Annotated in this window: 373 protein-coding genes, 7 tRNA genes, 8 pseudogenes and 1 riboswitch (2 of these 389 cut by a window edge); of the genes and pseudogenes, 190 read left to right on the top strand and 198 right to left on the bottom strand. The window is 70.2% G+C overall.

Annotation, left to right across the window (positions count from 1 at the left end):
• The 3 genes from ACFQVD_RS04435 to dusB all read right to left on the bottom strand — a co-directional run.
• Nucleotides 1–602: the 5' portion of a TAXI family TRAP transporter solute-binding subunit gene (locus ACFQVD_RS04435; RefSeq protein ID WP_343965278.1), read on the bottom strand. The gene continues 352 nt to the left of window position 1, outside the view; the window shows 602 of its 954 coding nt (coding positions 1–602); the start codon lies at nucleotides 600–602; its stop codon lies off the left edge, out of view.
• Nucleotides 599–2,521, bottom strand: coding sequence for a TRAP transporter permease (locus ACFQVD_RS04430; protein WP_343965276.1), 1,923 nt, complete (start codon nucleotides 2,519–2,521; stop codon nucleotides 599–601). Before ACFQVD_RS04430 ends, ACFQVD_RS04435 begins: the two co-directional genes overlap by 4 nt.
• Nucleotides 2,522–2,714: 193 nt before the next feature.
• Entirely contained in the window at nucleotides 2,715–3,836 is a 1,122-nt protein-coding gene (dusB, locus tag ACFQVD_RS04425) for a tRNA dihydrouridine synthase DusB (RefSeq protein WP_343965274.1), read from the bottom strand.
• 92 nt (nucleotides 3,837–3,928) lie between these two features.
• Here dusB and ACFQVD_RS04420 point away from each other — a divergent pair, with 92 nt between their 5' ends.
• The 6 genes from ACFQVD_RS04420 (at nucleotide 3,929) to ACFQVD_RS04395 (ending at nucleotide 8,068) form a co-directional block, all read left to right on the top strand.
• Nucleotides 3,929–4,582: an amino acid-binding protein gene (locus ACFQVD_RS04420; protein WP_343965272.1), complete on the top strand. Its 654-nt coding sequence runs from the start codon at nucleotides 3,929–3,931 to the stop codon at nucleotides 4,580–4,582.
• 108 nt (nucleotides 4,583–4,690) lie between these two features.
• A tRNA-Gly gene (locus ACFQVD_RS04415) sits at nucleotides 4,691–4,762 on the top strand.
• Between the two features lie 25 nt (nucleotides 4,763–4,787).
• Nucleotides 4,788–4,858, top strand: a tRNA-Cys gene (locus ACFQVD_RS04410).
• Between the two features lie 17 nt (nucleotides 4,859–4,875).
• Nucleotides 4,876–4,947 (top strand) — tRNA-Val (locus ACFQVD_RS04405).
• Nucleotides 4,948–5,582: 635 nt separating this feature from the next.
• The gene (locus tag ACFQVD_RS04400) at nucleotides 5,583–6,857 is read left to right on the top strand and encodes a M16 family metallopeptidase (protein WP_343965270.1); all 1,275 of its coding nucleotides are present in this window, start codon (nucleotides 5,583–5,585) and stop codon (nucleotides 6,855–6,857) included.
• Nucleotides 6,854–8,068: a M16 family metallopeptidase gene (locus ACFQVD_RS04395; RefSeq protein ID WP_343965267.1), complete on the top strand. Its 1,215-nt coding sequence runs from the start codon at nucleotides 6,854–6,856 to the stop codon at nucleotides 8,066–8,068. The genes ACFQVD_RS04400 and ACFQVD_RS04395 overlap by 4 nt, the downstream gene beginning before the upstream one ends.
• 77 nt (nucleotides 8,069–8,145) lie before the next feature.
• Here the strand turns inward: ACFQVD_RS04395 and ACFQVD_RS04390 are convergent, their stop codons facing one another.
• Nucleotides 8,146–8,661, bottom strand: a complete 516-nt coding sequence (locus tag ACFQVD_RS04390; protein WP_343965265.1) for a hypothetical protein — start codon at nucleotides 8,659–8,661, stop codon at nucleotides 8,146–8,148.
• 281 nt (nucleotides 8,662–8,942) lie between these two features.
• Here ACFQVD_RS04390 and ACFQVD_RS04385 point away from each other — a divergent pair, with 281 nt between their 5' ends.
• From ACFQVD_RS04385 to ACFQVD_RS04375, 3 genes are all read left to right on the top strand, one after another.
• The gene (locus tag ACFQVD_RS04385) at nucleotides 8,943–10,616 is read left to right on the top strand and encodes a metallophosphoesterase (RefSeq protein WP_386368398.1); all 1,674 of its coding nucleotides are present in this window, start codon (nucleotides 8,943–8,945) and stop codon (nucleotides 10,614–10,616) included.
• Between the two features lie 79 nt (nucleotides 10,617–10,695).
• Nucleotides 10,696–11,361: a hypothetical protein gene (locus ACFQVD_RS04380; RefSeq protein ID WP_343965261.1), complete on the top strand. Its 666-nt coding sequence runs from the start codon at nucleotides 10,696–10,698 to the stop codon at nucleotides 11,359–11,361.
• Nucleotides 11,358–12,131 (top strand): nickel/cobalt transporter, encoded by a 774-nt coding sequence (locus tag ACFQVD_RS04375; protein ID WP_343965259.1) that lies wholly within the window; start codon nucleotides 11,358–11,360, stop codon nucleotides 12,129–12,131. Before ACFQVD_RS04380 ends, ACFQVD_RS04375 begins: the two co-directional genes overlap by 4 nt.
• Nucleotides 12,132–12,179: 48 nt before the next feature.
• Here the strand turns inward: ACFQVD_RS04375 and ACFQVD_RS04370 are convergent, their stop codons facing one another.
• Nucleotides 12,180–12,542 carry an arsenate reductase family protein gene (locus ACFQVD_RS04370; protein ID WP_343965257.1) on the bottom strand — a complete coding sequence of 121 codons (363 nt, stop codon included), beginning with the start codon at nucleotides 12,540–12,542 and terminating at the stop codon, nucleotides 12,180–12,182.
• Nucleotides 12,543–12,674: 132 nt separating this feature from the next.
• The gene (locus ACFQVD_RS04365) at nucleotides 12,675–13,088 is read right to left on the bottom strand and encodes a DUF3592 domain-containing protein (protein ID WP_343965398.1); all 414 of its coding nucleotides are present in this window, start codon (nucleotides 13,086–13,088) and stop codon (nucleotides 12,675–12,677) included.
• A gap of 487 nt (nucleotides 13,089–13,575) precedes the next feature.
• On the opposite strand from ACFQVD_RS04365, the gene ACFQVD_RS04360 reads away from it, so the two are divergent.
• The gene (locus tag ACFQVD_RS04360) at nucleotides 13,576–15,216 is read left to right on the top strand and encodes a DUF885 domain-containing protein (protein WP_343965255.1); all 1,641 of its coding nucleotides are present in this window, start codon (nucleotides 13,576–13,578) and stop codon (nucleotides 15,214–15,216) included.
• A 193-nt stretch (nucleotides 15,217–15,409) separates the two neighbouring features.
• On the opposite strand, the gene ACFQVD_RS04355 is transcribed toward ACFQVD_RS04360, so the two are convergent.
• Together ACFQVD_RS04355 and ACFQVD_RS04350 are read right to left on the bottom strand one after the other, a co-directional pair.
• Nucleotides 15,410–18,499: an AfsR/SARP family transcriptional regulator gene (locus tag ACFQVD_RS04355; RefSeq protein WP_343965253.1), complete on the bottom strand. Its 3,090-nt coding sequence runs from the start codon at nucleotides 18,497–18,499 to the stop codon at nucleotides 15,410–15,412.
• Nucleotides 18,500–18,853: 354 nt separating this feature from the next.
• Nucleotides 18,854–19,006: a hypothetical protein gene (locus tag ACFQVD_RS04350; protein WP_343965251.1), complete on the bottom strand. Its 153-nt coding sequence runs from the start codon at nucleotides 19,004–19,006 to the stop codon at nucleotides 18,854–18,856.
• Nucleotides 19,007–19,261: 255 nt separating this feature from the next.
• Between ACFQVD_RS04350 and ACFQVD_RS04345 the strand changes: the two genes are divergently transcribed.
• From ACFQVD_RS04345 to ACFQVD_RS04335, 3 genes are read left to right on the top strand one after another with little or no spacing between them, the layout of a single operon-like run.
• Entirely contained in the window at nucleotides 19,262–19,600 is a 339-nt protein-coding gene (locus ACFQVD_RS04345; RefSeq protein WP_326641313.1) for a hydroxyisourate hydrolase, read from the top strand.
• A 41-nt stretch (nucleotides 19,601–19,641) separates the two neighbouring features.
• Nucleotides 19,642–20,475 carry an AfsR/SARP family transcriptional regulator gene (locus tag ACFQVD_RS04340; RefSeq protein WP_343965246.1) on the top strand — a complete coding sequence of 278 codons (834 nt, stop codon included), beginning with the start codon at nucleotides 19,642–19,644 and terminating at the stop codon, nucleotides 20,473–20,475.
• Nucleotides 20,476–20,498: 23 nt separating this feature from the next.
• Complete coding sequence (locus ACFQVD_RS04335; protein WP_364147824.1) at nucleotides 20,499–21,185, top strand: hypothetical protein; 687 nt, start codon at nucleotides 20,499–20,501, stop codon at nucleotides 21,183–21,185.
• A gap of 53 nt (nucleotides 21,186–21,238) precedes the next feature.
• Here ACFQVD_RS04335 and ACFQVD_RS04330 read toward each other — a convergent pair whose 3' ends face one another.
• The 9 genes from ACFQVD_RS04330 to ACFQVD_RS04290 are packed head-to-tail and all read right to left on the bottom strand — an operon-like array spanning nucleotide 21,239 to nucleotide 31,679.
• Nucleotides 21,239–22,285 (bottom strand): FAD-dependent oxidoreductase, encoded by a 1,047-nt coding sequence (locus ACFQVD_RS04330; protein WP_343965242.1) that lies wholly within the window; start codon nucleotides 22,283–22,285, stop codon nucleotides 21,239–21,241.
• A 13-nt stretch (nucleotides 22,286–22,298) separates the two neighbouring features.
• A complete protein-coding gene (locus ACFQVD_RS04325; protein ID WP_343965240.1) occupies nucleotides 22,299–23,603 on the bottom strand; it encodes an MFS transporter in 1,305 nt (434 codons plus the stop codon).
• Nucleotides 23,600–24,838, bottom strand: coding sequence for an ATP-grasp domain-containing protein (locus tag ACFQVD_RS04320; RefSeq protein ID WP_343965238.1), 1,239 nt, complete (start codon nucleotides 24,836–24,838; stop codon nucleotides 23,600–23,602). Before ACFQVD_RS04320 ends, ACFQVD_RS04325 begins: the two co-directional genes overlap by 4 nt.
• A gap of 1 nt (nucleotide 24,839) precedes the next feature.
• A complete protein-coding gene (locus ACFQVD_RS04315; protein ID WP_343965236.1) occupies nucleotides 24,840–26,189 on the bottom strand; it encodes a cation:proton antiporter in 1,350 nt (449 codons plus the stop codon).
• Between the two features lie 4 nt (nucleotides 26,190–26,193).
• Nucleotides 26,194–27,999, bottom strand: coding sequence for an ABC transporter substrate-binding protein (locus tag ACFQVD_RS04310; RefSeq protein WP_343965234.1), 1,806 nt, complete (start codon nucleotides 27,997–27,999; stop codon nucleotides 26,194–26,196).
• A 2-nt stretch (nucleotides 28,000–28,001) separates the two neighbouring features.
• Nucleotides 28,002–28,373: a hypothetical protein gene (locus tag ACFQVD_RS04305; RefSeq protein WP_343965232.1), complete on the bottom strand. Its 372-nt coding sequence runs from the start codon at nucleotides 28,371–28,373 to the stop codon at nucleotides 28,002–28,004.
• Nucleotides 28,370–29,218, bottom strand: coding sequence for a dimethylargininase (ddaH, locus tag ACFQVD_RS04300; protein ID WP_343965230.1), 849 nt, complete (start codon nucleotides 29,216–29,218; stop codon nucleotides 28,370–28,372). Before ddaH ends, ACFQVD_RS04305 begins: the two co-directional genes overlap by 4 nt.
• A complete protein-coding gene (locus tag ACFQVD_RS04295; protein ID WP_343965228.1) occupies nucleotides 29,215–30,474 on the bottom strand; it encodes an ATP-grasp domain-containing protein in 1,260 nt (419 codons plus the stop codon). Before ACFQVD_RS04295 ends, ddaH begins: the two co-directional genes overlap by 4 nt.
• Nucleotides 30,471–31,679, bottom strand: coding sequence for a class I tRNA ligase family protein (locus ACFQVD_RS04290; RefSeq protein ID WP_386368850.1), 1,209 nt, complete (start codon nucleotides 31,677–31,679; stop codon nucleotides 30,471–30,473). Before ACFQVD_RS04290 ends, ACFQVD_RS04295 begins: the two co-directional genes overlap by 4 nt.
• A gap of 29 nt (nucleotides 31,680–31,708) precedes the next feature.
• On the opposite strand from ACFQVD_RS04290, the gene ACFQVD_RS04285 reads away from it, so the two are divergent.
• Nucleotides 31,709–31,840 carry a hypothetical protein gene (locus tag ACFQVD_RS04285; protein ID WP_386368395.1) on the top strand — a complete coding sequence of 44 codons (132 nt, stop codon included), beginning with the start codon at nucleotides 31,709–31,711 and terminating at the stop codon, nucleotides 31,838–31,840.
• Here ACFQVD_RS04285 and ACFQVD_RS04280 read toward each other — a convergent pair.
• From ACFQVD_RS04280 to ACFQVD_RS04260, 5 genes and pseudogenes are all read right to left on the bottom strand, one after another.
• A pseudogene (locus tag ACFQVD_RS04280) lies at nucleotides 31,798–31,938 on the bottom strand (class I tRNA ligase family protein); the annotation flags it as partial. The gene ACFQVD_RS04285 and the pseudogene ACFQVD_RS04280 overlap by 43 nt on opposite strands.
• Before the next feature lie 59 nt (nucleotides 31,939–31,997).
• Nucleotides 31,998–32,363 (bottom strand): cupin domain-containing protein, encoded by a 366-nt coding sequence (locus ACFQVD_RS04275; protein ID WP_343965223.1) that lies wholly within the window; start codon nucleotides 32,361–32,363, stop codon nucleotides 31,998–32,000.
• Nucleotides 32,364–32,401: 38 nt separating this feature from the next.
• Nucleotides 32,402–33,700, bottom strand: coding sequence for a SidA/IucD/PvdA family monooxygenase (locus tag ACFQVD_RS04270; RefSeq protein ID WP_343965221.1), 1,299 nt, complete (start codon nucleotides 33,698–33,700; stop codon nucleotides 32,402–32,404).
• 66 nt (nucleotides 33,701–33,766) lie between these two features.
• Nucleotides 33,767–33,928, bottom strand: a complete 162-nt coding sequence (locus ACFQVD_RS04265; protein WP_343965219.1) for a hypothetical protein — start codon at nucleotides 33,926–33,928, stop codon at nucleotides 33,767–33,769.
• Between the two features lie 151 nt (nucleotides 33,929–34,079).
• The gene (locus ACFQVD_RS04260; protein WP_343965215.1) at nucleotides 34,080–34,448 is read right to left on the bottom strand and encodes a hypothetical protein; all 369 of its coding nucleotides are present in this window, start codon (nucleotides 34,446–34,448) and stop codon (nucleotides 34,080–34,082) included.
• A gap of 245 nt (nucleotides 34,449–34,693) precedes the next feature.
• On the opposite strand from ACFQVD_RS04260, the gene ACFQVD_RS04255 reads away from it, so the two are divergent.
• Nucleotides 34,694–35,680 carry a helix-turn-helix transcriptional regulator gene (locus ACFQVD_RS04255; protein ID WP_343965396.1) on the top strand — a complete coding sequence of 329 codons (987 nt, stop codon included), beginning with the start codon at nucleotides 34,694–34,696 and terminating at the stop codon, nucleotides 35,678–35,680.
• Between the two features lie 30 nt (nucleotides 35,681–35,710).
• Here the strand turns inward: ACFQVD_RS04255 and ACFQVD_RS04250 are convergent, their stop codons facing one another.
• Complete coding sequence (locus tag ACFQVD_RS04250; RefSeq protein WP_343965213.1) at nucleotides 35,711–36,226, bottom strand: methyltransferase family protein; 516 nt, start codon at nucleotides 36,224–36,226, stop codon at nucleotides 35,711–35,713.
• Between the two features lie 198 nt (nucleotides 36,227–36,424).
• Here ACFQVD_RS04250 and ACFQVD_RS04245 point away from each other — a divergent pair, with 198 nt between their 5' ends.
• Together ACFQVD_RS04245 and ACFQVD_RS04240 are read left to right on the top strand one after the other, a co-directional pair.
• Nucleotides 36,425–36,739: an L-rhamnose mutarotase gene (locus tag ACFQVD_RS04245; RefSeq protein WP_343965211.1), complete on the top strand. Its 315-nt coding sequence runs from the start codon at nucleotides 36,425–36,427 to the stop codon at nucleotides 36,737–36,739.
• Nucleotides 36,740–36,803: 64 nt separating this feature from the next.
• Nucleotides 36,804–37,217: a ribosomal maturation YjgA family protein gene (locus ACFQVD_RS04240; RefSeq protein WP_343965207.1), complete on the top strand. Its 414-nt coding sequence runs from the start codon at nucleotides 36,804–36,806 to the stop codon at nucleotides 37,215–37,217.
• Between the two features lie 15 nt (nucleotides 37,218–37,232).
• Here the strand turns inward: ACFQVD_RS04240 and ACFQVD_RS04235 are convergent, their stop codons facing one another.
• Nucleotides 37,233–38,489 carry a cytochrome P450 gene (locus ACFQVD_RS04235; RefSeq protein ID WP_343965205.1) on the bottom strand — a complete coding sequence of 419 codons (1,257 nt, stop codon included), beginning with the start codon at nucleotides 38,487–38,489 and terminating at the stop codon, nucleotides 37,233–37,235.
• A 353-nt stretch (nucleotides 38,490–38,842) separates the two neighbouring features.
• Here ACFQVD_RS04235 and ACFQVD_RS44840 point away from each other — a divergent pair.
• Together ACFQVD_RS44840 and ACFQVD_RS04220 are read left to right on the top strand one after the other, a co-directional pair.
• A pseudogene (locus ACFQVD_RS44840) lies at nucleotides 38,843–39,895 on the top strand (IS630 family transposase).
• 211 nt (nucleotides 39,896–40,106) lie between these two features.
• Complete coding sequence (locus tag ACFQVD_RS04220; RefSeq protein WP_343979267.1) at nucleotides 40,107–41,468, top strand: ISAs1 family transposase; 1,362 nt, start codon at nucleotides 40,107–40,109, stop codon at nucleotides 41,466–41,468.
• A gap of 902 nt (nucleotides 41,469–42,370) precedes the next feature.
• Here ACFQVD_RS04220 and ACFQVD_RS04215 read toward each other — a convergent pair.
• Nucleotides 42,371–44,917, bottom strand: coding sequence for a LamG-like jellyroll fold domain-containing protein (locus tag ACFQVD_RS04215; protein ID WP_343979269.1), 2,547 nt, complete (start codon nucleotides 44,915–44,917; stop codon nucleotides 42,371–42,373).
• A 100-nt stretch (nucleotides 44,918–45,017) separates the two neighbouring features.
• Here ACFQVD_RS04215 and ACFQVD_RS44835 point away from each other — a divergent pair.
• Together ACFQVD_RS44835 and ACFQVD_RS04200 are read left to right on the top strand one after the other, a co-directional pair.
• A pseudogene (locus ACFQVD_RS44835) lies at nucleotides 45,018–46,070 on the top strand (IS630 family transposase).
• Between the two features lie 76 nt (nucleotides 46,071–46,146).
• On the top strand, nucleotides 46,147–46,956 hold the full coding sequence (locus tag ACFQVD_RS04200; protein ID WP_343967746.1) for an Fpg/Nei family DNA glycosylase: 810 nt from the start codon (nucleotides 46,147–46,149) through the stop codon (nucleotides 46,954–46,956).
• A 62-nt stretch (nucleotides 46,957–47,018) separates the two neighbouring features.
• Here ACFQVD_RS04200 and ACFQVD_RS04195 read toward each other — a convergent pair whose 3' ends face one another.
• A complete protein-coding gene (locus ACFQVD_RS04195; protein ID WP_343967748.1) occupies nucleotides 47,019–47,873 on the bottom strand; it encodes a tryptophan 2,3-dioxygenase in 855 nt (284 codons plus the stop codon).
• 149 nt (nucleotides 47,874–48,022) lie between these two features.
• On the opposite strand from ACFQVD_RS04195, the gene ACFQVD_RS04190 reads away from it, so the two are divergent.
• A complete protein-coding gene (locus ACFQVD_RS04190; RefSeq protein WP_211263939.1) occupies nucleotides 48,023–48,448 on the top strand; it encodes an Lrp/AsnC family transcriptional regulator in 426 nt (141 codons plus the stop codon).
• A 14-nt stretch (nucleotides 48,449–48,462) separates the two neighbouring features.
• Here the strand turns inward: ACFQVD_RS04190 and ACFQVD_RS04185 are convergent, their stop codons facing one another.
• Nucleotides 48,463–49,575 (bottom strand): alpha/beta hydrolase, encoded by a 1,113-nt coding sequence (locus ACFQVD_RS04185; RefSeq protein WP_343967750.1) that lies wholly within the window; start codon nucleotides 49,573–49,575, stop codon nucleotides 48,463–48,465.
• 28 nt (nucleotides 49,576–49,603) lie between these two features.
• Nucleotides 49,604–49,729 (bottom strand): hypothetical protein, encoded by a 126-nt coding sequence (locus ACFQVD_RS04180; RefSeq protein ID WP_343967752.1) that lies wholly within the window; start codon nucleotides 49,727–49,729, stop codon nucleotides 49,604–49,606.
• A 230-nt stretch (nucleotides 49,730–49,959) separates the two neighbouring features.
• On the opposite strand from ACFQVD_RS04180, the gene ACFQVD_RS04175 reads away from it, so the two are divergent.
• From ACFQVD_RS04175 to ACFQVD_RS04160, 4 genes are all read left to right on the top strand, one after another.
• Complete coding sequence (locus ACFQVD_RS04175; protein WP_343967754.1) at nucleotides 49,960–50,976, top strand: SPFH domain-containing protein; 1,017 nt, start codon at nucleotides 49,960–49,962, stop codon at nucleotides 50,974–50,976.
• A gap of 149 nt (nucleotides 50,977–51,125) precedes the next feature.
• On the top strand, nucleotides 51,126–51,683 hold the full coding sequence (locus ACFQVD_RS04170; RefSeq protein ID WP_343967756.1) for a GNAT family N-acetyltransferase: 558 nt from the start codon (nucleotides 51,126–51,128) through the stop codon (nucleotides 51,681–51,683).
• 149 nt (nucleotides 51,684–51,832) lie between these two features.
• Entirely contained in the window at nucleotides 51,833–52,660 is an 828-nt protein-coding gene (locus ACFQVD_RS04165) for a sirohydrochlorin chelatase (RefSeq protein ID WP_343967759.1), read from the top strand.
• Between the two features lie 67 nt (nucleotides 52,661–52,727).
• Entirely contained in the window at nucleotides 52,728–53,135 is a 408-nt protein-coding gene (locus tag ACFQVD_RS04160) for a nitroreductase family deazaflavin-dependent oxidoreductase (protein WP_343967762.1), read from the top strand.
• A gap of 88 nt (nucleotides 53,136–53,223) precedes the next feature.
• Here ACFQVD_RS04160 and pgeF read toward each other — a convergent pair whose 3' ends face one another.
• Nucleotides 53,224–53,910 carry a peptidoglycan editing factor PgeF gene (gene pgeF, locus ACFQVD_RS04155; RefSeq protein ID WP_343967824.1) on the bottom strand — a complete coding sequence of 229 codons (687 nt, stop codon included), beginning with the start codon at nucleotides 53,908–53,910 and terminating at the stop codon, nucleotides 53,224–53,226.
• Between the two features lie 97 nt (nucleotides 53,911–54,007).
• Here pgeF and ACFQVD_RS04150 point away from each other — a divergent pair, with 97 nt between their 5' ends.
• The 3 genes and pseudogenes from ACFQVD_RS04150 (at nucleotide 54,008) to ACFQVD_RS04140 (ending at nucleotide 55,702) form a co-directional block, all read left to right on the top strand.
• On the top strand, nucleotides 54,008–54,373 hold the full coding sequence (locus ACFQVD_RS04150; protein WP_343967764.1) for a PH domain-containing protein: 366 nt from the start codon (nucleotides 54,008–54,010) through the stop codon (nucleotides 54,371–54,373).
• A gap of 18 nt (nucleotides 54,374–54,391) precedes the next feature.
• Nucleotides 54,392–54,865 (top strand): annotated as a pseudogene (locus tag ACFQVD_RS04145) (DUF4158 domain-containing protein); the annotation flags it as partial.
• Nucleotides 54,866–55,141: 276 nt separating this feature from the next.
• Nucleotides 55,142–55,702, top strand: a complete 561-nt coding sequence (locus ACFQVD_RS04140) for an acyl-homoserine-lactone synthase (protein ID WP_343967766.1) — start codon at nucleotides 55,142–55,144, stop codon at nucleotides 55,700–55,702.
• A gap of 85 nt (nucleotides 55,703–55,787) precedes the next feature.
• Here ACFQVD_RS04140 and glgA read toward each other — a convergent pair whose 3' ends face one another.
• Complete coding sequence (gene glgA / locus ACFQVD_RS04135) at nucleotides 55,788–56,987, bottom strand: glycogen synthase (RefSeq protein WP_343967768.1); 1,200 nt, start codon at nucleotides 56,985–56,987, stop codon at nucleotides 55,788–55,790.
• Between the two features lie 48 nt (nucleotides 56,988–57,035).
• On the opposite strand from glgA, the gene glgC reads away from it, so the two are divergent.
• The 4 genes from glgC to ACFQVD_RS04115 all read left to right on the top strand — a co-directional run bounded on the left by glgC (nucleotide 57,036) and on the right by ACFQVD_RS04115 (nucleotide 59,964).
• Nucleotides 57,036–58,262 carry a glucose-1-phosphate adenylyltransferase gene (glgC, locus tag ACFQVD_RS04130; protein ID WP_343967770.1) on the top strand — a complete coding sequence of 409 codons (1,227 nt, stop codon included), beginning with the start codon at nucleotides 57,036–57,038 and terminating at the stop codon, nucleotides 58,260–58,262.
• Nucleotides 58,263–58,517: 255 nt separating this feature from the next.
• Nucleotides 58,518–58,961 carry an ATP-binding cassette domain-containing protein gene (locus ACFQVD_RS04125; protein ID WP_343967772.1) on the top strand — a complete coding sequence of 148 codons (444 nt, stop codon included), beginning with the start codon at nucleotides 58,518–58,520 and terminating at the stop codon, nucleotides 58,959–58,961.
• Nucleotides 58,958–59,413: a hypothetical protein gene (locus tag ACFQVD_RS04120; RefSeq protein WP_343967774.1), complete on the top strand. Its 456-nt coding sequence runs from the start codon at nucleotides 58,958–58,960 to the stop codon at nucleotides 59,411–59,413. Before ACFQVD_RS04125 ends, ACFQVD_RS04120 begins: the two co-directional genes overlap by 4 nt.
• A gap of 179 nt (nucleotides 59,414–59,592) precedes the next feature.
• Nucleotides 59,593–59,964, top strand: a complete 372-nt coding sequence (locus ACFQVD_RS04115) for a VOC family protein (RefSeq protein ID WP_343967776.1) — start codon at nucleotides 59,593–59,595, stop codon at nucleotides 59,962–59,964.
• Here ACFQVD_RS04115 and ACFQVD_RS04110 read toward each other — a convergent pair.
• From ACFQVD_RS04110 to ACFQVD_RS04080, 7 genes are all read right to left on the bottom strand, one after another.
• A complete protein-coding gene (locus ACFQVD_RS04110; protein WP_343967778.1) occupies nucleotides 59,951–60,739 on the bottom strand; it encodes an enoyl-CoA hydratase/isomerase family protein in 789 nt (262 codons plus the stop codon). The two genes, ACFQVD_RS04115 and ACFQVD_RS04110, sit on opposite strands and share 14 nt — an antisense overlap.
• A 219-nt stretch (nucleotides 60,740–60,958) precedes the next feature.
• Nucleotides 60,959–62,074 (bottom strand): mechanosensitive ion channel family protein, encoded by a 1,116-nt coding sequence (locus tag ACFQVD_RS04105; protein ID WP_343967780.1) that lies wholly within the window; start codon nucleotides 62,072–62,074, stop codon nucleotides 60,959–60,961.
• 44 nt (nucleotides 62,075–62,118) lie between these two features.
• On the bottom strand, nucleotides 62,119–63,114 hold the full coding sequence (locus tag ACFQVD_RS04100) for a ribonucleotide-diphosphate reductase subunit beta (protein ID WP_343967783.1): 996 nt from the start codon (nucleotides 63,112–63,114) through the stop codon (nucleotides 62,119–62,121).
• 75 nt (nucleotides 63,115–63,189) lie between these two features.
• Nucleotides 63,190–65,415 (bottom strand): ribonucleoside-diphosphate reductase subunit alpha, encoded by a 2,226-nt coding sequence (locus tag ACFQVD_RS04095; RefSeq protein ID WP_343967786.1) that lies wholly within the window; start codon nucleotides 65,413–65,415, stop codon nucleotides 63,190–63,192.
• A gap of 116 nt (nucleotides 65,416–65,531) precedes the next feature.
• Nucleotides 65,532–65,733, bottom strand: a riboswitch (cobalamin riboswitch).
• Between the two features lie 4 nt (nucleotides 65,734–65,737).
• A complete protein-coding gene (locus ACFQVD_RS04090) occupies nucleotides 65,738–66,760 on the bottom strand; it encodes a tripartite tricarboxylate transporter substrate-binding protein (protein ID WP_343967789.1) in 1,023 nt (340 codons plus the stop codon).
• A gap of 126 nt (nucleotides 66,761–66,886) precedes the next feature.
• Nucleotides 66,887–68,695, bottom strand: coding sequence for a glutamine--fructose-6-phosphate transaminase (isomerizing) (gene glmS / locus ACFQVD_RS04085; protein WP_343967791.1), 1,809 nt, complete (start codon nucleotides 68,693–68,695; stop codon nucleotides 66,887–66,889).
• Between the two features lie 23 nt (nucleotides 68,696–68,718).
• Nucleotides 68,719–68,994 carry a hypothetical protein gene (locus ACFQVD_RS04080; protein WP_343967793.1) on the bottom strand — a complete coding sequence of 92 codons (276 nt, stop codon included), beginning with the start codon at nucleotides 68,992–68,994 and terminating at the stop codon, nucleotides 68,719–68,721.
• 153 nt (nucleotides 68,995–69,147) lie between these two features.
• Between ACFQVD_RS04080 and ACFQVD_RS04075 the strand changes: the two genes are divergently transcribed.
• The 5 genes from ACFQVD_RS04075 to ACFQVD_RS04055 all read left to right on the top strand — a co-directional run bounded on the left by ACFQVD_RS04075 (nucleotide 69,148) and on the right by ACFQVD_RS04055 (nucleotide 71,843).
• Nucleotides 69,148–71,361 carry an N-acetylmuramoyl-L-alanine amidase gene (locus tag ACFQVD_RS04075; RefSeq protein ID WP_386270511.1) on the top strand — a complete coding sequence of 738 codons (2,214 nt, stop codon included), beginning with the start codon at nucleotides 69,148–69,150 and terminating at the stop codon, nucleotides 71,359–71,361.
• A 78-nt stretch (nucleotides 71,362–71,439) separates the two neighbouring features.
• Nucleotides 71,440–71,511 (top strand) — tRNA-Gly (locus tag ACFQVD_RS04070).
• 27 nt (nucleotides 71,512–71,538) lie between these two features.
• Nucleotides 71,539–71,609 (top strand) — tRNA-Cys (locus ACFQVD_RS04065).
• Nucleotides 71,610–71,682: 73 nt separating this feature from the next.
• Nucleotides 71,683–71,754, top strand: a tRNA-Gly gene (locus tag ACFQVD_RS04060).
• A 14-nt stretch (nucleotides 71,755–71,768) separates the two neighbouring features.
• Nucleotides 71,769–71,843, top strand: a tRNA-Val gene (locus ACFQVD_RS04055).
• Between the two features lie 84 nt (nucleotides 71,844–71,927).
• Here the strand turns inward: ACFQVD_RS04055 and ACFQVD_RS04050 are convergent.
• Nucleotides 71,928–72,509 (bottom strand): hypothetical protein, encoded by a 582-nt coding sequence (locus ACFQVD_RS04050; protein ID WP_343967797.1) that lies wholly within the window; start codon nucleotides 72,507–72,509, stop codon nucleotides 71,928–71,930.
• 410 nt (nucleotides 72,510–72,919) lie between these two features.
• Here ACFQVD_RS04050 and ACFQVD_RS04045 point away from each other — a divergent pair, with 410 nt between their 5' ends.
• From ACFQVD_RS04045 to pcp, 5 genes are all read left to right on the top strand, one after another.
• A complete protein-coding gene (locus tag ACFQVD_RS04045) occupies nucleotides 72,920–73,675 on the top strand; it encodes a hypothetical protein (protein WP_386270510.1) in 756 nt (251 codons plus the stop codon).
• 33 nt (nucleotides 73,676–73,708) lie between these two features.
• The gene (locus tag ACFQVD_RS04040; RefSeq protein WP_343967801.1) at nucleotides 73,709–74,698 is read left to right on the top strand and encodes a hypothetical protein; all 990 of its coding nucleotides are present in this window, start codon (nucleotides 73,709–73,711) and stop codon (nucleotides 74,696–74,698) included.
• A gap of 84 nt (nucleotides 74,699–74,782) precedes the next feature.
• Entirely contained in the window at nucleotides 74,783–76,636 is a 1,854-nt protein-coding gene (locus tag ACFQVD_RS04035) for an endonuclease/exonuclease/phosphatase family protein (protein ID WP_386270509.1), read from the top strand.
• A gap of 28 nt (nucleotides 76,637–76,664) precedes the next feature.
• Entirely contained in the window at nucleotides 76,665–77,042 is a 378-nt protein-coding gene (locus tag ACFQVD_RS04030; RefSeq protein ID WP_343967805.1) for a thiol-disulfide oxidoreductase DCC family protein, read from the top strand.
• Complete coding sequence (pcp, locus tag ACFQVD_RS04025) at nucleotides 77,039–77,665, top strand: pyroglutamyl-peptidase I (protein WP_343967807.1); 627 nt, start codon at nucleotides 77,039–77,041, stop codon at nucleotides 77,663–77,665. The genes ACFQVD_RS04030 and pcp overlap by 4 nt, the downstream gene beginning before the upstream one ends.
• Before the next feature lie 65 nt (nucleotides 77,666–77,730).
• Here the strand turns inward: pcp and ACFQVD_RS04020 are convergent, their stop codons facing one another.
• Nucleotides 77,731–78,777, bottom strand: a complete 1,047-nt coding sequence (locus ACFQVD_RS04020; RefSeq protein ID WP_343967809.1) for a hypothetical protein — start codon at nucleotides 78,775–78,777, stop codon at nucleotides 77,731–77,733.
• Nucleotides 78,778–78,865: 88 nt separating this feature from the next.
• Nucleotides 78,866–80,302: a glutamate--cysteine ligase gene (locus ACFQVD_RS04015; protein WP_343967812.1), complete on the bottom strand. Its 1,437-nt coding sequence runs from the start codon at nucleotides 80,300–80,302 to the stop codon at nucleotides 78,866–78,868.
• Nucleotides 80,303–80,535: 233 nt separating this feature from the next.
• Here ACFQVD_RS04015 and ACFQVD_RS04010 point away from each other — a divergent pair, with 233 nt between their 5' ends.
• The 4 genes from ACFQVD_RS04010 (at nucleotide 80,536) to ACFQVD_RS03995 (ending at nucleotide 85,980) form a co-directional block, all read left to right on the top strand.
• Complete coding sequence (locus tag ACFQVD_RS04010) at nucleotides 80,536–81,573, top strand: alcohol dehydrogenase catalytic domain-containing protein (RefSeq protein WP_343967815.1); 1,038 nt, start codon at nucleotides 80,536–80,538, stop codon at nucleotides 81,571–81,573.
• A 101-nt stretch (nucleotides 81,574–81,674) separates the two neighbouring features.
• Nucleotides 81,675–82,961, top strand: coding sequence for a hypothetical protein (locus ACFQVD_RS04005; protein WP_343967817.1), 1,287 nt, complete (start codon nucleotides 81,675–81,677; stop codon nucleotides 82,959–82,961).
• Nucleotides 82,962–83,265: 304 nt separating this feature from the next.
• Nucleotides 83,266–85,182 carry a S9 family peptidase gene (locus tag ACFQVD_RS04000; RefSeq protein WP_343967820.1) on the top strand — a complete coding sequence of 639 codons (1,917 nt, stop codon included), beginning with the start codon at nucleotides 83,266–83,268 and terminating at the stop codon, nucleotides 85,180–85,182.
• A gap of 153 nt (nucleotides 85,183–85,335) precedes the next feature.
• Nucleotides 85,336–85,980 carry a DUF4232 domain-containing protein gene (locus tag ACFQVD_RS03995; protein WP_364147898.1) on the top strand — a complete coding sequence of 215 codons (645 nt, stop codon included), beginning with the start codon at nucleotides 85,336–85,338 and terminating at the stop codon, nucleotides 85,978–85,980.
• 120 nt (nucleotides 85,981–86,100) lie between these two features.
• On the opposite strand, the gene ACFQVD_RS03990 is transcribed toward ACFQVD_RS03995, so the two are convergent.
• Both ACFQVD_RS03990 and ACFQVD_RS03985 read right to left on the bottom strand, forming a co-directional pair.
• Entirely contained in the window at nucleotides 86,101–87,531 is a 1,431-nt protein-coding gene (locus tag ACFQVD_RS03990; protein WP_343976649.1) for a class I SAM-dependent methyltransferase, read from the bottom strand.
• 700 nt (nucleotides 87,532–88,231) lie between these two features.
• A complete protein-coding gene (locus ACFQVD_RS03985) occupies nucleotides 88,232–88,801 on the bottom strand; it encodes a MepB family protein (RefSeq protein WP_343976646.1) in 570 nt (189 codons plus the stop codon).
• A gap of 292 nt (nucleotides 88,802–89,093) precedes the next feature.
• Here ACFQVD_RS03985 and ACFQVD_RS03980 point away from each other — a divergent pair, with 292 nt between their 5' ends.
• Nucleotides 89,094–90,068 carry an aldo/keto reductase gene (locus ACFQVD_RS03980; protein ID WP_343976661.1) on the top strand — a complete coding sequence of 325 codons (975 nt, stop codon included), beginning with the start codon at nucleotides 89,094–89,096 and terminating at the stop codon, nucleotides 90,066–90,068.
• 297 nt (nucleotides 90,069–90,365) lie between these two features.
• Nucleotides 90,366–90,989: a DUF4142 domain-containing protein gene (locus ACFQVD_RS03975; protein ID WP_343976643.1), complete on the top strand. Its 624-nt coding sequence runs from the start codon at nucleotides 90,366–90,368 to the stop codon at nucleotides 90,987–90,989.
• 90 nt (nucleotides 90,990–91,079) lie between these two features.
• Here the strand turns inward: ACFQVD_RS03975 and ACFQVD_RS03970 are convergent, their stop codons facing one another.
• The 6 genes from ACFQVD_RS03970 to ACFQVD_RS03945 all read right to left on the bottom strand — a co-directional run bounded on the left by ACFQVD_RS03970 (nucleotide 91,080) and on the right by ACFQVD_RS03945 (nucleotide 100,484).
• Complete coding sequence (locus ACFQVD_RS03970) at nucleotides 91,080–92,711, bottom strand: glycoside hydrolase family 43 protein (RefSeq protein ID WP_343976640.1); 1,632 nt, start codon at nucleotides 92,709–92,711, stop codon at nucleotides 91,080–91,082.
• A 143-nt stretch (nucleotides 92,712–92,854) separates the two neighbouring features.
• Nucleotides 92,855–95,809 carry an endo-1,4-beta-xylanase gene (locus tag ACFQVD_RS03965; RefSeq protein ID WP_343976637.1) on the bottom strand — a complete coding sequence of 985 codons (2,955 nt, stop codon included), beginning with the start codon at nucleotides 95,807–95,809 and terminating at the stop codon, nucleotides 92,855–92,857.
• A gap of 60 nt (nucleotides 95,810–95,869) precedes the next feature.
• Nucleotides 95,870–97,261, bottom strand: a complete 1,392-nt coding sequence (locus ACFQVD_RS03960; RefSeq protein ID WP_343976634.1) for a glycoside hydrolase family 5 protein — start codon at nucleotides 97,259–97,261, stop codon at nucleotides 95,870–95,872.
• 49 nt (nucleotides 97,262–97,310) lie between these two features.
• The gene (locus ACFQVD_RS03955) at nucleotides 97,311–98,135 is read right to left on the bottom strand and encodes a carbohydrate ABC transporter permease (protein ID WP_343976631.1); all 825 of its coding nucleotides are present in this window, start codon (nucleotides 98,133–98,135) and stop codon (nucleotides 97,311–97,313) included.
• Entirely contained in the window at nucleotides 98,132–99,106 is a 975-nt protein-coding gene (locus ACFQVD_RS03950; RefSeq protein ID WP_343976658.1) for a carbohydrate ABC transporter permease, read from the bottom strand. Before ACFQVD_RS03950 ends, ACFQVD_RS03955 begins: the two co-directional genes overlap by 4 nt.
• Before the next feature lie 82 nt (nucleotides 99,107–99,188).
• Entirely contained in the window at nucleotides 99,189–100,484 is a 1,296-nt protein-coding gene (locus tag ACFQVD_RS03945; RefSeq protein ID WP_343976626.1) for an extracellular solute-binding protein, read from the bottom strand.
• 179 nt (nucleotides 100,485–100,663) lie between these two features.
• Here ACFQVD_RS03945 and ACFQVD_RS03940 point away from each other — a divergent pair, with 179 nt between their 5' ends.
• The 8 genes from ACFQVD_RS03940 to ACFQVD_RS03905 all read left to right on the top strand — a co-directional run bounded on the left by ACFQVD_RS03940 (nucleotide 100,664) and on the right by ACFQVD_RS03905 (nucleotide 110,584).
• Nucleotides 100,664–101,677 carry a LacI family DNA-binding transcriptional regulator gene (locus tag ACFQVD_RS03940; RefSeq protein WP_343976623.1) on the top strand — a complete coding sequence of 338 codons (1,014 nt, stop codon included), beginning with the start codon at nucleotides 100,664–100,666 and terminating at the stop codon, nucleotides 101,675–101,677.
• A 178-nt stretch (nucleotides 101,678–101,855) separates the two neighbouring features.
• A complete protein-coding gene (locus ACFQVD_RS03935) occupies nucleotides 101,856–103,127 on the top strand; it encodes a glycoside hydrolase family 30 protein (protein WP_386368392.1) in 1,272 nt (423 codons plus the stop codon).
• A 43-nt stretch (nucleotides 103,128–103,170) separates the two neighbouring features.
• Complete coding sequence (locus ACFQVD_RS03930) at nucleotides 103,171–104,202, top strand: Gfo/Idh/MocA family protein (RefSeq protein ID WP_343976617.1); 1,032 nt, start codon at nucleotides 103,171–103,173, stop codon at nucleotides 104,200–104,202.
• Nucleotides 104,193–105,032: a DUF6807 domain-containing protein gene (locus ACFQVD_RS03925; protein WP_343976614.1), complete on the top strand. Its 840-nt coding sequence runs from the start codon at nucleotides 104,193–104,195 to the stop codon at nucleotides 105,030–105,032. The genes ACFQVD_RS03930 and ACFQVD_RS03925 overlap by 10 nt, the downstream gene beginning before the upstream one ends.
• An 18-nt stretch (nucleotides 105,033–105,050) precedes the next feature.
• Nucleotides 105,051–105,719 carry a cupin domain-containing protein gene (locus ACFQVD_RS03920; RefSeq protein WP_364147923.1) on the top strand — a complete coding sequence of 223 codons (669 nt, stop codon included), beginning with the start codon at nucleotides 105,051–105,053 and terminating at the stop codon, nucleotides 105,717–105,719.
• A 67-nt stretch (nucleotides 105,720–105,786) separates the two neighbouring features.
• Nucleotides 105,787–107,472 carry a DNA polymerase/3'-5' exonuclease PolX gene (gene polX / locus ACFQVD_RS03915; protein ID WP_343976608.1) on the top strand — a complete coding sequence of 562 codons (1,686 nt, stop codon included), beginning with the start codon at nucleotides 105,787–105,789 and terminating at the stop codon, nucleotides 107,470–107,472.
• Nucleotides 107,473–107,562: 90 nt separating this feature from the next.
• Entirely contained in the window at nucleotides 107,563–108,816 is a 1,254-nt protein-coding gene (locus ACFQVD_RS03910; protein WP_343976605.1) for a sulfite oxidase, read from the top strand.
• Between the two features lie 268 nt (nucleotides 108,817–109,084).
• Nucleotides 109,085–110,584, top strand: coding sequence for a WS/DGAT/MGAT family O-acyltransferase (locus ACFQVD_RS03905; protein ID WP_343976602.1), 1,500 nt, complete (start codon nucleotides 109,085–109,087; stop codon nucleotides 110,582–110,584).
• 28 nt (nucleotides 110,585–110,612) lie between these two features.
• On the opposite strand, the gene ACFQVD_RS03900 is transcribed toward ACFQVD_RS03905, so the two are convergent.
• Nucleotides 110,613–111,986 carry an aldehyde dehydrogenase family protein gene (locus ACFQVD_RS03900; RefSeq protein WP_343976598.1) on the bottom strand — a complete coding sequence of 458 codons (1,374 nt, stop codon included), beginning with the start codon at nucleotides 111,984–111,986 and terminating at the stop codon, nucleotides 110,613–110,615.
• A gap of 148 nt (nucleotides 111,987–112,134) precedes the next feature.
• Nucleotides 112,135–113,232 (bottom strand): alpha/beta hydrolase, encoded by a 1,098-nt coding sequence (locus ACFQVD_RS03895; RefSeq protein WP_343976595.1) that lies wholly within the window; start codon nucleotides 113,230–113,232, stop codon nucleotides 112,135–112,137.
• 102 nt (nucleotides 113,233–113,334) lie between these two features.
• On the opposite strand from ACFQVD_RS03895, the gene ACFQVD_RS03890 reads away from it, so the two are divergent.
• Nucleotides 113,335–114,258: an aldo/keto reductase gene (locus ACFQVD_RS03890; protein WP_343976592.1), complete on the top strand. Its 924-nt coding sequence runs from the start codon at nucleotides 113,335–113,337 to the stop codon at nucleotides 114,256–114,258.
• Nucleotides 114,259–114,328: 70 nt separating this feature from the next.
• Here the strand turns inward: ACFQVD_RS03890 and ACFQVD_RS03885 are convergent, their stop codons facing one another.
• The 13 genes from ACFQVD_RS03885 to ACFQVD_RS03825 all read right to left on the bottom strand — a co-directional run bounded on the left by ACFQVD_RS03885 (nucleotide 114,329) and on the right by ACFQVD_RS03825 (nucleotide 126,192).
• Nucleotides 114,329–116,002 (bottom strand): solute symporter family protein, encoded by a 1,674-nt coding sequence (locus tag ACFQVD_RS03885; RefSeq protein ID WP_343976589.1) that lies wholly within the window; start codon nucleotides 116,000–116,002, stop codon nucleotides 114,329–114,331.
• Nucleotides 115,999–116,328, bottom strand: coding sequence for a DUF485 domain-containing protein (locus ACFQVD_RS03880; protein ID WP_030908181.1), 330 nt, complete (start codon nucleotides 116,326–116,328; stop codon nucleotides 115,999–116,001). The genes ACFQVD_RS03885 and ACFQVD_RS03880 overlap by 4 nt, the downstream gene beginning before the upstream one ends.
• Nucleotides 116,329–116,526: 198 nt before the next feature.
• A complete protein-coding gene (locus ACFQVD_RS03875; RefSeq protein ID WP_343976584.1) occupies nucleotides 116,527–118,026 on the bottom strand; it encodes a sodium/solute symporter in 1,500 nt (499 codons plus the stop codon).
• A 49-nt stretch (nucleotides 118,027–118,075) separates the two neighbouring features.
• Entirely contained in the window at nucleotides 118,076–118,561 is a 486-nt protein-coding gene (locus tag ACFQVD_RS03870) for a hypothetical protein (protein WP_343976581.1), read from the bottom strand.
• Entirely contained in the window at nucleotides 118,558–119,319 is a 762-nt protein-coding gene (locus tag ACFQVD_RS03865; RefSeq protein WP_343976578.1) for a LytR/AlgR family response regulator transcription factor, read from the bottom strand. Before ACFQVD_RS03865 ends, ACFQVD_RS03870 begins: the two co-directional genes overlap by 4 nt.
• Nucleotides 119,320–119,543: 224 nt before the next feature.
• Nucleotides 119,544–120,743, bottom strand: a complete 1,200-nt coding sequence (locus ACFQVD_RS03860) for a sensor histidine kinase (RefSeq protein WP_343976575.1) — start codon at nucleotides 120,741–120,743, stop codon at nucleotides 119,544–119,546.
• 317 nt (nucleotides 120,744–121,060) lie between these two features.
• Nucleotides 121,061–121,498, bottom strand: coding sequence for an HIT family protein (locus ACFQVD_RS03855; RefSeq protein WP_343976572.1), 438 nt, complete (start codon nucleotides 121,496–121,498; stop codon nucleotides 121,061–121,063).
• Nucleotides 121,499–121,502: 4 nt separating this feature from the next.
• A complete protein-coding gene (locus tag ACFQVD_RS03850) occupies nucleotides 121,503–122,330 on the bottom strand; it encodes an HpcH/HpaI aldolase/citrate lyase family protein (RefSeq protein ID WP_343976569.1) in 828 nt (275 codons plus the stop codon).
• Complete coding sequence (locus tag ACFQVD_RS03845) at nucleotides 122,330–123,583, bottom strand: acyl-CoA dehydrogenase family protein (RefSeq protein WP_343976566.1); 1,254 nt, start codon at nucleotides 123,581–123,583, stop codon at nucleotides 122,330–122,332. Before ACFQVD_RS03845 ends, ACFQVD_RS03850 begins: the two co-directional genes overlap by 1 nt.
• 104 nt (nucleotides 123,584–123,687) lie before the next feature.
• Nucleotides 123,688–124,158, bottom strand: a complete 471-nt coding sequence (locus ACFQVD_RS03840) for a VOC family protein (RefSeq protein ID WP_343976563.1) — start codon at nucleotides 124,156–124,158, stop codon at nucleotides 123,688–123,690.
• A gap of 9 nt (nucleotides 124,159–124,167) precedes the next feature.
• The gene (locus ACFQVD_RS03835) at nucleotides 124,168–124,737 is read right to left on the bottom strand and encodes a hypothetical protein (protein WP_343976560.1); all 570 of its coding nucleotides are present in this window, start codon (nucleotides 124,735–124,737) and stop codon (nucleotides 124,168–124,170) included.
• A gap of 403 nt (nucleotides 124,738–125,140) precedes the next feature.
• Complete coding sequence (locus tag ACFQVD_RS03830; RefSeq protein ID WP_343976557.1) at nucleotides 125,141–125,797, bottom strand: DUF3618 domain-containing protein; 657 nt, start codon at nucleotides 125,795–125,797, stop codon at nucleotides 125,141–125,143.
• A complete protein-coding gene (locus tag ACFQVD_RS03825) occupies nucleotides 125,794–126,192 on the bottom strand; it encodes a phage holin family protein (protein ID WP_343976554.1) in 399 nt (132 codons plus the stop codon). The genes ACFQVD_RS03830 and ACFQVD_RS03825 overlap by 4 nt, the downstream gene beginning before the upstream one ends.
• Nucleotides 126,193–126,558: 366 nt before the next feature.
• On the opposite strand from ACFQVD_RS03825, the gene mads6 reads away from it, so the two are divergent.
• Complete coding sequence (mads6, locus tag ACFQVD_RS03820; protein ID WP_343976551.1) at nucleotides 126,559–128,148, top strand: methylation-associated defense system protein kinase MAD6; 1,590 nt, start codon at nucleotides 126,559–126,561, stop codon at nucleotides 128,146–128,148.
• Nucleotides 128,149–128,273: 125 nt separating this feature from the next.
• Here the strand turns inward: mads6 and ACFQVD_RS03815 are convergent, their stop codons facing one another.
• Entirely contained in the window at nucleotides 128,274–129,212 is a 939-nt protein-coding gene (locus tag ACFQVD_RS03815; RefSeq protein WP_343976547.1) for a diacylglycerol/lipid kinase family protein, read from the bottom strand.
• Between the two features lie 85 nt (nucleotides 129,213–129,297).
• Nucleotides 129,298–132,078, bottom strand: a complete 2,781-nt coding sequence (locus tag ACFQVD_RS03810; protein WP_343976544.1) for an immune inhibitor A domain-containing protein — start codon at nucleotides 132,076–132,078, stop codon at nucleotides 129,298–129,300.
• A 291-nt stretch (nucleotides 132,079–132,369) separates the two neighbouring features.
• Between ACFQVD_RS03810 and ACFQVD_RS03805 the strand changes: the two genes are divergently transcribed.
• From ACFQVD_RS03805 to ACFQVD_RS03755, 11 genes are all read left to right on the top strand, one after another.
• The gene (locus tag ACFQVD_RS03805) at nucleotides 132,370–133,731 is read left to right on the top strand and encodes an FAD-binding oxidoreductase (RefSeq protein WP_343976541.1); all 1,362 of its coding nucleotides are present in this window, start codon (nucleotides 132,370–132,372) and stop codon (nucleotides 133,729–133,731) included.
• A gap of 186 nt (nucleotides 133,732–133,917) precedes the next feature.
• Complete coding sequence (locus ACFQVD_RS03800; protein WP_343976538.1) at nucleotides 133,918–135,789, top strand: protein kinase domain-containing protein; 1,872 nt, start codon at nucleotides 133,918–133,920, stop codon at nucleotides 135,787–135,789.
• 424 nt (nucleotides 135,790–136,213) lie between these two features.
• Nucleotides 136,214–136,873 (top strand): TetR/AcrR family transcriptional regulator, encoded by a 660-nt coding sequence (locus ACFQVD_RS03795; protein ID WP_343976535.1) that lies wholly within the window; start codon nucleotides 136,214–136,216, stop codon nucleotides 136,871–136,873.
• A 47-nt stretch (nucleotides 136,874–136,920) separates the two neighbouring features.
• Nucleotides 136,921–138,453 (top strand): acyl-CoA carboxylase subunit beta, encoded by a 1,533-nt coding sequence (locus tag ACFQVD_RS03790; protein WP_343976655.1) that lies wholly within the window; start codon nucleotides 136,921–136,923, stop codon nucleotides 138,451–138,453.
• Between the two features lie 2 nt (nucleotides 138,454–138,455).
• The gene (locus ACFQVD_RS03785) at nucleotides 138,456–140,483 is read left to right on the top strand and encodes an acetyl/propionyl/methylcrotonyl-CoA carboxylase subunit alpha (RefSeq protein ID WP_343976532.1); all 2,028 of its coding nucleotides are present in this window, start codon (nucleotides 138,456–138,458) and stop codon (nucleotides 140,481–140,483) included.
• Nucleotides 140,484–140,602: 119 nt separating this feature from the next.
• Nucleotides 140,603–141,355, top strand: coding sequence for an enoyl-CoA hydratase-related protein (locus tag ACFQVD_RS03780; protein WP_386368388.1), 753 nt, complete (start codon nucleotides 140,603–140,605; stop codon nucleotides 141,353–141,355).
• A gap of 34 nt (nucleotides 141,356–141,389) precedes the next feature.
• On the top strand, nucleotides 141,390–143,126 hold the full coding sequence (locus ACFQVD_RS03775) for an acyclic terpene utilization AtuA family protein (RefSeq protein WP_343976525.1): 1,737 nt from the start codon (nucleotides 141,390–141,392) through the stop codon (nucleotides 143,124–143,126).
• A 114-nt stretch (nucleotides 143,127–143,240) separates the two neighbouring features.
• Nucleotides 143,241–144,266, top strand: a complete 1,026-nt coding sequence (locus tag ACFQVD_RS03770; protein WP_343976522.1) for a phosphotransferase family protein — start codon at nucleotides 143,241–143,243, stop codon at nucleotides 144,264–144,266.
• A gap of 118 nt (nucleotides 144,267–144,384) precedes the next feature.
• On the top strand, nucleotides 144,385–144,609 hold the full coding sequence (locus tag ACFQVD_RS03765) for a hypothetical protein (RefSeq protein ID WP_030908087.1): 225 nt from the start codon (nucleotides 144,385–144,387) through the stop codon (nucleotides 144,607–144,609).
• A gap of 112 nt (nucleotides 144,610–144,721) precedes the next feature.
• Entirely contained in the window at nucleotides 144,722–145,573 is an 852-nt protein-coding gene (locus tag ACFQVD_RS03760) for a helix-turn-helix domain-containing protein (protein WP_343976515.1), read from the top strand.
• A gap of 67 nt (nucleotides 145,574–145,640) precedes the next feature.
• Nucleotides 145,641–145,910 (top strand): hypothetical protein, encoded by a 270-nt coding sequence (locus ACFQVD_RS03755; protein ID WP_343976512.1) that lies wholly within the window; start codon nucleotides 145,641–145,643, stop codon nucleotides 145,908–145,910.
• Nucleotides 145,911–145,945: 35 nt separating this feature from the next.
• Here ACFQVD_RS03755 and ACFQVD_RS03750 read toward each other — a convergent pair whose 3' ends face one another.
• Both ACFQVD_RS03750 and ACFQVD_RS03745 read right to left on the bottom strand, forming a co-directional pair.
• Nucleotides 145,946–146,599 carry a TetR/AcrR family transcriptional regulator gene (locus tag ACFQVD_RS03750; protein ID WP_343976509.1) on the bottom strand — a complete coding sequence of 218 codons (654 nt, stop codon included), beginning with the start codon at nucleotides 146,597–146,599 and terminating at the stop codon, nucleotides 145,946–145,948.
• Between the two features lie 123 nt (nucleotides 146,600–146,722).
• The gene (locus tag ACFQVD_RS03745) at nucleotides 146,723–147,448 is read right to left on the bottom strand and encodes an alpha/beta fold hydrolase (protein WP_343976506.1); all 726 of its coding nucleotides are present in this window, start codon (nucleotides 147,446–147,448) and stop codon (nucleotides 146,723–146,725) included.
• Nucleotides 147,449–147,608: 160 nt separating this feature from the next.
• Here ACFQVD_RS03745 and ACFQVD_RS03740 point away from each other — a divergent pair, with 160 nt between their 5' ends.
• Nucleotides 147,609–148,427 (top strand): helix-turn-helix domain-containing protein, encoded by an 819-nt coding sequence (locus tag ACFQVD_RS03740; protein WP_343976503.1) that lies wholly within the window; start codon nucleotides 147,609–147,611, stop codon nucleotides 148,425–148,427.
• A 308-nt stretch (nucleotides 148,428–148,735) separates the two neighbouring features.
• Here the strand turns inward: ACFQVD_RS03740 and ACFQVD_RS03735 are convergent, their stop codons facing one another.
• The 8 genes from ACFQVD_RS03735 to ACFQVD_RS03700 all read right to left on the bottom strand — a co-directional run bounded on the left by ACFQVD_RS03735 (nucleotide 148,736) and on the right by ACFQVD_RS03700 (nucleotide 161,361).
• Entirely contained in the window at nucleotides 148,736–150,829 is a 2,094-nt protein-coding gene (locus ACFQVD_RS03735; RefSeq protein ID WP_364147959.1) for a glycosyltransferase family 39 protein, read from the bottom strand.
• Nucleotides 150,826–152,022 (bottom strand): bifunctional glycosyltransferase family 2/GtrA family protein, encoded by a 1,197-nt coding sequence (locus ACFQVD_RS03730; protein ID WP_343977522.1) that lies wholly within the window; start codon nucleotides 152,020–152,022, stop codon nucleotides 150,826–150,828. Before ACFQVD_RS03730 ends, ACFQVD_RS03735 begins: the two co-directional genes overlap by 4 nt.
• A 136-nt stretch (nucleotides 152,023–152,158) precedes the next feature.
• Nucleotides 152,159–154,021, bottom strand: a complete 1,863-nt coding sequence (locus ACFQVD_RS03725) for a hydantoinase B/oxoprolinase family protein (protein WP_343977525.1) — start codon at nucleotides 154,019–154,021, stop codon at nucleotides 152,159–152,161.
• Nucleotides 154,018–156,057 carry a hydantoinase/oxoprolinase family protein gene (locus ACFQVD_RS03720; RefSeq protein WP_343977528.1) on the bottom strand — a complete coding sequence of 680 codons (2,040 nt, stop codon included), beginning with the start codon at nucleotides 156,055–156,057 and terminating at the stop codon, nucleotides 154,018–154,020. The genes ACFQVD_RS03725 and ACFQVD_RS03720 overlap by 4 nt, the downstream gene beginning before the upstream one ends.
• A gap of 447 nt (nucleotides 156,058–156,504) precedes the next feature.
• The gene (locus tag ACFQVD_RS03715) at nucleotides 156,505–157,893 is read right to left on the bottom strand and encodes a HAMP domain-containing sensor histidine kinase (RefSeq protein ID WP_343977531.1); all 1,389 of its coding nucleotides are present in this window, start codon (nucleotides 157,891–157,893) and stop codon (nucleotides 156,505–156,507) included.
• Nucleotides 157,890–158,597 (bottom strand): response regulator transcription factor, encoded by a 708-nt coding sequence (locus tag ACFQVD_RS03710; RefSeq protein ID WP_343977534.1) that lies wholly within the window; start codon nucleotides 158,595–158,597, stop codon nucleotides 157,890–157,892. Before ACFQVD_RS03710 ends, ACFQVD_RS03715 begins: the two co-directional genes overlap by 4 nt.
• Before the next feature lie 73 nt (nucleotides 158,598–158,670).
• Nucleotides 158,671–160,185, bottom strand: a complete 1,515-nt coding sequence (locus tag ACFQVD_RS03705; protein WP_343977537.1) for a phytoene desaturase family protein — start codon at nucleotides 160,183–160,185, stop codon at nucleotides 158,671–158,673.
• A gap of 249 nt (nucleotides 160,186–160,434) precedes the next feature.
• The gene (locus ACFQVD_RS03700; RefSeq protein WP_343977540.1) at nucleotides 160,435–161,361 is read right to left on the bottom strand and encodes a LysR family transcriptional regulator; all 927 of its coding nucleotides are present in this window, start codon (nucleotides 161,359–161,361) and stop codon (nucleotides 160,435–160,437) included.
• Nucleotides 161,362–161,431: 70 nt separating this feature from the next.
• Here ACFQVD_RS03700 and ACFQVD_RS03695 point away from each other — a divergent pair, with 70 nt between their 5' ends.
• The 5 genes and pseudogenes from ACFQVD_RS03695 to ACFQVD_RS03675 form a co-directional block, all read left to right on the top strand.
• Nucleotides 161,432–162,487, top strand: a complete 1,056-nt coding sequence (locus ACFQVD_RS03695) for a YeiH family protein (RefSeq protein ID WP_343977543.1) — start codon at nucleotides 161,432–161,434, stop codon at nucleotides 162,485–162,487.
• Nucleotides 162,488–162,610: 123 nt separating this feature from the next.
• On the top strand, nucleotides 162,611–163,552 hold the full coding sequence (locus ACFQVD_RS03690) for a pseudouridine-5'-phosphate glycosidase (RefSeq protein ID WP_343977546.1): 942 nt from the start codon (nucleotides 162,611–162,613) through the stop codon (nucleotides 163,550–163,552).
• A 7-nt stretch (nucleotides 163,553–163,559) separates the two neighbouring features.
• The gene (locus ACFQVD_RS03685) at nucleotides 163,560–164,510 is read left to right on the top strand and encodes a carbohydrate kinase family protein (protein WP_343977549.1); all 951 of its coding nucleotides are present in this window, start codon (nucleotides 163,560–163,562) and stop codon (nucleotides 164,508–164,510) included.
• A gap of 64 nt (nucleotides 164,511–164,574) precedes the next feature.
• Nucleotides 164,575–166,239 (top strand): hypothetical protein, encoded by a 1,665-nt coding sequence (locus tag ACFQVD_RS03680; protein ID WP_364147966.1) that lies wholly within the window; start codon nucleotides 164,575–164,577, stop codon nucleotides 166,237–166,239.
• Nucleotides 166,240–166,691: 452 nt separating this feature from the next.
• Nucleotides 166,692–167,882, top strand: a pseudogene (locus tag ACFQVD_RS03675) (MFS transporter); the annotation flags it as partial.
• Nucleotides 167,883–167,976: 94 nt separating this feature from the next.
• Here the strand turns inward: ACFQVD_RS03675 and ACFQVD_RS03670 are convergent.
• From ACFQVD_RS03670 to ACFQVD_RS03660, 3 genes are all read right to left on the bottom strand, one after another.
• Entirely contained in the window at nucleotides 167,977–169,998 is a 2,022-nt protein-coding gene (locus ACFQVD_RS03670) for a tetratricopeptide repeat protein (protein ID WP_386270507.1), read from the bottom strand.
• A complete protein-coding gene (locus ACFQVD_RS03665) occupies nucleotides 169,995–170,885 on the bottom strand; it encodes an SIR2 family NAD-dependent protein deacylase (RefSeq protein ID WP_245651495.1) in 891 nt (296 codons plus the stop codon). The genes ACFQVD_RS03670 and ACFQVD_RS03665 overlap by 4 nt, the downstream gene beginning before the upstream one ends.
• A gap of 210 nt (nucleotides 170,886–171,095) precedes the next feature.
• Nucleotides 171,096–171,254, bottom strand: a complete 159-nt coding sequence (locus tag ACFQVD_RS03660; RefSeq protein ID WP_343977558.1) for a hypothetical protein — start codon at nucleotides 171,252–171,254, stop codon at nucleotides 171,096–171,098.
• A gap of 203 nt (nucleotides 171,255–171,457) precedes the next feature.
• On the opposite strand from ACFQVD_RS03660, the gene fxsT (ACFQVD_RS03655) reads away from it, so the two are divergent.
• A complete protein-coding gene (gene fxsT, locus ACFQVD_RS03655) occupies nucleotides 171,458–173,989 on the top strand; it encodes an FxSxx-COOH system tetratricopeptide repeat protein (protein ID WP_343977561.1) in 2,532 nt (843 codons plus the stop codon).
• Between the two features lie 11 nt (nucleotides 173,990–174,000).
• On the opposite strand, the gene ACFQVD_RS03650 is transcribed toward fxsT (ACFQVD_RS03655), so the two are convergent.
• Nucleotides 174,001–175,305 carry an HEXXH motif domain-containing protein gene (locus ACFQVD_RS03650; protein ID WP_364147970.1) on the bottom strand — a complete coding sequence of 435 codons (1,305 nt, stop codon included), beginning with the start codon at nucleotides 175,303–175,305 and terminating at the stop codon, nucleotides 174,001–174,003.
• Nucleotides 175,302–176,579 carry an FxsB family cyclophane-forming radical SAM/SPASM peptide maturase gene (locus ACFQVD_RS03645; RefSeq protein WP_386270506.1) on the bottom strand — a complete coding sequence of 426 codons (1,278 nt, stop codon included), beginning with the start codon at nucleotides 176,577–176,579 and terminating at the stop codon, nucleotides 175,302–175,304. The genes ACFQVD_RS03650 and ACFQVD_RS03645 overlap by 4 nt, the downstream gene beginning before the upstream one ends.
• A 199-nt stretch (nucleotides 176,580–176,778) precedes the next feature.
• Here ACFQVD_RS03645 and ACFQVD_RS03640 point away from each other — a divergent pair, with 199 nt between their 5' ends.
• The gene (locus tag ACFQVD_RS03640) at nucleotides 176,779–179,253 is read left to right on the top strand and encodes an FxsB family cyclophane-forming radical SAM/SPASM peptide maturase (RefSeq protein ID WP_343977601.1); all 2,475 of its coding nucleotides are present in this window, start codon (nucleotides 176,779–176,781) and stop codon (nucleotides 179,251–179,253) included.
• A 76-nt stretch (nucleotides 179,254–179,329) separates the two neighbouring features.
• On the opposite strand, the gene fxsT (ACFQVD_RS03635) is transcribed toward ACFQVD_RS03640, so the two are convergent.
• The gene (gene fxsT / locus ACFQVD_RS03635; protein ID WP_343977568.1) at nucleotides 179,330–181,867 is read right to left on the bottom strand and encodes an FxSxx-COOH system tetratricopeptide repeat protein; all 2,538 of its coding nucleotides are present in this window, start codon (nucleotides 181,865–181,867) and stop codon (nucleotides 179,330–179,332) included.
• A 279-nt stretch (nucleotides 181,868–182,146) separates the two neighbouring features.
• Here fxsT (ACFQVD_RS03635) and fxsA point away from each other — a divergent pair, with 279 nt between their 5' ends.
• The 3 genes from fxsA (at nucleotide 182,147) to ACFQVD_RS03620 (ending at nucleotide 185,262) form a co-directional block, all read left to right on the top strand.
• On the top strand, nucleotides 182,147–182,323 hold the full coding sequence (fxsA, locus tag ACFQVD_RS03630) for an FxSxx-COOH cyclophane-containing RiPP peptide (protein WP_343977571.1): 177 nt from the start codon (nucleotides 182,147–182,149) through the stop codon (nucleotides 182,321–182,323).
• A gap of 78 nt (nucleotides 182,324–182,401) precedes the next feature.
• On the top strand, nucleotides 182,402–183,280 hold the full coding sequence (locus ACFQVD_RS03625) for an SIR2 family NAD-dependent protein deacylase (protein ID WP_343977574.1): 879 nt from the start codon (nucleotides 182,402–182,404) through the stop codon (nucleotides 183,278–183,280).
• Nucleotides 183,277–185,262 (top strand): tetratricopeptide repeat protein, encoded by a 1,986-nt coding sequence (locus ACFQVD_RS03620; protein ID WP_343977576.1) that lies wholly within the window; start codon nucleotides 183,277–183,279, stop codon nucleotides 185,260–185,262. Before ACFQVD_RS03625 ends, ACFQVD_RS03620 begins: the two co-directional genes overlap by 4 nt.
• Here the strand turns inward: ACFQVD_RS03620 and ACFQVD_RS03615 are convergent.
• Nucleotides 185,198–186,013 carry a hypothetical protein gene (locus tag ACFQVD_RS03615; RefSeq protein WP_343977578.1) on the bottom strand — a complete coding sequence of 272 codons (816 nt, stop codon included), beginning with the start codon at nucleotides 186,011–186,013 and terminating at the stop codon, nucleotides 185,198–185,200. The genes ACFQVD_RS03620 and ACFQVD_RS03615 overlap by 65 nt on opposite strands.
• 96 nt (nucleotides 186,014–186,109) lie before the next feature.
• Nucleotides 186,110–186,532 carry a DoxX family protein gene (locus tag ACFQVD_RS03610; RefSeq protein WP_343977580.1) on the bottom strand — a complete coding sequence of 141 codons (423 nt, stop codon included), beginning with the start codon at nucleotides 186,530–186,532 and terminating at the stop codon, nucleotides 186,110–186,112.
• Between the two features lie 79 nt (nucleotides 186,533–186,611).
• On the opposite strand from ACFQVD_RS03610, the gene ACFQVD_RS03605 reads away from it, so the two are divergent.
• Nucleotides 186,612–187,115, top strand: coding sequence for a MarR family winged helix-turn-helix transcriptional regulator (locus ACFQVD_RS03605; protein WP_343977583.1), 504 nt, complete (start codon nucleotides 186,612–186,614; stop codon nucleotides 187,113–187,115).
• A 133-nt stretch (nucleotides 187,116–187,248) separates the two neighbouring features.
• Here ACFQVD_RS03605 and ACFQVD_RS03600 read toward each other — a convergent pair whose 3' ends face one another.
• The 7 genes and pseudogenes from ACFQVD_RS03600 to gntD form a co-directional block, all read right to left on the bottom strand.
• Nucleotides 187,249–188,577 (bottom strand): glycoside hydrolase family 6 protein, encoded by a 1,329-nt coding sequence (locus ACFQVD_RS03600; protein ID WP_343977586.1) that lies wholly within the window; start codon nucleotides 188,575–188,577, stop codon nucleotides 187,249–187,251.
• A gap of 152 nt (nucleotides 188,578–188,729) precedes the next feature.
• Entirely contained in the window at nucleotides 188,730–190,016 is a 1,287-nt protein-coding gene (locus tag ACFQVD_RS03595) for an MFS transporter (protein WP_343977589.1), read from the bottom strand.
• A gap of 7 nt (nucleotides 190,017–190,023) precedes the next feature.
• The gene (locus tag ACFQVD_RS03590; protein ID WP_343977592.1) at nucleotides 190,024–191,394 is read right to left on the bottom strand and encodes a serine hydrolase domain-containing protein; all 1,371 of its coding nucleotides are present in this window, start codon (nucleotides 191,392–191,394) and stop codon (nucleotides 190,024–190,026) included.
• Nucleotides 191,395–191,396: 2 nt separating this feature from the next.
• Nucleotides 191,397–203,813, bottom strand: a complete 12,417-nt coding sequence (locus ACFQVD_RS03585; RefSeq protein WP_386368383.1) for an amino acid adenylation domain-containing protein — start codon at nucleotides 203,811–203,813, stop codon at nucleotides 191,397–191,399.
• Nucleotides 203,814–203,845: 32 nt separating this feature from the next.
• Nucleotides 203,846–207,742 (bottom strand): amino acid adenylation domain-containing protein, encoded by a 3,897-nt coding sequence (locus ACFQVD_RS03580; RefSeq protein ID WP_386270504.1) that lies wholly within the window; start codon nucleotides 207,740–207,742, stop codon nucleotides 203,846–203,848.
• Nucleotides 207,743–207,791: 49 nt separating this feature from the next.
• Nucleotides 207,792–213,323: pseudogene (locus ACFQVD_RS03575) on the bottom strand (amino acid adenylation domain-containing protein); the annotation flags it as partial.
• A gap of 155 nt (nucleotides 213,324–213,478) precedes the next feature.
• A complete protein-coding gene (gene gntD, locus ACFQVD_RS03570) occupies nucleotides 213,479–214,507 on the bottom strand; it encodes a guanitoxin biosynthesis L-enduracididine beta-hydroxylase GntD (RefSeq protein WP_343963151.1) in 1,029 nt (342 codons plus the stop codon).
• Between the two features lie 324 nt (nucleotides 214,508–214,831).
• Here gntD and ACFQVD_RS03565 point away from each other — a divergent pair, with 324 nt between their 5' ends.
• On the top strand, nucleotides 214,832–215,824 hold the full coding sequence (locus ACFQVD_RS03565; protein ID WP_343963153.1) for a hypothetical protein: 993 nt from the start codon (nucleotides 214,832–214,834) through the stop codon (nucleotides 215,822–215,824).
• 46 nt (nucleotides 215,825–215,870) lie between these two features.
• Here ACFQVD_RS03565 and ACFQVD_RS03560 read toward each other — a convergent pair whose 3' ends face one another.
• From ACFQVD_RS03560 to ACFQVD_RS03550, 3 genes are read right to left on the bottom strand one after another with little or no spacing between them, the layout of a single operon-like run.
• Nucleotides 215,871–216,803 carry a TauD/TfdA family dioxygenase gene (locus ACFQVD_RS03560; RefSeq protein WP_343963154.1) on the bottom strand — a complete coding sequence of 311 codons (933 nt, stop codon included), beginning with the start codon at nucleotides 216,801–216,803 and terminating at the stop codon, nucleotides 215,871–215,873.
• On the bottom strand, nucleotides 216,800–217,018 hold the full coding sequence (locus ACFQVD_RS03555; protein WP_343963155.1) for an MbtH family protein: 219 nt from the start codon (nucleotides 217,016–217,018) through the stop codon (nucleotides 216,800–216,802). The genes ACFQVD_RS03560 and ACFQVD_RS03555 overlap by 4 nt, the downstream gene beginning before the upstream one ends.
• 53 nt (nucleotides 217,019–217,071) lie before the next feature.
• Nucleotides 217,072–217,983 (bottom strand): ArsR/SmtB family transcription factor, encoded by a 912-nt coding sequence (locus ACFQVD_RS03550; protein WP_343963156.1) that lies wholly within the window; start codon nucleotides 217,981–217,983, stop codon nucleotides 217,072–217,074.
• A gap of 609 nt (nucleotides 217,984–218,592) precedes the next feature.
• Here ACFQVD_RS03550 and ACFQVD_RS03545 point away from each other — a divergent pair.
• Together ACFQVD_RS03545 and ACFQVD_RS03540 are read left to right on the top strand one after the other, a co-directional pair.
• On the top strand, nucleotides 218,593–220,182 hold the full coding sequence (locus tag ACFQVD_RS03545; protein WP_343963157.1) for a tryptophan halogenase family protein: 1,590 nt from the start codon (nucleotides 218,593–218,595) through the stop codon (nucleotides 220,180–220,182).
• Entirely contained in the window at nucleotides 220,179–220,784 is a 606-nt protein-coding gene (locus ACFQVD_RS03540) for a flavin reductase family protein (protein WP_343963159.1), read from the top strand. Before ACFQVD_RS03545 ends, ACFQVD_RS03540 begins: the two co-directional genes overlap by 4 nt.
• On the opposite strand, the gene ACFQVD_RS03535 is transcribed toward ACFQVD_RS03540, so the two are convergent.
• Both ACFQVD_RS03535 and ACFQVD_RS03530 read right to left on the bottom strand, forming a co-directional pair.
• Nucleotides 220,777–221,955, bottom strand: a complete 1,179-nt coding sequence (locus ACFQVD_RS03535; RefSeq protein WP_364147997.1) for an MAB_1171c family putative transporter — start codon at nucleotides 221,953–221,955, stop codon at nucleotides 220,777–220,779. The two genes, ACFQVD_RS03540 and ACFQVD_RS03535, sit on opposite strands and share 8 nt — an antisense overlap.
• Before the next feature lie 211 nt (nucleotides 221,956–222,166).
• Entirely contained in the window at nucleotides 222,167–223,690 is a 1,524-nt protein-coding gene (locus ACFQVD_RS03530; protein ID WP_364147999.1) for a glycosyltransferase family 39 protein, read from the bottom strand.
• A 396-nt stretch (nucleotides 223,691–224,086) separates the two neighbouring features.
• Here ACFQVD_RS03530 and mppP point away from each other — a divergent pair, with 396 nt between their 5' ends.
• The 5 genes from mppP to ACFQVD_RS03505 all read left to right on the top strand — a co-directional run bounded on the left by mppP (nucleotide 224,087) and on the right by ACFQVD_RS03505 (nucleotide 229,868).
• On the top strand, nucleotides 224,087–225,235 hold the full coding sequence (gene mppP, locus ACFQVD_RS03525; protein ID WP_343963165.1) for an enduracididine biosynthesis enzyme MppP: 1,149 nt from the start codon (nucleotides 224,087–224,089) through the stop codon (nucleotides 225,233–225,235).
• Nucleotides 225,232–226,458, top strand: a complete 1,227-nt coding sequence (locus ACFQVD_RS03520; protein WP_343963166.1) for an aminotransferase class I/II-fold pyridoxal phosphate-dependent enzyme — start codon at nucleotides 225,232–225,234, stop codon at nucleotides 226,456–226,458. The genes mppP and ACFQVD_RS03520 overlap by 4 nt, the downstream gene beginning before the upstream one ends.
• A 3-nt stretch (nucleotides 226,459–226,461) precedes the next feature.
• Complete coding sequence (gene mppR, locus ACFQVD_RS03515; RefSeq protein ID WP_343963167.1) at nucleotides 226,462–227,292, top strand: enduracididine biosynthesis enzyme MppR; 831 nt, start codon at nucleotides 226,462–226,464, stop codon at nucleotides 227,290–227,292.
• 187 nt (nucleotides 227,293–227,479) lie between these two features.
• The gene (locus tag ACFQVD_RS03510) at nucleotides 227,480–227,929 is read left to right on the top strand and encodes a helix-turn-helix domain-containing protein (RefSeq protein ID WP_343963168.1); all 450 of its coding nucleotides are present in this window, start codon (nucleotides 227,480–227,482) and stop codon (nucleotides 227,927–227,929) included.
• A gap of 1,015 nt (nucleotides 227,930–228,944) precedes the next feature.
• The gene (locus ACFQVD_RS03505; protein ID WP_343963170.1) at nucleotides 228,945–229,868 is read left to right on the top strand and encodes a hypothetical protein; all 924 of its coding nucleotides are present in this window, start codon (nucleotides 228,945–228,947) and stop codon (nucleotides 229,866–229,868) included.
• 94 nt (nucleotides 229,869–229,962) lie between these two features.
• On the opposite strand, the gene ACFQVD_RS03500 is transcribed toward ACFQVD_RS03505, so the two are convergent.
• Genes ACFQVD_RS03500 through ACFQVD_RS03485 form a run of 4 tightly spaced genes read right to left on the bottom strand, consistent with a single transcriptional unit; the run spans nucleotide 229,963 to nucleotide 235,703 of the window.
• Nucleotides 229,963–231,120 carry an acyl-CoA dehydrogenase family protein gene (locus tag ACFQVD_RS03500; protein ID WP_386270503.1) on the bottom strand — a complete coding sequence of 386 codons (1,158 nt, stop codon included), beginning with the start codon at nucleotides 231,118–231,120 and terminating at the stop codon, nucleotides 229,963–229,965.
• Nucleotides 231,121–231,122: 2 nt separating this feature from the next.
• The gene (locus ACFQVD_RS03495) at nucleotides 231,123–232,070 is read right to left on the bottom strand and encodes a hydroxymethylglutaryl-CoA lyase (protein ID WP_343963173.1); all 948 of its coding nucleotides are present in this window, start codon (nucleotides 232,068–232,070) and stop codon (nucleotides 231,123–231,125) included.
• 37 nt (nucleotides 232,071–232,107) lie between these two features.
• Nucleotides 232,108–234,126 carry an acetyl/propionyl/methylcrotonyl-CoA carboxylase subunit alpha gene (locus ACFQVD_RS03490; protein ID WP_343963175.1) on the bottom strand — a complete coding sequence of 673 codons (2,019 nt, stop codon included), beginning with the start codon at nucleotides 234,124–234,126 and terminating at the stop codon, nucleotides 232,108–232,110.
• An 8-nt stretch (nucleotides 234,127–234,134) separates the two neighbouring features.
• Nucleotides 234,135–235,703: a carboxyl transferase domain-containing protein gene (locus ACFQVD_RS03485; RefSeq protein WP_343963176.1), complete on the bottom strand. Its 1,569-nt coding sequence runs from the start codon at nucleotides 235,701–235,703 to the stop codon at nucleotides 234,135–234,137.
• Nucleotides 235,704–235,804: 101 nt separating this feature from the next.
• Here ACFQVD_RS03485 and ACFQVD_RS03480 point away from each other — a divergent pair, with 101 nt between their 5' ends.
• Nucleotides 235,805–236,392, top strand: coding sequence for an SACE_7040 family transcriptional regulator (locus ACFQVD_RS03480; RefSeq protein WP_343963188.1), 588 nt, complete (start codon nucleotides 235,805–235,807; stop codon nucleotides 236,390–236,392).
• 6 nt (nucleotides 236,393–236,398) lie between these two features.
• Here ACFQVD_RS03480 and ACFQVD_RS03475 read toward each other — a convergent pair whose 3' ends face one another.
• A complete protein-coding gene (locus ACFQVD_RS03475; protein ID WP_343963177.1) occupies nucleotides 236,399–237,268 on the bottom strand; it encodes a universal stress protein in 870 nt (289 codons plus the stop codon).
• Between the two features lie 255 nt (nucleotides 237,269–237,523).
• Here ACFQVD_RS03475 and ACFQVD_RS03470 point away from each other — a divergent pair, with 255 nt between their 5' ends.
• Together ACFQVD_RS03470 and ACFQVD_RS03465 are read left to right on the top strand one after the other, a co-directional pair.
• Complete coding sequence (locus ACFQVD_RS03470) at nucleotides 237,524–239,740, top strand: thiamine pyrophosphate-dependent enzyme (RefSeq protein WP_343963178.1); 2,217 nt, start codon at nucleotides 237,524–237,526, stop codon at nucleotides 239,738–239,740.
• 135 nt (nucleotides 239,741–239,875) lie between these two features.
• Nucleotides 239,876–240,322, top strand: a complete 447-nt coding sequence (locus tag ACFQVD_RS03465) for a coiled-coil domain-containing protein (protein WP_343963180.1) — start codon at nucleotides 239,876–239,878, stop codon at nucleotides 240,320–240,322.
• Nucleotides 240,323–240,364: 42 nt separating this feature from the next.
• On the opposite strand, the gene ACFQVD_RS03460 is transcribed toward ACFQVD_RS03465, so the two are convergent.
• From ACFQVD_RS03460 to ACFQVD_RS03450, 3 genes are read right to left on the bottom strand one after another with little or no spacing between them, the layout of a single operon-like run.
• Nucleotides 240,365–241,510, bottom strand: coding sequence for a magnesium and cobalt transport protein CorA (locus ACFQVD_RS03460; RefSeq protein ID WP_343963181.1), 1,146 nt, complete (start codon nucleotides 241,508–241,510; stop codon nucleotides 240,365–240,367).
• A 10-nt stretch (nucleotides 241,511–241,520) separates the two neighbouring features.
• Entirely contained in the window at nucleotides 241,521–241,997 is a 477-nt protein-coding gene (locus tag ACFQVD_RS03455) for a nuclear transport factor 2 family protein (RefSeq protein ID WP_343963182.1), read from the bottom strand.
• Nucleotides 241,998–242,013: 16 nt separating this feature from the next.
• Entirely contained in the window at nucleotides 242,014–242,931 is a 918-nt protein-coding gene (locus ACFQVD_RS03450; protein ID WP_343963189.1) for an amidohydrolase family protein, read from the bottom strand.
• A gap of 83 nt (nucleotides 242,932–243,014) precedes the next feature.
• Here ACFQVD_RS03450 and ACFQVD_RS03445 point away from each other — a divergent pair, with 83 nt between their 5' ends.
• The 9 genes from ACFQVD_RS03445 to ACFQVD_RS03405 all read left to right on the top strand — a co-directional run bounded on the left by ACFQVD_RS03445 (nucleotide 243,015) and on the right by ACFQVD_RS03405 (nucleotide 253,585).
• Nucleotides 243,015–243,731 (top strand): M50 family metallopeptidase, encoded by a 717-nt coding sequence (locus ACFQVD_RS03445; RefSeq protein ID WP_343963183.1) that lies wholly within the window; start codon nucleotides 243,015–243,017, stop codon nucleotides 243,729–243,731.
• 251 nt (nucleotides 243,732–243,982) lie between these two features.
• Nucleotides 243,983–244,696, top strand: coding sequence for a sensor histidine kinase (locus ACFQVD_RS03440; RefSeq protein WP_343963185.1), 714 nt, complete (start codon nucleotides 243,983–243,985; stop codon nucleotides 244,694–244,696).
• Between the two features lie 148 nt (nucleotides 244,697–244,844).
• Nucleotides 244,845–247,481 carry a class III lanthionine synthetase LanKC gene (gene lanKC / locus ACFQVD_RS03435; protein WP_343963187.1) on the top strand — a complete coding sequence of 879 codons (2,637 nt, stop codon included), beginning with the start codon at nucleotides 244,845–244,847 and terminating at the stop codon, nucleotides 247,479–247,481.
• A gap of 4 nt (nucleotides 247,482–247,485) precedes the next feature.
• Nucleotides 247,486–247,617: a SapB/AmfS family lanthipeptide gene (locus ACFQVD_RS03430; RefSeq protein WP_157594223.1), complete on the top strand. Its 132-nt coding sequence runs from the start codon at nucleotides 247,486–247,488 to the stop codon at nucleotides 247,615–247,617.
• 49 nt (nucleotides 247,618–247,666) lie between these two features.
• A complete protein-coding gene (locus ACFQVD_RS03425; protein WP_157594223.1) occupies nucleotides 247,667–247,798 on the top strand; it encodes a SapB/AmfS family lanthipeptide in 132 nt (43 codons plus the stop codon).
• A 49-nt stretch (nucleotides 247,799–247,847) separates the two neighbouring features.
• Nucleotides 247,848–247,979, top strand: a complete 132-nt coding sequence (locus ACFQVD_RS03420) for a SapB/AmfS family lanthipeptide (RefSeq protein ID WP_157594223.1) — start codon at nucleotides 247,848–247,850, stop codon at nucleotides 247,977–247,979.
• Between the two features lie 71 nt (nucleotides 247,980–248,050).
• The gene (locus ACFQVD_RS03415; protein WP_364148021.1) at nucleotides 248,051–249,796 is read left to right on the top strand and encodes an ABC transporter ATP-binding protein; all 1,746 of its coding nucleotides are present in this window, start codon (nucleotides 248,051–248,053) and stop codon (nucleotides 249,794–249,796) included.
• A 55-nt stretch (nucleotides 249,797–249,851) separates the two neighbouring features.
• Nucleotides 249,852–251,543 (top strand): ABC transporter ATP-binding protein, encoded by a 1,692-nt coding sequence (locus ACFQVD_RS03410; protein WP_343963528.1) that lies wholly within the window; start codon nucleotides 249,852–249,854, stop codon nucleotides 251,541–251,543.
• A gap of 47 nt (nucleotides 251,544–251,590) precedes the next feature.
• Nucleotides 251,591–253,585 carry a prolyl oligopeptidase family serine peptidase gene (locus ACFQVD_RS03405; protein ID WP_343963526.1) on the top strand — a complete coding sequence of 665 codons (1,995 nt, stop codon included), beginning with the start codon at nucleotides 251,591–251,593 and terminating at the stop codon, nucleotides 253,583–253,585.
• A 30-nt stretch (nucleotides 253,586–253,615) separates the two neighbouring features.
• On the opposite strand, the gene ACFQVD_RS03400 is transcribed toward ACFQVD_RS03405, so the two are convergent.
• Nucleotides 253,616–254,191 carry an ATP-binding protein gene (locus tag ACFQVD_RS03400; protein ID WP_343963524.1) on the bottom strand — a complete coding sequence of 192 codons (576 nt, stop codon included), beginning with the start codon at nucleotides 254,189–254,191 and terminating at the stop codon, nucleotides 253,616–253,618.
• Between the two features lie 219 nt (nucleotides 254,192–254,410).
• Here ACFQVD_RS03400 and ACFQVD_RS03395 point away from each other — a divergent pair, with 219 nt between their 5' ends.
• The gene (locus ACFQVD_RS03395; RefSeq protein WP_343963522.1) at nucleotides 254,411–255,793 is read left to right on the top strand and encodes a hypothetical protein; all 1,383 of its coding nucleotides are present in this window, start codon (nucleotides 254,411–254,413) and stop codon (nucleotides 255,791–255,793) included.
• Nucleotides 255,790–256,275, top strand: coding sequence for a GNAT family N-acetyltransferase (locus tag ACFQVD_RS03390; protein ID WP_343963520.1), 486 nt, complete (start codon nucleotides 255,790–255,792; stop codon nucleotides 256,273–256,275). Before ACFQVD_RS03395 ends, ACFQVD_RS03390 begins: the two co-directional genes overlap by 4 nt.
• A gap of 216 nt (nucleotides 256,276–256,491) precedes the next feature.
• Here ACFQVD_RS03390 and ACFQVD_RS03385 read toward each other — a convergent pair whose 3' ends face one another.
• Entirely contained in the window at nucleotides 256,492–257,106 is a 615-nt protein-coding gene (locus ACFQVD_RS03385; protein WP_343963519.1) for a DUF6461 domain-containing protein, read from the bottom strand.
• Between the two features lie 73 nt (nucleotides 257,107–257,179).
• Nucleotides 257,180–258,076, bottom strand: a complete 897-nt coding sequence (locus ACFQVD_RS03380) for an oxidoreductase (protein ID WP_343963518.1) — start codon at nucleotides 258,074–258,076, stop codon at nucleotides 257,180–257,182.
• A gap of 9 nt (nucleotides 258,077–258,085) precedes the next feature.
• Between ACFQVD_RS03380 and ACFQVD_RS03375 the strand changes: the two genes are divergently transcribed.
• A complete protein-coding gene (locus ACFQVD_RS03375; RefSeq protein ID WP_386368379.1) occupies nucleotides 258,086–258,373 on the top strand; it encodes a hypothetical protein in 288 nt (95 codons plus the stop codon).
• 160 nt (nucleotides 258,374–258,533) lie between these two features.
• On the opposite strand, the gene ACFQVD_RS03370 is transcribed toward ACFQVD_RS03375, so the two are convergent.
• From ACFQVD_RS03370 to ACFQVD_RS03345, 6 genes are all read right to left on the bottom strand, one after another.
• Nucleotides 258,534–258,983, bottom strand: a complete 450-nt coding sequence (locus tag ACFQVD_RS03370; protein WP_343963514.1) for a hypothetical protein — start codon at nucleotides 258,981–258,983, stop codon at nucleotides 258,534–258,536.
• A gap of 244 nt (nucleotides 258,984–259,227) precedes the next feature.
• Nucleotides 259,228–259,779: a hypothetical protein gene (locus ACFQVD_RS03365; RefSeq protein WP_343963512.1), complete on the bottom strand. Its 552-nt coding sequence runs from the start codon at nucleotides 259,777–259,779 to the stop codon at nucleotides 259,228–259,230.
• Nucleotides 259,780–259,798: 19 nt separating this feature from the next.
• Nucleotides 259,799–260,374, bottom strand: a complete 576-nt coding sequence (locus tag ACFQVD_RS03360; RefSeq protein WP_343963510.1) for a hypothetical protein — start codon at nucleotides 260,372–260,374, stop codon at nucleotides 259,799–259,801.
• Nucleotides 260,375–260,581: 207 nt separating this feature from the next.
• Nucleotides 260,582–262,021, bottom strand: a complete 1,440-nt coding sequence (locus ACFQVD_RS03355) for a carboxylesterase/lipase family protein (protein WP_386270501.1) — start codon at nucleotides 262,019–262,021, stop codon at nucleotides 260,582–260,584.
• Between the two features lie 69 nt (nucleotides 262,022–262,090).
• Nucleotides 262,091–262,576, bottom strand: coding sequence for a MarR family winged helix-turn-helix transcriptional regulator (locus ACFQVD_RS03350; protein ID WP_343963504.1), 486 nt, complete (start codon nucleotides 262,574–262,576; stop codon nucleotides 262,091–262,093).
• A 205-nt stretch (nucleotides 262,577–262,781) separates the two neighbouring features.
• The gene (locus ACFQVD_RS03345; protein WP_343963537.1) at nucleotides 262,782–263,177 is read right to left on the bottom strand and encodes a MerR family transcriptional regulator; all 396 of its coding nucleotides are present in this window, start codon (nucleotides 263,175–263,177) and stop codon (nucleotides 262,782–262,784) included.
• Between the two features lie 125 nt (nucleotides 263,178–263,302).
• On the opposite strand from ACFQVD_RS03345, the gene ACFQVD_RS03340 reads away from it, so the two are divergent.
• From ACFQVD_RS03340 to ACFQVD_RS03325, 4 genes are all read left to right on the top strand, one after another.
• Nucleotides 263,303–264,376, top strand: coding sequence for an alkene reductase (locus ACFQVD_RS03340; RefSeq protein ID WP_343963502.1), 1,074 nt, complete (start codon nucleotides 263,303–263,305; stop codon nucleotides 264,374–264,376).
• Nucleotides 264,377–264,640: 264 nt separating this feature from the next.
• Entirely contained in the window at nucleotides 264,641–264,901 is a 261-nt protein-coding gene (locus tag ACFQVD_RS03335) for a hypothetical protein (RefSeq protein WP_343963500.1), read from the top strand.
• Between the two features lie 187 nt (nucleotides 264,902–265,088).
• Entirely contained in the window at nucleotides 265,089–265,859 is a 771-nt protein-coding gene (locus tag ACFQVD_RS03330) for a hypothetical protein (RefSeq protein WP_343963498.1), read from the top strand.
• 181 nt (nucleotides 265,860–266,040) lie between these two features.
• Nucleotides 266,041–268,635 carry an excinuclease ABC subunit UvrA gene (locus tag ACFQVD_RS03325; RefSeq protein WP_343963496.1) on the top strand — a complete coding sequence of 865 codons (2,595 nt, stop codon included), beginning with the start codon at nucleotides 266,041–266,043 and terminating at the stop codon, nucleotides 268,633–268,635.
• Nucleotides 268,636–268,807: 172 nt separating this feature from the next.
• Here ACFQVD_RS03325 and ACFQVD_RS03320 read toward each other — a convergent pair whose 3' ends face one another.
• Complete coding sequence (locus ACFQVD_RS03320) at nucleotides 268,808–269,290, bottom strand: hypothetical protein (protein ID WP_343963494.1); 483 nt, start codon at nucleotides 269,288–269,290, stop codon at nucleotides 268,808–268,810.
• Between the two features lie 168 nt (nucleotides 269,291–269,458).
• On the opposite strand from ACFQVD_RS03320, the gene ACFQVD_RS03315 reads away from it, so the two are divergent.
• The 3 genes from ACFQVD_RS03315 (at nucleotide 269,459) to ACFQVD_RS03305 (ending at nucleotide 273,596) form a co-directional block, all read left to right on the top strand.
• Nucleotides 269,459–272,767 (top strand): ATP-binding protein, encoded by a 3,309-nt coding sequence (locus ACFQVD_RS03315; RefSeq protein WP_343963492.1) that lies wholly within the window; start codon nucleotides 269,459–269,461, stop codon nucleotides 272,765–272,767.
• A 269-nt stretch (nucleotides 272,768–273,036) separates the two neighbouring features.
• A complete protein-coding gene (locus ACFQVD_RS03310) occupies nucleotides 273,037–273,267 on the top strand; it encodes a hypothetical protein (protein WP_343963490.1) in 231 nt (76 codons plus the stop codon).
• A complete protein-coding gene (locus ACFQVD_RS03305; protein ID WP_343963488.1) occupies nucleotides 273,264–273,596 on the top strand; it encodes a helix-turn-helix domain-containing protein in 333 nt (110 codons plus the stop codon). Before ACFQVD_RS03310 ends, ACFQVD_RS03305 begins: the two co-directional genes overlap by 4 nt.
• 677 nt (nucleotides 273,597–274,273) lie before the next feature.
• Here the strand turns inward: ACFQVD_RS03305 and ACFQVD_RS03300 are convergent.
• The 5 genes from ACFQVD_RS03300 to ACFQVD_RS03280 form a co-directional block, all read right to left on the bottom strand.
• The gene (locus ACFQVD_RS03300) at nucleotides 274,274–275,116 is read right to left on the bottom strand and encodes an MBL fold metallo-hydrolase (RefSeq protein WP_343963486.1); all 843 of its coding nucleotides are present in this window, start codon (nucleotides 275,114–275,116) and stop codon (nucleotides 274,274–274,276) included.
• A gap of 33 nt (nucleotides 275,117–275,149) precedes the next feature.
• The gene (locus ACFQVD_RS03295; RefSeq protein WP_343963484.1) at nucleotides 275,150–275,830 is read right to left on the bottom strand and encodes an HAD family hydrolase; all 681 of its coding nucleotides are present in this window, start codon (nucleotides 275,828–275,830) and stop codon (nucleotides 275,150–275,152) included.
• Between the two features lie 362 nt (nucleotides 275,831–276,192).
• Entirely contained in the window at nucleotides 276,193–278,301 is a 2,109-nt protein-coding gene (locus tag ACFQVD_RS03290; protein ID WP_343963482.1) for an outer membrane protein assembly factor BamB family protein, read from the bottom strand.
• A 9-nt stretch (nucleotides 278,302–278,310) separates the two neighbouring features.
• A complete protein-coding gene (locus ACFQVD_RS03285; protein WP_386368376.1) occupies nucleotides 278,311–278,436 on the bottom strand; it encodes a hypothetical protein in 126 nt (41 codons plus the stop codon).
• A complete protein-coding gene (locus ACFQVD_RS03280; protein ID WP_386368373.1) occupies nucleotides 278,433–279,140 on the bottom strand; it encodes a MurR/RpiR family transcriptional regulator in 708 nt (235 codons plus the stop codon). The genes ACFQVD_RS03285 and ACFQVD_RS03280 overlap by 4 nt, the downstream gene beginning before the upstream one ends.
• Before the next feature lie 714 nt (nucleotides 279,141–279,854).
• Here ACFQVD_RS03280 and ACFQVD_RS03275 point away from each other — a divergent pair.
• Both ACFQVD_RS03275 and ACFQVD_RS03270 read left to right on the top strand, forming a co-directional pair.
• Nucleotides 279,855–280,415, top strand: a complete 561-nt coding sequence (locus ACFQVD_RS03275) for a hypothetical protein (RefSeq protein WP_343963477.1) — start codon at nucleotides 279,855–279,857, stop codon at nucleotides 280,413–280,415.
• 408 nt (nucleotides 280,416–280,823) lie between these two features.
• Nucleotides 280,824–282,809, top strand: a complete 1,986-nt coding sequence (locus ACFQVD_RS03270) for a WD40 repeat domain-containing protein (RefSeq protein WP_343963474.1) — start codon at nucleotides 280,824–280,826, stop codon at nucleotides 282,807–282,809.
• 220 nt (nucleotides 282,810–283,029) lie between these two features.
• Here ACFQVD_RS03270 and ACFQVD_RS03265 read toward each other — a convergent pair.
• Nucleotides 283,030–283,224, bottom strand: a pseudogene (locus tag ACFQVD_RS03265) (MerR family transcriptional regulator); the annotation flags it as partial.
• A gap of 477 nt (nucleotides 283,225–283,701) precedes the next feature.
• Here ACFQVD_RS03265 and ACFQVD_RS03260 point away from each other — a divergent pair.
• On the top strand, nucleotides 283,702–283,962 hold the full coding sequence (locus tag ACFQVD_RS03260; protein WP_343963473.1) for a hypothetical protein: 261 nt from the start codon (nucleotides 283,702–283,704) through the stop codon (nucleotides 283,960–283,962).
• Nucleotides 283,963–284,072: 110 nt separating this feature from the next.
• Here ACFQVD_RS03260 and ACFQVD_RS03255 read toward each other — a convergent pair whose 3' ends face one another.
• Nucleotides 284,073–286,448 (bottom strand): HelD family protein, encoded by a 2,376-nt coding sequence (locus tag ACFQVD_RS03255; RefSeq protein ID WP_343963471.1) that lies wholly within the window; start codon nucleotides 286,446–286,448, stop codon nucleotides 284,073–284,075.
• Between the two features lie 509 nt (nucleotides 286,449–286,957).
• Between ACFQVD_RS03255 and ACFQVD_RS03250 the strand changes: the two genes are divergently transcribed.
• Both ACFQVD_RS03250 and ACFQVD_RS03245 read left to right on the top strand, forming a co-directional pair.
• A complete protein-coding gene (locus tag ACFQVD_RS03250; RefSeq protein ID WP_343963469.1) occupies nucleotides 286,958–287,488 on the top strand; it encodes an EF-hand domain-containing protein in 531 nt (176 codons plus the stop codon).
• Nucleotides 287,489–287,545: 57 nt separating this feature from the next.
• Nucleotides 287,546–288,427, top strand: a complete 882-nt coding sequence (locus ACFQVD_RS03245; protein WP_343963467.1) for a class I SAM-dependent methyltransferase — start codon at nucleotides 287,546–287,548, stop codon at nucleotides 288,425–288,427.
• A gap of 308 nt (nucleotides 288,428–288,735) precedes the next feature.
• Here the strand turns inward: ACFQVD_RS03245 and ACFQVD_RS03240 are convergent, their stop codons facing one another.
• Nucleotides 288,736–289,194 carry a MerR family transcriptional regulator gene (locus ACFQVD_RS03240; protein ID WP_343963465.1) on the bottom strand — a complete coding sequence of 153 codons (459 nt, stop codon included), beginning with the start codon at nucleotides 289,192–289,194 and terminating at the stop codon, nucleotides 288,736–288,738.
• Nucleotides 289,195–289,289: 95 nt separating this feature from the next.
• On the opposite strand from ACFQVD_RS03240, the gene ACFQVD_RS03235 reads away from it, so the two are divergent.
• The 3 genes from ACFQVD_RS03235 (at nucleotide 289,290) to ACFQVD_RS03225 (ending at nucleotide 292,825) form a co-directional block, all read left to right on the top strand.
• Complete coding sequence (locus ACFQVD_RS03235; RefSeq protein WP_343963463.1) at nucleotides 289,290–290,339, top strand: aldo/keto reductase; 1,050 nt, start codon at nucleotides 289,290–289,292, stop codon at nucleotides 290,337–290,339.
• A gap of 245 nt (nucleotides 290,340–290,584) precedes the next feature.
• Complete coding sequence (locus tag ACFQVD_RS03230) at nucleotides 290,585–291,382, top strand: SDR family oxidoreductase (protein ID WP_343963461.1); 798 nt, start codon at nucleotides 290,585–290,587, stop codon at nucleotides 291,380–291,382.
• 702 nt (nucleotides 291,383–292,084) lie between these two features.
• Nucleotides 292,085–292,825 carry a VOC family protein gene (locus tag ACFQVD_RS03225; protein ID WP_343963458.1) on the top strand — a complete coding sequence of 247 codons (741 nt, stop codon included), beginning with the start codon at nucleotides 292,085–292,087 and terminating at the stop codon, nucleotides 292,823–292,825.
• A 73-nt stretch (nucleotides 292,826–292,898) separates the two neighbouring features.
• On the opposite strand, the gene ACFQVD_RS03220 is transcribed toward ACFQVD_RS03225, so the two are convergent.
• Both ACFQVD_RS03220 and ACFQVD_RS03215 read right to left on the bottom strand, forming a co-directional pair.
• Nucleotides 292,899–293,039, bottom strand: coding sequence for a hypothetical protein (locus ACFQVD_RS03220; RefSeq protein ID WP_343963456.1), 141 nt, complete (start codon nucleotides 293,037–293,039; stop codon nucleotides 292,899–292,901).
• A 9-nt stretch (nucleotides 293,040–293,048) separates the two neighbouring features.
• Nucleotides 293,049–293,303, bottom strand: coding sequence for a PPOX class F420-dependent oxidoreductase (locus ACFQVD_RS03215; protein WP_343963454.1), 255 nt, complete (start codon nucleotides 293,301–293,303; stop codon nucleotides 293,049–293,051).
• Between the two features lie 350 nt (nucleotides 293,304–293,653).
• On the opposite strand from ACFQVD_RS03215, the gene ACFQVD_RS03210 reads away from it, so the two are divergent.
• Nucleotides 293,654–294,829, top strand: coding sequence for a macrolide family glycosyltransferase (locus ACFQVD_RS03210; protein ID WP_343963452.1), 1,176 nt, complete (start codon nucleotides 293,654–293,656; stop codon nucleotides 294,827–294,829).
• 340 nt (nucleotides 294,830–295,169) lie between these two features.
• The gene (locus ACFQVD_RS03205; protein ID WP_343963450.1) at nucleotides 295,170–295,637 is read left to right on the top strand and encodes a DUF2000 domain-containing protein; all 468 of its coding nucleotides are present in this window, start codon (nucleotides 295,170–295,172) and stop codon (nucleotides 295,635–295,637) included.
• A 328-nt stretch (nucleotides 295,638–295,965) separates the two neighbouring features.
• Here the strand turns inward: ACFQVD_RS03205 and ACFQVD_RS03200 are convergent, their stop codons facing one another.
• Entirely contained in the window at nucleotides 295,966–296,370 is a 405-nt protein-coding gene (locus ACFQVD_RS03200; RefSeq protein WP_343963448.1) for a PPOX class F420-dependent oxidoreductase, read from the bottom strand.
• 208 nt (nucleotides 296,371–296,578) lie between these two features.
• On the opposite strand from ACFQVD_RS03200, the gene ACFQVD_RS03195 reads away from it, so the two are divergent.
• From ACFQVD_RS03195 to ACFQVD_RS03185, 3 genes are all read left to right on the top strand, one after another.
• Nucleotides 296,579–297,139, top strand: coding sequence for a GNAT family N-acetyltransferase (locus ACFQVD_RS03195; RefSeq protein ID WP_343963445.1), 561 nt, complete (start codon nucleotides 296,579–296,581; stop codon nucleotides 297,137–297,139).
• A gap of 196 nt (nucleotides 297,140–297,335) precedes the next feature.
• Nucleotides 297,336–297,869: a sugar O-acetyltransferase gene (locus ACFQVD_RS03190; protein ID WP_343963535.1), complete on the top strand. Its 534-nt coding sequence runs from the start codon at nucleotides 297,336–297,338 to the stop codon at nucleotides 297,867–297,869.
• Nucleotides 297,870–297,885: 16 nt separating this feature from the next.
• Entirely contained in the window at nucleotides 297,886–298,446 is a 561-nt protein-coding gene (locus tag ACFQVD_RS03185; protein ID WP_343963443.1) for a TetR/AcrR family transcriptional regulator, read from the top strand.
• A 281-nt stretch (nucleotides 298,447–298,727) separates the two neighbouring features.
• Here ACFQVD_RS03185 and ACFQVD_RS03180 read toward each other — a convergent pair whose 3' ends face one another.
• Nucleotides 298,728–299,414: a response regulator transcription factor gene (locus ACFQVD_RS03180; protein ID WP_343963441.1), complete on the bottom strand. Its 687-nt coding sequence runs from the start codon at nucleotides 299,412–299,414 to the stop codon at nucleotides 298,728–298,730.
• A 341-nt stretch (nucleotides 299,415–299,755) separates the two neighbouring features.
• Nucleotides 299,756–300,466 carry a hypothetical protein gene (locus ACFQVD_RS03175; protein WP_343963438.1) on the bottom strand — a complete coding sequence of 237 codons (711 nt, stop codon included), beginning with the start codon at nucleotides 300,464–300,466 and terminating at the stop codon, nucleotides 299,756–299,758.
• 275 nt (nucleotides 300,467–300,741) lie between these two features.
• On the opposite strand from ACFQVD_RS03175, the gene ACFQVD_RS03170 reads away from it, so the two are divergent.
• Nucleotides 300,742–301,107, top strand: coding sequence for an effector-associated constant component EACC1 (locus tag ACFQVD_RS03170; protein ID WP_343963435.1), 366 nt, complete (start codon nucleotides 300,742–300,744; stop codon nucleotides 301,105–301,107).
• Nucleotides 301,104–305,432 carry a caspase, EACC1-associated type gene (locus ACFQVD_RS03165; protein ID WP_343963433.1) on the top strand — a complete coding sequence of 1,443 codons (4,329 nt, stop codon included), beginning with the start codon at nucleotides 301,104–301,106 and terminating at the stop codon, nucleotides 305,430–305,432. The genes ACFQVD_RS03170 and ACFQVD_RS03165 overlap by 4 nt, the downstream gene beginning before the upstream one ends.
• 18 nt (nucleotides 305,433–305,450) lie before the next feature.
• Here ACFQVD_RS03165 and ACFQVD_RS03160 read toward each other — a convergent pair whose 3' ends face one another.
• Together ACFQVD_RS03160 and ACFQVD_RS03155 are read right to left on the bottom strand one after the other, a co-directional pair.
• Nucleotides 305,451–305,834 carry a hypothetical protein gene (locus ACFQVD_RS03160; protein ID WP_343963431.1) on the bottom strand — a complete coding sequence of 128 codons (384 nt, stop codon included), beginning with the start codon at nucleotides 305,832–305,834 and terminating at the stop codon, nucleotides 305,451–305,453.
• Between the two features lie 60 nt (nucleotides 305,835–305,894).
• Nucleotides 305,895–306,749, bottom strand: coding sequence for a helix-turn-helix domain-containing protein (locus tag ACFQVD_RS03155; RefSeq protein ID WP_343963429.1), 855 nt, complete (start codon nucleotides 306,747–306,749; stop codon nucleotides 305,895–305,897).
• Between the two features lie 237 nt (nucleotides 306,750–306,986).
• On the opposite strand from ACFQVD_RS03155, the gene ACFQVD_RS03150 reads away from it, so the two are divergent.
• The 3 genes from ACFQVD_RS03150 to ACFQVD_RS03140 all read left to right on the top strand — a co-directional run bounded on the left by ACFQVD_RS03150 (nucleotide 306,987) and on the right by ACFQVD_RS03140 (nucleotide 312,959).
• Entirely contained in the window at nucleotides 306,987–308,204 is a 1,218-nt protein-coding gene (locus ACFQVD_RS03150; protein WP_386270497.1) for a hypothetical protein, read from the top strand.
• Nucleotides 308,194–309,597 carry a hypothetical protein gene (locus ACFQVD_RS03145; RefSeq protein ID WP_343963425.1) on the top strand — a complete coding sequence of 468 codons (1,404 nt, stop codon included), beginning with the start codon at nucleotides 308,194–308,196 and terminating at the stop codon, nucleotides 309,595–309,597. Before ACFQVD_RS03150 ends, ACFQVD_RS03145 begins: the two co-directional genes overlap by 11 nt.
• Before the next feature lie 155 nt (nucleotides 309,598–309,752).
• The gene (locus ACFQVD_RS03140) at nucleotides 309,753–312,959 is read left to right on the top strand and encodes a chromosome partitioning protein ParA (protein ID WP_343963422.1); all 3,207 of its coding nucleotides are present in this window, start codon (nucleotides 309,753–309,755) and stop codon (nucleotides 312,957–312,959) included.
• Nucleotides 312,960–313,058: 99 nt separating this feature from the next.
• Here ACFQVD_RS03140 and ACFQVD_RS03135 read toward each other — a convergent pair whose 3' ends face one another.
• The gene (locus ACFQVD_RS03135; protein ID WP_343963420.1) at nucleotides 313,059–313,877 is read right to left on the bottom strand and encodes a metal-dependent hydrolase; all 819 of its coding nucleotides are present in this window, start codon (nucleotides 313,875–313,877) and stop codon (nucleotides 313,059–313,061) included.
• 105 nt (nucleotides 313,878–313,982) lie between these two features.
• Entirely contained in the window at nucleotides 313,983–314,807 is an 825-nt protein-coding gene (locus ACFQVD_RS03130; RefSeq protein WP_343963418.1) for a DUF3050 domain-containing protein, read from the bottom strand.
• Between the two features lie 213 nt (nucleotides 314,808–315,020).
• Between ACFQVD_RS03130 and ACFQVD_RS03125 the strand changes: the two genes are divergently transcribed.
• On the top strand, nucleotides 315,021–315,764 hold the full coding sequence (locus tag ACFQVD_RS03125; protein ID WP_343963416.1) for a carboxypeptidase-like regulatory domain-containing protein: 744 nt from the start codon (nucleotides 315,021–315,023) through the stop codon (nucleotides 315,762–315,764).
• 158 nt (nucleotides 315,765–315,922) lie between these two features.
• Here ACFQVD_RS03125 and ACFQVD_RS03120 read toward each other — a convergent pair whose 3' ends face one another.
• On the bottom strand, nucleotides 315,923–316,060 hold the full coding sequence (locus ACFQVD_RS03120; RefSeq protein WP_343963414.1) for a hypothetical protein: 138 nt from the start codon (nucleotides 316,058–316,060) through the stop codon (nucleotides 315,923–315,925).
• Between the two features lie 773 nt (nucleotides 316,061–316,833).
• Between ACFQVD_RS03120 and helR the strand changes: the two genes are divergently transcribed.
• The gene (helR, locus tag ACFQVD_RS03115; RefSeq protein WP_343963411.1) at nucleotides 316,834–319,056 is read left to right on the top strand and encodes an RNA polymerase recycling motor ATPase HelR; all 2,223 of its coding nucleotides are present in this window, start codon (nucleotides 316,834–316,836) and stop codon (nucleotides 319,054–319,056) included.
• 80 nt (nucleotides 319,057–319,136) lie between these two features.
• Here helR and ACFQVD_RS03110 read toward each other — a convergent pair whose 3' ends face one another.
• Complete coding sequence (locus ACFQVD_RS03110; RefSeq protein WP_386270496.1) at nucleotides 319,137–320,732, bottom strand: MDR family MFS transporter; 1,596 nt, start codon at nucleotides 320,730–320,732, stop codon at nucleotides 319,137–319,139.
• A 743-nt stretch (nucleotides 320,733–321,475) separates the two neighbouring features.
• Here ACFQVD_RS03110 and ACFQVD_RS03105 point away from each other — a divergent pair.
• Together ACFQVD_RS03105 and ACFQVD_RS03100 are read left to right on the top strand one after the other, a co-directional pair.
• Nucleotides 321,476–323,212: a thiamine pyrophosphate-binding protein gene (locus ACFQVD_RS03105; protein WP_343963406.1), complete on the top strand. Its 1,737-nt coding sequence runs from the start codon at nucleotides 321,476–321,478 to the stop codon at nucleotides 323,210–323,212.
• Nucleotides 323,209–324,174: a hypothetical protein gene (locus tag ACFQVD_RS03100; protein WP_343963404.1), complete on the top strand. Its 966-nt coding sequence runs from the start codon at nucleotides 323,209–323,211 to the stop codon at nucleotides 324,172–324,174. Before ACFQVD_RS03105 ends, ACFQVD_RS03100 begins: the two co-directional genes overlap by 4 nt.
• Nucleotides 324,175–324,355: 181 nt before the next feature.
• Here the strand turns inward: ACFQVD_RS03100 and ACFQVD_RS03095 are convergent, their stop codons facing one another.
• The 3 genes from ACFQVD_RS03095 to ACFQVD_RS03085 form a co-directional block, all read right to left on the bottom strand.
• Nucleotides 324,356–325,084, bottom strand: coding sequence for an EthD domain-containing protein (locus tag ACFQVD_RS03095; protein WP_343963402.1), 729 nt, complete (start codon nucleotides 325,082–325,084; stop codon nucleotides 324,356–324,358).
• Between the two features lie 112 nt (nucleotides 325,085–325,196).
• Nucleotides 325,197–326,852 carry an AMP-binding protein gene (locus tag ACFQVD_RS03090; RefSeq protein ID WP_343963400.1) on the bottom strand — a complete coding sequence of 552 codons (1,656 nt, stop codon included), beginning with the start codon at nucleotides 326,850–326,852 and terminating at the stop codon, nucleotides 325,197–325,199.
• Between the two features lie 104 nt (nucleotides 326,853–326,956).
• Entirely contained in the window at nucleotides 326,957–327,673 is a 717-nt protein-coding gene (locus tag ACFQVD_RS03085; RefSeq protein ID WP_343963398.1) for an alpha/beta hydrolase, read from the bottom strand.
• A gap of 256 nt (nucleotides 327,674–327,929) precedes the next feature.
• Here ACFQVD_RS03085 and ACFQVD_RS03080 point away from each other — a divergent pair, with 256 nt between their 5' ends.
• Entirely contained in the window at nucleotides 327,930–328,340 is a 411-nt protein-coding gene (locus ACFQVD_RS03080) for a YybH family protein (RefSeq protein WP_343963395.1), read from the top strand.
• Nucleotides 328,341–328,463: 123 nt separating this feature from the next.
• Complete coding sequence (locus ACFQVD_RS03075) at nucleotides 328,464–329,186, top strand: TetR/AcrR family transcriptional regulator (protein WP_343963392.1); 723 nt, start codon at nucleotides 328,464–328,466, stop codon at nucleotides 329,184–329,186.
• An 88-nt stretch (nucleotides 329,187–329,274) separates the two neighbouring features.
• Here the strand turns inward: ACFQVD_RS03075 and ACFQVD_RS03070 are convergent, their stop codons facing one another.
• From ACFQVD_RS03070 to ACFQVD_RS03025, 10 genes are all read right to left on the bottom strand, one after another.
• Nucleotides 329,275–330,114 carry a sulfurtransferase gene (locus ACFQVD_RS03070; protein WP_343963389.1) on the bottom strand — a complete coding sequence of 280 codons (840 nt, stop codon included), beginning with the start codon at nucleotides 330,112–330,114 and terminating at the stop codon, nucleotides 329,275–329,277.
• An 86-nt stretch (nucleotides 330,115–330,200) separates the two neighbouring features.
• Nucleotides 330,201–330,701: an RrF2 family transcriptional regulator gene (locus ACFQVD_RS03065; RefSeq protein ID WP_343963387.1), complete on the bottom strand. Its 501-nt coding sequence runs from the start codon at nucleotides 330,699–330,701 to the stop codon at nucleotides 330,201–330,203.
• A gap of 50 nt (nucleotides 330,702–330,751) precedes the next feature.
• On the bottom strand, nucleotides 330,752–331,129 hold the full coding sequence (locus tag ACFQVD_RS03060; protein WP_343963385.1) for a rhodanese-like domain-containing protein: 378 nt from the start codon (nucleotides 331,127–331,129) through the stop codon (nucleotides 330,752–330,754).
• A 10-nt stretch (nucleotides 331,130–331,139) separates the two neighbouring features.
• Entirely contained in the window at nucleotides 331,140–332,483 is a 1,344-nt protein-coding gene (locus ACFQVD_RS03055) for an LLM class flavin-dependent oxidoreductase (RefSeq protein ID WP_343963383.1), read from the bottom strand.
• Complete coding sequence (locus ACFQVD_RS03050; protein WP_343963381.1) at nucleotides 332,480–333,676, bottom strand: acyl-CoA dehydrogenase family protein; 1,197 nt, start codon at nucleotides 333,674–333,676, stop codon at nucleotides 332,480–332,482. The genes ACFQVD_RS03055 and ACFQVD_RS03050 overlap by 4 nt, the downstream gene beginning before the upstream one ends.
• Complete coding sequence (locus ACFQVD_RS03045; protein ID WP_343963379.1) at nucleotides 333,670–335,424, bottom strand: ABC transporter ATP-binding protein; 1,755 nt, start codon at nucleotides 335,422–335,424, stop codon at nucleotides 333,670–333,672. Before ACFQVD_RS03045 ends, ACFQVD_RS03050 begins: the two co-directional genes overlap by 7 nt.
• Nucleotides 335,421–336,437 (bottom strand): ABC transporter permease, encoded by a 1,017-nt coding sequence (locus tag ACFQVD_RS03040; protein ID WP_343963375.1) that lies wholly within the window; start codon nucleotides 336,435–336,437, stop codon nucleotides 335,421–335,423. The genes ACFQVD_RS03045 and ACFQVD_RS03040 overlap by 4 nt, the downstream gene beginning before the upstream one ends.
• Before the next feature lie 11 nt (nucleotides 336,438–336,448).
• Nucleotides 336,449–337,396, bottom strand: coding sequence for an ABC transporter permease (locus ACFQVD_RS03035; RefSeq protein WP_343963373.1), 948 nt, complete (start codon nucleotides 337,394–337,396; stop codon nucleotides 336,449–336,451).
• Between the two features lie 2 nt (nucleotides 337,397–337,398).
• A complete protein-coding gene (locus ACFQVD_RS03030; protein WP_343963370.1) occupies nucleotides 337,399–339,057 on the bottom strand; it encodes an ABC transporter substrate-binding protein in 1,659 nt (552 codons plus the stop codon).
• Between the two features lie 59 nt (nucleotides 339,058–339,116).
• Nucleotides 339,117–339,683 carry an NAD(P)H-dependent oxidoreductase gene (locus ACFQVD_RS03025; protein WP_343963368.1) on the bottom strand — a complete coding sequence of 189 codons (567 nt, stop codon included), beginning with the start codon at nucleotides 339,681–339,683 and terminating at the stop codon, nucleotides 339,117–339,119.
• Nucleotides 339,684–340,228: 545 nt separating this feature from the next.
• Here ACFQVD_RS03025 and ACFQVD_RS03020 point away from each other — a divergent pair.
• Nucleotides 340,229–340,648 carry a DNA-directed RNA polymerase subunit alpha C-terminal domain-containing protein gene (locus tag ACFQVD_RS03020; protein WP_386270495.1) on the top strand — a complete coding sequence of 140 codons (420 nt, stop codon included), beginning with the start codon at nucleotides 340,229–340,231 and terminating at the stop codon, nucleotides 340,646–340,648.
• Between the two features lie 273 nt (nucleotides 340,649–340,921).
• Here ACFQVD_RS03020 and ACFQVD_RS03015 read toward each other — a convergent pair whose 3' ends face one another.
• Complete coding sequence (locus tag ACFQVD_RS03015; RefSeq protein ID WP_343963365.1) at nucleotides 340,922–341,449, bottom strand: ATP-binding protein; 528 nt, start codon at nucleotides 341,447–341,449, stop codon at nucleotides 340,922–340,924.
• A 123-nt stretch (nucleotides 341,450–341,572) separates the two neighbouring features.
• Between ACFQVD_RS03015 and ACFQVD_RS03010 the strand changes: the two genes are divergently transcribed.
• The gene (locus ACFQVD_RS03010) at nucleotides 341,573–342,403 is read left to right on the top strand and encodes a helix-turn-helix domain-containing protein (RefSeq protein ID WP_343963363.1); all 831 of its coding nucleotides are present in this window, start codon (nucleotides 341,573–341,575) and stop codon (nucleotides 342,401–342,403) included.
• Nucleotides 342,394–342,603 (top strand): DUF397 domain-containing protein, encoded by a 210-nt coding sequence (locus ACFQVD_RS03005; protein WP_343963360.1) that lies wholly within the window; start codon nucleotides 342,394–342,396, stop codon nucleotides 342,601–342,603. Before ACFQVD_RS03010 ends, ACFQVD_RS03005 begins: the two co-directional genes overlap by 10 nt.
• Before the next feature lie 105 nt (nucleotides 342,604–342,708).
• On the opposite strand, the gene ACFQVD_RS03000 is transcribed toward ACFQVD_RS03005, so the two are convergent.
• Together ACFQVD_RS03000 and ACFQVD_RS02995 are read right to left on the bottom strand one after the other, a co-directional pair.
• The gene (locus ACFQVD_RS03000; RefSeq protein WP_343963358.1) at nucleotides 342,709–344,616 is read right to left on the bottom strand and encodes a WD40 repeat domain-containing protein; all 1,908 of its coding nucleotides are present in this window, start codon (nucleotides 344,614–344,616) and stop codon (nucleotides 342,709–342,711) included.
• Between the two features lie 348 nt (nucleotides 344,617–344,964).
• A complete protein-coding gene (locus tag ACFQVD_RS02995; protein ID WP_343963356.1) occupies nucleotides 344,965–345,318 on the bottom strand; it encodes a hypothetical protein in 354 nt (117 codons plus the stop codon).
• Nucleotides 345,319–345,405: 87 nt separating this feature from the next.
• Here ACFQVD_RS02995 and ACFQVD_RS02990 point away from each other — a divergent pair, with 87 nt between their 5' ends.
• Together ACFQVD_RS02990 and ACFQVD_RS02985 are read left to right on the top strand one after the other, a co-directional pair.
• Complete coding sequence (locus ACFQVD_RS02990; RefSeq protein WP_343963355.1) at nucleotides 345,406–346,101, top strand: TetR/AcrR family transcriptional regulator; 696 nt, start codon at nucleotides 345,406–345,408, stop codon at nucleotides 346,099–346,101.
• A gap of 209 nt (nucleotides 346,102–346,310) precedes the next feature.
• Nucleotides 346,311–346,565: a hypothetical protein gene (locus ACFQVD_RS02985; RefSeq protein ID WP_343963354.1), complete on the top strand. Its 255-nt coding sequence runs from the start codon at nucleotides 346,311–346,313 to the stop codon at nucleotides 346,563–346,565.
• Nucleotides 346,566–346,657: 92 nt separating this feature from the next.
• Here ACFQVD_RS02985 and ACFQVD_RS02980 read toward each other — a convergent pair whose 3' ends face one another.
• Nucleotides 346,658–347,038, bottom strand: coding sequence for a winged helix-turn-helix transcriptional regulator (locus tag ACFQVD_RS02980; RefSeq protein WP_343963353.1), 381 nt, complete (start codon nucleotides 347,036–347,038; stop codon nucleotides 346,658–346,660).
• Nucleotides 347,039–347,183: 145 nt separating this feature from the next.
• Here ACFQVD_RS02980 and ACFQVD_RS02975 point away from each other — a divergent pair, with 145 nt between their 5' ends.
• Nucleotides 347,184–347,591, top strand: a complete 408-nt coding sequence (locus tag ACFQVD_RS02975; RefSeq protein WP_343963352.1) for a RidA family protein — start codon at nucleotides 347,184–347,186, stop codon at nucleotides 347,589–347,591.
• 181 nt (nucleotides 347,592–347,772) lie between these two features.
• Here ACFQVD_RS02975 and lysA read toward each other — a convergent pair whose 3' ends face one another.
• Entirely contained in the window at nucleotides 347,773–349,056 is a 1,284-nt protein-coding gene (gene lysA, locus ACFQVD_RS02970; protein ID WP_343963351.1) for a diaminopimelate decarboxylase, read from the bottom strand.
• A 144-nt stretch (nucleotides 349,057–349,200) separates the two neighbouring features.
• On the opposite strand from lysA, the gene ACFQVD_RS02965 reads away from it, so the two are divergent.
• From ACFQVD_RS02965 to ACFQVD_RS02945, 5 genes are read left to right on the top strand one after another with little or no spacing between them, the layout of a single operon-like run.
• Nucleotides 349,201–350,085 (top strand): ABC transporter substrate-binding protein, encoded by an 885-nt coding sequence (locus ACFQVD_RS02965; RefSeq protein WP_343963350.1) that lies wholly within the window; start codon nucleotides 349,201–349,203, stop codon nucleotides 350,083–350,085.
• Nucleotides 350,076–350,996 carry an amino acid ABC transporter permease gene (locus tag ACFQVD_RS02960; protein ID WP_343963349.1) on the top strand — a complete coding sequence of 307 codons (921 nt, stop codon included), beginning with the start codon at nucleotides 350,076–350,078 and terminating at the stop codon, nucleotides 350,994–350,996. The genes ACFQVD_RS02965 and ACFQVD_RS02960 overlap by 10 nt, the downstream gene beginning before the upstream one ends.
• Nucleotides 350,996–351,760: an amino acid ABC transporter ATP-binding protein gene (locus ACFQVD_RS02955; protein ID WP_343963348.1), complete on the top strand. Its 765-nt coding sequence runs from the start codon at nucleotides 350,996–350,998 to the stop codon at nucleotides 351,758–351,760. The genes ACFQVD_RS02960 and ACFQVD_RS02955 overlap by 1 nt, the downstream gene beginning before the upstream one ends.
• Nucleotides 351,757–353,361 (top strand): N-acyl-D-amino-acid deacylase family protein, encoded by a 1,605-nt coding sequence (locus ACFQVD_RS02950; protein ID WP_343963347.1) that lies wholly within the window; start codon nucleotides 351,757–351,759, stop codon nucleotides 353,359–353,361. Before ACFQVD_RS02955 ends, ACFQVD_RS02950 begins: the two co-directional genes overlap by 4 nt.
• Nucleotides 353,362–353,410: 49 nt before the next feature.
• Nucleotides 353,411–354,220 (top strand): serine hydrolase, encoded by an 810-nt coding sequence (locus ACFQVD_RS02945; RefSeq protein ID WP_343963345.1) that lies wholly within the window; start codon nucleotides 353,411–353,413, stop codon nucleotides 354,218–354,220.
• Nucleotides 354,221–354,417: 197 nt separating this feature from the next.
• On the opposite strand, the gene ACFQVD_RS02940 is transcribed toward ACFQVD_RS02945, so the two are convergent.
• The 6 genes from ACFQVD_RS02940 to ACFQVD_RS02915 all read right to left on the bottom strand — a co-directional run bounded on the left by ACFQVD_RS02940 (nucleotide 354,418) and on the right by ACFQVD_RS02915 (nucleotide 360,371).
• Entirely contained in the window at nucleotides 354,418–355,329 is a 912-nt protein-coding gene (locus ACFQVD_RS02940) for a LysR family transcriptional regulator (protein WP_343963344.1), read from the bottom strand.
• A gap of 120 nt (nucleotides 355,330–355,449) precedes the next feature.
• On the bottom strand, nucleotides 355,450–356,106 hold the full coding sequence (locus tag ACFQVD_RS02935) for an ABC transporter ATP-binding protein (protein WP_343963342.1): 657 nt from the start codon (nucleotides 356,104–356,106) through the stop codon (nucleotides 355,450–355,452).
• Nucleotides 356,099–357,034 carry an ABC transporter ATP-binding protein gene (locus ACFQVD_RS02930; RefSeq protein WP_343963341.1) on the bottom strand — a complete coding sequence of 312 codons (936 nt, stop codon included), beginning with the start codon at nucleotides 357,032–357,034 and terminating at the stop codon, nucleotides 356,099–356,101. Before ACFQVD_RS02930 ends, ACFQVD_RS02935 begins: the two co-directional genes overlap by 8 nt.
• A complete protein-coding gene (locus ACFQVD_RS02925) occupies nucleotides 357,031–357,843 on the bottom strand; it encodes an ABC transporter permease (RefSeq protein WP_343963340.1) in 813 nt (270 codons plus the stop codon). The genes ACFQVD_RS02930 and ACFQVD_RS02925 overlap by 4 nt, the downstream gene beginning before the upstream one ends.
• Complete coding sequence (locus tag ACFQVD_RS02920) at nucleotides 357,844–358,824, bottom strand: ABC transporter permease (protein WP_343963339.1); 981 nt, start codon at nucleotides 358,822–358,824, stop codon at nucleotides 357,844–357,846.
• Nucleotides 358,821–360,371, bottom strand: a complete 1,551-nt coding sequence (locus ACFQVD_RS02915) for an ABC transporter substrate-binding protein (RefSeq protein ID WP_343963338.1) — start codon at nucleotides 360,369–360,371, stop codon at nucleotides 358,821–358,823. Before ACFQVD_RS02915 ends, ACFQVD_RS02920 begins: the two co-directional genes overlap by 4 nt.
• 253 nt (nucleotides 360,372–360,624) lie before the next feature.
• On the opposite strand from ACFQVD_RS02915, the gene ACFQVD_RS02910 reads away from it, so the two are divergent.
• The gene (locus ACFQVD_RS02910; RefSeq protein WP_343963337.1) at nucleotides 360,625–361,080 is read left to right on the top strand and encodes a GNAT family N-acetyltransferase; all 456 of its coding nucleotides are present in this window, start codon (nucleotides 360,625–360,627) and stop codon (nucleotides 361,078–361,080) included.
• 226 nt (nucleotides 361,081–361,306) lie between these two features.
• Here ACFQVD_RS02910 and ACFQVD_RS02905 read toward each other — a convergent pair whose 3' ends face one another.
• The 17 genes from ACFQVD_RS02905 to ACFQVD_RS02825 all read right to left on the bottom strand — a co-directional run bounded on the left by ACFQVD_RS02905 (nucleotide 361,307) and on the right by ACFQVD_RS02825 (nucleotide 383,176).
• Nucleotides 361,307–362,776, bottom strand: coding sequence for a dihydroorotase (locus ACFQVD_RS02905; RefSeq protein WP_343963336.1), 1,470 nt, complete (start codon nucleotides 362,774–362,776; stop codon nucleotides 361,307–361,309).
• The gene (locus ACFQVD_RS02900) at nucleotides 362,769–364,205 is read right to left on the bottom strand and encodes an MmgE/PrpD family protein (RefSeq protein ID WP_343963335.1); all 1,437 of its coding nucleotides are present in this window, start codon (nucleotides 364,203–364,205) and stop codon (nucleotides 362,769–362,771) included. The genes ACFQVD_RS02905 and ACFQVD_RS02900 overlap by 8 nt, the downstream gene beginning before the upstream one ends.
• Nucleotides 364,198–365,094, bottom strand: a complete 897-nt coding sequence (locus tag ACFQVD_RS02895; RefSeq protein ID WP_343963333.1) for a cyclase family protein — start codon at nucleotides 365,092–365,094, stop codon at nucleotides 364,198–364,200. Before ACFQVD_RS02895 ends, ACFQVD_RS02900 begins: the two co-directional genes overlap by 8 nt.
• A gap of 63 nt (nucleotides 365,095–365,157) precedes the next feature.
• Nucleotides 365,158–366,360: a CaiB/BaiF CoA transferase family protein gene (locus ACFQVD_RS02890; RefSeq protein WP_343963332.1), complete on the bottom strand. Its 1,203-nt coding sequence runs from the start codon at nucleotides 366,358–366,360 to the stop codon at nucleotides 365,158–365,160.
• 50 nt (nucleotides 366,361–366,410) lie between these two features.
• The gene (locus tag ACFQVD_RS02885) at nucleotides 366,411–367,238 is read right to left on the bottom strand and encodes an IclR family transcriptional regulator (RefSeq protein WP_343963331.1); all 828 of its coding nucleotides are present in this window, start codon (nucleotides 367,236–367,238) and stop codon (nucleotides 366,411–366,413) included.
• A 64-nt stretch (nucleotides 367,239–367,302) separates the two neighbouring features.
• Complete coding sequence (locus tag ACFQVD_RS02880) at nucleotides 367,303–368,577, bottom strand: Ohr family peroxiredoxin (RefSeq protein WP_343963330.1); 1,275 nt, start codon at nucleotides 368,575–368,577, stop codon at nucleotides 367,303–367,305.
• Nucleotides 368,574–369,935 (bottom strand): M20/M25/M40 family metallo-hydrolase, encoded by a 1,362-nt coding sequence (locus tag ACFQVD_RS02875; RefSeq protein ID WP_343963329.1) that lies wholly within the window; start codon nucleotides 369,933–369,935, stop codon nucleotides 368,574–368,576. Before ACFQVD_RS02875 ends, ACFQVD_RS02880 begins: the two co-directional genes overlap by 4 nt.
• A gap of 17 nt (nucleotides 369,936–369,952) precedes the next feature.
• Nucleotides 369,953–370,723, bottom strand: a complete 771-nt coding sequence (locus ACFQVD_RS02870; protein WP_343963328.1) for an SDR family NAD(P)-dependent oxidoreductase — start codon at nucleotides 370,721–370,723, stop codon at nucleotides 369,953–369,955.
• Nucleotides 370,720–371,577 carry an ABC transporter permease gene (locus tag ACFQVD_RS02865; RefSeq protein ID WP_343963326.1) on the bottom strand — a complete coding sequence of 286 codons (858 nt, stop codon included), beginning with the start codon at nucleotides 371,575–371,577 and terminating at the stop codon, nucleotides 370,720–370,722. Before ACFQVD_RS02865 ends, ACFQVD_RS02870 begins: the two co-directional genes overlap by 4 nt.
• A gap of 14 nt (nucleotides 371,578–371,591) precedes the next feature.
• Nucleotides 371,592–372,422: an ABC transporter ATP-binding protein gene (locus ACFQVD_RS02860; RefSeq protein ID WP_343963325.1), complete on the bottom strand. Its 831-nt coding sequence runs from the start codon at nucleotides 372,420–372,422 to the stop codon at nucleotides 371,592–371,594.
• A gap of 150 nt (nucleotides 372,423–372,572) precedes the next feature.
• Nucleotides 372,573–373,703, bottom strand: coding sequence for an ABC transporter substrate-binding protein (locus tag ACFQVD_RS02855; RefSeq protein WP_343963324.1), 1,131 nt, complete (start codon nucleotides 373,701–373,703; stop codon nucleotides 372,573–372,575).
• A gap of 14 nt (nucleotides 373,704–373,717) precedes the next feature.
• Nucleotides 373,718–374,131, bottom strand: coding sequence for a nuclear transport factor 2 family protein (locus ACFQVD_RS02850; RefSeq protein WP_343963323.1), 414 nt, complete (start codon nucleotides 374,129–374,131; stop codon nucleotides 373,718–373,720).
• Nucleotides 374,131–374,442, bottom strand: coding sequence for a hypothetical protein (locus ACFQVD_RS02845; RefSeq protein ID WP_343963322.1), 312 nt, complete (start codon nucleotides 374,440–374,442; stop codon nucleotides 374,131–374,133). The genes ACFQVD_RS02850 and ACFQVD_RS02845 overlap by 1 nt, the downstream gene beginning before the upstream one ends.
• Nucleotides 374,442–375,515, bottom strand: coding sequence for a class I SAM-dependent methyltransferase (locus ACFQVD_RS02840; RefSeq protein WP_343963321.1), 1,074 nt, complete (start codon nucleotides 375,513–375,515; stop codon nucleotides 374,442–374,444). Before ACFQVD_RS02840 ends, ACFQVD_RS02845 begins: the two co-directional genes overlap by 1 nt.
• An 88-nt stretch (nucleotides 375,516–375,603) precedes the next feature.
• The gene (locus ACFQVD_RS02835) at nucleotides 375,604–377,637 is read right to left on the bottom strand and encodes an oxidoreductase (protein WP_364148214.1); all 2,034 of its coding nucleotides are present in this window, start codon (nucleotides 377,635–377,637) and stop codon (nucleotides 375,604–375,606) included.
• A 442-nt stretch (nucleotides 377,638–378,079) separates the two neighbouring features.
• The gene (locus ACFQVD_RS02830; protein ID WP_386270492.1) at nucleotides 378,080–382,048 is read right to left on the bottom strand and encodes an AAA family ATPase; all 3,969 of its coding nucleotides are present in this window, start codon (nucleotides 382,046–382,048) and stop codon (nucleotides 378,080–378,082) included.
• Nucleotides 382,049–383,176, bottom strand: coding sequence for an exonuclease SbcCD subunit D (locus tag ACFQVD_RS02825; protein WP_343980149.1), 1,128 nt, complete (start codon nucleotides 383,174–383,176; stop codon nucleotides 382,049–382,051).
• A gap of 141 nt (nucleotides 383,177–383,317) precedes the next feature.
• Here ACFQVD_RS02825 and ACFQVD_RS02820 point away from each other — a divergent pair, with 141 nt between their 5' ends.
• A complete protein-coding gene (locus tag ACFQVD_RS02820) occupies nucleotides 383,318–384,835 on the top strand; it encodes an alpha/beta hydrolase family protein (protein WP_343980145.1) in 1,518 nt (505 codons plus the stop codon).
• 71 nt (nucleotides 384,836–384,906) lie between these two features.
• On the opposite strand, the gene ACFQVD_RS02815 is transcribed toward ACFQVD_RS02820, so the two are convergent.
• Complete coding sequence (locus tag ACFQVD_RS02815; protein ID WP_343980142.1) at nucleotides 384,907–385,788, bottom strand: enoyl-CoA hydratase-related protein; 882 nt, start codon at nucleotides 385,786–385,788, stop codon at nucleotides 384,907–384,909.
• 151 nt (nucleotides 385,789–385,939) lie between these two features.
• Between ACFQVD_RS02815 and ACFQVD_RS02810 the strand changes: the two genes are divergently transcribed.
• Complete coding sequence (locus ACFQVD_RS02810) at nucleotides 385,940–387,397, top strand: LCP family protein (RefSeq protein WP_343980139.1); 1,458 nt, start codon at nucleotides 385,940–385,942, stop codon at nucleotides 387,395–387,397.
• A gap of 70 nt (nucleotides 387,398–387,467) precedes the next feature.
• Here the strand turns inward: ACFQVD_RS02810 and ACFQVD_RS02805 are convergent, their stop codons facing one another.
• Together ACFQVD_RS02805 and ACFQVD_RS02800 are read right to left on the bottom strand one after the other, a co-directional pair.
• Nucleotides 387,468–388,472 (bottom strand): enolase C-terminal domain-like protein, encoded by a 1,005-nt coding sequence (locus ACFQVD_RS02805; RefSeq protein WP_364148225.1) that lies wholly within the window; start codon nucleotides 388,470–388,472, stop codon nucleotides 387,468–387,470.
• Nucleotides 388,473–388,706: 234 nt separating this feature from the next.
• The gene (locus ACFQVD_RS02800; protein ID WP_343980133.1) at nucleotides 388,707–390,077 is read right to left on the bottom strand and encodes an MFS transporter; all 1,371 of its coding nucleotides are present in this window, start codon (nucleotides 390,075–390,077) and stop codon (nucleotides 388,707–388,709) included.
• A gap of 324 nt (nucleotides 390,078–390,401) precedes the next feature.
• On the opposite strand from ACFQVD_RS02800, the gene nhaA reads away from it, so the two are divergent.
• Nucleotides 390,402–391,718, top strand: a complete 1,317-nt coding sequence (gene nhaA, locus ACFQVD_RS02795; protein WP_343980130.1) for a Na+/H+ antiporter NhaA — start codon at nucleotides 390,402–390,404, stop codon at nucleotides 391,716–391,718.
• Nucleotides 391,719–391,944: 226 nt separating this feature from the next.
• Here nhaA and ACFQVD_RS02790 read toward each other — a convergent pair whose 3' ends face one another.
• The 5 genes from ACFQVD_RS02790 to ACFQVD_RS02770 all read right to left on the bottom strand — a co-directional run bounded on the left by ACFQVD_RS02790 (nucleotide 391,945) and on the right by ACFQVD_RS02770 (nucleotide 399,761).
• Nucleotides 391,945–393,099, bottom strand: a complete 1,155-nt coding sequence (locus tag ACFQVD_RS02790; RefSeq protein ID WP_343980126.1) for a VWA domain-containing protein — start codon at nucleotides 393,097–393,099, stop codon at nucleotides 391,945–391,947.
• A complete protein-coding gene (locus ACFQVD_RS02785; RefSeq protein ID WP_364148234.1) occupies nucleotides 393,092–395,644 on the bottom strand; it encodes a DUF5682 family protein in 2,553 nt (850 codons plus the stop codon). The genes ACFQVD_RS02790 and ACFQVD_RS02785 overlap by 8 nt, the downstream gene beginning before the upstream one ends.
• 252 nt (nucleotides 395,645–395,896) lie before the next feature.
• Nucleotides 395,897–396,964 carry an ATP-binding protein gene (locus ACFQVD_RS02780; protein WP_343980120.1) on the bottom strand — a complete coding sequence of 356 codons (1,068 nt, stop codon included), beginning with the start codon at nucleotides 396,962–396,964 and terminating at the stop codon, nucleotides 395,897–395,899.
• Nucleotides 396,961–398,388 carry a DUF5691 domain-containing protein gene (locus ACFQVD_RS02775; protein ID WP_343980116.1) on the bottom strand — a complete coding sequence of 476 codons (1,428 nt, stop codon included), beginning with the start codon at nucleotides 398,386–398,388 and terminating at the stop codon, nucleotides 396,961–396,963. Before ACFQVD_RS02775 ends, ACFQVD_RS02780 begins: the two co-directional genes overlap by 4 nt.
• Nucleotides 398,385–399,761 (bottom strand): SWIM zinc finger family protein, encoded by a 1,377-nt coding sequence (locus ACFQVD_RS02770; protein WP_364148236.1) that lies wholly within the window; start codon nucleotides 399,759–399,761, stop codon nucleotides 398,385–398,387. The genes ACFQVD_RS02775 and ACFQVD_RS02770 overlap by 4 nt, the downstream gene beginning before the upstream one ends.
• Nucleotides 399,762–400,042: 281 nt before the next feature.
• Here ACFQVD_RS02770 and ACFQVD_RS02765 point away from each other — a divergent pair, with 281 nt between their 5' ends.
• Complete coding sequence (locus ACFQVD_RS02765) at nucleotides 400,043–400,474, top strand: cupin domain-containing protein (protein ID WP_343979457.1); 432 nt, start codon at nucleotides 400,043–400,045, stop codon at nucleotides 400,472–400,474.
• Nucleotides 400,475–400,530: 56 nt separating this feature from the next.
• A complete protein-coding gene (locus ACFQVD_RS02760; protein ID WP_343979454.1) occupies nucleotides 400,531–402,066 on the top strand; it encodes an aldehyde dehydrogenase family protein in 1,536 nt (511 codons plus the stop codon).
• Between the two features lie 68 nt (nucleotides 402,067–402,134).
• On the opposite strand, the gene ACFQVD_RS02755 is transcribed toward ACFQVD_RS02760, so the two are convergent.
• Nucleotides 402,135–402,617 (bottom strand): hypothetical protein, encoded by a 483-nt coding sequence (locus tag ACFQVD_RS02755; RefSeq protein ID WP_343979451.1) that lies wholly within the window; start codon nucleotides 402,615–402,617, stop codon nucleotides 402,135–402,137.
• Nucleotides 402,618–402,774: 157 nt separating this feature from the next.
• On the opposite strand from ACFQVD_RS02755, the gene ACFQVD_RS02750 reads away from it, so the two are divergent.
• The gene (locus ACFQVD_RS02750; RefSeq protein ID WP_343979448.1) at nucleotides 402,775–403,581 is read left to right on the top strand and encodes a class I SAM-dependent methyltransferase; all 807 of its coding nucleotides are present in this window, start codon (nucleotides 402,775–402,777) and stop codon (nucleotides 403,579–403,581) included.
• A gap of 61 nt (nucleotides 403,582–403,642) precedes the next feature.
• Here the strand turns inward: ACFQVD_RS02750 and ACFQVD_RS02745 are convergent, their stop codons facing one another.
• Both ACFQVD_RS02745 and ACFQVD_RS02740 read right to left on the bottom strand, forming a co-directional pair.
• Nucleotides 403,643–405,472 carry a M14 family zinc carboxypeptidase gene (locus ACFQVD_RS02745; protein WP_343979445.1) on the bottom strand — a complete coding sequence of 610 codons (1,830 nt, stop codon included), beginning with the start codon at nucleotides 405,470–405,472 and terminating at the stop codon, nucleotides 403,643–403,645.
• Nucleotides 405,473–405,591: 119 nt separating this feature from the next.
• Nucleotides 405,592–405,999 (bottom strand): ATP-binding protein, encoded by a 408-nt coding sequence (locus ACFQVD_RS02740; protein ID WP_343979442.1) that lies wholly within the window; start codon nucleotides 405,997–405,999, stop codon nucleotides 405,592–405,594.
• 192 nt (nucleotides 406,000–406,191) lie between these two features.
• Between ACFQVD_RS02740 and ACFQVD_RS02735 the strand changes: the two genes are divergently transcribed.
• The gene (locus tag ACFQVD_RS02735) at nucleotides 406,192–407,016 is read left to right on the top strand and encodes a helix-turn-helix domain-containing protein (protein WP_343979438.1); all 825 of its coding nucleotides are present in this window, start codon (nucleotides 406,192–406,194) and stop codon (nucleotides 407,014–407,016) included.
• A gap of 33 nt (nucleotides 407,017–407,049) precedes the next feature.
• Nucleotides 407,050–407,280: a DUF397 domain-containing protein gene (locus ACFQVD_RS02730; RefSeq protein ID WP_343979464.1), complete on the top strand. Its 231-nt coding sequence runs from the start codon at nucleotides 407,050–407,052 to the stop codon at nucleotides 407,278–407,280.
• A 101-nt stretch (nucleotides 407,281–407,381) separates the two neighbouring features.
• Here the strand turns inward: ACFQVD_RS02730 and ACFQVD_RS02725 are convergent, their stop codons facing one another.
• On the bottom strand, nucleotides 407,382–410,288 hold the full coding sequence (locus tag ACFQVD_RS02725; protein ID WP_343979435.1) for an AAA family ATPase: 2,907 nt from the start codon (nucleotides 410,286–410,288) through the stop codon (nucleotides 407,382–407,384).
• Nucleotides 410,289–410,302: 14 nt separating this feature from the next.
• Nucleotides 410,303–410,995, bottom strand: coding sequence for a hypothetical protein (locus ACFQVD_RS02720; protein ID WP_343979432.1), 693 nt, complete (start codon nucleotides 410,993–410,995; stop codon nucleotides 410,303–410,305).
• A 566-nt stretch (nucleotides 410,996–411,561) separates the two neighbouring features.
• Between ACFQVD_RS02720 and ACFQVD_RS02715 the strand changes: the two genes are divergently transcribed.
• The 10 genes from ACFQVD_RS02715 (at nucleotide 411,562) to ACFQVD_RS02670 (ending at nucleotide 417,379) form a co-directional block, all read left to right on the top strand.
• On the top strand, nucleotides 411,562–412,083 hold the full coding sequence (locus tag ACFQVD_RS02715) for a hypothetical protein (protein WP_343979429.1): 522 nt from the start codon (nucleotides 411,562–411,564) through the stop codon (nucleotides 412,081–412,083).
• Between the two features lie 5 nt (nucleotides 412,084–412,088).
• Nucleotides 412,089–413,174, top strand: coding sequence for an SRPBCC family protein (locus ACFQVD_RS02710; protein ID WP_343979426.1), 1,086 nt, complete (start codon nucleotides 412,089–412,091; stop codon nucleotides 413,172–413,174).
• A 37-nt stretch (nucleotides 413,175–413,211) separates the two neighbouring features.
• Complete coding sequence (gene gvpJ, locus ACFQVD_RS02705) at nucleotides 413,212–413,634, top strand: gas vesicle protein GvpJ (protein WP_343979423.1); 423 nt, start codon at nucleotides 413,212–413,214, stop codon at nucleotides 413,632–413,634.
• 1 nt (nucleotide 413,635) lies between these two features.
• Nucleotides 413,636–414,526, top strand: a complete 891-nt coding sequence (locus ACFQVD_RS02700; RefSeq protein ID WP_343979421.1) for a GvpL/GvpF family gas vesicle protein — start codon at nucleotides 413,636–413,638, stop codon at nucleotides 414,524–414,526.
• Between the two features lie 4 nt (nucleotides 414,527–414,530).
• Entirely contained in the window at nucleotides 414,531–414,752 is a 222-nt protein-coding gene (locus ACFQVD_RS02695) for a gas vesicle protein GvpG (RefSeq protein ID WP_030922954.1), read from the top strand.
• A 45-nt stretch (nucleotides 414,753–414,797) separates the two neighbouring features.
• Complete coding sequence (gene gvpO, locus ACFQVD_RS02690) at nucleotides 414,798–415,241, top strand: gas vesicle protein GvpO (RefSeq protein WP_343979415.1); 444 nt, start codon at nucleotides 414,798–414,800, stop codon at nucleotides 415,239–415,241.
• 1 nt (nucleotide 415,242) lies between these two features.
• Complete coding sequence (locus tag ACFQVD_RS02685; protein WP_343979412.1) at nucleotides 415,243–415,680, top strand: gas vesicle protein; 438 nt, start codon at nucleotides 415,243–415,245, stop codon at nucleotides 415,678–415,680.
• The gene (locus ACFQVD_RS02680) at nucleotides 415,673–416,482 is read left to right on the top strand and encodes a GvpL/GvpF family gas vesicle protein (RefSeq protein WP_343979409.1); all 810 of its coding nucleotides are present in this window, start codon (nucleotides 415,673–415,675) and stop codon (nucleotides 416,480–416,482) included. The genes ACFQVD_RS02685 and ACFQVD_RS02680 overlap by 8 nt, the downstream gene beginning before the upstream one ends.
• Nucleotides 416,472–416,783, top strand: a complete 312-nt coding sequence (locus tag ACFQVD_RS02675) for a gas vesicle protein (protein WP_343979406.1) — start codon at nucleotides 416,472–416,474, stop codon at nucleotides 416,781–416,783. Before ACFQVD_RS02680 ends, ACFQVD_RS02675 begins: the two co-directional genes overlap by 11 nt.
• A 71-nt stretch (nucleotides 416,784–416,854) precedes the next feature.
• Nucleotides 416,855–417,379 (top strand): gas vesicle protein K, encoded by a 525-nt coding sequence (locus ACFQVD_RS02670; RefSeq protein WP_386270490.1) that lies wholly within the window; start codon nucleotides 416,855–416,857, stop codon nucleotides 417,377–417,379.
• 91 nt (nucleotides 417,380–417,470) lie between these two features.
• On the opposite strand, the gene ACFQVD_RS02665 is transcribed toward ACFQVD_RS02670, so the two are convergent.
• A complete protein-coding gene (locus tag ACFQVD_RS02665) occupies nucleotides 417,471–420,134 on the bottom strand; it encodes a glycoside hydrolase family 3 N-terminal domain-containing protein (protein ID WP_343979400.1) in 2,664 nt (887 codons plus the stop codon).
• Between the two features lie 469 nt (nucleotides 420,135–420,603).
• Between ACFQVD_RS02665 and ACFQVD_RS02660 the strand changes: the two genes are divergently transcribed.
• A complete protein-coding gene (locus ACFQVD_RS02660) occupies nucleotides 420,604–421,587 on the top strand; it encodes an ornithine cyclodeaminase family protein (RefSeq protein WP_386270489.1) in 984 nt (327 codons plus the stop codon).
• 106 nt (nucleotides 421,588–421,693) lie between these two features.
• Here the strand turns inward: ACFQVD_RS02660 and ACFQVD_RS02655 are convergent, their stop codons facing one another.
• Nucleotides 421,694–422,422 (bottom strand): SDR family oxidoreductase, encoded by a 729-nt coding sequence (locus ACFQVD_RS02655; RefSeq protein WP_343979392.1) that lies wholly within the window; start codon nucleotides 422,420–422,422, stop codon nucleotides 421,694–421,696.
• 212 nt (nucleotides 422,423–422,634) lie between these two features.
• On the opposite strand from ACFQVD_RS02655, the gene ACFQVD_RS02650 reads away from it, so the two are divergent.
• From ACFQVD_RS02650 to ACFQVD_RS02605, 10 genes are all read left to right on the top strand, one after another.
• Nucleotides 422,635–423,216: a TetR/AcrR family transcriptional regulator gene (locus tag ACFQVD_RS02650; protein ID WP_343979389.1), complete on the top strand. Its 582-nt coding sequence runs from the start codon at nucleotides 422,635–422,637 to the stop codon at nucleotides 423,214–423,216.
• Between the two features lie 440 nt (nucleotides 423,217–423,656).
• A complete protein-coding gene (locus tag ACFQVD_RS02645) occupies nucleotides 423,657–424,826 on the top strand; it encodes a cytochrome P450 (RefSeq protein WP_343983058.1) in 1,170 nt (389 codons plus the stop codon).
• 149 nt (nucleotides 424,827–424,975) lie between these two features.
• The gene (locus ACFQVD_RS02640) at nucleotides 424,976–425,761 is read left to right on the top strand and encodes an SDR family oxidoreductase (protein WP_343983061.1); all 786 of its coding nucleotides are present in this window, start codon (nucleotides 424,976–424,978) and stop codon (nucleotides 425,759–425,761) included.
• Complete coding sequence (locus tag ACFQVD_RS02635) at nucleotides 425,758–427,086, top strand: cytochrome P450 (protein WP_343983064.1); 1,329 nt, start codon at nucleotides 425,758–425,760, stop codon at nucleotides 427,084–427,086. The genes ACFQVD_RS02640 and ACFQVD_RS02635 overlap by 4 nt, the downstream gene beginning before the upstream one ends.
• A complete protein-coding gene (locus ACFQVD_RS02630; protein WP_343983068.1) occupies nucleotides 427,083–427,286 on the top strand; it encodes a ferredoxin in 204 nt (67 codons plus the stop codon). Before ACFQVD_RS02635 ends, ACFQVD_RS02630 begins: the two co-directional genes overlap by 4 nt.
• A complete protein-coding gene (locus ACFQVD_RS02625) occupies nucleotides 427,286–427,834 on the top strand; it encodes a Cif family virulence factor (RefSeq protein WP_030922986.1) in 549 nt (182 codons plus the stop codon). Before ACFQVD_RS02630 ends, ACFQVD_RS02625 begins: the two co-directional genes overlap by 1 nt.
• A complete protein-coding gene (locus tag ACFQVD_RS02620) occupies nucleotides 427,803–429,347 on the top strand; it encodes an aldehyde dehydrogenase (protein WP_343983073.1) in 1,545 nt (514 codons plus the stop codon). The genes ACFQVD_RS02625 and ACFQVD_RS02620 overlap by 32 nt, the downstream gene beginning before the upstream one ends.
• Nucleotides 429,347–430,075, top strand: a complete 729-nt coding sequence (locus ACFQVD_RS02615) for an SDR family oxidoreductase (protein ID WP_343983076.1) — start codon at nucleotides 429,347–429,349, stop codon at nucleotides 430,073–430,075. The genes ACFQVD_RS02620 and ACFQVD_RS02615 overlap by 1 nt, the downstream gene beginning before the upstream one ends.
• 61 nt (nucleotides 430,076–430,136) lie before the next feature.
• Nucleotides 430,137–430,985 (top strand): NAD(P)-dependent oxidoreductase, encoded by an 849-nt coding sequence (locus ACFQVD_RS02610; protein ID WP_343983079.1) that lies wholly within the window; start codon nucleotides 430,137–430,139, stop codon nucleotides 430,983–430,985.
• A 34-nt stretch (nucleotides 430,986–431,019) separates the two neighbouring features.
• Entirely contained in the window at nucleotides 431,020–431,346 is a 327-nt protein-coding gene (locus tag ACFQVD_RS02605; protein ID WP_245651864.1) for a carboxymuconolactone decarboxylase family protein, read from the top strand.
• 137 nt (nucleotides 431,347–431,483) lie between these two features.
• On the opposite strand, the gene ACFQVD_RS02600 is transcribed toward ACFQVD_RS02605, so the two are convergent.
• Nucleotides 431,484–432,743 carry a nucleotide sugar dehydrogenase gene (locus tag ACFQVD_RS02600; RefSeq protein WP_343983084.1) on the bottom strand — a complete coding sequence of 420 codons (1,260 nt, stop codon included), beginning with the start codon at nucleotides 432,741–432,743 and terminating at the stop codon, nucleotides 431,484–431,486.
• Nucleotides 432,744–433,083: 340 nt separating this feature from the next.
• Here ACFQVD_RS02600 and ACFQVD_RS02595 point away from each other — a divergent pair, with 340 nt between their 5' ends.
• The 6 genes from ACFQVD_RS02595 to ACFQVD_RS02570 all read left to right on the top strand — a co-directional run bounded on the left by ACFQVD_RS02595 (nucleotide 433,084) and on the right by ACFQVD_RS02570 (nucleotide 442,078).
• Complete coding sequence (locus ACFQVD_RS02595) at nucleotides 433,084–434,040, top strand: ice-binding family protein (protein ID WP_343983087.1); 957 nt, start codon at nucleotides 433,084–433,086, stop codon at nucleotides 434,038–434,040.
• Between the two features lie 695 nt (nucleotides 434,041–434,735).
• Complete coding sequence (locus tag ACFQVD_RS02590) at nucleotides 434,736–434,996, top strand: hypothetical protein (protein ID WP_343983090.1); 261 nt, start codon at nucleotides 434,736–434,738, stop codon at nucleotides 434,994–434,996.
• 254 nt (nucleotides 434,997–435,250) lie between these two features.
• A complete protein-coding gene (locus ACFQVD_RS02585; protein WP_343983092.1) occupies nucleotides 435,251–436,726 on the top strand; it encodes an ice-binding family protein in 1,476 nt (491 codons plus the stop codon).
• A 792-nt stretch (nucleotides 436,727–437,518) separates the two neighbouring features.
• The gene (locus ACFQVD_RS02580) at nucleotides 437,519–441,100 is read left to right on the top strand and encodes a DUF4082 domain-containing protein (RefSeq protein ID WP_343983095.1); all 3,582 of its coding nucleotides are present in this window, start codon (nucleotides 437,519–437,521) and stop codon (nucleotides 441,098–441,100) included.
• Nucleotides 441,101–441,239: 139 nt separating this feature from the next.
• Complete coding sequence (locus ACFQVD_RS02575; RefSeq protein ID WP_343983097.1) at nucleotides 441,240–441,515, top strand: helix-turn-helix domain-containing protein; 276 nt, start codon at nucleotides 441,240–441,242, stop codon at nucleotides 441,513–441,515.
• Entirely contained in the window at nucleotides 441,407–442,078 is a 672-nt protein-coding gene (locus tag ACFQVD_RS02570) for a helix-turn-helix domain-containing protein (RefSeq protein ID WP_364148285.1), read from the top strand. The genes ACFQVD_RS02575 and ACFQVD_RS02570 overlap by 109 nt, the downstream gene beginning before the upstream one ends.
• Before the next feature lie 112 nt (nucleotides 442,079–442,190).
• On the opposite strand, the gene ACFQVD_RS02565 is transcribed toward ACFQVD_RS02570, so the two are convergent.
• Together ACFQVD_RS02565 and ACFQVD_RS02560 are read right to left on the bottom strand one after the other, a co-directional pair.
• A complete protein-coding gene (locus tag ACFQVD_RS02565; RefSeq protein WP_343983100.1) occupies nucleotides 442,191–442,898 on the bottom strand; it encodes a WbqC family protein in 708 nt (235 codons plus the stop codon).
• Nucleotides 442,899–442,962: 64 nt separating this feature from the next.
• On the bottom strand, nucleotides 442,963–443,964 hold the full coding sequence (locus ACFQVD_RS02560; RefSeq protein ID WP_343983103.1) for a glycosyltransferase: 1,002 nt from the start codon (nucleotides 443,962–443,964) through the stop codon (nucleotides 442,963–442,965).
• A gap of 825 nt (nucleotides 443,965–444,789) precedes the next feature.
• Between ACFQVD_RS02560 and ACFQVD_RS02555 the strand changes: the two genes are divergently transcribed.
• Entirely contained in the window at nucleotides 444,790–445,299 is a 510-nt protein-coding gene (locus tag ACFQVD_RS02555) for a GNAT family N-acetyltransferase (RefSeq protein WP_030923499.1), read from the top strand.
• 318 nt (nucleotides 445,300–445,617) lie between these two features.
• On the opposite strand, the gene ACFQVD_RS02550 is transcribed toward ACFQVD_RS02555, so the two are convergent.
• From ACFQVD_RS02550 to ACFQVD_RS02525, 6 genes are all read right to left on the bottom strand, one after another.
• Nucleotides 445,618–445,788, bottom strand: a complete 171-nt coding sequence (locus ACFQVD_RS02550; protein ID WP_343983112.1) for a GDP-mannose 4,6-dehydratase — start codon at nucleotides 445,786–445,788, stop codon at nucleotides 445,618–445,620.
• Between the two features lie 159 nt (nucleotides 445,789–445,947).
• Nucleotides 445,948–447,015, bottom strand: coding sequence for a glucose-1-phosphate thymidylyltransferase (locus ACFQVD_RS02545; protein ID WP_343983115.1), 1,068 nt, complete (start codon nucleotides 447,013–447,015; stop codon nucleotides 445,948–445,950).
• A gap of 132 nt (nucleotides 447,016–447,147) precedes the next feature.
• Nucleotides 447,148–447,612 (bottom strand): GtrA family protein, encoded by a 465-nt coding sequence (locus ACFQVD_RS02540; protein ID WP_343983118.1) that lies wholly within the window; start codon nucleotides 447,610–447,612, stop codon nucleotides 447,148–447,150.
• Between the two features lie 620 nt (nucleotides 447,613–448,232).
• The gene (rffA, locus tag ACFQVD_RS02535; protein WP_343983121.1) at nucleotides 448,233–449,387 is read right to left on the bottom strand and encodes a dTDP-4-amino-4,6-dideoxygalactose transaminase; all 1,155 of its coding nucleotides are present in this window, start codon (nucleotides 449,385–449,387) and stop codon (nucleotides 448,233–448,235) included.
• Nucleotides 449,388–449,497: 110 nt separating this feature from the next.
• The gene (locus ACFQVD_RS02530; protein ID WP_343983124.1) at nucleotides 449,498–450,379 is read right to left on the bottom strand and encodes a class I SAM-dependent methyltransferase; all 882 of its coding nucleotides are present in this window, start codon (nucleotides 450,377–450,379) and stop codon (nucleotides 449,498–449,500) included.
• A gap of 805 nt (nucleotides 450,380–451,184) precedes the next feature.
• Nucleotides 451,185–453,371, bottom strand: coding sequence for a hypothetical protein (locus ACFQVD_RS02525; protein WP_343983127.1), 2,187 nt, complete (start codon nucleotides 453,369–453,371; stop codon nucleotides 451,185–451,187).
• Nucleotides 453,372–453,703: 332 nt separating this feature from the next.
• Between ACFQVD_RS02525 and ACFQVD_RS02520 the strand changes: the two genes are divergently transcribed.
• The 6 genes and pseudogenes from ACFQVD_RS02520 (at nucleotide 453,704) to ACFQVD_RS02495 (ending at nucleotide 460,719) form a co-directional block, all read left to right on the top strand.
• Nucleotides 453,704–454,921: a glycosyltransferase gene (locus ACFQVD_RS02520; RefSeq protein ID WP_386270487.1), complete on the top strand. Its 1,218-nt coding sequence runs from the start codon at nucleotides 453,704–453,706 to the stop codon at nucleotides 454,919–454,921.
• 211 nt (nucleotides 454,922–455,132) lie between these two features.
• Nucleotides 455,133–455,282, top strand: a pseudogene (locus ACFQVD_RS02515) (Trm112 family protein); the annotation flags it as partial.
• A 129-nt stretch (nucleotides 455,283–455,411) separates the two neighbouring features.
• A complete protein-coding gene (locus tag ACFQVD_RS02510; protein ID WP_386368847.1) occupies nucleotides 455,412–456,290 on the top strand; it encodes a class I SAM-dependent methyltransferase in 879 nt (292 codons plus the stop codon).
• A gap of 66 nt (nucleotides 456,291–456,356) precedes the next feature.
• The gene (locus tag ACFQVD_RS02505) at nucleotides 456,357–457,499 is read left to right on the top strand and encodes a glycosyltransferase (RefSeq protein WP_343983136.1); all 1,143 of its coding nucleotides are present in this window, start codon (nucleotides 456,357–456,359) and stop codon (nucleotides 457,497–457,499) included.
• A gap of 5 nt (nucleotides 457,500–457,504) precedes the next feature.
• A complete protein-coding gene (gene asnB / locus ACFQVD_RS02500) occupies nucleotides 457,505–459,394 on the top strand; it encodes an asparagine synthase (glutamine-hydrolyzing) (RefSeq protein ID WP_343983140.1) in 1,890 nt (629 codons plus the stop codon).
• Between the two features lie 8 nt (nucleotides 459,395–459,402).
• Nucleotides 459,403–460,719, top strand: a complete 1,317-nt coding sequence (locus ACFQVD_RS02495) for an oligosaccharide flippase family protein (RefSeq protein ID WP_343983143.1) — start codon at nucleotides 459,403–459,405, stop codon at nucleotides 460,717–460,719.
• Between the two features lie 135 nt (nucleotides 460,720–460,854).
• Here ACFQVD_RS02495 and ACFQVD_RS02490 read toward each other — a convergent pair whose 3' ends face one another.
• Nucleotides 460,855–461,373, bottom strand: the 3' portion of a protein-coding gene (locus ACFQVD_RS02490; RefSeq protein WP_343983146.1) for a glycosyltransferase family 2 protein. 375 nt of this gene lie beyond the right edge of the window; only the last 519 of its 894 coding nucleotides appear in the window; its start codon lies off the right edge, out of view; it ends in the stop codon at nucleotides 460,855–460,857.

Here is a 461,373-nt window from a genome sequence, read left to right as displayed (position 1 = left end):
GTCGGCAGGCCACCCGACCAGACCAGGGCGTCGAGGTCACCGTCCTTGAGGGCCTGCACGCTCTCCGGCAGTCCCAGCGACTGACGGGTGATGTCCTCCTCCGGGTCGAGTCCGGCCGCCTTCAGCAGGCGTAGCGCGATCACCTCGGTGCCGGAGTTGGGCGAGCCGGTGGAGACCCGTTTGCCCCTGAGATCTGCGACGGACCTCACTCCGGAACCGGTGGTGGCGACCACCTGCGTGTGGTTGTCGTAAAGGCGGGCGACGGCGCGGATCGGTTGGGGCGCGCCGAAGGAGCCCTTGCCCGTGACGGCGTCGGCGGCGGAGTCGGCCAGGGTGAAGGCGATGTCGGAGTCACCCCTGACGATCCGCTGGATGTTCTCCACCGAGGCGCCGGTCGCCTCGGCCGTTGCCTGATAGCCGGGGATGTTCTTGCCGATCTGGTCGGCCAGCCCCCCGCCGAGGACGTAGTAGACGCCCGTGGTGTTGCCGGTGGCGATCGACAGCCTCTTGCCCGTGGCCTGGTCGGCCGACCTGTCTCCGCCACAGCCGGCCAGGAACAGCAGCCCCGCCGCCAGCAGGGCGATCCCGCGTCTGACTGTCAATGCTCCGCCTCTCGTTCGCGTGTCACCAGATGGAGGGAGACGGCCACGATCAGAAGCACCGCTCCGGCGAGCGCGGGCAGCGGCGACAGGAACAGCAGCAGGATCGCCGCCACCGCGCACAGCACCCGCTCGACCGGCCCTGCCGGACCGAGCAGCCGCCCGCCGGTGGCGGCGGCCAGCGCGGCGACCGCCACCGCCGAGACCGCCGTGGCCGCCAGGATCTCCCCGAACGTGCCCTGGGCCAGCAGCCCGGCCCCACCTGGGGTCAGCACGAAGGCGAAAGGCACCAGGAACGCGGGAAGGGTGTACTTCCAGGTGGTCATCATGGTCCGGTAGGCGTTGCCCCCGGTGATGGCCGAGGCCGCGAAGGCCGACAGCGCCGTGGGCGGACTGACCTCCGACAGCACCGCGTAGTAGAAGATGAACATGTATGCCTCGGCCTGACTGACACCGAGATCCGTCAGCGCGGGTCCGATGACGACCGCCGCGATGACGAACGACGCGGTCACCGGCACCGCCAGACCGAGCACGAGCACCGCGACCGCGCACAGCAACGCGGTGACGGCGAGGAGCCCGCCCGAGGCGCCGACGATCAGGGAACTCGCCTTGAGACCCAGCCCGGTGAGCGTGACGACGGCGACGATCAGCCCGGCGGCGGCGCAGGTCGCCGCGACCGGCAGCACCCCGGTCGTCCCCGCGGCCAGGGCCCTGGCCGCCCTGCGGGGGGTCAGGGCGTGCTCGGAGTCGAGGAAGGAGAGCACGAGGGCGAGCAGCGTGGCGTACACCACGGCGCGGAACGGCGACTGGCCGAGTGCCATCAGGACGACGATCACGAACAGCGAGCTGAAGTGGTAGCCGAACCGCCTGATCAGCGGCCAGAGGCTCGGCGCGTCCACCTCGACCGCCCGTGTCCCGTACCTGCGGGCGTCCATCTCGATGGCCAGGAAGACGCCCAGGTAGTACAGGACGGTGGGAATGGTGGCGTAGAGCAGCACCGTCAGGTAGCTCACCCGCATGTACTCGGCGATGATGAACGCCGCGGCGCCGAGGGTCGGGGGCGACAGGATCGCTCCGATGCCCGCCGCCGCGAGCACTCCGCCCCCCTGCTCGGGCGGGTATCCGGCCCGGCGCAGAATCGGCCAGGCGACGCTGCCCACGCTCACCGTCGTCGCGACGCCGGAACCGCTGACCGTACCGAGCAGGAATCCGGCGAGGGTGACCGTGCGGCCCGGCGCCGAGCGCGAGCGGCGGAACGCGGCCAGTGAGACGTCCACGAAGAACTTCCCCGCCCCGGAGTGGTCGAGGACGGCACCGTAGACGGTGAACAGGATGATGTAGGTGGCCGCCACGTCGAGCGGCACGCCGTACACGCCGTCGGTGCCCATCACGAACGAGACGACGATCCGGTCGAGGTCGTAGCCGCGGTGCCCGACGGCCCAGTCGAAGGGCAGGTAGCCACCGTAGTAGGCGTAGGCGGCGAACCCGACGCAGACCGCGGGCAGTATCCAGCCGACGGTGCGCCGGCAGGCCTCAAGCACCAGCAGGACGATGACCGCCCCGGCCGCCACGTCGAGGGTCGTCGGCTCGAAGGCGCGCCGGATGAAGTCGTCGAAGACCGCCAGCGGGTAGAGGCAGGCCACGAGCGCCAGCGCGGCGAGCGCCCAGTCGTCGGCGCCCGGCCGGTCGGTGCCCCGCCGCCCCGGCTTGTAACAGACGAAGGTGAGCGGCAGCACGACCGCGAGGAAGAGCATCCGGTACGGGAGAACGGGGCCGGGCCGGAACGCGCGGTAGAGGACGTACAGCGACAGGCCGAGGGCGACCAGCGTGACGGCCTGTGCCACCCGGCCGGAGAGGCGCCGGGCGGGCCGTTCCGCGTCGAACTCCGCGATCAACTCATCCGCTGATGTGGTGTTCGTCAACCGTCGTCTCCACGTGTGAGCCGCGATATTCGACTGCAGGTTATCGAGAAGGTTGACTCTTATCTGTCAGAACGGGTCACAGTCGCGTCACGCCCGCCCCGCGGGAGACCTCTGCTCCGACGGCGAGGCGAGCGTCAGACGGCAGGATCGGGACGCGCGACCACCGATGGCGGCCGGCCGAGGGAGGGCGCGGTCAGCCGCCCGAGGTGTCGGTCTCGGCGTCGGCGCTGGGAACCGCGAGATCGTAGGGGTCGTCGAGCCAGCCGGCGGGCAGGTGAACGCGATCGCGCGGATTGGTCTTGCCCCGGGGGACGTCCACGCCCTCGGGCCAGGGCTGGTCGGCGTCGAGTTCGGCGAGCCCCTCCCGCAGACCGGCCAGGGTCTCGGAGGTGGCCAGGCGGCGACGGAGGGCGGAGCCGACGGTGAAGCCCTTGAGATACCAGCCGACGTGCTTGCGGAAGTCGGCCACGGCGTGCGGCTCGCTCTCGAAGCACTCGGCCAGCAGGGTGGCGTGCCGGTCCATGGTCGCGGCGACCTCGCCCAGCCGGGGACGGAGCCGCGCGTCGCCGCCCTCGCACATGGCCGCCAGGTCGGCGAAGAGCCACGGGCGTCCCAGGCACCCCCGGCCGACGACGACGCCGTCACACCCGGTCTCGTCCATCATGCGGCGCGCGTCGCCGGCACTCCAGATGTCGCCGTTGCCGAGCACCGGGATCTCCGGCACGCTCTCCTTGAGCCGCGCGATCGCCTCCCAGTCGGCGGTTCCGCCGTAGTGCTGGATCGCGGTGCGGCCGTGCAGCGCGATCGCGGAGACGCCCTCCTCCACGGCGATCCGCCCGGCGTCCAGATAGGTCAGGTGGTCGTCGTCGATGCCCTTGCGCATCTTCATGGTCACCGGCAGCGTCCCGGCGTTGCGCACCGCCTCGCGCAGGATCTTCCGGAGCAGGTTCCGCTTGTACGGCAGGGCGGAGCCGCCGCCCTTGCGGGTCACCTTGGGCACCGGGCAGCCGAAGTTGAGATCGACGTGGTCGGCCAGGTCCTCCTCGGCGATCATGCGGACGGCCCTGCCGACCGTCACCGGGTCGATCCCGTAGAGCTGGAGGCTGCGGGGACGCTCGTCGGGCTCGAAGCGGATCATCTTCAACGTCTTGGGGCTACGTTCCACCAGCGCCCGTGTCGTGATCATTTCGCAGACGAACAGACCGCCGCCCTGCTCCCGGCAGAGGGCGCGGAACGCCGTGTTGGTTATCCCGGCCATCGGGGCGAGGACGACCGGCGGCCACACCTCCAGCGATCCCAGCTTCAACGACTCCACCTGGCTTTTCTACCGCACCGCGACGGACGGGACGAATCATCCGCTGGATATGGTGTACCTGGCGTAACCCGACGTGACATGGGAGGCCGCGGATGCTGCTGCGACTGCGGATCGCACTGCCCGACCAGCCGGGCTCGCTGGGGAAGGTCACCCGCGTCCTCGGCGTCGCGGGCGCGGACATCACCCAGGTGGTCGTCCTGGAGCGCGGCGAGGGCCGGGCGCTGGACGACATCACCGTCTACTGGCCCGACTCCGCTCCCAGGGAAACCCTGGTCGAGGGGTTGGAGAGCGTGCCGGGGGTGACGATCGAGGGGGTCTGGAGCACGCGCGAGGCACCGGGCACCTACCCGGAGCTGGAGATCCTCAAGTACATCAGCACGGCGGGCGATCGGGCGCTGGCCACCCTGATCGACTCCATGCCCGTGCTGTTCAGCGCCGACTGGGCCGCGGCGGCGACCGAGAAGCTCCCTCGCGCGACCGTCCACTCCAGCTGGCGGGCTCCCGAGCAGGTCCCCTTCCCCGCCGAGACCCCCGCCCGCCCGACTTCCTTCACCCTCGACTCCGGCCTGCACGTGATCGCCGCCCCGCTGCCCCCGCTGGCCCTGACCTTCCTGCTGGCCCGCGCCGACGGCCCCGCCTTCCACCGCATCGAGGTGCACCGCCTCACCCGCATCCTGGAGATCTTCCTCACCCTGCCCGCGGTGGAACGCGCCGTCGTCCGTCAGTTGCGCCACCAGACCGGCTGAGCCGCCTGCGGCCACCGGGCGGGCGGCCGAACGTACGGTTACGCAACCGCGCGGAAAACCCGCTAGAGTTCTCTCGTCGCCACCGGGAGCGAAACCCGGAGGAAACACGCGGAAGTGGCTCAGTGGTAGAGCATCACCTTGCCAAGGTGAGGGTCGCGGGTTCGAATCCCGTCTTCCGCTCGAAGGGTCTTCGGGCTCTCACTCCGGTGGAGTGGCCGAGAGGCGAGGCAACGGCCTGCAAAGCCGTCTACACGGGTTCAAATCCCGTCTCCACCTCTGGTCCTTCCCCATGCGGACGATTAGCTCAGCGGGAGAGCGCTTCCCTGACACGGAAGAGGTCACAGGTTCAATCCCTGTATCGTCCACCCACATCAAAGGCCGTTTCCCCCAGCGGGAAACGGCCTTTTTTGATCTTCTGAGCGACCAGGCCGCCTTGTCCCCGGCGGCGAGGGCCGGATCCGGTCGCCGCGCTCCGGGGCCTTGGCCCGCACCGGCCTTCGGCGGGCACACCACCGCCGTCAGCCCGCCGGGGCGGCTTCCGCGGCATGGCGTCGCCGTGGCCGCCAAAGGCGGGTCCTTCCGCGTGCGTCAGCCCGGACACGGACGGGTGGACACCTCACCGAGCCCACAGGAGTCCCCCGGCAAGGGCCTTTGGCCGGCCGTCGGCGGCGACGCACACCCGGCCGATGACGCCCGCGCCCGTCTGCTTGAGGTCCCTCGTGGCCGTTGACATGCCGGTCCAGTAGCCCACAAGTCACCTTCAAGACGGTCACGACACGCTCACCCCGAGTTGACCACGACGGATCTTCGCCGTCATCCCGGCGAACGTGGTCGCGTCCAGGTGTCCGTCCCATTCACGGGGAGACAGAATCATGCGCAGGAGACACGGCGGCGGGGGCGGCTCCCATGCCGGTCCGCCGGCATGGGACGTGGGCCGGCACGATGCCCCGGCGGACGCCTGGCAACCGCCGCCCTCTTCCTCGCGCGAGGTGAGCCGCCGATGAAGACCGCCGAGATCGTGCGCGTGACGTTGGGCAACGGGCTGCGGGTGGTCGTCGCGGAGGAGCGCTCCGCGCCCATCGCGGGCGTCGCCGTCCACTACGACGTCGGCTTCCGCGCGGAGACCGAAGACAGATCGGGCCTGGCGCACCTGTTCGAACATCTGATGTTCCAGGGGGAGGCGGGCAGCGAACTCGACCACTTTCAGCAGGTCGAGAGCATCGGGGGCTTCTGCAACGCCTCCACCCGGCAGGACTACACCGACTTCTACAACGTCGTCCCCGCCGAGGCCGCCGCCCAGGTGATCGCGCTGGAGGCCGCTCGCATGCGAGCCCCGAAGATCACCGAGCGGGCCATCCTGGCCCAGACCTCGGTCGTGCGGGAGGAGGTCCTGGGCAAGATCCGCAAGCCCTACGGCGGTTTCCCCTGGCCCAGGCTGTCACCCGTGCTCTTCCGCGACTTCGCCAACGCGCACGACGGGTACGGCGACTACACCGCCCTCCAGCAGGTCACCCTTCAGGACTGTGAGGACTTCTTCGACCGCCACTACAGCCCGGCCAACGCCGTGGTGACGGTCGCGGGCGACGTCGAGGCCGACGCGGTGCTGGAGGTCATCGGTCGCACGTTCGGGGAGATCCCGCCCCGGCCCGCCCCCACGCTCACCTCCCGCTGGGAGCCGGAACCGACCGGGCGACCGGAGGCCGGGTACACCGACGCTCTGGCGCCGCTTCCCGCCTTCGCCATCGGCCACCGGGTGCCCGACCCGGCCACTGACCCGCGAGCCCACTTCGCGCTGGCCGCCCTCGCCGACGTGCTGGCCGGAGGCTCCCAGCCGCGGCTGCGTGAGCGACTGCGGCGTGAGACGGGGCATACCATCATCTTCTCCACCCGTGTCGGTCTGTTCGACTTCCTCGACGCCCGCGACCCCGACATGTGGATCCTCACCGCGGTCCATCCGAAGGAGTTGCCGGCCGAGCAGGTGCTGGCCGCCGTGGACGCCGAACTGGAGGCGATCGGCGCGCTCGGGCCCACCGACGAGGAGGTGCCGCGCTGGCGCACCAGATGGGTCAACTCCCATCACCGGTCCATGGACCAGCTCGCCAACCGGGTGCGCATGATCGGGCGCTTCGAGCTGTTGTTCGGTGATCCCGGCCGCGTCGCGCGGCTGCCCGAGCTGTGTGCCGAGGTGACCGCCGCCGATGTGGCGGCGGCGGCGCGCGGCCTGCGCCCGGATTCCCGTGCGCTGCTCAGGGCCGTTCCCGAGGAGGGGCGATGAGTAACGCGGTCGTGGATCGCACCCTGGGGAACGGCCTGCGCCTGCTGGCCCTGCGACACGGCGTCACCCCCCTGGTCGAGGTGCGTCTTCACCTTCCCTCGCCCTGTCCGACCCGGGGCGCTCTGGCCGAGTCCGTGCTGCTGGCGGCCTGCCTGTCGCAACGGCAGGGCGCGGACGACGGCGTGGAGCTGAGCGTGGTGGCCGACGTCCACAAGATGACCGTCACCGCCTCCTGCTCCGTGCACGCCCTGGACTCCCTCATGTCGGCGCTGACAGAGGTGGTGGAGGGGGTGCCCGCCGAGGTGGAGTCGGTGCGTGGACAACTGATCGCGCAGCTCAGGATGGTCAGGGCTCACCCCGACATCGCGGTCAGGTCCGAGCTGGCGCGGCACCTGTTCGGCGACCACCCGCTGGCCTTCCAGATGCCGGAGGATGACGAGCTGGCCGGGATCGCAGAGCTGCGGCGCCGACCGTTCGACCCTCGCGGCGCCGTCCTGATGATCCTCTCGCCGGACGACCCCGAGCGGATGGCCGACGCCGTGGAGAAGGCGCTGGTCGGCTGGCGGCCGCTCGCACGGAGCGCACCGCCGCTGCCGCCGCCTCCCAGGATCGAGGGTGGCCGGCTGGCGCCGCTGCCGCGGCCGGGCGCGCAGCAGTCTCGCATCCGGCTGCGCGCGCAGGCGGTGACCGCGGAGCACGAGCGCTATCCGGCGCTCTTCCTGGCCTGCAACGTCCTGGGCGGCTACCTCTCCTCCCGGCTGTCGAGAAGCCTGCGTGAGGACAAGGGCTACGTGTACGGCGTCACCACGTTCTTCGACCTCCAGCACGGCAGCGGGCTGCTGGCGATCGAGGCCGACACCGCGGCCGGCACCACGAGCGCCGCGATGGAGGCGCTGGCCGCCGAGCTCTGCGGGATGCGGACGCGTCCCCCCACGGGACAGGAGATCCAGGCCGCCCGCGCCTACGCCCTCGGTTCGATGGCGACCCGCCTGGCCCCGCGCGCCGCCTTCGCCTCCTCACTCGCCGACCTGGCCGCCAAGGGCATGGACCCGCTCTGGCTGCTCGGCTTCTCGCGCCGCCTGGCCGCCGTGACGCCGGACGCCGTGGTGGCGGTGGCCGAGGAGTTCCTCGCTCCCGAGCGCTTCTCCGGCGTGGTCGTCGCGGATCCCGAAGCGCTCCCCCGCCCCCTCACCCTCACCGAGGTGGAGTAGGGACACGACGGTCAGGACCGGGCGGGCGCCGCGCCCGCCCGGTGGACGGTGCCCGGCGGCGCGTCACCGGTCGGCGGTCACCACCTCGCCAGGGGCAGCGCCGAACCGTTCATCGAGCCTTCTGGGCTGTAGACCACGCACATCACGTCGCGGTCGCCGTCGGCCCAGGTCTTCCGGGTCGGCATGACCGGGTAGAAATCCAGCCCCGAGGCCGACTCACCGCTCCAGTTGCCGTCGAACCCCCGTCGGCAACTCTCCCGGGCGAACGTGGTCAGCGCGGCCGGATCCCACGCACCATCGGGGGCGTGCACGAAGCCGTACGACTGGTTGGCCGCCTGTTCCTTGCAGGGTGTGTAGAGCACGACGACCTCGGCCGCCTCCGGGGAGTAGGCCGGGTCGGTGAAACACTCCCCCGCCTCGATGTGCAGGAGCCCGCCGGTCTCCGCGGTGATGAAGGTCTCGTCCTTGACCGTCGGTCCCGCCGGCCCCACCGTGGACGGCGGCAGGAAGAGCGTGCCGAGCACCACGAAGCCGGGAAGCAGCGTCCAGCGGCGGGCAGGTCGCCGGTCGGCGGCCTGCCGGGGGCTCGTCATCAAATACCTCCCGTTCGGGGATCTCGGCCTCGGCCCGGGAGGGGACGCGACGCCCGCTCGCACGATGTTAGGCGCGCGCCACCGAACGCGAGGGCAACGGAAAGTGTCGAGCGCACGGCCTTCCGGCCACATCAATGGTGCGTTTGGGGCCAGAGATACCAGGGAGACGGTGTTCATCCGGACGTAATGCCCTATATGGGTTTTTGTCCATCTTTTCTGGATCAATACCGACGTCCACCGCACTCCCTCGGTGGAATGTGATCCTCCCTGGAAAAGAGCTCATGATGGGCAAAGTCAAGCTGCCCCGATCCGCCGGATCCCGGCGTACCAGGCTGACGGCGGTCGGCGCTGGCGTGCTGATCGTCGGCGGCCTCGCCTTCAGCCCGGTGGCGTTCGGCGCGGCCGCGCCGCCGAAGTACCCCGCCGCCGATATCCACAAGCCCTCCCCCATGCCCGACCGGGTCATCCTCACCCCGACCACCACGCCGTCGGCCAGCCAGAAGGTCACCTGGCGGGCCGTGACCGAGGCCGAGTCCGCGCAAGCCGAGATCCTTGAGGCCCCCCGCGCGCTCGGCGGGGTCGCACCGCCCGCGGGCGCGGTCGCCAACGTCAGGGCGATCAGCACCACCCCGGTCAACACCACGCTGGGGTACGCCTCCGTCTACCACACCGTCGAGTTCACCGGCCTGAAGCCGAACACCCGCTACAGCTACCGGGTCGGCGACGGCACCAACTGGAACGAGTGGAGCGACTTCACCACCGCGGCGGCCGACCTCCAGCCGTTCTCGTTCATCTACTACGGCGACGCGCAGAACTACATCGACTCCGCGGTGCCGCGCGTCTTCCGCCAGGCGTTCGCCGAGCGCCCGCAGGCCAAGATGATCGTCAACGCCGGTGACCTCATCGACTCCGCGAACAGCGAGGAGCAGTGGGGCCAGTGGTACAAGGCCGCGGGTTTCATCGACAGCCAGGTCAACAACCTCTCGATCCCCGGCAACCACGAGTACAGCGGCGGCCTGTCCGCCTTCTGGCGTCCGCAGTTCCCCTATCCGGACAACGGACCGGGTAACCCGGAGCTGAAGCAGACCGCCTACACCGTCGACTACCAGGGCGTGCGCTTCATCGGCCTGGACTCCAACGTGCAGAGCAACGCCGCCCTGATGGCCGCGCAGGCCACCTGGCTGGAGGGGCTGCTCAAGGACAACCCGAACAAGTGGACCGTGGTGACCTTCCACCACCCCGTCTACTCCACCACCGGCACCCGCAACAACCCCGCCGTACGCGACCAGTGGGGCCCGCTGTTCGAGAAGTACGGCGTGGACCTGGTCCTCCAGGGCCACGACCACTCCTACGGCCGCGGCAACGTGGCGACCGCCCGCAAGTCGGTCACGGTCAACAACGGCGTCGCCTACGTCGTGTCCGTCTCCGGCGGCAAGATGTACGCCCTCAACAACGGCGAGAACTGGACCGGAAACGGCGCCGAGGTCGTCAGCAAGAGCCAGAACACCCAGCTCTACCAGCTGATCGACGTCGAGGCCGACAAGATCACGTTCGAGGCCCGTTACGCCAACGGCGAGCACCACGACGGCTTCGTCGTCCGGAAGAACAGCAAGGGCGAGCGCACCGTCAACGAGGTCCGCACCGCGGAGAACACCGTCGGCGAGCAGGTCGGCGTCGACAAGACCACCGTCGACCACCGCGGCGAGCTCACCGTCTCCGCGTACGGTTACGACCCGGCCGAGCGCGTCTCCGTCTCCCTGCGCAAGGCCGACGCGAACGCGCGGGGCAAGGACAAGGACAGCGTCTCGGTCGGCGTGCGGGACGCCGATGAGCTGGGCCGCCTGACCTACACCTTCCGGCTTCCGGCCAACGTGAAGAAGGGCGAGACCTACGTGGTCCACCTGGACAGCGCCAACCAGAAGATCACCAGCCCGGCCGTCACGGTCAACAAGTAGTAAGCCCGCCGGGGGCGGGGCCGCCGTTACCGCGGCCCCGCCCCCGGACGTGCCGGAACCTTGTCGGACAGGAAATCCATTGAAAATCCATGCCCGCACGCTGGCGGGCGCGCTGCTCGTCTGCGTCCTGGCCGGCTGGGCCACCCCGGCCGCCGCCCACCCCTTCGGACCGCCGTCCACCGCGCGGATCGAGGCCGACGGCTCGCGCGTGACCATCTCGTGGCTCCCGGCCGAGGACGACTGGGTCGCGCTCGGCCAGTCGCTCGGCGCGTTCGAGGACCCGTCCACCGGCACCGTCTCGACGGAGCTGACCGGCGAGCAGAAGCTGGAGCGCTCAACGGCTCTCCGCGACTACCTGCTGGAGAAGATCACGGTCGCCCAGGCCGGCCGGCCGTGCGAGAGCCGGCTGGAGGAACTCCGGGCACTGCTCGTCGACGGCGCCCGGTTCGTCTTCGACTGCCGGAGCCCGGTGACCGAGGTGGACGTGACGATCGCCGCCCTGACCGACCTCAACACGGCGTACCGGACGATGCTCATCGCGGGCGATTCCGCCACTCCCCGGCAGACACTCTTCACCGAGGCCGTCAGTACCCGGCGCCTGAGCTTCTCCGGATCGGGCGGGAACGGCGGGTCCGGGCAGACGACGAGCGTCGCCGTCGGCACCGCCGTACTGCTGGCCGGGGCGGGCGCGTTCGTCGTGCTGCGCACCCGGCGCAGGGTGAGTACGACGGGTACCCGGTCGTGACGGAGCTCAGCGGCTTCGAGAGCCGGTTCATCTCGCTCTTCGACAACAGGGGCGTCTTCTGGGTGGTCCTCGCCGTCGCCCTCGTCGCCGGAGCGATGCACGCGGTCGCCCCCGGCCACGGCAAGAGCGTCACCGCGGCCTACCTGGTCGGCACCCGGGGCAACCACCGCGACGCGCTGCGCCTGGGAGTCATCGTCGCGTTGATGCACACCTTCTCGGTGCTGGTACTGGCGTTCGCCTGGGTGGGGCTGAGCAGCGCCGCGAGTTTCGGCACGGAGAGCGTCACCGCCTGGATGCAGGTGCTGGCCGGACTGGTCACCGTCTGCGTGGGCGTCCACCTGACCTACCGCCACCTCCGGGGACGCCGACACCGGGCGCAGCACGGCCACGGTCACGGCCACGGTCACGGTCACGGTCATCAGGTTGAGGACGGGCCGGATCCCTGGTCGCGCCGGGGCCTCGTCGCGCTGGCCCTCTCCGGTGGGCTGCTGCCCTCGCCGTCGGCCTTCGTCGTCCTGATGAGCGGGCTGCTCACCGGCCGGGCCTTCGACGCCGTCGCGCTCGTCGCCGCCTTCGGCGTGGGGATGGCCCTCACCCTGACCGGTGTGGGCGTCGTGACGATCCGGGGCTACACCCTGCTGGCCCGCGGAACCCACAGGTGGTCACTGGCCTCCACCGCGATGGCCTGGGCCCCGGCCGCCGCCGGCCTCGCGGTCTCCTCGGCCGGCGGCCTCTACCTCGTCGCGGCGATAGGCACCTTGACCGGCTGACACCTCCGGGCAGGAAGCCTCAACCGGCTTCGCCCATGTCTCCGGCGCCTACCGGGGTGGAAGCAGCGAACGGACGGCCTCCTCGGTTCGGGCGACGACGGCCGGTCCGTCGTCGGCGGTGATGATGGGGCGCTGGATCAGAATCGGATGGGCGGCCAGCGCCCGGATCCAGCGGTCGCGGCTCTCGGGGGTGCGGGGCCAGTCGGCCAGGCCGAGCTCGACGGCCGCGCTCTCGCCCGTCCGGGTGATGTCCCAGGGTTCGAGGCCGAGCCTGGTCAGCACCTCACGGATTTCCCGCTCGTCGGGCGGGTCCTCCAGATAGCGCCGGACCGTGTACTCGGCCTTCTCCGCGTCCAGGACGGACAGCGCGGAGCGACACTTGGAACAGTCGGGATTTATCCAGATTTCCATGCTGCCTTCCTTCGGGGACTCGGGCGACGGGCGAGAGGAACCCACTGCGGGAACCGTAATAGAACAGTCCTCATGAGTCACCTTCGGGAGGACAGACGGCGGAACCGGCCGCCGGGGGGACGGGCCCCGTCCTCACAACCAGGAGTTGACCGCGGCGACCAGGGAGACCACCAGGATGACCGCCCCGACGGTCAGGAACAGCACGCCGTGGAGCACACCTTTGCCGCCCACCCCGTCCAGACGGGCGCGCTGGGGTCGCTCGGGGTCGTAGGCCACCATGACCTGCTGGCCCGGATAGACCGGCGAGGGGTTGGAGCCCAGATCCGACTCGGTCTCCACCACCGAGCCCTGCATCGTCTGGAACTGCAGCGTGGGGTAGTACACGCCGCTGTCGTTGCCGTTGCTGCTGGACCAGCGCAGCCCCACGACGACGCCCGGCACCCGCACCCCGTGCCGCCGCAGCCGCTGCCCGATGGTCATCACCCGGATGCCCATCCCGGCGAACACCGCTCCGAACAGGATTCCCACCAACGGCATGGTGTTCATGTCCACCACCGCCTCCTTCTCGTCTCTTTCAAGGGCCGCCGTCGCAGTCCCGTTCGGGAGCCTGCGCCGCGCCGAGCCGCTCCCGGCTCAGGAGGACCGCGGATGAGGTTAGAGGCCGACACTGGAGAACGACTTGTAGATCATTGGGACGCCCTGGCCGCGGGTGCCCACCGCCGACGAGACTGGTCTCCGCTGAAAAGCCCGGTGTCGCGCACGGCAGAAAACACAGCGAGGGCAGGTGCGGTTTCAGAGCCGCTCATCTGTGCGGCCTGTTCGGGATAGAAGGTCAAAGGCGCAGCGAGAGCAGGTGAGGGTTCGGGGACCGCCCCCGCCGCCTCCGGTGGTGACCGAGCCCGGACGTGACCGAGCCCCACCCCCGGGTACCCGTACGCCACATTCGCCGACGTGCCCAGGTCACTGAAGCCCGCCACCAGGTTCGATAGCGGAGCGATAAGGCATGGATGTTGGGCGGTCCTACGTTTCGGACATGAGCACTCCGATTTTTGCGCTTTGCGATGAGTACGTCACCCGCTGGGCGGCTCTCGACCCGATCGCGGCAGGTGCCGAGGGCATCGTGTCCGACTTCGTCGCCGCCACCGACCACAGCCCCGCCGGGAGCTCTGCCCGTGCCGAGCTGATCCGTACGACCCTCAAGCGTCTCGACGAGCTGGTCCCGACCGGGGAGTCGGACGTCCGGGCGGCCGCCCACCTGCGGGAGCGGCTGGAGGCCGAGCTCGGCTGGCACGACATGGGTGAGCCGCTCCGCTGGGTGGCGGCGCCGTACGGGCTGCCCTACCGGGTGCGCTCCAGCGTCGTCCTCCTCCCGCACGGCAACGATGACGAGTGGCGCGACGTCGCCGCCCGCCTGGCGGCGATCCCCACGATGCTCGCCGGATGGCGGGAGAGCCTGGAGGTCGGCCTGGCCTCGGGCCTGCGGGGCGCTCGCAGGCAGGCGCTGGCCATGGCCGACCAGGCCGACCAGTTCGCCGGCGCGGGCGGGACTCCCCCGGCGCACGACGCCTTCGTCGCCACCTACGGCGAGGGCCCGGTCAAGGAGGAGCTGCTCAGCGCGGCGGCGGCGGCCCACGCCGCGTACGCCGACGCCGGGCGCTACCTGCGCGAGGAGTACGCCCCGAGGGCTGACGAGGCCGACGCGGTGGGCCCCGAGCGCTACGCGGTCGCGGCCAGGATCAGCCTGGGCTCCGACATCGACCTGCGCGAGGCCTACGAGTGGGGCTGGGCCGAGCTGGAGCGCATCGGGGCCGAGATGGCCGCCGAGGTCGAGCGGATCAAGCCGGGCGCGACCATCGAGGAGGCCACCGAGATCCTCAACGAGACCCAGGCCGTCGACTCCCTGGAGGAGTACCAGGCCTGGCTGCAGGAACGCCACGACTGGGCCATCGAGCAGCTGAACGGCACCCACTTCGACATCCCCGAGCCGCTGCGGCGGATCGTGGCCGAGGTCGACGTGAGCTCCACCTCCGGCGCGGCCTCCTACAACTCGCCCAGCGAGGACCTGTCGCGGCCCGGCCGCACGCTGTGGCCGGTCGGCGGGCGGACGCGCTTCGCCACCTGGAGCGAGCTGACCACGATCTTCCACGAGGGCGTTCCCGGCCATCACCTGCAGTTCGGCGCGATGCGGATGGCCGAGGACCGCCTGTCCAGGTTCGCCAAGGTCTCCTGGGTGGACGGCCACGGTGAGGGCTGGGGCCTGTACGCCGAGCGGCTGGCCGACGAGCTGGGCTGGTTCACCGACCCCGGTACCCGGCTGGGCATGCTCAACTGGTCGGCGCTGCGTGCCGCCCGGGTGGTCATCGACCTGGGCGTCCACCTGGACCTGCCGCTCCCCGACGGCTCGAAGTGGACCTTCGAGAAGGCCTGCGAGGTGCTGCGCGACCGGGGCCGTTGCGAGCCGCACCGGGTCGAGGCCGAGGTGGTGCGCTACTTCGGCTGGCCCGCCCAGGCCATCGCCTACAAGCTGGGCGAGCGGGCCTGGGTGCAGGCCCGCGAGGAGGCCAGGCTGCGCCAGGGCGACGCCTTCGACCTGCGTGCCTGGCACACCGCCGCGCTGGAGCTCGGACCGGTCGGCCTGTCCAGCCTGGCCGACGCCCTGCGCCGGATCGGCTGATCTTCGGCCCCGCTCCTCGTGTGATGTCGCCGGGCGGCATCACACGAGGGCCACCGGTGAGCGCCCGCACCGCCCACAGCGACGACGGCCACTCGATCAGGGCCGGTGACCGACCCGCCGCACCACACGTCCGCGCCCCGCCCAGGGGCGTGGCCGCGCCGTCTCCGCCGCCTCCCGCCGGGCACGGCCGGGGTCAGCCGGCGGGAGGATCCGCCAGCTGGGTGCGGATCTGGGCGGCGATCGCGGGGGGCATCGTGTCGGCCAGTTCGAGTGCCTCCTCCGAGACGCTCAGCGCCGCCTCGGTCTCGCCGACGGCCGAGTACGCCTCACTGAGCATGACCAGGACGCGGACCACGTGGAACGGCGCGTCGATCTTGTGGAACAGGCCGAGGGCCTGGTGGAAGCGGCCGATGGCCTGTTCGGTCTGGTCGGTGGCCAGCGCCAGCTCACCGAGGCCGAGCACGACCCGCGCCTCGGCCAGTTTCTCTCCCATGGTGCTCGCCAGTTCCAGGGCGCGCTGGAGCGTGAGGTCGGCCTCGGTGAAGTCGCCCTGGCGCAGCCGCGCGATGCCCAGGCCGTGCAGGGCGTACGCCTCTCCGGTCGGGTCCCCGATGTTGCGTACCGTGGTGAGCGTCTGTTCGAAGACCTCGGCCGCCGACGGCAGCTCTCCCGAGCGGAGGTAGGTCTCGCCCAGCCGGTGCAGGACCTGTGCCTCCACGCGGCGGCTGCCGCCGACCCTGCTGAGTTCCAGCGCCTCGCTCAGCAGTAGCTTGGCCGCTTCGAGGTCCTCGCAGTCCAGTCTGATCTGGGCCACACTGTGCAGCACGTAGGCGGAGGCGACCTGGTCATCGGTCCTACGGAAGATCGCCAGTGCGCGTTCGTAGCGTTCCACGGCGTCGTCGAGCCGGCCGCTGATCCGGTCCAGGAAGGCGATGTTGCGGATGACGAGGGCCACGCCGAGGTCGTCGCCCGCCTCCTCGAACAGTTCCGCGGCCGCCTCGAAGTCGCGGCGCGCGTCTCCGAACCGCTGCTCGGCGATGTAGAGCGAGCCGATCGAGTAGAGCATCGCCGCCTGCCCCCTGCGGTCCCCGGCCCGCCGGGCGGCGGCCAGCGCGACCTCGTGGGTCTCCCGCCAGTCGTCGAAGTAGATCCTCGACTCGAACAGGGTCACGGCGCTGATCGCGAGATCCCAGCAGAGCTCGACGAACCCGGCCTGCGCCGCCTGGCGGATCCCCGCGACCAGTGTCAGCCGCTCGCGCTCGTACCAGGGCAGGGGGGCCATGACCAGCTTCTCGACCAGCCGGTCGGGCAGCGACCAGCGCGGGGCTTCGCTGTGCACCTGTACGTAGTCGCCGCCGTACTCGCGGCGGTGCGCCTCCCCGGTCAGGAAGAGCAGCCCGCCGAGCACCCTCTCCAGCGCGGCCTTGCGGTCGGCGACCGCCTCCTCGGTGGCGAGGCGCTCGCGGGCGAAGACGCGGATCAGGTCGTGGAAGCGGTACTGGCCGTGCACGCCGTATCCGGTGTCCGTCGCCTCGATCAGCTGGGTGTCGGCCAGGTCGTCGAGCAGGTCCTGGGCGTCGGAGGGGTCGCTGTCGAGCAGCGCGGCGGCGACCCAGCCGGAGAAGTGCCGGAACTCCAGGATGGCCAGGCGCCTGAACAGCCTCCGCGCGTCCTCGCTGACGCTTTCGTAGGTCAGGGAGATGCTCGCCCTGATGCCCAGGTCCCCGTGTTTGAGCTCGTCGAGCCTGCGGGTCTCGTCTTCGAGCCGGCCCACCAGCTGGTCGATCGTCCAGTGCGGCCGGGCCGCGAGCCTGGCGCCCGCGATGCGCAGCGCCAGTGGGAGGTGGCCGCAGAGGTCCGCCAGCCGGGCCGCCGCCTCGTGCTCGGCCTGCACCCGTTCGATACCCGCGATACGGGAGAGCAGGTCGACCGACTGCCGCGAGTCGAAGAGGTCCACGTCGAGGTGGGCGGCACCGGGCAGGCCCGCCAGCCGGGTCCTGCTGGTGATTATCACCGCGGCCTCGGGATTGCCGGGAAGCAGGGGCAGCACCTGGCTCTCGCTCCTGGCGTCGTCCAGGACGATCAGCATCCTGCGTCCGGCGAGCAGCGCGCGGTACATCTCCGCCCGCTCGTCCACCCCGTCGGGGATGGCGGCGCCCGGCACGCCCAGCGCCCGCAGGAAGCGTTCGAGCACCTGCCCGGAGCCGAGCGGGCGCGACTCCCCTCCGTGCAGGTCGGCGAAGAGCTGACCGTCCTCGTAGCGGCCGGCGACGCTGTGCGAGACGTGCACCGCGATCGTGGACTTGCCGATCCCCGGCTTGCCGACCACGGCGATGATGGGCACGGCGAGTCGCTGCCGGTCCTCCGCGGCGAAGGTGAGCTGGCTGCGGATGGCCTCGACCAGTTTGATCCGGCCGGTGAAGTCCGCGATGTCGGTGGGAAGCAGCCGGGGTACGGCCCGGTGGGCGACCGGCGCCTCGTTCGCCTCGCCGTGGCGCTGGAGCTGCTGCGGTTGTTGCTGCTGCCGCTCCGGCGGGTCAAGGCTCTCGTCGGAGGTGAGGATCGCGTACTCGAGTTGCTGCAGGCTCTCGTTGGGCTCGATGCCCAACTCGTCGATCATCGTCTGGCGGGCGCGGCGGTAGACCGTCAGCGCCTCCGCCTGGCGCCCGGAGCGGTAGAGAGCGAGCATCAACTGGCCGCGTAGCCGCTCCCTGAGCGGGTGTTCCTCGACGAGCTCGCTGAGCTCGCCGACCAGCTCGTGGTGCCTGCCGAGTTCCAGTTCCAGATCGACGCAGTCCTCGTTGGCGTTGATCCGGCGCTCGGTCAGCCTGCTGACCGCCGCCTGCACGAGCCTGCTCTCCTGGCCGTCGAGGGCGGGGCCCCGCCAGAGGGCGAGCGCGTCCCGGTAGTGTCTGACCGCCTCCTCCGGGTTGCGGTTCTCACGGGCCTGGCGGGCCTGGCTCAGCAGGTTCTCGAAGTTCTGGGAGTCGAGCTGCCCCTCGGTGACCCGCAGGGTGTATCCCTGGGAATGGGTCGCGATGACGTCGAGGTTGCCGTGGGCGGCGAACAGTCGCCGGAGTGAGGAGATACAGATCTGCACCTGCGCGCGCGACGTGCTGGGAAGGTCGTCACCGTAGATCGCGTCGGTCAGTCGCCCGATGGTGACCATGCGATTGGCCTCCAGCAGAAGGCAACCGAGAACCACCTGTTGCCGGGGTGCTCCCAGATCCAGGCGCTGGGAACCGGCCACGACTTCCAGAGGACCGAGGATCCGATACTCCACCCGAATCTCCTTACAGAGTCGCGGCCTGTCCAGGAAATCACCGCATGGTTTTGCGTAAGAGAGACGTCAGGCACCTGACCATTAACTTAAACTCAGGAAAATATATCGAATTTCGGCCGACCGTAACCTCAGACATATAACTCAGTGATCACGACGGGTGATTTTATGTGCATGAACCGCTGTCTGCCCGGGATCATACAACGTCGCTGAGTGGAGAACCAGGGGGTTTTGTTAAGGTCTGGCCTGACTTGCGACTAACGGGTGGGTTTGAGACGCGAAGAAGCGGCCGGGCCTTGGACGGCTCCGACCGCTCCGGCGAATCCCGCCGCCGGCGACCACCGGGCGGGGTGCGGTTCAGCCCCAGGGGGTGTTGCTGGCGAGCACCACGGTCTCCGGGGATCCGCCGGCGGCGACTGCGGGGAGGACGGCGGTGAGGCCGAGGCATCCCAGGATGGCGGTGGCGGCGATGATGGACCGGAGAGCGTTGGAGCTAGCGAATTTCCGCATTTTCTGCACCTCTTGTTCGTGTCTTCCTGGCTGCTGTTCGCCTGTCTGCTTCAAAACGTAGGCAGCCCCCCTATCCAGCCTTTATCCGATCTCTTCTGATCCGACATCCGCCCCATTCGCCGGGAAAAGATAGGGAGCGGTAGCCGATGGATAGCGGGCCGAAAGCGGACGGATAACGCTCCGGTGGAACCTGATGGGACCGAGGTCGCGTGATACAGGTCAAGCGGCCCCGACCAGAAGATGGGTATCCTCACCATGAGCATCGCCACGCAGGCACTTGACGGCGTCTACGGCCGATCCGCGGCCGGTGTCCGAGCTCGCCTGGAGCGAGCCGTGGGCGCGGACTGGCAACAGGTCTCCGAGGGAGAGACCGACATCGAGGGAAACGTAAAAGAATGGATGGACGAATTCATGGAGCGCGGGCTCTATCGTCTCGTCCTCGCCACCGACCACTATTTCGCCGGGCTTGGCATGACCACCTCCTACCCGGAGGTCACGGTGATGTTCAGAATGCACGACGAGTGCATGCCCTATCACATCCAGGTCGTGCTGGCACCGCACTCGTACACGACGTATTTCGGCGTCCGCGGTTGACTCCGCGAGCGGCGGAGTCCGTTCTCCTGAGGGAAGCGAACATGCCTGTTCAACAATTGGCGGTACCTGGCCCCCACAACTCCGGAGCCGACGAGGGCACGCCCTCGGTCGTCGCCCGCTGCCTGAGCAACTTCCGTCTGGAGGTCGACGGGCAGGCCGTGTCACACTGGCGCGCCGGCAAGGCCCGGGCCCTGTTCCAGTACCTGCTGGTCAACCGTGACCGGTTCGTCCACCGGGACCGGCTGCACGAGGTGCTGTGGCCGGAGAGAGCGGACCACCACTCCAGCTCGCTCAAGGTGGCCGTGCACGGCGTACGCCGGGTGCTCAACGAGTTCGAGGACCGGGACGGCTTCACCCTGCTCCACCAGAACCACGGCTACCTGCTGCGGACGAACAGCGCGTGGGTGGACATCGAGGAGTTCCAGCGCGCCTTCGACCGGGGCCGGGACGCCTGGGTCGCCAAGGACCACGACACCGCGATCGCCTGGTTCCAGCGCACCGCCGACCTCTACATCGGTGACTTCCTCACCGGCGAGACCGGCGGCTGGATCAACGAGCAGCGGCAGTGGATGCGCGGGACCGCCCTGCGCGCGCTGTCCGCGCTGCGCAGCGAGTCGCTGGAGCGAGAGGACTGGCCGGCCGCGATGCACTGGTGCCGCCGGACCCTCGACGTCGACCCCCACCACGAGGCCACCTACCAGACCCTGATGATGATGCACGGCGAGCTCGACGAGCTTGGCCGCGTCCTGAGCTGGTACGAGGTGTGCCGTCACCGGCTCCGCACCGACCTCGGGGTGGAGCCGAACGAGCGCACCGAACGGCTGCTGGCCGCGCTGATGCGGGGCCGGAGCCGGCCGCCGCTGACCGGCCGGTGACCATGACGACTCCATCGTGGGAGATGGGATCGCGTTCCGCCGCCTCCGGCCCGGGAGGCTCCGGCACGGACGGGGGGCCCGACCTGGAGCGCCTGCGCGCGGCGGTCGGCGAGTTCGCCGGCTACACCGCGGCCGAGCGGTCCTGGGAACGACTGCTGCTGGCGACCGGGCCGTGGGTCGACCCGGCGCTCGCGGCCCATCGCCGGGCACTGCTGACCTGGTTGAACGCCTGGGGGTGCCGGCTGCGCTACCCGCGCGAGGGCGAGCCGGACGTCTTCTGCGCGGAAACCGGCGCCTGGTGGGAGCGCTGGCGGGATCGCCTTCCCGGCCGGGACGTCGCACTCGCCCAGCTGGGCGACGCCGAGATCGACGCGGTGGGCGAGTGCTACGCGGACCTCGCGGCGATGCGGGCGGCCCCCGGATCCAGACCCCGCTCGCTGGGGCCGACCGCGGCGACCAAGATGCTGCACGCCCTGCGCCCGCGAGCGCTGATGCCCTGGGACGCCGCCATCGCCGACGCCCTGCACGGTGCCCGCGGCGCCGACGCCTACCGCGCCCACCTGCGGCTGGGCCGCCGGTGGGCGCGGCGCCTCCTCGCGGAGGCCGGTCTCGACGAGGAGGCGCTGGCGGTGCGGCTGGGCCGGCCGGGCCGGCCGCTGGCGAAGATGCTGGACGACTACTGCTATCTGGTGTTCACCGCGACGACCTGACCGGGTGCCGCGGTGACGTTCACCGCGCCCCGGCCAGGCCCTCCTCCCGCCGGTCAGCGCAGTGACCTGACCAGGCTTCGCGCGGCCGTGCGGCTCGCGGCGAGCACCGTCTTGCCCGCGCCGCCGCTGCCCCCGGTGAAGGTGTAGACGCCCTTCGCCAGGGGGCGCAGCGACAGCCCGCCCGTGGGGTGGTAGCACTCGACCGCGGTGACGGCCCTGACCTCACCGCCTGGCGGGCGGTACCCGATCCTGGACTCGGCGACATCCAGGATCCTGCTGGTGAGGGCGGGGTCGATCGGCACGGTTCCAGGGGTGATGTCCCATCTGTCGGTGGGCAGCCCGAGCAGGATCCTTCCCTCCGCGTACGTCCTGCCGTACAGGCCGGACGTGTCGTCGACGAACGCGCCGGGATTCCTCCCGGCCGCGGGCCCGAGCACGTACTGGATCACCTTGGTGCGCAGTCCCGCGTCCGACAGGCCGGTGCGGGCGAGCAGGTCCTGGGTCCAGGCCCCCGCCGCCACCACGACGGCGTCGAACCTGGCCGGGCTGCCCTCGGCGGGGCGGACCTCGGCCTCCGCCGTGATCCCGTCGACCTGCCCGTCGGTGACGAACGCGCCCGACCGGGCGAGCTCGACCAGGAGCCGGTCGCGGAAGGCGTTCGGGGAGAGGTAACCCGCGCGTTTCTCGACGACGGCCACGCTTCCCTCGGGCAGCTCGCGGAACGTGCCGCGGCTGCTGAGCTCCTCGCCGCCGATCAGGGAGATCGAGCCGGGCAGCCGACTGCGCACCAGTTCCACCAGGCCTTCGGTGCCCGGCCCCAGGCCGGGGAGCAGGTACACCGAGCCGGTCTCCCGGTAGGAGGCCCACTGGCGCAGCTCCGGACTCGACTGGAGCTCGGCCAGGCTGTCGGCGGCCTCCAGGCAGAGCGCGGCGTCCGGTTCGAACGCCCTGGTCAGGCCGCCCGAGGCGGAGCTGGCGTCGGCCCGCCTGTGCGGCTCTCCGGTGTACAGGTGGACGGCGCTGCCCCTGATGACCTCGCACAGCCGCCAGGCCAGCATGGCCCCCGCGATCCCACCGCCCACAACGGCGATTCTGAGCATCTCACTCCTCCGTTCATGTCGCCGAGGCGGTCGCAGGCCGCGACTCTTCGGCCTTGTGCGGGTCACGCATGCCGATCAGGCCCGCCACGGTCGCGATCGCGGAGACCAGGGCCGCCCACAGCCACACCGAGCGTCCGACCTGGAACCACACCAGGGTTCCGATCACCGGCCCGATCGCGGTGCCGAGCCCGAAGACGCTCTGCATGGCGCCGATGTAGCGGCCGCGGAGCCGCTCGGGGCCGGCCAGCGCGGGATAGGCGAACGTGGTGGGCCCACCGATGATCTCCGAGAGCGTCCAGACCAGGGTGCCGATCATGAACCAGATCGGCAGCGGGGATATCGCGTAGATCGCGTAACCGACCGAGACCAGGCCGAGGCCGAGCAGCGCGGTCAGCCGGATCGGCCACTTCTGCACGACCTTCGTCATCGCCAGCTCGCAGGTGATGACGATGAAACCGTTCAGCGAGACGGCCGCGCCGTACCACCACAGGCTGATCCCGGCGGCGGAGATGTCCAGCGGAAGGGTGGCCGTGTACTGGCAGTAGACGATGGAGGTGAGCAGCATCGCGAGCAGGTAGACGCTGTAGCGCCAGTCGGCGAACACCGCGAGGTAGCCGGAGCGGCCCTGCGTCGCCTCCTCCGCCTTCTCCGCCACCGCCTCCTGCTGCTTCGCGACGTACGCGGCGTGTGCCCCGCGCCTGGGCAGCGCGAACATCACGGTGACGCCGAAGATCAGTGCCGCGGCGGCCTCTCCCCAGAAGAGCGCGTTGTAGGAGACGGAGAGCAGCGCGGCGCCGATCAGCGGGGCGGCGGTCATGCCGAGGTTCAGGCCGAGCCGGTACATCGCCGTGATCATCACGACCCGGTGCCTCGGCGTCAGCTCGGTCAACATGGTCTGGGCCGCCGGCCGGTAGAACTGGCCGACCGTGCTGACCATGAAGACCGCGGCGAGCAGCAGCGTGTAGGTCGGGGCGTAGAGGATGGACACGATCAGGGCCGCTGAGCCGCCCATGCTGATCAGCGTGACCGTCCGGGCGCCGAGACGGTCGGAGAGCGATCCGCCGACGAACGAGCCCACCACCGCGCCGGCTCCGTACACGCCCAGCGCGAGCCCCGCCTGGGTGGCGGAGAAGCCCCGGTCGGTCAGGAAGAGCACCAGATAGATCTGAATGAACGCGGCGAGCCTGCTGATGAAGCCGCCGAAGAGCAGCGCCTTGACGGCGCGCGGGGTCTCCCGCAGGGTGACGAACACCCCGTCGTCCGGCTTGTCCGGAGGGCCTGGAGGCATGTTCTTCTCGTTCTCGACAACGGCGGTCACGCGGTTGACCTCACCTTCAGGACGGCCTCGGCGGCGTCCAACGCCGCCCGGCACTCGTCGACGGTCTCTGACAGCGCGGTGGCGTAGGCGATACGCCCCCACAGGGTGCCCTTGGGCGGTGGCGAGACGGTCGCCCCGGGGGCGACCACCACGACCGCCCTGTCGATCTCCGGGGGCAGGCCGGCCTCGTCGAACTCGATCGACTCGATCGTGGTGTCGTCCTCGGCGACGTAGAAGAAACGCACCCCGCCCACGAGCTTGCGCTCGGGGGCGAGCGCGGGGGTACGGCCGCAGGCCACCGCGGCGGCGGCCAGGCCGGGGTTGATCCCGGTGGTGAGCAGCCCGAGGTAGGGGATCATGTCCCCGCCCAGGCGTGCGTTCACCTCGATGACGCGCAGTCCCCTGGAGGAGAGCTTGATCTCGGTGTGGGTGAACCCGTCGGTGAACCCGAGAGCGGTGTGCGTGTCCTGCAGGACGCGGCAGAACTCCGCGTCCTGCAGGAGCGCGTCCTGGGCGTCGACGAAGTGACCCACCTCCTCGCAGTACGGCTCGTAGCCCAGGACCTTCCTGCCGAGGAAGAGCGGGGTCACCACGCCGCCCTGGACGACGGCGTCCACGCTGACCTCGGGGCCGTCGGCGAACTCCTCGACCAGGACGGGGATCTCGTACGTCGCCCCGTCGGGGACCGTCAGCTCGCTGACGAAGGCGAACCGCTCCGCCAGCTCCGTGGGATCCTCGACCCTGATGACGCCCAGGCTGCCGCCGAGGCCGCGCGGTTTGAGGATGGCCGGATAGCCGACCTCCTCCGCGGCCCGCAGGGCCTCCTCCAGCGTGGCGACGGCCAGCGACCTGGGCTGCGGCACGCCGAGCGCGTCGAGCGCGACGCGGGTGCGGTGCTTGTCGCGGCAGCGGCGCACCATCTCGGGGTCACCGCCGGGCAGGCCGAGGGCCTCGGAGACGTACGAGGCGGCCAGGATCCTGGCCTCGTCCCAGCAGAGCACCCCGTGCACGGGTTCGCGGGCGGCCAGCTCCAGTGCGACGCCTGCCATCGCGGGGCCGTCGGTGGTGTCGGCGACCACGGTCCAGCCGGTGACGTACTCCTGCTCCCAGCCGGGTTCGGCGGTCACCAGGAGGTGGATGCGGTATTCGGTGGCGATGGAGCGCAGCAGATACTCGCGGTAGTGCCGCATTCCCGTCGCGACCACCAGGATCAGCGGCCTGGTGTCGGTGGTCATCTCACGCCTCCTTGGCGGTGGTCACGAGCTCCCGGTCGGAGCCCTGCAGGGTGTCGAAGAACTCCTCGCGGACGGACTCGTCCTCGGTGGGGGCGATCCGGGAGGCCGCGTAGCGGAGCAGGGGCGGCGCCATCATCGAGGTCACGACCGCGACCAGGACGATGACCGTGTAGGACGCGGTGGTGAGCACACCCAGGCGGAGGCCGACCATCGCGATGATCACTTCGATCACGCCCCGGGAGTTGAGACCCGCGCCGAGGGCCAGGGCCTCCCACTTGGTGCGCCTGGCGATACGCGCCCCGAGGTAGGCGCCGGCGAACTTGGCGGCGATGGCGACGGTCAGCACCACGATCCCCGCCACCAGCACGGGCGGCTTGGCCAGCTCGGTCAGGTCCATCCGCAGGCCCGCCGTGGCGAAGAAGATCGGTGCCAGCACCGCGGCGACGAGCGTCTGCAGGGGGGCCAGCCTGGCGACCTTCAGGTCGGGTGAGGAGCCGACGAGCGCGCCGCAGACGAAGGCGCCGAGGATGGCCTCGAATCCCATCGCCTGGGTGGCCGCGGCCGAGAGCAGGATCATGATCGTCACCGCGGCGATGGTGGTGGCGCTCCCGCCTCGGTCGGCGGCGCGCAGCACCCTGGCGACCACCCGGCGGCCGAGCAGGACGGCCACCAGGACGAGCGCGGCGAGCAGCGCGATCGCGGTCAGCGCGGCCTGCCCGGTGCGCGCCCCGGCGGTGGCGAGCGCGGAGACCACCGAGAGCAGCAGCCAGCCGACCACGTCGTCGACGACCGCGCTGCTCAGGATGAGCTGGCCGATGTCGCGGTGGAGCAGGCGCATCTCCATCAGCACCTTGGCGATGACGGGGATGGCGCTGACGCAGAGCGCGACGCCGAGGAAGAGCGCGAAGACCGTGTGGTCGACGCCCTCGGCGATCATCTCGGCGGGGGCCAGGAAGCCGATCCCGACGCCGAGGAGCAGCGGGATGATCAGTCCCATGCCGCTGATCCAGGCGGCGGTCCTGCCCTGGCGGCGGATGAAGCCGAGGTCGAGGTGCATGCCGGTCAGGCCCACCAGCAGCAGGACACCGAGCTGTCCGACGGCGTCGATCATGTGGAATCTGGCCGGGTCGGTGGGGAGCAGCCAGGCGGACAGGTCGGGGGCGACGTTGGCGAGCAGCGAGGGCCCGATCAGGATGCCGGCGCTGAGCTCGCCGAGCAGGGCGGGCAGCCCGAACCTGACGGCCAGGCGGCCCAGGACGGTGGCCAGGCCGAGCAGGAGTCCGAGTTGCAGCAGGAGAACCATGAGGTTCTGCGCGGGGATGACGGCGACGGGCGCCGCGGCGATCACCATGGGGTCATTCGCCGTTCTCGACGTAGTACCAGTTCTCCGGGCTGATCATCCCAAAGGGGTTGATCGGCTCGAAGCCCCGGAGGTTGTTGGCCACCTCGAACAACCGCAGCGAGAAGTTCGGGATGAAGATGACGGGGACCTGCTCGGCGATGTAGTCCTGGTACTCGTAGAGCGCGGCCGGGTCGTCGCTGGTCAGGGTGCGGTCGATGAGCTCGTCGGCCTTGGGGTCGGTGTAGTGGCCGAAGTTGCCGCCGGCGTCGGTCCGGAACAGGATCTCGCCGCTCGGGTAGTGGTACACCCAGCCGCCGCCCCAGGTGCTCAGCTCCCACAGGCAGGGGCTGTCGGGCCCGGCGACACAGGGGGCGTCCTCGGCCACCAGGACCGAGCCGTAGACCTCCTGCAGGCGCAGCTCGATGCCGGCCTTGACGGCGTCGTCGCGGAACTGCTCCATCAACCGGGTGAGCGCGGGCCGGCCCTCGGCGTACCTGAGGGAGAAGCTGAGCTTGGTACCGCCGGGGATGCCCGCCCCGGCCTGGCCTGGCCCCTCTCCGGGGTTGACGCAGACGGCGGGCGTCACGCTGGTGTCCCAGCCGTTGGCCTCCAGCAGCTCGCGGGCCCGGTCGGGGTCGAAGGGCAGGATCGGCGCGCCCTGCAGGGTGGGCGAGACCAGGTCGCTCACCGGGTAGCGGGGCACCGGCCCGTCCTGCCGGTAGGCGTAGCCGTGGTAGATGTCGCGGGCCGCCCGGTCCTGGTCGAGGGCGTGCTGCATCGCCTGCCTGATGTAGGTCTGGGCGAGCATCTTGCCGGCGACCGTCGGGTTGTTGTAGTTGAGCGGGATGTAGCGGATGCAGAAGGCCGCCTGCGGGACCAGCGTGTAGTTGTCGCCCAGCGGGTTGGGGCCGCCCTTGGTGGGGTCGTCCGTCGGCTCGGCGCTGAAGCTCAGCGGCAGGTAGCCGACCTGGATGCCGTCGGGTCCGCCCGGCCCTTCGAGCAGTTTCTGGTACTCCTCCCCGTCGGACATGAAGGGGATCTGCCGGAACTCGTCCAGGTGCGCCTTGTTCGGTCCCGAGTAGTGCTCGTTGGGGACGAAGGTGACGACGCCCTCCATGGTGTAGCTCTTCAGCCGCCACGGACCGCTGACCACGCTCCACACCGGGCTCGTCGCCCAGTGCACCCGGTCGGAGTTGTCCTCCTCGATGACGCCGCCGTTCTCCCCCATCAGGAAGTCGTAGACCGCGGCCACGTTCTCCAGGCTGTAGGAGGCGTCGGAAGGCCCTTCCGCGGTGCGGTCCCACGCCTTGGGCATCGGGGTGATGGTGCTGAGCTGGTTCATCAGCACCCAGCGCTTGGAGTAGACCTTGTCGAAGGTGAAGTAGACCTTGTCCTCGGCGAGCTTGCCGTAGGAGACCAGGTTGTCGGGGAAGCAGCCCGGGACGTACTCGCCGTAGCGCTCGCCCTTGACCGCCATCATGTTCACCCAGAACAGCACGTTGTCCGCGCAGATCGTCTCGCCGTTGGACCACTTCCAGGGCTTGACGGTGACGGTGACGGTCAGTCCGTCCTCACTCCACTGCGGCGGCTCGCCGATGCTGAGGTCGTAGTCGACCTCGGGGGTGCCGTGCGTGCCGAAGAAGTAGAGCGGCCGGTACATCAGGATCTGGAACTCGAGCAGGTTACGGGTGCCGAAGCGCTCGGGCGGGGTGAAGGGGAAGATGATGGACGGGGGGAATCCCGGCGCGCAGGCCCAGGTCACGGTGCCGCCCTTGACGGGCTTCTCCACGTTCGGGCGGGCGATGGTGTTCAGGGTCATGGTCAGCTCTCAGTCCTCTGGTGGGGCAGCGTGAACGTGTTGGGGTCGATCTCCTCAAGCAGGGACACACCGCTGTCGGCGTGGGCGCCGTAGCGCTCCCACGTCTCGTGGAGCAGCACGCGGCCGTCGGGGAGCAGTTCGGGGGTGCTGCGGCAGTGGCCCGACACGACGGCGCCGTTGTCGAGGACCATGGTGTAGGCGAAGTCGAGGGTGCCGTCGGGGGCGCAGAGCCCGGTGAGGGTCCCCCTGCGGGCGTGCCCGCCGGAGAACTCGCCCCACAGCAGGTCCCCGTCCTGGCGGTACAGGGCGATCGGGTGCCTCTCGGTGGGAGGGACGCCGCCAGTGGTGAAGCGGCGCCCGTCGTAGTCGATCATGATCGGCCCGCCCTGAGTTCGAGGGTGCAGCACTTGGCGCTGCCACCGGACTTCAGCAGCTCGGAGAGCTCGACACCGATGGGCTCGTAGCCGCGCTCGCGCAGCTCGTCCATCAGGTGGGTGGCCGAGGGCGGCATCAGGACGTGGCGGCCGTCGGAGACGGCGTTCAGCCCGAACACCTCGGCGTCGGCCTCGGTGGCGATGATCGCGTCGGGGTACAGGACGCGCAGCACGCCCTGGCTCTCCTTGGAGAAGGCTCCCGGGTAGTACATGATCTGGTCGTGGTCGAGCACGGCCAGCGCGGTGTCGAGGTGGTAGAAGTGCGGGTCCACCAGGCGCAGCCCCGCCACAGGCATCCCGAAGAACCGCTCCGCCTCGCGGTGCGAACGGATGTCGGTGCGGAACCCGGTGCCTGCCAGCAGGTACCTGCCGGCGTGCAGGTAGTCGCCCTCGCCCTCGTTGACGTGGACCGCCTCGCGGGTCTCGTAGCCCCTGGCACGGAACCACTCCAGGTAGGCGGGGCCCTCCGCGGCCCGCTCCTCGTACCGGAAGCGGGCCGACAACACCTTCCCGTTGATGACCGTCGCGCCGTTGGCGGCGAACACCATGTCGGGGTAGCCGGGCAGCGGTTCGATGAACTCCACCTGGTGGCCCAGCGCCAAGAAGGCGCGGAGCAGACCGTCCCACTGGAGCCTGGCCAGCGCGCCGTCGACCGGCTTGTCCGGGTTCATCCAGGGGTTGATGGAGTAGACGACATCGAAGTGGGTGGGCGGGCACATCAGGTAGCGGCGGGTGCGCGCCACACGCCGGGTCCGCTGCGACGCCTCTGCGGCCAGCTGTGTCATGTCAGCTCTCCTTCCTGGACGAAAGTGACGTTGATCTTGGATGCGTAGTCGAGCATCGTCTCCCTCGCGTCCTCCAGGGATGTGCCGGTGGTGCCGAGGAAACCGAGGATGCTGTTGCCCTCCGGCGGGCGCCGGATGACGTCCCCGGGCCTGGCGGTGACCTTGAGGAAGAAGACCCGGTCGGACTCGGCGACCTCGGCCGGCACCTCGATCGAGGCGATCCGGCCGGCGTCGCAGAGCAGGCACATCGCGGTGACGTGGACGCCGGTCGGCCGGTAGTGGCGCACCCTCGGCGTGGCGCCGCGCGCCACGTCCATGACCGCGCGGATCGGGTTGTGCGTGGCGGTGATCCCGGCGATGAGATCCAGCCCCCCGCCGCCGGGCCGGATCGCGATCTCCAGCAGGTACGGCTCGCCCCGGTGGAAGCGGACCTCGGCGTGCAGCACGCTGCGCCGCAGCCCCTGGGCGTGCGCGCCGGCCCTGACCACCCGGTGGACCGCGGCCACCTGCTCGGTGGTGAGCGAGGTCGGCGCGTGGTGCACGTCGTCGTCGAAGGTGCCGCCCTCGACGGTGATCCGGTCCACGATGGAGCCGAGGTAGACCTCGTCGTCCCAGGCCACGGCCTCGATGAGGAACTCCTCGCCGTCCAGGAACGACTCGATCAGCAGGCCGTGCGGGCCGAGGTCGAGGCCGTGCGCCTCCATCTCGAACCACGACATCCCCTCGATGCCCTCAAGGGCCTGCGGGAACAGCTCCGTCATCTCCTCGCGGTCGTCGACCTTGAACACGAAGTTGCTCGCGGCGCCCAGCGTGGGTTTGAGGATGACCGGGTAGCCGAAGTCGTCCGCGGCCCCGAGCGCCTCCCGCAGGTCGGTGACGAAGCGGAAGTCCGGATGCGGGGCGTCGTACCTGCGGTGCGCCTCGCGCATCAGCAGCTTGTTACGGCTGGTCCTGGCCGCCTCGACGCCCACGCCCGGCAGGCCGAGCGCCTCCGCGACCGCCGCGACCGTGGTCACGGCCGACTCGGAGAAGGTGATGATCCCGTCGAAGCGCTCCTGCTCGTGCCAGTTCTTGGCCTCGGTGATGAGGTCGTCGATGCGCTGGGAACCCACGACGCGGTAGCGGTCCTTCGGCCAGAAGTCCGGGGTGCCGATGCCGTTGAGCACATAGAGCTCGGCACCGAAGTCCTGAACCTGCTGGTAGCGGGACTGGTAGTAGGTGGCGTTCTGTCTGGCTTCGATGGCGAGGAGTTTCATCGGGGACTCCCGGGCAGTCGCGGTAGTGAGAAGGCGTCGATCGTCTCGGCGGAGGTGTCGAGGGTGAGCTCGACGCCGGCCGCCTCGGCCTCGGCCGCGACGTCGATCAGGATGGGCGCGGCGCAGGCCAGGAAGGCGCGTACCTCCATCAGCAGGTCGCCGGTCTCGTCACGCTCGGCGGTCAGCAGCCTGCCGAGCTGGGTGACGATGCCGTCCGCCGCCCTGGTCAGGCTGAAGGAGGTGAGGTCGTAGCAGAGCCTGAACCTCTCGACGATCACCGCGGCCCGGCGCCGGCCGGCGGCGGTGACCTTGAACTCCTCCCCCGGGTCGGTGACGAGGGTGTCGAGGCGGTCGGCGAGCGCGTTCCACGGCTCGCGCAGCCGCCTGCCGGCGACCTTGTCGAGTCCCTCCCTGGTGAAGTTGGCCCGCTGGTCCTCGGGGCAGGTGAGCGCGAGGTAGAACCGGACGAGGTCGCGCGGCACCTCGGCGACCAGGTCGGCGCCGCGGATCAGGTGGTTACGGCTGGTGGAGAACTTCTCGTTCTCCAGCTCGTAGAACTCGTTGCAGACGTTGGCGTCCGGGGTGATGTAGCGGTCGCCGTGGGCCAGCAGCATGACCAGGTCGACCATGCCCCAGAAGTAGACGTTGTCGAAGCCGTGGAAGTAGACCAGCTGGTTGCCGCTCTCGGCACGCCAGGCGCTGTCGACGGGGCCCTCGGGCCCGCCGGCCGCCTTCCAGGTGCTGTAGATCGAGGCGGGCATCGCCTCGACCCACGGGTAGAGGATCTGTCCGGGGGTCTCGGCGAACGGGGCGTCGATGCCCCACCCCGGTGACGGCACCGTGATCGGGATCTCCGGGAGCGGCCGGGCCAGGATCTCGCGGATGAGCTGCCTGCTGTGCCCACGCCAGGTGCTGGTCCGGGCGGCGTAGTAGGCGGTGAGCTCCTCCCGGTAGTTCTCGATGGGCAGGACTAGGACGGTGACCTCGCGCGAGGTCACCGGGTCGTCGGGGTCCAGGACCGAGCGCGGGTCGCCGAGGTCGTCGAAGTGGTTGGGGTGGCCGCAGCCCTCGCACGACCCGCCGCAGCTCTCGGTCAGGCAGGCCGGGCACTCGCCCTTGACCAGCCCGTCGAACAGGTGGGTTCCGGCGTTCTCCGCGTACGGCATGCGCACGGTACGGAGTTCGAAGCGGCCCTGGCGGTGCAGGGCCGAAGTCGAGCACGGTCTGCCGGTAGGTGTCGTCGACGGGCGGCAGCGGGGCCAGCGAGATGCCCATCGCCTCGACCGACCGCTGGATGGCCGCGGTGGAGGTCGCGCACAGCTCGGCGGGCGTGGTGCCGTGCTTGCGGGCGGTCGAGATCATGTAGGACTGGCTGTCGTCGGTGCAGGTGTTGTAGTTGACGGGGCGGCCGTCGGCCCGCAGGTAGCGGGCGTAGACGTCACCGGCGATGTAGGGGCCGGCCATGTGGCCGACGTGCAGGTCGCCGTTCGGCGTCGGGGTGGCGGCGATGACGATCGTCCCCGTCATTTCTCCTCCAGGTGCCGGGTCTCGAACGTGCGGGTCATGTCGTGGTCCCACCAGATGCCGTACATCTCGAAGTCGGCGCTGCCGTCGTTGACCACCTGGTGGTCGGTGCCGGGCGGGAAGTAGGCGACGTCCCCGGCGGCGAAGCGGGCGCGCTCGCCCTCGCTCTCCAGGACCGCCTCGCCGGAGACCGCGATGAAGATCTCGTACTCGTGGTGGGCGTGCCGGGTCGAGGCGGTACCGGGCGCGATGACGCACCAGGCCCCCTCGAACGGGGCGTTCAGCGTCTCCCAGGGCAGCAGTCTCTTGGCGAGCAGGCCGTTGTCCGGGCGCAGGTGGGCAGGGTCATAGGAACGGAGGTCCACGGGGATTCTCCTCGGTGGGTTTCAGGGGGGCTGGGGGATCAGGAGGCGACCGGGAGGGCGAACGGGGACAGGAGCTCGGCGGTGGCCCGGCTCTCCTGGATGTCGCCGACGATCTCTTCGGCCCGGTTGGCCAGCGTGCTGAGCAGGGAGTCGGCGATGCCGTGCGTGTCCTCGTTGACGCCCTGCAGGTAACAGGCGGCGCTCGACCCGGCGGGCAGGGCCAGCTTGTAGGCACGGTCGACACCGATCTCGCCGAGGCCGGCCCTGGCGGCCAGGTCACGGATCAGCGAGGGCATCCGGCGGTCGAAGCCGGTGCCGAGCAGCAGGACGTCGCAGGGCAGCTCGTCGTGACGGCCGCTCTTCCTGTCCTTGAGGGTGAGGACGATCTCGTCGCCCTCGATCCTGGCCTGGGAGATCTCGGCCATCGTGATCATCTGGATCCTCTCCTGCCCGGTGAGGCGATCCAGGTAGATCTGCCGGTAGAGGTTTTCGAGCATGCCCGGGGAGAGGCCCGCGTAGTTGGTCCGGTGCATCTCGCTGAGCAGCTGGCGGCGGGCCTCGGGGCGCGACTCGTAGAACTCGTCGACGAAGGAGGCGTAGAAGAGCTCGTTGGTGAACTTGCTGCTCTCGTAGCCGTTGAGGCCGATGGAGCGCATGATCATCGTGCACTCGGCGTTGGGCATGCTCTGGTGGGTGGCCCACAGCATCTCGGCCGCGCTCTGCGCGCCGCCGATGACCGCGACCCGGTGCGGGGCGGCGTGGTCGAGTCCGGCGACCTTCTGGCTGAACTCGGTGCTGTGGATGATCCGCTCGCGAGGGAGCGTCTCGAACACCTCGGGGATGTGCGCGTCGCGGCCCGCGCCGACCACCAGGGTTCGGCAGCCGATGGTCGAGCCGTCGGCGAGCCGGGCGATCCAGCGCTCGACCTGGCCGTCACCGGACAGGACCGGCTCGACCGCCACGCAACGCCGGCCGTACTCGATGCGCACCTGGGCGAGCGACTCCGCGACCCAGAGCAGATAATTCGAGATCTCCATTCTGTACGGGGTGAAACTACCCAGGTTGACGAATTCAGTGAGCCTTCCCACCGAGTGCAGATGATTCACAAAGGAGAATCTGCTCTGCGGGTTCCTCAGGGTGACCAGGTCCTTGAGGAAGGAGACCTGACTCTGCGTCCAAGGCAGCAGCATTCCCCGATGCCAGGCCACGTTCTCGTGCTGTTCTATGATCAGCGTTCTGGTTGCCAGTTCCGGAGCGAGCTCTTCGAGAGCCACGGCGAGGGCGAGGTTGGACGGCCCTGCGCCGAGAGCGAGTAACTCGACTTCCTGGTGCTTCACGGTGGTCGCCTCCCGGACGACTTCTCGGGCATTGTGCCCGTTACGAATGGGTTTCTCCTGGTCGGCTCACTGCCAGCCGGCTCCGCCGGCCAGGATGAGGGCCGTGGTCGCCGCGGGGCCACCGGCCTTCTCTCCGGTCGCGGCCGCGGCCGCCACGGCGGTCGTGAGGATGGCGGTGAGCGAGAGGACGCCGATTACGAGGGCGGCTGGACGGATCGCGGCATTCATCGTTCTTTCTTCCTTTCGGCCGGTAATCATCGGCGCCCTTTTGCTGTTCCCCGGGTGATCTTCCGGATTACTTTCACCGGACATTTCCCGTTTTGTTCTGACACTTCGATTCTTGGTGGATATCCGGGTATTCCGGAAGGCCTCGGGGCTGTCAGCGCGCTGCAATGGCAGGACGCTGACAGACCTGGCCACCGGAGGTCTCGAAGCGGGCGAGGGCGAGGACGAGGTCGGTGCCGCAGCCCAGCAGCGACCAGCCCGCGAGTTCGGGCACGCCGTCGAGACAGCGCCCGCAGAGTCGGGCCGCCGCGCTCTCGGCGGCGTCGAGGTTGGGTCTGCGAATGAAGAGGCCGAGGTCCACACCGCCGGCGCGTTCCTCGCCGTAGACGTGCTCAAGCCCCTCCTCGGGCTCCGCCAGCACCAGGAGCAGACGCCGGATCTCGCGCGCGGACATCCGGCCGCCGGGTGGGGCCAGGCGGCCTTCGATCTCGGGGGCGCGTAGGCGCACGTTGATGAGATACATGAATCGACAGTGGTCGGCACGCGGCGAATAGACCAGGTGTTTCCGCTGGCAGGTCCCTAACGTGGCAGGGTCATGCCAGCGTGCCGCGGACCGGCCCGGGACCGGATCCGCCACCCCCGGCGTGCCCGGAGGCGAGCGCATAACCCCGTCGTCACTGCGTCTGGCTAGTTTCAGGCTGAGACCATCGTGGGTCCTGCCCGCAGATCGGGTCTTGGTCATGCTCGAACCGTGGAGGGGTCGTGCTCATGCTGCTTGGCATCGGGTCCGCCGAGGAAACCGTCTACCGAACCATCCTGGAGAATCCCTCCTACGGCGTGGTGGAGCTGAGCCTTGAGCTGGGCTGGCCGGTCCACCAGATCCGCGACACGCTGGACGAACTGGCCAAGCTGTCGCTGCTGCGCCCCTCCTGGGAGGAGCCGGACGTGCTGCGCCTGGTCCGGCCGGAGGTGGGGCTGGCCGCGCTGCTGGCCCGCGAGGAGGCCGCGCTGCTGGCCAAGCAGCAGGAGATCGAGCGGAGCCGGATGGCCGTCGCCCAGATGATCGCGGCCTACGCCGACCAGAATCCGGCCCGCTCCGGCGAGGACTCCGAGTCACTCGTCGGCATCGACACGATCCGCGCCAGGATCGAGGAGCAGGTCGCCGAGTGCCGGCAGGAGTTGCTCGGGTTCGAGCCGAAGAGCGCCCAGACACCGGACAACATCGCGGCGAGCCGTCCCCTGGACGAGGCGCTGCTCGACCGGGGGACGGCGATCCGCGTCGTCTACACCGACAGCATCCGCAACGACCAGCCGACCAGCGCGTACGCGGCCTGGCTCACCGAGCGCGGCGGCCAGGTGCGCACCACTCCCGGCCTTCCGCTCCGCATGCTCGTCTTCGACCGCCGGGTGGCCCTGCTGCCGACGGACCCCGAGGACAGCAGCGTCGGCGCGGTCCTGCTCCGCGGCGCGGGCGTCGTCACCGCCCTGGTCGCGCTGTTCGAGCAGACCTGGGGTGCCGCCACCCCCCTCGGCGAGGAGCGCAGACGCGACGAGAAGGGCCTCAGTCACCAGGAGCGCGAGGTGCTCCGCCTGCTCTCCGCGGGACTCACCGACGAGGCGGTGGCCCGCAGGCTCGACGTCTCGGTCCGCACCCTGCGCCGGGTCACCGCCGACCTGATGGAGCGGCTTGAGGCCCGCAGCCGTTTCCAGGCCGGCTACCTCGCGGCCACCAGAGGGTGGCTGCCCCGTCCGTGACGGCGGCTCCGCCTCCCACCTGACCGGGGATCAGGGACGGTAGGCGCGCGTACGGGGCCACCAGCCGGGCACGGCCGCGCGGTACCTCTCGTAGTCGGCGCCGAACCTGCGGCGCAGACTCGGCTCCTCGTACCAGTGGACGAACGCGACGACGGCCGCGGCCGTGACGGCGCCGTACGGCAGCAGGACGGGGCGGCCCAGGAGCAGCGCCTGCCCGCCGATCGCCGCGAGGACGGCCACGTACATCGGATTCCTGACGTATCCATACAGACCTCCGATGACCAGGCGTTCGGGCGGGGCGATCGGGGCGGGAGTGCCCAGCCCCTCCACGACGAACCGGACGAACGCCCTGACCAGCACCACGGCCCCGGCGACGACGAGTGACGCGCCGACGAGACGTAGCGAGACCGTGACCCAGGACGGCACCGCCGGCATCGAGTCCGCCGTCTCCCACCGGGTGATCCACCAGGGCACGAACCCGGCCACGGTGCCCGGTGCCAGCGCGAAGAAGATCGTGCTTCCGAGGGCCGCGGGTCTCCTGCGCACAGTGTCACACTCCCCTGTCACGACCGGCCGGCGACGGCGGCGAGGGGGCCGCCCGCGGTACGGCCGTTCGCCGCAGTAAATTCACTATGCGATGAGTTTAAGTTCGCACCGGAGGGGCGTCAACGGGCGCGCCACCCCTCCCGGCCTCCACACATCGGACCACTGCTATAACGGTCTACAACTTCATGGAGGTACGAGATGCGCGTCGCGCTGCACACCCGGGTCAAGCCTGGCAGGGAGTCCGAGTACGACCAGGCGCACCGGGAGGTGCCCGCCGAGCTGGTCGAGGCCATCAAGCGGGGCGGCGCGCACGAGTGGACGATCTGGCGCAGCGGCCAGGACCTGTTCCACGTGATCGAGTGCGACGACTACGAGGCGCTGCTCTCGTCGCTGGCCGGTCTGCCGGTGAACATCACCTGGCAGGCCCGGATGGCCGAACTGCTGGAGGTCACGCACGACTACTCCGAGGACGGCGCGGGCAAGGGCCTGCCCGCGGTGTGGCGGCTGCCCTGAGCCCCGCTCCCTCCGGACGGTGTCCGGCGGCGCGGCCGGGGAGCGTGATCGCTATCGTGGGTGGATGCCGCCCGCCCTCCGCACCCGTCTGCTCGCCGCGCTCGCCGCGGCCCTGACCGTCGCCGCCGGGCTGACCGTCCGCGCGGTCACCGGCGGCTGGTTCGGCAAGTACGCGGGCGACGCCCTCTACACCGTGCTGGTGTACGCGCTGATCGTGCTGGTGTGGCCCCGGATCACGCCGGCGCGGGCCGCACTCGGCGCGCTGGCGTTCAGCTGGGCGGTCGAGCTCGCCCAGCTGACACCCGTCCCGGCCGCGCTCTCAGAGGTGAGCGTGGTGGCCAGGCTGGTGCTCGGCAGCACGTTCGGCGCGGCCGACCTGGTGGCCTACGCGGCCGGGGCAGCCCTCGCCGCCTCGGCCCACGCCCTGCTCGGGCGACGGCGCGAGCACCGCCCCGAGCCGGTGACCACGCCGCCCTGACCGTCGGTCGAGCTGTCAGCTCCAGGCCACCGGCAGGTGGGTCGGCCCTCCGACGGCGTGGCCGATCTTTCGGGGGATGTCCTCGGTGGCCACCGTCAGGCGTAGCGTGGGCAGCTCGCGCAGTAGCAGCCCGATCGCGGCGACGACCTCCCCGTGGCCGAGGTGACGGCCGATGCAGTGGTGAATGCCGTAGCCGAACGACAGGTGCCGCTCGATGTCGGTGTCGGTGGCGGCACGCGCGAAACGCGCGAAGTTCATCGTGTGCGGGTCGGCGAACGCGCGCGGGTCGTAGTTGGCGGCGTTGACGGAGGAGATGACGAGCTCTCCCTCCGACAGGTGCGTGCCGCTGGGCAGGGTGGTGTCGGCGGTGACGTAGCGCGGCATGGCGTCGGCCGCGGTGGTGGAGAACATCCGCTCGAGCTCGGTGATCGCGCCGACGAGGTCGTCGGGGTGGTCGACGAGGTAGCGGTAGGCGCTGTCGTACCCGCCGTAGGGGTGGGTGAGCAGGACCTGGGTGAATGTGCCGATACTGCTGGCGGAGGTCTCCCAGCCACCGACGATGAGCGCGATCGGCAGCATGACCAGCTGGTGCTCGGGCAGGTGCGCGCCGTTGACGGCGATCTGCGACAGCAGGTCGCCGGCAGGCGCGCCGCGGCGCTGCTGCAGCAGGCCCGCCAGGTAGCCGTACATCGCGAACAGCGAGGCCTCGGCCTCCTCCTGCGACAGGTTGCTGTGGGACAGGAACGCCTCACTCCAGCGGTGGAAGTCGGCGCGGTCGGCCTCGGGCAGGCCCAGCAGGTCGCAGATCAGCTCCAGGGCGAACGGCAGCGCGAAGTCGGCCAGCAGGTCGGCGGGCGCACCGCGGCCGATCATCACCTGCAGCTGGGCGGCGGCACAGCGCTCGATCTCGGTACGGCGGGCCTCGATGGCCCGAGGCGTGAAGTGGTCCTTGACCAGCCCGCGCACGGCCGCGTGCGCGGCGCCGTCCAGGCCGAGGATGGTGCCCTCCAGGCCGGAGACGTCGTCGAAGGGCAGGGCCTTCTCCCGGGAGAGGAGCGGATCGCGCAGTGCCGCCTTGACGTCTTCGTAGCGGGTGACGAGCTTGGCGTCGGTGCCGTTGGCGCGGACGACCGGGACCACCCCGTAGGCCTCCCGGATCTCGTGGTAGAGCTCGTTGAGGTACAGGCCGGGCCGGTTGACCCCGTCGGGGCCCAGGTCGAGTGGGTGGCGGATCGGGCAGGTCGCGGCAGCCGGGTCTTTCATGACGGTCATCGGCGGGAGGGGTCCTTTTCTGGGATCGGCAGAGGAACTGCCGCGTATGGAGGTATCGGCGCATGCCGGTGGCCATGATCTCTGCAGGAGCGGTCCCACGGCCACCAGGTCACGACAAAAGGATCAACGTGCCACGGCGGGATGGTCAAGATCACTCGGGTGAGGCGAAGAAGCTCTCGGTGATCGCATCGTCGGAACACGTCCCGACCTGGCCCGCCAGGGGGCGGGACATCGGCCTGTCACAGCGGCCGGCGAGACAGGCGATGATCTTCCCGGCATACGTTCACTGATCTTTAACTCGCGGAGTTCGACAGCCTGAGGGCGTCATGGGGCCGTGCGGGTATGTCCTGGTTATGCGGTATGCGCAAGGTGGCGGGTTGACCGCCGCACAACGGACCAAGCGAGAACAGGTACGGCTGCGCGCGGCGGAGCTGTTCGCGCAGGGATACACCGATGCGCAGGTGGCCAAGGAGTTGCGGGTCACGCGGATGTCGGCGAACCGATGGCACCGGGCCTGGGCCACGGGCGGTGGTAAAGCGCCGGCTTCCAAGGGGCCGGCCTCGGTGTCGTGGCTGAGCGAGGCGCAGTTCGCCCGGCTGGAGGTCGCACTGAACCGGGGCCCGGCCGCGCACGGATGGCTTGATCAGCGCTGGACGCTCGCGCGGGTCAAGACGGTGATCGGGCGGATGTTTCACCTCTCGTACTCCTTGGCGGGGGTGTGGAAGCTGCTGCGGCGGCACGGCTGGTCGTGCCAGGTGCCGGTACGCCGGGCGATCGAGCGCGATGCGCAGGCGATCACGGTCTGGAAGGAGCAGGTGTGGCCGGCGGTGGGAAAACCGCGGCGGACCTGGGTGGCCGGGTCTGCTTCGAAGACGAATGCGGCCGTACGCTGAGGCCGCCCAGAGCTCGTACCTGGGGGCGGCGCGGTATCACGCCGGTGGCCTTGGTCTCGGGCAGGGCGGGCGGCCGGGTCTCGATCGCGGGGATGGTCTGTTACCGGTCCGGGCACCGATCCCGTATGATCTACCGGCTGCACCGCTACCAGCGGCGCGCCGGTGAGGTGGCGAGCTTCACCTGGATGGATTACCGCGCACCGGCAACTCGATGCTCCGATCGTGGTGATCCGGGACAACCTGAACCGGCATATCTGCGCCGAGATGCAGCGGTTCATCCAGGCAAACAGCGACTGGCTCACCATTGTCCGGCTGCCGTCGTATGCCCCCGATCTCAATCCGGCCGAAGGCATCTGGTCTCTGCTGAATCGGGGTGTGCTGGCCAACCTCGCGGTATGCAACCTCGACCACCTGATCCGCGTCATCAAACACGGCCTGAAGAAGATCCAGTACCGTCCGCATCTGATTGACGGCTGCCTGGCCGAGACCGGCCTGCTCCTCAAACCACCGTAACTTCACGCATTAAAGATCAGCAGCGGTCAGCTTAATCGTCTATGGATGTCGGGCCACGGCCCCGGCATCTTGAAGTTTTGACCGGGTTTGATTCCTTGCGTGCGAACGGCTGTGCCTCCGACGCTGGTGATAACTGATCCAATTTGGACATGGAAACGGGCACGACTCCCGAAGATCGAGGTTCTCACACCAGCCGATCCGGGAGGAAGCCGTGCCCGTGGCCCTATCATCGCTGATCAGCCCGATCGAGAGTGGCAACACAACGGGATCGGTGCCCGATCGGGTGACCCGCGAAGGGCTGCTGGCCCGCTTCCGCCGGATTTCCGACCACCGGTCCACCCGAAACGTCCGGCATCCGCTGGCCTCGATCCTGGCGCTGGCCGCGTGCGGGGTGGCCGTGGTCGGCGGAGACTCGATCATCGCGGTCTGGCACTGGGCCTTCGACGCCTGCCTGCAGGAAGTACTGGCCGAATTGGAGGTGTGGCGTGATCCGTTCACCGGACTGCATGTGCCGCCCAGCGAGCGGACCTTCCGCCGGGTCCTGGGCGAGATCGATGGTGACCAACTGGATCGCGAGGTGTGCGCTTATCTGGCCGGGCAGGCACCCCGCCCAGCCAAAGCACCCGGCCGCCCCGATACCCCCGGTACGGCTCGGCCGGACACCGCCGAGCGGGCCGAGCGGGCTGAGCGGGCCGAGCGGGCATGGTCGAACGAGCGCGAAGCCCGCCGGGTCCGTCAGCGTGACCGGGAACATCCCGCCATGGCGGGGTTGCTGCCCGCGGCTGCGGCCGATGGCAAGGCCATCCGCGGAGCCCGCCGCCCTGACGGCCGCCGCCCCCAACTGCTGTCGCTGTTCTGCCACACCCGCCACACGACGCTCGCTCAGCGGGCCATCGACACCGAGACCAGCGAGGTGCCCGAACTCAAGCCACTGATAGCCGAAGTGGATCTGGCAGGCACGGTCTTGACCGCCGACGCGCTGCATACCGTCCGCGAGACCGCCCGACACCTGGCCGAGGACCTCGGCGCGTACTATGTCCTGATTTTGAAGCACAATCAGCCCGCGCTTCTGGCCACGGCGATGGCCGCACTGGCTGATGGGACCGACGCCGAGCACGAGCGGGCCGGTACCGGGCACACCGAGACAGACCGAGGTCACGGCCGCAGCGAACGCCGCACCATTCGTACCGCCCCCGCAGACGGCGTCGACTTCCCCGGCGCGGTCCAGGTCATGCGGATCGTGCGGCACGTCGCCGATCTGCGCGGCTCGGGCGGTAGTAAACAGGTGGCCTACGCCATCACGAACCTGCCCGCTCACCTGGCCGGACCCGCCCATCTGGGCACCTACGTCCGCGGGCACTGGGGAGTGGAAACCCGTGCGCATTACGTGCGAGACGTCACTTTCGGCGAAGATGCCGGCCGGATCCGTACCGGTGCGCTACCCCAGGTGATGGCGACCTGCAGAAATCTCGCCACCGGCGCATTCCGCCACGTCGGACACGTCAACATGGCCTACGCCCGGCGACACTACCGAAACGACGCTCGCCGCCTGCTCACCCTGTTCGACCTATGAACTCAAATCACCCACGAGCGAGTACATCTTCAACATGCCGGGGCCGTGGATGTCGGGCTAGATGGTGGCTTGGCTGCCATTGCGTGAGATGAAGAAGCCAGTATTGTCGCCATGGCAGCTCATGCAACAAAATCTATGGATCAGTTTTGCTGATTGAACCGAGAAATTCTGGCAGCGCTACTGCTGGCGTTGCCAGAGGACCACTAAGGACGAAGCTATGCTTTGGGAGGGGCGACCATACTAGGCCCTCGTGAAGCTCGGCTTGGACGAATCTTTCCAAGGCTGAGATACAGGCGTACTTCCAATGGGCGACATTGATGGAACCACCAGCACCGCGTCCGCGTTTTTGGCCTGCATGGCTACGGACAGGAATCCTTTCGTTGTCGAAGCGTGATCCGGCAAGGTAGGGGTCGAGGGCGGACGTGTCCCATCCAATCCTCTGCTGGAGATTACCCGACGGTTTAAGAGCGGACAGTAGGCGGCCCTCGGCGGCGAGTGCGAGCAGGTTATGCCAGCCCAACCAGGCTGGGCTGAGGCTTCTGTCATGCCAGCAGGCGGTCAGCACTGAGCTTCCGGCGACTGCAAGGGCAGCCAATGCCTCGGGCTGGGCACCCCGAATTCCGTAGCTGGGCTCAGAAACGAGGATGCCATCCCCCCATTCAGAAATCACTGCATCATCATGTGGATCATCCCATCCAAGAGGCGAGGAGTCACTGGACTCGGAGGCTCTTTTTGCTCCGAGGATTCGACAGACCGAGTCGATATCATGACCTTTTATCGCAGTAAAGCAGGCGGAGTCAAGGCTGGCAACATTAAATGTCATCCGAAAATCCAATCTTTCCACTATGTTGCAAAATAGGATGACGGGAAGGGGTGACCCCCTTCCCGCCAAGATAACGCTACTAGAACTGGCCGTTGGTGCTGATCACAAGCCAGAACGGGTCATTGTCGAGAATTCTGTAACGCCAGAAGAACCAGTTTAGAGAGCCCCCCGCCGACCTGTTCTTGTGTAAGTCTACACGTTTGACAGAAAAGTTGTCCGTAAGTGCCCCTGTTCGCCATACGCGGCCGCCACCTTCATAAGTAGAATTGAAGGGGTACTCATCACAATCATGATCCACGATGACGGGAAGAGTTGCGCAAACGTCGTCTTTGCGGTCCTCGGTGACGTCGCGCAGGTCCTCGTCGATGGTTCTGTGGAGAGGTTTACCCTGATCGCTAGTGCGACTTGCGCTGAAGTTTCCCGGCACTATCTTATTTATCATCAGAGGCTTGGTGATGCTGGGGTTATAAAAGGCCTCCTTAATATGCTGTGCGACTGGTGCGTGCTTTGCGCTGGTCGTGTCGTAGACCATGATCTTGCTGGTCTTCTCAAAGACGCAGCCACCAACATGACTGGGGTTGTCGGATGCCGTATCGCAGCTAATCTGTTGCGGATCATTGAACATGTCGAAGTCCTCATCGTCGACCTGAGTCACGAGTTCAACGAAAGGACTGATAGTGCATGTCCCTACATAGTCTGGCCCCTCATCGCCCTTGTAAGAGCGAATTGTGAACTTCGCATACTTATTGCTATCCCACTCTGCCAGCGAGGACTTTCTGGAAGTCGGAGAGTTTGGCATGCACTGGGCCATCGCAGGATCACCAGCAAGCTTGACATATGTGCGGATGTATACGCCCGAAGTGGTTCCCGTATACCGAAGATTGTTGATCTTCGTCCATACGTCGATGTCGCGGCTATTGCGGGTAGCGTCATCCCACGCTACATCGCTATTCTTTCGACCGATACGGGTGTTGATAACTGTTGACGCGCGGTACTGTACCCAACCGGCCACAGATTTTGTTTTCACCCCGTCGACCCAGAGGTTTACGTACAAGGTAACACCGAACCAGCGGGTGTAGCACCACGAGAAAGCCAGCGGTACATCGTTCCACAGCCGACGGCCATCTGGCAGCAGATCACTTTCACAATTTTCCAGAGTGAGATGGTTAAAGCTGAATTCCGGAGGCTCGGTGGTCATTGCACTCGCGTCGGCCTTGGTAGCCCTCAAGGCCTGGGAGGAGATGGCTACTTCAAGGTTTTGCCATATGGACCAAGCACCATTAACGCCGCCAGAGGTAATACGGACGCGCCATCTCACCTTCTCGCCGTCCCGCAACTTGCCCTTGGGGACTTGCAGAGATACCTGGTTATCGTCGGACTTGGCGGTGACCTCGCCCGACCAGATCAGCCGCTTGTCCGTGGTTACCTTGTCCCCCTTGACGGACTTGGTGGGCTTGCTGGCGACCTCCACTTCCACCTTCGCCTCGCCGTCGCGCCTAGCGGGCAACCAGGTGGTCAGGCGGGGGGTGAGGGTCGAGGTGACGCTGACACCGTTCATCGTGCGGGCGTCGCCCACTGTCGATTTGCTGATCGAGGGAGCAGCGTCCGTAGCGGCGTCCATGTGCCGCTGTTGAGCCGCCACGCCAGTTACGGCGGCGCCGACAGGGGTATTCATGTCTGCCTGGATCTCGGTCGGCGTCTGGGCGCGGTTGTAGACGCGTACCTCGTCGATCAGGCCACTGAAGAATTCACTCCAGGCATTGTTGCCGCCGAGTCGTAATACACCGCCGTCGTCGATGAGGTCGCCGATGATCGCTTCCTGGTTGAGCAGAGTGCCGTTGACGTACATGGTGGCCGTGCTGCCGTTGTAGGTGACTGCCAGGTGGCTCCACTGGTTCAGTGGCAGCGGGCTTTCTCCTGCCACCGTCCCGCCGCTGTCGGCCAGTTGCAACCAGCCCAGTGGAACCGAACCGTCGGAAGAGTACAGACCATAGCTGCCGCCTTCGGCGAGCTCCTTCATCAACACGGTGCGCCAGTTGTTGTTTGCCGCCGGCCGTACCCATGCCGAGAGAGTCAGTGCGTCCGTCAGGCGTAGTGACTCGGCGTGCGGGACGGTCACCCAGCTGGAGGAGCCGTTGAACGACAGCGCCGTACCATGTTTGCCGGTCGTCCAGGTGGTGTCGGTGGCCGCTCCGGTGTTGTTCTGCCCCGAGGAGTCTCCGACGGTCGTGCCCGTGCCTTCTTCCATGCCGTAGGCGGCCACCAGTCCCGGCACCGGGGTGGGGGTGGGGTCAGGCGTGGGAGTCGGTGTGGGGGTGGGCGTGGGGGTGGGTCCTGGGGTGGTGGAGCCAACGGGGGTGTTCATGTCGGTCTGGATCTCGGTCGCGCTCTGGGCGCGATTGTAGACGCGTACCTCGTCGATCAGGCCGTTGAAGAACTCGTCCCAGGCATCGTTGCCGCCGATCCGCAGCGGGCTGTCGTCACTGTAGAGGCTGCCGGTGAGCGCGCTCTGGTTTGCTTGCTGGCCGTTGACGAACAAGCGCAGGACGGCGCCATCGTAAGTGAGCGCCACATGGCTCCAGGTACTGACCGGCAGCGGCGCGGTTCCGTTGATGGTCGTTGGCAATACCCTCGAACCGTAGAGATCGTTGTTTCGCTGCTGATCTTTAACTCGCGGAGTTCGACAGCCTGAGGGCGTCATGGGGCCGTGCGGGTATGTCCTGGTTATGCGGTATGCGCAAGGTGGCGGGTTGACCGCCGCACAACGGACCAAGCGAGAACAGGTACGGCTGCGCGCGGCGGAGCTGTTCGCGCAGGGATACACCGATGCGCAGGTGGCCAAGGAGTTGCGGGTCACGCGGATGTCGGCGAACCGATGGCACCGGGCCTGGGCCACAGGCGGTGGTAAAGCGCCGGCTTCCAAGGGGCCGGCCTCGGTGTCGTGGCTGAGCGAGGCGCAGTTCGCCCGGCTGGAGGTCGCACTGAACCGGGGCCCGGCCGCGCACGGATGGCTTGATCAGCGCTGGACGCTCGCGCGGGTCAAGACGGTGATCGGGCGGATGTTTCACCTCTCGTACTCCTTGGCGGGGGTGTGGAAGCTGCTGCGGCGGCACGGCTGGTCGTGCCAGGTGCCGGTACGCCGGGCGATCGAGCGCGATGCGCAGGCGATCACGGTCTGGAAGGAGCAGGTGTGGCCGGCGGTGGGAAAACCGCGGCGGACCTGGGTGGCCGGGTCTGCTTCGAAGACGAATGCGGCCGTACGCTGAGGCCGCCCAGAGCTCGTACCTGGGGGCGGCGCGGTATCACGCCGGTGGCCTTGGTCTCGGGCAGGGCGGGCGGCCGGGTCTCGATCGCGGGGATGGTCTGTTACCGGTCCGGGCACCGATCCCGTCTGATCTACCGGCTGCACCGCTACCAGCGGCGCGCCGGTGAGGTGGCGAGCTTCACCTGGATGGATTACCGCGCACCGGCAACTCGATGCTCCGATCGTGGTGATCCGGGACAACCTGAACCGGCATATCTGCGCCGAGATGCAGCGGTTCATCCAGGCAAACAGCGACTGGCTCACCATTGTCCGGCTGCCGTCGTATGCCCCCGATCTCAATCCGGCCGAAGGCATCTGGTCTCTGCTGAATCGGGGTGTGCTGGCCAACCTCGCGGTATGCAACCTCGACCACCTGATCCGCGTCATCAAACACGGCCTGAAGAAGATCCAGTACCGTCCGCATCTGATTGACGGCTGCCTGGCCGAGACCGGCCTGCTCCTCAAACCACCGTAACTTCACGCATTAAAGATCAGCAGGAGCGGAAACCACACGGGGGTGGCAGTGGTCGCCATGAATTACGCTCTGTGGAATGCCTGAAGGACACACCATTCATCGACTGGCCGGAGAGCACCGGCGGGCCTTCGGCGGCCGTGAGGTCCGCGCGGAAAGCCCCCAGGGGCGGTTCGCCGCCGGGGCGCTACGGATCGACGGGCGGGTGCTCACCGAGGCCGACGCCCACGGCAAGCACCTGCTGCTCGGCTTCGACGACGAGCGGTGGCTCCACGTCCACCTGGGCATCTACGGCAAGTACGCCTTCGGCCCCGTCCCCGTGCCCGCGCCGACCGGGATGGTGCGGCTACGCCTGAGCAACACCGGCGAGTACGCGGACCTGCGCGGCCCCAACACCTGCGAACTGCTCGACCCGGCGGGAAAGGCCGCGCTGCACGCCAGACTCGGGCCCGACCCGCTGCGCGCGGACGCCGATCCCGAGTCGGCCTGGCGGCGGATCGGCCGCAGCCGCACCTCCGTGGGGGTCCTGCTGATGGACCAGTCGGTCGTCGCGGGCGTGGGGAACATCTACCGGGCCGAGGCACTGTTCCGGCAGGGCGTCGACCCGTCACGGCCCGGCCGCGACCTCACCCGCGAGCAGTGGGAGGCGATCTGGGCGGATCTGGTGCTCCTGATGACCGACGGTGTCCGGGTGGGCCGCATCGACACGGTCAGGCCCGAGCACACTCCGGAGGCGATGGGCCGTCCGCCCCGCGTCGACGACCACGGCGGCGAGGTCTACGTCTACCGGCGTTCCGGCATGCCCTGTTTCCTCTGCGGCACCGAGGTGCGCACGCAGGTGCTCGCCGGGCGCAACCTCTTCTGGTGCCCGGTCTGCCAGACCGGCTGACGGCGCCGCACCGGGCGAGATCGAGTAGCCTCCGGGGACTCGCAGGCCCCGGTCGGGCGCGCTCACATCAGGGTGCGGGCCGTCCAGAGTTCGGGGAAGACCTCCCGCCGCATGCTCCGCTCCAGCCAGCTCAGGCCGCTGGATCCGCCGGAACCGGGCTTGGCCCCCATCGAGCGGCGCACCGCCATCAGGTGCCGGTAGCGCCAGTCGGAGAACTGCTCGGCCAGGTCGGTCAGCGTCTCGGCCAGCGGGGCGAGCGGCCCGGCGTAGACCTCGACCCAGACCGCCTCGACCTCGGCGCTCGGCTCGTACTCCGCGGCGAGGTCGCGTTCGAGCACCGAGGCCGGGATCGGGTGGCCCGCGCGGGCGAGCATGGCGAGTACCGAGTCGTAGAGGCTCGGCCGGTGCAGCGCCTCCACCAGTTCCCGGTGCGCCTCGGGGTTGCGGCGGTGCGGCCTGATCAGCGCCTCGGACTTGTTGCCGAGCAGGAACTCCACATGGCGGTAGAGCGCGGACTGGAAACCCGATCCCTCGCCGAGCGCGTCACGGAAGGTGTTGAACTGCGCCGGGGTCAGCCAGCTCAGCGCGGCCCAGGCGGCGTTGAGCGCCTCGAAGTGCCGTACCGTGCGCCTGATCGTCCACGTCGCGGCGTTGACGTCGTCCTCGTCGAGCTGCCGCTGGGCCAGACGCCACTCCGAGCGGAGCAGCCCGAAGTAGAGCTCCATCACCTGCGTGGTGACCAGGAACGCCAGTTCCTCCGGGGCGTCGGTGACGGTGTGCTGAAGATCATGAAGGGCGGCGGTGCCCACGTATTCGTCGTAGGGCGTGCCGGCTTCGAAGCCCAGCGTCGGCAGACCGTCGTTGGCCTCCGCGCGTGCCTTACGGTCCTGCTCCGTGAGCTGCTTGATAGCGGTCATCGCTCCTCCTACGCCTGTACACCCCCATGGTGCTCCGTATCGGTCTGTACGAAAATAATGCGAGAAAGGTGATTATTGGGTTGCGCCTTCGGAACGGAAGGCATCCGGCAGATCAACTTACGGCATGACGGAGCGTGATCGTGGACGCGATGGACTGGGCACTGCTGGCCGAGTTGCAGCAGGACGCGCGACTGTCCTACAGCGAGCTCTCCCGGCGGGTGCACCTGTCCGCCCCGGCGGTGGCGGAGCGGGTACGGCGGCTGGAGGAGACCGGGGTGATCACGGGCTACCACGCCAGGGTCGATGCGTCACGGGCCGGGCGCGGGGTGGCCGCCCTGATCAGGATGTCGTGTTACGGCCCCCGCTGCGTGCTCCGCGACGAGCAGGCACTGGCCTGGCCGGAGATCCTTGAGGTGCACCGGGTGACCGGTGACGCCTGCTGCCTGCTGCGGGTCGTCACCTCCTCGATGACGACATTCGAGGAGATGATCGACCGGCTCGCCCCGTACGGCCACCCGTCGAGCATGATGGTGCTGTCCAGCCCCGTCCCCTGGCGCCCCCTGTCGTCCGGCTGAGACCCACCGTCGCGTCAGGTGACCTTGCCGTGCTCGGCGATCGCCCCCGCGGTGGCCCGCCAGATCGGTGACGCGGGATCGATGACGTCGAAATGATCACCCGACATTTCGAGATATATCACCTGATCGCCTGACTCCTGAGCGGCTCGCGCGTAGCGACGGCTGAAGTCGACCAGGTCCAGGTCGTCCCCACTCCCCTGCACGACGAGCTGGGGCACTCCCAGCGGGAGCCGTTCCAGCGGCCCCGACCGCAGGTAGGTCTCGGGCACCTCGGCGGCGGATCCGCCGAGCGCCGCGGCGACCGCGCCGGAGCTCATGTGCCTGCGATCCCCCTCGGCCAGGTCGAGCACCCCCGCCAGGGAGACCGCCAGGGTGATCCGCCGGTCGTCGGCGGCGGCGCGGAGGGCGAGCTGCCCGCCCGCGGAGTGACCGATCACCACCAGCGGGCCGCGGGCGCCCTGTGCCGCGAGGGCGATGCCCCGGGCGACGTCCGCGGTGGTCGCGTCCCAGCCGTGCAGGTCGGGGCGGCGGTATTCGAGGTTCCAGGCGGCGAACCCGCGCTCGGCGAGGTCGATGGCGAGCGCGTCCATCAGATCCGCGCCCCAGACCGAGCGCCAGAAACCACCGTGTAGCAGCACCGCGACGGGTGTCCGTCCGTCGGCCTCGGGCGAGGGCGCCTGCCCCGGGGTCCCGTACGGCGGCCGTATCTCCGCCCACTGCTCGGGGTGATCACCGTAGCCGACCCGGTGCGCCGGTCGGCGCAGCCGGTGTACGGCGTGCCTGATCGCCCAGGTCAGCCCCCAGACTCCCCGCCCGTGCAGGTGGGTACCCGACGCGCCGTCCGCCGCCCCGGAGAGCGGGGCCTCGGACTTCGTCAGGTCGAGCCAGACCGCCTCGGGATACTCGGCGAACAGGCCGCGGGCCCCCGGATCCGGACCCGGCACGACGACCAGGGCGCCGGGCGACTCCAGCGCCGCCCGGAAGCCTGGCAGGTCCGAGGTCATCGACACCGTCCCGCCGACCCCGAGGGCCGCGAACTCACGGTCGGCCACCTCGGTGAGCAGGCGAAGGTCCGCGACCAGGCCGGGACCGGTGACCACGAGCACATGCAGATTCGAGGGAATCATTCGCCCATTCTGCCGCATTACTCCGTGATTACCGTCCGCGGATATACGCCCGTACCAGCACCTCCTCCGCGTCGTCCAGACAGCTCCCCAGGACCCGCTCGGCCTCGGTACGACCGTCCTCGGCGAGCCCGATCGACTCCGGGTCGCAGGCCACGAGGGGCTCGTGGAAGGCGCGCGGGTTCTCATCACGTGGAAGGCCGGGCTGAGGTCGGCCGGCAACGGGCGCATCGCCCGAAGCTCTTCCACAAATCACCGAACTCACCGGCTCACCGGTCCGTCAAACCCATCAGAACCCACCACGCAGGGAAGCCGGGTGGGTCGGTGGCCGGGGACGGCCATCCCCCGCCACCGCCCTCCGGTGCCCGTCCCCCGGAAAGGACCGGCATGCGCCTTGGCAAGAGCATCATCGCCGTGGTTTTCGCGGTCGCCGCAGTGGCCGTTCTGATCGTCGTCGGAGGCGGTTTCAAGCGCACCGACCCCGGCCAGGTGGCCGTCGTCAGGGACGGCGGCCCGCTGGACGACACCGGGATCCGCCAGGTCATCCCGCCCGGCTCAGGGCTCACCTGGGTCGGCCTGTGGTCGTCGCTGCACTCCTATCCCGCCCAGCAGCGGATCTACACCATCACCACCGACGCCAAGCGAGCCAGCAGCAGCGGCGTGGACGAGGTGACCGTGCCGAGTGCCGACGGGGTGAACCTCGGCATCGAGGGCACGCTCTACTTCACACTCAACCTCGACACCGAGATGCTCAAGCGCTTCGACGACAGGTACGGCACCCGCACCTACCTGGGACAGGACGGCGAGTCCCGCTACGCCTGGGACGGGGACGAGGGCTGGAACGCGTTCTTCATCCAGTCCGTGCGACCGGTGGTCTACAACGCCCTGCGCACCCAGATCGGCGCCGCCGACTGCGCCGACCTGCTCTCCTCCTGCGCGCTGGTACAGCCCTCGACCACCAGGGCCGATCCGGCCGGCGTCGACAGCAACGCCTCCATCACCCGGGCCCAGGACGGCATCAACCGGCTCCTGGAGCGCGATCTGGAACAGCTGCTCGGCGGCCGTTTCTTCACCGGGTTGCGGTTCACCCTGGTCCGGGTGACGCTGCCGCCCGAGATCCAGACCGCGGTGAACAGCGCCCAGGTCGCCCAGGCGGGGATCGCCGAGGCCAAGGCGAAGGCGTCGCAGGCCGACGTCGAGGCCGAAACGAAGATCAGGCAGGCCGAGGCGGACGCGAAGGCGTCGATCGCGCTGGCCACCGGCAAGGCCCAGGCGAACAAGAAGCTCCAGGAGAGCTATCGGAAGTGCCGCGCCTGCGTCGAGATCGACAAGCTGAAGGCCCTCCCCGGGGGCATCACCGTCTACGCTCCGGGAAACTCCGACGTCGTCGTCCCGTCGAGGTGACGTCCACGCCCCGGGGCGGTGCCGAGATCACCTGGCGCCCCAGGCCTGGGCAGGCGCGAAGCGGTACATATAAGATCATTAAATGATGGTATGTCCGCTTGTTGGATTGATCTCTGGTCCTGGAACTCCCGAGAGGTTAGCGTCTGCGCATGCGCCACGTTGAGATCTCGGGCAGGAGACTCCGATTGAGGGAGGTCACCATCGAGGACGTGGACGCCCTGCACGCGGTGTACGGCGACCCCACTGCCACCGAACACCTGCCGTTCGACCCCCGCACCCGCGAGGAGGTCGAAGAGTCGATCATCGAGGCGATGAAGTCCTCGGAGACCGAGCCCCGGCGTCTCTACGTACTGGCGGTGACCGACCTTGACGGCCGCGAGGCCTTCGGCGTCGCCAGGCTGCACATCGAGGCCGACCACCCGCACAGCGCGGAGATCGGCCTCGGGCTCCGCCCCGACCACTGGGGCCGGGGCATCGGCACCGACCTGATCCGGCTGATCCTCGCGTTCGGCTTCCGCGACCTGCGCCTGCACCGCATCTGGGGTGCCCGCTCCCCGGCCAACACCGCCGCCCAACTGGCGATGCTGGTCGCCGGAATGGTCGAGGAGGGCAGGATCAGGCACCACGTCCGGGCCCGCGGAGCCTGGCGCGACTCCATCGTGCACTCGGCCCTGGAGGACGAGTGGGAAGGCCACCGCGATGTCTGATATCGAAGGGCCCCCGGCCGCGCGCCGAGGGCAGACGCCGGGAGACCCGTCCCGGATGATCCCGCGCACCTCACCTTTCAGAATGTTGTGACGGAAATGCTGCCGTTTCCGGTCACGGGAAGAGTCAAATGGCCCTAGAGTCCGCGCATGTGAGTGAGAGTCCCATCCTCCCCGTACGAGGGCGCCCGGTACGGCCCTCCGGCAGGCACCGCAGGCCCGTGCCTTCCCAGCTCCCGCCCGAGGCGCCGGCACTGGTGCTGGCCGCGCTCGGCGACGCCACCGGCACCGCCGCGGAGCTCGCGGCCCTCATCCGGGTGGACAACCCACAGATCCAGGTCAGACTGGCCGGACTCGGCGAGGACGCCAAGGAGCTGACCTCCGAACTGGAGTCGGCGGCCAGGGAGCGGCCCGAGAACGCCACAGCCGCCATCGTGGTGCCGCTGCTGACCGGCCCGCACCCGGTCGCGGACCGGCTGATCTCCATGGCCGTCGCGGCCAGCGGCGTGCCGGTGACGGTCACCGACCCGCTGGGGCCGCATCCGCTCCTCGCCGAGGCCCTGCACATCCGGCTGTCGGAGAAGAGCCTGGCCCGGGCCGACCGGATGCGGCTGCTCAACATCTCCAACCCGGTCGACACCCCGGTCGACGGGGTCATCCTCGCCACCGTCGGCGGGGAGAGCGCGGCGGCGGAGGCACAGCCGACGGCCGTGCTGCTGGCCTCTCGGCTGACGCTGCCCGTCCTGGTCGCCTCGCTGGACAGCGCGCCCACGGTGGCCGACGCCGCCGGACGGCTCCGCGGCATCGGCGCCCAGCGGATCGCCCTGTCCCCGTGCGTCCTGGGTCCCGAGGCGGCCCCGGGGCTCGCGAGCGCGGCGGCCGAGGAGATCGGGGCCGAGTGCGCCGACCTCCTCGGCCCCCACGACCTGATCGCGGATCTGGCCGCCCGCGCCTACGGCAGCATCCTGTCGGCGGACTGAGCGGCCCGACGTGACGGATCCCCTCTGACGGGTAATGACCTGCGTAAGTCGTCAGAGGGGACAGGTCATGCTGTACGGAAAAGAACATGTCGCGCGGTACCAGGCGACCGATGGTGCGGAAGGACACGAGTGGCAGGGCACCACCACCCTGATCCTCACCACCACCGGCCGCAGGAGCGGCGAACGGCACCACACCCCGCTCATCTACCAGCGCCACGGTGACGACTTCCTCGTGGTGGCCTCCAAAGGCGGCGCCGACAACCCTCCACTGTGGTATCTCAATCTCCAGGCCGACCCCGAGGTCGGGGTCCAGGTGCTGGGCGACCGCTTCACGGCCAGGGCGCGCACCGCCACCCCGGAGGAGAAGCCAGAGCTGTGGCAGATCATGACGGCGGCCTGGCCCGCCTACGACGAGTACCAGACGAAGACCAGCCGGGAGATTCCGGTGGTCGTGCTGGAACGCGTCACCTCATGACCGGCGTCACGGCGACCGGCCGGGTTCCACCACCTTCGGTCGCGCCGGAGCGCACCCCCTGTGAGGCGGGACCGGGGTGAGAGCCGGGTCAGGGCTCCAGCCAGACGTAACCCGCGAACCTGCCGGTCGTGCCCTCCCTGCGGTGCGAGAACAGGTCGGCGGTCTCGATGGTGCAGCGGGTGTCGTGGGTGATCTCCCCGACACCCGCCCTGCCGAGTTGCGAGGTGATCGCGGCCCGCAGGTCCAGTGCCGGAGTGTCCCTGGAGGTGATCGACCAGGCCTCGGGGAGGTGTACCGCGACCTCCTCGCGCAACTCGGCCGGGACCTCGTAGCAGGTGCCGCAGGCCATCGGACCGATCAGGGCGGTCATCCTCGCCGGGTCCGCACCGCGCTTGGCCATCTCCTCGACCAGTGCCGTTACCACGCCGGACACGGTGCCGACCCTTCCCGAGTGCGCGGCCCCCACCAGGCCGGCCCGTGGCTCGGCCAGCAGGACCGGCGCGCAGTCGGCACAGAGCGCGGCCAGGCCGAGACCCGGCACGTCGGTGCAGATCCCGTCCAGCGGCGGCGGGTCGTCACCGAACGGCTCGGTGACGTAACGGACGTCGGCGCTGTGAACCTGCCGCATGAACACGACCCGTTCCAGACCGAACTCGGCGGCCGTCCTGGCCCTGTTCTCCGCGACCGCGGCCGGCTCGTCACCGCACAGGCCTCCGAGGTTGCGGCTGCCGTACGGCTCGGCGCTGACGCCGCCGTGACGATCGGTGATCCTCATCTGAAAGTGCACGGCCCCGACCTTACTCGCCCAGGAACCTCGTTCCCCGGACGTTCGTTTCACAGGAGCACGGATCCCCCGAGAGATTGCGAGCGTCATGGCGGAGGTTGTGTACGACCGCAAGGAGCAGTACCAGCAGATCGCGAGCGGTCTCATGCCCGGCGAGCAGATCATCGCGGTCTACGACGCCATCGGCACGGGCACCGGCTTCCTGGGACTCACCGACAAGCGTGTGATCGTGCAGGACAAGTCGTTCGTCGGCAAGAGGATCGCCATCACCAGCATTCCCTACTCCAGGGTCTCAGCGGTGAGCGTGGTGAGCAACAAGTCACTCGCCGGTTCCTTCTTCTCCTCCGGTGCCATCGCCATCCACGTGGGCACCCACACCTACGAGGTGGAGTTCCGGGGCGACAACAAGGCACACCACGTGCACAACGTGATCTTGCACTTCATCTCCGCCTAGTGCTGTGAGGCGACTCGGCTCGGCCTCGGTCTGCCGCTGAGGTTCTTCGAGCTCGAAGCGAGGTTTCCTCGCCGGGAGGACCTGTCTCGCCCAGCGGTGGAGTTCATGGCGGGACAGGTCAAGGTGGACGCGGAGTTGTTCGCCGCCTACGACTGGTCCGGGCGCACGATCGAGTACCACCCGGCGCGGATCAGGAAGTTCCACGACTTCCGCGAGCCGACGGTCGGCGATGAGGACAAGCTCGCCGACCGGCCGGCCACCAAGATCTGTCCGGCGGAAATCGGCAGGCAGCCCGCCCGCGACCACGAACCCACCATGCCGTTTGCTGAACTCGCGCCTGGCCGGCCTGCGCAGGACCACAGCCGCGCGGGCGGGGCGGCCGCGGCCGATGGCCACCAGGTCGAACAGAAGACCACGAAGGACAAGCAGCCAGAACCACACAGCAGAATCACGGGATGCTCCCGTCCTGGTGAGGGCATAGAAAGTGCTTGACCCGCCCTGTTTAGGGCGTATGGTCCGATCAGGATGATTTCTTACCGGTTCGCCGGTGAGGTGGCCACGCCGGGGGTGTAGCCGGACTGCTCGTCGACGAGTGGCGCGATGAGGTGCAGCGCATGCCGAACGCCAGCCAGTGGGTGGCGCGGGACCCGATCACTGGAGAGATATGACATCGACGCCGGTAACCATTCATTGACCAGCCCCATGGAGTGCGTACAGCGGATTGTCGTCGGCCGCACGGATGACCTCCCGGCGTGGTTACTCACCGGCATGTTCCGCCTCCGCTACGAGGTGTTCCACGAACGCCTCCGCTGGGACGTCGGCAGCCTCCACGTAATGGAGCGAGATTCCTACGACGACTGCGATCCGGTCTACGTGATCAGCCATGGGGAGGTCTGCCGGGAGGTCACGGGGTGCTGTCGGCTCCTGCCCACCGACGGTCCTTATATGATCCCCGACGTCTTCTCCGAGACGTTGCGCGGCGCCTCCGCTCCTCGCGATCCGAGCATCTGGGAGCTCAGCCGCCTGGCCACCGGCCGAGCCTGGCCCCGCACTACGGCAGCGGGTTTCGGCCCGCTTGCCCTTGCGCTGCTCCGGGACGCGTTTCGCTGGGTTGATCGGTACGGTGACACGGTGGTCGCGGTCTCAGGCGTGGCCCTGGAACGGCGCCTGCATGTCATGGGTGTTCCCACCCGGCGTTTCGGTGACGGCAGGGCGACGCGCCTTGGCCGGCTTCTGTGTTCCGCCTATGCCGTCTCAACCCAGGCCTTCCTTGAGAACGCGCCTGCCGCGCCGACTGCGGCGACGATTCCCTGCCAGGACAAGCCCTAGTGCTGTGACCACATACGTTCACCGGGTTGCTGCCCCACGAGCAGCAACCCGGTGAACCTTTCCGGTCACAGCACTAGGGAATCCCTCACCCTCCGGCGGAGGCCGGCGTCCGGCCGTCCGCGACCTGCCGGTAGAGCTCCATGGTCCGCTCGGCGATGCGCTCCCAGGAGAAGTGCTCCACCGCGCGCAGGCGCCCGGCCTCGCCCATCCGGGCCGCGAGGGCCGGGTCGGCCAGCAGCCGGTTGACCCGCTCGGCGAGGTCGGCGGCGAAGACACCGGGGTCGTGCGGGGTGCCGTCGGCCGCCTGGTCGATCGGGACCAGCAGGCCGGTGGAGCCGTCGGCCACCACCTCGGGAATGCCACCGGTGGCGGTGGCCACGACCGCGGTCTCGCAGGCCATGGCCTCCAGGTTGACGATGCCCATCGGCTCGTAGACCGAGGGGCAGACGAACACCGTCGCGTGGGTGAGAATCTGGATCACCTCGGGGCGGGGCAGCATCTCCGAGATCCAGACGACCCCCTCACGATCGAGCCCGCGCACCAGCCCGGTCACCTCGGCGGCGATCTCCGGAGTGTCGGGCGCGCCCGCGCACAGCACCAGCTGGGCGTCGGGGTCGAAGTCACGCGCCGCGTGGAGCAGGTGGACGAGGCCCTTCTGCCGGGTGATGCGCCCGACGAAGACGACGTACGGCCGGCTCGGGTCGATGCCGTGCCGGACCAGGGCGCCGGTGCCGCGGTCGGGGGCGTACTCCGCGGTGTCGATCCCGTTGTGGATCACCGTGACCCGCTCCGGCGGGATCTCGGGGTAACTCGCCAGCACGTCGCGGCGCATCCCCTCCGAGACCGCGATGATCGCGTCGGCGCCGGCCAGCGCGCCGCGCTCGGCCCACGACGACAGCGTGTAACCGCCGCCCAGTTGCTCGGCCTTCCACGGCCGCAGCGGTTCCAGGCTGTGCGTGGTGACCACGTGGGGCGTTCCGTACAGCATCTTGGCCACGTGACCGGCGAAGTTGGCGTACCAGGTGTGGCTGTGGACCAGGTCCGCGCCCTCGCATCCGGCGGCCATCTCCAGGTCGACGCCGAGCACCTGGAGCGCGGCGTTGGCCGCCTCCAGGCCGCCGGGCACCCGGTAGGCCGCGACGCCCTCCTCCTGCCGTGCCGCTCCGAAGCAACGGACCCGGGTGTCGGCGAGCCTGCGCAGCTCCCGGGCGAGGTACTCGACGTGGACTCCCGCACCTCCGTACACGTCGGGGGGATATTCACGGGTCAGCAGATCCACTCGCATACGATCAGCCTAGTGTTTCATCCCTGTTCATCAGGTTAGGGTCCACCTATGAGAGTCCTCGCGATCGTGCTCGCCGGCGGAGAAGGCAAGAGGCTCATGCCTCTGACAGCTGACCGGGCGAAGCCCGCGGTGCCTTTCGGAGGGATATACAGGCTCGTCGACTTCGTGCTGTCCAACCTGGCCAACGGCCACTACCTCCAGATCGTCGTGCTGACGCAGTACAAGAACCACAGTCTCGACCGGCACATCTCCCGGACCTGGCGCCTGTCGGCGATGCTCGGCAACTACGTCACCCCGGTCCCCGCCCAGCAGCGTCTCGGGCCGCACTGGTTCTCCGGCTCCGCCGACGCGCTGTTCCAGAACCTGAACCTGATCTACGACGAGATGCCGGACCACGTCATCGTGTTCGGCGCCGACCACATCTACCGCATGGACCCGCGGCAGATGGTGGCGCAGCACATCGAGACCGGAGCCGACGTGACCGTGGCCGCGATCCGGCAGCCGATCTCCCTCGCCGACCAGTTCGGGGTCATCGAGGCGGATCCGGCGGGGCGGCGGATCGTCGCGTTCCGCGAGAAGCCGAAGGACGCGGTGGGCCTGGCGGACGCGCCCGACCAGATCTACGCGTCGATGGGCAACTACGTCTTCAAGACCCAGGCGATGATCGACGCGCTCAGGGAGGACGCACTCGACCCGACGAGCAAGCACGACCTGGGCGGCAACATCATCCCGATGATGGTGAAGTCGGGCAGCGCGGAGGTCTACGACTTCGCCGACAACGTCGTGCCCGGCTCCACCGAGCGCGATCGGGGCTACTGGAGGGACGTCGGAACGCTCGACGCCTACTACGAGGCCCACATGGACCTCATCTCCGCGCATCCGGTCTTCAATCTCTACAACAGCCACTGGCCCATCTACACCGGCCACGATCCGCTCCCCCCGGCCAAGTTCGTGCACAACGAGGGCGACCGGGTGGGCCGGGCGATCGACTCGCTGGTCTCCTCCGGCGTGATCGTCTCCGGTGGGCTGGCGGAGCGCTCGATCCTCTCCCCCGGCGTGGTGCTGCACTCCCACTCCCAGGTCGAGGACTCGGTCCTGATGGGCAACGTGAAGGTGGGCCGGGGCGCCATCGTCCGCAAGGCCATCATCGACAAGAACGTGATCATCCCGGATGGTGCCAGGATCGGCTTCGACCTCGAGTACGACCGCAGCCGGTTCGCGGTGACCAGGGGCGGCGTCGTCGTCATCGGCAAGAACGAGATCGTCGAACGCTGATCCGGCCCCGCCCGGTTCAGCCGACGTTGACGGCCGGACCGGGACGTGAGGCGACTGCGCCGGGCGACGGCCATCGCCCATCCCCCGGCCTCGGGAGCTCCACAGACCGTCACCGGCCGCCGGCGGCTTCACCGCACCTGGACCCCGCACCGGAACCGCAGGTTGACAAGTCCCACCGCAGTGGAGATCGTTTTCCCGGAACGGATCGGCCCTTCCCCGGGTCGGCAGCGGAAAGGTATCGCGGCCGATGCCAGGATGGCGGACGTCCACGACATCGTCGAGGCACTGCCCCGGGGCTACGACACGCTGCTCAGCCGGATCTTCTTCGGGGACGAGGAGGAGGGCACGCAGACCGGGGTGCTGCTCTCCGGAGGCCAGTGGCAGCGTCTGACCCTGGCCCGCACGATGGTGCGCGAGCGGCGCGACCTGCTCATCCTCGACGAACCCAGCTCGGGTCTGGACGCGCGGGCCGAGTACGAGATGCACCGGCGGCTGCGCGAGCATCGCATGGGGCGCACCAGCCTGCTCGTGTCGCACCGGCTCGGTTCCGTCCGCGACGCGGATCTGATCGTCGTACTCGGCGACGGGCGGATCGTCGAACAGGGAACGCATGACGACCTCATGGCCGCGGGCGGAGGCTACTCCCAGCTGTTCGAGGTGCAGGCCAGGGGCTATCGCGGGGATGCCGACGTTCAGTGACCGGGCGTCTCGTCGAGGCCGCCGACGCGATGCGGGCGCACATGGCCCGGGTCGGCACCGTCATCGCCGCCCTGCACGCCTCCGGGCGCCGCTCCCGCGACCGCTCCGGCGTGCGCCTTCCCCCGCGGGGTCCCGAGTCGACGTCCCGGGACCCCGCGGGCGCGCCCTCTGCGCCGGAGCAGGCGGCCGGAACGCCCGCCCCGGACCGGGAGGGAGATCCGTCACCGGAGCGCGAGGAGGCGGCCCGGCTTGACCGGGAGTCCTCGTTCCGGGAGACCCGCACGGCGCTGGCCGAGCTGTTCGAGCCCGACCGCGACTCCCTCCGGCTGCCCCCGGAACGCCTGGCCGCGCTCTTCCTCGCCATGGTGTTCTCCAGCACCCGCCGGCCGGAGGGCGCCCCCGAGCCGAGCGCCGACCTCGTCGACGTGTTCGTCCACGGTGCCCTGAGCTGACTCTCCGTGGGCCGCACAGGCTCACCGACACCCGGGCCCGCCGCCTCGGAGCGTCACGACCGGAGGAGGGCATCGCGGCCTACCGGCTGCCCGGCGGCCGCCTCCCCTGCCCGCCCCGATCTCGCCTGACCGCACCCGTCCTCGAACGATCTCAGAAGACTCCACCGAAAGGCCCGGCAGTGACGATCACTTTGAACCACACCATCGTGCCCGCGCTCGACAACCAGGGGGCGGCCGACTTCTTCGCGGGCATCATGAACCTGGAGTGCCTGCCACTCGCCGGAGCACACGCCCACTTCGCCCCGGTCCGGGTGAACGAGTCCCTCACCCTCGACTTCATGACCGTGGAAGACCCCGAAGGGCACCACCTGGCCTTCGACGTCGACCCGGCCACCTTCGACGGGATCCTCGCCCGTCTCAAGGACCAAGGCGTGCCGTACGGCAACCACCCCGCCCACCACGACAACGGGCGGATCGACCATCCACTTCGCCCGCGCGGCCTGTTCTTCACGGACGAGACGGGCAACCTCTACGAGGTCATGTCCGACTGACCGCGGCACCCCCGGTCCAGGTGAAGCGGGGCGGGCGACGTTCGAGGAAGGCCGCGACGCCCTCGGTGACCTCCTCGCGCGCCTCCTTCTGCCACAGCAGGAAGCGCGCCTCGTCGGCGCGGCCGTCCACGATCTCCTTCGCGGCGGCCACGGTCAGCTGGGAGCGGCCGGCCAGGGTGCGGGCGAGGCCGTACACGCGCTCGGACAGCTCCCCTTCCGGCAGGACCTCGTCCACCAGGCCGGTGCGCAGGGCCCGGTCGGCACCGATGAGCTCCGCGGAGAAGAGCAGGAACTTGGCGGTGGACGGGCCGACGGCGGCGGTGAGGCGGCGGGTGGAGCTCGGCGGGTAGACGATGCCGAGCTTGGCGGGGGTGATGCCGAAACGGGCTCCCTCGGCGGCCAGGCGCAGGTCACAGGCGAGGGCGAGCTGGCAGCCGCCGCCCACGCAGAAGCCCTCGATCATCGCGATCACCGGTTTGGGGAACTCCGCCAGCGCCCGCTCCGCGGCGACCGTCGCCCCCGTGTCATCGCCGCTCTCGTCGCCGTTGCCGGCGAGTTCGGCGAGCTCCGAGATGTCGGCCCCGGAGCAGAAGGTACCCGCCGCCCCGGTGAGCACCAGCACCCGCACGGCCGGATCGTCCGCCAGCGGCGCGAGCAGCGTGGGCAGAGCCCGCCACATGGCCGCGCTCAGCGCGTTGCGCTTCTCTGGACGGTTGATCCTCAATGTGGCGACATACCGGTCAACGGACAGTTCAAAGCCTTCGGAGATCTGCACGGGATAGATTCTCCCGGTACGTCTTATGACCTTGTCATCAGACCACCCCAAATCATGAGAAACCGCATGTTCAGCATCATTTGCCTCTGAAGTGAGCAATCCTGCGCGGCACCGTGCCCGAACGGCCGCGGCGGGTGCGGCCGCGACCGCGGCATCTGAGACATCCGAGACGTCTCCATGTCGCACCCCCGGCCCGGCCGGCTCAGGGAACCGGTCGCCTCAGGACGGAACCGGCCGATCGCCGTCCTCATCGCCGGAACGCCTCGCCGCCGGCGCCGTCAGGCCGGTGAGTGCCCCGGGAAGGGTGGCGGGCACGAGCGGATTCTCGACCCGGAAGCGGGGCAGGGCCTGGGGGTACCTCTCGCGGACGAAGGCCACCAGATGCTCACGGATGTCGCACTTGAGATCCCAGGCGCTGGCGGAGTCGGCGGCGCTCATCAGGGCGCGCAACTCCAGCAGCCCGTTGGGAAGGGTGTCGGTGACCTGGAGGGTCCAGTCCTTCTGGTCCCACAGCGGGTGCGCGCGCAGGGCGCGGTAGAGCTCGGCGCGCAGTTCCTCGACCGGCACCGACCAGTCGACCCGGATGAACACGTGGCCGATCACCCTGCTGCTGTGCCGGGTCCAGTTCTCGAACGGGTTGGCGGTGAAATAGGAGACCGGCAGGACCAGCCGGCGCTCGTCCCACAGCCGCAGCACCACGTAGGTCAGGCTGAGCTCCTCGATGCGGCCCCACTCGCCCCGCACCACGACGACGTCGTCCAGGCGGAGCGCGTCACTGAAGGCCAACTGGAGTCCGGCGAGCAGGTTGCCGAGTGTCGACTGGGCGGCGATGCCGACGACGACGCCGGCGATCCCGGCCGAGGCCAGCAGTCCGGCGCCGAGCGCCCGTACCTGCGGAAAGGTGAAGAGCATCGCACCCAGCGCCACCACGATGATCACCGCCGAGGCCACCCTGCGGACCAGGGTGATCTGGGTGCGGATACGCCGGGCCTTGCGGTTGCCCTCGCCCTGGACGGTGACCAGGCGGTCCAGGACCACGTCGGTGACGGCGTAGGCGGCCTGGATGACCAGCCAGGTGGCGCACCCGATCATCGCCACGCTGAGGCCGCGGTCGATCACCTGGCTGACCGAGCCCTCCGCCATGCCCGGCTCGTAGACGGTGTAGGCGGTCGCCACGGCGGCCGTGGCGAACCCCGGCCAGGTGCAGCGGCTCACGACCGGACCGGCGAGCGCCCACTTCTCGCCGATCAGCCGTGAGCGCAGTACCCTCCGCACCGCCTCCACCGCCACGATCGCGGCGGCCACGGAAACGACCATGATGATCCAGCTGGACACTGACGACTTCCCCTCGTCGCTCTCTTCCCCGGACCATCAGCCAATCAGAAGGACTCGTCGAAGGTGACATTCCCCTCGACGGCTATCTGGTAGGCAGAAACCCGCCGCTCGAAGAAGTTGGCCAGCTCCTGCACGTCCTGCAACTCCATGAACGCGAACGGGTTGGCCGTACCGTACCGGACGGGCATCTGGAGCCTGACCAGCCGCTGGTCGGCCACGTACTCAAGGTAGCGCCGCATCTGCTCCACCCCCATCCCCTGCAGGCCGTCGCCGCACAGGTCGGCCGCGAAGGCCAGCTCGGCCGCCACCGCCTCCTCGATCATCCGGGTGACCTGCTCGGTGAGTTTGTCGTCGAACAGCTCGGGCTCCTCGGCCCGTACGGTCTCCACGACGCCGAAGGCGAACTCCATGTGCATGGACTCGTCACGGAAGACCCAGTTCGTCCCGGTGGCCAGGCCGCTGAGCAGCCCCCTGGAGCGGAACCAGTAGACGTAGGCGAAGGCCCCGTAGAAGAACAGACCCTCGATGCACGCCGCGAAGCAGATCAGGTTGAGCAGGAACGCCCGCCGGTCCTCCCTGGTCTCCAGCCGGGTCAGCCCGCCGAGCGAGTCGATCCAGCGGAAGCAGAACTCCGCCTTGTCACGGATCGAGGGGATGTGCTCGACCGCGGCGAACGCCTTGACCCGCTCGTCGGGGTCGGGCAGGTAGGTGTCCAGCAGGGTCAGGTAGAACTGGACGTGCACCGCCTCCTCGAACAGCTGCCTGCTGAGATAGAGGCGCGCCTCGGGGGCGTTGAGGTGCTGGTAGAGGTTGAGGACGAGGTTGTTGGCCACGATCGAGTCGCCGGTGGCGAAGAACGCCACGAGGCGGTTGATCAGGTGACGCTCCTCGGAGGTCATCCTCGCCAGGTCCGCCAGGTCGGAGGCGAGATCCACCTCCTCGACGGTCCAGGTGTTGCGGATCGCGGCCCGGTAGCGCTCGTAGAACTCGGGGTAGCGCATCGGCCGCAGGGTGAGATCCATGCCGGGGTCGAGCAACATCGGGAGAACGCCTTTCGGGGTGGCCGAGGGGTGGCTGGGAGGGACGGGGTGCCCTTGGACGGGCCGCCGGCAGGTCTACTGGCAGGCGTCGCAGTACTCGGGGTTCTCCAGGGAGCAGGCGACGGCCTCGGGGTCGAGGACGGGGACCTCCCCGGCCGCCGGTGCCGCCACGGTGGCCTGCGCGATCCGGGTGGCCGGGCGCGAGCGCAGGTAGTAGGTGGTCTTCAGGCCCGACTTCCAGGCGTAGGCGTACATCGAGGAGAGCTTGCCGATGGTCGGCGTGGCCATGAACAGGTTCAGCGACTGCGACTGGTCGATGTACGGGGTGCGCGCGGCGGCCAGGTCGATCAGCGCCTTCTGCGGCAGCTCCCAGGCGGTCCGGTAGAGCAGCCTCAGGTCGGCGGGGATCTCGGGAATGTCCTGGACGGAGCCGTCGGCGCGCTTGATCGCGTCACGGATCCGCGAGGTCCACAGCCCCCGGGCCCGCAGGTCGGCGACGAGATAGCGGTTGACCTGGAGGAACTCACCCGAGAGGGTCTCGCGCTTGAAGATGTTGGAGACCTGCGGCTCGATGCACTCGTAGCAACCGGCGATGGAGGCGATCGTGGCCGTGGGCGCGATCGCGATCATCAGCGAGTTACGCAGCCCCGTTCCGGCGATCCGCTCCCGAAGCTCCGTCCACGCGGCCGACGTCGCGGCCCCGTAGTGGTCGGGGTGGAGCACCCCGGCGGCGGCCCTGGTCTCCTCGTACGAGGGATGGCGGCCACGCTCGACGGCCAGGTCCGAGGAGGTCCGGTAGGCGGCGAGCGCGATCTCCTCGGAGATCCGGGTGGACAGCTCCAGCGCGCGCGGCGAGTCGAAGGGCAGTCGCAGCGCGAACAGCACGTCGGCCAGGCCCATCAGGCCGAGCCCGATCGGACGCCACTTCCGGTTGGCGGCCCTCGCCTCGGGGGTCGGGTAGAAGCCCAGGTCGATGGTGCGGTCGAGGAACCGCACGGCGGTGCGGACCGTCGCACGCAGCCGCGCCCAGTCGATCCCCTCTTCGGAACCCGGAGACAGGTGGGCGGCCAGGTTGATCGAGCCGAGGTTGCAGACCGCGGTCTCGGCGTCGCTGGTGACCTCAAGGATCTCGGTACAGAGGTTCGACAGATGGATGACGTTCTGGGGCCTGGCCGTCTGGTTGGAGGTCCGGTTGGCCGCGTCCTTGAAGGTCATCCAGCCGTTGCCGGTCTGCGCGAGTGTGCGCATCATCCGGCCGTACAGGGTGCGGGCGGGGAGCTGCGCGGTGAACCGGCCCTCGGCCTCGGCGGCCCGGTAGGCGTCGTCGAACGCGGCGCCGTACAGGTCGGTGAGGTGCGGGACCTCCTTGGGGTCGAACAGTGACCACACACCGTCGGCCTCGACCCGGCGCATGAACTCGTCGGGGATCCAGTTGGCCAGGTTCAGGTTGTGCGTGCGGCGGGCCTCCTCGCCGGTGTTGTCGCGCAGTTCGAGGAACTCCTCGACGTCGGCGTGCCAGGGCTCCAGGTAGACGCAGGCCGCGCCCTTGCGGCGGCCGCCCTGGTTGACCGCGGCGACGCTCGCGTCCAGGGTGCGCAGCCAGGGCACGATGCCGTTGGAATGGCCGTTGGTACCGCGGATCAGCGAGCCCCGCGAGCGGATCCGGCTCCAGGCGATCCCGATGCCCCCGGCGTACTTCGACAGCCGCGCGACCTGCCCGTAGCGCTCGTAGATGGCCTCCAGCTCGTCGCGGGGCGAGTCGAGCAGGAAGCACGAGGAGAGCTGGGGTCTGCGCGAGCCTGAGTTGAACAGCGTGGGCGAGCTGGGCAGGTAGGACAGGGTGGCCATGAGCGCGTACAGCTCGGCGGCCTCCTCGACGGTCTCGGACAGGCCGCAGGCCACCCGGAGGAAGAAGTGCTGCGGGCGCTCCAGCACCTTGCGGGTGCGCGGGTGACGCAGCAGGTAGCGGTCGTAGACGGTACGCAGCCCGAAGTACTCGAATCTGGCGTCGGCGTCCGGCTCGATGAGCGCGTCCAGGACCCCGGCATGGGCGGCCACGAACTCCGCGAGCCCGTCGGCGATCAACCCCGCCTCGTGCGTCGCGGCGACCGACTCGGAGAAGCCGCGGACGCCGTGCTCGGCGGCCTCGTCGGCGATCAGCTCGGCCAGCAGCGCGGCGGCGACTTTGGAGTTCTCGGGGTCGGTGATCACTCGGGCGGCGGCCTCGTCGATGGCCTGCCTGCGATCGACCGGCGCGTTCCCCGCGCTCTCCGCCGCCGTCTCCGCCAATACCTGTGTCACGTGGTGTCCCTCGCTCGCTCGAACTTCCCCCTGTGGCTCCGCCGGAGGGGCACGCGTCCGCGAGCGATCCCGGGCACGCCGGACCGCCTCGTTCCGCGGGCCCTCCCACGAGGCCCTGGACAATCACGTCACCGGCAGGTCTTCGGACTCACGGGCGCCCTGCGCGTGCCTACCGGCCGTCGCTTCCCGGGCATGGTTCACCCAGTGCTCACATGACGGCTTTCGTTCCCGTTCACCGCTGCGGGGCAGTCCCGGAATCTCACCGGGTTCCCTCTTGCCTCGCCCCTCCCGGGGCGAACCAGCAACGAGCAGGATCCTACATCTAGGGGCGTCTGACGCAACTACCCCAACAAGTTGTGTCGGAAGACTTCAGCAGTCCGAGCTCGTGGAGCACCCCGCGGGTGCGGGCCGTCTCGGTGAAGAGCCACTGACGGAACTCGTCACCGCTGAGGTAGACCCGGCTCCATCCATTGGCCGCGCACAGGGCGCGCCAGCGCGGCGCGGCGTCGATCCTGTCACACAGGGCGATCGCGGCGTCCCGGTCCGCCTGGCCCATGCCCTTGGGTCCCAGCAGGCCGCACCAGTCGCTGTACTCCAGCCGGACCTCGACCTCCAGGAGCGTCGGCGCGTCGATCCCGTCGAGCCGGCTGCCCGAGGAGACCACCAGGGGACGCAGGCGGCCCGCGGCGATCTCGGGTCGCAGGGCGCGGGCCGACCCCAGCAGGGCCGCGACCCGTCCGACCTGGAGCGCCTCGGCCGCGTCCTCGGCACCGTGGAACCCCGCGTACTCCAGCAACCGGGTGTCCACCCCGAGGCACTTGCCGATCATGCCGTAGAGCACGTGGTCGGAACCGCCCTCCGGCCGGCCGCCGACCGTCAGCGCCGCCGGGGTGCGGCGCAGCTCCGCGGCGAAGTCCTCGAAGGTGCGCAGCCGGGAGTCCGAGGGGACGACCAGGACCGTCCAGTCGCCGACCAGGCGGGCGAGGGGGGTGGTGGCGTCCACCACCGCGGCGGTGTTGGCGATCTCCGCGGCCGTCACCATCGGCATCGCGGCGACGAGCAGCCTGCCCTCGCGCGCGAACGAGCCGCGCACGGCGCCGAACGCGTCACGCGGGACGGAACCCAGGGGCCCCGGCCGCTCGACGGCCATGGCGGAGCGTGCCAGCCCCGACAGGACCAGGACGGAGGCGAGCCTGCCCGCGATCCCGTCCCAGCCGTGGCCGTCGGCGGTGGGTTCGAGGATGCTCAGGCGGCCCACGGCCGAGTCGGCGGAGTCACCGTTCAGGTCGCAGCCCGCGACGACCATGGCACCCGCGACCAGCGCGAAAAACCTCCTACGGCGCATAAGCGCCCCTTCCCCCAAGAACCCCCTATACCATAGGTTACCGCCTTATCGCTATCTGTTACCAGTCGGGGGTCGCCGCGCCCCCGGCCGGGGCGACCACCGTCGGCGGCCGCCCCGGGAGCCCTCTCACTCCACCGTGACGCTCTTGGCCAGGTTGCGGGGCTTGTCGACGTCCCGCCCCAGCGCCACGGCGGCGTGGTAGGCGAAGAGCTGAAGCGGGATCGACAGCAGGATCGGGTCCAGCTCGATCTCGTTCCTGGGCACCACCACGCAGTCGTCGGCCAGCTTGAGGTCCACCGCGCGGTGACCGACCATGAGCACCCGGCCGCCCCGGGCGCGGATCTCACCCAGCGTGGTGAGGTTCTTGTCCAGCAGCTCGTCGTCGGGGACGATCGCCACGGTCGGCATGTCCGGGCCGATCAGCGCCAGCGGCCCGTGCTTGAGCTCGCTGGCCGGGTACGCCTCGGCGTGCACGTAGGAGATCTCCTTGAGCTTCTGTGCGCCCTCGCGGGCCACCGGATACCCCCGGACCCGGCCTACGAACATCATGCTCGGCGCCTCGGCGTACTTCTTCGCCAGCTCCTGGAGCTGCGGCTCCAGCGCCAGGATCTCCTTGATCTGGTCCGGCAGCCTCCGCAGGCCCTCGCAGATCCGGCGGCCGTCGGCGGGAGACAGGTCCCGCACCCGGCCGAGGTGCAGCGCGAGCAGCGCGAAGGCCACGGCGGTCGAGGTGAACGCCTTCGTGCTCGCCACCGAGACCTCGGGACCCGCGTGCAGGTAGACGCCGCCGTCGCACTCGCGGGCGATCGCGCTGCCCACGGTGTTGACGATGCCGAGCACCCGGCCGCCCTTGCGCTTGAGCTCCTGGACGGCGGCGAGGGTGTCATAGGTCTCCCCCGACTGGCTGATCGCCACGTACAGGGTGTCCGCCTCCACCACCGGGCTGCGGTAGCGGAACTCGCTGGCCGGCTCCGCGTCGGCCGGGATGCGCGCCAGCTCCTCGATGAGCTGCGCGCCGATCTGGCCCGAGTAGTACGCGGAACCACAGCCGATGATCTTCACCCGACGGAATGAGCGGGTCTCCCGCGCGTCCATGTTGAGGCCGCCCAGGTGGGCGATGTGGAAGCGGTCGTCCAGACGCCCGCGAAGCGTCCTGGCCACGGTGTCGGGCTGCTCGGAGATCTCCTTGAGCAGGTAGTGCTCGTAGCCGCCCGTGTCGTAGTGCCCCGCCTCCCAGTCGACGGTCAGCGTCTCCTTGGCCGTCTCCCGCGCGTCGCTGGCGAAGGTGTTGAACCCGTCCGCCTTGAGCACGGCGATCTCGCCGTCCTCCAGGTGGACCACCTGGCGGGTGTAGCGGACCAGCGCGGCGACGTCGGAGGCGGCGAACATCTCCTTCTCCCCGATGCCCAGCACGATGGGGCTCCCGTTGCGGGCCACCACCACCTCACCGGGGCGCTCGGAGTCGATCACCGCGATGCCGTACGTGCCGACGACCCGCTTGAGCGCGGTCCGGACGGCCTCCTCCAGAGAGTCGGACTCCTTGACCGTACGAGCGATCAGGTGCGAGAGCACCTCGGTGTCGGTCTCCGACAGGAAGATCGCGCCGTCGGCCTCCAGCTTGGCGCGCAGCTCGTCGGCGTTCTCGATGATGCCGTTGTGCACGACGGCGATGCGCTCGTCGCCGGACAGATGAGGATGGGCGTTGACGTCGCTGGGCGCGCCGTGGGTGGCCCAGCGGGTGTGGCCGATGCCCAGCCCGCCCTTGAACCGCGCGGGCACGACCGCCGCCAGGTCGGCCACCCTGCCTTTGACCTTGCGCATCTTCAGGCCCTTGTTGGAGACCACCACCCCGGCCGAGTCGTAACCTCGGTATTCAAGACGCTGCAGACCCTCCAGCAGGATGGGTGCCGCGTCCTTGGGCCCTACATAGGCCACGATTCCACACATGTAACCGTTCCTTATCCGTAGACAATCCGGCGCAGCTGACGCAGGGAGAGTTCAGGTGCGGCGACACGGCGTACCGCCAGCTCGGCGATCAGCCTGGGGAAGATCTCGTCATTGACCAGCCCTCTCCCCTTGAGCTCCGCGTGACGCCGCCTGACGAAATCCTCAACGGGTTCGGAGAAGTAGGCCAGCACATCGGCGACGACTCGCGCCGCCTCCCCCGGGCCGAGCGCGCTCGTCCGGGTCAGGTGAGTGATCAGATCCTCATACGGATGCCGTGTCGTGGGCACAGAGCAGGACCATACGCATCCGGGAGAGAGCACACCAAGTTTTCTGCCCGATTTCGGGCAGAGAATCTCCACAATGCCGCAACCCCGCCACAACGCGCGACAATCGGCAATCTCTGATAACTCTAAGTAGCCATCAGAGGGGGAGGAACCATCATGCGCCGTCTGCCGGGGATCACCGTCGTCACCGCTCTCGCCGTACTGGTCTCGGCCGTCCCGGCACAGGCGGCGTACCCGGGGGATCGGCCGACCTGGCCCCGGAAGCGCCCGGCACCCGCCACGGCCGCGGCCTCCCCCGGCGCTGTCGCCGGCCCGTCGTCATCGGCGGGGACGGGTGCGCGGTCCGGCAGACAGGCCGCCTTCGCGAAGGCGGCGCGGACGTACGGGGTACCGGAGAGCGTGCTGCTCGCGGTCTCCTACCTGGAGTCCCGCTGGGAGGGCCACCGCGGGCTGCCCAGCGTCTCCGCCGGTTACGGCCCGATGCATCTGGTCGACGGCCGGGCCAGGCCGGGTCGGCCCCACGGTGTCGGCGAGGACCCGCGCGGCGACGAGACCCGGCCACGCGTGATCGCCCTTCCGACCACCGCGGCGGCGCCACCCCGGGACACCCTGCGACGGGCCTCGGAACTGACCGGCCTGCCCCTCCGCCGACTGCGCGAGGACCCCTCCGCCAACATCATGGGCGGTGCCGCACTGCTCGCCGACTACCGGCGCCGCACCGGCGGGAGCCCCGACGCCGGCCCGGCGGGCTGGTACGGCGCGGTGGCCCGCTATCCCGGCGTACCGGAGGAGGGCGCCGTGGGGACGGAGGCGGCACGGTCCTTCGCCGACGAGGTCTACGCGACGATCCGGGCCGGTGCCGCGCGGGTGACCGATGACGGCGAACGGGTGGTACTGCCCGCGACGCCGGGCCTCCCCACGCTGCGGGCACCACTCTCCGAACCGCCCGCTCCGATGGCACAGCGCCGCGCGCACGGCCCCACCCCCACCCCCACGCCCGAACCCGTCACGGACATCGTCGTGAAACCCGCGACGGAGCCTGCCACGAAGATCACCACTGTGCTCGCCTCGGCCCCCTCCCCCCTGCCCACGGTGATGCCGGCGGCCCTCGCGGCGGCTCCCGCCGCGGGAAGCATCGCGGGAACCACCGCAGGAACCACTGCGGGAACCACTGCGGGAACCACCGTGGGGCCCGACTGCCCGAGGAACGTCTCCTGCGAGTGGCTCCCCGCCGTCTACCGACGGCTCAAGGGCGGCGGCTACGGCAACCATGACCGCTCCGACGGCCCCCGGAAGATCGACTACATCGTGATCCACGACGGCGAGACGAGCTACGACGCGATGACCCGCCTGGTCAGGAACCCCGAATACCTGAGCTGGCACTTCACCATCCGCTCCAGCGACGGCCACATCGCCCAGCACCTACGGGCCAGGGACATCGGCTGGCACGCCGGAAACTGGTACGTCAACTCCCGCTCCATCGGCCTGGAACACGAGGGCTATCTGGCCAGGGGCGGATCCTGGTTCACCGAGGCGATGTACCGGGCCTCGGCCAGACTGGTACGCCACCTCGCGGCCAAGTACGACGTCCCTCTGGACCGGGCGCACATCCTGGGACACGACAACGTGCCGGGCACCACCCCGGAGACCGTGAGCGGCATGCACGACGACCCCGGCCCGTACTGGGACTGGAGCCACTACTTCGAACTGCTCGGCAGCCCGCTGCGCGCCTCCGGCGGTGACGCCGCGCGCTCGGTGCTGATCAAACCCGACTACGGCACCAACAGCCCGAACTTCACCGGCTGTCCTGGAGGGTGCCGCGGCCTGGGCGCCTCCTCGGTCTGGCTGCACACCCGCCCCTCCCTCACCGCGCCGCTGGTCTCCGATATCGGCAAGCACCCCACCGGCGACTCCACGTACAGCGTCTACGACCACGCCGCCCGCGCCTCCAGCGGCCAGCGGTACGCGCTCGCCGAGCGCAGGGACGGCTGGACCGCGATCTGGTACCTCGGCCGGAAGGCGTGGTTCAGCGACCCCGCCGAGGCCCCCACCTCCCTGCCCGCGTCAGGCCCCCTGGTGACGCCCAGACCCGGCCGCGCCCCGATCAGGGTGTACGGCAGGGCCTACCCGAAGGCGCACGCCTACCCGGTGGGCGTCCCCGTGCAGGCCCTGACCCCGCTGCAGTACTCGATACCCGCCGGTCAGGTCTACAGTTCCGGCCCGACGACCCGCGCCTCCTACCTGCGGGCGGCCGCCTTCGATCCCGCCGATCACCGCGTCGTCAGGGGCGAGACCCGCTACCGGCAGATCCAGTTCGGGCACCGGATCATGTTCGTCCGGGCCTCCGACGTCCAGCCGGCCGGCAGGTGAAGATCCGAGCCTTGCGCGCATCCGCCCTGCGGAGGCGCTAGAGTTTTCACGTGCCCCGGAGTCGTCTCCGGGGAGCACGCGGAAGTGGCTCAGTGGTAGAGCATCACCTTGCCAAGGTGAGGGTCGCGGGTTCGAATCCCGTCTTCCGCTCCGGCAGGTCCTTTCAGGGATCTGGCTGGTGGAGTGGCCGAGAGGCGAGGCAACGGCCTGCAAAGCCGTCTACACGGGTTCAAATCCCGTCTCCACCTCAGCGCACGACCTTCGGACCCCCCGGGATCCGGTAGGGTGGTGCGAGCGCCGAGGGGAAACCCGAAGCGAAATGCGGAAGTGGCTCAGTGGTAGAGCATCACCTTGCCAAGGTGAGGGTCGCGGGTTCGAATCCCGTCTTCCGCTCTGGTGGTGCCCGAGGACGATTAGCTCAGCGGGAGAGCGCTTCCCTGACACGGAAGAGGTCACAGGTTCAATCCCTGTATCGTCCACCAGAGAAATCCCAGGCCCTCGGCCTGGGATTTTCTGTTTCCCGGCGCCGTGCCGCCCGCGCGGAGCGACAGAAGCGGCTCCGCGGATCAGCCGCCGGGTCCCACCTCGTTGTTCGGCGCACCGTCGCCGCTGGTCGGCAGATCGCCGCGCTCCACCGGACCGGGCGGCGGTGAGGGCGTAGCGGAACCGTCCGGGACCGCGTGCCGCGCTCCGGCCACGGCCGCCTTCAGCGCGGCCCGGTCGACCTCGTCGACGCGGCCGTTCAACCGGATGAAGTGATCGGCTCGGACCGCCGTGTACTCATGGCGGCCCCCGCCCGATCGGTACCAGCCCACCTCGTCACGCTCGCACCTCACCGGCGCCGACGGCGGTTCCGCGTCCATCAGCGGCGTGTCCGCGCACAGGGCGTCGCTGAACGTGCCACGGTCGACCCTCAGCTGAACGCGCGCGCCACCGGAGAAGTAGAAGGCTCCGAACCCGTCGTTCCCGATCACCCCGGCCGACTGCTCGGCCAGCCGGTACCCCGGCAGATCCAGTGCGTAGATCAGCTCCGGAGCCGCTCCCTGCCGCCGCGCCTGCTCCAGCACACCCTGTCCGAGTGACGCCTCGGAGCCGCACCCGGACACGACCAGCCCGAGGACCGCGACGGAAAGGAGTCGTTCCTTCATTTTGACCACTTTGTCGCACCCGGTCCTCATCCGACAACCCCGGCCTCGCGAGGTCCGCCAGAGCGCCCCGGAAAGGCCCTACCTGCCCGCTCGCCTCCGGACTTCCCCGGCGAACCCCGCCTGACGCGGCCTCGGGTCCGGAACAATTGTCACGATCACCTTTTTGGCCCGCGTCACCGGCGGGCAAAGAGGCACCAAAAGAGGCACCATGGGAGGACGCATGACCTGAAACACCGTTAATCGCTATGCTTTTGAAACGTGGCAAAGGGGGCGAGCCTGTGCAGCGCGTGGTGGTCGATCCTGAGGTGCCGAGGGACGTCGCCGAACTCCTTCGTCATAACGGGCCCCTGCTCTACCGCCTTCGCACCGGACGTGTCCCAAGGGGGAACGACGAACCCCGGGTTCCGGGAGTGCTCATCGGGCTCTTCGGCGGCTCGGCCGCGGTCGCGGCGGCCGGACTGGCACTCGGCGGCGTCCCGCTCCCGGCGTCCGCGGCCGTGCTCACCACGCTGATCGGTTTCTACCTCCTCATCCTCACGGTGATCTACATCGCCAGGAAACCCTCACCCGCCGACTCCGTCGAGCGGGTCCTGTACCGGCACTCCCTGCAGTGGCAGGGGCGCTTCCTGATCCTGGAGGACTTCGACCACGACGCCAGGAACCTGCTCGGCCGGGTCCAGCGGGCGATCGACTTCATCGTGTGCTCCCGGGTCAACGCCATGGGCATGCTCGACAGCGTGCGCAACTCGGTGATGCTCCCCGCCGAGGAGTGGGAGATCGCCCGGCTGCTGACCAAGCTCTCCGCGCTGCGGGCCAGGCACCGCCATCTCGCCAGGGGCGGCAGGAGTCCCGAGGTGGCCGCTGCCATGGCGCCGCTGGAGCGTGCCCTGGCCGCCAGCGAGGCCGCCGTGCTCGCGCGGGTGGAGGCGTTGGAACGCTACGCGGGCCACGTGTCCGAGGCCGAGCGCGCCCTGCTCTCCCAGGGACAGATCGAGGCCCTGCGAGCTCACCTGCCCGAGTACGAGCAGCTCGTCGCCGAGACGGGCGCGGCCAGGTTCTCCGCACCGGAGATCGGGCATCTCAGCGATGACGCCGACATGCTCCGGCGGGCGCTCCGCGAGAGCGTACGCTCGGCACACGAGGCGTTCCGCTATCTCGACCGATGATGTGAGAATCCGACCGGATGGAGGGGCGAGCCTGTGCGGCGAGTGGTGGTCGATCCCGAAGTTCCCGCCCGGACCGCCGATCTCTTTCGCCAGCACGCGTCCCTGTTGGCGCGCATCCGCGCCGGTTGGAGTCCCGAGCCTGCCGAGCCCGCCTCGCGGCTGCCCGTCCGTTTCCTGTGGTTCGGAGGGGCGGTCTCGGCGCTCCTGCTGGCCTGCCTGCTCCTCCTCGCGGACGCCGGACAGCTGTTCTTCTTCGTGCTCGTCCTGCTCGCCCTCGTGGTCCTCGTCGGTTTCCTCACCGCCCGCGAGCCGCTGGAGCCGGAGGCGACCGAACACGACCTGTACCGCGAGGCCCGCTGGTACGAGGGCCGCTACCTGCTGCCCGCCGAGGACTTCGACCACAACGCCGGCCGGCTGCTCGAACGGGCCCAGCGGGCGATCGACTTCATCCTGCGCTCCCGGGTCAACGCCATGGGCATGCTCGACGACGTGCGCAACGCGGTGATGCTCCCCTCACAGGAATGGGAGATCGCCCAGCTGCTGACCAAGCTCTCCGCACTGCGCGACGAGCACCACGAGTTCGGGTACGGCGGCAGCACGCCGGAGGTGGCCGCGGCCATGGCACCGCTGGAGCGTGCCCTGGCCGCCAGCGAGGCCGCCGTGCTCGCGCGGGTGGAGGCACTGGAACGCTACGCGGGCCACGTGTCCGACGCCGAGCGGGCGCTACACGCCCACGAGCAGATCGAGATACTCCGCTCACGGCTTCCCCGCTATGAGGAACTCCTGGCGGAGTCGGGCGCGGACGCCTTCGCCGTACCGGAGATAGAGAAGCTGACCGAGGACGCCGGCCACCTGGAACAGGCGCTGCGCGACAGTGTCCGTTCGGCGCACGAGGCCTTCCGCCACCTCGACAGGTCCGCCGACGAGGCTGCCGACGGGGCCGCCGGCCCCTCGTCCTCTCCGAGCGGGCCCGTCCGCCCCCCGAACTCCGGGGGCTCCGGGCAGGAACCTCCGGCGCTCTGAAGACGGATTTCCCTCCCTGGACGGACCGCACCTTGTCATGCGTCACAAAGAAGGCGAGGATAGCTCGCGTTCTTTGGAGGTAGCATGCGGATCCGCCTGGACACAACCCTCGGCGTGGTCGTGCTGGTCGACGTGTTGCGGGTCTTCCTGCCCTCGCTGATCACACTCTTCGGCCGGGCGGGAAGCACTCCCGCGGAGATGATGGGCCTGTACGCCCTCTCCTGGTTCGTCCTGGCCTTCCTGACCGTCCCGCTGGCCAGACTCGTCCAGCCGCGGCTGATCGCCCTCGGTGCCGGATGCCTGCTGCTCCTGGCTCGGCTGGCACTCCAGCTGACCGGGGGCGGGGACCCGCAGCTGTACGTGGCCAGCCTCGGCCTGCTGGCCGGCCTGGTCTGGCTGGTGGCGACCGCGATGGGCGGCCGGGACGCCCGGCCCGTGATGGCCGGGGTGATCGCCGGCCTGGCGGCCTCCACGGTGATCCACGCGGCGCTGGACGGCATCGACCTGATGTGGCGGCCTGGAGCGATCCCATGGGCGCTGCTGGCTGTGGAACTCGGGCTCTTCGGCCTGTTCCTGATCCGGGCGGACCCCTCGGACGAGGAGTACTCCGGCGCCCCCCGCGCCTGGCTGGCCATCGGCCCCGCCCTGCTGCTCTGGGGTCTCTACACGGGCAACACCGCGCACGCCCAGGCGGCGACCGTCTCCGCCCAGCAGGCCGCCGCCGTGATCGTGGCGGCGTTCGCGGTGGTGTCGGCGGCGCCCGCCGCGCTGCCGGTACTGCGCCGCCCGCTCCCGCCCGCCATCGCCCTGGTCGCCTCGGCGGTGGCGTTCACCCTGGGCAGGGCCACCGTGGGCGGCGTCCACGGTGTGGCGCCCGGCTGGACGATCGCCGCGCAGATCATCGGCCAGCTCGCGCTCGGCGCCTGTCTGGCGCACGCCGCGGCGGCCTTCGGCCCGGACAGGGCGGCGCGGCGCGGCCTGGCCGCGGCGGCAGGCATGCTGCTGTTCGTCGTGTTCGTCTTCGGCTACTACGCCGCCTACGACCTCTACCTTTCCAACCAGTGGGTGCCGATCGGCGCGGCGCTCGTCGTCGCGGTCCTGGGTCTGGTCGGCAGCACGGGTCTGCCGCGCCGCTCCTACGACCGGCGGTTCGCGGCGGCCGCCGTGGCCGCGGTCGTGCTGGTGGCGGCCGTTCCCCTCTGGCAGGGGGAGCGGCCCCGCTGGGAGGCACCGCGTGACGGGCTGCGGATCGCGGCCTACAACATCAGGATGGGGTACGGCGAGTCCGGCAGGCTCTCCCTGGAGCAGCAGGCCGACGCGCTCAGGGAGTTGCGGCCGCACGTGGTGGTGCTGAGCGAGGCCGACCGGGGCTGGCTGCTCAACGGCGGCCACGACGGGGTGCGGCTGATCGCCGAGCGGCTGGGCATGCACTACATCTGGGCCCCGGCGACCGACGAGGTGTGGGGCGACGCCCTGCTCACCACGCTGCCGATCACCTCGATAAGGAACCACGTGCTGGTCCAGGGCGGACCGACCGGCGCGCAGGCGCTGGAGGTCGGGCTGCGCTGGCAGGGCGGGGACATCACCGTGATCGGCACCCACCTGCAGCCTCCGCCGGGCTGGCGCGAGCTCGACCAGGTCGAGCAGCTCGGCGGGATCGTCAGGGAGGCCTCCAGGAACGGCGCCCCGGTGATCGTGGCCGGCGACCTCAACCTTCAGCCCGGGGAGCGGGCCTGGGAGGTGCTGACCGGCGCGGGCCTGACCGACCCCCTCGCCCCGGCCAGGCCGTTCAACACCGTTCCGTCCCGAGGACACGTCGTCGAGCAGATCGACCATGTGCTCGTCACCCCGGGTTTCACCGGAAAGGACCAGGCCAACCCCGATGTCCCACACTCCGACCACCGCCCGATCGCGGTCACCCTGGTCGCCGGGCCTTGATCGGGTTCCGCTGGGTAGTGTCGGGTGCATGACAGGACGACCTGTACTGATCTTCGACGGCGACTGCGGTTTCTGCACGACGAGCGTCAGGTTCGCCGAGCGCCGCATCGGGGTTCGCGCCCTGGTCGTCCCCTGGCAGTTCGCCGACCTTCCGGCGCTGGGCGTGACCCGCGAGCGGGCCGAGCGCGAGGTGCTCTGGGTCCAGGGCGGCGGGGTGTACGGCGGGGCGCAGGCGGTGGCCAGGCTGCTGATCGCCGCCGGTCTCCCGTGGAGCCCGCTGGGGTTCGCGCTGCGGGTCCCGCCGTTGCGCTGGGCTGCTCAGGGCCTCTACCGCCTGATCGCCGGCAACCGGCACCGCCTGCCCGGCGGCACCCCCGCCTGCGCCCTGCCTCAGGACCGCCGATGAAGGGCGTACTGCTCACCGGGTTCGAGCCGCTCGACGGCGGTGGCAACTCGTCGTGGGAGGCGATCGCCCTGGTGCCCGGGGTGCGGACCGCACTGCTCCCCTGCCGGTTCGGCGAGATGCTCGAGCGACTGCGCGCGGCGGTGGCCGAGCACGACCCGGCGGTGGTCGTGTGCGTCGGGCAGGCCGGGGGGCGGCCGGACGTGACCGTGGAGCGAGTGGCCGTCAATCTCGACGACGCGTGCGTCCCCGACAGCGCCGGGTCGCAGCCGATCGACGAGCCGGTGGTACGCGGCGGCCCTGCCGCCTACTTCGCCACGCTGCCGGTGAAGGCGTGCGTGGCGGCGGCGCGGGCGGTCGGGGTGCCCGCGAGCGTCTCGCAGAGCGCCGGCACGTTCCTGTGCAACCACCTCTTCTACGGCCTGATGCACCTGATCGCCACCGAGCGGCCGGGGGTCCGCGGAGGTTTCGTGCACCTGCCGTACAGCCCCGATCAGGTCCTCGGCGAGGCCAGGCCCTCCATGCCCGTCCCGGTGTCCGCCCAGGCGCTCACCGCGATCGTGACCACCGCCGTCTCCGTCTCGCTCGGCGGTGATCTCCGCCTGGTCGGTGGCTCCCTGCACTGACCGGGCGCCCCGCGCCGGGGCCACCCGCTCCCGCGTCCCCGTTCCCGGGAAAGGCGGCCCGCCGGTCAGAGCGGCACGCCGTACACCACCCGGCGGCCCACGAACTCGGTCACGCTCCACAGCGTCTTCTTGTCGCGGACGCAGGTGAGGTCCTCGGGCCCCACCGGGTAGGGCCGTCTGCGCACCGTGTCGCCGACCAGGACCAGGGTGCCGTTCCCCGCGGCGCCCGCGGTCTGGCTGAGGTACCAGGTGCCGTTGTAGGAGAGCGCGCCCTGGACCTTGCTCACGGGGAGCGCGTGGGCGTCCACGGCCTGGACGACGCCGCCGGCGGGGGCGTTCAGCGTCTCCTGCGCGGTCAGCGACCAGCGGGCCACCCGTCCGACCGTGCCCGCCGTGTCGACGTACTCGCCGCAGATCAGGGTGTGCGGGGTGGTGCTGCGGTCGACGGCGGTGTAGGAGAAGCGCACCGAGCCACTGGTGGTGGTCCAGGCGTCGGTCTGCGGCATCACGTACCGGTAGCCGAACGCCTCGTACCTGCCGCTCTTCCTGCCGATCGTGGCCGCGCCGTCCCCGTTGACCTCGAAGATCTGCCGGGTGTCGAACACCCGCAGGCCCTGTGTGGTGTCGACGACGTACAGCAGGCCGCCGTACCAGGCGACGCCGCCGGCGTGGATGTTGATCGGCGTGATGTTCCCGTCGGCGGCGACCCGCACCAGCAGGACGTGCCGGTACCGGAGCGTCGCGGTGTTCAGGAAGCTCAGGCGCACGCCCCGCTCGGCCCCCGAGGTCGGCGAGTGATACCAGCTCACCACGAACGTGCCCCCGGCGATCCCGGCGTCGGAGGCGGAGGTCAGGCCCTGGGGATACCACTCCCTGGCGACGTTGTCGTCCGCGTCGAAGCAGTACCAGTCGACGGGTTTGGGGGTCATCTTGGCGAACGCCCCGGCACCGGTCGACCCCTTCCTGACCGCGACGCGATTGGCCTTGGCCAGCACGGTGTCGAGGGAGACCCGTTGGAGTTCCTGCTCCAGGACCTTGATCCCGGCCGCGAGGCCGCCGGCGTCCCGTTTCAACCCGAACGGCTCCGCCGGCGCGGCCTTCATCTGACTCATGTGGGGGTCTCCTCGTCCGGTCTCGCCAGGATCGGCGGATCAAGATACGGAGTTCATGAGTATGCCTCTACTCAAATCCCTTTTGTAGCTAGAAGGGCCAGGTGTGGACGGGCTCCCCGGTCTGTGACAGTTCCCGGTACCGGCTCACCAGGCGCGCCCGTGCCGCCTGGTCGCCCCCCATTCCCGCCAGCGCCTTCCGTTGCCAGATCGCACCGGTACGGCGGCGCGTGACGCGTTCCCGCACGATGTCCAGCGCCCACCGGATCTCGGCCGGCTCCACGCCCATCCTGCCGAGACCGGCCTCGGCGACCGGCAGCAGGTCCAGGGCGAGCCGCCAGGCCGGGACCTCCTCGCGCAGGCCGGGCCAGCTCAGCGGCGCGTCCAGGCCGTGGATCGCGCCTCGGTAGAAGTTGCGGTAGGCCCCGGCGAAGGGGAACTCCTCCACCGGATGGAGGGCCAAGGCCGCGGTCAGCCCGAGCAGGAACGCGCTGTTGGCCGCCATGTCCGCCGCGCTCGGCCCGGCGGGCAGGGCGCGCATCTCCACCCGAAGGTGGCCGCCGCCGACCGGGTCGTAGACCGGCCGGTTCCACTGCCACACGGTGCCCTGGTGAAGCCGGAGCTCGGCCAGTTTCGGGACGCCGCCCGCGGGCACCTCCTCCGGCACCGAGCTCATCGGCAGCACCGGTTCGTAGTCCCGGACGCATGTCTCGAACAGTTCCTGGGCACTTCGCGCCCAGCCGGAGCCGAACCCCACCCGCCGGTCCCTGCGGTCGAGCCGCTCGACGTCCCGGTCGTCGGCGGCCTCCTCGAACAGCGCGATCCTCGTCTCCTCCCAGAGCTGCCTGCCCAGGAAGGCGGGTGAGTTGCCACTGACCGCGAGGACCGGGCCGATGGCCAGCTGGGCGGCGTTGTAGACGCGGGCGAAGTCGGCGGGAGGCGTGCGGAGATGGACCTGCCAGGAGGTGTTGGCGCTTTCCAGGATCACCCCCTCGACCTCCAGCTCCAGCAGCTCGACCCCCTCGATGCGTACCCGGAAGGGCTCCGTGCGCAGCCGCCGCATGCCCCTGGCCAGCGCTCGGTAGCGCCCCTCACCGCTCAACGCCTCGTGGGTGAAGTCGAACTCGCTCAGTGAGGGCAGGATCCCGATCATCACGACCTGCCCGCCCTGCGTCTCGGCCGCCGTGTCCACCACGGCCATGATCTCCCGCATCTCGCGCATCATGGCGGTGAACGGCCGCCCGGCGATCGGCAGCGGGGTCAGGTTGGCCTCCAGGTTGAACCTGCCCAGCTCCAGCGTGAGCCGGTCGTCGGCGGCGACCGCCCGCACCTCCTGGTTGCGGGGCAGCGGGCGGCCCTCAGGCGTTACGAGGAACATCTCCAGCTCAGCCCCGATCGTCACGGGACCGTCCCCGAAACCGGGCCGTGCGAGTACCTCGCGGAGAGCGCCGAGCTGCTCCGCCAATCTCTCCCCGAAGCGGAGGAACTCCGCCTCGGAGTAACGGTCCTTGTCGACTTTCTGCCCCATCACACCGTCCGATCAGTTGGTCCTCGTGCTCCCTCCTCTCTCCCAGCTTGCGCCTTCTAATCAGGGCTTTCGTCACAGCCCTCCGCGGACGAGGGCACGCGGCACGCCCGGGGCCCGTTGTGCGTCTCCCCTGGCTTCCCACGATGCCTCGCGGGCACCGGGAAGGGAACGGTGTCCGAGGCCGGATTGAGTAGTGTTCAGGTTCGAGTGGGGCCGGAAGGGAGTGTGGGCGGGTGCGAGCGGTGGTCTTCGACGACTTTGGAGCCGAGCTTGAGGTTCGGGAGGTGCCCTCCCCCGAACCCCCGCCCGGTGGAGCGGTGATCCGGGTGGAGGCCACCGGGCTCTGCCGGAGCGACTGGCACGGCTGGCAGGGGCACGACCCGGACATCCGGGTCCTGCCCCACGTGCCGGGGCACGAGCTCGCCGGGGTGGTCGAGTCGGTGGGCGCGGGCGTCGCCTCGTGGCGGCCCGGCGACCGGGTGACCGTCCCGTTCGTCTGCGCCTGCGGTTCCTGCGCGGCGTGCGCGGCCGGTGAGCAGCAGGTCTGCGAGCGCCAGACCCAGCCTGGGTTCACCCACTGGGGCTCCTTCGCCGAGTACGTGGCGATCGATCACGCGGACGTGAACCTGGTGCGGCTCCCCGAGGAGATGAGCTTCGGCACCGCCGCGAGCCTGGGCTGCCGCTTCGCCACCGCCTACCGGGCCGTGAACGCCGTGGGCCGGGTGCGGCCCGGCGAGTGGGTGGCCGTGCACGGCTGCGGCGGTGTGGGCCTGTCCGCCATCATGATCGCGGCCGCGGCCGGGGCCAGGGTGATCGCCGTGGACGTCTCCGCGGGCGCCCTGGAGATGGCCGGGGCGTTCGGCGCCACCGCCTGTGTCAGTGCCACCTCGGCCGAGGCCGACGTCCCCGCGCGGGTCGTGGAACTCACCTCGGGGGGCGCCCACGTCTCCATCGACGCGCTCGGCAGCCCGGGGACGTGCGCGGCGTCGATCGAGAGCCTGCGCCGCCGGGGACGCCACGTCCAGGTCGGTCTGCTGCCGGGGCTCACCGCGGTTCCGATGGGCCGGGTGATCGGCTACGAACTCGAACTTCTCGGTAGCCACGGCATGGCCGCGCGCGCCTATCCGGCGATGCTGGCGGCCGTCGCCGACGGCACCCTCCGCCCGGACGCACTGGTCACCCGCTCCATCGGCCTCCAGGAGGTGGGAGGCGCGCTCGCCTCGATCGGATCCGTCCCCGGCGTCACAATGATCATTCCGTCCCTGCGCTGACGGCGGACCCCAGACCAAAGGAGAACGCGTTTCAGTTTTTCGTTGACCAAGACCTGGACACGTGTCTAGTTTGAGGGTCCCGGCTCGGCGAAGGACACAACGTGACAGTGCTGCCCGACTACTCAGGCCCCTTCGATCCCGGCTTCCGGCTGGAACGCCTCTCTCGCGGGGCGCTCGCCGTCCTCGGCAGAGAATGGCTGCTCCACGGCCACCTGCAGGACCGCGTCGGCGTCCCGATGGTCCTGGAGCTCGGCGGCAGGCAGGAGGCCGAGCGGGTCGCCATCGAGGAGTGGGCGGCCGCCAGCCCGATCTACTCGGTCAGGATGCAGGAGGCCCTGGGTTTCCGGGGTGACACCGTCTCGGCCATCCTGAAGAATCTCCAGCTCGACATCGGGGCGCCGCCGCAGTTCATGGACTTCCGGCTGCGGCTGATCGACGAGCGGCACGGTGAGTTCGAACTGGCCCACTGCGGCGCGCTGCTCGACGTCGAGCCGATGGGCGAGGACTGGGTCCGCGGCATGTGCCACACCATCGAGGACCCCACCTTCGACGCGACGGGATCGGCCACCAACCCCCGCGCGAGGTTCCTGCCCGTGCACCGCCCGCCCCGCGTGCCACCCGGCCGGACGCCGCACTGCCGCTGGCGCGTCGAGATCTCCGACGCCGCCGAGCCCCTCGCGCCGCACCCCAACCAGGCCTCGGTGGCGGAGTCGCTGCTCGCCCGGCTGCCGATCACCTCGGGCAGGATCTCCGCCGAGCCCGGCGGGCTGGACGGCTACGACGGCCCCTTCGACACCGACTTCCAGCTGGAGGACCTCTCGCACGCGGCACTGCAGGCCGTGCTGGAGGAGGTGGCGATTCAGAGCCACCTGCTCTTCCGCGGCTACCTGCTCAGCATGAGCGACCACTACGGCGAGCCGGCCGCCCGTAGCGCGGGGTCCCGGGTGCTCGTCGGACTGGCCGGCCTCACCTCGGGCAGAGTCCGCGCGGCCATGAACGTCCCCGGCGACGACGCCGCCGCCATCGGCAGGGTGCTGCAACTGCATCCGACCTTCCAGCCGGGCTCCTACGTCGGCCTGGAGGTCGAGGTCACCGGACCGCTCCGGGTGAGGTTCGGCTTCACCGACTCGCCGATCTTCCGGGAGACCGATCCGCTCACCTGGTTGGCCGAGCTCGGCGGCGACGGCGACCGCGCCCTGGACGCGGTGGTCCAGGCGGTCAACCCGCGTGCCCGATGCGTCCCGGTCCCGCCCCGCGAGGGAGAGCGCCACGCCTACGAGGCCGTGATCGACCCCGGCGCCGAGCCCGCGCGTGAGGAGCCCGAGGTGCGCCTGGCCCGCTTCAGCGGCGGCGCCGGCTTCGCCTTCCACCGGTTGAGAGCACGGTAGGGGATCGGCGGGTCATGAGCACGGAGCCCGGCGGGCTCCGTGCTCATGACCCGCCGATGGCGACGGACCGGGAGGAGCACCAGCCGATGGCCCGTCCCACCCGTCGCCGGCCGGCTGGAACCGGGTTCTCCGGCAAAAGCGGCACCCCCATCAACGACCGGCCTGTCCTTTCACGCAATGAGTCCTGATAAAGAATCCTCCTCTCCGAAGAACAGGGCACAGCGCGACGACCAGCCAGAACGGGGCAGCCGCAGAGCTTTGAACGCTCATATAAATGATCAAAACGGTGATAGCGTCGTTGACCATGCGTCCAGAAGATCTCGCCTTGCTCAACGTGCCCGGCAGTGTCACCCGCCACGGCGATCTCCTTCTCGTCGACGTGGCCCGGCCCGATCTGGAGACCGACGCCTACTCCGGGAGCCTGTGGCGGGTGCCGCAGGACGGCCCGCCCGTCCGGTTCACCTTCGGCGACCGCGACAGCGCGCCGCGCATCTCCCCCGACGGCGCCTGGGTCGCCTTCCTGCGCGCCGGCGACGGCAGCCCGCAACTGCACGTGATGCCCACCGGCGGAGGTGAGGGCCGGCCGGTCACCGACCTGCCGCTGGGCGCGGGCGTCCCGGTCTGGGCACCGGACTCGCGCCGGATCGCGTTCGTCGCCCGGGTCGCCGAACCGGGCCGGTACGGCACCGAGAAGGGCGTGAGCGCCGAGGCCGAGGCACCGCGCCGGATCACCGGGCTCCACTACCGGACCGAGGGAATCGGCTTCACCTTCGACCGGCGGCAGAGCCTGTTCGTGGTCAACGCCCTCGCGGACATCCCGGTGCCGGTACGGCTGACCGAGGGGCCCTACGACGTCGACTCCCCCTACTGGACACCGGACGGCGAGCATGTGCTGGTCTCGGCCCCCCGCGACCTCGACGGTGAGAGCCTGCACACGGACGTTTACGCCGTCCCGGCCGGCGGCGGCGCCCCGGTCCTCGCGGTGCGCAGCGACGGCTCCGCCGAGCATCCCGTCGCCCTGCCCGGCGGGGAGGTGCTCTACCTCGGCACGGAGTTCTCCGGACTCGACGCGGTGGCCCACAACGTGGGCCTCTACCGCGCACCACTGCGGATCACCGGCGAGGCAGCGGCCGAGACGGCGGCTGAGACGGCGGCCGGGACCCGGCTGACCGAGGAGGAGTCGGTGGACTGCGAACCACTGCCTCCCGTACCGCTGCGGGACGGCGTCCTGGTCGCGGTGCGGGTACGCGGCGCGGTCGAGTTGCGGCTGGTCCCCTCCGGCGCCCTCGACACGCCACTGGAGAAGCTCGTCCCGATCCTGGGCGAGCGGGCGAGCGTCAAGTTCTTCACCTCCTGCGGCGAGCAGGTGGTCGCGGTGGTGTCCACCCCCGCGAGCCCCGGCGAGGTGGTCACCCCTGACGGGCCGCTGACCGACTTCTCCGGCACCCTCGCCGGGATCAGCCCGCTGCTGGAGATCACCGCCGTCTCCGCCGACGGCTACCCGGTCCACGGCTGGCTGGCCCTGCCCGAGGGCGAAGGCCCGCATCCCGTCCTGCTGAACGTGCACGGCGGCCCGTTCCACCAGCACGGGTGGGCCTTCCTGGACGAGACCCAGGTCTACACGGGCGCCGGATACGCGGTGGTCCTGCCGAACCCGCGCGGCTCCTCCGGATACGGACAGGCGCACGGCCGGTCGGTGATCGGCGCGCTGGGCACCGTGGACGCCGACGACGTGCTGGCCCTGCTCGACGCCGCGCTGGAGCGGCCCGAGTGCGACGCCGGGCGGGTGGGCGTGATGGGCGGTTCCTACGGCGGTTTCATGACGAGCTGGCTGGCCACCCGGCACGGGGACCGGTTCAGGGCCGCCTGGAGCGAGCGCGCGGTCAACGCCTGGGACTCCTTCACCGGCTCCTCCGACATCGGCTGGTTCTTCGCCGAGGCGTACTGCGGTCCCGACATCGAGGCGCAGCGCGCGATGAGCCCGCTCTACCGCGCCGATCGGATCACGTTGCCGTTCGCCGTGGTCCACTCCGAGGAGGACATCCGCTGCCCGGTCGAGCAGGCACAGCGGATGTTCGTCGCGCTGCGCCGCAACGGCACCCCCGCGGAGTTCCTGCTCTTCCCCGGCGAGGGACACGAGCTCAGCCGCGGCGGGCGCCCGAAACACCGCCTGCAGCGCTTCGAGGCGGTATTGGAATGGTGGTCTCGCCACCTGTCCTGACCGGACGCACTCCCCGGCGGTGAGACGCCGGGGGGCTCCGCCGTGCCGTTTCCCCCTGCACCCCGAACGCCGGAGCAGAGAACACTCACTCGGCCTCCCGCATCGAATGCCCGGTACGGCAACAAAGCAGGCGCGGTGCGCGTCCAACGGACCATGAAACGATCCATCGGCGCCGGACTGCTCGCCGCCGCCTCGGCACTGGCCGTGCTGGCGGCCACGACCGCGTGCGCCCCGCCCGTCACCCGCGACCGGGGCGCCGCCCCGGCTTCCGGCGGCGCTCCCGCGAGTCTCTCCCCAGCCACCGCCTCCTCGTCTCCGGGCTCCGCCCCCGCGCGCCCCGCCGTCGCCGTCCAGGCCGCGGGCCTGCGGGTGGCGGACAGCGGCACCGCCGCCGGACGCTGCCGCACCGAGGCGCTCGCCGCGCGCGTCGGCAGGGTGGACGCCGGAGCGGGACAGCGGTACGCGCCGCTGGTGTTCACCAACACCTCCGCCAGGGCCTGCTGGGTGTACGGCTTCGTCGGCCTGATCATGATCGACGGCAGCGGCGACGCGATGCGCACCAGGACGCGCAGGGAGAGCGTCCAGCCCCGGCGGATCACCCTGCGCCCCGGAGCGAGCGCGCACGCCAGACTGCACTGGAGCGAGGTGCCCGGCGGGAGCCGCTCCTGCCCGGCCTCCGCACGGCTGATGATCATCCCGCCGGACGAGGTCGCGCACCTGGAGATTCCGTTCAAGGCGACCGTCTGCGACGACGGCCGCCTGGACGTGACCCCGATGGCCTCCGGGGCGCGCCTGTAGCTCCTCGGACCGGGTCCGGGAAACGGAACCGGGGCCTGTTTCCCGGACCCTGCCTCGCTCCGGCCGCTGTGCCCTCGGCCGGAGCGGACCGGCGGCGTGTCCAGACGGTCGCCGGTACCTCTAGGGGCGTCTCCGGTAGACCTGGGTTTTGATGTCCACCCCGATCTCACATTCCACGCCGAAGTAGTGGTCGCGCGCCTCCAGGAAGCTCTCCTCGATACCGCGCTGCGACCTCACGAAGGAGAGCAGGCTCCACGCCTGCTCCCTGCCGAGCCGGATCTCATCGGGACCGAACCCCGGTTCGGCGTCCACCACGTAGCCGAGCGTGGTGGAGAAACTCCGGACGGGCTGGAAGCCGAACTCCGCGGCGCGCTCCGGGAGGTCGTTGAGGATCGTACGGTCGGCCGCGTACTCACGGTCGTAGGTCTCCAGCATGCGGCGGACCACGTCCGGGCCGCGGAAGGCCGCGTCGTCGACGTCGACCACGTACAGCAGCCCGCCGGGCCGCAGCACCCGGCGCATTTCGAGCAGGGCCAGATCCGGACTGCGCAGGTGGACGAAGAGGAAGCTCGCCGTGACCACGTCGTGCGACGCGTCCGCCTCACCGGTGGCGTACGCGGTGCCCTGGTGGAAGGTGAGGCCGGGGAAGTTCGAGCGGGCCCTGGCGAGCAGCTGGGGTGCGGGTTCGACGCCGCACACGCGATAGCCGGCGAACGGGCTCTCCTCGGTGACCGCCGCCAGATAGTCCCCGGGCCCGCTGCCGACGTCGAGCAGCGACGCGGGCGCGGGCGGGAAGGGCGTCGAGGCCAGGCGCGGCCGCTGCTCGGCGAGTACCAATCGGCCCTGTGCGCTCAGCCGCGGCGCCTCCTCCTGCAGGGACAGCAGGTCCAGGTAGAAGTTCTCGGCGCCGAGGCGCTCCGCCGCCAGCAGGTCACCCCGGCCCTCGTCGGCGAGAAACCGGACCAGCGAGGGGATCGCCAGCCGTTCGTCATCGGACCGCGACTCCCAGGTCAGCTCCCGATGCCTGAGGTAGAACCTCTCCAGGGCCTCTCCGCCCTCCACGGTCATCACGGTGACCGCGTCGTCGCCCGAGCCGACCTCACCGCGCACCACGAAGTCCCGCTTCGCGTACCGATCGAGGAGGTGGTCGTACTGGCTCGGCCGGACGATGAGGAAGAACCGGGACGGGCAGAGCGACTCGCAGAGCTGCCGCACCATCGAGTTGGCGATCCGCGTGCTGATCAGGCGGCCCCGATGGGTCTGCAGGGCCACCCGCTTGCCGATCTCGACGGTCGGCCCGTCCAGGTCGGGCAACTCCAGGGCTGCCGTCCCCGGCGCTCCGGGACCGTAGACGTACGCGGAGATGGCGGCCACGATCTTCCCCCCGGACAGGGCGCACAGGTGAAGACCCTCCGGATCGCTGTCGTGGTGCACCCTCTCCTCACTCCACCCCAGCTCGGACATGAACACCCGCCGCCGGAGGTCAAGGATCTCCTCGGCGGCCTCTTCCCACTTCAGCCAGCGGACCTCGATGTCACTTCCGTTGTGCATGCTCAAAGACCTCTCAGTGGATGTGTCCGAACCGCTCACGCGAACTGCTCACCCGAGGTGGCGGTGTCCGGCGGCGGGCCGGCCGGGGGCGCGGGAACCCCCGGATCGTGACTACCGGTGAGGACGTCGCCACATTGCAAAAGAACTAGGAGGACAGGGGGAGGTAGGGGCGGACGGTTCACCGCCGAACATGGTCAGGACCACGCCGGGGGGCGGTTCACGTCTGCCGGGCAGGCCGTTGGCCGCAATCTAGGACAGCGGACTTGCGACTTTCTTGGTGTCCAGCCAGACGGCACGACACGCCCCGCGGGAGCGGTCAGCACGCCTCAGTTCACGATCCCCGGCAGGATCACCTCGTCGAGTACAACCGAGGCGGTCGGCTGATCGGGCCTGTCGTACTGGCCTGCGCTGACGGCGACCACGAGGTCCAGCGCGGGCGCCACGTAGATCCGATGGCCACCGTTTGACGGCCGCCGGAGTCGCCGGGCTTGTTCACGCGGCCTCAGACGGCGCAGGCCGCGGCGGCGCCGTCCGTGAAGGCGGACCCGGCGCCTACCGCACCCGCCACGACGATGGAAGCCTCGTCCACCGCCGGCGACGACTTCTACAGCCGGGCTGAGGTGAGATGAGGCCCCCGGTAAGGCAGCGGTCGACCAAGACGAGTCATTAGAGGTCGTGTCCCCCGACTGGGGTGTCCGTCCTACGGGTGGTAGAGCTCCTGGGCGCGGGCGGAGTCGACGGGGCGGTCCTGGGGCAGGTGCAGGAAGTGGTCCAGTTGCCACGCCTGAGCAGTGCCGGCCTGGCGGTTGGTGGTGGTCACCCAGGGCGGGTAGACGCGGAAGGCTCGTTTCCCACCGGAACCGTTTGCCGATACGACACCGTGTCGGCGGAGCGCGTCCATGGGAAAGACGAACTGGCCGAAGTGGTGACGGTCGCGGGTGCTGACGACGAAGAGGTCGACGGGGTCGGTTGCGGCGAAAGGCCGGATGGGCCCACCCGGGGACCTCTTCCATACGGTGACGAACTGGCCGACCTTGGTGGGGGTCGTCTTGGCTGCGCGGAATCGGATGGCGAGCCCGTCAAGGGTGAAGGCGTGGGCGGCGTACGCGGCCCCCTCGGCTTCCGGGACCGGCTGCGAGCAGGTGAACCCGCAGGGGTCGTAGACAAGCGCTTTCGCCGCGAGGAGATCCCTGTGGGCCGGAGTGGTGTCCGGCCACGGTTTGAATCCGGTGGGGTGGAGATGGAGGGAGTGCTCGCGGTTCGTCGCCATTCGTTCACCCTGTCACGACTGCCGACTCAACCGGGGGCATATCTCTCGTCGAGACATTCGAATACCGACGGTGTCCGGGAACGCGGACAGGATGTCCAAGATCATTTTATGCCGAACAACCTGGACGCCCCGCCGACCGCACTGTAGGTGAGGAGCGACGACGAGACTCGGCGTTCTCTTGGGGCGGTGGATCGAGGCGGGGATCGCACCGCAGGACGGGCGGGGGCGCGAACCGGGCGGAGTCGGCGGTCGTATCGTGGGGCCCAGGGTTGTGAAGATCTGGAGGTTCGACATGGAGTACGTGCGCCTTGGGTCCACCGGCATGAAGGTGTCGAGGGTCTGCCTCGGCATGATGAGTTACGGTGATCCCGCCAAGTGGGGCGAGTGGGTGCTCGACGAGGCCGCCGCCGAGCCGATCGTGCGCCGGGCCGTCGAGGCGGGGGTGACGTTCTTCGACACCGCCGACGTCTACTCGCTCGGCGACAGCGAGGAGGTCACCGGCCGCCTGCTGAGCAGGATCTTCGCCGACCGGGACGACTACGTGCTGGCCACCAAGGTGTGCATGCCGATGGGCAAGGGCGCCAACGACCGCGGTCTGTCGCGCAAGCACATCCTGTCCTCGATCGACGCCTCGCTGCGTCGGCTGGGCACCGACCACGTGGACCTGTACCAGATCCACCGCTGGGATCCGGAGACCCCGATCGAGGAGACCATGGAGGCCCTGCACGATGTGGTCCGCGCGGGCAAGGCCCGCTACATCGGCGCCTCCAGCATGTACGCCTGGCAGTTCGCCAAGGCCCAGCACGTCGCCGAGACCCACGGCTGGACGAGGTTCGTCTCGATGCAGAACCACTACAACCTGCTCTACCGCGAGGAGGAGCGGGAGATGAACCCGCTCTGCCTCGACCAGGGAGTGGGCCTGATCCCGTGGAGCCCGCTGGCCCGGGGACTGCTCGCCCGCGCCGGAGCCGAGGAGACCACCACCCGCGCGGGCAGCGACCCGCGCATCGACGCCCTCTATGACGACGCCGACGACAACCGGCTGATCCTGGAGCGGGTCGCCCAGCTGGCCGGGGAGCGCGAGGTTCCTCCCGCCCAGGTGGCGCTCTCCTGGCTGCTCCACCAGCCTGGCCTGTCGGCGCCGATCGTGGGCGCGACCAAGGACAGGCACGTGGACGACGCGGTCGCCGCGGTGGACCTGGCCCTGAGCGAGAAGGAACTCACCTTCCTCGCCGAGCCGTACCGCCCCCGGCCCTTCAGGAACTGACCTTTCCGGCACGCCCGCATGGGCCCCCGAGATCCGGGTGGCCCACGCGGGCGGCACGGTGCTCACCTGCCACCGGCCGGCATCACGACGTCCTGGCGGGGCGTTCGCATCCGTACCGGGTGGGACGGGCCAGGTGCGGCGGGTGTCCGATCGGCCGTCGTGCTCAACAGGGCTACGCATGACCTTTTGTCATGATTTACCGCCTGTGGCGCTATATCTCCATAGATACGCGCATATGAGGAGGAGATAGCAGTTCCGACCGTGGATTGATCGACGGAGGATCCGATGATTCGAAAAATGATCATCCTGGTGGCCGTCACCGTGGCCACGATGGGCGGCACGGCCGGCGCCGTCGTCTCCCCCACCCCCGCTCCATCCCCCTCCCCTCAGGCCGTCAGCCAGCAGGACAGGGACTTCCTCGTCCAGGCGCACCAGTCCAACCTGACCGAGATCGAGTCGAGCAAGGCCGCCCTTGAGAAGACCGCCGGCCAGCAAGACCAGAAGACCACCAAGATCGTCCGGAAACTGGCGAAGCGTTTCATCAAGGATCACAAGAAACTCGACAAGGCCGTCCGCCGGGTGTCCGATCAGCTCGGCGTCAAACTCCCTGACACGCCCAACACCGAGCAGCGCAAGCAGCTCGACGAGCTGTCGGCCCTCAGTGGCGCGGAGTTCGACAGGGCCTGGATCAGCGCGGAGCTCCACAGCCACCACGAGACCCTCGCCGCCATAGAGCAGGAGATCGAGAACGGCTCCTCCCCCGAGGTGAAGAAGCTCGCCACCGTTGCCAAGCCCGTCGTGCAGGAGCACATAGACCTGCTGCTCAAGGCCGAGAGGGTCTCCACCCCAAGCCCCACGGAGAGCACCGGCCCCTCGGAGAGCCCGAGCCTGCCGGAGAGCCCCAGCCCCTCGGAGAGCTGAGGCGGGCGGCACGGCGCTCCGGACGGCTCCCCACTCGGCGAATTCCGCGAGGCCGGGCGCGACCTTACCCGGGTGGCCGCCGAACGACGGTCACCACGGCAGCGGCAGGTACTCGAACCAGTCGAAGGCGGCCGCGTTGGTGCTCGGGTGGCCGTTGGAGGTGGCGTACAGGCCGATCATGGCACCGGTGAAGCCTCCGGCCACGGTGGAGCTCAGGACCCGGCCGTCCACCGGATCTCCGAGGTCGGTCCACTCGCCGGGCCGTAGCGCGTACCGGGCCTGGTAGTCCTGGCCGTGCGCCTCCACGCCGAGCCAGAGCGGTCCTGGCGGTCCGGGCGGCCCTGGCGGGATGTCGGCGCCGGCCAGGAGGGTGTCCGCGCCCCCGGCCCTTCGGGTGAGTTCCAGGCCGCGCGCGGTGCGGGTGAGCGCGAGGTGGAAGTCGTCGTTCTGGAGCAGGACGAGCCCGGCGCGTTCCTCCCCCTCCGGACGGAACTCCATCACCGTGTGGGCCGCGAAGGCGATGTGCTGCTGCCGCCGGGCGATCAGGCTGGGCGCGGCCCGCTCGCACACGGTCTGCGGGAGCGCCCGGAGGGTGAGGCGGCTGTCGGCCAGACTCCAGTACGGCTCCCTGGGCGTGCGCAGGTGATTCCAGACCGGCGCGAGGCGTCCGGCGTCGAAGTGGTCGCAGGCGGGAGCCGCGGGCCAGCGGTGGACCGGCGTCGAGGGGGCCGGCATACGCGGTTCGACCTGGTCGAACACCGGCCAGTCGTCCTCCCAGCGCACCCGGGTCAGGAAGGTCTCGCGGCCCAGGTTGTAGCCGCCGGCGGCCCGGACCGCGGCCGTCGTGAGCCGGCCGTCCGGGGAACCGCCGGCGAGGTGATCGTCAAAGGAGCCGCCGCCGGACGGGTGGCCGTCACGGGGGCTGCCGTAGGGGCGGGTGGCGAGCAGCACCGACCACCACTCGCCCTCCGCGTTCCGGACCAGGTCGGGGTGGCCGACGCTGGTGATGGGGTGGCGCAGCCCGAGATGGCGGTGGGTGAGCACGGGGTTGCGCGGGTTTCCCCGGTAGGGGCCGGTGATCCGCTCGGAGCGGGCGACCATGACCGCGTGGTCCTCGGCGGTTCCCCCCTCGGAGGTCAGCAGGTAGTAGTGGGCTCCGATCCGGTAGATGTGCGGGCCCTCGGACCAGATGCCGCCGCGCTGCACCGGTTCCCAGATCACGTGCTCCTCGCCGACCGGCTTGAGCGTGGCGAGGTCGAGTTCGCGCAGCCAGATCTCGGTGTCGCCGTCATAGCGCCTGGCCGCCTTCTCCCGGGTGCCGGTCATCCAGGCGCGGCCGTCGTCGTCGAAGAACAGCGAGGGGTCGAAGCCCCGGGTGTCGGGGAACCAGACCGGGTCGCTCCACGGCCCGGCCGGGTCGGTGGCGGTGACCAGGAAGTTGCCCGGTTCGTCCATCAGCGTGGTGATCATGTAGAAGACGCCGTCGTGGTACCGGAGGGTGGGAGCGTAGATGCCGCCGGACGGCCGTACGCCGTCCAGGTCGAGCTGGGAGGGCCGGTCCAGCACGTGACCGAGCTGCCGCCAGTGCACGAGGTCCCGGCTGTGGAAGATCGGGACCCCGGGAAACCACTCGAAGGACGAGGTGACGAGGTAGTGGTCCGCGCCCACCCGGCATACCGAGGGATCGGGGTGGAAACCGGGGATGACGGGGTTGGCGTACACGGGTCCTCCGTTGGCGTGTGCGGATCCTTCGCCCGCGCGACCTCCTGGCCGGGGCAGGCGGCCTCTTCCGGAGGTCCGCGTTCCCGAAAGAGGGGGCACCGGGCCCGCACGCCGTGTGGCGTGCGGGCCGGCGGCCCGGGGCGCTACCTGACGAGCCGGAGCACCCCCCACCTCGACGTGTCGACGTAGCCGCGCCCGGTCGGGTCGTTCCAGGTCGCGGCGGCCGCGCGGGTGGCGCCGACGGCGTCGTTGACCTGGATGTCGAAGCCGAGCAGGGCGTCCTTGGCCAGGGTGACCGTGGGCAGCCTGATCGCCGCCTCCACCAGGTAGCCGTCCGGGGTGCGGGTGACCGCGCCGGTCAGGTTCTCCTTGACCGCGAAGGCGTCGAAGGTGCCGCCGACGGTCCGCCTGCCGGTGAAGCTGATCCGGTACTGGCCGTCGTCGTCGTCGTAGCCCTTGGTCTTGTTGTTCTGCGGGTCCACGAAGATCTCGACGGAGTCCTGCTCCCAGGCGTTGGGCGACTCCTCGCTGAGCTCGGGGTCGGTGACACGGGCCAGCACGTAGAGGGTGCCGGAGTTCCACATCGCCCGCACCTTGGCGGTCGCCCCCGAGGTGCCCTGGATCCGGGTGCCGGTGGTGATCTCCGGCGCCTGGTGCCACGCGGCGTCCACGACGCCGTCCACCACCGGGGTCCTCTTCGGCGCGCGGGTCGTCCGGATCGCCGGGATGGGAGCCAGCTCACCCGCCCAGGAGGTCTCCTGACCCCCCGCGTCGGCCACAACGACCTTGACACCGGTGGCCGTCCCCGAGGGGAGCAGCGCCTCCACCCGGTAGCCGGTGGCGGTCTTCCTGGTGTGCGCCCTGAAACCGTGGGCGTGCGTGCCACCTCGCTGGACCCGGTACGGCGTGCCGCCCACGGTGAGGGTGACCGTGTCGTTCCTGTTGTCGGTCGGGTCGTTGACCTCGGCCAGCACGTACAGGCCGGCGGGTGTGGTGCGCGCCTGCCAGCCGGCGGACAGGTCGCCGATCCTGGCGATGGGCGCGTCGGGCAGCAGGTTCCACTCGTCGTCCCGCTTGCCGTCCACCGTGACCGTGCCGGCGGGCGCGTTCAGGCTCCGGGTCAGCGGGGGCAGCCTGCCGGGATCGGCGATGCCCCAGTAGGCGGGCTTGGCCTGGAGCTCGTCGTCGAACGGCAGCGGCGGGTTGGTCCGGGTGATCGGGAAGGACGACAGCCAGGTCGCGTCGTCGGCGACGCCCCAGATCGTCACCGACGACAGGTGGTCCGCCTGCCGCCGGAAGACGTCGAAGATCTCCCGGTACCGGTGGCCCTGCAGGGCCAGGATCTCGGCGGGCACCGTGTCGTAGGAGGTCACGAAGTCGGTGTAGACGCTCACGTCCAGCTCGGTGACCTGCTGCTCGACACCTAGCCCGGCGAACTTCTCGATCGTGTCCTCGATGAACGAGGTGGGCGGCTGCTCGACGTTGACATGCAACTGGTGGCCGACCGCGTCGATCGGGACCCCCTCGGCGCGCAGCTTCTTGACCAGGTCGTAGAGCGCCTGCCGCTTGCGCGGGAACTCGGTGTTGTAGTCGTTGATGACGAGCGTCGCGTCCGGGTCCACCTCGCGGGCCACCCGGAAGGCGGTCCTGATGTAGTCGAGACCGGCGATCTCGAACCATGGGGAGCGGCGCAGACCGTCCGGCCGGTTCTCGTCGATGACCTCGTTGACCACGTCCCAGGTGCCGATCCTGCCCTTGTAGCGGCCCATCACGGCGCGGATGTGGTTCTCCATCCGCTGGAGCAGGATCTCCTTGGTGGCGCCCTCGAACACCCAGTCGGGGGTCTGGCTGTGCCACACCAGGGTGTGGCCGCGGAACTCCAGGCCTTCTGCGGTCGCCCAGTCGACCAGGTAGTCGCCGTCGGCGAAGGTGAAGGTACCCTCGGCCGGCTCGGTGGCGTCCCACTTGAGGCTGTTGCCGGGGGTGACGCTCTCGTAGTGCTTGGTGATCAGCTTGGCGTGTTCGCCCAGGGTGGCGCCCCGGTAGAAGGCCGCGCCGACGGTGAACGGCACTCTGTCCTTCAGCGAGGGGATGTCGGTCTGGACGGGCTTGGGCTCGACGTAGGACAGCTGGAAGTCGTCGATGGCGAACGGCTCCGTCCCCGCGGCCGACTCGACGTAGACGCTCAGGAAGTCCACGTCGTGGGCCAGGGTGTAGGTGCCCGCGAGCCTGGTCCACTCGCCGGTGGCCGGTGCCCTGGGCGCGGCCACCCGCTCGTAGGCGGGGGTGCCGTCCAGCCTCCGTTCGACGGACAGGCCCAGGCTCTGGGCGCTGTCGGTGCGCACCCACACCGACAGCTCGTACTTCGATCCCTTGGCCAGCTTGCCGAGGACGGTCCGTGCGGGACCGTCCCAGGAGGCCTGCCGGTTCGTCACGCCCAGGCCGTAGGCCCCGGTGTGCGCGAAGCCGTCTCCCGGGGTCAGGGTGGCGCCGCCGCGCGCGGTCCACTCCTGCGCGGTGCCGGTCTCGAAGTCGCTGGTCAGGCCGGACCGGGTGGGGTCGGTGTCGGCGGTGACCACGATGTCGTCGAGCTGGAAGGCGACGGTCTCGTCCGAGCTCTCCGCGTACAGCGACAGGGCCGAGTCGGTCGCGTAGGTGTAGGTGCCGGACAGCCGGACCCATTCGGAGTCGGTGACGGTGGCCGCCGCGATCCGCTCGTAGACCGTCGTGCCGCCTGCCGGGGTGCGCTGCATGGTGAGCGCGATCGTCGAGGACGGCTGACCGGCGGCGGCCCGCGCCCACGCGGTCACCTGGTAGCCGACGCCCTTCTCGAAGGGCGGGGTCACGGCCGCTCCGTGCCAGGTCGCGCTGCGGCCGCCGGTGAGCAGGGATCGGGTTCCGCCGTGCGCGGAGTCCGTGGTCGCGGTGACCGAGACCCCGGAGCCCCGGGGTTCCCAGCCCTGCGTGCCGGACTCGAAGTCGTAGCCGACGACGGTGGCGGCCGCGTGCGCGGCGGGGACGGTCGACGCGCCTGCCAGGAACGACAGTGCGAGGGACAACAGGGCCAGGACCGCTGTTCGCGGCCGGGGGGTGCGCATCTCCTGGGCTCCTCGGTCAGGTAGGAGTGGGTACTCAGACGTCACCGCCTTACGGCTTCGTCAAGCGTCGCCGCCCGGGTTCCCGGCGAGCAGGTTCTCGGCGAGCAGGTCGAGCAGCGGCTGCCGCCGGGCGCACCGGGCGAGTGCGAAGGAGTCGGCGAGGGCGGTCAGTTCCTCGTCGGAGCAGCCTCGCAGCAGCTCGGCGTACTCGGGAACCAGCGCCTGCGCGATGAGGATGTGCCGGATCAGGTCGTCGGTCTGGTAGCGGGCACCCCACGGGTAGGGGTTCCAGGAGGGGAACTCGGTCTCCACCAGCCGGTGCAGCGGCGCCAGCTCACTCGCCGACTCCTCCATCGTCGAGCCCCACCGGTCCGCGCCCAGCCGTCCCTTCTTGGCGATGAAGTCGCCGAACCGGCTCATGTACGGTTCACCCGCGCTGACCAGGCCCTGCAGCCCGACGTCCTTGTAGGTCCACAGCGACCAGCCGGCCTGGTGGGAGTCAAAGATCTCCAGCTGGTCGCGGAGGATCTGGTAGCGCTGCCGGTCGACCTCCGCGTCGCCGGTGTAGACGGGACCGAACTCGCCGACCCACAGGGGGGTGCCCGTCTCGCGCTGGAAGACGGTCCGCCGCTCGAAGGACTTCTCCAGCTGGGCCCGGTCCACCCACTCGCCTCGGGTGTGGCCGGGGTAGGGGCCGCCGTGTGCGAAGCCGGCCAGGGCGTAGTCGTGGCAGACGAAGACCGTGTTCTCGTACACCTCGCGGAAGATCGAGAAGTCGGTGGAGTAGGTGTTGCCGTCCAGGAACAGCACGTGTCCGGGGTCGACGGCGCGGACCGCCTTGACCAGGCGGTCGTAGAAGGGGCCGACGACCTGCCCGCCGGAGTCGCCGGGCTCGTTGACCGGGTTGTAGCCGGCCACCCACGGATTGTCCCGGTAGCGGTCGGCCACGGCCTCCCACAGGTGGACGACGCGGTCCTGGAAGTGCCGGTGCTGCCAGAAGGCGGCTATGTGCGTGGGGTTGTCGGAGTGCCAGTGCTGGTTCTGCGCGCCGGGCAGGGCGTGCAGGTCGATGACGCTGTAGATGCCGCGCTCGGCGAGCAGGCCGATCACCCGGTCGAGGTGGCGGAAGCCCTGCTCGATGATCTCGAAGGGGCGGTCGTCGGACTCCAGGTGGCGGTAGTTGATCGGGATCCGGACGCAGTTGGTGCCGAGGTCGGCGAGGAGCGAGGCGTCGTCGGCGCCGAAGAACGAGGTGAGCAGGCGGTCGAAGAACAGCTCGGCCCGGTCGTCGCCGAGCACCTCCCGGACCGCGGCGCGCATCGTGGCCTCGTTGGCCGGATATCCGGTGATGAAGTTCTCCATGTTCAGCCAGCCCCCGAGGCCTACTCCGCGCAGCCGTACCGGGGTGCCGGCCGAATCGACGAGACGGGATCCGGCGACACTCAGGGTCATGTTTCTCACTCTCCACAACGGTCGTTCGACACAGCGATGAGGTCCCGGCTCAGCCCTTGGTGGCGCCCGCGGTGAGGCCGCTGATCAGCTGGCGCTCGGCGACCGCGTAGAAGGCCAGGGCCGGGACCATGGAGACGATGACGTAGGCCAGGATCTTGGCCGTGTCCGCCGCGTACTCCCCCTGGAACTGCTGGACGCCCAGTGGCAGCGTCCACAGGTTCGGGTCGTTGAAGACCACCAGCGGGAGGAAGAAGTTGTTCCAGCTCGCCACGATCGCCAGCACCGAGACGGTGGCCAGGGCGGGCCTGGCCATCGGCAGCAGCACCCGCCAGAAGAACCCGAAGGGGGTGCAGCCGTCGAGGGTGGCGGCCTCCTCGACCTCGTTGGGGATGGACCGGAAGAAGGTGCGCAGGATGATGATCGTCAGCGGCAGCCCGAACGCGGCCTGCGGCAGGATCACCCCGAGCGGGTTGTCCAGCAGGCCGAAGGTGCGCAGCAGGATGAACAGCGGCAGGATCGCCACCGCGAACGGGAACATCAGCCCGATGGCGAACAGCGTGAACAGGAACTCGCGGCCGCGGAAGGCGAACCGGGCGAAGGCGAAGGCCGCCATCGCCGACAGGAACACCACCAGCACGGTGGTCGCCACCGCGATGAACAGGCTGTTGAGGAGCTGGCGCCAGAACGCGCCGGTGGCGATCACGTCGGTGTAGTTCTCGGTGACCCATGGGGAGGGCAGGCCGAGCGGGTTCTCCGACAGCTGGGCGGTGGTCTTGAAACCACCGAACAGGCCGTACACGAAGGGGACGACGATGAAGACCGCCGCCACCCAGACGATCACGTGGATCGGGACCGTCCGGAACCGGGCGATCATCGGTGGTCTCCCATCGTGGTACTGGCCCCCTCCAGGTCCCGGCGCAGCACGAACCGCTGGTAGCCGAGGGCGAAGACGAGGCTGATCAGGAACATGGCGACGCTGATCGCGCTGGAGTAACCGATCTGGGTCCGTTTGAAACCGTATTCGAACATGCTCACGGCCATGGTCTCCGAGGCGTGCGAGGGGCCGCCGCCGGTGAGGATCCAGACCAGGTCGAAGAGCTGGATCGTGCCGATGACGGACAGGAACACGCTGACCCTGACGGTGGGGCCGAGCAGCGGCAGGGTGACGTACCGGAACACCTTCCAGCCGCCGGCGCCGTCGATCCTGGCCGCCTCGTGCAACTCCTTGGGGATGCCCTGCAGCCCGGCCAGATAGATGATCATGTGGAATCCGAAGTACTTCCAGGTGATCACCAGAAACAGCGAGAACAACACGGTGTCCGGCTCCGACAGCCAGCTCCACGGCTCCAGCCCCCAGGAGGTCAGCAGCCGGTTGGCCAGACCCGCCTCGGGCGAGAGGATCAGCGAGAACAGCACGCCGGTGATCGCCTCGGAGAGCATGTACGGCGCGAAGAACAGCAGCCGGTAGAGGGCGCGCCCCCGGATCCGCTGGTTCAGCATCACCGCCAGGCCCAGCGAGAGCGGCAGCTGCACCACCAGGGAGAGCAGGACCAGGATGCCGCCGTTTCGCAGGTCGCCGATGAAGATGTCGCTGTTCAGCAGCCGGGTGAAGTTGTCCAGGCCGATGAAGTCGCTCGGCGGCCCGATGCCGTTCCACTTGTGGAGGCTGGTGTAGCCGGCGACCAGGATCGGCGTCAGTACCAGCAGGGTGAACAGGACCAGGGCGGGGAGCACGAACAGGATCGCGGTGATCCAGCCCTTTCCCCGGCGCCGCCCCTCGCGCCGTCCTCGCCGCTCGGCGGGTCTTCTTCCGGGAGGGGCCGGACGTGCGTCCGGCCCGGTCATCGTCGTCACCGACCTCGCCCCTTCACCGTGCTCACCGTCGGTTCCCTGGCCTCGATCGGCTCTGTCACCTTCATGCGGACGGCTACTCCGACTCCGACTTCGCCGTCTCGGTGATGACCTTGACGACCTCCTCCGGCGTCTTCCTGCCCGCGATCAGTTCGGCCACGGCGTCGTTGACCTCCTGGCCGACGGCCGGCGGGTACGCCTGGTCGAGGTAGAGCTGGAAGCCGGTCGCGGCCGACAGCGCGTCGGAGACCACCTTGATGTTGGGGTCGGTGACGGCCGACTCCTCCCCCTTGAGCACCGGGAGCACACCTCCCGCGGCGACCGCCTTGGAGTGGTTCTCCTTCTTGAGCGCGAACTTCAGGAAGTCCAGCGCGGCGGGCGGGGCGTTGACGCCCACGGCCAGGCCGCCGCCGCCGCCGAACGCGTCGCCCGCGGAGCCCTTGCCCCCGTCCACGGACGGGAAGGTGAAGAACCCGAGGTCGTCCCCGAGGCCCTTGCCGGAGTCCTTCTGCACGGACGGCGCCCACTGGCCCATCAGTTCCATGGCGGCCTTGCCGTTGCTCACGGTCGCGGCCTGCCCGTCGGGGGTGGAGTAGTCGGCGTTGAGGAAGCCCTTCTGGAAAGGCTGCAGGTCGACGAGTTCCTTGAGCCGCTGCCCGGCGGCGACGAAGTCGGGGCCGGTGAAGTCGTTGGTGGTGCCGGCCTGGCTGAGCGCGTCCAGGCCCGCCACCCGCATGGCCAGGTAGGCCCAGTAGTAGTGGCCCGGCCACTTGGCCTTGCCGGCGAGGGCTATCGGGGTGATCCCTGCCGCCTTCAGCTTCTTCACCGCGTCCAGGAACTCGGTCCAGGTGGCGGGCGGGGCGGAGATGCCGGCCTTGGCGAAGTTCGCCTTGTTGTACCAGAAGCCGACCATGCCGATGTCGGTGGGCAGCCCGTAGGTCTTCCCGTCGAACTGGTAGGCGGCCAGGGAGGCCGGGGTGAAGTCGCCGAGGATGTCACCGGCCTCCGACGACAGGTCCTTCACCAGGCCCGCCTCGATGTGCTGCTTCAGCACACCGCCACCCCAGGTGGAGTAGAGATCGGGCGCCTTCCCCGACTGGGTGAGGGTTGCGAGCTTCGGCTTGTAGGAGTCGTTCTCGATACCGATGTTCTTGATCGTCACATTCGGGTTGGCCGCCTGGTACTCCTTGACGCGATCCGCCCAGAAGGACTTGAGCGGTTCGGCCGTCGCCAGGTTCCAGAACTCGAAGGTGACCTTCTCCGAGCCGGCGCTCGCGCCCGGTTGCGCCCCGTTATCGTCCGCGCTCGTACCGCAGGCTCCAAGAAGCAGCACCGATGCCGCCAGCGCCACCACGCCTCGCCGACTCAGCATGGGGGTTCCCCTTTCGGGAGTGGGTATGAAAAGTTTCACATGTTCCCCGAACATTTCGTGACCCGGAGGATAGGTAAATTGCCGGTTACGCGTCAATAGCCGTCGTGGTAGCGAGCTCGAACAGCAACGAAGACGGGCCCCCCGCAGGCCTCCGAAAGTTTTCGGTTAGTATTCGCCGCATGCCATCCAACAGGCGGGTGACGATCGCCCTGATCGCCGAGGAGGCCGGGGTTTCCGCGCCCACGGTCTCGAAAGTCATCAACGGGCGGCCCGAGGTCGCCTCCGAGACCAGGCAGCGGATCGAGCGCCTGCTGCACAAGCACGGCTACATACGCAGGACCGGCCAGGGCGACGAGCCCGTCGGCCTGGTGGACCTGGTCTTCACCGAGATCGAGAGCCCGTGGGCGATGGAGTTGGTGCGCGGCGTGGAGACCGCGGCCCGCGAGGTCGACGCCGGCGTGGTCGTCTCGGTACTGCACAGCCACGCGGGCCCGGGCCGGGACTGGGTGGAGCGGATCGCCACCCGGCGCACCGACGGGGCCATCCTGATCGGCTCGCGGATCAGCGCCGCCCAGCACGGCCAGCTGGCCGCCAGGTCCATCCCCTTCGTGGTGGTGGACCCGGAGGGCGAGCCGCCGCCGGGAGTCGCCTCGGTCGGCGCCACCAACTGGAGCGGCGGCCTGGCCGCCACCCGCCACCTGCTGGAACTGGGCCACCGCCGGATCGGGATGATCGGCGGCCCGGCCGGCATGCTGTGCAGCCGGGCCCGCATCGACGGCTACCGCGCCGCGCTGGAGACCGCGGGGATCGCGGTGGACCCCTCGCTCATCGGGTACGGCGACTTCCTGGTCGGCTCGGGCCGCGACCTGGGCCACGCGCTGCTGTCGGCGGCGGACCCGCCCACCGCGATCTTCGCCGGCAGCGACATGCAGGCGTTCGGCGTCTTCGAGGCGGCCAGGCAGCGCGGCCTGCGGGTGCCGCAGGACCTGTCGGTGGTGGGCTTCGACGACCTGCCGTTGGCACGTTCCGCCTGGCCGCCGCTGACCACCGTGCGCCAGCCGCTCCAGGAGATGGCCGCGCTGGCCACCCGGATGGTGCTCGGCCTCGACCGCGGCGGGCACGAGCCCCGGCGGGTGGAGCTGGCCACCGACCTCGTGGTCCGCGACAGCACCGCGCGCCCTGACGGCTGTTGACTGCCGCCATCCGAAAGATTTACGGTGATCGACACGAAAAGTCTCGGTAATCTTGTGAAACTTTCGGAAAGCGGGTTCCCGCATGTCACGACGTCACAGGGCACTACTGACACCGATCCTCCTGTTCCCCCTTCTCGGGCTTGGCCCTGCCGTCAAGGAAAGCGCTTCCCCGATCCGGGTGGAACAGCACGGCGTTCTCCAGCGGATCGACGGTTTCGGCTTCTCCCAGGCATTCCGCCGCAACGAACTGGTCCGCGCGCTGCCCGCCGCCAAGCAGCGGGAGATCCTCGACCTCTGGCTGAGCCCGGAGAAGGGCGCCGGGCTCAGCATCCTGCGCCTGGGAATCGGCTCCTCCCCGGCCGGCAGCCCGTACGACCTGATGACCTCCATCCAGCCCGAGGATCCCGGCGGCCCGGACGCGCCGCCGAAGTACGTCTGGGACGGCGAGGACGGCGGCCAGGTCTGGCTGGCCAAGGAGGCCAAACGCTACGGCGTGAACCGTTTCTACGCCGACGCCTGGAGCGCCCCCGGCTACATGAAGGACAACGGCTCCGACAGCGACGGCGGCACCCTGCTCCCGGCGTGGCGACAGGCGTACGCCGACTACCTGGTGCAGTACGCGAGGTTCTACGCCCGTGAGGGCATCAAGATCACCGACCTCGGGTTCACCAACGAGCCCGACCTCACCGTCTCGTACGCCTCGATGCGCTTCACCCCGGACCAGGCCACCGAGTTCGTCAAGGTCCTCGGCCCCACGGCGGCCCGCGCCGGCCTCAGGGTGATCTGCTGCGACGCCGCCGGCTGGTCCGAGCAGCGCGAGTACACCCGCGCCATCGAGGCCGACCCCGCTGCGCGGCGGTGGGTCGCCACGCACGCCGGCCACCCCTACGTCAGCCCGGTGGACGGCCCGCTGCCCACCGGCCGGCCGGTCTGGATGTCGGAGTGGTCGCCCAACGGAAGCACCTGGAACGAGGCGTGGGACGACGGCAGCGGCTACGACGGCCTCGCGGTCGCCCAGCAGATCCACGACTCGCTCACCCTGGGCAGGGCGAACGGCTACGTCTTCTGGTTCGGCGCCTCACGCGGCGCCACCCGGGGCCTGATCCAGATCGACGAGGCCACCTCGACCTACCACGTCTCCAAGCGCCTGTGGGCGCTGGCCGCCTACAGCCGCTTCATCCGGCCGGGCGCGGTCCGGCTCGCCGTCACGGCCGCCGACCCGGCGCTGAAGGTCACCGCCTTCCGCAACGCCGGGGGCTCGGAGGTCGTGGAGATCCTCAACACCGCCACCGTGCCCGTCTCCACCAGGATCACGACCCGGGCGGGCCGGGCCACCTCCTACCTGACCGACGGAGATCACTCACTCGCGGCCACGCCGCTCGCGGGTCTGCGGCCGGACCGCACCCTCACCCTTCCCCCGCGTTCCCTGACCACGGTCGTCGTACGTTGACGCGCCCCGTACCGGAGGCGGCCGCCACCTGGAAGGGACGCGGATGATCCGGGTGGCGGTCGTGGGCACCGGCGGCATCGCGGGGATCTGCCATCTGCCCGCGCTGCGCGCCCAGTCGCACCGGGCGCGGGTGGTGGCCGCCGCCGACGTGGACGAGGCCCGGGTCAGGGCGTTCTGCGCCGAGCACGCGATCCCGCGGGCGTACCCCTCCCTGGAGGCGATGCTCGACGCCGAGCGGCCCGACCTCGTCCACCTGTGCACCCCGCCGCACCTGCACGCCGCCCAGGCGAGGGCCTGCCTGAAGGCCGGCGCCTGGGTGTGGATCGAGAAACCCGCCTGTCGGTCGCTGGCCGAGTACGACCTGATCACCTCGGCCGAGGGGCCCGGCTACGCCTCGGTGGTCTCCCAGCACCGGTTCGGCTCCGGCGCGCGCCACCTGCGCGCCCTCGCCCCCGAGCTGGGCCGCCCGCTCGTCGCGCTCTGCGTGACCGCCTGGTACCGCGACCACGCCTACTTCGAGGCGCCCTGGCGCGGCCGCTGGGAGACCGAGGGCGGCGGTCCCACCATGGGGCACGGCATCCACCAGATGGACCTCATGCTGTCGATCCTGGGCGAGTGGTCGGAGATCCGCGCGATGGCCGGCACGCTGGACCGCCGGATCGAGACCGAGGACGTCTCGATGGCCGCCGTCCGCTTCGCCTCCGGAGCCATGGCCTCGGTGGTCAACAGCGTGCTGTCCCGGCGCGAGGAGAGCTACCTGCGCTTCGACTACGCCGAGGCGACGGTGGAGCTGCGCCACCTGTACGGCTACCGCAACGCCGACTGGAGGTCCACCTCGGCCCGCTGGAACCCGCCGGTGGACCTGCCGAGCTCGCACGAGGCGCAGCTGGCGGAGTTGCTGGACGCCTACGAGCGCGGCGAGCGCCCGCCCATGAGCGGCCCCGAGGGGCGCCGGTCGCTCGAACTGATCACCGGCCTGTACGCCTCGGCGTTCACCGGCCGGCCCGTGCTCCGCACCGACCTCACCCCCGATCACCCCTTCTACCGCCGCCTGGACGGACGCGCATGGAGCTGACCTTCACCGAGCGCGGCGTCGAGATCCTGCGCTACGTCCACCGGCCGGAAACGCCGGTGTTCGAATCTCCCAAGCCCTACTTCCACCCGATCAGGACCCTGGCGGGCGACGTGGTCAGCGCCTACCGACCGCACGACCACCGCTGGCACCGGGGCCTGCAGCTGACCGTCTCGGACCTGTCGGGGGAGAACTTCTGGGGCGGCGGCAGCTACGTCCGCGAGGCCGCCGGATACGTGGACCTGCCGAACAACGGGACCATGCGGCACGAGGAGTTCCCCGCCCCCGGCGTGGAGCGGCTGACCTGGCACACCCAGGGCGGCGAGCACTGGGTGGACGAGGTGCGGACCTTCGAGGTCGGCGACGTCGGCGACGACTCGTGGGCGCTGGAGCTGTCCACCGCGATCACCAACGTACGCGGAAGGGATCTGGTCTTCGGTAGCCCCACCACCTCCGGCCGCCCGATGGCCGGGTACTGTGGCCTGTTCTGGCGCGGGCCTCGCTCCTTCGAGCACGGCCAGGTGATCGCCGAAGGCGGCGAGGGGCCGGAGATGATGGGCCGGGAGTCGGCGTGGCTGGCCTACAGCGGCACCCACGACGAGGTCGACCGCTCCTCCACCCTGCTGTTCCAGAGCGCCCAGCCCACCGTCTGGTTCGTCCGCACGACGCCGTTCGCGGCGGTCAACCCGTCCATCGCGTTCCATCGCGAACTGATCCTGCCGCCCGGCGCGACGCTGCGGCTGCGCTACCGGATGGTCGTGGCCACCGGCGCGTGGGACCGCCCCCGGCTGGAGGCGTACGTCCGGAGGCACCCGTGTCCGGCACCGGCATGAGAGACCCAGGGAGCACCCGTGTTCGGCACCGGCGTGAGCGATCTGACCGTCTACGACTGGCCCGCCGCCGACGGCCTGCGCGGCGGCTCGCCGCACCTGCACACCCTGTGCGCCGAGGCGTACGCCGTGGTGGCCGGTTCCGGCAGCGTGCAGACCCTGACCTGGGAGGGTTACCGGGAGACGGCGCTGGCCTCCGGCTCCGTCGTCTGGTTCACCCCCGGCACCGTCCATCGCCTGGTCAACGACGGTGAGCTGCGCATCGTGGTCCTCATGCAGAACAGCGGCCTGCCCGAGGCCGGCGACGCCGTCCTGACCTTTCCCCCCGAGGTCCTCGCCGATCCGGCCGGGTACGCCGGGGCCGCGCGTTCGGCCCCGCGCGAGCGCCGCGACCTGGCCGTCGAGGGGTTCCTGCGGCTCCGTGCCGCGGGCCGCCCCGGTTTCGCCGCCTTCCTCGAGGCCGCCGCCCGCCTCGTCGGCCCCCACCTGGACGCCTTCGAGTCCCGCTGGCGCCAGGGCCCGCTGCGCGCGGCGGAGACGACGGGCGCCCGGCTGGCCGCGCTCCGCGCCGGCGACCTGGCCCACCTGCGCGAGGCGGCGGTCACCCCGATGCCCTCCGTGCCCCGCGACGGCATGTGCGGCCACCTGCTGACCTACCCGGCGGACCCTCCCGGTCGGGACGGGGCCTGAGGTCGGCCGGGGGCGCGGCGGACCGCCGGGAGCGGGAACTGTCGGTGCGATCTTCTAGGCTGGCCCCATGGCACGAGCTAACGACGACGTCGCGGCCGCTCTGGAGGAGTACGCCGAGCTGTTCGCGATGACCGGCGGCGACGCGTTCCGGGTCCGCAGTTACCAGAAGGCGGCCAAGGCGATCGCGGGCTTTCCCGAGGACATCACGGCCGTGCCCGTGCGAGGCGTGCCGGGGGTGGGCGAGGCGATCGCCAAGAAGGTCGAGGAGTACCTGGAGCGGGGCAGCTTCCGCCAGCTCGACGATCTGCGGGGGAAGGTTCCCCAGGGAGTGCGGCGGCTGACCCGGGTGGCCTCGCTCGGGCCGAAGAAGGCGGTCTTCCTCTACCAGGAACTGGGCATCGACTCCCCCGAGGCCCTGGCGAAGGCCATCGGGGAAGGGCGTCTCGAGGGCGTCAGGGGCTTCGGCGCCAAGACCGTGGAAAACCTGCTCAAGGGGGTCGAGAACCTGGCGGAGAACAGCGCCAGGATGCACACCGGAGTCGCCATGGACCTGGCGGAGCGGGTCATCGCCTCGCTGCCGGGTGCCGAGCGGATCGCCTACGCCGGGTCGCTGCGCCGGATGAAGGACACCATCGGCGACGTCGACATCCTCGCGGTCGGCCCCGAGTCGCTGATGGACGACTTCAAGGCCCAGCCCTACGTCGCGGAGGTCATCGCCTCGGGCGACAAGAAGACCTCGATCCGCACCGCCCAGGGTGTCCAGGTCGACCTGCGCCTGGTCCCCGCCGAGTCGTGGGGCGCCGCGCTGATGTACTTCACCGGCTCCAAGGAGCACACGGTGCACCTGCGGGAGATCACGGTGAAGAAGGGCTGGAAGCTGTCGGAGTACGGCCTCTTCGAGGGGGAGCGGGTGATCGCGGCCGCGACCGAGGAGGAGGTCTTCGAGGCGTTCGGCATGGCGTGGATCCCGCCGACCCTGCGCGAGGACACCGGGGAGATCGCCGCCGCACTCGCCGGTGAACTGCCCGAGCTGGTCACCCTGGAGGATCTGCGGGGCGACCTGCACACCCACACCGACCTGACCGACGGGATCGCCTCGCTGGAGGACATGGTCGCCGCCGCCCACGCTCGCGGCTACTCCTACTACGCGGTGACCGACCACGCCCCCGACCTGGCGATGCAGCGGATGACGCTGGACAAGGCCCTGGAGCAGCGCGAGCGGCTGCGCCGGCTGCAGGAGAGATACCCGGGGATGCGGCTGCTGCACGGCAGCGAGCTGAACATCGCCCCCGACGGCTCGGTCGACTGGCCGGCCGAGGTGCTGGCGGGCTTCGACGTGTGCGTGGCCAGCATCCACTCGCACTTCACCCAGTCCCGCGAGGAGATGACCCGGCGCCTCGTCACCGCGTGCGAGAACCCCCACGTGCACATCATCGGCCACCCGACCACCCGCAGGATCGGCGCCCGAGGACCGGTGGACGCCGACTGGGACGAGGTGTTCCGCGCCGCGGCCCGCACCGGCACCGCGATGGAGATCGACTCCTTTCCGGACCGCTCCGACCTCCCCTCGGACCTGGTGCGGCTGGCACAGCACCACGGCGTGAGATTCTCCATCGACAGCGACGCCCACGCGGTTCCCCATCTCGACAACCAGCGGTTCGGCATCGGTGTCGCCCAGCGCGGCTGGCTCACCGGTGACGACGTGATCAACACCTGGCCCCTGGAGCGGCTGCTGGCTTTCCTCGGTCGTTGAGGGGATGATTGAGAGCGGCGAGGGCGTGATACCCATCGCATATTACATAGTTTACTGGTAGGAAATAGGTGTAGAGAGGAGCGGTGCCGGATGCCGTACGAGAACCTCGACGACGAGGCCGTCCGCCGGCGCGCCCGAGCCGGGCGGACTCCACAGGAGGCCCCCGACCGGCTCCGACTGGCCACCGTCGACGGCAGGACCCTCGACGACAAGGACCTTGATGACAGGGACCTTGATGACAGGGCCGGCGACGACCCGTCCGCCTCGGGGATCGTCAAGCCGCTGCCGCCGGAGCTGTTCGTCGAGCACGAGACCAATGCCGAGATGCGCTGGGACGCCATGGGCGACGTCGGGTTCCACGTGCCCAACGACCGGTTCTTCGTCCGCAACCACACCTCCACCCCGATCGTCGACGCGGCCACCTGGCGGCTGCGGCTGCACGGCACGGGCCTGAGCGCCCCCCGGAGTTTCGGCTACGAGGAACTACTCGCGATGCCCTCGGTGACGCGCGACGTGGCGATCGAGTGCGCGGGCAACGGGCGGAGCCTCTTCACCACCCAGCAGCACCAGGAGGTCGCCGGCACCCCGTGGCGGCTCGGCGGCATCGGGGTGGCCCGCTGGCGCGGGGTGCCGCTGGCCACGGTGCTGGAACGGGCCGGGATCACCCCGGACGCCGTCGACGTCATGGCCCGCGGACTCGACCCCGCCTACGTGGCCGACGGGGTGGACCACGGCCGGGTACGCCGCCCGATCCCGGCGGCCAAGGCGCTGCGGGACGTCATCCTCGCCTACGAGATGAACGACGAGCCGCTCCCGCCCGACCACGGCCACCCCGTGCGGCTGGTCGTCCCCGGCTGGATCGGCCTGGCCTCGGTCAAGTGGGTCGGCGACATCGAGGTGTCCACCTCGCCGCTGTCCTCGCCCTGGAACACCGAGTTCTACCGGATGTTCGGCGACGCCTACCCGCCGCAGGGCGGCGCCCCGCTGACCACGCAGGGGGTCAGGAGCGCCTTCGAGCTGCCCTGGAACGCCACCCTGGTCGCCGGGCGCCCCTACCTGCTGCGCGGGCGGTCGTGGTCGGGCAACGGCCGGATCGCCGACGTGGAGGTGAGCCTGGACGGCGGCGCCACCTGGCAGCGCGCTCCGCTGCGCGGACCGCACGTGGCATCCACCTGGACCCGCTGGCAGGTCACCTGGAAACCCGCGGAGACCGGCCGGCACTTCCTGCTCGCCCGCGCCACCGACGAGACCGGCGCGGTCCAGCCGTCGCACACCACGCACAACGACTTCGGCTACCTCTTCGACGCCGTCGTCCGCCACCCCGTGACCGTGGTGAGCGGTTGACCGGGAGCCCGATCGGGCCGGACGGCCCGGCCCGCGGCTCCGGATGCCCGCACCCGGGTATCACCTTCGGAAAGAACCGCCGGGACACCTCCATCCGACAGGCGTGACTACCGAGTGAAATGGGAATATCACCGAACGCGATGATCGGCTGGGCCTCCGGACCTCGTCGGAAAGACATCCGCGGTCCCACGGAGGAAACGAGAGGGAAACGTGCCGACCTGATGATGGCAATACGTGTTCTCCCATCTTCCGCCAGGAGGCTCGACCGATGCGCCAGCTGACCGCGCTCGACGCGCAGTTCCTTCACGCAGAGTCGGCGACCACGGCGGCCCATGTCGCGGGGCTCGCCATCCTCGACCCGGCCTGTTCCCGGGCGGGGGCCGTCACCCGCGAGTGCCTGATCGGGCTGCTCCGCGAGCGGGTGCACCTGGCCCCGGCGCTGAGGCTCCGCCTGGCCACCGTGCCGTTCGACCTCGACCGGCCGTACTGGACGGAAGACCCCGATCTCGACGTCGCCGGCCACGTCCACGAGGTGACCCTGACCGCGCCGGGCGACGACGCCCAGCTCGCCGAGGAGGTGGCCCGGATCCACGAGCGGCGCCTCGACCGGGGCCGCCCGCTCTGGGAGATGCATCTCATCCAGGGACTGACCGGTGGCCGGGTCGCCCTGTACGCCAAGGTCCACCACTGCGCCATCGACGGGGTCTCGGGAGCGGAGACGCTCGCCGCGCTGCTGGATCTGACGCCCGAGCCTCGCGTCGTCGAGCGGCCCGCGCCCACGCCGCGGACCACCGCCCCCGGTCTGGCGGGCATGCTCGCCGGAGCCGTGGCCAGGTCGGTGATGCAGCCCGCCAGAACGCTGTACTCGCTGGGTCGCATGGCGACCGAACTCGACACGATGCCCCTGGCCTCGGCGCTGCCGGGTGCCCGGCAGGTGGCCGCCGCCACCCGGATGATCACCGGAAGAGGGCGGGAGTTGCCGGAACTGCCCATGCTGACGGCGCCGCGCACACCGTTCAACGGCCCGATCGGCCCCGAGCGGCGCTTCTCCTACGGGTCGATCCCGCTGGCGGACGTCAAACGGGTGGCCAGGAGCTCGGGGGCCAGTGTCAACGACGTGGTCATGACGCTGTGCGCCTCGGCGCTGCGCGCCTGGCTGCGCGAGCGAGACGCGCTGCCCGATCGGCCGCTGATCGCCGCGGTCCCGGTCGCGGTCCGCACCGCGAGCGCCCAGGACGTGGTCGGCAACCAGATCTCCGTCATGGTCACCCCCATCCCGACCGACCTGGCCTGTCCCCGTGAGCGCCTGCGCGTCATGGCGCGGACGATGCACACCGCCAAGCGGCGGTTCGCCGGCTCCCCCGCCGGTTGGCTGGGCGAGCTGTCGTCGATGCTGCCCGCGGCCGTCACCGCGCTGGCGACCTCCACGGTGTTCCGGCTGGCCTCGATCATGCTGCCGCCGATCAATCTGATCGTCTCGAACGTGCCGGGACCGCAGCTCCCGCTGTACCTGTGCGGGGCCAGGGTGCTCGCCTACCACCCCATGTCGGTGCTGACCGACGTGAGCGGCGGGGTCAACATCACCTGCTTCTCCTACGACGGCTCGCTCGACTTCGGCATCCTGTCCTGCCCGGACCGGGTGGCCGACGTGTGGCGGCTCATGGGCCACCTGCAGGAGGCCATGGACGAGCTGATGGAGCAGATCGAGCCCGCCGGGCGGCTCACCCCGGTGGGCAGCCTCCCGGCCAGGCAGATGGTGCCCGCCTGAGGGCCCCGCGCCGAGACGCGGCGGGCGATCAGCCGATCCAGACCGTCTTGGCGCCGCAGAACTCCCGGATGCCGTACGCCGACAGCCCGCGCCCGTACCCGGAGCCCTTGACACCACCGAACGGCAGTTGAGGGTAGGCGGAGACCATCCCGTTGACGTACACCATGCCGGCCTCGATCTCGGAGACGAGGCGTTCCTGCTCCGCCACGTCGCCGCTCCAGGCGGCGGCGGCGAGCCCGAAGGGGGTCGCGTTGGCCAGGGCGATCGCCTCGTCGATGTCCGCGACCCGGTACAGCGCGGCCACCGGGCCGCGGACCTCCTCGTGGAACACCCGCATCTCGGAGGTGATGCCGGTGATCACGGTCGGTTCGTAGAACCAGCCGGGCCGATCCGGGCTCACTCCCCCGCAGAGCACCCGGGCGCCGAGCCCCGCGGCGTTGGCGACCTGTGACTCGACGTGGTCGCGGCCCTGCCGGGTGGCGAGCGGTCCCACGTCCGTCGCCTCGTCCGCGGGGTCGCCGAGCCGCAGCGACTCCATCAGCGCCACGAACAGCCCGGCGAAGTCGTCGTAGACCTCCTCGTGCACGATGAACCGCTTGGCCGCGACGGAGGACTGGCCGTTGTTGCGCACCCGCGAGGTGACCCCGACGGCGGTGGCCTCGCCCAGGTCGGCGGAGGGCATGACGACGTAGGGGTCGGAGCCGCCCAGTTCCAGGACCGTCTTCTTGATCTCCCAGCCCGCGATCGCGGCGACCGGGCGGCCCTCCCGGTCGGCCCCGGTGAGGGTGACGGCCGCCACGCGCCGATCGCGCAGCAACGGCTCGACCTGCTCGGGCTCGATCGGCAGGACCTGCGCGCATCCCTCGGGAAAACCGGCCCTGGCGAACAGCCCGCCCAGGTGCAGCGCCGTCTGCGGCACGTTCGGCGCGTGCTTGAACAGGCAGACGTTGCCCGCCATCAGGGCGGGCGCGGCGGACCTGACCACCTGCCAGAGGGGAAAGTCCCACGAGGTGATCCCGAGGACGGCGCCCAGCGGCTGGTAGCGCACGTACGCCTGCCGCGCGCCCACGGCGGGCCCGTCCGCCGACTCGTCCGCGAGGAACTCCTCGGCGTGGTCGGCGAAGAAGCGCATCTCCCGCACGCACATGTCCACCTCGCAGTGGGCGGCGGCCAGCGTCTTGCCCATCTCGGTGGTCACCAGCCGTGCCAGCCGGTCCTGCTCGGCCCGGAGCAGGCCGGCGGCGGCGTGCATCCAGACCGCCCGCTGCTTGAAGTCGACCGCCCGGTACTCCTGGAACGCGGAGGCGGCGAGTGCCAGCCGCCGTTCCACCTCCTCCTCGCCGATCGGGTCGAACGTCCTGAGGGTCTCGCCCGTGGCCGGGTTGATCGTCGCGATCGCCATCGGTGCCTCCCGGAGAATCGCCGTCGGTGCCTCCCGGAGAAACATCGCCGCCGGACGGCGAAGCGTTCGGGCGACCTTCCCCTCTTCCTTTATGCCCCCTTATGTCCAATATCCGTCCTCGCGGTCGGCGGGAGCAGCCGCAAAGGGCTCATCGGGCTCCGACAGCCTCCAGGAGCATGGGCAGCGCCCGGCGGAGTTCCCGGTTCCAGTAGGTCATGTTGTGGCGCCCCGAGTAGAAGTGGGGCTGGAAGGGAATGTCCAGCGACTGCAGGCGACCGGCGAAGGCCAGTGTCGCCTTGTTGGCGAGTTCCTCGGTGATGTCCCCGAAGAGCTCACCGTCCCTCTTGCCGCCGTCGCCCGAGGCCAGGTAAAGGCGGACCCCGCGCAACCTGTCCGCCAGATGGTACGGGTCGTGCCGCTCCCACACCTCGCGGTTCTCCCGCGGATCACCCCAGATCCGCTTCCAGTCGGTGCCGAAACAGCCCGCCGTGGTGCCGAGCATGACCGCCAGGTCGACCCCGGGCATGAGGATGTGCACCGCGCCGCTGAAGGAGGCCGCGGCTTTGAAACCACCGGCCGCCGCGTACAGCATCGCGCCCTGGCCGCCCATGGAGTATCCGGCGATGGCCCGCTCCCTGCCTGCGGCGTACCTGCTCTCCAGCAGCGGAAGCAGCTCCTTGAGGTGGTAGGTCGCCCACCTGGGCGGCCCGCCCTCGCCGCCGTTGTACCAGTCGGAGTAGCTGCCGCACTTGCCGCCGTCGGGCATGACCACGATGACCTGATCGTTCTCCGTGAACCTCTCGACGTCGGACTTCGACCATCCCGCGTAGTCGTCGAGCCCCCCGTGCAGCAGCCAGAGCGTCGGCCAGGTCCTGCCCGCGTCCCTGGACCAGCCCTTGGGCAGCAGCAGCCGCACCCGGGTGACGTCGTCGAGGGCCGCCGAGCGCAGGGTCAGGTCCATCCGGCGGCCACCGGACCGCTTCTCCCCGACCACCTCGACACCGTCGGGAACACCGTCGGGAACACCGTCGGGAACACCATCGGGAACACCGTCGAGACCCCCTCCCGGTCTCCTGGACGCGTCCGGCGTGCGGGGCCGCTCCGAGGTGGAAGGGGCCGGCGGGTCCGCGACGGTCCCGCGCTGGTTGGAGATCAGGGCGATCGCGGCGGCCACCGCCAGGACGAAAAGACCGCCCGCGATCACAGCACCGACGAGGAGTCCGCGTAACCGTGAACCGGGTGCCATGGGAGCCTCCGACAGTCTTATTGACGCCGCACATAATAGTGCTCCGACGGCTGTCACCGATGCCCCGTACCCGCGCGATTACTCGAGAAATAGAGTTAGCCCATGAGCTTTTCTGAGCTGAACCTGTTTCCTCTCTGTCTCGGCGGCAACGTATTCGGCTGGACCGCGGACCGGAACGACTCCTTCGCGGTCCTGGACGCCTACGCCGAGGCGGGCGGCAATTTCATCGACACCGCGGACGTCTACTCCGCGTGGGCGCCCGGACACGTCGGCGGTGAGTCCGAGACCGTCATCGGCGAGTGGACGGCCTCCCGCCGCAACCGTGACCGGATCGTGGTGGCGACCAAGGTGGGTTCACTGAACGGCCGCACCGGGCTGTCGGCGGCCAACATCCGAGCGGCGGTCGAGGACTCGCTCCGGCGGCTGCGTACCGACTACATCGATCTGTACTGGGCCCACATCGACGACGCGGCCACCCCCCTGGAGGAGACCCTCGGCGCGTTCGACGACCTGGTCACCGAGGGCAAGGTACGGAACATCGGCGCCTCGAACTACAGCGCCGAACGGCTCGCGGAGGCACTGGAGATCTCCGAACGGGACGGCCTGGCGCGGTACGGGGTGCTGCAACAGCACTACAACCTTCTCGAACGCGACTACGAGGGGGCACTGCGAGACGTGGTGGCCGAGGCCGGGCTGACCAGCACACCGTACTTCGGCCTGGCCCGCGGCTTCCTGACCGGCAAGTACCGGCCGGGGATCACGGTGGACAGCCCCCGCGCGGGCCAGGCGTCGCAGTACCTCCACTCCGAGCGCGGGCCAAGGGTGCTCGACGCCCTGGACAAGGTCGCCGCCTCCCATGGAGCCGCCCCGGCCACCGTCGCCCTCGCCTGGCTGGCCGCCCAGCCCACGGTGGCCGCACCGATCGCCAGCGCCCGCAACGTCGAGCAGCTTCGGCCGCTGCTCGCGGTCGCCGACCTGACGCTGTCCGAGGACGAGCTGGCCCTGCTGGACGAGGCGTCCCGCTAGAAGGACACGACGGGGCCCGGCCGCGGTGCGGCCGGGCCCCGGTCAAATTCAGGCTGTGCCACATCGGAACCTAGTCGGTACTGGGCTCCAGCTCAGGGTCGGTACCGGGCAGCCGCTGGACCCCGCCGACAGGCTGGTGCGAGGTGGCCTGCTCGGCGCCGATGCCGGTGAGCGAACGGACCTCGATCTCCGCGTACTTGCCCGCGCTGTACTCCTTGCTGAGGCGCGCGCCGACGAACCCGGCCAGAAAACCGAGCGGGATCGACACGATACCGGGGTTGCTCAGCGGGAACCAGGCGAAGTTCGCGTCGGGGAACAGCGCGGTGGCACTGCCCGAGACGACCGGCGAGAAGACCACCAGGACCAGCGCGGAGACCAGGCCACCGTAGATGGCCGAGACCGCGCCGGCGGTGTTGAACCGCTTCCAGAACAGGCTGTAGAGGATCGCGGGCAGGTTGCCCGAGGCCGCCACGGCGAAGGCGAGCGCCACCAGGAAGGCCACGTTCTGCCCCTGGGCGAGGATGCCGAGCCCGATGGCGACCGCGCCGATGACGAAGGCCGAGATCCGGGCGACCAGCACCTCCTCCCGGTCGGTGACGTTGCCGCGCTTGAACACGTGCGCGTACAGGTCGTGGGCGAAGGAGGAACTCGACGCCAGCGTCAGCCCGGCGACGACCGCCAGGATCGTGGCGAAGGCGACCGCCGCGATGACGGCCAGCAGGATCGTGCCTCCGACGTCGCCGAAGATGGCCTTGCCGACCGCCTCGGCGAGCATCGGCGCCGCCGTGTTGCCCGCCTTGTCCTGCGCCGTGATCGCCTGGCCGCCGACCAGCGCCGCCGCGCCGAAGCCGAGCACCAGGGTCAGCAGGTAGAAGACGCCGATGATGCCGATGCCCCACAGCACCGACTTACGCGCCTCCCGCGCGGTGGGAACCGTGTAGAAGCGGATCAGGATGTGCGGCAGGCCCGCGGTGCCGAGCACCAGTGCCAGGCCCAGGCTGATCAGGTCGATCTTGCCCGCGATGCCCTGCGCCTCGGTGCCGTACTTCAGGCCGGGCTCAAGGAACGCCTGACCCTTGTCACTCTGCGCGGCGGCGTCGCCGAGCAGGCCGGACAGGTTGAAACCGTAGTGGCCGAGCACCAGCAGGGTGACCAGGGTGGCACCGCCCATGAGCAGCACCGCCTTGACGATCTGCACCCAGGTGGTGCCCTTCATCCCGCCGACGACCACATAGACGATCATCAGGACGCCGACACCGACGATCGTGAGCGCCTTGCCCGTCGGCGAGGTGACACCGAGCAGCAGACCGACCAGCGCGCCCGCGCCGACCATCTGGGCCAGCAGATAGAAGATCGACACCGTGATGGTGGAGACACCCGCCGCGGTACGGACCGGACGGGGGCTCATCCTGAAGGCCAGCACGTCGGCCATGGTGAACTTGCCGGAGTTGCGCATCAGCTCGGCGACCAGCAGCAGCGCCACCAGCCAGGCGACCAGGAAGCCGATCGAGTACAGGAAGCCGTCGTAGCCCGACAGCGCGATGATCCCGGCGATGCCCAGGAAGCTCGCGGCCGACATGTAGTCGCCACCGATGGCGAGGCCGTTCTGCACACCGCTGAAGGACCGGCCACCGGCGTAGAAGTCGGTGGCGTCCTTGGTGTTGCGGCTGGCCCAGAAGGTGATCCCCAGCGTTCCCGCGACGAAGAGCAGGAACAGGATCGTGGACAGGGTCTGGTGGCTCATTCGGTCTTCCCCTCGGCCTGGTGACGGATCTCGTCAGCCAGCGGGTCGAGCTTCTTCTCGGCGAAACGGGAGTAGGCCCAGGCGATCCCGAACGTCGACACGAACTGGAGCAGACCGAAGATCAGCGCCACGTTGATGTTGCCCAGGACCTTCGTGCCCATGAAGTCACGCGCCCAGCCGGAAAGGACGACGTAGAGCAGGTACCACCCGAGGAACGCCGCGGTCATCGGGAACGCCCAGGCCCGAAAACGCCTCTTCAACTCCTGGAACTGTTCACCGGCCTGAATCTCTTCGTAGACCGATGAGTCATGTTGCCTGGCGGTCACAAGACCTCCCACAAATGTGATCTGGATCACGGACAACGTAGGAGGAGACGCCACCCCTCGTGGAGACCCGCTCGCGGACTCTTCGCCGAGGCGCCGCCGCGTCGCGTTCAGCTGGACGCGGCTTGCGGTGAAAGGTCTGTCCCGCGCGACGAACGGTCGCCGCCGAAGAGACCCCGGCCGGGCGGCTCGCCGGACCCGTCAGGAGGAGCGGGGCCGCCAGTCACCCCGATCCAGGTTGAGGATCTCCGGGGTGTGCAGGCGCACCATCGTACGGGCCACGTTCGGCGGGATACGTCCCGGCGTCAGCAGCGAGACCAGCACCATGACGAGAAAGGCGATCGGCACCGTCCACGCGGCGGGCTGGGCCAGCATGGCACCCACCAGACCGGGATAAGGCCCCCCTCCGATCGTCATCAGAACCGCGCCGCAGGCCAGGCCGCCACCGACGAGCAACCCCGCCATCGCCCCGGCCGGAGTCAGCCGCCGCCACCAGATGCCCAGCACCAGCAACGGGCAGAAGGAGGAGGCCGCCACCGCGAACGCCAGGCCGACGACGTCGGCGACCGGCAGCGAACGGGCCAGGACCGCCAGGCCCAGCGGAACGATCACGGCGAGCACCGCCGCCGCCCGGAACGACCGCACCCCTCCCTTGAGAATGTCCTGCCCGATGACCCCGGCGACCGAGACCGTCAGCCCGGAGGAGGTCGACAGGAACGCCGCGAACGCCCCGGCCGTCACCAACGCCGTCAGCAGGTCACCGGCCACACCGCCGATCAGCCGCCCCGGCAGCGTGAGCACCACCGTGTCACTGCCCTCCAGCTCCGGGACGTAGATCCTGCCCAACGCGCCGTAGACGGCCGGCAGCAGGTAGAAACCCCCGAGCAGCGACAGGACCACCAGCGTCGTACGGCGGGCGGCCCGGCCGTCGGGGTTGGTGTAGAAGCGGACCAGCACGTGCGGCAGCCCCATGGTGCCCAGGAACGTGGCCAGGATCAGCGAGTAGGTCGAGTAGAGGCCGTACTCCCTGCCACTGGAGAGCGGCAACGCCCAGGTCGCCACATCCCGCTCGCTCAGCCCCGGGGCTCCCCCGCTCCGCCACGCCAGCAACAGGAACGCCAGCGGCACGGCCAGGGCCGTGAGCTTCAGCCAGTACTGGAAGGCCTGCACGAACGTGATCGACCGCATGCCCCCCGACATCACGTTCACCGCGACCACGGCCGCCACCAGCAGGCCCCCCGCCCACTCCGGGGCGCCGGTGATGGCCCGCAGGACCAGGCCCGCGCTCTGGAACTGCGGCATCAGGTACAGCCAGCCGATCAGCACGACCAGCACCCCCGCCATCCGCCGCACCGCCATCGACTCCAGCCTCGCCTCGGCGAAGTCCGGCAGCGTGTAGGCGCCCGAACGGCGCAGCGGAGCCGAGACCAGCACGAGCAGCACCAGATAACCGCCCGTCCAGCCGACCGGCAGCCAGAGCATGTCCGCGCCGTAGGTGAGGATCAGCCCGGCGACGCCCAGGAAGCTCGCCGCCGACAGATACTCCCCGCCGATGGCCGAGGCGTTCCACAGCGGGGAGACCGTGCGGGAGGCGACGTAGAAGTCGGAGGTGGTCCGCGACAGCCGGATCCCGAAGGCGCCGATCAGCACCGCGGCCAGCACCACCAGCACGACCGCCGTCACACCGTACGCGGTGCTCATCTGACGCCTCCCGGTGTGGAGACCTCGGGCTCCCGGCCCTGAAGGGGGGTCAACGGGCCCTGTCCACCAGCTCGGCGAAGTGGCGCTCGTTCCGCTCCGCCTGCCGGACGTAGAGCCAGGCACCGATCACGAACGCCGGGTAGATCAGACCGGCCAGCACCGCCCAGGGCAGCGGGATCCCCAGCAGGCGGACCGCGTGCAACTCGGGCACCAGCAGGAACAGCAGCGGCAGCCCCACCACCACGCAGCCCAGCACCGTGCAGACGAACAGGGCCAGCCGGAACTGGGTGCGGACCAGCGAGTGCATGTAGATCTCACCCAGCCGGGTCTGCTCGTCGATCTCCCGGGTGACCGGGTAGCGGGGATGGCGGGGGGCCATGGTGCGAGGACTGGTCACCACCTCGCGCCGCGGCCGCTCGGACTCCCTGCGTGAGCGGTCGGGCTCCTTACGCGACCGCTCGGCATCCTTGCGCGACCGGTCGGTGATCCACCGGCGCGGCTCGGCCTCCTCCCTGGCCCCCGGGTCCCGGCTCACTCCTGCCTGCCCTTGCGCGCCCGGCGGACCAGGAGGTCGCGCAGCTCACGGGTGTGGCGGCGGCTGACCGGGATCTCGGTCTCACCGATGCGGACCACGCACCGGCCCGAGTCGATGTGCAACTCGTCGATGTGCTTGACCGCGACCAGGTGGCTGCGGTGCACCCGGACGAAACCCGCCAACGACCAGCGCTCCTCCAACGTGGCCAGCGAGATGCGCACGAGGTGACTGCCGCCCGCGGTGTGCAGGCGGGCGTAGTCACCCTGCGCCTCGACGTAGCGGACCTCGGTGCTGGCCACGAACCTGGTGACACCGCCCAGTTCGACCGGGATGGTGTCGGGGTCGGCACGGCCCGCGCCCTCGCTCTCCGGCAGCTCCGCCGAGACGAACACCCGCCGGATGGCCTCGGCCAGCCGCTCCGGCCGCACCGGCTTGAGCAGGTAGTCCTCCGCCTTGATCTCGAAGGCGTCCACCGCGTGCTCCTCGTAGGCCGTCACGAAGACCACCCGGGGCGGGTTGGCGAACTGCGAGAGCAGGCGGCCGAGCACCACCCCGTCCAGACCGCGCATCCGGATGTCGAGGAAGACCGCGTCGATCGGCCGCCCGTCGGCGATCGCCCGGTCCAGAACGCGCAGCGCGGCGGCCCCGTCCCTGGCCAGGGAGACCTCTCCGATGCGGGGGTCGTCCCGGAGCAGGTAGGCCAGGTCCTCCAGCGCGGGAAGCTCATCGTCCACCGCAAGGACACGCAGGCCGGTCACGGTCACTCCTCCAGGTCGTTCACGCGGGAATTTCTAGAGGGTGATGAATTAGACATCGCCTGTCAACTTTTTCATATTCCGGGGGAAGACTTAATCGGATTCGGAGGGCCGGTCACGCTGGAGAGCCCGGCGGCCGGGCGGGCGACCGGCGGACGGCACGGCGGGCCGACGGGCAGAGCACCGAGGGAACCTGACCGCGAGCCGGGCGGCCGAGCGGGCACGGTTCAACGGACGGAGACACCCGGGTGGTACTTCGGCAGGCGGACGCTGACCTTCGTACCCGCCCCCTTGGCCGTCTCCGCCACCAGGCCGTACTCGTCCCCGTAGACCTGGCGCAACCGCTCGTCCACATTGACCAGCCCCACTCCTCCCGCCCCCGAGCGCTCGTCGGCGTCACCGGCCAGGATGCGGCGCAGGCGGTCCGGTTCCATGCCGACGCCGTCGTCCTCCACACTGATCCGGCATTCCGCCCCGGCGTCCTCCGCGACGATCGAGATGCGCCCTATCCCGGGCTTGCTCTCCAGCCCGTGCTGGACCGCGTTCTCCACCAGCGGCTGCAGGCACAGGAACGGAACCGCGACCGCGAGCACCTCCGGGGCGATGCGCAGCGTCACCTGAAGCTGGTCGCCGAAGCGGGCACGTTCCAGGGTGAGGTAGCGGTCGATGGAACGCAGTTCCTCGGCCAGCGTGGTGAACTCCCCGTGCCGCCGGAAGGAGTAGCGGGTGAAGTCGGCGAACTCCAGCAACAGCTCACGGGAGCGGTCGGGATCGGAACGGACGAAGCTGGCGATGGTCGTCAGCGAGTTGTAGATGAAGTGCGGGGAGATCTGCGCGCGCAGCGCCCGGACCTCGGCCTCCATCAGGCGTGTCCTGGACCTGTCGAGTTCGGCCAGCTCCAGCTGCGAGTCGACCCAGTTCGCGACCTCGTGGGCGGCCCTGACCAGCCCCGCGGAGGCGTGCCCGCCGTACGCGGCCAGGGAACCGACCACCCGCCCGTCGGTGGTCAGCGGCACCACCACGGCGAACCTGATCGGGCACTCGGGAAGATCGCACCAGACGACTTCGGGGCCGAGGACCCGGGTCCGGCCCCCGGTGAGCGTCTTGGCGGCGTGGGTGAACGCCTCGCGGGCGTGATGGTCGTCGCCCTCGCCGTCGTAGACCAGCAGCCTCTCCTCGTCGGTGACCGCCAGCGCCGGGGAGCCCAGCAGTTCCCGCAGGTGCCGGGACGCCTTCTGCGCCCCCGCCTCGGTCAGCCCGGCCCGCAGCGGCGGCGCGGCGAGGGAGGCGGTGTGCAGGGTCTCGAACGTGGCCCGCTCGGCCGGGCTGCTGCCCAGTTCCCTGCGTCCTCGCAACACCCGCCACAGCACCAGGGCGGGTACCCCGATCAGGGCGACGACCAGCAACACGGCGATGACGGGTTCCACGCTCCGGACCTTATACGCCCGGCCCCACCCGCGCCCGGCCCATGCGGATCACACCGACCTTCCGTATCCGGTCAGAACGGGGACGAGCTCCACCTGGCGGCGATCCGGCCCTCCTGTGGTGTGCGGCCGGCGGCCGTCCCGAGCGCCTTTACGATGTAGATCAAATAGCGTGGCAGGCCTCCCCGGACGACCGGCCCTCGCTCTCCGGACAAGCCCCCGTCCCGGGCGGACCCACTCGGGAAGCCCGCTTCGGCGAGCGACGCGGACGGGTACCCGCGAAACCCCTCGCCACCGCCCCCGAGGCCGGAAGGGGTCGTTCAGGAGGCCGGCGGGGCGGGGCCGAGGGCCTCACGGACGCGGCGGGCGTAGGTCTCGGCCTCGGCGGGGTCGTCGTATCTCGTACGGGGCCAGAAGAAGCCGCGCAGGCCGTCCTTGCGGTTACGGGGGACCACGTGGACGTGCAGGTGCGGGACGCTCTGGCTGACGCGGTTGTTCGCCGCGACGAACGTGCCGGCCGCCGCCAGGCCCGACTCTACGGCGGCGGCGACGGCACGGACGCGTTCGAAGAACGGGCCGACCATCGGCACCGGCAGGTCCGCCAGCGTCTCGACGTGGGTCAGCGGGACCACCAGGACATGGCCCTTGAAGACCGGGCGCGTGTCCAGGAAGGCCGCGGCCACGCCGTCCGCGAGAACGACGTGGGCCGGGTGCTCTCCGGTCGCGATGGCGCAGAACAGACACCGTTCACCTGGCATCACGTCAGGATAGGAGGCGGCGGGCGGCCCTCACCACCGCCTCGTCGACCATCTGGCCCCTGGCGTCGGTGACGACACCTGATCCGGATGCCTCGAAGCGGGCGATCAGGTCACGAGCCCGGTCGAGCTCTTCCTCCGAGGGGGTGAAGACCTCGTTGACGACGGCCACCTGGGCGGGGTGGATGCAGGCCCTGCCGCGGAAACCGAGGCGTTTCAGGGCGAGGGTGGAGACGCGCAGGGCGTCGAGGTCGCGGAAGTCGGTGCTGACCGGGGCGAGGGGCGGGGCGAGCCGGGCGGCCGCCGAGGCCAGGACGACCTGGGAGCGAGCCCACAGCAGCTCGCGCTCGTCGGGGCCGGTCTCGACCGCGAGGTCGGCGCGCAGATCGGCCTCGCCGATCTGCAGGCGCGAGACACGGGGCGCCCTGGCGATCTCCGGGGCCGCCAGGATCGCGGCGGCGCTCTCCAGCAGGGGGCACACCACGATGGAGCCGCCCGGCAGTCCCTGGGCCGCCTCCGCGGCGGCGAGCACGGCGTCGACGGCCTCCAGTTCGGCGGCCGACTCGGTCTTGGCCACGCAGACTCCGCGCACCCCGGGCAGGGCGACCGCCCGAAGGTCGTCGTGTCCGGCCGCGCCGGGATTGATCCGTACGTAGATCTCGGGGGTGTCGGGGCCGAGCCCGCGCAGCCACGCGGCGACGGCCGCGCGGGCCGCCTCCTTGTGCACGGGCAGGACCGCGTCCTCAAGGTCCACGATCAGGCTGTCGGCTCCCCTGCCGAGCGCCTTGGCGAGTTTTTCGGGCTGGTCACCTGGGACATAAAGGGCAGATCGCATCACCATCCGACTTTAGCGGTACCCGAGATGAGAGCTTTCGCGATGACCATCCGCTGGATGTCGTTGGTGCCCTCACCGATGGCCATCAGGGGCGCGTCACGGTAGAGGCGTTCGAGGACGAACTCCTGGGAGTAGCCGTACCCGCCGTGGATCCGCATCGCCTCCATGGTGGTGCGCAGCGCCACCTCGGACGCGAAGTACTTGGCCATCGCGGCCTCGGAGTTCACCGCGCCGTTCTCGGAGCGGACCGCCGCCCAGTAGGTCAGCAGCCGGGCCGCCTGGATGTCGGTGGCCATGTCCGCGAGCTTGAGCTGGATGGCCTGGAAGTCGGAGATGGGCCGGCCGAAGGCGTGGCGCTCGCGCGAGTAGCTCAGCGCGGCGTCGTAGGCGCACTGGGAGACGCCGACGGCACGGGCCGCTATGTTGACCCGGCCGAGTTCCAGGGCGGAAAGCGCCTGCTGCATGCCCCGCCCCTCGACCCCGCCGAGCAGCGCCGAGGCCGGGACCCGCACGTCCTGCAGCACGATCTCACAGGTCTCGGTGCCCTTGTAGCCGAGCTTGGGCAGGTCGCGGCTGACCGTGTAGCCGGGAGTTCCCGCCTCGACCAGGATGATGGACATGCCCCGGTGCGCGGGATCGGTGAGGGAGGTCTTGACCAGCACGGGCATCGGGTCGGCGTGCCGGGCGTTGGTGATCCAGGTCTTGGTGCCGTTGATCACATAGTGGTCGCCGTCACGGACGGCCCGCGTCTGGATGCCCTGCAGGTCGGTGCCGGCCGCCGGCTCGGTCAGCGCGATGCCGGTACGGCGGACACCGGTGGCCAGGTCCGGCAGATAGGCGCTTCTCTGCTCCTCCGTACCATGGGTGGCGATCATCCAGGCGGCCAGGGAGTGCGAGCCGAGCACCCCGGCCACGCCCATCCAGCCGCGGGCGATCTCCTCGAAGACCAGGGCGAACGACACCCGGTCCAGGGCCAGCCCGCCGTACTCCTCGGGGATCGTGATCCCGAACAGCCCCATCCGCTGGAAGCCCTCGACGATCTCCGTGGGGTAGCGGCCGGTCCGCTCCCACTCCGGGGCGACCGGCACGATCTCCTTGTCGACGTACTCCCGCAGGGTCCGGCGGAACAGCTGCTGTTCCTCGTTGAGTTCGAAGTCCATCACGAGGTCCTTTCGGGGAAAGCGGTCCCGCAGGGGGGTGAGCGGGCCGGTCCTGGCCTGCTGGAGGTACTTCACCAGGTGCCGCAGGGACATGATCTCGCATCGCCCCGGCCGGGGCCACGGACCCCCGTCGGAACTCCCCGGCGACCACGGGAAGGCCCTGCCCGGGGCTTGCCGCCGCTCCGGCGGCGGGTGTCTCAGGCCCGGTCCCGCCCGGGAGCGAAGCCTGGGGCCGGTCCTGATCGGTAGACGCCCCCCGGGCCCACCTGGGTGGCGTGGACCTCCTCGTCCGGGGCGTACAGCCGGATCTGGACGCCGTCGGGGTCGACGAAGCCCAGCGCGTGACCGGAGGAGGCCCTGATGATCGGGCTGTGCGGGACGCCGAGGTCGTCGAGGTGGGCGACCCAGGCGTCGAGCCCGGAGGAGGTGACCTGGAGCGCGAAGGGATCGGCGTCGAAGAGCGCCCTGGCCAGGTCCGGGTTCTGGCGCAGCGCGATCTGGAAGGCGGCGCCGGGAACCTCGAAGCTCATGCCCCTGATCACGCCGTCCTCGTCCTCGAAGCTGGTGTGGTGCTCCAGCCCCAGGACGCGTTCGTACCAGGAACGGCTCCGCGCCAGGTCGCTCACCCAGATCTTGAGGTGGTGCACATCGGTCAGTGCGGCGCCCAACTCGTCTCCTCAGGAGTCCGGCGTCGTGGTGACGGTGGTGACGGTCGCGGTGAAACGGTGGTTGCAGAATCGCGCGCGCGCCTCCCGCCGGCTGAAGCGCCGCTCGGACTCCTTGCGGTCGAGCTCCTCGAAACTGTCGAAACCGAGTCTGGTCACGCCCTTGCCCCCGGTACGGGCGGTGAGGACCACTCTCCCCCGGTGCGGGATGTGGCTGCCCGCGGCACACCAGACACCGTCGGAGTGCTCGCGGCAGCGCAGGACGGCGACCCGCTTACCGGTGGCGTCGAGCAGCACCGCCCTGCTGGGGCCCCGCCCCGCGGGAAAGCGGCCCCCCACCCAGAAGGTGCCCCAGTAGGGGGCGAAGGACGGGGTCAGGGTCATGGCGTAGTCAAGGGTGTAGGAGACCTGCCCGCCCGAGGCCGCCGGGGACGTGGCCCTGGCCGCCACCTCGATACCGATCAGCGGTTTGGCCTGGCATTTCCTGGCCGCGCTGACACAACTGGCCTGGGCCTGGGGTAGCGGGGAAAGGGCCGCCGCGATGAGCGCGAGGCCTGCGGCGATCCCGAGAGCGTGGCGCATGAGACCTCCCGTGTGTCCCCCGAGAACATGTCCTGCCCGAGAACGCTACATGCGCTCGGCCACACATGTGCCTGAGTCCGGATACTTCGCCTTTCGCTATGAAAATACGGCCTGGTCGGTGCAGGCCGCTGCGAAGGTCCGGGCGGAGCGAAGGCGGTTCCGCGGGACATCGGCGGCGGGAAGGTCCGGGCAGGCGGAGAGGAGGGGGTCCGCCGCCCGCCCGGAAACGGTCAGATTACCCCGGCAGACCTGAGTTTGGCTCGCCTGAGCGCATGGCTATTGGCCGGATCTCCGGAGATCCGGCGGTTCGCGTCACCTCGTCGGCCCCGCCAGGGTGGTTCCGAGGGCTTCGGGCCGCCCTCCGTGAGTCGTCGGGGACGGCCCTGCCGGTGTCGCCGGACGGCTACCGCTTCCTTCCTCTCCGCAGCATCCGGAAGACGACCAGGGCGAACGCGGCCACCGCCGCGACCGTCAGAACGGGGCGCTTGCCCGCCTCGGCCGTGACCTTCTCCGCCGCCTCCTTGATCTCGGCGGGGGTCGCCTCCTTGACCCGGCCGACGACCTCGGGAGTCGCCTCCTTCACCCGCTCGACCATCTCGGTGGCGGTGGTGGCGGTCGCCGCTCTCGCTCTGCGCAGGTCCTCACCCACATGGGCGGCGGTCTCCTGAAAACGGCCCTTCACATCGGTCTTGTGCACCAGTGCCTCCACAGTGTCGCCAAGTTCGCGGCGGGCGTCCTCGATATCCCGCCGCACGGTTTCCACGTCGTTCTCGTCTTTTTTGATGATCTTGCCGGTCTTCGTCTCGCCGACACCGGTGTCGGCGGTGTCGGCGTGGGGGGTGGCACCGGCGGCCACGCTCGGAGGCCGGGGCGTGCCGTCGCGCTCGGACTCCGGGACGTCGAGATCCCCGCCGGGCGTGCCGTACGGCTGCTTCGGCGGGATGTTCAGCGACTCCCTCTCCTCCGGCGTTATCGGGGCACCGACCCTTTTCCTTCGGGATCCGGTGATTCCAGCCTCGGCCCGGGGCCGGTCGGATCCCCCCGGGTCTGTCTCGGTCATCGGTGGGCCCTCTCCTTCACCGCGTAGATGTCGTCCCTGACGCTCTCGATGGTCCGCGCGGGGGTCGGCGGGGCCGCCTCGGCGACCTGGCGCTTGCCGGAGAGCCCGAGCACACCGGCCAAGGCCAGCAGCACCACGCCCACGACCGCCGCGGCCACCCAGGCGGGCATTACGTACGCGAGAAGCAGGATCACCGCGGCGACCATAGAGCCTGCCCCGAACAGGGCCACGACTCCTGCCCCGCCGAACAGCCCGGCGCCGATTCCCGCGTGTTTGCCCTTTTCGGTGAGTTCCGCCTTGGCCAGGCGGAGTTCGTCCCTGACCAGACGCGAGACCTGCTCCGACATCTGCCGGATCAGCTCGGACGTCGGCAGTGACTCCTTGGTGTTGACCATGGACTGCCTCCTCCCTTACAGGAAAGGACGCCTACCCTGTCCCACCGCGGCAAACATCGGCCCGGCGGCGATGCCCACGGAAGCCACAGGGGTAACACCGCCCCATCACCACGGCCCGCGGGAGCCGCGGCGGGCGAGGAGGGCGTTCGGCCTCCCGACCGGCCGCGACACCCCGCCTGCCACCCGAGATCCGACGGACGCCCGACGTGCCGAACACGCCGATCACGTCTCCCGGCCAGGACTAGGCCATGATCATAGGGAGGCCCGCGTGTCCGAGTGGTGGAAAAGTAAAGGTACGGGCGAAGATGAGCCTCTTGAGATACTGCGTGACACGATGAGCACGATCAGGAAGGCGGCACGCTAGAGATGGCACAGATCGTCGGCGGCGGAAGCCCGGTCAACGACGCCGAGCGACGGGTCATCGCACACCTGCGAGACAGCGCCCCACCGGACTGGCTGCTGCTGCACAACATCGAGGTGCCCCGCGGCGACGACACCTTCGAGGTGGACGTGATCGTCCTGACCGGCCACTCACTCTGCGTCATCGACGTCAAGGGCACCCGGGGCAGGATCGAGGTCGCGGGGAACCGCTGGTTCCCGCTGCGGCGGGAGGCGTTCGGCTCCCCCGTCGCCAAGCTGCGCGGCAACGGGCGCGCGCTCAAGGGACTGCTCACCCAGGAGCGGCGCGAGCTGGACCGGGTCTACGTCGACAGCCTGGTGGTGCTCACCGGGGCCGACGCGGAGCTGGTCGACCCGGCCGGCCGCGACTCCCGCCACGTCACCGACCTGGCCGGGCTTGTCGGCACGCTCAGTGACGTCTCCCGCGTCAGGCGCGGCCACACCACGGACACCGCGCCGTACGGCACCGCGATCATCGAGGCGCTCAACGGGAGCGTGCGACGCTCCACGGCGCCGCCGCGTTTCGGCAGCTGGGAGGTGGAGGAACAGCTGGGCGGCGACAACCGGGTCACCGAGTACCGGGCGATCAACGCGACGGTTCCCGGCAGCGAGACGGTCCTGCTGCGCGTCTACCGGGCCGACCCCCTGGCGGAGGAGGAGCCGAGAGCGGCCGAACGACGGCTGATCACCAACGCCTACCAGGCTCTCACCAGGATCCCGGCGCACCCGTGCGTGGTGCGCGCCCGTGACTTCTTCGCCATCGACGACGAGAGCCGGTTCGTACTGGTCCTCGACGACGTGCACGGTCAGGCGCTGCACCTGCACCTCACCGCCTCCCCCCGCACGCTCTCCACCGCCGCCCGGCTGGACGTGGTGGAGGACATGCTGCTGGGCCTGGCCCACGTGCACGCCAACAACGTGATCCACCGGGCGCTCAGTCCCGCGTGCGTGCTGGTGACGGAGAACGGCCGGGCGATGCTCACCGGGTTCGACTACGCCAAGCCGGGCCCCCGCGCGCACACCGTCGCCAACGAGCTACCCAACGTGCTCGACACCCATTACGCGGCCCCCGAGTGCCAGGCCATGCCCGAGCGGATGACCGCCGCCTCCGACGTGTACGCGGCCGGGGTGATCGCCTTCCAACTGCTGACCGGGGAGCTCCCACCGGCCAATCCCGACGCCGAACCCGCTTCAAGTGAGGCGTCCGCCGAGATCATGGACCTGCTCCGGCGCATGCGCGACCATGCGACGCACAAGCGCCCGGACGCCGCCGAGGCCCTGTCCGACCTGCGGCGGGCGCGGCGCCCCCGCCCGCCGGCCCTCACCGCGCCGGATTCCGGCGCACCGGCCCCCCGTCCCCAGGCCCCCGACGCGACGAACACCGGCGTGGCGGCCCCCGAGCGCCCGGAGCGGCGCGAGCCGCGAGACGCCCACGCGCCCGCGTGGAACGGGGGCGGGCGCGAGGAGAGCCCCCGTGGCGGGAGCGGGCCGGGACAGAAACCACTGCTCGACAGGCTCAGGATGAGATTCCGGCGGATCACCGGAAAACAGCCGTGAAGGCGAACCGGGCCCGCGGCGGGGCAGGGGTCAACCCGCAGCCCGGCACATGGCCGCCTCCCCCGGTGCGCCGTCGAGGATCGACGACGCTGGGCTGATGGCACGGTCGCGACGCTCAACGCGGCTCAGGAGTCGACGAAGTCCTCGGGGACCATCACCCGCAGCCCGTTGGGGACGGTGCGGATCGTGATCGGGGTCATCAGGCGGACCTCGCCGTCGACGTCGGCGGCCAGCGGCGGGTCGGTCTCCAGGTGCATCTCGCGCCCCACGACGAAGGGACCACCCGCGAGGCTGCGCCAGCGGCCGCTACCGGCCCGGATCATGGTCTCCACCAGCAGGCGCAGACGCTTGCCCGAGCCGAGCTGGTAGGCGACCAGGCGACCGTTGTCGATGCTGATGTCCTTGGCGACCTGCCAGCCGCCGTGGAAGCGGCCGTTGGCGATGTTGAGCTGGTGGGTGAGCAGCTCGTGGCGGCGGCCGTCCACGGTGAGGAAGGCCCGGAAGGGCCGGTGGCCCGGGAGGATCGTCAGTGCCGTGAGCGGGTAGGCCGCGCGGCCGAGAAGGCGTTTCACCCCGTGCCTGACCTTCCCCGCCACCTCCACCGACACCCCGAAGCTGGCCAGGTTGGCGAACTCGCGGTCTCCGGCGATGCCCAGGTCGATGTCCGCGACCTTGCCGGTGCGCAGCACCTCGACGGCTCCGGCGAGGTCGAGGGGGACGCCGAGGCTGCGGACGAAGTTGTTGGTGGTGCCCAGGGGCAGCACGCCGAGGGCGACGTCGCGGTGGGCGACGTGCTTGACGGCGGAGCTGAGCGTGCCGTCGCCGCCCCCCACGACGAGCAGGTCGGGCCCCGTGGCCAGGGCCTCCTCCAGGGTGGCGCGCAGCCGCTTGGGATCGACCACCGGGAAGAAGCGGATCGCCCCGAACCCCGCGGCCCGCAGCGCGCGGACCACCTCCGGGTAGTGGCGCCGGCCTCGGCGCGAGCGCGTGTTGACGACCACGCAGACCCTGCCCTCGGTCCTGATGGCCTCGGTGTGCTCGGCCTTGCTTCGAAGCTCTCCCACGCTGCCCCTATCCGATCGGGTGTTCGCCCGTTCAAATGGTATGGCCCCGCCGTCGGTGACGGCGGGGCCATACTCCTGCGGGGGGTTACTCCTTGGGCGGGGTGACCTGAACGATCGCGCCGAGGTTACCCGGCAGCGGGGTGACGAGCTTGAGCTTCACGCCCAGCGCCTTGCCCTCGTCACCGGGGTTTCCGGAGCCGAGGACGTGGCCGCCGCCCATGTCGGTCCCGTACCAGTCGTTGGCGGGGGTGCCGTCGGCGTTGACGACCCGGGTGCTGTACATCTGGTCGCCCTTGGAGGGAACGACCACCGAGGCGTCGAAGTCCCGGTAGTACAGGCTGGTGCCGCGCGCCTCGAAGCCGGGGTACCAGGTCTTGGCGTCGGTGAACTCCGAGACTCCCTTCAGCCCGTCCACCTTGGTGCAGTACGTGCTGAAGGGCTCGTCCGGCCCCTCGATGCAATCGGTGAAGGGGTAGGTCTTGGCGAAGGAGAAGGCGGCGTTCGAGCTCTGCACGCGTCCCGACATGTTCTTGAGCGTGGTGGGATCCTTCGTGGCCGCCACGCCGGTCCGCCGCAGCGGGTCGAAGTGGGAGTCGACCAGGATCAGGCTGCCCTTGGAGCCGATGCTCGGCGCCAGTTCGAGGTTGTTGGCCACCGAGTTGTTGGTGTAGTTCGAGTCGCGGTACCAGACGAGCATGCCGGGGGCGTTGTACTTGACCTTCTCCACCTTCCACGCGCCGTCACGCGAGTAGTTGGTGGTGTAGGTGTACTGCAGGCCCTTGTCGAACCCGTCGAGGTTGCGCCACTCGGCCAGGTAGAAGCGGGAGACCTCCCGCTTGCCGTCGTTGAGGGCCCAGCCCTGGCCGTTGGTGTTGTTGAAGCTGCCGCCGGTGGCCGTCCAGCCGTTGAGGCCGCCCTCCAGGTCGTCGCTCCAGACGGTCTGGGCGCCGTTGGTGAGGGCGAAGTCGTCGGCGTGCCAGCCGCGCGGGGTGTAGGCCGCGTCGGTGTTGTAGGTCAGGCGCAGCTTGACGGTCGTGCCCGCGAAGGGGGTGAGGTCGACGTAGTCGTGCCGCCAGCCGTCGGTGGCGCCGGTGAGGCCGTACTTCTTGTCGCCGAACGCGGCGAGGTTCCCGTTGGGGTCGGTGTAGTCGTCGTCGGTGGAGACCAGGGCGCCGCCGTCGGTGTAGACCTTCTGCTGGGTCCAGGTGGTGCCGCCGTCAACGGAGGTCTCGATGAAGCCGAAGTCCCAGTCGTCCTCGATCTCGTAGTTGTTCCAGAGCCAGAACTTCAGGTCGGTCCCCGCGGGCACCTGAACGTCGCGGGCGATCTTGACGTTGGCCCACTCCTGGTCGAAGTTGGACCAGAGCGTCTTGGTGCCGCTGTGCGGCTCGATCATCGTGACCGGCGAGCTGGTCAGGTTCACCCGGACGCCGTCCTCGGTGAGCTTGGGCGTGCGCGAGGCCTGGCCGACCGTCACCGCGCGGGCGCGGTCACCGGGGTTGAAGACCTTGGGGTTGGCCCAGCCGAGGACCCACTTGCTCCAGATGCTCATGTGGGTGGGCATCGACTGGAAGATCGGGCCGCTGTGCGATCCGCTGGACATCAGGTCCCAGAAGTCCACCGCGGAGGACGCCTGGCCGCTGGTGTCGTAGAGGTCCGGAAGGCCCAGGTCGTGGCCGTACTCGTGGGCGAAGACGCCGACGCCGGAGTCCTCGGGCTGCACGATGTAGTTGGAGATCTTCACGTTCTTGCCGGGCACCTGGTAGCCGCCGGCCACCGCGCTGGAGTGCGCCCAGATCGCGTAGGTGCCCTCGGCGCCGCCGTCGGAGGACTTGTCCTTGCCCGCGTGGACCAGGACCAGGTGGTCGATCACGCCGTCGGGCTCGGCGAAGTTCCCGTCGCCGTCGGCGTCACCGACGTCCTCGAGGTCGTAGTCGGCCCACGGGAAGTTCGGGTCGGCGGCGGCCAGGGAGTTCACCGCGTCGATGGCGAGCTGGCCGGCTCCGCGCGGGTTGTCCGGGTGGCCGCTCATGTCCTGTACCGGCTGGCCGCAGGCGCGCGCGCCGTAGTAGGCCTCGGAGTGCGGGACCTTGATCCACGGACTCGCCTGCCCGGTGACCGTGTAGGCGCCCTTGGACATCTCCTCGTACATGTTCTTCATGGTGTGCTTGGAGATGTCTATGCCCTTGCGACCGTCCCGCGGGTCGGTCAGGTCGGTGCGGACCCGCTGGGTGATGCCCTCGGTGCTGTAGAGCATCTTGTTGAAGTGGTCAGGGCTGAAGTCCGGCACCCAGAAGCTGTTGTTGTCCTTGTGGGACAGCGTGGCCGGATTGGGGATCTTGTTGTGCAGCGGGCCGTTGAGCCGCGTGCCCGGCGGCTCGGTGACGCACTCGGCCGGGTCCTCGCTGGTCACGCTCGCCGGACGGGAGAACCCGGAGAAGTCGTCGTTCGCCTGGTCGTTGAACTCCACCAGCAGGGTGAGGAGCTTGGCCGTCTTGGGGGTCTTCGCCTTCTTGAAAAGGAGATCGGCGGGGTTGAGCCCCGTCCTGATCGCCTCCGCCTCGCGGGCGGCCAGCACCCGCGCGGCGACGGGGTTGCCCTCGGAGTACTTCTGGTCGATCTTCCTGGACGGACCGGTCTTGCGCGCCTTGGCCGACGGCACGGCCGGGTCGCCGACCTCCGGCTCGTCCCTGGGCGGCGCGTAGTTGATGTAGTAGTCGGCCGCGGTCGGCTGGTACCGCGCGACCGAGGAGTCGCTCTCGGCCGACGCACCGCCCACAGCCAGTCCCGTGACGGCCAGGCCGAGCACGGGAACGATCGCGAGAAGGCGCCGGGGAGCGCCTCCTCTGCTGAGTCTGCCCGACAACGTGTCCCCTCCCTGCGCCTGGGTTTACCGGGCGCGGACATTTCCGGCGCGCCGGATGAGCGCACCGAACCGGGACGTTAGACGAGAAGGTAAAGCAAGAGTCAGGGCACCAAATGATGTTGCAAAAATGAAATAAAGTGTCTTTTGCTGAGAATGGTGGTGATTTTCACTACAGTCCGGCTCCATGCCGCCTGGAATCGCCGCCAAAGGCCCTATGAGGTGCGGAATTGGCGTACGGGGGTTCGGCGTACCGCCGAACGCCCGCCCGGGGCCAGGCCGTACAGTCCACTTGTGACCGCTATCTCCGAACTCGTCGCCGCGCTCGCACCGGAGAAGGTGCTGACGGACTCCGACGTGACCGACTCCTACGCCCGGGACCGAACCTTTCTTGAGCCCGGTAAACCACTGGCCGTAGTGCTCGCGCACACCAGGGACGATGTGGTCGCCGTAATGAGATGGGCCACCCGGCACCGGGTTCCCGTGGTGCCCCGGGGGGCCGGTACCGGCCTGGCCGGCGGGGCGACCGCCGTCGAGGGGTGCGTCGTGCTGGCGCTGCACAGGATGGCGGTCATCAGGGAACTGTCCCCCGACGACGAGATAGCCGTGGTCGAGCCGGGGGTCATCACCGCCGACCTGGACCGGGCCGCCCGCGAGCACGGGCTGATGTACGCCCCCGACCCCTCCTCCTACGAGATCTCCACCATCGGCGGCAACCTGGCGACCAACGCGGGCGGCCTGCGGTGCGTGAAGTACGGCGTGACCCGCGACTCGGCGCTCGGCCTGGAGGTCGTGCTCGCGGACGGGCGAGTGATCAACACCGGCCGGCGCACCGTGAAGGGCGTGACGGGGTACGACCTGACCAGCCTGTTCGTCGGCTCCGAGGGGACGCTCGGGGTCATCACCGCGGCGACGGTGCGGCTGCGCAGGGCGCCGTCGGTCTACCCGGCGACGATCGCGGCCGAGTTCACCTCCCTCAGGGAGGCCGCCGCCGCCGTCTCCGCGATCATCGCGGCCGGATGCCAGCCGTCCCTGCTGGAGTTGCTCGACCGGAACACGCTCAAGGCCATCGACGACTGGCGGAACATCGGGCTGGAGGAGTCGACCCGGGCGATGCTGATCGCGCAGTCGGACGCGGTGGACGGCCCGGCCGTCTCCGAACGCATGGCCGAACTCTGCACCGCCAACGGCGCGGCCTTCGTGGCGGTGTCGTCGTCGGCGCAGGAGGCCGCGCAGCTGATCGAGGTCCGGCGGATGGCGTACGAGGCCAAGGAACGGCTGGGCAAGTGCCTGGTGGAGGACGTGTGCGTACCGCGTTCCCTGCTGCCGGACATGATCGAGAAGATCGAGGCGATCGCGGTCAAGCACGACGTGCTGATCACCACGGTCGCCCACGCGGGCGACGGCAACCTGCACCCCGTCTTCGTCTTCGACAGGGCCCTGAGCGAACCGCCGCCCGAGGTGTGGGCCGCGGCCGACGAGCTCTTCAGGGAGACCCTGAAGATGGGGGGCACGCTCACCGGCGAGCACGGCGTCGGGTTGCTGAAACAGCGCTGGCTGGCCATGGAGACCGGGCCGGTCACCGAGGAGATCCACCGCGGGATCAAACAGGTCTTCGACCCGCTCGGCATCCTCAATCCCGGCAAGGCCATCTGAGCGGATTCCCGCTTTCCCGGATCCCCTCCTAGCAGGGAGAGAGGTGGGATCTTCGCGGATTCCCGTCAGGCCGAGCACGGGATTCCGCGGCTCCCCGAATCCTCATGGCCGTTCGCCCCGCCTCTCACACTGGTAGCGTTCTGCTCCACATAAACCATTTTTTCGGGTTTTGTCGGGGGGAATCTGGTGGGACCACTAACAGCGGAGGATCCCCCACGCCTGGGGCCGTTCGAGCTGACCGGGCGGCTTGGAGAGGGCGGACAGGGGATCGTCTACCTCGGGCGGGGGCCTGAGGGCGAGCAGGTCGCCGTCAAGCTCCTCCACCACGGACTGGTCAGCGACCCCGAGGCCAGGGCGCGCTTCCTGCGCGAGGTGTCGGTCGCGCAACGGGTGGCCCGGTTCTGCACCGCCTCCGTGCTCCACACCGACCTCGCCGGCAGCCGTCCGTACATCGTGAGCGAGTATGTCCCCGGCCCCTCCCTGCGCCAGCTGGTCGACAGCCAGGGGCCACGGCGCGGCGCCTCCCTGGAACGTCTCGCCGTCAGTACCGCCACCGCGCTGTCGGCGATCCACCGCGCGGGCATCCTGCACCGTGATTTCAAGCCCGCCAACGTGCTGATGGGTCCCGAGGGCCCGGTGGTGATCGACTTCGGCATCGCCAGGGCTCTGGACTCTCCGGGGATGACCGCGACCGGGGTGGCGATGGGCACCCCCTCCTATCTCGCGCCCGAGCAGCTCGGGGCGGGCGAGGTGACCCCCGCGGCCGACGTGTTCGCCTGGGGCGTCACGATGGTCTTCGCCGCGACCGGCCGGCCCGCGTTCGGCCAGGACTCCATCCCCATCGTGATCAACCGGATTCTGAACGCGGAGCCGGAACTGAGCGCGCTGGAGGGAGAGCTGCGCGAGCTGGTCGCGGCCTGCCTGTCGAAGGACCCGGCGCTGCGCCCCACCGCCGAACAACTCGTCAACCGCCTGATGGGCACCGCCTCCACCACCCCGGTCCGGCGTCCGGCGCCCCTCCCCGGCCCTGTACCCGGCCCAGGTCACAGTCCTGTGCCCGGTCCCGGTCACGTGTCCGCGGCGGCCACGCGGCAGAGCGGGCAACGTCAGGACGGACCACCGCCGGACGGACCGGGAGGCGCCGCACCGGGACACGGCGGGCCGGGACAGGACGAACCCCGGCGGGCCGGGGAGCCGGGTGGGAGGAAGCCGCGCGGACCCGTGGGGCTCCTGCTCACCGGGGTGGCGGTCGTGGCCGCGCTCGGCGTGACCACCGGGACCGTGGTGGCCCTGCGGAACGACGAGAAGGCCGCGATAGCGCGAGCCGGAGCGGCGTCCATCGCGGCGGAGACCCCGGGTCCCGGCTCGACGACCGTTCCCGGCGATCCGCCCACGGCGGGGAAGGAGTCTTCCCTGCCTCCGGAGGGCAGGGAACTCCTCACCGGCACGCCTCACCCGTCCCGGCGGATCGCGCGGCCGTCATCCCGGCCGGCCGAGAATCCGAGCCGCGCCGCGGGAGCGCCGACGGGGAAGCCGAGCACGCCCCCCTCCCGGGCCTCCAGCCCGGCGGCCACCACCGCCAAGCCCACCCCGCGGGCGGAGCTGCCGGGCTCGGCGGAGCCGAGCGGCATCGTCAACCCCTCATCGGCTCCCGAGCCGACGTCCAAGCCCATCGCCATCGTGCCACCGACCTCGACGGCCAAGCCGAGTCCGAAGCCCACCCCCCGGAAACCCAATCCCTACACGGCCACCGGCGTCTGCGGCAGCGGCTACAAGGTCGTCAACTCCAAGGCCCTGGGCAGTGTCGCGACGATCTACCTGCTCTACAGCTCCGCCGCGGGTAAGAACTGCGTCGTCACCATGTCCAAGTACGTGATCCCCGCCAAGATCTCGATGAACGCGATACTCCAGGTGAAGGGCGGCTCCAGCGGTAGCAACCCCGGCAAGTTCACCGTCTACGCGGGCCCCGTACGCCTGTCCGCGGCCAAGAAGTGCGTCATCTGGGGCGGCACGTACGGGTCGCTGTCGTGGAAGAGCGGCTGGAGCCACTGCGGCTGAGGGGCACAGCGGATCACAGCGCGCCGACCGGTTCCACCGCTCGACGCGCGGGCCAACCGGCCCGCATGGCATCCCCGTGGGGCGGAGCGCGGGGCTCGCCCAGCCCTTTTCCCGGCCGGCCGCGGCCTCGAGGACCGCTCACGGGCCGGCGCCGACGGCGATGCGCGGCGATGCCGAGGGGGAGGTCGGCCGCGGCCTTCGACATGCCGCCTGACGTGTCTTCCATGCGCTGCCGCCTCCCCGAACCGGGTGGAAGACGCGCCTTCTTCCTCTGCCCCCATTCCGTATCGGCCGCCCGGAATCCGGGCACGGCTTTCCCTCGGCGCGACTCCGTGAGATCACCGGGACGTGGGCCGAACGGCCGCCTCCCCCGATCAGGCTCGGCCCCTGGCGGGAGTGCCGGTTGTGGGCTACCGTAATTGACGTGATCGTCAAGTCTGAGACGCTCAGCAGCCGGGGCCGCCGCACGCGGGCGGCGCTCGTCCAGGCCGGACGGGAGATGTTCGAGGAGCGAGGCTACGACGCCGTGCGCGTCGACGACGTCTGCGCGCGCGCCGGCGTCTCGCACGGCACCTTCTACACCTACTTCGGCTCGCGCGAGGAGCTGTTCCGTGAGGTGGCGGCCACCGTGGTGGGCGAGATGTTCACCGCCAGCGTGGTCGGGCCCGCCGCTCCCGACGACCCGTACGCCCGCATCGAGGCCGCCAACCTGCTCTACCTGCGCGCCTGGGCGGCCAACTCCCGGTTGGTGAGGATGCTGGAGCAGGTCGCGATCGCCGACGAGGGGTTCCGCGGCCTGCTGCTCGAGTTGCGCGAGGTCTTCGTGCGGCGCGGCGCGGAGGGGCTGCGGCGCCTGCAGGAGCAGGGCCTGGCCGATCCGTCGCTGGACCCCCGGCTGACCGCCGTGATGCTGGGCGGGATGGTCGAGCACTTCGCCCACGTCTGGCTCGACCTCGGCGAGCACGCCGACGAGCGGACCGCCGTCGTCATGCTCTCCACGCTCTGGGCCCGGGCCATCGGCCTGACGCCCGCGAGCCAAGGCGGCAACATGACGCCGACGTCAATCAAGGAGGCGGATTCGTGAGCCGGCTGGACACCTCCGGTGACGACTACCTGGCCCGGCGCGAGGCGATGCTCGCCAAACTGGCCGAGCTCGACGCCGAGCAGGCCAGAGCGGTGGCCGGCGGCGGCGAGAAGTACGTCGACCGGCACCGCGCGCGGGGCAGGCTGCTGGCCAGGGAGCGGATCGAGCTGCTCGTCGATCCCGACTCGGCGTTCCTGGAGCTCTCACCGCTGGCGGGCTGGGGCAGCGACTTCCCCGTGGGGGCGAGCGTGGTCACCGGGATCGGGGTGGTCGAGGGCGTCGAGTGCGTGCTCGTCGCCAACGACCCGACGGTGCGGGGCGGCTCGTCCAACCCGTGGACGCTGCGCAAGACGCTCAGGGCGGCCGACATCGCCTTCGAGAACCGGCTTCCGCTGATCAATCTGGTGGAGTCCGGCGGGGCCGACCTGCCGACCCAGAAGGAGATCTTCATCCCCGGCGGCCGGATCTTCCGCGACCTGACCCGCCTGTCGGCGGCCGGGATCCCCACGATCGCCCTGGTCTTCGGCAACTCCACCGCCGGCGGGGCGTACGTACCGGGGATGAGCGACCACGTGGTCATGGTCAAGAAGGGCGCGAAGGTCTTCCTCGGCGGGCCCCCGCTGGTCAGGATGGCCACCGGGGAGGAGTCCGACGACGAGTCGCTGGGCGGTGCCGAGATGCACGCCCGGGTCAGCGGGCTGGCCGACTACCTGGCCGCCGACGAGCATGACGCGCTGCGGATCGGGCGGCAGATCGTCAGGGGCCTGAACCGGCGAAGGCTCGGCGCCTCCGCCGGGACCGCGCGTGAACCGCTGTACGACGAGGACGAGCTGCTGGGCATCGTGCCCGAGGACCTGAAGATCCCGTTCGACCCGCGCGAGGTGATCGCGCGGATCGTGGACGGCAGCGAGTTCGACGAGTTCAAACCCCTGTACGGCGGGAGCCTGGTGACCGGGTGGGCCCGCCTGCACGGCTATCCGATCGGGATACTGGCCAATGCCCGGGGGGTGTTGTTCAGCGAGGAGGCGCAGAAGGCCGCGCAGTTCATCCAGCTCGCCGACCAGGCCCGCACACCGCTGGTCTTCCTGCAGAACACCACCGGCTACATGGTCGGCAAGGACTACGAGCAGGGCGGCATCATCAAGCACGGCGCCATGATGATCAACGCGGTGTCCAACTCGACGGTCCCGCACCTCACGATCGTCATGGGCGCCTCGTACGGAGCGGGCAACTACGGCATGTGCGGCCGGGCCTACGACCCTCGTTTCCTGTTCTCCTGGCCCAGCGCAAAGTCCGCGGTGATGGGGCCCGCCCAGCTCGCAGGGGTGCTGTCCATCGTCGGCAGGGCCGCGGCCCAGGCCCGGGGGCAGGTCTACGACGAGGAGGGCGACGCGGCGATGCGCCGGATGGTCGAGGCGCAGATCGAGGCCGAGTCGCTGCCGTTCTTCCTCTCCGGCCGCCTCTACGACGACGGGGTGATCGACCCCCGCGACACCCGGACGGTCCTGGGCCTGTGCCTGTCCGCCGTACACAACGCCCCCGCCCCGGAGCCCGCGGGCTTCGGCGTCTTCCGGATGTGATCATGCCCGTGACCGCCTCGCCGATCCGCCGCCTGCTCGTCGCGAACCGGGGTGAGATCGCCCGCCGCGTCTTCCGTACCTGCCGTGACCTCGGCATCGAGACCGTCGCGGTCTTCTCCGACGCCGACGCCGACGCCCCGCACGTGGCCGAGGCGGACCACGCGGTGCGGCTCGGCGGTGTCAGACCCGCCGACACCTACCTGTCGACGGAGAAGATCATCGACGCGGCCCGCAGATCGGGGGCGGACGCGGTCCATCCCGGCTACGGCTTCCTGTCGGAGAACGCCGCCTTCGCACGGGCCGTGCCGGACGCGGGCCTGACCTGGGTCGGTCCGCCGGCCGAGGCCGTCGCCGCGATGGGCTCCAAGATCGAGGCCAAGGAGCTGATGGCGGCCGCGGGGGTCCCGGTGCTGCCGGGATTCACCACGGGTCCCGGCCACTCGGCGGACGACCTGGAACGGGACCTGGAGGCCGTGTTCACCTCGATGGGCGGCCCCCTTCCCCTGCTGGTGAAGGCGTCGGCCGGGGGCGGCGGGCGCGGGATGCGCGTCGTGCGGCTGACCGGCGACCTGCCGGAGGCGGTCGAGTCGGCGCGCGCCGAGGCCGCGTCCGCGTTCGGGGACGGCACCGTGTTCGTCGAGCCCCTGCTGGAAGGCGCCCGGCACATCGAGGTGCAGATCCTGGCCGACGGGCACGGGACGGTGTGGGCGCTGGGCGAGCGGGAGTGCTCGATCCAGCGGCGGCACCAGAAGGTGATCGAGGAGACCCCCTCCCCGGCGATCTCCCCGGCGGCACGGGCGCGGCTGCGCGACGCGGCGGTCACGGCCGCGCGGGTCATCGACTACGTCGGTGCCGGAACCGTCGAGTTCCTCGTCAGGGGCGACACGGTCGCCTTCCTGGAGATGAACACCCGCCTGCAGGTGGAGCACCCGGTGACCGAGTGCCTCTACGGTGTCGACCTCGTCGAGTTGCAGCTGCGGATCGCCGAGGGCGCCCGGCTGCCCGCGGCGCCGCCCGAGCCGTCCGGGCACGCCGTCGAGGCTCGCCTGTACGCCGAGGACCCGGCCCTCGACTGGCTCCCGCAGAGCGGCACCCTGCACCGCCTGGAGATCCCCGGCGTGGACTCCCGCTTCGCGCCCGTACCCGGCGGGCGACACGGGCTGCGGCTGGACTCCGGCGTCGAGGACGGCTCGGCGATCGGGGTGCACTACGACCCGATGCTCGCCAAGGTCATCTCCTACGGCGCGAGTCGCTCCGACGCCGTGCGGAGGCTGGCCTTCGCGCTGGCGGGCGCGCGGATCCACGGCCCCGTCACCAACCGGGACCTGCTGGTCGAGGTCCTGCGCCATCCGGCGTTCCTCGCCGGGGAGACCCATACGGGTTTCCTGACCGAGCACGGCCTCACCGGGTCGGCGTCCGGACGGCGGACCGCCGGAGCCGAGCCGGGGGCCGTGCGCCTGTCCGCCCTCGCCGCCGCGCTCGCGCGGGCGTCGGCCAACCGCGCGGCGGCGACGGTGCAGGCGGGACTGCCGAGCGGATGGCGCAACGTGGTGTCGCAGCCGCAGCGCACCGCGTTCGCGGAGGCGGAGATCTCCTATCGGATCACCAGGGACGGCCTGCGCGCCGAGGGGTTCCCCGATACCGTCCTGGTCGGCGCGACGCCCTCGCTGGTCGTACTGGAGACCTCGGGCGTGCGGCACAGGTTCGCCGTGGCCCGCTACGACGGCGTGACGCACGTGGACTCCCCGCTCGGTTCCGTGCGGCTCACCCCGCTGGAGCGCCTGCCCGCACCGGTGGAGCAGGTGCCACCCGGCTCCCTGCTGGCCCCCATGCCCGGCACCGTGCTGCGGATCGACGTCGAACCCGGCGAGAGCGTCGGGCAAGGGCAGGTGGTCGTGGTGCTCGAAGCCATGAAGATGGAGCACCGGATCACCGCCCCCGCGCCGGGCACGGTGGCGGCGGTGAACGTGACGCCGGGCCGCCAGGTCGAGGCCGGGTTCGTGCTGGTCGTGATCGAGGGGCAGACTTGATCCCCTCCCCGGGCTCTCCGGAGCCGGAGTACGGGGTCTTGCGGCTGGAAGGATTCAGATGAGAACCGATGGGGGTTGGCCGGTGGAGCGCCTGGTGCACGGGGAGGTGTCCGGGGGGGGTGGCGACGATCACCCTCGACTCCCCCCGCAACCGCAACGCCCTGTCGGTGCGGTTGCTGGGCGACCTGGAGGACCGGCTCAACCGGGCGCTGGCCGAGGAGAGCGTCCGGGTGATCGTGCTCACCGGGACCGGGCCGGTGTTCTGCTCGGGCGCCGACTTGAAGGAGCAGCGGGTTCCCCCCCGCGGCGCGCACGAGGCGCCGGTGACCGCGTCGTTTCCGGAGATCATGAGCCTGATCTGGGAGAGCCCGAAGCCGGTCGTGTGCAGGCTGAACGGCACCGCGAGGGCCGGGGGGCTCGGTCTGGTGGCGGCCTGCGACTTCGCGATCGCCCCCGACTCGGCGTCGTTCGCCTTCAGCGAGGTGCGGCTCGGCGTGGTGCCCGCGATGATCTCGGTGACCGTGTTGCGGCGGCTCGACCCGCGCGCCGCCGCCGAGTACCTGCTCACCGGGGAGACGTTCGACGCCGCCCGCGCCAGGGAGATCGGGCTGCTCACCCGCGCCGTGCCCGAGGAGGAGCTGGACGCGACCGTCGCCCACTACACCGGCATGCTGCTGCGCGGCGGCCCCGAGTCGCTCGCTCTCACCAAGCAGCTCGTGCGGACCGTGCCCGAGCTGAGTGTCGAGGAGGGCATGCGCCAGATGGCCGAGCTGTCCGCCCGGCGCTTCACCTCCGCCGAGGGGCAGGAGGGGATCGCCGCCTTCATGGAGAAGCGGCCCGCGTCCTGGATCCCCGTCCCCGAGGTGGGCTGACACCGCCTGCCGGACACCCGCCCGAGGAGATCCGATGTTGCGTATCGCCAACTGCTCCGGCTTCTACGGCGACCGGCTGTCGGCCGCCAGGGAGATGGTGGAGGGCGGCCCGATCGACGTGCTCACCGGCGACTGGCTCGCCGAGCTGACCATGCTGATCCTGGCCGGGAACCGGCTCAGGGGCCGCCCCGGCTACGCGCCGACCTTCCTCAAGCAGCTGGAGGAGGTCCTCGGGACCTGCCTGGAGCGCGGCATCAGGATCGTCTCCAACGCGGGTGGATTGGATCCCGCCGGGTGCGCCGGGGCGGTGACCGAGCTGGCGGCGCGCCTCGGGCTGCCGGCGCGGGTCGCCCACGTCACCGGTGACGACCTCACCGGCCACGACCTGGGCGGAGCGCCGAACGCCGACACCGGCGAGCCGCTGCCCGCGCCCGCCCTGACCGCCAACGCCTACCTGGGAGGCCGCCCGATCGCCGCCGCCCTGTCCGCCGGGGCGGACGTGGTGGTGACCGGCCGCGTCACGGACGCGGCCCTGGTCACAGGGCCGGGAATCTGGCGGTACGGATGGGGGCCCGGCGATCTCGACGCGCTGGCCGGCTCCGTGGTCGCCGGGCACGTCATCGAGTGCGGCTGCCAGGCGACCGGCGGTAACTACGCGTTCTTCGACGAGGTGCCCGACCTGGCGCACTGCGGGTTTCCGCTGGTGGAGCTGGAGGCGGACGGCTCCAGCGTGGTGACCAAGCACCCGGGGACCGGGGGGCTGGTCTCGGTCGGCACGGTCACCGCGCAGCTGCTGTACGAGATCGCCTCCCCCCGCTATCTCGGCCCCGACGTGGTCGCGCGCTTCGACACGATCCGGCTGGAGCAGCAGGGTCCCGACCGGGTCCGCGTCTCGGGGGTACGCGGCGAGGCCCCGCCCAGCACGCTCAAGGTCGCCGTCAACTACCTGGCGGGCTACCGCAACACCATGACGCTCGTGCTGACCGGCCTGGACGTCGAGGCCAAGGCCAGGCTCGCCCAGGAGGCCATCTGGGCCCGGGTGCCGAGGGAGTCGTTCGACGAGGTCCACGTCGAGCTCACCCCGCTGGCGGGCACCGCCCTGCTGCGCGTCACCGTGATGGACGCCGACCGGCGCAGGGCCGGACGCGCCTTCTCCTCCGCCGTGGTCGAGACCGGCCTGGCGAGCTACCCCGGCTTCTACGGGCTGACCCCTCCCGGTGACGCCTCGCCGTACGGGGTCTACTGGCCCACGCTCGTCCCGGCGAAGGCGGTGCGGGCCCGCGTCTGGCTCGACGGCCACGAGCTCCCCACCGCACCGGACGCGTCGGGGGACGGTGGCCGGGAGCGGTCCGGGCAGGCGCCCCCTCCCCCGGTCACGCGCCCCGGAGCGCCGGAGGAGGCCGCACCGGGCGGCCCGTGGGGCGCGGACGGCGACGGCGGGACGGTGCGAGCCGCGCTGGGCTCGATCGTGGGTGCCCGGTCCGGCGACAAGGGCGGCAACGCCAACCTGGGGGTCTGGGTCCGCACCCCCGAGCAGTTCGGCTGGCTGGAGGACCACCTGACGGTCGAGCGCCTGGCCGAGCTCCTGCCCTGCACCGCGGAACTGAACGTCGAGCGCTTCGAGCTGCCCAACCTGCTCGCCCTCAACTTCGTCGTCCACGGCCTCCTCGGCCGGGGCGTGGCCGCCAGCCCTCGCCTCGACGCCCAGGCCAAGGCCCTCGGCGAGGAACTCCGCGCCGTACTCACCGACATCCCGCGGCGCCTGCTGTGATCCCCGTGTGATCCCCCGATCGTAACGGCCGTCGCGGTGCGGACGGTATTGACCGTCGCGGGCGGGGATCATAGATTCACCCTGACTAGAATATAATTCGGTTGAGGAGGGTGCATGACGGCCACGCACATCGACGTCAACGTGATCGACTTCGGCGTGCTCGGTGCGTGGATGGACGCGCAGGGGCTGCCCCGCGGGCCGTTCGAGCGGGTCGCGCCGGTGGCGGGCGGAACGCAGAACGTCATGGTCCGCTTCGAGCGGGGTGGATCTCGGTACGTGCTGCGCAGGCCGCCGCTGCACCCGCGCGCCAGGAGCAACGAGGTACTCCGCCGGGAGGCGAGGGTGCTGGCCGTGCTGCGCGACACGCCGGTGGCGGCGCCGCGCCTCGTCGCGGCCTGTACCGACGAGAGCGTCATGGGCGCGGTCTTCTACCTGATGGAACCGGTCCAGGGTTTCAACCCCACGGTCGGGCTGCCCGAGCCGCACGCGAGCGATCCCGCGATCCGGCATCGGATGGGCCTGGAGGCGGCCTCGGCGCTGGCCGACCTCGGGCGGGTGGACCACGGCGTGCTCGACGGGTTCGGCCGCCCCGAGGGGTTTTTGGAGCGGCAGGTACCGCGCTGGATGGGCGAACTGGACGGCTACGGGGCCCTGGACGGATATCCGGGACCCGACATCCCCGGACTGGCGGAGACGGCCGGCTGGCTGGAGCGCAACCGGCCGAAGGAGTTCACTCCGGGGATCATGCACGGCGACTACCACCTGGCCAACCTCATGTTCGCCTGCGACGGGCCCAGGGTGGCCGCGATCGTCGACTGGGAGATGTGCACGGTGGGCGACCCGCTGCTGGACCTGGGGTGGCTGCTGGCGACCTGGCCGACCTCCGACGGCGTGGGCGTGATCTCCGGCGGCGTCACCGGGCTGGCCCCGGCCACCGAGCTCGTCGAGTGCTACGCGGCCCTGTCCGACCGCGATCTGTCCGCCGTCGACTGGTACGCGGTGATGGCCTGCTTCAAGCTCGGCATCGTGCTGGAGGGCACACACGCTCGCGCGTGCGCGGGCAAGGCGCCCAGGGAACTCGGGGACCTGCTCCACGCGACCACGCTGAACCTGTTCGCCCGCGCCCGCACGTTCATGTGACATAAGGCGAAATAAGTGGAATGTGCGTTATCTGGTGCTTGAAACCTTCATGCAACCTTCCAAACTCTAGGATTGCTCGCAATTGCTCCAAGAGTGTTGCTCGGGGAAGGATTCAGTCATGCGCCTCCGGTTCCTTGGTTCCACCTCCGAAGCGGGCGCCTGCCCCTCCCTCTACGAGACCGATCGCGGGACCGTCGTGGTGCAGGGCCTTCGGGTGACCGACGCGGAGGCGCTGGCCGACCTGCGCCACGTCCTGGAGGGGGAGACCGCCGTCGAGGTGCCCCGCGAGTTGCTCGTGGACATCGCGCGCCGAGTACTTTCTGTAAATATTGGTCACGATTAGGAGTGCTCTCTGGCTTGATCCACATGCTCGGGTCTAGCGTCGTGCGCACCACGCGGGGGGTGACGTGAACCCGCGGGAGGAGCAGGCGGGCGAGAGCGGCCAGGGAGATCGTGTGGGCGGGTTCCAACAGGCCAGAACCGAACTCGGCGCGCGGTTACGGCACCTGCGGGAGACCGCCCACCTGTCGGGCAAGGAACTGGCCGAGCGGCTGAGTTGGCAGGCCTCCAAGGTCTCCCGGATCGAGAACGCCCGCCAGACCGTCACCGAGGACGACATCGTCCAGTGGGCGCGGGCCACGGACGCCTCCCCCGAGGTGGTCGAGGAGCTGGTGGAGCAGGTGCTGGGGCTCCCGGATCGCCAGGACTCCTGGCGGCAGCGGCACCGCGGCGGACTGGCCGCCCTGCAGGAGGACGTCCTCGACATGGAGGCACGGACCACGCTGCTGCGGGTGTTCGAGCCCGGCGTGGTCATCGGCCTGCTGCAGACCACCGAGTACGCCCGGAGCATCTTCACTCGGATCAAGCGCCTCTACCGGTCCCCCGACGAGATCGACGCGGCCATCCGGGTCCGCATGCGGCGCCAGGACATCCTCTACGACCAGAGCAGACGGTTCAGGTTCGTCCTGCCCGAGGCGGTGCTGCGCTACCGGCTGGCCCCGCTGGACGTGATGCGCGGGCAGCTCGACCGGTTACTGGCGGTGACCGCGCTGCCGAACGTGGAGTTCGGCGTGATCCCCTTCGAGGCCCCCCTGCCCTCGGCGCCGCTCAACGGTTTCTGGATGTACGACGACGCCCATGTCACGGTGCCGACCAGGACGAGGGACCTGCTTCTCCGCGACCCGGACGACGTCGCCTTCTACGCGCGGACCTTCGAGGAACTCTACGAGGTCGCGGTCTTCGGGGAGGACGCCAGATCGGTGATCGTCCGAGTACTCAACGATTTCTCCGGGCAGTCAAGGGACTAAACACCGCAATTGCTTGATTAGCATCCCAAGATCGTGCAATTCTCTGTCGAGACGGAGGTGACGCACGATGCTGGACACGCTGTCTTGTCTGGAGAGGTTCGTTGCTGCGATACGGCTGCACGCCGACCTTTCCGTACAGCGGATCTCGTTCGGTGATCCCGCGTACGTGTACGTCCGCAACCGTTTCAGCAGCACCCTGGCCGAGACCGTGACCTGCTCCCAGGACGGCCGTTTCATCACCTCGTGGGGTTACCGGCTCGGCACCAGCGAGAACATCGACGGCGCCGCGGCGCGACTGGCCTTCCTCCTCGCGGCCCTGCCCACCCCCCAGGTCTGACCCGGCGGCCCCGGGGTCTCCCCGTCCGCCCGCCGCTACGGAGCCTCGGCCGGCTCGTCGGGAAAGTCCGAGAGGCGCAGGCCGACCTCCCTGGCCGCGGCGACCCTGGCGTGATGGAGCATCCGGCTCCGCGACATGTTGCCGGTGTGCAGGGTGTACCGGACCACGAGGCCGTCGAGCATGCCGTCGATCCGCTCGGCCGAGCCCAGGGGGTCGTCGCAGGTGAACTCGCCCGAGGCCACGCCGGCGGAGATCACCTGGCTGAGGATCTCGATCCAGGCGCCCTCGAGCTCCAGCAGGATGGTGCGGACGTGCTCCTCGCGCACTCCCACGGCCCAGGCGTCGACCCAGAGGATCCAGCTCTGGTCGGAGCGGGAGGCCGGGATGTAGAAGCGCAGGACACGGTCGAGGAGCTGGACGGCGGTGCCGGGGCCCGCGACGATCTCCTTCAGCCGCTGGATCTCCGAGTCGCTGGTGCTGCGGAGCATCTCGGTGATGAGATCGTCCTTGGTGGCGAAGTGGTAGTGGATCAGGCCACCGCTCACGTTCGTCGCCTTGGCGATGTCGGCGACACGGGTGCTGGCCAGCCCGCGCTCGAGCACGACCCGCCTGGCGGCCTCAAGGAGCTCCGCTCGGCGCTGGTCGGCCTGGTCGGCGCGGCTGCTGCGCGCTCCTCCTCCGCTGTGCACGGCGCAAGACTACAGCAGCGCGGGCACACCGCCTCCATACTACTGATTGGTCAATCAGTCAATGAATTCACCCCCGTCGCACGGGCGAGGAGAGCGGGACCGGAAGCGGCCCGGGTGGGCGGGTCAGCCGAGCTTGAGCAGCAGTTCGGTGAGCTCGGCCGGCATGGTGATCATGCAGTCGTGGCCCGTCTCCAGTTCCCACACCTGCGCCGGGCTGCCGTTGGGCTGTATCGCCGGGACGGGCCGCCGCTCGATGCCCTCCGGTACGCCGACGACACAGTGAACGTGCGTCCGCGGAATCGTGCGCACGGCCGGATTGTCCAGCCGGACCGGTTGCCGGAGGCAGAGCACCGGCTGATCCGACAACATCGTCCGCAGCCACGCCACGTCCGCCGGGTCGGTGACCCCGAACAGGCCCAGGGGCGGCGGCAGCTCGGGCATCGGCGGGACCCGCCAGCCGACCTCGGACTCCGCGGCGCGGTCGATGAGGTCCTGGGTCACGGGATGCACATCCACCGCGCTCTCGCCGTCCCTGGGGACCATCGCGTCGAGATAGACCAGATGGGCGATCCGATCCGGGATCCGGTTGGCGGCGGACGAGATGACCAGCCCGGCGTAGCTGTGGCCCACCAGGATCACGTCGGTGAGGTCCGCCTCGGTGATCAGCCTGACGATGTCGTCGACGTGCGTGTCCAGCCCTACCTCGGGGCCGAGCAGATGCGCCTTGTCGCCGTGGCCGGTCAGCGACGGCGCGACCACCCGGTGCCCGGCCGACGCCAGCAACGGGACCACCCGCTCCCAGCATTGCCCGCTGTGCCAGGCCCCGTGTACCAGCAAATATGTCGACATGGTGTAACTCCTCGCTCGCAGAAGGGATCCCCGGCCGATTTCGCCGGTGTTCATTACGGAAGTGAGGTTTCCGCTCACCCGCTGACGGAGCCAGAGCCCCCGCGATCCTGGGGGTGACAGGACCAGGCACGCACGAGGGTGCGCGAACTACCGTGGGGACATGAGCGACGAATCCAACTTGCTGGGCGACTACGTGCGCGCCCGCCGTGAGCTCGTCACTCCTGAACAGGCCGGCATCCCCTCCGTGGGCGTACGGCGCGTGCCGGGCCTGCGACGGGAGGAGGTCGCGATGCTCGCCGGCATCAGCGCCGACTACTACCTGCGCCTGGAGCAGGGCCGCGACCGCAACCCCTCCGCGCAGGTCCTCGGGTCCCTCGCCCGCGTGCTGCTGCTCGACGACAACGCGACGGCCTACCTGCTACGCCTCGGGGCGGGAAAACCTCGGCGGCGACGGCGGCCCCGGAAGGAGACCGTCCCGCCGGGCGTCGCCAAGCTCGTCGTCGCGCTTCCGCTCCCCGCGTACGTGGAGGGCCGCTACTTCGACGTCCTCGCCGCCAACGCGCCGGCGACCGCTCTGTCGCCGCGACTCGTGGCGGGGGGCAACCGCCTGCGGGACGTGTTCCTCGACCCCGCCGAGCAGGCCCTCTACCCGGACTGGGAGGACGCCGCGCAGGGCATGGTCGCCGGCTTCCGCGAGTCCGTCGGCACCGACACGGACGACCCCCGATTCATCGAACTCGTCGGCGAGCTCTCCCTCGCCAGCCCTCGCTTCAGCAGGCTCTGGGCCCGCCACGACGTGAACACGTGCGAAGGCACCCCCAAGCGCATCGACCACCCCCAGGTCGGTGGCCTGTGGCTGAACCGGGAGAGGCTGGGCGTCAGCGGCGCGACAGGCCAGACGCTCGTCGTCCTCCACCCGGACCCCGGCACCGACAGTGCCGACAAGCTGGCGCTCCTCGCGTCCGTCACGCGGACATGACCCCGTCCGTGCTCAGCCGCTCTGCCGGGTGGCCCAGCCCGAGGAGATCGCCGAGGCGCCCTGCTTCCTCGCCTGGCCGCGCCCCAATCTCAGCACGGACACCGGTGGCCGCGGCGGACGGCGGGTCGACCGCGGTCCAAACGGCAGACCTGCCCGGTGCCGTGCCGGACGTCGCCCGGACCCGTACAGAAGCCGGTGGCCTGAGGCGGATCCGGCGCAGAGGACTTCGGACGTCCGGTGCGGGCGCCTTCGGAAACCGGCACCGGCCGCCCGGGAGGCGGTCCGTCCCGGACGGCCGGCGTGCGGGCTCAGCCGCAGCGGTACAGGGACCGGTCGGTGGAGCCGCCGTACTCCGACGCCTTGACCGCCGCGCAGTTGGCCCGCACCCACTCGGTCACCTGGGACCCGCCCCCGTCGGGCCCGCCCTGGCCGCCTCCGGTCATCACGTACCTGAGCCGCCCCGAGGAGACGAGCCCGTCGAGCCGGTCCACGGTCATGGCGGGGTCGCTCCCGGTGAAGCCGCCCATCGCGATGACGGGCAGCCCCGTCGACAGGATGACCGAGGAGGCGCCCTGCGCGCCGCTCACCGCCACCAGCCAGGTCGCGCCGTCCAGGTTCCTCCTCAGGTATTCGATCATCTGCTGGTCCATGGCACCGTCGGGACCACCGCCACGTACGCCGTCGGCCGGGAGGCCGTAGCGCGCCCCCGGAACGGCGTCGCCGGTCGTCCCCTGCTGCGAGTTCTGTCCCGGTGTGCCACCGGGAGGTCCGCCGTCGCCCTCGGGACCCCCTTCTCTCGCGCCGCCGGGGAAGCCGCCCCGCATGCCGCCGAAGCCGCCGCTCCCCGCGGGACCCGCGGTGGGGTTGGTGCCGTTGACGGCCGAGCCGAGCGGGGTCAGCGCGTAGGCGGCGGGACCGGCGAGGCCGGCGGCCAGCCCGGCGGCCAGCGCGACGGCGGCGACCCGCAGCCGGAGCCGCGGCCCCAGGCGGGCCAGGAGCAGCCCGGCGACCGCCGTCACCGTGATCGCGGCGACCGTCCAGGCCAGCCAGGGCACGAAGTCCGTACTGCGGCGCAGCACGGTGAACGCCCACGCCCCGGTGACCGCGATCCCCGCGGGCAGCACCCACGACCACGCCCTGGAGCGCCGGTAGGCCCTCCAGCCGAGCACCCCGCCGAGACCGGTCAGCGCGGCGACGGCCGGGGCCATCGCGGTGGAGTAGTACGGGTGGAAGGTGCCGCTGGAGAAGCTGAACACGACGTAGTGGACCGCCAGCCAGCCGCCCCACAGCAGCAGGGCGATCCTGGTGTCGCGGAGCGGGCCGCGGGCGGTCAGGGCCAGCCCGGCGACCAGGGCGATCACGGCGAAGGGCAGCAGCCAGGAGATCTGCCCGGCCATGATGTCGTTGAACAGGCGCCAGGCGCCCGCCTCGCCGCCGAACCCCATGCCGCCCCCGCCCCGCCCCCCGCCGCTGCCGAAGATCCGTCCGAGGCCGTTGTAGCCGATGACGAGGTCCCGGACGGAGTTGTCGGTGCTGCCGCCGACATAGGGGCGGTCCGACGCGGGCCACAGGTCCACGATCACCATCCACCAGGCGCTGGAGACCACCAGCGCGGCACCCGCGGCGAGCAGGTGTCCGAGACGGCGGAGCGACGTCCCCGGAGCCATGACCAGGTAGAGCGGGGCGAAGGCCGGGAGCACCAGGTAGGCCTGGAGCATCTTGGTGTTGAACGCCAGGCCGACGAGCACCGCCGAGACGACCAGCGCGCGCATCCGGCCGGTGCGTACCGCCTCCTGGCAGAACCAGGCCGCGAGCACCAGCAGCAGGACGAGGAGGGTGTCGGGGTTGTTGTCCCGGTTGATGGCCACGGTGATCGGGGTCAGCGTCATCGCCAGGGCCGCGACCAGTGCGGCGGCGTGGCCGTACCCGCCGGGCATGGCTCTTCGCACCGCCGAGTGGAGCACGGCGACGGCGGCGACCCCGGCGGCGGCCTGTGGCAGGAGCATGCTCCAGGTGCCGAACCCGAAGATCCTGGCGGGCAGTCCCATGACCCACAGCGCGAGCGGTGGCTTGTCCACGGTGATGAACGACCCCGCGTCCAGGGCTCCGAAGAAGAACGCCTTCCAGCTCCGGGTGCCCGACAGGATCGCGGCGGCGTAGTACTCGTTGGCGTGGCCGTTGCGCCCCAGCGCCCAGACGTACAGGACGGCGGCCAGCGCGAGCACACCCCACAGGCCCGGCCGCGCCCAGCGGGGGTCGCCGGGCCGGCCGAGAGACACCCGGCGCGCGACGCCGCCGAGTCCGCCGTCCCGGCCCGCGCGTCCCGGCCCGGCGGCGTGCCTGCCGCCCTGAGGCTGCGCCGGTGCGTCGGGCCCCGCCGCCGGCGAGGTGTGGGTGCTCATCGGGTGCTCTCCTTGGCGCGGCGGGGATTGAAGACCCAGGTGCGGAGCATCAGGAAGCGTACGAGGGTGGCGACGGCGTTGGCCGCCACGAGCGCGGCGACCTCCGCGGCGGTGGACGCCGCGGGTGCCACGAGGTCGAGCAGGGCCAGGCCGCCGGTGCTCAGCAGCAGGCCGACGAGGAAGGCCAGGCCGCCTTCGAGCTGGTGGCGGAGGGCTCCGGTGCGGCCGGTGAGGCCGAAGGTGAAACGCCGGTTGGCCGCGGTGTTGAGGACCGCGGTGACGAGCAGGGCCACCCCGTTGGCCACGGCGGCGGGCGTCACCAGGCGCAGGGTCACGAACAGGGCCAGGTATGCCAGGGTGCAGATCACCCCGATGACGGCGAAGCTCGGCAGCTGGCGGGCCATGCCCCCGGGCAGCCGCGCCGCCCGCACCCGAGGCGGGACCGGGATCCTGGCCGCCCCCGACAGCGTCTTCCGCGCCACCCTCGCCATCCCCCTGAGGTCGTCCCTGACGGTTCTGACGATGTCGACGCGGCTGTCCGGGTCGTCCACCCAGTCGACGGGCACCTCGTGGATGCGCAGACCGTGCCGCTCGGCCAGGAGCAGCAGCTCGGTGTCGAAGAACCACTCCTCGTCCTCGACCGCGGGGAGCAGCGCCTGCGCGACCTCGGTGCGCACCGCCTTGAAACCGCACTGCGCGTCGGAGAACCGCGCCCCCATCGCCGAGCGGAGCAGCAGGTTGTACGTCCGCGAGATGAACTCCCGTTTCGGCCCGCGGACGACGTTGGACCCCCGAGAAAGCCGGGTGCCGATGGCCAGGTCGCTGTGACCGGAAAGCAGCGGGGCCACCAGCGGCAGGAAGGCGTCCAGGTCCGTGGAGAGATCCACGTCCATGTAGCCGACCACGTCGGCGTCGCTGGCCGACCACGCCCTGCGCAGCGCCCTGCCCCGGCCCTTGGCGTCGAGGTGCAGGGCGCGCACGCCGGACAGCTCGCGGCTGAGGTCGACGGCGATCCGCCAGGTGGCGTCGGTGCTGGCGTTGTCGGCGATCGTGATGCGGAAGCCGTAGGGGAAGGTTTCCGTGAGATAGGTGTGCAGGCGGCGGACGCTCTCGCCGAGCACCCGCTGCTCGTTGTGGACGGGGACCACGATCTCGACCGTTCGGGTGCGCGCCGGCGCTGTCGCCTGCTTCACGCTGCCCCCCGGTGACGGCGGCTCGGTTCTGTCATGGCCTCAGGGTCATAAGGTGATCTTGAGTGATCCTGAGCCGGCCATTAACACCGGGTGAGAAAAGGACGGAGCCTCCCGGCGACGCCGGAAGGCTCCGTGTTCACACCCGTAGCGGCGGGCGGGGGGCGGGCAGGCCGGTCTCCTCCTCGCAGCGGGCGAGGACCTCCTCCAGCGGCGGCCCCATGTTGAACACCGCGGGTTCGGGCCTGGAGGCGCGCAGGGACTCGCGGAGCCCGGCCGTCGCCTCCAGGTCCACCGTTCCCGCCTCGTCGCAGGACACTCCGTAGCGGCGGGCGCCGCCGGGGGTGACCAGACCGCGCCGCACCTCCAGCCCGACGAGGTCCGGATCGCGCTCCAGCGGGTCGCCCCACCCGCCGCCGCCCCAGGTGACGAAGTGCAGCAGGTCTCCGGGGGCGACCGGGACGTCGTGCACCTTGCTGGGCAGCACCTCCACGGTCCCGTCGGCCCGCTCGATCCACTTGCGTCCCCGGGCGCCGGGGTCACCGCCGTTGACACCCCACGGGTAGGTGAGCCAGCGGTCGTCGTGGATGGCGATCGTGCCCGGCTCCAGGAACCGGTAGGCGACGTCCACACCGTTGCCGCCGCGGTGCAGCCCCGCCCCGCCGGTGTCGGCGACGGTCTCCCAGCGCTCGACGCGCAGGGGATAGTAGGACTCCAGGAACTCGCACGGGATGTTGGTGAACGAGGGCCAGAGCGAGTGCCCGTCGGGGCCGTCGCCGATCGGGCGTCCGGGGATGCCGCCGAAGCCGATGGAGTAGAGCTGGAACCACTCTCCCGTACCGGTCTTGTGCCCTGAGTACATGAAGTGCGGGGAGGAGGAGAAGCCCGCGGCGTTCAGCAGTTCCGGCGTCTTCTGCCCGAGCAGCCCGCCGAACAGGTCGAAGATCCGGCCGATGCCGTGGTTGCGGGCGTTGAGCGCGGCCGGGTACTCGGGCCTCCAGAAGCTCCTCTCCGGGATGCGCACGTCCACCAGCGGGTAGAAGCCGTCGTTCCACAGGATCTGCGGGTCGGCCACGGTGATCAGGTAGATGCCGAAGAACATCCGGGCGAGGTTCTCGTTGATGTAGTAGTTGATCGGCCCCTGGGCCTGCGGGTCACTGCCGGAGAAGTCGAGCAGCACCTTCTCTCCGGTGCGGGTCAGCGACAACGTCAGCCGGTACGGCCCGTACCCCACCCCGTCGTCGCAGATGTAGTCGGAGAAGGTGAGGGTCTCCCCGTCCTCGAACAGCGTCGCCAGCAGGATTCTCATCGCGTCGTGGTTGCGCTGGAGCAGCGCCTCCAGCGCCGAGGTGTAGGTCTCGGCCCCGAAGCGCGCGCACAGCTCCTGGATCCGCCGCGACGCGGTGCGGCAGGCCGCGATCAGGCCGTTGAGGTCGGCGCGGTTCCAGTCGGGCTGGCGTACCTGGTTGAGGATGATGCGCAGCGCGTCCTCGTTGAGCACGCCCCGGGAGTAGAGCTTGAAGGGCGGGATGACCACGCCCTCCTCGAAGATGGTGCGCGCGTCGGTCGGCATGGAGCAGGCGGTCTTGCCACCGACGTCGGACATGTGGCCGAACATCGACGCCCAGCCGACGACCCGGCCCTCGACGTAGATCGGCATGACGACCAGCCAGTCGTTGGCGTGACTGATCGCGCCGTCACAGGAGTAGGGGTCGGAGGTGAGCAGCACGTCGCCCTCCTCGATGGTCCCGTCGAAGCCGTCGAGCAGTGCCGGGATGGACAGGCCGAACTGTCCGACGACCATGCGGCCCCGCGGGTCGCCGATCAGCGGGAACTCGTCGTGCTGCTCCCGGATGCCCGGAGAGAGCGCGGTGCGGAAGAGCACCTCGTCCATCTCGTGACGCGCGTTGCGCAGGGCGTTCTCGATGATGTCGAGGGTCACCGGGTCGACGTCCACCGCGGCGAGCGGCACGGTGGCGGTCTCGATGATCTGGGCCATCATGCCTCCAGGGGACGGATGAGCAGGCTGCCGCTCTCGTGGACCGTCGCGGCGTGACCGGGCAGTACGAGGGTGGTGGAGTCCATCTCGACGACGATCGCCGGGCCGCGCACCACGTTCCCGGCGAGCAGGGCGGAGCGGTCGTGGACGGCGGCCTCGGTCCAGCCGCCCTCGACCCAGATCTCATGGGTTCCGGTGACGGCCGCCGAGGGGTCCTCCCCGCCCGGGGCCAGCGAGACGGCCTGGACGTTGGGGCGCGGCCCGCTGACGGCCGCGCGGGCGCTGACCAGTTCGTGCTCGTTGTCCAGCAGGAACGAGAAGAGTCGTTCGTGCTCGGCGTCGAACGCCTTGCCGAGGGCGTCGAGCCCGGTGTCCGGGGTCAGCGGGATCGGGATCTCGAATCCCTGGCCGTGGTAGCGGACGTCGACGTGATAGGTCGCGCTCTGGTCCGCGCGGTCGACGCCCTCGGCCTCCAGTGTCCGTGCCGCGGTCTCGGCCAGCTCGGTCAGCAGCTCGCCCAGTTCGGTGTCGGTGAGCTGGGAGAAGCGCCTGATGTAGGTGCGGGCGGCCTCGTCGCGCAGGGACGTGGTGGCGTCGCCGTACGCGCAGAGCACGCCCGGCGAGGGCGGGATGACGACCGGCCAGGAGCCGGTGAGCCGGCCCAGCGCGTTGGCGTGCAGCGGGCCGGCGCCGCCGAAGGCGACCAGCGCGAAGTCACGGGGGTCGAAGCCCTGCTGCACGGAGACCAGGCGCAGCGCGCCGAACATGTTCTCGTTGACGATGTCGACGATGCCCTGGGCCGCGGCCTCGACCGACGGCAGGCCCATGGCCTCGGCGACCCCGGCCACCGCGGCGCGCGACCGCTCCCGGTCCAGGACGATCTCGCCACCGGCCAGCCGGGCGGGCAGGTAGCCGAGCACCACGTTGGCGTCGGTGACGGTGGGTTCCTCCCCTCCCCTGCCGTACGCGGCGGGGCCCGGGTCGGCACCGGCGGACTGCGGGCCGACGCGCAACGCCCGGGTCAGCTCGGGGACGTGGGCGATGGAGCCGCCGCCCGCGCCGACGGTCCGCACGTCCACCGAGGCCGAGCGGACGGTCAGGTCACCGACCCTGGTCTCGCGGCCGACGCGCGGGCGCAGGCCCTGGACGAGGGCTACGTCGGTGGAGGTCCCGCCCATGTCGAAGGTGAGGAAGTCCGGGAAGCCGGCCTGCTCGGCGACCCAGGTCGCGCCGGCGACTCCGCCGGCCGGTCCGGACAGCAGCAGGTTGACCGGGCTGCCCGCGGCGGCGGAGGCGGAGGCCAGGCCGCCGTCGCTGCGCAGGATGTTCAGGGAGCCCGTCACACCGCCCTCGGCGATCCTGCCGGCGAGGTTGTCCAGGTACCTGGCGACCTGGGGCTGGACGTAGGCGTTGGCGACGGTGGTGATCGTCCGCTCGTACTCGCGCAGCTCGGGCAGGACCGCGGAGGAGATGGAGACCGGCACGCCCGGCAGCTCCTCCGCGGCGATCTCGGCGACCCGCCGCTCGTGGCCGTCGAAGGCGTAGGAGTTGATCAGGGAGACCGCGAGTGCCTCGACGCCGCGCAGGCGCCCGAGGGAGGCACGCAGCGCGTCCTCGTCAAGGGGCGTGACGACCGACCCGTCGGAGGCGACCCGCTCGACCGCCTCGACCGTGTCCTCCAGCGCGGCCAGCGGCTCGGGCTTGGGCCAGATGATCCAGCCGGCCAGACCTCCGGGAACGAACGAGCGGGCGATCTGCAGCACCTGCCGGAATCCGGCGGTGGTCACCAGGCCCACCCGCGCGCCCTTGCCCTCCAGGATGGCGTTGGTGGCGACGGTGGTCCCGTGCAGGAGCTGGCCGATCTCCGAGAGGGGGATCCGCGCCTCGGCGCGGACCTTCTCGATACCGGCCAGCACGCCGACCGACTGGTCGTGGGGGGTGGAAGGGGTCTTGGCGCGGAAGGTGCGCCCGGTAGCGGGGTCGATGAGAAGGATGTCAGTGAACGTCCCTCCGACGTCCACCCCGAGCCGGTAGTGCATGCCGTGCTCCTTGGTCGAATGGTCCCCACCGTGACGAGCCGTGTGATCTCCTCGCCGATCGGACCGAGCGGCCCGCCGTGGACCTCTTCACCGCGCGCCGGGCACGCTTCCCGGGGCGGTCGCAGAGTTCGGGGACCCCGTTCCGCGCGGTCGGCTCGGCCTCAGGGGCGTACCGCCCTCCGAGGATCCGCCCGTACGGGCAGCCATCCGTAGATATGTGTACATTCCTCCGGTTGATCTGCCACCATGATGGAGATGTGATCATCCAATGACAAGAGATTGCACACAATTCATGGAAATCGACGTCGCCGGGGCGGCTCACGGAACCAGCCGGCGATCGGGTCCACGGGCGCCGGCGGCGACCGTGCCGCACCGCGTCGAGCCACCCCGGAACGTCGGGGCGGGTCCTGTCGTACCGGGCGCAGGTCGCCACGGGTGAGCCGTGGCTCACGCCCCGGCGGGCCGGGCGAACGAGCCGGGCAGGCGGACGCGCGCGAGGGTGCCGCCCCCCTCGGCGTTCTCCAGCTCCACCTCTCCCCCGGCGTCGCGCACCGCCTTGGCCACGATGGCCAGCCCCAGCCCCGACCCGGGCATGCTGCGGGCCGAGGACGACCTCCAGAACCTGTCGAACACGTACGGCAGCTCCCCCCGGGGAATGCCGGGGCCGTGGTCCCTGACCGTCAGCTCGCCGTCCCGGAGCCTCACCCGCACCGGCCCCTCCCGCCCGTGCGAGAACTTCACCGCGTTGTCCAGCAGGTTCACCACGGCCCGCTCCAGGGCGGCCTGATCACCTCGCAGGTACCAGGGGCGCAGCTCCACCTCGATCGGGGTGTCGGGGGCACGCAGCCGGGCCCGGCGCACCGCCTCCTCGACGACCTCGTGGAAGGCGACCTCGACGTACGGCTCGTGCTCGTCCTCGGCACGCGAGAGCTGGAGCAGGTCCCCGACGAGCGTGGACATCTCCTCGAACTGGGCCTTGAGGTTGGTCAGCAGCCTGTGCTTGGGAGCGGGGTCGAGCGGCCGCCCGGTGTTCTCGCTGCGCAGCAGCAGGTCGATGTTGGCGCGCAGGCTGGTGAGCGGGGTGCGCAGCTCGTGTCCCGCGTCGGCGATCAGCCGCCGCTGGCGCTCGCGGGACCCGGCCAGCGCGGCGGTCATCGCGTTGAAGGAGACGCCGAGCCTGGCGATCTCGTCGGTGCCCTCGACCGGGATCCTGGTGTCGAGGTCCTCGGTCCTGGCGACGTACTCGACGGCCTCGGTCAGCCGGCCGACCGGGCGCAGCGCGGTGCGGGAGACCAGCAGCCCCGCCGAGGCCGCGCAGAACACGCCGAGCGCGGTGACCCCGGCCAGGATCCAGGCCAGGGCGGCGAGGGTGGCCTGGACCTCCTCCAGCGACCGGGACTCCATGATCGCGATACCGGGCCCGACGTTCCTCGTCATCACCCGGACCTCCTCGCCGCCGTCGGTCACCCCGTCCCTGAACCTCCTCGTGCCGGGCGGGGCCTGGGTCAGGGCCAGGTCGGCGGGGGTGACCTTGACGGGGGCGGTGCCCACGACACACCTGCCGCCCCCGGTGTAGATCAGCTGGACCGACGGGATGCGGAACGGCGGCCTGTGCTCGCTGCTCTCCCTCGGCCCCGCCGGCCCCCCCGCGCAGTACGACTCGATCCACTCGACGCCCTGCGGCCCCTTCGGCACCTCCAGGGAGCGTTCCACCTGTCGCAGCAGTTCCGCCCTGACGACGAACCAGCACAGCACCGCGCAGACCGCGATCGCCAGCGCCACGGCCGCCGCCACCAGCAGGGTCAGCCGCGAGCGCAGCGAACGGCGACCGTTCACGCCGAGTTCCGCAGCACGTAGCCGACTCCCCGGACCGTGTGGATCAGCCGGGGACGCCCGCCGGTCTCGGTCTTGCGGCGCAGGTACATGACATAGACGTCGAGGGAGTTGGAGGAGGGCTCGAAGTCGAAGCCCCACACCTCGCTGAGGATCTGCTCGCGGGTGAGCACCTGGCGTGGATGGATCATGAGCAGCTCCAGCAGCAGGTACTCGGTACGGGTCAGCTCCAGCCGCTCGCCCGCCCGGGTGACCTCGCGGCTGGCGGTGTCCATCCGCAGGTCGCCGAAGGCCAGGCAGGCGTCGTCCGCGGCCGCGGGCGCGCTCAGCGCGCCGCGCCGCAGCAGCGCCCTGACGCGCGCCAGCAGCTCGTCCAGCTCGAACGGCTTGACCAGGTAGTCGTCGGCCCCCGCGTCCAGGCCCGACACCCGGTCGCCCACGGCGTCGCGGGCGGTGAGCATGAGCACCGGCAGGTGGTTGCCCGCCGCCCTGAGCCTGCGGCAGGCGGTCAGCCCGTCCAGCCGGGGCATCATCACATCCAGCAGGACCAGCTCGTACGACTCCCGCTCCAGCGTCTCCAGCGCCTCCTGGCCGTCCGAGGCCACGCCGACCCGGTAGCCCTCGAACTCCAGGCTGCTCTGCAACGCCTCCCTGAGCGCGGGCTCGTCGTCCACGACCAGCACCCGCGCCGCCTCACCGTCACCCATGGCCCTCACGTTAGACGCTCATCATGAGAACCCGATGAACACCTCAGGCCGTCTTCGCCCAGGCCGGACGGGCTCAGCCGAGCAGCGCCATGGCGGCGTTGTGGCCGGGGATGCCGCTGACGCCACCGCCGCGCCGGGCACCCGCGCCGCAGAGCAGGACGCGCTCGAGGTCGGTCTCCACGCCCCAGCGCCCCGGCTCCCCGTACGGCCAGGACAGGTCGCGGTGGAAGATGTGGCCGCCCGGCAGTCCCGCCTCGGTCTCCAGATCGACCGGGGTCTTGGCCTCCAGGCAGAGACCGCCGTCCGGGGCGCGCAGCAGGCAGTCCTCGACGGGTTCCGCGAGCACCCGGTTCATCGAGGCGAGCGTGGCGCGCAGCGCGGCCTCGCGCGCCCCGGCCGGGTCGTCGCGGAACAGCCTGGCCGGCATGTGCAGGCCGAACAGCGTCATCGTGTGGGCTCCGGCCTCCCGCAACCCCTGGCCGAGGATGGAGGGGTCGGTCAGCGAGTGACAGTAGACCTCGGCCGGGGGCAGCGTGGGAATCCGCCCGGCCGACGCCTCCGCGAACGCGCGGGCGAGCTGGTCGCGGCCCTCGTTGATGTGGAACGTACCGCTGAACGCGGCCTCGGGGTCCACCGCGGGGTCCTTCAGCCGCGGCAGCCGGGACAGCACCATGTTGACCTTGAGCTGGGCCCCCTCGGGGGCGGGCTCGGTGCCGCCGAGGAGCCGGGCGAGCACGGCGGGCGGCACGTTGGCCAGCACCCGCTCGCCCACCACCGCGTGTTCCCCGCCCGCGTCGCGGAAGGCGACCTCGCCCGAGGCGTCGACCGCGAGGACCTCGGCACCGGTCAGGATCTCCGCCCCCGCGGCGCGGGCGGCTTCGGCGAGCGCGCCGGAGACCGCGCCCATGCCGCCGACGGGGACGTTCCAGTCGCCGGTCCCGTCGCCGATCACGTGGTAGAGCAGGCACCGGTTGGCCAGCAGGCCCGGATCCGAGGGGTCGGCGAAGGTACCGATGAGGGCGTCGGTGAGGACCACCCCGCGTACGGTGTCGTCGGCGAACCGCTCGTCCACCACCTCACCGATCGGCCGCTCGAACAGGTCGCGCCACGCCTCGTCGCCGACGAGGCGCCGCATCGCCGCGCGGTCGGCGAGAGGCTCCAGCAGTGTCGGCGCGACCCTGCCGGCCACGTCGGCGGTCATCCCGTAGAAGCGCCGCCACGCGTCCAGCTCACCGGTGCCCCCGGTGATCCGGGCGAAGGAGGCGGCGGTCCGCGCGGCGTCGCCGTTGTCGACCAGCAGCCCGCTCTCCCCCACCGGCGTGTACGAGGCGTACCGGCGCCGGCGCAGCGTGACCCTGAGCCCCAGGTCGGCCACGACCTTGGCGGGCAGCAGGCTGACCAGGTACGAGTAGCGCGAGAGCCGCGCGTCGACCCCGGGGAACGCCCGCGCCGACACGGCGAGACCACCGACGTGGTCGAGGCGCTCCAGGACGAGGACGCGCCGGCCCGCGCGGGCGAGGTAGGCGGCGGCGACCAGGCCGTTGTGGCCGCCTCCGACGATCACTGCTTCATAGCGAGAGCGGAGCACGAGACTTCCCTTTGACGTCCTCCCGCGGCTTGAGGGCCGGGGATTCCAGCACCCGACCTGCCGGCCGGATCTGCCGGTCCGCGGTTCACCGGCCCGGACGTCCCGAAGCCTCCCCGCGCGGACACGGCACGCCCTGCGGCGTTCGGAGAAACATGCCCCGCTTGGTCGTCGCGGAACACCCCGACCCTACCGAGCCGCACCCGCGCCCGCACAACGAGCCGAAGCAGGAAGGGGCGTCCGCCCCGGACGTCAGTGGGCGGACGGCGGGGCCGGGGGCTCCGGCCGCCCGGCGGCGGAGAGGGTGATTCTCAGCAGGGTGGCGGCCGGGCCGCTGGGGGTGCGACCGCGGCGCCAGACCGCCCGCAGGCGGCGCGCGAGATCGATGTCCTTGGTGGGCACCTCGATCAGGCGGCCGGTGGCCAGCTCGGCCTCCACGGCGTAGCCGCTGAGCACGGCGGGGGCCGCGCCCTCGCGGGCGGCCCCCTTGACCGCCGCGTTGGAACCGAGCTCCAGCCTCGGGGAGGCGACGGTGTAGCCGGTCAGCGCGACGTCCAGCGTCTCGCGGGTGCCCGATCCCCGCTCCCGCACGACCAGCGGGGTGGCGGCCAGCTCGGCGGCGCGCAGCGGGGTACGGCGGCGCGCCCACGGATGGCCCGGCGCGACCACCACCACGAGCCGGTCCGTGGCCACCACCCGCGACGCCAGCCCCGGCGGCACCGAGGGGCCCTCCACGAAGCCGAGCTCGATCTCACCGCCGATCAGCTTCGCCACCTCCGCCGAGTTCTGCACGTCCAGGCCGACCTGTACCTGGGGCTCACGGTTCTGGAGCTCTCCCAGCCAGCGCGGCAGCAGATACTCGGCCACGGTCATGCTGGCGGCGATGTGCAGGTGGGCGGCCCGGCCGTGCCGTACCGCCTCCACTCCCCTCATGAGCTCCTCGGCCGCCGCCAGCACCTGCGCGGCCCAGGCGGAGACCATCGCGCCCTGCGGGGTGAGAACGGAGCCGCGCGGGGTGCGTTCCAGCAGTTCCAGCCCGAGACGTCGTTCCAGCAGCGAGATGCGCTTGCTCACCGACGGCTGCGCGACGCCCGCCGCCCTGGCCGCCTGGCCGAGGCTGCCCAGGCGCTCCACATCGACGAGCAGGCGCAGGGATTCGATGTCGGGCAGCTCACTCATAGCCCCAGGCTATGACCTACCAGCAAGACGACGGGTACCGGCCCCGCCGGGCCGCGCCGACACTCGGACAATGCCCTCCTCCCCGCCCGCCCGTTCACCGGGACCTACCCGGCACTCCCCTCCGGGGTCCGCCGAGACAGCGCTCGGGACGCTCGCGCCGGGGCTCGGGGCGGTGGCCGTCGCGGTGGTGCTGGCCACGGCCGCCACCCGGATCGTTCCCGAGGTGAGCGCCGCCGTGATCGCGGTGGCACTCGGGGTCGCGCTCACCAACCTCGGCGGCCTGCACCGTTCGCTGGCCCCCGGGCTGAGGTTCGTCTCCCGCCGGGTGCTCCGCCTGGCGATCGTGCTGCTCGGGCTGCAGATCGCGCTGCCGGAGCTGCTGGCGCTCGGCTGGCCGGTGCTGGCGGTGGTCGCGGCGGCGACCGGTGTCACGTTCGCGGCGACGCGGTGGATCGGAGGCCGGGTCGGGGTGAGCCCGCGCAGGTCCCTGCTGATCGCGACCGGCGTGTCCGTCTGCGGGGCGGCGGCGGTGGCCGCCATGCACGCGGTCGCCGGAAGCGATGACGACGACGTGGCGTCCGCGGTCGGCGTGGTCGTCCTGTACGGCAGCGCCTCGATCGTCGCACTGCCGCTGCTCGCGGGATCCCTGGGCCTGACACCGCACCAGCTGGGCATCTGGGCCGGCGCCTCGGTCCACGAGGTCGCGCAGGTCGCCGCCATCGGCGCGGCGGCCGGCGCGGGGGTCCTGGTGAGCGCGGTGGCCGTCAAGCTGGTCCGGGTCGTCCTGCTGGCCCCGATCGTCGGCCTCACCTCCGCCGCTCTGCGCCCCGCCTCGACGGAGCCTCCGGAGAGCGGGCGGGCGGCGGGCCGGCCGCCGGTGGTGCCGTTGTTCGTCGCCGGGTTCGTCGTGGCCGTGGCGGCGCGCAGCCTGGGCCTGGTGCCATCCGAGGTCACCCGGGCCATCCCCGGTCTGACGGCGACGCTGCTCGCGGCGGCGCTCTTCGCCCTGGGCACCGGTGTCGATCTCCGAAAGCTCGTGCGGGGCGGGCGGTCACTGCTCCTGGGCGGGATCGCCACGGCCATCATCGGCGGGATCTCACTGATCGGAGTCCTACTCATTAGCTGATCTTTAAGTGGACGTCTCCCGGCAACCGCCGTAACGTGCTCTTTTTGGGGAAGACGGTGTCGTTTACACCGTTCCAAAAGCAAGCAATGATTACGACCTCGGACAAGGAGACAGAACCAGCTCATGCGTACCACCCGACAGTCCCTCACCGGCGGCCTGCTGCGCCCCTCGACCGAGGTGGCCGAGGCGCTGGAACAGGGCGCCCCGATCGTGGCCCTGGAGTCCACGATCATCTCGCACGGCCTGCCCCAGCCCCGCAACCTCGAGGTCGCGGTGGAGCTGGAGCAGCTCGTCCGCGAGGCCGGGGCGGTGCCGGCGACGATCGCGGTGCTGGACGGCGTGGCGTGCATCGGTCTCGACAAGAGCCAGCTGGAGCGCATCGCCGGCGAGCCCGGACTCCGCAAGCTGGGCTTCCGCGACCTGCCCGCCGCCGCCGCACTCGGGGCGAGCGGTGCGACCACGGTCTCCGCCACCTCGTTCCTGGCCGCCAGGGCGGGCATCCGGATCTTCGCCACCGGCGGTCTCGGCGGGGTGCACCGCGGGTGGACCGACAGTCAGGACGAGTCGGCCGACCTCGACATGCTGAGCCGGACCCGCATCACCGTGGTCTGCGCGGGCGTGAAGTCGATCCTGGACGTCGAAGCCACCCTGCAGCGGCTGGAGACCCGCGGCGTCACGATCTCGGGGTTCCGTACCGACGAGTTCCCCGGCTTCTACCTGCACACCTCGGGCGAGCCGATCGACTGGCGGATCGAGACCCCGGCCGAGGCCGCGGACATCATGCGGGCCCAGGACGCGCTGGGCGGCCCGGAGAGCGCGCTGATCGTCGCCAACCCGGTGCCGCTGTCGGAGCAGCTCGACCCCGAACTGCACGACCGGGTGCTCGCCGAGGCTCTCGCGGCGGCCGAGGAACAGAAGGTCACCGGCCAGGCCATCACCCCGTTCCTCCTGGGCTACCTGGTACGCGGCACCGCCGGCGCCTCGCTCGAGGCGAACCTGGCCGCGGTGCGGGGCAACGTCCGCCTCGCCGGGCAGATCGCGGCCTCCTGGAGCCGGGGAAACTGAGGAAACCATGACCGGAACGGGTCTACTGGTCATCGGCGACGTGGTGACCGACGTCGTCGCGCTGCACGGCGGGCCGGCCAGGAGCGGCCTGGCCGTCGGCACGGACACCGCCGCCGACATCGTGCTGCGGCCCGGCGGCTCGGGGGCCAACACGGCCTCCTGGGCCGCCCGGCTGGGCACCGACACCCGCATCCTGACCCGGGTCGGCTTCGACACCGCCGACTGGCACGCCGCCGAACTGCGGCGCTTCGGGGTACGGCCGCACCTGCGGGTCGACCCCGACCGGCCGACGGCCGTGGTGATCGCCATGGTCGACGTGACCGGGGAGCGTTCCATGCTCACCAACCGGGGCGCGGGCGGGCACATCGGCACGGGCGACTGGGACGAGAGCCTGCTGGAGGGGGTGGGCCACCTCCACCTGTCCGGATACACGCTGTTCGCCGAGCCAGGGCTCCAGCTTTCCCGGCTGGCCATGGCCGAGGCGTCCCGGCGCGGCGTCTCGATCAGCGTGGACCCCGCCTCGACCGGATTCCTGCGCTCGTTCGGCGTCGAGCGGTTCATCCAGGAGACCCTGACCGCCCAGCTGATCATCCCCAATCTGGACGAGGCTCTGCTGCTCACCCGCGAGACCTCGGCCGAGGGCGCGGCGGAGACTCTGAGCCTGCGCTACGGCGCGGCGGCGGTGAAACTCGGCTCCCGCGGCGCGCTGATGGCCAGGAACGGAAAGTTGGCCGCCCGGGTTCCCGCACTCACCACCGAGGTGATTGACTCCATTGGGGCGGGGGACGCGTTCGCCGCGGGGTTGCTCACCGCCCTGCTGAGCGGGGCCGACGACGAGGCCGCGCTGGACGCCGGACGCCGCGCCGGAGCGGAGGCCGTGACGGTACTGGGGGGCCGTCCGCGTATCCTTCCGTCGGAGTTGGGTACGAACGAGCTTTACCCTCTTAACACCAATTGATAGCTTGCGGCGTAAGCTGCACCATTAGCCACACGCGTCACTTTGGGGAGGTTGCGGTCCGCCGATGGATGCCGAGTCATCGATCTGCCTGAGTGATCTGGTCCCAGCCCTGCGCTGGAGCCGTCCCCAGCAAGTCGCCGAAGCCCTGGCCGACCCCCGGCTGCCCGCCGGCTGGTGGTCCTCGGTCACCCTGCCCAAGGCCCTCGGTTCCGCCGGGCTCGACTGGGTCTGCGACAGGCTGGCCCGGCTCTCGCTGTCGCGCTGGGACCACCTTCCGCTGAGCGACGTGCTGCCCGCCCTGCACGTGCACACGGTCGACCCCACCCTGCCAGGCTGGCCGGAGCCCGCGCGCCTGGCCATCACCGGGCTGGGCGGCTGGAGCCGCCTGCGCCGCCTGACCGCGGGAGACCTGAGCGGGCCCGCGCTGCCCGCCTCTCCCGAGGTCCTGGTCACCGCCATGTTCCGCGAAGTGCTCAGCCACATCCCGGGGCTCGCCGAGCAGGCCGCGCCGGCCGCCCAGGCTCAGCCCCAGGTGCCGGAGCAGACCCCCGCGCAGACGCCCGCGCCATCGATCCCGGCCCAGCCGCCCGCGCCGCAGGAGCAGCACCGGTCGCCGGCCCCGGAGCCGGTCGCCCCCGCCGCCGACCCCCCCGCCGCCACCCCCCCGGTACGCCTCAGCGACTATCCGCTGGTGCGCCTGGTGGACAACATGTTCCGCGACTGGAGCCCGCTGGAGCGCGCGGTCGCCGTGGAACGGCTCTTCGCGGTCGACCCGATCAGCCTGCGTGCGCTCGCGCACAAGCTGAACGCCGACCGCGACGCGCTCTCCGCGGCCCAGCGCACCGCCGAGGAGCGCATCCTGCTCTGGCTGCGCTCCTCGGAGTCCGCACCGCTGACCGGGCACATGTTCGGGCTGACCGAGTGGCTGGGCGCCGCCGCCACCAAGGACCAGCTCATCGGCGCGGATCCCGCGCACCCGATCGAGGTCCCCACCCTCCAGACCCCGCTCTGGCGGGTGCTGGTCACGCTCATGCCCGATCGGCGGCTCCAGGACGACTGGCTCGTCGTGGGCGATCTGGGCGGCCTGCGCGACAGGACCCGCCAGCTCCTGGCGAACAAGCCGATCGACACCGACGCGGTCGCGCTCATGGAGCACCAGCTCGGCATCCGGGCCCACTCGGCCCAGGCCTGGCTGGACGCCCTCGCCGCGAGCGGGCAGGAGACACCTGCCCAGGAGGCCGCCTCCGAGGCGACCAGGCAGCTGCCTCGCCGCACTCCGGGGGCCAACGGCCACCACCACCGCGGCGGCCAGCCGATACCCCAGGTGAACACCGGCAGCATCGATCCCCGCGCCGCCCTGGCCACGCTGTCGGCCCTGTCCGGCGGCAACACCCGGCCGCACCTGATCACCAGCCAGCGGGCTCCGCTGCACCCGCCCGCGAGCCCGTCGGCCGACCCGAGCCGCTGGCAGCGCATCGAGGTGACCAGCGACCACCTGCGGGGCGGTCCGGTGGCCGTACCCGAGGGGTACGCCACCCGGCTGGGCATGCGTCCGGGCACGCTGCTCTCGGTCACCGGCCCCGGTGACAACGCGGTGGTCCTGGTCTGGCGGGACCACCCTGTCTTCGACTCCCTGCAGCCCGTCCTGATGCGCCTGAACGCCCGGCCGGGTGACCAGGTCTACGTCACCGTGGACGGCTACCGCCTGGACGCCCAGCTGCCCGCCTGAACCTCCGGCCTCCTCGGGGTGATTTCCGCCCCCGAGAACCGGCCGTCCGCGGTGACCGAAACCGGTATAGGCGGCCCCCATTCCCGGGGGCCGCTCAGCGGTCGCGTCGATTCGGCCGCCGAGCGCCGTCGACGACCTGTAATTTCCACCAAGGATTCCGAAACGTCCCTTTTCTCGGCATGGGAATGACCAACCTTTCCCGGCTGCTCTTTTTCGGCGCTATGCTTTTGGGACTCAAGTGACTTAGCGACACCGCTGGGGCCCGTTTCACCGAAACGGGCTCTCGTTGTTGTTGAATCCTGCGACCTTTCGTAAGGAAACGCCATCTGGTGGGAGTCGGGATAGCTCTATCCTCCGTCGCCTTGTGAAGTGTCCCCAGGGACGCGAACGGGGACGGCGGGCGGCTAAGTCGTGATATGGCCAGGGATTAGAGAGCGACTTCGAACTAGCCGATGAGAAAATTCGCCCGTGTCTGGCTGGGACTGACGTTCTCCACCGTGGGATCACGAGCCGTGAGCGTCGCCTATCCCCTCCTGGCACTGGCCTTGACCGGATCTCCGGTGCAGGCGGGCTGGACCAGCTTCGCCCTGACGTTTCCGGTCCTGATCTTCTACATTCCGGCGGGCGTCCTGGCCGACCGGGTGAACCCGCGCTCGCTCATGCTCCTCACCGAGACCCTGCGGGGGCTGGCCGTCTTCAGCGTGTTCCTCGCCCTCGCCCTCGACTGGCCGTCGCTCCCGCACCTGCTGGTGGCGGCCTTCCTGGAGGGCACGCTGTGGGTCGTCTACTCGCTGGCGGAGACGGCCTTGATCTCGTCCCTCGTCTCGAGGGAGCAGGTCTCCGTCGCGATGGCCAGGAGCGAGACGATCTCGCACGTCGCGGTGCTGGCGGGCAGGCCACTGGGCGGGTGGCTTTTCGGGATCATGCAGGTGGCGTCCTTCGCGGTGAACTCCGCGCTGTTCTTCCTGGCGCTGCTGTCCCCGCTGAGCGTGACGGGCGGCGGGAGAGGGCGCCGGCCTCGGTCGCACGCGATCCGCGAGATCGCCGGCGGGCTCGTCGACGGGCTCAGAAGCCTGGCGGGGCGGCACCTGCTGCGGGAGATCGCCGACGGCTTCAGCGAACTGGCGAGGCACCCGTTCCTGCGCAAGGCCATGGCCCTGACCATGGTCACCAATCTGATGATCAACGCGCTCATCATGATCTTCATTGCCGGGTCGGCGAACCTGCCCTCCTACGAGGTCGGCCTGGTACTGGCCGCCGGGGGGATGGGCGGGGTGGCGGGATCGAGCCTGGCTCCCTACCTCAAGCTCAAGCCGAGAAACTCCACGCTCTTCGCCCAGCTGTGGATCTGGGTGCTGGCGCTCCTCATCGCGGCGTACGGTGCCGGGCCGATCTTCTTCGGGCTCGCGATACTGCTGACCGGGTGCACCGGGGCGCTCAGCAACGTGGCCATCAGGACCTTCGAGGTCGACACCGTCGACAAGAGCAGGCTCGGGCGTGTGATGAGCGTGCACCGGCTCGTCACGTACAGCGCCGTGTGCGTCGCGGCCCCCCTCGGCGGGACCCTGGTCGCCGTGGCGGGCGTCCGGATGGCGGCCGTCGTCCTGGCCGGCCTGATGTTCTGCGTCGCCCTGGTGGTGACGCTCGCGGCGCTGCTGAACCTCTGCGCGCGACTCGGCATCGCCGGGACGGCCAGGGAGGTCCGGGCGACCGGGGCCCACGCGGCCACGCGGGTGCTCACGACGTGGCGACCAACCGAGCCGCTTCGGCAGCGAGATGGGCAGGGAGGGTGGGCGCCCGCGCCGTCCCCGCCCTCCGGGCCAGATCGGCCGCCGCCGAGGCGTCGCCGGCCAGAGCCTCGATCCGGGCGGCATACAGCAGCACCGGACCGTGATCTCCCCCCTCGGCCAGCACAGCCCTGATCTCCCGCCTCGCCTCGGGGAAGCGCCCCAGCAGAGCCAGCGCGAGGGCGTGGGCGGCCCGGGTGGAGGGCCACTGCAGCGGCCTGACCCGGTCCAGGTCGCGCAACGCCGCTTCCGCCCGGCCGAGCCCGGCCAGGATCTCGCCCCGTGCCCGCAACGCCTCGGTGAGGTTTCCCTCCCTTCCCAGAACGTCGTTGAGAACGTCACGCGCCGCATCGGGATGGCCGTCGTACCAGAGCGCCCAGGCGAGCTCGGTCTGGATGCTCATGTCGTTGGGGACGCGGCGTATCGCCGAGTACAGCTCCCGCACCGCGACCGAGGGGCGCCCCTGGACCAGCCGCAGCCGGCCGATCCCGGCGAGCAGGCCGCCGACGGCCGACGTCGCCCCCAGTGTCTCGAAGAGGACCGCGGCGGTGCGGTAGTGCGACACGGCCTTCTCGAAGTCCTCCCGCCGATGCGCCACGTTGCCGAGAAAGGACTCGATCTCCGCGCGGATCCTGGTGTTGTCGCCACACCGCTCCAGGGCCTCCTCGGCCTGTTTGGCGGCCAGCGCGAACTCCCCGTCGCGGAACGAGAGCTCGGCGGCCCGCAGGTAGTCGTCGGGAAGGGCCCGGCTCTCGGCCTGCACGACGAGGCGGTCGTTCTGCAGGATCGGCTGGATGAGACGCTCGTGCGACAGCTCGCACCAGCGCGTGCCCGCCTTGATGTCCTCACGCAGGATGTGGCGGTCCACCAGCGCCCTGACCACCGCGTTCGGCATGCCGGCGGTGACGGTCTCCCCCTGGTAGACGACCTCGCGGGTGCCGAGTTCGGTGATGAAGCAGCGGCGCAGCCAGCTCCTGAGCTCGGCGACGTCGTCACCGAAGTGGTCGTGGGCCACCTCGGCGATCATCCGCTCGGAGAAGCCGGTGAGGGAGCGATCGGCGTTGGCGAACCTGCGGACGTGGTCCAGGGAGATGACCCGCACGTCCTCGGGCAGGGAATGCCACATGGCCGAGCACACGACCTGCAACTGGACGGGTTCGACCACCTTGGCGTCGGCGACGACCTCCTCGCCCAGTGCCCTGCCGACCCTGATCATGCGGAGATCGTCGACCAGGCCGCGCGCCGCGCCCGGGGCGAACGAGCGTCCCGTTCCCTCCAGCGGGCCCTCGGTCGCCCGGACCGCGGCGGCCGTGTCAAGGGCGGTCAGCGAGAAGCGGCTCCTGGCCATGCCCGCCAGCTTCGGCTCGTGGGGAAGGATCGCGGCGAGGTAGTCCTCGCGGATCGAGATGAGAAGGCGCAGGTTCGGGTCGTCGTCCAGCGCCTCGACGAGCTGGCCGATGAACCACTCCCGGTACGGCTGGCGGTGGGCGAAGTCCCCGAAGAGCTCCTCGGCCTGGTCGATCGCGGCCAGAGTGAGGACCGGGTCGCCGTAGGGATCCTGGCGCGGCGGGCGCCGGCTGAGGAACTCACGGATCGTCAGCCCCGCCAGCCGGGTGGGCGTCTCGGTGGGAGACCACGACGACAGCAGCGCGAACACGTGCGGGTTGTGCCGGGAGAGCGCGGCCGAGGGGAAGGGCGAACCGTGCGACACCCTGCCTATCGGCAGGACGTCGGTCCTGCCGATGTCCAGCAGCGGGAGCACGCCCGCCTGGATCAGCGAGGTCTTGCCCACGCCCGACGGTCCGTACAGCACGGTCAGGCGCCCGGCCTGCCACAGGTCGGAGACCTCGTACGCCTCCCTGTCGCGGCCGAAGAACTTGGCTCGGTCCTCGCGGCGGAAGGCCCGCAGGCCGACGTACGGCTGGCCGGCCTCGTCCGGCCGGACAAGGTCGGAGGTCACGTCAGAGGTCACGGCACCGGTCCCATCCGCCGGCGCAGCTCACGGCAGAACTCCTCCGCCGTCCCCCAGAAGATGGAGATCCGCCAGTCTTCGTAGTATCTGGCCAGCTGGCGCTGGACTTCCAGCACGTCCGCCTTCGTGCTGGCGAGCGAGGGGGCGAGCTGGACGCTCACGTGCCTGCGGCGGTTGATTCCGGGAACGGCTTTCAACAACCCATGGAAAAGCACGCGAAACGTCCAGTCCTGCAGGCTGTATCCGATGAACAGCAGGGGCCTCCTGGTCAGCGCCGCGAGAATGGAGGTGGGCAGCATCCGCTGGCCGCCCGCGACACCGTCCACCGCGAGGTTGGTGAGAAACTCCAAATAGTCGTCCTCCGCCAGCACTATCGACGCCGGATCCTGCAGGCTGCCGTGCAGGTGGTAGATGAGCGGAGCCTCGGGCCTGGGATTCCAGCCCGCCTCGCTGCTGAACAGATCCTCGGCGTAGGCCAGCCCTTTGTTCCATGGACATACAGCCACATTCGGTCTTTTTCCCACGGCTTCGAGCGAGCGCAGGATGAAGTCGTCGTAGTTCGTCGTCAGATATACCGGAAGCGGGAAACTCGCGAGCAGACCGTGCGGTTCCAGGGGGTCGAGGAAGTCGGGCGCGCCCCCGGCGTCGAGCTCGTCGCAGATCCGTCTCTTCACATATACCGAATCCCCATATCGCATCACCGCGAACTGCGTCACCCGCGGGAGATCATGGTCGTCGTCGAACGGATAGTCCCATCGGCGCGCCATGTCGCGGCTCAGCGCCGTCCCGGTCGGCAGAGTGCCCACGCACGCCCCGGACCCCAAGAACGGCGTGCAGTCCCCGCTGTTCAACTGGTCGAGCAGGCGTTCCCACTCGGCCTCCCCCATGTCATGCACGCAGGGCACCACCTCACGGGCAAGAGGTCCAATCGGATCATGGACTCGATGCCGTACGACTCTATTGGCATGGTCAATCCCTCCGGCGAGGGAAGGCACCTCTTGTCTCGCCGACGTTTGTCCCGACGGCACGCCCGGAGCAGGCGAATGATTCACGATCACCTTTCTGCCGTGACCCGCACGAAACGGCAGGGTGACCGTTCAGATCGAGCTGGTGAATCCGGCCGTCGGCTCCGCCGTCTCCAGAAACAACGGCTCCAGCGCCCTCCGCAGGGAGTGGTCCTCGATCTCACCGAGCATCTCCAGGGAGAGGCCGCCGAGGTCGACGAAAATGTTTGATCTTGAGCCGTCATCGCGCATGCGTGCTCCCCTTACATCGCTCCGGATCCGGCCTCGACCACCACCCGGGTTTTGGGACGTCCTAAAAAAATGCGAAACGACGTCCTTTTCGAAAGCCTCCAGGCCGTTTTCTTCTTACTATGCGATTCTGTAATACCCCACCCGCCGAATCAACCTTTAGGATGACCGTACGATCCCTTTGGCTAAAAAAACGGAGGCCCGAGGTGGTGGAGCTTTCACACGCGGCGAACACGGTGCCGGAACGGCAGCCCGAGGTCTGGGAGAAGGTGCCGCCCCGCAACAGGAACTTCACCGGGCGGGACGACCTGCTCGTCAGGCTCCGCCAGGGCATCAGCACCGTCACCGCCGTCGTGCCCCAGCCCCAGGCACTGCAGGGGTGGGGCGGTGTCGGCAAAACACACCTGGCCATCGAGTACGCCCACCGCTACCGGTCGCACTACGACCTCGTCTGGTGGATCCCCGCCGACCAGCGCGTGCTGGTGCCGTCCGCGCTGGCCGCGATGGCGCCCCACCTGGGGCTGCCTCCCGCCTCCGCCACCGGTGTCGAGGAGGCCGCCGAGGCCGTGCGCAGGACACTGCAGAACGGCAACCCCTACCGCCGCTGGCTGCTGATCTTCGACAACGCCGAGGATCCGGGACAGGTCGAGGAGTTCATCCCGCGCGGGCCGGGTCACGTCCTGATCACCTCGCGCAACCCCAAGTGGGAGGACCACTTCGAGACCCTCCAGGTCGACGTCTTCACCCGCGAGGAAAGCGTGGCGTTCCTGAAGAAACGCCTGCGCCGGGAGGTTCCCGACGACGACGCCTCGCGGCTGGCCGAGCAGCTCGGCGATCTCCCGCTGGCTCTGGAGCAGGCCGGCGCGCTGCAGTACGAGACCGGCATGTCCGTCGACGAGTACCTGGAGCAGCTCGGCGAGCAGGCGAGCAGGCTGCTGGGCGTCAACAGGGCACCGGGGTATCCGCTGTCGATGACCGCGGCCTGGAAGGTGTCGGTGTCGCTCCTGCAGGACCGCCTTCCCGAGGCCATCACGCTCCTGCGGTGCTGTGCCTTCTTCGGCCCCGAGCCCATTCCGCGCGACGTCTTCCGCAGGGGCAACAAGGCCGTCGTCCCCCGGCTCAGCAAGATCCTTTCTGATCCGATCCTGCTCGCCACGGCGCTGAGCGAGCTGAGACGCTTCGCCCTGGCCAGGATCGAGCCCACCACCCGCACGATCCAGGTTCACCGGCTGATCCAGGCGCTGCTCCGTGACGACCTGCCCGAAGAGGATCAGACGGACATCCGGCACGAGGTGCACGTGCTGCTGGCCGGCAGCGCCCCGAACGACCCCGACGAGACCGACAGGTGGCGCAGCTTCGAGGAGCTGGTCGCGCACGTCACCCCCTCCGGTCTGGAGGAGTGCACGGACCCCGCGGCCAGGCAGTTCGCCCTCAACGTGGTCCGCTACCTGTACATGTCGGGCAACTACCAGTCGGCCCACTCCTTCCTCACCAGCTTCATCAGGAGATGGAGCGAGGTCAGCGGGCCGAAGCACCTGGACGTGCTCGTCGCGCACCGGCACCTGGGCAATGTCCTGCGGGCGCTCGGCCAGTACGCCGCGGCCTACGAGGTCGACCACCAGACCCTCGACGACATGCGCGCCATCCTCGGCCCCGACCACCGCGAGACGCTCCTGACGACCAACGGGTACGGGGCCTCCCTGCGGGCCCGTGGCGACTTCGCCGCCGCCCGCAAGCTGGACGGCGAGTCCCGGGACGCCCACATCGCCAACCGGGGGCCCAGCGACCCCGCCACGTTGCGCGTGCTCAACAGCCTGGCCCTCGACTACGCGCTGACCAGTGACTACCAGGCGGCACGACGGTTGCACCAGGAGACATACCTGGAGATGAGCGACGCGATGGGGGGCATCGGCAAGAGCACCCTGCTGCTGTCCTGGAACGGCCTGGCCAGGGCGGTACGGCTCTGCGGCGACTACACCGAGGCCTGCGACCTGGGCGAGGAGGCCTACGCCTACGGTGTCCAGGAGCTGACGCTCGACCATCACTTCACCCTGCTGACGGCCAAGGACCTGTCGATCGCGAAGCGCCGGGCCGGAGAGATCTCCGAGGCGCTGGACCTCGCGCGTGACACGCACACCCGGCTCCAGCGGCTCTTCGGAGACGAGCACGCCGACACGATGGCGGCCGCGATCAACCTGTCCAACTCCCTGCGGGTGACCGGCGAGCTCGAGGAGTCGTTCGCGATAGCGAACAGGACGGTCGCGCTGTATCCCCGGGTGTTCGGCGAGGAGCACCCCTACGGCTTCGCCTGCGGCGGCAACCTGGCGATCCTGCACCGCCTGCGGGGCGAGGTCGAAACGGCCCGCCGGCTGAACGAGCAGGCGGTGCGCGGCCTGATCGCCAAGGTCGGCAGGGATCACCACTACCCGCTGACGTGCGCCATCAGCCTCCAGACGGACCTGGCGATCCTGGGAGAGTTCACCCAGGCGTGCGAGCTCGGCAGGGAGACGCTGAACAGGCTGCAGAAGCTCTTCGGCGAGAACCACTTCCTGAGCCTGGCCTGCGCCGGCAACCTCGTCCTCGATCTGAGAGCCGCCGGCGCGGAGAAGGAGGCCGAGCTGCTGTACCACGACACGATGCGGCACTATGAGCGCCCCCTGGAGGCCGGCCACCCCGACGCCATCCTCGCGAGTGAGGGCCGACGCATCGACTGCGACTTCGACCCCCCGCCGATCTGACCACGCCGAGGTCAGGTGTTGCGCCTCCGCCAGGCGTCGAGGTGCCGCTCCGCCTCGCGGAGGGCCTGTGCCTCCGCGAGGTCGTCCACCGGTTCGGCGGCGCACTCTTCGAGGGTTCTCCTCATGCAGGCCACGAACTCCTCTCCGCGCTCGTTCAGGCTCCCGCTGGCCAGCAGCGTGCCGGTGACCTGGTAGGCGCCCCGCCTCCACCGGGCGAGCTCCACGCGTGCCCGGAACGCCTCGGCGTCCCGCTCGAACCTGTGCTGCCTCCGCCAGAACTCCGCCACCCCGAGATAGGCGTACGAACCCTGCAGCAGGCCGTAGGCGGGGCGCGGGTCGTCCCGCCAGGGCGCGTAGTAGCGTCTGCCGTCGTCCGGCAGGGTCAGCGGGATCACGTCGGTCAGCGCCGTCAGCTTCGCGTGCTGGATCTCGTGCGCGAGCGTGGCGGCGAGCCCCAGGCCGTGCCACGGGTCGGACATCGCGACGGTCCCGAACGCCTCGCGGGTCGAAGCGCTGTTCTGCCCCCTGTCCGGCGCCTTGACGGGGGTGAGCACCGACACCGTGGAGCTCACCTCCTCCGCCACGTGCCGGTGGTGGGCGGTCAGGACGCGCCACGCGTCGTCCAGGTGCGCCCGCCACGCGCGGAGCCGCTCGCGGCCGAGCCGCGGCTCGGCGACCCCTTCCACGGGCCACCGGTACGGGTCGAGGTCGTCGACGACCAGGTCGAACCCCGGGATCACCGACCAGCCGCGCAGCGCCTGCCAGCCGGGCCGGTCGCCCGGGGGGGCGACGCGGACCGTCAGGCCCCCTGCGTCGAGTTCGGCGCCGTCCCCGTCCGGCCGCACCTCGACGTCGACCGTGGCCGGCGCGCCGGTGGGGAGAGTGAGACGCCCCAGGGACGGCAGCATGATCGTGCTGTCGCGGACGGGCAACCGGACCCGGCACCGGACCCGGGCCCGCACCGCGACCACCACGGCCAGTGCGCCCAGCTGCGCGGGATCGTCGCGGCTGTCGTCCCCGCTCCGCAGGGACCGGTAGGTCCGCCACGCCCACGCCCCCACCGCCGGATACCTCAGCAGGCGCTCGACCTCCTCGTCCGCCTGCCCCTCCAGTTCGGCCAGCAGGCCGTAGGCGCGCATCGCCAGATCGGCGCCGGGATGCCCGGCCGACCGCGCCTCGCCGACGACAGCTCGCACCAGCACCCTGTTCCTGGCGCGCTGCGCGGCCCGCAGCTCGGCCACGGCGCCGGCACCGCCCTCACCGGCCGCCAGCGTGAGAAACGTCTTGTCGGACACCTGCTGCGAACCGTGCCTCATCGGCTTCCCTTCAGCCTGGCGACATCCCGCGCGAGCCGGGTGCGGATATGGGTGATCAGCCGGTACAGGTCGGGGCAGTAGACCGAAGGTCCCAGAAAGCCGGCGGCCTCGCTGTACCTGTGCGCGTACAGCCCGCCGCCGCAGACCGAGTGGATGTCACAGGCCAGGCAGACGGGTGCAAGCGCGAGCTCGCCGATCTGCCTGGCCGCCATGGACGGGTGGGTGAGCGCGGCGTCGAACGAGTCGCGGAGCAGGTGCAGGCGGGTCGCGGCCGCCCCGTGGTAGCTGGACTTCAGAATGTCCGACTGCTCGATGCTGCCGTCGGTCTCCACGACGGCCATCCGGGCGGGTGAGAGTCCCACGGTCTCGCTGCGCGAGGCGCCTCCCGTCAGCAGGCGCATGATCTCGCGGAACAGCCGGACCTCCGTCTGGTCGGCGACCGATCCGTACCAGCGGTCGAAGATCGGGATGAGCCAGTCGGCGTACGGCGTCACCCCCGCCTCCGGAACGCGGAAGGGCGGCGGGGTGGACCAGTTGCCGTGCGGGAGCAGGAAGTCGACGGCCGGGGGATCGAACTCCAGAAGCGCCTCGTAGGTCGCCAGCGGATCGTTGCGGACGTCGATGGTGCACAGCAGGCCACTGAACAGGTGGTGGAAGGGACCGCCGGTCAGCCTGCGGAGCGAGGCCGCCACCTTCGCGTGACTTCCCCTGCCGTCCGCGTGGCGCCGGTGCCGGTCGTGACCCTCCGCGTAGCCGTCCAGGCTCACCCCGACCCGGATCTCCAGGCTGTCGAAGAGCCGCAGATAGCTCTCGTCCAGGCGCAGCCCGTTGGTCTGCACGCCGACGTGGACGCGGGTCCCGACGTCGGCGGCGGCCCCCCTGATGGCGCGCACGGCGTAGGAGATGAGATCCGGCCCGGCCAGAAGGGGCTCACCGCCGTGCAGGACGACCTCCACCTCGGCCAGCTCGTGGGTGAACGCGTGCTCGGCTATGCGCTTCGCCGTACGGTCGACGATCGCCTCCGACATGCGCCTCGGCTGTGCCCTCCAGGACTGGTCCGCCATCTCGTAGACGTAGCAGTGGCGACAGGCGAGGTCGCACCTGCTGTGGATCTTCAAAATGAACTGCCGGAAAGCCGCCGGTCGCCACCCTGATTCCAGCAATCCCCTGACATCGAGCGTCGCCGGGAACACGCTTCTGGGTGACGGGATTATGGGGTCAAGTTTCTCAGGCAAACGCGGCACACCTCTCTTGCGCCATTTCCTATCTGGCATGAGTTTGCCCAAATAGTCAAGTTCCAGGCTTACAAACAGTGGGCTCCGCGACATGGCCGAAGGGTTTCATCCGTCTCTGGAACGGCGGTCGGCCATCATCTATCGTGGAAGCATCTTTCGGGCATCACATAACGTGGTCTCATCAGGGGGCTGATCAGCGGTGCGCGAGTGGCCGTCGACTCTCGACATCGGCAGGCTGATGGCCGACGGCTGGAGACCGACGCCGTTCCGGCAGTTCATCTTGAAGATCCACAGTAGGTGCGATCTCGCCTGCAAATATTGCTATATGTACGAAATGGCCGATTCGTCGTGGCTGACACGCCCGAAACAAATGTCACGGGAGATCGTCGCCGCCACCGCCGCGAGAATCGCCGAGCACGCCCACCGTCACGGCCTGCGCGACATCGAGATCATCCTGCACGGAGGCGAGCCACTGCTCGCCGGCCCCGAGGCGATCCGCGAGACCGTCACCCGGATCCGTTCGGCGGCCGCCGGCACCCGGGTCAGGGCCAGCCTGCAGACCAACGGGCTGCGCCTGGACGAGAGCTACCTGCGACTCCTCGACGAACTGGACATCCGGGTCGGGGTGAGCCTCGACGGTGACGAGACGATGCACGACCGCAGCCGCAGGCGCGCAGGCGGCCGCGGCAGCCATGCCGAGGTGTCCCGAGCCCTCCGGCTGCTGATTTCGCCCACCTTCAGGCATCTCTTCAGCGGCCTGCTGTGCACCGTCGACCTCAGAAACGACCCGATCGGGGTCTACGAGGCGCTCCTCGCCTTCGATCCCCCGGCCGTCGACTTCCTGCTCCCGCACGGCAACTGGTCGGCGCCCCCGGCCGGCCGGCTTCCCCACGAGGAGACGACACCGTACGCGGACTGGCTCATCCCGATCTTCGACCGGTGGTACGGCGCGGCACGCAGGCCCACCCGGGTCCGGATGTTCGGCGAGATCATCCAGGTGCTGCTCGGCGGTTCGTCGTCGAGCGAGCAGATAGGCCTGTCCCCCGCGGGGATGGTGGTAGTGGAGACCGACGGCGGCATCGAGCAGTCGGACGTGCTGAAGTCGGCCTACCAGGGAGCCCCCGAGACCGGGCTGCACGTGACACGTGACTCCTTCGACGACGCCCTGCTCCTTCCCTCGATCGCCGCCCGCCAGATCGGCGAACTGGCCCTGTGTCCCACCTGCCGGGCCTGCCCGGTGTCACGGATCTGCGGAGGGGGGTTGTACGCCCACCGCTACCGCTCCGGCCACGGTTTCGCCAACCCCTCCGTCTACTCCCCCGACCTGCTCCGACTCATCAAGCACGTCAAGAGCACTGTCGAGGCCGATCTGCCGGCTCGATCGAAACGACGGGGAAGGGACACGATGAACCTGCGTGAGCACCGGATCACGGCCGGGGTGTTCTCCAAGCTCGCCGCCGGCGGTGGCGGCGCCGCCGCGGTCGCCAGGCTCTCCGCGGCGCAGCACAGCAAGCACGTGCTTCTCGTACGGGGAGTGCTGGAGGCCGCGCGCGCGAACGGCCATCCGGACGCCGCCGTCACCCGTCGTGCCTACGACCTGCTCGCCACGGTACAGCGCCGTCATCCCGGCGCCGTCGACACCGTTCTGCGCCATCCCTCGGTGGGCGCCTGGGCGCGGCGGACGGTCAAGATGCTCGACGCTCACGCCGAGGACGCGGCACCGGGGCAGCTCGCCGCGCTCGCCGCCGCGGCGGCGATCCGCTCGGGCACGGCCTGCGACATCGACGTACCCGCGGTGGAGGGGGTCGTCACGCTGCCCTCCCTGGGCCAGGCGATCCTGTCGCCGACCGTCTCGTGGGCCACGGTGGAGTGTGCCGAGGGCGGTGCCGAGGTCACCGCGGACGGGACCATCGTCACCGTCCCGCGCGACCCCGGCCGGGACGCCCCCGGGTGGAAAGGCCTGCGATCGCTCTCCACCGAGGTGGACGGCGTGCCGCTGCACCTGGTCATCGACGACCTCGACCCGTACCGGATGCCGGAGACCACGAACATCGGCGGGCGTCTGACCGAGGCCGAGACCGAGCGCTGGCAGTCGACGCTGGAGGAGGCGTGGCATCTGCTGGTGCGCCACCACCGCGCCGTGGCCGATGAGGTCGTCACGGCGATCACGGTCCTCACCCCGCTGGTCGCCCCGGCCCGGGGCCAGTCGAGCTCGACATCCGGCGAGACGTACGGCTGCGTGGCCCTGTCGACGCCGCCGGACGCCTCCACGTTCGCGGTCACCCTGACCCACGAGACGCAGCACGCGAAGCTCTCGGCCCTGCTCGACCTGATCCCGCTGACCCTTCCCGACGACGGCAGGCGCTACTACGCTCCCTGGCGCGAGGATCCCCGTCCTGTCCCCGGCCTGCTCCAGGGGGCCTACGCCTTCCTGGGCGTGGCCGGCTTCTGGATGCGCCAGCGCCACCTGGAGACCGGGGAGGCGGCCCTGCGCGCGAGTTCGGAGTTCTTCCGCTGGCGCGAGGCGGCTCGCCTGGTGACCGGCACCCTGCTCGGCAGCGGGCGGCTGACCCCGGCCGGCGAGAACTTCGCGACCGGAATGGCCCTGCGCCTGGACCGCTGGGCACAGGAGAGCGTGCCGGCCCGCGCCCGGGCCCTGGGCCGCGCACGCGCCGACGACCACTACGCGCGCTGGCTCGAACGCAACGGTTAGGCCCTGCCCGCCGGATCCTGCCGTGGCGAGTGTCGGCCGGGCGTCCGCGGCGGGCAGGAGATCCAGGCGACAGGGTCTAGAGAGCGGGCGGGTCGAAGTCGAAGTCGAGCCGTTCACCGCGCATGGCGACCCTGGTGTCCGGATGGTCGTTGCCCAGCACCCGCTGGTAGCGCTCGAAGGTGTCGGCCTCCAGCGCCTGGGCCTCCTCTAAGGCCCCCTCCGCCCGCAGGTCGATGACCAGGTTGTTCGCGCAGGCGAGAGTGAGCGGGTGGTCCACCCCCAGCAACTCGCGCAGCTGGGCCAGCGTCTCCTGCCCCAGCCGCCTGGCACTGGGGGCGTCCCCCTGTGCCGCGAAGTCGCTGGCGAGGTTGATCGCACAGGTGAGGGAGTAGTGGTGCTCGCGGCCGAGCGTGCGGTCGAAACCCTCCAGGGAGCTCAGATCGAGCCGGCTCGCCTCCTCGATCTGCCCGTTGACCCGCAGCAGCAACGCCAGGTTCATGTCACAGCCGAAGGTGAAGGGGTGCTCGTCGCCGTACATGCGGGGATAGCGAGCCGTCACGTCCCGCAGCAGCTCCAGCGCCTCGGCGATCTCACCTCTGGTGCGTTGCGCGTTGGCCAGGCACAGTGCCGCCGCGAGCGTGTCGTGGTGGTCACGCCCGAAGATGCGCTCCTCTCGCTCGTACGTCGCCTGCGCGAGGTCGAACGCCTCGTCGATCTGCCCGACCCGCCGTTTGGCGATGGACAGATCCTTCGCCGTGCGCAGGGTCCAGGGATGGTCCGGGCCGAGTTCCTGCACCCCGAACTCGTACGCGTCCTCGCCGAGGTCACAGGCTTCGGCGTAGTCACCTCTGAGCCGCACGATACGTGAGAGACCGTTGCCCGAGGTGAGGATGTTCTGTTTGCTGGATCCCGAGTCGGGACGGCGGTGCAGCCTGTAGGTGGTCTCCTGCAGCTCGAACGCCTTCTCATAGTCGCCGAGCAGCAGATAGTCGATGGCGAGATTGTTCATGGCGCGCAGCGTCCGGTGGTGCTGGGGGCCGAACACGCTCTGGTGCCGCCGCAGCGACTCCCTGTCGTGCGCCAGGGCCGCCGTGAAGTCACCTCGCATCCGCAGGTCCCCGCCATGACTGTTGGTGAGCAGGAGGGTCTCCACGTGGTCGGGTCCCAGGACCCTCCTCATCCGCGTCAGGGTCTCGCGGTTGAGTTCGAAGGAGGCCCGGTAGTCGCCGAGCTCGCGAAGGACGATGCCGAGATGCCGCTGCGCGGAGAGCACGTGCTGGTCCTCGTCCCCGCTGTCGGCCCGCCATCTGGCGATGAAGCCCTTGACCAGGTCGCTGGCCGACTGGTAGCCCCCGGACGAGTAGAGGTAGCGCACGACGTCGAGGGCGAAGCGACGGATGCGGGGATCCTCACCGGCCTCCACCATCGCGGGTGTCATGTGGCTGAGCAGCTCGGCGTAGCGCGGCCACAGGACGGTGTCGTCCGGAAGGCCCGGCGCCGCCGCGGCGAGCATGAGGTGCACCTCGTGCCGGAAGGACACGTGCTCCTCCCAGCCCAGCTCGGCACGGAGCAGTGCCTGGACCAGCCGGTGCACCTGGATGGTCCGGTTCTCCGAGTCGATCCGCGCCAGGGCGTATCGGCCCAGCTCCCTGATGGCCCGGCTCAGCAGGATCGGATTGTCGAGGAGCGGGCCAAGACGCGACCCGGCCGCGAGGTCGTCGGGAAGTGCCCCGAACACGTCACGGGGTATGGGGTCGGGTCCGAAGAAGGCGCAGCAGCGCAGGAGCTCCACGGCCTCGGGCAGCTTCGCCTTGAGCTGTGACACCGACAGCGACCAGGCAGCCGTCATGGACAGCGGATAGTCCGACGCCTTGTTGGCGTCGAGCAGCTGGGCCGTCTGCTCGTCGAGCAGCCGGAGATACTGCTCGACGGACATCCCGGTCTCCGTCTGCAGGGCTCCGGCCTGCTCAAGCGCGAGCGGGAGGTCGCCGAGCTGCTCGGCCAGCCGGTTCATGTCCTCCTGGCTGGTCGAGCCGGGAACCCGCCTGGTGAGGAACTCGATGCTCTCCGCCCGGCTGAAGACGTCGACGGGCACGGTGTCGACCACGCTCTGCCAGGCGTAGTTGCGTGAGGTGATCAGGACGTGTCCCGGGCCCCGGGGGATGATGTCGTTGATGTCCTCCGGCTGCTCGGCGTTGTCGAAGATGAGCAGCCACCGGGAGTACGGGTCACCGCGGCGCAGGGCGTCCAGCACGGCGGCGGACGCGTCCTCCACTCCCATCGCGGCGGAGGAGGGCACGCCCAGGTGCGGGGCGAGCGCGGCCAGCGAGGAGCGCACCAGCATCGGCTGGTCCGCGGGTATCCACCAGACCAGGTCGTACTCGTGCCGGAAGCGGTAGGCGTACTCGATCGCGACGTGGGTCTTGCCGACGCCGCCGAACCCGTGAAGGGCGTGCGGCACCACGGCGGTGACCTCGGACGTGACACCGGTGTGAAGCTTGTCGAGGAGGCCTTCACGACCTGTGAAGTTCTTGTTCTGCTGGGGGACCCTGCCCCAGATCTGGGGCTGGCGTCCCGGCAGGCGGGAAGTCCCCGAAGACTGTGAAATGGGCACGCGACGGCCTCCACTCGCCCGATTGGGAATCAGCTTATGGCTCCGGGCCTCCGCAAGCGCATAAGCGAAGGGGTCAGAGTCTCATTGCCACACCTCAACAGCGGATCTCTGTCACACCCTAAAACGTCTATTTTCCGGTCAACTATATAGTTCCACCCGCCAAATTATCTTCCCGAGTACTCGCCTGAACACCGAAAGGATGTAATCATCAAGGCGTAGGCGAGGACGCTCGGAGATCCGGGGACGCGTGCGTCTCGCCGTGGGCGCAAGGGAGTCCGCATGAGCGAGGAAGCCGCCACCGCTAACATCGATTCCGGCGAAGGTCTGATCGACCTGACGGGTCTGAACTTGGCCGATCTTGACAAAATCGGCGATTCCATCCTGGACCTGGTCCGTCGGCGAATAACCGCCGACGGGGACGCGGGGCCGGTGGCCGGATTCGACTCCTCCATATAGAAACCTTGGTGATAACCCACCAATGTGCGACATTGGAGTGCGAGACTGGCACTTTCTGTCGACAACAATGGTGGGACCGTGGACGATCTCGACTGGCAACGGTTGATCGACCAGCTCCACAGGGGTGACTGCACCCCTTTCCTCGGAGCGGGTGCCTGCGCCGGGACGCTCCCCACCGGTGCCGCCCTGAGTAACCGGTACGCCCTCCACTACGGCTATCCGTTCTCCGACCCGGGCAATCTCGCCCGCGTGATGCAGTACGGCGCGGCGGTGGTGCGGGATCCGGTGGATCTCAAGGAGGGGGTCTGCAGGCTTCTCCGCTCTCACGGGGGACCTGCTCCCGGCGATCCGGAAGAGCCGCACCGAGTGCTGGCCGGCTTCCCCGTGACCACGTTCCTCACCACGAACTACGACGACTTCCTGGCCGAGGCGCTGCGGGCCGAGGGCAAGGAGCCCCACGTCGCCGTCTCCCCCTGGTGGGAGGCCGATCCCGCCGCCACGCCTGTCCTGCCAGAGCCGACGGTGGAATGTCCCCTCGTCTACCATCTGCACGGAAGCTGGTCCGAACCGGCGTCGCTGGTGCTGACCGAGGCCGACTACCTGACCTACCTCGTCAACATGGTGGACGTCGTCGCGACCGGCGGGAGGCAGCCATTGCCGACCCCGATCCTGCGGGCGATGACCGCCCGGCCACTGCTCTTCATCGGCTACAGCCTGCAGGACTGGACGTTTCGGGTGCTGTTCCACGGCCTGATGCGCAGCACGCCGCGCAGTAACAAGCGGCGGCATGTGAGCGTACAGCTGATGCCCGAGGTCAACGGATCGGCGAGCGACGCGGAGAGCAAGGCCAGGCGCTACATCGCCCACTATCTCGACGGCTGGAACATCTCGATCTTCCTGGGGACCGCCTCGGAGTTCTGCGCGGAACTCCTGCGGAGAATGGGACGGGCACCATGACGGACGCGGTTCACAGGGTCGACAGGGCCACCCAGCCGTACGTGGGGCTACGCCCCTATGACCGCGACGAGCACGTGCTGTTCTTCGGGCGGGAGCGCGAAGGCCGCGACATCGCCACCATCTGGCAGGCCACCGGTCTCACCGTGCTGTTCGGCGCCTCGGGGGTCGGCAAGACGTCCCTGCTGCAGGCGGGTGTCCTGCCGCGCGTCGAGCCCGAACGCGCCGACGTCCTGCCCGTGGCCCGCGTGTCGCCCCGCGGCATCGTCTCGCTGCGCCCGAGGGTCACCGGCAACCCGTACGTGCTGGCGCTGCTGTCGTCCTGGGCGCCGGAGGAGCCGCTGTCCGTGCTGGCCGGGCTGACGGTCTCGGACTTCCTGGCCCGGCGCCCGGAACGCGTGGACCGGTACGGCGACCCGGTGCCCACCCTGGTCGCCGTCGACCAGGCGGAGGAGCTGTTCGGCGGCCCGCCCGACCGGGAGGAGGAGCGTCACGCGCTGCTGCGCCAGCTCGCGAGGGCCGTCGAGGAGCACGACGGGCTCCACCTGCTGCTCTCGCTGCGCGAGGAGTATCTGGCCTCCGTGCTGCCGTACGAGCGCCCGCTGGGCCGGGGTTCGCGGGCGCGGTTCCAGCTGCTGCCGCTCTCGCGCGCGGCGGCGCTCGACGCCACGACGAGACCCCTTGAGCGCACCGGCCGGTCCTTCGCCCCGGGGGCCGCCGAACGACTCGTCGACGACCTGCGCACCGTCCCCTTCCTCAACGACGAGGGGCAGACCACCACGGTGACGCTCAACACCGTCGAGCCCGTCCAGCTGCAGGTCGTCTGCTCCGCGCTGTGGGACTCGCTGCCGCCGGGCCTGCACGAGATCACCGCCGAGCACGTGAACCTGCACGTGAACGTCGACCACTTCCTGACCGGTTTCTGCGAGCGGATGCTGGCGCAGGTCGCGGCCGAGTCGGGGGTCACGTCGAGCGAGATCCGCTCCTGGCTGCGCAGGACCTTCGTCACCGAGCACGGGACGCGCAACACCGTCTACGAGGGCCTCCGTGAGACGGCGGGCATGCCGAACGCCATCGCCGAGGCGCTGGAGGACCGTCACCTGCTGCGGGGCGAGCACCGGCTGGGGATCCGCTGGTACGAGCTGCAGCACGACCGCCTGATCGGCTCGGTGCGCCAGTCGCAGCACCCGGCGACCTACCTCGATGACGCACGGGCGGCACTGGCCAGGCGGAGCTGGGAGACGGCCCGCGGCCTCGCGGAGGAGGCGGTCCGCGCCTCGGGGCCCGGTGAGACGTGGGTGCGGGCCGAGGCCCTGGTCGTCCTGGGAGAGGTCGCGGCGGTGGGAGGCGAGGTGGAGAGTGCGCGGCACCTCCTCGAGGAGGCGGCCGACGTGTTCGCGACGCTCCAGCGGTTCAACGGGGTGGCCTCGGCGCTGACCGCGGAGGGACGGCTCTGGCTGGCCCAGGGCCAGTACGCCAGGGCGGTGGAGCAGTTGCGGGCCGCTCTCTCCTGGGTTCCCAACGACCTTCCCGCGCAACTGGCGCTCGGGGAGGCCCTGTGGCATCTGGGACAGCCGCGCGCCGCACTCGCCCTTCTCAACGGCGCCGTGGCGCTGGCCGGCGAACCCCCCGCCGAGGCGCTGGCGCTGCGCGGAGAGATCCTCGCCGATCTCGGAAGGCCCGGTGAGGCCCTGCGCGACCTGGATCGGGTGAGACGGCACCAGCGGCCCACCACGATCGCCGCCAGGGCGCTGGCCCTCGCCCTGGCCCAGCGGTTCGACGCCGCGGGACAGGAGATCCTCGACGCGACCGCCGACGAGTCGGACAGCGGGCCGGTCCTGCTGCGGGCCGCGCGCGTTTATGCCCTGCTGGGTCAGCACGCGACCGCCGAGGAGTTCGCCTCGCGGGCGCTCAACGCGGTCACTCCCGGGCTTCCACCGCATCTCCGGAAGCAGGCTGAGGAGTTTCTCCGGAGAACGGCGTGACATCGGATCTCGCCGCCTCCCATATGTGGTTGAACTGCTCCACCCAGTAGGTGTACCAGCGCTCGTCGCGGCCGCGGGTCAGCTCCAGGTGCATGCGCGACGAGGTCGAGGGATTGTGAAAACCGTGAATCTCCACGATGACCCGGCCCCGCGGGGTCTCCGGGTCGAGAAGCACAAGGCTGAATCCCGGGCTGTAGGAAAGGAGTCGGTACTCGAACTCGCCCACGGTCTTCCAGCCGCTCATCAGGCGGAGGCGCTCCATGGTGCTCTCCAACGCGGCGGGAAGCCTCTGGACGGGAAACTCGATCGAGTCGTCCAGTTGCCTCGCGGTCTGCTGGACCGCCCCCTTCTCCAGGGGGTCGAGGATGACGATCCTGACGCGTCCCCTCTCCCGCGCGAGCACCGTGTTGCGCATGATCTCGCAGGTCTGCGCGGAGAGCAGGTTGACCGCGGAGGGGGCGAACACCCGGACGTCACGCGCGTGGGCGAGCAGCGACGACAGCGGTGCGCTGTCGTACACCGACCGGTCGTTCAGCAGCCCGTCGGGAGATTCGGCGGGCTCCGCGGGAAGGGTGATCCGGTAGAGCAGCAATCCCACTCCCGAGAGCAGGACCGCCCATCTGAGGTCGTCGTCCAGCGCGTCGCTGACGATTGACAGGAACGCGAAACCGAAGACGACGATCGTGAGAGCGTACGCGTCGATGTGCTGCCGAGCCTTGAAATCGCTGCCGATTCTTCGCAGCCACCGCACATCGACCCCCAGCCATTCGGCACCGTCGAAACAGCTATGCCCATTGTCGGCGGTCCGGACCTCATGGCGCGCGATGTTCCGCCCGGCGGACGGGTCCTAGACCGTGACCGGCCGGCGGCGCCCCTGACGGAGACCGTCGACGGCGAGGGCACCGCCGCCGCTGAAGGCGATGGCCAGGGTGCCGGCGGCGAGGGCCAGGACGAACTCGTAGCCGCCCTCACTCACCGAGAAGCCGGCCGCGGCGTGGGCGAAGACGATCGCGCCGAGCATGTTGAGCACGAGGAGGGTGCCGAAGACCGGCAGGGCCGCGCCCAGGATGAGCGCCACGCCGCCGACGACTTCGAGGGCGGCGACCGCCGGAGCCGCGACGTTCGCCAGCGGGATGCCCAGCGAGTCGAAGAAGGCCGTGGTCTGGGCCAGCCCCATCGTCACGAACTTCTGCAGCCCGTGGACCAGGAAGACCACGCCGATGCCGACCCTCGCCAGCAGCAGGGCGTAGGGGCGCACTTGGTCAAGCATGATGACTCCTCGTTGTCATTCGAATTTGAACTGAACCATAGTGGTTAGTTCAAATTTGAACAAGCCATAGGATGTTCTGGTGAGCGAGACGAGATGGCTCGGCGAGAGCGAGATGGCCATGTGGATGGCCTACCTGTCCGCGACGCATCTGCTGGAGCGCCGTGTCGAGGATCAGCTGAAAGTCGACTCGGGTCTGACCCACGCCCAGTACGAGATCCTGGCGAGACTCTCCGAACACCCCGACGGGCGACTGCGGATGACCGAGCTCGCCCGCCGGCTGATCATTTCCAAGAGTGGTCTCACCTACCAGATCGGACAGCTGGAGCGGCGGGGACTCGTCGCGCGGACGACCTGCCCCTCGGATGAGCGGGGCGTGTTCGCGGTGCTCACCGAGGAGGGCTCGCGCTGCCTGGAGCGGACCGCCCCGGGGCATGTGGCCGTGGTCCGCGCCTTCCTGATCGACCGGCTCACCCCCGAGGAGGTCGAGACCATGCGGCGGATCATGACGAAGGCCGTCGCGGCCATCGAGGCGGCGCCGGCCGGTCCGCTCCGCGGCTCCCCGCCGGGCAAAAGACCAGGCTAGCGCGCGGGGCGGGCCCAGACCCCCGGTTCTCGCTTTCGGCCGCGGAACCCCGGGGAAGACGCGAGAATCCGGTACGGCTCGCACGGGGGGCATACCGTGCGAGCCGCACCGGGTTCAGGGCCGCACCACCGGGTCAGGCGGCGGTGCAGCTGACCGAGGCGGGCACGCCGTTGGTCCCGGACCAGCTGCCGGTGAACCCGAAGGACGTCGAGGCGCCCGAGGAGAGGTTGCCGTTGTGGGACACGTTCCGCACCGAGACACCGGCGCCGCTCTGGGTGTGCTGTCCGTTCCAGAGCTGGGTGATGCTCTGGTTACCGGGGAACGACCAGCTCGCCGTCCAGCCCGTGATCGCCTGGGTGCCGCTGCTCTTCACGGTCACCTCGGCCTGGAAACCGCCCTGCCAGGAGCCGACCAGCTTGTAGGTGGCCGTGCAGGCCCTGCCGCCGGTCGGCGTGACGGTCGGGGTGGGGGTCGGGGTGATGGTGGGAGTGACGGTCGGGGTGGGCTGCGGAGCCGCCATGGCCAGGTCGTAGGCCCGCTGCGGCACGAACTGCCCCGCCCCGGCGATGCAGCCGTCCGCCTCGCCCGGCAACTTGATCCAGAGGAACGCGTCGATCGCCGGGTCGCCGGTGGCGTTGGTACTCGGGGTGCCGATCGCCCGGCCTCCCGGGTCACACCACTCGCTGCCCTGCGGGCCGTTGCCGTTACGGCTGGTGTCGATCACCGCGCGGAGCCGGGAGACGCCGGTGGCGGAGATGACGTTCTTGGCATAGGCGACCTCGGTGGAGCTCCACCGGTAGTTGGAGACGTTGACGGAGATGCCGTCCGCGCTGCCTCCGACGTCCGCGGCGTTCAGCCGGGCCGCGGCGTCGGAGGCCGACAGCCATCCCGAGTGCCCGATGTCGTAGTAGACCTTGGCCGAGGAGGAGGCGGCCTTCAGCTTCTTGCCGGCGTACGCCATGGAGGCGTTGGTCTCCTGCTGCTGGGCGGAGCTCATGCAGTTGGTCATGATCGGGAGCACGTCGGGCTCCAGGATGATCGACGCCGGGCGCCCCTGGAGGCCGGCGGCCAGCTCGTCGATCCACTGCCGGTAGGCCGTGTGGTTGGGCGCCCCGCCGGTGCTGGCACCGCTGCAGTCACGGTTGGGGATGTTGTAGACGACGAGGATGGGGATCTTGCCCGCACCGGCCGCGGCCCCGACGAACGACGACACCTGGCCGCGGATGGTGGAGGTGTTGGTGGTGGTGTACCAGCGGGCCTGCGGCACGGAGGCGATCCGGTCGCGGATGACCGGCGCCCTGTAGTCCCCGGCGTTGGCCGCGACCCATTTGGCGGCGCCGGTCTCCGGATCGACGTAGAACGGGGAGTCGGCCGCGGAGGCGCCGGAGGCGACGGCGACCGCGGCACCTGACGCGATCACCAGAGCCGCGCAGAGCGTGGCCAGAACTGACCTTCTTGGCATGGATCGACTCCTTAGGGGGGATGCATGGGAGCGCTCCCACCATAGGCGGCCGACCGCCCCCGCATACAGCAGGCGCCCCTGCCCGCTCACATCAGGACGCGCTGACCTGTGCGAACACCCGTCACAGTGGATGAAAGTTTCAATCTCGCGGCTCACATCCGATCGGTGGGTGCCAACACGGGGAACCGGCGCAGTGTCGGGCTGAGCAGCGTACCCAGCGCGACGAGGGCCAGGCCGGCCGCGCAGACCGGCACGGCGACCGGGCCGCCGCCGGCCGTCATGAGGAAGCCGCCGGCCATCGGTCCCAGCGCGCCGGCCCCACCGGAGAAGAGCCCCGCGATGCCGGACAGGCGGCCGCGCAGGTGGTCGGGGGTGACCGTGAGCTGGTAGGTCAGAACCGTGGTGTTCGCGACCGGCGCGAGAAACGCGGCACCGCCGAGAAGCACCCCGAGGAGGATGCCGCTCGGGACGAGCGCCATCGCCGCGGTCATCACCGCGGCGACGAGCGGAAAGCCGACGATGGTCAGGACCGGCGGAAGGGCGGCGTGCAGGCGGGCCGCGGCCAGTGCGCCCAGCAGGCCCCCCGCACCGATGCACGCCATCGTCAGGCCCACCTCGCCGGCGCTCACCCCCTCCCCCGACATCGCCAGGACGATGATGACGAGCGCGCTGAAGACAAGGTTGGAGGAGACCATCCACACCAGCGTCGCCCTGATGACCCGGTGTCCCGCCACCCAGCGGATCCCCTCGGCGACGCCGCCCACGGCCGCCCCCTCCCTCGGGAGCGCGGCGGGGGCCGCCCGCCGCGGCAGGCGCAGGAGGAGCAGCGTGACGAAGGAGAGGCCGAGCATGATCGCGTCGGCGCCGAAGGGCGCCGTGTGGTGCAGGGTGAACAGGAAACCCGCCAGCGCGGGACCTAGCAGGGTGGCGATGAAGGGGCGCGCGGTATTGCGGGCGACCGCCTGCGGCAGCTGCGACTCGGGCACCACCTGGGGAAGCGCGGCGTGCTCGGCCGGCTGGAAGACAGAGCTGAAGAAGCCCTCGACCGCGGCGGCCAGCAGGATGTGCGGGAAGGCGTAGGTGTCCAGGAGCAGCGCCACGACCACACTGCCCATCGCCAGGGCACGGGCACCGTGGCACAGCAGCATGACCTTCTTACGGTCCCACCGGTCGGCTACCACCCCGGCGGGCACGTTCGCCACCATGTGCGCCACCGCGAGCACCGACGACGCCAGGCCCATCTCCAGCGGAGAGCCCGACATGGCCAGGATCAGCAGCGGGAAGGAGACGAAGGTAATCTCACTGCCCAGTTCGGAGAAGAGCTGGCTGGTCCACAGGATGTTGTAGTCACGGTTGCGGGACAGGCGGATCGGCCCGCCGGCCACGTCACCGGCCACGTCACCGGCCATGTCACCGGCACCTGCCTGCGCGGTGCTCATCGCGGCGTCAGCCTTCCCCGCCGGGGGCGTCGTTCTCGTCGCGCGCCCGCCTGGCCAGCCGTCCGGTGACCTGGATGAGATCGATCCCTCCCGTCTCCGGGTCACGCAGGAAACGGCCGGTGTAGGTGGTGCGGCCACCGGACGTTTCCCGCATCGTGAAGCGCAGGCCCTCGAAGCAGGTCAGCTCGAACCGCTCGGCCTCGCCCGTCGTCAGGCGGAGCCCGCCCGCACCGTCCGCGACGACCGTGAGCTCCATCTCCCCGTTGACGTACCGGCCGACGCATTCCGGTGGTCCTGACGTCCGCAGGGCCGGGTCCGGCGGCGCCGACAGGCCGCGGCCTCCCACGGCCGGCCCCACCGACCGGAGTTCCGCCAGCAGGTCCTCCCAGAGCGCCGGTCCGGTGGCGGCGTTCGCGGTCAGTGCGACGACGGTCCCGCCCGCCGGTTCGAACCGCAGATGGCAGGAGGTCCCCTCCCCGGTGCCGTCGTGCCCGAACCAGTCGGGCCCGGCGTCGTGGTACACCGCCCAGCCGAGCCCCCAGGAGTCGGCCATGCCGAACGGGCCGGCCGTCACCCCCGCGAGCTGGTCGCGGCGCATCTCGCGGGCGGAGTCGCGGTCGAGCACCGGCTGGAGCGCCGGGTGGGCCAGGTGCATCAGTGCGAACGTGACCAGATCGGCGGCCCCGAGGGCGAGCCCGGCACTCGGCGCCGCCACCTTCGGCAGGGTCTGCCAGGTGACCGGCAGCATCCGGTCCCCCGGCTGCCGCACCGTGTGGCCGTCCACCACCGGCCGGAACCCCGACGGCGGCCCGACGACGAACGCCGGCGCGATGTCCAGCGGCTTCAGCAGGACCGCCTCCATCGCCTCCCACCAGCTCATCCCGGTGACCACCTCGACGAGGTGGCCCGCCAGGATGTAGCCGATATTGGAGTAGGAGAAGACGGTCCCCGGCGGGTGCGCGGTGCCGGACTCGCGGCAGTGGCGCGCCACCCACCGCCGCCGGGCCCCGGAGTGGTCGCCGCCCTCGTCGAGGTTCGAGGCCAGCCCGCTGGTATGGCTGAGCAGCCGCCGCGCCGTCATCCTCGGGCCCGGCCCGCCGCGTCCGGCCCCCACCTCGGGCACGTACTCGGCCAGCGGGGCGTCGAGATCGATGTCGCCGCAGGCTGCCAACGTCATCACCAGCGTCGCGGTGAAGGGTTTGGTGAGCGAGCCGAGCGGAAAGGCGGACCGCCGGGTCACCGGCTCGCCGGCCGCGTACGTCTCCTCGCCGGTCTCGGCGGTGACGGTCTCACCCTCGTGGTGCACGGCCAGCTGCGCCCCCGGCACACGGTGCTCGCGGGCCAGCCGGGCCAGCCGGGCGGGAAGGTCGACGTCCACGCTCACTCCCTCTCCGCCCGGCCGACGGCCGGATCGATGTGTGCGGCGACCGCGCGCAACGCCTCCAGCAGGTCCTCCGCCAGGCGCTCGACCGTGGCCCGGTCGTGCACGCCGACCACGTGACGCCAGTCGAAACGCAGCCTGCCGTCCGCCAGGTAGGCGGTGATCTCCAGGGGCCGGATGCCCGGCGCGACCGGCTCCGCCCGGCGGGCGGGCGGCGGGGAGTGGAACGAGCGGTAGAGAACGCTCTCGCCCGGGTCGACCGGCTCGTGGAAGGCGAAGGCCACCCGTGGCCGGTCCCCTCCCGGCGGTCGCGAGGCGAGGTGGCGCAGCGCCCCATAGCCCAGACCGGCGCTCGGAACGGCGCGCAGTCGACCACGTACGGCCCTGACGATCGCGGGCCAGTCGGGCGGGGCACCGCCGGGCGTGCCCCCGAGCACGACAGGGAACGTGCCGGCGAACCGGCCGACGGTGCGGGAGAGGTCGACCCCGTCGAAGATCTCCTCCCTGCCGTGCCCCTCCAGCTCGACCAGCACCCGGTCAGCGCCCGTCCAGCGGCACAGCACCCGCCCCAGCGCGCCGAGCAGTACGTCCCCGGTCCCGGCGCGGAACGCCGCGGGCGCCGCGCGCAGCAGCGCTCCGCTCTCGCCCTCCCCGAGGGAGACGGACACCTCTCCCGCGACCGGCGGCGCCTCACCCGGCCCCTCGGGCGGCGCGGTGTCGGGCGGCGCGGTGTCGGGCAGCGCGGTCCAGTAGGCCAGTTCCTCGTCGAACCCTCCCGCCGCGGCGTGCCCGGCCAGCAGCCCCGCCCAGTGCTGGAAGGAGGAGGGCTCCGGCCCCAGGTCCACCTGCGTTCCCGCCACCGACTGCCGGTAGGCCCGCTCCAGGTCGTCGAGCAGGATTCGCCAGGACCGGGTGTCGGCCGCCAGCGGGTGGACGGTGAGGCAGAGCCACGACCGCCGGCCCGGCCCGAAGTCCAGCAGCGAGGCCCGGAGCGGCTCCCCTGCCGGATCGAGGCCGCGGGCCGCCTCGCCTGCCGCGAACCTGTCCACGACCTCCCGCAGGCCGGACTCCGCCTCCTCTCCCACCCCGGCCTCGCCACGCAGGTCGAACCGGCGTAGCGGGTCTCCGGCGGCGGCCGGCGGCGCGGCCCGCTGCCACCAGGAGCCGTCCGCGTGCCCGAAGCGCGAGCGCAGCGCGTCGTGCCGGGCCACCAACGCGGTCAGGGCCGCGCGCAGTCCCTCCTCCGTGGTCCCCTCGGCCAGCTCGACGAGGACCGGCCTGGCGAGGAGGTGCGGGGAGGCCCCCCTGGTCTCGACGAACTCGCGCTGGCCGGGTGTCAGGGGTACCGGGCCGTCCACCCGCGGGCCGACCGTCTCCCCCGGCCCGGCCGCCGTCGCGAGCCGCGCCACGGTCTGGTGCAGGAAGAGATCCTTGGGCGAGAGGCGCAGCCCCGCGTGCCTGGCCCGGTGGATGACCTGCATGGTCAGCAGCGAGTCGCCGCCGAGGTCGAAGAAGTTGTCCTGTACGCCGATCCTGGCCGCCTCGACGCCGAGGACCTCGGCCCAGATCCCGGCGAGCAGCCGCTCGGCCGCGTCGCGCGGGGCGACACGCTCGGCGCCCGCGTCGCCCTCGGGAGCGGGCAGCGCGCGCCGGTCGGCCTTCCCGCTCGACGTCAGCGGAAGCTCCTCCAGCAGGACGAAGAAGGCGGGAACCAGGTAACCGGGCAGCGAACGCCTGGCGTGGTCGCGCAGCTCCGCGACCGACGGCGGCGTGTCCCCCGCGGGCACCAGGTACGCGGCCAACCGCCGGTCGCCCGGCCGGTCCTCCCTGACCACCACCGCCGCGGACGCGACGCCCGGGTGGCCGAGCAGGACGCTCTCGATCTCACCGGGCTCGATCCGGAACCCCCGGATCTTCACCTGGTCGTCGACCCTGCCCAGGAAGGTCAGCACGCCGTCGGCCCGCCACCGGACCATGTCCCCGGTACGGTACATCCGCGCCCCGGCGGGGCCGAACGGGTCGGCGACGAACCGTTCGGCGGTCAGCGCGGGCCGGCCCAGGTAGCCGCGGGCCACGCCGTCCCCGGCGATGTACAGCTCCCCCGGCACGCCCGGGGGCACCGGCTGGCAGAGCCGGTCCAGCACGTACACCCGGGTGTTGGCGATCGGCACTCCGATGGGGGGCGCCACCGCGTTCCCCGCCTCGACCGCCGCCGTGGTGGACCAGATCGTGGTCTCCGTCGGCCCGTACAGGTTGGTCACCGACCGCGCCGAGGCCGCCAGTGTCCCCGCCAGGTCCGCCGGCAGCGCCTCACCGCCGACGAGGACCCGCACGCCCGCGAGGACCTGGCCGGCCTCCCCGGCCACCGCCCGCCAGAGGCTGGGCGTCGCCTGTATCACGGTCACGGATTCCTCGGCGATGACCTGCCGCAGCCGCCAGGGGTCGTGGACCAGCTCGCGGCCGGCCAGTACCACCGCCGCGCCGCTGATCAGCGGCATGAACAGCTCCAGGCCCGCGATGTCGAACCCGACCGTCGTCATCGCCAGCAGGCGGTCGCGCGGGCCGAGGCCGAACCGGTCCCGCATGTCCACCAGGAAGTTGCGCAGGTTGCCCCGGGAGACCACCACCCCCTTGGGCCTGCCGGTGGAGCCCGAGGTGTAGATGGTGTAGGCCGCGCTGTCCGGATGGAATCCGCCGACGGGATCGGTGGTGGGGCAGCCGTCCAGCGCGGCGAGCACCTCGGGGTCGTCGAGAAGGATCCGGGGCACCCCCTCGAAGACGCCGGCCGGGATCTCGGCTCCGGCGGTCAGCACCAGCGCGGGGCCGGCGTCCTCAAGGAGGAGCGCGACGCGCTCCGGCGGGTGTTCGAGGTCCAGCGGCAGGTAGGCGGCGCCCGCCTTGAGCACCGCGAGCACCGCCACCACCAGGTCCGCCGTCCGGGGGAAGGCCAGCCCCACCAGTGTCTCCGGGCCGACACCCCGCGAGCCCAGGTGGTGGGCGAGCCGGTTGGCGCGCGCGTTCAGCTCCGCGTACGTGAGCGTGAGGTTCCCGCAGGCCAGCGCGGTCGTGTCCGGGGTGGCGGCGGCCTGGTCCTCGAAGAGCCCGGAGAGGTCGGCCTGCGGGATCTCCCTGCCGGTGTCGTTCCACTTCACCAGCGACCGCTCGCGCTCGGCACTGGTCAGCAGGCGAACCTCCGACAACCGCCGCTCCGGATCCTTCGCCACGGCGTCGAGCAGCATCACCAGGTGCCTGGTCATGCGCTCGATCGTGGTCTCGTCGAACAGGCCGGTGCTGTAGGCGACGGCCACGGTCAGCGCGCCCCGCCGCTCGTAGAAGTTCACGATCAGGTCGTGGCTGACCTCGGCGCTCGTGACCGGCAGCGTCTCGGCGCGCAGCCCCGGCAGGTCCATGCCCCGCGCCGGGGTGTTCTCCAGTACCACCATGACCTCGACCAGGGGGGTGCGGCTGGGGTCCCGCTCGGGCCGCATGACCTCCACCAGCCGTTCGAACGGCACGTCGTCGTGGCTGAACGCGTCGAGCACCGTCGCACGGACCTGGGAGAGCAGGTTTCCGAAGGACGACGACTCGTCCACCAGGGAGCGCAGCACCACGGTGTTGACGAAGAAACCGACCAGCCCCTCCAGTTCGGCCCGGTTGCGGCCCGAGGTCGCCGTGCCCACCGCGACGTCCTGCTGGCCGCAGTAGCGCGCGAGCAGCACCTGCGTGGCGGCGGTCAGCACCATGAACAGGGTGGCGTCGTGTCCGCGCGCCACGGCCCGCAGCCGGTCCACCGTCTCGGGCGGCATCTCCACCGTGTGCGTCGCGCCGGCGGAGGCGCGCACGGCGGGCCTCGGCCGGTCCACGGGCAGTGCCAGCGGGGCGAGCCCGTCCAGCCGCCGCTTCCAGTAGCCGATATGCCCGTCGAGCGCCGCCCCCTCCAGGTGCTCCCGCTGCCAGGCGGCGTGGTCGGCGTACCGTACGGGGAGCGGCGCGGGTTCGCGCCGCTCGCCGCGCGTCTCGGCGGAGTAGAAGGCGGCGAAGTCCCCGGCGAGCACCCCCATCGACCACCCGTCGGTCACGATGTGGTGCATGAGCAGCGCCAGCACGTGGTCGGCGGCGTCCAGGCGGATCAGCACGGCCCGGAACAGCGGGCCGCGCCGCAGGTCGAAGGGGCGCGACGCCTCCTGTTCGAGCCGCCGCCACATCGCGGCCTCGCGCTCGCCCGCGGGTGCCCCCTCCAGGTCGACCGTCTCGAAGGCCGCTTCGAAGGCCGCCTCCGAGGGCGGGTGGATCGTCTGCGTGCCCCGTCCCCCGGCGTCGCCGAACGTGGTGCGCAGCGACTCGTGCCGCCCTACCAGCCGCCGCAGGGCGATCCGCGCCGCACCGGCGTCCAGCTCGCCGCGGAGCCGCAGGGCGAGGGCCGTGTTGTATCCGGTGCCCCCGGGTTCGAACGCGTCGAGGAACCACAGCCGCTGCTGGGCGAAGGAGAGCGGCAGGTCGTCGTCGCGGTCCACCACCTCGATCTCGCGTCGGCCGCCGTCCGGGTCGGCGCCCGGGTCGGTGTCGCCGAGCAGGGGGGCGAGCGTCGCGATGGTCGGCGTGTCGAAGAGCTGCCTGGGCGGCGGCGCCGAGCCGAGCGCGGCCCGGACCCGCGAGACGATCTGGATGCTGAGGATCGAGTCGCCGCCGAGGTCGAAGAAGTTGTCGTCCACCCCGACCCGGGCGGCGTCCACGCCGAGCACCTCGGCCCAGATCGCGGCCAGCAGGCGTTCGGTCGCGTCGCGGGGGGCGACGTACGCCGTACCGGTGTCGGCCCCCCTGCCGGGGTCGGGCAGCGCGCGGCGGTTCAGCGTGCCGCTCGGGCTCAGCGGCAGCGCCTCCAGGGTCACGAACCCCGAAGGTACGGCGTGTCCCGGCAGGACCCCGCTGAGGAACGTCCTCAGCTCCCGGGCGTCCGCCGGCTCGCCCTCGGGCACCACGTAGCCCGTCAGCCGGACGCGGCCGGGGGCGTCCTCCCAGGCGGCGACCGCGGCGGCGGCGACGCCTGGGTGGCGGGCCAGCGCCGACTCGATCTCGCCCAGCTCCACCCGGAAGCCCCTGACCTTGACCTGGTCGTCCGCCCGTCCCAGGAACTCCAGGTTCCCGTCGGCGCGGCGGCGCACCAGGTCTCCCGTCCGGTACATCCGGCCCGTACCGCCGGGGGCGAACGGGTCGTTCAGGAACCGCTCCGCGGACAGCTCGGCACGGTTCCAGTAGCCCCGCGCCACCCCGTCGCCGCCGATGTAGAGCTCTCCGGCGACGCCGAGCGGCACCGGGCGCGTCTCCCCGTCCAGCACGTAGACGCGGGTGTTGACCAGTGGCCGTCCGATCGGGACGAACGCCGCCTCACCCACCGGATCGCCGCCCAGCTGGAAGACCGTGGAGTCCACCGTCGTCTCGGTCGCACCGTAGGCGTTGACGACCACGGTGTCCGGCCCCACCCCGCGCAGCACCTCCTCGGAGTCGCCGACCGGCCAGCCCTCCGAGCCGACCATGAGGACGCGCAGCGAATCCAGCCGCACGCCGCGCCGCCCTGCCTCCTGGACCAGTGCCCTGGCCAGCGACGGGACCGTCACCAGGATCTCCGCCCGGGTGCCGGCCACCGCCTCCAGCAGGGCGGGCGGGTCCGCCACCGCCTCGGCGGGGCACACCGCCATCGTCCCGCCGAACAGGGCCGAAAGCAGGAAGTCGCCGAAGAACAGGTCCACCGACAGGCTCGACACCGACAGGGTCCGAGGCCGCGTCCCGGACAGTCCGTAGCGGGCGTCCCAGGCGCGCACCATGTGGTGGACGTTGCGGTGCTCGACCATCACCCCCTTCGGGCGGCCGGTGGATCCCGAGGTGTAGACGATGTAGGCCAGGTCCGCCGGGGTCACGGCGACGTCCGGCGGCGACGCGGGCAGGCCGTCGAGGACGGCCCGGTCCCGGTCCAGGCAGACGAAGGACGCCGGGGACCCTGCCAGCCGGTCCAGCAGCCGCCGCCGGGTCACCACGACCGGGGCCGACGCGTCCTCCAGCATGGCCGCCAGCATCCGGGGCGGGTAGCCGGGATCGAGCGGCACGAAGGCGCCTCCCGCCTTCAGCACCCCCAGCAGCGCGACCACGGCGTCCACGCCGCGCTCGACGCACACCCCCACCGGCACGCCGGGGGCCGCCCCCAGCTCCACCAGGCGGTGGGCCAGCCGGTTGGCCCGCTCCTCCAGCCCGGCGAAGGTGAGCTCGCTGTCACCGCAGCTGACGGCGACGGCGTCCGGGGTGCGCCCGGCCTGCGCGGTGAAGATCTCATGGACGCAGCCGGCGGGCGGGAACTCCACGGCGGGTCCGTTCCACTCCCCCAGGAACCGCTCCCGCTCGGGCGCGGTGAGCATCGGCAGGTCCGCCACCGGGCTCTCGGGGGCGGACACGATCGCGGCGAGGACCGTCTCCAGGTGCCCCGCCATGCGTTCCACCGTCGGCTCGTCGAACGAGGCGGGGTCGTACCCCAGCGCCAGGGTCAGCTCCTGTGCCGCGTGGGCGGTGAGCGTGAGCGGGTAGTTGGTCTGCTCCTCGCCCCGGTGGTCGCGCACGCGCAGCCCGTGCCCGGCCGCCGCGTCGGCGTCGTACGGGTAGTTCTCGAAGACCACGACGCTGTCGAACAGGTTGGTGCCCCTGGGCACCTCGGCGCACGCGTGGATCCGCCCCATCGACAGGTACTCGTACTCGCGGGACGCGGCCTGCGCGTCCTGCAGGCGCCGCAGCCAGGACATCACCCGCTCGGTGCCGTCCACCTCCGTCCTGACCGGCACCACGTCGACGAAGAGCCCGATGATCGACTCCGAACCGGCGAGCCCGGCCGGCCGGCCGGAGACCGTCGCGCCGAAGCAGACGTCCCGCTCTCCCGCGTAGCGGGAGAGCAGCAGCGCCCACGCGCCCTGCAGCAGGGTGTTGACGGTCAGCCGGGCGTCCCTGGCGCACTCGTACAGCGCCCCGGACAGTTCTTCGGGCAGCCGCAGCCGCACCTCCCGGGAGGAACGCGCCCCGTGGGCCCGCGCCACCGGCCTGTCGAACGGCAGCCGGGTCGGCGCGGTCATGCCCGCGAGCACCCCCCGCCAGTGCCGCTCCGCCTCGGCCTGGTCCTGGCGTGCCAGCCACCCGACGTACTCCCGGTAGGGCGGGCGGCGCGTCACCGTGCCGGTCCGCCCCGTGGTGAGGGCGGCGTACTGTTCGAACACCTCCGACAGCACGTGCGAGGAACTCCAGCCGTCCAGTGTCATGTGGTGGGCCGCCCACAGCAGTCGCACCTCGGTCTCGGACAGCCGCACGAGGTCCAGCCTGGCCAGCGGCGCGACCGCCAGGTCCAGCCGCCGCTCGGCCCGGCGTTCCCACAGCCGCCGCACCGCCTGCCGCCGCTCGGCCTCCGGCAGGTCCCGGAGGTCGTGGTGGGTGACGGGGAGCCGCACCCCGCGGTGGACCACCTGCACGGGCTCGGGGACGCCCTCCCAGATCACCGCCGTACGCAGGGCGGGCGTGCGGTCGACGACCCGCTGCCATGCCTCGGCCAGCGCCACCGGATCGGTGACCCCCTCCAGGACCATCGAGTAGTGGCCGGCGTAGATGTCCGACTCGGGCTCGGCCAGCGAGTGGAAGAGCATGCCGTGCTGCATGGGCGTCAGCGGGTAGACGTCCTCGATTCCCCTGCCGTCGCCGGCCAGCCGGTCCACCGTGGCCTGGTCCAGCCCGGCGAGCGGGAAGTCCGAGGGGGTGCAGCCGCCCGCGCCCGGCTCCGCGCAGTGCTCGACGATCTCCTCCAGCGCCGACATCATCCGCTCCGCCAGCGCCTCGACGCTCTCCCCGCGGTGCACGGCCGCCGAGTACGTCCAGCGGAACTCCAGCTCGTCGCCGTCGACGAGCCCGGTGATCTCAAGCAGGTGCCGCCTGACCTGCCCCGGGCTCCGCTCGGCGCCGGGGTGAGGCAGCCGCCCGCGCAGCAGCCCGCCCCGGCCGCCGGATCCGGCCTCGACCCGCCCGAGGTAGTTGAACCCCACCTCGGGAACGCGGCCCGGCGGCCGGCCGCCGGGCACGCCGAGATAGCGCAGCGCGCCGTATCCCAGCCCCTGGCTCGGCACCGCGCGAAGCTGCTCCTTGACCGACTTGAGCGTCTCCCCCCAGCCGGGCGCGGACGGAAGGCGCAACGCGACGGGGAAGACCGTGGTGAACCAGCCGACGGTCCGCGACAGGTCGACACCGGGGAACAGGTCGCCGCGGCCGTGGCCCTCCATCTCGACGAGGGCGGTGTCGCCGCCGGTCCACTCGCACAGCACCCTGCCCAGCGCGGTGAGCAGCACGTCGTTGATCTGGGATCGGTAGACCTCGGGCACGTCGCGCAGCAGCGCCCGGGTGCTCTCCGCGCTCAGCCTCGCGGTCACGGTACGCGCGGACGCGACAGTGTTCTCGATGTGCCCGCCGTGCCCGCCGGTTCCGCGCTCTCCGGCGACGTCCACCGGCAGCGCGGCGGCCCCGGCCGCGACCTCGTCCAGGCGGGCCCAGTGGTCCAGCTCGTGGTCGAGGCCGCCCGCCGCCACGTGATCCGCGAGACGGTGGGCCCACTCCAGGAAGGAGGTCGTCTTGGCGGGGAGCCGGATGTCCTGGCCCGCCTCGGCCTGCCGGTAGGCGGTCTCCAGGTCCGGCAGCAGGATCTGCCAGGAGACGGCGTCGACCACGAGGTGGTGGGCGGTCAGGAACAGCCGGGGGCGGTGCCCGTCGCCGAGCACGAAGAGCAGCGCCCGGAAAAGCGGGCCGACGTCCAGCCGGAACCCCTGCTGCGCGGCCAGGATCTCCTCACGCATCCGCTCCTCCCGGTCGGCGGCGCCGGTCTTGGACAGGTCGATCCGCCGCAGCGGCTCGCCGTCCTCGGCGGCGGCGTTGTGCTGCCGCCACCGCCCACCGTCGTGCTCGGCACGCAGGCGCAGGGCGTCGTGGTGGGCGGGCAGCGCGGCCAGGGCGGCGCGCAACGCCGCCTCGTCGGGCTCCTCGTCGAGTTCGACGAACACCGCCTGGTTGAACCGGTCGACGCTGTCGGCGAGGTTTTCGAAGAACCAGTGCTGCACGGGCGTGAGCGGGACCTCTCCCGACACCGCCCGCTGCTCGGCGCGCGGCTGTTCCTCGGCGACCGCCTCCGCGGCCAGTTCGGCGACGGTCTGGCGCAGGAAGGTCTGCCTGGCCGTCACCCGCAGCCCGGCCTCGCGGGCGCGGGCCACGACCCGCAGGCCCAGGATGGAGTCGCCCCCGAGGTCGAAGAAGTTGTCGTCCGCTCCCACCCGGTCCACGCCGAGCAGTTCCGACCAGACCTCGGCGAGGATCCTCTCGGCGGGGGTGCGGGGCCCGACGTAACGTGTCCCTGCCTCGCGGTCGCCGGTGGGCTCGGGCAGCGCGCGCCGGTCCACCTTGCCGTTGACCGTCAGCGGCAGGCGTTCCAGCGTGACGAACGCCGAGGGCACCATGTGCTCGGGCAGCCTCGCCCGCAGGAAGGCGCGCAGCCGGGCCGGGTCGGGTCCGCCGGAGGCGGCGGGGACGAGATAGCCGACGAGACGCGGGGCGCCCCGGGTGCCGCCGCTGACGGCCGCCGCCGCCGTGTCCACCGAGGGATGCCCGGACATGACGGCCTCGACCTCGCCGAGCTCGACCCGGAAACCTCTGATCTTGACCTGGTCGTCGGCGCGGCCCGCGTACTCCAGCTCGCCTCCCGGCAGCCAGCGCGCCCGGTCGCCGGTGCGGTACATGCGGGTGCCCGGCGGGCCGTACGGGTCGGCGACGAACCGCTCGCCGGTCAGCCCGGGACGGCGCAGGTAGCCGCGGGCCAGGCGGGGCCCGGCGAGGTAGATCTCACCGGGGACGCCGACGGGCGCCGGACGCAGCCGGTCGTCCAGCACGTAGGCGCGGACGCTGCGGAACGGGCGGCCGATGGGCACCGTCCCGGTGCGGGCGTCGTCCGGAGTCAGCGCCCGCGTCATGGTGGCGCCGATCGTGGACTCGGTCGGCCCGTAGCCGTTGAACATCCGCCGCCCGGCCGACCAGTCCCGCACCAGGCCCGGCGGGCACGCCTCGCCCGCGACGACCAGGGTCGTCCCCTCGGGGACGGCGTCGGCGGGCAGCACGGTCAGCGCGGTCGGGGGCAGGGTGAGGTGGGTGAGACGCTCGGAGCCGATGAGCTCGGCCAGCGGAGCTCCCGGCGCCCGTTCCTCCGCGGTGGCGACCACCAGCGTGCCACCGGACAGCAGGGCGAGCATGAGCTCCCAGAAGGCTCCGTCGAAGCTGAAGGACGCGAACTGCAGCACCCGCGTCCCCGGCCCCGCGCCCAGCCGCTCGCGCTGGGTGAGCACCATGTCGTACAGGCCGGTGTGGGGCACCACGACCGCCTTGGGGCGCCCGGTGGAACCGGAGGTGTAGATCACGTAGGCGGGATGCGCGGGGTCGGAGCGGAGCGGCCGGGGCCGCTCGGCGAGCGGGGCCTCGGTGTCCGGCTCGTCCAGCGTGACCAGGGGAACACCCTCCGGCAGCCGCTCCGCCACCTCCGCGGTGGCCAGGATGAGGATGGGAGCGGCGTCCTCCACCATCGTCCGGACGCGCTCGGCCGGGTGGTCGAGATCCAGCGGCAGGTACGCGGCGCCGCTCTTCAGGACGGCGAGGATCGCGACGACGGTCTCGGCCGACCGGGGAACGGCCACGGCCACGATCCGTTCGGGACCCGCGCCCCGCCCGGCCAGCAGCCTGGCCAGCCGGTCCGCCCGCCCGTCCAGCTCGCCGTAGGTGACGCTCCGCCCGGCGTGGACGACGGCGACCGCCGAGGGATCGGCCGCGACCTGCTCGGCGAACAGCTCGGGAACCGTGCGCGGCGCGGGGCCGCCGCCCTCGCCGCACCAGGTGGCGGTCAGCAGGCGGTGTTCCGCGGTGTCCAGGAGGGGAAGGTCGGCGATCGGCCGGTCCGGGTCGTCCGCGATCGCGGTCAGGAGTGTCAGCAGGTGACCGGCCATCCGCCCGGCGGTGGCCGCGTCGAACAGGTCCGTGCTGTATCCGAGGTGGGTGACGAGCGCGCCGTCACGCTCGTAGAAGTCGAACGAGACGTCCATGGGCGCGACCAGCACCGGCGGAGGGATCTCCTCCACCCGGAGGCCGGGCAGCTCGACGGCCCCGCGCGGCGCGTTCTGCAGGTTGACCGCGACCTCGGCGAGCGGGAGCCGGCTGGGGTCGCGCTCGGGCCGCAGGACCTCCACCAGCCGCTGGAAGGGCACCTCGTCGTTGTCGAAGGCGTCCAGGACCGTGGAGCGCGCCTCGCCCAGGAAGGCGGTGAACGGCAGGGACTCGTCGACCTGGCAGCGCAGTACCAGGGTGTTGACGAAGAAACCGATCAGTCTCTCCAGTTCGACCCTGCCACGGCCGCTGGTCGCGGTGGCGACCGCGACGTCCCGCTGCCCGGAGTAGCGCGCGAGCAGGATCTGCACGGCGGCGACCAGGGTCATGAACAGGGTGGCGCCGTGCTCTCGGCTCGTCTCCCTCAGCCGCGACAGCACGGCCGGGGGCACCTCGAAGACATGGGCCGCGCCCGCGGAGGTCCTGACCGGCGGCCGCAGCCGGTCGGTGGGCAGATCCAGCGGGGCGAGCCCGTCGAGCCGCTCGCTCCAGTGGGCGAGCATGCCGTCCAGTGCCGTACCGGCCACCCGGTCCTGCTGCCAGGAGGCGAAGTCGGCGTAACGCAGGGGCAGCGGCGGAAGCGGAGACGGCTCGCCCGCGACCCCCGCGGCGTACAGCGCGTTCAGCTCCTCGGCGAACACGCCCATGGACCAGCCGTCGGTGACGATGTGGTGCGTGCTGAGGGCCAGCACGTGCTCGTCCGGCCCGAGCCGCAGCAGTCCGGCCCGGAACACCGGGCCCCGGCGCAGGTCGAAGGGGCGCTTGGCCTCCCGTAGCAGCCAGTCGCGCACCGGGGCCTCGCGGTCGCCGTCCGCGGGCACGCGTGCCCGCGTGACCTGGATCGGCACCTCGGCGGCCGGCTGTACGGTCTGCACGCCGTGGCCGTTCACCGATTCGAAGGTGGTGCGCAGCGACTCGTGCCGCTCCACCAGGCGGTCGACGGCACCCCTGAGCACGTCCAGGTCCAGGTCACCGGTCAGCCGGAGCACCAGCGGGACGATGTACTCGGCGCTTCCGGGGTCCAGCTCGTACCTGAACCAGAGCCGCTGCTGGGCCGGTGACTGCGGCGACGTCCGCCGCGCGGGGGTCCGCGGGATCTCCTCCCGCTCCGGGGAGGCGGGGGCCTCGCCGGCCAGCCGCCGGAGCATCGCCTCGCGCAGGTGGTCGGGCAGTGCGGCCACCCGGCCGTCACGCGAAGAGGGGGCGTTCAATGTGTTCTCCCGTCCGGGTTCCACTGGCCTGTTCACGAGCCCTGGCTCTGGGCGACCCGTTCGAAGGACGCCAGGATCCGCTCCTGCACCACCTCGGCCAGGGCACCGATGGTCGGGGCGGTGAAGAGCTCCCTCGGGGAGATCTCGACGTCGAACGCGCGCCGCACCCTGGAGGTCACCCGCAGGCTGGCGATGGAGTCGCCGCCCAGGTCGAAGAAGTCGTCGTGTGTCCCGACCCGCTCGACCGCGAGCACCTCCGCCCAGATCCGGCCGAGGGCCTCCTCGGTCGGGGTGCGCGGGGCGGCGTAGGCGGCGCGCACGGCTCCCCTGCTCTCCGGGTCCGGCAGCGCCCGCCGGTCCACCTTGCCGTTGGCGTTCAGCGGCAGCCGGTCCAGGGACACGAACGCGGAGGGGACCGTGTAGGCGGGCAGCCGCTCGGCCAGCGACCGGGCCAGGTCCTCGGACGAGAGCCGCGTGCCTTTCTCGACCGGCACCACGTAGCCCACGAGGTACCCGCGCCCCGGCGCCTCCTCACGCGCGACGACCACCGCCTCGGCCACGTCCGGCCGGGCCCGCAGCGCGGCCTCGACCTCGCCGGTCTCGATGCGGAACCCGCGGATCTTCACCTGGTCGTCGGTCCGGCCGAGGAACTCGATGTCGCCGTCCGCGTTCCAGCGGGCCCTGTCCCCGGTGCGGTACAGGCGGCCTCCGGCGCCGAACGGATCGGCGACGAACCGCTCGGCGGTGAGCGCGGGCCTGCCGAGGTAGCCCCTGGCCAGACCGCTTCCCGCGAGGTACAGCTCGCCGGGGGCGCCGGGCGGTACCGGGGCGAGATCGCGGCCCAGCACGTAGGCGCGCGTGTTGTCCATCGGGCGGCCGATCGGCGCGGCACCGGCCCCGGCGAGCTCCGGCGTCATCTCCCGGCAGACGGCGAAGGTCGTGGCCTCGGTGGGACCGTAGCCGTTGTGCACCTCTGTCCCCGGGCAGCGCGCCATCACCCGCGATATCGCCGTCGGCGAGGCGGCCTCGCCTCCCGTCCACACCTCGCGCAGCCCGGCGAAGCACTCGGGCGACTCCTCGGCGAAGAGGTTGAACAGCGCCGCGGTGAGGAACATCCCGGTGACGCCGTGCCCGGCGACCAGGCGCCGCAGGCTCCGGGCGTCCAGCTCGCCCGGGGCGACCACCACCCGGCCGCCGGCCAGCAGCGGGACCCACATCTCGTAGGTGGCCGCGTCGAAGGCGTGCGGGGAGTGGAAGAGAACACGTTCGTGCCCTCCCGAGCGCCACCGCCGGTCCGCCGCCAGGCTCACGATGTTACGGTGGGTGACCGCCACCCCCTTGGGGATCCCGGTCGAGCCGGAGGTGTACATCACGTACGCCAGCCGGTCGGGGTCGGCCGCGGCGGCCGGGCCCGCGAGCGGGGGACCGTCCAGGGTCGTGTCTCCGTCGTCTCCGTCGTCTCCGTCCACCACCAGCACCCGCGTCCCGAGCCCGCCGGTCGTCGAGACCGCCGCCCGGTCCGTCAGCAGGGCCACCGCCGCGGTGTCCCGCAGGATCCAGCGCAGCCGGTCGGGCGGGTAGCTCGGGTGCAGCGGGACGTAGGCGCCGCCGGCCTTGAGCACCGCGAGCATCGAGACCAGCGCGTCGGCCGTGCGCCCCTGCAGGACGGCCACCCGTGACTCCGCGGTCACTCCCAGGGACGCCAGGTGGCGCGCCAGCCGGTCGGCGCGCTCGTCCAGCTCGGCGTAGCCGAGGCTCTCCCCCTCCGACACCACGGCCGGCTCGTCGGGAACGGCGCGCGCCCGCTCGGCGAACAGCTCGTGCACGCACCGCGCGGGGATGTCGCGGGCCGTGTCGTTCCACTCCACCAGCATCCGGTGCCGTTCGCGCCGGGTCTGCGAGGGCAGCGCCCCGATGGTCCGTTCCGGGTCGGCCGCGATCTCCTCCAGCAGCGCGGCCAGGTTCTCGCCGAGCCGGCGTACGGTCGCGGCCTCGAACAGCGTCTCGTCGTGGAGCAGCACGAAGGACAGCTCCTCACCCGGATAGACGACCAGGTTGAGGGGGTGGCCGTTCACCTCGGCGGCGTCGACGTCCCGCAGCCGCAGGCCGGCGGCGTCGGCCGGGGCGTGGTCGACCGGGTAGTTCTCGAAGACCACGACGCTCTCGAAGAGCTGGGCACCGGGCCGCAGCTCGCTCCAGGAGCGCACCTGGGGCAGCGACCCGGCGTCGTACTCGCGCGCCCGTGCCTGCTCCTGTTGCAGCTCGCGCAGCCAGGGCAGCAGTGCGCGGCGCTCGTCCACGGCGACCCGGACCGGCAGCGTCTCGATGAATATGCCGATCATGGACTCCGCGTCGGCCAGGTCCGCGGGACGGCCGGAGACCGTCGCACCGAAGCAGACGTCCGGCTCGCCGCCGTAGCGGGAGAGCAGGATCCCCCAGGCCCCCTGCAGCAGGGTGTTGAGCGTGAGCCGGCCGCTCCTGGCGTGTTCGGCGAGCCGCCGCGAGACCTCGGCCGGCAGCTTCACGTTCACCCGGCCTGCCGCCCTGGGCCGGTGGTCCGGTGCGGGCGGCCGGTCGTACGGCAGGGGCGTCGGCTCCGTGAACCCGGCGAGCGCCCCGCGCCAGTACGCCTCGGCGTCGGTGTCGTCCAGGCCGAGCAGCCGCTCGACGTGGTCGCGGAAGGGGCGGCGGGCGGCCGGCCGCCAGGCCCGCCCCTCGCGGCGCGCGGCGTAACAGGAGAGCACGTCCGCGAGCAGCCGGTGGACGCTCCACCCGTCCAGCAGGATGTGGTGCAGGGTCCAGACGACCCGCACCCGGGTGTCGTCGAGCCGGATGATCGCCAGCCGGGTGGGCGGGGACGCGGCGAGGTCCAGCCCGGCCTGCCGGTCCCGCGCGAGCAGCCGCTCCAGCTCCGCTCCCTGCTCCTCCTCCGGCAGGTCACGCCAGTCGTGATGGGCGATCGGCAGCCGGGCCCTGTGATGGACGACCTGGAGCGGGTGGTCGAGCCCCTCCCAGGCGACGGAGGTGCGCAGCACCGGGGTCCGCTCCGCGACGAGCCGCCACGCCTCGCCGAGTTCCTCGGGGGCGGCCACCCCTTCGACCACCATCTCGAACCGGGCCGTGTAGACGTCGGAGCCGGGTGCCATCAGGCAGTCGAAGAGCATGCCGCTCTGGGTGGGGGTGAGGGGGTAGACGTCCGCCACCGTACGGCCGGTGCCGACCAGCGCGTCGAGGCTCGCCTGGTCCAGACGGGCCAGCGGGAAGTCCGAGGGGGTGCGGCCGCCCGCGCCCGGCTCCGCGCAGTGCCCGACGATCCGCTCCACGGTCGCGGCGAACTCGTGGGCCAGGCGCTCGACGGTGGCGGGCTCGTGCAGGTTCGGCGAGTAGTACCAGGCGACCTGGAGCCGACCGGACCTGACGGAGCCGACGACGTCGAGTACGTGCGGCCGGTTGTCGCGCGGATCCTGGAACAGCTCGATGCCGGAGATCTCCCGGTAGAGGTCCCCGTCCCCGGTCTCGGTGTCGAACCGGCCGAGGTAGTTGAGGCAGATCTGGGGGACGGGATCGCCGGCGAGCGCGGACCCGTCCCGGTAACGCAGCGCGCCGTACCCCAGACCGCGCCGGGGAACCGCCCGCACCTGCTCCTTGACCGACTTGAGGAGGCCGCCCAGATCCTGTTCGCGGGGGACGTCCAGCGCCAGGGGGAAGTAGCTGGTGAACCACCCGACCGTGCGGGTGAGGTCCACGTCGGGGAAGATCTCCTCCCGTCCGTGGCCCTCCAGGCCGAGCAGGACGCGGTCGCGCCCGGCCCATCCGGACACGACCCGGGCCAGGGCGGCCAGCAGCACGTCGGTGATCTCGGTGCGGTAGACGTCGGGAACCTCGCGGAGCAGCGCCCGGGTGGTGGTCTCGTCGAGCTCGACGGACACCTCGCGGACGGTCTCCACGGTGTTCGGGCCGCGTCCGCCGGGGGGGGCCGTCGAGGGGGAGGACCGCCGCGGCCTCGTCCCGGCTCACCTCCGCCCAGTGGCCGAGCTCGTCGTCGAAGCCCCCGGCCTGGACGTGCCCGGCCAGACGGAGGCTCCAGTCCTGGAACGAGGTCGTCCCGGGGCCGAGGTCGACGCTCTCCCCCCGCAGGATCTGCCGGTACGCGGTGCGCAGGTCCTCCAGCAGGATGCGCCACGACACGCCGTCCACCACGAGGTGGTGTGCGGTCAGCAGCAGTCGCGGCCCGCGACCGGTGCTGAGCAGTACCGCCGCGATCAGCGGCCCGTCGCCGAAGTCGACACGGGCCTGCGCGGCCGCCGTCTCCCGCTCGACGGCGGCGTCGAGTTCGGCGTCGGCGACGCCGGACAGGTCGGCCCCGCGCAGGATCACCTCGTCCCCCGCCGCCACGACACGCTGCGACCACTCTCCCCGGGTGAACTCGAAGCGCGACCGCAACGCGCCGTGCCGCTCGACCAGTGCCGCGACCGCCGCCCGCAGGACCGTCTCGTCGACGTCGTCCGCCAGTTCCACGGTGACGAACTGGTTGAAGACCTCGGGAACCGTGAACCTCTCGAAGAGGAAGTGCTGGATGGGGGTCAGCGGTGCCCGGCCGCCCGTTCCCGCGCCCTCTGTGCCCTCTGTGCCCTCCGTGTTCCCGGGGCTTCGCACCTCGGTCACGTGCGGGCTCAGCGCCGCGATCGTCTGCCGGTGGAACAGGTCCCTGGAGGTGAGCCGCAGCCCCGCCCTCCTCGCCCTGGACACGAGCTGGATGGCGAGGATGGAGTCGCCGCCGAGGGCGAAGAAACCGTCCTCGACACCGACCCGGTCGACGCCCAGCACCTCGGCCCAGATCCCGGCCAGTTCCCGCTGCACCGAGTCGCCCGGCGGGACGTAGCCGCCGCCTGGGTCCCGGGTGGCGCCGGGGACCGGCAGGGCGGCGCGGTCCACCTTGCCCCGCACGGTCAGCGGGAACTCCTCCAGGACGACGATCGCGGCGGGCACCATGTGGTCCGGCAGCATCGTGCCCACGAAGGCTCGCAGGTCGGCGGGATCCGGCTCGGCGTCACCGGCGGGGACCACGTATCCGGTCAGTGCCAGGCGCTCGTGGCCGGGCCTGGCCTCGGTGGCCACGACGACGGCGCCGGCCACGCCCGGGTGGCTCTGCAGCGCGCTCTCGATCTCCCCCGGCTCCACCCGGAAGCCGCGGATCTTCACCTGCTGGTCGGTGCGGCCGAGATACTCCAGCTCCCCTCCGGGCAGCCGGCGGACGAGGTCCCCGGTGCGGTACATCCGGCTGCCCGGGGCTCCGAACGGGTCGGCGACGAACCGCTCGGCGGTCAGGTCCGGCCGGTTCAGGTAGCCCCTGGCGAGACCGGTGCCCGCGAGGTACAGCTCACCGGCGACCCCCACGGGCACCGGGTTGGCGTAGCCGTCCAGGACGTACGCGGCGGTGCCCGCGACGGGCGAGCCGATGGGTGGCGACCCCCCGGCCCGGCCGGCGTCCTGCCAGGTGACGTCGCCCGCGGTGGCGACGACCGTGACCTCGGTCGGACCGTAGTTGTTGACCAGCCGGTACGGCGCCCCCCGGCGCGGGCGGCGGCGGAGCACGTCCCCGCCGGTCAGGACCGCGCGCAGTGCGGTGGCGGCGAAGCCGGGCTCGTCCAGGACGGAGTCCAGCCGGGGCGTGGGCAGGAAGCAGATCGTGGTGCCCATCCCGGCGAACCAGTCCACCAGCGCGGCGGGGTCGTCCAGCGTCTCCCTGTCGGGCAGGGCCACCCGGGCCCCGGCGCAGAGGTAGGGCCAGACCTCCCACACGGCGGCGTCGAATCCCAGCGACGCGACCTGCGAGGCCCGGTCCTCGCTGACCACCTCGAACTCCGCCACATGCCAGGCGCACAGGTCGGACAGGTTCCGGTGCTCGACCATCACGCCCTTGGGACGGCCCGAGGAACCGGAGGTGTAGACGATGTAGGCCAGGTCCCCGCCGGCCACGGCGACATCCGGTTCGGTGATCACCTGGCGGGTCTCACCGGGGCCGCCCGCGTCCAGCGGCACGACCGCGGCGTCCAGGCCGCGGGCCCGGACCTCCGTCACGCCGTCGGCCAGCACGACCGGTGCTCCGGTGTCGGCCACCACGTAGGCCAGCCGCGCGTGTGGGGTGTCCGGGTCGAGCGGCACGTACGCGCCTCCGGCCTTCAGCACGCCGAGGAGCCCCGCCACCAGCTCGGGGCCGCGCTCCGCGCACGCCACGACGGGCACGCCGGGACCCACGCCGAGGGTGCGCAGGCGGTGGGCCACCCGGCCCGCGCGCTCGTCCAGCTCGGCGTAGGTCCACCTTCGCTCCCCGCACTCCAGCGCGACGGCGTCCGGTGCCCGCCGGACCCGCTCGGCGAACAGGCGGTGCACGGGGAGGTCCGAGCGGCGGTCCCTGACCCGGCCGTTCCATCCGGCCAGGGACCGCCGCTCGGCCTCGGTCAGCAGGGGCAGCCGGGCGAGCGGCCGGTCGGGGTCCTCGGTCACCGCGGCCAGCAGGACTTCCAGGTGACCGGCCATCCGCTCGGCCGTCTCCCGGTCGAACAGGTCGGTGCTGTACTCGATCATCACGTCCAGCGCCCCGTCACGCTCGACGAACTCCAGGGTGAGGTCGAAGATCGCCGACACGTGCGGGAGCCGGAAGCCCTCGGTGCGCGCGCCGGCGAACTCCAGTGGCCTCTCCGGTACGTTCTGCAGCGCCACCATCGCCTGGACCAGCGGGGTCCGGCTCGGGTCGCGGCCGTCGCTCAGCTCGTCCACCAGGCGTTCGAACGGGACGTCCTGGTTGCCGAAGGCGCCGAGCACGGTCTCGCGCACCCGGCCGAGGAAGTCGGTGAAGGACAGGCTGCCGTCGACCGCCGACCGGAGCACCAGGGTGTTGATGAAGCAGCCGACGAGCGGTTCCAGCTCGGGGCGGTCGCGCCCGGAGATGGGGGTGCCGACCGCGATGTCCCGCTGGGAGGAGTAGCGGGCGAGCAGTACCTGGCAGGCGGCGACCAGCGTCATGAACAGCGTGGCGTCGTTGCGCGCGGCGAGCCCGTTGAGCGCCGCGGTGAGCCCGGGAGGCAGGGTGAAGCGGTGTGCCGCTCCGGCGGAGGAGCGCACCGCCGGGCGCGGCCGATCGGTGGGCAGTTCGAGAGGGGACAGACCGGCCAGCTGCTCCCGCCAGTAGCCGAGCTGGTCCCGCATGGCCTCCTCCGTCCAGCGTTCGCGCTGCCAGACGGCGTAGTCGGCGTACTGCACGGCCAGCGGCGCCAGCTCGGCCCGGCCGCCCTCCCTGGCGGCGCCGTACAGCCTGCTCAGCTCGTCGGCGAGCACGTTCATGGACCAGGCGTCGATCACCGAGTGGTGTACGGCCAGCACCAGCAGATGCTCGCGTTCGGCACGGCGCAGCAGCGTCATCCGCAGCACGGGGCCGCGTCCCAGGTCGAACGGGAGGCTCACCTCCCGGCGCAGCAGGCGTTCCAGTTCCTCCTCGCCGAGCCCGGAGGCGTCCACGACGGTCAGCGGGACCTGAAGGTCCTTCGCGGGGTGGACGATCTGGACCGGCTCGCCGCCGGTCGAGGAGATGGTCGTCCGCAGCGACTCGTGCCTGGCGACGAACTCGCGCAGGGCCGACTCCAGCGCGGCGGGATCGAGTTCGCCGAGCAGCCGGTAGCCGAACCGGACGTTGTAGTCGGCGGCCTCGGGGTCGAACTCGTGGAAGAACCAGAACCGCCGCTGCGCGAAGGAGAGCGGCAGGTCCCCGGTGCGGGGCACCGGCACGACGGCACCGTCGGTCCCGGTGCCGGTGCCGGTGGCGGCCGGGGTGACCGACGCCGCCAGCGCGGCGATCGTGCGCAGCTTGAAGACGGCACGGGCGGGAAGTTCGGCGCCGAGTGCCGCCCTGATCCGCGGGAGCACCCGGAAGGCGAGCAGGGAGTTCCCGCCGAGTTCGAAGAAGTCGTCCTCGACACCGACCCGCTCGACGCCCAGCACCTCGGCCCAGATGCCGGCGATCGCCCTCTCCGCGTCGTTGCTCGGGGGCCGGTGGCCGCCGTCCGTGCCGTCCTGCCGGGTCGGCGCGGGCAGTGCCCCGCGGTCGAGCTTGCCGCTGGCCGCCAGCGGCAGCCTGTCCAGGGTGAGGAACACCGAGGGGATCATGTGCTCGGGGAGTGTCCGTGCCAGGAACCCGCGTAGCTCGGCCGCCGCCGGGGCCGCCTCGCCCGCCGGGACGAGATAGGCCAGCAGGCGCGTGTCCTCCGAGCCCTCGGCGGAGGGCACCACGGCGACCTGGGCGATCGCGGGATGTCCGGCCAGCGCCGACTCGACCTCGCCCGGCTCGACGCGGTGGCCCCGGATCTTGACCTGGTCGTCGGTGCGCCCCAGGTATTCCAGGTCCCCTCCCGGCAGGCGCCGCACCAGGTCTCCGGTGCGGTACATCCGCTCGCCCGGCCCGCCGTACGGGTCGGCGACGAAGCGCTCGGCGGTCGCTCCCGGCCTGCCGTGGTAGCCGCGGGCCAGCCCGGCGCCCGCCACGTACAGCTCTCCGGGTACGCCCTCCGGGACGGGTCGCAGGGATCGGTCCAGCGCGTAGGCGCGGGCGCCGCGCATCGGACGGCCGATCGCGACGGGCCCCCGGAGCGGCCCCGCCTCCGGCTCGACCCGGAAGGAGACGCAGCCGACCGTCGCCTCGGTCGGGCCGTACTCGTTGACCACCGCCACCCCGGGGTGCCGTGCCCGCCACCGGTCGAGCACCTCGCCTTGGAGCGCCTCCCCGCCGATCACCAGTTCCGCCGTCGGCGAGCGGTCCTCCGGCAGGTTCTCCAGGATCGACAGGTGACTGGGGGTGATCTTCAGAAACGACGGCCGGTCTCCGGAGCCGCCGTCCAGCTCGCCGGCCTCGATCCGGCCGCCCGCGGCGAGGGTGCCCCACAGCGCGGTCACCGTCAGGTCGAAAGACATCGACGAGTGCAGCAGCGCGACCCCCGCCAGCCCCGGGTAGTCGCGCTCGCAGCAGGCCAGGTAGCTCGCGAGCTGCCGCCGCTCGACCAGCACGCCCTTGGGGCGGCCCGTGGAGCCGGAGGTGTAGATCGCGTATGCCAGGTTCATCGGGCCCGCCTGGCGGTCGGGCGCGGTGACCGGCCGGTCCGCGATCATCGGCCCCTCGTCGTCCAGGCAGACCACCCGCGCGGCCGTCGCGGGCAGCCGAGCTCGCAGGTGCGCCCGGGTCACGACGGCGGCCGCGCCCGCGTCTCCGATGGCGAAGGCCAGGCGGCCGGCCGGGTTGTCCGGGTCCAGCGGCAGATAGGCGCCGCCGGCCTTGAGCACTCCCAGCAGCGCCACGACGAGTTCCACGCCGCGCTCCGCGAAGACGCCGACGAGCGTGTCCGGGCCGACGCCGCAGGCGCGAAGGTGGTGCGCCAGCTGGTTGGCCCGCGCGTCGAGCCGCCCGTAGTCGAGTGTCTCCCCAGCCGAGGCGACGGCCGTCGCCCGGGGGGCACGGCGCACCCGCTCGGCGAACAGTTCGAGCAGGCACCGGTCCCCCGGTGACTCGGCACCCTTACCGAACGGCGGTGTGGCGGCGCCCTCGGGCGCGGGTACGTACGGTGCGTCGTGGGTCACGCTGACTCCTGCCTTCGAGGACGTGTCCGATGACGGTTCGGCTAGTAGATGACGCGGGAGGAGGCGCCCAGCCTGAACTCCCTGGACTTGCGCAGGTCCCTCGCCACGTTCAGACGGCGCAGCCAGCGGTCCGTCCCGTCGAAGCGGGCGCTGAAGGGGCTGCGCCCGTGGACGGCCCTGTAGTTGTCGATGAGGCAGATGTCACCCGGCTTGAGGACGACCCCGGTCATCGCGGAGTCCAGCGCCGTCCCGAATGCGGCAAGCGCTTTACCCGCGTCCTCTTCCTGGATCCCGTCCATGTAGTGCGGGTCGATACGGATATACGGGTCGTCAGGATCGCCAAAAAGGACCGCGACAGGCTCGGGAGTGTCCAGGGCCAGGTCGACCTGCCGGTAACTGCGTTTCCTTAGATCCGCGACCTTCGTATCCTCGTCGGTCACCGCGGCCCGATTCTCCGGGCGATGCGAGTCGTCTGGAAGAATGTAGAAGCGTTCCTGCGACAGAATGGCTCTGGCGGCATCGTCGATACGCACGTCGGAAACGTCGGCATAGGTCGTCTCGACCTCGTCGGGATTGCGCAGGCACAGCAGGCCGAGATAGTCGGTGCGCAACGGATGGAAGGCGTCCTCGGTGTGCCAGACGAGTGTTTCCGCACTGCTCCAGCCGATCTGCTCGTGTTCGTAGCCCTTGATCGGGAAGACGTCGTGCATGATGTAGCCGCCCTGCTGCGTGGCCCATCCGATGGGGTCTCCCAGCAAGGACGCGATGAGGAAGAACGCGATGTCGTGCCCGATGGTGGGCGAGGGCACCGGCTTGTTCTTCCAGTCCGCGGGGGTCGGGCCGATGCTCGCGTCGTCCACCGGAAGCCCGGAGATCAGCAGGATTCCGGACGGCTCCGCGAGGCGGAACTCGTTGAGCGCCCTGCGGAGACGTCGCGGAAGTTCCTCGGCATACGTCCGGCTCTCGCGCTGGAAATCAGCGGACTCGACGGTCTGGTAACGCTGGGAGAGATCCCGGACGATTTCTTCGATCACCATGACGTCGTCGTCCAGCAGATGTATTGACAGCACGCTTAACTCCCTCTGCCAACGGCAATCGGTTCCTCGGAATCACCGTGCCCGGGGCGGCCATTCGCCCCCGGCCCTAATCGAGCCTCCGACATGCCGGGGCCGGGTTCAACGTCTTTGACTTAGGGGCTAAACAGCGCAGTCAGAGCGGGCTTCGTGCTAACGTCGTATTTGGTTCTAATCCTCCGGACCGGCCTTTTCCAGGTCGCCGCCCTGTCGATCCGCCGACGCGGGACACCGTAGGTCAGGCATCTCCGGAGCCGAGGCCGTCACCTTCGCGGCCGGCAGTTTCCCAGAACGCCATCGGCAGCATTAGGGAGAACTACATTGCGCCTATCGGGCCTCACCCGGGTGACCAGCGCCGCCGCGCATCTGCAGGTTTTCGCGATATCCGGGATCAGCGCGGTGCTGTTGACCAGGGCCTATCTCCAACGGGCCGGTTATCCCCAGCTCGGCGGAGGGAGCCTGCACATCGCCCACGTCCTGTGGGGCGGCCTGCTGATGACGGTGGGCATGGGCGTCACGCTCGCGTTCCTCGGCCAGGCCGCGCGGACCTGGGGTGCCGTCCTCGGCGGGGTCGGGTTCGGGCTGTTCGTCGATGAGGTCGGCAAGTTCGTCACCCAGACGACCGACTACTTCTACCGGCCGGCCGCGGGGATCATCTACCTGACCTTCGCCCTCCTGGTCGTGCTCTCCCAGTGGCTGAAGGGCCGGACCGACTTCTCCCGGCGCGAGCGCACGGCCAACGCCGTCTACGCGGCACTCGTCGGAGTGACCTCGGGACTGACCGTGCAGCAGAGGCACGCCGCCGTGCGACTGGTCCAGGGCTCCGACGACGCGCTCGACGCGGCGGCGGTCCGGTTGCTGGGCATGGTCCCGGCCCGGGAGACGGCTCCAGGGCCGCTGCGCACCGGCCTGGCCCGCGCCCGCGCCGCCCTCGACGGCCTGACGCGCCGTCCCCTGCTCGTCGCCCTCGCGGTGGTGTATCTCATCGTCCAGGCGCTCCTGCCCCTGGTGGGCCTCGGGCTGGAGAACGCCTACGGCATGCTCGACGGCGAGCGGGAGTGGGGGGCGGTGATCGGCATGGCCGTCTCGGCGGCGATCACGGTGGCGCTGGGCCTGTGCGGCGCGGTGCGGCTGCGCGGGAACCGGATGGCCGCCTTCCGGCTGCTCAACGCCGCGCTGCTGGTCGACATCCTCTTCGGCCAGGTCTTCGCGTTCGTCATGAACCAGTTCTCCGCGGTGCCCGGCCTGGCGGCCGACCTGCTGCTCCTGGCGATCATCTCCGCCGAGGTCCGCCGGCTGCGCGAGCCGGCCTGAGGGGCGCGACGGCCGGCCACCGTCGAATCGACCGCCGAATCGGCGGTCAGGTCGTCGACGACGGCTCGGCCATCGCCACGGCGATCTTCCGCGGCCCGGTGAACGGCTCGCGGCCGTGCGAGGTCAGCATGTTGTCGATGACCAGAACGTCGTCCTGACGGTAGTCGAACCGCACGGACGCCGACCGGTAGCAGTCTCGCAGGTGGCCGACGACGGCGTCGGGGATCGTCCCGCCGTCGCCGTAGTAGGTGTTGCTCGGGAGGTTCTCCTCCCCGCACATCTCCAGCAGCCCCAGCCGCACCCCTTCGGGAAGGGTGCTGAGGTGGAAGAAGGTCGCGTGGTTGAACCACACCGGGTCGCCGGTGACCGGGTGACGGTGCACGGCCTGGCGGACCGCCCTGGTCCGCAGCCGGTCGCCGCCGAGCCATTCCGTCCGCACGCCGTTGCCGCGGCAGTAGTCCGTGACCTCGTCCTCGCTGTCGGTGTTGAACGCCTCGCGCCACGACATGCCGAGTTCGTCGCTGTAGTTACGGACCACCATCCACCCTCGCCGCGCGAACTCCTCGCGGATCGACGGGTCCATCCTGTCGTGGACGGCACGGGTGGAGGCCAGGGGCGTGGCCCCCTGGGACGACGGCGGTCGCAGGCAGTGGAAGTAGAGCACCATCGGCCATACCGTCTGGTAGGAGTTCTCGTTGTGCAGGAAGATCTCCTCCTGCGAGGGGTAGTCGGTCGAGGTGTAGACATTGCCCTTGATCACGCTGCGCGGGGACGAGCGCTCCGCGTAGGTCAGCGGCGCCCCCGACAGCTCGCGTACGACCTCGTCGAAACCGTCGACGCCGCCGACCTCGAAATCGCGGAACAACACCGCACCGTGCGCGGTGAGGCTCTTGCGGATCTCCTGCCGGTCGGACCTCACCAGGCCGGAGATCCGGGCACCCCCGCCCTCGATGACAAGGGGCAGTTCGTGGCCGGTCACGGCCGGTCCCCCATCGCCTCGGCCAGGCTCCTCGGACGCATGTCGGTCCAGTTGTCCGTGATGTAGTCCAGGGCGGCCTGCCGGTCCGTCTCGGGCAGGACCACCGTCCAGCCCGCCGGCACCTCGACGAACGCGGGCCACAAGGAGTGCTGCCCCTCGTCGTTGACCAGCACGAGGTAGGTGCCTTCCGGATCTTCGAAGGGGTTCGAGTTCATGGCGCTCTCCTTTTTCGGAGGTTCTCCGTGCACCAGGCGTGCCGGAGCGGGGGTCAGTTGCGCTGGGGAGACAGGAAGAGCTCCCCGTGCAGCAGCGCCACCCCCAGGGAGGTGAGGGTGTGCAGTGCCGTGTTGCGGTTGCGGGCAGTGGTGATCAGTCCGGCCTTGCGCAGTACGGTGGCGTGCTTGCTGGCCCCCGCGAGAGAGATGCCGAGCCGCTCGGACAGGCCGCCGGTGGTGCAGCTCTCGGCCAGCGCCTGGAGCGCCGCCGCCCTGGTGTGCCCGACCAGGGCGCCGAGCGCCTCGTCGTCGGGCACCGGCGCCCCGGCCAGCTCGGCCAGGAAGGCCGGGGTGCACGGCGCCGAGACCACCAGGGCGGGCAGCCCCGTCTCGTGCTCGGTGTCGAGGAAGAGGTAGTTCCTGCCCTGCAGGAACAGCGAGGGGCTCAGCAGCAGGCCGCGCCCGCGCAGGTGGACGTCACGGTCCTCGCCGTCGGGGATCTCCAGCACCGGCGGGTTCCAGCACAGCCTGGGGTGCAGCGTCTCAAGCAGGCACTCGACGCCATTGCTGATCGTTATCCGGCCGTACGCCTCGCGCTCGGACTCCAGGTGACCTCGCACCCTGCTCCAGTACGGCAGCACCGCCACCTGACAGAACCCCAGCACGGTGGCGCTCACCCGCCGGCCGGCCCACTCGTCGGACGCGGAGCGCGTCTCGGCTCGCCCGGGAGAGCGCTCGACCAGTTCCAGCAGTTCCGTCGGCGCCCGGCGTTCACGTACCAGCTGTTCCACGCTGCCGACGCCCTCGCCCAGCCGATCACGCACATGCTTTCGCCACCCGTTCAGGGCGGCTCCTCCGTTGCGACCGAAGATGTCCAGCGCGAACACGCTCTCGGCCACCGGCCCGAGGCTCGCGACCATGCGCAGGCGTGCCAGGTCCTCAACCGTGAAATGAATCCTCAACACCGCGGCCCCCAGCGTTGTAGAAAGATTGGCTGTTCTGTGTTGTTGAAAAGCAGGTCACGCCTCTCCGCGGAGGCTCCGGCAAATGACGGCCCGCCCTGCGCGCAGACTATTCGATCTCGGCGGGCGCCGGGCAATGCCCAGGGCCGTCCGCGAGGATCCCCCAGGAAACCGAGAGTGATATTCTCACCACTCTCCCATTGGCTCTGTCAATAAGATCAACCTAACTCCGACGCCGAGTGGAAGTCAACTCTCATTGCCGAAAGCGCCAAATCTCATACATGCCAGTTGATGTGCTTACCTTCAAAACAGCCGCTGAGCTGCGACGATCTCTGAACCCCTCGATCACTGGGAGCATGGCGGCACCGGTTCTCGACAGCCGGACAGCCGGGAAAACATCTCCCTCGAATCGGCGACCGGCCCATTACTCAGCGTACCGAAAGCGCGCCTGACCGCCCTGTTTAGCTATCAAGTCAATGATGTGGAGCCGGACCGCACTTTTGGTACAGGCTTTCAACAATGCCGGGGTGGATGACACGCCGAGCCGCGCCTTTCACATCACCCGGCGTTCACCCGGTGTTCCGTTCTCACGCGCAGGGATAAGGGTTCAGAATGGTCAAAAGCGTAGTTATCGTCGGAGGTGGCACGTCGGGCTGGATGACCGCCTCGTACCTGCGGGCGGCTTTCGGCGACCGGATCGACGTGACACTGGTCGAGTCGAAGAACGTGCCCACCATCGGGGTCGGAGAGGCGACCTTCAGCACGATCCGCCACTTCTTCAACTATCTGGGCCTGGACGAGCGCGAGTGGATGCCGGAGTGCCAGGCCACCTACAAGCTGGCGATCCGGTTCGAGAACTGGCGCTCCCAGGGCCACCACTTCTACCACCCGTTCGAGCGCCTGCGCGCCGTGAACGGATTCCCGCTCACCGACTGGTGGCTGAACGAGCGCCCCAGCGGCCGGTTCGACAAGGACTGCTTCGTCATCGCCTCGCTCTGCGACGCGAACCGGTCTCCCCGTTATCTCTCCGGAGCACTGTTCGAGCAGGACTTCACCGAGGGTGGCGCGGAGCGCGGCTACCGCACCACGCTGACCGAGCAGGACACTCAGTTCCCCTACGCCTACCACTTCGACGCCGCGCTGCTGGCGAGGTATCTCACGAGGTACGGCACCGACCGCGGCGTCCGTCACGTGCTCGACGACGTGGTGAGCGTGAACCTCGACGAGCGCGGCTGGATCAGCGACGTCGTCACCAAGGAGCACGGCGCGCTGGCAGGCGACCTGTTCATCGACTGCACCGGCTTTCGCGGGATGCTGCTGAACAAGGCACTCTCGGTGCCCTTCATGTCCTACCAGGACACCCTGCCCAACGACCGGGCCGTGGCGCTGCGGGTGCCGGTGAACATGGCCGAGCGGGGCATCCGCCCCTGCACCACGGCCACGGCTCAGGAGGCGGGGTGGATCTGGACGATCCCGCTCTTCGGCCGCGTCGGCACCGGCTACGTCTACGCCAGTGACTACTGCACGCCCGACGAGGCGGAGCGGACCCTCCGCGAGTTCGTCGGCCCGGCCGCGGACGACCTCGAGGCCAACCACATCCGCATGCGGATCGGCCGGAGCGAGAGCTCCTGGGTGAACAACTGCGTCGCCATCGGACTGTCGAGCGGGTTCGTCGAGCCGCTGGAGTCCACCGGCATCTTCTTCATCCAGAACGCCGTCGAACAGCTCGTCAAGCACTTCCCCAGCGAGCGCTGGGACGACCGGCTGCGCCAGTCCTACAACCGCCAGGTCGCCAATGTGATGGACGGCGTGCGCGAGTTCCTGGTGCTGCACTACCACGCCGCGGCGCGAGCCGACAACGACTACTGGAAGGACGCCACGACCCGCCAGGTACCCGACGGGCTGGCCGAACGCCTGGAGCAGTGGCAGGTCAAGCTGCCCGACTCCGAGACGGTCTTCCCCCACTACCACGGGTTCGAGCCCTACTCCTACACCGCCATGCTCCTGGGGCTGGGCGGCCTGCCCGTGCAGGCTCCGCCGGCGCTGAGGCTGTTCGACGGCGCCGCGGCCTCCAGGGAACTGCGGATCGTCCGCGACCAGTCCCGTGAACTGGTCGGCAGGCTGCCCAGCCAGTACGAGTACTTCGCGCGCCTGCACGACCTGCCCCCCGAGCGGCGGGTCGCGCACGGAGCGCCGCGATGAAGGATCCGCTGGTCGGCCTCTCCCCCTTCGACATCCCTTTCGAGCCCTCCTTCGAGCCCCCCTCGGCGCCGGCGGTCGATCCGGCGCGGTTCCGGTCGCTGATGTCCGCCTTCCCCAGCGGGGTCGCCATCGTGACGACCGCCGAGCCCGGCGGCAGGCCATGGGGGATGACCTGCTCCTCGGTGTGCAGCGTCGCGCTGGACCCGCCGACCCTGCTCGTGTGCGTCCGCAGGCTCAGCCCGACACTGAAGGCGATGCTGAGGCTGTCGACCTTCACCGTGAACCTTCTGCACGACCGCGCGCGCTACGCGGCGGAACTCTTCGCCTCGGGGACCCCGGACCGCTTCGAGCGGGTCAGGTGGCGCGCGGAACCCTCCTTCGGCGGGCCGCACCTCGTGGACGAGGCCCACGCGTTCGCGGACTGCCGGGTGACCCGGGCCGTCGAGGTGGGCGACCACACCGTGGTGTTCGGCCAGGTGTTCCGGGTGGAGCAGCGGGCTCGGGCGGTACCGCTGCTCTACGGGCTCAGGGAGTACTCCTCCTGGTCGCCCGCCCCCCGTCGTCCGGAGGGCCCGTGGCCGACCGGCGGCATGCCTACCTGAGACGCCGCGGACGGCGCGCGCCGGCTAGCCGGGACAACCGCCACGCCCGTCGCGAACGGCGGTAGGCACGGGCGACGTCGCAGAGGAAGGCGACGTCGCCCGCCAGGTCGTCCCCGCCGGGCACCGTGTCCCGGGGCGGCTTCCCGGCGGGCGCCTCGTCTCCGGAGAGGGCGCGCAACGCGGCCGACAGCGTCGCCGCCTCCACGACGGCGTCCAGTTCCCGGCCGGTGATCCCCGCGGCCGCGGCGCGCTCCCGCGCCGCGGCCGCGACAGCGGGGTCCAGGTGATGCCGTATGACCGTCCGGCCGTCCCGGATCTCGACGACCCGCCGGTACAGGCGCAGGCCGAGGTCGCGCGGTGGCAGCAGGCCGGCCAGCCGGTGCGGCGGCCGCAGGAGGGCGATCTGCGGGCTGACCCGGTACAGATCTTCCCAGAGCGGTCGCAGCACCGTGTAGACGCGGTAGTGACGGAACCACTCCAGCAGGGCGGGCACCCGCAGGAACGCCCCCCACACCGGCATGGTGGCGCCCAGCGGGACGCATGCCAACGCGACCAGGGCAAGCCCGGCGTCCAGCGCGTGACCGAGCGGCCAGGCGTGGTCGTCCCCCATGACGGCCGCGGCCGACAGCATCGCCTTGTTGACGTGGTGTGCCAGGGCCGCGACCAGGCCGGCGACGATCAGCTTCTGCCCGATCCCGGCGGAGACGTCGCCGGTCGGGGGGAGCATTCGTCTGGATCGCCGCATGATGAGCGAGGCGAGCAACTCCGCCTCCCGTTCCTCGACGACCGAGTAGGAGTCGCGGCTCAGGACCCTGTGCACCATCCCGGAGTCCAGACTGGGCATGAGCAGCCGCACCTGCTCGGCGGCCGACAGGTCGGTCACGTCGTGCCCGCAGAGCAGATGGCTCAGCTCGTGGAGAATGATGTGTTCCTGGTGCGGTGGCGTGGTCACCTGCTCGTAGAAGATCAGATCGGCGCCGTCGACGGCCACCCACAGCCCCATCACACCGCGCCGGCTCCTCATGGGCTCCAGCCGGATGGTGCGGCTGCGCCTTCGGGCCACCGTGTCGCACAGCTTTCCGGCGTCGAACGGCATGGGCAGCGGGAGTTCGCCCAGTATCTCGTCGCATCTGCGGCGCAGCCGCCTGAAACTCGCCCCCGGACGGATCATCGTGATTCTCGAAAAAGGACGAGAACGGACCGGCCGCGCCACCCTGGGGATGATTTCCGCCCCCGGAGAACCACGGTCAGAATTCCAGAACGGTGACGTCCGCGGGCTCTTCGAGCCCGCGGACCGACGTCTTCATCGACTGACCCACCCCCGTGAGGTCTCCATGTCATATCCCGGCCGAGCCTAGCAGGCCGGAAATCGGGTCGTGATCTCAGAATGTACCGAGCCAGCGCAGTTCAGGCCATATCCGCGACCACGGTTCACGGGGGTCGCGGCACACCAGGATCTCCTTCCCCTGCTCGAAATGGGGAAACTCGAAATCGAGCGTGCCGCCGAGCTCGCACCGGCCGAACAGCCTGGAGAACGAGGCACGGTCCACACCGACCGCTATGACAACCGTTTTATCGTCCGCCGGACGACCGAAATCAGCATAGGAATTGTTGCCGCTGTACTCCCGCGGCAGTCCGTAACCGGGGCCGTACAGCGCGACGGCACCCGCCTCGCCGTAGTTGTGGCCGTAGACGACGGCCCGTGCCCGGTCGGCCTCCGGCAGCGACCGGTAGACCGCGGCCACCTGTCCCGCCAGGCCCTGCCAGCCCGTCTGGCCGAACTGCTCCTCACCCAGTGCCGCCAGCACGGGATCACGGGCGTACACGGCGGCGGGAAGGACCGGCATCACCATCACCATCGCCAGCAGCGTGTTCCCCGCCACCGCCAGCCCGACCCAGATCCGGCGCGGGATCGTCGCCGCCCAGGTCGCGGCCCTGACACATCCCGCCACCAGCAGCACGGTCAGCAGGCCCTCGGTGTACCGGGGGGCGCCACCGGCCAGGAGCAGGATCACCACCATGACCGGATAGGCCACGGCGAGCGAGCGGTAGGCGCGCCATTCGGGCCGGCGCAGCAGGGCCAGCAGTCCCACGACCCACACCGGGGTGAGGAACGGGCCGATCATCAGTATCTGTCCCACGAAGAAGTTGATCACGCTTCCGACCCCGAACGGCTCGGACAGGCTCCCGGCCACCGCGAACTGGGGCCAGCCGTTCAGCGCCTGCCAGACCAGGCCGGGCGCGGCGACCAGCGCGGCGACCCCGGCGCCGGCCAGGAGATACCCGCTGCGCAGCACCCGTCTGGGCCCGGTGACCAGCAGTCCCGCCGCGAGGCAGATCACCAGCAGCACCACGAGGTACTTCGCGAGCAGCCCGATCCCGACCACCGCGCCGGCGACCGGCCAGAGCCTCTTCTCGCCGGTACGGATGACACGGATCACCAGCCAGCACGCGGTCACCCAGACGAGGTGGTCCACGGCGGTGGGGTGGAGTACGTGCCCGGCGGCGAACGACGCCAGCGAGCCGGCCGTCGCGCACGCCGCGAGCACCTGTGCCCGGCCGCCCCCGCCGAGTTCGCGGGCGATGAACCCGGCGACCAGCACGGCCACCCCGGCCAGCAGCGCCGGCACGACGCGGATCGCCACCAGGTTGTCGCCGAACAGCGCCATCTGCACCCGGGCCAGCAGCGGGATCAGGGGCGGCTGGTCCACGTATCCCCAGTCGAGATGCCCCGCGGCCACCCGGAAGTAGAGTTCGTCGACGTAGTACCCCTGCCCTCCGGAAAGCAGCAGGAACACGGCGGCCGCTCCGCCGGAGACAGCCGCGAGGGGTCCCCGGCGGAGCGGCGACAGCGCCGCCCCGTTTTTTTCCGCGGCCGGTTCTGGAATGGCGGTAACGGTCGACATTTAAGGGCACCTCTCATTCTCGATCCACGACCCGCCACGGCATGCCGGACATTCTCATCCGTAAAATAGGCGCTCCACACTGAATCATCCTGCCGACAGTACAGCCGCTGGTGACAGCATGACGGGGGCATCGCGGACGGGCAACGACATTGAATCCTCGGGAAAATATGCAGCTCGCGTATTGAGCGACCAGGTGCTTGCGAACATTCTTTTCATGCATTATTTTTCCCTCAACGCCCCTGTCGTTTTGTGTGATCGATACCCGCATTCCGCGGAGCCGGTCGACCGGTGGTCCACGAACGGTCATCCCGGATTCGACAGGGATTTTTCGAGTGCCGGAAAACAGATGTCCCCGGCCGCCCCACACTCCCGAACCACCCATGCGAGGTGAACGGAATGCAGGAAACCCGAACGGTGCCCGCCGGTCCAGGGCCGGATGTCGGTAATCTCACCCAGTTCGAGTATCTGGCCCTGAACAGCCCGCTGAACATCGCCGACGCGCACGCCCGCCAGGAGCTCACCGCGGGGCAGGCCCGGATCATCGACGACCTGCCGAACCTGTTCCTCAAAGCCGCCGAACTCCCGGTCGAGGAGGTGGAGCGGGAAGCCCATCGCGCGTACTTCGGGCTACTCGGCCAGCACAGCTACCCGGGCGACGACGGCCGTGTGCTGGCCTGCTACTCCTCCTCCGTGGCCATGGAGATCCTCGCCCGCTCCCTGGCCGGCGCGATGAGCTCGGTCGCGCTGATCCACCCCACTTTCGACAACATCCCGGACATCCTCCGCGGTGTCGGGCTGGACCTGGTGCCGGTGGCCGAGGAACGGCTGGGGGAGGACGACCTCGACGACGTCCTGGGCTCGGTGGGCTGCGTCTTCGTCACCACACCGAACAACCCGACCGGCCGGGTGCTGTCCGAGGAGGGCCTGAGCAGGCTCGCCGGTCAGTGCGCGGAGCGCGACCTGGTCCTGGCGCTGGACACGTCGTTCCGCGGGTTCGACCCCGCCGGCCACTACGACCACTACCGGGTGCTGCGGGACAGCGGGTGCCGCTGGGTCGTCATCGAGGACACCGGCAAGCTGTGGCCGACGCTCGACCTCAAGGTCGGCTGGCTGGTGACCGCGGCCGACCTCGGCCTTCCGGTGGCCAAGATCTACTCCGACATCCTGCTGGGCGTGTCCCCGATGGTGCTCGCGCTGGTCCAGCGGTTCTCCGAGGACGCCGCGGACGGCGGCCTCGCCGACCTGCACCGCTTCGTGGCGGAGAACCGCGCCGTGGTACGGGAAGGGCTGGCCGGGGTGCCGGGGATCCACTTCCCCGATCCGCACAGCAGGGCCAGCGTGGAACGGGTGCACGTCGGCGCGCGGTCGGCGCTGGAGGTGTGGTCCAGCCTGCGGGACCACAACGTGTACGTACTGCCCTGCCAGAAGTTCCACTGGGCGAACCCGCCCGAGGGGAACAGCACCCTCAGGATCGCCCTGGCCAGGTCCGCCGCTCCCCTCGGGGAGGCGACCCGGGCGCTGCGCTCCGTACTGCTCGCACGTTGAGAACCGACGCGGGCGCGGCCCCGGTGACTCCGGCGGAGAGCGCGGGACCCCTGTCGCACGTGCGCTCCTGGCGGGCGGGGGTCGTGCAGTCGCTCCCCCCTCCCGGCGTGTTCGACCTGGGGCCGGGCTACCTCGAACCCGGCCTGCTCCCGGTCGACCTGCTGGGAGCCGCCTACGCGCGGGCACTGGAGGAGTACGGCTCGGCCGCGCTCGGCTACGGCGACGACCGCGGCGCGCTCGACCTCCGCGCCGCACTGGCGGAACGGACCGCCCAGGCGGACGGCATCGCCTGCGAGCCAGGAAACGTGCTGGTCACCGCGGGCATCTCGCAGGCCCTTCAGCTGCTCGCCACCACCCTGGCGGAGCCGGGGGATGTGGTCCTCGTCGAGGAGACCTGCTACGACCTGGGACGTCTGATCCTCACCGACTGCGGGATGCGGCTGCGCGAGGTGCGCTCGGACTCGGCGGGCATGGATCCGGAGGCGTTGCGCGAGGCCCTGGCCGGGGAACGGGCGGCGTTCGTCTACCTGAACCCCACCTTCCACAACCCCACCGGCCGGGTCGTCCCCGTCGCGCGGCGACATGAGCTGCTGTCCGTCGCCTCCGGCCACGGGACTCCGGTCGTGGAGGACGACGCCTACGCCGAGCTGAATCTCGGCGAGGCTCCCGCTCCCCCCTCCATGGCGGGGCTCGCGGGCTACCACGGGGTGATCCGGCTGCGCACCTTCTCCAAGACGCTCGCCCCCGGGCTGCGCCTGGGCTGGCTGCTCGCCGGGACCGAGACCGTCGACCGGCTCGCCGGTCACGGGCTGTTCCGCAGCGGCGGCTGCCTGAACCACACCGCCGCGCTCGCGGTGGCCGCCCTGGTGCGCGCCGGCGACTACGACCGTCACCTGGACTGGCTGCGAGCCCGGCTGCGGCAGAGGCGTGACACGCTCGTGGACACCCTGCTGGCCGAGCTGAACGACGGTTTCGAGCTCGACCGGCCGGACGGCGGCTTCTTCGTCTGGCTCCGTGCCCGCCACCGGCGGCGCGAGCCCGACCTGCTCGGCGCGGCGAGCGGTGCCGGGGTCGAGGTGGCCGCGGGCTCCCGCTTCGGCGGCACGGCACGGCCGGCCGTCCGGCTGGCCTACAGCTTCAACTCCCCCTCACGGCTGGCCCTCGCCGCCCGGCGGCTGGCCGCGGCCTGGAACGCGTTACCGGCGCACACGGATCGGACCTGACGCATGCGATCGATCGAGACGACCACCCCTGCCACTCCGATGGCGGGTCCGCACGGCTACACCCTGCCGCTCTCCCCCTCCGGGGGCTCGGCGATGGTCACCCCGCCGCCCTGGCACTTCTCCGGCGACGTCATCATGGTCGACTATCGCGTGGACCCGGCCGCGGCCGCACGGTTCCTGCCGCCCGAACTGGAACCGGGACCCGACCCCGGCGAGGCCGCCGCGATCTTCGCCGAGTGGCAGTGGTGCTCGGAGTCCGGAGCCGAACTGGCCGACCCGGCGCGATGCCGGTTCGCCGAGTTCCTGATCCTGATCTCCTGCCGGTACCGGGGGCGGCATCTCGCGCGATGCCCGTACGCCTGGGTGGACAGTCCGGTCCCGCTGATGCGCGGCTGGATCCAGGGCATGCCCAAGCAGTTCGGCACCGTGCACCAGATCCGGCCGGTGGCGGTCGGCCGCGCGGGTCCCCGGCTGGCCGGCGGGGGACGGTTCGGCGGGGTCCTGTCCGTGGACGGACGGCGTACCGCCGAGGCGACCGTCACGCTGGACGGCCGGATCGACCGGCCGCCGCCTCTGCACACGGTCCCGCTGGTGCACACCCGGCTGTTCCCCTCCTGGGTGCCGTCGGAGGCGCCGCTGAACCGGCTCGTCGTCTCGGAGGTCACCGACATCGAGTTCTCCGACATCTGGGCGGGATCGGCCGACCTGCGCCTCCTCGACGTGCCGGACGCCGACCTGGCCGGCCTGGCCCCCGTCGAGGTGGGCAGGGGGTACGTGTTCTCCTACGCGGAGACGCTGCATCACGGCCGGCCGCTGACGGATGACGACAGGTGACGGCCCCCTGCGAAAAATCAAGATATTTCATCTGATGTTCGCCCGGCGGACCTCTCGGCGACCGATCCTCCGGAACAACAAACTGTTGTTGGCCCATATACACACCGCTATCCATCCCAGTTGACGCCCTGGTATCCTTCGAGCTGCGACCCGAGCCTGCCCAGGCCGGTCCGCGCGGGAAGGACACATGCCAGACACCTCGCCGGCCGACTCGCCGGACACCCGGCGGACCCTCGCGGCGAAGCTGAATCATCTCTTCCACACGGTCCACCCGCGCGACGGCGGCGAGTACAGCTTCGAGGAGGTCGCCGAGGCGCTTCGCGCGGCCGGCGGCCCGACCATATCGGCCACCTACATCTGGCAGCTGCGAAAAGGCATCCGCGACAACCCGACCAAACGACACCTCGAAGCCCTGGCGGGATTCTTCGGCGTCCCTCCGGCCTACTTCTTCGACGACACGGCGGCCGAGCGGATCGACGCCGAACTCGCGCTGCTGACCGCCATCCGGGACACGCACGTCCGGCAGCTCGCGCTGCGCGCGGCCGGTCTCTCCCCCAGGAGCCTGAACGCCATCACCGAGATGATCGAGCGGGTACGCGAGCTGGAAGGACTGCCCGACACCACGGAGAAGTCGTGAGCGCCCGCCCTCCTCGCGGAGGCAGGCAGGCCCGCGGACGCCACCCTCGCCTTCGCCCGCTCATCCTCCGGTATTCCGCACCGCTCCCGCCGGGCGGTCGACGACGCACCGACCTGTTCGGACCGGTGTCCAAGTAAAGTTTAAGTCGCACCCAAGATCGTGTGAGAAGACTTCTCCGGGAGATCTCCTGAGGGAGAAATCATGGTGACCGGATACGACGGCGCGGAAAACTGCGGTCTCGCCCGCTCACGCTGTTCCGGCACGACTTTCCCCGCCCTCGGGCAAGGAAGTGAAGGAGAAAGTCATGAGAACACGCGGAATCATCGGTGTGGCGGTCGCCGCCGCCCCGGCCGGTGGGCTCCTTGTCCCGGCGCTCCCGGCCTCGGCCGCCGGTCGTCACCATCAGGACCGGCAAGATCCTAGAACCACGGACCGGCACCAACCTGTTCCTCAAGTGCCCCGACACCCACCCGTGGTAGACGACCGCGGGGACAACCGGCCACTACACCCGATGAAGGAACACCGGCGGCAACCGCCCGTCTTCTTCAGGAACGAACCCCGCTTGACGGACATGCCGGCGAGCGCACTCCGGTCAGGCCGTTCCAGGGCCTGACCGGAGTCCGGAAACCGCCCTCACCTCATAACGCTCCGCGACGATCCGTTGGGCGCGCTCTCGACCTGCCTGGTGTTTCACCAGGTCGGAGACATCTCCTATCGCTCCGCGCAGCCGAGCCCAACGATGTCGAGCAACCGGTCGACCGCGGAATCCACCAAGACGCGAAAAGTCACTTCAGTTCTGCGTCGATTCAGAAACGACGTCGGCCGGAAATCGCGTAGAGTTGCATATTTTTCCGAATTTGATAAAAAGCGGAGGTTTCCAATGTCAGGGAATACGGAAGTTACCGATCAAGGCTCTTCGGCGCGGCATTCCGAAACGAGGTCGGCTTCCCTATCCGATACGCCCGCCGCTCCTGCCGCCTTCTCTGTGACCCCTGGGCCTGCCCGGGGCCTGCCCGTGCTGGAGCCGCATACGGTACTGACGGCATCCGAGCTCTACTCACGCATCTGCGTGAGAGACCCCTACTTCGCCCTCAAGGACGTCACGGTGATAGGGCAGGGCGAGGTGGCGGCCGGGGTGCCCGTGCAACAGGACCCAGACATGGAGGCCGGCTGCATCGGCATTGCCGAAGCGGGCCGCCACCTGGCGATTCTTGGCTCATGCGCCGCGGCCGTGGTGGCGCCTCGGGAGGGCCAGCACTTCTACCTGGCAACGGGCGCCCGCGGACAGTGGCTGAACCCGGAGCCGCAGGCGCGCGCCTCGGAGTTGCTCCGGGGCTCGGCGCAGGCGGAGCACACCGGCGAGCGCACCGCCAAAGCACACACGCTGCTGTCCTCGCCCGACGGCACTCCACTGATGCGCTTGGATGTGGACTACGACGTGCTGCCGGCCGCCACCTTCACGCGTCTGTTCGCCAAGGCGCGTGTGGACATGCGTCGCGAGCCGCGCCTCGACGACGGAGTCCGGCGCGCGCCCGAGGAGTGGGCCGAGCTGCGGCAGAACCCGTACGGCAAGCCCCTGGCACTGCGTGACTGGCACCCGGACGGCGAATGCCTCAGTGCCGCACTGGGCCCGGTGACAGCGGACATGTGCAAGGGCCACTTCGCCCTGCACCCGGCGATGCCGGTGGCCGTTGTCGCCGGTGGCATGACGCGAGTGGCCACCGCACTGCTGCGCCGGCTGGAGGGTGCGCCATCGGCTCGCTGCGTGACGAAGGGCGTACGCCTGGTAGCGCATAGCCTCGCCTACGCGGGGCAAACGGTGAGGTTCAGCGCGCACCGCCGTACCCGCGAGGGCGCTGACCATGACTTCCGCTGCTGGGCCGAGGTGGGCGAGCGCGTGGTGGCGGAGCTCGACATCACCTTCACCCGTGTGGACTGAGTCGCCTCGGTCCTGGGCGATCGTCAACCCGTCCGGCTTCGTCGAAGCGGGCCCGGTCCCCTCACCCGCGACCGGGCCCGCCGCCTTCCAGCACTCAGAGGTCGCCGAGTCCCAGCTCCCGGGCGATCAGCATGCGCTGGACCTCGCTGGTGCCCTCGCCGATCTCCAGGATCTTGGCGTCGCGGTAGAAGCGGCCGACCGGGTATTCGTTCATGAACCCGTAGCCGCCGAAGATCTGGGTGGCGTCGCGGGCGTTGTCCATGGCGGCGTCGCCGGCGACGAGCTTGGCGATGGCCGCCTCCTTCTTGAACGGCTCCCCCGCGAGCATCTTCTCCGCGGCGTGGTGGTAGGCCAGGCGGGCGGTGTGGGTGCGCACCTCCATATCAGCGATCTTGAACTGGATGGCCTGGTAGTGGCCGATGGGGTGGCCGAACGCCCGGCGCTCGCGGACGTAGCGCAGCGACTCGTCCACGCAGCCCTGGGCCAGCCCGGTGGAGAGGGCGGCGATGGCGATGCGGCCCTCGTCGAGGGTCTGCAGGAACTGCGCGTAGCCGCGCCCACGCTCGCCGAGCAGGTTCCGCGCCGGGACCCTGCAGTCGTCGAAGGAGAGCCCGCGGGTGTCGGAGCAGTTCCAGCCCACCTTGGAGTACTTCCTGGCGACGGTGAGGCCCGGGGTGCCCGCCGGCACCAGGATCGTGGAGATCTCCTTCTTCCCGTCGGCCCGCTCACCGGTGATCGCGGCCACCCCGATGACGCCGGTGATGTCGGTGCCCGAGTTGGTGATGAACGCCTTCGTGCCGTTGATCACCCACTCGTCGCCGTCCAGCACCGCCGTGGTACGCATGCCGCCCGGCACGTCGGAGCCGCCGCCCGGCTCGGTGAGACCGAAGGCGCCCAGCATCTCGCCCGACGTCAGCCTGGGCAGCCACTCGGCGCGCTGCTCGGCCGTGCCGAACCGGTAGATCGGCATGGCGCCCAGCGACACCGCGGCCTCGACGGTGATCGACACGCTGGAGTCGACCCTGGCCAGTTCCTCCAGGGCCAGGCAGAGCGCGAAGTAGTCGCCGCCCATACCGCCGTACTCCTCGGAGATCGGCAGCCCGAACAGGCCCATCGCGCCCATCTGCCGCACGATGTCGTAGGGGAACTCCTCGCGCTCGTAGAGGTCGCCGATCACCGGGGCCACCACGTCGCGGGCGAACGCCTCGACGGTCTTGCGTAGTTCCTCGTACTCGTCGGTCAGCTTGGGCATGGTCACTCCTTCTCCACGGGGGTGCGGGACGGGCTCCCGGCCAGGGCCTGGACGACCCGCGACGGGCTGGGGCGGCCGAGCCTGCCGGCCAGCCAGGTGCTGGTCTCCACCAGCGACGGAAGATCAAGGCCGGTCTCGACGCCGAGACCGTGCAGCATCCAGACCAGGTCCTCGGTGGCGAGATTGCCGGTGGCGCTCTCGGCGTACGGGCAGCCGCCGATGCCTCCGGTGGAGGCGTCGACCACGGTCACCCCCTCCCGCAGCGCGGTGAGGGTGTTGGCCAGCGCCTGGCCGTAGGTGTCGTGGAAGTGGACCGCGAGCCGGGAGGGGTCGCCGAAGGCCTCGATCAGCGCGGCGACGTGACCGGCGGTGCCGACCCCGATGGTGTCACCGAGCGACAGCTCGAAGCAGCCCAGGTCGAGCAGCCTGCGCCCGACGGAGACGACCTGGGCGATCGGCGTCGGGCCCTCCCAGGGGTCGCCGAAGCACATCGACACGTACGCCCTGACCTTCAGCCCGTGCGCCAGCGCCCGTGCGACCACCGGCTCGAACATGTCGAACTGCGACTCCAGCGTCCGGTTGAGGTTCCGGCCCGCGAACGTCTCGGTGGCGCTCGCGAAGACCGCGATCTCCTCGACGCCGTGTTCGAGCGCGCGGTCCAGGCCGCGCTCGTTGGGCACGAGCACCGGGTAGCGCACACCGGGGACCCGCTCCATGGCCGTCAGCAACTCCGAGGCGTCGGCGAGCTGCGGCACCCACTTGGGGTGCACGAAGCTGGTGGCCTCGATCACCCGGTGTCCCGCGGCGGCCAGCCGGGCGATGAACTCGGCCTTGACCCGGGCGGGGACCACCGCCGCCTCGTTCTGCAGCCCGTCGCGCGGCCCGACCTCGTAGATCGTGACCCGCTCGGGCAGTCCCTCCGCCCCGATCCGCTGCGGCTCGCGCATCATGCCCCCTCGCCCCTCCGACGTCCCGGTACGGCGTGCATCACCGCTCCTGTCCACCGACCACGGCCAGCACGGCGTCCATGCCGACCGCCTGGCCCGTCCGGACCCGCAGCTCGGCGACGACCCCGTCGATCGGCGCGGTCACGGTGTGCTCCATCTTCATCGCCTCCACGATGAGCAGCGGCTGCCCCTCGGTGACCCGGTCACCGGCGGCCACCTTCACCAGCAGAACGGTGCCCGGCATCGGGCTGCGGACCAGGCCGTCCCCCGGACCGCCCGTGCCCGCCCGGTCGCCGGGATCACCCAGGTGCCGGTGGGTGAACGCCCAGGCGTCGCCGTCGCGGCCGAGCCACACCGTGTCGCCGTCCCTGGCGACGGCGTAGCGCCTCGCGGTCTCGCCCAGGGTGACGAGCAGGTCGTCGCCCTCGTCGGCCAGCAGTGCCCGTACCGTCTCGGCGCCGGCCCCTGCGCCGTCGCCGTCACCGGAGGGGACGCCGGAGAGCAGGACCTCGGCGCCGGAGGCGGGCAGGCCGCGCACCCTGAGCTCGTGGACCCCGTCGCGGCTCTCCAGCCGGTAGACGGTCCACGCCGCCTCGCCCAGCCGCCAGCCGTCGGGGACGTCCCACGGGTCGGCGTGTCCCGCGGGGACGTGCTCGCGGTGCAGGACCAGGGCCGCGGCGGTCAGCACGTCGTCGGGGACGCCCGCACGGGAGACCAGCTCGTCGAGGTGGCGCTCGACGAGGCCGGTGTCGAGGTCTCCCGCGACCACCGCGGGATGGCCGACCAGGGCGCGCAGGAAGGAGATGTTGGTGGGCACCCCGAGCACGGCGGTGGCCGCGAGCGCCCCGTCGAGCCGCCGCAGGGCGCTCACCCGGTCCGGTCCCCAGGCGATGACCTTCGACAGCATCGGGTCGTAGTCGCTGCCGACCACGCCCCCGGCCAGCAGGCCGGAGTCGACCCGCACGCCGGGCGGCTCGCGCAGTGCGAGGACCCGGCCTCCGGTAGGCAGGAAGCCCCGGAAGGGATCTTCCGCGTAGACCCGGGCCTCGACGGCGTGACCGTCGAGCCGCACCTGCTCCTGGGTGAGCGGGAGGGGCTCGCCGGCGGCGACCCTGAGCTGGAGCTCGACCAGGTCCAGGCCGGTGACCAGCTCGGTGACGGGGTGCTCCACCTGCAGGCGGGTGTTCATCTCCATGAAGTAGTAGTCGCCGGTTGCGCCCTGGACGATGAACTCCACGGTGCCGGCGCCGGTGTAGCCGACGGACCTGGCGGCCTCGACCGCCGCGGCGCCCATCGCGGCCCTGGTCGCGGCGTCGAGAAGCGGGGAGGGCGCCTCCTCGACGATCTTCTGGTGGCGGCGCTGCAGGCTGCACTCGCGCTCGCCCAGGTGGATGACGCCGCCGTGGGCGTCGGCCATCACCTGGATCTCGATGTGCCGGGGGTTCTCCACGAACCGCTCGATCAGCAGGGTCGCGTCACCGAACGCGGCGGCGGCCGTACGGCGGGCGGACGCCAGCGCCTCCGGCAGCTCCGCCGCGGAGCGCACGAGCACCATGCCCTTGCCCCCGCCGCCCGCCGAGGGCTTGATCAGCGCGGGGAAGCCGATCCGCTCGGCGGCCTCGGCCAGGTCGTCGCCCGGTTCGGCTCCGCCGGGAACGACGGGGACGCCGGCCGCGGAGACGGTGGCCTTGGCACGGATCTTGTCGCCCATGGCCTCGACGGCCTCCGGCGGCGGGCCGACGAAGACGAGCCCGGCCTCGGCACAGCGCCGGGCGAAGGCGGCGTTCTCGGCGAGGAAGCCGTAACCGGGGTGCACGGCCTGGGCTCCGGTCGCCGCCGCGGCGGCGAGGATGCCGTCGACGTCGAGGTAGCCGCCGGCGAGGCGTACCGCGACATCGGCCTCGCGGACGTGCCGCGCCCCGGCGTCGGCGTCGCTGTGCACGGCCACGGAACGGATGCCCAGCCTGCTGAGCGTGCGGGTGATCCGCAGGGCGATCTCGCCGCGGTTGGCGACGAGGACGGTGTCGAACATCCGGCGGGGTGCTGATGGGTGGGTCATGGGTGCGGTCACATCCGGAAGACGCCGTAGCCGACAGGGTCGAGGGGGGCATTGGCCGAGGCTGACAGGGCCAGGCCCAGGACGGTTCGGGTGTCGAGGGGATCGATGACCCCGTCGTCCCAGAGGCGGGCCGTGGAGTAGTAGGGGTTGCCCTGCTCCTCGTACTGCCCGCGGATGGCGTCGGGGTCGGCGTTGCCGACCGTGGACAGGACGTTGGCGGCCTGCTCGCCGCCCATCACCGAGATCCGGGCTCCGGGCCACATCCACAGGAACCGGGGCGAGTAGGCGCGCCCGGCCATCGCGTAGTTGCCGGCCCCGAACGAGCCGCCGACGACCACGGTGAACTTGGGCACCCGGGCGCAGGCGACGGCGGTGACCATCTTCGCGCCGTGCTTGGCGATGCCGCCCGCCTCGTAGGCCCGGCCGACCATGAACCCGCTGATGTTCTGCAGGAAGACCAGCGGGGTGTTGCGCCGGTCGCACAGTTCGATGAAGTGGGCGCCCTTGAGCGCCGACTCGCCGAACAGGATGCCGTTGTTGGCGATGATCCCGACGGGGTGGCCGTGGATGCGGGCGAACCCGGTGACGAGCGTGCTGCCGTACTCGGCCTTGAACTCGCCGAACCTGCTGCCGTCGACGATGCGGGCGATGATCTCACGCACGTCGTACGGGGTGCGGGTGTCGGCGGGGACGATGCCGTACAGGTCGCGGGGGTCGCAGACCGGCTCCTCCGACGGCAGGCGCTCCCACGGGGAGGGCGTGCGCGGCGCGAGGGTGGAGACGATGTCCCGGACGATCCTCAGCGCGTGGCGGTCGTCGTCGGCCAGGTGGTCGGTGACGCCACTGACCCGGGCGTGCAGGTCGCCGCCGCCCAGGTCCTCGGCGCTGACCTCCTCACCGGTGGCCGCCTTCACCAGCGGCGGGCCACCGAGGAAGATCGTGCCCTGGTTGCGGACGATCACCGCCTCGTCGCTCATCGCCGGGACGTAGGCGCCGCCCGCCGTGCAGGAGCCGAGGACCGCGGCGATCTGCGGGATGCCGCGCGCCGACATGGTGGCCTGGTTGTAGAAGATCCGGCCGAAGTGCTCGCGGTCCGGGAAGACCTCGTCCTGCTTGGGCAGGAACGCGCCCCCGGAGTCGACGAGGTAGACACAGGGCAGGTTGTTGTGGAGGGCGACCTCCTGGGCCCGCAAGTGTTTCTTGACGGTGATCGGGTAGTAGGTGCCGCCCTTGACGGTGGCGTCGTTGGCGACGATCACGCACTCGCGGCCGGAGACGCGGCCCACCCCGGTGATGATCCCGGCGGCGGGCGCCTCGTCCCCGTACATCCCTCCCGCGGCCAGCTGGGAGAGCTCCAGGAAGCGCGAGCCGGGGTCGAGGAGGGAGTCGACGCGGTCGCGGGGCAGCAGCTTGCCCCGGGAGACGTGCCTGGCGCGTGACTTCTCCGGACCTCCCAGCCTCGCGGCCGCGACGCGTTCCCCGAGGTCGGCGACCAGCCGCTCGTTGACCTCGGCGTTGCGCTTGAAACCCTCGCCACCCGGGTCGCAGGTGCTTCGCAGCACCGGCCAGCCACTCATGCGGGCCCTCCTGTCCGGCTCCGTCGCCGCTGGGTTAACGATCACTAACTCACCGCAGATGTTAGTCATTATTAACGTTACCGTCTACCATACGGAAGGTGATGACTGCCCAGCCCGCTACCCGCAATCGCGGTTCGCGGCGCGCCGAGATCCTGGACGCCGCGGCGAAACTGTTCGCGGCGCGCGGCTTCCACGGTGTCTCGATCGAGGACATCGGCGGCGCGGTCGGCACCTCGGGCCCGGCCCTCTACCGGCATTTCAGCGGCAAGGAGGCCCTGCTCTCCGAGATGCTGCTGGACGTCAGCGAGCGCCTGCACGCCTCGGGCACCCGCCGCGTGACCGAGGCGGCCGGCGCCGAGCAGGCCCTGAACGCCCTGCTCGGCTGCCAGATCGAATTCGCGCTGAACCACCCGGCGCTGATCACGGTGCACGACAGGGAGCTGGACAACGTACCGGAGCCCGCCCGGCGACGGATCCGCAGGCTGCAGAGACTGTACGTCGAGGAGTGGGTCACCGTGCTGAGCGAGCTCTACCCGGGCCGCTCCCAGGCCGAACTGCGCGCCGCGACCCACGCCGTCTTCGGGCTGCTCAACTCCACCCCGCACAGCGCCGGGGAACTGCCGCCCGCAGCGATGGCCGAACTGCTGCGCGGCATGGCCCGCGCGGCGCTGGCCGCCCCCCAAGGTTAGCGACCATTAACTCATGATGTGAGCACCCTTGCGCGGGGAGGTGAGCCACGCCTGCGAGGGGTACACCATGACCGTGCACGGCGCCTCGCGCAGCAGCATCTGGCAGGCCGGGCCGATGGCGAGGCCCGGCGGGTCGTCGTTCTCCCGGTCGGCCACCACCATCAGGTCCGAGCGGTCGGCCGCCTGACGGAGCACCTCGACGTGGGATCTCGTCTCGATCATGGTCTCCACCTCCAGCTGCGCATACCTCTCCTCCCACAGCGCGACGTTGGTGTTGAAGCGGACCGCCACCGGCCGGATGTCGTCGGTGTCCTCGGGGCAGAGGCAGATCACCAGCAGCGTCGCCCTGCGCAGCGTCGCCTCCTCGAAGGCCAGACCGAGCTCCGCCGACTCCAGATGCGCGTCCTCCACGGCGATCGCGACGCGGTCGGTGCGGAGGTGGCCCGGCTGCCTGACGACGGCCACCGGGCAGCGGGCGTGCGAGGCGACCTGGACCGTCGTCGAGCCGATCTTCAGCTCGTCGAAACCACCGGAGCCGCGCGGGCCGATCACGACCAGCTCGGCCGTGTTCGACACGCCCACCAGGGCCGCCCCCGGCGACCCCTCCACCAGCTGGCCGCGCACCTGTGCCCTGGGGGCCAGATCGTGCGCCAGGGCCAGCCCCCTCTCCAGGATGTGCGAACCCATGCGCCGGATGACCGCGGTGGTCTCATGGGTGACGGAGAGCATCGGGTAGGGCCACTGCCAGGCGTGACAGATCAGCAACGGAAGGAACCTGAGGCGGGCCTCCTCAAGGGCCCAGCGCAGTGCCCGCCGGCTCTCCACGGAGTCGTCGTATCCGACCACCACCGGCCGCTCGTCGTCCTGTACCAGCATTGCGGCTCCCCTCCCGCGTCACTCCTTCCATACTTCACTGATCCGCACGCTCGGTAAGGCGACCATTCACAAGTCTTGCCTCGTTTTCCGGCTCGCACCGGCAAAGGCACCCCCTTGCCCATTGTTTCCGATAATCAGCGGTAAATTCTGACAACCTGTCATGGAAAATTGTTGAATGAGGCCGATCCATGACCCCGCCGCACCAAAGATGTCAAGGTTGAGGACGGCGCCCGCCGGGGAGGACATAATCGGGCTGTGGCGCGCGACACTGTTGAGACCCACTTCACCGAGACCGTGGCCGCCCTCTCTCCCGGGGCGCCGCGCGATCCCGGCCTTCCCGTACGGGAGGGCACGACCCTGACCGGGGCCCGCTGCCGCGAGCTGTTCGAGTTCCAGCTGGGCAGCAGGCTGCTGGACGTCACCGCCCGCTGGCTTCGCGAGCAGGGGCAGGGCTTCTACACCATCGGCTCGGCCGGACACGAGGGCAACGCCGCGATCGCCGCCGCGCTGCGCGTCACCGACCCCGCCCTCCCGCACTACCGGTCCGGCGCCTTCTACCTGACCCGGTCGGCGATGGCGGGACGGCTGCCCGAGGAGGGGATGCGCGACGTGCTGCTCGGCCTGACCGCCTCGGCCGAGGAACCGATGGCCGGCGGGCGGCACAAGGTCTTCGGCCATCCCGACCTGGCGGTGATCCCGCAGACCTCCACGATCGCCAGCCACCTGCCGCGCGCGGTGGGTGTGGCCTTCGCCATCGAGCGCACCCGCCAGTTCGGCCTGCCGGGGCCGTGGCCGGCCGACGCGATCGCGATGTGCAGCTTCGGCGACGCCTCGACGAACCACGCCAGCGCCCTGTCGGGACTCAACACCGCCGCCTACGGCTCCTACCGGAAACTGGCGCTGCCGATCCTGTTCGTCTGCGAGGACAACGGCCTGGGCATCAGCGTGCGCACCCCCGAGGGCTGGGTCAAGGCCGCCCACCACCCGCTGTTGCGGTACTTCGAGGCCGACGGCTGCGACCTGGCCGACGTCCACGACGTGGCACTGGCCGCCGCCGACCACGTCCGTTCGAACCGCGCACCGGCCCTGCTGCGCGTCGGCACCGTCCGGCTGATGGGCCACGCGGGCTCGGACGTGGAGCTCTCCTACCGGACCAAACGGGAGATCGACGCCGACCTCGCGCGCGATCCGCTCGTCGCGACCGCCAGACTGCTCGTCGAGGCCGGTCTGATCACCCCCGACGAGCTGCTGCTCCGCTATGAGACGACGCGCGAGCACCTGTTCAAGATGGCCATGGAGAGCTCACGGCGGCCCCGGCTGGTCTCCGCCCTCGACATCGTCGAACCGCTGGCCCCGCGCACCCCCACCGCCGTCGCCTCGGCCAGCAGGAACGTCGCGGTTCCCGAGGCCAGGGCGAGGGCCTTCGGCGGCAGGCTCCCCGAGCAGGAGGGGCCGCTGACCCTCTCCCAGGCCATCAACCGCACCCTCACCGACGCCCTGGCCGCCCACCCCGACGTGCTGGTCTTCGGCGAGGACGTGGCGCGCAAGGGCGGCGTCTACGGCGTCACCCGCGGCCTGCAGAAACGTTTCGGTCTCGGCCGGGTCTTCGACACCCACCTCGACGAGCAGGCGGTGCTCGGCCTGGCACTCGGCTCGGGGGTCTCCGGCCTGCTGCCGGTGCCCGAGATCCAGTACCTGGCCTACCTGCACAACGCCCTGGACCAGATCCGCGGCGAGGCCGCGACGCTCCAGTTCTTCTCCCGAGGTGCCTTCCGCAACCCGATGGTGCTGCGCGTCGCCTCCTACGCCTACCAGAAGGGCTTCGGCGGCCACTTCCACAACGACAACTCCGTCGCCGCGCTGCGCGACATCCCCGGCCTGGTCGTGGCCTCCCCCGCGCGTCCCGACGACGCCGCCTCGATGCTGCGCACCTGCCTGGCCGCCGCGCGTACCGACGGCAGCGTCTGTGTCTTCCTTGAGCCCATCGCGCTGTACGGCACCCGCGACATGTTCGAGGAGGGCGACAACGGCTGGCTCTCCCCGTACGCGCCCCCGGCCCGCTGGGCGGAGACGCACATCCCGATCGGGCGCGCCCGCAGTTACGGCGACGGCCGCGACCTGACGATCGTGACCTTCGGCAACGGCCTGCGGATGAGCCTGCGCGCCGCGGTCAGGCTCACCGCCGAGGGGCACAGCTGCCGGGTGCTCGACCTGCGCTGGCTCTCCCCCCTGCCGGTGGAGGATCTGATGCGGGCCGCCGAACTGACCGGGAGGGTGCTCATCGCCGACGAGACCCGCCGTACCGGCGGGGTCTCGGAGAGCATCGTCACCGAGCTGATCGACGCGGGTTTCACCGGCAGGATCGCCCGGGTGACCTCCTCCGACAGCTTCATCCCGCTGGGCGAGGCGGCCAGGCACGTGCTGCTCTCCGAGGCCGAGATCGAGGCCGCCGCCCGCAAACTGCTCAGCTGATTCCGCCGGACCGAAATCCCGGAACCCGCCTCCACCATGTCATCCGTACGTGTTCAATTGGATGCGCGCTGTTACGGACCGTGGCTCCGACCCGAAGCCGGACAGCCCTCCGTTTCCCCCTGAGCAGGAGGTACCATGCCCGGAGTCGCGATTGGAAACACAGGTCAGCGCCTGACGGAGTTGGAGGCCCATGCCTTCAAGACGAGCGCAGACCTGGCGTACATCAAGGAGACCCTGAATGATCTCCCTAAGATCGTCCGCGAGGAGGTCATGACCTACACCGCGCCGATGTTCGAAGAGATCATGAACAGGATGGCCACCAAGGAGGACCTCTCCGCGCTCTCCGCCAAGGTCGACAGCCTCGACACCAAGGTCGACGGCCTCGACACCAAGGTCGACGGCCTGGAGACCAAGGTGAACAGCCTGGAGACCAAGGTCGACAGCCTCGACACCAAGGTGAACAACCTGGAGACCAAGATGGATGCCCGGATGGGGGCCATGGAGGGCCGGATGGACTCCATGGAAGGCCGGATGGACTCGATGGAAGGCAAGCTGGACCTGATCCTGGCCAAGCTCGGCTGACGATGCGGATGAGCCCGGGCACCTCCCGGGAGGTGCCCGGGCTCAGAGCCAGTCTCGGCGTTTGAACACCAGATACAGGGTGAGACAGACGCCCGCCATGAGCAGGACCGCGAAGGGGTAGCCCCACGTCCAGTGGATCTCGGGCATCACGTCGAAGTTCATTCCGTAGATGGTGCCGACGAGGGTGGGGGCGAACAGGATGGCGGCCCAGGCGGAGATCTTCTTGACCTCCTCGTTCTGGGCGTTGCTCGCCTCGGTGAGCCTGGTCATGTGCTCGTTCTGGGCCTGGGCGACCATGGTCGAGTTGACCACGAGGATGTCATGGAGCATCTGGCGGAAGCCGCTGACCCGCTCCGCGACGGTGATCGCGTGGTCGGCCACGTCCCGCAGGTATCTCTGCAGTTCCTCGTCCACCCCGTACTTGGCGGCCCCCGCGATGAAACCCTCGATCATGCCCAGCAGCGGCTGGGTGGCCCGCTGGAACTCGATCACCTCGCGCGACAGCTCGTAGATGCGCCGGGAGACCCCGGGTTCGTTACCGAAGACCTGCACCTCGATCTCGTCGATGTCGTTCTGCAGACCGGCGACCACGGGGGCGTAGCCGTCCACCACCGCGTCGAGGATGGCGTAGAGCACCGCCTGCGGCCCCTGGCCGAGCAGGTCGGGGTCGTGCTGCATCCTGCGGCGGACCTGCGACAGGTCGGGGGTCTCGCTGTGCCGTACAGTGATCACGAAGTTCTGGCCGACGAAGACGTGCAGTTCGCCGAAGTCGACCTCCTCGGCCTCGTCGAGATACCTGGCGGGGCGGAGCACCACGAACAGGGTGTCGCCGTAGCGGTCGGCCTTGGGCCGCTGGTGAGCGACGATGGCGTCCTCGACCGCCAGCTCGTGCAGGTCGAACTTCTCGGCGACGTCGAGGATGACGCTCTCCTCCGGCCGGTAGAAGCCGATCCAGGCCATGCTGCCCGGGGTGTTCTTCAGGCACTCGAAGGCGTCGGGAAGAGACTCGGGGGTGGCGGCGCGGTGCCCGTTGACGTAGATCGCGTTGTCGATGACGCGCGAGCGGGGTGGGACCGGCAGCCCGTCACCGGCGGATCTGGGGTCCATCGAACGCTCGGGGGACTCCCCACCGGCGCCGGAACGCCCACGCATCAGGCTTCGCAGGCCCCGCACTCGCCGGTCGGTCACACATGTCTCCTTATCGGGTGGTCATGAACTCTTGCAGCGACTGCATCGCGGTGTTGCGGATCTTGGCCCTGAGCATCGGGGTCCAGCCGAGGATGATCCCGGTCGGCATGCCCATGGCCATCTTGGACCAGCGCCGCAGATCGAAGTCGTCGTGGTGGCGAACGATGAGTCCGTCCTCGAAACGGAAGAGGGCGTCGATTTCATTGACGACCCTCCTGCCCGTCTTTCCGAAGGTGTAACTGGCGGTCCAGTGCGCGGTGCCCTCGTGCCGGCGGACGGCGATGTCGCGGACCTTCACCCCGAGGTCGGCACTGCGGCCGAGCAGCATCCGCCACATCCCCATGACCCTGTCGCGTCCTTCGAGATCCTGGAAGACGGGATCGCCGAACGTGACGTCGGGGTGGTAACAGCGCTCCATCTCGTCGGCGTCACGGCGTGCGAAGGCGCCATAGAACGTCTTGATGAGCTCGGCGTTTCGGTCGTTCACGAGTCTCTCCCGATCATCAATGTCCTGCTGACCGAGTGTAGTGCGCCGAAAGGTCAAGGAGATTGTCCGCGTTGTTCCAACACACCGCACGGAGCCAGTCGTCGCCCAGGTCGAGCCTGTCCAGTGCGTGGAGCTGGTGGGCGTAGGGGTGGGGGATGTTGGGAAAGTCACTGCCGAGCAGGACCTTGCCGGCCAGCCCGAGGTCACGCAGGCGCGGCCGGAGGCGCGCGGGGAACGGCGCGCCGCGTTCGGCGAAGTCGGTGAAGGTCATCGTGGTGTCGAGCCGCACGTTCGGGAAGGTCTCGGCCAGCTCGAAGAACTCGTCGTACTCCGGCATGCCGAGGTGCGCCACGACCAGCGGCAGGGTGGGATGGCGCGCCAGCACCCCGCCGACCGGCACCGGCCCCGTGCAGCGGCCGGGCAGCGGGATCGAGCTGGCGTGGACCACGACGGGAACGCCCCGCTCGGCCAGCAGCCCCCACACCTCGTCGATCTCCTCACTCCTGGGGTCGAAGTCGCCGACCTGGAGGTGGACCTTGAAGATCCGCGCCCCACGGCCGAGCGCGTCCCGGACATAGCCAAGGACTCCAGGTTCGGGGTAGAAGGTGGCCGAGGGCAGACATTCCGCCGTACGGCGGGCGAAGTCGAGCGTCCATTCGTTGAGGCTCTCGGCCATGCCCGGCCGGTGCGCGTAGGCGAGGGCGGAGAAGGCCCGCACCCCGAGCGCCCGCAGCCGATCGACCCGCGCCTCGGCGGGCAGCCGGTAGTGGATCCGCCACCCTTTCCCCATCAGCGGGCCGCCATGCTCGAAGTGGTGCCAGACCCGGCGCTCCATGCGCTCGGGCAGGAAGTGGACGTGCACGTCCGCCAGGCCGGGCAGACCAAGCCCACGCCACCAGGCGGGGACGTCGGCGTCCGCGAGTTCCGGAATCATGTTCTGCACGACCTCGACTTTATCGCCAGCACACCGGCAGTCGTGGGACGCTTTGCTCTCATGCCGCGAAGGAGAAGTGAGCGTTGTCCGACCTCTGGGTGACCCTGACCACGGCCCGTTCCGGGCCGCCCCTCTGGGTCGTGCTGCTGTCCGCGCTGGCCGCACTGGGCGTGGTGTCGTGGTCCACCTCGTGGCAGCTGTCGCGAGGGCTGATCACCATCGCCCACGAGGGCGGACACGCGCTGATGGCACTGCTCACCCGGCGCAAGCTGGAGGGCATCCGCCTGCACTCCGACACCTCCGGTGTCACCCTGACCAGGGGCAGGCCCCGCGGACCCGGCATGATCCTGACCGCCGCCGCCGGATACGTCGCGCCGTCCCTGCTGGGGCTGGGCGGGGCGTGGCTGACCTCCTCCGGCTACGTGGAGGTGCTGATCGCAATAGTGATCGTGCTGCTGTTCTGCATGCTGCTGCTGATCCGCAACCTGTTCGGCGTGGTGAGCCTGCTGGCGACCGGGGGCGCGATCTCCGCCTTCACCTGGTACGCCGAACCCGACATGGACGCGGCCCTCGCCTATCTGGCCGTGTGGTTCCTGCTGCTGGGAGGCGTGCGGCCGATCGTGGAGTTGCAGCGCAAGCGGCGTTACGGCCGGGCGCCCGACTCCGACGCCGATCAGCTCGCCCGGCTGACCTTTCTGCCCGGCGGGTTCTGGGTGTTCCTCTTCCTGGTGGTCGCGGGCGCCTGCCTGGTGGCCGGGGCCTATTTGCTGCTGCCTCCGGCGTTCAAGCTCTCCTGGTGAGCACGCCTCCCGACGCCACGCCCTTCCCCAGGTCGGTCCGGGTGATTTCGCCATGCTGCACGACGCGCACCAAAAAGCTCCGACCAGCGGCCGGACCCCCTGTCACCCGGTTTATGTCACCGTATTCTCAGCCCATTCATCACCATTGTTTCCCTCTCGGAAGAAAGCAGCAACCACCCTTCTCGGTTGACACTTAACAACTTTTTTGAGTTTATTAGAAGGGATATCGTTCCCTCAGCGAGAGGCGCTTCATGCCGCACCCCGCCTACCTCGTCGGAACGGCCGGGGCGGGCATCCTGCTGATCTCTCTGGGCGTCACGCTCGCCCTCACCCTGCGGATCAGACGCCTGCGCGTCGAGCGGGAGCGCGTCCTCGCCAGGGCCTACGAGGGGTTCGCCCGCGACATGCACGACATCGTGGGGCACTGGCTCTGGCTGGCGTCCGTCAAGGGGGAACTGGCCCATCGGCGGGCCGCCGGCGACGCGCGCCTGCGCGAGGATCTGGAAGAGGTGCTCCAGGCGGTACGGCAGGCCGCGCACGCGGTACGGAACGTCTCCGCGGCCCGCCACCGGCTTTCGTTCCCCGGCGAGGCCGCCCGCGCCAGAGCGCTGATGGAGGGATTCGGGGCCTACTGCTCGGTTCGGGTGGACACCGACGAGCTGCCCGAGCCCGTGAGCACGGCGCTGGGCGCCGTGGTTCGCGAGGGCGTGACGAACATGCTGCGGCACAGCCAGGTGAAGCGGTGCGCGATCGAACTGGTCGAGCACGGCGGCCTGCTACGCCTGACCGTCGTCAACGACGGGGCACCCCGGCGGGAGGCGCCCTCCCCCCGCGGCGACACCGGCAGCGGGGTGGGCAACCTCCGCCACCGCCTGGGCGAGCTGGGCGGCACGGTACAGGTGGCGGGCGGTGCGGACGGGTGGTTCACCCTGATAGCCGAGGTTCCCGGCAATTATTCCGAATAACCTTCATGTCTCTCCCGAAAGCGCAGGTAGCACCCGCATGCACGGTCGACACTGTGCGTTTCGCATATACGAGTGGTTCAGCTTGTAACTAGTGGTTTCTCGGGTTATCCGTAATTCTCTCTTCTGGAAGACAGCAGGGGAGAATGCCGTGGATGACCAGTATGAGCTTTATTGCCTGGCGGACCCGCTTTTTTATGACACGCTTGACGGCCGACGGAGCGACCACCCCGATTTCGCGCTCGCGGCCCGGGAGGTCCCGGACGGCTGGCAGCACCAGGCGACCGACACCTGGATGCACTACGCGCCGCTCGCCGGCCGCATCCCCGCCCAGGGCTGGAAGATCCACGTCTCGGCCCGCACCGAGGACGCCGAGCGCGCCATGGAGACGGTCTGGGACTACTGCGTCCCCCGCGGCATCGCGTTCAAGTTCCTGCGCAGCCTGCCGGTCATGACCATGCTGAACTCCAAGGCCGCCCCCCGCGGCGCCAGCGGCAAGCTCGTGACGATCTACCCGGTGGACGAGGCACAGCTGGAGCTCACCCTGAAGGAGCTCGACGAGCTGCTCGCGGGTGTCGAGGGGCCGTACATCCTCAGCGACCTCCGCTACGGCGAGGGCCCGCTCTTCGTGCGGTACGGCGGGTTCGCCGGGCGGCGCTGCCTGGCCGGCAACGGCGAGCTGGTGCCGGCCGTGGAGGACGGCGAGGGGCGGCTGGTCCCCGACGTGCGCGAGCCCTCCTTCGGCGTGCCGTCCTGGGTGGCGCTGCCCGCCTTCCTCGAACCCCACCTGGCCGCCCGCAACGCGGTCACCACCGAGAACCTGCCGTACCGGATCGAGAGCGTCATACAGTTCTCCAACGGCGGCGGCGTCTACCTCGGCGAGGACCTGCGCACCGGGGAGCGGGTCGTGCTGAAGGAGGCCCGCCCGCACGCCGGTCTCGACGCCGCCGGCCGGGACGCCGTGGCACGGCTGGCACACGAGCGCGACATGCTGGAGCACCTGTCCGGGCTGGACGCGGTACCCGCACTGATCGACTACTTCACCCTGGGAGAGCACCGTTTCCTGGTCGAGGAGTTCGTCGACGGCAACCCGCTCCAGCGGCAGCTCGTCCAGAGATACCCGCTGACCAGGGCCACCTGCGACGAGACGGCCCTCACCGAGTACACCGCCTGGGTGCTCGACACGCTTCCCAAGGTGCGGCGGGCGATCGAGTCCCTGCACGGACGCGGAGTGGTCTTCGGCGACCTGCACCCGAACAACATCCTGGTGACCGAGGACGGCCGCCTGGTGCTGATCGACTACGAGGTGGCGACCTTCAGCACCGATCGCGGCCGCGCGGCACTCGCCCATCCGGCGTTCGGCGCGCCGGCCGACCGGCAGGGCACGGACGTCGACCGCTACGCCCTCGCCTGCCTCTGCCTCGGCCTGTTCGCCCCCCAGCTCACGATCATGCTGCCGCTCGACCGCGCCAAGGTGGCCGACCTGGCCAGGCTCATCACCGAGACCTTTCCCGTGCCGCCCGAGGTGATCGACGAGGCGGTCCTGACCGTCGCGGGCCCCGCTCCGGCGGCGGTCACACCGTTCCCGAGGCCGGGTCACGACGGCTGGCCCGAGCTCAGGGAGGCGATGACCCGGGCCATCCTGGCGAGTGCCACTCCCGAGCGCGACGACCGGCTGTTCCCCGGTGACGTCGCCCAGTTCCAGCCCGGCGGGGGCGTCAACCTCGCGTACGGCGCCGCGGGCGTGCTCTACACGCTGGCGGTGACCGGGGCCGAGCGCCTCCCGGCCCACGAGGACTGGCTGCGCCGCAGGGCGCTGGCCCCCGCTCCGGGAACAGGTGTCGGTTTCTACGACGGACTGCACGGCGTGGCCTACGTCCTCGACCTGCTCGGGCACCGCCAGGACGCGATCGACACCGTCGACCTGTGCCTGCGCGAAAAGTGGGAGGCGCTGGAGCTGGGGCTGTTCGGTGGCCTGGCGGGCATGGGCCTGAACCTTCTCCATCTGGGCGCCACCGCCGGCGAACGGGCCTTCACCGACCTTGCCCTGCGGATCGTCGACATCTGCTCCGACAGGCTGGGCGGGCCCGACGACGTGCCGAAGACCAGCGGCGGCAGCCATCCCCGCGCCGGGCTGATGTACGGCTCCTCCGGGCCCGCCCTTCTCTTCCTGCACGCCTACGAGCGCACCGGCGACACGTCGCTGCTCGACCGGGCGGCCGCGGCGCTCCGGCAGGACCTGCGGCGCTGCATCACCGGTGAGGACGGAACCCTCCAGGTCGACCAGGGCTGGCGCACGCTGCCCTACCTGGACGAGGGGTCCGTGGGCATCGGCGTGGTGCTCGCCCGCTACCTGGCCCACCGCGACGACGCGGACCTACGTACCGCGCTCGACGGCTGCCGGCTCGTCACCCGAGGACGGTACTTCGTGCAGTCCGGCCTGTTCACCGGCAGGAGCGGCGTGCTCGCCGCCCTCGGCTGGGGCCTGGGACCCGAGACCCTCCATACCGACCACCCAGACCTGGCCGCGCAGCTGCGCGGGCTCGGCTGGCACGCGCTGCCCCACGGCGGCGGGCTGGCCTTTCCCGGCGACCAGCTGCTCAGGCTCTCCATGGACTTCGCGACCGGCACGGCCGGAGTCCTGTTCGCGATGAGCGCCGTGCTGCACGACCGGCCGGCGTTCCTCCCCTTCATCGAGCCGCCCGGCGGCACGAACGCCCCTGCCTGGGCGTCCGCGCACGGACCCGCCGGACGGTTTGGCACCTACGACCCCTCGAAGGAGGTGTAACGACATGGTTCTTCTCGACCTGCAGTCCCTGGAGACCCCCGGCGGCGGCCACGGCGGCGGCGGTGGCAGCACCCTCACCGTCCTCGGTTGCGAGTCCGGCCGGCCCAGCAACCTGAGCCTGCTGCTCTGCCACTAGTCCTCCCGTTCCACGAAAACCCAGACAACCCAGAAACGGAGCCATTCCCATGGTCCTTCTCGACCTGCAGTCCCTGGAGACCCCCGGCGGCGGCCACGGCGGCGGCGGTGGCAGCACCCTCACCGTCCTGGGTTGCGAGTCCGGCCGGCCCAGCAACCTGAGCCTGCTGCTCTGCCACTAGTCCTCCCGTTCCACGAAAACCCAGACAACCCAGAAACGGAGCCATTCCCATGGTCCTTCTCGACCTGCAGTCCCTGGAGACCCCCGGCGGCGGCCACGGCGGCGGCGGTGGCAGCACCCTCACCGTCCTGGGTTGCGAGTCCGGCCGGCCCAGCAACCTGAGCCTGCTGCTCTGCCACTAGTGAGACCCCGTGCCCGGGACGGCCAGCGACGGCGGCCGCCCCGGGCACACCCGTTCCAGGAAGGAGGGACCGTGCGGGCAGCCGACCGGCTGGTGACCGAGACCGTACGGCGTGGCGGACCCTGGCTGGCCGTCCTCGCGGTCACCTCCGTGCTGGGCGCGTTCGCTCAGCTCGCGCTCCCCCTGGTGCTGGGCAGGACCGTCGACGAACTCGTGGCCGACGGCACGGGCGCGGCGACCTGGCTCGGCGCCTGCGCGGGCGTGGTCATCCTGACCGTGGCCTGCGACACCCTCGGCGTCTGGGCCTCGGGATCGAGCGGCGCACGTTCCTCGGCCTGGCTCAGGGAACGGGTGGTGCGCGGCGTCCTCGGCATCGGGCCGACGATCACCCGCCGGTTCCCCGAAGGGGACCTGGTCACCCGGATGGGCCTGAACACCGAGGAGATCGGACACGCCCCCGAGTCGCTCGTCACCGGGGCGGCGCTGGTCATCCCCACCGCGGGCGGCATCGTGGCCCTCACCCTCATCGATCCCCCGCTGACCGCGACGCTGGTCGTCGGGCTCGTCCTCATCGCGCTCGTCCTGCGGGCCTTCCTCACCGTGAGCACCGCGATCGCGGGTGACTACCAGGCGGCGCAGGGCGACATCGCCGCCCGTCTCGTCGACGCGCTCGCCGGGGCCCGTACGATCGCCGCGGCCGGTACCGCCGATCGGGAGCGGGCACGGGTGCTGACCGCGCTGCCCCTGCTGCGCAGGCACGCCATGGCCATGTGGCGGGCCAACGCGCGGGCCGGTGTGCAGGCCGGCGCCGTGGTCCCGCTGCTGGAGGTCGCGGTGCTCGGGGTGGGCGGGCTGCGACTGGCCGCCGGAGACCTCACGGCCGGCGAGTTGTACGCCGCCGCCCGCTACGTCGTGCTCGGCGCCGGCCTCGGCTCGGCACTTGGCTACATCGGCCGCCTGGCCCGGGCGCGGGCCGCCGCCGCCAGGGTGGACGAGCTGGTCGCCGAGAGCCCCCGGGCCTACGGCACACGGCCGCTGCCGCCGGGCCCCGGCAGGCTGGAACTGCGCGGCGTGGACGCGGGCGGCCTGCGCGAGGTGGACCTCGTCATCCCCGGCGGGCAGGCGGTGGCCGTGGTCGGCCGCTCGGGCGCCGGCAAGTCACTGCTCGCCGCGGTCGCCGGACGGCTGGTGGACCCGCGCCACGGCACGGTCCACCTCGACGGCGTGCCGCTGCCGGAACTCTCCCGCGAGGCGCTCCGCCGGGCCGTCGGGTACGCCTTCGAGCGCCCGGTCCTGCTCGGCGACACCGTCGCCGCCGCGATCGCCCTGGGCGTCGACACCTCCGCTCGCACCCCCGGCACCGGCCGCCGCGGCCGCCGCCGCACCGGGGAAGGCCAGGCCGAACGGCCAGGCGCGAACAGGGAGGTCGTCCGGGCCGCCGCGCGGGCGGCCCGCGCCGACACCTTCGTCCGGCGCCTCCCGCTCGGATACGACACACCACTGCAGGAGGCACCCATGTCCGGCGGTGAGCGGCAAAGGCTCGGCTTGGCCCGCGCCTTCGCGCAGGGGCGGCGCCTGCTCATCCTGGACGACGCCACCTCAAGCCTGGACACCGTCACCGAGCGCCAGGTCGCCCGGACGCTGTCCGGGGAGCTGCGCGACCGCACCCGCCTGATCGTGACCCACCGGGTGGCGACCGCCGCGGCCGCCGACCGGGTGATCTGGCTGGACGACGGCAGGGTACGCGCCTGCGGCAGCCACCGTGCCCTCTGGGCCGACCCGGCCTACCGCGCCGTCTTCCAGGCGGGTGCCTCATGACCGCCACCGGCCCGCACCGGCTCCGGGACGGCGCCGTCTTCCGGGTGGGCGCCCGGTGAACCGGCCCATCCGGCGGGCGCTCACCAGGGACCCGTACCAGCTGGTCAGGCTCGCGGGCTGGTCCGTGGCGGAGGCCGCGCCCGCGCTGGTCATCGGCCTGGCCATCGCGCGGGCGATCGACGACGGCTTCGGCGCGGGGCGCCCCGCGACCGGGTTCGCCTGGCTGGCCCTGCTCGGCGGTGCCTGGCTGCTGGCCGCCGTCGGCGCGCGTCAGGTGGTGCTGGCCGTCGCCGCGATCGTGGAACCGTTCCGCGAGGAACTGCTCGCGCATGTCGTCGACGACGCGCTGCGCCACTCGGCCACCTCCGGACAGGGACCGGGGGCGGGAGCGGTGGCCCGCGCCAACCTCCAGGTCGAGCTGGCCCGCGACGCCTTCGCCTCGGTCATCACCGTGGTCAGGTCGTTCGCGTTCACCGTGGTGAGCGTGGTGCTCGGGATGGCGACCCTCGTCCCCGGGGTGCTCGCGCTGGTGCTGCCGCCGTTCTGCGCGGGCCTCGTCCTCTTCTCCCTGTCACTGCGCGCCCTGGCCAGGCGGCAGCGGGACTTCATCCTGGCCGACGAACGTACCGCCGGAGCACTGGCCGACATGGTGGGCGGGCTGCGCGACATCACCGCCTGCCGCGCCGAGGAGCGGGTCGCGGGTGACGTCGGCCTCCGGGTGACCGAGCAGGCCCGCGCGGCCAGGTCGCTGGCGCGGGTGACCGCGCTGCGCACCGCGTCGCTGGCGGTGGGCGGCTGGCTGCCGGTGCTGCTGGTGCTGGCCGGGACCCCCTGGCTGCTCCGCGAGGGCGCGGGCGCCGGGGTGATCCTGGGCGCGCTGGCCTACGTCACCCAGTCGCTGGCGCCCGCACTCGGCAACCTCGTGGAGGGGCTGGGGATCAACGGCGTCCGGCTCCGGGTGGCACTCGACCGGCTACTGCGCGACGGCGACCCGCCCGTACGGGCGCGCGGGCGGCTCGCGGCCGAGAGCGGCGGGGCCGAGCTGCGCGGCGTGACGTTCGCCTACGGCCCGCACGCCGAACCGGTGATCGACCGCCTCGACCTGTCGGTCCCCGAGGGGGACCACATCGCCGTGGTCGGGCCGAGCGGCATCGGCAAGTCCACCCTCGCCGCGCTGCTGACCGGCGTGCTGCTGCCGGGCTCCGGCCAGGTCATGGTGGGCGGCGTGCCCGCCGACCGCCTCGACCCCGCCGACCGGGTGCTCATCCCCCAGCAGGCGTACGTCTTCCGCGGCTCCCTGCTGGAGAACCTGACCTATCTGTCCGGCGCTCCGAAGGAGGCGGTAGACGAGGCCGTGGACGAGGTCGGCCTGACGAACCTGGTGGCGCGGCTGGGCGGCTACTCCGCCGAGATCGACTCCGGCCTGCTCTCGCCCGCCGAGCAGCAGCTGGTCGCCCTGGCCCGCGCCTACCTGGCCCCGGCCCGGATGGTGATCCTCGACGAGGCGACCTGTCATCTGGACCCGGCGGCCGAGGCCCGCGCGGAGGAGGCGTTCGCCCGCCGGGGCGGCACGCTCCTCGTCATCGCCCACCGGCTGACCTCCGCCCTGCGGGCCCGGCGGATCCTCGTGATGGACGGCACCAGCGTCCGGCTGGGCACGCACGAGGAGATGCTCGCCGCCTCCCCGCTCTACGCCGACCTGGCCGGACAGTGGAATCCGTCGAGCAGCCAGGAGCTGGTGCCTTGACTCTCCCCGAAGCCAGAGCCCTGGGTGTGCACGCCGAAGGAGATTCGATGATCTATCCTCCCGCCGAGCGGCAACCGGTCGTCGACCACCTGCACGGCCACCCGGTGCCCGACCCGTACCGCTGGCTGGAAGACTCCGGCAGCCCCGAGACGCGGGGCTGGATGTCCGCCCAGGAGAAGCTGTGGCGCGGCCACGCCGCCGCGCTGCCCGGACATGACCGGTGGCACGCGCGGGTGGCCGCGCTGACCGGCGCCGGGATGGCCGGCGTGCCGATGTGGCGCGGCGGGAGCCGGTTCTTCCTGCGCCGTACGGCTGAGCAGGAGCACGCGGTCCTCTGTCGCATCGGCCCCGACGGGGCCGAGGAGACGCTGATCGACCCGATGGAGCTGGACCCGAGCGGGCTGACCACGCTCGACCGGTGGCAGCCCGACTCGGACGGCCGGCTGGTGGCCTACCAGCTCTCCACGCACGGCGACGAGCGCTCGGAGCTGCGGGTGATGGACGTCGCCACCCGGCGGGTGGTCGACGGCCCGATCGACCGCTGCCGGTACTCCCCGGTGGCGTGGCTGCCCGACGGGAAGGCGTTCTTCTACGTCCGCGCCCGCCGGGTCCGCCTGCACCGGCTCGGCACCCCGGCCGAGGACGACGCTGTGGTCATGGGCGAGGACCGCTCCTACGGGCTGGGGATCAGCTACAACGGGCGCTGGCTGACCGTCTCCGCGGCGGCGGACGACGGCAACGACCTCTGGCTGGCCGACCTGTCCGCCTCCTCCCCCGAACGCCCCGACCTGCGGGTCGTCCAGCGGGCGGCGGGGGCGGTGACGGTGCCCGCGGTCGGCCGCGACGGGCGCCTGTACCTGCTCACCACCCTGGACGCGCCACGGGGACGGCTCTGCGTGGCCGACCCGGCGCGCCCCGGCACCGAGCACTGGATCGAGTTGGTCGGCGAGGACCCGGAGGCGGTGATCGGCGAGTTCGCGATCGCCGGGCAGGCGCTGCTCGTCGGCTGGACCCGGCACGCGATCGGCGAGATCAGCGTCCACGACCTGGCGACCGGGAAGCGGCGCGGCCTGGTGCCGCTGCCGGGGCTCGGCTCGGCCGGCGCGATGACCACCCGTCCCGAGGGCGGCCACGAGGTCTGGTTCACCTACACCGACAGCGTCACCCCGCCGAGTGTGCACCGCTACGACACCCGTACCGGGCGGACCTCGCTGTGGGGCGCCGCGCCCGGCGCGGTGCGGGTGCCGGAGCTGGAGGCCCGGCAGGTGGTCTTCGCCTCGGCGGACGGCACCCCGGTGCGGATGGTCGTACTGGCGCGGCCCGGCTCAGGACCCCGGCCCACGATCCTGTACGGCTACGGAGGCTTCGGGCTCTCGCTCACCCCGTCGTACTCCAGCTACATCCTGCCCTGGGTCGAGGCCGGCGGGGTGTTCGCCCTCGCCCAGCTGCGCGGCGGCGGCGAGGAGGGCGCCGCCTGGCACCGGGACGGCATGCTGGAGCGCAAGCAGAACGTCTTCGACGACTTCGCGGCGGCGGCCGAGGCGCTCGTCTCCGGCGGCTGGACCACTCCCGCGCAACTGGGTGCCTGCGGCGAGTCCAACGGCGGGCTGCTGGTCGGCGCCGCGCTGACCCAGCGCCCCGACCTGTTCGCCGCCGCGGTCTGCTCGGCACCGCTGCTCGACATGGTCCGCTACGAACGCTCGGGGCTCGGCCCGGCCTGGCGTTCGGAGTACGGCTCGGCCGACGACCCCGAGCAACTGGCCTGGCTGCTGTCCTACTCCCCCTACCACCGCGTCGCCGAGGGCGTCGACTACCCGGCGACGCTGCTGACCACCTTCGGCGGCGACTCCCGGGTCGATCCCCTGCACGCGCGCAAGATGTGCGCGGCACTGCAGTGGGCGACCTCGGGCTCGCGGCCGATCCTGCTCCGCCACGAGGAAGGCGTCGGCCACGGCTCCCGCGCGACCGGCCGCGCGGTCGCCCTGGCCGCCGACATGCTCACCTTCCTCGCGGCCCACACCGGCCTGGATCTCCATACGTAAAGCCCCTGGTCACCGCCACCGGCCCTGAGGTCAAGAAGGCGGGCAGTGGTCGAGGAAGGCCGGTGCCCACGGTTGCGTGGGAAGGTGGGCACCGGCCTTCTGGGGCGGTCCGTCATCCGGCACGGGGGAGCTCGGACACGGACCGGTCTTGGTGGGCAGCGCGAACCCGACGGCCTTACCTGGGGTCCCGGTGGCGCACATCCGGGTCACATACGCCCGGCAGCGGCCCTTGGACAGTGCGTGCACCAGCAGCAGCCCGCGCCCGCGTTCGGCGAACAGGCTCAGATCGGGTTCGTCACCGCAGGCGCGCAGCCGATCGAGGATGGCGGGGATACCGTCGAGGTCCCGGTCTGCGTCGATGACCTCGCACCAGGACGGCTCACCGTCCACGAAGACGACGCGCAACTCGAAGGGCTGCCAGCCGTGCTCCTCGGCGTTGGCTGCCAACTCGGCAACGGCGCTCTCGGCGTCGCTGAGTTCCTCACCGTCGAAGCCCGCGTTCTGGAGCACCTGCCTGACGACGGCTCGGGCCCGATGAGCGGCGGAGCCGGGCCGCAGGGTCTTCACCAGTACGCGGTAGTCGTGGAGCCTGATCGAGGGTGCCACGCCGTACCTCCCGGGTCTCGTCGACAGGCCGTATACCGTCCCGCCGTCCGTCACCCAGTGGACCAGCGACGCGACACAGAGTGATGAACTTTCCGCTGTGAAGGTCGTGAACCTCCCGACCACCCCGTGAAGGTCGTGAAGGTCAACAGCCCTGACCTCCAAGACCATTCACATGCTGTAGCCATCGAGCTACCGTTCGCTGGAGACAGGGAGGCCCGGATGACGCACACGCCCACGGCACTGGCCGAGATCCTGCAACGCGCCAAGATGAACCCGCGCCAGCTCGCCGCCGCGATCAACTCCTGGCTGGAAGGACGCGGCCTCGGTACCCGGCGTATCGACCCCACCGCCCCCTACGCCTGGGTCCGGCACGGCTACAAGCCCTACGACCCCATCCCCTCGGTGGCGGCCATCGTGCTCTCCGAACACCTCGGCTGCACGATCCGGGTCGAACAGCTCTGGCCGTCCCGGCAACCCTCGCCTCTGCCCGCCGTCGCCACTCTCGGCCCGTCGGCGAACGTCGAGGACATGCTCCAGTCGCTCAGCGACCTGACGAGCCTCAGCACCGGAAAACACGCCGACGTCGCCGCCGCCTCCGGACCCGACCTAGCCGCCGCCGTACTCGACGGCCTGCACGCCACCGTGTCACAACCCCACCGGCACACGGGCCGCGACCGCGTCCTGCCACCCCAGGTACGACTGATCGGCGCGCACGTCGAAGCACTGCGCAAACTCGACGACCAGCACGGCGGCGGTGCGCTCAGCCTGCGCTACATCACCAGCGAACTGCGCAACGTCCTCGACCTAGTGCAGTGCGCCGACTACGAGCCCGCCGTCGGGCACCAGCTCCTGACCATCGTCGCCGACCTCGCCCAACTCGTCGGCTGGGTCCACTTCGACGCCCAACGCCCCGGCGCCGCCGAACGCTACCTCCTCCTCAGCGAACGGGTCGCCCGAGGACTGGGCGAGCTGGGCCGGGCCGCCAACGCCATCGGCATGCTCGCCTACATCTCCGCCTTCGCCGGCCACGGCCAGGAAGCCGTCCACATCGCCTCGGCGGCCGAGCGCTGCTGCCCGGCCGACCCCGTCACGCGAGCCCGGATCACCGGCCGCGTCGCCACCGCCGCAGCCGCCGCCGGAGACCTCTCCACATTCCGCAAGGCCTCAGAGAAGGCCCGGCAACTGCTGGACTCGGCCGAGGTCGCCCCGACCTACCTCTACTACCTGGAGCCCGACCAACTGGCCGCCGAGACCGGGCAGGCCCTTGTCGTCCTGGGCGAGCAGATGACCGTTTACCGCAAACCCCTTCTCAACGAGGCCATCGATCTCCTCGCTCCGATCTCCGGGATCGGTGCCCGCCCCGACTACCCGCGCTCCGCCCTCCTGCACACCACCTTCCTCACCCACGCCCACCTGCTGCGCGGCGACATGGAAGCGTCGGTCGACGCGGGCCGGGCCGCACTCACCCGGCTGGATGAGGTCCAGTCAGTCCGCGCGCTCACCTACCTGCGCCGCCTACGCCCCGCCTTCGCCCGCCGCAGCCGCTCCCCGGCGGTCGCGGCCTTCCTCCCCCACCTCGACACCGCCCTGGCCCAGACATGATCGCCGCCCGCTTCCTCATCCGGCCCCGCCCCTACGACCACCCGGACGCCACCCGCCTGGTCCGCGCCCTCTTCGACGACCAGCAACAGCGCTACGGCTACGCCGACCCCTTCGAAGCCGACCCCGCCTCCTACACCCCACCCCACGGCCTGTTCCTCATCGGCTACCTCAACACCGCCCCGGTGACCTGCGGCGGCTACCGCACCTTCGACGAACCCACCCACACCATCGAGATCAAGAAGATGTACACCGTCCCACGCCTACGCGGCCTCGGCCTGGGCGAACGCATCCTGACCGCGCTCGAACACCACGCCACACGGAGTGGCGCCCAGCGCTCCATCCTGGAGACCGGCGTACGCAACGCCGCGGCCCTCGCCCTCTACACCGGTATCGGCTACCAACCCACCGCCCGCTACGTCAACGGCCGCGACCCCGCCATCAACCGGGCGTTCACCAAGAGACTCACCTGTTCCACTCCCTGAACAGCTCGACTTCCCGCTGGACAGACCGACCCCGCACGGATCATGTGCGAGCCACACCCCCTGGGTGAGCTTCGAATCCGATGGACTGCCACAAGAAAATCCATGCCCGCACGACGTCGCACCTCGGAATCGGAGCCGTCCGTCGGCACCCAGGCATCATCCATGCGAGCTACCGGCCGTATCCCACCGGGCCACTTCGATCACCGCGAGCAGCCGTCAACGCGTGCGCGGGATAACGAAGCGCTCGTGCGGGGAATCCAGCCAGGCCGCGTGGATCTCCTCACCGGTCACCCGGCCCGCCAGGACAAAAGCCGACGAGATGCTCTCCTCGATCGACTCGCCGTACTCGTCCAGCTCGAACCTCAGCCCGTTCATGAAGGGATCCAGCGCGGTCATATCCGTCCCGGTGCGGTGTTCGGGGAGGATGAAGGAGAGCCTCACCGCCACAGTGCCGTTCACCGCGTAGTGGATTTCCTCGTTACCGCCGATGTCCCAGCTCACGCTCAGGGCCCGGCGGCCGTCCTCGGAGAGTCGCATGAGGTTTTCTTCGAGCACGACGGTAAAACCCGCGACCTGGAGGATCAGGGTCCACGTACCGGCCTGCCCGGCCAGGATCACGCCGTCACCGTACTGGATGTCCAGGTCGTCGCAGACCCCGGCGAGGGTGCACATACGGGCAGAGCCGAGATCGGCACCGAGCAGGGCGGCGATCGACCGCGGATCCCGGCCCTCGCACCAGAGGGCGGCGAACTGCTCGAACGGGCTGGTCTCGTCGTCGTATTGCTCGACGTGCGAGAGAAGCAGGTCGTACAACCGCGTATCAGAGCTCACGAATTCTCTTTCCGCCGACATCGGCAAAGCGTAGTGGCCGAAGTCGTGCCGCTCGCACTCGATGCCTACTCCTCTAAAGGGAGTCGAGGCGGGTCATCTCGTCCGGTGAGAGCCGCAGGGCGCCGGCGGCCACGTTGTCGGCCAGGTGGTCGGGGTTGCCGGTGCCGGGGATGGCCAGCACGTGTGGCCCGCGCTGCAGCGTCCAGGCCAGCCGGACCTGCGCGGCCGTCACACCGTGCGCGCGTGCGACGGCGAACACCTCCTCGCTGTCGGTGACGCTCGCCCCCGCCTCGCGCCCGGCACCGGCGATCGCGAAGAACGGTACGAACGCCACCCCCTGCTCCCCGCAGATACGTAGGAACTCGTGGTCCTCGGGCCGCGCGCCGATGCCGTAGGCGTTCTGCACGCAGACCACCGGTGCGATGGCCTGGGCCTCGGCGAGGTGCGCGGGCGTGACGTTGGAGATGCCCAGATGCCGGATCAGCCCCGCGTCGCGCAGGTCGGCCAGCGCACCGAAATGCTCGGCGATCGAGCCGGTCGCCTGGCTCCGCGGGATGCGCAGGTTCACCACGTCGAGGTGATCCCGGCCGAGCTGACGCAGGTTCTCCTCGACCTGGCCGCGCAGCTGCTCCGGCCTGGCCCACAGCCACTCACCCGACGGATCCCGGCCCGGCCCGACCTTGGTGACGATGACCAGGTCATCGGGGTACGGCGCCAGCGCGCGGTTGATCAGCTCGTTCGCCGAGCGCAGCGCCGAGAAGTAGAAGGCCGCGGTGTCGATGTGGTTCACCCCGAGCTCGACCGCGCGGCGCAGCACGGTGATCGCCTGACCGCGATCGCTCGGGACGCTGTTCCCGAACACCGTGCCGTGCTGCGCCAGACGCATCGCGCCGAACCCGATCCGGTTGACCGGCAGGTCGCCGAGCTCGAAGCTGCCCGCGGCCGCGGCGGTGATCGTCTTTGCGGTCATCGAATCTCCTTGAGCGTGGAGACCCCCGCCTTCAGGTGTGAGGAGAAGGTCAAGGTCGAAGTCTGCCAGCTCCATCGACGGGACAGGGCTTCGATGATCTGGCTCATGCTCGATGGTCAGGGGGCGGAGAAAAGCCGTCTCACCGACCATGAAGGACCGGGGTGCACGGCCTTGGCGCAGGGCTCGATCCTGGACCTGCCCTCCCGCGAGGCGGCGCTGGAGTGGGCGAAGAAGATCGCGGCCTCCTGCCGCTGCTCGCAGGAGGTCCGGGCGTTCCAGTACGACCCGCTCACCTGACGGCGTACGGCCACCCCCGCGCCGCCCGCATGCCCCGCCTTCTCACACGCGGGCGGTGTGGCCCCGGTCAGTCGGCGTCGATGCGGTCGAGGAAGTCCTTCAGGGCGCCGCCTGACGGCCCCCGGATCAACAGGGGTTCCTCCCTTGTTAGAGCGGTGCTCTAAATCCCCTCCGCGGCTCTGGCGGTCGCAGCGACGTGCTCGTCGGCGGTCATGCCGAGGCCGGGGTCGTGCCGGTTGAGGTCGTGCTGGTCGTCGGCCCACCGCCGGTAGTCCCGCCGGACGGTGGGCTCGTCGGAGTCGACGATGCGGGCGATGTCGGCCCAGGTGACCCCGGCCAGTAACGCGTGGTGGACGTTGGCGGGATGACGCACGGTGCGTGCGATGCATTCCGCCAGCGCCAGCAGCTCGACGTGCTCGGCCACGGTGAGCGGAGGACGGTCATCGGCTCCATGCCGGACGGGGTCATAGATTCCCCGGTCCACCAGCTCGATCCGGGCGCGAGCCGACGCGTGCCTGGCGGCCAGCTCGTTGTAGCGCTCCAGCTGCCGGCTGACGGGCATGTCGTAGCGAGCGTCGCGCCAGGTCGCGATGTGCTCGGGCATGGTCATGACGACTTCTCCAGGGCGATCGGGTGCCGGCTTCCAGGGGTCACCGATGTGGCGAACCGCACTTCAGCGATCATGCCTCAGATCTGTGAGACGAATGGGCGGATATCTCAGATCGCTGAACGACTTCCCGTGCTCCGTGGTCGGCTCGACCGTCACGGCGAGCGTGCCGGGAGAGGCGCCTTGTCCTGTTGTCGCCGCTGTGACAAGACCGCCGCCCGGGGGTGGGCGGCGGCGATCGGCCCTGTCAGCCCGCGAACGTCACCGTTCCGTACTGGTAGTACGTCTTGCCGTTCTCGTCACCGCTGTGGTTGCGCCCCGTCATGACCTGGTTGAAACCGGCCTGCGTGGTGTGGCCGCTCTCCGTGTAGGAACCCGTCCACGTCCGGTCGGTGATGCGGACCTGAATCCCCTGCCAGTAGAGAGCCCCGGTCTTGTAAATGGTGGAGCCGTTCTCGTCACCGTGGTGCCAACGCCCGACGATCGCCTGGTCCAGCGGTGCGGAGAAGTTCGACCTGCTCTCCTTCGCGTAGCCGTACCAGTCGCCGGTGAACACCTCCACCTGCACGCCGTCGATGAAAATCCAACTGCACTGGTAGGTGGTGTCGGCGTTCTCGTCCCCGTAGTGCGACCGCCCGGTCATGACCTGGCCCTCTGGGCAGGAGGCCTCGCCCCCCGACTCCTTCACGGTTCCGCTGTAGACGTACTCGACCTTGATCGTCGCCGCCGAGGCCGGGACCGGGATGTTCAGCGCCGCGACGGCGGCGACCGCCAGCGCGGCGAACGCGAACTTCTTCATGTCGTCTTCCTTTCCGGGGTCAGGCGTCGATGGTCACGTAGGCGTGCTGGTAGCGGGTGTTGCCGTTCTCGTCCCCGGAGTGCGCGCGACCGATCAGAACCCGCTGGGTGCCGGTCTGGTAGTTGTGGTTGCTCTCCTTGAGGTCGCCGGTCCACAGGGGATCGATCAGCCGCACCGTCTGTCCCCGCCACGCCAGGGAGGCGGAGCGGTACCGGGTCCAGCCGTTCTCGTCGAGGATGTGCCGACGCCCGACGAGCGCCTGGTTCGGCGGGGAGGAGTAGTTGGAGTTGTTCTCCCGGTATTCGAGGCTCCAGTCGCCGATGCTCACCTGCACCTGCTCGTCGTTTATGAAAATCCAGCTACAGGTGTACGTCGTGTCGGCGTTCTCGTCCCCGCGGTGCGACCGCCCCGTGAGCACCTGGTTGGTGGGGCAGACGAACCAGGAGGAGGATTCCTCCTGGGTCTCGGAATAGGCCGGTACGACCCTGATCGTCACCGCCGCCGCGGACGCGGCCGGTGCGGGCGAGACCACGGCCAGGGCCGCCGCCGAAGCGGCCACCACCGCGGCGTGTACCGCCTTGCTGTACGTCCTCATCTTGTTGGTTCCTTTCCCCGTGCGAATACGGCCAGGGAGGCCGCGTGGTGCGGGCCAAAGTATGAGTCGCGCACAGTGGAGACGGCGTCCGCCTGACGGATGATCAACTATCCGCCCGCTTGCGGACGACTCCTCGCCGACTACCGACAGGACGAAGCCCCGGCCCCCTCTTCTGCAGGGGCCGGGGCTTCGTTGTCACACTCCCGCTCAACTCGGCACTGCGGGGGATGGCTGTGTCCGCCCCCAGATGCGGTGGGAGTCCGGTACGGGATAAGCGGTGTCGGTGGGGGTGGTGTCCCAGATACGGGTGGAGCCGAGCCGGGTGTCGAAGGGCGGCCAGCCGGGGTCGCCGGTAGCGGCGAAAGCGGTCCATGCGGTGCGGATCCGGTGGGACAGGGCGGCGAAGCCGGCGGGGGGCGGGGTGCCGAGGAAACGGGCGGCGTAGCGGGTGTGCGGCAGGCCGAAGACGAACGGAAGGTCGATGCCGTGGGCGGCGCCGATCGCTCCTTGCCAGGCGAAGTCGTACAGCCAGGTGCGGCCGCCCGTCCTGGCGTGTGCTTCGGCGGTGAAGGTGGTCGGCATGCGCACCAGGGCGTCGGACATCAGCGTGGTGAACAGTTCGGTGACGGTGCTGTCGGGGTAGGCGGCCCGATAGGCCGGGGCGGCGTCGGGGGCGAGGCCGAAGCCGGTCGCGACGGCCGCCAGGTCGATCCGCGCCGGGTCGGCCGGGGGCGGGAACCCGCGGTATTCGTCGTGGGTGAAGCCGCAGAGCAGGTCGATGTGGCGGGCACGCCCGTCGGCGAGAGCCTGCCAGGGAGGCGCGGTGACCAGGTCACCGTCGATGACGGGAGCGAACGCGCCGCCGGGGCGCCCGCCGGTCAGCTGGGCGTCCGGCACTTCCAGGAGGGCTTCGGCGGGCAGCGCGGCCAGAGCGTCTCGGGTAGGGGCGGTGCCGACGGCTGCCGCGAGCCGTTCGGTGACCCGCTGGGCTTCGGGGGCGCCGAGGTGGCCCGCGGGAAGGCTCTGCACGATGCACCGCCGGAACAGGCCGGCGGCGGCCGGCGCTGCGGCGAGCAGGGCGGCGGACGCGCCGCCGGCGGACTGGCCGAAGACGGTGACGTTGCCGGGGTCGCCGCCGAAAGCGGCGATGTTGTCCTGGACCCAGGCGAGCGCGGCGAGCTGGTCCAGCAGGCCACGGTTGTCGGGTACGCCGGGCAGGTGACCGAAGCCCTCGAATCCGGTGCGGTAGTCGAAGGTCACGACGACCACTCCGGATCCGGCCAGGACCGAGCCGTCGTAGTGCGGCATCGCCGCGGCGCCGTGAGTCCACTGGCCACCGTAGATCCACACCATCACCGGCAGGCGCGTGTCCCCGGGGGCCGGGGTCCAGACGTTCACCGTCAGGCAGTCCAGGCCGTCGCCGGGCTGCCACACCGCCGGAACCCCCGGCGCCGGCGGTCGTTGCGGTGGCGCGCCGCCGAAAGCGCCGGTCTCCCGTACTCCGTTCCAGGACGCGGCCGGTCGCGGCGGCAGGAAACGCCGCGCGCCATCGGGTGCGGCGGCGTACGGGATGCCCTTGAACGAGACGACGCCCTCGTGGGTACGGCCGCGGACCAGACCTTGCTGGGTCTGCACCGTGTCGTGCATGTGTTCCTCCTGACAAGACCCCAGGCGTCGATCGGCTCTGGGGGCGCGGTTGGATCGAGGCGCTCTCCGTCAGCGCGGGGACTGCCAGGCGCCGGTAGGGCCGTCCTTGGCGAGCTTGGCGAGCAGACCGTGCAGGGTCTGCTGCTCCTTGAGGGTGAGCGGGCTGAAGAACTCCGCCGAGGCCTGCTCGCTGAGCCGCTCGACTTCCCGGATCTTGTCCAGGCCGGCGGGAAGGATGTGTACCTCCATCGCGCGGCGGTCGCCGATGTGCGGCCGGCGCTCCGCCAGATCCATCGCCTCCAGCTCGTTCACCAGGGTGACCATGACGGGCTTGAACACCCTCAGCCGGTCGCTCAGCCGGGCCTGGATCATCGGGCCGTGCTGAATCTGGGTGAGCACGCCTAGGTGCTGTGGTTTCAGCCCGACCTGCGCCGCGACCTGCTCATAGGCCTCGCGGGCGTGGGCTGCGACCCAGTTCAGCAGGAAGCCGGTCCACCTGGTCAGGACTTCGGGCGGTCCGTCCGCGGTTTCAGTCCTGGATTCGTTAACGTTCATAACGTTAATAACCTTAACGTTTTTGCGGGGTGCGGCCAAACCGCGCCGGGGCCGACGTCGGGCCGGCCAGGCCTCTGCGGTGATCGAGACCTCGCCCGCCCTGTCGGCCCTCCGTCCGGGTTCGCGTGACGAGCCCCGGAGCGGACCGTCCTTGTCCTGCGGCTCGTTGAAGAAGGCCGTTACCGAGGAGGAGAAGGCCCAGTGGTCAACGCGTCCCCGGAAGGGCTTGAGGTCGGCGAGTCGTCAGCCGATCGCGGTGCGCGCGGTTGGCGTCGATGAGCCGGTCGAGGGCGTCACGGGCGCCGGAGAGCTCATTGATGTGCCGGTCGATCCGGTCTCGCTCCTGTACCAGCCGCTCGAACGCCTCGTCGGAGTTCTGCTCGCTGGGCGAGTCGACGCACGGCAACAGCTCGACGATCGTACGACTGGAGAGCCCGGCGGCGTACAGGCGCTGGACGAACCTCACCCGCTCGATCTCGTCGTCGGTGTAGTGACGCTGGCCGCTGGTGCTGCGCGTGCTGGCGAGCAGGCCCTGCTCCTCGTAGTAGCGCAGGGAACGGACGCTCACCCCGGTCCGCGACGCCAACTCCCCGATCCGCATCGCACCTCCCATCGAAAATCCTCGACTAAACGCTTGCATCTGACGTCAGTGTCAGGTCTTAGCTTAGTCCTCGCATCCAGCCGACGGACGCGACCATCCGCAGGAACCCCGAAAGGCGCGCAGAAATGACGACCCTGTTCGACCGCTACCAGCTCGGTGCGCTGAGCTTGCCCAATCGCGTGGTGATGGCCCCGATGACCCGGGTCCGCGCGGGTGCGGGCGGCCTGGCGACACCGTCGATGGTGACCTACTACGCCCAGCGCGCCACTGCCGGGCTCATCGTGACCGAAGGGGTGCAGCCCAGCCTTGTCGGGCAGTCCAACCCCGGCACCCCGGGGCTGTACACCGACGCGCAGGTCACAGCCTGGCTGCCGGTCACCGATGCGGTCCACACCAACGGCGGGCGCGTCTTCGCCCAGATCATGCACTCAGGCCGGGTCTCCCACCCCGACACCACGGGGATGCGGCCGGTGGGTCCCTCGGCCGTTCCCGCCGCCGGGGAGGTGTTCACCCCGACAGGCCCCAAGCCCGCACCCGTGCCGCGGGCGCTGGAGACCGCCGAGGTGCCCGAGCACGCGCGATCCTACGCCGAGGCCGCCCGCCGGGCCGTCGACGCCGGCTTCGACGGCGTGGAACTGCACGGCGCGAACGGCTACCTCATCGCCCAGTTCCTCTCCAGTACCGCCAACCTGCGCACCGACGCCTACGGCGGATCGATCGCCAACCGGATCCGATTCGCCGTGGAGGCGGTGTCCGCGACCGTCGAGGCGGTGGGAGGCCACCGGACCGGCATCCGACTCTCCCCCGGCGCGGGCATCTGGGGCGCGCAGGACACCGACGTCCCCGCCTTGTACGGCGCGCTGCTCGCCGAGCTGGCCCCCCTGGATCTGGCGTACGTCCACCTTGAGGCCAGCACCGACGAGGACGTGCTCGTCGGGCTGCGCAAGGCCTGGCCCGCCGCGCTCATCGTCAACCCGGTCTTCCCGATGGCCCCTCGGCAGACGGACAAGACAGCCGCTGATCACTGGCTGGGGCTCGGCGCCGACCTGATCAGCTTCGGCCGCGCCTTCATCGCCAATCCCGACCTGGTGGAGCGGCTGCGCCAGGGGCTCCCGATCGCACCGCACGACGAGTCCACCTGGTACCAGGGTGGCGATGCCGGCTACCTCACCTACCCCGCCTACCGGCACACAGCCTGACACTGAGCGGCTCGCGGTCTCCACCTGTTGCCCGCCCAGGCCCGGACCTGTCGCCTGCTTGCACCTTGGAGCATCACCCAGGGGCGATTACCGTACGTGCCCAACCGGGTGACATCTGTGATATCTGACTGGTGAGACAGTTGAGACGGGGGACACCACAGAGAACAGGCCCGGCAAGTGGGCCCTCTCCCCCGAGGAGCGCCAGTGTCCGTTTCTCTCAAGTCTCGCCTGAGATTCACTGCCCTTGTGGCCGCAGGTGCCACCATGAGTTTGCTGGGGACCCCGGTCCCGGCACAGGCCGCCACCGGCGAGGTGGTCGTCTTCGAGGTCGAGCCCATACCGCTGAAGGTCTACACCGATCCCAGCGGCTGCGTGAAGCTGCCCCCCGCCGCCCACGTGCTCATCAACCAGACCGATAAACCTGTCCGCACCTACTCCGACCCGCTCTGCCTCGGCCCCTCCCTCACGGTCCAGCCCGGCTACGGCACCCACGTCGCACCTGGGAGCGGAAGCTTCTCCGTTTAGGTGACCCGGAGACGTCCACGCGAAGAGGCCCGCCACCAGGCGTTTGGTAGCGGGCCTCGCCACGGTGCCGGATGCCTGAGACGACCCCGGCGACCGGCGCAGCAGGCTTTCAGCCGGGCAGACCAACGGGCCGGTCGCCGCTGGATTCGAGTGCGCCATGAGTGCGGCCGGGTGTTGCATGGGTCAGATGATCGACGAACCGCTGGAACGACTCCGTACCGCCGCCCGACGTACCCGTGAACTGGCTCTCGACCGGGCGGGCACCGGCCTGGGCCACGAGGACGCCGACGACGACGTCGGCACGATCGGCACCGACGGTGCCCTCGGCTTCGACCCGTTCCCGCTGCTCGAAGCCCTCCACCGCCACGGCGTCCGAGCCGTCGTGATCGGGCAGGTCGCCGGCATCATGCATGGATCCACCGAACTGACCGGCGATCTGGACCTGCTCTGGGATGGCGTGCCGGCTCACGCTCCGGCCCTGGCGGCCGCCTTCACCTCCGTCGACGCTCAACTCGCCGACGAAACAGGCAACCCCGTAGCAACTCACCCGGATTCCTTTCTCCGCCCCAAAGTGCAGTTCACCTCACCCGGAGCCGGCGGCGACTGCTGCACCCCGGCGCTCCCTTGGGGCAACCTTCACGTCCGAGAGTGCCTCGACCACGCGATCACCGCAGTCGACCCGGGCGGCCTGGAAGTGCACTACGTCTCCCGACAGGACCTGATCCGGATGCGCCGCGCCCTCGGCCGCCCCAAGGACCTCCGGCGAGCAGACGAACTGGACTCGCTCACCTCCGACTCCGCCGAAGATCGTTCGACGTCCGGCGGAGCCGAGGCGGCCGGAGACCGCCAGGAGCAGGCGAGTGAGACGTCAGCGGACGACGATGACGACTTCGACGCGCCGGCGTTCATCAAATCCGCGCCGGCCCGGCGGCGTCCGCGGAACGGAAGAAAAACATGACACAAGTCGTCGGGTTTCAGAGCGACCATGGGTTCACCGGTCGGCGCCGACGGGGGTGGTGAAGCGGCCGCTCAGCGCCATTGTGACGAGCGGCCGCCGGGTAGTGGCTTGATCGGTTTGTTCGGCATGGGTGGCGGCTGGCCGCCCATGTTCTGCCGTGTTGCGAGAGGGTGGACGAAGGTTGACTGCGTTCGTACGGGATGTCGCCAGTATGGGGTGCGAGGCCATCGAGGTGGTGGGGGCTCGTACCAACAATCTGCGGGACGTGTCGGTGAGCATCCCCAAGGGGTGGCTCACCGCCTTCACCGGCGTGAGCGGCAGCGGCAAGACCTCGCTGGCCATCGACACCCTGCACAACGAGGCCCAGCTGCGGTATCTGGAAGGGCTTTCGCCGTTCGTACGGCAGTACATCACCCAGCGCAATCGGCCGAAGGTCGACCGCATCCTGGGACTCGGCGCGACGCTCGCGGTCGACCAGCGCCGTCTGAACCGCAACCCCCGGTCCACGGTCGCGACGATCACCGGCATCGACGGGCATCTGGGGCTGCTGTACTCGCGCCTTCCGGGGATCGACGCGGACCCGGCGACGGAGAGTGGGGACGGGCATCTGACGACCGCTCATTTCAACCGCGATACCCCGGAAGGGAGCTGCGCGGACTGCCATGGGGTGGGCGGGCGCTGGCAGGCGCAGGAGGACCTGGTCATCACCCATCCGGAGCTTCCGCTCTTCGAGGGGGCCTCGCCCTGGTACGCCAAGTGGCGGTCAGGGGAGCACGCGTTCGTGCCGGCGCTCGCCGAGAAGCGCGGCGTGGACCTCGGCCGGCCGTGGCAGTCGCTGCCGGAGGAGTTCCGCCGCTGCGTGCTGTACGGCACGGGTGAGGAGAAGGTCAAGGCGACCGTCGACGTGCCCAACAAAAAGGAGACGGTCTCGGTGACCTACACCTTGAGCCAGCCGCTGCGGGGCGCGCTCGCCGAGGTGGAGCGGGTGTTCGTGAACGCCCAGACCTCCAGCGCCAAGCAGCGCTACCTGCCGTACATGCGCAAGCAGCCGTGCGGCACCTGCGGCGGCAGCGGGTACGACCAGGTGGCCCGGTCCGTGCGGCTCGGCGGGCTGACCTATCCCGACCTGCTCGAGGTGGACGTACGGGAGGTGTGCGGCTGGGCGGAGCGTGTGGCCGGCGACCTGGGCACCCGGCAGCGCGAGGTGGGTGAGCCGCTGCTGCAGGACCTTGGCCGCAGGCTCGGGATCCTCGACCGGCTCGGCCTGTCCCATCTCCAGCTGTCCCGGAGCGCGGTGACGCTGTCCGGGGGTGAGTTGCAGCGAACCCGGCTCGCCGCGCAGCTCAGCACCGAGCTGAGCGGCATCGTCTTCGTCCTGGACGAGCCCGGGACCGGGCTGCATCCGGCGGACAAGGCGCACCTGCTCGACATCGCCCTGGAGCTCCGCAAGGCCGGCAACACGGTGCTCCTGGTCGAGCACGACCCCGAGCTGATCGCCCGGGCCGACTGGGTGATCGATATGGGGCCCGGCGCGGGCCGCCTCGGCGGTGAGATCCTGGTGTCGGGGCCTCCCGCCGACGCGGCCGCCCACCCGACGTCGCTGACCGGACGCTATCTGGCCGGTGAGGGGCCGCGGCTGCGCCGGACCCGCCGTCCGGCCGGGGATGACACCGGCTGGGTGGAGCTGCACGGCCTGCGTGCGCACAACGTGACCGCGGACCTGGTGCGTTTCCCCGCCGGTCGGCTCACCTGCCTGACCGGGGTGAGCGGCAGCGGCAAGAGCAGCCTGCTCGGCGCGCTCGCGGCGAACGTGGAGGCCGCCCTGAACGGGACGACGACCGACACGGTGCGACAGGTGACCGGCCTGGAGGGGGTCGACTGGGTCGCCGTCGTCGATCAGGAACCGCTCGGGCGGACACCGCGGTCCAACCCGGCCACCTACAGCAAGGCGTTCGACATTGTCCGCAAGCTGTTCGCCGAAACCGACGTGGCGCGCGGACGCGGGGTCAAGGCCTCCTGGTTCAGCTTCAACACCGCGGGTGGCGGCCGCTGCGAAACCTGCACCGGCTATGGCCGCAAGCTGGTCGACATGCACTTCCTGCCGGATGTCTGGGTGGTCTGCGACGCGTGCGAGGGTCGGCGCTACAAGCCGGAGGCCTTGGAGATCAGGTATCAGGGGTTGGCCATCGATCAGGTGCTGGAGCTGACCGTCGCCGAGGCTGTGGAGCGGTTCTCCGAACCCCGGCAACTCGCGGAAACCCTGGGAGCCTTGAACCAGGTCGGGCTTGGCTATCTCCAGCTCGGCCAGAGCGCCACAGAGTTGTCCGGCGGCGAGGCGCAGCGGCTGAAGCTGGCGTCCGCGATCCAGCGCGGTGCCGCGGGCCGCAAGGCCGGCCTTGTCGTTCTCGACGAACCCGTCTCGGGCCTGCACCCGTCCGACATCCAGCGTGTGGTGGATGCGCTCGATGTGCTGCTCGACTCGGGCAACACCGTCGTCGTGGCCGAACATGACATCCCCGTCGCCGCGTCCGCGGACTGGGTGATCGACCTGGGGCCGGGAGCCGGTCCGGACGGGGGCGCGGTGATCGCGGAGGGCACCCCGGACGCCGTCGCGACCGCGGACACCCCGACCGCCGGTTTCCTCCGGCGGTACGCGGCGGGTCTGCCGCTCCTGGAAGTGCGAGAAGGTGCGCACTGCCGGGAGGGCGGGGCGCGTCTTGCGTCACGTCCCGCACTGTCGTCCGCGCCCGCTCCGAGGACGAGCGTCCGCCGCTGAAAGTCGTCGTCTTCGGCGGGTATCTCGCCGGCGGTCGCCGGCTGCCGGAGCTCTCGTGTGGCTTTCATCGTCGATGCCGATCGACAGCATGGCCTCGTCGACGACGGCCGCGCCGCCGACGCTCTTGCCGCGCTGCCCCGCGGCGGCAGCGCGGCCTCGGCTCCGAGGGCGGTTACAGAGCGGTCATCTCAAGGCTGACCACGTACGAGTATTCCGTCTGCTCGGTCCCGGTGAGGGTCCTCGTGATGGTCCTGGTGGCGCCCGTGGCGAGCCCGGCGCACGTGCTGCCGAAGGCGGTCACCGTGCCGAGCCGGTCGCCCTGTCCCCAGATCGGGCCGTCGACCTCGCGCAGGTCGAAGACCACGTCCTGGGTGCTCAGGATGATCGAGGTCGGGTCTTCGAAGTCGCCGGGATCCCCGTCGTCACCGGCGTTCATGCCGAAGTAGTTGGCGTTGATCCTGGGGAACAGGTTCCCATCGACCAGGAACCGGAGCTCGTCCCGGCCGTCCCGGTCGGCCACGTTGCCGGCGTCGATGTCGTACAGTTCCACGCGGCACGAGCCGGCCATGGCGGCCGCCGGGGTCGCGGCCAACGCCATCGGCGCCACCAGACCTCCGGCCAGGGCGAGTGCGGCGATCACCTTACGAGAATGCATGCTGCTCCTCCTGGAGACGCTGACGTTTCGCGACCGTCGCGAAACGCGGTATCAGAGTCGCGGACGCAGCGTGAGCGCATCGTTAGATCGCAGGTCAATGGCATAGAGCACACGCTCTCCGTGTCTTCTGACATAGTCGGGCGGCAGGCACGTGCCTACTATCTTCGTATGGGAGACTCCTTCAGTCTGCTGCTGCTCGGCACGCCCGAGCTGGCTGTCGGGGGAAGACCGGTGCGGATCCGTTCCGCCAAGACCCGGGCACTCCTCTGCTACCTCGCCACCACGCCGGGGGCGCGTTCACGGGCCGAGCTCGCGGGGCTGCTGTGGGGCGAGCGCCCCGACGCCAACGCCAGGGGCAGCCTGCGGCTGGCGCTGTCGGAGCTGCGCAAGGACGTGGGCGGCTGGCTCGACATCACCCGCGACCACGTCGGCTTCCGCGCCGACGACGACTGCTTCGTGGACTACTGGCAGCTCACCCAGGGCTCGACGGTGGCGGGGGCGCTCCGGTTGTGGCGCGGGGAGTTCCTCGACGGCCTCTCCTTCGGGGACGCGCCCGCGTTCACCGGGTGGCTGGAGTGCGAGCGGCAGCGGGCCCGGCTGGTGCTGCGCGAGCTGCTCGTACGCGCTGGGCCCGCCGCCTCCGAACACGTCGTACGGCTGGCCAGGATCGTGACGGGGCTGGACCCGTACGACGAGGAGGCCCACCGGGTGCTGATCGCCTCCCTGGCCAGGACCGGGAACCGGGCCGCGGCCCTGGCCTGCTACGAGGAGCTGCGCCTGCGGCTGGCGCGCGAGCTGGGCGTCGATCCCGTACCCGAGACCCGCGCGCTCCGCCAGGACCTCACGCCCCGGCCCGCGACCGCCCGCCGGGCTGCCCTGCCGGTCCCCGGGTCGGAGCTGGTCGGCCGCGAGTCCGACATCCGCCGCCTAAGTGCCCTGCTGGCCCGGGAACGCCTGATCACCCTGTCGGGCCCGGGCGGCATCGGCAAGACCCGCCTGGCCATCGCCGCGGCGGAGGTCGGGCGCCGGGATGCCGCGTCCCTCGCCTCCACGGGGATCAGGAGGCACGACACCGCGTCCCTATCCTCCGTGTCCTCCGCGCGAGCCGGCGAGCGCAATGCCCCCTCTCCCTCCTCCGCGAAGCCCGGTGAGCACAACGCCGCGTCCCCTTCCTTGGCGGATGTCGCGTTCGTATCCTTTGCCGGGGTGCGGGCGGAGGCGGCTGTGACGACGCTCGCGCGCCGGCTCGGCGTGGACCTCTCGCCGCCACGGCCCGCCGCCGAGCTGCTGCTCGCCGCCCTCGCCGGTCGTTCGACGCTGCTGGTGCTCGACAATCTCGAACATCTGCCGTCCTTCGACAGGGTGATCGCGGAGATCCTGCGGGTGGCGCCGGGTGTGCGGGTGCTGGCGACCAGCCGGCGGCGGCTGGACGTGCCCGGGCAGGTGATCGTCCCGGTGGAGGGGCTTGCCGAGTCGGCCGCCGAGGCGTTGTTCGTCGTGCGGGCGCTCAAGGCCCAGCCGGGGTTCGACGCCGAGCGCGAGGCCCCGCTGGTGGCCGCGATCTGCGCCGCGACCGGCGGGCTGCCGTTGGCGATCGAGCTGGCGGCCGGCCTGCTGCGTGCCGTGCCCTGTGCCGACCTGGCCGAACGCCTCGGCGTGGACACGGGGCTGCTCTCCACGGCCGGGCCCGCCGCACGGTCCAGGCACGCGAGCATGCGTACGGTCTTCGAGACGTCCTGGCGGCTGCTCGACCCGGCGAGGCGGTCGGCGCTGGCGTCGTTGTCGGTGTTCGGCGGCGGCTGCACCCTGCGCGCGGCCCTGGAGGTCGCCGAAACCAGCCCCGAGGTGCTGGTCCACCTGGTCGACCACAGCATGCTGCAGCTCACCCCGTCCGGCCGGTACACCCTCCACCCTCTCATCCAGCGGCTCGCCGCCGCCCATTTGGAGGACCCGGGGGTACCCGAACGGCACGCCCGCCATTACGCCCGCCTCCTCGACCGGCACGCCACCGCGCTCCAGGACGGCTCGGACGCCGAGGTCGTCCGCGTGCTCGGCGCCGAGATGGACAACATCCGCCTGGCCTGGCGGGTCTCCGGGCAGCCGCGCTTCCTGGACCACTACTGGACGTTGTGCCTGCGATTGCGCCTGTACGAGGAGTCGGTGACGATCGTCCGCGAGCACCTCGACCGCCCTCCGGAAGACCTGCGCCTGCGGGCCCGCCTGCTCCGGATGGCTGCGGTGAGCTCCCACCAGCTCGCCAGGGAACGCGCCGCCACCCGCCTGGCCCGCGCCGCCCTCGACACGCTCGGCGAGCCACTCCCCACCACCCCCGCCGACCTCGCGACCGCTCTCCTGGCCGCCGCCACCCGCCAGGCCGCCCACCGCCTCCTGCCGACCACGGCCGCCCGCCGTCTTCTCCCCGTACCCCGTACGGACGAGGCCGAGGCCGCGCAGGCGCTGACCTTGCTCGCCCGGCTCGCCTACCACCAGCAGGACCTCCCCGTGATGCTGGTGACCTCGCTGCGTCAGCTCAACGCCGCCGACCGCGGCACCGACCCCGCCCTGCGCGCCGAGTCCTACGCGAACTTCGCCACCATCGCCCGCCTCGCCGGCCGCCACCGGATCGCCACCCACTACGGCAACCTCGCCGACCAGGTACTTTCCGTCATCGACCACCCGGATGAGGCCGTGCACCGGGCCCGGCTGGCCCGCGGGATCGACCTGCTCCACGCGGGCCGTTTCGAGGACGCCAGGCGGTCGTTCACGGAGGGACGGTCGCGGACGATCGACCCGCGGGTGGCCGAGAACTGCGCCGGCATGCTCGCCGAAACCGCGCTGTGGCAGGGCGAGTTCGCCGCGGCGGCCACCGGGTACGCGGAGACGGAGGAGCTGGCGGTCGCGCGGGTGGGCGGGGACGACATCGGCCGCCACTGGTGCCTGACCGGCCGGGCGGAAGCGCTGTTGCGCCTGGACGGGGTGCCGGTGGAGCGGATCCGGGAGCTGCTGGCGGCCGCCCGCGCCTCGCACGAGCGGCGGCGTATGCACGCGAAGGAGATCGGCCTGCGCGACAGCCCGGCGAGCCGCACGATCCAGGAGCTGCGCCTGCTCACCATCGCGGCCCGCCTGGATCCGGCGCGGGCGCCTGCGGCGCTGGCCGAGGCGCTGACGCTGGCCGAGCGGCTGCCGGCGGTGCAGCTCGGCATGCTGGAGTGCTGGACCGGCCTCGCCGAGCTGCTCGGGGACGCGGGGCAGGACCGGACCGTGGCCCCCCTCCTGCTCGGGCACCTCTCCCGGTACGCCGCCCGCAACCCCGGCGCCGCCGCCCGGATCGGCTGGGCCCTCGCACTGATCCTGGCCGCCCTGGGCGGGCGCAGGCAGGCCAGGCGGGCGGCCGAGCAGGCGATGGCGACCGCCGAACGCCTGGCCGCACCGTACGACCACCGCAGAGCCGAGTCCCTGGCCCGCGCCCTTGGGTGAGGGTTTCACCGTCGTCAAGGACGGATGGTGCGCACGCGGCCATCATCCTCACGCTGCTGGGTGCCGGCGTCCGTGCTGAGGAGTACGCGCCTGCGGCTCGACGACGGTCTCCATCACCCCTCGCACCGGTGTCGTCCGCCTGTTCGACAAGGACGACCAGATGCGCACGGAGGCTGCAAGAACAATTCGGCAATTCTCAGCGACGCTTGCCGCCCCGCCGGTGAGCGTTCTCGTCTGCGCCGGACCGGGCCTTGCGGTCCAGGTCTTTCTTGGCTCTGGGGCTGTTCGGGTTCTTCGCGGTGGCGGGCATGGTTCGGCCAGTACGGCGTCTGCCTGGTGCGCTTCGGCAAGGCCAGCAGGTCGGCCACGAGCACGCCTCGACCACGGCGATCTACACCTGTGTGTCCTCCGACTTCCGGACCCGCACCCTGAGACGAGCCTTGGACACCACGGTGGCGCAGGCGCTGGCCGCCGTCGCCGCGAAGGGCGGCCCGTCGTGAAGCGCAAGGTCACCTACTCCTGGCGGCTGCGAGAGATCATGGCCGCCCACGGCATGTTCGCCACGACCGAGCTGGACCCGCTGCTCGCCGAGCGCGGAATCAAGCTGTCGGCCTCCCAGGTCCACCGGCTCGTCACCGGGCCCCCCGAACGGCTGTCCCTGCAGCTCCTGGCCGCATTCTGCGACATCTTCCAGACCACGCCCACGAACCTCGTCCCGGTCGAGGCGCAGAACGCCGGAGTCCGCAAGACCGCCGACGGCGACGTCCCCACCCCGCCGCCCCCTGCCCATCTGCGGCCCCGACGAGCCCGGATCACCCCCGAAGGATGAGCGTGAAACGGACCTGCACCCGGTGCCGGCGGTTGTCCTACCCCGCCGGGTGGTGGCCCGATGGGCCTGTCTGCCGGACCTGCGTCGACCGGGGGCTGCGGCTGCGCGGCACCTGTCCTGCCTGGCCTGCGGCCCGAGGACGGGAAGCCGATCTGCAGCACTTGCGCCGGGTTCAAGCCGTGCTACCGCTGTTCACGCCGCGGCGAGGAAGGCAAGCTCCACGCCCGGCGCCTCTGCACCGGCTGCACCCTCATCGATCGGCTGACCGAACTGCTCGACGACGGCACCGGCCAGATCCATCCCGTCAAGCCCTCCAGCCGGAGCTATGCCGGACAGCAGATCATCTACGCCACCCGCTTCCTGACCTGGCTCGCCGATCGGGACCTCACCCTGGCCGACTGCCGTCAGGCGCACCTCGACGCATGGGTCACCGAGCACACCGCGGACGAACGAAACGCGTTGCGCGCCTTCCTACGGTGGTCTCAGCGCAACAAGCTGGCGCGCCCCCCGAAGCTCATGCCGCACACGGGCCGGCGCGCCGCCCCGCTCACCTCCAAGCAGCGGCTCGCTCTCCTCCGCGAGATCCTCATCGACCAGACCGGCCCTCCCCACGCCCGCGTCGCCGCGATCCTGCTGCTCCTCTATGCCCAGCCGGTCAGCCGCCTGGTCCGCCTCACCTATGGCCTCGTCAGGGGGTCGCCGGATTCGGCAGACAGGCCGGAACGGAGAGTTGTGATCGCGGCGAGGACACGGGGGTCATGGGAGCAGACGATCTCAACGCCGGGCTCGGTGTTGAGCTGGGCGAGCCGGCGGTGATTGGCGGCGATGGCACCGGGATCGATGGCGGCCTGCTGTTCGAATTGCCGGAACTCCGGCCAAAGTTCCAACGGGCGTCCGGTGTGGTCTGTGAGGTTCGCGCTGCTGCCGTCGAAGAGCGCGTCGCCCGCGTGCAGGAGCAGCCTGCCGTCTCCGACGTCGATGGCGACGGCGGCGTGGCCCCGGGTGTGGCCTGGCATGGGAATGAGCGCGAATCGGTCGTCGAGCCCGTTGACCTGGTAGGCGCCGGTGAAACCACGCCATGGCTCGCCTGGGCCTTCGTAGAGCGACATGATGGGACGATGGGCCCATTGGACCGGCCGGTAGCGTTGTTTCTCCACCTCGTCCGAGGTGATCATCGCGGCCTGCTGTTCAGCGGCGGTGGTGTGCACGACCGCGCCCGGAAAGTCGGGCAGTCCGCCGATATGGTCAAAGTCCATATGGGTCAGCACGATGTGTCTAACGTCATCGGCGGTGTATCCAAGCGACCGGATCTGGGTGATTGCAGTTTCGGCGGGTGAGCACGCCGGGTTCAGGAGGAGGCGGAGCGGCCCGAGCCTCCCGGCGGGGTCGGCGACGTCGGCGGTGCCGAAGCCGGTGTCCACGAGCACCAAACCTTGGTCGGTCTCGACGACCAGGATGTGGGTCACGAGTGGGATGCCTTGGACATTCATCGTGCCGCAGTTGAGGTGGTGTACGCGCATGTGTCCTGTGTCTCCTGACGATAGAGGGCGTGCTTAGAACCGGAAGTCGTGGCCGCCAGGCCCGGTGTCTCCTGCCGAGCCGCGTGTGGTGATGCCTGTGGCCTCATGCCCCAGGACGCGCGGCAGCTCGCCCAGGTCGTTGATGATCGCGTCGGGGTGGGCGGCCTGGAGGAAGAATTCCGAACGGTAACCACCGGTGACGGCGATGGCCATGTAGCCGGCGGTGCGGGCGCAGGCTATGTCGTACTCGGTGTCCCCGACGTAGACGAGCCTCGCGTGATTCGCGCGGTGGGCGTCCAGATGTGCGATCTTGTCGTCGGCGTCGGTGACGATGACGTCCAGGTAAGGGGCGAGTCCGGTGCGGTCAAGGTCGCCATGGACGGCTGAGGCGGCCGCGGCGGAGACGACGCCCACACGGGCGCCGGCGGCGCGCAGGCTGCGAAGAAGACACTCGGCCCCGGCGCGGGCAGGTGCCTCGCGGTCGGCGATGGCACGGTTCCACTCCTCGAGCGCGATGTCGGTGTCGGGAACGCCCAGGTCGGTGAGGAAATCGAGCAACGGCAGGCGGAACCGGTCGAGGAACTCCTTCAAGGACAGAAGAGCGAGGCGCCTGCTGGACAGGACGTCGTTGGTGGCGGCGTGCGCGCGATGGGTGTCGTCCATGAGCGTGCCGTTCACGTCGAACAGCACGAGCATGTCGCTGAGGTGGGTCATGAGGTGCAGAAGCTGCTTTCGAGGAGGGGAAGCTCGGCGACGGTGCCAAGGAAGCGGTCGTCGAAGGCCAGCAGATCGCCGGGGCCGCAGGAGAGCGTGACCTGCCGGCCCGCCGACGGTGCCCGCCGGCCACGCGCCCGGCACGGCCGAGGTCGAGATGGACGACGTCATAGAGTCCTGCGGACTCGACCAGCGCGACCTCGGCGCGCGCGCCGTCAACGGTCCGTCCGCGGACAGCCGCAGGTGCTCGGGCCTGATGCCCAGCGTGTTGTGACCATGGCCGGTGGGGGCTAGGGCGATCGCGGATCCGACCGGCAGTGCGGCGGTCACCCGTTCGTGCGGCGGCACTGACGCATAGGATGTCATCCCAGCACCCGCCGGTCGATCGCGAGCACGCCGCCGTCGACGCCGACGGCCAGCAAGGTATCCCCCGTCACCGCCAGGGACGCGGCGATCGGAACATCCAATTCGATGTCGTCGCGACGCTCTCCGGTCTGCGCGATGACCACGTGGATCCGCCCATCGAGGCCGGGTACCAGCAGGAGCTCCGTACCATCCACGGTCACCTGTGAGGGAGAGGCGAAGACCGGGTGCGGTGTGACCGCGTAGCTGGTCATAGAGAAGGGGCCGGCGGCCTGGAAGGTGGTCCGCCAGATTTCCGCGCCGTCCCTCCTGTTCAGCAGCACCAGGTCGGTGCCCCCGTCCACGACCGCGATGCCGTGCGGCACCGCCACTGGAGTCGTCGGCACGAACCCCCTGCGGTTACGCACCTGCCACAGGACCTCGCCGCTTCCGCCGTCCACTTTGACGACGCCTTTGCTGGTCGGGATGTACAGGTCGCCCTTGTCGAGGAGCGGCGTGCCGACCGGGGAGGCACCTTGCCGCAGCCGGTCGGCGAGCGAGGCGGTCGAGTAGCCGGTCGGCCAGACGGTGGCGCCGGTGTCGACCTCCAGGCAGATCATGGTGGGCGGGACGCCCAGGCTGCCGACATGGACGAGGTCTCCGGACACGACTGGGGCCGCGTTGCCGACCAGGTTGATGTGCGGGGCCAGGTCCACGCGCTCCCAGCGCGGCTCGCCTGTGCGGGCGTCGAGTGCGCGCAGGTGCGCCAGGTCACCCACGATGACCAGGTCGCCGGCCACGACGGGCGGAGTGAAAGCGAACCTCCGCAGCGGATCGGGTGAAGTGGTACGCCACCGCTCCGTCCCGTCGGCAAGATCCAGGCCGACGACGTCGCCGGACACCTCGACCGCGATGACCACGTCCGCGTGGACCGCGGGCGTCCCCTTGACCGCCGAACGCAGTGCCGTACGCCATCGCAGCGATCCGCAGGCCAGGTCGATCGCGTCGACCCCGCCCGCGGCTCTGTCCTCGTCGACGACAGCGGACAGGACCAGATCTTCGGCGACGCGGACGGCGGCCCGCTGTCCGGGGCCGGGAAGCTGGTGCCGCCAGCGAACCGGGCGGGGCACCGCCACGGCATGGATCGGCGCGGAGAAGGTGGAGCGTTCAAGACCTGCGGGGGCGACCGCTCGGGTCTCCAGCGTGATCCGCTCGCCGTCCCAGGTCACCACCCGGTAGGACGGCGGGCTGTAGTCCAGGCCCGCGAAGAGCGGCGTGGGCGTGTTGACGTGCAGCGTTCCGCCGACCTCAATGACCCTTGAGGTGTGCCAGTGGCCGGAGAAGGTGGCCAGCGGCTGGTGGGGCAGGCCTTCCAGGATCGACAGGCCGGGCTGGTCGTGGCTGAGCAGGATCCACGGCGTCCCCGCGGCGAGCGACTCCAGGTCGGCGCGCAGCCAGGCGTCCTGGAGTTCATGATCCAGACCCAGTTCGTGGGTGTGCCAGTCGAGCGCCGCCACATGCAGGCCCGGCAGGTCGAAGGAGTACCAACGCGGGCCTACGTTGCGCTCGTAGCCCGAGGGGTCTCCGGTGTTGATCAAGTAGTTGTTGCGGGAGGTCTCGAACCCGTGCCTTCCCGCCATGTGGTCGTGGTTGCCGGGCAGCAGATGCACGGGAACGGGGCTGTCGTGGACGGCGAGGCGGAGCGCCTCGTACTCGGCGTCCACTCCCGAATCGGTCAGGTCGCCGGTGGCGATCACCGAGTGCAGTCCCGGCACTCGCTCGGGCAGGCTCCTCAGGAACTCGGCCAGCCCGTCGCGGCTGCCCATCTCGACTGGTTCCTGGTAGAGCCTCGCACCGTTGTCTGTGCTGATGTGCGTATCGGAGATATGAACAAACCGGTAGAGGTCGGGCTGGTTGTCGGGTGTCAGCGTGAAGGTCACCTCGGCGGCCGTGGCGGGCACGAACCAGGGCGCGCAGGTCCAGCCTGCCGGACGGGTGAGGAAGACGAACGGACCTTGGGGAACGATATGGAACCTTCCGTCGGCGGAGGTGGTGGTGAGAGTGATCCCGTCGCTCAGGGTCACTCCCGCACGCGGACGGCCCAGATGGTCGACGACATATCCGATCATGGTGATCCTTCAGATCCGATGGTCGGTGAGGGCATCGGCGGTGGCTGCCAGAGCCTCATTGCTGGTGCGGCTTCGCAGTGCTATCAGGGTGAAGATCGCGTCCAGCACGACGAGGTGGACGACCCTGCTGGTCATCGACTCGATGCGGTACGCGGTCTCTCACTCCCCGCGACCAGCAGGTGGTCGACGAGCTCGGTCAACGGGGAGCTGGCGAAGCTGGTGAGCGCGACGGTCGTGGCCCCGCTCTGTCGGGCGGCGCGCATGGAAGCGAGCGTCTCGGTGGTCGACCCGGTGTGGGAGATCCCGAAGCAGACGTCGCCTGGGCGTAGCATGCGTGACGTCACGTGCTGAACATGCACGTCGGCCGGAAACGACGCGGGCAGGCCGATCGTGGTGAGCCGGTAGGCCACATCGGCGGCCAGCGGGGCGGAGGTGCCGACCGCGATGAACAGGATCCGCGGCGTCCCCGTGAGAAGCTCCGCGACCGCGCCCAGCCGGTCGGTGTCGACGGTCTGCGCCGCGTCTTGAAGGGCGACCGCCGAACCGGTGAGTACCTTCCGCGCGACCTCGGCCGGCCCGTCACCGGAGGCTACTTCTGCCAGCAGCTGCCGCTCGGCCGGGATGGACTCGCGGGCTAGCCGCAGTTTGAGGTCCTGGAAACCTCGCAGCCCGAGGCTCTGGCAGAAGCGCATGACGCTCCCCACTGAGCTGCCCGACTCCTGAGCCATCTGGGTCACCGAGCGATGGATCACCTCAAGGGGTGCGGCGAGCACCGTCCGTGCGACCCGCTGCTCCGACGGCGACAGGTCCGGCGCCGACGAGCGGATAAGTTCAAGCACGTTCATGCTGGTAGCAGTTGTTTCAACCACGCAGGGGACGTTAGGCGGCCCAAATGAACCGGCGAGGAACACAACGCGAAGAACGGAAAGATAATCCAAACTTAGCGGCCTGCTGGAACATCGCTCCATTCGCCGCGTGTCACACGTTGGCGGTGTCGGGGTGGTGAAGCCGAGGAATCGTGTGCCGGCCCCGGTCGGGGATGACTCGGTCCGGTGCTGGGCGCCGCCCTGGCAGAGGGGCCTGCTCACGCGGGGGTGGCGCCATACACCGGCTCAGGCGCCTCAACCGCTCGCCGGGCCGGAGTGGTCTCGCGGCGACGGGTCCTGGGCGCCGCCCGGTGCCGCTCCGGGAACGGCTGACCGTAGACGACCTCGGGTTCCGGCGAATCCACGGGTACACCGCCCTGACCTGCTCGAACAGCCCGTACCGCTAATGGCTGTCCCGGCGTTCCAAGCGCCGCAGACCGCCCATCTCACCGCCGAGGCCGGCAGCCCCTGGAGCCGCTACGCACCAGGCTACGACCACATCCGGTGACCCTTCGCAAACCGAACATGCGACAGTCGATCACGCGAGGTCCCCGGCGTCTCACCTCCTGAGGCGAAGATGGTGTTATGACAGCATCCTCCGGGCCACGCTCCCCTTCTGAGATTCGTGACTACCTCGTCGGCCGGCTCAACCAGGCACTTCGCCGCCCTGGATTGTTCGGCGGGGAGATGGCTCTGCAGCTGCTACTCGATCACCTCGTCTACGTCGAGCGCCAGGACGAGGCGTGGACCGAGGAGCGGCAGGCGCTGGAGTCTCGCGGAACCCTCACCTCGATCGGCGTGACAGGAGCGTTCAGGGCTTTGGTGCCAGGTGATTACGAATACGGCGTTGCGTCGGTCTATGCGGAGTTTGTCCGCGCTCGTGGGTGGCTGGAAGCAGACAGGGTGCTTACGGCCGACGAGCATGAGTCCATGCGCCAGAAGCTCAGCACCTGGGTTGCCCAGGATCGCCTGCTCAGCGAGGTGCTTGAGACCTTCGGTCCGCCTTCGGTGCTCTTCGGCGGCAACAACCCCCTCTACGGCAAGACACTCGGCTACCTGACCGAGCAGGCGAAGAAGCCGATGCTCTTCTTCCACCTCTGGAACGGAACCGACCTCGAAGCCGAGTCGACCTGGCCGCCGATCTATGGCGAGCCCATCCTCCTCGCCGTCCGCTGCGGGAAGGGGCCATTCAGGGACACCTTCACCTTCACACCGGAAGGGAAGAAGCGCCGCCCTGCCGCTGAATGACCTACGGCCAAGCCGCAGCCACTATGCCCCATCGACGGCTACGTTCGGTGAAGCTGACAGCCCTCCGCCAGATCGAATACGCGACGGTTGATTACGCGAGGTCACCAGTGCGGGCCCCCTCTTGAGGTGCTGGAGTGATCCACAAGCCGTTTACCAGTACCGGCCCCTAACCTCGTCATGGGCTCTGGTATCTGGCGCGACCAAGGCCAAGCCTGCGGACGCCGGTAACGGCAAAGGGAGGAGATGGTGAGCCCCGAAGACAGCCGGTCGGCCACCGCCGCGCGGATCAGCGATTGCCCGCGAGGCGGATCGGCCACGCGTGACCTGTCCGATCTCCGTATGGAGAGGATTGAGCGAGCGATTCGGGGCGGGCGGCTGGATGCGTTCCTGTGGAACGGTGCTCGCCCTTTGATCCATGCCGATCCCGATCGGTTGTTCCCGACGCTGGACAAGGTCGGTGGCCAGTGGGCCAAGTGCTACCGCACGGCCTACCTGGCCTCGGGAGAGGAGTTCTCCCGGGCCGTTCCCGATGTTCGCAGGTGGCTGCTGCAGGTGCACGCGGCCCGCTACGGCGCGACCGGTGAGCCGCGCCTGGAGTCGGAGCACGACGCCTGGCGGGTCGCCTGGGCTGGCGGCATGCAGTGGAATGAGCAGGTACGCCCCTCTTGGGACAACCAGACGGGTGGGGTGTGCAGCGTGGCTGCGGGAATGGTGGGCGGGATGCCCGTCGCGATCACCGGCAGCGACAACGGCGTGCTGCGTTCTTGGGATCTGCGTACGGCCCGGCCGCTGCGCGAGAGGCGGCTCGGGCGGTACCCGGTGGAGACGGTGGCGTTCATGGGCGACATCGTTCTCGTGCCCTACCACGGTCGCCTGGAGGCGTGGAATCCGGTCACCGGCGAGTCGTGGACGTTTGACGCCGTTCACCAGGCCTGGCCCCTGGCGACGGTCAAGGATGTCGGGAGGTTCCTCATCCTGACCGTGCGCTACGACACGGTGCGGGTCCGCGGTGGGCGGAGGGTGTGGACGGTCGGGCACGGTGCCGCGGTCAACGGCGTGGCCACGGTACGGCTGGACGGCCGTAAGCGAATCGTCACCTGCGGCGACGACGCAACGGTGCAGATCTTCGACCTCCGCACCGGGAAGCGGTATGGCGAGCCGCTGACCGGCCACGTCGGACCGGTGCGTGCGGTGGCGACCGCTCATGTGGCAGGGCGCCCCGTCGCCGTCACCTCCGGTGAGGATGACACGTTGCGGATCTGGGACCTGCGTACCGGCAGACAGCGTGGGAGATCCGTGCCCGGCCGGGTCACGGCTGTGGCCACCGCCGAGGTGAACGGTCGTTCCGTCGCGGTCGCCGGGGCCGCCGGAAGGCGGGGGCGGGTGTGGGACCTACGCACGGGCGAGGAGTGGGGCAAGCCGCTCGGCGAGTCCGGCCGGGGCATCGCCACGGTGGGGCATCTGGCCGTTACCTGCGCCTCCTCCGGGGCCGTACGAGTATGGGACCTGCGCACCCGCCGGAGCAGGCCCCTCCCTGGCAATCCCCGGGTCGGGGCCGTCGCGCTCGGCGTCGCCTACGGGCGGCCCGTCGTCGTCTTCGCGTACGAGGAAGGCCGCTGGTTCGGCGTCAAAGATCTGGCCGATGGCACGCGCCATTCCGGAAAGTTCACAAGCCAGGGCTCCTTGATCACGGCGGTGGCAACCGCCACGGTCGACGGCCGGTGTATCGTCCTCGCCGCCGGAGGGAACGACGGCTTGATCCGGACGTGGGGCATGGAAACCGGGGAAATCCAGGTCCTATCCGGCCACGTCGGTGCCGTACACGCGCTGGCGGCCACCGGCTCCACCGCCGTCAGCGGCGGGGAGGACGGCCTGGTCGGCATCTGGGACCTGCGGACCGGCGAGTCACGATGCGCGGTGTCCCCCTGCGCGATCGACGCGGTCGCCGTCACGGGCCGGACGATTCTCACCGGTGGCTCCGACGGGACGACCCGGCTATGGGACGTGCGCACCGGTGAGCGGCTGGGGAGTCTGCCCACCGGCGTGGTCCACGCGGTCGCGGTAGAGGGCGACCTCGCCCTCGTCGGAGGCGGAGGCCTGCGGCTGTGGGACCTGCGCGACGGCCGGGACCGGCCGTTGGCGGGCCACGCGGGCGCGGTGACAGCGGTGGCGATCCGAGGGCGGCAGGCCGTATCCGGAGGCTGGGACCGGACCCTCAGGATGTGGGACCTACGGACCGGGAAGCAGACGGCGCCCCCGGTGCGATTCCCCTGGCCGATCTCCGCTCTGGCCTGGCATCCGGACGGGCAGCTCGTAGTGGGCATCTCCTGGGAGATCGCTGTCCTTGAGCCCGGCCCGGCCGCTGCTTTTGGGAGCGAGCCGGAAGCCGGTTGATCAGCCGACCGAACGGTTCGGATGGATCATTCGACAAGGCGACGGTTACCGCCAAGGCCGGGCGGCGCTCGTCCGGGAGCGCGCCCCCCGCCGAAAACGGACACGAACTCCAGGTTCACCGACAGGAACGTGCCCGATCATGGTCCGCGCAAGCCCCCGTCACCCGTGCCCGGTCTCCGTTCGTGGCCGTGCCGCTTCCGGTGGTGGGCGTGACCCGGCCTCAGGGTTCGCGGGCGCGGAGGTAGGCGTCCAGGTCGGCGGCGCCGGTGAGCATGGCGCGGCCCCGGGCGGACAGGCGGGCCTGCCAGTCGTGCAGGGTCGGCTCCGGCGGAGCGGACCTGGGCGATCAGCGGGGCGATCTGCTCCAGCAGGTGCCGCCCCGCCTGAGCTGGTGGGCCAGCCGGACGTCCCCGCCGCTGCCCGGTAGCTCGAAGACGCCGGCAGCCACCTTCCCAGCGACCAGTAAGGCACCGTTGGGCTGGGCGTACTCAATCGCGTGTACCTGGCGGCGCGACTCCTACCGACACTTCCACGCTGTGCACGGAGGTCCTTGGGGGAACTCTGACCTGCATATCCGTTGAGAATTTCGCCGATACCACCGGGCTCCGGAAAAGGGACGACGACCGATGCCACGAGGCCCGTGGTGCCGCTCGGTGAGAGCGGGTTTCGGTGATCTGCCACCGGACGATCCACGAGACCGGATCGGTGAGGAAACCGGCGTTGAAACGTTGACCCGGGGTGACGCCGGGTGACCGGCCAGAGTTGTCGTTCTGTCCTGTGCGCTCACCGCCGTTGCCCTTTTCCGGCTTACTTGGTTTGTCCCTCATATTGGGTGTAAGGCTCCGCCTAGATCGATACGCTCCGATAACCGGATCACGCGGAGGTGGAGAGCATGGCGAAATGCAACGGCTGCGGCAATGAGGTGTCAGAGGGAAGGCTCTGCGCATTGTGCGCCGCGAAGATGATCAGCTACCACGACGGGGACTACAATGACGAAAACGACCCCGCCGTAAAGCTCTACCGCGAGACCGCCGCCAAAATGAACTCGCCGAAACCTCCCTCGGGCGGGTGCGCTCTCGTCTTGCTCGCCATCACGTCCCTTTCCGCCCTTCTCGCCGCCGCGGGGATCGGTATGGAGAACTTCATCGGTTAAGCCCGGCACCGTTCAGCCCCGGTTCGGGGGCCTCGATCTGGGCGCCGCTGGGCGTGGCCGGTGCCGGGCAGGTGCCCGACGTGGAGACGGTCAAAGAGCACGTCGGCTCGCTAGCGCCACTTCCCGTTCCGTTGCCGATCGAGCCTCGCGTCCAGCACCCGCGGCATGGCCGACGGCGGCGTGAGCTCCGCGGTGTGCAGCACGCCCAGCCGCCGGGTGGCACGGGTCAGGGCGACGTACAGGTTGTTGAGCCCGCGCGGCGACTCGGCGACGATCAGGCCCGGCTCGACCACCAGCACCTCGTCGAACTCCAGGCCCTTGGCCTGCCTGACGTTCAGCACGACGACGGGGCTGGGCGCACCGGGGTCCTCACCGACGGACACTTCCGGCACACCCGCCGCGATCGCGAGGCCGAGCGGCTCCAGCAGCGAGTCCGGCGTGATGACCGCCAGCCGCCGGTCGGTCAGCCCGGCGGCCTCGATCGCGACGACCTCGATCAGCCGGTCGGCGAGTTCCTCCGGTGACACGCGAAGCCCCCAGGGCTCGACGCCGCTCTCCCGTACCGAGACGGGCGCCTCAAGGTCTGCGCCGATCTCCGCCAGCACCTCGGTGGCGACGGCCATGATCTCAGCCGGCACCCGGTAGTTCCGGGTGAGGTTCTCAAGCCGCCAGCGCCCCTTGACGTAGGGGTCGAGCACCCGCCCCCAGGACAGGGTGCCGGCCAGGTCCCCGCTCTGCGCCGTGTCGCCGACGACGGTCATCGACTTGGCCGGGCATCTCCGCATCAGCAGCCGCCAGGCCATCTCCGACAACTCCTGGGCCTCGTCGACGATCACGTGGCCGAACGTCCAGGTCCGGTCGGCGGCCGCGCGCTCGGCCGAGGTACGGTGGTCCGCCTCCTGGTGCCGCTCGGCGAGCCTGTCCGCGTCGACCAGGTCGTTGACCGTGAGTATCTCGGCCTCCTGGTCGTCCTCCAGATCGGTGGCCCGCGACCCCATCGCGACGTCCAGCACGCCCTGGGCGTAGGAGACCCGCTCGCGCCGTTCGTACTCCTGCCGGATCCGCTCCGCCCGGGTGTCCTCACCGAGCAGTTCGGCCGCCTCGTCCAGCAGCGGCACATCGGCGGGCGACCAGCCGCCGCCGGGCTCCCGCAGCAGCAGCGCCCGATCCTCGGGGGTGAACCCCGGCGCCGCCGAGGCGATGCGGTCCGAAGAGCCGAACAGATCCGTGAGCAGCCGCTGCGGCGTCAAGTCGGGCCAGAGCTCATCGAGTGCGGCCAGGACCGCCTCGTCGGTGAGCATCTCCCGGCGGATGCTCTCCACCTGGCCGTCGTCCAGCAGACGCTCACCGTCGAACGGATCGGTGCCGACACGTTCGGCGTACTGCTCGGCGAGGACCCTGCTGATCTCCCGGACCACGAGCGGTCTGGCCGGGTTGTGCGGGGACAGCGAGCCCCGCGCCAGGTCGCGTGCCCGCTCGCAGGTCCGCCGGTCCAGGCGCAGCGTCTCTCCCTCGTACTCCACCTCGAGGTGGTCCCCCGGTACCCACTCGCGATCGCGTACGGCGGCGGCGACCACCTCGGCCATCGCCAGCCGGCCCTTCACCTCGGCGGTCTCGGGCGTCTCCTCCCGTTCCGCGGTCACCCCGGGATACAGCCCGCCGACGGTCGACAGCAGCACGCTCGTCTCGCCCAGTGCGGGAAGCACGTTCCCGATGTATCGCAGGAACGTGGTGTTCGGTCCGACCACCAGCACCACCCGCCGCGCCAGCTGCCGCCGGCGGGTGTAGAGCAGGTAGGCCGCCCGGTGCAGCGCCACCGCGGTCTTTCCCGTCCCCGGTCCCCCCTGCACGACGAGCACCCCGGTGTGCTCGGACCGGATGATGCGATCCTGCTCGGCCTGGATCGTCTGGACGATGTCGGTCATCCGGCCGGTCCGGCCGGCGTTCAGGGCGGCCAGCAGGGTGGCCTCGCCCGCGAGCCCCTCGTGCCTGGCCCCCGCCGCGGATTCGAGGTCGAGCAACTCGTCATGGATCTCGGTCACCGTACGGTCGCGGTCCTTGATGTGCCGGCGCAGCCGGACGCCCTCCGACGTGACCGCGGTGGCGAGGTAGAACGGGCGGGCGGCCGGGGCCCGCCAGTCGATGAGCAGCGGGGCCGTGTCCTCGGCGTCCTCGGCGTCCTCGGCGTGCCCGGCGTCCCCGGTTTCGCTGAGCAGGCCCATCCTGCCGATGTGGCGGCACTCACCGTCGAGCATGTCGAGCCGTCCGAAGCACAGGCCGTGCTCGGCCGCGTTGAGCCGGGCGAGGCGTTCGGCGTAGGCGGCGTGCGCGGCGTCCTTCTCGACACGTGCCTGGGCGTTGCCACCGGAGGTCGCGAGCACCCGCGCCAGCCGTCCGGTGACGTGTTCGCGGAGCTCGTCGAGCCGGCCGTACAGCATCGACACGTACTCCTGCTCCGCACGCAGCGCCTCGCTTGACAACAGCACTCCTCGTGGTATCATTAACCGATAGACGTGTGTGTTTTATGGTTGCGAACGATCAGTAGCGTAGCTCTCGTCGGCACGCCCGTCCAACCTCTCCCGCGCTCGTCACCGGACAGCGGTTCTTCCCGCCCCCATGCCTCGAACGTCATCGCGGGTTCTGCGGACCGCCGCTGATCGTCGAACCCTCCCCGGGCACTCCCGCCGTCACGCGGACCACCCGCCACGGCCTCGATCGACCCGGCCCCGGACAACTGAGCGCCATCACCGAACCCCGCGATTACCGCATTTCACACCATCCATCTGGTGAACAGCCGACCAGAGCGGCGACGCAAGCAGCCTGAACAATTAGGCTATTTGATATTTAATGGCAATTATTCCGTTGGTCGTATTCGACCTCTTCGGCCGCCAATCACATCGCAAACATCCGGGTCATCGCCCGGCATGGTCGTGTACAGTCGGAGCCCTGTTCTCGGCCCTCATTGCGAGTGGCAGCCAAAGAAAGGCAACAGGAGATGCAGAAAGCAGCCATCGATCGGGTAAAACTCATTTTCGTCCTGCTCGACGCGGACGGCACCGGCCACCTCGAAGCCGAGGACTTCGAACTCATGGCGACCCGTGTCATCACGGCGGCCCCCGATTCCGACGACGCGACCAAAGCCGCCATGCTGGCCGCTTTCCGGCGCTATTGGACGACCCTCGCCGCCGAACTGGACGCCGACCACGACGGCCGTATCAGCTTCGAGGAGTACGCCGCGTGCGTCCTCTCCCCTGAGCGGTTCGACCCGGCGATCACCGACTTCGCCGAGGCACTGGCCGCGCTGGGCGACCCGGACGGCGACGGGCTCATCGAGCGGCACGTCTTCATGGCGCTCATGACGGCCATCGGCTTCGAGCGTGCGAACATCGACGCCCTCTTCGACGCGTTCGGGCCGTCGGACGCCGACCAGATCATGGTCTCGGTCTGGGCCACCGGCATCAAGGACTACTACCATCCGGAAAAAATCGGAATTCCGGGCGATCACCTGGTCGGTGGGCCGATCTGATCGGAATTACGGCAGCTGAAACGTCCGGCCTTCGAGGTAAGGAATAGAGGAGGACTCGTGCCGGGTGTCGAAAGCGGTGTCGGCCTGACCGCCCTCATGGTCGCCGCCGCGCGGGCGATCGAGACTTACCGGCCCGACGCCCTGGCCGGCGACGCCTACGCCGAGCACTTCGTACGCGCCGCCGAGGTGTCCGCGGCCTGGCCGGTCCGCCCGGCGGAGGTGCCGGACGGGGACGCCAACCCCCTGTGGGGCAGGCTGGGGCGTTACTTCGGCCTGCGCACCCGAGTCCTCGACGACTTCCTGATCCGCTCCGTCCACGCGGGCGCCCGGCAGGTCGTTCTGCTCGGCGCGGGCCTCGACACGCGGGCCTTCCGGCTCGACTGGCCGCCGGGCCTGGTCGTCTACGAGATCGATCGCGAGGGCGTCCTGGCGTTCAAACACCGGGTGCTCGACGACCTCGCCGCCGCCCCGGCGGTCACCCGCCGCCCGATCGCCGCCGATCTGCGCGAGGACTGGGCCCGGTCGCTGCTGAACACCGGCTTCGACCCGGCCGTGCCGACCTCGTGGCTGGCCGAGGGCCTGCTGCTCTATCTCCCACCGGCCGCCGAGCGGTGTCTCATCGACACCGTGAACCGCCTGAGCGCCGAGGGAAGCACCCTGGCCTTCGAGGTCAAGCTGGGGGTGGAGTCCCCGGAGGTCCGCACCGGCCCCGTCTACCTCGCGACCAGGCAGCAGATCGGCATCGATCTGCTCGCCCTGTTCGACAGGGAGCCGCGCCCCGACTCCGTCGGCCACCTGCGGGAGTCGGGCTGGTCCACCGCGACCCGCACCCCCTTCGACTTCACCCGCCACCACGGTCGCGGCCCACTACCTGAGCCGAACGACGCCCTGGCAAGCAACCGCTGGGTGTTCGCCAACAAACCCGGCATGCACCTCTGATCGGCTTCTCGGCCGTGAACGCCTGATGTCACACCGCTGATGCCCGGGCCACAAATCTCTGGAGTCAACCTCCAGCGAGTACCGCAACGTTTTCGTGGGCAAGCGTTGGACGCGTCGCTGCTGATCGATCGGCTGGCAGGTCGGCGCCGACGCGCTTCCCATGGTCCACGCCTTGAAAGCCGGCAGATCACCTCCGCAGAACCGGTTCTTCACCCTCAACGTCGAGGAGCCGACAACCGCGGGGAGTGTACGGAAGCGAACCTTTTCCTTGGTGACGTGTGCCTCTGATTCGTACTCCCACCCTCAACTCACAGAGGTGACACACCATGCTGATCCTGCTCTTGCCGCTCAGGCAGTGACGACGCATCGCATCCCTGTTTGGCGGGGCCGTGTTCGAGGTGGTCCTCGTACACGCCGACCTTGAAGGTGATCAGGTCCAGGCACCGGGTCAGCCTGTCCATCTGGGCGAGCACCTGCTCCCGGTGCCGGCGCAGCAGCGCGAGCCGTTCTCCCTCGGTGCCGGAACCCTGCCTGACGAGGTCGGTGTACCGGCGGATCTCGGGGAGGGGCATGCCGGAGGTGCGGAGGATGACGCAGAGCCGCAGCCACTCCACGTCGTCCTCGCTGTAGAGACGACGTCTGCCGGGGCCACGGCTCACGGGATTGGCCAGGACGCCTTCACGCTCGTAGAAGCGCAGCGTGTGCACGCTCAAACCGGTGCGTTCGGCGACCTGTCCGATGCTCAGATCCTGTTCGACTTTCGGCATGCCCTTCACCTTAGGGGCTTGCCCTAGAGCCGACTCTAGAACCTAGAGTACGCCGCATGATCACCCCGGTTTGCGACCACTAAGGGAGTTTGACCATGCACTACCGCGTTCTCGGTGGTACCGGCATCGAAGTGAGTGCCCACTGCCTTGGAACCATGATGTTCGGCGCTGTCGGCAACCCCGACCACGACGAGTGTGCCCGCATCATCCATACAGCCCTCGATCAGGGGATCAACTTCGTCGACACCGCGGACATGTACTCAGCGGGCGAGTCGGAGGAGATCGTGGGAAAGGCGTTGCGCGGCCGCCGTGACGACGTCGTGCTCGCCACCAAGGTGCACTTCCAGATGGGCGAGGGCCCGAATCGCAGCGGTAACTCCCGGCGCTGGATCGTCAAGGAGGTCGAGGAGAGCCTCAGGCGCCTGCGCACCGACTGGATCGACCTCTACCAGATCCATCGCCCCGACCACACGACCGACATCGAGGAGACGCTCGGCACGCTGAGCGATCTGGTGCACCAGGGCAAGATCCGCGCCTTCGGCTGCTCCACATTCCCGGCCGAGGAGATCGTCGAAGCGCATCACGTCGCCGAGCGCCGCGGCCTGCTGCGCTTCAGGACCGAGCAGCCGCCGTACTCACTGCTGGCCAGGGGCATCGAGACCTCCGTGCTGCCGGTCTGCCAGCGGCTGGGAATGGGGGTGCTGACCTGGAGCCCGCTGGCCTCGGGCTTTCTGACCGGCAAGTACCGCAAAGGCCAGCCCATCGATCTCACCACCGGTCGTGCGGCACTGACACCGGCACGCTTCGATCCCTCGCTTCCGGTGAACGCCAGCAAGCTGGACATCGTCGAACAGCTCGTGGAGGTCGCGGACGGCATCGGCTGCTCGCTGCCCGAACTGGCCGTGGCCTTCACCGTGGCACATCCCGGCGTCACCTCGGTCATCGTAGGGCCGCGAACGATGGACCAGCTGGAGACGCTGCTGAAGGGCGCCTCACTCACCCTCGATGACGCGACCCTTGACCGGATCGACGAAATCGTGCCGCCCGGGACCAACGCCTACCAGCCGGACGGTGCCTGGCGCCCACCGGTGCTGGCCGACACCGCCCGGCGCCGCCGTCCGCTCGCGAACCGTTCCGCGGCCTAGACCGACTCCTCCGACCCGGTGCGAGGGCACCGTCGCCATCGGCGACCGTCCCACCTCACTTCTCGGCCCTGTCCTGAACACCCACGTCCGCGTCCTCGGACAGTGGTGATCGGTCTATCCGAGGGTGTGGACGGCGACGTAAGATCAACGCCGATGCTCAGCTGTCCGCCTCCCTTCCGGCTGCCGCGCACCGCCCCTGCGGGATCGCGACCGGTGCGGCGGGGAGAACGTCTTCGGGAGTGGCCATGCGGAAGGCAGTCGTCACCGGCAGCACCAAGGGAATCGGTTTCGCGCTAGCCCGCGAACTGCTCCGGCGCGGGCACTCCGTACTCGTCTCGGGCCGTACCCAGGCGGCGGTGGACGACGCCGTCGAGCGGCTGCGCCCGGAGGCGTCCGGAAAGGCCACGGTTCACGGGCGCGCCGTGGACGTCACCGATGCCGAGCAGGTCGAGGCGCTGTGGAGCGCCGCGGTGGAGGCGCTCGGCGGGGTCGACCTGTGGATCAACAACGCCGGCGTCGCCCACACCACCCGCCCCATCATCGAGACCACACCCGACGACGTCCGCGCGATGGTCACCACGAACATGCTCGGCACCGTGTACGGCGCCCAGGTCGCCGTCCGCGGCATGCTCGCCCAGGGCGGCGGCCAGGTCTTCAACGTCCTCGGCGGCGGCAGCGACGGTAGCGTCCGTCCGGGCATGGGCGTCTACTCGGCCACCAAACGCGGCCTGGACTCCTTCACCCGGGCACTGGTCAAGGAGGTGGCCGACACCGGCGTACGAGTCGGGCAGGTCAGACCCGGCATCCTCATCACCGAGGGATGGCTCCGGGAGGCCGCCGCCGCCCCGGACCAGGTGGACAGACAGCGCAGGATCCTCAACATCCTGTGCGACCACGTCGACGACGTCGCCCCCTACCTGGTCGAGCGGATGCTGGCCGGCACCAGGAACGGCGACGCCATCGCCTGGCTCACCACCGGCCGGTTGACCCGGAAGTTCCTCATCCCCCGCAGGCGAGACATACTCGGCCGCTACGGGCTCTGAGGCCGGCGGCTTTGGATGCCCCAGAGCCGCCACACTTTCCGTGCCCTCCTCTGGGAACTTCCGGGCAGGGCTAGCGAGTCGCCCCTCGCGAACCAAGGACGACGCGCAGCGGCGTTGGTTCCACGGATAGCCATCTGACCGCGCATCTACCCGCAAGCATTGGTTGTGAATAGCATAAACAACTGATTTACTTATTTATGGCACCAAGAGGGCGGCAGTCCGGAGTGGCCTTTCGGTGGCGAGATTGAAGCTTCATCTATGTAACGCTCCGTGTGATGCGACGACTGAGCTTCCCCCCGTAGCACGGCCACCTCACCTGAGTTGACCCTGTGTCGGCTGGGAAGGAAGTGCTTCGCGCCTGCACCTCACTCGTCTGAGTTCCGTGAGCGCGCCATCGCGCTGGCTCGACTGCGCAGGAGGGCCGCGACGGCGTTCTCCCATGGTTCCGCAAGGGGGTGGACTCGATTGTGGCGCGAGCCTGCCGGCCGAGGCCGCGTTCCATCAGTGACATGATCGTGATTTGGCGACCATCGAGGAGGCGATTGCCGCCCCCGCGGTGCGCGGCCATGGTTTCAGCGGCCTCGGTCCAGGGGCCGATTCGTGCCAGGGCCCTGGCGCCGTGCGGCCGGTGATCGAGTTGATCTCTGTTTGGCGACGGTACCTGCGGATGTCGTTGCAGAGTGGGTGCATAGGATCGCCGGCATGGCACTGCGACCTGTTCAGGTGAACATAAAGGCGCTTGATGACTCGGCGGTCGGCCGGTTCTGGGCGGAGGCGCTCGGCTGGAGTGCTTACAGCCCCGGCGTGACCACCTACGTTGGACCCGTCGGCGACTTCGTCTGGCCGGACCCGGTCGCCGTCTGCGTCGACATCGTTCCCGTCCCGGAACCCAAGACGACAACAAAGAACCGCGTGCACCTCGATCTCGCCACCACCTCCGCGGACCATCAGGCGGACCTGGTCGCGCGTCTGCAGGATCTCGGCGCGACGCTCGCCGATGTGGGCCAGGGCGACGTGCCGTGGACGGTTTTGGCCGACCCGGAGGGCAACGAGTTCTGCGTGCTGGAGCCTCGGGAGACCTACCTGGATACCGGGCCGATCGCCGCGGTGGTGGTCGACTGCGCGGATCCGCGGGCCATGGCCCGCTTCTGGGGCGAGGCGATGGACTGGACCCTGCACGAGGTGACCGACGATCATGCGGTGTTGCGCTCCGCCAAGGGGGTCGGCCCGTATCTCGAGTTCCTCCGCACGCCCGGCGTGAAGACCGTGCCAGACCGCGTCCATCTTGATCTGCTGCCCTACCCCGGTGACGACAAGGCAGCGGAGGTGGCTCGGCTGCGGGCCCTCGGCGCCACCGACCTCGACCTCGGCCAGGGCGACGTCCCGTGGACGTGCCTGGCCGACCCGGAGGGCCACGAGTTCTGCGTCCTCGCCCCGTCCTGACGCGGAGCCTAACGACACCCCGACACGTGAGCCTTGTGTGCTCATGTGCCCTCCCCGGCGCCGGCGGTCGCCGTCAGATCACATCGCGGCTGTCGTAGCCCACCCCCTCGATCTTCCAGGCCACGATCCGCCGTGGGTGGATGCGGACGGTCTCCCTGTCGAAGACCACGAGCATGGGCGGGTCCAGTTCCACGATCTCGGCGTGCCCGCGCACTTCGATGCCTCAGCCGCGCTGGCCCAACGCGTTGGGTGTTTCCGTTTCGTCGTCGACCACGAACGAGACCCGTGCGTCACGCTGAGCGTTGCGGAACTTTCTGCTCCGTGTGAATGCCGGGCCGCCTATGTCAATGGTTCCCGTGTCCAGGTTGATCCTGAAGGTCACGGGATTGACCTGTGGCGCACCGGTGGGGTCAATGGTGGCCAGACGGCCCAGAGGCTGGTCGACGAGGTACTTCAGCTCGGCGTCTGTGAAGATCATGCCCTTCACTGTGCAACCTCGACCATGATTGAGGTCAAGCGAATCCCGCATACGGGGATTCCCAGAGGCTTCGCCAGGGGTGGCCGACTACGCGACAGGCGTGATGATCCCCCTTGTCGCTATCGAAAGAAGTCGTCGTAAGAACAAGCCGCAGCAGTAATTCGGTTGGCTGAAACGGGTGGGCAGGTTAGGCTCTCGCGCGTGATCTATTTTATTCGCCTGCGCTCGGCCTGACACGGCGCGACCGCCGGGCCTGCCCGCCGTCGGGCGGCCCCTTTTGAGCGACCCTGCCCTTCGGGTCTTCTCCTGCGCGCCGTCGGAACACCTCGTTCGAGAACCGACAGGACATCATGCGTACCCGCGAACACATCGCCATGATCGGCTGCACCGCGCCGAGTCACATCTATCCTTCGCTGGCCCTCATCACCGAACTCGTATCCCGTGGACACCGGGTGAGCTACGCGGTCGGTGAGGCCCTGACCGGGCTGGTGGAACCCACCGGCGCCGAAGTCGTCGCCCATCCCTCGCTGCTCCCGACCAGCGAGGCCGACTGGCCGGACGACCCCGCTTCGGCCATGCACGTCTTCCTCGACGAGGCGATCGCGGTGCTGCCGCACCTCATCGACCGCTACGACGACGACCGGCCCGACCTCCTGCTCTACGACATCGGCGGGCTGCCCGCACCCGTGCTGGCCGTGCGGTACGGCATCCCCGCCGTGCAGCTCTCCCCCACGCTCGTCGCGTGGGACGGCTACGAGCAGGATCTGGCCGAATCCCTCGACGCGATGCGGACGTCGGAGTCGGGCGAGCGCTACCACACGGCGCTCACCGCCTGGCTCCGCGACAACGGCATCGAGCGGGACGCCTGGGACTGGCAGGCACGCCCTGACCACGCCCTCTCCCTGATCCCGCGCGCGATGCAGCCCAACGCCGACCGGGTGCCGTCGAATGTCCGGTTCGTGGGGCCGTGCCTTTCTCCCCGGCGGCTGGCGGAGACCGGTTGGACGCCGCCCGCCGATGGCAGGCGGGTGCTGCTCGTCTCGTTCGGCACCACCTACAACGACAGGCTCGACATCTACCGGGCGTGTCTCGAAGGTTTCGCCGGTTCGGACTGGCACGTGGTACTCGCGGTGGGCGGATGCGTCGACCCCGCGGATCTCGGTCCGCTCCCGGACGGCTTCGAGGTGCACCGCACCGTGCCGCAGCTGGCCGTACTGGCCGAGGCCTCGGCGTTCATCACCCACGCGGGAATGGGCGGATGCGTCGAGTCGCTGTGGTTCGGCGTGCCGACCGTGGCGATCCCCCAGGCCGTGGACCAGTTCGGCAACGCGGCCATGCTCGAACAACTCGGTGTCGGAAGGCATCTGCCCACCGAGAAGGTCACGTCGGCGACCTTGCGCTCCACGGTCGAGGAGGTCGCGGGATCGGCGGAGGTGGCCGCCCGCCTGGCGGAGATCCGTGCGACCGTACGGGCTGACGGCGGCGTCGACCGGGCCGCGCAGGCGGTGGAGTCGTTCCTGAGTTGACCTCTCGGCCTCGCGGGGCAGGACCGCCCCGCCCCGCGAGGCCGGCGTCACGACGGTGCGGTGACCCGGAACCGCGCCGAACACCTCCTCACCGCCCGGCGGTGACCTCGGACAGCGGACGACCAGCGCGGCACTCGGCCGCCGTGCTCAGCGGCTTCTCCGCGAGGTGCGGGAGCGGTCGGCGCCGGCAGGCTCGATGCAGCGGGACTGGACGTGCTCGTAGACCGTCGCGGTCTGCACGTCCACGACCTCACGGCGTTCGGTGAGGCGATCGATGACTTTGGCTCTCCCGTCTCGTCCTTCTCGCCCCGTTCGCGCCGCAACCTCAAGGAGCTCTCCGGTGTCCACTCCGCAACTGTCCAGTGCGGACATCCGTACCGACCTGTCGACCCGGCAGGCGAAACTCAAGTGGGTCATCGTCGTCGACGAGACCCTGCCCGCCGGCCGCCTGGTGAACGCGGCCGCCTGCGTGTCCGCGACCGTCGGCAAGATCCTTCCCGACCTGGTGGGGCATGACGGCAAAGACGCCTCCGGTGGCCGCCACCCGGGCCTGCCCTGGGCGGGCTGCTCCATCCTGGCCGCCGACTCGGACACCCTTCGCGCCGTTCGGGCCAGGGCCGCGGCCCAGGGAGACGAACTGCTGATCGTCGACATGCCCCAACTCGCACAGACCTCGCGCGTCTACGACGAATACCTCGACCGGCTCGCCGACACCGGGGGCGAGGAGCTGACCTACTGCGCGCTCAGCCTCGTCGGCCCTCGCAACAGGATCGACAAACTGGTCGGCAAGCTCAGCCTGCTCCGCTGAGCCGCATCGTGACAACCACCCGTCGAACACCGCGTCCTCCGCCAGGCAGCGCACCTCTCGCCGGCTCAGCTGCCGAAGAACCGATTGATCAGCGGTTTGCGAGATACGTCGGCCGGGCCATACGCTGCCGCGAAAAGCACCGGCAACGCCACTACCAGTGGTCTGTTAAATCCGGGTGTAGAGGTTGAGAGCGCGCCCGGCTCCGACGGCGGTGAGCAGGCGCTGGAGTTCACCGGATGACCGCCTGGCGACTGCCTCCCGGTAACGCGGCCCGGCAGGCCCGGGAGCCGTTCCGCACCGAGCCGCCCCCCGATGCGGGCGGTTGCCGTCAGATCACATCGCGGCCGTTGTAGCTCACCCCCTCGATGTTCCAGGCCACGATCCGCCGTGGGTGGATGCGGATGGTCTCCCTGTCGAAGACCGCGAGCATGGGCGGATCCAGTTCCACGATCTCGGCGCGTCCGCGCACTTCGATGCCTCGACCGCGCTGGCCCAGCACGTTGGGTGTTTCCATTTCGTCGTCGATGACGAACGAGACCCGTGCGTCGCGCTGAACGTTGCGGAACTTTCTGCTCTGTGTGAATGCCGGACCGCCTATGTCAATGGTTCCCGCGTCCAGGTTGATCCTGAAGGTCACGGGATTGACCTGTGGCGCACCGGTGGGGTCAATGGTGGCCAGACGGCCCAGATGCTGGTCGACGAGGTACTTCAACTCTGCGTCGGTGAAGATCATGCCTCCACCGTGCAACCTCGACCATGACTGAGGTCAAGCGAATCCCGCATGCGGGGATTCCCACACGATCAAGATCGTCGCCCGTGTGCCCTGTCACCGAGACACGCCACCGATCCCACATCGGCCGGTCTCGGGGGTGACGGGTCAGACGGGTTGCCGCCGTGGATATTCCGTGGCGGCCCCGGCCGCTGACGGTGAGGATCGGGGCATGCCTGTCTTCCTGGAGACCGAGCGGCTCGTGTTGCGTGCGTTCACCGAGGCCGACGCCGACCACCTGCTCGTGCTGGACAACGATCCCGGCGTCATGCGCTTCATCAACGGCGGCCGGCCGACGAGCCTTGAGACGATCCAGGCGTGGACCCTGCCACGGCTCCTCCATGTCCACCCGGGCTTCGGGACCCGTGGCTACTGGGCCGCGGAGGAGAAGAACACCGACGCTTTTCTGGGCTGGTTCGAGTTCAGGCCCCTGGCCGACCACAGCCCCACCGTGGTCGAACTCGGCTACCGCCTGCACAGGGCCGCCTGGGGCAGCGGCTATGCCACGGAGGGATCGCGGGCCCTGATCCGCAAGGGCTTCACCGACCTCGGGGTGGAGCGGGTGACCGCGAACACCATGGCGGTCAACACGGGATCCCGGCGGGTGATGGAGAAGGCGGGCCTGTCGTTCGTCCGGAGTTTCACCGGGGACTGGCCGGAGGCGATCGAAGGCTCCGAGCATGGCGAAGTCGAGTACGAACTCACCCGGACCGAGTGGGAGCAACGGCGCTAAACGTCAGCCGATCCATCCGGCCCCGCCGCCCACGACCGAGGATCCTCAGACGTCACCACATCCGAAACGCGCCAAACCGCAGACAGAAGCCATGTGTACGATCGTACACATGCTGCTGTAGGTTCGTTCCGTGACTGACGCACCCGCTCCGTCCCGCGACTACTTCGCCGGTGATTCCCGCAGCAACCATGAACGCATGCTCGCGGGTGATCTCTACATCGCCGACGATCCCGAGATCTTCGAGCAGCAGCAGCGTGCCGCGCAGCTGTCGGCCAGGTTTCTCGCGGCGTACGGCGACGACGGACTCGCCGCGCAGGAGATCGCCCGCGAGTTGTTCGGCAGCCTCGACGAGACCGCGTTCGTGCGCGCACCGGTCTACGTCGACTACGGCAGCCACATCACGGTCGGCGCGCGCACGTTCGTCAACGCGGGCCTCACCGCCCTCGACGTCGCCCCGATCACGATCGGAGCGGACTGCCAGATCGGTCCGCATGTTCAACTTCTCACCCCGACCCATCCCGTGGAGCCGCAGCCGCGCCGTGACAAGCTGGAGGCGGCGAAACCGATCACGATCGGGGACAACGTCTGGCTCGGCGGCGGCGTCATCGTCCTTCCCGGGGTCACCATCGGCGAGAACTCGGTGATCGGCGCGGGAGCGGTCGTCACCAGGGACGTTCCCGCGAACTCACTCGCGGTCGGCAACCCGGCGCGGGTCGTGAAGTCGATCTAGTCCACGAGGAGGCCAGGTGACGGTCCGGCGCACCGAACCCGACCGGCGGAGTCGGCTGATCGACGTCACGTTGGACCTGATCGCCGAGGCCGGGGTGGCCGGCACGTCGCATCGAAAAATCGCCGCCCGGGCCGGCGTACCGCTGGGCTCGATGACCTACCACTTCGACGGCATGGACGAGTTGCTGTTCGCGGCGTTCTCCCGCTTCGCCGAGACGATCATCACGCGCTTCGAGGAGCGGCTCAGCGCGGCGACAACGATCGACGAGGCCGAGGAAGCGGTGGTCAGCCTCATCCACGACGACCTCACCGGGCCGCGGGCGGCACGCGACCGGGTCCTCACCTTCGAGCTCTACACCCTGGCGGCCCGCGAACCCCGCTTCCGCGCGATCACCCACGAGTGGATGCGCCGCAGCCGCGTCGAACTCGAACGTCACTTCGACCCCGACACCGCACGCCAGGTCGACGCCCTCATCGAAGGGCTCACGATTCATCGCGGCCTCGACCCTGAACCGCCCAGCCGCGGTCTTACCGAGGACGCAGTGGCCAGGATCACTGCCCGCAACGCCAGGCGATAGGTCTCTCATCCTGAGCGGCAACCTGTTTCCACCACTGACCGAACACGATGTCGGGCTTCCGCCCGCCTGAGTGGCGACTGACGACCGCGCCGAGCAGATGAAACCTGCGTGCCGAAGAGAAAGCGGGAAAGGCGAAGCTCGAAACCGGCCGCGCTCGTGCCCGCAGGGGCGGCGGGCACGACGCTCGGCGGCCAGGTTGACCATCGCCGCACACCAGATGAGCGACCTCGGCACGTACAGGGCCGTGCCCCCGCAGCCGGCGGCGCTCACCTGGCGGCGGCCTATCGAACCGAGTTCGCCCGGCCGGGCGGCCCGCTCGTCCCCCGGTAGCGGATCAGGCCGAGTTCGGTCAGGTCGTCGGACCAGAGCCAGCCCGCCTCCTTGGCGATCCTGACCGCCTCCACGCGCGTGCGGGCGTCGACCTTGGCGAGGATCCGTGCCAGGTAGTTGCGCACCGTGCCGCCGGACAGGCAGAGCCGGTCGGCGATCTCGCCGACCGGTGCGCCCTCGGCCGCGGCCTGCAGGACCTCCAGTTCGCGCGGGGTGAGCGGGTTCGGTTTCGCGTTGAGGGTGGCGACGGCCAGCTCGGGGTCGACGACCCGCTGGCCGGCGGCCACCCGGCGTACGCAGTCGGCGAGCTGGCTCGCCGGGGTGTCCTTGACCACGAAGCCGCGCACCCCCGCGTCCAGCGCGCGGTGCAGCGCGGCCGGGGTCGCGAGCCCGGTCAGGATCACCGTGGCGCACTCGGGGAGCCTTCTGTGCAGTTCCGCGGCGGCGGTGAGCCCGTCGGTGCCGGGCAGGCCGATGTCGAGGAGTGCGACGTCCGGCCGGTGGTGCAGGCAGGAGTGGACCACCTCGTCGCCGTGACCGACCTCTCCCACGACCTTGATGTCGTCCTCGGTGGAGAGCAGGGCGACCATGGCCCCCCGGACCAGGTGCATGTCCTCGGCGATCAGGACGCTGATCATGAATCGTCTCCCCGTCGTCTCACGGTGTGCTCGCGCCTGGCCCGGGACCACTACCCACCCGCGAGGAGACTACCCACAGAATTCAGCCGATTACTCCGCACCAGCGTTAAACACCGAAACGCCCGACATAGGGCTATCCTCCTTACGAGGGAGGATTGCCGTCACCGACGCCATCCGAACCACGCTCCGTGGGCCCTGTAATGGTGTGGACATATAGCTCGAATAAGTGCCGACTGTTTCAACACCCCGTCGACTTGTCCTCCACTGACGACTCCTTGAGGGTGTTCACGGACGCGGTGTACGGGCATCCGGATCCGGTCGAGTGGTTTCCGGACAGGCGGTCACCGGCCCCCGGGCGACAACGACCCGGCTGAAGGCCCGAGGAGGTCGACCTCGATGCCGAGGCCGCGGCGCTCGGCTTCCCGGTAGGCGAGCCAGGCCAGGGCGAGACGGAGCAGCGGGGCGCGCGACCAGGTGGCGACCAGGACGATGTCGGCGCGGGCGGCGACCTCTGCGGCCGTGCCGACGCTGTGACCGCCGTGCCGGGCGGCGAACGAGGCCGCGCGGGCCGGATCGATGTCGTGTACGACCAGGCCGCCCACGCGACGGAGCCGTCGCAGACCGAGGACCATCAACTCCGCCTGGGCACCCGCGCCGATGACGCCGAGAACCGCCCCCTCCCCGGAACCGGCGGCGGCCAGGACGTGGGTGCCGAGCGCCGCGGCCAGCCCGGTTCGCCAGGCGGTGACGGTCGCCGAGTCGAGCAGCGCGAGCAGTTCGCCGTCCTGGCCGCTGTGCAGGCAGATGACCCCGCGCAGAGCGGGCCGGGCTCCGGGAAACTTGGCGTTGACCTTGACCGTGTAGGCGTCGATCCCGGGCAGCAGCCCCGGGATCAGCGCGGTGGCCGTGCCGGGGAACGGCAGGTCGGTGTGGATCCGCTGCCCCGGGACGGCCGCGGCGCCGCTCCGGACGAAGCCCTCGCGCAGCGCCTCGATGCAGGCGTCCGGGTCGAGCAGGGCGATCAGGTCACGGTGGGCGAGAATCCGGGTCATGTGGACGATGATCCCGGTTCGCCATGAATTGCCCGGATCCGGACCCCGCCCTCGTCGGCAACCCGATATGCCGACAACTTTTATCTCATACCCCTAGATCACTCCAATCTCGCACTCAGCCTCCTTATGGGACATATGCCAATATTTCAAGCTATAAAGGATGGGTAATACTCGAACACCTCGGCCGTGAGTTGCGAAGTTGAGACCGTTGAAGAGCCCTCATCTCTTGGGAGACGCGTCTAAATTGACGGCAGGCGGAAAGGCGGTGAGGAATCGTGGACGTATCCGTACGGGCGGAGGCCGACCAGCTTCGCGATCTCCACTCGTGGCTGATCGAGGAGCCGGAATTCCGCGGACGTGTTCGACTTCTCGAACGGGACGGGGCACCTCACGAACTCGGTCCGACGACCGACCTCCTCCAGGTGGCCCTCGGATCGGGAGGCGCGGTGGCGGCCCTCGCCGGCATCGTCATCGCCTGGTTGAACAGCCGCCCCGGTGAGGTCTCGATCCGGATCTCACGCGGCGACCAGGAGGTCGAGGTGACCGCCAAGGGGGTCAGGTCGCTGACCCCGGAAGGCGTGCGGGCGCTCACCGGCCAGATCTCCGAAGTGGTCTCCGGTCCCTCGGAGCTCGAGCGGTGAGCCTGCTGTCCCACGAGGGGACGCGCGTGCTGATCGTCGGTTCGGGCGACTACGTGCCCGGTTCACGCCTGTCCCCCGTGCCGGCGAGCCGTACGACGGTTGCCGACCTCGGGGACTGCCTGGTGGACCGGGCGGGCCTGGATCCCGCGCGGCTAACCAGGTGCGTCGACCCGGCGGATCCGCAGCACTTCGCCGGCCTTCTCGACGACGCGGCCCGGCAGGCGACCGAGGTGCTGGTGTTCTACTACGTGGGACACGGTCTGGTCAGCCCGGCCAACGAACTCCATCTGGCGACCCGGGCGACGACGGATCTGACGGTTGGCACACCTCCCGAATACCAGGCCCTGCCGTACTCCACGGTCCAGAGGCTGCTGCTGCGCAGCACGGCCCGACTGGTCCTCGTCGTCCTTGACTGCTGCTTCTCCGGTCGCGCCCACGGGGTGTCCGGCAGCGCCGCGGACGACGCCTTCACCATCACCAGGCAGGCCGGCGCCTACCTGCTGACCTCGACCAGCCGCACGGAGGCCGCCTGGGCCCCGGTCGGGCAGCCGCACACGGCCTTCAGCGGTGAGCTGATCAGGCTGCTGGCCGAGGGAGAACCGACAGGGCCCCCAGGGCTGACCCTCGACTACGTCTACCGGTTCCTGGCGCGTTCCCTGCCGGACAAGGGCCTGCCCCAGCCGCGCCGCCAGGCGGCCGACCTCGGCGACCAGGAGGTGCTGGCCCCCAACCCCGCCTACCGGCCCCCGCAGGCACCCGCGACACCGGAACCGTGGCCCGCCGACGACACCGAGAGCCCCTACCGAGGGCTGGCGTCTTTCGGCCCCCAGGACAGCGCGTTCTTCTTCGGCAGGGAAGAACTCACCCATACGCTTCTCGAACGGCTGCGTGCGCAGCAGAGGACCGGTGGGCCCCTGCTGGTGACCGGCCCGTCGGGAGCGGGCAAGTCCTCCCTGCTGCGTGCCGGGTTGATCGCCGCCCTGCCCACCGCCTCGCCCCGCGTCTACCTGACACCGGGTTCGGATCCGATGGGAAAGCTCGGCAGGCTCGTTCCGGAAACGACTCCCGAGCGTCGGCCGGTCGTCGTCGTCGACCAGTTCGAAGAGGTCTTCACCGCCTGTCAGGACGAGGAGCAGCGGCTCGCCTTCATCCGGGCGCTGGCCGCCCTGTGCGAGGCCGGGAACGGCACACCACCCGCCGCGGCCGTGGTCATCGGCCTGCGTGCGGACTTCTTCGGTCACTGCGCCGCCTACCCCGAGTTGCTGGACGCCACGAAACGGCCGGAGATCGTTCCTCCGATGGGGGAGGACCAGCTTCGCGACGTCATCGAGGGGCCGGCCACGCTGGCGGGGCTCACCATCCAGCCCGGTCTGGTCGATCTGCTGCTGGAGGACCTCGGGATCGGGAGAGCCTCCTCGGAGGCGGCGTCCGGGCCCGGCGGCGGCCTTCCTCTGCTGTCCCACGCCCTGCTCACCACCTGGCAACGTCGTCAGGACGGGGTGCTGACCTTCGCGGGATACCGGGCGTCAGGCGGCATCGCCCAGTCGCTCGCCCAGACCGCGGACACCGTCATGCGGGTCGTCGGCCCGAGCGGAGAGCTCATCGCCCGTGAGATGCTCCTGCATCTGGTACGCCTCGGCGACGGCACCGACGACACCCGCCGCCGGGTGCTCATCGACGACATGCTGCCCGATCCGGACGACCCCGAGTACCCGGTCACCCGCCGCGTCCTCGACACGTTTCTGCAGGCGCGCCTGGTGATCGTCGACGAGGACTCCGTCCAGCTCACCCACGAGGCCCTCATTCGCGGGTGGCCGCAGTTGCAGGGCTGGATCACCGCCGACCGCGCGCGGCTGCTGGTACGGCAACGGCTGTCCGAGGACGCGGAAACATGGCGGAGACAGTCTCGTGATCCCGCCTACCTCTACGTGGACAACCGCCTGGTGGCAGCCCAGGAGGCCGTCGGAAGCGGCCGCCAGAGTGAGCTCGGTCCCCTCCAGCACGCCTTTCTCGCCGCGAGTGTGAGCCGAGCCCGCCGGAGGAGCAGGATCACGCTCAGCGTCATCGTGACCCTCGCCATGCTGCTGGTCGCCGCCGTGGGAGCGGGCGGCTACGCACTGCGGCAGAGCGCCGTCGCCCGGGAACAGTCCCGGATAGCCGACGACCAGAGGGACCTGGCCACCGGCCAGCGAGACGCGGCGATCTCACGACAGGTCTCGGACGCCGTCGAACGGCTCAACGACACCTCGCTCTCCGGGCAACTGGCACTGGCCGCCTACAACCTGTCCGACACTCCGGAGGCCCGGGGCGCGATGGTGGACTCGCTGGGTTACACCATCGGTGCCAGGCTGCTCGGCCACTCCGGCTTCACCGGAACCGTCGCGATCAGTCCCGGCGGCAGGCTCGTCGCCTCCGGCTCGGCGGACAGGACCGCGAGAATCTGGGATGTCGGCGACCTCACCCGGCCTGCGCAGCTGGCGGTGCTCGAAGGACATGGGAAGGGAGTGTCCTCGGTGGCGTTCGACCGATCGGGATCATTGCTGGCGACCGGTTCAGCGGACGACACGGTGCGCCTGTGGGACATCGGAGATCCGAAGCACCCGGCCCTCACGGCGACCGTGCACCGGCGGGAGAGCGCTGTCAGCGAGGTCGCGTTCGATCCGGCGGCGGACGTGCTGGCCATCGCGTTCGCCGACGGTGCGATAGAGCTCTGGGACACGAGCACCCCCGGAACACCAAGCCGCCTGGCGGAACTGACCGGACACGAGAAGCAGGTCGAGTCGATCGACTTCAGCGCGGACGGCAATGTCCTGGCCTCCTCGTCCGAGGACCAGACGGTGCGGCTGTGGGACACCGGGGACAAGCGGCGACCATCCTTCCTCGGGGGCGTGCGCGTGCACCCGGGCGGTGCGCTCCACGCGGTGAAGTTCAGTCCCGACAGGAAGATCCTCGCGGTGGCCTACGACGACAACACGGCGAAACTGTGGGATGTGAGCGATCTCAGCCGTGCCCCGCTCGACGGCGCGACCCTCCAGGGAGCCGTCGCTCCCGTTTCCGATCTCGCCTTCAGTCCCGACGGACGTACGCTGGCCGTGTCTTCGACGGACAATTCGATCACCCTGTGGAAGGTGAAGGACTACGCGCACGTTTCGCAGCGGCAGGTGCTCATAGGCCACGGCGAGTCTGTCCAGTCAGTGGCCTACAGCCCGGACGGGCGCTTCCTCGCCTCGGCCGCGGCAGACCAAAGTGTCCGGCTCTGGGACGTTCATGATCCTGACCGTGTCGAGTTCCAGCCGAAGCTGGAGTCGCACAAGGACCTGGTGTACGGCGTCGACGTCGCCGCCGACGGGCGGACCATGGCATCCGTCGCAGCGGACAGCACCGTGAAACTCTGGGATATCAGGGACTTCTCACATCCCACGCTGTTGAGCACGACGAAGGCGGGAGACGTCTACCTGCTCGACGTGAAGTTCAGCCCGGATGGTCACACCCTGGCGAGCACGGTCAGAAACGAGATCTGGCTCTGGGACATCACCGCTCCCGCCAAGCCCGTCAAGCTGGCCGCGCTGAAAGGGCACACCAAGACCGTCATGGCCGTGGCCTTCAGTCCTGACGGTCGCACGCTGGTCAGTGGCGCGGAGGACGACACCACCCGAGTGTGGGACGTGCGGAGTCCTGCCAGGCCGAAGGTTCTCACCGTCATCCGAAAGCATTCCGATTCCGTGCTGGACGTGGCCTTCACCTCGGACGGCTCCCTGCTGGCCACGGCGTCGGGGGATCGGACCGTACGGCTGTGGGACATGTCGGATCCCGCGCACCCGGACGAGCGAGGCGTCATCGAAGGTCATTCCGCGCTGGTGGACACCGTCGACTTCTCCGCGAACGGAGATCTGCTGGCGACGGGTGCCGGTGATGGAACCGCCCGGATCTGGGATGTGCGCGATCCGGGCCGCCCCATCCCCTCGGGGATTCTCAAGGGACACACGGACCTTGTCTGGGACGTCGAGTTCAGTCCGGACGGACGGAGTGTCGTGACCGGGGCCGGGGACTCCGTGACCCGGCTGTGGGACGTGTCGGATCCCGCCAGGCCGATCCTCACCACGATCCTCGGACTGCACTCCTCCAGGGTCGCCGCGCTGACCTTCACCCCCGACGGCCGTGGCCTGGTGACCGGTTCGCACGACAACTCCGTCCGGCTCCGCGTGATCGACATCCCCACCGTGGTCAAGCGCATATGCGACACCACGGGTATGGCCCTGACGCGGGAGGAATGGGGGCTGTACATACCTGACATCGGCTACCGGCCGCCCTGCCCGGCCCGCTGAGCGGAGGTCCCGGCGGCGTCAGACCGGGGCGACGGCCGCGTGGTGTTCCAGCAGGACGTCGGTCAGCAGGTAGCCGCCGCCTATCAGGTGGGTCAGCGGGTGGGCCCGTATCTCCCGGTAGTGGGCGGCGATCCGGAACGCGGCCGCGACCGGGGTGGCGGCACTCGTCCACAGCGGTCTGTGCCGGTCGGTGAAGGCCGGGACGACCCACCAGAAGCGGCAGGCGTCGTCGAGGCGGGCGACCAGCCCGTAGTAGACGGAGACGACTATCTTGCCGGACGGCAGCCGGTGGACGTCCGCCGGGATGTTGTGGGACCGGGCCAGCAGGGCCGCCAGTTCACGGGCTCGGAGTTCGGCCGGGTGAGGCGCGAGATCTTCGGGGGATGTGTGATCAACGGTCACGCTCGCGAGATTAGAGATCATGAGATGCCTGCCTCAACGGTGTTGCGCGATGTTGCGAGTTCACCTCTCGCCGAACGCGGCCGCCGCGGCCCGCAGCAGGACGCGGGCCTCCTGCCCGTAGGCCGCGGCACCGCTCAGGGCCCGGAACGCCTTCTCGTACACGCCCACGTCGCTCGGGGCCTTGTGCTGGATCTGGCCCGGCACGGTGTCGACGCGGACCCGGTTGGCGTCGTATATCCAGAAGTTCTCCGGTGGCATGAGCGGCGGCCTGATCGTCGCGGGGACGATGCCGAAGGACACGTTCGCGACGCCCGAGGTCAGCTCCGCCAGCCGGTCGAGCTGGGCGGCCATCTCCGCCGGGCCGACCAGCGGGGTGCGGAGTGCCTGCTCGCCGACGACGAACGCGAACCGCTTGTTCCCGTTGCGCAGGATCTCCTGTTGCTTCAACCTCGCCGCGACCGCGGCGTCGATGTCGTCGGGGATGCCGCGGAAGTCGATGATGGCGCGCAGGTGGCCGCGGGCGTAGTCGCCGGTCTGGAGCAGGCCGGGGACGGCCGAGTGCTGCCAGACGCGGAACTGGCGGGTCCTGTCGTACAGCGGCTGGAAGGAGCGCTGTACGTGGCCGAGGCCGCTCTCCTCAAGGCGGCGCCAGTCGGTGTACATGGCGTCGATGTTCTGGGCGGCCGCGATCAGGTCGACCACCTGCTCGTCCGCGTCGCAGGCCTCACACCACGTCCGGATGTCGGCCTGGTTGGGCATCTGGACCGCGTTCTCGATCTTGGAGATCTTGGTGTGGTCCAGGCCGGTCTTGGCCGCCAGCGCTCGCCCGGTCAGCCCGGCGTCGGCGCGAAGCGCCCTGAGCCTGGCGGCGAGAATGCCTTTGGCCTCGTCGATGCGTGCTGTGGAGGTCGCCATCTCCGTCACCTCGTCACCGCGGGGGGTTGATCCTCCGACCGTACGTCGGATGTTGCGATCTGTCCTGAAAGTTGCGAATAGTTGCGGAACGATGATGAGCACGCTCCCGCTCCGTTATCCGGGACCCCTGCGACAGGCCGTGAGAAGGTCGGCGAGAGAGTTACGGTCGGCCGTCCCACCTGCGCTTTCCGCTGATGCGGGTCGGGGATGTCGGATGCAAGCCTTACGGTAGGGCGCGTGCCAGAGACGAACCATGAGCTCACGCTCGACTCGGCCCTCACCGAGGAGGCCGTGCTCTCGACCTACCGCCGCATGTTCGCGGCGCTCGCCCGCGACAGCGGCGCGGTGGTGGACGACCCCGCGCTGGTCGACATCGCCGAGACCCTGTTCGCAGCGTTCGCCGAGGCCGGCGAGGAGTGGCTGACCCACGAGCAGATGCGCCACGTCTGCCGGGCCTATCCGCTCGACCGGTTCGAGAACCGGCTCCGGGTCCTGCGGGGCCTCGGCGCGATCCGCGAGGTGTTCCCCAAGCCCAACCAGCTCCGCTACCGCGCGTCGTTCACCAGTGTGGTGGGGCTGATGTTCATCCGGCGGATGATGGACGACGGCGGCCAGTCGGAGATGCACCGGCTGCTCGCGCTCGAAGACCTCAACGTGGCCGACCCCCGCACGACGATGGAGGAGGCCCGCACCAGCGCGCAGAACCTCTCGCGCGCCTTCCGGCTCTGGGCCCTGGAGCTGATCACGCTGACCGGCGGCACCATCGAGGAGTTGCGCGAGCAGGCGCCCAAGCTGTGGGGCACCGAGGAGATCGCCCGGCGGGCGCAGAACCTGCACGGCACCATCCTCACCCGCTGGCCCGACCTCGACCGCACCTGTACCGAACTGCGCGCCGCGATCTACTCCTACAGCGACGCCTCGCGCCGCGCCGCCGGGCGCCTGGCCGACTCCGCGGGTACGACGAGGAACCTGACTCTGCTCCCCGCGGAGCTCTGGCGCACCTTCGCGCAGACCGCGAGCAAGGAGCGGCTGGCCTCGGTGCTCGACGGCTTCGTCTTCGACGCCCCAGCCCCCTGGCACGACCCGGCGGCGATCGTCAGGGCCGTGGACGAGAGCCCCCGCCCGGCACCCGCCCAGCCCACTCCCCCGCGCTCGGCCCTGCCCGACGCCGGCCCCGTCGACGCCCACGCCCCCGCCGCCGACGGCCTCGACCATCTGAGCACCGTGGCCGAGGCCGCCCTCGCCGGGCGCTCCACCGCCCGGCTGGAGGAGCTGCTCACCGCCGACGGCGAGTGGGTCTCCGCCCGCCGCCTGCTGGCCGACCTCGTCTCGGCCGACCTGCGCCCCGACTCCCCCTATCGCCTGCGCTGGTCCGACGGCCTCACCGCCACCCCCGGCGCCGAGCCTGCCTGGCTCTCCCACGGCCGTCTGGAAAGGACCGGCGGTGTCGGCTGATCCGCGACGCGTACCGGCCTTGGCGACCGAACCGGCGAGCACCGGCCCCGAAGACCCGGTGACGACCGGGGAGACCGGACCTGAAACGTCCGCGACGGCGTCCGTCCGTACTGCCGAGGCCTACCCGCGAGCCTCGGAGGCCGAGCCGCCCGCGACGGCACACGTCCGGGCCAGGTCGGTCGGGCCTCTCGCGCTCCGCGCCGGGCAGGCGGCCCCGGCGGGGATGGCGCGGCTGGGGCGCGGGGACGGGACGGGCATGGCGCTGCCGGTCTGGCCCGACGGGGCGACCCCCTCGCTCCTGGAGGAGTACCAGGTCGCGCCGGTCCCGGTGGAACGATCCGGCGAGACCCGGCGGGTGCTGGCCGCGGCGCTGCGATGCTGCTGGAGCGACCTGACCACCGACCCGTGGCCCGGCACCCCCGCCCCGATGGACGACGTGCTGTCGACGTACCGTGCCCTGATCGGGCGCGGCGACGATCTGATGCGCAACTGGGCGATCGGCGCGCTGCGCCGCCTGCACGACTCGGCCTGGCTGGAGGTCGCAGACGGGTTCGTCCGGCTCGGCCCCCGGTGCGCGTCCTGGCCCCCCGCGTCCCACGCCCAGCTGCGGGAGCTGATGCGCCGCCTGCCCACCGCGGAGGAGACCCCGGGCGGCACGGAGGTGCTCCCGGTCGTCGACGACGGCCTTGCCGGTGCCCCTGAGAACGCCGACGCGGGGGCGAGCGTCACGATTCCCGACGAGGTGGACAGCGATCTGCTCGGCCCGTTCGACGAGCGTCGCAGGGCCGAGATCGTGGCGGCGTTCATGGCGGTGGAGCACGCGGCCGAGCCGGTGCACGAGGCCCGCTTCTCCGCACTGCGCGACCCGGTGCTGCGCCGCACGCTCACCGAGATGCTGGAGCGCCGCGGCCGGGTCCTGATCCACGACCGCGAGTCGTGGATCTCCGGCTACGCGGCCGAGACACTCGGCACGGGCACGGCTTCGAAAACGGTGATGGCGCCAGGAGCGGGCGCGGTGTCGCAGGCGGGCTCGGCGCTGGACGAGGCCGGGCGGGCGGTGCTGGTGCTGGTGCTGATCCACTCGGTGGCGATTCCCAGGGCCGACGGCCTGCTGCCCACCGACAGCTGGCTCTCGCCGTTCCCGGCCCAGATCGACGAGTTGCGGCGGCACACCAAGCTGCCGATCGGCGAGCTGGAGGCCGCGCTGCGCACCCTGCGTCACGCGGGTCTGGTGACCCAGGTGAAGGCGGGCGAGGAGGCCGGCGGGTACGTGCCGGGGCCGCAGTTCCACCGGCTGACCCCGCAGGCCAGGCGGCGCCTGCAGGAGGAACTGATCCTCGCGGCGGGGCCGCACACCCCGCTGGCCGCGGCCGTACGGGCCAACCGGCGGTGAGCGGGAGTGAAGCGACCACAGTACGCGATGAGTCGGCCCCGGCGGGGGGTGCCGAGGACGCGGTGTCCCCGGTATCGGGAACGGGACGGAAGAAAGGAACGACGGGGTTGACCGACCAGCGGAACCAGGCCGCGAAGAGTTCACGGGGGAGCCGCGTGAAGGCCGCCGGCGTGGGAACGGGCACGGGCGAAGCCGTCCAGGCCGGAGCCGGGAACACCTCGGCCAAGGGCGGCCGGGGTGCGAACGCTCCGGCCGGGGACACGCCGGCCGGAGGAAGCCGAGCCGAGACCTCTGTCGGGACGCAGGCGAGTCTGGTCCCCGTGGAGATCCGTGCCACCGCTCCGACCGAGAACGTGGTGGGCGACCGGGTGCTGGTCGCCGTGCAGCCGGTCAACATCTCCCGGCTCTCGACCCACCCGGTGCCGACCGTGCCGGGCACGCTGATCGTGGTCGCGGGCGCCGGTCCGAAGGACTCCAACGGCGCGGGCAAGTCGTCGTTCATCGCAATGATCACAGCGCTGCTCGGAGACGAGCAGTGGCGTTTCGCCTCGGGCGCCAAGTCGGTGTCGGAGCTGCTGTTCAACGCCGAACTCGCCGCGGGCGGGGGCGGCCGGACCTGGGCCAGCGCCGACCACGGCTACATCGTCGGTGTCTTCGCGCCGACCGGCTCCGTGCACACGGGCTCCGCGGGCCCCCGCCTTCCGGACGGCGACTCTCCGGGCAGCGACTCTCCGGACGCCGATCCGGCGCGCACCGGTTCCCTGGGAGACGCGGTGACCGTGTGGCTGCGGGTCAACCAGGAGGCCCCGCACCTGGAGATCAGGTGGGCCCCGGGGGTGCACCTGGCGTCGGCGGCCTCGGAGGCGGAGCGGGTGACGCGGGCCGACGCGCTGTGGGCGGCACTGCCCCGCTCGGCGGGACGACGTGACGTGGTGGCGCGCGACCTGACCAGGTTCCTGTACGGCGACCGGGTCAGGTGCGTGTCGTTCCTGTCCACCTCGGTACGGAGCAAGGTCGCCACCAACCTGCTCTCCCAGCCGCTCAACGAGATCTCCCCGGAGCGGGTCTTCGAGGCGATCGCCGCGCTGACCGGCCTGGACGCCGAGCTCGACCAGGAGCGGGAGGCACGCCGCGACGAGCACGCCAGGCGGGTACGCGCGACACGGGCCATGGAACTGCTGCGGGAGTTCGAGGACGAGTCCCGTACGCTCCTGGAGACCTTCGACCGGCGTGACCGGGCCCGTGTCCGGCTGGCCGAGGCGATGCGCCGCTGGCGGGGACGGCTGGCGCGCAGGCTCGCCGACGCGGGGCAGCGGGACGAGGCGCTGGCGGTGGAGCTGGAACGGGCCGGCGCGGCGGCCGAGCGCGCCACGGAGGCGATCGGCGAGATCAGGGCGGAGATCGCCACCCTCAAGGACGACACGCTGGAGCGCGGCCTGGCCGAGGCTCGCAGGGAGCTGGCCACCCTGCAGGCACGCGCCGCGAAGCTGGACGCCGACCGGGCGGTGGCGGAGAACTCGGTGGACGACCTGCGCGGCTGGATTCCCGGGCTTGAGGAGCAACGCCGCCTGGCCGACGGACGCGACACGGCGGCGGCGGGCGCGGAGCTGGCCGAGGCCAGGACGCGGCTGACCGAGGTGCTGAAAGCGCTGGGCGTGGCCGACCGCGAGGTCGAGGGGGCCAAAGCCGCGCTGGACGACGCCGAGGGCGGGCCGGCGGCGGCCCAGCTCAACGCGCTCGCCGAGGCGAATGTCGGAGCGACCGGCCTGCTCGACGCGATCGACGTCGCCGAACAGGCTCGTGAGGACGAGGCCGGGCGGAAAGCACCCGCGCTGGGCTCTCGCGGGTGGCCGCACGAGCACGCGGTGATCGTCGACGCGGCCGACCTGGAGGCCGCGTCGCGGGCGCTGGACGCACTGCCCGGCTCGGTGCTGGTCAGTGCGGCGGGAGTCACCGTCGTGGGGTCGTTCGAGGTGGCCGTCACCGGCAGGGAGGCCCGGATCAAGGCCGCCGAGCAGCGGCTGCACCGGGCACGCGACACCCAGGAGAGCGCCGCGGCGGCCGTACGGGCCGCCGAGGACGCCGTGGCCGAGGCGGGCAGGCGGCTTGAGGGGGCCAAGGCGTCGGTGCAACTGGCCGACATCGAACGGCGGCTGGCCGAGCGGCGGAAGGCGCTCGGTGAGCTGATCGAGGCACTGGCCGAGGTCGCGCCGAAGGTGGGCGAGGCCGAGCGCCGGGCGAGCACCCTGGACTTCCGTGCCCGCACCAGGAGCATGGAGGTCGAGCGCCTGGAGGGCCGCAGGGCCAGGCACGAGTCCGACCGAGACCAGGCCACCGAGCAGGCGGCGAGAATCACCGCCGACCGCGAGGCGCTCAGGCTTGACACGCTGGCCGGCGACTGGGGCGGCCCCGTCGACGGTGCCCGCGAGTGGCTGGGTGCCCTGGACGAGCAGGAACGCCCGCTGACGGCCGAGGAGTGGTGGCGGGCCGCCGAGCGCAGCCTGGACGAGGCACTGCGCGACACCTTCCCCGGCGAGTCCCCCGGCGCGGACGAGGAGATGCCCGAGGAACTGCGCTTCCTGGTCCGGGAGCGGACCGCGCCCGGCGCCGGGCGCACCGCCCGCGAGCAGGCGACGTTCCCCGGCGTGTGCTCGGCGCTCGCGTCCTACCTGCGCGGCCAGGAGGAGTACGAACGGCATCGGCGCCGCCAGATCGAGACGCAGATCACCACCCGGCAGCGTGACCTGACGGCCGCCGCCAAGGGCGCCGAGGAGGCCGCGCAGTCCACCGCCGTGCACCGGGCCGCGCTGACCGCCGCGATCAAGGCGCGGCTGACCCGGGTGGCCGAGGAGTTCGACAAGCTCGACACCTCCTACGGAGGCTACGGCGCGACGCTGGAGTTCCCCGTGCCGCCCGCGCCAGCCGACCCCGAGCAGCGCTGGGCGTGGCGGGTGACGCCCAAGTGGCGCAGGGGTGAGGGGCAGGGGTTCGTGCCGTACAACCGGCGGGCCAACACCGCGCTGATGGACGAGAAGGCGGTGAAACTGGTCTGCGCGGCGGCGATCGCGTCCTCCGGTGGCGGGCACCTGTGCCTGGTCCTCGACGAGCTGGGCCGCAACCTCGGCAAGGAGCATCGCCGGGAGGCCGTGGCACTGTTCCGCCGGATCGGCGAGACGTACGGGATCACGGTGATCGGCGCGCTCCAGGACGACATGGAGCCCTACGCCGTCGACGCCTGCGGCCAGTACGTCAAGTTGCGCCGCTCCTCCGACGCCATGCCGTACAACGAGCCACCGGTCGTCATCGGCCACGACCAGAACGCCGAGCGGGTGCGCGCCCTGGCTTCCGCGGTGAGCAGGTGAGCGGGGAAGACCGATGAGATGAGCGGGGTGAGCCGGCCCGGGGTGACCGCGGGCCGGCCTCTCCCCGCGGCCGGGTCCTCCCTGTCGCCGGCCTTCCGGCTAGGCGGGAAGGCTCACGACGCTCCGCATCGTGAGCTCCGCGTCCTGGAGGGAGAGGGAGACCCGTACGGAACCCAGTTCGGAGGTCCGCGAGACATGCGTCCCGCCGCAGGGAATTCGCGCCTCGCCCTCGGGCAGCGAACAGTGCCACATCCGCCGCGCGGACAGGGACGGGGACGGGCTGTCCACCGTGATCGGCGCGTCGGCCGCGATCCACGCGCCGAGCTGGTCGTCGATCCGCCGGGTGAGCTCGGAGAGGTCGAGGCCTTCGGCGTCGAACCCCTTCCTGCGCAGCGACTTGCCCAGGCGGTAGACGTCGTCGCTGCCGTGTTCCACGATCCGTGACGTGGTGATCGCCGCCTGGTCGAAGTCGGGCCGGCCGAGCGAGTCGGGCGCCACCTCTTTTCGCCACCGGTCGGCCAGCGCCGCGTTGAGAGCCAGGGCGGCGAGGTGGCACGCGCTGTGCCCCGCGGAGAGCGCCGACCGGTACGCCTCGTCGACGGCCAGTTCGGCGTCCCCGGCGATCGGCTCCTTCAGCACGTGGACCACGAGCCACTCCCAGCCGTCGGCGCCGCGGCGTACCGGGATCTCCTTCCCCAGGTAGAGCCGCTCACCGTCCGACGCGCCGGTCACGCAGTCGACGACCGGCAGCCCGTTCACGGTCCCCCGGTCGGCGGGCTGGTCCGGCCAGGTGTGGTCCAGGGGATGGAACGGTGTCTCCGCCGTCACCACGCCGTAGCCGCCGTCCAGCGGTGTGGCCGAGAGCACCCTCGAAACCCCGTGGACGCCGCCGTGTGGGTAGGTGACCTGTGTGTCCATAGCTGATCTTCGCTTCCCATCGTTCCGTGTCAATCCGCAAGCGACCGAGAGGATCGCGCCAAACACGATATGGCCTCGCGATCCCCTCACCCCGGACTTCGACGGTCAGGCGGTCTTCGCGGCAGCGGCGGCAGCGGCGCTGGAGGAGACACGTCCCGCTATGCCGTCCCACAGGGCATGGCGTGCCTCCAGCGCCACCCGCAGCGTGGTCGCGCAGTCGTTCCACTTCCGCCGGTCGTCCCCGCAGAGATCGACCAGCATCTGCATGGCCATCGGCGTGTGCTGCTCGCCGTCGACCTCGATGTGGCGACAGAGGTAGTCGCGGAACTTCTCCAGAGCCTCCGCGTGCCGGTCCGTCCGCAGCACGCGGTCGAACATCTCCGGAATGAGGTCCTCCCTGCCGAAGGCGAAGGTCGCCGCCTGGGCGTGCAGGGGAGCGGACTCGATGATCTTCCAGGTGGTCCTGACGAAGTCGGCGGACGCCGGTGGCACACCGGGGAGCTCCAGCCCTCGCTGGACCGTTCCACCGTCTCTCAGGTGGCCGACGAACGACTCGATGGGCCGCGCGTCGGCACCCGCCTGCCGCATCCCCTCGACGTACAGCTCGAAGTGGCTGATGTGGCCCTCTCCGAGTTCGTCGCTCTCCTCCACGAGCACGATCTCGTTGATCAGGCGCCGGCTCGTCCGGGGGCCCTGCGGGATCCAGGGGACCCGCACGCAGGTGAGCCGCCGCTGCAGGTTCTTCAGCAGCGACATGAAGTCCCAGACCGCGAAGACGTGGTGCTCCATGAAGACGACCACGTCGTCGAGCTCGTTCAGCGAGTTGTAGACGTCGTGGGCGAGGATCTTCTCCCGGATCGGTTCGATGGTTCTTTGCAGCTCGTGGAGACCGGGGTGAGAGACGTTCCAGCTGTAGCGTGATTCCGACATCCTCTGACTCCTTAGTAGACGCCGTAATCCCACGACGTCGGCCTGTCGTGCTCCAGGAGATCCGCCTTGGTGCGCCGTTTCTCGTATCGTGCCAGCTCTCTCTGCTTGAGCAGGGGAAAACACAAGACGAGGCATTCGCCGGGGATCCGTCGGCGGACCGCCCGTTCCAAGTCGATTGCAAGATCGTTCGTCTAGTGTGACCGGTGGCGAGAGGTGATCGTCGCGGGTGTTCTCATCGCGGCCCTGAGCGGCCGCGCGGTCGAAGGTGGGGAGCGGATGACGGGTACGGTCGACGCCGGGCGGGAGGCCGGGGTGCTCAAGGGGCGGGTCGTCGACGCGGCGGGCAGGCCCGTCGCGGGCGCGGAGATCGTCGCCAACAACCAGCTGCTGTACAACAGCAACCTGATCGTGGCCACGGACAGGGACGGCCGCTACCGGGTGAGCACCGACGTGGCCGTGGCCACGTTCCGGGTGACCGGCACCGTGGCCCGCCGCTTCGAGGGCCGTGCCTACACGATGGAGCTGACCCCCCACGACGACGTCCCCTTCGCCGGTTCGGACGGCGCGATCCGCGACTTCACCTGGCGGCTCACCGGTGAGCGGTCCGACGGGCTGGGCTTCTACGGCGGCATGCTCCTCTTCCATCTGGAGTCCTACGACCCGCGGGCCCCGGAGACCTTCCTTCGGGACGAGGACGTCACGCTCACCCTGACCCCGCAGGGGCCGCTGATCGACGGCTCGGTCGGCGAGGTCATCACCCGCCGTGCCGAGCGCGGCGGCGACGGCTCAGGGGTGCTGGACGTGCCCATCGGCCGCTACCGGATCACCGCCGAGCATCTCGGGCGACCCCTGAAGATCCGGGTCCGCGACACCGGCGAGTACGGCGAGGCGGTCGTCACCGGCTTCGAGCGCTTCCTGAGCACCGTCCATCGCATCCGACTCGACCTCAAGCCCTAGGTGACCACGTCCTGGCGGGAGGGGGACCCGCTCGCCAGGCTGAGCAGGCCGGTGCCCCGGTCTTTCCCCTCCACCACAGCGGCCTGGTCGGATATGCGCGGGAGGCCGGTCGAGCGGGGAGAGGCGCGTGCGGTCCCCGGCCGCCGCAGGCCTGCCGGTCACTCCAGGTCGCCGTCCCCTGCCCAGTGGATCGTGGTCCACATGGCACCGCACTGGCAGCGTTTCAGCTCGACCAGTTCGCTCCTTTCGTTCATGGTCAGGCCGTGGTCGAGACGGACGTGAACGTGTGCACTCATGATGGATCGACTTCCGATTGATCATTCGATGCCCCGGCCCGACGCCGGGCGCCGACACTCCGGCGCCCAGCGGGCGAAAGCCGGCCGACGAGATGGGCCGGACGGGGGGCCTTCATTACTGTCTACTTGAAGTAAGGACCCGGTTGGTACGACTCCCGCGATGTTTTACCCGAGGTCAAGGCGTCGCCCGGGCGGGAGTCGCAGGCAGGACAGGGCTCACGCCACGGTAAAGGAAGTGGCAAGGCGGGCCTTGAGCCGGCCTCGCCGCCCGCTCTCGTCCCGGGCCCGGCTGCGTCCGTGGGTTCACGGGAGATCCCCTGGGCCGACGGTACCGCCGTACGCGGCGCGCCGCCGCTTCGCGAGGAAGGTCGTCCGTCAACAGCGGACGACGAAGGGGAAAGGGGAGTATCCACGCCTTTCCACTTTCAACGTATAGCGCACCGGGGGGCTTGCGGCAAGACCCGGGTCATGCCGCAGAATCGTCGGCCGAGACCGGAAACCGCGGAAACGGGGGCCGCGACGTGCGTGTGTCGTTGTCGACGGGTGGGCCACCCGGGACGTCGAACCACCGGTGGGACTCGCGGCGCGGTTGCGCGCCGCCGGACGAGGAGTTCGCCGAGCCGCTACCCGATGGGCTCGATGGCGCGAGCGTCGTCGGCACGGTCCGCACCGGCGGGGCGATTTCTCGTTCCCATTCTCAGCAGAGTCCAGCCGCGCTCATGAGCGCCGGAATCTGGATCTAAGGTCGCGAACCTCAGATCGGAGCCAACGACGTGAACCCACTGACCACCAGCGCGTTCGACCTTCCCGAACACCTCTCCCCCAAGGCCGACCCGGCGCTGATCGCCGGCGACGAGCAGCACTTCGCGGCCATCGCGCAGAGCCTCGAGCAGTCGATCGCCGACCTGTCCGGCCGCCTCGACGCCGAGCGCAGGGCGCCCGGCGGCATAGGCCGGCAGGCGATGGACCGGGACCTGCAGATCCACCGGCTGACCGCTCGCCTGCGCGCACTGCGTCGCTTCGGTCTGGACCTGTGCCTCGGACACATGGTCGGCGCGGACGACCCCGAGCCCGTGTACGTCGGTCGACTCGGCCTCACGGACAGCGAGGGCCGTCGGCTGCTGCTCGACTGGCGCTCCCCCGCGGCCGAGCCGTTCTTCGGAGCCACCCACGCCAACCCGATGGGCCTGGCAAGCCGCCGCAGGTATCGCTGGACCCTCGGCCGGATCAGCGACTACTGGGACGAGGTGTTCACCTCCGACGGGTTCGACGGGCACGCCGCGCTCGACGACCAGTCCGCCTTCATCGCCGGCCTGGGCGGCAACCGGTCGCCCCGGATGCGAGACGTGCTCGCCACCATCCAGGCCGACCAGGACGCCATCATCCGCGCGGGATCGCGCGGCGCTCTCGTCGTCGACGGCGGTCCCGGCACGGGGAAGACCGTCGTCGCCCTGCACCGTTCCGCCTACCTCCTCTACTCCGACCCTCGCCTCGGTCACCGCCGGGGCGGCGTGCTGTTCGTCGGCCCGCACCAGCCCTACCTGGCCTATGTCGCCGACGTCCTCCCCAGCCTTGGAGAGGAGGGCGTGCAGACCTGCACCCTGCGGGACCTCGTCCCCGAGGGAGCCGCGGCCGCGATCGAGTCCGACCCGGAGGTGGCCCGCCTGAAGTCGTCCGCGGACCTGATGAAGGCGATCGAGCCGGCCGTCGGGTTCTACGAGAATCCGCCCACCAAGGGGATGACGGTCGCGACCCACTGGTCCGACATCTGGCTGAGCGCCGACGACTGGGCCGAGGCGTTCGAAGCACCGGAACCCGGTACCCCGCACAACGAGGCGCGCGACCAGATCTGGGAGGCGCTGCTCACGATCCTGGCGGACAAGCACAGGGGATTGAGGCGAGAGAAGCGAGAGCTTGCTCTCGCTTCCGAGCCGATTGAGCCTGTTGACCGCAGGGAACACGACGGCGAGGTCTCGGCCGACCTGCTCCGCAGGTCGCTGTTGCAGGACAGGGAGCTGCTCACCACCTTCAACCGCGCGTGGCCGCTGATCGAAGCGGCCGACCTCGTCGGAGACCTCTGGTCGGTACCCGCCTACCTGCGCAAGTGCGCTCCCTGGCTCAGCCTCGACGAGGTCCGGCGACTGCAGCGCGCGGACGCCCAGGCCTGGACGGTGTCCGACCTGCCGTTCCTGGACGCGGCACGGCAGCGGCTCGGCGATCCGGAGGCGTCACGACGCAGGCGCCGCCACGAGGCCACTCTCGCCGCCCAACGCGAGCGCATGGCCCAGGTCGTCGACAACCTGATCGAGGCCGATGACGACGGCGAAGGCCTCGTGACGCAGTTGCGCCGAGCGGACCTCCAGCGGAATCTGGTTGACGAGTCCGAGCTGCCCACCCTCGACCCGGACCTGCTCGCCGGCCCGTTCGCGCACATCGTCGTGGACGAGGCTCAGGAACTGACCGACGCGGAGTGGCAGATGTTGCTGCTCCGCTGCCCGTCCCGGAGCTTCACCATCGTCGGGGACCGCGCCCAGGCCAGGCACGGGTTCACCGAGTCGTGGCGGGAACGGCTTGAGCGGATCGGGCTCGACCGGATCGACCTGGCCTCTCTGAGCATCAACTACCGGACGCCGGAGGAAATCATGGCGGAAGCCGAGCCGGTCATCCGGGCCGTGCTCCCGGACGCCAACGTGCCGACCTCCATCCGCAGCAGCGACGTCCCCGTCGTACACGGATCCGCCTCGGACCTGTGCTCGATCCTCGACGCCTGGCTCGCCGCGCATGCCGACGGGATCGCCTGTGTCATCGGCGATCCCACGTTCCGGGCGACGCCCCGCGTCCGGTCGCTGACTCCGGAGCTGTCGAAGGGGCTCGAGTTCGACCTGGTCGTCCTCGTCGACCCGGAGGCGTTCGGCGACGGTGTCGAAGGAGCGGTCGACCGCTATGTGGCGATGACCCGGGCGACCCAGCGACTTGTCGTCCTCACGAGCCCCTGACGTCGGGGCGATCGGCGGCACGGCGGCCGGCAACGCGGCCGCCGCCCGGGTACGGACTCCGGATGGGCCGTCGCGGAGGACTACCCCTCGGCGGCCGTATCGGACGATCCGGTGAGCGGGCGTTCCCTGAGCAGCAGCGCCAGCACCAGACCCGCCCCGAACACCACCGCCAGCCACAGGAACATCGGCACCAGCCCGTCGGCGTACGCCCCGGCGACGAGCGCGCGGGTGGCGGGAGGCAGCGCGGCGGCGGCCTCGGGTGTCAGGCGGTACGGGTCGCCGGCGCCGGCGAGCGCGGGGCCCAGCCCGGCGGCCACCCGGTTGGCGAACACCGAGCCGATCACCGCCGCCCCGACCGTCACGCCGATCTCCCGTACGAAGACGACCGTCGAGGTGGCGGTGCCGACCGAGGACTGGGGCACCGCGATCTGCACCGCGGTGATCGAGACCTGCATGAAACAGCCGACCCCGAGGCCGAGCAGCACCAGGTAGGCGGCCAGCAGCCACGAGGGCGTCTGCGTGGTCATCGACCCGAGCAGCAACATCGCGGCGGCCGCGAGGGCGGTGCCGGCGATCGGGTAGATCTTGTAGCGCCCGAACCTGCTGATCAGGAGACCGGTGCCGATGTTCGTCGCGAGCAGGCCGAGCGTCAGCGGCACCAGGAACAGGCCCGCCGCGGTTGCGCTCATCGAGTAGACCATGCGGACGTACGACGGCACGTAGCTGACCACGCTGAACAGCCCGGCGCCGACCACGAGGCTCAGTCCACCGGCGACCAGGACCGTACGGTCGGCGAGGATGCCGAGCGGGATGAGCGGGTCGGCGGCGCGGCGCTCGGCGAGCACGAACAGGAACGTTCCCAGCACCGCGAACGCGCCCAGGCCCAGGATCGTCGGGGACGCCCAGCCGTGGAGCGTGCCACCCCAGGTGCCGATCAGGACGAGCGCGGTCGTCGTGACGGCCATCAGAACGGTGCCCGTCACGTCGAGGGGGGCCGAAAGGCGCCGTTTGGGAAGGTGCAGCGAGGTGGCGGCGAGGGCGAACGCCACGATGCCGAGCGGCAGGTTGAGCCAGAAGATCCAGCGCCATCCGGCACCGTCGGTGAGCGTCCCGCCGATGAGCGGGCTGACCACCGTGGCGACGCCGAAGACCGAGCCCAGCGGTCCGAGGAATCTGCCCCGGTCGCGCGGCGGGACCAGGTCGGCGACCACGGCCTGCGACAGGATCATCAGTCCCGCGGCGCCGAGCCCCTGCAGGGCGCGGGCCAGGACGAGTTGGACGATGTCCTGGGCCACGCCGCACAGCACCGACGCGACCAGGAAGACGACGATCGACCCGAGCAGCAGCGACTTGCGCCCCAGGGCGTCGCCGAGCTTCCCGAAGACCGGCATCGCGACCGCCGCGGCGAGCGCGTAGGCCGCCACGACCCACGACATGTGTTCCAGGCCGCCGAGCTCGCCGACGATGGTGGGCAGGGCCGTGGCGACGATCGTCTGGTCCAGCGCGGACAGGAAGGTGACCAGCAGCAGGGCGACGAAGACCCTTCCGAGCCGGGGGGCGGGCGCCTCCGGCCGGGCGTCTGAGGAAGCGGAGGCGGGGGTCTCGGACAGGGATGAGGAAGAAGGAAGAGCCCTGGTCTGCGCAAGGGCGTTGGGCGTGACAGGGGGGTGATCCACGAGAGGCTTCTCCGCGGGTCTCCGCTCGCGCTGTGCGGCGGTGACGGCGGCAGGAGGCGCGGCACGGGGCATGATCGTCCCGGGCCGACGGGCTGCGATGTCAACAACGCGCCCCGTCGTCCTGACAAGTGTCCCATGCCCCCTTCCGCATCATCCGCCCCGGGTACGCCTTCCGCCGCCGCGCCGTGGACGGGCATGGTTCCGTGCCGGAGCCGGGACCACGCCGGAACCGTCCCGCGTCGCGGCCCCGATTCGGCGGCCCGTACGGGGAGACCTCACGCGCCGGACGGACACCGGGGAAGGCCTTTCCCCGAAGGCGGTGGCCGCCGCGGCGGGAAAGGGCCTCACGCGTCAGGTCACCGGTCTCGGCCGTCTCCGTGATTCACGTCTCCGGATTTTACAAAACAGCGCCATTCACCCGATAAACACTTTGTTTGTTAACTCTATGTTCTCCGGGAATTTCGAGCATGCCGGGCGTTCGTCACCTCGACGGCGGGCGCCCCTCCACGCCGCCATTCCCGCACCGTGCATTTGACCTGGAAAAACGGACTCCCGCCCGCCGGCGACAGCACCCCTCTCCACCGTGCGGATGATCGGTGGCGGCCCTCCCCTCCCCCGCACGGGTGATCCGGCGTCCGCCTGGAGAGTGATGCCCGGTGGGCGAACGGATGATGAATATGTCGTTAGATATCGCGTTGTCCCGTTAGATATCCCAATGCTCCATTTCCCGGGGGGGAACAGTTATGCTGAACACCAGAACAGATTCGGTAAGCGAGCTGACCGTGGCCGAATTTCTCCTCGAGCAGCTCGACGTCCTGGGGGTGGACTCGGTTTTCGGCATTCCCGGCGGAAACATATCCGCGTTCATTCAGGCACTGCGAGAACATCCGAAGATCAAATTCATCATCGCCTCTCACGAGGGAGGAGCCGCCTTCATGGCGGACGGATACGCGCGGTCGACGGGAAAGCTGGGCGTGTGCCTGGTCACCGCGGGCCCCGGCGCCCTCAACGCGCTGACCGGGGTCGCCTCCGCCCACCGTGACCAGGTTCCGCTGCTGGTGGTGGGCGGTCAGGTCCGGACGGATCTCTTCGGCCTCAGGGCGCTTCAGGACAGCAGCGATCTCGGCACCAACATGACCGCGATGTACTCCCACGTCTCCGGGTTCTCCACCGGCCTGAGCGACCCGGGCTCCTTTCCCCGAATCCTCTCCCAGGCGATCAACGTCGCGACCGGTCCCCGCCCCTGCGCCGCGTACCTGTCGGTTCCCGCGGACATCGCCCGGATGCCGGTCGGGGACGAGAAGCCCACCGTGGTGGCCCGGCGGCCCGGCATGGAACTCGACCCCGCCGAGGCGCGGCGCGTCCTCGGAGCGCTCTCGCAGGCACGACGTCCCCTGATCTTCCTGGGGAACGGAGCGCGGCAGGCGCTGCGCTCGGATCAGTCGGCGCTCCGGGAAATCGTCCACACACTGGGGGTTCCCGTCGTGACCAGCATGCGTGCCAAGGGCGTCTTCCCCGAGAGCGACGACCTCTGCCTCGGCGTGCTGGGGACGGCGGGCAGCGAGCGGGCGGCGAGTTACGCCGCGGCGGGGGTCGACGCCCTCCTGGTGATCGGCAGCGGTCTGGGGGAATGGGCGACCAGGAGCTTCGACCGCGATCTCGCGGCCGTCTCGTCGTACTTCCACGTCGACCTGGATCCCACGGTCTTCGGTCAGTTCCTCAGGGGCGGCGAGCATGTTCAGGCCGACGCGGAGGTCTTCCTGCGTGGTCTGCGCCGCGAGCTGCCCGGGCTGGGCGAGGTGAAGCGGGCACCCACGCTCTCGCCCTCCTCCTCGCGGCCGACGCCGGTGCCGCTTCCCCGTGACAGCGGGATGGGCGTGTCGCCGGCGGCGGTGATGCTCGCCCTCAACGACCTGCTCACCGGTCAGGACGACCTGTACATCGACATGGGCAACTGCACGGCGTGGGCCACCCACCATCTGGTGATCGATCCGCCGACCCGCGTCTTCTACCCGTGCGGCCTGTCGTCGATGGGCTGGTCGTGCGGCGCGACCGTCGGCGGGAGGATCGGTGACGGCAACCGTGTCGCGACCGCGCTCGTCGGCGACGGCGCGTTCCTGATGAACGGCAACGAGGTCAGGACCGCCGCCAAGAACCGGGTGGGCGCGATCTTCATCGTCCTCGACGACGGCTACCTGGGGATGGTCAACCACGGAGAGCACGCGCAGAACGGTGGACGTTTCTCCCTGGATGACGACTTCTACGGGCTGGGGGCGGTGGATCTCGCCCAGTTCTCCCGCGCGCTCGGCGCCGACGCCTACGTCGTCGAGAAGGCCGAAGCCCTGCGGGGGACGATGGGCGAGGCCAGGTCGGCGGCGGCCAGGTGGTCGCGACCCCAGGTGGTCGTGGTCAAGATCGACTACCGGGTGAGTCCCCCCTACGGTGAGCGGTTCGCCGCGGTCGCGGGGGACGCCCGATGACCGGGGAGACGCGTTCCGGCATCGGCGTCGCGGGACTGGGATCGGCCCTGCCGCCGACGGTCGCGGAGGCGGTCTCCACCGGGAGCGGGCCCTCGGCCGAGAGCGGGCTGTTCAGCGGGGCCCGCAGCCGCCGGGTCCTGGCGGACGGCGAGGCGATCGAGGATCTCGCGGTGTCGGCGTGCCGCGGGGCCCTGGAGGAGGCCGGTGTCCGCGTGGACGAGATCGACAGCCTGTACGGATACATAACGGTCTCCGAATTCCTGAGCCCGAACGGGCTGTTCCGCGTGCATCGCGACCTGGGACTGGGGAGCCACGCGCTCGTGGTGCCGGTCAACTGCGAGTTCGGCACCTTCGTCATGGCGCTCGCGCTCGCCTGGGAGTCCATGCGGGCCGGGCGTTTCACCCACGCGCTGGTGAGCGTCGGGACGAACTGGAGCCGTCACGTGGACGCCCGAAACCCGCACGCGGGGATGATCGGGGATGGCGCGGGTGCGGCCGTGCTCCGCCGGTCGGAACGGATGGTGATCGTCGACTGGATCCACGAGACGCGCAGCACCGAGTACGGCGCCATGACGATGGCCGTCCGCCGGGACGCCGGCGACACCGGCGACACCGTCCGGCCCGTCTACCGCATCGAGCCCGACGCGGGGGTGGGAGCGTTCCGGTCCACGGGGATGGACGGGCCGCCGGACCTGATCCGGAGGCTGCTCGGACGTCACGGGATCGACCTCGGGGAGGTGACCGTGATCGGCCACCAGGCCTCCGACGTCCTGTTGGAGCACTGGCGGGATCTCCTGCGTCCGGCCCGCTACCACGACACGCTGAGCGACTACGGCAACCTCACCATCGCCTCCGCGGCGGTGACGCTCGCCGCCGCCGCCGACGTCGTCGACACGCCCTACCTGGTCTTGTTCGGGGTGGGGATCGGCTCCTACCAGATCGCGTTGTTGATCAGGAGGTGAGAGACGGGCGGCCTTCCCCGGCCGCCCCGGCGAGCACGTCCGCCACCGCCTTGGGCACTTTCGCCCATGTGGAGATCGTCACACAGGACGCCGGCCCCAGGGCTCCCGCGGCGGCCCCCACCGTCGTCGCAGGAGTCCCAAGGCCGACGTCCCATGCGCGGCCCGGGGGGAAGCCCCGTCGTCAACCCGCCGTGGTCGGCAAAGGCTCGTCCGGCCGCCCGAGTACGAGGACCTCACGGGTGAACGCCATCCGGTACGTGCCGATGAAGACGTGCTCGTCGGGCAGCAGGACGTCCTGGCGGGCCTGGAGCAGCGCCATGTGGTCGGACACCGGATTGTCGACGGCCAGTTCGGCGATGCCGTCGTAGGCGGAGGCCTCATAGGGCGACCAGCCGCGGAAGTCGGCGGCCAGGCCGACGTTGGTCGTGTAGCGGACGAGCGTGTCGCCGAGAACGTCCCGAACGAGAGGCATATGCCGCTCGCGCCAGTGGGCCGCCGTCTGCGCCGGGGTCATGTCGGGCCGGCGCGCCAGCATGAACAGCACCTTGACGCCTCGGTGGGCACGCGCCCTGTCGACGTGGACCTGCTGGTCGGTGGCCATGTGCTGGAAGGTGCCCATGAAGTCTCGCTCGCCGTCGCGCAGCCGGTCGGACGTCTCGCCGACCAGAGCGGCGAGCTCGGCCGGGTCGTCGACGTCGTACCAGCCCTCGGCGACGCCGTCCCAGGCGGGGGCCTCGTCCGGGGCCCAGCCGGAATAGTCGGCGGGCATCCCGACATTGCACGCGTAGCGCAGCAACCGTTCACCATGCGCCTCCACCACCTTCGGGGCGTGCACCCGCGTCCAGTAGTCGACGGCCTCCCCGTGGGTCTGGTCGAGACGCCGGTTCCACAGCGTGAACAGCTTGATCACATCGCACTCCTGTCGGTGTTCGCCGGCGGGGACGGCACGGACGGTCTGGATACTTCCCTGTACCGGGACACGCGGGCGGCGACCGGCTCGACCGGTCGCCGCCGGCACGTGCTCACGACCGGTGCGTCCGCTCCCCCGTGAGCCGTTCGCGCAGCCGGAACTTCTGCACCTTGCCCGACGCCGTGAGCGGCAGCGCCTCGACGACGGACCACTGCTTCGGGACCTTGTGGCGAGCGAGCCGGGCCAGGCAGTACTCGCGCAACCCCGCCACGTCCGGCGTACGACCGGGCGCCGGGCGGACGAAGGCGGCGACCTGCTCACCCCACGTGTCGTCCGGTACCCCGACGACGGCCACGTCGGCCACGTCGGGATGCTGGAAGATGACGTTCTCGATCTCGCGGGGGTAGATGTTCTCGCCGCCTCGGATGATCATTTCCTTGAGGCGTCCCTCTATACGGCAGTAGCCGCGCTCGTCCATGCTGGCCAGGTCGCCGGTGTGCAGCCAGCCGTCGGCGTCGATGGCCGACATGGTGGCCACGGCGTCGTCGAAGTAACCCGTCATGACGTGATACCCGCGGGTGCACAGCTCTCCGACGGTGCCGACGGGGAGGGTCGTGCCGTCGGAGGGATCGACGATGCGCACCTCGGTGTGGGGCAGAGGACGGCCGAGGGTCTCCATCCGGTCCTGCCCGCCGTCCTCGGACGAGGTCGCGGTGATGACCGGCGACGCCTCCGTCTGGGCGAAGAGGACGCTGACGACCGCGGGGGTCCGGGTCTCGATACGCCGGACGAGTTCGGGCGGCACCACGGCTCCCCCGGAGATCACCCGGGTCAGCCCGGACACGTCAGTGCGGGTGAACTCCGGGTGGTCCAGCATCCCGATGAGCATGGTGGGCACGCCGATGAGCGTGTCCGCCCTCTCGGACTCGACGAGATGCAGCATGAGCGCCGGGTCGAAGGCGGACGGGAGCACGAGCGTCCCGCGAACGGCGAGCGCGCCGAGCACGCTCACCACGCAGCCCGCGGTGTGGAACAGCGGCATCGGGCTCACCTGCACCCCGCCGGGAGTGAGCCGGCATCGCTCGGCGTAGAGGCGGGCGTTGTTGACGATCCCGCGATGGTGCAGCACCGCGCCCTTCGGGGTCCCGGTGGTTCCCGAGGTGTACTGCACCTGCGCGGCGCTGCCCGGGGCGACCCGGGGAAGCGGGGTGTCCGGCCGCCCGGCCGACAGGAACCGGTCCCAGTCCGCGAAACTGACGACCTCCCGCAGGCCGGGCAGGTCCGGGCGTACCTTCGCCAGGATCCCGGCGAGATCGGAGCCACGGTAGCCGGGAACCAGGAACACCCCGGCCGCCCGGGACTGCCTGAGGACGTGACGCAGTTCCTCCGCGCGCAGCGCCGGGTTGACGGTGACGATGGTGATGCCGGCGAGCGCGGCGCCGTACTCGAGGAGCACCCACTCGGGCAGGTTGTCGGCCCAGACGGCGACTCGCTCGCCGGGCCCGAAACGGGCGAGCAGGCCGCGGGCGACGGCCTCCGCCTGCTCTAGCAGTTGCGCGAACGTCCACCGGCGGCGTCGTGCCGCGTCGGGTACGCCCTCGACGAGGGCGACGGAGCCGGGGCTGTCCTGCGCCGCGGCGCGAAGCGCGGCGCCGACGGTGAGGTCGGCGAGCGGCGACGTCACCTCGGCGGGCCACCAGGATCGGGTCAGCGGCGGCCTCGGCTCTCCCGCCTCGCCGACCGGGTGCGCGTACGGTGTGGGAGTCATCGCGGAATCTCCATCTGAGTCTGGCGGGCCTGTTCGAAAGGCAGGGGTGGTGGGGATTCGTGGCCGCCATGGCCACGACCGTGGTGGTGCGGGGATCTCTCGCGTCAGGAGGCGAGCGACTCGATCAACCCGGCGACCGTGGCCGGCATGACGCGTACCGCGTCGTGCGGGCCGGCCAGCTCGTAGTAGTCCCAGTCCGGCGACTCGCGCGCCGCGCTCGCGTACGGTTCCACGATCCCCAGAGGGCGGGCGTTGCAGTAGACGAAGGTACGGCGGGCGGCCGGTTCGGCCGGCGCCCGTACCGGTTCCTCCATCGTGCCGATGGGGTGCGAGGTCAGCCTCCGCGCGATCGCGGCGGCGCGCTCGCCGGACCAGCCGGTGGTGTCCTCGACGGGGAACATGGGCGGGATGAGTGAGGGGGTGCCCGCGGCCTCGGCCAACGCCCGGGCGGCCGCGGTGAAGTCCGGGCCCAGCAGGTCGCCCACGGACTGGCCGTCCTGGGGCACGAAGGCGTCCAGGTACACCAGCTCGGCCAGCCGATCGCCCCGCTCGGCCGCGACACCGGTGATGACCATCCCTCCGTAGGAGTGGCCGACCAGTACGACGTCGTCCAGCCCGTGCTCGTCGATGACGCGAACGACATCGGCGACGTGCGTCGACATGTCGGTCCGGGCGGTGGCCTCACCCGCCCGCTCGGCCAGACCGGTCAGCGTCGGCGCGTGGACGTCGGCGCCCGCGTTCCGCAGCCTCGCCGCGACGTCGTCCCAGTGCCAGCCGCCGTGCCAGCCGCCGTGTACCAGCACGCAGGTGCGAAGGGTCATGTGAACCTCCTGAGATGGCCGCGGCCGTGGCTTCGACCAGCGAGGACTGGCCGCCCGGAGGCGCGGCGGGTAAGGTGGGCCCACTATCACTCGAACGGTGCTCGTGTGTCAATATCATTGTTCCAGAAGCACGATCAGCGTTCCCAAACGGCGGCCGGGCGACCCCGGCGCCGCTTCCACGGAGGCACCGGCGGGTGCTCTCGCTTGTTCGATCAGCAAGGAGCGGTGACGCTCCCCATCGCAGAAGAGGAGTCCGATGAACACCCTGGCCACCCCTGACGACCGCGCGTCCCTTCTCGACCACGACCGGCGTTTCTTCGACGCCCTGGTCGCCGGCGACGCGGCCCGCCTGAGCGAACTGCTGGCGGACGACTTCATCCTGGTCAGCGTCAATGACGGCGCGGCGGTACCCGGCTCCGTCCTGCTGGACGCGGTGTCGTCGGGAGCCGTCCGGTTCCCGGCCGTCCAGTCCTTTCCCGACGAGGCCGTCGTGCGCCGGATCGGCGATGTCGGCATCGTCGTCGGGCGGACCGGGATGAACTTCACCAACCCCGACGGCAGCACGTTCACCGGCGGCAGCAGGTACACCCATGTCTTCGTCGCCGGCTCCGGCGCCGGATGGCGCCTCGTCTCCGCCCAGGGGACGGAGATCAGGACCGGGGCCTGACCTCGCCCCGTCTCCGTGCTCTCCTGGCCACCCGGGTACGGAGACGGACCCGGGTCGCCCCCCGGCAGAGGCCGCCACGACATGATCGCCGAGAACCGGATCGAGTGACAGTACACTGCTCGTGTGTCACGAGCAGAGTTCGAACCAGAGCGGCGCCGGTCGGATTCGGCCCGCGCCAAAGGCCGGCTGACGTTCACCCGCATGGACGTGATCAGGGCCGGAACCCGGCTTCTCGACACGGAGGGTGTCGAGAAACTGTCCATGCGCAAGCTCGCCAACACACTGGGCACCGGCTCGTCGACGCTCTACTGGCATGTCAGGGACAAGGACGAACTGCTGCTGCTCATCCTCGACGAGACCCTCCGTGAGGTCACCGTTCCCGCCGCCGGCACCTGGGACGTACGGTTGCTCGAGACCCTCGTCCGTTGCCACGAGGCACTGCTGCCGCGCCCCGCGCTCGTCGACGTGCTCTGGCGCGCGGCCTGGGAACTCGGGCCCGAGACCTTGAGGGTGGCGGACGCCCTCGTCGGGCTCGTCGCGGAGAGCGGCCTGCCGGATGACGAGGTGGGCGACTCCTACATGGCGCTCATCACCTTGCTGTTCGGGTTCGTGGCGGGCGAGCGCACCTCGCCGGGAAATCCCCGCTACAGCGAGGCTCGGGCGGAGGGTGAGACCGCGGGTTCCGTGCCGCCGTACCCCAACCTGATGCGATACGCACCGGGTGCGGGTGTGCAGACGATGGCGCGCCAGTTCCGCTACGCCGTCGAGCGATTCATCACCGGAATCAAGCTCCGCGTGGCCGAGGCCGAGCACGAGCGGGCGGCCGGCGCCCCTCGGAGCTCGTGACGAGACCGGGCACCCGATCGGGTCGGCGGGCCGCGATGGCGACAACGCGGCCCGTCGTCCCGGCGAGTGCCCCCGTGCCGGGTCCCCGTCAGCCGGTGGCCACGGGCCGCTCGGGGTCGTTGGACCACTGCGACCACGACCCGGCGTACAGGGCCGCGCGGATCCCGATCCGCTCCAGTGCGAAGACGGTGTGCGCGGCGGTCACCCCCGAACCGCAGTAGACGCCGACCTCGCTGCCCTCCTTCACCCCGAGGGCGCCGAAGCGGCCGGCGAGCGCCTCCTTGTCGAGGAAGGTCGCATCCGGCGTCAGGTTCTCCCCGGTGGGGGCGTTGACCGCGCCGGGGATGTGCCCGGCGCGCGGGTCCACCGGCTCGGTGTGGCCGAGGTAGCGCTCGGCGGCCCGCGCGTCGAGCAGCACGCCGGTGCCGGCGAGCTCGGCCGCGGCGTCGGCGTCGAGGACGGGCAGGGCACCGGAGGCCAGCGTCACGTTCCCCGGTTCGGGCCGGACCTCGCCGGTCTCCACCGGATGGCCCGCCTCCGTCCAGCCCCGCAGGCCGCCGTCGAGCAGCCGCACCGAGGACACCCCCGCCCAGCGCAGCAGCCACCACGCGCGCGCCGCGGCCAGGCCGCCACCGGCGTCGTACGCGACGACCTCGTCGCCGTCGTCCAGCCCCCAGCGGCGGGCGGCGCGCTGGAGCGCGTCCGGGTCCGGCAGCGGGTGGCGTCCGGCCTCGGCGGAGGGCGGGGCGGCCAGCTCGCCGTCGAGGTCGACGAAGACGGCTCCCGGCAGGTGCCCTTCGAGGTAGGCGCGGTGGCCGTGCGGGTCACCGAGCTGCCATCGAACGTCGAGAAGCCGGACCCGCGCCCCAGACCTGAGCCGTTCGGCCAGCTCGTCCGCACCGATCAGTCCGGTCGGGCTCTCACTCATCAAATACCCCCAGCGTGGAGACCCCGCCCTTCAGGGCGGGGAGGATGTCGACGTTCCGTCCTTCTGACATTCGAATACGGCGTGGATCAGACCTTGCGGCCTGTTTCCTGAATCTGGCCGGGACTTTGGAACCAGTGGGTCACCCAGGCATCCGGGTCACCGGCGAGTTCGCGAATACGGCCGGGCAGTGTTCCCCCGGCGATGTCGGCGAGTGTCACCGATTCGAGGATGGACCTGAGGGTGGCACGCATGGCGATCCACACGATTTGCAGCCCTTCCGAGGGCGGGCCGTACTCGATGTCCTGAGGACATTCTCCGCGAATGACGGTGAGCGGCCCATTGAGGGCACGGATGACGTCGGCGATGACGACCTGGTCTGCGGGGAGGCGGAGCCGGTGCCCGCCTCCGGTGCCGCGCTGGCTGGTGATGAACCCGGTGCGCCGGAGCTCCGCCATGATCGCTTCGAGGAACTTGTGCGGGATCTCCTGCCCTTGCGCGAGTTCCTCGGAGCTGACCGGGCGGTCCGCGTGCGCCGCGAGCTGCGTGAGGGCGCGCAGGGCGTAGTCGGTCTTGGCCGAGATTCGCACCTGGGCCTCAGCGAGCCCGGTCGCACGCGGACGGCTGTGCCTGCGGGTGTTCAGGCATCCGTGACCGCGCCGTCATGGGGGTGTGTCGCAAAGCCCTGTTCCTTCCATGCGCTGAACCCGCCAAGAATATGGGTGACGTTGGTGTACCCCAACTCCGCGAGCTTCTGAACGACCGGCCCCGAGCCGCGTTCCGACGAACAGAAGACGACGATCTCCCGGTCCGGATCTGCGGCGTCGGCCAGCAGTTCCGGAGATTCCCGGTCGAAACTCCTCAGGACGTCGACCTTCTCCACGGCGACGGCCGTGGGCAGCAGGCCGTGTTCGGCGCGCGCCTCGGGGCGGCGCACGTCGACGAAGAGCGCACCGGCGGCGAGTTTTCCGGTGGCCTGCTCGGGGTCGATGAGCAGGTCCTCGGGCGAGACGGTCATGGTCTTCCTCTCAGTGAAGTGGCGACGGGGTGTCGAGGGACAGGTCGAAGTGGGAACGCAGGGTGGCGCCCTGGTAGCCGGCGCGCACCAGGCCGCGTTCCCGCAGGATCGGCACGACGTGCTCGACGAAGGACTCGATGCCGCCGGGGGCGATCGGCATCATCAGGTTGAAGCCGTCGGCCGCCTCGTTCTCGAACCAGTACTGGAGCTGGTCGGCCACCTGCTCCCCGCTGCCGATGAGCGCCCACATGCCCAGCGGGGCGAGGCCGCCGAGGCGACCGGCGAGGCGGCCGAGGGTGAGACCCTCGTCGACGGCCATGGTGCGCAGCTCGACGAAGCCGGTGACCGAGCCGTTGAAGTCCTCCGGAGCGGGGAGCAGGTGCACGGGGACGGCGTCGTCCGGGGAGTATCCGGACAGGTCGATGCCGAGCATCACGCCGAGGGCGGTGAGGGCGTTGGGGTTGGTCACCAACCGGGACTCGATCTCCCGCACCAGCCGCCTGGCCTCGGCCTCGGTGGCCGCGACGTAGGGCACCACGCCTGGCAGGACCCTGATCGAGTGCGGGTCCCTGCCCAGCTCGACGGCCCGCGTCTTGATGGAGCGGTAGACACCTCGCGTCTCGTCGATCGACATGGAGCGGGCGTAGACGGCGTCGGCGTGCGCGGCGGCCAGCTCGATCCCGGCGGGCGAGGCCCCGGCCTGCACGATCGGGGGGCGTCCCTGCGGCGAGGGCGGCACGGTCAGCGGCCCGGCCACGGAGAAGTGCTCGCCGACGTGGTCGATCGGGGTGATGCCGCCGGGACGGATCATGGTGCCGGCCTCGCGGTCGGCCAGGACCGCGTCCGGCGCCCAGCTGCCCCACAGCCGCTCCAGCACCTGGACGAACTCCCGGGCGCGGGCGTAGCGGTCGGCGTGCGGGATGTGCCGCTCCCTGCCATGGTTGCGGGCGACGTGGTCACCCGCGGAGGTGACGAGGTTGACCCCCGCCCTTCCCTTGCTGATCAGATCGAGGGAGGCGATCTGGCGGGCGACGGTGTACGGGTCGCTGTAGCTGGTGGAGACGGTGGGGATCAGACCGATGTGGGTGGTGCGGGTGGCGATGGCCGACAGCAGGGTCAGCGGTTCGAAGGGGGTGTTGGCCAGGGCGTCGTTCAGGTCGCCGCGCAGCGCCGGGGTGTCGGCGATGAAAATCGAGTCGAACCCGCCGCGCTCGGCGGTCCGGCAGAGCCGCACGTAGTACTCGACGTCCAGGGCCTGGTCGGTCCGGCTGTCGGGGTGGCGCCAGGCGGAGGTGTGGTGGCCGACGCCGCTGAGGTTGAAGTTCAGCGACATCGTACGGCGGGACGGGGTCACGTCCAGGTGCCTTTCTCGTTCAGTCCGAGGGCGGCGCGGCCGACGGCGTCGATCACGACGTCCTCGTTGGGCGGGTTGAACAGGGCGACGCGCAGGTCACGGAAGTGGCGTCCCAGCGGTGAGGCGTTCCAGACGGAGGCTCCGCCGACCAGGCGGCAGGCGTGGTCGACGGCGTCCGAGGCGTGCCGGTGGACCAGGAGCTTGGTGGCGGTGGCCTGGACGACGTCGGCGGGTTCCGGGACACCCTCGCACCGGCGTGCGGCGTCCTCCAGCAGCAGACGCGCCTGGAGCAGGGCCAGCTCGACGCGCGCGGCGTGTTCCTGGGTGCGGGGCTGCTCGGCGCGGCTGCCCGGACGGCCGTCGCCTCGGGGACCGGTGGCGAACACGAGTGCCGCCTCGCGAGCCGCCTCGGCGATGCCCAGGTGGATCGAGGCCAGCAGCAGCGCCCACCAGGCGCCGAAGGTACGGGTGATCTCCGGGGCCACCTCGGGGTCGTACGCCTCCGCGACGGCGTCCGCGGAGACGGTGACGCCGTCGAGGATGACGTCGTGCGAGGCCGAGCCGCGCATGCCGAAGGTGTCCCAGGTCGGCTCGATCCGCACCCCGTCCGCGTCGGCCGGGACGACGAAGGTGCGCGCCACGGGCTCGGCGGCGGTGTCGTCGCCGTCGTCGTCCACAGTGGCCGACACCAGCAGGTGATCCAGGGCGATGCTGCCGGTGACGTAGCGCTTGTGGCCGCTCAGCAGCCACGACCCGTCGTCCCCGCGAGTGGCGCGGGTCTGGACGGCGCCGCCCCTGCTGGGGGCGCCGCTCAGCCGCTCGCTGCTGGCGAAGTTGACCAGGCCGTCGGTGACGGCGAGGGTACGGCCCAGCTCGGCGGCTCCCCGGCCGGGGACCTGCGGCGAGAGCAGGCGCGTGCCGTGGATGTAGTGCATGGCGAGGACCAGCGCGGCCGAGGCGTCGGCGGCGGCGAGGGTCCGGATCACCCGGCTGGCCTGGGGCAGGGTGGCGCCCCCGCCTCCGTACGCGGCCGGGATGACGAAGGAGGGCAGGCCCGCCGCCCTGAGGTCGGCGAAGGTCTCCGCGTGCGGCCGGTCCTCCCTCGCGACCCGGGCGGAGATCGCCGGAACCAGTTCCTGCAGCGCGGCGAGGACCTGCCGTTCGGTACGCGCGCCGGTCAGCGGGCTCACCATCGGGGGCTCGCGTCCGTGCCGTGGTCCAGCTGTCCGGGTACCGCCATGAGAAGTTCCTTCGTGTAGGAGTGGTGCGGGTTGTCGAAGACGCGCTCGGCCGGACCGCTCTCGACCACGGATCCGGAGCACAGGATCGTGACCTCGTGCGAGATCTGGCGGACGACCGCCAGATCGTGGGAGATGAACAGGTAGCTCAGCCCCAGCCGCGCCTGCAGCTCGACGAGCAGCCGCAGGATCTGGTCCTGTACGGAGACGTCCAGTGCCGAGACGGGCTCGTCGAGGACCATCAGCTCGGGGCGGAGCGCCAGCGCCCTGGCGATGGCCACCCTTTGCCGCTGGCCGCCGGACAGCTCGGTGGCGTGCCGGTCGAGAACCGACGAGGGCAGGGCGACCTGGTCGACGAGCTCGGCGACCCGGCGGCGCCGGGCGGCGCGGTCCCCCTCGCCGAACGCGTCCAACGGCTCGTCGACGAGCGCCGCGACCGAGAGCCTCGGGTCCAGGGAGGCGAACGGGTTCTGGTAGACGGGCTGGAAGCGCCGCCGCAGCGGACGCAGCTTCCCGCGGGTGGCCGTGGTGATGTCCACCCCGTCGAACAGGACCCGCCCCCGGGTGGGGGTCTCCAGCCGCAGCGCCATCCGCGCGGTGGTGGACTTGCCGGAGCCCGACTCGCCCACCAGGCCGACCGTGCGGCCCCGGCCGACGACAAGGTCCACGTCGCTGACAGCGACGGTCACCGAGGCGGCGCGCTTGAACTCCTTGGTGACACCCCGAAGCTCCAGCAGCGGCGCCGTCTCCGTATCGGTCTCCGAACGCGTCTCCGGGTTCGGCCCCGCCTCGGCGCGCGGTCGCGATTCCAGACGCGGCTCCGAGGCCGTCTCCGTCTCGGAGCGTGCGCCGGGGACCGCCTGACCCGGCGACGAGGTGGCGATCAGCGTCGGCCCGGTCAGGGTGGGGACCGCGCCCAGCAGGCGGCGGGTGTAGGCGTGCCGAGGGCCGCCGAGAATCCGCTCGGTCGGCCCCTCCTCCACGACCTGGCCTTCCCGCATGACCACGATCCGGTCCGCCCGGTCGGCGGCCACCCCCAGATCGTGCGTGATCAGCAGCACGGCGGTGCCGTTCGCCGAGGTCAGGCGCTGGATGTGGTCCAGGATGCGGCGCTGGACGGTGACGTCGAGCGCGCTGGTCGGCTCGTCGGCGATGACCAGCCGGGGCGCGCAGGCCAGCGCGATACCGATCAGCACCCGCTGGCGCATGCCGCCCGACAGCTCGTGCGGGTAGCGGCGGGCGTAGTCGGCGGGGTCCGGCAGCCCGGCCTCCGCCAGGACCGCCTCGACCGGTCCCCGGACGTTCCTGCGGGTGGCCCGGCCGTGCAGCAGCAGCACGTCGGCCACCTGGTGCCCGATGCGCCGTACCGGGTTGAGCGCGACCGCCGGATCCTGGGGGATGAACCCGATCTCGGCGCCGCGCAGGTGGCGCATCGCGCGGTCCGGCCATCCGGTGATGTCCTGCCCGCCGAAGTGGACCCGTCCCGCGCTGATCCGCCCGGTGGCGGGTAGCAGCCCGTTGACGGCGTGCGCGGTGGAGGACTTGCCCGAGCCGGACTCGCCCACCAGCGCCACCACCTCCCCCCGGTCCACCCGCAGGCTGACGCCGCGTACCGCGTCCGTCTCGTGCCGGTCACCACCGCGCCGGGCCGGCCCGTACCCGACCCGCAGGTCGGTCAGGCGCAGCAGGGGCTGTGTACTCAACGGTCGTCTCCCCTGCCGGTGTCCAGGGCGCGGGCGACCCGGTTGGTCGCCAGCATGGTCAACACGATCACCGCGCCGGGCAGGGTGGTCAGCCACCAGGCGCTCACCAGGTAGTTGCGCCCCTCGGAGACCAGCGACCCCCACTCGGGAGCGGGCGGCGGCGCGCCGAAGCCGAGGAAGCTCAGCGAGGAGACCGCCAGGATGGCCGTGCCGAACTCCAGGGCGGCCATCACCAGCACCGAGCCCACCGCGTGCGGCAGCACATGGCGGATGAGGGATCTCCATCGGCCGACGCCCAGTGCCTCGGCCGCCTCGACGAACACCTGGGTGCGGGCGCGCAGCACGTCGGCCCGCATCACCCGGGCGAAACCGGCCACCGCGGCCACACCGACCGCGACCGCCACGTTCAGCGTGCCGAAACCCAGCACGGTGACCACGGCCAGCGAGAGCAGCAGTCCCGGAATCGACAGCAGTACATCGACGCAGCGCATGACGGCGTCGTCGAACCGGCCGCCCAGGTACCCCGAGAGCAGGCCCAGGGACGACCCGGCGAGGAATCCGACCAGCACCGCCAGGGCGGTCGCGGTCAGCGAGAGCGAGGCCCCGTGCACGACCCGGGAGAACAGGTCGCGCCCGAGGTGGTCGGTGCCGAACCAGTAGGTGCCGTTCGGGGGCAGCAGCTTGTCCTTCGGCGAGCCGACCAGCGGGTCGAAGGGGGCGAAGGCCCCGGGTGTGAGCGCCCAGGCCAGCACCAGCACCAGGAACAGCACGGAGAGTGTCAGTCCGGGGCGCCGTATGATCGCGCGTGCCCCGCCGGTGCCACGGCGCGGCCGGCCGGGGCGGGAGGCGGTGTCGGGCCTGAGATCGGAGCCGGAACCAGGCTCGGAGCCGAGCTCGGAGACAGGAGCGAATCCGAGGCCGGAGTCGGGGCCGGGCGGGAGGCCTGGCGCCCCGGGATCGGATGGCTCGTGCGGCGCGAGGCCGCCGGGGAGGGTCGTGGCGGGATCGGACACGCTCAGCTCCTTCACGTGGCCGCCCGCGACGGCCGGATGCGCGGATCGAGCAGCGGGTAGACGGCGTCGACCACCAGGTTCACCACCACGAAGACGAGAGCCGACAGCACGACCAGGCCCTGGATCATCGGGATGTCCTGCGCGGAGACGGCCTGCTCGACCAGGCGGCCCACCCCCAGCCGGGAGAAGACCGTCTCGACCACGATCGCCCCGGCCAGCATGTTGCCGACCGTCATGCCGACCAGGGTGAGGCTCGGCAGGCTCGCGTGACGCAGCACGTCGACGAAGAGGATGCGCAGCCTGGAGGCGCCCTTGGCGGTGGCCGTGACCACGAACGCCTCGTCCCAGGTCTGGCGGAGGCTCTTGATCAGGACCTGGGCGATGATCGCCGCGGTGGGCAGGGCCAGCGTCACCGCGGGCAGCACCACCGAGGCGAAGCCCCGGTTCCCGATCGCGGGAAACCAGCCGAGCCGGAACGAGAAGACCTGCAGCAGGATCAACCCCGCCCAGAACGAGGGGATCGACACCAGCAGCGGGGGCAGCGACAGCAGCAACCGCCGCAGCCGTCCCCCACGCAGGTAGCCGGTGAGCAGGGCCAGTCCCCCGCCGAGCAGCACGGCGATGGCGAAGGCCAGCGCGGCCAGGCCCAGGGTCTCCGGCAGCGCCTGGCCGATCAGCTCGGTGACCGGCAGCCGCTGGGGAATGGAGGTTCCGAAGTCGCCCTGGACGAACCGCCACAGCGCGATGCCGTACTGGACGTAGAACGGCTCGTCGACGTGGTATTCGGCGCGCAGCGCGGCCACCGCACCGGGATCGAGCTCGCCCATGGATCCGGTGGAGGCGAGCATGATCTCCACCGGATCACTGGGCAGCAGGTAGAGGATCACGAAGCCGGCGGTGAAGGCCGCCCAGAGCACGAAGGCGCCCTGGGCCGCGCGGCGCAGCAGGTAGCGGGCCATGGTCAGCCGGCCAGCCAGGTGTCGTGGAAGAAGTGCGCGGCATAGGTGTCGAGGACGTAGCCCTTGACCCGCGGGGAGACCGCGACGACCTTGGTCTGCTCGCGCAGCGGAATCCAGTGGCCGTGGTCGATGACGTACTTCTGCAGGTCGTCCGCGGCCTTCGTGCGGGCCTCGGGGGTGGCCGCCTCGTTCAGCGCGTCGGCGACGGCCTCCAGCTCGGGCTGCTCGGCGTTGAGCAGCGCGGAGTTGCTCTTCTTGAACAGCCCGGCGAGGAAGTCGATGTCCTTGCTCGCGCCCGAGCCGGTGAGGAAGTCGTAGTCGGCCTTGGAGATGTCCTTGAGCATCGCGGCGTTGTCGGCGGGAGTGTTGGCCTTGATCTCGACCTTCACCCCGATCCTGGCGAGCTGCTGCTGGGCGAGCTCCAGTTCCTGCTGGGTGGCGCCGAAGAAGTTGCCGATGATGTAGGTGATCTTCGGCTCCAGCCGTACGCCGTCCTTCTCCCGGACCCCGTCGGCACCCGGCTTCCAGCCCGCCTCGTCAAGGATCTTCTTGGCGCCCTCGGGGTCGTACGCGAGGTCCGCGCCGAAGTCCTTCCACCCGGCGGTGCCGGAGGAGACGATGCTGGTCGGGGCCTTGTAGATCTCCGGGTAGAGGGTCTCGGTGATCTCCTTGCGGTCGGTGCCCTTGAGGATGGCCCGCCTGACCGCGTCGTCGGAGCCCAGCGGGCTGTACGGGTTGGGGCGCATGCCCGGGACCAGGTTGGGCACCACCCGCGAGACGATCGTCTGCCCGGCCGAGCGCAGCTGCGGCAGATCGGTGATCGGGATGTCGTCGCTGATGTCGAACTGGCCGCTGACCAGGCCGCCGACCCGCACTCCCGATTCGGGCACCGCCTCGAAGACGATGCCCTCCAGGTACGACGGCCCCTGGTGCGCCACCACGCCCTCGGCACCCCAGGTGTAGTCCGCGCGGCGCTTGAGGGTGATGGACTTGTCCTTGACGATCTGGTCGAAGACGAAGGGTCCGGTGCCGACCAGCTTGCCCGCGCAGCGCTCCTCGGTGGTCGTGGCCAGTGTGGACGCCGACAGGATCGCCAGGTAGGGGTCGCTGGCGTTGCGCAGGAAGCCCAGCTCCGGCAGCTTGAAGTTCAGCCTGACGGTCAGCGGGTCGACCACCTCCGCGCCGGAGAAGCTGTTGAGCGCGTTCAGCGTCAGGGTGTCGGTCTTGCCCTCGCCGACCAGCGCGGCGAGCGTGCTGAAGTTGTCGGCGACCACCTTGGCGTCCAGAGGGGTGCCGTCGCTGAAGGTCACGCCCTCGCGCAGGTGGAAGGTGAAGACGGTGTAGTCGTCGTTCACCTCCCACTTGGTGGCCAGCCGCGGGATGATCTCGCCTGTCTTCGGGTCCTGGTCGGTGAGGGTGTCCAGGATCTGGTGGGTGACCGTGCTGTTGCGGCCGCCGGTGAGCGAGACGTCCAGGCACGGCTGAAAACTGGAGACCGCGATGGTCAGCTTGCCGCCCTGCACCGGCGCGCCGCTGTCGGCGCCGCTCGCGCCCGCGGTGGCCGCACCGCCCGAGGAGCATCCGGCGGCCAGCAACGCGAGTGCGGCCCCTGCGGCTGCCGCCCGAACGGGGGAAGTCGAGAACAACGAATATCCGAACATGAGAAACCCTTGTCAAAAGGACGACCTGGAAAGGTCGTTGTAGGAGAGAAAGGCCGAGGTCAGAACAGTGACCGGTCGGAGGACCGGACGGAGGTCCGGTCGGGGATCAGGGCGTGGGCGAACTGGCGGCAGACCGCCGCTACACGGGATTCGCTCGCGCCGGTCAGGCTGACCCCGCAGGAGTGCCGGACGATGTCGGTGTCGAGCACGAACGCCCCCTGCCCCACCTGCGGACAGCCCAGCGCGCTCAGCACCGGCCGCAACGTGTAGTCGACGGCCAGCAGGTGCGCCCGGCTGCCGCCGTTGGCCAGCGGCAGCGCGGCCTTGCCCGCCAGCGCGCCTGGAGGCAGCACGTCCAGGAAGGTCTTGAGCAGCCCCGAGTAGGACGCCTGGAAGATCGGGGTGGTCACCACGACCCCGTCCGCCTGCTCGATCAACTCGATCGCGGAACGGATCTGCGGATCGGCGGAGTCCCCGGCGATCAGCGCCGCGGGCGGCAGGTCCGCCGGGCTGATCAGCACCGTGGTGTGGCCCTCCAACTCCAGCCGTTCGGCGACGTTCTCGGCGAGGGCCGCGGTGGCGGAACCCGGGGCCGGGCCGCCGATCACTGCTACCACAAGGGCCATGCGAAAGATCTCCTACGGCGTGCTCGCCAGACGGGTGGAGAAAGAGACGAGGTGCCCCCGCGACGTCGCCGTCGAGGCGAGGCAGGACGGGCCCACGTGGGCCGTCATTGACGCTCGGTGATGTGCGGCCTCAGCGACAGATGGCGCCGTCGGTCCGTACGAAGTCGACGAACAGGCAGCGCACCAGCATGATTTCCGGCACGCGACGCCTGTTGTACGTGGTCAGTGCCGCGAACATAAAAACCATAGTTCCATACTGGTTTAGTAGGTTTCAAGTCACGGCCCGCCCCGGATCCACGGACAACCGTGACGGAACGTGTCCACGACGACCTCGCCCCACCGCCGAACGACCCGCACGGGCGCCCTCCAGGGAGCGACCACCCGTCCCGTCGAAGCCGGACTCACCCGGGTCGCCGACCTACCGCGGCGCGCACAGGGCCTGCCCCCACCCTGACGGGCGCCCCGCGGAACGACGCGGGTTGACACCTCGGCAGGCGGCGGAAAGACCCCCGCCGGGGAGAGTGTGATCTTAAGGAAGGTCCACGATGTCACTACGCCAGTCATGGACGACGGACCATGACCCACTGTGCCTGGGGTACTCGTCGGGTGACGACCTGGCTCTGCCCATCGAGGAACTCAACCTCACGGTCCGTGCGTACAATCGCCTCAAGCGCGTGGGCCTCCACACCTACGGTGAACTGGTCGCCCTCGGCGAACGGGATCTGCTGGCCATCGAGGGCTTCGATTCCGAGCTGGCCGAAGAGGTCAAGCAGAGGCTTGCCGATGTCTGCCTGTCCCCGCGAGCCGCCCCGCCCGACGGCGTCCGGAAGCACTCCGCCTTCATCCGGCACAGCTCCTGGGCGTCCGTCCGCGCGGTGGCCTTCCACCCCGGCGGCCACCTGCTGGCCACCGCGGGCCACGACAGCGCGACACGACTCTGGGACATCTCAGCGCCACATCCGTGACCCGTCAGAGCGGAGAGTCGAAACGCACCGGGCCCTGCCTGGCGGATCTCGCCGTGGCGAGGATCGGCCAGGTGGTGCCTCGCGAGACGGAGGAGGGAACCGCGACAGGGGCGGGGCCTGGAGAGGACCTCACAGCTACGCCTCACCCGGCGTGGAGGCGGCGGCCCCGCCGATTCAGGTTCGGGGCTGCTCTTCCCAGGGAAGACGTACACACCACGCCTGTCGAGGACCGGGTTTTGAGCGCATGCCGCGCTTGAAGAAAATCACCGAATGCTACGCCTCCGGCTGGACGGCGGGAATGGCATACGTATCCATGGGAATTTCATCGGAGCCTGAGGGATTCGCCGGGATCGCACACCATACCGTCCGGCCACCGGCCCCGAAGTCGCGAATGCCCCAGTTTCCCGATGAAAGCTGGTTGACAATGAAAAGCCCTCGCCCGTCTTCCGCATTCGTGGATTGATTCTCCCGTATGTGTGGTTTGCTGGACTCGGAACCGGGGTCGGTGACCTCTATCCGCACGAAGTCGTCGACCACCTTCAGGACGACCATGACCAGGTCCCCCACCGGTCCGGACTCCGAGTGTTCGACGGCGTTCGTGGTGATCTCGGAGACGGCCAGCCGCACCTGCTCGTAAGCCGGATGATCGGCACCCAGGAGATCGAGAACCAATTCCCGTGCGCGCGAAACCGATTCGACTTCTCTGCGCAGGAAGATCTCCGCTGACTTTCCGATCGGCTGCATCACGATGCCCTTTCCGCCAACCCACAGATCCGCCTTTCGGACTTTCTCGCCATACATCCCGGAGACTGCCCGATGCCATTCCGAGATTCCCAAAAAAAGGCTACGCTCGGTAGTAACCCCGGACTCACGGTCACTACACAGATATATGTGGAGGGCCGTGTGTTGATGAAAGGAAGGGAAATGTCCATCTCCCCGAGCATTAGCCCCACAGTCTCCCCAAAGGAATATTTCGCCGCAGAGCTCCGCAAATACCGCAAGCAAGCGGGGCTCAGCCAGAAGGAGCTGGCGGACCTCATCGGCTGGTCGACCAGCCTGGTCAGCATGGTCGAGCTCGGACATCGAAAGGCGCCCCGGGAGATGGCCCAGAAGATCGACGAGGTCCTGGAGCTCGGCTCCGCCCTCACGGATCTGTGGGACCTGCTCAACCACGTGGGCAGCCACCTGCCCGACTGGTTCCGTCCCTGGATCGAGATCGAGCGGGAGGCCGAGACCTTGAGGGCCTGGCAACCTCTCGTCGTTCCGGGCCTGCTTCAGACCCGTGACTACGCCGAGGCCATGCTGCGCGGCGAGCCACGCATCACCCCCGAGCAACTGGAGGAGTACGTGTCGGCCCGGATGGACCGCCAGACCATCCTCAGCCGGCCGACCCCTCCCATGCTGTGGGCGGTCATCGACGAGAGCGTCCTGTTCCGTCCCGTCGGCGAGGACCACGTGATGGCGGCGCAGCTCAAGCACCTCGCCGAGGCGGGCGAACGTCCTGACATCGCGATCCAAGTCCTCCCGACCCAGGCCCGCACGACGACCGGCGTCAGCGGAGGTTTTGTCATCGCGCAGGCGCACCGGGGAATGCTCAACGCGGCCTATGTCGAGTCGGCCGGTGCGGGTCAGGTAACCGATCGACCCGACGAGGTCGCCGTCCTAGCATTGAGGTACGAGACGATCCGCGTCGAAGCACTGTCCCAGCGCGAATCCCTGAAACTCATCAAGGAGACGATCAAGCGATGGACCTGAACCGGGAACTGGCAGCGGCGACGTGGACCAAGTCCACCCGATCGGCGAGCAACGGCGGCGAATGCGTCGAGGTCGCCAGGCTGTCCGGCGGACGCCACGCCGTCCGCGACAGCAAGAACACCGCCGGCCCCGCTCTCCTCTTCACCGCCCCCGCATGGACCACCTTCATCGACGGCATCAGGAACGGCGACTTCGACTAGGGGTCGATCATGAGCGGGTCCTGCGCCGCCGGCGCGGGACTCAGCCATCCAGACGGACGACGAACAGAACCCGGCAACCCCACGACACGCCGACCTGACGAAGCACTACCGGTCCAGGTGCCATGCGCGGACGAAGCCCGCGTGGTCGACCGACAGAAGGGTGCGCTCGTCGGGCGAGACGAAGAAGGCCGACACCTCCTCACCGTGGCCGACGAAGTGGTCGAGGAGTTCGCCGCTCGTGCGGGCGACGACGACGCGCCGCGCGTCGCGGTCCCACCCGATGACGCGGTCGGCGCCGATCTCCCGGTGCCAGTGGACGGCGCCGATCGGGTCGGGGAACTGACGGATCCTCGGCGGAGCGGCCGGGTTCTCCAGGTCGATCACCGCGTAGCCGCCGGGGATCCGGTGCAGCACGTGGCGGCCGTCGTGCGGGTCCCGGCCGATGTCCCGGGGCAGTTCGTGGAGCAGGAGGCACCGCTCGGGATCGATCAGGAACGCCCGTTCCGGGCGGGAGTAGGTCTCCAGCACGATGTGCGGCCCGATCGCGGAGATCCTCGGCCAGTTGACCGGAGCGATGCTCAGGTCGATGGACGCCTCGTCGATCGCGAAGTTCTGGGGGTCCGTCCTCTCCCGGGTGTTCAGATCGATTCGCAGCAGGGGGAAACCGGGCCGGGGGTGGTAGTGGCCGTCGACCATGTAGGCGGTGTCGCCCGCGATCTGCGGCGGCCCCGGGGTCTGGGCGTGCCACACGAGCCGTCCCGTCGCCACCTCCCAGGCCCGCAGCGTGTCCCAGGCCGTGTGCCAGACGAGGTCGCCGCGGAAGAACAGCGTGGCCTGGCGCTTGACGAACCTGTCGAGAGCGGGGAAGTCCTCCAGGGCCACCCCCCGCATCCGATCCGGCCGCTCGAAGTCGAGCCTGGCGAGCGTGCCCTCGCGGACGATCCAGTGCTCGCCGTCACGAGCGCCGTGCGCGACGCCTTCGGCCCAGCGGGTGATCGCCGCACCTCGCGGAGGTGCCAGGAGTCGGGGCTCGCCGAGGCGTTCGATCGCTCCGGTCACGGTGTCGCAGCGGTGGACGACGCCGTCGCGTCCGCCGAGGGCCACCATGGCGCCCCGTTCGGCGACCGCGAGGGCAGTCACCGCCGCGTCGCGGTCGGGCTGGCGGCGGCTGCCCGTCCGCCTGAGGACCCCCTGTCCCGCGGATGCGAACTCCGGGACGCGGCTGAGCGAGGCCAGCACCTTCTCCTGGGAACGGTCGGCCACCGGTTCCACGTAGAAGACGGCGGCGTCGGCCTCCAGGTCCCAGACCTGAACGTCACAGCCGGTCTGCAGGACCGCCAGATGCCCGCGGTCCGGGCTGAACGCCAGCGGGCCCGCCCATGCGCCGGCCAGTTTCCGGTGGTCTCGGTCTTTGGTCTGCCGCCCGCTCTTCGCGGAGACACGCCGCAGCCGCCAGCTTGGATTGTCGGCCTCCCACAGGTGATCGGGCTTGTCGGCGAAGCGCACCGACACCTGCCGGACTCCGTCCCTGCCCCCGCGGTTCCAGACGTGGAGTTCGGCGCCGGTGCGGGCGTCGTGAACACGGACGCGGAGGCGGTCCTTGACCACCACGAGGCGCCGCCCCGAGGGATGGACGTCGAAGTCGGTGGTCTCTCCGTCGGCGATCGGCGTCCATGTCGACTCTCCCAGCTCGCGGTCGAGCCGGGCGACGTACGAGTCGCCCGCCAGCCACACGTCGCGCGGTGTCACCGTGACGAAGTGCGCGGGATGGTCGAGCACATGGTCGGCCTCGACCTCCATTGCCGTATTCCAGGCGATGACACGCCGCGCCGACACGCCCAGGATTCGCGGGCCGTCGGCCACCAGGTCCAGCACCGGGTCGTCCGAGTCGTCGCGCACCACACGCACCGTGCTGGGGGATCCGAGGTCCCAGGACTCGATCCGCCCGTCCTCGCGCGCCACGACCAGGAATCCGGCCTGCCCGAACGCCATCGCGGTGATCGCCGCAGCCATCCGCTCTTCCTCCCGGTGTCACGTGTAGGTCTGTATCTGCTCCCGCCGCGCCGCTTCGAGCGCGCGGGATCAGAGAGAAGTTAGAGACCGCGACTGGTGAGCGACTTGTCGATCAGTGGGAGGCCACGGGCCGGTGACGAGCTCGATGATCCAGCTGCGTGGCCGAACCGGTCGGCCGGGTGCGGAATGCGGGTCCGCTGGAGAGCGATCGTGAACATCGGAAGGCGCCCGCCCGTGTGTGACGGCCCGCACAGGTTCACCGCCCGTCCGGCGGCCACCTATGGCACGGTCGTGGTCGAGAACCTCGACTCAACCGGCGCCTGGCCCGCGCGGTCGCCGACACGGGACTCAGCCGTCCAGCCGGACGGTGACGGTGACGCGGCCCGCTTCGTCACGTCTTGCGACCGCGTGCCCGGTGTGGTCGCTCCCATCCAGCTGTAGCGATATCGGGCCCCCCTCGTCCAGGAAGTTGCGCCACCACACCTTGGCGTCGGGAAACTGAACGCCGATCGTGACGGTGTCGGCCGAACGCCGGAAGGCGACGGGTGTGCTGAAGGTGCGTCCCGAGCGGCGTCCCGTGTAGGTGACGACCGTGAGGTGTCCGCTGATGAACCGGCCCCATCGAGGCGAGGAGCGCAATGTCAGGACACAGGAGTTGAAACGGCCGATCGCTCGCTTCGGAAGTGCTCTCCGGTATCGCACAGAACCTCCATCATGACGGGTGTCTCCTGCCGGCCAGCGTAACCCGATAAGTGGAGAGCCCCATCCACTTGGCCTAAAGTGAGAGACATGAGCGCTGAGACCTCTCGTATGCCGACCGTCCCCGACGCGGCCGCGGGGTTGCGCGCCGACGCGCGGCAGAACCGCGACCGCATCGTCGAGGTCGCCCGCGAACTGTTCGCCGACCGCGGACTCGATGTGCCGATGGCCGCGATCGCCCGGCACGCCCAGGTGGGGATCGCGACGCTCTACCGCCGTTTCCCCACGAAGGAGTCGCTGGTCACCGAGGTGTTCGCCGATCAGTTCAAGGCATGCGTGTCGGTCCTCGACGACGCGCTGGCCGATCCGGACCCGTGGCGCGGGTTCTGCACGGCCATCGAGAAGGTGTGCACCATGCAGGCCGTCGACCGCGGCTTCAGCACGGCCTTCGTCGCGGCGTTCCCCGACGCGGTCGACATCGAGCAGGAACGCGACCGCGCCATACAGGGGTTCGCCGAGCTGACGCGACGCGCCAAGGCGACCGGGCGGCTGCGCGCCGACTTCGCGCAGGACGACCTCGCCCTGCTGCTCAAGGCCAACTGCGGCGTCATCACCGAATCCGCCGAAGCGGCCCTGGCCGCGTCCCGACGGCTCGTCGCCTACCTGCTCAGCGCCTTCCGCGCCGAACAGGCCGGGCCTCTCCCGCCACCCGCCGCGCTCGATCTGCACGACGTCCTGAACTCACCGGCCTCCACCACTCGTCCCGCACCAGACCCGGCGACCTGAATTCCTGAGGCCAGAGGCAGACCGCGGGACCGCCGGCCGCTCGCCCATCCGAACTCAGCACAGGCCCCACCAGCCTTCCCAGCGGCTCACAAGCGTCTTCCAAGGAAGATCACACACTCTGCCGGCAGGACGTCACGTGTTCGGGACGCGATTCTCGCGGGAGTCGTATTTCAGTTGGCACGTGTTTCTTCACGAAGGGCAGGAAGAAAATGAGAGCTCGTCGTCTGGCCACAGCGGCACTGGTGGCCGGTGGACTTGTCTTCGGCGCCATGGCCGGCCCCGCCGCGGCCGCCACCACGGCGGCCTCCGCGCAGGCCGCCCCATCCTGGCACCTCGCGGGCTACTACCAGTACAAGAACGACTGCAACAGGACCGGTTTCACAGCCATCACCAACGGCGGCATCGTCCAGGCTTACAGGTGTGACCTCGAAGGCTCCCGCTTCGCCCTTTATCTCTACTACTGAAATAGCCTGAGAAAACGTCGGCTCGGGGCGGATCTCTCCGTGAGTCCGTTCCGGGCCGACCGTGCAGGCCGCCCGTGGCCGTGCTCCGCTCCTCAGGCGTCGAAGCGGCGGCGGGATGCCTCGATGTGACCGAGGTAGCGGCTGGTCCAGCCGCACATTCCGTCGACCGTCGCCCGCAGGGCCTGGCCCGGCTCGGTGAGGGTGTACTCGACCCGCGGCGGCACGGTGGGGTACACGCGCCGCTCGACCAGGCCGTTGCGCTCCAGCATGCGCAGGTTCTGGGTGAGCATCTTGTGGCTGATGCCCTCGACCTCGTTCCGCAACTCGCTGAAGCGCAGGGTGCGTTCACCGAGAAACTCGATGATCAGGAACGCCCACTTGTTAGCGACGTCCGAGAAGATCTCCCTCGCCAAGGAGTCCGCGCGCGTCAGGTCCGCCTCGTTGGGCGAGCCCTTGAACTGCTTGGTCACCATAAGGTTCCCCAGTCACTGAATAGTGCGTTCTTCCATGTCAGCGGCCACTCTCCTACAGTTCCCGAGTAACCACAAGAGACCAAGAGCGTCTCGGTTGGTAGAGGCGAGCCCACGCACGGGCTCTCATGACGAGGAGGCGGGCAGCATGGCCATCACCCTGGTGAACCCCAGCGGATTGCCGGAGATCGATGCCTACCGGCAGGTGTCGATCGCGACCGGGTCGAAGCTGGTCTTCATCGCCGGACAGGTCGCCTGGGATGCCGACGGGGTCACGGTCGGCGAAGGCGACCTCGCCGCCCAGGTCGAGCAGTGCTATCTCAACATCGGCACCGCCCTGGCCGAGGTCGGCGGTTCCTTCGACGACGTGGCGAAACTGACCGTCCACGTCGTCGACTGGACCTCCGACAAGATGCCCCTGCTCCTGGAGGGGATCACTCGGGCGGCCGCGAGGCTGGGGGTCACCCCGGTCCCGCCGGCCACGCTGCTGGGCGTCGCGGCACTGGACGTACCCGACCATCTGGTCGAGGTCGAAGCCACCGCGATCATCGACTGAGCGGAGGTTCTTCGCCCCGAGCCTGTTCTCGACCTCGGGGCGAAGAACGGTGTCCGCTCACCCGGGCATCCGCCGGGCCGATCAGTGCTCCTCGTCGGTGAGCAGGAAGTCGGGCCGGAAACGATCCCAGCCCGGCACGTTCAGCGCGTTGAGCGCCGAGACGATGCGTTTCTCCTACCCGTCAACGCAGGTAGAGGCGGAGCAGGTCCTCCTCGGTCTCCCGGCGCACGATCGCCCTGGCGACCCCGTCGCGGACGGCGACCACCGGGGGCCGCGTCACGTGGTTGTAGTTGCTCGCCATCGACCGCTGGTAGGCCCCCGAGGCGGGGATCGCCAGCAGGTCGCCGGGCCGTACGTCGGCGGGCAGCGGAAGGTCCCGGACGAGCACGTCGCCGCTCTCGCAGTGCTTGCCGACCACGGTGACCTCACGCGGGGGGGCGTCCGAGGAGCGGGAGGCCAGGAGCGCGGTGTAGGCGGCGCCGTACATGGCGGGGCGCGGGTTGTCGCTCATCCCGCCGTCCACGCTGACGTAGGTGTTGACGCCGGGGATCTCCTTGACGGTGCCCACCTCGTAGAGGGCGACGGCGGTGGGTCCGGCGATCGAGCGGCCCGGCTCGACGGCGAGCCGCACCTGGGCGGGTACCGCCTCACGCAGCGCCGCGACCACCTCGGCCGGGCGGGGCGGGACCGGGTCGCCGGGCCGGTAGACGATGCCCAGGCCGCCGCCGAGATCGAGCTTGGGGATCGTCACGCCGTGCTCAAGCTCGCAGGCCAGCAGGAAGTCGGCCATCCGGCGGGCGGCCAGGGTGAAGCCGCCCAGATCGGTGATCTGCGAGCCGATGTGGGAGTGCAGCCCGGTCAGCTCCAGTGAGGTGGTGGCCAGGACCCGGCGGACCGCCTCGGCCGCCAGTCCGGCGCCGAGCGAGAACCCGAACTTCGAGTCGTCGCCCCCGGTGGCGATGAACTCGTGGGTGTGCGCCTCCACCCCGGGGGTGACCCGGATCATCATGCGCTGCCGTATCCCCGCCTCGTCCGCGAGGGCGGCCAGGCGCTCGATCTCGGTGAAGGAGTCCACGACCACGCAGCCGACGCCCCAGGTGACGGCGCGGCGCAGCTCGGCGACCGACTTGTTGTTGCCGTGGAAGACCACCCGCGCGGGGTCCATGCCCCCGGCCAGGGCCACGGCCAGCTCGCCCCCGGTGCACACGTCGAGGCAGAGTCCGGCCGCCTCCAGCCAGCGCACCACCTCGGGGCAGAGGAAGGCCTTGCCGCCGTAGTGCACCTCCCCGTCGGGGAGTGCCTCCCGCCACTCGGCGCAGCGGCCCTGGAACTCCTCCTCGTCGAGGACGTAGGCGGGTGTGCCGAATTCGGCGGCGAGCTCCCGTACGCCGATCCCGCCGATGCGGAGTTCCCCGCCGGTCCATGCCGCGGTGCGCGGCCAGCCGTTCTCCATCACCAAGGTCATGGTGTCGAAGGTAGAGACTGATGGCTTTTGTCCGGTCTTAGCGGCGAAGTTTTCGATGCTGAGACTCGCAAGCATTCATGTGTGTTGGGGCCGTTACCTCCCGTCGACACCATAAACTCAACTTTTCGCAAACTAGGAGATTTCGTGACAAAGCGCCTGTATTCGGTCATTGCTGTCGCGCTGGCGGTATCGGCATTCGCCGGCGGTTGCGGGCGCTCGTCGTCGGGAACCGACGCCGACGCGGGCGCCACCTCGGCGGCCGGCAAGACCGCCAAGGAACTGGTGCCCGAAGCCGTCCGCGAGAAGGGCGAGCTCCGGATGGCGACCTCGGAGGGCTACCCGCCGATGGAGATGTACAAGCCGGGCACCCAGCAGCTCACCGGCGTCGACCCGGACCTCGCCGAGGCGATCGCGGCCAAGCTCGGCCTGAAGGCCAAGGTGACCAACGCCGCCTTCGACGGCCTGATCCCGGGCCTGCAGGCGGGCAACTGGGACGTGGTGATGTCCTCGATGAGCGACACCGAGGAGCGCCGCGCGGCCGTCGACTTCATCGACTACTTCAACGCCGGCGGGGCCATCATGGTCAAGAAGGGCAACCCCGAGGGCATCAAGACCCTTGAGGACCTGTGCGGCCGTACCGTCGTGCTGGCCAAGGGCAGCTCGAACCTCGCGATCGGGCAACGGCAGGACGAGAAGTGCGCCAAGAAGATGCAGATCATGCAGAGTGAGGACGCGCCGACCGGCCTGCTGAGCATCGACTCCGGCCGCGCGGTCGCCACCATCGTGGACTCGCCCGTCGCGGCGATGTACGCCAAGGAGACCGGCAAGTACGAAGTGCTGCCCGAGCAGTACGACGCCGGCCCCTGGGGCATCGCGATCGACAAGCGCAACACCGCGCTGCGCGACGCCGTGGCCAAGGCCATGCAGGAACTGAGCGCCGACGGCGGTTACCAGGCGATCCTGGAGAAGTACGGCGTCGCGAGCAACGCGGTGTCCGAGGTGACGGTCAACACCAAGCCATGGAAATGACCAGAACGGCCGCGGACACCGAGAATCCGCACCTGCCGATCGACGCGCTCCGCCCGCCCCGGCCCGGCCGGTGGATCACGGCGGCGGTCGCCGGACTCGTCCTGGTCTGGCTGGCCTACACGATCATCGTCAACGAGAACCTGCACTGGGACGTCATCGCCGCGTACCTGATGGACGGCAGGGTCCTCGGCGGCCTGTGGGTCACGATCCAGCTCACCGTGCTGTCGATGGTGATCGGCCTGGCGCTGGGCGTCCTCGCCGCGGTGATGCAGCTGTCCGGCAGCCCCGTGCTGCGGGGCGCCTCCGGGCTCTACACCTGGTTCTTCCGCGGCACCCCGCTGCTGGTACAGCTCATCTTCTGGTTCAACATCGGGCTGGTCTTCCCCACCTTCGGCATCGGCCTGCCGTTCGACGGCCCCAAGCTGATCGAGTGGCAGGCCAACGAGCTGATCACGCCCTTCACCGCGGCCCTGCTCGGTCTGGCGATCAACGAGGGCGCCTACATGGCCGAGATCGTCCGGGCGGGCATCCGCTCGGTGGACCCCGGCCAGCGTGAGGCGGCCGAGGCGCTCGGCATGTCGCACCGGCAGGTGCTTCGCCGGGTGGTGCTCCCCCAGGCGATGCGGGTGATCATCCCGCCCACCGGCAACCAGTTCATCTCGATGCTCAAGACCACCTCGATGGTCTCGGTCATCGCCGGGGCCGAGCTGCTGACCGTCTCCCAGCGCATCTACCTCGGCAACTTCGAGGTGATCGCGCTGCTCATCGTGGCCTCCATCTGGTACATCGTGCTCACCACCATCGCCAGCGTCGGCCAGCACTTCATCGAGAAGCGGTTCGAGCGCGGCCACCACGCCCTGCAGGTCAGGGTCCGCCGCAACCTGCGGCCGTTCAGCAGGGGGAACGTCTGATGGCCGAGCCCATGGTGAGCATCCGCTCGGTGCGCAAGTGCTTCGGCTCCGTCGAGGTGCTCAAGGGCATCAGCCTGGACGTGCCGGTAGGCGGCGTGGTCTGCGTCGTCGGCCCGTCCGGGTCCGGCAAGTCGACACTGCTGCGCTGCGTCAACCGGCTGGAGACCATCGACTCCGGCCGCATCCGGGTGGACGGCGACCTGATCGGCTACGCCGAACAGGGCGACCGGCTCCACCACCTGAGCCCCGCCGGGCTCTGCCGCCAGCGGCAGGACATCGGCATGGTGTTCCAGCGCTTCCACCTCTTCCCGCACCGCACGGCGCTGGAGAACGTCATGGAGGGCCCGGTGGTCGTCAAGGGCGTCTCCAAGAAGGACGCCAGGAGCAGGGCAGTGCAACTGCTGGAACGGGTCGGCCTGGCGGACCGCGCGGACCACTACCCCGCCCAGCTCTCCGGCGGCCAGCAGCAGCGCGTGGCGATCGCCCGCAGCCTGGCCATGGACCCCAAGCTCATGCTCTTCGACGAGCCGACCAGCGCGCTCGACCCCGAGCTGGTCCAGGAGGTGCTCGCGGTCATGCGGGATCTGGCCGCCAGCGGGATGACGATGATGGTCGTGACCCACGAGATGAACTTCGCCCGCGAGGTCGGCGACAGCCTGGTCTTCATCGACGGCGGGGTGATCGTCGAGCAGGGCCACCCCCGCGACGTGCTCGCCAACCCGCGCCACGAACGCTTCCGCGCCTTCCTCGGGCAGGTCCTGTGACCCACTTCGACCTGCTGCTCCGGGGCGGCCTGGTGGTCGACGGTACGGCGGCGCCCGATGCCGCCCGCCCCGCCGACGTCGGCGTCCTCGCCGGTCGCCTCACGTTGCTGCCCCCGGGAACCCCGGCCGGCTCCCGCCACACCGAGGACGTGACCGGCCTCGTCGTCGCCCCCGGCTTCATCGACGTGCACACCCACTCCGACGGCGTCACCCTGATCGACGGGGAACCGGGCGGCGACCTGGCCTGGGCCGCCGTCCTGCAGGGGGTCACCACGGAGATCTGCGGCAACTGCGGCTCCAGCCTCTTTCCCGCCCTGCCGGAACGGCTGGCCGCGATGCGCGCGGAGAGCCGGGTCTACTTCGGCGGCGACGTCGGGATGTACGAGGGCTTCGCCGAGTTCGCCGCCGCGCACGCGGCCGTACCCCGCGCCAACCATCTCACCTCCCTCGTCGGGCACGGCACGCTCCGCGCCGGAGTGATCGGTCCCGTCGATCGGGCCGCCACCCCCGGCGAGCTGGAGACCATGTGCGCGCTGCTCGACCGGGCGCTCTCGGCGGGCGCGGCCGGGCTCTCCAGCGGGCTCATCTACACCCCCGGCACCTACGCGAGCACCGACGAGGTCGTCGCGCTGGCCGCCGTCGCGGCCGGGCACGGCAAGCCGTACGTCACCCACCTGCGCGATGAGATGTCACGCGTGGAGGAGGCGCTGGAGGAGGCCGTCGAGATCGCGCGCAGGAGCGGCGCCCCGCTGCACATCTCCCACCACAAGACGGCGGGCAAGTACGCCTGGGGACGCACCGAGCGCACCCTGCCCAGAATCGCCGGGCTGCGGGCCGAGGGCATGGACGTGACCTGCGACGTCTATCCCTACACCGCGGGAAGCACGGCGCTGGGCGCGATGCTCCCGCCCTGGGCCTCGGACGGTGGGCTGTCCGCGCTGATGGCGCGGCTGACCGACGCGGGCCAGCGCGACCGGATGCGCCGGGCCATCGCCGAGGGCGTCCCCGGCTGGGAGAACACCGTCGGCAACGGCGGCTGGGACCGCATCTCGATCGCCTGCGCGCCACGCCACCCCGAGACGGAGGGGCACACGATCGCCGAGCTGGCCGCCGCCCGCGGCCAGGACCCCCTCGACGTGGCCGCCGCCCTGCTCGTCGCCGAGCGGGGCGAGGTCACGATCATCAGCCACTCCATGGTCGAGGACGATGTACGGCGGGTGCTGGCCGCGCCGTACTCGATGATCGGCTCCGACGGCGTACCCAAGCCCGGCGGCCGCCCCCACCCGCGCTGGGCGGGGACGTTCCCCCGGGTGCTCGGGCACTACACCCGGGAGCTGGGACTGCTCGGCCTGGAGACGGCGGTGCACAAGATGACCGGCATGGCCGCGGCCAGGTTCGGGCTGACGGGGCGCGGCGTGATCAGTGACGGCGCCCACGCCGACCTGGTCGTCTTCGATCCCGGCTCGATCGCCGACGGCGCCACCTTCGCCGCGCCGCTGGTCCCGCCGACCGGAGTCCACCTGGTGATCGTCGCCGGTGAGAGCGTGGTCCGCGACGGCGCCGGGACCGGCGCCCGGCCGGGGACGGTGCTGGCCACGTGATCGACGGTATCGACGGCGACGGTGACGGTGACCACGGAAGGATGAGGCGATGACAGGGTTCGGCCCGCGGGATGGGAGCGACGCCACCGCGGCGATCACCAGGGTGGCCGTGTCGGTGCCGGGGCTGATCTCCGTCAACGAGGACGTCGAGCTGACCCTCGCCAGTGCCGGCAAGCTGCTGTTGCTCGCCGTGGTGGCACGGGGGATCGCCGAGGGGGAGCTCGACCCCGCCGAGATCGTGGAGCTGCGGGAGGACGACCGCTGCGGGGGTTCCGGTCTCCTCGGCGTCCTGTCCGGCCGCCGCTGGGCGATCGGGGATCTCGCCATGCTCACCGCGTCGGTGAGCGACAACACCGCGACCAACGCGCTGCTGCGCCGGCTCGGCCTGGACCGGGTCGCCGAGGGCGCCGCCGCGCTCGGCTTCGCGCGGACCCGGATCCTCGACCGGATCCGCGAGCCGCGCCTGGCCTCGCACCCGCCGACCTTCGCCGTCGGTACGGCGGGTGAGCTCGCCCGGTTCGCGGCCGGGCTCGACGGCCGGCGGGAGTGGACCCGGCTCCTGCTTGGTTGGATGGCCTGCAACACCGACCGGAGCCTGGTTCCCGCCCTGCTGCCGAGCGAGCCGGAGGCGCGGGAGATCCCCGGCTCCGTTCCCGCCGGGACGGTCTGGGTGGCGAACAAGACCGGCACCGACGTCGGCGTGCGGGCCGACGTGGGGGTGATGATCGGCGCCGGAGGCCGGATCGGCTACGCCGTGCTGGCCAACGGTCCCGCCGGCGGCGAGCACACCCTGGTGGGGCGTGCCCGCCAGGCCGGCCTGGCCATCGGCCGCCTGGCCGGCCTGCCTCTCGACCGCTGACCCGGGACACGCCGGCCGGCCCCGGCCATGCCGGCGTGTCCCCCGGCACCTCGACGACGACGGCTCCGCCCGCGCGGGCGCCCGCGGCGCCGCTGGAAGCCGGTGCCGCTCCACTCGACGGCTTCGGCGACTCGCGGGAGCTCCGCCGTGCTCGGCGCCGCGGGTCCTATCCCGGGTCCGGCCGGGTCGTCGAGGAGTCAGCGCAGGGCGTTGCGGATCTGGGCCGAGGCGTCGCGCAGGTAGTCGATGAAGGAGCGCAGCGCCGGATTGGGGTTGGTCGGACGGGTGGCGGCGCCGATCCTGCGATAGAGGCGGGGCCCGTCCAACCTGCACACCTGGATGCCCGAGGCCCCCTGCGCGCCGAGGCTGGGCACCAGCGCCACCCCCAGCCCGGCCCTGACCAGTCCGAGGGTGACCTCGTAGTGGTCGCTGCGACAGCGGATCATCGGGTTGAACCCCTCCAGCGCGCTGGCACGCTCCAGCACCGAGACCGGGGTGTCGGTGCCGTACGTGGTGATCCACGGCTCGCCGGCCAGGTCGGCGAGCCGTACCCGCTGCCGCTGCCCCGCCGGATGGCCCGGCGGCACGACCAGAAGCTGCGGCTCGTCGAACAGGTGGATGACCTCGACCCCCTCCGGCGGCTTCCAGGGATCGAGCGCGTGCTCGAAGACGACCAGGACGTCCAGCGCGCCGCGCTCCAGGTCGGGCAGGAGCTCGTGCGGCTGGCCGAGCACCAGGTCGAGTTCCACGGCGGGGTGGCGGGCGGTGAAGGTCGACAGTGCCAGCGGCAGCAGCCGGTATCCCGCGGAGGCGAAGAAACCGATCCGCAGTTGCCCGGCGTCGGCCCTGGCCTGCGCCAGCAGATCCTTCTCCGCCGCCTCGATGATGTCGAGCACCTCCTGCGCCCGGGTCGCGAGCCGCCGCCCGGCCGCGGTCAGCCGCAGGCTCTGCGCGCCCCGCTCGACCAGGCCCATGCCGGCCTCCTCCTCCAGCTTGGAGAGCTGGTGGGACACGGCGGAGGGCGAGAGCCGCAGGGTTCGGGCGGCTCCCGCGATGCTTCCCGTCCTGAAGATCTCCAGAAGCACCCGCAGGCGTTGGCTGCTCAGCATCGTTCCAGTATCGGCACCGGCGAGGCGGCCGGACAGCCGGGGGTCACGGGGCCGTTCCCACCCCGTTTCGCTCCTGCGATGCCGGGATGCCGGTGCGATCCACGTACAAGATCGTGTTCGTCACGGAGACGGCTCTCCGGGTCCGGCGAGACCGACGACCTCGTCGGCCCAGCGATCCAGCAGGACCGGGTCGTGACTGATCGCCAGCACTCCCGCCCCGGTACGCTCCCGGTAGGCGTTCACCACCCCGACCAGGTGTGCCTGCGTGGAGGCGTCCAGCATGGTGGTCATCTCGTCGCAGAGCAGGTAGCGGGGTTCCAGGGTCAGTGCCCTGGCCACGCAGGCCCGCTGCAACTGCCCGTCGGAGACCTCGTGCGGCCACCGGGTGAGCAGTTCGCCGGTCAGCCCTGTCTCCCGGGCCAGTTCGGTGACGCGCCCTTCGTCCGGCCGGCCGTTCGCGGCCAGCGGCTCGCCGATCACCTCGGCGAGTTTGAGGCGCGGATCCACCGAGAGCCTGGGTTGCTGGTAGATCAGGGCCACCCGGGTGCGCAGGTCGCGGGCCGCGCGCTGCCGCCAGCGCGTCACGACCGCGCCGTCCACGGTGAGCGTGCCCGACACCGGACGCAGCATCAGCGCCATGACCCTGGCCAGCGTCGACTTCCCGCAGCCGCTCGGCCCGGCCAGGCCGGTCACCTTACCCGGCGTGATCGTCAGGGACGTCTCGTCCAGCGCGGTGTGCCCGCCGTACCTGACGGTGATTCCGGACGCCTCAAGCATGCCTGTCCTCCAGGGCGTGATGGCAGGCCACGCCGCCGTCCATCGGCGGCGGCACGGCGCACCGCCCGGTCTCGTGGCCGCAGCGCGACCGGAACGCACACCCTTCGGGCAGCCGGGTCAGCTCGGGCGGCAGGCCGGGGATGGGGACGAACGCCCGATCCGGCTGGGCCGCCACCAGCCCCGCCGTGTACGGATGACGGGGGCGCCCGAGCACCTCGGCCACCGGCCCCACCTCGACCAGGCGGCTGGCGTACATCACCGCGAGGTCGTCGGCGACCCGTTCGGCGGCGCGCAGGTCGTGCGTGATCAGCAGTACGGCACGTCCCTCGTCGCACAGCTCGCGCAGCGTTCCCATCGCCCGGTCCACCAGCGGCCGGTCCAGCCCGCTGGTCGGCTCGTCGGCCAGCACCAGCCACGGGTCGCCTGCCAGCGCGATCGCGTTCGCCACGCGCTGGGCCATGCCGCCCGACAGCTCGTGCGGGTAGCGGTCCAGCTCCCGCGGGCGCAGGCCGTACCGCGCCGCCAGGTCATCGGCCGTGGCACGCGAGCCGAGTTCGCGTACGGCCTCCTGGAGTTGCGCCCGTGCCGTGCGCACGGGCGTGAGGTGGGTGGCCGGGCTCTGCGGGATGAGCCCGATCTCGCGCCCGCGCACCCGTCTGGCCAGTACGGTCTGCGAGGCGCCGAGCAGTTCCACCGGCTTCTCGCCGCACTCCAGCCATGCCTGGCCGGAGACGGTCGCGTTGTCCGGCAGCAGGCCGAGCAGCGCGTGCGCGAGCACCGACTTGCCGCATCCGGACTCGCCCACCAGGGCCAGGCAGCTACCGGGTCGCACCTCGAAGGTCGCCTCGCTGACCGCCTGCACCCGCGCGCCCGGGATGCGGAAGCTGACGCTCAGCCCCTGCACCCGTAGCCGTCTCCTGCCGGTCACAGTTCCAGCTCCGATCTCCAGCGGGGGTTGTGGCGGTCGCGCCAGTGCTGGGCCAGCACCGACACCGCCAGCGTGGGCGCCAGGATGAACAGGCCGGGCATCAGGCTCGACCACCAGTCGCCGGTGAGCAGCGAGCGCTGCCCATCGTTGATCATGTTGCCGAGTGAGGCCAGGTGCGGTGGGAGTCCCAGGCCGAGGAAGCTCAGCGCGGTCTCGTGCCAGATCGCGTGGGGCATCATCAGCACCGTCGCCAGCATCAGGTGAGGGAGAAGGTGCGGCAGGAGATGGCGGCGGACCACCCGCGTCCTGGTCGAGCCTCCGGAGATCGCCGCCTCCACGAACGGGCGCGAGCGCAGCGAGAGCACCTCGGAGCGCACGATCCGCGCCGCCGTGGTCCAGTGCGTCACACCCACGGAGACCACCACGGCGGCGGCGCTCGGCGCGAACAGCGCGACGATGAAGATGCCGAACAGCAGGTGCGGCAGGGCGTTGAAGCCGTCCACCACCCGCATGAGAAGACGGTCGGGCAGTCCTCCCAGAGTGCCCGCCGCCAGGCCCACGAGTCCGCCGATCACCATGCTGACCAGCGCGGCCACCAGGCCCACGAGGAAGGAGACCCGCAGGCCGTAGATCGACCGGATCAGCACGTCCCGCCCGACCTCGTCGGTGCCGAGGGGGTGCGAGAGCGAGGGGGGCTGCCCGGCCGCGCGCAGGTCCACCAGGCTCTGGTCGAGTTGCACGACGGGCGGCACCAGGAGTACGGCGAGCGCCAGCAGCACCAGGGTGCCGATCGCGAATCTCACCGGCATTCAGCCCACCCCCAGCGTGCGCACCCGCGGATCGGCCACGGTGTAGGCGATGTCGGCGAGCAGATTGCCGACCAGTACCGCCGCCGTACCCAGCAGCGTGAGCGCCGCCAGCAGCGGGAAGTCCATGGCCAGCGCCGACTGTACCGAGGCCGCGGCGACGCCGGGCCAAGAGAAGATCGTTTCGACCAGGATCGCGCCGGTGACCAGCTCCGGCATCCGGGTCCCGAGCAGGGTGAGAAAGGGCAGCAGCGCCGACCTCAGCGCATGCCGCAGGATCACGGTTCGCTCACGCAGGCCACGGGCACGCGCGCCGATCACGAAGTCCTCCCGCAGCACCCCGATGACCGACTCCCGCACGTAGAGCACCAGCCACGAGGACTGGGAGATCGCCAGCACCGTGACCGGCAGGACCAGGTGCGCGGCCACGTCAGCGGGGCTGGTCGTGGTCGACGCCGCGTCGGTCAGGCCCCCCGCCGGCAGCCAGTCCAGCTGGACCGCGAAGACCCAGATGGCCAGCAGCCCCAGCCAGAACACCGGGGCGGCCTCGTTGGCGAACGCGCCGCCGGTGATCACCCGGTCCATCCAGGAGCCACGCCGCCAGGCGGCGAGGGTGCCGGCCACCAGGCTGCCGGCGAACATCAGCACCAGCGCCGAGCCGGTGGCCAGCAGGGTCCAGCCCAGCCGCTCCCCGATGATCTCGCTGACCGGCCGGTGGAAGGAGCGCGACTCGCCCAGCTCGCCGCTGACCAGATTGCCGAACCAGGTGGCGTACTGCTCGAGGAACGGCCGGTCCAGGCCCCAGTTCCGCCTGATCGACTCGATCACCTCCGGAGAGGTGACCAGCGCGCGTTCGCCGAGGTACTGCCTGACCGGGTCGAAGGGGGACGCCTGGGCCAGCGCGAACATGCCGATCGTGACGGCCACCAGCAGCGGCACCGCGAAGGCCGTCCGCCAGGCGACCATCCTGAGTATCGCTCTCACGCGACCGGCTTCCAGGTGTGGATGCCGGCGAACAGGCCGCCGGTGGCGTGCTCGTGGCCGTCCACGCCCGGCACGATCCCTTCGTACCTGCCGCGGATCACGTACACGTGCTTGAGGAAGACCAGGTACGAATAGACCTCGTCGTCCCTGACGACCTTCTGGAAGTCGGCGTAGATCCGCTCGCGTTCCGCCTGCTCGCCCGCGGCCCTGCCCTGCTCCAGCAGCCTGTCGGCCTCGGGGTTGTCGTAGCGGCCCGGGTTGAAGAAGCCCTGGCCCTTGAAGTCGGAGTGGAACAGCTCGTAGTTGACGTAGTCGGGGTCGTACGGGCTGCCGAACCCCATGACCGCCGCGTCCCTGTCCAGTCGCGCCTCGATCGCGTCCCAGTCCAGGCCGATCGGCTCGACCCGCAGGCCGATCCTCTTGGCGTCGGAGGCGGCGGCCAGCGCGAGTTCCTTGCGCAGCGAGTCGCCCGCCGGATACATCAGGGTGAACTCGGCGTCCTTGCCGTCCTTCTCCCTGATGCCGTCCCTGCCCATGGTCCAGCCCGCCTCGTCGAGCAGCCTGCCGGCGGCTTCGGGGTCGGTGCCGCCGGTCACCTCGGGGTTGTGCCATCCGGTGTCGGGCGAGATCGGCCCGTAGGCGGGGACGCCCGCGCCGGCCAGGATCGTGTCGACCATCGCCTGCCGGTCGAGGGCCAGGCCGAACGCCCTGCGTACGGCCAGGTCGCCGGTCACCGGCCGGGTCATCGGGAACACGATCGCGCGATAGTCGGCGCTCGGCACGTCGTACACGGTCATGTCCTGCCTGCCGCGCAGCCCGGCGGCGGCCTTCGGCGGCAGCACGGTGGCGTCGAACTCGCCCGCCCGGACCCGGGTCGCGCGCACGTTGTCGTCGGGTGCGAAGGCGAGCACCAGCCTGGAGATCGCCGGAGCGCCACCCCAGTACTCCTTGTTCGCCTCCAGCACGATCTTGTCTCCGGGCGTCCAGGAGACGAACCGGTAGGGGCCGCTGCCGACCGGCCTGGTCTTCTCCATCGTGCCCGCCGGCACGATGCCGAGCGTGGTGCGCTGCACGAACGGCGCATAGGGGTAGCGGAGGCCGAACACCACGGTCCGCGCGTCGGGAGCCGCCACGTCCTTGATCGCCGAATAGTCGCTCCTGATCGTGGAGTTGTTGCCGGGATCGAGCAGCGCCTCGTAGGTGTACTCCACGTCCTTGCTGGTCAGCGGCTTGCCGTCGTGGAACTTCAGCCCCTCTTTCAAGGTGAAGGTGACGGTCGTCCCGTCCTCGGAGACGGTGGGCGGCTCAGCGGCGAGCGCGGGCTTGATCGTCAGGTCGGGTGCCCGGCTCATCAACCCGTCGAAGATCAACGAGCCCCCGTCAGGGGAGAACCCGAGCACCGGGCTCAAATTGTCGAATTCCGAGCTCAGACCGATGACGAACGTGTCATCCGGCGGGTCGGCCGGCCCCTGGGGAGCGGAGCAGGCCGCACCGGCCAGGGCGAGGACGACGCACAACGTGGCGGACTTCTGGAGAAGTTTTGTCACAAGAGAACTTCTATCACTTGCAACTAACTTGCAATAACTTGGGATGGACTTCCCGTGGAGCTCAGGTTGCGTTCACCCCTCACCCGACCGGGGCGGCAAGGGGCCGCGCGGCGCTATCGAGGAGGTCTCGCCGCCCAGCGGCGCGAGTGGGTCGTGCCCTCAGGACGGCTGCGGTTCTCCGCGGCACCCGCCTTCTGGTTTCACGGTGTTCGGTGGGAAGATCGATTGTTCCCACGAGAGGATGGGCGCGGAATTGAAGATCGTAGTTGATGACCTCTCCGGTCCGGAGATCGCCGGATTCCTCGACGAGCACGTCCAGGAGATGCGGTCCATCACTCCGCTGGAGAGCAAGCACGCCCTCGACCTGGAGAGCCTGCGCAGGCCCGAGATCACGTTCTGGTCGGTCATGGACGGTGACAGCCTGGTCGGCTGCGGCGCGATCAAGAGGCTGGACGCGGGCCACGCGGAGATCAAGTCGATGCGTACCAGGCCGACGCGCAAGCGGAGCGGAATCGCCTCCCTCCTCCTGGAGCACATCGTCACCGAGGCCAGGCGCATGGGATTCACCAGGCTGAGCCTCGAGACCGGGGCGACCGAGTTCTTCCTGCCCGCTCGGAAGCTGTATGAGAAGTTCGGGTTCGAGTACTGCGACCCGTTCGCGGACTACGCACCCGACCCGAACAGCGCGTTCATGACGAGAGCGCTCTGAGGACCTGACCGCCGGCCTCCCGCGAGGACGCCCGGCGCGAACGCCTCACCGCCGTCGTGCCGTCCGGAACCCGCACTCCCGGAACTCCTCGGCGGCCTCGCGGGACCACTGCCGTTTTCGACGCATTCCCGGTTGTGAGAGGTCACCGGGCGTTCGAAGCGGCGTGGCCACGAACGAACGCGACCGGGCCCCGCTCTTCGAGCGGGGCCCGGCGTGCAGGAACCGGTCAGGCGATGCCGGTGGGGCGGTGGATGTAGCGGCCCACCGGGTCACCGACGATCTTGCCGCCGTCGAGGACCCGGTTGCCGCGGACGAAGGTGTCGGTGACCCGGGCGGTCAGCTCGAAGCCCTCGAACGGGGTGTACTCCTGGGTCGACTCCGAGTCCGCGGCCCGGACGGTCCAGGTCCGGTCCGGGTCGACAAGGCACAGGTCGGCGTCCAGGCCGACCGCGATGGCGCCCTTGGTGCGCAGGCCGTAACGGGTCGCCGGGTTCCGCGAGGTGAGCGCCGCGATCCGCCCGTAGGACAGGCCGCGGCGACGGCCCTCAGTGATCATCCCTGAAAGCAGGTACTCGGCTCCGCCGAAGCCGGACTTGGCGACGAAGATGTCGTCACGCGGCTCGCCGAACTTCGTCTCGTCCCGGCAGCAGGCGTGGTCGCTGACCACCCAGTCGACGGTGCCGTCCAGCACGTACTCCCACAGCGCCTCGACGTCCTCGCGGGGCCGCAGCGGCGGGTTGACCTTGCCGCCGAGGCCGTGCGCGGTGGTGATGTCGGCCAGCAGGTGGCCGACGGTCACCTCGCGCCGGAAGTCGATGTGGGGGAACGCGCCGGCCATCCGGACCGCGGCGTCCACCGCCTTCCTGGACGACAGGTGCAGCAGGTTGATGGTGGGCAGGCCGGTCTCGTGGGCCAGGTAGGAGGCGATGGAGACCGCCAGCCCCTCGGAGTGCGGCGGCCGGGAGGCGTGGTAGGCGGCCAGGCCGCTCAGGTCTCCGGCGTCCTCCACCATCTTGGTGTACGCGCTCATGATCTCGGCGGTCTCGCAGTGCAGCGACAGCGAGATCTCGTCGGCGAGATCGGGGAAGCGCTCCCTGGCCGCCTGCACGCCGCGCATCACGAACTCGAAGTGCGCGTAGTCGTAGCGCTCCCCTGGCGAGATCATCAGGAAGGAGTTCTGGTCGGCGGAGCGGCCGTGCAGGCCGTGGCTGCCGTAGAACATGAAGACCTTGAACGAGGTGACGCCGAAGCGCTCGATCAGGTCGGGGATCTCCCCGATGTGACCGCGCGACATCGGCGCGAGGTGGAAGCCGTAGTCGACGTAGGCGCGGTCGGCGGCGGCGTCGAGCACCTCGGGGAAGAAGTCGGCGTACTCGCCGCCCTTGTTGAGGTAGTACTGGCCGGTCCGCATGTAGGTCAGCGCGGTGGTGACACCGCCCTGGGCGCTCGCCCTGCTCTCCGAGACGGCGTCCTCGCCCAGCGGGTTGTAGATGCCCCAGTGCTGGTGGGCGTCCACCACGCCGGGGAAGGCGAGCTTGCCGGCGCCGTCGACGACCTCGCGGGCCGCCGAGGCGTCCAGGCCGGGCTCCACCCTGGCGATCCGCCCGTCCTTGATGGCGATGTCCGCCTCGACGGGCTCGTCGCGGTCGTGCGAGACCACGCGGACGTTCTTCACCAGCAGGTCATACTCAGTCACGGCCGTCTCCTGTCGCGTGCTGCGGCTCCGCCACCAGGCGGAGCAGGTCTCCGATGTCGTCCAACTCGTCGAGCCGTGCCACCCGGTCGGTCACGGCGTCCATGGCGGCGGCCGACAGCCGCCCTTCGGCGTTGTCGCGGAACTTCGCCGCCAGCTCGCCCGCCGAGAGCGGCCGCTGGGGGCCGCCCCTGTTGGTGAGCACCTCCTGGCTCCACTCCCGGCCGTCGGCGTCGCGGGCGCGCAGCACCGCGGGGAACTGGTGGGGGAAGATCTCGGTGGCGCGCTCGTCCGCCACCACCTCGACCTTGGCCATGAGATCCCTGCGGAGCGGGTCTCGGGCCAGCTCGTCGGTGAAGTCCGCGAGCCCCACACCGAGGCCGCCGCCGCCCAGCAGCCCGGCCGCGACCGCGTACGGACCGCTGAACTGCGCCTGGTAGCCGGTCTCGGGAGTGCGCTTGCCGTCGATGGGCTCGCCGATCGTCCGGATGACGGGCGCGGGGACGCCCAGCGTCAGGCTCTCCACCCGAGAGGGGTCGAGCCCCTGCTCGCGCAGCCCGATCGCGGCGTCCACGGCGGTGTGCACGAAGTGGTTGGCGGGGTAGGGCTTGAAGAAGATCCCGGGGGCCGCCCAGTCGGTGCCGAGGCCGGAGGTGATCTCCGACGCCTCGTAGCGCCCGTGCAGGAACGCCTGGAAGAAGCCGAACCTGCCCTCAAGCACGGTCGGCGGCCCGGTGAAGCCACGCCTGACCAGCTCGGCCGAGGTCACCGCCGACTGCGCCGCCCAGCCGCAGTGCAGCCGCTTGACGGTGCCGCCGGTGCGGTTGGCCTCGATGATGCCCGAGGCGGTGGAGGCGGCGACGCCGAGCGCGTCGAGCACGCCCTCGCGCGGCAGGCCGAACAGCACGGCCGCGGCGACGGCGCCGCCCAGGGCCCCGCAGATGGACGTGGCGTGCTGGCCGTGCTCGAAGAACGTCGAGTTGCCGGCCTCGCGGTCGTAGCCCGCCATACCGACCCGTACGCACACCTCCAGGCCGACCGCGATGGCGTGGATCGTCTCGCGGCCGGACGCCCCGGCCAGTTCTGCGGCGGCCAGCGCGGCCGGGACCACCGAGGCGCTGGGGTGCAGTACCGAGGGCAGGTGGGTGTCGTCGTAGTCGAGGGAGTGGGCGAGCACCCCGTTGGCGAGGGCGGCCAGCGGTGCGGGTACCGCGGAGCCGCCGCCCACCACGTGGGCCTGGGGGCGCCCGCCCTGGTCGCGGACGTACTCCACGATGGCGGTGCTGGTCGGCAGCCGGTGCGCGGCCACGCACAGCCCGATCACGTCGAGCACCCGCTTGCGGACGCTGTCGACGACGTCGGCGGGCAGCGTCGAGTAGGAGGTGTCGACGGCGAAGTCGGCCAGTTGACGGCCGAGCGTCGGCTCAGCCACGGCGATCCGCCTCCCCGGCGGCCTCGGCGCTCCGGCCGACGATCGCCAGCGGCCGCACCGGCGAGCCGGTGGCGCCGAAGAGCGCCAGCGGCGACAGCACGAAGGTGAACTCGTGCACGCCGTGCAGGGCCGCCTCCTCCAGGTTCATCGTCTCGATGATGTAGACGCCGGACTCCACCAGCAACACCCGGTGCGCGGGCAGCACGCTGTGCCCCTGGCCCGGGGCCAGGCACTCGAAGGCGATGGTGTCGGCCCCGGCGGCGCGCACCCCGCGCTCGGCCAGCCAGTACGCCCCCGCCTCCCCCACCCCTGGGACGCCGGACTCGGAACCGATGTAGACCGTGCGGTCGGGATCGGAGAAGCGACCGCCCCACCCGCTGCGGATCAGCACGACGTCACCGGCCTCGACCTCGGTGCCCTGCTCCCGTACGGCCCGGTCGAGGTCGGCCGGGGTGATCTCGTAGCCCGGCTCGCAGGAGGCCACTCCCAGCGCGGCGGGCAGGTCGAGCAGCACGCCCCTGCACACCATCGGCGCGACCGTGTGGATGCCGTGCTCGGGGTAGCGACCCCCGACACAGGCCGCCGCCGCGTCCGCGCCGCCGTGCAGCAGGCCGTCCTGGGACACATGGGCCAGCGCGTCGATGTGCGTGCCCACGTGGGTGCCCATGACGAGCATGTCGTTGGCCGCCGACCCACCGTCGGGGCGCACCTTGTCTCCGTGGCGGCGCGGGAGCGTGTGGGTGTACGCGGGGTGGTTGGGCGACTGCGGCATGCCCGCGTAGAACGGGCGGCCCAGGTCGTACACGGTCACGCCGCCGCGTACCGCCTCCAGCAGGGGGTCGCGTACCGTCTCTCCCGGTGGGGTGGCCAGGGTGGTGGATGTGCTCACGTCGTCTCGTCTCTCCCGATGTCCGTCTGTCCCCCGATCGGCGCGTCACCGCGCCGTCGCGGATCAGGCGATGATCTTTCGTTCTCGTAGGTCGCTCAGGGTCGCGGGGTCGCAGCCCAGTTCCTCGACGAGCACATGGTCCGTGTCGGCTCCCAGGTCGCGGCCGGTGAACCGGATCCGGCCCGGTGTCCGCGACATCCGCCACATCACGTTGTGCATCAGCACGGAGCCGAGGTCGGCGTCGTCGACGGAGGTGAGCATCCCGGTCTCGCGGACGTGGGGATCCTCCACGAGGTCCCGGGCGTCGTAGACCGGGGCGACCGCGGCGCCCGCCGCGGTGAACTCCGCGACGACCTCCTCCCGGGTGCGCTCGGCGACCCAGTCGCCGAGCAGCCTGTCCAGCAGCTCCACGTGCCGGACCCGGCCCGCGCCGGTGGCGAACCAGGGCTCGTCGATCACCTCGGGGTGCCCGACCAGGCGCATCACCCGCTCGGCGATCGTCTGGGCACTGGTCGAGACCGCCACCCAGTGGCCGTCGGAGGTGAGGTAGGTGTTGCGCGGCGCGTTGTTGGTGGAACGGTTGCCGTGCCGGTGCGCGATGGTCCCGAGCTGCTGGTAGACGGTCGGCGAGGGGCCGACGGCCGTCATGATGGGCTCCAGCAGGCTCATGTCGACGACCTGACCGCGCTTCTCCGGGTCACGCTCGCGCTCCCACAGCGCCATCATCGTCGCCGACGAGGCCGCGATGCCGCAGATGCTGTCGGCCAGCCCGAAGGCGGGCAGCGTGGGCGGTCCCTCGGCCTCGCCGGTCAGGTGGGCGAAGCCGCTCATCGCCTCGGCGAGCGTGCCGAACCCGGCCCGCCCCGCGTACGGTCCCGTCTGCCCGAAGCCGGTGATCCTGACGACGACCAGCCCGGGGTTGACCTCGTGCAGCCTGTCGGGGCCCAGCCCCCAGCGCTCCAGGGTGCCCGGCCGGAAGTTCTCGATGAGCACGTCGGTGCGTTCCATCAGCCGCAGGAAGAGCGCGGCCCCCTCGGGCGCGGACAGGCTGAGCCCGATCGTCTGCTTGTTTCTGGAGATCTCCTTCCACCACAGCGAGACACCGTCCTTGGACTCGCCGTGGCCGCGCATGCCGTCGCCCGCCGTCGGATGCTCGATCTTCACCACGTCGGCACCGAAGTCGCCGAGGATCTGAGCGCACAGCGGTCCGGCCAGAATCGTCGAGGCGTCGACGACCCGCAGGCCCTCCAGTGGTCCGTCGTGCATGCTTACCCCCAGGTCGGAAAAGGTTTCGTCGATGTTCTTCCGGACGGGTGTCACCCGGTCTCCCCCCTGTTCCGGCCTGTTGCGCGGAAGCCGAGGTCGGCCGAGATGTCGGCGGCCGCCGCGGCCACCCACTCCCCCAGCAGCTCTCTGTGGCCGCGGACGAACATGTCCTGCGCCCCGCACAGTGACACCGATCCGACGACCTGCCCGGTCGCGCCGCGGAAGGCCGCCGCCACACTCGTCGCCCCCGACTGCCGCTCGCCGAAGCTGACCGCGTAGCCGAGGGTGCGGATCCGGTCGATCTCCTCGCTCAGCGCGGTCGTCGAGGTGATCGTGGCGTCGGTGACGCTGTCGAGGCGGTGGTGGGCCACGTAGTCGTCCACCTCCGCGTCGGGCAGCGCCGCGAGGATCGCCTTGGAGGAGGACCCCGCGTGCAGGGGATGGCTGGTGCCCAGCGCCACCGACATCCGGATCTCCTGGTCGGAGAGGACCTGGTCGACGTAGACCCGCGACCAGCCCTGACGGAGCGAGAGCGTCGCCGTCTCGCCCGCCCGCTCGGCCAGCGCCACCAGGTGCCGGTGCGCGACGGCGGGCACGTCGAGTTCGCGCATCGCGGCCAGGCCGATGCTCAACGCCCCGGGGCCGAGGCGGTAGAGCTTCGTGTCCGCGTCGAAGCTCAGGAACTGGCCGGCCACCAACTCCCGCAGTATGCGGTGTGTCACGGCCTTGGGCAGGCCGGTCTGCCGCGCGATCACGGAGACGCCCTGGGCCTGAGGCGACCTGCCGATGACATCGATCACGGCGAGAACCCGCGCGATACCGGAGCGGGAACGCTCCGGTTCCGGCTCCTGCTCCTCTCCGATGTCATCGACGGTCATGCTTTCCTCGTTGGTCAGGGCGCGCGCGGCAGGCGACGCGGTAGGGGGAGAGATCATGTGAATGTCATAGGACAGCGCTGTCCGGAGAACCACCGAGGACCTCAATCGTGACGTCGGCGTTACCTCGGATCGCGTTGGAGTAGGGGCACAGGCCGTCGGCGATGCCGACGATCCGCTCCAGGTCCGCCTGCGGAACGTGCGGCGCGGAGATGCCGAGCGCGGCGGTGATCGCGTACTTCCCACCGGGCACCGAGCCGAGGGTCACCGACGTGGTGATGCTCACCGGGTCGAGACCGATCCGCTCGCGCCGGGCCACGACCCCCAGGGCGCCGGCGAAGCAGGCCCCGTATCCCGCGGCGAAGAGCTCCTCGGGGTCGGTGCCGGTGTCGCCGGACGTGCGGTCGGCGGGCCTGGTGAGGGCGAGGTCCAGTGAGCCGGTGAGCGAGCGGGCACTACCCGCGCGACCGCCCTGGACCTCGACGGTCGCGGTGTAGATCGGCTTGAACGTCGCCTCCGGCCGGGCGGCCCGGTGCGCCAGCACGTGCTCGGCCACCGCCTTGGCGAAGATCTCCGGCTGCTCCTCGGCGACGAAGTCGGTGCCGCCGGGGATGGTGACCAGCGGCACGCCCGGCAGCGCCGCCTGGACGACGTCGTTCATCCTGGCCACCACGTCGTCGCCGCCGTGCAGCAGCAGCATGGGGATGCCGGCGAGCGCGGCGGTGTCCAGACGGTGGTCGAAGACCGCCCGATAGGCGACCGCGTAGTCGGGGCCCACGCTGAGATACTCGGCGACCTGGCGGCTGGCCGACTCCGCCGAGATCCGCGGGTAGAGCCAGTAGACCCGGTCCCAGATCGTCTTCAGGTGGCCGCCGTCGTGGGCGACCCGGTAGCCCGGCGCGTAGCCGGCCTTCTTCTCCGCGCGCTCGGCGTCGTCGTACAGCGGCAGCCCCTGGAAGATCAGGCCGTTCACCCGGTCGCGGGCGGTGAGCGCCGCCTCGGCGGCGACCACGGCGCCGGTGTGCTGCCCGAGCAGGTGCACCTTCCCCAGGCCGAGCGCGTCGGCGATCCGCCACGTCGCCGCCGCGTAGTCCGGTATGGACCACTGCTCGCCGGGCGCGTCCGACATCCCGAAACCGGGGGTGTCGACCGCGACGACGTACAGGCCGTGCGCGGCGAGGGCGGCGAGGGCGGGCTCGTAGGTCGCCGACGACAGCGGCGACTGGTGCAGGATGAGCAGCGGGACCGCCGAGGGGTCGCCCGCGCGCCGGTAGTGGACCTGACCCCAGGGCAGGTCGAGGTAACCGCGCTCGGAGGCACCGCGCAGGTGGGTGGCGCTCACCGGTTCACCGCCATCGCGGCCATGACCTCGACGACGTGCTTGATACCCATGCGGTAGTCCTCCACAAGGATGTTCTCGTTGGGGCCGTCGACCCCGGAGTCGGCGCGCGAGACGCCGATGCCGACGATCGGGCGCCCACCCATGACGCCCTGGTTGCCGATCCACTGCGTGTACGGCTCGATGACGGGCTCGGCGCCGTAGGCACGGCGGGCCGCGTCGGCGACCAGCGACACGAACGGGTCGCGGTGGTCGGTGGCGCTCGGACTGCTGGTGGCCATGACCTCGATCGTGACGTCGCCGAAGCCGTTGTCGGCCAGGTGCTTGCCGACGGCCCGCAGCACCCGATCGGGGTCCTGCCCGGCGACCAGGCGGATCTCCACCTTGGCGGCGGCGGTGGCCGGGATGCCGAGGGTGATGTCGTCGCGGTTGTCGCCTCCGACGATGCCGGCGACCGTCAGGGTCGGGCGGGTGCGGATCTCGACCGCGGCCTGGGCGTCGTCGAGGCCGCCGATGAAGGAGTCGACTCCGGCCCTGGCTCGCAGGAAGTCGCCGTCGAAGTGCAGCCGGCCCAGCAGCTCCCGCTCCTCGTCGGTGGGCACCCGCGCGTCGTCGGCGAAGCCCGCCACGGTGACGGTGCCGTCGGGACGCTGCAGGCTCGCCAGCGCGGCGGCCAGGCGGGTGGTCGCCGACGGGAGCAGTGCGGTGTTCTGGCTGGTCAGCTCACGCGTCAGCGTGGTGGCGGTCAGCCTGAGGTAGAGCACACCCTTCTCGCTGAGCTTGAGCAGCGGCCTGCCCTGGGCGTCGATCCAGGAGTTCTCCCACAGGGTGCCGTCGCTCGCCAGCCGGTCGGCGTGCGCGCGGACGAACGAGCCGAGGCCGGGACTGTGCAGCCACTGCTTGCCCTCCATGATGTAACGGCTGGTGACCGGCGCCTCCTGGCCGGACAGCCGCCACACGGCCGCGGCGTGGACGCGCGACATGAGGGCGCCCTTGTCGTCGGCGACGCCTCGCGCGTACAGCCGCCCGTCGTGGATCTCCGCCGCGTACGGCGGGCTGATCCACCGGTCCTCGTCTCCGGTCGGCTCCACTTCGACGTCGTAGTGGTTGAAGTGCAGCAGGGCGGGCTCGCCGCCGCCGATCTCGCCCAGCACGTACGGGTGGGAGTGTTCCCAGGGGATGACCTCGGCGCTGCCGCCCCAGCGGCCGATCGAGGCGGCGAGGAAGTCGGCGGTGGCCACCATCTGGTCGGGTTCCTGGCGGCGGCTGCGGATCCGGCAGAGCTGCTGCAGTTCCTCGACGAAGGTGTCGAGGTGTGCGTCGACGGCGGCCAGTGCGGCGGCGACATCGGGCTTGGGCATGGAGCACTCCTCACGCGTCATTGGGTGGTGACTCCGCCGTCGACGTAGATCGTCTGACCGGTGGTCATGGCGGCGGCGGGGCTGAGCAGGAAGGCGACCGCGTTGGCGACGTCGCCGGCCCCTGCCATACGGCCCAGGGGGATGGTGGCCATCTTGTCTTTCATGTACGCCTCGTTGGCGCGAACGTCGGCCGTCATGTCGGTGGGCACGATCGTGGGCCCGACGGCGTTGACCCGGATACCGTCGGGGGCCCACTCCAGGGCGAGCACCCTGGCCATGTGCATGACCCCGGCCTTGCTGACGCAGTAGCCGAGGGTGTCCAGGACCGCGATGTGGCCGTTGGTCGAGCCGATGTTCACCACGCTCGCGGCGCTCTCGCCGACCGTTTTGGCCGTGTCGCGCAGCGCCAGGTAGGCGGCCTGGGACATCCGGAAGGTGCCGGTGAGGTTGACGTCGAGGACTTCTGTGAAGTCACCCTCGCTCATCGTGGCCGCCGGCCCCCGCCGTACGATGCCCGCGTTGTTGACCAGGTGGTCGAGGCGGCCGTGCGCGGCGAGCACCTCGGCGACCAGCGCGCGGCAGGAGTCCGCCGAGCGGACGTCGACGTGGTGGCGGGTGTGCCCGTCGCTCTCGGGCAGCGGCGCCTGCCAGTCGTCACCGGAGGTCACGTCGGCCTGGGCCACCCGGGCGCCGCGGGCCGCGAGCGTGGCGGCGATCTCCGCGCCGATGCCCCGGCCCGCGCCGGTGACCAGCGCCACCCTGCCGTCGAAGCGGTTCGGATCGCTCATGCGCCGATCACCCGGCTGTCCTCGGCCCAGAAGGCGAAGCGCCGCTGGGCGAAACGGATCAGTGAGTGCGCGATGAGGCCGAGCACGGAGAGCACCACCAGGACCGCGAACATGCCGGAGATGTCGAAGTTGTAGTTGGTCTGCAGGAGCAGGTAGCCCAGGCCCTCCTTGGCGCCGATGAACTCACCGACGACCGCGCCGAGGATGGCGAAGACGATCCCGATGTCGAGCCCGGCGAAGATGAAGGGCAGCGCGCTCGGCAGCCGGACCATGCGGAAGACCTGGAACCTGCCCGCGCCGAACACGGTCAGCATCTGGATCCGGTCGGCGTCGGCCGAGCGCAGCCCCTCGATGACGTTGACCAGCATCGGGAAGAAGGAGATGACCGCCGCCATGACGACCTTGCTGGTCATGCCGAAGCCGAACCAGACGACGAACAGCGGCGCCAGGGCGACCTTCGGCACCGTCTGGAAGGCGACGATGTACGGCATGAGCGTGCGCTCGGCGAGCCGCACCTGGGAGATCAGCGTGCCCAGCAGCATCGCCGCGCCGACGCCGATCACGAAGCCGAGCAGGGACTCCTGGAGCGTGACCAGCAGGTGCGACCAGAAAAGGCCGTCGGCGAGCTGGGTGGTCAGCGAGGCGACGATCTGCGAGGGCCGGGGCAGCACGTATTCGTCGATGCCGAGGGGCTGGACGAGGAACTCCCAGGCGAGCACCGCGATCACGAAGACCCCGGGGACCATGATGAGCTCGGGGCGCTCGCGGAGATCGAACCCGCTCAGGCGGCTCTTCTTCGGTGCCGGGCCCGGTGGACGGGCGGGGCGGCTGTCAGTGGCCTTGGTCGTTGTCATGGTGGTGTACCTCGTCAGTCGATGACGCCGGCGGCGTTGAAGTGCTGGCGGATTCGTGCCACGTAGACCCCGGCGCGATCGGAGGACATCACGCTGAGATCGCGCGGACGCTCCAGCTCGATCGGGACGATCTCGGCGATCCGCCCGGGGCGGGAGCTGAGCACGATGACCCGGTCGGACAGGAACACCGCCTCGGGGATGGAGTGGGTGACCAGGACGACGGTCTTGCCGCTCTCCTTCCAGATACGCAGCAGCTCGACGTTCATGTACTCCCTGGTCATGGCGTCCAGGGCACCGAAGGGCTCGTCCATGAGCAGTACGGACGGGTCGTGCACCAGAGCCCTGCAGATCCCGGCGCGCTGCTGCATGCCGCCGCTGAGCTCATGCGGGTACTTGTCGCCGAAGCCGTCCAGGCCGACCATGTTCAGCAGGTTCCTGGCCTGCTCGCGGTAGACGGCCGCGTCGAGCTTCTGCACCTCGACGGGGACCATCACGTTCTCCAGGATGGTGCGCCAGGGCAGCAGGGTCGCGGCCTGGAAGACCATGCCCACCTCGGGAAGCGGCTTGGCCACGTCCCGTCCCGCGACGCGGACGACGCCCTCGCTCTTGGGGATCAGTCCGGCAAGGATCTTCAGCAGGGTGGTCTTCCCGCATCCGGAGGGTCCCACGATGGAGATGAACTCCCCCCGCCTGACGGTGAAGCCGATGTCGGAAAGCGCGTGGGTGGGCTCCGACCTGCGGGGCCGGTACAGCTTCTGCAGGCCGGCCACCTCGATCCATGCGTCTTCGTCCACCGGTGCCGATGCGGCGGTGGCCTGGCGGCGGCCGGGGGTCCTGATGGCCATCGGCCCTCCTCTTCGATGCTCGGGTGCTGGTCGGTCGTGGTCGCCGGTCGCTCCGGCCCTGATCCACTTCTGGCGGTGCGGCCCCGGGTCACCCGGGGCCGCGCACTTCGGCGTGTGCGGCTCCGGGTCACCTCGGGCGTACGGCCGGGGTTACTTCGGGCTGTAGGCCTTGGCCTTGGAGACCACCGCGGCCGAGTCGAACTCGTTGGCCGCGGGCAGCAGGCTCGCGTCCCAGACGTCGGCGATCACCGGGTCCTTGGTGATCTGCCCGGCGCCCTTGGTATAGGCGGCGGTCTTCGTCCACTCCTGGTCGCTGATCGCGCCCCAGTCGGCGAAGGTCTCCGGCTCACCGGTGGTGGGGGTCGCGCTCTTCAGCCACGCCGCCATGACCTTGGTGTCGTCGGCGATCCGGTCCTCGGCGGACTTGCCCGCCAGGATCTGCGGGAAGACCGTGTAGCCGATGCGGGTGGCGGCCTCGTTGTTGACCGCGGAGAAGAGCATGCCCTGGTAGCCGGCGCGCAGGAAGCGGGTCAGCAGGTCCTTCTTCTCGTCGAAGGCGTCCTTGCGCACGGCGAAGGTGATGGAGCGGATCCCCTGGAACATGTCCGGGTTGGGGAGGTATTCGTAGGTGACGCCGGAGTTCTCGATCGCGGCGTACGCCTGGGTGTAGAGCGCGAGCGCGTCCACCTGACCACTGCTGATCGCGCCGGCGGCCTGCGCGCCCACACCGACGGGCAGCAGCTCGACGTCCTTCTCCGGGTCCAGCCCGGCCTCGCGGACATAGCCCCGTGCGTACGGGCTGGAGCCCGACGCCAGGCTGATGACGCCGATCTTCTTGCCCTTGAGGTCGGCGCCGCTCTTGATGCCGCTGCCCGGCTTGACCGCCATGACCCACGGCCAGTTCTGCACCAGGCCGCCGATCGCCTTGACCGGCACGCCCTTCTCCGCCGCGGCGAGGATCGAGCCCGCGTCGGCGGCGGTGATGTCGGCGCTGCCGGACGCGACCGCCTGGATGGCGGCCACGGACCCGTCGGCGTTGATGGTCTCGACGTCCAGGTTCTGCTCGTCGAAGAAGCCCTGGTCCTTGGCCACCGCGTAGGCGGCGACCTCCTCCTTGGGGCCGATGACCGCCGAGGCGATGGCGAAGGTGATCTTTCCTCGGGCGGTCTGGGCACCGTCGGTGCCCTCGGGGGCGGCGGTGTCGCCTCCACCGCAGCCGGCCAGCATGGTCAGTGTCGCGACGGTGAGGGCGCCAACGCCCAGTCGCAGGGATTTCTTCACGTACGGCACCTCTGTCAAACCGATGGGGTGGGGGGTGTCAGGCCGGGGAGGGGGAACCCGGCCTCGCTGAGGTCGTTGTAGACGTGCTGCTCGGCGATGAGACCGTCACGGATGACGAACACGTCCACGTAGCGGATGTCCGAGAAGGGGGTCCCGGCCAGGTCCTCGCCGTACAGGGTGCCCAGGGAGGTGACGACGGCGGTGTCGTCGTCACCTTCACCCTCGAAGTACCGTTCGCGGTTCTTGCGCACCCACAGGTAGCGGCCGCCGGCGCCGGCGGCCATCTCCGGCAGTGAGGTGAAGACCAGGTCCCCCGGGAAGACGAGCCGCACCCCCGGTGCCAGGAGCCTGGCGGCCTCTTCGAGGTCGCGGTCCTCGCACAGTTGCAGGTAGTGGTCGACGAGCTTGGCCGCCGTGCCGGCGGCCATCAGCCGGCCTTGGCCGCCAGGGCGGCTTCCCACTGGTCGCGCAGCGGGTGCTCGGCGGGGCCGCTCTCCGCGATGATCCTGATCAGGCGGTTCATCATCGCGTCGCGCTGGCGCTCCAGGGTCCGGCGTTCCGCCTCGTCCGGCACCAGGGAGTCAAGCTCCCCCTCGGCGAGGACGCCGTGGCGGACCAGCAGCGCCTCCAGACCGTGCACCCGTTGGTTGGCGACGTGCAGGTCGGTGCTGAGCTGCAGGACCAGGTCGAGCAGCTTGCCAAGGTGGCGGTCGCGGAAGTAGTCGAATTCGTCGCTCATCAGTTCTCCGGCTTGTTCGCGGCGAGAGCCGCCCACGGGAAGTGCCATTCGCGCCGGTCGCCCCAGCCCTCGGGACGCACGCCCTCGTTGCGCTCGTCGAAGGGGGACCAGGACGCGTCGGTCAGACCGGCCTCGCGGCAGAACTCCAGGAGGTCGGAGGCGAACAGGTCATGGAAGAAGGGCTCGTTGTTGCGCTCGGCGTGCTCGAAGATCGTCGCGTCCCTGAACGGATCACCGGTCGGCTGGAACTCCAGGAAGCGGAGCGCCCCACCGGGCCGCAGCAGGCGGGCGGCCTCCTGGATGGTCTCCTTCACGGCCTGGGCCGGCATCTCGTGCAGCACCATCGTGCCGGTGACCACGTCGCAGGAGCCGTCCGGCAGGCCGGTCGTCCTGCCGTCGCCCTGGAGGTAGGTGATCGCGACGCCCTCGGCCTCGGCCTCGGCGTGCGCCAGGCGCAGGCCGGGAGCGGCGAAGTCGATGCCGATGACCTCGGCCTTCGGGTAGCGGTTCGCGAGCGGGCGGGTGCTCTTGCCGAAGCCGCAGCCGATGTCGACCACGCGGGCCGCGTCCGGCAGGTCGGGCAGCGCGGTCTGGGTGAACAACTGGTGGAACTTGTAGCCGTCGTTGTCGCGCAGCATGACGATCCGCGCGCCGAACTCGTAGACGTACGCGGACAGGTCGTCGGAGAAGAATCCGCCGGGCTGGATGTGGATGTCGAAGTCGGTGTACCAGTCCGGCAGCTCCACCTCGGAGTTCAGGACGAGCTTGCCCTTCGGCGCCCGCACCTCGCCCAGCTGGTCGATCAGGTCGTCACGGCGGCTGATGACGGCGTCGCCGGCGGTCTTCCACAGCATCTTCTGCTGCACCCGCTCAAGGTGGCTGAACCACGAGTAGAGGTTCAGGTTGCGGAACCGCTCGCCGGCCTCCTCCACGGTCTGCGCGGGAGCGCCGTCGGCGCGGTACTCCTCGGCGAGGGCGGGGTAGAGCGTGTCGGCCCACCTCTTGCGCATCGCCAGGATGTAGTCCACGGTGGAGCGTTCGTCGAAGGTCAGGCGATCCTCGATATCGATCATGGTTCTCCTTCTAGGGGGCGAGCGGTGCCCTTCTATGGCGCCGCGTCGGGGTCGACGGGGAACGGTGGCGGTGTGGTCGGGGCGTGGTTCAGCGCGCACGGGCCAGCGCGGTCGCGCCGCTGACGGCATCGGTCAGGAAGGTGCCGGCGAGCCGTCCCTCGTAGACCGCCTCCAGCGCGGTCCGCGGCGCGTTGGCGTCGCCGACGACGTGCACGCGGGGGGCCTCGGGCAGGGCGTCGAGTTCGCGGTAGAGCTCGTCCACGGCGGTGGGGGTGCCCGCGTCGACGATCGCGGTCACGCCCGACATGGTCTCCACGTCGCCGCACAGGGTGTCGCGGAGGGTGAGCAGGCCGCCCTCGACGCCCTGCGGGACGCGCAGCGGGTGGACCTTGACCCCCAGCTCGCCGAAGCGGTGGGTGAGCGCGAGCCTGGAGTACGTGGTGATGCGGGCGGCGAGCGAGGCGGTCGGGGAGAGCAGGTGCACCTTCGCTCCCAGCCCGGCCAGGTGCTCGGCGATCGACGCGGCGGGCCAGGCCCCCTCGTCGTCGCGGATGGCGACGGTGCCGCGCAGCGGTGAGGCCGGGTCCTCCAGAGAGGCGACCGCCTGCCACAGGTCGAACACCGGGGGCCCGCCCGGCAGCTCCCGCCGCCGGGGTCGCGAGCCCGTCGCCACGATGACGTCGTCGACGCCCTCGTGGCGGCCTCCCACGAGGAGGTCCGCCGCCTCGACGCGGTGCCCCAGCAGGATCGTGATCCGCTCGGCGGCGACGTCCCGGCTGAGTTCCGCGGTGAGCAGCGCGAGGCGCTCCCTGCCGGGTACCCGGGCGGCGATCGCCACCTGGCCGCCCAGCTCGGGACCGGCCTCGGCGAGCGTCACGTCGTGACCGGCGCGCCGGGCCGACAGCGCCGCCTCCATGCCCGCGGGACCGCCGCCGACGACGAGGACCCGGCGGGGACGGGTACCGGCGAGCGGCGGCTCCGCCCACGTCCGCCGCCACTCCCGCTCGGCGCCGACCTCGGGGTTGACCACGCAGGAGATCGGCAGGCTGCTCTCCAGCCGCCCGATGCAGCCCTGGTTGCAGGCCAGGCACGAGCGGGACTCGTGCGAGCGGCCCTCCATCGCCTTGCGGACCAGGTGGGGGTCGGCGATGTGCGGCCGCGCCAGCCCCACCAGGTCGGCCTCACCGGAGGTGACCAGCTCGACGGCCTCGGGAAGGCTGTCGAGCCGGCACACCGCGAGCACGGCCAGGCCGGGGAAGCTCCGCTTGAACAGTGCGGCGTGGTGCCGGAACGGCGCGTGGCCGAAGCTCATGTCGGCCATCTGCGTCGCCAGCGAGTAGCTGCCGTGGTAGGCCGAGTGGCTGACGTGCACGTAGACGAGCGGGAACTCATCGCGCAGCAGCCCGACGACCTCCAGCATGTCCTGCGGCGTCAGACCGCCGGGCAGGAACTCGTCGGCGCTGATCCGCAGGCCCACCGGCAGGTCCGGCGCCTGCCGGGTCACCGAGGCGAGCACCTCGCGGGTGAGCCTGAGACGCCCGTCGAGGTCGCCGCCGTAGCCGTCGGTCCTGGTGTTGGTGACCGGCGAGAGGAACTGCTGGAGCAGGTGGCCATGGCCGAGGTGGACCTCCACCCCGTCGTACCCGGCCTGCGCCATGCGGCGGGCGGCCGCGCCGAAGGCGCCGACGACCGTGGCGATGTCACCGTGTCCCATCGCGTGCGGGACGTGCGCCCCGGCGGCCCACGGCACGTCGGCCGCCGACCAGGCCGCGGTGCGGGTCGCCTCACCGGAGGCCTGCCGCCCCGCGTGCATGATCTGGGCGAAGATCCGCGCTCCCTCGGCGTGCACGGCCTCCGCGACCTCGGCGTAGGCCGGGATGGAGGAGTCGTCGAAGCTGCCGAGGCTGATGTGCCTGCCGGCGCTGGTGGGGTGGACCCGCACCGCCTCGGTGATGATCAGCCCCACCCCGCCTCTGGCACGTTCCAGGTGGTAGGCGGTGTGCCGGGCGGTCGGGCGGTTGTCCAGGCCGAAATTGGTGGTGTGGCCGGGCACGAACACCCGGTTGCGCAGTGCCACCGGCCCCAGGCTGACGGGCGAGAACAGCGGTCCCGGATCCGGCATCGTCGCCCTTTCTCTCTCGGTGGCGTGAATATGACCGTGGGCACCCATCGAGTCCCTCATCGTTCCGGTCAGCGATACGGCGTTCAGATGAACCGAACGACGTGGAAGGAACAGTAAGCAGTGACAAACAGGGAGTCAATGGTTGATTTAAAATTCCGGGCAGCCGTAACATGCTTCTAACCCGTCCCTAAAAGATCCGATCCACCACCACCGGTGCGGCACCCCGAACGGAAAGGACACACCGGCACGGCCCCGCGGACACCGCCGCCATCGGGTCACGCCCCCGCGAGCCGCGCCGTCCCGGCAGGCGGTGTTCGGCACGCGCCGATTCGTGCCTTGCTGGAGCCGTCGGCGGGCCACGCCGCCGAGTGTGTCGTCACGCGCGCTCAGAGTCGCGCGGCGCTCAGAAGAACGTCATGTCGTCATGCCGCCGCCGGGCGGGTCACTGACGGACCGTCGAACCTCGGCGTTCCTTGCGGATGTGCAGCTGGGCGGGGACCCGGGTGCGCAGCTCGGCGACGTGGCTGACGATGCCGACCGCGCGGCCGTTGTCGCGCAGGCCGTCGAGGATGTCGAGCACCCCGTCGAGGGTGTCCTCGTCCAGGGTGCCGAAGCCCTCGTCGACGAAGAGCGTGCCGATGTCGACTCCCCCGGCCTCGGCGGTGACCACGTCGGCCAGGCCGAGGGCCAGGGCCAGGGAGGTGATGAAGCTCTCGCCGCCCGACAGGGTCGCCGGGTCGCGGCCGACACCGGTCCAGCTGTCCAGGATGTGCAGGCCGAGCCCGCCGCCGGACCTGCTCCGGTCACCGGCGGAGCGGTCGCGGTTGTGTTCCAGCAGGTAGCGCCCGCCCGACATGTGGTCGAGCCGCTCGTTGGCCGAGGCGACCACTTGGCTGAGGCGCTCGCCGAGCACGTATGAGGAGAGCCGCATCCTCCACCGGTTGTCGGCGGAGTTCCCTCCGGTCAGGGCGGCGAGCCGGTCGGCCAGGCGGTGCTGCTCGTCGGCGGGCCGCCAGCGTTCCAGGCAGGCGGCCAGCTCGGTGCGGAGGGCGGCCAGCCGGGCCAGCCGGCCCTCGGCCTGGCTCCGTTCGGAGAGCAGGCGGGCATGGGCGGCGTCGGCCGCGTCCCGCGCCTCGCGCAGGCTCGACAGGTCAGGTTCCGGCTCGGCGGCGGCGGCGACCAGTTCGGGGTCGGCGAGCATGGCGGCGACCGCGGCGCTCTCCGTGGCGAGCTCGTGGAGGCGGGCGGCCTTCTCCTCCCGGTCGGCGGGAGAGCGTACGGCCGCGCGGGCGTCGTCCAGCCCGAGGAAGCCCGCCTCGACGACGGCGCTCAGCGCCCGGTCGCGGGCGGTCACCAGCTCGGCGGCGCTGACCCGTTCGTCCCTGACCGCCTCTACGGCCTCCCTGAGCAGTTCCGCCTCGTCGGCCAGCCGGTCCAGCCTGGCGGTCAGCGTCGGGTCCTGGCCGCGTGCCTCGTCGACGCGCCCGGCCAGCCGCTCGGCGTCGGCGCCGAGCCTTTCGACGTCCGTACGGCGGGCCGCCAGGCCGACGGCGAGTTCGCGCGAGCGTTCCCGGAGCCGCTCGGACTCGGCGGCGATCCCGGCCGCCTCCGCGGCCAGCGCCGGCTCGGCCTCGGCCGACGCCCGGAGCGTGGCCAGCACTCCCTCCGCCTCGGCGAGCTCGCCGGTGGCGTCGGGTACGGCCAGGTCGGTCCGATCGCTCGCCTCCCGGTGGGCCGCGGTGACCTCGACCGCGTGGACGGCTGCGGCCAGGGCCGTGGAGAGACGCCCGGCCTCCGCCGCCAGGCGGTCGCGGCGGGCCTGGACCGTGAGGTCGTCGCCCCGGGCCCCGTCCAGGCGGGCGGTCAGGCGGTCACGCTCGGCCTGCCATCCCGCCAGGCGGGCACGGCCTTCGGCGAGCCGCCTGGTGATCTCCTCGATCCGGGTTCTGGCGTCGTCCAGTTCGGCGGCGATCCGCTCCACCTCGGCGGCGAGGGCGTCCTCGGCGCTCGCCGTGGCGGTCAGCGCCTCCAGTTCCCGCTCGGCCTCGGCGAGGGTCTCCCCCGCCCGTTCCCCGGTCTCCTCCCCCGCGACGGCGCGGACCTCACCGAGACGGGAGAGCAGCACCGTGACCGTGGTCTCCGCCTCCCGGCGCCGTTCCTGGGCCGCCTCGTAGACGCCCTGGGCCGCGCGCTCGTCCTCGGCGGTGCGCACCTCGTCGGCGGGGGCGGCGGGAGCGGGGTGATCGGGCGAGCCGCAGACCGCGCAGGGGGCGCCGGGGACGAGCTTGGCGGCGAGCTCGGCGGCCATGCCCTCGATCCTGGACCGCTGGATGTCCTGGTAGCGGTCGCGGAGCGCCTGCGCGAGGTCGGTGGTCTCCACCTGGGCCGCGCGCGCGACCTCCAGCTCGGCGCTGAGCGCCTCGCGGCGCCGTACCGCGGCGAGCAACGCGGTGGCGGCCTCGGCACGCGCCCGCGCCGCCGGAAGTCCCGCCCCGGCGGCCCTGACCTCGTTCAGCCGCGCGGTCGCCTCCGCCGCCTCGGCGGGCAGCGCCTCCCAGAGCTCGCGGACCTCGCCCTCCTGCCGGACCGCCTCCGCGAGCTCGTCGCCGAGTGCGGCGATCAGCCCGTCGAGTTCGGCCAGCCGGGCCTCCTCGACCCGCAGCCCTTCCAGCCCGGCCAGCTGTCGCCCGCACTCTCTCTCCCGGGCGGCGAGGACCTCGCGGATCTCACCGGGCTCGGCGGACAGGCCGGTGCCCTCGCGACGGGTCCCGAGCACGTCATGGGCCTGGCCCGGAAGCGGGTGAGCGGCGAAGGCGTCGCGGACCCCTGGCAGGAGAGCGGCGAGGTCGGCACGGGCCGCGGCCAGGTCGGCGGCGAGGCGGGTGCGCCGCTCGGCCGCCCGGAGGCGGGTGACGGCGCCCTCGACCGCCGACTCGGCGGCGGGGATGCGGGCGGCGTCCAGACGGGCGGCGGTGAGACGCTCCTCCACCTCCCGCCTGAGCTCGGGGATGTCCTTCAGTCGGGAGTCGGCCACGGCCTGCGCGGCGGCCAACTCGATGATCTCGCGAGCGGCCCGGTCCCGGTCCCGGACGATCTCCGCCAGGCGTGACTCCTCCGTGCGCAGCTCGCCCAGGCGGGTGATCTCGCTCCGGCGGTCGCGTTCCAGCTCGACCAGGCGGCCTAGCACGGCGTGACGGCGGTCCGCGCCGGCCTCCGCCCGGTCCCGGGCGTCGTCGTCGCGGAGCGCGCCGACGTCGAGACGATCACCTGTCTCGCCGGTGCCCGTACGGTCGTGGACGACGTCCCGGGTGGCGTCGACGAGCGGGAGTGCGCGGGCGACGGCGTCGGCGGCCAGGCTTCGGGCCTTGGCCGCGGCCTCGGCGCGCTGTTCGGCGCCCTGGATCAGCGGCAGCACCCGGTCGGCGGCCGCCGCCTCCTCCAGGAGGGTCTCCAGGTCCGCCCGCTCCTCGGCGGTCTCCTCCAGCGCCCGGCTCCTGGTCAGCGCCTCGGCGTGGCGGCGGCGCCGGTCGGCCAGCGCGGTGCCACGTTCCAGGCTCTCCCGCGCCTGCCGTACGGCGGCCTCGCCGCCGAGGCCCATACCGCTCAGCCGGGTGACCTCCCGTGCCGCGAGTTCCTCGACCGCGTGGGCCCATCCCAGCGGGTCGTCCTCCACCGAGACCTCCACCGGGACCTCCACCGCGGCATCCGACGAGGCATCGGTCAGCGCGGCCGAGAGCGCGGACCCCGCGGCTTCCTCAAGGCGTTTCACCGCGAAGTCGACCTCCTTGCGGAGGGCCTGCTGCTCGCGGAACGCCTCGGTACGCCGGTCTGCGAGCCAGGACTCGGCGGTGGCGTAGACCTTCACCGAGAAGAGGCGCTCCAGGACCTTGCGCCGGTCCTCCCCGTCCGCACGAAGGAACTTCGCGAAATCCCCCTGGGGCAACATCGCGACCTGGAGGAACTGCTCGGCGTTCATACCGAGCAGGGTGCCGATGAACTCCCCCGCCTCGTCGACCCGGTTGGTCAGCCCCACCCACTCCCCCGAGGGGGCGAGCTCGGTGAGCAGTGCCTTCTCGTTCTCCCTGGTCGTGCCGGTGCCCCTGAGCTTGGGGCGCTGCCAGCCGGGCGACCGGGTGATCTTCAGCCGGCGCCCCCTGATCGTGACCTCCAGCGCCACGCTGGGCCCGCGCCCCGGGGGCGCGTGGTCACAGCGCAGGCTCTTGGCGCTGTCGCGCCTGCCCGGCACCCTGCCGTACAGGGCGTAGCAGAGCGCGTCGAGCACCGTGGTCTTGCCCGCCCCCGTGGGGCCGTGGATCAGGAAGAGCCCCGCCTCGGCGAGGGCGTCGAAGTCGACCTGCTCCTCACCGGGGAAGGAGCCGAAGGCGGTGATCCACAGACGGTGCGGGCGCATCTACGCCATCGCCTCCTTCGCGCGGGAGGCCTCGACGGCCCTCTGCAGCAGTTCGGTCTCGGCGGGGTCGGCGGCCTCGCCGCGCACCTCGCGGACGAAGTCGAGGGCGACCTCGATCTCGGGACGCCCCGCCACCCTGGGCCGGGTGACGGTCTCACCGGCCCCGCCCTCGGGTTCGAAGGACAGGGCGAGCGTGTGCGGGAAGCGGGACCTGAGCCGCTCCATCGCGCCCTTGGGCCGGATCCGGTCGACGAGCGTCACCTGGAGCCAGTGGTCCTCGTAGCGGGCGTGCTCGGGTGCGGCCAGCAGGTCGTCGATGCGACCGGTGAGCCGGCCGACCTGCCTGGGCACCGGGGCCTCGGCGAACTCCGCGCGCTCGTACCCGCCGGGGCCGATGTCGACCAGCCAGGACCCCTTCACCTGCCCGGCCTCGGAGAAGGAGTAGGCGATCGGGGAACCGGAGTAGCGGACGGTCTCGCTCATCCGCTGGCGGCCGTGCAGGTGGCCGAGCGCCACGTAGTCGACACCCTCGAAGGCGGACACCGGGACGTGCGCGACGCCTCCCACACTGATGTCGCGCTCGCTGTCACTACCCCGCCCCCCGGTCACGAACGCGTGGGCGAGGACCACCGACCGGGGTCCGCGCCGGGCGAGGTCGGCGCGGATCAGGGACATGGCGTGCCCGATCGCGGCGGTGTGGGTGCGCTCGGGCAGCTCCCAAGGGGCGCGCACCAGCTCGGGCTCCAGATAGGGGATGCCGTAGAAGGCGACGTCGTCGACGACGACCGGCTCGCCGACCCGCTCGGGGTCGGTGCGCAGGTGGACGCCTGCCGCGTCGATGAGGTGCGCGCCGAAGCCGAGACGGCGCGCCGAGTCGTGGTTACCGCTGATCAGCAGGGTGCGCGTCCCGGTGTCGACCAGCCGCCGCAGCGCCTGGTTGCACAACTCGACCGCGTCGACCGAGGGCAGTGCCCGGTCGTAGACGTCACCGGAGACCGCGACCACGTCGATCCGCTCCGATCTGACGGTCTCGATCAGGTGGTCGACGAAGGCACCCTGGGCGGCCAGGAGACTCTCCCGGTGGAACGAGCGGCCCAGGTGCCAGTCCGATGTGTGCAGCACCCGCATGTCGCACGAAGCTAACAGGACTCAGCGACAAATGTGGCCACTCACATCACTCGGATCTCCCGCTCCGCTCAGGGTTTTCGTCCATGGGTACGTTTGAAGATCAGAGGGAACGATACCGGGAAACGACGATCACGGAGGCGAGTGACGATCGGGGATCGGATCGACAACCAGGCCGGCCGTGGCGTTCTGAGCGTCGCCTCCGGCCTGATCCTCGTGGTTCTCGCGACGGTGGGCTACACCCTGCCGCCGCCGTTCGACCCGACCCCGCTCCGCGCCGACCCGGTCTTCCAGACCCTTCCTTCCCAGCCGCCGGACGAGGTCAGGCCGGTCGCCGCGACCAGGCAGATCACCACGCAGGACGTCACCGTCACGGCCGAGGACGGTACTCCTCTCCAGGCGACGATCCGCGCGCCGGTCGCCCCCGGACGCCACCCCGCGCTGGTCTTCGTGCAGGGGGCCGGGGCCGGGGTCAGGGGAGAGTTCACCACCCAGGCCGAGTGGCTGGCCAGGGCCGGGATCGTCACCCTCGTCTACGACAAGCGGACCGTGGGCTACGACTTCCGCAACCGTGACTTCGGCCTGCTCGCCCGCGACGCCCTGCTCGTTCTGGAGAAGTTGCTCGTCCGCGACGACGTCGACCCGGCCAGAGCGGGGCTCTGGGGGGTGAGCGAGGGCAGCTGGGTGGTGCCCATCGCCGCCACCAGGAGCAGCGCCGTCGGGTTCACCGTGCTGGTGTCGGCGCCCAACGTCTCCCCCATGCGGCAGGTGACCTGGGCACTGGGCGAGCAGCTCGAACGGCTGTACGCGCCCAGCGGGGTACGCGAGCTGCTCACCCGCGCCATGGGCGCCGTGGACATGAACTTCCTGCGCTACGACGGCCTGCCCGCGCTGCGCGGGATGCGGCAACCGGTCCTGGCCCTGTACGGCACGCGCGATCCCTCGATCCCGTTCGTGGAGAGCAGCATGGCGTTGACCGGCGCGCTCGCCGAGGGCGGTAACGGCGACTACACCATCCGCTACCTCGACCGCGCCGACCACGGCATGCGCGTGCACGGCGGCCCGTTCGCGCCCGGCTACCTGCAGACGCTGGCCAACTGGGTCCTGGGCCTGCCCGGCACGGCCAGACCCGCGGTGCGCATCGCCGGTGCCACGCCGATCCAGCGCCTGGAGGCCAGCGACGTTCCCGCGGCTCCCTGGTACGCCGGGGGGACCGTCATCGGGCTGACGCTCTGCCTGGCCGCGGTCGGCTACGTGGTCGGCCCGGTGGCCGAGATGGTGGTGCGGCTCCGCGGCCGGTCACCCGCCGCGGAGACCAACGCCCGGATCTGGCCGCCGATCCGGCGGCGGTTCCGCCGGATGGCGTGGACCGGGGCCGGGCTGCTGGTCTCGGTGGCGGCGTTCATCACGCTGCTCGTGCTGTTCTCGGTCAACCAGGCCGGGGCGTGGCCCGCGGTGCTCACCGGATGGCTGGTCATCAGGATCCTGGCGCTGTTGATGCTGCTGCAGGAGGTCACGGGCGTGGCGGCCGTCGTCGCGGGGTTGCGGGAGGGCTGGGAGCCCTCCCGCCCACAGAGTTTCGCGATCGCCGGGGTGCTCGGCGGCACCGCCCTGCTCCTGGTGGCCGCGGCCTACTACGGTCTGTTCGCCTTCCCCTGGTGATGTCCTGATCGACGGGTTCCCGTTCCCCGCACCGCCTCTCGCATCCCGGCCTGACGGCGAGAGGCGGCAGGTCAGGGAAGTACGTAGGGGTTGTCCGGCCAGGAGGGGACCGCGGCGGGGAGGTCGCGGGAGACCTTCATCGGGAACTTCGCCGGCCGCTTCTCCAGGAAGGCCGTGACGCCCTCGGCGCTGTCGGGCGCGGAGCCGAAGTCGCGCATCAGAATCGAGTCGGCCCGGTGGGCCTCCCAGGGGGAGGCGGCCGACAGGCCCGACCACATGAGCCGCCGGATCGCGGCGACCGAGACGGCGGAGGTGTTGCCGACGATCTCGCGGGCCAGCGCGTGGGCGGCGGGGAGCAGCTCGTCCGGGGCGACGACCTTGGAGACCAGACGCCCCTGGAGCGCCTCGGCGGCGGGGAAGACCCTGCCGGTGGCGGCCCACTCCATGGCCTGGGAGATGCCGACGAGCCGGGGCAGGAACCAGCTGGAGGCGGCCTCGGTCACGATGCCGCGCCGGGCGAAGACGAAGCCGAACCTGGCGGTGTCGGAGGCGATCCTGATGTCCATCGGGAGCGTCATCGTCACCCCGACGCCCACGGCGGGACCGTTGATCGCGGCGATGACCGGCTTGAGCGACCTGGCGATCCGGAGCGCGACCGTGCCGCCGCCGTCGCGGGGCGAGCCGTCGACGGTGTCCTCACCGCCGAACATCTCCTCGCTCCTGTCATGGTTGAAGGTGTCACCGCCACCCCCGAGGTCCGCGCCCGCGCAGAAGGCGCGGCCCCGGCCGGTGACGATCACCACGCGCGCCTCGTCGTCGGCGTCGGCCAGGTCGAAGGCGTCGATCAGCTCGCGGCGCATCGTGTAGGTGAAGGCGTTGAGGCGGTGCGGGCGGTCGAGGGTGATGGTGGCGATGCCGTCAGCCACGCCGTACTCGATCTCGGTGAAAGCCATGACCGAATCTTATTCCAGTCAAAATCACAGGATAAAGCCTTGCCGGCTTCCCGAGTTGTTCACCGACTTGTCGCCCGCGACCTGGTTTCGCCCCCCTACCATCTCCCTGCGGTGGTCAAGCCCGAGTCAGGCGCGAGGAAACGGGGAGCAATTGCGTGACAGATCGAAGCCGCCCGGCGTCGGTGCGGTCATCGGCTGGACGGCGCTGGCCGCCATCGCCCCGGGCGCCGCGCATCTGCGCGCCGGATGGCGAAGGACCGGGCTGGCGCTGCTGTGCGCGTACGCGGCACTGCTGCTGTCCCTGCTCTGGGTCGCGCTCACCTCCGACCTCGGTGACCTCGCCGGGCAGTTGGTCTCCTCCTCCTGGCTGACCGGCGTCACGGTGGCCTCCCTGGCGCTCGGCGTCGCCTGGTTCGTCCTGGTCGTGCACTCGTTCGTGGTGATGAACCCCGGCACGCTGCCCGGTGCCGGGCAGGTGGTCGCCGGGGTCCTGGCGGGAACGCTCGCGGTGGCCGTACTGTTGCCGTTCGGCCTTCTCGGGCAGTACGCGGCGGTCTCGCAGTCGGCACTGGACGACGTCTTCAGTGCCCCGTCCACCTCACGCCCCACCGGCGGCGGGGATGGAGAGAACGACCCGTGGGCGGGTCGCGACCGGGTGAACATCCTGCTGCTCGGCGGGGACGCCGACACCCACCGGGTGGGCGTGCGGACCGACAGCATCAACGTGGCCAGCATAGATGTCAAAACCGGCAACACCGTGCTGCTGAGCCTGCCGCGCAACCTGGAGAACGTCCGCTTCGTCCCCGGCTCCCCCATGGCGAGGCGCTTTCCCGACGGATTCAGGCTCCCGGCCAACCCGGACGGCTCGCGCGAGGACCTGCTCTTCGCCGTCTGGGAGTACGCCGACGCGCACCCGGAGATCTTCGGGGGCCGCGAGAAGCAGGGAGCGAGGACGCTCATCGACACGGTCGGCTACACGCTGGGCCTGAAGATCGACTGGTATGCCCTGGCCAACATGTGGGGCTTCGCCCGGCTGATCGACGCGATCGGCGGCGTGACGGTGACCGTGCCCCAGGACGTGGTCTTCGGCAAGTACGACGAGGGCCTGGTCAAGGCGGGTACCCGCAGGCTGCGCGGCGCCGACGCGATGTGGTTCGCCCGCTCGCGCACCAACAGCGACGACTACACCCGGATGGGGCGCCAGCGGTGCGTGCTGGGCGCCCTGCTCTCCCAGGCGGACCCGGCGACCGTGCTGTCGCGGTTCAACCAGGTCGCGCTGGCCACCAAGGAACTGCTGCGGACCGACATCCCGCGCCCGATGCTGGAGCACCTGGTGCCGCTGGCGCTGAAGGTCAAGAACGCGAAGGTGACCAGCGTCCAGTTCGTCCCACCGCTGATCAACACCGGCTACCCCGACTGGAGCAGGATCCGCACGGTCACCGCGAAGGCCCTGCGCTCCTCGGCCGTCACCAGGCGTCCCCTCACCGCCACCGCGGCCCCCACGGCCACCCCCCAGGCCACGACCTCACGCACGCCCCTTCCCAGGGCGAGCAGCACGGCGAAGCCGGACCCGACCGCTCCCAAGGGCATCACCGAAGGCTGCGGCTGAGCAGGGCCGGCCGGGAACGTCGCGCCACCTGAAGGCGGTCCGGTGTTCCGGCCTTCAGGCCGGGGGCGCGTCAGGCCGAGTACGACTCCTTGGCCAGGCGGCGGACGCGGGCCTCGTCGATGCGGTGGCCCAGGCCCGGCTGGGTGAGCGGTACGGCCACCACGCCGCCGGAGGCGCCGACCGGCGGGTCGACGATCTGCGCGCTGCGCGGCGGTTCGGCCACATCGCAGGGCAGGGTGCAGCCGGGCAGGCTGGCGGCGGCGACGGTGGCCGCGCGGGCCAGCCCGGTGCCTCGGCCCCCGGCGCAGGCGATCTCCCATCCGGCGCGCACCGCACGGTCGTGCACCCGCCGTACCTCGCGCAGGGAGCCCAGGGCCGACGGGCGGAGCAGCAGCGCCCTGCCCGCCCCCGCGGCGATCGCCTCGCCCAGCTCCGCGGCCGAGGCGACCTCGAGCAGGACCGGAGCGGCGACGCGCTGCTGCAGGTCGGCGTGGTCGGCCAGAACGGCGCAGGGGCGTTCGATGGCGGAGAGCGTGTAGGCGTCCAGCGCCTCAAGGGCGGCGACGTCGCGGTAGGCGCCGCGGGCGTCCACACTGATGCCCAGCACGGGGTACGCCTGGCGGACGGCGCGCAGCGGCTCGATGTCCCAACCGGGGTGGACGTCCAGGGTGACGTGGGCGTACCCGGCGCAGACGTGCCGGTTCACCCGGGCGACCAGGCTCTCCAGATTGCGGTCGGCGCCGATCCTGACGGTGGCCATGAGGGAGGTACGGGTACCGCCCAGCGCGTGGGCCAGCGGCACCCCGCGCATCCTCGCCCACAGGTCCCAGCAGGCCATGTCGGCGGCGGACCCGCCGGGGACGGCGCCGAGCTCGTCGGGGTGCTCCCAGTCGACGCCGATCAGCGCCTGCGCGAGCCCCTCCTCCAGCGCGACCCAGGTCTTGGGGTCGGCGTCGACGACCTCGCCCCACCCGGTCATGCCCCCGTAGTCGGTGAGCCGGACGAGGATGCTCTCCGGCCGCCTGCCGTACGGCAGCACCAACCGGAACACCTCAAGCTCGCGGACACGCGGCATGATCCCCCCTTGACCTCTCCGGACCCGGAGAATTCAAGCTCCCAAAACACGAATCCCGCCCGAAGGCGGGACTCCTCTCAACACCACCGGGAACGGCGTTCTTCCATGGTGCCACGACGGCCCGCGAATGCCTCCCGCCTGCAAGGGTGGGATTAAGTCCGGTTTTTCACGATTTTTCTACCACTTTCGGTGCGGACAGAACTCAGGTCGCCAAGGGGGCACACCAGGAGGAGCTCAGCCCCGGACGGAGCCGTCGGCTCCGACCCGGGCGCCGACCAGGACCCCGGTGGCCGCCATCAACGCCGCCAGCCCGAAACAGAGCAGGTAGGCGACGGTCGAGGCGCCCAGTGCCGCCAGGAGCGCACCGGCGACCGCGACGGAGACGACCGTGTACACCGACTCCGCGACCCCCAACGACGCGCTGTTCTCCCCCGCCTCCCCCGGGGGTGACAGCTCCAGGACGAGCACCGACAGCGTCGGGTACACGATGCCCATGCCGAGCCCCAGGACGATCTCCCCGAGGAAGGCGGTGGCGACCGGGACGACGGCGAAGACGGTCAGGCCCATCAGCGCGAGCCCCACGGCGATCAGCGCCGAGCCACAGCGCAGCACCAGGACCCGGTCGAAACTCCGGCGGCCCACCACCCACGAGCCGAACGACCAGCTCAGCGCACCACCGGTCAGGGTGAGCCCGGCCATGGTCAGCGACAGGCCGCGCTCCTGGTTGAGCATCAGCGGCAGGAACGCCTCCCCGCCGATGGCCGCGCCCGCCGCGATGCCGCGCAGTGAGATCACCGAGGGCAGGCCCCTGGCCGCGCGCAGGGTTCCCTCGGGAAGCAGCCGGGGCAGCGCCGCGACCAGAGTGGCCAGCCCCACGACGAGCAGGACGAACCCGGCGCCGCGCGCCGCGCCCCCGTACTGCATCAGTGCCGCGCCGACCGCGACGAGCACCGCCCAGCCCAGCCGTCGCGCGATCGAGGAGCGCGGGCCGGTCTGCGGCCGGTCCGACATGGGCGCGGCGGCCAGCCCGCGCCAGAGCAGCAGCGCCGCGGGGAGGAGGAGCACCGTCACGCCGATGAAGACCCAGCGCCAGCCCGCGTACTCCACCACGAGGCCGGCGATCACCGGCCCCACCATGGAGGGAACCACCCAGGCCGTCGCGAAGATCGAGAACACCCGGGGGTGCGTCTCGGCCGGGTAGACCCGCGAGACCAGCACGTACATCGCGACCTGGAAGACGCCCCCGCCGAAGCCCTGCACGAAACGGCCCACGACGAACACGTCCATCGTCGGCGCCGCCCCGGCCACGACCAGCCCCGCGGCGAAGAGCGCCACGCCGGCCCAGAGCGGCGCCACCGGCCCCCTGACGTCGCCCCAGCGCCCGCCCAGCACCGTCGCGATCACCCCGGCCGCCATCGCCCCGCTGAACGCCAGCCCGTACAGCGCGTGACCGTCCAACTCGTCGGCCACGACCGGCATCGCGGTGGCCACCGCCAGGTACTCGAAGGCGACCAGGGAGATGAGTGCCACCATCCCGACGGTCAGGGCACGGTGCCGCGCGGCGAATATCCCGGCGGCCCGCTTTTCGCCTGTCATGCTAATCATGGGCCGACGGTACGCCCGGCGCCCAGCCCCCGGCATCGGGCTGCCACGTCAGTCCTTGGTCGTAGGACCGGCCTCCCGGATGTGCGAGACCAGACCTCCCAGCAGCAGGTCGAGCCCGAACTCGAACCGCTCGGTGCCGTTGGCCTCCACCGGATCGTCGACCCGGTGGACGAGCTTGCGGAACCGGCCGGGGGACGGTTCGGTGGCCGCCCCGTTCCCATGACCCTGGAGTCGGCCGGCGGCGGCCCCGCGGGTAAAGTGGCCGGTGGTGCGCCGGGAAGTCTGGTCGGCAGTGGCTGACCCGACCCCGGAAACGGAGCGCCGATGACCGAGACCCCGCCCGGCACGTCCCGTCTGCTCGGCCTGGGCTCGTGGCCCGAGGCCCGCCGCATCGCCGGCATCCTGCGCGAGGAGACCGTCGGCGGAGCGCTGCTGCTGGCCGGCGCGGTGGCCGCCATGATCTGGGCGAACTCCCCGTGGTCAGGGACCTACGAGGCACTGCGCGCCTTCAGGGTAGGCCCGGCGGCGCTGCACCTGGATCTGAGCCTGGCGACCTGGGCCGCCGACGGGCTGCTGGCGATCTTCTTCTTCGTGGCCGGCCTGGAACTGAAACGCGAGTTCGTCGCCGGTGACCTGCGCCAGGTGCGGCGGGCCGCGGTACCGGTCGCGGCCGCGCTCGGCGGGGTGATCGTCCCGGCCGTGCTGTACCTGCTGCTCACCCTCGGCGTCGGTGCCAGTTCCGGCGCGGCACGGGGCTGGGCGATCCCGACGGCCACCGACATCGCGTTCGCCCTGGCCGTGCTCGCTGTCATCGGCCGGTATCTCCCCACCGCGCTGCGCACCTTCCTGCTCACCCTGGCCGTGGTCGACGACCTGGTGGCCATCGTCATCATCGCCCTCTTCTACACCGAGCACCTGTCGGTGCTGCCGCTGCTGGGCGCGCTGCTGCCACTGGCGGTCTTCGCCCTGCTGGTACAGCGCCGGGTACGCGCCTGGTGGCTGCTACTGCCACTGGCCGCCGCCACCTGGGCGCTGATGCACGCCTCGGGCGTACACGCCACCGTCGCCGGCGTGCTGCTGGCCTTCACCGTGCCGGTCCTGCGCAGCGAGCGCTCCGGCGGCCCGGAGGCCGGGCCCGGTCTGGCCGAACACTTCGAACACCGGCTGCGGCCGATCTCGGCCGGGGTGGCCGTGCCGGTGTTCGCGTTCATGTCGGCCGGGGTGAGCCTCGGCGGCCTGAGCGGCCTGGCCGGCGCCCTGAGCGACCCGGTCGCGGTGGGCGTCGTCGTGGGCCTCGTGGCGGGCAAGCCCATTGGGATCATGCTCGCGACCTGGTTGGTGGCCCGATTCACCCACGCCCGCCTGGACGAGGGACTGGCCTGGGTGGACGTGGCCGGGCTGGCCGTGCTGGCCGGCATCGGATTCACCGTCTCCCTGCTCATCGGGGAGTTGGCCTTCGGCGCCGGCAGCGAGCGCGACGCCTACGTCAAGGTGGCGGTCCTGACCGGCTCCCTGATCGCGGCGCTGACGGCGACGGTGATCCTGCGGCTGCGCAACCGCGTCTACCGGCGCATCCACGAGGCCGAAACCGTCGACCGCGACCACGACGGTATCCCCGACGTCTACCAGAAGCGTTCCTGAAAGGCCGGGAGGCCTGCCGAGCACGGAGGAGAACCGTGGGCTCGGCGTGCCGTCGAGAGGCCGCCGGACGAAGAGCCGTCCGAGACGGCCTCCGAGACGGCCGTCGTGACCGGCCCCGCCCACCACGACGGCTGATCCGTCGGCGGGTGTCAGGCTGCCGCGTTCGGCCCCTGACGTCCTGGAGAAGGTGGGCCCCCGTGGCCTTTCCTCCTTCACCAGGACGGGATCAGGTGGCGGTGCGCTCCAGTCGGCGCTCGGCCCACTGGCCGATGTCGCGGCGCTCGATCGCCGCGGCCATCAGGTCGGGGAAGGCGTCGGGGGTGCAGGCGAAGGCGGGAACCCCCATGGCCGCGAGCGCCGCGGCGTTGTCGTGATCGTAGAAGGGCGCGCCCTCGTCGGAGAGCGCGAGCAGCACGATCACCTGGACGCCCGCCGCGGTCATCTGGGCGACCCTGCGGAGCATCTCCTGCCGCACGCCGCCCTCGTAGAGGTCGCTGATCAGGATGAAGATCGAGTCGTTGGGGCGGGTGATGAGGCCCTGGCAGTAGGCGATGGCCCGGTTGATGTCGGTGCCGCCGCCGAGCTGGGTGCCGAACAGCAGCTCGACCGGGTCGTGGAGCTGGTCGGTGAGGTCGACGACCGCCGTGTCGAAGACGACCAGCGAGGTCTTCAGCGAGCGCATCGAGGCGAGCACCGCGCCGAACACACTGGAGTAGACGACGGAGGCGGCCATCGATCCGCTCTGGTCGATGCAGAGCACCACCTCTCGCTGGACCGCCCGCTGCCTCCTGCCGTATCCGACCAGCCTGGACGGGATCACGGTGTTGCGCTCCGGCAGGTAGTTCCTCAGGTTGGCGCGGATCGTGCGGTCCCAGTCGATGTCGGCGACCCGCCTGGGCCGGTGGGTCCTGGCCGAGCGGTCCAGGGCGCCGGTCACGGCGGCCTTGGTCTTCTGAACCAGCCGCCGCTCCAACTCGGAGACGACCTTGCCGACCAGCGCCCTGGCCGACTCCCGTGCCTTCTCGGGCATCACCCGGTTGAGCGACAGCAGGGTGCCGACCATGTGCACGTCCGGCTCGACGGCATCCAGCATCTCCGGCTCCATCAGCAGCCGGGTCAGGTTCAGCCGCTCGACGGCGTCCTTCTGCATGACCTGGACGACGGTCGAGGGGAAGTAGGACCGGATGTCGCCCAGCCAGCGCGCCACCCGGGGCGCGGAGGCGCCCAGGCCCCCGCTCCGCTCGGCCGCCCCCGCACCGGCGCCGTTGTACAGCGCGGCCAGTGCCCCGTCCATCTGGGCGTCGGTTCCGGCGAGCGAGCACCCGGTGCCGTCGGCGTCACCGCCCAGGACCATTCGCCAGCGGCGCAACCGCTCATCCATCGCTGCTCCCCGTCCTTCCCAGAATCGCCAGCACGGTCCGCACGGCCGCCGCCGCGCGTTCCTCGTCGAACTCCTCCGCCTCCGGTGCCCGGTCCGCGCCGCCAGAGCCGAGAGAGCGGACGCGCGAGCCGATCGAGCGCCGCTCGGGGGCCGCGAAGGCGCCGAACGTCCTGCGGAGCAGGGGCAGCACGTCGACGAAGGTCTCCGGGGCGAGTCCGGTGAGCCACTCGTCGACCAGCCCGAGCAGCCGGGAGTCGTGGACGAGCAGCAGCCCGCCTCCGGAAAGGAACCCCTCGATCCAGGACGCCGCCCTGGCCGGCGGGTGCCCCGCCGACATCGCCAGCGACATCCGGCGGCCCGCCTCGGCCGTGTCGAGGTCGGCCGCGTCCAGCAGGATCCTGGTGAGCCGGCCCTCGATGAGCCCGTGCAGGTCGCCGCGGCCACAAGCCCCGCGCAACGCCGTCGACCACCGCCCCTGCGGAGAATCATCCTCAGGGCGGGCAGCGCCTCCCGAGGCTCCCGTGCTCCTCGTCTCCTTCGCGCCTTCCGCACCCGCCGGACCGTCCAGGCTCACGGAACCGGCGGAGGCGTCCGTCTCCTGTGAATCGCGGGAGACGCCGGCATCGGCGGGCACGGCTTCGAGCAGGGAGACGGCGGCGTGGACGGCGTCGATGTGACGGATCAGGTCACGGGCGGCGTCGTCGTCGAGACCGGTGACGGCGCCACCGAGGCCGACGCAGATCCTGGTGAGCATGGCCCCGACGATGGTGGTCAGGCCGGTGGCGGGGGTGCCGCGCACGTCGCCGTATCGCTGGGCGCGGACCATCGCCGGGAGCGCCGCCATCAGGTGCGTGACGTCGCCGTCGAGCGCGGCCCGCGCCGACAGGGCGTCGAGCACGTGCGGCAGCGCCTCCGGCAGGTCGGCGAGCAGGCAGTGCTCCACCAGGCCGGTGAGCCCGGCCAGCGTGACGCCTCCGGGCGCCCCGCCGGACGGTGCCCCGGTCCCGGCCGCGCCGCCTCCCCGGCCCGGTGTCCCCGAGCCGGGGGTTCCGCCGGACGCCCCGCCCCCGTCGGCGAGGTCGCGGACGCGGGCGGCGGCCGCCGCCGGGACGGTCGTGCCCCAGGAACTCGCCTCGATCAGGTCGATGTCGAACTCGGGCCGCCAGGCGAGCGACCACGACTCGCGGAAGGTGCCCTTGCTCCGGCTCTCCTGGGGAGTGCCCCAGGAGACGCCGAGCAGGCGGAGCCGGTGCAGCAGCCTGCTGCGCTCCAGGTCGAGGGGTTTGCGCAGGTCGAGGTCGTACTCACGGTCGAGTGCCTCGGGCTTGAGCCGCACCCGCCGCTGCTCCTCGCGCAGGTGACGCTGGAGGGGGACCATCGGGGTGCTGTCCGGCACCTGGCCGAGCCGCTCCCCCACGACCATGCGCCGCTGGATCAGCTCCACCGGCAGGTCGTCACCCTCGCACAGCACCGCCCTGACCGCCTCGGTGACCTCCGCCAGCCCGGCCAGGGGCCGTCCCCTGAGCACGGCCAGGCTTTCGGCGAGCCGGACCGCCTCGATGACGTGGGCGGAGGAGACCGGCAGGTCCTCCTCACGGAGCACCCCGGCCGCCCCGGTCAGCCACCGCTCGACGGGGCGGTCCGGGGAGGCGAACAGGTGGTGGTACCAGCCCGGGGAGGTCACACCCGCGCCGTACCCGCTCCAGGAGGCCAGCCGGCCGTACGTCCACGGCACCCAGGTGATCTCGGCCCTGACCTTGGGCAGCCCCCTGAGCAGCGCGTCGTCGGCCTTGACGGTGGGCAGCCCGGCTCCCCAGGACGCTCCCTCACCCGCCGTGCCCGCCAGTGCGGGGACGTGCCAGGCCCCGCAGACCACGGCGATCCGCTCGAAGCCGTCCCGGACCGCCCTGCGGATCGTGCGCCGCATGAAGGCCTCGCGCCGCGCCTCGTACCCGTCGGCGACGTGTCCCTCGCGGACCGCCTCCACCGCTTGGGCGATCATGTGGAACGGGGTGTCGCCGCGGTGCTCGACGGCGTCCTCCCACCACCGCTCCGGGTCGTCGTATCCGGCGGCGCGGGCGAGGGCCCCGATCGGATCGACCTGTACGGCCCGCGGGGTGGCATCGCCTTTCCCGCCGTCTTCCGCCGTTTCACGATGGAGGCCGGGCACCCCCGTGTCCGGCTCCTCTCCGGCCCGCGGCTCGGCGTCGCCGGTCGCGCCGGGGCGGGAGGCGAGGCTGTGCGCGGCCGGCAGGTCACAGAAGCGGACCGGGATGCCCGCCCCGACGGCATGGCGGAGCGCCTGCCACTCGGGGGAGAAGACCGCGAACGGCCAGAACGCGGCGGTGGACGGTTCACCCGGCACGTGGGCGAGGAGCGCCACCGGCGGCCGAAGGTCGGGGTCACGGGCCAGCTCGACCAGTTCGTCCGCCTCGGGCGGGCCCTCGATGAGCACGATGTCCGGCTTGAGGCGGTCGAGCTCGTCGCACAGGGACCGCGCCGACCCGGGTCCGTGGTGCCGGATCCCCAGCACGGAGACGCTCATCGTCGCCCCCTGACCGGCGAGGAAGCCGTCTCACCGACCGGCGGCGCCGGCGGCGTGACGCGATGGCGACCGCGCGGAGTGACCGCAGGCGTGCCATCCGATACGGGACCGGAACCAGGTGAGGAAGCCGTCTCACCGACCGGCGGCATGGCGCGATGGCGACCGCGCGGCCTGATCACCGGTGTGCCACCCGATACGGGACCGGAGCCCGGGACGGAGATCGGGAGCGGCCCCCTCCTGGGGGGCACCGCCTCAGCCCGCGTCACGGCAGGCCCGGTAGAAGTCGCGCCAGTCCTGGCGCTCGCGCACCACGGTCTCCAGGTACTCGCGCCAGACGACGCGGTCGGAGACCGGGTCCTGGATCACCGCGCCGGCGATCCCCGCGGCCACGTCGGAGGGGCGGAGCACCCCGTCGCCGAAGTGCGCGGCCAGCGCGATGCCGTTGGTGAGGACGGAGATGGCCTCGGCGGTGCTGAGCGTGCCGCTGGGTGACTTGACCTTGGTGCGGCCGTCCTCGGTGACGCCGGTGCGCAGCTCCCGGAAGACCGTGACGACGCGGCGGATCTCCTCCAGCCCGGTGAGGGTCTCGGGCAGTTCCAGGGAGCGGCCGAGCTGACCGACCCTGCGGGAGACGATGTCCACCTCCTCCTCGGCGGTGGCGGGCACCGGCAGCACGACCGTGTTGAACCGGCGGCGCAGTGCGCTCGACAGGTCGTTGACGCCGCGGTCACGGTCGTTGGCGGTGGCGATGATGTTGAAGCCGCGCTCGGCCTGCACCTCCCGGTTGAGCTCGGGAATCGGCAACGTCTTCTCCGACAGCACGGTGATCAGCGCGTCCTGGACGTCGGAGGGCATCCGGGTCAGCTCCTCCACGCGGGCCAGCCGTCCCTCGGCCATCGCCCGCATCACCGGGCTCGGCGTGAGCGCCTCCATGGACGGCCCCTCGGCCAGCAGCCTGGCGTAGTTCCATCCGTAGCGGATGGCCTCCTCCGCGGTGCCCGCCGTGCCCTGCACGAGGAGCGTGGAGTCACCGCTGATCGCGGCGGCCAGATGCTCCGACAGCCAGGTCTTGGCGGTGCCGGGCACCCCGAGCAGCAGCAGCGCGCGGTCGGTGGCGAGCGTCGCCACGGCCACCTCGACGATGCGCCGCGGCCCGATGTACTTGGGGGTGATCTGGTCGCCGTCACCGAGGATGTAGGTGGTCACCGCCCAGGGTGACAGCTTCCAGCCCGGCGGACGGACCCGGTCGTCGCCCTTGGCCAGGACCGCCAGTTCCTCGGCGTACTGGTCTTCGGCGTGGGCCCGCAGAACCGTTGTCACTGTGTGAGCTCCTTCAACATGTCGTCACGGAAACGCAGGAGGGCGGCGACCTCCTGGATGGGCGGCTCCGGTGAGAGCCGCCCGGCCATGTCGTGCAGTGCCGGATCGATGCGCTCACCGGCGAGCTTGGTCAGCTCGCCGAGATTCCACGGCTGGGTGCCGGACACATCGATGATCTTCTGGAGGACCGCCGTGGCCAGGGCCGGACCCCACGGGGCCGCGGCCCCGCCGAGAACCATGATCAGTTGGCCGTCCAGACCGTGCCGCCGTACGAAGTCGGCCGCGACGATCTCCTGCCTGTCCCGGGGCAGCGCGGCCAGCAGGTCGGCGATCGGATCCCAGGCGAAAAGCTCCAGTGCCCACTCCGGGTCACCCTGGAGCACGGCGGCCCTGACCCAACCGGCCATGACCTCACGGTTCCAGTCGACGATCTTCATGCGGACCAGTTCCCCGGGCGGCCGGCCGAGCAGCCGGGGCCAGACGCCGAGCGGGGTGCGGGCCACGGCCTGCTGCAGCCACCAGCCCCGCTCGCCGGTCCCCCGGGGCGCCTTCGCCCGGATGCCGTCGCGCTCCATGGCACTGTCGCAGGCCACCGGCGGGTCGACGTGGATCTCACCGCCGACGACGGTGACATACCGGGCGGCGCGCTCTGCCATCCGCAGGGCCAGGCGCGATCCGGGGAGCCGGGTGAGCAGGTCGGACGCCTGGTGGCGGACCTCGCGGCGGCGGTCGTCGAGCGCGGCCTCCAGGAACGGCTCGTCCTCAGGCGACAACCCCGTGGTGAGAGCCTCCAGGAAAGCCGCCCTGTCGTCGGGGCCCTCCTTCTCCCAGGTGGCGGCGAGCAGTTCCCTGGCCCTCGCCGGATCGGCCGCCCGCAGCTCGCCCAGATGGACGCGACGGTCACCCGAGGTGCCGAACTCCCAGACCTGCGAGGTCGGCCCAGAGTCGGTCGCAGGGTCGGTCGCGGCCACTCCCGTGACCTCCTCGAGCAGGAAACCCCACGCCGGGTTCAGCCCCGCCAGCCAGCGCCCCCGGTTGCCCGCCAGGACGCCGAGGTACGGCCGGATCGACCTGTCCCTGACCGCGTGGTCGAGCAGCTCGGGCAGCAGATGGGGTGAGAGGCGGTATCCATGCCCGGCCGCGGTCTCCAGCCACTCGGTGAGCAGTCTCGGCTGCTCACCACCGAGAACGCGGGCAAGCCGGTCGCCCGCGGCGCGCGAGACCTCCGGCTGCTCCTCGGGCGCCGCCAGACTCGGCGGCTCGCCCGGGGCGACCGGCCGCCGCCCGGCGCGCATCCGCAGCGTGTGCACGGCCGCTCGCCCGAGCAACTCGACCTCGCTCGCCCCCTCCCCGGGCAGCGGGCGCCGGTCGGTCCCGACGAGCGCGGTGGACACCAGCTCCTCCCAGTCGGCGGAGGCGTTCACAGGGCGATCACCCGGCCTTTCTCATCCCAGGTCGTGAGGGGGCGCAGGCCCCTCGGGGTCCATTCGACGGCGACGGTCAGCGGATGGCCGCCCGAGGTGGCGACCAGCCGCCACGGGGTTCCCGCGGACGGGTGGAGCGGCAGCCCGCCGGAGGGCCCGGCCAGGAGCCGCGAACCACTCCCCGCGGGGGTCACCCCCTCCAGCACGAGCGGCCAGGAGTCGAGCCATGGATCGCCCGCCAGAGCCTCGGCCACCTCGTCCAGCGCCCGCTCGATGCTCCGGCCGGGCGGCGGGCCGGCCGGGGCGGCGTCGTGCCGGGCGGCGACCACCGCGCGCAGCGGAGTCGAGCCGGGATAGAACGCCAGGTCGGCGTCCACGGTCGTGCCGGTGACGAGCGAGGCGTCGAGGGCCTGTCCGACCGGCGCGAACGACAGCACCAGCGCCGCCCTGCCCGTCCGGCGTCCGCGCAGCCAGACCCGGCGCGCGATCAGCCGGTCGTGCTCCTCGTCACGCCGTCCCAGCACGTCCCACAGGTCGCGGACGACCGCCCCGGCGAGCACCTCCTCCTTCGTCACCGAGAAACCGACCCGGTCACGCACCCTTTCCAGGAGCCCCGCGGGCCCGGCCTCCGGCACACCCCCCGGGCCGGCGACCGGACCGGCGCCGACCTCCTCGCCGGTCCTCTCGCCGGCCGGAGCCGCGAGGTTGCGGTGGGCCACGCAGAGCAGGTGCAGCAGCGCGTACTCGCTGAGCAGGCGGGCGGGCCAGTCATCGCCGTCCAGCACGGCGGGCAGGCGCGACAGCGAGCCCGCGACAGCGGGCGCCTGGGCGTCGATCAGGCGCTTGACCAGGTCGTCCCACTGGTCGTGGCGCCGTGCTCCGGCGAGGCCCTGCCTGACCTGGTCGGCGAGCCAGCGCTCCAGATCCGACAGACCGGCACTCACGCGCTGCTCGCGCAGCGCGGCCCGGCGGCCGTCGGCGGGAGGCGCCTCGGCGGACCTGGCGGCGCGGGTCGCCCCGGCCTCCGCCGCCCTGGCCGCGCGGCCGCGCCGCCCGTCGAGCCACTCGCCCACCCAGTCGGCGACCTCCTCCGCGGCGGGGACGCCGTCGGCCGACCACAGGAGCAGCAGGCCGAGAGCGTGCTTGCACGGGAACTTCCTGCTGGGGCAGGTGCACCGGTAGGCGGGCTCGGACAGGTCGACGCAGGCCCGGTAGGGCTTGGAGCCGCTGCCCGCGCACTCACCCCACACCGCGTCGGCGGTGACTCCGGTCCCCGACCACTTTCTGGGGGAGGAAATTGTCCCGGCCGCTTTCTGGGACGAGGCGTCGGGCGCGAGCGCCAGCACCTGATCCCGGTTCCACCGTTCGATCACGGACCGAACCTAGCCAACCCCTCCGACAAATCCGGACCACTCACCCCGCAGGACGATCTCCGTCCCCCCGGTGACTCCCGCACCGAGCGGCGACCCCCGTCGCGCCCCGTACGCGCACCCTCGCGCGCGCCCGTCCCGTCGGCCGTCCAGACGGCTTCGCCGCGGATGCGCCCGTACCGTCCCGACACCGTCCCGATACCGCCCCACGCCGGCGACACGTCGGTGCTCGCACGAACCTCGCACGGCCCGTCCGAGGGAGCCGGGTCCCTAGAATCGGTGCGATGACGACCCCTTCCCGTCCTCCGCTCGCCGAGACCCTGGACCTGCTGCCGCACCCCGAGGGCGGCTGGTTCCGCGAGACCTGGAGAACCTCCGTCGACCTCACCCCGCCCGGGTACACCGGAGCGCGGGCCACCGCGACGGGGATCTACTTCCTGCTGGGGCCCGGCGAGGAGTCGCGCCCGCACGTGGTCGCCTCCGACGAGGTGTGGCTCTGGCACCGGGGCGGCCCGTTGACACTGACCCTCGGCGGCCACGAGGGCCAGCCCGCCCACTCCGTTACCCTGGGTCCGCTGGTGGAGGAGGGCCAGGTCCCGCAGACGGTGGTGCCCGGCGGCACCTGGCAGGCCGCCCGCCCCGCCGGCGACGAGGCCGTACTGGTGAGCTGCGTCGTGTCCCCGGGTTTCGACTTCGCCGACTTCCGGATGATGTGACGGCCTCGTCCTTCGCGGGGAGAATGCGGTCACAGGTCCATACCGGGAGGTCGAAGGTGACCAGCGAGATCGTCTCCGTCATCGGCGGAAAAGAAGCATCCAACGGCACCGCCTACGAGTCGGTCAACCCGGCTCGCCTGGACGAGGTGGTCGCGCGGGTCCGGCTGGCGGACGCGAGCACGTTCTCCTCCGCGTGCCGCACGGCCACCGCGGCCCAGCGGGAGTGGTCCCGGGTTCCCGCGCCCGTCCGGGGGCGGGTGATCGCCTCGATCGGGCGGCTGGTGGAGGCCAACGCCGAGGAACTGGCCCGCCTGGTCACCCGCGAGATCGGCAAGCCGTACGCCGAGGCGCTGGGCGAGGTGCGCGAGATCGTCGACACCTGCGACTTCTTCCTCGGCGAGGGCAGGCGGCTGTACGGGCAGACGGTCCCCTCGGAGATGCCGGACAAGAACCTGTTCACCTTCCGGGTCCCCGTGGGAGTGGCCGCGGTGATCACGGCGGGAAACTTCCCGGTCGCGGTGCCGTCGTGGTACCTGGTCCCGGCGCTGCTGTGCGGCAACGCGGTGGTGTGGAAGCCCGCCGAGTACGCGGCGGCCTCCGCGCACGCGCTCTACCGGCTGTTCACGGCGGCCGGGCTGCCCGACGGCGTGCTGAACCTGGTCCTCGCCGACGGCGCCACGACGTTCGAGGGCCTGGAGTCGGCGCTGGCCGAGGGCACGGTGCACAAGGTCGGGTTCACCGGATCCACCGCGGTGGGCCGCGCGGTCGGCGAGCTGTGCGGGCGCCACCTGCAGTCCCCCTGCCTGGAGCTGGGCGGCAAGAACCCGATGGTGGTGATGCCGGACGCCGACCTGGACCTGGCCGTGGAGGGCGCGCTGTTCGCGGGCTTCGGCACCGCCGGGCAGCGTTGCACGTCACTCGGCACAGTGATCGTGCACGAGAGCGTCCACGGGGAGTTCCTCCGCCGGTACGCGCGCGCCGTGGCGGAGGCGGCGATCGGCGACCCCGCCGGGGACGTGCTCTGCGGCCCGCTGCTCGAGGAGCGGTTCGCCTCGCGCTACGAGGAGTACCTGGGCTGGATCCAGCCGCACCACACCGTCGTCTCCGGCCCCACCGGACGCATCACCCCGGACAACCCGCGCGCCGGCTTCACCGGGGAGGGCGGCCTCTACTACCACCCGGTGGTCGTGGACGGGGTCCGCCCCGACGACCGGCTCTTCCTTGAGGAGACCTTCGGCCCCATCGTCGGCGTGACCGCCTTCGACACCCTGGAGGAGGCCGTCGAGCTGGCCAACCTTCCCGGCTACGGGCTCTCCTCCTCCATCTACACCACCGACCCGAAGTCGGCGTTCCGCTTCCGCGCCGGTATCGGCGCGGGCATGGTGAGCGTCAACAACTCCACCTCCGGCGCGGAGGCTCACCTGCCCTTCGGCGGCAACGGCAGATCCGGCAACGGCAGCCGCCAGTCGGGGGTGTGGGTTCTCGACCAGTTCACCCGCTGGCAGGCGATGAACTGGGACTACTCGGGCAGGCTGCAGAAGGCCCAGATGGACGTCGCCGAGATCGTCCCCGACCTGGGCTTCCGCCTCTGACGCCCGCTGACGCCCGGTGCCCGTCCGGATCCCCGCCCCCGGGGGTCCGGCGGTCCAGGGCGGCGGGTTCAGTGGTGGGGCAGCATGTGTTCGAAGAGCTCGAAGCCCGTGAAGAGCAGGAACGCGACCGCGAGGAGGGAGCCCAGCAGGACCGGCTGCGACACGCGGCGACGCGGCCGAGGCCTGGCGGGCGAGGCGCCGGCTCCCACAGCGGGGATCGCTGTCAGAGCGGGGTCCGGAGCCGGGACGGATTCGAGGGCGGGGGCGGGGGCGACGGGGGGTGGGGTGCCCCCCTGGAGGTGCGCACCCACCGGGAAGACGCGGACACCGTCACAGCCGCAGGCGGGGCAGTTCGTTCCCGACCAGGGCGGCTGGACCATGACGCCCGACCTCAGCCAGAGCACGACGTCGTGTCCGTGCCCGTCGGTCAGGTGACGGACGAGGTACTCCTCCTGCCAGAGGTGCCCGCAGCGCGTGCACCCCAGTGGCCAGGTCTCGCGAGCGCTGAACTCCTCGAGCACGAGGATCACCCCCATTGTGTCAGCGAACATCCCATCTGAGTCTGGGCGCCCTCCTCCGTTACAGCAAGCGACGAAATGGTGCGAAATCCGTTACGGCCACACAATTAGACCAAATAATGAGACAATTCTTCTTGAAATATGAGATTCCTGCTACGGTCGGGGGCACGGACAGAAGGAGAGGTCTCCCATGACAGCCAAGGGCGCCGTGTACACGCACGGACACCACGAGTCGGTGCTCAGATCCCACAGGTGGCGTACCGCGGAGAACTCGGCGGCCTACCTCCTGCCGTACCTGAGAGCGGGTATGACGCTGCTGGACGTGGGCTGCGGGCCCGGCACCATCACCGCCGACCTGGCGGAGCGCGTCGCGCCCGGCACGGTCACCGCGGCCGAGATCAGCGAGGAGGCGCTCGGGCTGGCCCGCGCGGAGATGGAGCGGCGCGGGCGCTCCGGCGTCGAGTTCTCCGTGGCGGACGTGCACGAGCTGTCTTTTCCCGACGACACCTTCGACGTCGTCCACGCCCACCAGGTGCTCCAGCACGTCGGCGATCCCGTGTCGGCGCTGCGCGAGATGCGGCGGGTCTGCAGGCCGGGCGGGATCGTCGCGGTACGCGACAGTGACTACGCCGCGTTCACCTGGTTTCCCGAGACGCCCGAACTGGACGAGTGGCTGGACCTCTACCTGAGGATGGCGAGGGCCAACGGCGGCGAGCCCGACGCGGGGCGGCGACTGCTCTCCTGGGCGCACGCGGCGGGGTTCACCGACGTCTCGGCCACCTCCTCGACCTGGTGCTTCGCCACACCCGAGGACCGCGCCTGGTGGGGCGGCATGTGGGCCGAGCGGATCCTGAAGTCCGACATGGCCCGCCAGGCCCTCGCCTCGGGCAGCACCGAGGAGGACCTGCGCCGCCTCTCGGCGGGCTGGCACGCCTGGGCAGGAGAGCGGGACGGCTGGCTGTCGGTGCTCCACGGCGAGCTCATCTGCCGCGTCTGACCGGCGCCGAGCCTGCCGGTGAAGGGCTCGGGGCGCCCTCGGCGAAGGCGCCCCGAAGGGGTCAGGGTTGTTGAGTGATCTTGACGTTGTCGATGCCGGCCTCCACCAGGGAGGCACCCGAGGCGTCGGCGGCCTCGATCAGGACGCGGACCGTCTGGCCCGCGAAGGCGGAGAGGTCGGCCGTGGCGACCGCCCAGGCGCCGTTGCGGTTGGCGGCCGCGCCGAGCTGCTGGAACACCTGGGTGGTGGTGGAGCCGACGACCTTCACCCGCAGGAAGTCGGCGGTGGAGGAGTTGGAACCGTGCGCCAGATACCACGACAGCGACAGGTTCAGCGTCCCGGTCGACGGCAGGGTGATGGCCGGTGACTGGATGCTGGTGACTCCTCCGTCGATGTCGTGGTCGCCCGCCGCGGTGCCCGCGAGCCTGCCGGTGACCAGGTCGTTGGTGCCGCTGACCGTGGTGCCGAGCTGCTTGGCGCCGCTGGAGGTGGTGGCCTGCGGGACGCCGCGCTCCCACTGGCCCGAGGTGGCGGTGTCGGTGCCCGAGGGGTTGGTCGTCCAGCCGGCCGCCGTTTCGAACTCGTCGGAGTAGACGGTCACCGGCGGGGTGCCGGTGCCGCAGTACTGCGACTCCTTGCCGATGATGCGGTAGACGCAGTCGGAGTACTCCAGGAAGCGGAGCGCGGCCTCGCGGTTGCGGGTGGTCTGCGGGACGATCTGCTCGTCGGGGGGGTAGAAGCCCGGCGAGGAGGAGACCGGGTACATCTCGATGGTGTAGCTGAAGATCTTGTAGACGCCCCACAGCCAGTCGTCGATCGTGCCGTCGGTGATGTAGAGGTCGCTGGCCTGCTGGGGGGTGTAGTTGTTGGTGGCGGCCATGTTCTGGCCCAGGGTCGCGTGGGCGTCACGGTCGTCCTGGGTCAGGCCGGGGCCGGTGTCGTTGTAGGTGTAGCCGTACGGCCACAGGATCAGCTCGCCGTAGGTGTGCCAGTCGATGTGCGCCTTGATCTGCTGCACACCGCCGACGATCCTGCTGCGGACCCAGTTGGCCACCGCCCTGACCTCGGGAGCCGACTCGGCCGCCGAACCCCGGTAGGTGTCGCTGGAGGCGGAGCCGGAGGAGCCTCCGCAGCAGCCCCAGTTGTAGCCCCAGTTGCGGTTGAGGTCGGTGCCCACGGACGAGGAGCCGGAGTTGGGCTGCCGGTTCTTACGCCAGGAGCGGTAGGAACCGGTGGCTATGTCGTACTCGCCACCGTCGGGGTTGAGGTCCGGCATGATCCAGATCTCACGATTGTTGACCAGGTTGGTGATGCGGTTGTCTGTGGCGTATCCGTCGGTGAGCAGGTTGAGCAGGTAGAGCGCCATCTCGACGGTCAGGTGCTCGCGAGCGTGCTGGTGATGCGTGAACAGCACCTCGGGCTCGTTCTCGTCCGTGGCGACGTTGTCGCTGATCTTGACGGCGATCAGGTCGCGCCCCTCGTACGAGGTGCCATAACTGATCTTGCGGGCGATCGTCGGGTGGTCGGCGACGATCTGGTTCACCGCGGCGGTCATCTCGGCGTAGTTGTGGTAGCCGGAGTCGGCCGACGGAAAGTCCGAACGCTGTTCGGGCCCGGTCGGGTACAGGGACTTGGGGATCTTCGTGACGGTGTGGCCGAGTTTCTTGATCTCGGCGACCTCGGTCTCGCTGGCGGTGACCACGACCGAGTCAGGATCGACCTGATCGATCGCGGCACCGGTGGCCGCGATCTCGCTGCGCTGCTGAGGGGTGCTCGGTCCCTGGACCTTGTACTGGCTGTTCGGTGACGGCTCAGCCGAGGCTCCCGCCCCGGTCATGCCAAGGCATAACAGCGCCAGGGCGGCGAACACCACTATCAGACGGCGTCTCACCTGCGTCCTCCTCGGGCACGCACTCTAGGGGGTTGTCGCGTGCCTCCACTGAGAGTCAGACAGGGAGGTTGATTAGCAAAGGCCCAAATTTTAGGAGCCGCACCCCCTCCGTCCCGAGATCAGAAGACGACCTCGAACCAGAGCGTCCTGGCGCCCTCGGGAGCGTCGTCCTGGACGCCCCAGTTGTCGGCGAGCAGGTCCACCAGGAACATGCCTCGCCCACCCTCCGCCTCGGGGTCGTTGCGCACGTGCGGCATCGACGCGCCCGACCCGGCGTCACAGACCTCGACCAGCACCGCGGCCGATCCCACCGCCACGGTCATCGCGACCTCTCCGCCCCCTCCGGACCCCGAGTGGAGCACGGAGTTGGTCACCACCTCGCTCACCAGGAGGATGACGTCGTCGGACGCGGGGTGTCCCTCGCCCAGCAGCTCCCTGACCCGGCTTCGCGCCATCGACACCGACTCCGGAACCCCCTTGAGGGTCACCGTGGATCGAGGTGAGACGGCCTGCCGTCCGGTCGTCATGGTTGACCTCACTCCCCGACACGCATATCCCATGCACATCGCCCTCTGAGATGGCACACTCACTCACGGTGAACTGTTCTATCAAGGACTGCAATACCTCATGTTGAGATTCCACAGATTTGCCATCAAAGGACGGAGGGAGGTAGATGCGTGGCTTCTCGACGCAGCCCCACGGCCCGTCATCGCCGCCTGATGGCGGAACTGAACCGTCTGCGAAAGGACAGCGGGCTGACACGGGTGGAGGTGGCCGAGCGGATCGGCTCCACCGACACCACCGTCTGGAGATACGAGACGGGCCTGACCCGTCCCCGCCCCTCGGACGTGTCGGCCCTCACCGAGGTGTACGGCGTGACCGGGGAGGCGCGTGACTCCCTGATCCAGATGGCCGTGGAGGCCCGGCGGCGAGGCTGGTGGCACCCCCACCGCCAAGCCCTCAAACCGGGCTTCGACTCCTACATCGGGCTGGAGGCGGAGGCGTCGCTCGTGCGTTCGTACGAGCCGCTCGTCGTTCCCGGCCTGATGCAGACCGAACCGTACGCACGCGCGGTGATCGAGGCGACCTCCATTGTCCAGACCCCCTCCCAGGTCGAGGAGACGGTCTCCGTACGCATCTCGCGCCAGCGGTTGCTACACGGACCCGGTGACCCGATCCACCTCGTCGCGGTGCTCGACGAAGCAGTGATCCGGCGTCAGATCGGCGGGCGCGACGTCATGTCGGAGCAGTTGGAGCATCTCGTCCACCTCGGCGCGCTGCCCAACGTGGAGATCCGGGTCGCCCCGTTCTCCGCGGGGGCGCACGCGGCGATGGACGGCAAGTTCTGCCTGCTCAGCTTCCCCGAGCCCGAGGTTCCCGACCTGCTCTATCTGGAGCAGGCCTCGAGCGGGCTCGTGCCGGACGACCCGGAGCAGGTCAGCCGATACGCCTCCATGTTCGAGAGCCTCTGCGAGATGGCACTCGGCCAGGAGGAGTCGGCGGCCTTCATCGCCCAGATGGCGAGAAGGTTTTCCTCCCCCTAGCCGTAGAAGGAAGAAAAAGTGCGAGGGTCCACGATGGATCTGTCCGGCGCCAAGTGGCGTAAGAGCGGTCGCAGCACCAACGGAGGCGACTGCGTGGAGGTGGCGGTCGTCCCCGGTGATCCGGCCGTCGCCCGACACAAGGCCGACGCCGATCGGCTTTACCTCGTCCGCGACTCCAAGGATCCGGGCGGCCCGGCTCTGGCGTTCACCCGGAGCGAGTGGGACGCCTTCGTCGGCGGCGTGAAGGACGGCGAGTTCGACTGACGGGCCTTTCGGGGGAACCGGCTCGCCGGCTCCCCCGGAACCTCCCGGCCGCACAGCCCGCCCGCGGCCTCGGCCCGGCGGGCTGTGCGTGTTCGGAACCGTCAGCGCGGGGGCCGCTCATCGGTGCCCTTGTAGCCGAGGACTCGCATGGCGACCTCGGGGTCCATCGCCGCGGCGAGCAACTGCGCCCGTTCCACGGCGCTGTCACGCTGGGCCTCGGCCCTGGCCCTGGCGGCCCGCGATCCCCGGGTGACCGTGGCGACGATGCCCGCTCCCACGATCGCGGCCAGCACGGCGACGAGCACCACCGGGAGCGTGCCCGACTCCGGCGAGCCCGCCCCGCCCAGCACGACACCTCCGCCATTGAGCGCGTACACGCCCAGCAGCGTGAAGGCCGCCAGCGCCACCAGGCTGACCACGACCAGGAGCACCACCTTCAGCCGCCCGCCCCGCGACGCGGGAACACCGGACGGCGGAGGGTGCGGCGACGGCACGGGCGGTGGCGACGCCTGCCGGGGCACCGGACCGCCGTCACCCCACGGCACGAAGTCCGGCCCGGCCGGCATCGTGGCGCCGTTGCCGTTGCCGTTGCCGTTGCCTATCACCACCGCTCCCTGCACGACCGCGACGGCGGGTTCGAGCCTGAGCTGGGCCGCCGGGACGGGCAGGGTGCGCGACACGTGGCTGTGCTCGCGATGCGCCCGTGCCGCCTCCAGGTGATACTCCTCGATCTCGGCGTAGAAGTCCTCCGAGAGATAGACCGAGCCGTCGACCAGCGGCCCCTGCCTCCGCTCCAGGATCGCGACCACGTCGTCACCGTTGAGCGTCTTGTGCGTCTCGAGCGCGTGGGCCAGGCACAGGACGTCTCTCCGATGCTCCCGCAGCAGTTCCTCGGTCCGGTCCAGCAGGCGCACCAGGTTGAACTCGATGCGCTCACCCAGCACGTCGGGGGCCGGCGGCTGCCCGCCCCCCGGTGCCTTGGTGAAGCCGATGCCGCCGCCACCGGGCTTGGGCATCGACTTGCCTCCCATGATCTCCAGTTCCTGCAGCGCGGGCACCGAGGTCACTCCGCGCCCCATTCCCCAGTGCGCCTCCATCAGCGCGGTGAGGTACGTCGCCGAGAACAGGTCACCCGAGACGCCGGAGGAGTTGTCCTCGCCGAAGAACATCCGCTCCCCGGCCAGCGAGGCGAGCGAGACCATGATGTCGGCCTCGTGCTCGGACTTCCAGCGGGTGAACTGGTCCTCGGGCTTGATGCTCGCGACCATGCCGAGATAGTCGGCGCCCTTCTCTATCGTGGCGATGTCGATCTCAAGGTGGTAGCGGGTGCGGTAGGCCGCCACGGCGTGGCAGGCCTCGTGCACGGCGACCGCGTGCCGCTCGCGCTCGATGTACTCCACGTCCTCGGGTGGCCCGAGTTGCTTGAGCCGTTTGGCCCTGGTCACGTCCGACCAGGTGATGACCTCCCGGCCGTCGCGGATCGCGGTGATCAGCGACTCGTTCACCAGGTCCTTGATCGTGGCGCCGGTGGCGTAGGGCGTGATCGTCGCCAGCTTGTCCAGTTGCTCGTCGGTCAGCTCGTGGTCGACCTTGTCGAAGTAGCCCCGGTAGGTGCGGACCCGGCCCGCCTTCGACGGGTAGCCCACCTTGTAGATGCGGTCGATGCGGCCCGGCCGCAGCAGCGCCTCGTCCAGCGAGTTGGGCATGTTGGTGGCCATCATGACCAGGATCCGGTACTTCGGCGGCGGCTTGGGCCGCATGCCGAAGAGTCTTCGCACATGCCGGTTGACGATGCCCCGGGGCTTCTTCAGCCCCGACAACTCGGTGAGCAGCGCCTGCAGCGTGCCCGGGTCGCCGCCCCCGCCACCCATGCCACCCATCATGAAGCGGCTGCGGCCGGTGTCCGGCTCCTCCCGCTCCGCCGCGCCCTTGCGGGTCAGCAACCAGCGGGTGTCCTCGCTGAGGTAGCCGAATCCGTGGCACCCCGCGACGTGCGGGGAGAATCCGGGGCCGCCCCTGGGCCCCTGCTGCGCCAGCGAGCCACGCCGTCCGAGGGAGTCGGCCTCGTCGAAGAAGACGATCACGCCCCCGTATCGCAACGAGAGCTTGCGGAGCTTCCTGAACAGCGACTTCACCTTCAGGATGCCGATGCCCATGAACATGTTGACGAACGCGCCGGGGTCGACGAACACGTACGGCTTGCCGGTCTCCCCGGCCACCGCCTCGGCCATCAGGGTCTTGCCGGTGCCCGGCGGGCCCCACAGCAGCAGGCCGCTGGGCACGTAGCCGCCACGCTCCTCGATCGCGTCCGGCCGCTCCAGGAAGACGATGTTCTCCTTGACCCGCTCGACGACGTGGTCCTGGCCCCAGACGTCGGTGAAGCGGGTCTTGATGTCGTCGGGGAAGTAGGTCTCCACGCCGCCCCGCGACAGCAGCCAGAACAGGCCGATGAACTGGAAGGCGATGAAGAAGAACGCGAAGGCGAGCTGCGCCATGTACGGCAGCGCCTGCCAGAGCAGCGCGGGCGCCTGGAACAGCGCGAGCGCGGGAGAGGTGTCCAGCACCTCGCCGAGGATGAGGGCGAGCACCGCGATCCAGAACAGCCACTTGATGGCGCGCGCCATCCTGAAGCGATTCCAGTCGGAGAAACGGCGATGGGTCCAGCGCTCGAAGCCGCCGAACACACCGCGCGTCCAGAACCTGTTGTATCCGGCGGAGCGCTCGCTGACGAAGAAGTGGAGCTGGCGCAGGAACTCGGCTCCCAGGAGCCAGAAGATCCACGGCGCCGCGACAGCGGTGGTGATCATCGCGTCCTGGAATGTCATGATGCCCTCGAATGAGGCCATCTCGCTCCATACCAGGATGAAGTAGATGATCGTCAGGATGAGGAGGAATTTGATCCGATCCCAGAAAGGCATCTTCTTGCGCTTGTCGGGATGCGGATCCGTCGGACCCGAGCCGGGGGCCCTTAGTCCTTCGAAGGTGGGGGGCGGCGGAGGTGACTTCATTTACGGGCTTCTCCTCACCCGGTGAGTCGTTTGACCTTGAAAGATTGCGCGATCCTGTCGAACTCCCCGGCGCGCTTCCGGTAGCAGGCGGCCGAGCAGCGGATCAGCAGGGTGGAGATCTGCTTGCCGTCCGGGGCCAGATAGGAGGTGAGGTCGAAGGTCTCCGTCCCGGCGCCCTCGATCGCGTAGTTGAACCGCACGTGCACCCCGCGCAGGCCGTCTCCGGGCTGGAGCACCTCGTCGGCGAGAAGCTCGAAGTCCTTCAGCGGATAGCCGGGGATCTCCGCGTACTTCTCGCGCACCGTCTCGGTGACGGGCAGCACGGAGTTGCGCATGCTGTTCAGGGAGAGCGCGTCCCGCTCCTCGGGGAGGAGCTTGGCGATCCGGGCGAAGACGAATGGTTCGTCCTCGGTGCCGTAGCCGAGCAGGTGGTCTGGAGACGGCTTGCTGTGGGCGTCGTAGGCGGTCGACCAGATGAGCTGTTTGCGCAGCTGCGCGGTGGCCGATTCGAGGTCGGCTCCGATGGTCGCCTTGTCCAGCGCCGTCTGGTCGACCTTCCGCCAGGCCGCCGGAACCTTGAAGTATGTCTGCCCGTCGTCGTGGCGGACGTAGGTGAACTCCGCACGTGCACATCCCGTGAGCCCGCCGACCATGGCGGAAACGACCACCATGGCGATCACGGCGAACCCGGCCCTCGATCTTCTCACCAGGGCTGTACCTCCGCTTTACGGGTTAACGAGATGGTTGTGCCCGTTTTTTAAGCGCCTCTCTCCTTTCTCGACCCATTCATCTCGGAAACCTTGACCAAATCTTTCCGGGAACCTGGCTCCACTTGTTACAAAGCTCCGCCGTTGACCCCCGACACATCATTGAACTCTCGACCTCTGCCGTAGGCCAGAGGCGGACGGAGGGGTGTTTCACCTCCGGCCCACGACGGGAATCCACCCCCGGGCAGGCCAGACCAGAACAATATCCCTTTTGTCCCCTTTTTGCCCATATGTGTTTTTGTGGGGGTTTTCCAGGGTAGGGGGAAATGAAATTGTTGGAACGGGATGCTCTTCCCATATTCACCGCAACGGGCGTCAGCTCTGGTCAATGTCGTCTTTCTCTGCGATGTGCCGACGGGGTCCGGCCCCGAGGACTCGAAAGAGATGAGACGGACTCTGCAGCAGGACAACGACAGGGAGTGGTGATCGTGAACAACATGGTGCGAATGGCCCTTGCCGTGGCCGGAGGCTACCTTCTGGGGCGCGGGAAAGTACGGCTGGCCACGATGCTGGCCATCGCCGGTGTGACCGGCCACCTGCGCGGCGGCAAGGGCGACCTGTTGCAGCAGGGGCTGAAGATACTCGGTTCCTCTCCGGAACTGGAAAAGATCACCGAAAGCATTCGCGGCGACCTCCTGGAGGCGGGCAAGGACGCCGCCAAATCCATGATGACCAGACAGATCGACTCGCTGAGCGGCAAGCTGCACGACCGAGCCGAGTCACTGCGGAACCCCGAGGAGGCCGAGGAGGAACCGGAAGAGCCCGAGGAAGGCCGGAAGCGTCGCGGGAAGACTGCGAAACCCCCGAAGAAGTCCCAGCCCAAGGACGAAGAGGAAGAGGAAGAAGAGGAAGAAGAGGAGGAGGAGGAAGAGGAGCCTGAGGAGGAGGAAGAAGAAGAAGAGGAGGAGGAAGAGGAAGAAGAAGAGGAGGAGGAGCCGGCACCGGCCAGGTCCAGAGGCCGGGGCTCAAGTCAGCGCAAGTCCGAACCGTCGCGAACCAGGCGGGCGCCCGCCAAGGCACGGGGGTGAGCCCCATGGCTAAGGCCTCCAAGGGCCAGACTGACCAGAAAGAGCAGCGCCCCGAGCACAACGGCCAGGAGAACTCCATGGACCGGCTCACCCACGAGTTCCAGAATCTCCTCGGCGCCGTCGGGGAGCGGGCGCTGTCCACGGTGGGCGACAAGGTCAAAGGGATGACCGGCAAGCTGACCGACTATGCCGGAGGCGGTGGATCGGGCCTGCTGAGCACGCTGACCGGCTCGGGGGGATCCCTGGCCGGCGGCCTGGTGAAGGGACTGGGCAAGAAGGCGATCGGCGGCCTGGTCAAGAAGATCACCGGAGGCGGCGGCAAGGGCGGGAAAGGCGGGAAGTTGAAGATAACCAACATCGTCGAATCCATCGACATCGGCGTTCCGATACGCATGGTCTACGACCAGTGGACCCAGTTCGGAGACTTCCCGAAGTTCATGAAGAAGGTCGAGAACGTCGACCAGCCATCTGACGAGAAGCTGGAGTGGAAGGCACAGATCTTCCTGTCCCACCGCACCTGGGAGTCGACGATCATCGAGCAGGTGCCCGACAAGCGGATCATCTGGCGCTCGAAGGGGGCGAAGGGGTACGTCGACGGCATCGTGACCTTCCACGAGATCACCCCCGACCTCACCCGGGTTCTGGTCACCCTGGAGTACCACCCGAAGGGCCTGTTCGAGGGCACCGGCAACCTGTGGCGCGCCCAGGGCAGACGGGTGCGCCTCGAACTCAAGCACTTCCGGCGGCACATCATGAACCAGGTGCTCCTGAAGCCCGACGAACTTCAGGGATGGCGTGGCGAGATCCGCGACAGCAAGGTCGTCAAGGACCAGGAGACGGCCCTCCGGGAAGAGGAGGAGGCCAAGGGCTCCGAGGACGAACAGGCCGAACCGGAGAGCCCCGAGGAAGAGGAGAAGGGCGAGCAGGGCGAGGAGGAACAGGCCGAGGAACCCGAGGAAGAAGAGGAAGAAGAGGAGGAAGAGGAGGAAGAGGAGGAAGAGGAGGCGGAAGAAGAGGAACCTGAAAAACCCGCCGCGAAGAAACCGTCCAAGCGGCCCGCCCGTCGCCGCAAGACCCCCGCCCAAGTGTGACCGGACACGTCGCAGCGGGTAACCAGAGAGGAACGCCATGACCGTCGTTCAGGGGGGCAGGGCCGCCGGCTACCGATCCGCATCGGGGCTGGCCGACGTCGTCGACACGATCCTCGACAAGGGGATCGTGATCGACGCCTACATCAGAGTCTCTCTCGTTGGAATCGAACTCCTGACCATCGACATACGGATCGTGGTGGCCAGCGTTGACACCTACCTGCGCTTCGCGAAGGCCGTCAACCGCCTCGACCTCACCCAGACCGGCTCCCAGAAGACCTTGCCGGAAATGGTGCAGGACATGACAGAGGGGGGCGGCAAGTCGGTGGCCAAGGGGGCGACACACGGGGTGCTGGACGCGGCCAAGGAGAAGCTCAGCGGTCTGACCGGCGAATCCGAGGAGGAGGAGCCCGAGGAGGAGCGCGAAACGGCACCCCGGCCCAGACGACGGAAGGAGCGGTGAGATGCACGCTTCCAGCGCGAAGCCGGAGGCCGCCCGGTCCGACGGGTCCGGCGGGTCCACGTCCGGCGCTCGCGCCACCCAGAGGCGTTCCGCCTCCGAGCGGCGGGGGACCGCCGCCACCAGGGGATCCGGCGCGTCCAGGCCCGGCACCGGTGTCTACATCTACGGGATCGTCCCGGCGGACGTCGAACTGACCTCGGACACCATCGGGGTGGGAGACCCGCCGGGCGCGGTCAGGCTGGTGCGGTACGGCGAGATCGCCGCCCTGGTAAGCGACGTGGCCACCGATCGCCCGCTGGGCAGGCCGAATGACCTCATGGCCCACGAGCGACTGCTGGACGAAGCCGCCGCGGAGGTGCCCGTGCTCCCGATCCGTTTCGGGGCGGTGGTGACGGACACCCGGGCGGTCGTCGACGAGTTGCTCATGCCACACCACGACGAGTTCCTCGTCACGCTGAACGACCTGGAGGGACAGGCGGAGTTCGTGGTGAAGGGGCGCTATGTCGAGCAGGCCGTCCTACGGAAGGTGCTGGAGGAGAACCCCGAGATAGCGAGGTTGCGCGACGAGATCCGCGACCTCCCCGAGGAGGCGACCTGGGACACCAGAATGCGGATCGGAGAACTGATCAACGCGTCGATCACAGCCAGACGCGAAACCGACACCGCCGCACTGGTCGATGCCCTCACTCCGCTCTGCGTCGACATCGCCGTGCGCGATCCCACCCATGAACAGGACGCCGCCCACCTCGCCCTGCTCGTGCGGACCGACCGGCAGCCGGATATCGAAAAGGCCCTGGACGTGTTCGGAAAGCGCTGGGAGGGCCTGGTCGGGCTACGACTGCTGGGCCCGCTGGCACCGTACGACTTCGTCAGGACACAGGAGAACGGGTGATGACGTGGGACCTCTAGGACTGATCCTGGGTCTGCCGTTCGCACCGGTCCGCGGGCTGGTCCGGCTCGCGGAACTGCTTGAGGAGCAGGCCGAGCAGGAACTCTGGAGCCCCATGGCGGTCAGGCGCCGCCTGGAGGAGCTGGCAGAGGCGAGGGCCGCCGGTGAGATCTCCGAGGAGGAGGAAGCCCAGGCCGCGGAGGAGATCCTCCAAGGGATGATCATTTAGCCGGTGCGGCCACGCCGGCCGGGAGACGATGAGGAGAGTGAGCCCGTGCCTGTCAAACGCAGCCCTCGCAAGGAGCGCCCTACCGACGATTCCTACGATGACGAGGCTTTCGACGAGGGCGAGGAGTCGTACGAAGACATCGAGGACGACGAAGAGGAGGAGGAGCCGGATAGTGACGGCCGGTCGGTGAAGTCCGCCCGGCGACCGCGACGGCGCTCCCACATGCTGTCCGCGACGACCGCCGGAGCGACCGGACGGCGGCACATCGCCGAGCTGATCGACAAGGACACCGAAGGGGTGACACTGGTCCGGCCGGAGAAGGACGGCTGGCTGGTCGAGGTCGAGGTCGTCGAGGACCGTCACGTCCCCTCCTCCGGCGACATGCTCTCGCTCTACCGGGCCGAGATGGACGCCGAAGGGAACCTCCTGTCATACCGCAGGGTGCGACGCTATCGGCGAGGCAGGCCCGACAGCGGCGAGGTGGGCTGACATGGCCGAGGTGGGGCGATCCGGCACGCTCCCCAGGGCCTACGGCGGGGGCCTGGCGAGCAACGGGGGTCCCGCCAATCTCGCCGACATCCTGGAACGGGTGCTCGACAGAGGCATCGTGATCGTGGGCGACATCCGAGTGAACCTGCTGGACATCGAGTTGCTCACCATCAAGCTGCGCCTGCTCATCGCCTCGGTGGACACCGCCCGGGAACTGGGCATCGACTGGTGGGAGCACGACCCGTGGGTCACCGCGCAGGATCGAGACCTGGTCGCGGAGAACCGCCGTCTCCGCCGTCAACTGGCCGCCGCCGGGGAGGGCGGGCCAGACGAGCGGGAAGAGAGATCCCCCAGGAAGGTCAAGGAGTCGAGAGGTGCCAGAGGGCCACGGGAGTACAGCGAACCTGACAGGTTGAGGAAGCGGGAACGCGATGGCTGAGGCCGGTACGTATCTCTACGCGATCTCCCAGGACCTGGGCCGCGCTCTGCCCGCCGACGTGTCGGGCGTGGCCGGGGCCCCCGTACGTGCGATCACGCACGAGGGTCTGGTCGCGTACGTGAGCCCGGTTCCCCTGGACGAGTTCGGCGAGGAGCCGCTGCGGCGTTCCCTGGAGGATCTGGACTGGGTCGGGGGGACGGCCCGCGCTCACCATCGCGTCGTGGAGGCCGTGTCACAGCAGGCTCCCACGGCACCGGTCCGGCTGGTGACCGTCTACAGCACCGAGGACCAGGTCCGTGACCTGCTGCACCGCAGGCATGACGACTTCGCCGCGGTGCTCGCCCGCGTCACCGGTCGCAGGGAGTGGGGAGTGAAGGCGTACGCCTGTGCGGCCGCGGCCGACTCCCCCTCGGCCGACTCCGCCGACTCCGCCGCGGAGCCGGAGGACGACAGGCCGGGTACGGCCTACCTGAAACGTCGCCGGGCGAATCTGCGCGGCCGGGAGGAGACGTGGCGCCTGACGGCTGAGCGCGCGGAGCACATCCACGCCACCGTGGCCGCCACCGCTGTCGCGAGTCATCGTCACCGGCCCCAGGATCCGGAGCTGTCCGGCCGCGAGGACCCGATGGTGCTGAACGGCGCCTACCTCGTCGACGAGGACCGCGCGGAGGAGTTCGTCGCGACCGTCGACGGTCTGCGCGGTCAGGGGATCGACGTGGAGCTCACCGGCCCCTGGGCGCCCTACTCCTTCACCGCGCTGGATCTCGGCCCGGCCGACCGGGAGACCTCCGATGACACGTGACCACCGCCCGCGCGGCGCCGAGCTCGCCGCCCAGGGACGCATTCCCGCCGAACGCGTGGCGCTCGTCGACCTGCTCGACCGGCTGCTGGCGGGCGGGGTCGTCGTCAGCGGCGACCTCGTGCTCTCCATCGCGGACGTCGACCTCGTCCGCATCTCCCTACGCGCCCTGATCACATCCGTGTGGGCGATCGACCCGGTCCCCTCCGCGAACCCGCCCGGCACGGTCACGGTCGCACGGACCTTCGGCGCGACCGCCCCTGCGAAGGCGCTCGACTCACCGGACCAGGGGTTCCCGCGGTGAACCGCCCGTCAGAAAAGAAGCTCCACGAGACGGAGGCCCCCGGTGTCACCCGGAAGAGACCCCGTGCCGCCGTGGAGGACCCACGCACCGCGCGGCAGGCGTCCGGCAGGGCGCGGGTGCCCGCCGAGACCTCGCCCAGGACTTCCGAAAACACCCGGAGGAGCTCCGGTGAGGTGAGCGGGGCGGGCGGGGTGTGGCAGGAGGCCGGTGGGGTGTGGGAGAGGACCGGTGGGGTGTGGGAGGGGGCCGGCGGCGTGTGGGAGGGTTTCCGGAACACGCGTAGAACGGCTCGGGGAACGGCACGGGGGACGGCGCGGAGCGGCCATTGGCGGGTGAACACCGACCCGGAGACGGTCGAGCGGGACCTGACCCGCCTCGTGCTCACCCTCGTCGAGCTCATCCGGCAACTGGTGGAACGCCAGTGCGTGCGCCGGATGGACCGGGGTGACCTGTCGGACGAGCAGGTCGAGGTGCTGGGACTGACGCTCATGCGTCTGGAGGAGGCGATGACCGAACTGTGCGAGCGCTTCGGACTCTCCCCCTCCGACCTCAACCTCGACCTCGGGCCGCTCGGAACCCTGCTGCCCACGGACTGACCCACCTGCCCGGGACCGGAGACGCGAGGGACAGGTCTCGGTGGCCGGACCACCGAGTCCCGTCCCTCGGATCTCTCGTGCGCGAAGAGCCCTAGGTCAGGTCCTCACACTTTTTGGCGTCGGGGTCGTTGGCCGCCTTCGGCACCCAGCGGATGTTGGCGAACGAGGCGGAGAACGCTCCGTCGGTGTAGACGAGGAACGGGGTGTTGACCACCTCAAGGTCGAGGCCTCCCGCGGCGAAGCAGGCGATGGGAATCTTGACCGTCGACTTGCTCCCGGCCGGAAGTCCCTGGAAGAGGGAGGTCGCCACCACCTCTGAGAGGCACGGATAGACGCAGTGCACGCTGAGCACGGTCCTCGCGGCCGGGGCCTGGTGGACGATGGTGTCGAAGACCAGAGCCGCATCGGAGTTGAGGTAGCCCCGAAGGTCGGAGCCGCCCGCCGGGTCCTGCAGGTAGATCTGTGCCGGGCCCGTGCCGCTCCAGGTCGCCTTCAGGCCGTCCTGCTGCACGTTGACGTCCGACTGCACCACGGAGATCTCGGCGTGCGACGCCTGGCCGTCGGCGCCGATCTCGGTGCCGCCCCAGTTCTCCGCCGAACCGATGAAGCTCTTGTAGGGCGCGATGTCGGTCCGGTTGAAGATCTCCAGATCCTCGCTCGCCTCACCGCCGCCGCCCTGCCCGCCACAGCCGAACTCGGGCGCGGTCTCGTCCAGCGTGCCGACCGCCCCGCTCTGGCCGTTGCGCAGGCCGTAGCCGAGCGGGAAGAGCGGGTCATAGCCCTCGGTGCCCGCGTTGAGCGGCGTCTGGCAGGCGCTCTTGGGCCAGGAGTAGGGCAGCTTTCCGGTGAAGCCGTCGCGGTACCTGCCCCGGACGAGCACGTCGGCGACACCGCCGCCCTCGGTGCCCGGCAGCCATGCGGCGACGAAGGCGTCGGAGCGGTTGAGCTCCTTGTTGACCCAGAGCGGCCGGCCGCTGACGTAGACGGTGACGACGGGCGCGCCCTTGCCGCTGACCCGATCCAGCACGGCGAGGTCGGCGGGGTAGATCTTGGCGGCCTCCAGCGAGCGCCGCGCGAGGTCCCCGACGCCCTCGGCGTACGGCGTCTCGCCGATCACCGCGATGACCGCGTCGTACGCCGAGGGGTCGACGCCCTCGCCGGTCTCGTTGAAGGTGACGTTGGCCGCGCCGAGCGCCTCGCGCAGGCCGCCGAGGATCGTCGTGCCGTTGGGGAAGTCGGCGTTGACGTTACCGGTGCCCTGCCAGGTGAGGGTCCAGCCGCCGGTCTGGTTCTGCAGGCTGTCGGCGCTCTTGCCGACCACGAGGACCTTGGAGTTCGCGGCCAGCGGCAGCACCCTGCCGTTGTTCTTGAGCAGGACCTGCGACTTGCGCGCCGCCTCCCTGGCGAGCCTCCTCGCCTGCAGCGCGTCGCTGGAACCGGCGAAGGCCCGCTTGGAGGGCTTCGGCCCGTCGAGCACGTTGGTGCGCAGCTTCACGCGCAGGATGCGGGTCACCGCGTCGTCGATGCGCGCCATCGGGATCTCGCCGCTCTGGACCTGGGCGATCGTGTTGGCGATGAACGCCTTCCAGTCGTTGGGCACCATGACCACGTCGATGCCCGCGTTGATCGCCTGCGGGCAGCTCGCGTTGGTGCAGCCGGCGACCTGGCCGATGCCGTTCCAGTCGGAGACGACGATGCCGTCGAAGCCGATCTTCTGCTTGAGGATGTCGGTGAGGGCTCGCTTGCTGCCGTGCAGCTTGCCCTCGTTGATACCGAGGTCGGCGTTGGTCCAGCTGTTGAACGACGCCATCACGCTCTGGGCGCCGGCTGCGAGCGCGCTGTAGTAGCCCTGGCCGTGCACGTTGATCATCTCGGCCTCGGACGAGGGGTTGACGCCCTGGTCCACGCCCTTGATGGTGCCGCCGTCACCGATGAAGTGCTTCGCGGTGGCGATGACGCCGTCGGAGCCGATGCCGCGCGGGTGCTTGCCCTGCAGTCCCCTGACCGCCTCGTAGCCGTACGCGCGGGTGATCCGGGGGTCCTCCGAGAAGCCCTCGTAGGTACGGCCCCACCTGTCGTCGAGGGGGACGGCGAGGGTGGGCGCGAACGCCCAGTCCTGGCCGGTGGCGCGGATCTGCCTGGCGGTCGCCGCCCCGATGTCACGCACCAGGCACGGGTCCTGCGCGGCGCCCAGGCCGATGTTGTGCGGGAAGACCGTCGCGCCGTAGACATTGTTGTTGCCGTGGACGGCGTCGATGCCCCAGATGACGGGGATCTTCGTCCGGGTGGCGACGGAGGCGTTCCAGTAGGCGTCGGCGAGATCGAGCCAGGCCTTCGGCGCGGCGTGCTTGTCACGGTTGGGCCACGCGCCGCCACCGTTGAGCACCGAGCCGATGAAGTACTGCTTGACCTCGTCGGGAGTGATCGCGCTGATCTCCGGCTGGGTCATCTGGCCGACCTTCTCGGCGAGCGTCATGCCCGCGAGGATCTTCGCCACCCGCTTCTCGTCCGACCGGTTCTGATCGATGGCGCTGTCGACCTTGGGCCACTCGGCGAGGGTGGGCAGCTTCTTCTCGATACGGGCACAGCCTCGGGCGTCCAGGGCCGGTTTGCCGATCACCGGTTGCCGGCCGCCCGTCGCGGTCTCGGCGCCCGCGCTCGGGATCCCGGCGACACCGGCCGCCAGGACTGTGAGGCTCGCCAGCACCGCGAGCCTGCTCCGGTTGGCGCCCGGCCGGGCGAAGGGTCTGATCATCGAAGGTCCGTTCTCCAGGCACAGCGACGGTCGTGGCGGCCCCCGAGTCCGCACTTCGCAGATCCTTACGCTGTGACGCTGCCGAGTCAATAGTTTCGCGAGAGCGCTCTCTCAGCTGAACACCTGTTCGATACAGGGCTCGCGGCTTGTAAACCCCGCCTATCAGGCCTTTTACAACGCGATACGACCGCATCACCGCTGGCCGGACGACCCAAACCCTGCTCTTCTGAGAGCGCTCTCAAGATTTGGGCGGACATTTCCCAAGCCGGCCCGGCCGACGACCCGTCAAAATACGGCGCTCGTGACGTTCAGCACCTCGTGCACGACTCGATCGCCGGCTCACGCTTTCACGCAAAGGCGCACGCGCACCCGACAGAGCACGGACGACCAGCGGTGATGCATACCGGATCTCGACCTCCACGTTCGAGGTCGACCCCCGCGATCCTCTCGTTCCGGGGTTCGTGTTTCGATGAACGGCGTGCGCTATCTCGACACCGCGGCAGTCACCGCGGCCCTGACTCCCGCCGACGCCGTAGAAGCGATCACGGCTGCGCTCACCGCCGGGTTCGACCCCGCATCCGACACCGCGCGGACCACGGCCCACACCGGTCACGGCCACTTCCTCCTCATGCCCTCGGAAGTCGGCGGGCACGCGGGAGTGAAGGTCGCCACCGTCGCACCGGAGAACCCGGCGTCGGGACTTCCGCGCATCCAGGCCTGCTACCTCCTGTTCGACGCGGCGACGCTGACGTTGCAGGCCATCCTCGACGGCACCGCGCTGACGACCCTTCGCACGCCCGCCGTCTCCGTAGCAGCGGTGCGCCCCGCCCTCAGCCGCATCCGTGAACCGTTGCGAGTGGTCGTCTTCGGCGGTGGACCCCAGGCGGTCGCACATGTGGACACCCTCGCCGCCGTCGTCGACGCTCCTGTCGCCACGGTGACGTTCGTCGTGCGTCGGCCGGAACAGGCGACGGCAGCGGTCCGTGAACGGGGCGACATGATCCGCGCCGGCAGCGAGGACGTCAGGGCGGCGTTGGCCACCGCGCACGTCGTCATCTGCGCGACAAGCGCACGCGCGCCGCTGTTCCCCGCAGATGCCGTCTCGCCCGAAGCGATCGTGATCGCCATCGGCTCACACGAACCGGACGCACGCGAACTCGACAGTGCCCTCCTCGCGACGGCATCGGTGATCGTCGAGGACATCGACACCGCCCTGCGCGAAGCGGGCGACGTGATCCTCGCCCAGAGCGAGGGTGCCATCGAGACCGGCGACCTGATCCCGATGAAGGCCGTCGTCACCGGTACCGTCTCCCTCGCCGTCGGCCGTCGGGTCGTGTTCAAGAGTGTCGGCATGTCCTGGCAGGACCTCACCGTCGCAAGCGCGGTTCTCGCCCAACCGGACTCCACCGCCGAGGGCCGTCAGCCCAGGACCGGAATCGAAGCACCACGATGACGCCGTGTCATCGGACGCCCCGGTCCACCATCGGCGGCACGGTACATGCCGTGAGAACGACGACGGGATAAGGCCGACCAGCCGGCGAGGCGGTGCCCCGCGGGTCTCAGGACATGGTGTTGCCGCCGTTGACCGCCAGGCGCTGGCCGGTGATGAAACGGCCGCCGGGCGAGGCCAGGAAGGCGATCGCGTCGGCCACCTCGGCGGGCACTCCCATCCGGCCCAGCGGCAGGCCCGCACGGTACTCCTCGACGTCCATTCCCTCGTGGCGCTCCACCGGTATCCAGCCGGGCTCGACGGTGTTGACGGTGATGCCGTACCGCCCGAGCTCGTTGGCCCAGGAACGGGTCAGGCCGTGCATCGCCGCCTTGGCCGCGACGTAGTGCCCCATCTCAACGTTGCCCAGGTCGACGACCTCGCTGCCCACGTTGACGATCCGGCCCGAACCGGCCTCGCGCATCGCGGGCAGCACGGCCCGCAGGATCAGCAGCGGCGCCTTGACGAAGAACCGGAGCTGGTCGAGGTGATGCTCCCAGGTCTGCTCGGCGAGGGGCACCAGCGGCTGGGGTCCGGTCGCGTTGTTGACCACGACCTCGACCCGCCCCGCCTTCTCGGTCACCTCCGCGATCCCCCGCCGTACCGACTCCTCGTCCGTCACGTCGAAACGGGCCAGGAACGCCCGGCCTCCGGCCGCGGAGATACGTTCGACGACGGCCGTGGCACCCGCGGTGTCGTGGGCGTAGTTGACGCCGACGGTCCAGCCGTCCTCGGCGAGCCGCACGGCGATGGCGGCACCGAGCCCCCGCGAGGCCCCGGTGACAAGCACGCATCCCATCCGCTTCCCCTTTCCTGACTTTTCAGGATTCCACGGCTCTCATGCCACGAGTGGAGCCGCTCCCATTGTGGCGGGCTCTGGCACCCGTGCCTCGTACCGGTCCCGCGGGGCGAGAAGGTTCGGAGACGGCCGGTTCCTCCGGGAGTTTGGGACTAGGCAAGTGACGGGGCGTGGGCTAGCTTCTGGACAGGTGTCCAGTTTGAGGAGCGACAATGCCCAGGACCACCGAGGCGCCCCGGGCCCGGCTGTCGGGCCGGCAGGCCGAGACCGTGCGCAGGCTCACCGAGGCGGCGGTCGAGGAGGTCGCCGAGCACCGGTACGAGGGGTTGACGGTGCGCGGGGTCGCCAAACGGGCCGGGGTCGCGCCCGCCACCGCCTACACCTACTTCGCCTCCAAGAACCACCTGCTGGCGGAGGTGTTCTGGCGGCGGCTGCGCGACCTGCCGGAACCGGACCCGCTCCCCGGCGGCTCCCCCGCCGACCGGGCCGCCGAGGCGCTGAGCGCGGTGGCGCTGCTGGTCGCCGACGACCCGGCGCTCTCGGCCGCGTGCACCACCGCGATGCTCGCCGACGAGCCCAATGTCCTTCGGCTGCGTGCCCGCATCGGGCTCCGTGTCCACGAGCGGATCTCCGGCGCCACCGACGCCTCGCCCGCCGCCCTGCAGGCCTTCGAACTGGCCTTCTACGGCGCGCTGGTCCAGGCGGGGATGGGCCACCTCTCCTACCGCGACCTCCCCAACCTCCTCGCCACCACCGCCAGAACCATCTTCCCCCGTACCGAGGAGTGCCCATGAGGCCGCGCCGGCTACCCCTGCCAGGAACGAGCCAGACGAACCGCCCCGAGGGAGTGGCCCGTGAGGCCGCGCCGGGGACTGGACCGAGGAGGGCGGGGTCGTGAGGAACGAACGACCCCGCTCGACGAGGGAAGGACCCGGGTCCCAGCGGCCGAACCGCGACGCGTTAGCGTCGCCGGCAACCCGTGAGGCCGCGCCGGGGACTGGACCGAGGAGGGCGGGGTCGTGAGGAACGAACGACCCCGCTCGACGAGGGAAGGACCCGGGTCCCAGCGGCCGAACCGCGACGCGTTAGCGTCGCCGGCAACCCGTGAGGCCGCGCCGGGGACTGGACCGAGGAGGGCGGGGTCGTGAGGAACGAACGACCCCGCTCGACGAGGGAAGGACCCGGGTCCCAGCGGCCGAACCGCGACGCGTTAGCGTCGCCATCGACACAGCTCGTGTACAGCCCCTATGACTACGTGGTTCATGAGGATCCGTATCCGATCTACGCCAGGCTCAGGGAGGAGGCGCCGCTCTACCGCAACGAGGAGCTGGACTTCTGGGCGCTGTCCCGGCACGGTGCCGTGAGCGCCGCTTTCAGGGACACCGCGACCTACTCCAACGGGTACGGAGTGTCGCTGGAGCCCACCGCGTGGGGGCCGAAGGCGCACCGGACGATGTCCTTCCTGGCCATGGACCCGCCCCGGCACTCCAGGATGCGGGCGCTGGTCTCGCGGGGGTTCACCCCGCGCCGGGTGGCCGCCCTGGAGCCGAGGATCAGGGAGATCACCCGGCTGTACCTGGAGCCGGCACTGGAGTCCGGACGGTTCGACTGGGTCACCGCCGTCGCGGGACGGGTGCCGATGGACGTGATCTCCGAGCTGATGGGGGTACCCGAGTCCGACCGGCAGGAGCTGCGACGGCTGGCCGACGTGGTGGTGCACCGCGACGACGGCCTGCAGGACGTGCCGCAGGAGGGCATGGCCGCCTCGCTGGATCTGGTCGTCTACTACTCCGACATGCTCGCGCGACGCCGCGCGCACCGGACCGAGGACCTGACCAGCGCCCTGCTGGACGCGGAGATCGACGGTGACCGGCTGACCGACGAGGAGATCATCGCGTTCCTGTTCCTGATGGTGGTCGCGGGCAACGAGACCACGACGAAGCTGCTCGCCAACGCCCTGTACTGGGCGTACCTGAACCCGGCGGAGGGTGCCAAGGCGCTGGGCGGGGCGATCGGGCCGTGGGTGGAGGAGACCCTTCGCTATGACACCTCCTCGCAGATGCTCGCCAGGCGCGTCACCGGCGAGGTGGAGATGTACGGTACGCGACTGCCGGCCGGTTCCCGGCTGCTGCTTTTGGTCGGCTCGGCCAACCGCGACGGACGGGTGTTCCCCGACCCGGACCGCTACGACCTCGACCGGGACACCAGCGAACTGATCAGCTTCGGCCGCGGCGGCCACTTCTGCCTGGGCGCCTCACTGGCCCGGCTGGAGGCGCGGGTGGTGCTCGGCGAGCTGGCCCGGCAGATCACCGGCTACGAGATCGACCTGGCCTCGGCGGAACGGGTGCACTCCGCCAACGTCCGCGGCTTCGCCCACCTGCCGATGAGCGTGACACGCCGATGAACCGCCACCGAGGTATCCGGAGCGCCGCCCGCCGGCCGGGGTTCCCGAACGCCCCTCACCGTGTCGCCCGACCGGCGTCCGGACCATCCGAGTCCCCACCGCCCCCGATGACCGAGCCGTACGCGAGCCGCTGACCATGGAGGTTTCCCATGCCGAGAATTCCCCCGCATCCCGAGCGCAGGCCGGTCCTGGTCACCGGGGCCTCGTCGGGCATCGGCGCGGCCGTGGCCGTGGGACTGGCGGAGGCCGGGTATCCGGTGGCGCTGGGAGCGCGCCGGACGGCGATCTGCGAGGAACTGGCGGCGAAGATCCGGGCCGGGGGCGGGGAGGCGGTGGCGCTGCCGCTGGATGTGACCTCGGACGAGTCCGTCTCTTTTTTTGTCTCCGGAGCCGAGCAAGCGTTAGGTGAAATAGAGGTGGTGGTCACCTGCGCCGGAGAGGTGACGCCGGAGAACTCCTACCAGACCTCCACCCCCTCCTTCGAGGTTCAACTCCAGCTCAACCTCGTCGGCACCCAGCGGTTCGTGTCCGCGGTGGTCCCCGCGATGGCGGCCAGGGGCCGCGGTGACATCGTGTTCGTCACCTCCGACGTCGTACGCCTGCCGCGCCCCCGGATGGGCGCCTACGTCGCCGCCAAGAACGGGCTGGAGGGACTGGCCAGGGCGATGCAGATGGAACTGGAAGGCACCGGGGTACGCGCCTCGATCCTGCGCCCCGGCCCGACGCTCTCCGGCATGGGATCCACCTGGCCCGTGGAGGTCCTGCAACCGGTCCTGGACGACTGGACGAGGTTCGGGCTGGCCAGACACGACCGCTTCCTCAAACCCCGCGACGTGGCCGCGGCCGTCCTCGCCGTCGTCTCCATGCCCCGCGGCGCCCACATAACCCTCCTCGAAATAGAACCCGAAGCCCCCCTGCGCGAAGGAGAGAGATGATTACCAGACCTCCGGCGGTGTCGGGAAGTGAGCACCTGGAGGAGTTGCGCACCGATCCGATCGCGCTGATGCGGCGGGTGCGGGAGGAGTGCGGGGACGTCGGCACGTTCGCGCTGGCGGGGCGGCCCGTCGTGCTGCTGTCCGGCGCGGAGGCCAACGAGTTCTTCTTCCGCTCCACGGAGGAGGACCTCGACCAGGCCGAGGCGTACCCGTTCATGAAACCGATCTTCGGGGAGGGCGTGGTGTTCGACGCCCCGCCCGAGCGGCGCAAGGAGATGCTGCACAACCAGGCATTGCGGGCCACCATGATGCGCGGGCACGCCGAGACCATCGAGCGGGAGGTCAGGGAGCTGGTCGCGCTCTGGGGCGACGAGGGCGAGATCGACCTGCTCGACTGGTTCGCCGAGCTGACGATCTACACCTCCTCCTCGTGTCTGATCGGCCGGAGGTTCCGCGAGCAGCTCGACGTGCGGTTCGCACGCCTCTACCACGATCTTGAGCGCGGCACCGACCCGATCGCGTTCGTGGACCCGTACGCCGACATCGAGTCGTTCCGCCGCCGCGACGAGGCCAGGGTGAGGCTCGTGGCGCTGGTCCAGGAGATCATGGACTCGCGCGGTCCCGCGGCGCGGGAGGACCGCGACCTGCTGGACGTGCTGCTCTCGGTCAGGAACGAGGACGGCACGCCGCGCTTCGGCGCCGACGAGGTCACCGGGATGTTCATCTCGATGATGTTCGCCGGGCACCACACCACCTCCGGCACCGCCGCCTGGACGCTCATCGAACTGCTGCGCAACCCGGCGGTGCTGGCGGAGGTCACCGGGGAGCTGGACGCGCTGTACGCCGACGGCTCCGCGGTGAGCTTCCAGGCGCTGCGCGAGATCCCGGTGCTGGAGTCGGCGATCAAGGAGGCGTTGCGGCTGCACCCGCCGCTGATCCTGCTCATGCGGGTGGCCAAGACACCGCAGCGGGTGTGCGGGTACGACATCGAGCCCGGTGATCTGGTGGCCGCCTCCCCCGCGATCTCCAACCGGCTGCCCGGCGACTTCCCCGCGCCGGACGAGTTCCAGCCTGGGCGCTACGCGGAGCCGCGCCAGGAGGACCTGGTCAACCGGTGGACGTGGATCCCGTTCGGGGCCGGCAGGCATCGCTGTGTGGGAGCCCAGTTCGCGATGGTCCAGCTGAAGGCGATCTTCTCGGTGCTGCTGCGGGACTGGGAGTTCGCCCCCGCCCAGCCGTTGGACAGCTACGAGAACGACCACAGCAAGATGGTCGTCCAGCTCCGGCGGCCCTGCGCGGTCCGCTACCGCAGGCGGGCCCGATGAGGGTCGTCCTGGATCCCGACCTGTGCCAGGGGCACGCCGAGTGCGAGTTCGCCGCCCCGGAGGTCTTCTCCGTGCCCAGACGCGGCGTGGTGGAGATTCGGCGAGACGCCCTGCCCGACTCTCTGCCCGACACCCTGCTCGACGCGGTGCGCGAAGCCGTGCGGAACTGCCCGACCCGGGCCCTGCGACTGGAGGACTGATGTATCCCCGCGAAGAGCTGGACGAGATGGTCCGGCTGTGGCTGTCGTCCAACCGGGAGTGCGAACGTCTCGGCGACTGGAGGCCGCTGGCCTCCCTCTACACCGAGGACGCCACCTACGGCTGGAACCTCGGACCCGAACTGGAGTTCATGGCCGTGGGCCGGCAGGAGATCCGCGACATCGCGCTCGGCCAGGAGATGGGCGGTCTGGACGGCTGGCGGTACCCGTACCAGAAGGTCCTCGTCGACGAGGTCGCCGGCGAGGTGGTCGGCTTCTGGAAGCAGGTCGCCGAGGCGACGCGCCCCGACGGCACGCCGTACGAGGTGGCCGGGATCGGCGGTTCGTGGTTCAGGTACGCCGGTGAGATGAAGTGGTCGTGGCAGCGCGACTGGTTCGACTTCGGCAACGCCACCGCGCTGTTCGTGGAGATGATCCAGGCGGGCGTGCTGACCGACGGCATGAAGCGCCGGATGGAGCGCGCCGGCGGCAGACCCGACGGCTGGTACCGGCTGGGCGGTGCTCCCGTCGCTCTCTGGGACCGCCCGTGAGCCGCCGGCCCGGCCGCGCGCCGCGCCGGGTTCCGGAACGGGCCGCGCCGCCCTCCGGGCGCGTGCCGGAGCGGGCTCCGGCCGTAAGGGGGCGGCGATGAGCGGCCGGTTCGCGAGCGTCAACCCCGCCACCGAGGAGGTGGTCGGCGAGGCCCGCGACGGGACACCCGCCGACATGGACGCGGCGATCGGCGCGGCGCGGGAGGCGTTCGACGCCGGGGCGTGGTCCGCCGACCCGCGGCTGCGTGCCCGCTGCCTGCGCCAGCTGCGGGACGGGCTCGTCGCGCACGCCTCCGAGCTGCGGGAGCTGACGGTGGCGGAGGCAGGTTGCCCGGTCTTCCTGACGTACGGCCCCCAGCTGGACGCTCCGGTGGCGGATCTGGGCTGGTTCGCCGACCTCGCCGAGTCCTATGAGTGGTCGCGGGACCTGGGGGTGGGCGCGCCGATGGGCATGACGTCGCGGCGTACCCTGCTGCGCGAGCCCGCCGGAGTGGTCGGCGCGATCACCCCGTGGAACTTCCCGCACCAGATCAACCTGGCCAAGCTGGGCCCGGCGCTGGCGGCGGGCAACACCGTGGTGCTCAAACCCGCCCCCGACACTCCCCTGGTGGCCGAGTTCATGGCGCGGATCGTCCAGCAGGAGACGGACTTCCCGCCGGGCGTGCTGGGCGTCGTCACCTCCTCCTCGCACGCGCTCGGCGCCCAGCTGGTCGCCGACCCGCGGGTGGACCTGGTCTCGTTCACCGGTTCCACCGCGACGGGCCGCTCGGTGATGGCCTCGGCGGCGGCGACCGTGAAGCGGGTCTTCCTGGAGCTGGGTGGCAAGTCCGCCTACATCGTGCTGGAGGACGCGGACATCGGTTCGGCCGCGGCGATGGCGGCCTTCGCGGTGGCCACCCATGCCGGACAGGGGTGCGCGATCACGACCCGGCTGCTGCTGCCCCGGGCGCGGTTCGACGAGGGTGTGCACGCCGCGGCCAGGACGCTGGGCAAGCTGGGGGTGGGCGACCCCGCCGACCCCGGGACCGTCTGCGGACCGGTGATCTCGGCCGCGCAGCGGGACCGGGTGGAGTCCTACCTGCGGCTGGCCGTGGACGAGGGCGGCGCGTTCGCCTGTGGCGGCGGGCGGCCACCGGAGCGGGACAGGGGTTTCTGGATCGAGCCGACCCTCGTCGTCGGGGTGCCGAACTCAGCGAGGGTCGCCCAGGAGGAGATCTTCGGCCCGGTACTGGTGGCCGTGCCGCACGACGGGGACGACGACGCGGTGCGGATCGCCAACGACTCGCCGTACGGGCTGTCGGGCGCGGTGCACGGGGGCGACGAGGAGCGCGCGCTGGCGGTGGCCAGGCGGCTGCGGACCGGAACGGTCGGCGTCAACGGCGGGCAGTGGTACGGCGGGGACGTGCCGTTCGGCGGTTACAAGCAGTCGGGGGTCGGCCGGGAGATGGGCGTGCTCGGCTTCGAGGAGTACCTGGAGAGCAAGGTCGTCGCCACCCCTCACGGAGGTCAGTGATGCGTTTCGAGAACAGGGTGGCGATCGTCACCGGCGGCGCGCGAGGAATCGGCGAGGCCTACGTCCGCGCCCTGGCGGCCGAGGGCGCGAAGGTGGTGGTGGCCGATCTGGAGACCGAGCCGGGCGAGCGGGTGGCCGAGGACGTCGGCGGGGTGTTCGTCAGAACCGACGTGGCCGACCCCGAGTCGGCGAGGGCGATGGCCTCGGTGGCCAGGGAGAGTTTCGGCAGGCTCGACTACCTGGTCAACAATGCCGCGATCTACGGCGGGATGAGGCTGGACTTCCTGATCACCGTGGACTGGGACTACTACCGGAGGTTCATGGCGGTGAACCTGGACGGGGCGCTGAACTGCGTGCGCGCCTGCTATCCGCTGATGGGCGAGGGCGCCTCGATCGTCAACCAGTCGTCGACCGCCGCGTGGGTCTACTCCGGGTTCTACGGCCTGGCCAAGGTCGGGATCAACGGCCTGACCCAGCAGCTCGCCCACGAACTCGGCGGCATGGGCATCCGGGTCAACGCGATAGCCCCCGGCCCCACCGACACCGAGGCCACCCGGGCGGTGGTCCCCGAGGGCTACCGCAAGCGGATGGTCGACGACCTGGCGCTCAAGCGGCTCGGCCGGCCCGAGGACCTGACGGGGATGTGCCTGTTCCTGCTGTCGGACGAGGCGGGCTGGATCACCGGGCAGATCTTCAACGTGGACGGCGGGCAGGTGATCCGGTCATGAGCGGCGCGACATGGGCGCAACCCCGATCGAGTGACCTTCGAATCAACAAGGGGGTTCTCCATTGAGACTCGGATTCATCGGGCTGGGGCAGATGGGCGCGCCGATGGCCACGCACCTGGCCGACTGGCCCGGAGGGCTGCTGGTGCACGACATCAGGGCCGAGGCGTGCGCGCCGGTGGTGGAGAAGGGCGCGCGGGCCGTACCGGACCCGCTGGAGATCATGGCCGAGGCCGATCTGATCGAGGTGATGGTCCTCGACGACGAGCAGGTACGCCAGGTCGTGCGTGCCGGACTGCCGGCCGCGAGGGCGGGCACGGTGGTCGCCGTCCACTCGACGATCGCCCCGTCCACCGCCGAGGAACTGGCGGCCGAAGCCGAGCCGTACGGCGTGCACGTGGTGGACGCCCCGGTGAGCGGCGGCTTCATGGGCGCCCACCAGGGCAGACTGGCGGTGTTCGTGGGCGGCTCCGAGGAGGCGGCCGAGCGGTGCGAGGAGCCGTTCGGGCGCTGGGCGGAGCTGGTGCTGCACGTCGGCCCCGCCGGGGCCGGCACCAGGGCGAAGCTGGCGCGCAACCTGCTGCACTTCGCGTCGTTCGCCGCGGCGGCGGAGGCGCAGCGGCTGGCCGAGTCGTGCGGGATCTCGCTGAAGGCACTGGCGCGGGCCGTCAAGCACTCGGACGCGATCACCGGCGGCCCGGGGGCGATCATGCTGAGGAAGACGACGGGACCTGTAACGCCGGACGATCCCTGGTACGACATATTGCTACATGTTAGGACTCTGGGGGAGAAAGATCTTACCCTCGCACTGGAACTGGCACAGGCCAGAGGGGTGGAGACCCCCCTGGCCGCCCTCGCCCTCGAACGGCTGGCCGACGGACTCGGAGTGCCCCATGAGCGATCACACGAATGACACTCCTGACCGCCGGAGGCGCGGATTGGAGATCATGAAACAGGTCTACGGCTGGGATCACGTCGGGGACGGTCCTGGCGACTTCTTCGGGATGACCGTCGAGCACCTGTTCGCCGAGGTGTGGTCCAGGGAGGGGATCTCGACCCGCGACCGGCGGCTGCTGCTGGTCGGCCTGCTCGTCGGGCAGGGCATGGACGATGTCGTCGGGCTCCAGCTGGACGCGGCGCTGAGGACCGGTGACCTCACCCCCGACGAGCTGCGCGAGATCGTCATCTTCCTCACCCACTACGCCGGGTGGCCCCGGGGGGCCAAGCTCAATGGCCAGGTCGAGGAGTTGATCGCCCGCGTCATGAAGTCCTAGCCCTCGCGGAGCACCGGCGGGGCCACCGTCGTCGCCCTTCTCCCGGCCCCTCGGGGCCGGGATTCCCCGCGCCACCGACGCGCCGCCCCATGGGAGACGCGCGGCGGGGCACAGTGGGGCATGGTGGGGCACGGTGGTCACAACCTCTCGACGTTGGGCCCGCGGCAGCGGTTGCGGGTGTCGAGGACGAAGCCGCTCGCCCGCTGGACGAGCTCGTAGTCGAAGCGGTCGTGGTCGGTGAGGACCAGCACCACGTCCGCCGCCGCCAGCTCCCGCTCCGAGAAGGCGACGACCTCGACGCCCTCCGGCAGCAGGAAGCAGTCCACATGCGGGTCCGCGGCCCGCACGTCCGCGCCCAGCTTGCGCAGGCCCCTGACCACGTCGATCGCGGGCGACTCGCGGCAGTCTCCGGCGTTCTTCTTGTACGCGAGGCCGAGCGCGAGCACCCGGCTGCCGTTGACCGGCTTGCGCAGCCGGTTCAGTGCGAGGCCGACCCGGTGCACGACATGCTCCGGCATGTGGTCGTTGATGTCGTTGGCCAGCTCCACGAACCGGAAGTTGTGTCCCAGGCTGCGCTTGACCTTCCAGGACAGGTACGAGGGGTCGATCGGCAGGCAGTGCCCGCCGACCCCGGGCCCCGGAGTGAAGCGCAGGTAGCCGAACGGTTTGGTCGAGGCGGCGTCGATGGCCTCCCAGACGTCGATGCCGAGCTGCTGCGCGAAGATCGACAGCTCGTTCACCAGGGCGATGTTGACATGCCTGAAGGTGTTCTCCAGGAGCTTGCACAGCTCGGCCACCTGTGGCGAGGAGACCGGGACCACCTCGCCCACGATCCTCGCGTAGAACGCCCTGACCCTCTCCAGGGACGCCCCGTCGATCCCGGAGACCACCTTCGGCGTGTTCTCCAGGCGCCAGCGCGCGTTGCCCGGGTCGATCCGCTCGGGGCTGTAGCCGAGGTGGAAATCGCGCGGCGCGCACAGCCCGGAGCCGTCCTCCAGCAGCGGCAGCAGATATTCCTCGGTGGTCCCCGGATAGGTGGTGGACTCCAGCACCACCGTGGCGCCCGGCCGCAGCAGCGGGGCGAGCGACTCCCCCGCCGCGCCGATGTGGCGCAGGTCGGGAACGCCTTCGCGCAGCGGCGTCGGCACGGTTATCACGCAGACGTCGAACCCCTCGGCGTCGGCGTAGTCGGCGCTGGCCAGATAGCGCCCCGACCGGTGGGCAGCGGCCAGCGTCTCGTCGCCGACGTCCTCGACATAGGACTCGGCGGCGTTGAGCCGTTTGACCCGCCACTCGTCCAGGTCGATCCCCACGACGTCGAACCCCGCGTCGACCGCCCGCATCGCCAGAGGCAGGCCGACGTAACCCTGGCCGACAACGACCAGCTTCTCTCCCATGTCAGGACCCCCGTCACTTCAAGTGATATATGACCTGACTGTAGGAGCCGAGTGTTCTCACAACATTGATTTGGGCCCCTGGGCGTGTCGCCTCCGCATTTCGCGGGTCCGCCGCATGTCGATTCAGGATGGCGAGAACGACAACAGTAAGGTCGATTTCTCAGGTGCACATCGATTTCAAATTACCAGACAAAGGGACAATTTTATGATAAATAGTGATCGCCCTCGCGCTCTCCGTCGGAATGGCCTCAGCCCCTACCTGGAAGCGGCTCTCGCAGCCGTCCTCACATTGGGCGCACCCCTTGTGATGCCACCCAGCGCGAACGCAGACATACAGCCGGTGACCCTCGGGCAGGCCGAGGACTGCGCGGTCATGGCCGGCAACGCGGTCACAAGCACGGATCTCACCACGATCATCGGTACGGTCGCCTTGAGCCCGGGCATCACGATGACCGGCTTCCCACCGGGGATAGTGCGCGGAGAGGTGCACAAGAACGACGCAGCGGCGCAGCAGAAAAAGGCCGACGCGGTCGCCGCCTACAACGACGCGGCCGGGCGAACGCCCACCGCCACCATCCCGCCGAACCTTGGAGAAGGGGCGACCATCACGCCGGGTGTCTACGACACTCCCGGAGGCGTCTTCGAGCTAGCCGGGACGCTCACACTCGACGCTCAGGGCGACCCGGACGCGACCTTCATCTTCCAAGCCGATTCCGCGCTCAACACGGCAAAGACCAGCAACATCGACCTCACGAACGGCGCCCAGGAGGACAACATCATCTGGCAGGTCGGCGATTCGGCGACCCTGGGGGAATACTCCACCTTTCGGGGGACCGTCCTGGCCCTGAACGATGTCAAGGTGATGACGGGCGCGGCGATGCACGGCCGTGCCATGGCGCTGAACAACGTGGTCACCTTGAACGGCACGACCATCCTGCCGGCCACCCAGATCATGCTGCCGGACGCCCCAGAGACCGACACGTCCCTCACCTCGTCGTTGAACCCGTCTCGACTGGGGGATCCGGTCACCTTCGTCGCCGAGGTCAGCGGGGACTTCCATGGGGTCAGCCCCACCAACACAGTGCTCTTCAAGGACGGCTCCGTCGTCATCGGCTCGGCCATGCTCGACGACCTCGGCGTCGCGACGTTCACGACCGCGGAACTCACCAAGGGCGTGCACCCCATCACGGCTGTCTACGTGGCCGGTGGCACCTCCGTCGGCGAGGCCTGGGTCGACTTCGCCCCGAGCGAATCACCCGTGGTGAATCAGCAGGTGCTCGACCCCGGGACGACATAGATCAGCACCTTTTCCCGACTCCGGCGTTCTCGGATCGTGAGATCGGGGATGCCGAACGGGACAGCGCCCGCCGACTCCGACGGCACCACCAGCCGCCTTGCCGTACCCCAGAGCCGTCGGCACCCGTTCCGGTGCGCCGACCGCCCACTGGCCGACGGACACGGCAGAGTCAACGACAACGAGGCTCCGCAGGAACAGGCGCCATTGACGATCACCTGTTCGCGGGGCCTCATGACGTCTTGCCCTGCAGGCGACTCGTGACCCGCACCGCCATATCCGATGTCTCATCAGCCGGGCACTCCGGAACCACGGCATGCGCCTGTGCCTGGACCTCGCCTCCCGCGGTGACCGGATAACGGCACAATGGCGCGCGTTCACTAAATGAGTTGAGATCACGAAAGATACCGACCAAACGGACACCTTTTATCTCGGCGTGTCGTTTGTTTGCCCCAATCGTAACTTCGATCAAGCATCACCACTTCATGAATGGGCATCTCTCGTTTGCGCCGCCATGCAATGCGGTGACTCGAAAATCCGATTTTTGCCGCAGGGAGAACCCATTGATTCCTCGCAGGAACACGGCGGTCGCCGCATCGGCGACAGCCTGCGGAACACTGGAATCCCCGCGAGAGTGCGCCCCCTGATCACCTTGAGCGCCCTGGCCGGGCAGGCGGTCATCCCAAGCGGATTCTCTCATGAAAACAATCAAAGACACTGTAATCCGCCAAAAAATCCTGAGGCTGGACGGCGAACCCACTCAGGACACTGGCCACGGAAGATATCTGCAGGCGAATCCTGCTTTAAACAAGCGTTGCTGGAATTCGACCCGCGATTCACTGCGGACACGTAACGACATCGTCAAAGCCTTGTCCGCCCTCATGAGTCGCGGCGCCTTCAACGGAAACCAAGATGCCAGGTCGGCGTTTCTCGCCGCCGGTATCTTTAATTTTTATTAAAAACAGCGACCGACCGGGCAGAAGTAAGCAGGGATCGCGAGGTTGATCCTTAATGTACGGACTGCACGCAAGGTCCGACACCTGAGATCACCGGAGAGTTGACTCCCATGTCCAAACCCCATTACAGCCCACCCGAGCAACCGGCCGGTACGACTTCGCCGGCACAGCTGAAGCGTGAAACCGGTCACCGCGGCTTTCTCCGGCGGAGCGTCGGTCGCTCTTGGCCTGTAGTACTGCTGACAACCGTCCTGTCGATGGGCGTGATCGTCGGAACGCCACACAGCGCGAACGCGGATCAGGCACCGGTGAGTCTCGGCGACGCCGCGCCCTTCGGCGTTCTGGCCGGGAGCGCCGTGACGAATACGAATCTCACGGCGATCACCGGAGACCTCGGAGTGAGTCCGGGCATCTCGGTGACCGGATTCCCACCCGGCACGGTGAGCGGAGCCATCCACGCGGGCGACGCTACGGCGTCCGGCGCCAAAGCCGACCTGGTCGCCGCCTACAACGACATCGCCGGGCGGACACCTGTCGTCACCGTACCGACAGAGCTCGGCGGCACGACCAAAACTCCGGGCGTCTACAACTCCGCCGACGGCACCTTCGGAATAACCGGGACGCTCACACTCGATGCCGACGATGATCCGGACGCGGTCTTCATCTTCAACGCGTCCACCCTCTCCGCGGCAAACGTCAGCAACATCAACCTTGTGAACGGCGCCCAAGAGGACAATGTCTTCTGGCGAGTCAGCGGCTCCGCGACGCTTGGAACGTTCTCCACCTTCCGGGGAAACGTTCTGGCGCTGACATCGGTGACGGTGAGCCCCGGCGCCACCATCTACGGCCGCGCCTTCGCGCTCAACAACACAGTCACGCTCCAAGGCGCCAGTGACCCACCGGCAACCCGTATCAGCGTGCCGAACAACCCGCCGACCACGACAACCCTGACCACGTCGGCCAACCCCTCCCAACAGGGGCAACCGGTCACCTTCACCGCCGTGGTGAGCCCGGTCACGGGCTCGCTCGTCCCCCAGGGCGAGGTGGTCTTCAAGGATGGCTCGACCGTCATCGGCTCGGGCTGGCACGACAACTCGGGCCCCGCCACCTTCACGACCTCGAGCCTGGCCGCCGGGCAGCATTCGATCACCGCCGTCTATCTCGGCGGCGACACCCCCGACGGTGAGGCCATCGTCCATTTCGCCCCGAGCAGCTCGCCCGAACTGGTCCAGACCGTGCGGACCAGCCTGTGGGACAACTCAGCGGTCCCGGCCACCCGGTCCTACCTCGATCCCAAAGCCAGTACGGCCGGCGTGAAATTCAAGGCGACCACAGCCGGGACCGTCAGCGGCGTCCGTTTCTACAAGGGTTCGCAGAACACCGGGACGCACGTCGGAGGCCTGTGGACCGGCGACGGCCAGCTGCTCGCGAGCGCGACCTTCACCAACGAGACCGCGTCCGGGTGGCAACAGGTGGACTTCCCCACACCCGTGAACATCGCCGCCAACACCACCTACATCGCCTCCTACCACAGCACATCCGGCTTCTATTCGGTAACAAGGCCCTACTTCACCACGCAATACACGAACGCCCCGCTCCTCGCGCCCGCGAACGGCGCGGAAGGCGGAAACGGCGTATACAAATACGGCGCCACGAACTCCTTCCCAACCGACGCCTATCTGGCCAGCAACTACTGGGTGGATGTCGTGTTCACCCCTGCGAATAACTCTTGAACAACGCGGCGGTCCCGGCCGTCCAACGTGATCCCGCCTCCAAGGCCGTCACGCTCGGCATCGAATTCAAAACGACCACGGCCGGAGCCGTCAGCGGCTTTCGGTGTCCGGGCGGCGTGGTGGCCTGGTTCACGCCCGCCGGGCGAGGTTCCACGCGCCCGCAGACGTCCTTCTGATCGTCCGGCGGCTTGCCACCGGCAGGCTGGTGCGGGCAATGCCCGCAGCCCACACGACGGCCATGGTGACCTACTCGGCCCAAGGCCGTCGTGCGGCGCGGGATCAGGCGAGTGCGCGTGGACATGGAGAGCGGAGAAAACCAGACGCGCAGCCTGCGGATGTATCGCCGGGGCCGGACGCGGGAGGGACGGCCCGCGATGCGGCGGAGCTCGACGGTCACGAGATCGTCATCACAGCACAGCAGGCAGAACCAGCGAGCGGATCACAGCTGATCGCGGTGGCGGTGCATCAGATCTGGTCGATGGAACTGCCACGCTCGCGGCCTCAACCCTCGAGGTCCGAGAGCGTCGGCTCACCGCCACCCGTCTCGGCGGCGCCATCGCCGTCCATGAGGCCCGGGTCCGGTCTGCTGAGGGCAGGTCACCAGAGTCGACCCGGCCGTCGGCGCGGGCTGCCTTGACGCGGCCGTCAGGAGTGCCCCTTTCAACAGAAGCTCAATAAAGGTCTGGCAAGGACACCCCCAGGTGGGAGCGGCCCTGGCCCCTTTCGGTCATCAGATTGTCAGGCTTTCAGTCGGCTAGTCATCTACTGCGATGGTTCGAGTGAGGAGTTTAAGTGCCAGACGACAAGCAACAGTCCGATCCGAGGTTGCGGCGGATTCTCCGGAGCGCGATCACCTTCGGAGGCGGCGCGGTGGCCATGCTCGGCTTACTGGGGGCGGCCTTACCTCCTCTCCCCGCCCCGGAGGCCGCATCGCTGACCGTGATGGCGTCGGCAGGCCCGATGGAGAACGGGATGGAATCCGCCAGGCCGACGCCGAGCAATTCCAGGCTCATCCCCTCTCCCTCCCCTTCCGACGAGACGTCGCCCGTCAAGGGCGCGACTGACAGCGCACACGGCACGAAGATCAGGAGTCGGTCTCCCCATGCCCTGAGACGCAGAGCCGACTGCCCGCCCACTTCTGTCGTCTGTATAGAGAACAGTCTGCCGGGCACTCCTCCCAGTCAGTGGGACGTACCGACCCAGAGCACCAACATCGAGGGGTACGTCACTCAAATGAGCGTGAACAAGGGGGAGAACGCCCAATTCAAGGTGAACACCAATGCGACCAATTATCGTATAGATATTTACCGCATTGGATATTACGGCGGCATGGGCGCACGGCTGATAACGACGATCGAGCCCTCCGCTGCCTTGCCCCAGACGCAACCGGCCTGTTTGGGTGACACGACGACCGGTCTAATCGATTGCGGAAACTGGGGGCTGTCGGCCTCCTGGCCGGTACCGAATGACGCCGTTTCCGGAGTCTATGCTGCGAATCTGATACGGGAAGACGGCACGGCCGGGACCAGTCAGATCCTGTTCATCATCCGAGACGATTCTCGCAATTCGGATATCTTACTTCAAACCTCTGACACCACATGGCAGGCGTACAACCAGTATGGCGGCAACAGCCTCTATCTCGGCAAGCCGGTGGGGCGCGCCTACAAGGTCAGCTACAACCGCCCGCTTTTTACCCGCAGTAGTTTCTTCATGGCCGAGTATCCTCTGGTCAGATGGATCGAGGCCAACGGGTACGACGTCAGCTACACCAGCAGTGTCGACACGGCCAGCCGGGGGGCGGAGCTGCTTGAACACAAGATATTCGTCTCCTCCGGACATGACGAGTACTGGTCCAATGAAACGCGAAACAATGTCCAGAACGCCCGGGACAACGGGGTGAGTCTCATCTTCCTCTCTGGAAACCAGGTTTTCTGGAAAACCAGATGGGAGAACTCTCTGGATGCAACGGGCACCCCTTTCCGGACACTGGTCTGCTACAAGGAGACTCACGCCAACGCCAAGATCGATCCGAGTCCACAGTGGACAGGGACGTGGCGCGATCCCCGTTTCTCCCCTCCATCGGATGGCGGAAGACCCGAGAACGCCTTAAGCGGAACGTTTTTCATGGTGAATACCCCGGCAAACGATGCCATCTCCGTTTCCGCCGAATACAGCGACATGCGACTGTGGCGCAACACGTCTATCGCCAGTCTGCAACCCGGCCAGACGGCGACCTTTCCCGTTGGAACGCTGGGGTACGAGTGGGACGAAGCAACCGACAACGGGTTCGCACCGGCGGGGCTGGTGAAGTTCTCCAAGACAACCTTGGTCAAAACATCGACGTACCTGCTCAACTTCGGCAGCACCTACGGCGCCGGAACCCCGACACACAGCCTTACGCTCTACAGGCATGCGAGTGGCGCGCTGGTCTTCGGCACGGGGACCGTCCAGTGGTCCTGGGGACTCGATGACAATCATGATTTGAAACCCGCAGGCGGCGGCCGCTTGGGCGGTACGCCCCCCACGGACATCCGGATGCAGCAGGCGACAGTCAACCTGCTGGCCGACATGAAAACCCAGCCGGCCAGCATCCAGCCGGGTCTGGTTCCGGCGGTCGCGTCAACGGACACCACTCCGCCCACGTCGGCAATCACCTATCCGGCAAGCGGCGGCACCGTACCCGCTGGAACCGTCATCCCCGTTCAAGGGACGGCGGCTGACACCGGAGGCGGGGTCGTCGGCGGAGTCGAGGTTTCATTCGACGGCGGGACGAGATGGTTTCAGGCAACGGGTCGCACCAGTTGGCGATACAACTGGACAACGCCCAGCAGCGGAACGGTAACGGTCAAATCCCGAGCGGTCGATGACATCGGAAATATTCAGGGGACTCCGACGGAACTGACCGTCACCGTCGTCCCAGGGTGTTCACCCTGCAGCATCTGGCCACCGTCGGCCGTTCCGGCCATCCAATCCCAGCCCGATGCCAATGCCAGCACGGCCGGCGTGAAATTCAAGGCGGCCACGGCCGGAACCATCAACAGCATCCGCTTCTACAAGGGTCCGCAGAACACCGGGACGCACGTCGGAAGCCTGTGGACCAGCAGCGGCCAGCTGCTCGCGAGCGCGACCTTCACCAACGAGACCGCGTCCGGGTGGCAACAGGTGAACTTCCCCACACCCGTGAACATCGCCGCCAACACCACCTACATCGCCTCCTACCACACCACATCCGGCTTCTATTCCGTAACAAGGCCCTACTTCACCACGCAATACACGAACAGCCCGCTCCTCGCACTCGCGAACGGCGCGGAAGGCGGAAACGGCGTATACAAGTACGGCGCCACGGACTCCTTCCCAACCGCCTCCTATCAAGCCAGCAACTACTGGGTGGATGTCGTATTCACCCCCTCGAACAGCCTGTGGAACAACGCAGCGGTCCCGGCCGTTCAATCCCAGCCCGATGCCAATGCCAGCACGGCCGGCGTGAAATTCAAGGCGGCCACGGCCGGAACCATCAACGGCATCCGCTTCTACAAGGGTCCGCAGAACACCGGGACGCACGTCGGAAGCCTGTGGACCAGCAGCGGCCAGCTGCTCGCGAGCGCGACCTTCACCAACGAGACCGCGTCCGGGTGGCAACAGGTGAACTTCCCCACACCCGTGAACATCACCGCCAACACCACCTACATCGCCTCCTACTACACCACATCCGGATTCTATTCCGTAACGAGACCCTACTTCACCACGCAATACATGAACAGCCCGCTCCTCGCGCTCGCGAACGGCGCGGAAGGCGGAAACGGCGTATACAAATACGGCGCCACGAACTCCTTCCCAACCGACACCTATCAAGCCAGCAACTACTGGGTGGACGTCGTATTCACCCCCTCGAACAGCCTGTGGGACAACACGGTGGTCCCGGCCGTCCAATCCCAGCCCGACACCAGTGCCATTACACTCGGTGTGAAATTCAAGACGACCACGGCCGGAACCATCGACGGCATCCGCTTCTACAAGGGGCCGCAGAACACCGGGACGCACACCGGAAGCCTGTGGACCACCGATGGCCAACTGCTCGCGAGCGCGGTCTTCACCAACGAGACCGCATCCGGGTGGCAACAGGTGAACTTCCCCACACCCGTGGAGATCACCCCCAACACCACCTACATCGCCTCCTACCACACCACATCGGGATACTGGTCGGTAACGAGGCCCTACTTCACCACGCAATACGCAAACGGCCCGCTCATCGCGCTCGCGGATGGCGCGGCAGGCGGAAACGGCGTATACCGCTACGGCGCAGTGAATAATTTCCCTGTCAACAGCAACCAATCCAGCAACTACTGGGTTGATGTGGTGTTCACTTCGCCTTAGTAATCCAGCCACAGATTACGGTCTTACCGGGACCGAGCTTCCACGCGTCGTTCAGGAAAACGAGCCGCTCAGGCCCGTGATGTCGTGGAAGCTCGGATGCCGTCTTTTCGGCTTCGAGAGGGACAGGGATTTCTCCGAAGTGAATCTGCCGGTTGTTGAAGCCGCTGACCTGTTCGCGCGGGGAGGGCCGGCGCCGGAGGTGGCCCGCCGGTTCCGGGTCAGCCGGATGTCGGCCAACCGCCGGTACCGGGCCTGGCAGGCCGGCGGCATCGAGGCGCCGGCCTCCAAGGGTCCCGGCGGGGACAAGTGCCGCCTGGACGAGACCCTCCTGGCCCGGTTGACGGCCGGCGCGGCCCGGCCGCGCAAGGCTACACCGAGGATCGGCGCTGGACCCTGGCCCGGGTCGCGGACTTGATCGCTGCGCTGTTTCGTATCCGCTATACCCCGCGCGGGGTCTCCTACCTGCTGCACCGCATCGACTGGACTCCTCAGACGCACGTCCATCGCGCCATCGAGCGCGACGAGGAGGTGATCGAGACCTGGGCCGCCGAGCAGTGGCCGGCGATGAAAGGGCGGCGCTCGACCTGGGCGCCCGGCTGTGCTGGGAAGACAGGCCGGAGCCCAAGGCCACCACTCCGGCCTGCTGGACGGCGGTGGCCGTCACCGTCATGTCCTGGCCTGGTCGGCCTTCCGACAGCTCCACCAGACCCGCGCGCTGATCAGCCACTACCGCCGACGCGGCGATCCCCTCCCGCGAGATCTGCGAATGTAGTACCCGCACCCCTGACCTGCCCGCTTCGCACGCCGTCGTTCACGGACTCGCCAAGACTTCCGCCGGGCTCACCCCGTCCTGCAGCGACGGCCCCGTGGAAGACGCCACCAAAGTCGAACCTCTCAAAGCCGGATGTAGGGCCGAGCAGGCCTCCCATCGCTTCATCGGAGAATCCTGCTCGCGCAGACGGGGTGCGGCCGGAATAAGGGAGAAACAGGCCACGTGCCAAGTCGGCTGCTCGAACTCGTGGGGATCGGCCCACCCCATTCGAAAATACCGTGTGATGTGATCCCGGTTGAAACAGTATCGAGCCGGCGCTCACCGTGATGCCCGCCCAGAAGTAGCGATCTTCAGGTATTCGATGGCATTCGGCCCCGTGTTGAATATAAGATCAAGGACGCTCACCCGGTGGTCGAACGGCGGGTGGAGCTGTGGATATTCCGGGTAGCTCGAGTAGTCGAACCATCGCAACTCGATGCCCGCTCTCCGAAAGAGGCTCTCATCGAGGTAGGCCCGCGCAGTCGGACCGGTAATATATTCATGGGCCCCCGCCTTCTGGCATAAATCGACGAGGCGCTCCGTCTTGGATCCCGTGGTGACGTAGTCGGTGGACCAGCGCAGATCGGCTCGGATGCCAAGGACCGAACAGAGCCCTTCGAGGAAATGTCTGTTTATTCCGGAAAGCCGATCATCCCGGCATCCATAGTAAAGCGCCTCCAGGGCCGGCGCGAACTCGTCGAAATATGCGGCCTTCCGATACGCCTGTGTGAGAGCTCGCCAGTGCATGATGTTCCAGTTCGGGTCGGCAATGACCATTTCGTTGATCAGCCGGCTCCGAGGGCCGTGCGTGAGCGGGATCGAGAGCCATCTAGGACCCGCCGCCGTTTTTATGCGATTACGATTACGCCAGTCTCTGTCAGTGTATTGCACCTCGTCGAGGAGTACGAACTCATCGACGTGGGCAATCAGGTCGAAATATCCTTTCCATGGAATGTAATTTGATTGCACTATCGCAACTCGTTTCATGTGCCCCACACTTTCGACTTGCTCGGGCTTCGTATGGGTCTCCAGGGAAGACCCTCGGATCGGACTACCGTTCGTGAGCGCCGACTCCCGGGCGGATTAAAGTCTCCGCGTTCACGTCAGGCGTCGCCGGCAGGCGTGAGTCGCGACTTTCGGACCGCTCGCGAACGATGTACGTGGGACGCCCCATGCGCTCCACATGGATCCTGCCGAGATATTCCCCGATGATTCCAAGGGCGACCATCTGGGCAGAGGCGAACAGTGAAATCATGGACGCTATCGACGTGAACCCTTTGAGTGTGCTGTCCCCCCACCAGTAGTTCCAAAGAAAGACAGTGAGCAGGACGGCGCCGAGAGCCCCTGCCAGCAGCCCGCAATAGGTGACCAGGCGAAGCGGGACGGTGCTGTATCCAATCATGACATGGACCGCATGGCGAATGAGCATCGGAACGGTATAATTGGAGCGCCCGACAAGTCGGCGCTCTATGTTTACCGGGACGGTTCCGACCCGCATGGTGGCCCACGAGAACGAGATGTCGATTAGAGCGTGGGGGCCTGCGACCCCGTCCAATGATTCGCGCAAAAAACTGCGGAAGGCACGGAACGCGCAGATATCTTGGCCTGTTGCCTCACCGAATCGCCCAGAGAGTCCGATCTTGAGCGATCTGGAGGCGAGATCACGTATGAATCCGTGCGTCCCAGCGCATGGGACTGCGTAGACGATGTCGAGGTCAGGCCGGAGGCCTGCCAGGAGTTTGGGGATCTCTTCTGGTGGATGCTGAAGATCATCGTCCATGGTGACCACGGTGTCGTAGCGAGCACAGCGGATGCCGGCGACGAGAGCGTTGTGCTGACCGTAGTTCCGGGCCAGCAGCAGTGCGCGGACCGTTTCGTACCGATCGGCAAGCTGTTGGGCGACTTCCCATGTCTTGTCTGGTGAACCGTCGACGACGAGTATGACCTCGGACACGGAGGCGGCGGTTGACAAAACAACAAGGAGGCGATCAACCAGCACCGGAAGCGTCTGCTCGGATCGATAGCATGGAATTACGACGGATACGCTAGTCATAGTGCCAGTCTCATGACTACCAAGTCGGCCGGTCGGGCCCGCAGGCCGGATTTACACTATATTAATGAGACCAAGGACGAAACCACGATTTTCTACGCCCACCCTTGAATCTTTCATGATCTTGGAGTAATCGACTCACATCGAGTTGATCTTCTGTGGGGACGGGTTTTGAGTTCGGTCATGCCCGCGGTCCGGTCGCTGCCTAGTGCGGGTCGGCGCCATAAGGTCGGCGGAAGAGCCTTTCGTCGCGCTCGTTGGTGTTTTCGCAGTTCAAGCCGGAGATACCGGGGCCTGGATCTGCCCCAGGCGGCGATCAGGCCGGGGGTGACCACCGCAGCGCCACAGGCGGGGACGGACACCCTTACCCCGGCATTGTTCTTGCCGGTTCTTCATGCGGATCGAGGCCGGCAGCCTTTCCGGCGATACAGCTCAGGACACGCCTCCCGCATGTTTGTCTTCGGGAGGTCGCGATCCATAGCATGGCTCGGGAATGGGAGCCCCGGCCCACGTGGTCATCTTTCCTAGTTCGTTGGATAAGCAATCGAATGACTCTTTCGGATGGAATTTTACGGCTTGTCCTAAAGGCGACTGAGCGGAGGGGGCCGGATGCCGGTGAAGTGAGCATCGGCCAACGCGTTTCAGCTCGCATTCCAGCATGCCGGTCTCACATGGTCGGCTTTGAAAGTCTTGCCTGGAACGATGTCCTACGGCTCGCGTCCACCTGGCGTCCACCCGAACCGATCCGTCAGGCCGGCCTCCTCCCGAGCCGGCACCGTTGGAACCGCTCTGCCACGAGGCCTGCGCAGGCCATACGAAAGGAAGGTCATGGAGGTCATCAAACTGAGGCCGGTCCGCGAGGAGGACCTGGACGTCTTCGAGGCGGAACGGGCTACCCCCGAGCTCAGAGGCGAGCTCCAGTGGTATGGACACCGCTCTTCGCACGGGCTCCGCCAGGAGTTCGCCGAGAACGGATTCCTCGGCACCGACTCCGGTCGCCTCACCATCGACGTCGACGGTGGCCCGGCCGGATGGGTGGTGTGGTGGACGACCTCCTGGGGACCGAATTCTACGTGTTGGTGCTGGGCGATGGGCATCTGTGTCTTCTCCGACTTCCGCCGCCAAGGCATCGGAACACTGGCTCAGCGCCAGCTCGTGGACTATCTGTTCGCCCACACGCGAGCCGAGCGCATCCAGTCCTTCACGGACATCGCCAACTACGGCGAGCAGCGCGCTCTGGAGAAGGCCGGGTTCGAACGCGAGGGAATCCTGCGCCGCGCCCAATGGCGGGATGGCGGCTGGCACGACCAGATCCTCTACTCGGTGCTGCGCCCGTGAAGTCCGACAGGCCCTACGGCGGCGGGTGCGGGCCCGTCCATCAAGCCGGCTCCGCCGGACTCGGGTTCGTCAGAGTCTCCACCTGGGCCAGGGCGATTCAAACCGCAGCACTCCAGCGGTTATCGACCGGTTTTCTTCAATGGGCGCCACCAGTCCTGATGATCGCGGTACCACCGCACGACCTGGATAAGTCCCTCATCAAATAGGGCGAGTTGGGCAGCAAGGGTCCGGCTCGGTCCAGGACCCCGCGGCAATGGATCCGTACACCTCGTCCGTGGAGAGCTGAACGACTGTACGCGCGCCGGTATCGAGCGCCGCCTACAGGAGGCGTTGCAGGCCGTGCATGTTGGTGACCACGAACTCCCCGGGGCCGCTTATCGATCGGTCGACATGAGTCTCGGCGGCGAAGTTCACGATCACGTCATGCCCCGGCACCACGTCGGCCGGTAACCGGGCATCGGTGATGTCCCCCTGACGAATGTGAAGCACGGATGCTCGGCCGCCGGGCGCAGATTCGCCACGTTGCCCGCATATGTGAGCTTGCCCAGCACCGTCACATGAGCATTCTCATAGCCGGGATATCCTCCCGGCAGCAGCGATCGCACATAATGGGAGCCGATGATCCAGCACCATCTGGAACAAGGATTCTCATGCCCGCACCTGAATCCTGCTGTGGTCACCGACCATGAGTTGATGCGTGTTGGGCACTCCTCTGGCCTGGATGACCTCGACGTTTCGGCCGATCAGGGAGTACGTGAGCCCTGAGACGCCTCTAATGACGGATTCTCCCAGAATTATGCTGTATTGTACCTCGGCATCCTCCAGCACGCAGCCCTCGGCGATCGAGGTATAGGGGCCGATGTACGAGCCGTTTACCTTGCTTTGGGTACCGACGACCGCAGGCCCTCGGATCACCGAGTTCTCCACCACCGCCCCGGACTCGATGACAACGCGCCCCGTTATCTCCGAGAACCCGTCAACGGTTCCCCGGATGTCTGGTTCGATCGCCTCCAGGACGATGCGATTGCATTCCAGCATGTCCTGCAGACGTCCGGTGTCTCTCCAGTAGCCGCTCACGAAGTGCGAACGGACACGGCCACCGTTGTCGATGAGCCATTTGATGGCGTCCGTGATTTCCAACTCTCCGCGGGCGGAAGGCGTGATCGCGTTGACCGCCTCATGGATGGCCGGAGAGAACGTGTAGACCCCCACGATCGCGAGATCACTACGCGGGTGCTCCGGTTTCTCTTCCAGCCCGATGATCCCGCCGTCCGGTCCAAGCTCGGCGACTCCGTAGAATTGTGGCTCGGCGACTCTGGTGAGCAGGATCTGGGCGTCGTTGTCAGCCTCGCAGAATGCCTCCACCAGGCCTCTGATACCGCCCACCAGAAAGTTGTCGCCCAGATACATCACGAACGGCTCATCGGCGAGAAACTCCCGAGCGATCAGGACACAATGCGCAAGCCCCAGGGGGGCCTCCTGGGGAATGTAGGTCACGTCGAGGCCGAACTTCGAGCCGTCCCCGACCGCCTCCCGGACCTCATGGGCCGTGTCGCCGACGATGATCCCGACGTTGCTGATGCCCGCGTCCCGTATCGCCTCAAGTCCGTAGTAGAGCACCGGTTTGTTGGCGACGGGGACCAGCTGCTTCGCCGAGGTGTGGGTCAGCGGGCGCAGCCTCGTCCCCTTGCCACCCGCTAGAACGAGTGCCTTCATGGTTGTTGAGTCCTTCCACCAAGAGCGCCTGGCCACAGCGACCGTCTGCACACTCAATTTACGCGGAGCTCCAATTAGCAGCCCGCCGCCATCCTTCACTTTTGTCAAAGAACGTATGGCATCTTGGCAAGACTAGACTTTCTCCCGATTGGGGAACGTCCACACCCGGTGCGTCAAATAGGTTAGCGGCGGACTCACGGCTATTAGCAGGCCTTGTGCCACCATAATCGGAATACCGACAAATTCCACCAGAATCGGGACACCGACAACGGACGCCGCCAGGAAGCCCAGTCCGACCGCATAGAATCTCAGGTAACCCGCGAACCACGATTCCCCGGCGGCACGAAAAACCACCAGCCTGTACCATGGATAGACGATCACCGAGGTGAGGAACTGGCAGGCCACAAGCAGGAAGACATAAGGAACCCGATCTTTGACGGCAAGCAGCCCCAGCCCCAGGAGAGCGCAATAGACTACCGCCGTCATGGCGCTGGCCAGCAGATATGCGACACGTCGGCCCCAAAATGCCGAAACCAGAGCTCGCCACCCGGAGCGTGAATCCTTCTCGTGAGCGGTCCCGCTTCCGACTTCAACCATATGGCAGTCACTCCGGATCGTGATCGAGTAACGGGATCGAATGAATTATGGTCGGCCACCGGAAATCAACCGGGGGTTGGCGTCAGAGACGGTTCCGGTCATCGCGTGTTACCGCCTGAACAGACTCTTCCGGCGCTCGTGACCTGGCTCGGGTCGCTCGTCGAGACCTGACGGATCTCAGCCTTCGTCCCGATCAACCCGCTACACCTCGATGGCGCTGAACAAAGATGTGTCAGGCGGTGACTTCCGGGTGCGGCGGAGTTGGTGGAAACCAGCGCCTTCCCAGCAGCCGCACGCATGATTCCTGTCATACGCAGATCCCGCGATGGCGTCCGCGTGCGCGGCCTCTTTGCGCACATAGCCGCCGATCTGCAAGAGAGCCGGCGAGCGTCACGGTCCGGCCGGGCGCGATCGGCCTCATGAACCGGTCGAAGCGGCCAACCGGGTATCGATGCACGATGACGTATGCGGCCGATCTGTAGACGGCCTTCGGACCTCGGAGAATGGAGGCCAGACCTCAGCGGGAGCGGCGAGACGCCCGGCCGGACACCCGGACCTGGGTGACTCCAAGGGGGATTCCCGAGCCCGTACGGCTCGCGCCTGGATCACGTCACACCCCATCAGTTCACCTCGTAGGTCTGGACGGCGTTGATCACGTGGTCGACGTCGGCCTCGGTCAGATCAGCAAACAGCGGCAGCCGTACAAGACGGTCAGCGACCTCCTCGGTGACCGGGCATCCTTCTGGGGCCACCCGCCCGTATCGCACCCCTGCGGGCGCGGAATGCAGCGGCTGGTAGTGGAATACCGCCTGCACATCCCTCTTCGAGAGGTGGGCGATCAACTCCTGCCGATTCACCAGATCCGGAAGCAAGAGATAGTACAGATGCGCCGGATGGGCGCAGCCATCTGGGACCGTCGGCTGGGCGACCCCGTTCACCGCACCCCAGTCCGCCAGTTCATCGTGATACCTGCGCCATACCGCATGGCGCCGGGCCTGGATCGTGCCGAACGACTCCAGCTGGGCGGTCAGCTGTGCGGCGAGAACATCGGACGGAAGATAGCTCGATCCGATATCGACCCATCTGTACTTGTCCACCTGCCTGCGGAAGAACCTGCTGCGATCGGTGCCCTTCTCCCGGATGATCTCGGCTCGCGCCACCAGATCCGCGTCGTTCAGAAGCAGCGCGCCTCCCTCCCCGCACTGCACGTTCTTGGTCGCGTGGAAGCTCTGGGTGGCCATGCTGCCGAACGAACCGAGAGGTCGGCCTCGATAGGCCCCGCCCAGACCGTGGGCGTTGTCCTCGACGAGCGCGAGACCATACCGTTCGCACAGTTCTCCGATCGCCTCCATCTCGCAGGCGACACCCGCGTAGTGCATGACCACGACGGCCCGGGTGCGATCGGTGATCGCGGCTTCGATCAGCCGCTCGTCCATGTTGAGGGTGTCGGGCCTGCAGTCGACGAAGACCGGCACCACCCCGCGGAGGGCATAGGCGTTGGCCATCGACATGAAGGTGAACGACGGCATGATCACCTCATCGCCGGCCTGGAGGGCGAGCAGAATCGCCGACATCTCCAGCGCGTGCGTGCAGGAGGTGGTCAGCAGCGCCCGGCCCGCCTGGGTGATCTTCTCGAGAAGCTCGGAGGCCTGCCGGGTGAACGGCCCGTCTCCGCAGGTGGATCGCCGGCATACCGCCTCGGCGAGATAGTCCAGCTCGTTCGGCGAGATATGCGTTCGGTTGAAGGGAATCGTCTCCCGATCGGTTACTTTCACAGCCGAAGTGAACAACGGAAGGATCAGTCGGCAGACGTTGCGCTGCCGTCCATTGGTGATCCATTACGTAAGTCTTAGGTCACACCGGTCAACCCTGCCGCCCCCGGCCGCTACTCCGGCCGGGCCTCCGTCGGCTTCCGCGCCTCGATCACGAACCCACTGGCCGCCACCGTGGCGTTGGGGTGCCGCGCCAGCAGGACGTCGAGGACCTTGATGGGCGAGAGCAACCACATCAGGGGGGCCAGCACGCGGTAGAGCCGCCTGCTGCCGAACGAGAGCAGGAGGGCCAGCCACTCCTGGAACGTCCACAGCATGGCCGAGGTGGGACCCGCGCCTATCCGCACATGCATCACGTCGAAACGGCTGAAGAGGGTTTTCATACCCGCCTCGGTGTAGCGCTGGTAGTCATACGGTGACGCGTGAAACGGCTGCATGAAGGGCACGTAGCACAGCACCCGCCCTCCCGGCCTGAGCACACGCCACATCTCCCGAACGTGAGCCTGCGGATCCGGTACGTGCTCGAGTACGGCGATGCTGACGATACCGGCGAGAGCCCCGTCATCGATCGGCAGTGTTCGCAGGTCACCCACAATGTCAACGTTGGCGTACGCGCCCCCGTCCACACAGAGGAGTCGTGAATCATAGCGGTTGGTACCCGACCCTAGATCCGCCACCAGATCACGATCAAGATCGAAACTCATGAGGAAGGGGCGGATGAACCGTCTCAGCAGCACGGGTGAGAGCAGTTGGATCACAAGCGGATATGCGGGCCCGAAACGGCGCTTGACGGTCTCCTTGATCCGATTGAGCGGATCGTCCCGTAGCTCGGCGTCTCCGAAGCCGGCAAAACGGAGCTGGTTTCCCGTCCGGTGACCACCGGTTCCGCAGGCCGCGCATCCGTACGACGCGTCGAGGGGAACGCGGCAGGACGGGCAGACCAATGCGGCCGCGATCCGGTCGACCGGGCACCTCATCGGTTCTTCCCCGTTCATCAGGCCCTCTCCTTCAACCGTCGCTACCATGGCTCGTTGCTCCGATACCAGCGCATGATCTGGGCGATCCTCTCCATGAACGGCTGACCGGCGAGAAGTCGCAGGCGGTCAGGACGCAGCGCGCCAGACCGGAGGGCTCCTCTCCGGCGAGGAAGGGCACGTCGAGGCCGACCCCGGAGCCGTCGCCCGCCGCTGCCCGGATCCCGCGGGCCGTGTCGCCGACGACGATCCCCACGCGGGTGACGCTCGCGTCCCAAACCGCTTCGAGCCCGTAATGGAGCACCGGCCTCTCGCTGACAGGGGGTCAGTTGTTTCGCCGGCCTGTAGGACCGCGGACGCGATCTCGTCCCCTTACCGCCTGCCGGAACAAGTGCCTCCACCGGTGTTTGAGCCCTTCCGCGAAGAACGCATGGCCTCAGCGACCACCTGTCCGCTTGAATTTATGCGGGACTCGGATTAGTGGCCGCACGCCGTCCTCCGCCTTTGCCGAAGGGCGGGCGACAAGTTGCCGGAGCCATGGGTTTCCGCCGCTGCGGAATGTCCATTGGCAGCCGGCAACCCCGGGCCAAGGAGCGCGTGACGGACCATGGCCGCCATGGCGCTGTTCATCGGACAGGTGATGCGGTGACGCCAAGACAAGTCTTTCCGCCCGGAATGCGAATGCTCGCCGCGGGCGCTTCGGCTCCCCGCTTCAACCATCCGGCACTCCGGCTCATGCCCGGCCGTCACGATCCGTTGTCACAGGTCAACCTCGGCCTGAGGATTGATAGGCGGGCACCGGCGGGGCCTGGACGCGGCGAAGGAGTCAGGCCGTACCGTCTGGCACCTCGTAAACGGCGTAGTCGCCGGAACGGAACCTCAGGTTCGCGCCGTCACCGATCTTGGAGTCCGCACCGGTGTGCTGCTCGTCGACGAACAGCCAGCGCACGCCGTAACGCGTCCGTAACCGCTGAATGGAAGCCGCCGAGGGCGATCGGAATGCGGCATCGTTGAGCTGGATCCGCTCCTGGTCCCAGAACGGCAGGTGCTCCGCCACGAGGCCCCTGTGCCAGTGCTGGTAATTCGCCGGGCTGAACGCCCACCCCTCCACCAGCACGCGTCGTTCGGTCAGCGCGGACACCCAGAACTCACGGCTGTCACAGGGGTTCTCGGATTTCCCTCGGCAATGTGTGTCCGTGGCGACCAGGTCATCCGGATCCGAGTGGGCACGCAACCATCGTCCGGCGGTCAAGGCGTCCCTGCGGATCACCGGCACTCCCGGGCCCGTGTCCGCGCCACCGCCCGCCGGAGCGGGAACGGCCGACGAGAGGACGCGGGCCGCCCAGGCCGCGGGCAGGCCGACGGCCGTGACCATTGAGATCGTGATGGCTCCGGCGACGACGAGGCGCCGCCTGTTGGCGAGGAGGAGCAGGCCGATCACCGGTAGGGCGAGAGCCGCAAAGGCGATATACGGCCGGTACAGGAGGATCTCGCTCTGGCCCGGGCCCAGGGGGATCCGGACGCCGAAGATCATACGGATCGAGCAGGTCGCTACGATCGCCGCGCCGACCGCGTACGCCGTCACGCGTGGAGGCACCTGAGCCCGCCGAACAATGACGAAGATTCCGTAGACGGCGACTATCGCCAGATAGGGATAGGACGCCACGGAGAAGTACATCTCGGCATGATGAGGGTGCCCGAACAGAAGCGTGGCGCAGAACCCCCCCGCCCCGATGCTGAGCATCACAACCACGGCAGGCCGCAGCAGCAACCGCGGTCGGCTCAGCAGGCCCCAGATCCCGCACCACTCTATGACCCAGCTCAGCAGGTACAGCAGCGTGACGCCGAAAGCCGAGGCCGACAATGGCCCGATGTCTCCGTCCTGACCGGTCAGTTCCGCCCATATCTTGCGGGTCATGGCGAGCGGTTCGACGATCATCCCTAGGCGCGCCTGGCCGAACAGCACGAACTGCGCGTAAAGAAAGCACATCACGGTAGTCACCAGCACGACGAGCACGCGCCAGGGCACCCGGCGTCGTCTCGCCACCTCGATCACCACGATCGCCGCCAGGCCGATGGCGAGCAGGGGCAGGTAGGTGGCCTTGGCCCCCATCACCGCCACGAGGAAGACGCCCAGGAGAACCCAGGAGCCGAGGGCGATACGCCTGCGCTCAAGAAGGTCGATCAGGAGGATGACGACCGGCACGAAGAGGAGAGCACCGAAGGCCTGGGTGGGGCTCAGCCACGACTGAGGGGGACGCCACGTGAAGATTCCGACGCTTGTCCCCAGGTACAGGTTCGGGGCCTCCATGAAGACAGTGCCCGCGACGGCCAGCAACCCGGCCGACCAGGCGCCCACCACGCGCCGTCCAATCATCCCTATCAGGACGACGAAGGCGACCATCATGGGCAGCATGAAGAGTCTGAACAGCAGCACCAGCGGTTCCACGCCGGTGACCCAGCTCGCCGCCGCGAGGTGGGCGTAGACGAACCAGTGGTAGAAGAGTGGCTCACCGGCGACCATCGGCACCGTGGGCGGCATATGGTGCTTCAACTCGCCGATCAGCGCCAGGTGGAACGGCATGTCGAGATTGGCCGCCCCAAGCGCCGGCCACGTCAGAGCATGCGTCCTGAAGAACTTGGCGGCGCTCCAGGCGATCAGATAGATGGTGACCAGGGCGAGGGACCAGGACCACCAGAGCGGCGTGGTGAGGCGACGCCTGCCTCTCCAGTGCCGGCGCAGGCGGGGAACGGCGATGAAGACCGCGTAGGTGGTGATCGGCCAGGCCATGACGAGCAGCGGCATCCCGGCCGCGCGGACGGCGACATAGGCGAGCACCTCGATCGCGTAGCCGAGCGTCAGCCCGAGGGCGATCTCCTCGGCCAGCGTCCGCCTGCCGCCGTACAGGGCGCGGATCAGCAGCAGCCCCGGGAGCGCGAGTCCCAGCGCGATGTAGGCGCCGAAGCAGGCCATATCCCGGACGGAAACCCCAAAGGCACCCAGCACCGTCACAGCAAATATGGTCACAAACGCCGCGGGAAACCATCTAAATACGTGAGAGCACCAGACCCTCCGCCACCAGACAGGCCATCTTTGTTTATGTGGAGTCCGATTTGCCGACACTTTTCCCATAATTTCCAGGGGATCCGGCAAGGGACTTTGAAGGTGCGGAGTCTTGGCCATGCACGCAAGTCTCACGACACGAGCGTCCTGGCCGGATTTGGACGGCCAGGTTTTTCAATGTCTTTGTCATTCGTTCACATGGGCCGGCCAGTACGGCTGAGCGGCGAGACACGCCATCTCCTGGAACGGGAGATACAGCCGCGATCTGTAATGCTACAGCCATGATCAGCAATCTTAAGGGACGGCACCTCAGGCGTAATCGTCGCCTGACGGATGGCCGAGATTTACGCGTTTTCTACATGATCGGCACTATGGGCATAGGTGGCGCGGAAAGCCAAGTCGTACTGCGCGCCAAGGAACTGCGTGCCCGCGGTGTTGACAGCCGCGTACTCCTGCTCTTCGACGGTGGCCCCTTCGAAGCGTTTCTCCAGGACGCGGGGGTTCCCGTGGTGCATCTGCGCTTCCGGACCATCAGCACCGCCGGCTGGCGGCGAGCGCTCCTCTGCGACATCGCGGCGTTCTGCCGTCTCGTACGCCTCCTGCGCCAGGCCCGACCTCACGTGCTTCACGCCCACCTGTTCCACTCCTACGCCATCGGTGTACCAGCAGGCAAGTTGGCCGGGGTCCCTTTAGTGGTGGCGGGACGTCACACACCACTCATGATCACCGGCAGAGGTCTTCTGACATCGCTCATAGACAGGGCCGCCAACCACATGGCCGATCACATCGTTCCGGTCAGCCAGAGCATCGCGGACGAGCTCTCAAGCCGCTTCCGCGTCCACCACAAAATCAGCGTGATCCACAACGGCCTCCCACCCGCGGCGTTTCTTCCACACAGCCCGGCCCCCTTGGAAACGGAGTTCCCCATCGTGGTCTGCGTGAGCAGGCTTCAGCCCCTCAAGGGTCACCGCTACCTGCTCGACGCCGCGGCGCTCCTCGAACTCCGCGGGCTGAGGTGCACCATCGTTTTGATCGGGGACGGACCGGAACGCGGCAACCTGGAGAAGCAGGCGGAGCAGCTCGGGATCGACGTTCGTTTTCCCGGCTTCCGAACCGACGTGCACGCCTGGCTGGCCCGCGCCGACATCATGGCCCATCCGACACTGGCAGAGGCCCTCGGGAACTGCATCATGGAGGCGATGGCAGCCGGACTTCCCACGGTCTCGACGCGCGTCGGCGGCGTACCCGAGCTCCTCGAAGAGAATCGCGGGCTGCTCGTCCCCCCGGCCGACGCCGCCGCTCTGGCCGACGCGATCCAGCGCCTGCTCACCGATCACGTGCTCGCAAAGCGACTGGGCGCCTCGGCGCAGGCGTGGGCGGTGGACCACCTCACCAGCGACAGGCTCGTCGATCGATACCTGAGCACCTACGCGCGCCTCATACCTCAGAAGTTCGCGACAGATCTGAACATACCGATCGGTCACCGCGCCCGACGCTAGATGAGAGCGGATCACGTTGCGTCCAAAACAGCTTCACGTTTTCCTTTGCGAGGGACGGAACCCGTCGTCTTTTTCAACTTTTTCAACGGTCCGTCTCGGGACACACCCTTCCACCTACCCGTGTCCGTGCGGTCACGTTCCGTAACATGACTCGGGAACCAGGGACCGGCCGGCGTGGCCGTCCTTGTTGTCTTGCTGGATAGGCAATCGAATGACTCTTTCCAAACGCGTAGACGGCGGCACGGACATCGAGACGGACAACGAGACCGTCTGGCAGTCCGTGCTGTGCTGCCCACGCTGTCATGGTCCACTCCGTGCCGCGGCCGAACTCCGGTGCGATTCGTGCTCGACCGCGTACCCCATCGACAATGGAATTCCACGCTTCGTTCCCCGGGACAACTACGCGGAGGGGTTCGGATACCAGTGGAACCAGCATCGGCTGACGCAGCTTGACTCACACTCCGGCATGCCGATCTCGCGTGATCGACTGATGAACGCGAGCGGCTGGTCGGCCGCCGAGCTCGTGGGAAAGGCCGTACTCGAATGCGGCAGCGGGGCGGGGCGGTTCACCGAGGTCCTGTGCGAGACCGGCGCCCAGGTGACGTCGGTCGACATATCCAGCGCCGTCCACGCCAACGCCGCCTCGAACGGCCACTTTCCTCGTTTGAGGCTCGTCCAGGCCAGCATCTACGCACTGCCGTTTCCCGAGGAGTCGTTCGACTTCCTGTTCTGCTGCGGGGTGATCCAGCACACGCCGGACGTCGAAAAGACGTTCAAAACGCTGTTCCGCTATCTGCGGCCCGGCGGCCGGTTCTGCATCGACGTGTACGCGGCGATCGTCGCCTATCCCCATCCCCGGCAGTTGCTGCGTCCGATCACCAAACACGTGCCTCCCGCCAAGCTCTACGCCCTCGTGGAGAAGGCCGTGCCGAAGCTGCTCCCCCTGTCCATGAAGCTCAGCGCCGTCCCGTGGGCGGGACAGTGCCTGGCGCGCCTGATCCCGGTCGCGAACCATCGCTATCTGGGGGTGACGGACGAGAGACCGCCCGGAGCTGGTCGGTGCTGGACACCTTCGACTGGCTCTCGCCGCGCTACGAAAAACCGCAGACCCGGCGACGTCTTGAGCGGTGGACACAGGAGCTGGGTTTGCGTGAGGTCTCCATCGAACGTCACCGCGGGCTGTACGTCATCCGCGGCGTCAAATAACCGGCGTCCGCATGTCGGCGATCGGCGGGCCTCGGCGGGCCTGGCCAGGCTCGGCGGCCGACTTCTCTCGGTCCTCCTCAGGGTGACACCTGTCAAACGGCCCCGCCCGGCCGGCCGGTCACATCTCCACCCTCACCGCACACCTGACGACCACTCCGGCTGAGAACCGCGGATGTGGCACCTCACATTGGATTTCATACCGAAGAGCAGCCTCCGGAAGGGGAACGTCGTGGCGGCCAGCGATAGGTCCGGCCTCCGGCGCGTCGCGCTTCTCATCCCGCAGTTGACGCTGCCCGGTGGGACCGAGGTGCAGGTCTCCCTGCTGGCCCGGCAACTGCACGCGAGGAATATCGACGTCAGCGTGCTCGTCCTGTGGGGAGATGAGGGGTATGCGAAGACTTTGCGCCTGGCGGGGATCGAGGTGCACCGGCTCGGCTTCGTATCCCTCTCCTCTGAACCGTCGGCCCTGGTCGCCAACCTGCGCGCCGCCGGCCGTCTCATACGTCTGTTGCGACATCTGAGGCCTCAGGTGCTGCATGCGTTTCTCTACTTCGGTTACGTCGTGGCTCCACCCGCCGCCCGGCTGGCGGGGGTTCCGGTCGTCGTCGCGGGCCGGCGCAGTCTGAGCTTCTTCAAGCGGGAACGCTGGTGGGTGCTGGCTCTGGAACGGGCCGTGAACCGCGTCACCGATCACGTCATCGCCAACGCCGCCGCCGTCGCCGAGGACGCCCGCACCGTCGAACGCCTCCCCGCGCACAAACTCAGCGTGATCTACAACGGCCTCCCCGAAACGGCCTTCGACCCGGCCGAACCAGAGAACATCGACACCTCCCTGCCCGTCATCCTGTGCGTGGCCAACCTCCTGGAGATCAAAGGACACCGGTTCCTGATCGACGCCGCCGCCACCCTGGCCCGGCAGGGCAACCCCTGCACGGTCATCCTCGTCGGCGACGGCCCCGAATACGCCCCCCTCCAAACCCAGGCCACCGCACTCGGCCTCGACGTCCGCTTCCTCGGATCCCGCACCGACACCGCCGGCCTCCTGGCCCGCGCCGACATCGTCGTACTGCCCTCCCTGTCCGAAGGCCTCAGCAACGCGGTCATGGAAGCGATGGCCGCCGGCCGACCCACCATCGCCACCTCGGTAGGCGGCACACCCGAACTCCTCGAAGACCGCGGCCTCCTCGTCCCCCCCGCCGACCCCGCAGCCCTGGCCGAAGCCATCACCCACCTGCTCACCCACCCCCAGCACGCCACCACCCTGGCGACCGCAGCACGCGCCTGGGCACGCAAGAACCTCGACGCAACCGCCATGACCACCCAGCACATCAACCTGTACCACCAACTCCTGGAGACCCGATGTGTGGAATAGCCGGAATGGCCACAACATCACACCCAGACCCCGAACTCGTCCGCCGCATGTGCGATGTGATCGTGCACCGGGGACCGGACGGCGCGGGCTTCCACAGTGACGAACACGCGGCACTCGGCATGCGCCGACTGGCGATCATCGATGTGGCGACCGGCGACCAGCCCGTCTACAACGAGGACGACCGCGTCGTGGCCGTGTTCAACGGCGAGATCTACAACTTCGCCGAACTCCGCGACATGTTGATCGCCAAGGGGCACCGTCTGCGTACCGCCGGAGACTCCGAATGTCTGGTGCATCTCTACGAAGAGTTCGGCGTAGAGCTCGTTCACCGGCTCAGGGGGATGTTCGCTTTCGCCATCTGGGATCGAGACCGCCAGCGGCTGGTTCTGGCCAGGGACCGGGTGGGCAAGAAACCGCTCTACTGGCGGGCCGACCACTCCTCTATCCGGTTCGCGTCCGAGCTGAAGTCTCTCGCGCAGGACCCCGGCATGGGCCGCGAGATCGATCCCGTCGCCCTGCATCACTATCTGACGTACCAGTACGTCCCCGCGCCGTGGTCCATCTACCAGGGCGTGCACAAGCTCTCTCCCGGACACGTGCTCGTCTGGGAACGCGGCAGGATCACGGTCAACCGCTATTGGCAGCTGGACCGCACCCCACGACCGGTGCTGGACCAGCGGGAGGAGGAGGAACGGCTACGCGAGCTGATCCTGGACGCGACCCGGATCCGCATGGTGAGCGAGCGGCCCATCGGGGCATTCCTGTCCGGAGGCATAGACTCTTCCGCCGTGGTCGCCGCCATGGCGATGCAGAGCACCGAACCGGTCAAGACATTCTGCATCGGCTTCGAGGACAGTCGGTACGACGAACGCCACAAAGCACGGATGGTCGCCGACCGGTACTCCACTGATCACCATGAGCTCGTCGTGACATCGAACCTGCTCGACATACTGCCACGCCTCGCCTGGCACTTCGACGAACCGTTCGCCGACTCCTCGGCGATCCCCAGTTTCCACGTGGCCCAGCTGAGCCGGCAGCATGTCACCGTCGCGCTCAACGGAGACGGCGGCGACGAGTGCTTCGGCGGCTACCGGCGCTACGCGTTGATGAACCAGGCCCGCAGGATTCCGGCGCTGCCCCCGGCCCTGGCTGCGATGCTCACGCGCACCGGCACCCTCGTGAGCGAGCGGAGCGACTCCCGATCTCTGCCCCATCAGCTGGGCCGGCTGATGAGGTTCACCGCGGCGCGTCCGTCACAGCGCTACGCCCGCCTGATGTCCTACTTCACACCGGAGCAGAAATCCACGATCTACAGCGACGCGCTCCGGGACCTACTGACGGGGGTGGACAGCTACCGCCTGCTGGAGGAGGCCTTCCAGGGTTCGTCGGCTGAGACCGATCTCGGCCGTGTCATGGATGTCGACACCCTTACCTACCTTCCGGGCGACCTGTTGGTCAAGGCCGACATCACATCGATGGCCCACTCGCTGGAGGCCCGTTCGCCGTTCCTGGACCACCACATAATGGAGTGGGCGGCCGCCCTTCCCGGCGCACTGCATATCCGCAACGGTCAGACCAAACTCCTGCTCAAACGAGCGGTGGCCCCCTGGCTGCCCGAACAACTGCTGCGCTATCCCAAGCAGGGGTTCGCCGTACCTCTAGCCTCGTGGCTCCGTGGCGAACTGCGAGAACTGGCCTACGACATGCTCACCGACGACACCGCCCGCAACAGGGGCCTGTTCCGGCCGGCGGTGGTCCAGGAGCTGCTCCGGAAGCACATCGACGGTGCCGACCACAGCGTTCGGCTGTGGGCGCTGCTGCAGTTCGAGCTCTGGCACCGAACGCACGCAACCCCGAACGCCGCCCTCATCAGCGGGGCCGGATGCCACGCCTAGCAACTGCGATGCCCCGTACCGCGTACCTGAGCTCCTCCCTCAGCAGGGTGCTCCAGACCGTCGGGAGCCATGCGGTCCAGGTGTTGCTGGGCACGGTGACGGGCGTGCTGATCGCACGCACCCTTCAGCCCGAGGGGCGGGGAACCTACTCGGTCATCGCGACCACGACGCTCATCGCCATCCTGCTGGGGCACCTGTCCGTCGAGAAAGCACAGATCTATCTGTGGACGGACCGGGCACGGCACGGCAGTCTCCTCGCGAACGGCCTGGTAATCGGCCTGCTCTCGGGGACGACCACCGCACTGATCGCGCTGACGCTGATGCGTGTCGGCGCCATGCCGACGACGTCTCCGCTGCTCGGCCTGGCACTGCTCACCGTGCCCTTCGGGGTGGCGGCCACGAATCTCAAAGGCATCGCGCTGCTGCGATCACAGGTGGACATCATCAACCGCGGTACCGTCGCCGCCGCGTCGATCCAGTGCCTCCCCCTTCTGGTCTTGGCGGCCACCGGCCACATCACGGTGACCAGCGTCATCGTGTGCTGGACGATGTCAGTGGTCCTTCCTTTCATCCTTCTCATCCGGGCGCTCCGCCCACGTCCCCTGCTGACGGACGGTCGGCTCGCCTGCCGCCAGCTCGCCGTGGGGAGCCGCTACCACATCGGGCTGGTGGCCTTCTATCTCCTGATGACCGTTGACACCCTGCTGATAAACGCTCTCGACTCCGCCGCCACGGTCGGGATCTACACCGTCGCGGTCACGACGCTCTCCCTTGCCTGCATCCCGGCAGAGGCGATCACCCGGGTCATGCTTCCCCGGCAGGCCTATGGCGACATCCGGCAGGCCGAGCAGGTCACCGTCCGCGCCCTCCGGCTCAACCTGCTTCTCTCCGCAGCCTTCATCGGGATCCTGGCGGCCGTCTCCCCCGTGCTGATCCCGCTGGTCTACGGCCGGCCTTTCGCCGGTAGCGTCATACCGCTGCTGGCACTGGCCCCCGGAATGATCGCGCTTTCGGTGATCCGGCTGGTCGAGCAGCATCTCGTACGGCTCGCCCGGCCGATCTCCATGACTGTCATCGCCGTCGGCGCGCTGACCATGAACGTCCTGCTCAACCTGGTGTTGATTCCTCGCTGGGGCGCGCTGGGCGCCGCCCTCGCGTCCAGCGTCGCCTACATCCTCATGGCCTTGCTCGAAGTCGCATGGTTCACGCGTTCGGCGCACCTCCCGCTACGCGATCTCCTACCTCGCCTGTCCGAGGCGCGTTCGGTACTGGCGCCGCTGACGGACTCCGGCCTGATCGCCCGGTGGCGCCGCCATGACGCCTGATGCCGCGTTCCTTCCAGGGGAGGTCCACGGAGGCGTCTGGGGGCCGGCGGTGGCCGTGATCAGACACCGGTCACGGACGTCACGGGCCCTCAGCCGGGAGGGCCGAATCTCCCCGCAACGCTCATGATGACTTTCTCATGAGCCAGAGGAGAGCAGGTCCATGCGGTAGAACACCCAGCCAAGTGGTATCGAGCCCATGCTCAGAGCTCTGGCGGCCACCGCGTCGAACCCGCGGGAGCGGCGCCACACCGGTTCCTTCTGATGGAAACAGGCCCGCGAGAGGTTCACCGCGGCCTTGACGAAATGAACCGGCCTGAAGCGCAGCCATGCGATGTCCTCCGCGAGGGTGATGCCGTGCTGCATGACGGCCCCAGAGGCGATCTCGGCGAAGGGACGCCGGGTCAGGCGATTCTGCGCGGACATACGGCACACGACGACCTGCTCGTTGACGTGGCGCGTCAGATAATTTCTTCCGATCGCCCGCCAGAGCACGCTTTCGGCGACGTACCCCGTTCTCAGGGGAAAGGGATGCGCGCGGAGGACATCGGTCCTGTACATCCTCGGTTTGTCGCCGGCCGTGGAATACCGATAGAGCGCCTCCTGCCAGCTTGCATCGATCATGTCGCGCGGGAATCTCTCACCGACGACGTGCCC

The sequence above is a fragment of the Streptosporangium amethystogenes subsp. fukuiense genome, assembly GCF_042665875.1.
GTDB classification, from domain to species: domain Bacteria; phylum Actinomycetota; class Actinomycetes; order Streptosporangiales; family Streptosporangiaceae; genus Streptosporangium; species Streptosporangium fukuiense.
Note: the sequence above shows the minus strand (reverse complement) of the source record. Positions and strands in the feature narration are given on the sequence as shown.

What these genes read in the sequence shown, in the direction of transcription:
- ACFQVD_RS04420 (WP_343965272.1), top strand. Translation starts at nt 3,929, where the DNA reads ATGCTGCTGCGACTGCGGATCGCACTGCCCGACCAGCCGGGCTCGCTG.
- ACFQVD_RS04400 (WP_343965270.1), top strand. Translation starts at nt 5,583, where the DNA reads ATGAAGACCGCCGAGATCGTGCGCGTGACGTTGGGCAACGGGCTGCGG.
- ACFQVD_RS04395 (WP_343965267.1), top strand. Translation starts at nt 6,854, where the DNA reads ATGAGTAACGCGGTCGTGGATCGCACCCTGGGGAACGGCCTGCGCCTG.
- ACFQVD_RS04390 (WP_343965265.1), bottom strand. Translation starts at nt 8,661, where the DNA reads ATGACGAGCCCCCGGCAGGCCGCCGACCGGCGACCTGCCCGCCGCTGG.
- ACFQVD_RS04385 (WP_386368398.1), top strand. Translation starts at nt 8,943, where the DNA reads ATGATGGGCAAAGTCAAGCTGCCCCGATCCGCCGGATCCCGGCGTACC.
- ACFQVD_RS04370 (WP_343965257.1), bottom strand. Translation starts at nt 12,542, where the DNA reads ATGGAAATCTGGATAAATCCCGACTGTTCCAAGTGTCGCTCCGCGCTG.
- ACFQVD_RS04365 (WP_343965398.1), bottom strand. Translation starts at nt 13,088, where the DNA reads ATGAACACCATGCCGTTGGTGGGAATCCTGTTCGGAGCGGTGTTCGCC.
- ACFQVD_RS04360 (WP_343965255.1), top strand. Translation starts at nt 13,576, where the DNA reads ATGAGCACTCCGATTTTTGCGCTTTGCGATGAGTACGTCACCCGCTGG.
- ACFQVD_RS04350 (WP_343965251.1), bottom strand. Translation starts at nt 19,006, where the DNA reads ATGCGGAAATTCGCTAGCTCCAACGCTCTCCGGTCCATCATCGCCGCC.
- ACFQVD_RS04345 (WP_326641313.1), top strand. Translation starts at nt 19,262, where the DNA reads ATGAGCATCGCCACGCAGGCACTTGACGGCGTCTACGGCCGATCCGCG.
- ACFQVD_RS04340 (WP_343965246.1), top strand. Translation starts at nt 19,642, where the DNA reads ATGCCTGTTCAACAATTGGCGGTACCTGGCCCCCACAACTCCGGAGCC.
- ACFQVD_RS04335 (WP_364147824.1), top strand. Translation starts at nt 20,499, where the DNA reads ATGGGATCGCGTTCCGCCGCCTCCGGCCCGGGAGGCTCCGGCACGGAC.
- ACFQVD_RS04330 (WP_343965242.1), bottom strand. Translation starts at nt 22,285, where the DNA reads ATGCTCAGAATCGCCGTTGTGGGCGGTGGGATCGCGGGGGCCATGCTG.
- ACFQVD_RS04320 (WP_343965238.1), bottom strand. Translation starts at nt 24,838, where the DNA reads ATGACCACCGACACCAGGCCGCTGATCCTGGTGGTCGCGACGGGAATG.
- ACFQVD_RS04315 (WP_343965236.1), bottom strand. Translation starts at nt 26,189, where the DNA reads ATGGTGATCGCCGCGGCGCCCGTCGCCGTCATCCCCGCGCAGAACCTC.
- ACFQVD_RS04310 (WP_343965234.1), bottom strand. Translation starts at nt 27,999, where the DNA reads ATGACCCTGAACACCATCGCCCGCCCGAACGTGGAGAAGCCCGTCAAG.
- ACFQVD_RS04305 (WP_343965232.1), bottom strand. Translation starts at nt 28,373, where the DNA reads ATGATCGACTACGACGGGCGCCGCTTCACCACTGGCGGCGTCCCTCCC.
- ddaH (WP_343965230.1), bottom strand. Translation starts at nt 29,218, where the DNA reads ATGACACAGCTGGCCGCAGAGGCGTCGCAGCGGACCCGGCGTGTGGCG.
- ACFQVD_RS04295 (WP_343965228.1), bottom strand. Translation starts at nt 30,474, where the DNA reads ATGAAACTCCTCGCCATCGAAGCCAGACAGAACGCCACCTACTACCAG.
- ACFQVD_RS04265 (WP_343965219.1), bottom strand. Translation starts at nt 33,928, where the DNA reads ATGAATGCCGCGATCCGTCCAGCCGCCCTCGTAATCGGCGTCCTCTCG.
- ACFQVD_RS04260 (WP_343965215.1), bottom strand. Translation starts at nt 34,448, where the DNA reads ATGTATCTCATCAACGTGCGCCTACGCGCCCCCGAGATCGAAGGCCGC.
- ACFQVD_RS04255 (WP_343965396.1), top strand. Translation starts at nt 34,694, where the DNA reads ATGCTGCTTGGCATCGGGTCCGCCGAGGAAACCGTCTACCGAACCATC.
- ACFQVD_RS04245 (WP_343965211.1), top strand. Translation starts at nt 36,425, where the DNA reads ATGCGCGTCGCGCTGCACACCCGGGTCAAGCCTGGCAGGGAGTCCGAG.
- ACFQVD_RS04240 (WP_343965207.1), top strand. Translation starts at nt 36,804, where the DNA reads ATGCCGCCCGCCCTCCGCACCCGTCTGCTCGCCGCGCTCGCCGCGGCC.
- ACFQVD_RS04235 (WP_343965205.1), bottom strand. Translation starts at nt 38,489, where the DNA reads ATGACCGTCATGAAAGACCCGGCTGCCGCGACCTGCCCGATCCGCCAC.
- ACFQVD_RS04200 (WP_343967746.1), top strand. Translation starts at nt 46,147, where the DNA reads ATGCCTGAAGGACACACCATTCATCGACTGGCCGGAGAGCACCGGCGG.
- ACFQVD_RS04195 (WP_343967748.1), bottom strand. Translation starts at nt 47,873, where the DNA reads ATGACCGCTATCAAGCAGCTCACGGAGCAGGACCGTAAGGCACGCGCG.
- ACFQVD_RS04190 (WP_211263939.1), top strand. Translation starts at nt 48,023, where the DNA reads ATGGACTGGGCACTGCTGGCCGAGTTGCAGCAGGACGCGCGACTGTCC.
- ACFQVD_RS04185 (WP_343967750.1), bottom strand. Translation starts at nt 49,575, where the DNA reads ATGATTCCCTCGAATCTGCATGTGCTCGTGGTCACCGGTCCCGGCCTG.
- ACFQVD_RS04175 (WP_343967754.1), top strand. Translation starts at nt 49,960, where the DNA reads ATGCGCCTTGGCAAGAGCATCATCGCCGTGGTTTTCGCGGTCGCCGCA.
- ACFQVD_RS04170 (WP_343967756.1), top strand. Translation starts at nt 51,126, where the DNA reads ATGCGCCACGTTGAGATCTCGGGCAGGAGACTCCGATTGAGGGAGGTC.
- ACFQVD_RS04160 (WP_343967762.1), top strand. Translation starts at nt 52,728, where the DNA reads ATGCTGTACGGAAAAGAACATGTCGCGCGGTACCAGGCGACCGATGGT.
- pgeF (WP_343967824.1), bottom strand. Translation starts at nt 53,910, where the DNA reads ATGAGGATCACCGATCGTCACGGCGGCGTCAGCGCCGAGCCGTACGGC.
- ACFQVD_RS04150 (WP_343967764.1), top strand. Translation starts at nt 54,008, where the DNA reads ATGGCGGAGGTTGTGTACGACCGCAAGGAGCAGTACCAGCAGATCGCG.
- ACFQVD_RS04140 (WP_343967766.1), top strand. Translation starts at nt 55,142, where the DNA reads ATGTTCCGCCTCCGCTACGAGGTGTTCCACGAACGCCTCCGCTGGGAC.
- glgA (WP_343967768.1), bottom strand. Translation starts at nt 56,987, where the DNA reads ATGCGAGTGGATCTGCTGACCCGTGAATATCCCCCCGACGTGTACGGA.
- glgC (WP_343967770.1), top strand. Translation starts at nt 57,036, where the DNA reads ATGAGAGTCCTCGCGATCGTGCTCGCCGGCGGAGAAGGCAAGAGGCTC.
- ACFQVD_RS04125 (WP_343967772.1), top strand. Translation starts at nt 58,518, where the DNA reads ATGGCGGACGTCCACGACATCGTCGAGGCACTGCCCCGGGGCTACGAC.
- ACFQVD_RS04100 (WP_343967783.1), bottom strand. Translation starts at nt 63,114, where the DNA reads ATGTTGCTCGACCCCGGCATGGATCTCACCCTGCGGCCGATGCGCTAC.
- ACFQVD_RS04090 (WP_343967789.1), bottom strand. Translation starts at nt 66,760, where the DNA reads ATGCGCCGTAGGAGGTTTTTCGCGCTGGTCGCGGGTGCCATGGTCGTC.
- ACFQVD_RS04075 (WP_386270511.1), top strand. Translation starts at nt 69,148, where the DNA reads ATGCGCCGTCTGCCGGGGATCACCGTCGTCACCGCTCTCGCCGTACTG.
- ACFQVD_RS04050 (WP_343967797.1), bottom strand. Translation starts at nt 72,509, where the DNA reads ATGAAGGAACGACTCCTTTCCGTCGCGGTCCTCGGGCTGGTCGTGTCC.
- ACFQVD_RS04035 (WP_386270509.1), top strand. Translation starts at nt 74,783, where the DNA reads ATGCGGATCCGCCTGGACACAACCCTCGGCGTGGTCGTGCTGGTCGAC.
- ACFQVD_RS04030 (WP_343967805.1), top strand. Translation starts at nt 76,665, where the DNA reads ATGACAGGACGACCTGTACTGATCTTCGACGGCGACTGCGGTTTCTGC.
- pcp (WP_343967807.1), top strand. Translation starts at nt 77,039, where the DNA reads ATGAAGGGCGTACTGCTCACCGGGTTCGAGCCGCTCGACGGCGGTGGC.
- ACFQVD_RS04020 (WP_343967809.1), bottom strand. Translation starts at nt 78,777, where the DNA reads ATGAGTCAGATGAAGGCCGCGCCGGCGGAGCCGTTCGGGTTGAAACGG.
- ACFQVD_RS04015 (WP_343967812.1), bottom strand. Translation starts at nt 80,302, where the DNA reads ATGGGGCAGAAAGTCGACAAGGACCGTTACTCCGAGGCGGAGTTCCTC.
- ACFQVD_RS04000 (WP_343967820.1), top strand. Translation starts at nt 83,266, where the DNA reads ATGCGTCCAGAAGATCTCGCCTTGCTCAACGTGCCCGGCAGTGTCACC.
- ACFQVD_RS03995 (WP_364147898.1), top strand. Translation starts at nt 85,336, where the DNA reads ATGAAACGATCCATCGGCGCCGGACTGCTCGCCGCCGCCTCGGCACTG.
- ACFQVD_RS03990 (WP_343976649.1), bottom strand. Translation starts at nt 87,531, where the DNA reads ATGCACAACGGAAGTGACATCGAGGTCCGCTGGCTGAAGTGGGAAGAG.
- ACFQVD_RS03985 (WP_343976646.1), bottom strand. Translation starts at nt 88,801, where the DNA reads ATGGCGACGAACCGCGAGCACTCCCTCCATCTCCACCCCACCGGATTC.
- ACFQVD_RS03980 (WP_343976661.1), top strand. Translation starts at nt 89,094, where the DNA reads ATGGAGTACGTGCGCCTTGGGTCCACCGGCATGAAGGTGTCGAGGGTC.
- ACFQVD_RS03975 (WP_343976643.1), top strand. Translation starts at nt 90,366, where the DNA reads ATGATCATCCTGGTGGCCGTCACCGTGGCCACGATGGGCGGCACGGCC.
- ACFQVD_RS03965 (WP_343976637.1), bottom strand. Translation starts at nt 95,809, where the DNA reads ATGCGCACCCCCCGGCCGCGAACAGCGGTCCTGGCCCTGTTGTCCCTC.
- ACFQVD_RS03960 (WP_343976634.1), bottom strand. Translation starts at nt 97,261, where the DNA reads ATGACCCTGAGTGTCGCCGGATCCCGTCTCGTCGATTCGGCCGGCACC.
- ACFQVD_RS03955 (WP_343976631.1), bottom strand. Translation starts at nt 98,135, where the DNA reads ATGATCGCCCGGTTCCGGACGGTCCCGATCCACGTGATCGTCTGGGTG.
- ACFQVD_RS03950 (WP_343976658.1), bottom strand. Translation starts at nt 99,106, where the DNA reads ATGACCGGGCCGGACGCACGTCCGGCCCCTCCCGGAAGAAGACCCGCC.
- ACFQVD_RS03945 (WP_343976626.1), bottom strand. Translation starts at nt 100,484, where the DNA reads ATGCTGAGTCGGCGAGGCGTGGTGGCGCTGGCGGCATCGGTGCTGCTT.
- ACFQVD_RS03940 (WP_343976623.1), top strand. Translation starts at nt 100,664, where the DNA reads ATGCCATCCAACAGGCGGGTGACGATCGCCCTGATCGCCGAGGAGGCC.
- ACFQVD_RS03930 (WP_343976617.1), top strand. Translation starts at nt 103,171, where the DNA reads ATGATCCGGGTGGCGGTCGTGGGCACCGGCGGCATCGCGGGGATCTGC.
- ACFQVD_RS03925 (WP_343976614.1), top strand. Translation starts at nt 104,193, where the DNA reads ATGGAGCTGACCTTCACCGAGCGCGGCGTCGAGATCCTGCGCTACGTC.
- polX (WP_343976608.1), top strand. Translation starts at nt 105,787, where the DNA reads ATGGCACGAGCTAACGACGACGTCGCGGCCGCTCTGGAGGAGTACGCC.
- ACFQVD_RS03910 (WP_343976605.1), top strand. Translation starts at nt 107,563, where the DNA reads ATGCCGTACGAGAACCTCGACGACGAGGCCGTCCGCCGGCGCGCCCGA.
- ACFQVD_RS03905 (WP_343976602.1), top strand. Translation starts at nt 109,085, where the DNA reads ATGCGCCAGCTGACCGCGCTCGACGCGCAGTTCCTTCACGCAGAGTCG.
- ACFQVD_RS03900 (WP_343976598.1), bottom strand. Translation starts at nt 111,986, where the DNA reads ATGGCGATCGCGACGATCAACCCGGCCACGGGCGAGACCCTCAGGACG.
- ACFQVD_RS03895 (WP_343976595.1), bottom strand. Translation starts at nt 113,232, where the DNA reads ATGGCACCCGGTTCACGGTTACGCGGACTCCTCGTCGGTGCTGTGATC.
- ACFQVD_RS03890 (WP_343976592.1), top strand. Translation starts at nt 113,335, where the DNA reads ATGAGCTTTTCTGAGCTGAACCTGTTTCCTCTCTGTCTCGGCGGCAAC.
- ACFQVD_RS03885 (WP_343976589.1), bottom strand. Translation starts at nt 116,002, where the DNA reads ATGAGCCACCAGACCCTGTCCACGATCCTGTTCCTGCTCTTCGTCGCG.
- ACFQVD_RS03875 (WP_343976584.1), bottom strand. Translation starts at nt 118,026, where the DNA reads ATGAGCACCGCGTACGGTGTGACGGCGGTCGTGCTGGTGGTGCTGGCC.
- ACFQVD_RS03855 (WP_343976572.1), bottom strand. Translation starts at nt 121,498, where the DNA reads ATGCCAGGTGAACGGTGTCTGTTCTGCGCCATCGCGACCGGAGAGCAC.
- ACFQVD_RS03850 (WP_343976569.1), bottom strand. Translation starts at nt 122,330, where the DNA reads ATGCGATCTGCCCTTTATGTCCCAGGTGACCAGCCCGAAAAACTCGCC.
- ACFQVD_RS03845 (WP_343976566.1), bottom strand. Translation starts at nt 123,583, where the DNA reads ATGTCCCTGCGGCACCTGGTGAAGTACCTCCAGCAGGCCAGGACCGGC.
- ACFQVD_RS03835 (WP_343976560.1), bottom strand. Translation starts at nt 124,737, where the DNA reads ATGCGCCACGCTCTCGGGATCGCCGCAGGCCTCGCGCTCATCGCGGCG.
- ACFQVD_RS03830 (WP_343976557.1), bottom strand. Translation starts at nt 125,797, where the DNA reads ATGACCGAGACAGACCCGGGGGGATCCGACCGGCCCCGGGCCGAGGCT.
- ACFQVD_RS03825 (WP_343976554.1), bottom strand. Translation starts at nt 126,192, where the DNA reads ATGGTCAACACCAAGGAGTCACTGCCGACGTCCGAGCTGATCCGGCAG.
- mads6 (WP_343976551.1), top strand. Translation starts at nt 126,559, where the DNA reads ATGGCACAGATCGTCGGCGGCGGAAGCCCGGTCAACGACGCCGAGCGA.
- ACFQVD_RS03790 (WP_343976655.1), top strand. Translation starts at nt 136,921, where the DNA reads ATGCTCGCCAAACTGGCCGAGCTCGACGCCGAGCAGGCCAGAGCGGTG.
- ACFQVD_RS03785 (WP_343976532.1), top strand. Translation starts at nt 138,456, where the DNA reads ATGCCCGTGACCGCCTCGCCGATCCGCCGCCTGCTCGTCGCGAACCGG.
- ACFQVD_RS03775 (WP_343976525.1), top strand. Translation starts at nt 141,390, where the DNA reads ATGTTGCGTATCGCCAACTGCTCCGGCTTCTACGGCGACCGGCTGTCG.
- ACFQVD_RS03770 (WP_343976522.1), top strand. Translation starts at nt 143,241, where the DNA reads ATGACGGCCACGCACATCGACGTCAACGTGATCGACTTCGGCGTGCTC.
- ACFQVD_RS03765 (WP_030908087.1), top strand. Translation starts at nt 144,385, where the DNA reads ATGCGCCTCCGGTTCCTTGGTTCCACCTCCGAAGCGGGCGCCTGCCCC.
- ACFQVD_RS03755 (WP_343976512.1), top strand. Translation starts at nt 145,641, where the DNA reads ATGCTGGACACGCTGTCTTGTCTGGAGAGGTTCGTTGCTGCGATACGG.
- ACFQVD_RS03745 (WP_343976506.1), bottom strand. Translation starts at nt 147,448, where the DNA reads ATGTCGACATATTTGCTGGTACACGGGGCCTGGCACAGCGGGCAATGC.
- ACFQVD_RS03740 (WP_343976503.1), top strand. Translation starts at nt 147,609, where the DNA reads ATGAGCGACGAATCCAACTTGCTGGGCGACTACGTGCGCGCCCGCCGT.
- ACFQVD_RS03735 (WP_364147959.1), bottom strand. Translation starts at nt 150,829, where the DNA reads ATGAGCACCCACACCTCGCCGGCGGCGGGGCCCGACGCACCGGCGCAG.
- ACFQVD_RS03725 (WP_343977525.1), bottom strand. Translation starts at nt 154,021, where the DNA reads ATGATGGCCCAGATCATCGAGACCGCCACCGTGCCGCTCGCCGCGGTG.
- ACFQVD_RS03720 (WP_343977528.1), bottom strand. Translation starts at nt 156,057, where the DNA reads ATGCACTACCGGCTCGGGGTGGACGTCGGAGGGACGTTCACTGACATC.
- ACFQVD_RS03710 (WP_343977534.1), bottom strand. Translation starts at nt 158,597, where the DNA reads ATGGGTGACGGTGAGGCGGCGCGGGTGCTGGTCGTGGACGACGAGCCC.
- ACFQVD_RS03700 (WP_343977540.1), bottom strand. Translation starts at nt 161,361, where the DNA reads ATGAGTGAGCTGCCCGACATCGAATCCCTGCGCCTGCTCGTCGATGTG.
- ACFQVD_RS03695 (WP_343977543.1), top strand. Translation starts at nt 161,432, where the DNA reads ATGCCCTCCTCCCCGCCCGCCCGTTCACCGGGACCTACCCGGCACTCC.
- ACFQVD_RS03690 (WP_343977546.1), top strand. Translation starts at nt 162,611, where the DNA reads ATGCGTACCACCCGACAGTCCCTCACCGGCGGCCTGCTGCGCCCCTCG.
- ACFQVD_RS03685 (WP_343977549.1), top strand. Translation starts at nt 163,560, where the DNA reads ATGACCGGAACGGGTCTACTGGTCATCGGCGACGTGGTGACCGACGTC.
- ACFQVD_RS03680 (WP_364147966.1), top strand. Translation starts at nt 164,575, where the DNA reads ATGGATGCCGAGTCATCGATCTGCCTGAGTGATCTGGTCCCAGCCCTG.
- ACFQVD_RS03665 (WP_245651495.1), bottom strand. Translation starts at nt 170,885, where the DNA reads ATGGGGGAGGCCGAGTGGGAACGCCTGCTCGACCAGTTGAACAGCGGG.
- ACFQVD_RS03660 (WP_343977558.1), bottom strand. Translation starts at nt 171,254, where the DNA reads ATGCGCGATGACGGCTCAAGATCAAACATTTTCGTCGACCTCGGCGGC.
- ACFQVD_RS03650 (WP_364147970.1), bottom strand. Translation starts at nt 175,305, where the DNA reads ATGAGGCACGGTTCGCAGCAGGTGTCCGACAAGACGTTTCTCACGCTG.
- ACFQVD_RS03645 (WP_386270506.1), bottom strand. Translation starts at nt 176,579, where the DNA reads ATGCCAGATAGGAAATGGCGCAAGAGAGGTGTGCCGCGTTTGCCTGAG.
- ACFQVD_RS03640 (WP_343977601.1), top strand. Translation starts at nt 176,779, where the DNA reads ATGGCCGACGGCTGGAGACCGACGCCGTTCCGGCAGTTCATCTTGAAG.
- fxsA (WP_343977571.1), top strand. Translation starts at nt 182,147, where the DNA reads ATGAGCGAGGAAGCCGCCACCGCTAACATCGATTCCGGCGAAGGTCTG.
- ACFQVD_RS03620 (WP_343977576.1), top strand. Translation starts at nt 183,277, where the DNA reads ATGACGGACGCGGTTCACAGGGTCGACAGGGCCACCCAGCCGTACGTG.
- ACFQVD_RS03610 (WP_343977580.1), bottom strand. Translation starts at nt 186,532, where the DNA reads ATGCTTGACCAAGTGCGCCCCTACGCCCTGCTGCTGGCGAGGGTCGGC.
- ACFQVD_RS03600 (WP_343977586.1), bottom strand. Translation starts at nt 188,577, where the DNA reads ATGCCAAGAAGGTCAGTTCTGGCCACGCTCTGCGCGGCTCTGGTGATC.
- ACFQVD_RS03595 (WP_343977589.1), bottom strand. Translation starts at nt 190,016, where the DNA reads ATGAGCACCGCGCAGGCAGGTGCCGGTGACATGGCCGGTGACGTGGCC.
- ACFQVD_RS03555 (WP_343963155.1), bottom strand. Translation starts at nt 217,018, where the DNA reads ATGAACTCGAACCCCTTCGAAGATCCGGAAGGCACCTACCTCGTGCTG.
- ACFQVD_RS03545 (WP_343963157.1), top strand. Translation starts at nt 218,593, where the DNA reads ATGGTCAAAAGCGTAGTTATCGTCGGAGGTGGCACGTCGGGCTGGATG.
- ACFQVD_RS03540 (WP_343963159.1), top strand. Translation starts at nt 220,179, where the DNA reads ATGAAGGATCCGCTGGTCGGCCTCTCCCCCTTCGACATCCCTTTCGAG.
- ACFQVD_RS03535 (WP_364147997.1), bottom strand. Translation starts at nt 221,955, where the DNA reads ATGATCCGTCCGGGGGCGAGTTTCAGGCGGCTGCGCCGCAGATGCGAC.
- ACFQVD_RS03530 (WP_364147999.1), bottom strand. Translation starts at nt 223,690, where the DNA reads ATGTCGACCGTTACCGCCATTCCAGAACCGGCCGCGGAAAAAAACGGG.
- mppP (WP_343963165.1), top strand. Translation starts at nt 224,087, where the DNA reads ATGCAGGAAACCCGAACGGTGCCCGCCGGTCCAGGGCCGGATGTCGGT.
- mppR (WP_343963167.1), top strand. Translation starts at nt 226,462, where the DNA reads ATGCGATCGATCGAGACGACCACCCCTGCCACTCCGATGGCGGGTCCG.
- ACFQVD_RS03510 (WP_343963168.1), top strand. Translation starts at nt 227,480, where the DNA reads ATGCCAGACACCTCGCCGGCCGACTCGCCGGACACCCGGCGGACCCTC.
- ACFQVD_RS03500 (WP_386270503.1), bottom strand. Translation starts at nt 231,120, where the DNA reads ATGCCCAAGCTGACCGACGAGTACGAGGAACTACGCAAGACCGTCGAG.
- ACFQVD_RS03495 (WP_343963173.1), bottom strand. Translation starts at nt 232,070, where the DNA reads ATGATGCGCGAGCCGCAGCGGATCGGGGCGGAGGGACTGCCCGAGCGG.
- ACFQVD_RS03490 (WP_343963175.1), bottom strand. Translation starts at nt 234,126, where the DNA reads ATGACCCACCCATCAGCACCCCGCCGGATGTTCGACACCGTCCTCGTC.
- ACFQVD_RS03485 (WP_343963176.1), bottom strand. Translation starts at nt 235,703, where the DNA reads ATGAGTGGCTGGCCGGTGCTGCGAAGCACCTGCGACCCGGGTGGCGAG.
- ACFQVD_RS03480 (WP_343963188.1), top strand. Translation starts at nt 235,805, where the DNA reads ATGACTGCCCAGCCCGCTACCCGCAATCGCGGTTCGCGGCGCGCCGAG.
- ACFQVD_RS03475 (WP_343963177.1), bottom strand. Translation starts at nt 237,268, where the DNA reads ATGCTGGTACAGGACGACGAGCGGCCGGTGGTGGTCGGATACGACGAC.
- ACFQVD_RS03465 (WP_343963180.1), top strand. Translation starts at nt 239,876, where the DNA reads ATGCCCGGAGTCGCGATTGGAAACACAGGTCAGCGCCTGACGGAGTTG.
- ACFQVD_RS03450 (WP_343963189.1), bottom strand. Translation starts at nt 242,931, where the DNA reads ATGATTCCGGAACTCGCGGACGCCGACGTCCCCGCCTGGTGGCGTGGG.
- ACFQVD_RS03440 (WP_343963185.1), top strand. Translation starts at nt 243,983, where the DNA reads ATGCCGCACCCCGCCTACCTCGTCGGAACGGCCGGGGCGGGCATCCTG.
- ACFQVD_RS03430 (WP_157594223.1), top strand. Translation starts at nt 247,486, where the DNA reads ATGGTTCTTCTCGACCTGCAGTCCCTGGAGACCCCCGGCGGCGGCCAC.
- ACFQVD_RS03425 (WP_157594223.1), top strand. Translation starts at nt 247,667, where the DNA reads ATGGTCCTTCTCGACCTGCAGTCCCTGGAGACCCCCGGCGGCGGCCAC.
- ACFQVD_RS03420 (WP_157594223.1), top strand. Translation starts at nt 247,848, where the DNA reads ATGGTCCTTCTCGACCTGCAGTCCCTGGAGACCCCCGGCGGCGGCCAC.
- ACFQVD_RS03405 (WP_343963526.1), top strand. Translation starts at nt 251,591, where the DNA reads ATGATCTATCCTCCCGCCGAGCGGCAACCGGTCGTCGACCACCTGCAC.
- ACFQVD_RS03395 (WP_343963522.1), top strand. Translation starts at nt 254,411, where the DNA reads ATGACGCACACGCCCACGGCACTGGCCGAGATCCTGCAACGCGCCAAG.
- ACFQVD_RS03390 (WP_343963520.1), top strand. Translation starts at nt 255,790, where the DNA reads ATGATCGCCGCCCGCTTCCTCATCCGGCCCCGCCCCTACGACCACCCG.
- ACFQVD_RS03380 (WP_343963518.1), bottom strand. Translation starts at nt 258,076, where the DNA reads ATGACCGCAAAGACGATCACCGCCGCGGCCGCGGGCAGCTTCGAGCTC.
- ACFQVD_RS03370 (WP_343963514.1), bottom strand. Translation starts at nt 258,983, where the DNA reads ATGACCATGCCCGAGCACATCGCGACCTGGCGCGACGCTCGCTACGAC.
- ACFQVD_RS03365 (WP_343963512.1), bottom strand. Translation starts at nt 259,779, where the DNA reads ATGAAGAAGTTCGCGTTCGCCGCGCTGGCGGTCGCCGCCGTCGCGGCG.
- ACFQVD_RS03360 (WP_343963510.1), bottom strand. Translation starts at nt 260,374, where the DNA reads ATGAGGACGTACAGCAAGGCGGTACACGCCGCGGTGGTGGCCGCTTCG.
- ACFQVD_RS03355 (WP_386270501.1), bottom strand. Translation starts at nt 262,021, where the DNA reads ATGCACGACACGGTGCAGACCCAGCAAGGTCTGGTCCGCGGCCGTACC.
- ACFQVD_RS03350 (WP_343963504.1), bottom strand. Translation starts at nt 262,576, where the DNA reads ATGAACGTTAACGAATCCAGGACTGAAACCGCGGACGGACCGCCCGAA.
- ACFQVD_RS03345 (WP_343963537.1), bottom strand. Translation starts at nt 263,177, where the DNA reads ATGCGGATCGGGGAGTTGGCGTCGCGGACCGGGGTGAGCGTCCGTTCC.
- ACFQVD_RS03340 (WP_343963502.1), top strand. Translation starts at nt 263,303, where the DNA reads ATGACGACCCTGTTCGACCGCTACCAGCTCGGTGCGCTGAGCTTGCCC.
- ACFQVD_RS03335 (WP_343963500.1), top strand. Translation starts at nt 264,641, where the DNA reads ATGAGTTTGCTGGGGACCCCGGTCCCGGCACAGGCCGCCACCGGCGAG.
- ACFQVD_RS03330 (WP_343963498.1), top strand. Translation starts at nt 265,089, where the DNA reads ATGATCGACGAACCGCTGGAACGACTCCGTACCGCCGCCCGACGTACC.
- ACFQVD_RS03320 (WP_343963494.1), bottom strand. Translation starts at nt 269,290, where the DNA reads ATGCATTCTCGTAAGGTGATCGCCGCACTCGCCCTGGCCGGAGGTCTG.
- ACFQVD_RS03315 (WP_343963492.1), top strand. Translation starts at nt 269,459, where the DNA reads ATGGGAGACTCCTTCAGTCTGCTGCTGCTCGGCACGCCCGAGCTGGCT.
- ACFQVD_RS03300 (WP_343963486.1), bottom strand. Translation starts at nt 275,116, where the DNA reads ATGCGCGTACACCACCTCAACTGCGGCACGATGAATGTCCAAGGCATC.
- ACFQVD_RS03295 (WP_343963484.1), bottom strand. Translation starts at nt 275,830, where the DNA reads ATGACCCACCTCAGCGACATGCTCGTGCTGTTCGACGTGAACGGCACG.
- ACFQVD_RS03290 (WP_343963482.1), bottom strand. Translation starts at nt 278,301, where the DNA reads ATGATCGGATATGTCGTCGACCATCTGGGCCGTCCGCGTGCGGGAGTG.
- ACFQVD_RS03285 (WP_386368376.1), bottom strand. Translation starts at nt 278,436, where the DNA reads ATGACCAGCAGGGTCGTCCACCTCGTCGTGCTGGACGCGATCTTCACC.
- ACFQVD_RS03275 (WP_343963477.1), top strand. Translation starts at nt 279,855, where the DNA reads ATGGCTCTGCAGCTGCTACTCGATCACCTCGTCTACGTCGAGCGCCAG.
- ACFQVD_RS03260 (WP_343963473.1), top strand. Translation starts at nt 283,702, where the DNA reads ATGGCGAAATGCAACGGCTGCGGCAATGAGGTGTCAGAGGGAAGGCTC.
- ACFQVD_RS03250 (WP_343963469.1), top strand. Translation starts at nt 286,958, where the DNA reads ATGCAGAAAGCAGCCATCGATCGGGTAAAACTCATTTTCGTCCTGCTC.
- ACFQVD_RS03240 (WP_343963465.1), bottom strand. Translation starts at nt 289,194, where the DNA reads ATGCCGAAAGTCGAACAGGATCTGAGCATCGGACAGGTCGCCGAACGC.
- ACFQVD_RS03235 (WP_343963463.1), top strand. Translation starts at nt 289,290, where the DNA reads ATGCACTACCGCGTTCTCGGTGGTACCGGCATCGAAGTGAGTGCCCAC.
- ACFQVD_RS03230 (WP_343963461.1), top strand. Translation starts at nt 290,585, where the DNA reads ATGCGGAAGGCAGTCGTCACCGGCAGCACCAAGGGAATCGGTTTCGCG.
- ACFQVD_RS03225 (WP_343963458.1), top strand. Translation starts at nt 292,085, where the DNA reads ATGGCACTGCGACCTGTTCAGGTGAACATAAAGGCGCTTGATGACTCG.
- ACFQVD_RS03215 (WP_343963454.1), bottom strand. Translation starts at nt 293,303, where the DNA reads ATGATCTTCACAGACGCCGAGCTGAAGTACCTCGTCGACCAGCCTCTG.
- ACFQVD_RS03210 (WP_343963452.1), top strand. Translation starts at nt 293,654, where the DNA reads ATGCGTACCCGCGAACACATCGCCATGATCGGCTGCACCGCGCCGAGT.
- ACFQVD_RS03200 (WP_343963448.1), bottom strand. Translation starts at nt 296,370, where the DNA reads ATGATCTTCACCGACGCAGAGTTGAAGTACCTCGTCGACCAGCATCTG.
- ACFQVD_RS03195 (WP_343963445.1), top strand. Translation starts at nt 296,579, where the DNA reads ATGCCTGTCTTCCTGGAGACCGAGCGGCTCGTGTTGCGTGCGTTCACC.
- ACFQVD_RS03190 (WP_343963535.1), top strand. Translation starts at nt 297,336, where the DNA reads ATGCTCGCGGGTGATCTCTACATCGCCGACGATCCCGAGATCTTCGAG.
- ACFQVD_RS03180 (WP_343963441.1), bottom strand. Translation starts at nt 299,414, where the DNA reads ATGATCAGCGTCCTGATCGCCGAGGACATGCACCTGGTCCGGGGGGCC.
- ACFQVD_RS03175 (WP_343963438.1), bottom strand. Translation starts at nt 300,466, where the DNA reads ATGACCCGGATTCTCGCCCACCGTGACCTGATCGCCCTGCTCGACCCG.
- ACFQVD_RS03155 (WP_343963429.1), bottom strand. Translation starts at nt 306,749, where the DNA reads ATGGCGACCTCCACAGCACGCATCGACGAGGCCAAAGGCATTCTCGCC.
- ACFQVD_RS03135 (WP_343963420.1), bottom strand. Translation starts at nt 313,877, where the DNA reads ATGGACACACAGGTCACCTACCCACACGGCGGCGTCCACGGGGTTTCG.
- ACFQVD_RS03130 (WP_343963418.1), bottom strand. Translation starts at nt 314,807, where the DNA reads ATGTCGGAATCACGCTACAGCTGGAACGTCTCTCACCCCGGTCTCCAC.
- ACFQVD_RS03120 (WP_343963414.1), bottom strand. Translation starts at nt 316,060, where the DNA reads ATGAGTGCACACGTTCACGTCCGTCTCGACCACGGCCTGACCATGAAC.
- ACFQVD_RS03105 (WP_343963406.1), top strand. Translation starts at nt 321,476, where the DNA reads ATGCTGAACACCAGAACAGATTCGGTAAGCGAGCTGACCGTGGCCGAA.
- ACFQVD_RS03100 (WP_343963404.1), top strand. Translation starts at nt 323,209, where the DNA reads ATGACCGGGGAGACGCGTTCCGGCATCGGCGTCGCGGGACTGGGATCG.
- ACFQVD_RS03090 (WP_343963400.1), bottom strand. Translation starts at nt 326,852, where the DNA reads ATGACTCCCACACCGTACGCGCACCCGGTCGGCGAGGCGGGAGAGCCG.
- ACFQVD_RS03085 (WP_343963398.1), bottom strand. Translation starts at nt 327,673, where the DNA reads ATGACCCTTCGCACCTGCGTGCTGGTACACGGCGGCTGGCACGGCGGC.
- ACFQVD_RS03080 (WP_343963395.1), top strand. Translation starts at nt 327,930, where the DNA reads ATGAACACCCTGGCCACCCCTGACGACCGCGCGTCCCTTCTCGACCAC.
- ACFQVD_RS03070 (WP_343963389.1), bottom strand. Translation starts at nt 330,114, where the DNA reads ATGAGTGAGAGCCCGACCGGACTGATCGGTGCGGACGAGCTGGCCGAA.
- ACFQVD_RS03060 (WP_343963385.1), bottom strand. Translation starts at nt 331,129, where the DNA reads ATGACCGTCTCGCCCGAGGACCTGCTCATCGACCCCGAGCAGGCCACC.
- ACFQVD_RS03050 (WP_343963381.1), bottom strand. Translation starts at nt 333,676, where the DNA reads ATGGTGAGCCCGCTGACCGGCGCGCGTACCGAACGGCAGGTCCTCGCC.
- ACFQVD_RS03035 (WP_343963373.1), bottom strand. Translation starts at nt 337,396, where the DNA reads ATGGCCCGCTACCTGCTGCGCCGCGCGGCCCAGGGCGCCTTCGTGCTC.
- ACFQVD_RS03030 (WP_343963370.1), bottom strand. Translation starts at nt 339,057, where the DNA reads ATGTTCGGATATTCGTTGTTCTCGACTTCCCCCGTTCGGGCGGCAGCC.
- ACFQVD_RS03025 (WP_343963368.1), bottom strand. Translation starts at nt 339,683, where the DNA reads ATGGCCCTTGTGGTAGCAGTGATCGGCGGCCCGGCCCCGGGTTCCGCC.
- ACFQVD_RS03020 (WP_386270495.1), top strand. Translation starts at nt 340,229, where the DNA reads ATGTCACTACGCCAGTCATGGACGACGGACCATGACCCACTGTGCCTG.
- ACFQVD_RS03015 (WP_343963365.1), bottom strand. Translation starts at nt 341,449, where the DNA reads ATGTATGGCGAGAAAGTCCGAAAGGCGGATCTGTGGGTTGGCGGAAAG.
- ACFQVD_RS03010 (WP_343963363.1), top strand. Translation starts at nt 341,573, where the DNA reads ATGTCCATCTCCCCGAGCATTAGCCCCACAGTCTCCCCAAAGGAATAT.
- ACFQVD_RS03005 (WP_343963360.1), top strand. Translation starts at nt 342,394, where the DNA reads ATGGACCTGAACCGGGAACTGGCAGCGGCGACGTGGACCAAGTCCACC.
- ACFQVD_RS03000 (WP_343963358.1), bottom strand. Translation starts at nt 344,616, where the DNA reads ATGGCTGCGGCGATCACCGCGATGGCGTTCGGGCAGGCCGGATTCCTG.
- ACFQVD_RS02990 (WP_343963355.1), top strand. Translation starts at nt 345,406, where the DNA reads ATGAGCGCTGAGACCTCTCGTATGCCGACCGTCCCCGACGCGGCCGCG.
- ACFQVD_RS02985 (WP_343963354.1), top strand. Translation starts at nt 346,311, where the DNA reads ATGAGAGCTCGTCGTCTGGCCACAGCGGCACTGGTGGCCGGTGGACTT.
- ACFQVD_RS02980 (WP_343963353.1), bottom strand. Translation starts at nt 347,038, where the DNA reads ATGGTGACCAAGCAGTTCAAGGGCTCGCCCAACGAGGCGGACCTGACG.
- ACFQVD_RS02975 (WP_343963352.1), top strand. Translation starts at nt 347,184, where the DNA reads ATGGCCATCACCCTGGTGAACCCCAGCGGATTGCCGGAGATCGATGCC.
- lysA (WP_343963351.1), bottom strand. Translation starts at nt 349,056, where the DNA reads ATGACCTTGGTGATGGAGAACGGCTGGCCGCGCACCGCGGCATGGACC.
- ACFQVD_RS02960 (WP_343963349.1), top strand. Translation starts at nt 350,076, where the DNA reads ATGGAAATGACCAGAACGGCCGCGGACACCGAGAATCCGCACCTGCCG.
- ACFQVD_RS02955 (WP_343963348.1), top strand. Translation starts at nt 350,996, where the DNA reads ATGGCCGAGCCCATGGTGAGCATCCGCTCGGTGCGCAAGTGCTTCGGC.
- ACFQVD_RS02945 (WP_343963345.1), top strand. Translation starts at nt 353,411, where the DNA reads ATGACAGGGTTCGGCCCGCGGGATGGGAGCGACGCCACCGCGGCGATC.
- ACFQVD_RS02940 (WP_343963344.1), bottom strand. Translation starts at nt 355,329, where the DNA reads ATGCTGAGCAGCCAACGCCTGCGGGTGCTTCTGGAGATCTTCAGGACG.
- ACFQVD_RS02935 (WP_343963342.1), bottom strand. Translation starts at nt 356,106, where the DNA reads ATGCTTGAGGCGTCCGGAATCACCGTCAGGTACGGCGGGCACACCGCG.
- ACFQVD_RS02925 (WP_343963340.1), bottom strand. Translation starts at nt 357,843, where the DNA reads ATGCCGGTGAGATTCGCGATCGGCACCCTGGTGCTGCTGGCGCTCGCC.
- ACFQVD_RS02890 (WP_343963332.1), bottom strand. Translation starts at nt 366,360, where the DNA reads ATGCACGACGGACCACTGGAGGGCCTGCGGGTCGTCGACGCCTCGACG.
- ACFQVD_RS02885 (WP_343963331.1), bottom strand. Translation starts at nt 367,238, where the DNA reads ATGACCGTCGATGACATCGGAGAGGAGCAGGAGCCGGAACCGGAGCGT.
- ACFQVD_RS02875 (WP_343963329.1), bottom strand. Translation starts at nt 369,935, where the DNA reads ATGCCCAAGCCCGATGTCGCCGCCGCACTGGCCGCCGTCGACGCACAC.
- ACFQVD_RS02870 (WP_343963328.1), bottom strand. Translation starts at nt 370,723, where the DNA reads ATGAGCGATCCGAACCGCTTCGACGGCAGGGTGGCGCTGGTCACCGGC.
- ACFQVD_RS02865 (WP_343963326.1), bottom strand. Translation starts at nt 371,577, where the DNA reads ATGACAACGACCAAGGCCACTGACAGCCGCCCCGCCCGTCCACCGGGC.
- ACFQVD_RS02860 (WP_343963325.1), bottom strand. Translation starts at nt 372,422, where the DNA reads ATGGCCATCAGGACCCCCGGCCGCCGCCAGGCCACCGCCGCATCGGCA.
- ACFQVD_RS02850 (WP_343963323.1), bottom strand. Translation starts at nt 374,131, where the DNA reads ATGGCCGCCGGCACGGCGGCCAAGCTCGTCGACCACTACCTGCAACTG.
- ACFQVD_RS02845 (WP_343963322.1), bottom strand. Translation starts at nt 374,442, where the DNA reads ATGAGCGACGAATTCGACTACTTCCGCGACCGCCACCTTGGCAAGCTG.
- ACFQVD_RS02840 (WP_343963321.1), bottom strand. Translation starts at nt 375,515, where the DNA reads ATGATCGATATCGAGGATCGCCTGACCTTCGACGAACGCTCCACCGTG.
- ACFQVD_RS02835 (WP_364148214.1), bottom strand. Translation starts at nt 377,637, where the DNA reads ATGCCGGATCCGGGACCGCTGTTCTCGCCCGTCAGCCTGGGGCCGGTG.
- ACFQVD_RS02830 (WP_386270492.1), bottom strand. Translation starts at nt 382,048, where the DNA reads ATGCGCCCGCACCGTCTGTGGATCACCGCCTTCGGCTCCTTCCCCGGT.
- ACFQVD_RS02825 (WP_343980149.1), bottom strand. Translation starts at nt 383,176, where the DNA reads ATGCGGGTGCTGCACACATCGGACTGGCACCTGGGCCGCTCGTTCCAC.
- ACFQVD_RS02815 (WP_343980142.1), bottom strand. Translation starts at nt 385,788, where the DNA reads ATGGCTTTCACCGAGATCGAGTACGGCGTGGCTGACGGCATCGCCACC.
- ACFQVD_RS02805 (WP_364148225.1), bottom strand. Translation starts at nt 388,472, where the DNA reads ATGCCGCGTGTCCGCGAGCTTGAGGTGTTCCGGTTGGTGCTGCCGTAC.
- ACFQVD_RS02800 (WP_343980133.1), bottom strand. Translation starts at nt 390,077, where the DNA reads ATGATTAGCATGACAGGCGAAAAGCGGGCCGCCGGGATATTCGCCGCG.
- nhaA (WP_343980130.1), top strand. Translation starts at nt 390,402, where the DNA reads ATGACCGAGACCCCGCCCGGCACGTCCCGTCTGCTCGGCCTGGGCTCG.
- ACFQVD_RS02790 (WP_343980126.1), bottom strand. Translation starts at nt 393,099, where the DNA reads ATGGATGAGCGGTTGCGCCGCTGGCGAATGGTCCTGGGCGGTGACGCC.
- ACFQVD_RS02785 (WP_364148234.1), bottom strand. Translation starts at nt 395,644, where the DNA reads ATGAGCGTCTCCGTGCTGGGGATCCGGCACCACGGACCCGGGTCGGCG.
- ACFQVD_RS02765 (WP_343979457.1), top strand. Translation starts at nt 400,043, where the DNA reads ATGACGACCCCTTCCCGTCCTCCGCTCGCCGAGACCCTGGACCTGCTG.
- ACFQVD_RS02755 (WP_343979451.1), bottom strand. Translation starts at nt 402,617, where the DNA reads ATGTTCGCTGACACAATGGGGGTGATCCTCGTGCTCGAGGAGTTCAGC.
- ACFQVD_RS02750 (WP_343979448.1), top strand. Translation starts at nt 402,775, where the DNA reads ATGACAGCCAAGGGCGCCGTGTACACGCACGGACACCACGAGTCGGTG.
- ACFQVD_RS02740 (WP_343979442.1), bottom strand. Translation starts at nt 405,999, where the DNA reads ATGACGACCGGACGGCAGGCCGTCTCACCTCGATCCACGGTGACCCTC.
- ACFQVD_RS02735 (WP_343979438.1), top strand. Translation starts at nt 406,192, where the DNA reads ATGGCGGAACTGAACCGTCTGCGAAAGGACAGCGGGCTGACACGGGTG.
- ACFQVD_RS02730 (WP_343979464.1), top strand. Translation starts at nt 407,050, where the DNA reads ATGGATCTGTCCGGCGCCAAGTGGCGTAAGAGCGGTCGCAGCACCAAC.
- ACFQVD_RS02725 (WP_343979435.1), bottom strand. Translation starts at nt 410,288, where the DNA reads ATGAAGTCACCTCCGCCGCCCCCCACCTTCGAAGGACTAAGGGCCCCC.
- ACFQVD_RS02715 (WP_343979429.1), top strand. Translation starts at nt 411,562, where the DNA reads ATGCTGGCCATCGCCGGTGTGACCGGCCACCTGCGCGGCGGCAAGGGC.
- ACFQVD_RS02710 (WP_343979426.1), top strand. Translation starts at nt 412,089, where the DNA reads ATGGCTAAGGCCTCCAAGGGCCAGACTGACCAGAAAGAGCAGCGCCCC.
- gvpJ (WP_343979423.1), top strand. Translation starts at nt 413,212, where the DNA reads ATGACCGTCGTTCAGGGGGGCAGGGCCGCCGGCTACCGATCCGCATCG.
- ACFQVD_RS02700 (WP_343979421.1), top strand. Translation starts at nt 413,636, where the DNA reads ATGCACGCTTCCAGCGCGAAGCCGGAGGCCGCCCGGTCCGACGGGTCC.
- ACFQVD_RS02685 (WP_343979412.1), top strand. Translation starts at nt 415,243, where the DNA reads ATGGCCGAGGTGGGGCGATCCGGCACGCTCCCCAGGGCCTACGGCGGG.
- ACFQVD_RS02680 (WP_343979409.1), top strand. Translation starts at nt 415,673, where the DNA reads ATGGCTGAGGCCGGTACGTATCTCTACGCGATCTCCCAGGACCTGGGC.
- ACFQVD_RS02675 (WP_343979406.1), top strand. Translation starts at nt 416,472, where the DNA reads ATGACACGTGACCACCGCCCGCGCGGCGCCGAGCTCGCCGCCCAGGGA.
- ACFQVD_RS02665 (WP_343979400.1), bottom strand. Translation starts at nt 420,134, where the DNA reads ATGATCAGACCCTTCGCCCGGCCGGGCGCCAACCGGAGCAGGCTCGCG.
- ACFQVD_RS02660 (WP_386270489.1), top strand. Translation starts at nt 420,604, where the DNA reads ATGAACGGCGTGCGCTATCTCGACACCGCGGCAGTCACCGCGGCCCTG.
- ACFQVD_RS02655 (WP_343979392.1), bottom strand. Translation starts at nt 422,422, where the DNA reads ATGGGATGCGTGCTTGTCACCGGGGCCTCGCGGGGGCTCGGTGCCGCC.
- ACFQVD_RS02650 (WP_343979389.1), top strand. Translation starts at nt 422,635, where the DNA reads ATGCCCAGGACCACCGAGGCGCCCCGGGCCCGGCTGTCGGGCCGGCAG.
- ACFQVD_RS02640 (WP_343983061.1), top strand. Translation starts at nt 424,976, where the DNA reads ATGCCGAGAATTCCCCCGCATCCCGAGCGCAGGCCGGTCCTGGTCACC.
- ACFQVD_RS02635 (WP_343983064.1), top strand. Translation starts at nt 425,758, where the DNA reads ATGATTACCAGACCTCCGGCGGTGTCGGGAAGTGAGCACCTGGAGGAG.
- ACFQVD_RS02630 (WP_343983068.1), top strand. Translation starts at nt 427,083, where the DNA reads ATGAGGGTCGTCCTGGATCCCGACCTGTGCCAGGGGCACGCCGAGTGC.
- ACFQVD_RS02625 (WP_030922986.1), top strand. Translation starts at nt 427,286, where the DNA reads ATGTATCCCCGCGAAGAGCTGGACGAGATGGTCCGGCTGTGGCTGTCG.
- ACFQVD_RS02615 (WP_343983076.1), top strand. Translation starts at nt 429,347, where the DNA reads ATGCGTTTCGAGAACAGGGTGGCGATCGTCACCGGCGGCGCGCGAGGA.
- ACFQVD_RS02605 (WP_245651864.1), top strand. Translation starts at nt 431,020, where the DNA reads ATGAAACAGGTCTACGGCTGGGATCACGTCGGGGACGGTCCTGGCGAC.
- ACFQVD_RS02600 (WP_343983084.1), bottom strand. Translation starts at nt 432,743, where the DNA reads ATGGGAGAGAAGCTGGTCGTTGTCGGCCAGGGTTACGTCGGCCTGCCT.
- ACFQVD_RS02590 (WP_343983090.1), top strand. Translation starts at nt 434,736, where the DNA reads ATGAAAACAATCAAAGACACTGTAATCCGCCAAAAAATCCTGAGGCTG.
- ACFQVD_RS02585 (WP_343983092.1), top strand. Translation starts at nt 435,251, where the DNA reads ATGGGCGTGATCGTCGGAACGCCACACAGCGCGAACGCGGATCAGGCA.
- ACFQVD_RS02565 (WP_343983100.1), bottom strand. Translation starts at nt 442,898, where the DNA reads ATGAAACGAGTTGCGATAGTGCAATCAAATTACATTCCATGGAAAGGA.
- ACFQVD_RS02560 (WP_343983103.1), bottom strand. Translation starts at nt 443,964, where the DNA reads ATGACTAGCGTATCCGTCGTAATTCCATGCTATCGATCCGAGCAGACG.
- ACFQVD_RS02555 (WP_030923499.1), top strand. Translation starts at nt 444,790, where the DNA reads ATGGAGGTCATCAAACTGAGGCCGGTCCGCGAGGAGGACCTGGACGTC.
- ACFQVD_RS02545 (WP_343983115.1), bottom strand. Translation starts at nt 447,015, where the DNA reads ATGAAGGCACTCGTTCTAGCGGGTGGCAAGGGGACGAGGCTGCGCCCG.
- ACFQVD_RS02540 (WP_343983118.1), bottom strand. Translation starts at nt 447,612, where the DNA reads ATGGTTGAAGTCGGAAGCGGGACCGCTCACGAGAAGGATTCACGCTCC.
- ACFQVD_RS02530 (WP_343983124.1), bottom strand. Translation starts at nt 450,379, where the DNA reads ATGAACGGGGAAGAACCGATGAGGTGCCCGGTCGACCGGATCGCGGCC.
- ACFQVD_RS02520 (WP_386270487.1), top strand. Translation starts at nt 453,704, where the DNA reads ATGATCAGCAATCTTAAGGGACGGCACCTCAGGCGTAATCGTCGCCTG.
- ACFQVD_RS02510 (WP_386368847.1), top strand. Translation starts at nt 455,412, where the DNA reads ATGAACGCGAGCGGCTGGTCGGCCGCCGAGCTCGTGGGAAAGGCCGTA.
- asnB (WP_343983140.1), top strand. Translation starts at nt 457,505, where the DNA reads ATGGCCACAACATCACACCCAGACCCCGAACTCGTCCGCCGCATGTGC.
- ACFQVD_RS02495 (WP_343983143.1), top strand. Translation starts at nt 459,403, where the DNA reads ATGCCCCGTACCGCGTACCTGAGCTCCTCCCTCAGCAGGGTGCTCCAG.